Source organism: Micromonospora sp. NBC_00330, assembly GCF_036136635.1.
Classification (GTDB): Bacteria; Actinomycetota; Actinomycetes; order Mycobacteriales; family Micromonosporaceae; genus Micromonospora; species Micromonospora salmantinae.
This window is the reverse complement of sequence record NZ_CP108012.1, coordinates 6,007,311-6,463,527: the sequence shown is the minus strand read 5'-3', so window position 1 is coordinate 6,463,527 and position 456,217 is coordinate 6,007,311. Positions and strand designations below refer to the sequence as shown.

Genomic DNA, 456,217 nt, shown 5'->3' with positions numbered 1-456,217 from the left:
GGCGAAGCCCTCCGGTGGTCCCAGGTCGATGATCTTGCGACCCAGGGTACGGATGATCCGCCAGCCGCCGGCGTACGTGCCGAGGGCGAGCATCGTCGCCGAGGTCCAGAACACCCACCCCGGGATGTGAGTCTTGCTCTCCTGGAAACCACCGGTGTAGAGCGCCAGGACCACGATGCCCATGGTCTTGGCGGCGTCCTGCATGCCGTGGCCGACCGACATGGCGGCCGCCGAGGCGGTCTGCGCCCAGCGGAAGCCCCGGTTGAGCTTGCCCGGCTGTCCCTTGCGGAACAGCCAGAGGATGGCCAGCATCAGCAGGTAACCGAGGGTGAGGCCGACGATCGGCGACAGCACCATCGGCAGCAGCACCTTCTCGCCGATGTTGCCCCACTGCACGATGCCGCCGGTGGACAGCAGGGTCGCGCCGACCAGGCCGCCGAAGAGCGCGTGCGAGGACGACGAGGGCAGACCGAAGTACCAGGTGATCAGGTTCCAGGCGATCGCCCCGAGCACCCCGGCGAAGACCACGCCGAGGCTGCTCACCCCGGTGGGGAGGGTGACCAGGCCGTCGCCGACGGTCTTTGCCACACCGGCGCCGAAGTGGGCGCCGACGAAGTTGCCGACCGCGGCGAGCCCGAGGGCGATCCGAGGTGTCAGCGCCCGGGTGGAGACGCTTGTGGCGATCGCGTTGGCGGCGTCGTGGAAGCCGTTGGTGTAGTCGAACGCCAAGGCCACCGCGATCACCGCCAGCACGGCGATGAGTTCAGGGGACACCGGCTCAGGACTCCTTGACCGCGATGGTCTCGACGGTGTTGGCCACGTGCTCGAAGGCGTCGCAGGCGGCCTCCAGCTCGTCGGCCACCTCCTTCATCTTCAGCACCGTCAACGCGTCGTACTCACCGGAGAAGAGGCGGACGAGCAGCTGCCGGTTGATCCGGTCGCCCTCGTTCTCCAGCCGGTTGCACTCGATCCAGTAGTCCTCGAGGTCCTTCATCGACTTGAGCCGGGGCATCGCGTCGGCGGTCAGCTTGGCCTGCTGGTCGAGCACGTTGACCATCTCGTGCAGCTCGCGGGGCAGCGCCGGAAGCTCGGTCAGCCCGTACAGGTAGAGCAGGTCGCCCACCGCTTCCAGGTGGTCCATCACGTCGTCCAGCAGCGAGCCGAGCCGGTAGATGTCCTCCCGGTCGAACGGGGTGATGAAGGTCGAGTTGATCTTCTTGTACAGCTCGTGGGTGATCTGGTCGCTGTCGTGCTCGACCTCGGTCAGCCGCTCGCTGACGGACTGCACGTCCACGCCGGGCAGGGCCAGCTCGTTGAGCAGCGCGGTGCCCCGGACCAGGTTCTGCGCGGCCCTGGTGAAGAGCTCGTAGAAGGCGCCCTCGGTGGGGCGGAAGGAAAACTTCACAGCACAGACCTCGTCGCGTCGGTGGAAGGGTGGCGGCGCCCGAGAGCGCCCGCTCGGTGAATGCTAGGAAACGGCCGAACGGGGAATTCGCCGGCCCACCCCTGGCCAGGCACCATTCACCGCTCGTTCACCTGCCGTTCATCTCGGCCGCCCCACCCGCACCCACTCCCCCAGCCAACAGGCGCTTCCGCTCCCGCGCCACGTCGAAATCGGCAGCCGGATACCCCAAGTCGAGCGTGTCGAACGTCTCACGCAGCAGGTGGGCCACCGCCCAGTCCCGGTACCACTTGCGGTCCGCCGGCACCACGAACCAGGGCGCGGCGTCCGTGCCGCACCGGCTCAGGGCCTCGGCGTACGCGGCCTGGTAGTCGTCCCAGTGCCCCCGCGAGTCGATGTCGGAAGGGTTGTACTTCCAGTGCTTGCGTGGGTCGGTGAGCCGGTCCATCAGGCGCTTGCCCTGCTCTTCGTACGAGATGTGCAGCATCACCTTGATCAGGGTGACCCCGCCCTCGGTCAGCTCCCGCTCGAACGAGTTGATCTCGTCATAGCGGGCTCGCCAGGTCGTCTCCGGCACCAGGGAGCCGACCCGGGCGATCAACACGTCCTCGTAGTGCGAACGGTTGAACATCCCCACGTACCCCGACGGCGGCAGCTCCCGGCGAATCCGCCAGAGGAAGTCGTGCCGCAGCTCCTGGCGGGTCGGCGGCCCGAACGAGCGGATGTGCAGGCCCAGCGGGTTCATCGCGCCGGCCACCCGCTTGATCGTGCCGTCCTTGCCGCCGCAGTCCATGGCCTGGAGCACCAGCAGCACCCGGTGCGCCGGCCGCTCCGACCCGGTCTTGGCCATCGCGAAGAGCATCTCCTGCTGCCGGCCCAACTCCTCGCCGACCAGCTCCACCTGCTCCCGCGCCCAGGTCTTACGGTGCTCGCCGCGGCCTGCGGGCCCCGGCAGGCCGGGCATGGATCGCGGGTCGATCGCGCCGAGATCCACCGGCGCGGTGACCCGCAGCAGGTCCCGCACGGAACCGCCGTCCGGTGCCACGATCTGCCCTTGCTCGGGTGCGCTCATGCACGGATCATCGCCCACCCACAGCCGTTCCGCCCGCCGAGAGCCACCTCCGAACCTTGGGCCGCTGATCGGCGCCGACCGACCTCCGCCACGGCAGGCACCGGTCCACCGGGCCGTTTCGGGGCTGCCGGCGGGCCGACTCGGCGGGAGGATGTAGGCCGGGACGCCGACCGGAAGGGGTGGTGGGTCGTGCGGGAACTGGCGACGGAGTTCGAGGCCGAGCGGGGCCGGCTGCTCGCGGTGGCCCACCGAATGCTGGGCAGCCGCAGCGAGGCGGAGGACGCGGTGCAGGAGACCTGGCTGCGCTACGCCGGAGCGCTGGCCGACCCGGCGGCCCGCGCCGAGATCCGGGAACTGTCCGCGTGGCTGACCACCACCTGCGCTCGGATCTGCCTGGACGTGCTCCGCTCGGCCCGGGTCCGCCGGGAGGCGTACCCGGGGCAGTGGCTGCCGGAGCCGGTGGTGAGCCCGTTGGGTGGCCGGTCGCCGGCCGACGGCTACGCGCCCGACCCGGCGGAGCGGGCGGTCCGCACCGACGAGGTCGGCACGGCGCTGCTGGTGGTGCTGGAGCGGCTCGCGCCGGAGCAACGGATCGCGCTCGTGCTGCACGACGTGTTCGCGCTGCCGTTCGCCGGGGTCGCGGGAGTGCTCGGCACCACCGAGGTCGCCGCCCGGCAGCTCGCCTCCCGGGCCCGACGGGCGGTCACCTCACCGGACGTACCCCGACACACCGCCGACCCGGCCGAGCAACGTCGGGTGCTCAAGGCGTTCGTCACCGCCACCGAGTCCGGCGAGTTGGACCAACTGCTTCAGGTGCTCGCGCCGGACGTGGTCTTCGTCGGCGACTCGGGTGGGCACTTCCCGGCCGCCCGCTGGCCGGTGCTCGGCGCGGACTCCGTGGCTCGCCTCACGCTCGGCCTGTTCGGCCGGACCGGCCGGTACACCGACCGGGTGCTGGCTCGGCCCGTGCTCGTCGACGGCATTCTCGGCCTACAGCTGGAGACGACGCACAGCGACGGGCGACCGATCCGCCTGGTCACCGCGTTCGCTGTCGACCAGGGCCGGATCACCGCCATCTACAACCAGCTCAACCCGGAGAAGCTGACCGACCTGCCACCGCTGGCGGCCGACGACGGCTGGCCGCCACGCTGGTGAGCCGGCCCGACCGGGCGCGCGGCCTCAGACCACCAGAGCCAACCACTTGCGGTACGCGGTGGCGAACGGCTCGGTGCCGTCGCCCAGCGCCCCCAACAGCCGCTGTGCCGCGGCCTCGGCCTCGGCCACCACGTCGTCCGGGTAGCCGAACCGGGCCCGGTGCTCGGCGAACTCGTCCTCGTCGAGCAGCTCCACCAGGCCGGTGGCTCGGCGCCGGACGACGTCCAGGTCCAGGTCGATCAGGTGGACCGTGTCGTCGGACTCCCAGCGGGCCGGTGTCGTGATGTCGCAGTAGACCTCGCTGGTGCGGGGCGGGGGGTTGAACATGGCCGTCCACCAGGCGCGATGTGGCACCAACAGCACGAACGGGATCTTCTCCACCGAGGGCCGGCCGTGGTAGACCGACTCGGTGCCCTCGGGCACCCCGAGCCAGATGCCGAGATCGTCCTCGGTGAGCCGGCGGGCCGGGTAGTCGCGGTGGGCGCTGCCGTCGTACTTGCGGTAGATCACGCGGACCATGTCGCTCGGCATGATTCGCACCCTAACCGATACAGCCCAACGCGTCGTAGCGCGGCCGTAACCGGACGGGGTCGGCCGCAACACTCGCTCCGGTCGGCATCACGCCACGCGGCGGATGGGCGCTGTCGGTGTCGGCGGCGCCGGGTACCGTCGCACGGTGACTCCGCCCCGCACCGCCACCGGTTCCGCCACCCCGTCGGCCCGTGCCAAGGGCCGGCGGCGGGGTGCCCGGCCCAGTGGCACCGAGCTGCTGGCGGCGGCGGTCGGCGCGGTGCCCGGCGGCGCGGAGCGCCCCGGCCAGCTGCAGATGACCACGGCGATCGAGGAGTGCGTGGCCGGCGGCGAGCATCTGCTCGTGCAGGCGGGCACCGGCACCGGCAAGTCGCTGGCGTACCTCGCGCCGGCGCTCACTGTGGACGGCCCGGTGGTGGTCTCCACTGCCACCCTGGCGTTGCAGTCCCAGCTGGTCGACCACGACCTGCCGCGGCTCGCCGACGCGGTCGAGCCGGTGCTCGGCCGTCGGCCCACCTTCGCCGTGCTCAAGGGCCGCCACCACTACCTCTGCCTCGCCCGACTGGACAACTCCACCGAGGAGGAGCCGGAGGACACCCTCTTCGACGCCCCCGCGTCGCGCCCCGGCGGCGGGACGAAGTGGCTCGGTGAGGCGGGCCGGCTGGGCAAGCAGGTCGAGCGGCTGCGCGACTGGGCCGAGAAGACCGCCACCGGCGACCGGGACGAGCTGGACCCGGGCGTCGAAGACCAGGCCTGGCGGCTGGTGTCGATGCCGGCCCGCGAGTGCGTCGGCGCGGCCCGTTGCCCGTTCGGGCAGGAGTGCTTCGCCGAGGCGTCGCGCGCCCGTGCCCGGGAGGCTGACATCGTGGTGACCAACCACAGCCTGCTCGCTGTCGACATGCTCGCCGACCGGCACATCGTGCCACCGCACAAGCTGCTCATCGTCGACGAGGCGCACGAGCTGGCCGACCGGGTCTCCTCCGCCGCACAGGCGGAGCTGGTGCCGGAGCTGATCGACCGGACCACCCGGCGGGCCCGTACGCTGCTGCGCCCGGAGACCGCCGAGGCGCTCACCGCCGCCGGCGACGCCCTGGCGGTCGGGCTGGCCGAGGCACCGGCCGGGCGGATCACCGCGGGGCTGCCGACGCCACTGCGGGAGGCGTGCACGCTGCTCGACGCGGCGACCCGCTCCGCCCTGGACGCGATCGGCGACATCAAGTCCGACGACCCCGACCCGGTCCGCAAGCAGCAGGCCAAGGCCGCCCTGGACGAGCTCTCCACCACCGCGCAGCGGCTACTGGAGGAGGGCGACCACGACGTGGCCTGGGTGGAGAAGAACGACAGCGGCAACCGCCGGGCACTGGTGGTCGCGCCGCTGTCGGTGGCCGGCACCCTCGCCACCCACCTGTACGACGAACGCACCGTCGTGGCCACCTCGGCGACCCTGGCGCTGGGCGGCCGGTTCGACACTGTCGCCCGCGCCCTCGGGCTGGACGCGCCACCGCCCGCCCCGCCGACCCCCGCCGCTGCCGCACTGGCCGCCCGCACCGGTCCCGGCCGGCCGGCTGCCGAGGCACCGGGCCGTCGCCTCGCCGGCGATGTCACAGCGAACGCCGTCGTCCCGGCCACCGAGGGCCCCGGGTGGCGGTCACTCGACGTCGGTTCGCCGTTCGACTACGCCCGGCAGGGCATCCTGTACGTCGCCGCGCACCTCCCCCGCCCCAGCGTCTCCGGGCTGCCCGATGCTGCCGGAGAGGAGCTGCTCGGGCTGGTCGAGGCACTCGGTGGTCGTACTCTCGGGCTCTTCTCCTCCCGGCGGGCCGCGCAGCAGGCGGCGGAGCTGTTGCGCGCACGGACCGACCTGCCGGTGTTGCTCCAGGGCGAGGAGGCGCTGCCGCTGTTGGTGCGTCGCTTCCGCGAGGAGCGCGCCAGCTGCCTGTTCGGGGTGATGTCGCTCTGGCAGGGGGTGGATGTGCCGGGCGACGCGTGCCAGCTCGTCGTCATCGACCGGCTGCCCTTCCCCCGCCCGGACGAGCCGCTGGCGGCGGCCCGCGCGGCGGCGGTGGACGCGGGCGGCGGCTCCGGCTTCGCGGCGGTCAGCGTGCCGATCGCCGCGGTGAGGCTGGCTCAGGGTGTGGGCCGGCTGATCCGGGCGACCGGCGACAAGGGCGTGGTCGCCGTGCTCGACTCCCGGTTGGAGACGGCCCGAGGCTACGGGCCGTTCCTGCGCCGCTCGCTGCCGCCTTTCTGGTACACGACCCGTCCCGAGGTGGCCCGGGGCGCTCTGGAACGCCTGGCCAAGTCCTGACCCGCGCCGCTCGGGCACACCAAAGATCGCGCTACAACGAGGAAAGAGTGGTCTCCCGCTGGCGGGAAGGCCACTCTTTCCATGATCCTGCGTGATCTAGCGGATGCGCGGGTCTAGGGGGCCTGGGAGGCGACGACCACGGCGTCGGGCGGGGTGTCCGGCACCCTGCGGGCGGCAAGCCGCCGGACCGCTGTGTTCAGCACCGCGATGAGCGGCACGGAGACCAGCGCGCCGGTGATCCCGGCGAGTACGACACCGGCGGCGATACCGATGATCACCGCGAGCGGGTGCAGGGCCACCGCCCGGCCCATGATCAGCGGCTGGAGCACGTGCCCCTCGATCTGCTGTACGCCGATCACCGCCCCAAGGATGATCAACGCGGTGACCGGGCCGCTGTCGACGAGGGCCACCAGGACCGCCACGCCGCCGGAGAGCGCCGCACCGACGATCGGGATGAACGCGCCCAGGAAGACCAGCGCGGCCAGCGGGAAGGCGAACGGGACGTCGAAGATGACCAGGAAGATGCCGATGCCGACCGCGTCGATGAAGGCGACCAGCACCGTCGCTCGGACGTACGCGCCGAGCGTGTGCCAGGAGGCACGGCCGGCGTCGTCGACCTTCCACCGGGCGGCGACCGGCAGCAGCCGGACCAGGAAGCGCCAGATCCGGTTGCCGTCGCGCAGGAAGAAGAACGTCGCGAAGAGCACCAGCAGCGTGCCGGTCAGCACCTCGGCCAGCGTCGCGGCGGTGCTCAGCGCGCCGCTGGTGAACTTCGAGGTGTTGTCGTTGATCCAGGCCTGCGCCTCGTCGATGTAGCGGTCGAGTTGGGTGTCCGAGAGGTGCAGCGGGCCCGTCTTCAGCCAGTTCTGGATCTGCCGGACACCCTCGGACGACTTCTCGCTCAGTTCCGGTACGCCACGAATGAACTCGTTGACCACCAGCGTCAGCGTGCCGATCACCGCGACCAGGCCGCCGACCAGCACCACCGCCGTCGCCAGCGACCGGGGGAACCGGGCCCGCAGCAGCCAGCCCACCGCCGGCGCGAGCAGTGCGGAGAGCAGCAGCGCGATGGCCAACGGGATGATCACGATCTTGATCCTGCTGACGATCATCAGCAGGGCCCAGGCCACCACGCCGATCACGATCAGTCGCCAACACCACGCGGCGGCGATCCGCAGCCCGTGCGGGACGTCGGCGTCGTCCCGACTGGCGGTGGAGCTGTGCAGGTCCACCGGAGGTTCCGCGCCGTAGACCGTCGCGCTCGACGGCGCGGTCGGCCCCGGCACCGCCGGCGACGCCACCCGGGCCGCCTCCGACGCGTCGTTCAGCGCGTCACCGGCGACGCCCTCGTCGGCGCGCGCCGACTCCTGTCGTGACTGGTAGGCGCGGCGAAGCCGCCCGCGTACCCGCTCGAAGCGGCTCAAGCGCACCTCCTGGCAGAAAACCCGGCCCGCCGACGGCGACAGGTCGGACAGCATACGTCCGTTCCCGACACCGTAGGGCGGTTCCGCCACACAATGCCCCGACCACCTCGGGCGTAACCACCGGCCGGCCACCGTCGGCCACACGGTAGCGTCTGCGACGTGACCGCCGACAACGATCTCGACGCCGGCCTGCCGATCCGCCTGCTGCACGACCGTGTGCTCGTGCGGATGGAGGGCAGCGAGGGCGAACGCCGCTCCACCGCTGGCATCGTCATCCCGGCGACCGCCGCGGTCGGCAAGCGCCTCGCCTGGGCCACAGCGGTCGGGGTGGGGCCGAACGTGCGCGCCATCGTCTCCGGCGACCGGGTGCTCTTCGACCCGGACGAGCGCTCCGAGGTCGAGCTGCACGGCCGCGGTTACGTGCTGCTGCGGGAGCGGGACGTGCACGCCGTGGCCGCCGAGCGGATCGAGAACGACTCGACCGGCCTCTACCTCTGACGCACCTCCCCCGGCCACCCGGCCCGGTCGCGCACCGTTTGCCCAGCCGCACGACGGGAAGCCATCCGGCGACCGTGGCCCTGGGGAGGGACGATGCCGGTATTCGTGAAGAAGCTGTTGACCTGGGGCAGTGTCGCGTTCCTGATCTACTTCATGGCCTTCCGGCCGGACGGCGCCGCGCAGATGTTCCGGGCGATCGGAGCCGCGCTGATCGCGATGTTCCAGGGCCTCGGTGACTTCCTCACGTCGCTACTGGCCTGAGCCGCGCTGCTGGTCAGCCGCCAGGCCACGGCCGTCAGGGGTGCGTCGGCGGCCAGTGAGACGCCGGGCGCAGGCCGGGCCAACCGGGCGGGGCGTACCCCACCGGAGCCGGGGCGGGAGCCAGCACCACCGGGATCGGCACCACCGGCTCGTCCGGCGCCTCCACCGCGCGCTGGGTGCCGTCCGGGAAGCGCAGGTGGTAGCGGCTGCCGTCCCAGACCCCCGCCGGGGCCTGCGGGTCCCGACCCACGAAGAACGACCGGTATTCGGTGATCGCGTCCAGCAGCTCCCGCTCCTCGCGGGCGGTCCGCTCCTGGTCGACCGGTTTGCGGTCCAGGCCGCGCAGCGCCCCGTCGCGCAGCAGGGCCAGCCGGGTCGCCGCGGACTGGTAACCCCGCATCGCCCGCACCCCGGCGTCGCCGGCAACCCGCCGCGCCCAACTGCGGGCGGCGTGCCGCCGGCCGAGACTGCTCAGGGCGGCCACCTCGGGCGGGCTGAGCCAGCCGGCGCGTACGTAGTCCGGTAGGACCCGCTCGGTGAGCCGCCCCTCCCAGGCGCGCAGCCACAGCGCCAGCCCCACGGTGCCGAAGAAGACCGGCACCATGAGCCCCAGGAAGCCGTACAGCATGATCATGGCCTCGCCGGTGGCCTGGGTCAGCGTGGGCAGCAGGTTCCACGTGCCGTGCAGCATCATCGCCAGCAGCAGGCCGGCGATCGGGGCGAGCACCCGGATGCGCCGGTCGGCCGTCCGGGAGGCGATACCCAACCCCACACCGGTCATCGAGGTGAAAAGCGGATGGGCGAACCCGAACAGCAGGATGCGCAGGATGAAGATCGCGATGACCTGCTGGATGCCGGTGGCCGGGCCGTACCGGTCGGCGCCGGACGCGTACCCCAACCCGCCCAGGTAGAGGATGTTCTCCACCATCGCGAAGCCGACCGCGGAGAGCCCGCAGTAGACCAGGCCGTCGGTGATCCCCGACCACTCGCGGCGGCGGAACACCAGCAGCAGGATCGGGCCCAGCGCCTTGGTCAGCTCCTCGATGAACGGCGCGACCAGCACCCCGGTGAGCGCGGACGGCAGACCCCAGTCGGCGAAGCGGTTGGCCGCGAAGTCGTTCACAGTGAGCGAGGCGGCGGTGGAGACGAACGCCCCCCAGGCGAAGCAGAAGATCAGATACTTCAACGGCTCCGGTTCGTACCGGTCCAGCCAGAGGAAGCAGGCGACCAGCACCGGCACCGGCAGGATGGCGGCGACCACCCCGATCAGCAGGGCCTGCGCACCGAGCGACTGGCCGAGTGTGAAGACCATGAAGACCGCGCACGCCGCGATCAACAGCACCACCCCGGCCAGCACCAGGAACCGCCGCCAGCCCAGTCGGCGCAGCGGCATCCGGGGCGTCTCACCCGTGGGCGGGACGACGGGCGCAGGCGCGGCGGCGGGCGACGGCGGCAGCGGTGAACCGGGCGGGGTGTCGGCCATGCGGTCAGCGTAGCCATCCGCCGCCGGCTGGTTCGGTCGCATCGGTAGCCGCTATGCTGCCGGCAGGTCACGAGTGCCAGCGTTCAGCCCCGGCTTGCTGGCCGGCAACCCTCGTCGAGTTCGCGGTGGGGTGCCCCGGGTGATGACCGGGCCCAGCCCGATCGGTGTGCTGGGCAAGCGCGGACCCCGTCCCGATGTCGCACCCGGGGTCCCTGACCCCGGAGGTTCCGGCGTGTCCGTCACTCTCGTCCCCTCGCTGCCCAGCCTGCCCACTGTGCCGTCGGCGCCGCCCGCGCCGCTCGACGTCCTCGGGGTGCCCGGCGAGATCAACCTGGACTACGCGGCCAGTGCGCCGTGCGCGCGGGCCGCCGCCGACGCGGTGGCCGAGCTGCTGCCCTGGTACGCCAGCGTGCATCGCGGAGCGGGAGCGCTGTCGCGGCGCTGCACCCTCGCGTACGAGCAGGCACGGCAGACCATCGGCGACTTCTTCGGTGCTCGCGCCGACGATCATGTGATCTTCACCCGGAACACCACTGACGCTCTCAACCTGCTGGCGCGGGCCGTGCCGGCCGGCACCACTGTGGTCACGTTCGCCTCCGAACACCACGCCAACCTGCTGCCCTGGCCGCGCGGGTCGGTGCGCCTTCCGGTGCCCAGCGACCCCGACGGGGCGGTACGCGATCTCGCCGCCGCCCTCACCGAGCTGCGCCGGGGCAGCAGCCCGGCGTTGCCGGTGCTGGTCGCGGTGACCGGTGCGAGCAACGTGACCGGTGAGCGGTGGCCGGTCGCCGAACTGGCGCGGGTGGCCCACCGGCACGGCGCCCGGATCGTGCTCGACGCCGCGCAGCTCGCCCCGCACGCCCCGGTCGACCTGCTCGCGCTCGACGTCGACTACCTGGCCGTGTCCGGCCACAAGCTGTACGCGCCGTTCGGCGCGGGCGTGCTGATCGGTCGGGCCGACTGGCTGGACGCCGCCCCGCCCTACCTGGCCGGCGGCGGCGCCACCAGCCACGTCGGGCCGGCCACCCACGACGTGACCTGGGCGACCGGCCCGGCCCGACACGAGGGCGGCACCCCGAACCTGCTCGGAGCGGTGGCGCTGGCGGCGGTGTGCAAGGCGCTCGACGAGGCGGACCAGGGCGCGCTGGCCGCCCACGAGCAGGCCCTGCTGGCCCGGTTACGGACCGGCCTCGCCGCCCTGCCGCACGTCGTCGAGCTGCGCACCTTCGGCCCGGACGCGCCCCGGGTCGGCATCGTCTCGTTCGTGGTCGCCGACCGGGACTCCACCGAGGTCGCCACGCGGCTGGCCGCCGAGCACCACATCGGCGTACGGGACGGGTTGTTCTGTGCCCACCCGCTGGCCCGGCGTCTGCTCGGCGAGGCGGCGGGGCGTACCGGCCGGCGGGACCTGCCGCCCACCGCGCTGCGTGCCAGCATCGGGCTGGGCAGCACGGCCGCCCAGGTGGACCGGCTGCTCGCGGCGCTGGCCGAGCTGGGCTGAGGCCCGGCCGGCGGTTGCCGGCGCTCAGCCGACGGGCGGGGCGGTGGGTGGCTTCGGTGCCTCGCCGGGCTCGGCGGGCTCACCGACCGGGCGCTCCTGCTCTCCGAAGGCGGTGCGGATCCACCGGTTCGCCTCCTCCTGCTCGATCCCGGAGGCGACCAGCAGGTCGCTCGCGGTGGTGCGGATCTGGGCGATCACCACGCTGCCGGAGAAGCCCACCCCGGCGCCGTACGCCCGGCCGGCCTCGCTGACCGCCCGCAGCGACCGCTCCCGGGCCTTCTCCGGCTCCTCACCGGCGGCGAACTCGTGCTTGAGCAGCCGGACCGACTCGGCGAGGTGGCCGATCGCGTCCGGCATCGGATCGGGCACCGGTTCCTCGTCCTCGACCAGCGTGACGGACCGGCGGATCAGCGTGCCGCTGTTGCGCATCGCCCGGTCGATCGGGTCGGCTGCCTCGGCGTAGTGGGTCAGTTCGTCGCGGCGGTGCCAGCGGGCCGGGGAGAGGGTGGCCGTCTCCTTCGCCCCCTCGATCGCCTCGCCCAACGTGGCCAACTCCTCCTTGTTGTTGCGCAGCCTCTCCAGCGCGCTCTGGATGGCGGCACGGTCCCGGTTGCGCAGCCCGTCGGCGGTGGCGTCGAGCTGGGCGGCGAGCAGGTCCAGGGCGGGGCGGGCCGCCCGGTTGATCACTCGGAGCGGGTTCAGCGGCAGCAGTACCGCCGTGACCAGCAGCGCGATCCCACCGCCGAGGAACGCGTCGACGAAGCGGGGGATCTCCAGGTTCTGGGTCGACGGGCTCAGCGTCACGATCAGCACCGCCGTGGCCGCCGCCTGGATGACGATGGCCACACTCGCTCCGGCGAAGATGGTGAGCAGGATCGCCACCGTGACCACCAGGCCGAGCTGCCACGCCCCGGTGCCGAGCAGGTAGATCAGGAGGTCGCCGACGAACACCCCGACCCCCACCCCGACGATCAGCTCCACCGTCCGGCGGAACCGCTGACCGACCGACGCGGCCAGGGTGCCGACCGCGGAGATCGGCGCGAAGACCGGTTGCGGGTTGCCGAGCACCTTGTGCGAGATCAGGTACGCGAGCCCGGCGGCCAACCCGGCCTGCACGGCGAGTCCGCCGGCCATCCGTACCCGGTGCAGCCGATCGTGCAGGGTGGCCCGGCCGCGGTGGCGCAGTTGTTCGGTGGCCTCGGCGATCCGCGCGCCGTCGATGTCCACCAAACCGTCGCGCAGCGCGGTACGTCGCACCATCGGCTGTCGCTTGTCCCGGGCCACGGCCATGGGCGCGACTACCCGTGGTGGGCCCGCGCAACCCTCCCTTCCCGTGCGTCGCGGGCCCATGCGGCAGACTCGGGCGGTGGTTGATCTGTTGGACCGGTGGCGGGCGGCGGCCCGGGGTGCCGGCGCGAGGCCCGACCCGGATACCACCCGGGCCGGGGAGCAGGTGCTCGTCCGGTGGCGGGAGCCGCACCGGCACTACCACACGCTGGCCCACCTGACGGCGGTGCTCGACGTGGTGGACCAGCACGCCGACCTGGCCACTCGGGCCGACGCGGTCCGGCTGGCGGCCTGGTTCCACGACGCGGTCTACGACCCCCGCGCCGCCGGCGACGCCAACGAACGGGACAGCGCCGCGCTGTCCGAGAGCGTGCTCACCGGGCTCGGGGTGTCGGCGCCCACGGTGGCCGAGGTGTGTCGGCTGGTGCTGCTGACCGCCGGGCACACGGTGGCACCGGGCGACCGGGACGGCGCGCTGCTCTGCGACGCGGACCTGGCCGTGCTGGCCGCGCCACCGGCCTGCTACGAGCGGTACGCGGCGGCGATCCGCCGGGAGTACGCCCATGTGCCGGAGCCGGCCTTCCGGGCTGGGCGGGCCGCCGTGTTGACCGGCCTGCTGTCGCTGCCCGCGCTGTTCCGGTCGCCACCGCTGGCGAGCCGGTGGGAAGAGCCCGCCCGGGACAATGTGCGCCGCGAGCTGGCCACCCTCACCGGGGCGCCGGAGAACGCGGGTTGACCAGGTGCTTCGGCCGACGCAGGTCGGCGGCGCGGAGCAACCGGACCAACTCCCGGCTCGGCACCACCTGCGCACCGAGCCATACCGCCGCTGCGAACCGGTCGGCCGGAATGTCGTAGTGGTCCCGGTCGAAGCCGCGCCGGGGCGCGCCGAGCGCCTCGGCGAAGGCGTGCAGCTCGGCGTACGAGACGTCACTGATCAGGTGTGACCAGAGCCGACCGCGCCACGGCCAGGCCGGCCGGTCCAGGTAGAGCATGGTGCCCAAGTTATCCCGCCCAGTCGATCATGTTGATGATCGCCGGTCGGCGACCTAGCCTCGGCTGCATGGCCCCCACCGCGCTCCTCGACGACCTGCGCGCCGCGCTCGGTGACGACGCCGTGCTCACCGACCCGGACCTGCTGCGCATGCACCAGCGGGACGAGGCCGACCTGTGCGCCGCCGGCGTCCCGCTGGTGGTGACCCGTCCGCGCGACACCGAGCAGGTGGTCGCCGTTATCCAGGCGGCGGCGCGGCACGGCGTACCGGTGGTGCCGCAGGGCGCGCGGACCGGGCTGGCCGGCGCGGCGAACGCTGTGGACGGCGCCGTGGTGCTCAGCACCGTCGCGATGACCGAGATCCGGGAGATCGACCCGGTGAGCCGGATCGCCGTGGTCCAACCGGGGGTGGTCAACGCGGCCCTGGCCGGGGCGGTGGCGAAACAGGGCCTCTGGTACCCGCCGGACCCCGGCTCCTGGCAGTCGTCCACCATCGGCGGGAACGTGGCCACCAACGCCGGCGGCATGTGCTGTGTGAAATACGGAGTGACAACCGAGTACGTGCTCGGCCTGGAGGTGGTGCTCGCCTCCGGTGAGGTGCTGCGCACCGGCCGGCGTACGGCAAAGGGGGTGGCCGGCTACGACCTGACCCGACTGTTCGTCGGTTCGGAGGGCACCCTCGGCGTGGTCACCGAGGTGACAGTGGCGCTGCGGCCCACCCCGGCCGACTCACTGACCCTGGTGGCGGTCTTCCCCTCTACCGCCACGGCCGGCGCGGCGGTGGCCGAGATCGCGGCTCGCGGGCTCACCCCCAGCCTGCTGGAGTTGCTGGACCAGACCCACCTGCGGGCGATCGAGGCGTACCAGCCGATGGGGTTGCGGACCGACGCGCAGGCCCTGTTGCTGGCCGCCGCCGACACCGGCTCCCGGGCGGTGGACGACTTGGCAGCGCTGGCGGAGGTGTGCGAGGCCGTCGGCGCCGACGAGGTCTACGCGGCCACCGACGCGGTGGAGGCGGCGGCGCTGCTCCAGGCTCGCCGGCTGGCCCACCCGGCCATGGAGAAGTTCGCGGCGGACGCCTACCCGGGCGGCAACGGCGGTCTGGTGATCGACGACGTGGCGGTGCCGCGCGGCGCGCTCGCCGCGCTCCTGGACGGGGTCGCCCGGATCGCGGCCGAGTGTGCGGTGCCGATCGGCGTGGTGGGGCACGCCGGGGACGGCAACATGCACCCGAACATCGTCGTGGACCGGGCCGACCCGGCGAGCGTCGAGCGGGGTCGACGGGCCTTCGACGAGATCATGCGGCTCGGCCTGGACCTGGGCGGCACGTGCACCGGCGAGCACGGGGTGGGGTTGCTCAAGCGGGACTGGCTGGCCCGGGAGATCGGGCCGGTCGGTGTCCGGGTGCATCAGGCGATCAAGGCGGCGCTCGACCCGGCCGGCCTGCTCAACCCGGGCAAGGTGCTCTGACCTGCTGCGCTCAGCCCTTGACCTCGGCCGGGGTCGCCTGGGTGAGCAGCAGCAGGATCTCCCCGGCGACCGGCGTGAGCTCCTCACCCGGGCAGTCCTGCGAGGTGATCAGCCCGGCCGAGGTGATGAGGCTGGACGTCAGCGCGTCGATGCAGGTCGTCCGGTACCGCCGGGCCTGATCGGTCTCGTCGGCCAGCCTCGGGTTGGCGAGCAGCACCTGGAGCCGTTCGGTCAGCTCCGGTGCGAGGGTGCCCCGGGAGGTCACGCCGTCGCCGGCGCAGTCGACGCACTGCCACGCGCCGTTCCGCTCGACGCTCAGGGTGCGCATCGGCCCGTCCTCGCCGAGCCGCTGGAGCAGGCTGACCTGACCGGCGGCGACGGTGGTGGGAATCTCCAACTGCGAGCCGCCACCCGCCGTGCCGGCGGTCGGTTGCGCCACCGGGGTGCTCGGCTTGTCTCCGTCGAAGAGGGAGCACCCGGTCAGGGCGCCGACGAGCGCGACAGCGAGCAGGGGTACGAGCAGACGAGGGCGCGCGCGGGGTAGCACGCGCGGAAACCTACCCCACCGTAGGTAGCGTTCGAAACCACCATCCGGGCCGGTATCGATGGTTACCCTTCGGTAACGTCGCAATTCGTCATCGAGCGGACGGGCGCAGCTCCGCCTGGTCGTCGTCGCCCCGGTCGGCCGCGTAACCCCGGACATCCGGGGCACCGAGGCGGGCCGCGTCCGCCGCCGCGTCGTCCGGCATCAACTGGGACTGCCGCTCCGCCTCCACCCGGGCCCGGTAGTGCTCGACCTCGCGTGCCCGGGTGGCCGCGTCCCACCCGAGCACCGCGCCCATCAACTCGGCGGTGTGCTCCGCCGACTCCAGCCCCCGGTGGCTGGTCTCGAACGAGATCCGGGTCCGCCGGGTCAGCACGTCCTCCAGGTGCAGGGCGCCCTCGGCCCGCGCCGCATAGGCGACCTCCGCCGCCAGATACTCCGGAGCACCAGCCAGCGGGGACGCCAGCAGAGGATCGGCGTCGACAAGCGCCAACAGGTCCAGGGTGAGGGTGCCGTACCGCTCCAGCAGGTGCTCCACCACGCCCACCGGCACGCCGTGGCGGCGCGCCAGGTCGGCCCGGTCCCGCCACATGGCCGGGTACCCGTCGGCGCCGAGCAGCGGCAGGTCGGCGGTACGCGACGAGCGGGCGCCACCGAGCCGCCGAGCGGCCCGGTCGACCACGTCGGACGCCATCACCCGGTACGTCGTGTACTTGCCGCCGGCGACCAGCAGCAGCCCGAGCATCGGCTCGAAGACCGCGTGCTCCCGGGAGAGCTTCGAGGTCGAGTCGGCCTCGCCGGCCAGCAGCGGCCGCAGCCCGGCGTACACCCCCTCGATGTCGGCGGTGGTCAGCGGCCGGTCCAGCACGGTGTTCACCTGCTGGAGGAGGTAGTCGATGTCGCGGGCCGAGGCGGCCGGGTGGGAACGGTCCAGCCGCCAGTCGGTGTCAGTGGTGCCGATGATCCAGTGCCCGCCCCACGGGATGACGAAGAGCACCGAACTGGCCGTACGCAGGATGAGCCCCGTCTCGCCGGTGATCGCCGAGCGGGGCACCACCAGGTGCACCCCCTTGGAGGCGCGCACCCGGACGCCGGGCCGCAGGCCGACGTCGTTGAGCATCCGGGACATGTCGTCGCTCCACACGCCGGTGGCGGCGATGACGGTGCGAGCCTGCACCTCGAACTCCGCGTCCGGCGAGCCCGGCGGCGCCTCCAGGTCCCGGACGCGGACGCCGGTCACCTCGCGCGCCTGCCGGATCAACCCGACGGCGCGGGCACTGCTCACCACAGTGGCGCCGAGGCTGGCCGCGGTGCGGGCCAGGGTGACCACCAGCCGGGCGTCGTCGACCTGCCCGTCGTAGTAGCGGATCGCCCCGGCCAGCGCGTCGGCCCGCAGACTCGGGAAGATCCGCCGGGCACCCTCCCGGGTCAGGTGACGGTGCAGGGGCATGCCCCGGCCACCGCCGAAGATCCCGGCAAAGGCGTCGTACGCGGCCACCCCGGCGCCGTAGTACGAGCGGCGGAAGACCCGGGCCGGCAGGTCCCGCAGGCCCCGCCCCGCCGGCAGCGGCACCATGATCGGCACCGGGCGTACCAGGTGCGGCGCGAGCCGGGTGGCCAGCAGGCCCCGCTCGGTGAGCGCCTCGTGGACCAGGTGGAACTCCAACTGCTCCAGGTAGCGCAGGCCACCATGGATGAGTTTGCTGGACCGGCTGGAGGTCCCGGCGGCAAGGTCACGCGCCTCGACCAGCGCCACCTTCAGGCCACGGGACGCCGCGTCCAGGGCGGCACCGGCTCCGGTCACCCCGCCCCCGATGACCAGCACGTCGAAGCGCTCGGCACGCAGTCGGCGCAGGTCGGACGCACGGCGGACCGGTGAGAGCTGACCGGCGACGGATCGGGAGACATTGGGGTCGCGCACCTGTCCACCGTAACCGTCGAGCCACCGAGCCGACATTCGCCGCCCGCCCCGCACCGCGCCTACCTGCTCCGAAGCGCACGGCACGTCCCGCCGACCGATCCAGGCCGACCGATCGGAGATCTTGGACAGTTTCCGTCATCGCCTGACGGAAACTGTCCAAGATCTGCACGGTTCTTCGAAGCCCCGGAACCCGACGGTCGGGTCGAAACCCTTCGTCGTAGTCGTAAGGTTCTCGGATGCAAGGTCAACCTGCGCACCCCGGCCTCAGTGACCGCAGTTCCCCGTGGCCGGTGGTAGCGGCCGTGCTGGTCGGCTGCTGGACGGTTGCGGTCACAGTGGGCACCCAGACCGGTGGCTGGCTCACCGATCAGGTGCTGCTGAGCTTCGGACGGGACCGGCTCGGCTGGCTCTGGCCGGTGCTCGGCCTGGCCACCGTCGTGCTGGCCGGCACGCCCGCCCTGCTGCTGGCCCTCCTGCCCCGGTCGAGCGCGGTCCGGGCCGCCGGGCGGGCCTGGTTGATCGGGGCACTCGCGCTCGGCGTGCTCACACTGCTCCGGGTCGTGCCGCCGGTGCACCATGAGGCGTACCTCGCCGCGCTGGCCGGCGCCGCGCTGCTCGGCGCGCTCGTCGTGCGCTGGTCGGCGCGCCGGTGGGCGTACCCCGGGCTGGTTGGCCCGGTCGGCGGCCCGGCACCCGCCGGAAACAGCGACGCCACGCGGCCCGAGGCCACCGGGAACGGCGACGCCACGCGGCCCGCAGCCGCCGAAGTGCCGGGCGGACGGCGCGTGCGCCGACCCGGCCCGGTGCCGCTGCTCGCGGTCGCCGCCGGGTTGGCGCTGCTGCTGCCGTGGGCCTGGCTGGGCGCGCTCGGCGGCCTCCTGGAGACCGCGCTCGCGGTGCTGGCGGCCGCCGCGCTCGGGGTGCTGGCCGCGGCTCTGCTGGACACCCCCTTCTGGTCCCCGTTCGCGGTTGGGCGACCGCCTCGGCCGGCTCGGCTGGTGCTGGTCGGCGGCCTGGTCGCCGGGGTGGCGCTGCTGCTGCTCGCGGCCGGGACCGGGCAGTCCGGCGCGCAGTTGCCCGCGCTGCTGACAGTGCCGCCGGTGGGTTTCGCGTTGGCCGCGCTCTGGGCCGCGACCTGGCGGCCCACCGCCGACCCGGCCACCGCCGACCCGGCCACCGCCGACCCGGCCACCGCCGACCCGGCTACCGCCACCCGCGCCGGCCGAACGGCGACCGGCTGGCTCGTGGGCCTGGCCGCGCTCGGCCCGTTGGCCTTCACCGACCCGGAAGAGATCAGCCTGCTGCTGGTCGGCACCCGCGACATCCCGTTCTGGGTGGCGGCCGCCGCCGGCGTCGGGCTCGCCGTCGCGGTAGTGGTCGCCATCGGGTACGCGGTGCTGCTCGCCCGGCCGACGGCACGCACCCCGAACAGGCGGGTCGCCGCGGTGGCGGCCGTGGTGCTGCTGGTGGCGTTCGGGGTCGTCGACCTCGGCCCCGGCCAGCCGGGCCTGTACGGCGAGCGGCTGTTCGTGGTGCTGCGTACGCAGGCCGACCTGAGCGATCTTCCGGCTGCCGCGCCGGGTCGGGCCGGGCGGGACGCCCGCGCGGCGGAGGTCTACCGGCGGCTGGTGACGACCGCCGAGCAGAGCCAGGGCGACCTGCTCCGAGGGTTGAACCGGCTGCGGCTCGACCCGGTGTCGTACTACCTGGTCAACGCGGTCGAGGTGGACGGCGGCCCGGCGGTGCGGGCCTGGCTCGCCCGCCGACCGGAGGTGGCGCGGGTGCTGGTCAGCCAGCGCCTGCGACCGCTGCCGGCACCGGCCGGGCAGAACCGGGGCACCCTGCCCAAGCCCGCCGGCCCGCAGTGGAACATCAGTCAGATCGGCGCCGACCGGGTGTGGTCCCAACTCCGGGTCACCGGCACCGGCATCGTGGTCGGCAGCTCCGACTCGGGGGTGGACGGCGCCCACCCGGCACTACGAGCCGGGTTCCGTGGTGGGGACGACTCCTGGTACGACCCGTGGGACGACACCCGGAGCCCGACCGACCAGGGCGGGCACGGCACCCACACGGTGGGCAGCGCGGTCGGGCGGGACGGCATCGGGGTGGCGCCGGACGCGCAGTGGGTGGGTTGCGTCAACCTGGACCGCAACCTGGGCAGCCCCGCGCACTACCTGGACTGCCTCCAGTTCATGTTGGCGCCCTTCCCGGCCGGCGGCGACCCGTTCACCGACGGCCGTCCGGAGCGCGCCCCCCAGGTGCTGACCAACTCGTGGGGCTGCCCGCCCATCGAGGGTTGCGACCAGGGCGTTCTGCGGCCGGCCACCGCCGCCCTCGACGCCGCCGGGATCTTCGTGGTCGCCGCGGCCGGCAACACCGGCCCGTGGTGCGCGTCGATCGACGATCCGCCCGCCCCGTACCCGGACGTGCTGACAGTGGGCGCTGTGGACGCCCAGCGGCGGGTCGCCGAGTTCTCCTCGCGCGGGCCGGTGCCGGGCGGCTCGGGTAAACCGGACGTGCTGGCACCGGGGGTGGGGGTGGTGTCGGCCATGCCGGGCGGCACGTACGCCGCGCTGGACGGCACGTCGATGGCGACCCCGCAGGTGGCGGGGGTGGTCGCGCTGATGTGGTCGGCGAACCCGGCGCTGGTCGGTGACGTGACCCGGACCCGGCAGATCCTTCGGGACACCGCCACGGCGGCGACGCCCACCTATCGCTCCGACAGCCCCTCCGACGCCTGCGGTGCCCCGTCGAACGTCACCGGTGCCGGCCAGGTCGACGCCTACGCCGCCGTTCGCGCCGCCCAGCAATAGGCAGGTTTCCTTCCTGGAGCGCTGAGCCGAGGGTGCGGCTCGACAGTCGGTGATTTAGGGTCGGCGACCATGGACGCCGAGATCACCGTCACCGAGCTGACCGCCGACCTGGTCACCAACGTCGTACAGCTCTGCCAGCAGGCTCTCGACCTGCCCGAGGACTCCGCCGAGGCGGCATCCATCGTGGACGTGCTCTGGACCCGGGCCACCGCCGACCGGCCGGTGGTCGGGCTGGGCGCGTACCGAGGTGCGGACCTGGTGGGGGTGCTGATCTGTTCGGTGTCGTCGGCGGAGCCGGGGATCGGGCACGTGGACCTGGTAGCGGTCCTTCCGGATCAACGGCGTCGGGGCATCGGCCGGGCACTGCTCCAGCGGGCCGAACAGGTGCTCGCCGAGCGCGGGGCGACCGAGGTGCTGCTGGCCGGAAATCCGCCGTACTACGCGTGGCCGGGAATCGACGTCCGCTACACGCCGGCGGTCTGCGCCGCCCTCGCGCTCGGCTACCAGCAGGACCGGACCGCCTGGAACATGACAGCGGACCTGTCGTACGACGGGTCGCCGGCACTGCGGTCCACCGAGGCGACGGAGCGGCGGCTGGCCGACCAGGGCGTCACGGTACGCCGGGCGGAGCCGGCGGACCTTCCGGCGCTGACCGCGTTCGCTCGGTCCACCTTCGGCGGAACGTGGGACGGCGAGCTGGCCGGGTCGGTGGGACGCGCCGACGCCGGTTGCCACCTCGCGGAGCGGGACGGCGAGGTGCTCGGCTTCGCCGCGTACGGGTCGTCGCGGCCGAGTTGGTTCGGGCCGATGGGCACCGCGCCGGCCGCGGAGGGGTCGGGTATCGGCGGGGTGCTGTTGCGGCGCTGCCTGCGCGACCAGCGGGCGGCGGGGCTGGACCGGGCACAGATCGGCTGGGTGGGACCGGTGCCGTTCTATTCGGGCAGCGCGGGTGCGTGGATCGAGCGCGTCTTCTTCCTGTACCGACGTACCCTGCCCAGGGGATAACCGGGGCAAACAGGACTTTGATCCATTCGCCCGCATCGGCCATCGACGCCCCCTACCGTTTCGGTAGAGGAGGCAGCCATGACCACGGATGACAACCAGACCGAGGACGGCCCGCCGATCACCTGGAAACCGGTGGGTGAACTCCCCGGCCAACTGCCGTTCGACCGGCTCGACTACGGCGACGCCGAGCAACTGGCCGAGATGACCACCGACGGCGAGCCTTCGGTGGCCGAGGAACCGCAGGAGATGGTGGACGCGCCGATCAAACTGCCTCCGCCGTACAACCGGGCACAGAAACGGCGCAACCAGCGCCCACTACCGACCTGACGACGAACGGGGCGGACCGCGTCAGCGGCCCGCCCCGTTCGGTGTCGGAACTGGACTCAGAAGTCCATGTCCCCGCCACCCGGGCCAGCCGGGGCAGCCGGGTTCTTCTCCGGCTTGTCCGCGACAACGGCCTCGGTGGTGAGGAAGAGCGCCGCGATGGAAGCGGCGTTCTGCAGCGCCGAGCGCGTCACCTTGGCCGGGTCGATGATGCCCGCGGCCAGCAGGTCGACGTACTCGCCGTTGGCGGCGTTCAGACCGTGACCCGCTTCGAGGTTACGGACCTTCTCCACCACGACGCCGCCCTCAAGGCCGGCGTTGACGGCGATCTGCCGCAGCGGGGCGTCGAGCGCGACCTTGACGATGTTCGCACCGGTCGCCTCGTCGCCGACCAGGTCGAGCTTGTCGAAGGCGGTCTTGCCGGCCTGGACCAGCGCGACGCCACCACCCGGGACGATGCCCTCCTCGACGGCGGCCTTCGCGTTGCGAACGGCGTCCTCGATGCGGTGCTTGCGCTCCTTGAGCTCGACCTCGGTGGCCGCGCCGACCTTGATCACCGCAACGCCGCCGGCCAGCTTGGCCAGCCGCTCCTGCAGCTTCTCCCGGTCGTAGTCGGAGTCGCTCTTGTCGATCTCGGCCCGGATCTGGTTGACCCGGCCCTGGATCTGCTCGGCGTCACCGGCACCGTCGACGATGGTGGTCTCGTCCTTGGTCACCACGACCTTGCGGGCGCGGCCCAGCATGTCGAGGCTGGCGGCGTCGAGCTTGAGGCCGACCTCCTCGCTGATGACCTGGCCACCGGCGAGGATGGCGATGTCGGTCAGCATGGCCTTGCGGCGGTCACCGAAGCCCGGCGCCTTGACGGCGACCGACTTGAAGGTGCCACGGACCTTGTTGACCACCAGGGTGGCGAGGGCCTCGCCCTCCAGGTCCTCGGCGATGATCAGCAGCGGCTTGCCCGACTGCATGACCTTCTCCAGGATCGGGAGCAGGTCCTTCACCGACGAGATCTTGCTGTTGGCGATCAGGATGTACGGGTCGTCGAAGACGGCCTCCATACGCTCCGGGTCGGTCATGAAGTAGGCCGAGATGTAGCCCTTGTCGAAGCGCATACCCTCGGTGAGCTCCAGCTCCAGCCCGAAGGTGTTGCTCTCCTCGACGGTGATGACGCCTTCCTTGCCGACCTTGTCCATCGCCTCGGCGATGATCTCGCCGACGGTGCTGTCGCCAGCGGAGATGGAGGCGGTGGAGGCGATCTGCTCCTTGGTCTCGACGTCCTTGGCGAGCTTGGACAGCTCCTCCGAGACGCTCGCGACCGCGGCCTCGATGCCCCGCTTCAGGGCCATCGGGTTGGCGCCAGCGGCCACGTTGCGCAGGCCCTCGCGAACCAGGGCCTGGGCCAGGACGGTCGCCGTCGTCGTGCCGTCACCGGCAACGTCGTCGGTCTTCTTGGCGACCTCCTTGACCAGCTCAGCGCCGATCTTCTCGTACGGGTCCTCGAGCTCGATCTCCTTGGCGATGCTCACACCATCGTTGGTGATGGTGGGGGCACCCCACTTCTTCTCGAGCACGACGTTGCGGCCCTTGGGGCCGAGGGTCACCTTTACGGCGTCGGCGAGCTGGTTCATGCCCCGCTCGAGGCCGCGGCGCGCCTCTTCGTCGAACGCGATCATCTTGGCCATACGGCGTTGTCCTCCTGGACACTCACGGGCCACCCGAGATGTGTGCCCCGGATGGGCCGCCTGGTGTACGCACCTTGGGACGTCGCCACCTGGCGACGACGACGTCCTTCGGCCGGGCCGGATAGCCCGCGACGACCGGCCATGTGCCGCCCCGGCGTCTCCACGCCGGTGCAACCTGGCCCCACCGTCCCGACCATTGGCACTCACGGTATGCGAGTGCCAATGACTTGTTTAGCACTCTCACCTGCCGAGTGCAAGCACGATGCCGCCGCTCAGCCGAGTTCCGCGGCCAGTCCAGCGCTGTTCACCGGCGCCTCATGGGCACGCTGCTCGGCGTACGTCACCAGCAGACCGATCATCTGCGCGAGGTGGGCCGGCAGGGCCAGCACGGCGGTGATCCCGATCACCACCACCGCTCCGGCGGCGGTACCCGCCGAGGAGAACGGGTCCGTTCCGAGCGCGGAGGTGCCGACCCCTTCCAGGCCACCGGGGATCAGGGTGCCGACGATCACCGCCACGGCCACCAGGGCCACCCGTCCGAGCAGCAGGCCGAGCCGGTCGTGGAACATCCGGAACGATCGACCGATCGGGTTGTGCCGTTCGAAGAGATAGACCGGGCCCGCCATGCTCAGTGCGAAGGCCAGGTAGATGCCCGGCAGCACGCAAAAACAGACACCGACGCCGATGAGCAGACTGACCACCAGGGTCCAGGCCCACAGCCCGAGCGCCCGACGCAGGCCGTAGCGCAGCGCAGCCTCCAGGCTGGCCGGCTGACCGGCCGCCTGTCGGGTGATCACCCAGGTGCCGGCGGCCCACCCGACGGCCTGCACCAACCCGACCACCAGGCTGCCGCCGACCAGCAGGACCAGGAGGCCCAGCAGGTCGGCGGCGAAATTGTCCGGCAGCGCGGGGGTCGACGTCGATTCGGCCTGGGCGGTCCACTTCGCCGACGGGTCCAGCCCGAGGGAGACCACCGAGAGCACCGCCGCCGGCAGCACCTGGGTGAGCAGCATGATCGGCACCAACTGCCGCCAGCCCCGACGCAGCGCCCCTCCGCACCGGTTGAACCAGCCGCCGATACCGGCACTGGGCGGCGTGACCAGGGCGTCGTTCGGGTCGAACCCGTAACCCGGCGGGTACCAGCCGACCGGCGGCCCCGGGTACCACGGCTGCCCGCCGTACGGACCCGACCCGGGCGGGTAGCCCCCGGTGGGCGGGAACGCCCAGCCCTGCGGTGGCGGGGCCGCACCCCAGGCACCCTGCGCGGGTTCCCAGCCGGGCGGCGGAGCGGCGGGGCCGGAGGACGGGCCGGCCGGGGGCACGCCCGGGCCCCAGCCGGGGGGCGGGCCGGCGTGGCCGGGGCCGCCGACGGGCGAGGACGGATCGGACGGGTCCGGCTCCCCCGACCCGGAGGACGGAGTGGGCGGGGGTGGCTGGTCGGTCATGAACGCTCCTCACATCGGCTGGAACGGTTCACGATCTTCCCGGCTGCGCGCCCCTGCCGCAGCCCCGACTCACGGGGCCAATCGGCCAGGAAGTTCAGCCGATGACGCGTACGTGCTCTGCCTGTGGACCCTTCTGGCCCTGGGTGATCTCGAACTCGACCCGCTGACCGTCGTCCAGCGCCTTGTAACCGTCCATCTCGATCGCGGAGAAATGAACGAACACGTCCTGACCGCCGTCGACGGCGATGAAGCCATAGCCCTTTTCGGCGTTGAACCACTTCACGGAGCCCTGTGCCACGGTGCACTTCCCTCACTCTGCGCGGCGTTGCCTGACTGGGCGCACGGCACGGCCGGGCGCCCCGGACCACCGACTCAGCGATCGATGACCGCCATTGAAGCAGGTGACCGAAATCGCACGCTACACGAGGAGTGACGGCCGCGCACTGCCACAAATCAGACACACTTCGGGGCTTCCCGACCGGGCTGATCGGCCCGGTTCCCCCGCCACCGGATTCGCCGACGTCATTGCGAAATGGAGGAGGGCCACAGGGCGGCCCCGGAGATGACGGCGAACGGGCCCAGCTCGCGAAACGCCCGCCCTGCCCTGTGGTAGGCATGCGGACATGACCACCGACATGGGCTCGCCGGCCCTGCGGCTCGCGGAGATCCGCCGGGTCCGGCCGGAGGACGCCGCCCGGATGCGGGCGCTGCGCCTGGAGATGCTCGCCGACGCGCCGTTGGCCTTCCTGGAGACCCTGGCGGACGCGGCTGCCCGACCGCACAACGAGTTCGCCGCCCGGGTCGCGTACACCTCGGCCGGTGCCGGTAACGCGCAGTTCGTCGCCGACCCGGGCGGCCGGCTGGTCGGGCACGCCGGGGGCACGACCCACCCGAACGAACCGGGGCTGACCGTGATCTACGCCGTGTACGTCACGCCGACCTGGCGTGGCAGCGGCCTGCTCGGCGAGCTGATCGACGGGGTGGCCGCCTGGTCGCGAGCCTGTGGCCGACCGGAGCTGCTGCTGGAGGTGGTGGTCGGCAACGACCGCGCCTACCGCGCCTACCAGCGCCTGGGCTTCAAGGACACCGGGGTACGAGTCCCCCACCCGAACATCCCGGCCCTGAACGAGCTACAGATGCGCCGAACAGCCTGACCCCAAGAACCATCCCAAGGCAGAACCACTGAGCTGCCCTCAAAAGCCGGCAGCGACGCCATCACCGTGCCCACAAAGGGTTTCCGGGGCAGCCCGACCCGCGCAGGGATCAAGCCTGACCGCCCGGAGCGGGGCGGGCTGCCCCGGAAACCCACAACAGCAACCACAGATCAGACGTGCCGCCGAGACTGCACGATCCGGAACCGGTTAGCCACGTAAGCCCCGTCGGTCAGCGCCGAGTTGGCCGCCGCGTTGGCCCCACTGCCGTGGAAGTCGGAGAACGCCGCCGACTGGTTGACGAAGACACCGCCGGTGAGGTTGCAGGACAGGTGCACCCCGACCTCGACCGCCACCGCCTCGGTTGCGTCAAGCACGGCCTCGTCGGTCGAGTAGACCCCGGCGGTGAGCGCGCCCTTCTCGCCGACCGTCCGGCGCAGCAACTCCAGGCTGTGCGTGGTGGAGTCGGTAGCGATGGCGAACGAGATCGGCCCGAACCATTCCCGGCCGTACGTCTCCGCGTCGTCAGCGGTCAGCTTCACGATCGTCGGGGTACGCACCACCGCGTCGGCGTACGACGGGTGGGCCACGGCCCGCGACTCCAGCACCGGCTCGCCGACCTTGGTCACCTCGGCCAGCCGCTCCAGCACCCCGTCGTTGACGATGGCGCCGGTCAGCTCCACACCTCGGGCCGGGTCGGCGGTGAGCTTGCCGACTGCGGCGGCGATCCCGCCGGCCACCTCGTCGAAGCTCTTGTGCCCCTGGTCGGTCTCGATGCCCCCGGCCGGGATGAGGATGTTCTGGGAGGTGGTGCACATCTGCCCGCTGTAGAGCGTCAGCGTGAAGCCGAGGTTGCGGCACATGCCGGCGAAGTCGTCGGTGGAGTCGATGACGACGGTGTTGAGGCCGGCCTTCTCGGTGTAGACCGATGCCTGCCGCGCGTGCGTCTCCAGCCAGTCGCCGTACTCGGTGGAGCCGGTGAAGTCGACGATCCGGACGGCCCGGTGCAGGGCCAGGTCGCTGGCGAGCTTCTCGCCGGGCGCCTCGGCCGCCAGCATGATCAGGTTCGGGTCGAACCCGGCCTCGGCGAGCACCTCCCGGGCGTACTTCACTGTGATGGCCAGCGGCAGCACCGCGCGCGGGTGCGGCTTGACGATCACCGGGTTGCCGGTGACCAGCGAGGCGAACAGCCCGGGGTACGAGTTCCAGGTCGGGAAGGTGTTGCAGCCGATCACCAGCGCCACCCCACGCGGCACCACGTGGAACGTCTTGGTCATCCGCAGCGGGTCGCCCTTGCCGGCGGCCTTCTCCCAGCCCGCCGTGCCGGGGTGCCGGGTCATCTCGGCGTACGCGTACGCCAGCGCTTCCAGCGCCCGGTCCAGCGCGTGCGCGCCACCGGCCTGGAAGGCCATCACGAATGCCTGCCCGCTGGTGAACTGCACTGCGTTGGCCAGCTCGAAGATGTTCTTGTGCAGCCGGTCGAGGATCTCCAGGCAGACGCCCACCCGGGCCTGCGGGCCGGCGTCGCGCCACGCCGGCAGCGCGGCGGAGGCGGCGTCGACCAGCTCGCCGGTGCCGGCGTGCGGGTAACGCACCGCCAACTCCACCCCGAACGGGCTCGTCTCGGTGGCGACCCGGACGCCCGCGCCGGGCTGGTCGAGCGGGAAGTCACCGCCGAGGTACGCCTCGAAGGCGGCCTTACCGTCGGCGGCGGCGGTCTCGCCGTACACCCGGGGGCTGGGGGATTCGGGATAGGCGGACCAGTAGCCCCGCTCCGTGATCGCGGTCAGCGCACGGTTGAGGGTGTCGGCGTGCCTGTCGTACAGGGGATGCGGGGTCTCCGTCATGCCCGCCATCATGCCCGAGTCCGGTCCGCGAGCAGAAGCGCCGATGGCCGACGGCACGGGGTTGCCCGCGGCGGCAGCGGGTAACCGCGGGCCTCCGGCCAGGGAAGCCGGCCAAGGGAGGGCGGCGGGTGAGGATCACCGAGATCCGGCTGCACGGGGTCGCCGACAAGGGGCCCGAGACGATCCTCGACCGACCGATCGTCGCGCGGGTCGCGGGAGACGACAACGCCGGCTTCTACCGGCCGCGGCCCGGCTACGGTGCCGCCGCGGACCGCAACGGGGTGATGCTTGAGGCGTACCGCTGGAGCAGGCTGACCGGCGGCACCGCCATCCGGACGTTTTCCCTGGTCCTGCTCTTGCCGTTCATGCTCAGCAACATCGCGGTCTGGATGCTGCCGGTCACCGGACGCGACGGCCACGCCGGGCGGGCGCTGTGCCGGCTGTTGGCCGCGACGCTGACCGCGATGTACGTGCTCTCCACCGTCGGGGTGTCACTCGACCTGATCGCGTGGCAGTGCGCGGCCTACCCGAGGTGCCTGGAGGGGCGGCGGGAGTTGTCGTGGCTGGGCGACGTGCCGCCCGGGCAGCGACTCGCTTTGCTGGCCGTACCGCCGATCATCGCGATCGTCCTGATCTGGCGGCTCGGTGCCCGCACCTGGCAGCTCCCCGAGGACAGCGACCACGCGCCCGGTGTGGGTGCGGACCGGCTCGACGCGCCCGCCTTCTGGGACACCCGCTCGCTGCTGCGCCGCTTGCGCTCGGTTCACGTCGCTGTGGCGCTGGGCACGCTCGACCTCACTCTGCTGCTGGCTCTGGCGCCGCACGACGCCACAGTGCCCGGCTGGCTGCTGCTGGCCGCGGACGTGGCGCTGCTCGCCGGCGCGGTGGTGCTGCTCTGCCGGCCGGCGATTGAACGGCGCGGAGAGCAGGACCAGCGCGGTTCGCAGGCGATCCGCTGGGTGGCCGTCGCGCTCACCGCGCTGACCCTCGGCTACGCGGTCGTGCCACGGTCGCCGTGGAAGGCCGAGGGGATGTTGCCGGGGTACGGCATGGTGGTCGCCGGGCTGTTCGCGGGGCAGGTGGTGCTGCTCGCGATGCTCGGCCTGGTGGTCGTGGTGCAGGGCCGTTCCCTTCGCCGTCCCGGCTTCATGCTGGCCGGACTGGGCGCGCCGGTGCTGATCACCGTCGCGATCGGGTTGGGCGTTGCCTACGACTCGGGCCTGACCTACGGGCTCGCCGAATATCTGGACCGTGGTTCCAGCCCGACGCCGGCGCGGCCGCTGCCGCCTGGTGCGCCACCGCTGTCGCCGCCGATCGCCTTCCGCTGGGCCACCCTCGGCTTCTCCCTCGCCGTGCTCCTGGTGGTGGTGACGGCAGTGCTCGGACCCCGGATCGGCCGGGATCGTCGCCGCCGGGAGGCCGAGGAACTGGTCCGGCGGGACTATCCGGAAGCCTCCCGGGCGGCCCCGGAACGGGTCCGGGCCGTCCGCGACGCGATCATGCGCGCCCGACTCACGGATCGGCTCGGGCCGCTGCTGGCCACCGCGTACGTGGTGTTGGCGCTGCTCACCCTTGCGGCGGCCGGGCTGTCGGTGATCGGTCCGGGCCCGGGTGCGCTCGCGCTGCGACTCGGCGGCGAGCCGCTGGCCCGTCCGGTGATCTTCGTGACCGACCTGGGCGCCCTGCTGATCGGGCTGTTCGCCACTGTCCTCGCGGTGATGGGACTCGTCGCCTACCGTTCCGGCGCGATCCGGCTGGTCGGGGTGCTCTGGGAGCTGGCCACCTTCTGGCCGCGTGCCGCGCATCCGCTCGCCCCGCCCTGCTACGTCGAGCGGGCGGTCCCGGAGCTGACCCGCCGGATCGGGCAGCTCACCACCGACGGGAACGCGGTGCTGTTGTCCGGGCAGAGTCACGGCAGCGTGCTCGCGGCGGTGACGATCCTTCAACTGCCCGACCACTGCCGCCGGCGGGTGGCCCTGCTCACCTACGGCGCCCCGCTCGGCAACCGGTACCGGCGGATCTTCCCGGCGTACGTCAGTGACGAGATGTTGCGCGAGGTCGGCAACCGGTTGGCCTGGCGGTGGATCAACGTGTGGCGGTACACCGACGCGGTGGGCGGAGCGGTGTTCGTCCCGTACGTCGACGGACCCGACGACCCGGCCGCCCGGGTCGACCGTCGGGTACGGGATCCGAAGGGGCTGCTCATCCCACCGACCGACACGGTGCCCCCGCCGGTGCAGGGCCACCGGTTCACTCCGGACGACGACTTCCACGCCGCGATCGGCGAGCTGGTCGAGCGCCTGGAACGGACTGCCGAGTGAACTGTCGACTCAGAGGGTGAGCTGCCAGTCGGTCCAGGAGTCCACCGGACGGAAGCCGAGCTGCTCGTTGATCGCCACCATGTAGCTGTTGCTGGCGGCGTTGATGGTGTCGATGCTCCGCACCGACGGCTCGTGGGTGAGCAGGTGGTGCAGGTTCTCCGCCTTGGCGATGAGGCCGAGCCGGTGCCCACGGTGTGCGGGGTCGACGATGGTGATCTGCTGGAACGCGTGCCAGTCGGCGGAGGCGCCGACCTCCAGCAGCGTCCAGGCGACCAGCCGGCCGGACGCCTCGTGTCGCATCCCGAGGTGGTACCGCCGGCGGCCCTTCGCCTCCAGGGCCCGGTCGGTGCCGCGGATGCGCTCGGCGTCCACCTGCTCCGGCTCCCACTGCATGTCACCGAGGGGCGCGTCCATCATCAGCCGGCCGTCCAGGTAGGCGATGTCCGTCAGGTGCTCCTGCGGCGTGGCGCCCTGCCAGCACACCGATCGGTACCCCTGCGCCCGGGGCTGGGCCTCGACGAGTGCCGCGCGGAGCGCGACCCGGTCGATCTCGGCGATCTCCAGCCGGCGACGCACCTCGACCAACGCGGCCTGGGCGCCGGTCGACGCGGCGAACGCGGTGCCCGCCACGTTCCGGGCCGGCCCGTCGGGCAACGCGGAGACGGTCAGCCCGACGACCCGCTTGCGGCCGTGCTCGCGCAGCAGCCGTACGCCGTACTCGTGCAGTGCCCGACCGACACCCCGACGCCGCAGCTCCGGAAGCACCTTCAGCTCGACTGTGGCGTTGTCGGTGTTGTCGAGCTGCGGCAGGTCCAGTTGCAGGAAGCCGGCCGGTACGCCGTCCAGTCGGGCCAGCGCCCAGAGCGTCCGGGTGCCGGGCAACGGCGTGTGGAACAGCGCGTCGAAGCGGCGCCGGCAGAAGGGCGGTAGGTCCGGCAGATCGGCGTCGTTGACCGCCACCCCGATCCGGTACGCCTCGTCGACGGAAGTCCGGTCGGCGCCGTCGAACGACGCGATGGTGATGCTCATGCCGGTGAGCGTGCACCGTACAAAAGCGATCGGGCCAGCGAATTACTCGCTGGCCCGATCGAACGTTGGTCGGGAGGGGCACTCGCACAACGCCTCCGGCGTTGGGTCGCAAGAACTTCAAAAGTCTTCGGCGAAATGCCCTCCCGCACGGAGCATCTTGCGCCGTCCGGTTCCTGTCGTCAAGTCCGTAGCGGCGGGTTTTCCACACTCACAGCGAAAACCCAGTTACCGACTGATCGACTCGCCCCGGCTGCGAGCGAGCCCGTCAGCCCAGGAGGCCGGCGTCGCGGGCGGCGCGCAGCGAGGGCTTGATGTGGTGGGTCGGCCCGACCTGGCCGGCCACCGCGTCGATGGTCTTCAGACCCTCGCCGGTGTTGAACACGACGGTCTCGGCCGTCGGGTCGAGCCGACCGGACTCGACCAACTTGCGCAGCACGGCCACTGTGACCCCACCCGCGGTTTCGGCGAAGACCCCGGTGGTACGGGCCAGATCGCGAATGCCGGCCCGGATCTCGTCGTCGTCGGCGTACTCCATCCAGCCGCCGGTGCGGCGGACCGCCTCCAGGGCGTAGAGGCCGGCCGCCGGGTCGCCGATGTTGAGCGACTTGGCGATGCCGGTGGGCTTGACCGGGACGATCGTGTCGGTCTCGGCGTGCAGGGCGACGGCGATCGGGTTGCAGCCGGCGGACTGCGCGCCGAAGACCTTCCAGCCGTCGGCGGGCGCCTCGACCAGGCCGATCTCCACCAGCTCGGAGAACGCCTTGTCAATCTTGGTGAGCAGCTCGCCGCTGGCCATCGGGATGACCACCTGCGCCGGGATCCGCCAGCCGAGCTGCTCGGCCACCTCGTAGCCGAGGGTCTTGGAGCCCTCCGCGTAGTACGGCCGGACGTTCACGTTGACGAACGCGGTGTCCTCGAATTCGTCGGTCTCCACCAGCTCGCCGCAGAGCCTGTTGACATCGTCGTACGAGCCGTCGATGGCGACCAGTTCGCCGCCGTAGACGGCGGTGGTGATGACCTTGCCCTGCTCCAGGTCGCTGGGGATGAAGACCACCGAGGGCGCCCCGGCGCGCGCGGCGTGGGCGGCCACCGAGTTGGCCAGGTTGCCGGTCGACGCGCAGGCGAACCGGCTGAAGCCGAGCGCCTTGGCGGCGGTGAGCGCCACCGAGACGACCCGGTCCTTGAACGAGTGGGTGGGGTTGGCGCTGTCGTCCTTGACCCAGAGCGGCGCGGTGATGCCCAGCTCGGCGGCGAGGTTCGGAGCCGCCACCAGTGGGGTCAGGCCCGGGTCGAGGGTGACCCGGCTGGCCGGGTCCTGACCGGCGGGGAGCAGGGCGGCGTACCGCCAGATGTTGTTCGGGCCGGCCTCGATCTGCTCGCGGGTGACGGCGGCCAGTGCTGCGGTGTCGTAGTCGACTTCCAGCGGGCCGAAACACTCGTAACAGGCGTGCTGGGCGGCGAGCGGGTAGCGGGCCGAACAGGCACGGCAGACCAGGGCGCGGGCGGGGCTGGCGGAGGTGTCGATGCCGGAGGCGACGAGCGTCGACGTCATGTCGAGAGTCCTCTCATCTTTCCCCGCATCGCACGGTGCGGCGGGGACGGAATTGGCACCTGCCCCGCGGGTCGCTCAGCGGTGAGCGCGCGGGGTGGTTGCCGGGGCGTCGTCGGGCCGTATCCCTCAGCCCCTCTGGATGAGGTATTCAGTTGTGCCGTCGAGTCTAGGACAACGCTGTCGGTCGCTGCTACAGCTGATCCCAGCTATTGGGTCAGCGGGCGCTCACCGCCACCGGGTCGGTCACCGCGATCGGATCCGTCACCGCGCTCGGCCGGGGCAGTGAGGCGGTCCGGGGCCGGGCGGCGAGGTTCGCGGCGATCAGGGCGGCGATCGTGATGGCGGCCCCGACCAGTTCGACGGGCTCCGGGCGATAGCCGCGGGCGATCTGCACCGCGAAGGTGGTCACCGGGACCAGGTTCATGAACAGCGCGGCGTTGGCGGCGCCGAGTCGCTGCACGCCGGTGTTCCAGGCCAGGACCGCGATCACGGCGCCCACCAGCACGGCGTACGCCAGTTGCGGAGCGACTGCCACGAGGTCGGCGGCGGCCGGCGCGTGCTGCCAGCCGACGGCGTCGGCGCCGATGCTCAGGACGAGCATGGCAGCCGTGCCGGCGAGCGCGGTCAGTGTGGTGAAGCGCAGCGGTGACCACTCGCCGAACCGGCTCGCGCCGTGGGTGTAGATGCCCCAGCCGAGCACCGCGCCGATCATCATGAGCCCGCCGAGGCCGAACTGGCCGAGCCCGGCCAGGCTGCCGCGCGTGATCACGAGACCGACGCCGAGGAGCGCCACCAGGGAGAGGGCCAGCAGCATCGGCTTCGGGCGTACGCCGTCGCGGGCCCAGCGGACGAGCTGGGTGATCACCGGAGTGGTGGCCACGAAGAGGGAGATCTGCTGCGGGGCGGCGTGTTCGAGCGCCAGGTTGGTGAGCAGGTTGAAGCCCGCGAAGCCGACAACTCCGAGCACCACCACCTCCAGCGCCCGGCCACCGTGCCGGAGAGCGCCGGCACCCTCGCGGAGCAGCAGAATGGCGACCAGGACGACGGCGGCCAGCAGGTAGCGCGCGGTGGTCAGATTGAGCGGGTCGACCCGGTCGAGCGCGCTGGCCAGGATCGGGAACATCACGCCCCAACCGAGCACGGCGACCAGTGGGTACGCGGTGGCGCGGGATCGCATCGGCAACTCCAATGTTCGAGTATCGTCGAACCAACGACACCGACCATAGGGCGTCGTTCGATAGTTGTCGAACAAGGGTTACACTGGTCACATGGAGCCGCACGAGCCCGACCTGACCGCCGTACCGGTCACCAGCGTGTTGGCCGCACTCGCCGACGACGTGCGGCTACAGATCGTCCGGGCGCTCGCCGAGGGCGGCGAGTCCGCCTGCGGCAGTTTCGACTTCGGCGTTTCCAAGGCGACCCGTAGCCACCACCTCAAGGTGCTGCGCGAGGCGGGGCTGACCCGGACCCGGGCCGCCGGCACCAGCCGACTGGTCCGGCTCCGCCGGGACGAGCTGGACAAGCTCTACCCCGGCCTGCTGGACGCGGTCCTCACCCAGCGACCGCCGGCCTGACCCCACCCCACCCAGGCTCCACCCCACCCCACCCAGGACTGCCCGGCCACGGCCCGCACGGCGGCGGCCCGCACGGCGGCGGCGGGTGGGACCTGCGCCAGGCGCTCGCTTTGGAGCTGAATCGTCTACGACATCAGCGAGTCGACGCGGCCCGCCGGGCGCACCGGCCGGCCTTCGGCCGGGCTTGGTGCGACCACCGCCTCCCCGCGGCGCCCGCTGCACCCGTCGGGTCGACCACGGCGGGGCATCCACAGCTACGTAACGACCGACCGTGGCCACCTGCCCGGGTGATGTCGCAAACGATTCAGCTCCAAAGGCACCCCAGGAGACGGTCCGCCGCCAGCGACGGAACCGCGCAAGGCCAGGCCAAACACGCAACGGAGGTGCGCCAGCCAGCCAGGGCACGTGTCCGGGGGCCGGTCAGCGGTGGGACACCAACGTGCGCGAAGATCGGCGGATGATCTCTCGCGAGACGTCAGCACGGCGACCGGCCAGCACGGCGTCCGCGACGATCAAGGCATGCGCGGCGGTGACGGCGATCCTCGCGCTCGGTGCCTGTCGACCCGGCGACCATCGCGGTCAGTCCGGAGACCCGAGCCAGCCGCCTCCTGCGGCGAGGGCGCAAGCGGGCCCGACCGCCAGCGCCGAACCGCCGGTCGAGTGCCCGGCGAGCGGCGTCCGGATCCGGTCGACCGGCGGGGACGCCGCGATGGGCCTGCGCGCCCTCGGCCTGGAGCTGGTCAACTGCGGCGAGCACCCCTACCAGCTCACCGGGTACCCGGTGCTGCACGTGTTCGAAGAAGCGGGCGAGCCGATCATGCTGCGGGTGGTCAACGGCGCCAAGGAGATCACCTCCGGCTTCGACCAACCACCCCGGCAGGTCATCCTCGCCGCCGGGGAGCGGGCCACCGCCGTGGTGCTCTGGCGCAACCTGGTCACCGACTCGACAGTGGTCGCCACCAACGGCGAGTTCCTGACTGTGGCGCCCGCCGCCGGGCAGCCGGCCGAAGAGGTCGACCCGGACGGGCCGATCGACCTCGGCAACACCGGCCGGATCGGCGTCAGCGCCTGGAAGAAGGCCGACCCGTCCACGCCGGCGCCGACCCGGCCGGCCCCGCCGCCGGCGCCGAGCGCGGTGCCGTCGTCGGTGAGCCCGCCCGACAGCCGGCTGTGAGCCGACCCGCTACGACGTGATGTCCTTGCGGGTGAAGCGCCAGAACGCCAACCCCCAGAACAGCGTCGCGTAGCTGATCGCCGAGATGCAGCCGCGCACCACGTCGTCGGTCTGCACCGGAGTCGACAGCAGACCCAGCCACGCGGTGCTGAAGTGGGTGGGCAGGAAGTCGCGCAGCGCGCCCAGGGCGGTGATCTGGTCCAGGATGCTGGACAGGATCCAGAGCAGAACCGCACCACCGACAGCGCCCAGCGCGGCGTCCGTGATCACCGACAGCAGGAACGCCAGGCCGGCCACCACCAGCAGTACGACAGCCAGGTAGCCCAGCACGGCCAGCAACCGGAGCAACCCCTCGGTGGGTTCCAGCTCGGCGGCGACGGTGCTGCGCAGCGGCGACCAGCCGTAGCGCAGGGTGCCGGCCAGCAACGCGGTGCCGGCCAACAGCAGCAGGGCCAGTCCCGAGTACGCGAGCGCGACCACCAGCTTCACAGTCAACAACCGCGCCCGGGGCACCGGGATCGCCAGCAGATACCGCAGGCTGCCCCAGCTCGCCTCACTGGCCACCGTGTCACCGCAGAACAGCGCGACGACCACCACCAGCAGGAACGACGCCGACACGAAGATCGAGAACAGGGTGAAGTTGAGCCCGCCCGACGTGGCCAGCTCGACCAGGCTGGCGAACTCGTTGCGACCGTTGTCGTCGTCGCCGCCCGAGTCGAACTGGAACGCGATCAGGATGATCAGCGGCAGCAACACCATGAACCCGAGCGCCAACTGGGTCCGCCGTCGGGACGCCTGCCGACGGAACTCCGCCACGAACGGCATGGTGGCCGACGGCCGGTAACCACGGGCCTCACCCGCGTCAGTAACAACCATCACCGGTCACCGCTTCCCCGAGAGTTCTCGCCCACCAGGGCGAGGAACGCGTCCTCCAGGCGCCGCCGAGGCACCACCCGGTCCACCCCGATGCCGGCGCGCACCAGCTCCGCCACCACCTCGCTGCGGGCCGTGCCGTTGGTGTCGACCACCAGTTGACCGTCGCTCTCCGGCAACACGCGGACCCCGTGCAACCGGTCCAGCACCGCCCGCGCCGCCACCGGGTCGGTGACGTCGAAGAGCACGCTCGGCGACTCGCCCACGATCTCCTCCACCGGCCCGGACGCCACGATCCGGCCCTTGTTCACCACCACCGCGTGCGTGCACGTCTGCTCCACCTCGGCCAGCAGGTGGCTGGAGACCAGCACCGCCCGGCCGTCCGTTGCGTACCGCTGGAGCACCCGGCGCATCTCGGCGATCTGCGGCGGGTCCAGCCCGTCGGTCGGCTCGTCCAACACCAGCAGTTCCGGGAGACCGAGCATGGCCTGGGCGATGGCGAGCCGCTGACGCATCCCGTGGCTGTAGTTCTTGATCCTCCGGTGCACCGAGTCACCCAACCCGGCGATCTCCAGCGCCGCGTCGAACTGCGCGTCCTCCCACGGCCGCCCGGTGGCCCGCCAGTACGCCTTCAGGTTGTCCAGACCCGACAGGTGCGGCAGGAAGCCCGGCCCCTCCACCAGCGCCCCGATCCGGGACAACACTGGCGAGCCGGGCACCAGCCGACGACCGAAGACGTAGATCTCCCCGGCGGTCGGCTGGGTCAGCCCCATCAGGACCCGCAGTGTGGTGGTCTTGCCGGCGCCGTTCGGCCCGAGCAGACCCACTACCTGACCGGGGTGCACCTCGAAGTCCACGTTCGACACCGCGACGAAGCCGTCCGCGTACTCCTTGCGCAGCGCGCGCACGGCCAGCGGGGTGTCCGCGTACTCCGGGTGCACCGACCGGTCCTGGCGGCGGTGCCGGCGGCGGACCAGTGCGACGACCACGACGAGCCCGATCACGATGGCGGCGAGCAGGCCGGCGAGCACCCAGCGCCAGATCGTCGCCGCGGTGGGGATCGGCTCACCGCTGACAGTGGGCAGGCTGACCGCGCCGTCCGCTGCCACCGTGTAGACGGTCGGCGCGGCCGGCGTGGTGTACGCCTGGTCGGAGGTGGCCACCACCAGCCGCAGCCGGTGCCCGGCCTCCACCCGGCGGACGATCCCGGGCAGCGTCACTGTGACCGGGCGGGCGTCCTGCACCTGCTGCGGAAGGCCGGTGAGCCGGATCGGGGCGACCAGGCCGTTCGGCAGGGTGGCCGCCCCGTCCGGGTCGACGTCGTAGAGCTTGACGAAGAGCACCGCCTCGCCGGTCGGCGACGCGGCCCGCACTGTGACGGTGGGCGCGCCGGCAACGTCCACGGCCTCGGTCAGCGGGGTGGACTCGAACTGGGCGTGCTGGCCGGGCACGTCACCGGCCACGCCGTCCAGCAGCGAGGCGAGCCCGCCGGCGAACGGGATCGAGGAGATGGCGGCCGGGTTGCCGTTCGGCGGGTTCGCGATCGGCTGTGCCGGGCCGGCGACAGTCACCTCCCGGCGGGCGTTGCCGGTGAGGCCCGGGTAGTCGGCGCGACGGAAACCGGTGGCGACGAGACCCCGGTCGAGCGCGTCGAAGCCGGCGATCCGCGACCAGGTGAAGTCGTCGCCGGGCGCGTCGCCCTCGCCCTTGACGTAGTGGTCGAGCCACTGGACGGTCAGGAACTTCACCCGGTCGGAGTCCGAGCGGGGCCCGCTGCCACCGTCGTGCCCGCCGGTGAACCAGGCGACCCGTACCGGAGTGCCGGTGGCGGCGATGCCGCGCGCGTTGGCGTCCGCCTCACCGAGCGGGAAGAGGGTGTCGGCCTCGCCCTGCACCAGCAGGGTGGGGGCCTTGATCCGGTCCAGCACACCGGCCGGGCTGGAGCGGCGCAGCAGGTCCACCGCGGCCTGGTCGGCGCGGCCGGTGGTGGCGATCCGGAGGTACGCGGCGCAGACGTCGGCGGCGAACCGACCGCAGGACGGGTCGGCGGCACCGGTCGGGGCGCCACCGGGACCGGTGCCGGGGCCGGCGCCCGGTCCGGGGCTGGGCGGGCCGGCCGACGCCGGTGCGCCCTGCGGTTGGGCGGCGGTCGCGCCGGAGAGCCCGGCCGGGCCGGAGCCCACGTTGCCGCCCCCGCCGAAGAAGAGGCCGGCCCAGCCCTTCTTGAACACACCCTCGGTCGGCGCTGCGCCGGTGCTCTCCGGCAGGAACGCGCGGGACAGGTCGTTCCAGGTGATCATGGGCACGATCGCGTCGACCCGACGGTCCTGGGCGGCCAACAGCAACGCCAACCCACCGCCGTACGAGCCGCCGACCACACCGACCTTCGGGTCGCCGGCCGCGTCGGTGCGCACCTCCGGCCGCGCCGCCAGCCAGTCCAGCAGTCGCTCGGCGTCGCGTACCTCGTAGTCCGGGTTGTCCAGGTGGATCTGACCGCCGCTGCGGCCGAAACCCCGCGCGGTCCAGGTGAGCACCGCGTAGCCGCGTCCGGCGAACTCCTCGGCGTCGGAGCGCACCGACTCCTTCGTGCCGCCGAACCCGTGCGCCAGCAGCACCGCCGGCACCTTCCGACCGGCCGAGGCGTCGTCCGGCAGGTAGAGGGTGGTGTCCAGGTTCACCGGTTGGTCACCGGACGGTCCGGAGCGGACGGTGAGCATCGCGCTCTCGGTGCGTACGCCCGGCCCCTGTGGCCACACCGCCCAGGTCACGGCGGCAGCCAACAGCACGACGACCACCGCGGCGGCGATCGCCCGGCGGCGGGTGGGCAGGGCACGCCGGAACCACGCGGCCGGCGACGGCGATGTCATGCGGCACACGGTACGGCCCACAGCCTGAGCGTTGGCTGAGATCCGCCGTACGTCCGTCCGGTTGCCCCGATCGGTGCGCGGTGGGGTGCGAGCGCGCAACGTCCGACGCGGCACAGTGAGTTGAGTTCGGATCCCGTGAATTCCGATCTTCCGCGGATATCCACCTCGATCCCTCCATGTCACACCCACAGCGGACACAGAGCGTGCCGGCAACGCGGACAAATGGTGACATGGCTCGAAGTGACGCGAACCTGACTCGCCGAGTGAGGTCTGACCAGGCGGGGGTTCGATTAGTTTTCCGGTCCGGTGCACGGGACTTGTCGGCCAGCCCGACGCCGCGCCGATCAGCGCCCCACGCCGGAGGAGACACACATGACAGTCCCCGCGCCGCGGGCCCGTCGACGGCCGTCCACGCTGGGCCGGCTGCTGCCCCTGCTGCTCATCGGAGCACTGCTGGCACCGTTGGGCCTGCTCGTCACGTCGAACTGGCAGCAGGTCACCGACGACCGGGACCTCGCCGCCCGGGAACGGCTCGGCGTGCAGTACCTCACCGCGCTGGCGCCGGTCACCGACGCCCTCGTGGAGGCCCAGGCCAACGCGGTGAACGGTCGCCCCGTCGCCCGGGACGCGTTGAACGGAGCGGTCGAGAAGGCCGCCGCGGTGGACGCCCGCATCGGCGGGGAACTGCTCAGCCAGGAACGCTGGGCCGGTGTACGGGCCAAGCTGGAGGCACTGCGCGGCCGCACCGCCACCGACCCCGAAGCCGCCTACACCGCGTACGGCGAGGTCTCCGACCTGCTGCTGGCCCTGCACCGGAAGGTCCGGGAGAGTTCCGGGCTGGTCCGTGACCCCGAGGCCGACTCGTTCTTCCTCCAGGACAGCGCCGGCCAGGAGCTGCCCGAGGCGGTGGTCGGCGCCGGCCGGCTGGCCGACCTGTCCACGCTTGTCTCCCGCCGGCCAGCCGCCCAGCAACCGCGCGGCCTGCTGGAGCTGACCGGCCTGCGGGTGTCCGCCCTGACCCCCGCCGCGGACCTCGTCGACAACCTGCGCTCGGCCGTGGACGGTTCGGAGAGCACCGACCTCGGTGCCAACGTGCTGACCCCGCTGGACACCTACCAGCGTTCGGTGGAGGCGCTCGCCGGGTACTCCCTGCCGGACAAGGAGACCGGCGTGGTCGACCCGGGCCAGTTGAGTGCCGCCGCGCTCAGCTCGCACCGCTCCGCCCGCCAACTCCAGCCGGTCATCCTCGGCGAGCTGGACTCCCTGCTGGCCGAGCGCATCGATCGGCTCGACCGGGACCGCTGGCTGACCACCGGGGCGGGTGTCGTCGCCGTCCTGCTGCTGGGCTGGCTCGCCGCGTTGCTGGTCGCCGCCCGTCGCCGGGCACAACGGCGGGCCGCCCTGGCCGCGACCCACGCGGAGAGTCCCGACACCCCGCCGCAGCGCGACCCGTGGCAACCGCCGGCCGACGAGCCGCGCGCGCTGCAACCGGTCGGCGCGGCCCGTGACCCGGAGACCGCACAGTGGGGGGCATTCGATGCTGCTCGGTAGGCTCCGGATCCGCGGCAAGCTCGCGCTGCTCGTGGTGATTCCGCTGCTCAGCATGATCGGTCTGGCCGTGCCGGTGATGCTCGACCGGGTCACCGCGGCACAGCGGGCCGGCGACACCGCCGAACGGGTCCGGCTCGCCAGCCGGGTCGGCAGCCTGGTCCAGGACCTCCAGCAGGAACGCATCCTCTCCGTCGGCTTCCTGCTCGGCCGGGTCGAACGCAGTGAGCTGGTCCGTAAGTCCGCCGACGTGGACGACCGGGTGGCCGACCTGCGGGCGGCGCGGAGCGACGCGCTGACCGACCAGGTCGACAGCGCCCTCGACGGCGTGTCCAGCCTCGTCGAGCTACGCACGGCCGTCCTGGCCGGTGCCGCCAAACCGGGTCAGGTGATGGACGCGTTCGGCCCGGTCAACAAGGGGATCATCGAGTCGCTGCGGCTGGTGGTCGGTGTGGACACCGACACGTTGCCGGGCCGCCAGGTGCTCGCCCTCGACGGGCTGCTCCGCGCCGACGAGGGCCTGGGCACCTGCGCCACCCTGAGCCTGTTGGTCAAGGCGATCGGCACCCCGGACACCACCGCCGGGTACGTGGCGTGCATCGCCGCGCTCATGGTCGACAACTCGCGCTTCCGCAGCCTGATCACGCCCGAGCAGCTCAAGGTGGCCCAGCTCAACGACGCCGCCGTGGCCGCGCGTACCCAACCCGACTTTTTGATCAGGAGCGCCCGCGATCCGGCGGCCGCGGTCAGCGACGTGACGATCGAGGCGCTGTTCCCGGCCGTCCGCACGATGATCCGGCTCGGCCAGTTCGTCGAGAAGAAGCTGATCGCCGACGTGCTCGCCGAGGTGACTGCCGAGCAGCGGCGCGCGCTGACCGCCGCGTACCTGGTCGGCGCCGCGGCAGCGTTGATCCTGACGCTGGTGGTGCTGCTCAGCGTGGCGGTGGCGCGGACGGTGGCCCGACCGCTGACCCGACTCACCCGCTCGGCCGACCGGGTCGCCCGGGTCGCCGAGGCGGAGCTGGTCCGGGTCACCGACGACGAGGCGGAGAGACCCCAGGCGGTCCGGCTGGAGCCGGTGGACATCCGCGCCAACGACGAGATCGGCGACCTGGCGCGGGCCTTCGACCGGGTGCAGAACACCGCGGCGCAACTGGTCGAGCGGCAGGTCGCCGGCCGACGCAACGTGGCGCAGATGTTCGGCCACGTCGGACGGCGTACCCAGAACCTGGTGGGTCGGCAGATCGCGCTGATCGACCGGCTGGAGCAGCAGGAGGCCGACCCGGGCCGCCTGGAGCACCTGTACCGACTCGACCACATCTCCAGCCGGTTGCGGCGCAACGCCGGCAGCCTCGTGGTGCTCTCCGGCTCGGCCGGGGCCGACGCGCACACCGCGCCGGTGCCGCTGGCCGACGTGGTCCGGTTGGCGCTCGGTGAGATCGAGGACTACACCCGGGTTGAGGTGCAGGTGCCGGCGGGCGTCTCGGCCGCGCCGGCGGTGGTCGGTGACCTCGTCCTCGCGCTGGCCGAGCTGATGGAGAACGCCACAGTCTTCTCCCCGCCGCACACCCGGGTGCTGGTGGCCGCCGAGACGTCCGGTCTCGGCGCACGGCTCACGGTGGTGGACCACGGCATCGGCATGAGCGAGCAACGCCTGGCTGAGGAGAACGCCCGGTTGACCCGCCGGGAACGGCTCGACCTGGCCCCGACCGAGGTGCTCGGTCTCTTCGTGGTGGGCCGGTTGGCCCGTCGGCACGGCTGGCAGATCGCCCTGGCGGCCACCGGCGGCGGAGGAGTGACCGCACAACTGGAGATCCCGTCGACGTCGCTGGTGCTGCGCCGTGCCGACCGCGCCGGGGCCACAGTGGCCCGCGCCGCGGTGCCGGATCGGGACCGGCGTACGACGGCGACGCCCAACCCCGAGCACGAAGCGCGACCCAGCGCGGTGGCCGTCGCCGTGCCGGCCCGCTTCGACTCGGACCTGCTGAGCCGGGCCACCCTCAGCCTGGACGCCGGCCCTTCCTGGAACGCGTTCGGTCGGGGCCAGCCGGAGCAGGCCGTTCCCGAACCTCAGAGCCCGGAACCGGTGGGCAAGCCGGGCGGGCCACGGGTGCGGCAGCGGGTGCCCGGGGCCACGCTGCACGCCACCGCCCCGACGACCCGGCCGGTGGACGCCACCGGCGCGGACCCCGCCGCCGCCCGTGCGCTGGTCGAGGCCTTCCAAGCCGGTGTACGCCGCGCCGAGCTGCACGTGGCGCCGGGCCTCGACGGCGCGTCCGCTCGGACGGCCAGCGACCCGTCGGCCGGCGCCGGGGCGGCCGTGGTGGACTTGGGCACGACCGTCGACCTGCCCACCACCCCGGGAGGCGCCGGCCCCACGGTGCCGCGTGGTGGTGGCTCGACAGATGCCGCACCGGAGCGGCCCCGGTTGAGTCGACGGGTGCCGGGAGCGAACCTCACCGCCATCCCGGTCTGCCAACCGCCCAGCACCAACCTCGGCGACCCGAACGAGGTCCGCGACCTCATCAGCGAGTTCGAGGCGGGCGTCGCCCGCGCTCTCCGCGAAGTCAGCCCCGACCACCGGAACGAAGAAGGATCATCACGGTGACCAGCCCCTTCCTGCACGACAACGTCGACCAGAGTCAGCCCGGCGCCAATGGGGACCTCAGCCCGGAGGCCCGTACGTTCAACTGGCTGCTGGACTCCTTCACCTCCAGCACCGCCGGGGTCCTGGAGGCGATCGCGGTCTCCTCGGACGGCCTGCTGATGGCCATGTCGGCGATCAAGGATCGGTCCAACGCGGAGCGCCTGGCCGCCGTCGTGTCCGGAATGACCAGCCTCGCCGGTGGGGCCGCCAGCTGGTACGCCCTCGGCGGCCTGAACCGGGTGATCGTCGACATGGCCGACGGCTACCTGCTGATCAGCGCGATCAGCAGCGGTTCCGTGCTCGGGGTTGTCGCCGACCGTTCGGCGAACCTGGGCACCGTCGCGTACGAGATGACGCTCTTCGCCGGGCGGGCCGGTGGCGCCCTGACCCCGCGACTGATCGTCGAGTTGAAGAACGCCGTTCAGCAGTGACCCCCGACGTCGCCGGCGAGGATCCGGATCCGGACCCGAGGGTTCGGATCCGCCCGTACCTGCGCACGTCATCCCCGACCGGGGTGGGCGCGGCGGCGACACCGGCGCTGCCCGAGCCGGAGCCGGACGGGGACCAACCGAGCGGTCCCCGTCCGTTCGTGCTCACCTCCGGGCGGGTCGCGGGTGCCGACCCGGCGATCGGGCTGGAGACCCAGGTGACCGCCCGCATGGACAGCGGCTGGTGGGCCGGCCCACCCGGCGCCCTGCTGGCACCGGAACTTCAGACCATCATCGCGCTCTGCGTCGAGCCGATCTCGGTGGCCGAGATCTCGGCCCGCGCCCGACTGCACTTCGGCGTGACGCGGGTCCTGGTCGGCGACCTACGCGCCGCCGGGCACCTGGACGTGCACGTGACCGACACCGACGACGCTGTCGACCCCGATCTCATCCTGCGAGTGATTGATGGACTCCGTGCGATCTCCTGAATGGCCGGTCGCCCCGCTCGGCGGGGTCGCCGCGAACAGCGCCGCCGCCCGTTACGGCATGTCCCCGGGCACCGGGCCGATAGTCGGGCGGGCGGGCCCACCGCCGACCGCACCGCCTCCGTACCGGCCCCCGTCCGGTGCGGGGTCGAGCCCTTCGACCGGTAAGCCGGCCGCACCGCCGATCCCGGTCAAGATCCTGGTGGCCGGTGGGTTCGGGGTGGGCAAGACCACCACGGTGGGTGCGATCTCCGAGATCGCGCCCCTGACCACCGAGGCCGAGATGACCACCGCCGGGATCGGCGTGGACGACCCGGGTGCCCGGTCCACCAAGACCACCACCACTGTGGCGATGGACTTCGGCTGCGTGACGATCGACCGCAGCCTGAAGCTCTACCTGTTCGGCACGCCGGGGCAGACCCGGTTCGGCTTCATGTGGGACGACCTGGCCCGGGGAGCGCTCGGCGCGCTGGTGGTGGTGGACAGCGCCCGGCTGGACGACTGTTTCCCGGCCATCGACTTCTTCGAGCGGGCCGGGTTGCCGTTCGTCGTCGGGGTCAACGCCTTCGACGGGCGACTGGCCCTGGAACTCGGCGAGATCCGTTGGGCGCTGGCCATCGGTGATCATGTACCCCTGGTGCAGTTCGACGCCCGCGACCGGCTCTCGGTGCGGGACGCACTACTTGTCGTCCTGGACCGCGCGCTGGACCGCGCTACCCGGGACAGGAGGGCCTGAGCCGACCAGCTCCGGCCGTGGCGGGAAGAGGTGATCTGGTGAGGGGCGACCTGGACGAGACGCTGGCCCGGCTGGCCCGACGTGTGGAGGCGTCGCGCCGTCGGGCCGCCGACCGTGACGACACCACCGCACCGTCGAGCCCGCCCGGCCTCGGCGGCGACACCCGCAATGCCCGGCCGGGACGGCACGCGGGGGTGGAGACGCCGAACGAGGTGGCCGGCTGGGGGCCGGTCGAGGAGGTGGCCGAGGCGGTCCGCCAGGTCGTCGGGGCCTACCCCGGGCTCGCGGTGACAGTGCAGGTGGAGCACGCCGGGCGGACGTACCCGATGCGGGTCTCCTGGGACGGGCCGGCCGTCACGGTCGGACCGGTTCCCCCGCCGACGCCTGTGGAACCCCCGCCGGCCTGGCCGCTCTCCGGCCGGACGGTGCCCGCCTGGGGACCCGGTCCGGACGGGTTGACGCCGGACCCGGCGGCCCGGTTGGCCGAGCTGATCCGAAGCGACCCGACGCTGTTGGACGAGCTGGATCCGCGGCGCTGACCGGCGGGGCTGGCTGCCGGCGGCTACGGTCGGGCAGTGGCGCAACCCGACCTGACCTTGACGGCGAGCCTGCGGCCGGCGGCGCTGGACGCCCGACGGGGCATCGTGCGCCTGCACCCGGAGGCGCTGACAGCGCTGGGGCTGCGCCCCGGCGACCCGGTTCGCCTTGTCGGCCGCCGGGAGACGGCCGGGATCGCGGCGGCGGCCGGCCCGGGCGCGAGCAGCGCCCTGCTGTACGCCGACGACCTGACGTTGGGCAACCTGGGTCTGCGCGACGGCGGTCAGGTGCGGGTGAGCCCGGTGCCGTTGGTCTCGGCGAGCCGGGTCGTCCTGGCCGGGCCGGTGGGGGTCGTCGCGGCGGTCAGCCCGGAGATGCTCCGGCTCGCCCTGCTGGGCAAGGTGCTCACCGCCGGGGACGACGTGTCGCTGCTGCCGCAGGACGTGCTGCCGGACGCCTCGGTCCGCAGCCTGGTCGAGGCGGCGCGACGCAGCCTCGCCAACACCGTCGGTTTCGCCTGGACCAGCACGCTGCTCAGCGTGGTCGCCGTCGAGCCGGCGGCCGGCGCGCTGGTCAGCATGGGCACATCGGTCGCCTGGGAGCACGGTGCGACGACCCACGGCGGGCCCGCCCCGGTCGGCGCCGCGTCGACCCGGCCGGGTACGAGCGCCGACGCCGTTGCGGCGGAGGACGCGCCCGACGTGGACGAGCTGCCCGGGCTACGGGCCCAGGCCGAGGAGCTGACCGAGCTGCTGGACCTCGGCTTCCACCACCGGGAGGTGCTGGGTCGACTCGGCACCACCATCTCGTTGGGGGTGTTGCTCGTCGGCCCGGCGGGATCCGGGAAGTCGGCGCTGGTCCGGGCCGTGGCCGCCCGGGTCGGTGCCCGCGTTCACCCGCTCTGGGCGCCGGAGGTGGCCGCGTTGTCCAGTCAGGCCGCCGCGGAGCGGTTGCGCGTCGCGGCGTCGGCGGCACGGGCCGAAGGGCCGGCGGTCCTGCTCGTCACCGACGTCGAGGCGCTCGCACCGGCCGACGATCCGGGTCCGGTGGCGACGGTGTTCCGGCAGGTGCTCGCGGAGAGCATCCGCGCCGGCGTCGCAGTGGTCTGCACGACCGGCCGACCGGAGGCGGTCGACCCCGTACTGCGCGCGCCCGACCTGCTGTCGCTGCGGATCAGCGTTCCGCTCCCGGATCAGGCGCTGCGCCGCGAACAGCTCACCGTGCTGACCCGGCAGGTGCCGCTGGCCGATGACGTCCGGCTGGACGAGGTGGCCGCGCGCACCCCGGGGTTCGTCGCGGCGGACCTGGCCGCACTGGTCCGGGAGGCCGGGGTACGCGCGGCGCTGCGGCAGAAGTCCGCCGAGACGCCGACGGTGTCGATGGCCGACTTCACCGCCGCCCGGGAGGTGGTCCGGCCCACCACGATGGCGGCGTCCACACTGGATCTGGCCTCGGTGACCCTTGACGACGTGGGCGGCCTGGACGAGGTCAAGCAGACGCTGACCGAGTCGGTGCTGTGGCCGCTGACCTACCCGGACACCTTCGCCCGGCTCGGCGTGCAGCCGCCGCGCGGTGTGCTGCTCTACGGGCCGCCGGGATGCGGCAAGACCTACCTGGTCACCGCGCTGGCCGGGTCGGGGCGGGCCAACGTGCTGTCGGTCAAGGGGGCCGAACTGCTCTCCAAGTGGGTCGGTGAGAGTGAACGCGCGGTCCGCGAGCTGTTCCGTCGGGCCCGGGAGGCGGCCCCCACGCTGATCTTCCTGGACGAGGTGGACGCGCTGGCACCGGTACGCGGCCAGGCCACCGACGGGGGCACCACGGACCGGGTGGTCGCCGCCCTGCTCACCGAGCTGGACGGGGTGGAGACGCTGCGCAACGTGGTGGTGGTCGGTGCGACGAACCGGCCGGACCTGGTCGACCCGGCGTTGCTGCGGCCGGGCCGGTTGGAGCGGCTGGTCTACGTGCCACCGCCGGACGGGCCCGCCCGCGCGGAGATCCTGCGGGCGGCGTCCCGGCAGGTGCCGCTGGCACCGGACGTCGACCTGCCGGCTCTCGGTGACGAGCTGACCGGCTTCTCCGCCGCGGACTGCGCGGCGCTGATCCGCGAGGCGGCGCTGGCCGCGATGCGGGAGTCGCTCGCCGCCGCCACTGTCACCGCCGAGCACGTGTCGACAGCACGGGCCCGGGTACGACCGTCGCTGGACCCGGCGCAGGTCGCCGGCCTGGCCGCGTATGCCGCCAACCGGGAGTGATCACAGCAGCACAACCTTTCGTCGCACCCAGGACGTTCCTAAGACGTCACATTCCTCAGTGGAGTTATCCACTGCGACGTCAGGTGGTGTTCCTTGCGCAAGCGGCTCTCTCTCCTCCTCGTCCCCCTCGTGGCGGCGGCAACACTGGTCTCGGTCGGCGCACCGGCGACGGCGCATCCGGCGAAACCGTTCCCCGCCCGCATCGCGTTGCCGAACGGGTTCACCCCGGAAGGGTTGACCATCGGTCGGGGCACCACCGTGTACGTGGGGTCCATTCTTGACGGCGCGGTGTGGCGGGGTGACTTACGCACCGGCCGTGGCTCGGTGCTGATCCCTGGCACACCCGGCACGGACAAGGCGGGCATCAAGCTCGACCCGCAGGGCCGGCTCTGGACCGCCGACTTCTCCGGCGGCGGCGCGAGCGTGTACGACGCGGACACCGGCGCCGAGCTGGCCCACTATCAGTTCACCGACGTGCCGGGCAGCTACGTCAACGACCTGGTGATCACCCATCGGGCGGTCTACTTCACCGACTCCGCGCGGCAGGTGCTGTACGTGGTGCCCCTGGGCCCGGGTGGTCGCCTTCCGGCCCCCACCGCCTTCCGGGTGCTGCAACTCAGCGGTCCGGCCGCCACCCCGGACGTCTACCACAACGGGATCGTGGCGCTGCCGGACGGCGATCTGCTGGTCGCGCAGATGCTGTCCGGCCGGCTGGTGCGCGTCGACCCTCGTACCGGCGGCAGCCGCCTCGTCGACCTCGGCGGCTACTCGGTGGAGCGGGCCGACGGCCTGGTGCTGCGCGGACGCACCCTCTACGTGATCCGGAACCTGACCAACGTCGTCGCGGTGGTCCGGATGAACGCCGGATACACCGCCGGGGTGGTGCAGCGGGAGATCACCGGCCCGCAGCTGCGTTCGCCGGCCACCGGCGACCTGCTCGGCTCGGCGTTGTACGTGGTGAACGGCCGGTTCGACGTGGAGTCCACGCCGAGCACCGACTACGACATCGTTCGGCTGCCGGCCTGACCCGGGCGGTCGGCGGCGACCCCTGCGGTCGCCGCCGGCCCCGACGGGCAGCTCACAAGGCGGGCGGCCCCGACGGGCAGCTCAGAGAGCGGGCGGCGTCGAATCGAGGCAGATTTCGGCGCGCACCTTGCCGTCGTCCTCGCGCAGTTTCGCGCCACACTTCCGCAACACGGCGACAGCGCCGATGTTGTCCGGGGTCGTCTCGGCCACCACGGCCCGCATGCCCGCCAGAGCGGCGGCGTTCAAAAGTTCCCGTAGGGCCGCCGCGCCGATTCCCTGCCCGCGCGCCGACCGGCCGAGCCACATGCCGGTCTCCACAGTGCGCGGCTCGTCACAGCGCGTCATCCGGACCATGCCCATCACCTCGCCGCCGACGAGGATGGCGTACATCTGCGAACCGGTAGGGCCGTCCAGCCCGCCGAAGCTTGCCCGGTGGAATCCGCGGAACGCCTCGCGACGGGCGAGCGACCAGCCGGCGGGTGCCTCGACTGGGGGCATCACATCACCCGGCTCCGCCTCCGCAGCCGCTACGGAGAGCAACGGCTCCAGGTTCCGTTCGTCCACCGGCTCCAGCCGGACCGCACCCGCCACGTGCCGCAGTCTGCCGCCCTCATCGGCCGAAGTCCACCCCATTGGCCATCCACTGGCGGTCCGGACAGCGGTACCGGCCGGTCGGGCGGCCCGGGTGTTCCACATCACGCTCTGTTGTCACCCGACCGGGTGTCACGGGCCCGAAACGCCTACCCGAACTCGCAGAACACCACCGAGGCGTCGTCGGTGGACTTGTGTCGGCGCAGTCGGTCGGGGTGGTCGCGCTCGGCGTCCCGCACCCGGTCGATCAACGCGCCCGGACCGTCGGCGCTCAGCACATCGAGCAGACCGCCCCAGTCGGTCAGGGCGAACTGCTCCACAGCGCTGGACGCGCCGTCACTGAGCAGCGCGGCCCGCCGTAGCGCCTCCGGACCATGCCGGGGCGCGGTCCCGGTGACCGCGTGGAAGGCCGCGTCCGGGTCGGAGGCCGCCACCCAGTAGCCGTGGGTGCGGTTCATCCGCTCCCGCTGCACGCTCACGGCGTGCCGGAACCGCGTGACCGGGTCCGCCGCGCCGCCCGGTACGACGGCCACCGTCTCCCGCAGCTCCGCCATCGCCGCGTCCAGCCGGTTGTCGGTGACCACGCTGACCCGCCCACCGACGTCGAGGACCAGCGGGCTGTCGCAGAGCACCAGGTAGTCCACCTGGTCGCCGCAGTCCCGCAGGAGGCAGACAGTGCTGGACGGGGTGCCCGGATGGTCGAGGTCGCACTGCCCTTCGTGGTCGGCGCGTACCGCGAGGATGGCAGCGGCCAGGTTGCTGGTCAGCCGGGCGGCCGGGCGCACCGCCTCGGCGACGCCGATCCGGGCCGCCAGGTGCCGGACGTACCACTCGGGCCCGTGCACGCAGCCGGTGTCGAAGCCGTCCGGCACAGTCGCGCCGTCCAGGACACCGACCAGCGGGCCGAACCGGAAGACCACGTCCTCGTTGACCGGCCGACCCGGGGCCGGCGCGGACGCGGAGCGTACCCGCATCACCGGCGCCGGCCCCGGCACACCGATCGGGTCAGCGCTGTCGAAAGTCGTCGACGGCCGCATGCGTCTCTCCCTGCACCTGACCGGCGGCCGAACGGCCCTGGTCGCGTACCGCGGACACGCCCTGCTGGGCGCTGGACCGGACCGACTGCGCCGCCTGCTGCGCAGGCTCCCGCAGGTTGTCCTGCATCTGGTGGCCAACCTGGCTCGCCTGCTCGCGCAGCTCACCGGAGTGCTCAGTCACCATGCTCCGCGCGCGTCCGGCGAGTTGTCGCTCACGTCCGCTCGGCGGGATCAGGGAGGCGGCCAGCAGACCGACTCCGAAGGCGACCAGGCCGGCGGCCATCGGGTTGCCCTGAGCCTGCTCGCGGGAGTGCTGCCCGAGCGAACGGGTTTCGTCGCGTACCGAACCGGCCGCGTGCGACATCCGTTGGCCAGCCTCCTGCCCCAGATGGTTCGAGCTGCCCATCATCTTCTCCTTCGCTCGGGTGAACGCCCCGCGCGCCTGCCCGACGCGGTCACCGGCGATCCGACGCGGGTTGACCTTGTCGGTCAGCGCGTCGACGTCACTGCTCAACTCGTTGCGGGTGGTCTCGATCTCCCGCCGGATTTGATCCGGATCACTGGACATGACCTGTTCCCTTCCGACTCGTTCACCGACCCCGCAGGGCATCCGGCAGCTCTCGGGCGGTCTGCTTCGTCCGGGGCAGAACCGCACGAGCCCGCTTCAGCTGGGTCCGGGCGTTGATGAAGAGACCACCGGCCACGGCGGCCCAGATGACCGCGACGATCAGCGCCGCCCACCCCTGGTCCATCGTGTTGGACAGCCCCCACCAGAGGGCGTACGACACGAAGAGCACCGCCAGGAACCCGGCCAGCCCGGCGCCGCCGAACATACCGCCGGCCTTACCCGCCTGACTGACCTCCTCGCGCAACTCGGCCTTGGCCAGCTCGACCTCCTTGCGCACCAGAGTGGACATGTCCCGGGTCACGTCGCCGATCAGGTCGCCGACGGAGGCCTGGGTCCGTTCCTTCTCCGGGGCGCTCACGGTGCCACCCCGCCGGGCAGGTCCCGCGCTTGTTCACCGGCGGGCGAGACGTTCTGCGGCCGCGCCGTCCCCACGTACGGCTGCTGACCGACGTCCGCCGGTGCACCCTGCCCGGGTGACGGAGCGCCGGACGCGCCTGCACCCTGACCGTTGCCCGAGGCCGGCGCGGTCAGGCCACGGGTGAGCCGCCCGACCAGCAGCCCGGCCACCGCCGCGCCCGCGAGGAACGTCGTCGGATGCTGCCGCGCGTACGTGCGGACCTCGTCGAGCACCTCGCCGGGTTCGCGCTCGTCGAGCCAACCGGCGGCCTGCTGGGCGGCGTCGGCCGCCTTGCGCACCACTTGACCGGCCAGCCCGGAATCGCCGTCCCGTTCGGCCATCGAACTGAGGTTCTGACCCAGGTCGCGCAGGCTTGCAGCGGCTCGCCGTTGCTGCGTCTGCGCCTGATCCCGGAGCTGTCCGGTCGCCTCACCGGTCAACTGCTGGGCCTGTCGCCGCGCCTCTGCGGCCACCTGCCCGCCCTGCTCGGCTGCGGTATGGGCGACCTGTCCGCCGGCCTGCGCGGCCTGCTGGCCGACGCGGGAGGCTTCCTGGCGGGCCTGCTGTCCGGTGCCGCTCTGGTTCGTTGCCGTCATACCCCGCTCCCTTCCTGGGCCCGAGGTCGCGTGCGACCCCGGAACGCCTCCCGCCTACCCGCCAGGTCAGTCCGCATGCGGCTGGGCCGGCTGCCCAACGACCGACCGACGCAGCGATCTTGCACTTTGTGTGCCGACAAAGACCCACAAAAGGTGCGAATCGGCGACAGTAAGTGCGAGATCGCGCGGAACGTGCGCTCAGCGGCGGCGGTTACGGGCGCGCGACGAGCGCAACCGGCGGAGTCGGCTGATCAGCACAGGGTCGGCGGCGAGAGCTGCCGGATTGTCCAGCAGGCCGTTGAGCAGCTGGTAGTACCGGGTCGACGAGATCCCGAAGGTGTCCCGGACGGCCTGCTCCTTGGCGCCGGCGTGCCGCCACCACTGCTGCTCGAAGGCAAGGATGGCCCGCTCCCGTTCGGTCAGCCCCGCCGCCGGGTCAGTGGGCTGCGCCGCCTCGTCGACGGCCGGCGCGTCGGTGGTCTCGATGGGCGGCGCCGGTCGGGGATTCGGGACTGTCGGCCCGGCAGCACCCACTGCCTCACCCGGACGAGCGTCGATGGACGGCTCAGGGGCGGCCGGGGTGGTGTCGGCGGACATGTCTTCCAGCCTAGTCAGCGGCGACCAGGGACGCAGCAAGCGGCGCGGCCGGTCCGTACCGCCGGGAACCCCGACGGCCGGGCCGGCCGCGCCGCGTCACTTCGGTCAGGTCAGGTGATGTCGCGGCGGCGCATCGCCCAGAGCGCCGCCCCGAGGATCACCACCACCCCGACCGAGAGCAGGATGGAGGACTGCTGCCAGGTGATGTCCATCGTGGCCGGCTTGCATTCGCCGTAGTAGGTCGCGTTGCAGGAGTTCCAGTCCTGCAACGTGACCGTCTTCGTCATCCAGGCCAGCGCGTACGTGGGCAGCAGCCATGCCTCGGCGAACCGCACGCTCGCCATGGACAGCAGGATGCCGAGGCCGAACTGGCCGACCACCATCACCGCCACCACGCCACCGAGGGCCATCGCGGTGTGCCGACCGAGCGAGGCGAGGGCGAAGCCGATGGTGGTGAGCACCAACACCAGCACCACGCCGCGTACACCGGTCAGCATGAACGACTGCCAGACCCCCGAGGTCATCTTCTCGGTGCTGCCCCGGAAGTTGGCGACCGCCCAGAACCCGGCAAACCACAGCACCGCGGCAGGAAGCGTCACCGCCAGGATGCCGGTGATCAGCGCGGCCAGCTTGGTGAGCAGTACGGTGAGCCGCTTCGGCCGCCAGAGCAGCAGGTTCATCATGCCGCCGGTGCTCCACTCGGCGCCGACGAAGGAAGCGCCGATGACGAAGCCGACCAGGGCGAGGATCGCCGCGAACGGGATCAGCGTCTCGTCGAACGTCTCCTTGAAGTCGAACGTCGAGGGCAGGAACCACTCGGCCTTGATCTCCTCGCGGGGCGGCGGAGTGATCACCGAGCAGTCGTCCGGGTAGCGGCCGTCGGTCGGCGTGCCAGCCGTCTTGGCCTGCTCACACGCGGCGCGTTCCTGCTCGCTCCAGCGCACCTGCTCCTGGTACTGCTGGTCGGCCTGACGCTCGGCCCGGGCGAGCTGGCTGGCGTCGATCTTCTGGTTGGTGAAGAACACGCCGACCACCACCGCGGCCAGCACCAGCAGGCCGAGCAGTGTCATGTAGCGGGTGAAACGCCGCTTGCTGAGCCGGCGCAGCTCGGTACGAAAGAGGCTCACGCGCCCCACCCTCCTCCGGCGGGACCGGGCTGACCCGTCCCACCGACCTTCATGGACTCGTCGACCTGCCGGTGCTGACCGGGTACCGGCGCGGTGGCGGTCAGTTCGAGGAAGACGCTCTCCAGGTCGACGGCGATCGGCGCCAACTCACTGACGTAGAGGTTCTTCTCGGCGAGCAGCCGGGTCACCGACGCCGGCTTGTCGACGCCGGCCAGCATCAGGTGGTCCGGGTGACCGGTGACGCGGATCCCGGCCTGGGTGAGCGCCTCGGTGGCCACCGGCAGGTCGCTGACCGCCTCCAGCCGGATCCGGACCGCACCGGACGAGTGCTGCGCGAGCACCTCGTCGACCGGGCCGAACGCGACCCGCCGGCCCAGCGAGATGATGGTGACCGAGTCGCAGATCAGCTGGATCTCACCGAGGATGTGGCTGGACAGCACCACAGTCATTCCGGACTCCGCGAGGGTGCGCATCAGCGTGCGCATCTCCCGGATGCCGCCCGGGTCGAGGCCGTTGGCCGGCTCGTCGAGGATGAGCAGCTTCGGGTTCTTCAGCAGGGCCGAGGCCACGGCGAGCCGCTGCTTCATGCCCAACGAGTACGTCTTGACCCGCTCGCCGGACCGGTCGCGCAGCCCGACGAGTTCCAGCACCTCGTCGACCCGGACGGCCGGCACCTCGCCCGCCCCCGCGAGCAGGGACAGCGTGTCCCGGGCCGTGAAGTGCGGAAAGAACTGCGGGCTCTCCACGATTGCGCCGACCTGGCCGGCGACGGTGGGCAGCGCGTCGGGGACCTCGTGTCCGAGCAGCGCCATCCGGCCACCGTCGGGTCGGATCAGGCCGAGCAGGGTACGCAGCGTGGTCGTCTTGCCGGATCCGTTGGGACCCAGGAAGCCGTGCACCTGCCCCGCGTCGACCCGCATGTCGAAGCCGTCGAGCGCGTTGCGGGTGCCGCGTCGACGACTCTTGTACGTCTTACGTAGACCTTCGATCTCCAGGACAGCTGGCAAGCTGCACCTCCCCCGATGGGTGGGCGTGACAGCCGACACCATACGCGGTATGCAGGAGCGCGCAATACGCGGTATGCATCGACGCGCCGATCAGGCTAGTTCATCGACGGAGCGTGACCTCTCAGGCGCAGATGACCTGCACGCCGGCAGCGCGGAACGCGTCCACCACCTCCGGCGCGGCACCGGAGTCGGTCACCAGGGTCTCCACCCGCTCGACCGGGCAGATCCGGGCGAAGGCGTGACCGCCCAGCTTGGACGAGTCCGCGATGATCACCACGCGCTTGGCGCGGGCCACCATCAGGTTGTTCATCGCCGCCTCCCCCTCGTGGTGGGCGGCGGCGCCGAGCTGCGGGTCGATCGCGTCCACGCCGAGCAGGGCGACGTCCAGGGTGACCTCGCGCAGCAGCGCCCCGCCCAGCGGGCCGACCAGCTCGAACGACTTCGGGCGCACCACGCCGCCGGCCACCACTACCTTCATCCGGGATCGGACCAGCAGTTCGTTGGCGATGTTCAGCGCGTTCGTCACCACTGTGAGCTGGGCACCCTCGGCGCTGGTGTTCAGGTCCGGTCGCACGGCGAGCGCCCTCGCCACCTCGGTGCTGGTGGTGCCGCCGTTCAGGCCGACCACTGTGCCCGGCGTGACGAGCGCGGCGGCGGCCGCCCCGATCCGTTGCTTCTCGGCCGAGTGCTTGGCCGTCTTGTAGCGCAGAGGCAGGTCGTACGACACGCCGTTGGCGACCGCGCCACCCCGGGTCCTCGTGATCATCTGCTGCTGCGCGAGCTGGTCGAAGTCACGCCGGATGGTGGCCTGGGAGACGTCCAGCCGCTCGGCTGCCGCCTCGACGCTGACCCGGCCGTTGTCGGTCAGCATTTCGAGCAGGGCGTTCCATCTGGCGTACCGGTCCACCGCGGGGGCCCTCCCAGCAACTGCACGGACGGTGATTGATTGCGTGCACACTAATGCGCGAAACTAGGCTGGCGCAAAAGACTGACCTGCGCGATCGGCCGGCCGGTTGCCATGGTCACCCGCGTTCGCGCAGAATAACGCGCGAAATGCGGGTCTAACGAGCCGTATTGCGCATCGATCGGCCCTGCGAGGAGTTTCCCATGGCGTACGTGGACGCGGAGATCGCGAGCCAACCCGACTGCTGGCGGGAGGCGGCCGGGCTGGCCGAGGTCGTACGCGGTGACCTGCCGCGCCCCGGGGAGCGGGTTGCCGTCGTCGGTTGCGGCACGTCGTGGTTCATGGCGATGGCGTACGCGGCCCGCCGCGAGCAGGCCGGCCAGGGTGAGACCGACGCGTTCCAGGCGTCCGAGTTCCCCGCCGGCCGCCGCTACGACCGGCTGATCGCGATCACCCGTTCCGGCACCACCACCGAGGTCCTGGAGCTGCTCGCCTCGCTGCGCGGACGGACACCCACCACGGTCATCGTCGGTGACCCCGCGTCCCCGGCGGTCGAGCTGGCCACCGCCACCGTGGCCCTGCCCTTCGCCGACGAACGGTCGGTGGTGCAGACCCGCTTCGCGACCACCGCGCTGGCCCTGCTCCGGGCCCAGCTCGGCGACCCGGTGACAGCGCTCGCCGCCGACGCCGAGGTGGCGGTGCGATCCCCGCTGCCGATCGACCCGGCCACCATCGAGCAGGTCACCTTCCTCGGTCGGGGGTGGACGATCGGGCTGGCCCAGGAGGCGGCACTGAAGTGCCGCGAGGCGGCCACCTTCTGGGCCGAGGCGTACCCGGCGATGGACTACCGGCACGGGCCCATCTCGGTCGCCGCGCCGGGCCGGCTGGTCTGGGCGTTCGGTGAGCTGCCCGACGGGCTGCCCGAGGACGTGGCCGCCACCGGCGCGGCCTTCGTGCACAGCCGCACGCACGGCTGGCGCACGGTGTTGGGCAGCTGGTCCGCCGGCCGTACCCCGGTCGATCCGATGGCCGACCTCATCCTGGCCCAGCGCTTCGCTGTCGCGCTGGCCACCAGCCGGGGCCTCGACCCGGACGCGCCCCGCCACCTGACCCGGTCCGTGGTGTTGGCGTGAGCGACAGCGTGGTCGTTGCGCTGGACGTCGGCGGCACCGGCATGAAGTGTGCCCTGGTCCGACCGGACGGCGTCGTGGTGCGCACCGAACGGCACCCCACCGACGCCGCACGCGGCCCGGCCGCCGTGGTCGGCACCATCCTGGAGGTGGCCGCCGGGCTGGCCGACAAGGCCCGCGCCGACGGGCTCACCCCGATCGCTGTCGGCATCGCAGTGCCCGGGGTGGTGGACGAGGCGCGCGGCGTCGCGGTCTGGTCGGCGAACGTGGGCTTCCGGGACGTACCCCTGCGGGACCTGACGGTGCGGCGGCTCGGCCTGCCGACGGCGCTCGGCCACGACGTGCGTGTCGGTGGTCTCGCCGAGGCCCGGCTCGGCGCGGGACGCGGCACCGGGCACGTGCTGTTCGTGGCCATCGGCACCGGCATCGCCGCCGCGCACGTAGTGGACGGCACGGCCGCCGTGGGTGCCCACGGCGCCGCCGGGGAGATCGGCCACATCCTGGTCCGGCCCGACGGTCCCCGCTGCGGCTGCGGCCGCCCGGGCTGCCTGGAGGCGATGGCGTCGGCCGCCGCCATCGGCCGCCGCTACGCCGAACTCGCCGGTGACACCGCGGACGCCCCGGTGACGGCGGCCGAGGTGGCGGAACGGGCCGCGGCCGGCGAACCGCTCGCCGGCCAGGTCTGGCAGGAGGCGATCGAGGCGCTCGCCGATGGCCTCGCCAGCGGGCAGGCGCTGTTCGACGTGGCGACGATCGTGCTCGGTGGCGGTCTGGCCCAGGCCGGGGACCTGCTGCTGACCCCGCTGCGGGCGGCGCTGCACGAACGGATGACCTTCCACCGGGAGCCGCAGCTGGTCGCGGCAGCCCTCGGCGACGAGGCCGGTTGCCTCGGTGCCGCCCTGCTCGCTCTGGACACCGTGGGTGTCCGTGACCATCAGGAGAAGCGATGACCGTACGGGTGAACGGCCGAGTGGTGACCCCGACCGGAGTCGTCCGGCAGGGCTGCGTCGAGTGGGACGGTGATCGGATCACAGCGGTGGCCGAGTATCCGTCGGTGCGCGACGGGCACTGGATCGTGCCCGGCTTCGTCGACATGCACACGCACGGCGGTGGCGGGCATACCTTCACCACCGGTGACGCCGACGAGGCCCGCGCGGCGGCCGACTTCCACCTCGCCCACGGCACGACCACGCTGCTGGCCAGCCTGGTCAGCGCGCCCTTTCCGCTGATGCGTACGGCCACCGAGGCGTTCGCCCCGTTGGTCGAGGAGGGCGTGTTGGCGGGAATCCACTTCGAAGGGCCGTACCTGTCGGCCGCCCGCTGTGGCGCGCAGAACCCGGAGTATCTGCGTGACCCGTCGACCGACGAGCTGACCGAGCTGATCGAGCTGGGTCGGGGCGCGATCCGGATGGTCACCCTCGCCCCGGAGCGCGACGGCGCGCTGGAGGCGATCAAGCTGCTCACCGCGCAGCGGGTGGTGACGGCGGTGGGCCACACCGACGCCACGTACGAGCAGACCCGCGCCGCGGTCGCCGCCGGCGCCAGCGTCGGCACCCACCTGTTCAACGGGATGCGGCCGGTGCACCACCGTGAGCCGGGGCCGGTGGTGGCCCTGCTCGACGCGCCCACGGTGATCTGCGAGCTGGTCGCCGACGGGGTCCACCTGCACGACGGCATGCTGACCTTCGTCACCGCGACCGCCGGCCCGGACCGCGCCGCGCTGATCACCGACGCGATGGCAGCCGCCGGAATGCCCGACGGCGAGTACGAGTTGGGCGGCCAGGCCGTCACCGTCGCCGACGGGGTGGCCCGACTCGCCCGCGACGGCGCAATCGCCGGCAGCACACTGACCATGGACGCCGCGCTGCGGCACGCAGTGAACGCCGGAATCCCGATCGCCGACGCCGCACGGATGGTGGCCACCACCCCGGCGCGGGCCATCGGCCTGGGTGACCGGGTCGGGTCCCTCCAGGTGGGCCTCCGCGCCGACCTGGTGGTGCTCGACGACGACCTCAACGTGGTGCGGGTGCTGCGCGCAGGCTCCTGGGTGGAGTGATCGCCGGGCCCCTCGCGCGCAGGTGGGCGGACGCTCGTTGTCGCCGCGTGGCGCCACCGCCGGCCCCTGTCCGGGGCGGCTCGACAGGCCGCCCAGGGAGCCTTTGGAGCTGAATCGTTTACGACATCAGCCTCGTGCCGACGGGCTCGGCGACCGGACGTGAGCCGATTCGTTTGCGACATCAGCTCCAAAGGACCCCAGCAGTACTCCCAAGGCCACGCGGAGCAGGCGGAGGCCCAGCTCAACCGATGGCGGGGACCTCGACGCCGAGGACGGCCTGCTCGTCGGGGCGGTGCACCAGCACGTCGGACAGGTACGACTGGACCGCGTGGCGCATGCCGACGTCCCGGCCGGCCTGCTCGGAGAGCAGCCACTTGTGCTCGATGATCTGGGCGAACAGCTCCTGCGGCTCCAGCTTGCGGCGCAGGTGCGCGGGGACGGCCCGGACCACCGGCTCGAAGACCTCGGTGAGCCAGCGGTGGGCGGCCTGCTGCTCGTCGATCAGGTCGCTCTCCGCGCGGTAGGCGTCGAGGTCGTTGAGCAGCTTGCGGGCCTGGTTCTCCTCGGCGTCCAGGCCGGTCAGCCGCAGCAGCCGGCGGGTGTGGTAGCCGGCGTCGACGACCTTCGGCCGGACCAGGAACCGCCCGTCGTCGATGGACGACATGGCCACCTCGGCGACGTCGAAGCCCAGCTCGTTGAGGCGGCGGATCCGGCCCTCGATGTCGTGCCGGGCCTCCCGCTCGATCGCCTGTTCATAGGTGATCTCGTGCCAGAGCCGCTCGTAGCGCTGCACGACCTCCTCGCAGACCACCTCCGGGTCGATGGACTCGTGCAGCAGGCCGGCGGCCTGGAGGTCCAGCGCCTCACCGAAGATGTTCACCCGGGCGATCTCCAGGTCCTCGCCACGTTGACCGTTGGAGAGCTTGTTGTGCAGGGCACCCGTCTCCGCGTCCACCAGGTAGGCGGCGAAGGCGCCAGCGTCCCGCCGGAACAGCGTGTTCGACAGCGAGCAGTCGCCCCAGAAGAAGCCGGTCAGGTGCATCCGCACGATCAGGGCGGCGAGCGCGTCGAGCAGCCGGCTCATCGTCTCCGGCCGGAGGGTGTGCGAGAAGAGCGCCCGGTACGGCAGCGAGAACTGGAGGTGCCGCGTGATCAGCACCGATTCGAGGGGTTCCCCGTCCTCGGTCTGCCGGTCGGCGACCACCGCCACCGCCTCGACCGAGGGAAAGTCGATCCGCTCCAAGGCCCGGAGCAGGTCGTACTCCCGCTCGGCAATCCGCTCGCGGGTCTCCTTGAACGCGTACACGTAGTCGCCCAACCGGACGAAACGGACGATGTGCCGGGAGATGCCCTGCGGCAGCGCCACCAGGTGTTGGGCAGGCCACTCCTCCAGCGGTGTCGACCAGGGCAGGTCGAGCAGCGCCGGGTCCACGAGGGCAGACGTGATCCGCACGGGCACAAGCATGACTGGTCGCCCCCCGCATCCGCCCCTGATCGTGGTTGGGCCCACAGCGCCGCACACCCCGGCCTCGCGCCGGGCCGGTAGCGTGGTCGCGTGCTCAAACCCACAGCGGTACGACGTGACCTGCGGCTACGGCCCGTCCGCCCGGCCGGCTGGGGGTTCGACGCGCTCCTGCTTGTCGGTCTGGTCGGGTTGACGGTGGCGCTCGCCGCCGACCAGCTCTTCGGAGTGGACCGGGCGGTCGCCGACTGGGCCGACGGGCACCGACCGGCCGCCGCGTACTGGGTCGCCCGGGTGCTGAACTTCCTCGGCCAGGGCACTCCGCTGACGTTGATCGCCGCCGGGCTGGGCGTGCTGCTGGCCGTCCGGCTGCGGTCGGTACGACCGATCCTGCCTCCGGTGGTCGCGTTCGTGCTGACCAACCTGACGATCGGCCCACTCAAGATCTGGACCGCGCGGGCGGCACCGAGCGCCAGCGTCAAGGAGCCGTTCCTGACGCCCGAGCAGACCCTGCCGTTGTTCCACGACGACCTGCCGGTGCGGTTCGCCCAGTCCTACCCGTCGGGGCACGTCGCCAACGCGATCGTCTGGTACGGGGTCATCGCGCTGATGCTCGTCCCGCTGGCCCGCAGCGTCGGCCGCCAACTCCCGGCCCGGCTCGTCACAGTGATCCGCGTCGTGCCGCCGCTGGTAGTCCTCACCACCACCACCTACCTCGGCTGGCACTGGCTGACCGACTCGGTGGCCGGGCTGCTGCTGGGCCTGCTCCTGGACCGGCTGCTGCACCGGGCACCCTGGGACGGCGTGCCGCTCCCCGGCCGGTTACGCGAGTGGGATCGGCCGTTCACCTCGTACCCCTAGGTTCTGATTCGTGAATCAACTGGCGCGGCGGCTGGGCGTACCCGATGCGGTTGTCATCGGGTTGGGCTCGATGCTGGGCGCGGGCGTCTTCGTGGTCTTCGGCCCGGCGGTGGCGGCGGCCGGCGGTGGCGGCCTGCTGCCCGCGCTGGCGTTGGCCGGCTTCGTCGCCTTCTGCAACGCGACCAGCTCGGCGCGACTCGCGGCCCGTTACCCGGAGTCCGGTGGCACCTACGTCTACGGCCGGGAGCGCCTCGGGCCGTTCGCCGGGTTCCTGGCCGGTTGGGGCTTCGTGGTCGGCAAGACGGCGAGCTGTGCGGCGATGGCGTTGACCGTCGGGGCGTACCTCTGGCCGGGCCAGGCCCGGCTGGTCGCCGTCGGCGCGGTGCTCGCGGTGACCGCCGTGAACCTGCGCGGTATCGGCAAGACCGCCAGCGTGACCAGGGCTTTGGTCGCACTGGTGCTGGCGGTACTGGCACTGGTCACCGTCGTCGGCCTGGTCGGTGGGCCGGTTCACCTGGACGGGCTCGGCGAGCCCGGCGGTTCGGCGCGGGGAGTGCTCACCGCCGCCGGGTTGCTGTTCTTCGCCTTCGCCGGGTACGCCCGGATCGCCACGCTCGGCGAGGAGGTCCGCGACCCGCAGCGGACCATCCCGCGCGCGGTGCCGCTGGCGCTCGGGGTGGTGCTCGTGATCTACCTGGTGCTGGCCGTTGTCACCCTCGGCGTACTCGGCGCCGACCGGCTGGCCGAGTCGACAGCGCCCCTGGTCGACGTGGTGACCGCCGCCGGGCTGCCCGGCCTGGCGTGGGTGGTCCGCGCCGGTGCCACCATCGCTGTCGTCGGGGTGCTGCTGTCCCTGGTCGCCGGGGTCGGCCGGACCACCCTCGCCATGGCCCGCCGCCGTGACCTGCCCGGCGCGCTGGCCGCCGTACACCGGGTGCACCAGGTGCCGCACCGCGCCGAACTGGCGGTCGCCGCCGTGGTGATCGTGGTGGTGCTGCTCGGCGACGTCCGCGACGCGATCGGCTTCTCCAGCTGCACTGTGCTCGTCTACTACGCGATCACCAACGCGGCTGCGCTCACACTGGGCCGGGACCCGGACCGGCGGTTGCCGGTCCGGGCGCTCGCCGGTCTGGGGCTCTTCGGTTGTCTGCTGCTGGCGGTCAACCTGCCGCTGAGCAGCGTTCTCGCCGGCTTCGGTGTGCTCGCCGTCGGTGCCGCCTTCCACGCGCTGCGGGCCCGCCGCTGACAGTGGCCGGCGGCCGCAGTCAGCGGCTCAACCGCTGGTAGCGGCGCACGGCCAGCGGGGCGAACGTCGCGATCAGCAGCACCGGCCACAGCACCGCCAACAGCATCGCGTGCTCCGCCGGCCAGGAGTCGCCACCCAGGCCCGGGTTGCCGAACAGTTCGCGGATCGCCGCCACTGTGGCCGACAAGGGATTCCACTCCGAGATCGTTCCGATGACCGGAGGCATCAGCTCCGGCGACACGAAGACGTTGGAGATCGCGCTCAACGGGAACGCCGCCGGAAAGACGATCACACCGACCGTGTCCGGGTTGCGGACCAGCAACGCCAGGTAGATCCCGACCCAGGTGATCGCGATTCGCAGCAGCAGGAGAAGACCGACGGCGAGCATCGCCTTGCCGACACCCTGTCGCCACTGCCACCCGACGAGGAGGCCACACACCAGGAGGGTGGACATCTCCAGCAGGGCGCGCAGCAGGTCGGCGGCACTGCGACCGGTCATCAGCGCGGACCGTGCCATCGGCATCGACCGGAACCGGTCGACCACGCCCCGGCTGAGGTCCAGCGCCACGCCGGTCGCTGTGGCCCCCAGCCCGTAGAGCATCGTCATCACGAAGACCCCGGGCAGCAGGAACTCGCGGTAGTTGCCGCCACCCGCCACCTGCATGCCGCTGCCGAACACGTACCCGAAGACCAGCACGAACATGATCGGCAGCGAGAAGTAGAGGATCAGCTCCTCCGGCGCGCGGACCACGTGGGTCATGTTCCGCCTGGTCATCGTCCAGCCGTCGGCGATCGCAGTGGTCATGCCGTCTCCACAGTTCGTCCGGCCCCGACGGGCTCGCGGGTGTCGTCCGGGCGGTGCCCGGTCAGGTGCAGGAACGCCTCGTCCAACGTCGCGCGCCGCAGGCCGATGTCCTCGACAGCGATCCCGGCGTCGTCCAGCGCGCGAACCACGTCGACCAGGCCGGCGACCCGATCGACCACCGGCACGCTGAGCCGTCGGACCTCCGGATCGAGCTCGGGCTCGGCACCGCAGATCGGCGCGACGAGACGGGCAGCCTGGCTCAGCTCGACCGCGTCGCGGACCACCACCTCGATCCGGTCGCCGCCGGTCATCGCCTTCAGCTCATCCGGTGAGCCCTCCGCCACCACCCGACCGGCGTCGATCACCGAGATCCGGTCGGCTAGCTGATCGGCCTCCTCCAGGTACTGCGTGGTGAGCAGCACCGTCGTCCCGTCCGCGACCAGACCACGGACCAGATCCCACACCTGGTTGCGGCTGCGCGGGTCCAGGCCGGTCGTCGGCTCGTCCAGGAACAGCACCCTCGGCGTACGGATCAGGCTGGCGGCGAGGTCCAACCGGCGACGCATCCCACCCGAGTACTCACCGGCGGACCGGCTCGCCGCCTCGTCGAGCCCGAACCGTTCCAGCAGCTCACCGGCGCGTCGGCGGGCCTCCCGTCGGCCGAGCCGGAACAGCCGGCCGAACAGCTCCAGGTTCTGCCGGCCGCTGAGGATCTCGTCGACCGCCGCGTACTGCCCGGTCAGCCCGATCCGGGCGCGCACCTCGTCCGGCCGGCGCGCCACGTCGTACCCGGCCACTGTGGCCCTTCCCGTGTCGAAGCGCAGCAGTGTGGTGAGGATCCGTACGGCAGTCGTCTTGCCCGCGCCGTTCGGGCCCAGCAGTCCGTGGACCGTGCCGGGCGGCACGGTCAGGTCGAACGTGTCGAGCGCGCGGGTCGGGCCGTACCGCTTGCCCAGACCCTCGGCGACCACCTCGAATGTCGTCATGCCCCCACGATGCGGCGGGGCGCTGACCGGTCACGCACCGTCCGCTGACGGCGGCGCACCGACCTTCTCCGCCTCGGTGATCTCCTTCAGGACGAGAATGATCTCCGCACGGGCGGCTTCGCCGACGTACCAGCCGGTGAGTCCGCCGGCCAACGCCTCCTCGCAGAACCGCCTCGCGGCGGCCAGGTCTCCGCGCACGCGGGCCACCTGGGCGAGACCGAGCCGGGCGCTGGCCACGAACTCGGGCGCGCCGCTGCGCTGCGCGAGGAGCAGCGCACCGGCGAAGTCGTCGTGCGCCCCCGCGAGGTCATCGGCGCGCAGCCTCGTCTCTCCCCGGGTACGCAGCATGTCGGCCTGGTCGACGGCCGACCCGAGGGCCTCGACCAATCCCATGGCCTCGTCCATGTGGGCGCCTGCGGTCTCCGCGTCGCCCTGCCAGGCGGCCAGTTCACCAAGCGCACCGAGGGTGATCATGGTGCCCCACCGGTCCCCGGTGCCGCGGAAGCCGTCGAGCGCGGTGGTCAGCGCCGCCCTGGCCCGGTCCCGTTGGTCGCTCCACATCAGCGCCGAGCCGCTGCCCATCGCGCCGAGCGCGTTGATCCACGGGTCCGGGCCGACGAGCCGTCGCAGCTCCGCCATCAGCTCGTCGACATCCTCGGCGCCTCCGGACGGCGGCCCGGTCGAAATCCCCGACAGGTACAGCAGGAACGGCTGTCGGGGCGGCCGGTCCAGGCTGCGGATCACGGACCGCTGCGTCCCGAGGGACCGCAGAGGGCCGGAGCCGGCGAGCGAGGCGTTGTAGACGCAGAGGGCGAACTCCTCACCCAGCCCCGGTGGCGCCTCGGTGCCGAGCAGTTCGAGAACGTCGGCGGCGAGCCGCGCCCCCTCCCCGCGCATGCCGCGCAGCCACCAGTAGAACGACAGGGCCGCGACCATTCCGGCCGCGTCGGACGCGTCACCGGCCGCTGTGGCCCGGCGCAACGCCGCGTGCAGGTTGTCCCGCTCGGCGTCCAGCCGTCGCAGCCAGTGCAGCTGCTCCGCGCAGCGGAGGTGGTCGCTGGCGGTCCAGGCGAACTCCAGGAAGTACGCGGTGTGCGCGCGACGCAATTGGTCAGCCTCGCCGGCCTCGGCGAGACGCTCGGCGCAGAAGGCCCGCACCGTTTCGAGCATCCGGTACCGGCCGCCGGTCATCTCCACGAAGGACTTGTCGACCAGACCGGTGAGCGCGTCGACGAACTCGGCGGTGGGCAGGCCGCAGACCCGCTCGGCCGCCTCCAGCGTGGCCCCGCCGGCGAAGACGGTCAGCCGTCGGGCCACTTCCCGTTCGGCGTCGTCGAGCAGATCCCAACTCCACTCGACCACCGCCCGCAGGGTGCGGTGTCGCGGCGACACAGCCCGGTTGCCCGTCGACAACAGCCGGAACCGATCGTCGAGACGGGCGGCCACCTCGGCGACGGACAACGCACGCAGCCGCGCGGCGGCCAACTCGATCGCCAGCGGCAGGCCGTCCAGGCTGCGGCAGATCCGCAGCACCATCTCGACGTTGGCCGGCGTGACGGTGAAGTCGGGCGCGACGTCGGCGGCCCGTTGGGCGAAGAGACCGACCGCCGCGTAGTCGTCGGCGTCCAGCGCGGACGCGCCGAGCGGTGGCACTGTGAGCCCGGACAGCGGACACAGCGCCTCACCGGCCAGCCCGAGCGGCTCCCGACTGGTGGCCAGGACGCGCAACGCCGGGCACGCGCTCAGCAACCGGGCCGCCAGCCGGGCCGCGTCGACGAGGACGTGCTCACAGTTGTCGAGCACCAGCAACAGTCGCCGCTCGGCGAGCGCCTCGACCAACCGGTCGGTGGTCTGCCAGCCCGGCTCGGCCGGTGCGCGCAGGCCCGCGTCGCGCAGGCCGAGCGCGCTCAGCACCGCCTGCGGAACGTCCGAACCGTCGGCCAGCCCGGCCAGCTCGACGAAACGGACCTCCCCGTCGACCCGGCCCGCGGCCTCGATCGCCAGGCGCGTCTTGCCCGCGCCCCCGGGGCCGGTGAGGGTGACGAGCCGGCGCTCGACGAGCAGGTCGCCGACGCGCTTCAGCTCCTCCTCGCGCCCGACGAAGGTGGTGAGTTGACTCGGCAGCACCGGTTCGGCAGACCCGCGTTCCTCACCGCGCAGCACCGCCAGGTGGACCGCGGCCAACTCCGCCGACGGGTCGACGCCGAGTTGCTCGGCCAGCGTGTGCCGGGCGTCCTCGAACTCGGCCAGCGCCTCCGCCGGCCGACCCAGTGCCGCCAGGGCACGCATCAGCTGGCCCCGCGAGCGCTCCCGCAGGGGATGCGCGACGACCAACTCCCGCAACTCCGCGATCAGCGCGCTCTGTGCGCCCAACGCCAGGTCCGCCTCGACCCGATCCTCGATGGCGGCCAACCGCAACTCGTCCAGCCGGGCCGCCTGCGCGGGCGCGCCGGCTGCGCCGACGGCATCGGCCAGGGCGGGACCGCGCCACAGCTCCAGCGCCTCGCGCAACACCGCCGCCGCCCGGGGCCAGTCCCCGTCGACGAGCGCGCGTCGTCCCGCCTCGGCGAGCCGTTCGAACCGGTACGCGTCGACATCGTCGGGGTCCACGGCCAGGCGATAGCCGGCCGGGTGAAACTCGACCGGGTCGTGCCCGGCGGGCAGGGCCTGGCGCAGTCGCGACACCTGGGACTGGAGGGCGTTGGCGGCACCCCGGGGCGGATGCTCCCCGTACAGGCCGTCGATCAGGCGCTCAGCGGAGACCACCCGACCCGCGTCGAGCAGGAGGAGCGCCAGCAGGGCACGCAGCCGCGGACCGCCCACGGGGACCTCTCGCCCGTCGGCCAGTACCACCTGGGTCGGCCCCAGGATGCGGAAACGCATGCCGTCGATTGTCGCTCAGCTCCGGCCGGTTCCGGCTGACCGATCAGCCGTTGACCGCGCGGCGAAGGTCCTTCATCAGCAGCAACAGGTGCATGGGGTCGGTAGGGCTGGCCTCAAACTTCGCCAGCCCCTGATAGAAGTCGCGGGCGGCTTCCGTCTCACAGTGAATGAGCACCGCACGTACGCCGATGACCTCGGAGGCGGCGGCTATCCGCCGCAGTGCGTCGACCACCAGGGCTCGGCCCAGTCCGACGCCCTGGGCGCTGCGGTCGACCCCGAGCCGAGTCAGGATCACCACCGGTTGGTGGTAGCGGCCGGCCCCCTGCTGCAGGCGAGGCGAGGCATCGGCGGGGGCGACGCTGCCGGCAGCCAGGGCGTAGTAGCCGGCCACTCGCTGATCGGGGTGCTCGTTGTCCCGCACCGCGTACACCCGGGACAAGCCCGCCCGATGGGCTTGCAGGGCATGCTCGACCAGCCACACCGATTGCGCGCGGGATCCGCAGTCGAACCCGGTCACCGCGAACTCGGCCGACAGCGGCTCGACCGCCGAGAAGCGGGAACTCACAGTGGCGCACCATCAGTCGGCGGGTCGAGCACCGTCGGGCCGGTCAACAGTTCCCGCAGCCCGGCGACGTCCTGGGCCGGCCCCTGCAACGCCTCGTCGAAGACCCGCCAGGCGTCCTCGTCGAGCAGGAACGCCCGCCGGTCGGCGAGCACATCCGCCGCGGCCTCGGTCGCCGCCTTCAACACGAACGTCGAGACGCTGTCTCCGGCGGCTTGACTGGCCGCCTCCAGCAACGCCTTCTGCTGCTCATCCACCCGCAGGTGCAGCCGCTCCGCCTTCGCACTCACCACCCGAGTGTACGCACAACGTACGCCCCGACAAAGTCGGATCGCCGCTAACACATCGTCGTCCCACGGCAGTTACAGGACACCACCGACCGGAGTTCGTCGAGCAGCGGCGCGAAGCTCAGCGACTGCTGTCCGATCGCCGGCCGGGTCTCCGAGAATTGTGAGAGCCTCGACCTGCCGCCGCAGCTCAACCTGGACTGACGGCGACCCAAGCAGAGCCTCACGGTCATCGGCGTGAAGCACCTCAAGGTCCTGCTCCCGAGCCGAGAGCTCGTCGACCGCCGCATATGCCCGCTCGGCGGTGTAGACGGCGTAAGTGACGTCATCGCTGCCCAGCAGCTCGATCAGGTAGACGAGCGAAGCGACCGCATCCTCCGCCTGAGGTGCCCAGTCATTCCAGTCATCCTCTGAGGGCAGCAGCTCCTTCACTGCGTCCGGCGAGGGCAACTCGGGATGGTGCACGGCCGGCTGATTACCTGCCAAGGCCGACCAGACAGCATCGACGCTGGCCCGGACGAGGTCAGCGTCACCGACCTGGTCCGGTTCGCTGAACTTTGTGTAGGACGGCACCAGAACCTCGACGCAACTAACCGCGAACGCAACACGCTGCCACGGTTCCAGTGCGGTAAGGACCGTGCGCAGCCGCTGACCGTCGAAGCTCTCGGTAGACGCTGCTCCAGCTTCAGGACGACGAGTGGGCTCAGTCTCCTTGCCCAAGGAACACCTCCGCGTCGAATGGTCGGCTGCGCCGGGGGTGTCAGTTCACCTCGCCGTTCCCGTCATGTCGGCGGGTCAGCTCGAAGTCGTCCGGTGGGCCGCCAGCGATTGTCGAGGAGGCGCCCCCGGCTGGCGCAACGGGGTGCGCCACGCCGGCCCCCGGGTCCGTCTGGCCCGGCACCGCGGGAGACGCCGCCGCTGGGGTGTGCACCCCGCCGTGGACCGCCCCGGCCGGCCGGGGGACCGGGATCGGGTGGGCCGGTGGGGCGCAGTGCCGCGTCAGCCAGTCCAACCCTCGCCGCCGGGCGACGACTGTCAGCCGGTCACCGGCGAAGATCACCTGCCTGGGATCCAGGTCCTTCCACCAGATGGTCTTGGCGCCGCCCGCCGGGGTGCGGGCGATCAGCCGGACCTGCCCGTCCCGGTTGACCACACCCAGTGGTCGGCCGTCCAGCTCGGAGCCGGCGGCGACCGGCACCTCGGCGACCGGCAACGCGTGCCGGTCGACCGGGATGGTGGTGATCACGGCGCGTTCGGTGAGCGCCCCGATGAAGGCCGGGGCGGCCAGGTAGGAGACCGAGCGGGACACGCCGAGCGCGAAGGTCTCCTCCACCCGTTCGGCGAAGTCGCCGTCGAAGAGCCGAAGCACCACGCGCAGGTCGGCGCGGAGGTCGCGGGCAGCGAGCGCCGCCTCCAGGTTGGCCACGTCGTCGGTGGACGCCACCACCAGCGCCTGGCAGTCGGCCACCGAGGCGGCGACCAGCGTCTCCGGCAACGCGGCGTCGCCGACGATCAGCGGCACCTCCAGTTGGCGGGCCAGGGCGGCGCCGCGCGGCTCCGGATCCTTGTCGATCGCCACCACCTCGACGTCGTACTCGCGTAGCTGCGCCATCACCCGGGTGCCGACGTTGCCCAGGCCGATCACCACCACGTGCCCGACCCGCGGGGGTTGCAGGCGGCCGGTGTGCAGGGCCAGCCGGGCGTTGACGATGCCGTCCACCACGACGGCGGTGATCAGTGGGATCAGCGCCAACCCGGCCAGGTTGAGCACCACCTGCATGATCTGGGCGTCCGCCGCCTTGGTGGTGTCCGGGTCGGCGCCGCTGAGCGTGGTGACCAGCGTCAGGTACAGCGCCTCCAGCGGAGAGACGTCCTCGGCTCGGGAGATCAGCGCCCCCAGCACCGCGATCAGCGCGAGCACCGCCATCACCGCAATGCCGATCTTGCGGGTGGCGAAGCCACGTACGGCCCCCAGCACCACAGCGACCGGACGACGCCGCCGACGTGCCCGGACCAACCGGCGGGCGGCGACCTCGGTGCCCGGTGGTTGACCGGTCGCCTCGGCGAGCACCAGGTCGGCGCCGGCCTGCTCGGCCGGCAGCAGCTCCACACCCTGCGTCTCGCTGAGGTGCGCCAACGCGCAGACCACGTCCTGCGGTCGGACGTCGGCCCGACGCGCCACCCGCAGCGTCTTGTCCCGATGTTGGAAGGAACTCGGGTCGACCTCGTTGAGCGCGGCAGCCACGAAGGCCGGCGCGGCCATCTCGGCGTCGGAGAGCACCTCGACCGGGGCCTTGAGCAGCTTGCGTACGCCGTCGGCGAGGGTGCCGTTGAACATCCGCAGCACCTGGCGGACCCGCTGGTCGACAGCCTGGGCGCAGAGCGCGGCGTGCAGGTTGCCCACGTCGTCCTGGTGCAACAGGGCCAGCCCGGTCGCGCCGGCCAGACCGGCGGCCTCGAAGGTGGCCACGTCCAGCCGGTCCGAGCGGACCACCCGGACGCCGCGCAGCCCGGCCACGTCCGGCCCGTTGCTGCGGTAACGCTCCGGCACCACGACCGTCACCCGGGCGCCACCGGCCGGTAGCTCGGATTCGAGCATCGCCCGGGCCACGTAGTAGGCGAGCGCGTCCTTGCCACAGATCACGTAGTGCGGGCGCGGATCACCGACGGACCGCAGCCGCCAGTTCCACTCGACCGCCCGTCGCGCCCGGTCCCGCCACGGCTCCGCCATGCCCGGATCGTAATCAGCACGGCCACGGTGGGCGACCCCGTCCGGATCATCCCGTGGCCAGGTATGTCCGCCCCGGCGACGGGTAGAGCAGCGACATGCAGACGTTCCTCCCGTATCCGGGCTTTCTGGCCAGCGCTCGCACGCTGGACCAGAAGCGGCTCGGCAAGCAGCGGGTGGAAGCCATCCAGGTGCTGCGTGGACTCACCCGACCCGGGTACGGCTGGCGCAACCACCCGGCGGTGAAGATGTGGGCCGGGTACGAGGAGGCGCTCGTCCGCTACGGGCTGGACATGTGCGCGGTCTGGACCGAACCGGGGCGGGCCGACACCTGCGCCACCACGATGACCGTCGACCTCGCCGCCGCCTGCGGGGCGGGCGTGATCCGGACCCAGGACGAGCTGGCCCGAGCCGGTGAGCTGCCACCGTGGCTGGGCCGCGACGACCTGCACCTGAGTCACCGCTCGTCGCTGCTGCGCAAGGACCCGGCGCACTACCGCCCGCTGTTCGGCGACGACGTGCCGGAGGATCTGGAGTACGTCTGGCCCGCCTCCGACCGCCCCCGCCGCTGCCTACCGGCCGACTGAGCCGAGGTGGGGCAGACTGGGCCCATGGCGCTGTCGCAAGTGGTAGGTCGACTGATCGGCGTACGGCAGCACCAGGTGGACCCGGGCGGCGGTGGCGCCGACCGCGTGCCGCGACCGACCACGGCGCTGGTGGTGGGTGGCGGCATCGCCGGGATGTCGGCGGCTGTGGTGCTGGCCGAGCGGGGTGTGGCGGTCACGGTGCTGGAGGCGGCACCCACCCTCGGCGGCCGGCTGGGCGCCTGGCCGGAGGCGCTCGCCGACGGCCACCAGCAGAACGAGCACGGCTTCCACGCGTTCTTCCGGCAGTACTACAACTGGCGGTCGATCCTCCGCCGGATCGACAGTGACCTGGGCTTTCTCAAGCCGATTCCGGGCTACCCGATTCTCAGCGAGCAGTGGCCGACCGAGGAGTTCGGCAGGTTGCCACCCGCGCCGCCGGCGAACCTGCTGGCGCTGCTGCTGCGCAGCCCCAGCCTGCGCCTGGCCGACCTGCGACTGATGGACCGGGACGCGGCGCTGCCGCTGCTCAGCTACGACCCGGTGCAAACCTACGCCGACCTGGACAACAGCACCGCCGACGAGCTGCTGGCGTCGCTGCGGCTGCCGGACCGGGCGCGGGCGATGCTGTTCGAGGTCTTCTCGCACTCGTTCTTCAACCACGAGGCGGAGATGTCGGCCGCCGAGATGGTCGCCCAGTTCCACTTCTATCTGCTCGGCAACCCGGAGGGGCTGGCCTTCGACTGCCCCGACGAGGACTACGCCACGGCGATCTGGGAGCCGCTGACCCGGCACGTGGAGAAGCACGGCGGCCGGATCCTCACCAGTTGCGCCGCCACCGGCGTGCACCGGGACGCCGAGGGCTGGCGGGTGACGACCACCGACGGCGGCAGCCATCCGGCGGGTCATGTCGTGCTCGCCGTCGACCCGCCGGCGCTCGCCGCGCTGGTGGCGGCCTCCCCGGACCTGGCCGAGCAGGCACCCGAGCTGGCGGCACGGATGCCGGCCTTCGGCACCCCCGGCCCGCCGTACGCGGTGGCGCGGTACTGGTGTGACGGGGACGTGGCCGCCGAGCGGGCGGTGTTCAGCGGCGTGTCCCGCCAGCCCACTCTGGACTCGGTGACGCTCTACCACCGGTTGGAGAACGAGCCGCGGCGCTGGGCGCAGCAGACCGGCGGGTCGGTCGTCGAGCTGCACGCGTACGCCTGCGAGCCCGGCGTGCCGGCCGAGGAGCTGGCCGAGCGGATGCGCCGCGAGCTGGTCGTGCTCTGGCCGGAGGCCGGCGACCTGCGCGTCCGTGAGCTGCGGGCCCGGGTGGAGGCGCAGGCGCCGGCGTTCACGCCGGGCAGCCACGCCTGGCGACCGGGGGTACGCACCGACGCGAACGGCCTCTACCTGGCCGGCGACGGCATCGCCACGGACTTCCCGAGCGCGTTGATGGAACGCTCGGCCGCGACGGGGATCATCGCCGCGAACCACATCCTGCGCGCCGAGGGTGGCGCGGCCGAGCCGGTGCGCTCGATCCGACCGCGTGGGCTGCTTGCCGGTCGCACCAGGCCAAATCGACAAAACACAACATAAGCCACCGTACGCTGCCGTACGCTCGAATGATCAACCGTCGATCGGCCGGGCGGGAGGGCAGCGGGAGATGTCACCACTGCACCGCGCCGGCGCGGAAGACGGTTCGTCGATCGACGAGATCGGCCGCGACGACGCGTACCCGCTGATCCGCGACGAGCGTGCCTGCATCGTCACCGCGCTCCGGCTGGGTTGGTGGATGGCGGACGCCTACCACCACGGGCAGCACGCGGAGCCCCGCGCCTTCGTCGAGGCCCGCCCGGCCGTACCGCCGGCCAAACTCTCCAACCTCACCGAGATGTCCGTCCACCGTCGGATGCGGATGTACCTCGACGGGGTGGACGTCGCCCTGGCCCAGATCGCCGACCTCACCCGGCACACCGGGCCGGTACCCGACACGTCGGCCGCCCGAGCCCTGCTCCCCGACCTGGGCCAGCCCGACCCCGCCGACCCGGTGCCGCTGCTGCTCGCCCTCGACGACCTCAACGTGGAGGTGCTGCGCTGGGCGATGGCAGCCAACCACCGGGTCGGGCTGGCCTACCGACTGGGTCGATCGGTGGCCGACACCGTCCGAGCCGGCGACGTCACACAGTTGCTGCGCCAGTTCGGCGGCCGGCAGGTCCAGATCAGCAGGTGGTTGGACGAGTTGGCCAGCGTCCTGCCGCCGTACTCGGCCGCTGTGGTGCGCCGCTCGCTGGCGGCCTGGGCGAGTGCCGTCGACCGCGCCGGCCACGAGGACCCGACCGAGCCGACGCCCGCCACCCTGAGCCGGGCGCTGCGCGGCCAGGGTGACCTCTGGCGCGACGTGCTCACCGGTGGCCTGCACCCGCGCGACCTGCTCGACGAGGAGGACTACGCGGTGATCGCCAGGAATCTGATCATCCGGGACCGCCGCCTGGTGGCGCAGGCGGCCCGAGGCATCTTCTGGCCGGTGCTCGTACCCCTGCTGCTGGTGCTCTTCGCGGTCGTCGGGGTGAGTGCCGCCGCGGCCGCCGGCTCACCGACCACCCGGGCGACCGTGGCCCTGGTGGGCCTCGGCGCCGGGCTGGCCGCGATCTGGCGGTCGGTCTCCGGGCCCGCCCTCGCGGTCGCCGGCGAGGTCAACCGGCCGCTGCTGGACAGCGAACTCACCGCACGAATGGCCCTGCGGCTGAACCGGCCGCTGACCACCGCCCAGGTTGCGGCGAAGGCAGCTCCCCGCACCCGCCGCCAGCGGCGTCCCGACGAGGCCGGCCGATCGAAATACGTTGCCCCTGTCTCCCCCGTCGACCTACCGTGAGCGCGCAAGGTCAACCACCACCGCGGGAGCAGCTCATGACGATGTCGCACGTCACCACAGTGCCGTCGACGCTGCCCGGCGACGGTTACCGAGCGGAAGGTCCCCGGGCGGGCCGGCCCGACTGACGCGTACCCGTACGCGCTGAGCCGCCCCGTCCGACAGCCGGACCGGGCGGCTTCTTGCTGTCCGTCACCTCTGGAAAGGAGTCCCGGTGGACGCCGTCCTCGTCATCAACGCCGACCTCGGCCCGCTGCACCGGGTCACCGTCCAACACGCTGTCCGCATGCTCTGCCGTCGGGTGGCCGAGATCCACGAGGCCGAGCCGGACCGGGTGATCGGGGTCTTCCCGATGCCCCGGGTGGTGCGGCTGGTCCGCTTCGTGGTCACCCGGTGGAGGTTCAACTCCGGGCCGGCCTGGTCGCGCGCCGGTGTGCTGCGCCGCGACAACAGGTGCTGCGCGTACTGCGGCGGCCCGGCCTCGACCATCGACCACATCCTGCCCCGCTCGCGCGGCGGCCGGAACACCTGGCGGAACACCACCGCCGCCTGCTACGCCTGCAACCAGCGCAAGGGGGACCGGACGCCGGCGGAGGCGGGAATGCCGCTGCGCCGTGAGCCGGGAAACCCGGGCTGGACGGCGCTGGCCGGGCGGTGACGGACCGGCCGGCGGGAACGGGGGGCCGCGTCCCGGGTACGTCCCGGGCGCGGCACCCGCCGGCCCCCGATCAGGCGGCGCGTTCCTTGACCTTCGACTTCAGCTGGCCACTGGGGCACTGCACCCGGATCTCGCTGCGGTGCTGCGCGGAGGTCAGCTCGACAACGATCTGCTTGGCTGGCCCCCTGTCGTAGTCCTCGACCCGGAAATCGGGCGCGAGCACCACGGTGAGCACCTCGACCGACTTTCCCACGCAGCGAGCAGTGACCGTCCCGCCGAGCGCGTCGACTGGTACAACGGCGGCAGCGGTGGGAGTCGGCGCGGCAGTGGTCGGGGTCGGGGTCGGGGTCGGGCCAGAAGTGGCGGGCGTCGGGCCGGGCACCAGTGTCCCGCCCGGACCGGTCGGAGGGCTGATCCCTGTAGCGGGCGCGGTGTTCCTGGTCGGCGGCACGGCGGACGGTCCGGTATCGGCCGCGCCGGTCGGCTCTTCGATGCGGGGCATCCCCACAGTGGTGGTGCCCGGGCCACTGCCGGTCGGCACGGCGCTCTGTCCCTGTCGACGATTGCTGAAGTCACCGAGCGACCCGGCGAGCGCCACAGCGGCGATCACGACGCCGCCGACCGTCAAAATGGCTCGCCCCCGACGCCACGGCCCGCGCCTCATCCGCGCGGCCGAATCGCCGGCCTGCTCGGCGCCGGCCTGCTCGGCCGTGGTCGGCTCGGTGTCGGTTGACCCGGTGCCGGTGGGTGCGGCCCTGGTTGTGGCCCTGGTTGTGGCACCGGTCGGCTCGGGGCCGGTCGGTTCGGCGACGTCTGCCGCCGAGGCAGCGGCAACGGCAGCCGCCTCGGGGGCGACCTCGCTGGCGGCGGCGAGCAGTATGCCTGCCGCGTCGGCGGCCGACGGCCGGTCGGCGGGGTCGCCGGCCAGGCACCAGCGGTAGAGCCGGTGCACCTCGGGCGGTACGCCGTCGATCGGGGGCAGCGGGTCCGGCTCGACGTGCGTGTGGGCGCGGAGCATCCCGGTCTGCGCCTCGGCGGGCCACGGCAACCGGCCGGTGAGCACCCGGAACAGCAGCAGGCCGAGGGCGTACACGTCACTGGCCGGCAGCACGTCGCCGGCCTGCAACCGCTCCGGCGCCAGGTACGCCGGCGTGCCCAGCAGCCGCCCCTCGAAGTCGATCTCCGGCGCGCCGGCGGCTGCCGCGATGCCGAAGTCGAGCACCTTCGCACCGGTCGGCGTGAGCATCACGTTGCCCGGCTTGATGTCGCGGTGCACCAACCCCTGCTCATGCGCGGCGGTGAGGGCCGAGGCCACCTCGGCACACACCCGCAGACCGGCGCGCGGCGGCAACGGCCCGACCACCAACCGGTGTTCGAGGGTGTGACCGCCGAGCAACTCCATCACCACGAACGGGACCTGGGCACCGTCCAGCGCCGACTCGCCGTAGTCGTAGACGCTCGTCACGTGGGGATGCGACAGCCGGGCCGCGGCCTTGGCCTCGCCTCGGATCCGCTGTCGGGCGTTGGTGTCCGAGGCGACCAGCACCTTCACCGCCACGTCCCGTTCGAGCACCTCGTCGTACGCCCGATGCACCGCCGACATGCCGCCACTGCCGAGGCGTTCCAGGAGCCGGTAGCGGCCCGCAAGCAACTGATCACGCTGCACGACGGACAGCCTGCCGTACCGGCTTGGGAACCGGGTACCCGGGATCGAAATCTCGCGATGAGTGGGACGGGCTTACGGCTACCGTCCGCTCAGATCCGTCGGACTGAAACGCAGTCAGTGATCGGTCGGGGGCTGCCAGGCGAAGCGGGGCGTTCGACGTTCGGCGATCGCCGCCACCCCCTCCCGAGCTTCGCCGGTGGTCGTCACCTTCCGGTGCCACCAGGCGATCCGCGCGGCCTCGGCGCGCTCGTCGATGATCTCCTTCGCGGCGGCGATGCTCAGCGGGGACCGCTGGGCGATCGTCGCTGTCAGTTCGCCCACCCGCGCGGCGAGCCGGTCGGCCGGGAGCAGCTCGTCGACCAGGCCGATCCGCAGGGCGCGCTCGGCGTCGATCAGCTCGGCGGTGAACAGCAGCAGCTTGGCGGCGGACGGGCCGACCAGCCGGGCCAGCCGGCGCGTCGTCGGCGCCGGATAGACCAGCCCGAGTCGGGCCGGCGGTACGCCGAAACGGGCGTCGTCGGCAGCGATCCGCAGATCGCAGGCGACAGCGAGTTGAGCCCCACCGCCGACGCACGCGCCTCGGATGGTCGCGATCGTCGGCTTGGCGAACCGGGCCAGCCGTTCCTCGGCGGCCACCGCGATGCTGGCGTCACCGGCGTCCAGCAGCTCGGCCAGGTCACCGAGGTCGGCGCCCGCGCAGAAGGCGTCGCCGGCGCCGGTCAGCACCAACGCCCGTACGTCGGGGTCGGGCTCCAGCTTGTCGAGCAGTTCGGGAAGCTGACGCCACATGGCGGCGGTCATCGCGTTGCGCCGAGCCGGGTTGTGGATCACCACGGTCGCGACCGGTCCGGTCACCTCGACTGTCAACTCCGCGTCCGACACGTCCGCCCCTTCCGCGCCACCGCCCGACGGCGCCGATCTGGCGAGCCGACGCCGTGCACCCGTGCGGCGACCATAACGGCGCGGCGATGGGTCAGGTCACGCGGACTGCCAGGAAACCGCACCGGCGAGCCCGGCGACCACCGTGAGGGGTGGCCGCCGGGCCGTCAGGTCAGGAGACGGTGACCGCTGTGTCGTCGACCACGAAGGACGTCTGCAGTGAGGAGTCCTCGGTGCCGGTGAACTTCAGGTTGACGGTCTGGCCGGCGTAGGCCGCCAGCGAGAACGACTTCTGGCTGTAACCGGTGGCCTTGTTCAGGTTCGAGTAGGTCGCCAGGGTGGCCAGCACCGTTCCGCCCGAGTTCAGCACCTGCACGCGCAGCGTGTCGTACGCGACGCTGGTGGTGGTCTCGGCCGAGTCGATGTGCAACCAGAAGCTGACCGTGTACGACGAGCAGCCGGTCGGCAGGCTCACCGACTGGGCGAGCGTGTCGGTGTGGCTGCTGCCGTAGCCGCTCAGCCATGCCTTGTACGTCCCGGTGCGGGCCGGCTGGCTGCTGGCGCTGGTGATCACGCCGGAGCTGGCCGACCAGCCGGTCGTACCGGACTCGAAGCCCGCGTTGGCAAGCTTCTGCCCCGGCGCGGTGCAGCCGCCGCCGGTGCCGTTCACGGTGAGCCGGTAGGTGGCGCTGCGGGTGACCGACCCCGCGCCGTTGACAGTGACCGAGTAGGTGCCCGGCGGTGTGCTCGCCGAGGTGCTGATGGTGAGGGTGGACGAGCCGCCCGAGCTCACCGAGGCGGGGCTGAACGCGGCGCTCGCCCCGCTGGGCAGGCCGGACGCGGAGAACGTCACCGTCTGCGCCGAGCCGCTGGTGGTGGCGGTCGAGACGGTGGTGGAGACCGAGCTGCCCGGGTTCACCGAGCCGGCGGTCGGCGACAGTGCCACGGAGAAGTCGTTGCCGGTCGAGCAGGGCGCGTCGTTGCCGGCGACGTTCACAGCGGTCCAGGCGGCCTGCACTGCCTTGTACTCGGTGGAGCAGCTGCCGTGCAGGTCGGTGGCCGCCCGCAGGCTGTAGGCACGGGCGGTGTTCGCCGGGTTGGCGGTGTTCACGTACGACGTGTTGGAGGTGAAGTAGACGTCCAACGCCCGGAACCAGATCTTCTCGGCCTTGGCCCGGCCGATGCCGGTGACCGCGGGAGCGGAACCGCAGACCGGTGAGGTGCCGTACGCGGTGGCGCCGGTGCCCTCGGCGAGGTTGAAGTAGAAGTGGTTGGCGACGCCGGACGAGTAGTGCACGTCCTTGTTCTTCGTGCTGCTCGACCAGCAACTGTCGGACCCGCCGTCCAGCGACGGGTTGTACATGTAGCGCAGGGGCGTACCGTTGCCATTGATGTTGATCTTCTCGCCGACCTGGTAGTCGCCCGGGTCGGCCGAGGTGTTGGCGTAGAACTCGACCATGTTGCCGAAGATGTCGCTGGTCGCCTCGTTCAGGCCGCCGGACTCACCGGAGTAGGTCAGACCGCCGGGGACCACGTTCTCGGTCACGCCGTGGCTCATCTCGTGGGCTGCCACGTCGAGCGCGACCAGCGGGCGGGCGTTGCCCGAGCCGTCGCCGTACGTCATCCGGGAGCCGTCCCAGAAGGCGTTGACGTAGTTGTTGCCGTAGTGCACCCGGCTCGGCACTCCGGTGCCGTTGCCGAAGATGCCGTTACGGGCGTGCGTGTTCTTGTAGTAGTCGAACGTCTTGGCGGCGCCGAAGTGGGCGTCGACGCCGGCGGACTGCCGGTTCGAGGTGGCCCCGGTGCCCCAGGTGTTGTCGGCGTCGGTGAACGTGGTGCAGCTCGACGTGCCGTTGTTCATGTCGCAGGTCGACCCGTTGCCGTGGGAGGGGTCGACCAGCTGGTAGGTGCTGCCGGAGAGCGTCGTGTCGACGCTGACCGTGCCCGAGTAGAGGCTGTTGCCGGTGCCGGTCACCGACTCGATCTCGTCGTAGGCGCCGACGGCCGCTCCGGTGGTGGCGTCGGTGATGACATGCAGCCGGGACGGGGTCTGCCCGTCGGGCTGCCACCCGCTGACCACCGTCTCCCACGCCAGCCGACCCTGCCCGGAACTGGCGTCGACGAACAGCTCCGGCGTGCCCACCGCCTCGGCCTTGCCGGCGAACCGGGCGCTGGCGGCCTTCTTCGCGGCCGCCGCGCTGGTCCTGGCCGAGGTGGCGAGGGTCAGCGGCGCGGCCAGTCCGACCGAACTGCCGGCGTACGTGCCGTTTGGTGCGGTGTGGATGACGAAGTCACCGCCGTACACCCGCAGGCCCCGGTAGGTGCGGGTGTAGCGGGTGTGGGCGGCGCCGCTGGCATCCACAGTGGTGCTGTGCACCTGGTAGGACTCGGCGCTCGAACCCTGGACCGCGCCGGGGTTCGTCCGTAGGACGGTTGCCGCTCGGGCCACGGCGGAGGCGTCCGGCGAGGGAGAGGTGGGCGGGGCCGCGTGCGCCGGGGTGACGACGCAGGCCAGCAGGCCGCTGGTGAGCAGCAGTGCGCTGACGGCGGCAGGAGCTCGTTTCACGTGCCCTCCTGGAAGGAGAAGAGTGTGACGGGGGTAGTCACGCATGTACATTCAGCTACCAGGAGGGAGGAAGGGTGCCTCGGACCGCTTCCAGACATCGACAATGGCCGTTCGGGTGAGGCTCTTGACAAGGGAACCGACGCCGCCCACCATGCGTCCGACGACCATGAGACCCACCTCGACAACCGGCGCCGCCATCGCGCTACTGGTCGCCTTCCTGACCGGCTGCACCGGCGCCGAACGCACCCCCACCACCCCGAGCCAGCCCCCGGTCACCACCGCTCCCGGCCCGACCGGCACCCTGCTTCCGACCACCGCCCCCACCACCGCCCCCCAGGCCAGCGGCGCGGCCGCCCGGGTGATGTTGCGAAGCTCCGGCGGCTTCGCCGGGCGCGGTGACGTGGTGACCGTCGAGCCGGACGGTCAGTGGACCGCTGTGGACCGGGCCGGCAGCCGGCGTACCGGTCGGCTCAGCCCCGCCGACCTCGGCCGCCTGACAGCTCTGGCCGCCGACCCCCGACTGGCCGCCGAGGCAAGCCGGACGACAAGCCCGACCAACTGTGCGGACGTGTTCACCTACCGGGTCACCGTCGGCACGATCGAGACCGGGTACGTCGACTGCCCGGCCGAGGGGCCCCCGCCACCGGCCACGCAGGACGTGGTCAAGCTGCTGCTACGGGCCACCGGCACTCACACCAGATAGTCCGGGGGCAGGCCTGTCGCACGCAGCTCCGGCGGCAGGTGGGCGACGTCGTTGACGGCCACCAGATTCGGCGGGCCGGCCGCGCTGTACCGGATGACGGTCAGCCCCGCGTTGTGCGAGTTGAAGCCCAGCCACCGCCACTGGGGCGCGTCGAGGGCGTGCCGCACCAGCCAGGCGATCAGGAAGCTGTGCGTCACGACCAGCTCGCGGACCGGTTCGCCGTCGGCGGGCCCCTCGGCGACCGGGCCGGCGAACCGCCGCACCGCGTCCGCAGTCACTCGCGGCCCGTCGACCCGCTCGGCCGCCGAGAACTGCGTCAAAAATTCGGCGTACGCGGACGGCAGGCCAGCCGGATCGGTGTCGTGTGGGAGGTGGTCACCGGCCAGCTCCGTCTCGTACACCGGGACGTCGAGCAGCGACTTGGCGACCAGCTCGGCGGTCTGCGCGGCCCGGCGCAGCGGCCCGTGGTGGACGGCGGCGAACCGCCGGGCCCGCAGGCGTTCGCCCAGCAGGGTGGCCTGCCGCCGGCCGCGCTCCGACAGGCCGGTATCCGGTTCGCCGGCCTCCGACCCACTCGGCTCGGAGAGATCCTGCTCGGCGTGTCGGGTCAGGTACAGCAACCGGGTCACCATGACCCCCACCTCAACACACCGGGAGGTACGAGTTCGACCCGTACCTCCCGGTCCTGCGGCTGTCGGCTCAGTCGGCCCGACCGGACGCCGCTCGCGCGAAGGTGACCGACACCCACAGCCAGCCGGCCGTCACCGCCAGGCCGAACGCCACCATCACGGCCGGTGCCGGCCGGACGATCAGCGTCACCCAGGCCGCCGCGAAGAAGATCCCGGTCACCAGGCCGTAGGCGGCGCGACCGCGCGCCCCCTGCCGTGCGGCCCGACGGGCGGCCACCACCGTCGCGACGATCAGCGACACGAAGGCGACCGCCGCCACCAGGAAGTGCAGGCCCCCGTGCCAACTGATCTCACCGGCGCCCCGAGGCGTACCGGCCGGGAACCCGTCGGCCGGGTCGGCGGAGAAGATCGCCGCCCCGACCAGGCCCAGGCCGTACAGCGCGAGCAGTCGGGGCAGCCAGACCGATCCGGCGCCTTCGCTGGTACGGCGGCGCAGCGCCTGGGCGGCCAGCGCGCAGAGAACCCCGGTGGCCAGGAACGTGACGATCTGAATCCAGCCCAGCTCGCCGGTGCTCAACACACTGACCGGGTGGCGACGGAAGTCGAAGCCGTCCCGGGTCGCCGCCTGCGCGATCGCCGAGCCGACGAAGATCGGGCCGGCGAACACCCCGCCGATCAACAGCAGGCGGTCCCGACCGACGGCGGTCGGTCGTACCACGGGAAACGCCGCGGCCTGGCTCATCGCCCGCCCCTACGCCCGGGGAAACATCTGGCCGATGCGGATCCGGTTGCCGAACGGGTCCCGGATGCCGAAGTCGATCCCGTACGGGCGCTCGGTCGGCTCGTCGGTGATCTCGACGCCCTTCGCCACGAGATCCTCGTGCGTCTTGCGGGCGTCGTCAGTGGTCATGAAGAGGTACCCGCCGAGGGCACCCTTGGTGAGCAGCTCCCGAACCTGCTCGGCGGTGGCCGGGTCCAGCGCGGGCGGACCGGGCTTTTCCAACAGGATCTCGCGCTCCGGGTCGCCGGGCAGGTTGACAGTGAGCCACCGCATGAAGCCGAGGTCCTGGTCGGTGTTGACCTCCATGCCGAGCTTGTTGACGTAGAAGTCAAGCGCGGCGTCCTGGTCGAGGACGTAGATCTGGGAGCGGCTGATCGCGTTCATCGTCATGCCCATGACGCTAGAGGTAGACCGTGACCTGCGGCTTATCCAAAACTGCTGGGTCGGGTCCAGGCTTTGGTGAAGCACGACGGCACGTTTGCCGGCGCGACGCGCTGACGCCGGAAATCCGAGGGCGAATCCCCGACGATCTGCCGGAACGTCCTACTGAACGTGCCCAGGCTGCCGAAGCCGACGGCGTAGCAGATGTCCGTCACGTCCCGGTCGGTCTCCACCAGCAACGACATCGCCCGCTCCACCCGACGGCGTTGCAGGTAGCGGTGCGGGGTCTCACCGAAGGTGGCCCGGAAGGTACGGATGAAGTGCGCCTGCGAGACGTGCGCGATCCGGGCCAACGCGGGAATGTCCAGAGGCTCGGCGTACGCCCGGTCCATCGCGTCCCGGGCGCGCAGCATCGCCCGGTTCGACTCCTCCACCGCCCGACTCATCAACCCCCGCCCAGCTCCGCGCTGCTCCGGCCCCAGGCTACCGCCGGGAGTGACACCGGCGGCTGGGCTGTCACTTGCGGTAGTAGAAGTCGGCGGCCTCACCAGCGCGTGCCGGCGCGTTGATCTTCAAGGGCTTTCCGTGATCTTTCATGGTGGTGGTCAGCGTCAGTTTCGGGCCCTCGCTGGGACTCAGCTCGACCTTGATCGAGGTGACCCAACCCTTGTCGTCGGTGGTGATCGTGAACGGCGACAGGCGTATGCCGATCGAGACGATGCTCGGTGCGCCCACGGGGAGGAACGACGTGGCGTCCTTGCCGGTGGGGTCGAAACGGCCGGTGTAGGTGTGCGGGTCGACGCGGTCCACCGAGGCGATCGACGAGGTGAACGCCTTCAGGCCGGTCGGGTCGACCCAGTCGAAGCGGAGGAAGGGGTCGTCGCGCTTCACTCGCTTCAGATCGACGTGCACCCAGTTCTTGTCGTCGGACGGCCGCACGTAACTGTCGTTGCCGATCACGGTCCGGCTCCCCGCCGACGGGTACTTCCCGCCGGTGACCGAGATCGTGGTCTGGAAACGGCGCTTCTTCGGATCGAAGGCACCCGTGCCGTTGACCTTCTGCCCTTCGGGCAGGTTGCCGCGCACCGCGTACCGGTGGGAAGCCCCATGCGACCGCTGCAATGCCGCGACCAGCTCACCGCGGACGTCGGGCGTCGGGGACGGCGCGGCAGTGGCGGTGGCGGTGGCCGCAACCGGTTCGTCGGTGCGCGTGGGCTCAGTCGTCGGAGTGCAGCCGGCAGCAAACAACAGACCGCCGGTCAGACCCAGCATGAGCAGAGTGGTGCTGTGTTTCATTGTCATTCCCCCGTGGACCGCCGCCTGATGGCGGGACGGAGGCACGATAGCGAACTTGGTCGACGCCCGGTTGCCCCTCGGGGCGGCCCGGCGGAAACACAGCGGTGCCGCTCGGATACGTCTGATGTAATTGGAGCCCCCGGCCGGGATCGAACCGGCGACATCTCGCTTACAAGGCGAGTGCTCTGGCCAGCTGAGCTACAGGGGCGCGTGCGTCGAGGTCAGCATAGCGACTGACGTACGGATATCCCGATGGCGTGGCCTCCCGAGCACGGGAATCGTCAACAACCCGACGCAGACTCGTTTCCCACGGCGTCGATTGATGTCTGACCGTGCCCGAGTGACCGGAATGCGTAGCCCGCCTGGTGGGCTGGACGGCCCCCCGCCTTGGCAGCACGGGTAAACGCGTTTACGGTTCACTGACACGGACGACGACCGGGCGCCCCCGCGACCGCGCCGCCGTCCGCTGAACCGGCACGGACACGTGCCGGTTGCTCCTTCACTCGGATCGTCCGGCACGTTCCTGCCGGTGAAAGGAAGCGCTTCACCATGGCTACGGTCACCTATTCCAAGGCGTCCCGGGTCTACCCGGGCCAAGAGCGTCCCGCCGTCAACGAGTTGGACCTCGAGATCGGCGACGGGGAGTTCCTCGTCCTGGTCGGCCCCTCCGGTTGCGGTAAGTCCACCAGCCTGCGGATGCTCGCCGGCCTGGAGGACGTGGACGCCGGTTCGATCTACATCGACCAGCGTGACGTCACCCACCTTCCCCCGAAGGCCCGCGACATCGCGATGGTCTTCCAGAACTACGCCCTCTACCCGCACATGACGGTGTACGAGAACATGGCGTTCGCCCTCAAGCTGCGCAAGACCTCCAAGTCGGAGATCGACCGGCGGGTCAAGGAGGCGGCCGGGCTGCTCCAGCTGGAGGAGTACCTCAGCCGTAAGCCGAAGGCGCTCTCCGGTGGTCAGCGTCAGCGTGTCGCGATGGGCCGGGCGATCGTCCGCGAGCCGCAGGTCTTCCTCATGGACGAGCCGCTGTCGAACCTCGACGCCAAGCTCCGCGTGCAGACCCGTACCCAGATCGCGTCCCTGCAGGCCAAGCTGGGCGTCACCACGGTCTACGTCACGCACGACCAGGTCGAGGCCATGACCATGGGTCACCGGGTCGCGGTGCTGCTCGACGGTGTCCTTCAGCAGGTGGACACCCCGCGGGCGCTCTACGACACCCCGGCCAACGTGTTCGTCGCCGGCTTCATGGGCTCGCCCGCCATGAACATCAAGACCGTTCCGCTGAACGAGCGGGGCGCCGAGTTCGCCGAGCTGCAGATCCCGCTGACCCGCGAGCAGGTCGAGGCGGCCCGCGCCGAGGGTGGCGACGGCAAGGTCACCGTGGGCTTCCGCCCGGAGGACTGCGAGCTGGTCAGCCCGACCGAGGGCGGCATGCCGGTGGTTGTCGAGCTGGTCGAGGACCTCGGCTCGGACGCCAACGTCTACGGCCACGCCGCGCTGGGTGGCAACTCGGAGCGCTTCGTCGTCCGCACCGACCGGCGCAACATGCCGAACATGGGTGACACCGTGTTCGTCAGGCCGGTTGCCGGTCGCAGCCACGTCTTCCACGCCTCCACCGGTGGCCGGATCTGACGTAACGCCTTTACCGACAGGGGCGGTCCGCTTCGGCGGGCCGCCCCTGTCGTCGTACCAAAAATGGCTCTTCACCCTGCCTGGGCGCCCGACGACGAAGGCCCCCTCCCGCGCTCGGCGGGAAGGGGCCTTCGTTCGACGTGCGCTACAGCTCGACGGAGCGCCGACGGGCGACCTCGGCCAGGGCGACCGCCGCCGCCACGCTGGCGTTGAGCGACTCGACCTCGGAGATCATCGGGATGCTGACGGTCAGGTCGCAGGTCTCCCCGACCAGGCGGGAAAGACCGCGCCCCTCGGAACCGACCACCACCACCAGCGGACCGACAGCGGCCTCCAGGTTGTAGAGGTCGGTGTCGCCGTCGGCATCCAGGCCGACGACCATGAAGCCGGCGTCCCGGCACGCCTTCAGCGACCGGGTCAGGTTGGTCACCTGCGCCACCGGCACCCGCGCGGCCGCGCCGGCACTGGTCCGCCAGGCGGTCGCGGTGATCCCGGCGGCACGACGCTCGGGTACGAAGACACCCTGCGCGCCGAACGCGGCAGCCGACCGGATCACGGCGCCCAGGTTGCGCGGGTCGGTGACACCGTCCAGCGCGACCAGCAGCGGGGCCTGCTGCTCCAGGGCAGCGGCGACCATGTCCTCGAACGGCTGGTACGCGAAGGGCGGCACCTGCAAGCCGACGCCCTGGTGCAGCACCCCGCCGGTCATCCGGTCCAACTCGGCGCGGCTGATCTCCAGGTTGGCGATGCCCCGGTCGGCGGCGGTCCGGATGATCTCGTTGATCCGGTCGTCCATGTCGATGCCCTGGGCCGTGTAGAGGGCCGTCGCCGGCACGTTGGCGCGCAGCGCCTCCAGCACCGGGTTACGCCCGACCAGCAGCTCCGGGGTGTCCTTGGACGGGTTGGACTTTCGCCCCGGCGTGACCCGAGGACCGGACCGGCCGGTGGGCTTGCCGCCCCGTCCGCCGGTGGCGGCACCCCGGCCGACCGGTACGCCCCGACCGCCGCCCCGGCCCCAGGTGGTGTCCTTGCTGCCCGGCTGGCCGATCTTGGGGGCGCGCCCCTCCTCGGCCGCCGCGCGGCGCTCCTTGTCCTGCTTCCAGGCGGTGCGCTGCGGCAGCTTCTCGGTGCCCGAGTAGCCCTTGTGCCACGGCCGCTCGTCCGCGGGCAGGGTGCGACCCCGCCCGGCCAACGAGTCCTTGTTCTTGCCGCCGGTGCCCTTGGGGGCGCCTGCCTTCGACGTCAGTCGCCGGCCACGGCGCTGCGAGTTGCCGGCCATCAGTCCTGCTCTCCAATAGTCCAACGGGGGCCCTGGGGGGTGTCCTCGACCACCACGCCGGCCAGCTTGAGCTGGTCACGCACGGCGTCCGCGGCGGTCCAGTCCTTGCGGCCCCGCGCCTGCGCACGCTGCTCCAGGGCCAGCGCGATCAGGGAGTCCACCACGGCACGAAGGTCGTCCGATCGGCCGCCACCGGTCCAGGCCGGATCGAGGGGGTCGATCCCGAGAATATCCAGCATTGCCCGCACCACGGCCAGCGTGGTGCGGACGGTCACATCGTCGCCGACGCTCAGCGCGGTGTTGCCGTCCCGAATGTGCTGTTGCAGCACGGCCAGCGCGGCTGACGTGTTGAGGTCGTCGTCCATCGCCGCGACGAACCCGGCGGGCAGCTCACCGAACTGCCCGGCGCCGACCCGCTCGGCCGCCCGCTGCACGAAACCCTCGATCCGCCGGTACGCGGTGGCCGCGTCGCGCAGCGAATCCTCCGAGTAGTCGATCACCGAGCGGTAATGCGCGGCGGCGTAGTAGTAGCGCAGCTCCACCGGCCGCACCCCGAGCGAGTCCACGTACGCCAGGCCCAGCGCGTTGCCGGCGGACTTGCCCATCTTGGCCCCGCCGATGCTCAACAGCCCGTGGTGCACCCAGTAGCGGGCGAACGGCAACCCGGCCGCCTGGGACTGGGCGATCTCGTTCTCGTGGTGCGGGAACGTCAGATCCAGGCCACCGCCGTGAATGTCGAACTCCGGGCCGAGATAGCGCCAGCACATCGCCGAGCACTCGATGTGCCAGCCCGGACGGCCCAGCCCCCACGGCGAAGGCCAGTAGGCGTCCGCCGGCTCGTCCGGTTTGGCGCCCTTCCACAGCGCGAAGTCGCGCGGATCCCGCTTGCCCCGATCCGGGGCGTCCCCGGCGGACTGCATGGCGTCCGGAGACTGGCCCGACAGCGACCCGTACGCCGGCCAGGACGCCACGTCGAAGTAGACGTCGCCGGAGCCGTCACTCGCCGGGTACGCGTGCCCGTCGGCGATCAACTTGGTGATCAGCTCATGCATCTCGGGGATGTGCCCGGTGGCGCGCGGCTCGTAGGTGGGCGACAGCACGTTCAACGACCGGTACGACTCGGCGAGCAGCAACTCGTTCGCGTACGCGATCGACCAGAACGGACGACCCTGCTCGCCCGCCTTGACCAGGATCTTGTCGTCGATGTCGGTCAGATTGCGAATGAAGGTGACCTCGTAGCCGGCGGCCAACAGCCAACGACGCAGGACGTCGTAGTTGACGCCGGAGCGAAGGTGACCGATGTGCGGCGGGGCTTGAAGGGTGAGACCACACAGGTAGACCCCCACCTTGCCGGCTTCCCGCGGGACGAAGTCCCGCACCGATCGGGTGGCGGTGTCATACAGGCGTAGCGTCACCGTACAAGGGTAGCTGTCCGTGCCTGTCCGGGTCCGCCGGTGCCGGGTCGTACGCTGCCAGGCGTGGATGCGACCGCACGCTCCGGTGGCTCCGGTGACCCGCCAGCCAACCCCACCGCCCCCGCCGACCCGGCCTCCGAGTGGGCTTTCGGGCCGACCGACGCAACCTTCGGATCGGCCCACGCAGGTGGAGGGCGGGCCGACGCGGCCCTCGGGCGGACCTCCGGCGCGGCCGACGCGGCCCTCGGGCGGATCGAGGCTGGCGTGGGGCGGGCCGACGCGGTCGCGGGGCGGGGCGGGGAGACGTCGCAGACGCTGGACCGGGGGTTGCGGCTGCTGCACCTGGTCGCCGACGCCTCGGGCGGTCTGACCGTCACCGAGGCCGCGAATCGGCTCGGCATCGGCCGGGCCGCCGTCTACCGACTGGTCAGTGCACTGACCGGGCACGGCATGCTGCGCCGCGACGGAGACGGTCGACTGCGCCTCGGTGCCGGGTTGCTGCACCTGGCCCGACGGGCCCAGCCGCTGCTCGCCGAGGGTGCGCTGCCCGCGCTACGCCGCCTCGCCGAGCAGGCCGGCGCAACCGCGCACCTGACCGTCGTCGAAGGTGGCGAAGGCGTCGCCCTGGCCGTGGTCGAGCCGAGCTGGACGTCGTTCCACGTCGCGTACCGGGCCGGGGCACGGCATCCACTGGACCGGGGAGCGGCCGGCCGGGCGATCCTGGCCGGTCGGGCCGGGGTGGCCGAGCCGGTGAGCAGCAGCGGCGAGTTGCAGGCCGGGGCGTACGGGGTGGCCGCACCGGTGCTCGGCGTACCCGGCCTGGAGGCCAGCGTCGGCGTGGTCGCGCTCGCCCCGCTGGACGTCGACACCATCGGCCCCCTGGTGCTGGCCGCCGCCCGAGCCATCACCACCGCCCTCAGCTGACCCGGCCGCCGCACCCCACCGCGCCCCGCCCCGGCCCGCGCCACCCCTCACCGCGCCGCGCGCCACCCCACCGCAGCGCGCGCTTCACCGCCGCGCGCCCCCCGTGGCTTGATCGACTCGGGTTCAAGGAAGTCGCGGTGTCACCGGACCGGTGACCGCCCGACTTTCAGGAACGCGAGTGGATCACGGCCCGGTCGACGGCTCCGATGGCTGATTGGTCGGCCGTTCTGGCCGTTGCCATAGCACGATCGGCAGGTGGATTCGCGGTTGTCCACAGGCCCGGCGGCATACGCGGGCCGGGTTGTCCACAGGGGTTTCGGTGGCCAGTCGGTGGTCGGCACGCTGCTCGGCATGCCCCCACGTCCGCATCGCCCCGATGCCCTGGCCTGGCAGGTCTTCCGCGGCTCCGACGCTGTCCGGGACGGCCTGCTCACCGAACATCAGTTGCGCAACTCCGCCTGGGTGCGGTTGCGCCACGACATCTACGCCGACTCGCGGCTGGACCGCGATCACGCCCTCGCGTGTCGCGCCGCCCTCCTCCGGCTCCCACCCGGGGTGGTGGTCGGCGGCCCGTCGGCCGCCTACCTGCACGGCGTCCAACACGCCGCGAGCTTCACCGACGATGTGCACGTCCTCGTGCCCCGACCGCTGCGGATCGGCCCACAGCGTGGCCTCCGCGTGCACGTCAACGCCATCACCCCGCTCCGACCGCCGGACGCGGGACGACCGCCGGACGCGGGACGACCGCCGGACGCGGGACGACCGCCGAGCGCTGGAAGTCCACGTGATTCAGCGCGACCTGCGGGAGCGGGCCGCCCACCTGCCGGCGGAATGTCACAACGACCAGCACGGCATCTGTCCCGCCCTGCCGCCGTGTCCGTCGGAGCAGGGGGGATGGTGGTGGCCGGTCGGGGCGATGGGTGGGCGGCGGCCAGCCCGCCCAGGTCCAGGGGGCAGGACCTTCCAATCCCCCGATCCGACCCCGGGCGGGCCGCCTGGGAGACGGCTGTCTGGCTCGACCCGGTCCGGGCGGTCGCCATCGTCGATTCGCTGCTCGGGCAGGGGCTGACCGATCGCGCGACCTTGGCTGCCATGGCTGCCCGCAATGCTGACCGGCCGGGTGCGCGACGAGCAGGCTGGGTGTTCGACCTGGCCGACGGCGGAGCCGAGTCTCCGCCGGAGTCCCAGCTACGCGTGCGGTTGGTGCTGGGTGGGCTGCCGCGCCCAGCGGTTCAACATCCGGTACGCCTGCCCACCGGCATTGTTCTGCACCCCGATCTGGCTTGGCCGCAATATCGGGTAGCGGTGGAGTACGACGGGAAGTGGCACTCCGACGTCGAGCAGCTGCACCGCGACCGCCGCCGGCTGAATCAGCTGGTCGGCGCGGGTTGGCTGGTCCTGCACGTGACCAGCCGCCGGCTGCACGGCGAGTTCCCGGCGGTGCTTCGAGAGGTACGCGACGCGCTGGTCAGCCGCGGCTGGCGACAGGGATCGTCCAGATGACCAGGATCACCTCGGGTTCCTGGAAAACGCGCCATCCCTCACGCACCAACACCGCGCCTTCAAGGAAGCCGAGTCGATCATGACTGGCGGCGGGCGACGGGCGACGGGCGACGGCCGGTGACACCAGGCCTTGACGAGCCGGGGCCCGGTCGACGACAGGTCGACCGGGCCCCGGGGATGGTGGCGGTTGGGCCACCTTCGTACTGCGGTGCGCTACGGGCGGGCGTTCGGCTTGAGCGGGGTCTTCACCGCCGCATAGGCGTCGACGATCCCGTAGCCGTAGAAGCCGTTGAAGTTGACCCCACCGGCGCAGTACGCGTCGTAGGTCTCGTCCCGGCCCTCGTTGCGGTACTGCTGGAGGCGCGGCTCCGGGCACGCGTGCTCGGCTGCCGTGCGGTAGAGGTGCTGCTCGACCTGGTCCGGCGACATCCCGAAGCCAGTCCGACCCTGCGCCTTGCCGTGCCGGCTGACGATCAGCGCGGCGACACCGGCGGCGTGCGGGGACGCCATCGAGGTGCCCTGGAGGTACGTGTAGTAGCCGCACTCACCGTTGGCCTTGCACTGCTTGAAGACCTCGTTGGCAATGCGGGGGTCGATGTTGCCGTCGGCGTCCACCCGTGGGTCCGGGATGGTCGCGGAGATCGGCTCCTCCTGGAGCACCTTCAGCGGGTACGTGGAGAGGATCATGTTGGCCGGGGTCCGGTGGGTGTCGGTGCCGAAGCCGTCCCGGAACCAGCCTCCCGGCGCGGCGACCGAGATCTGCTCGGTGCCGTAGTTGGAGAAGTCCGACTTCTTGCCGGACGGGCCAACCGACGACACTCCGATCACGTGCGGGCCCTCGGTGGGCAGGTCCCAGCAGCTCTCGTTGTCGATCGGGCGGTCATACGGGTCGGCGCCGTAGTCGGGGCTCGTGACGTCGGTGCGCGGTGCACCCAGGTCCTCGTTGTTGTTGCCGAGCGCACCGACGAGGGTGACGCCCTTGTTGTGCGCGAAGACCAGCGCCCGCTTCATGGCCTTGATGATGGCCCGCTGCTCGGCCTGGTCCTCGGGGGAGTCGGCCGGGTTGGCGGTGCAGTTGTACAGCCACGGGTCGACATAGAACGACATGTTGACCACGTCGATCCCGGACCGGCCGGCGTAGACCAGGGCGTTGACGACCGGGTCGAGGAAGAAGTAGCCGGAGTCCTGGCCACCCTTGAGTTCGACCAGCGAGACGTTCGGGGCGACGCCGGAGAGACCGAAGCCGTTGGCCGCGGCGCCGATGGTGCCAGCCACGTGGGTGCCGTGCCCGCCGTCGTCGGTGCCGACCGGGTCGAGGCAGCTCGACACCTCGCAGGGGCCGTCGACATCGGTCAGGTCGGGCGCGAAGTTGCGCGACAGCGACCAGTTGAAGTTCGGCGCGATGTCCGGGTTGCTGGCGTCGACGCCGGTGTCCAGGACGCCGACGGTCACCCGACGGTCGCCCGGCTCGATCTTGCGGGCCTTGTCGGCCCGGATCATCTCCAGGCCCCACAGCTTGTCGTCGAGCGGATCGAGCTTGGCGCCCTTCTTGGCAGCACCGGCACGAGCACCGGCAGCGGCCACCAGATGCTCCTGCTCGACCCGGTCCAGCTTCGGCTTGCGGCCGATGGCCTTCTGCTCGGCGGCGCCGATCAGCGTCGGTGCCGCGGTCGCCCTGGCCGCGAAGTCGGCCCGGTCGCTGCTGACCTGGAACATGCCGACCTCATCGGACCGGGACACCACAGTGCCGCCAGCCGCCCGGATCGCGGCGACGGCCGTGTCGGTGGCGACGCCATCCTCGGCGACGACTGTGAAGGTCCGGGAGTTGCTCGGCGCGGCGTTGGCCGGCACACCCAACCCCGTAGCCGTAAGTGCCAGCACGGCCGCGGTCGCGACCGTACGGGCGGTGAAGCGCTTGCTCACCACATCGGATCCTCTCGTTGAGGGACGTGGCAGCCATCACACAACAACGATCCGGATTACGCCAGTTGAGCGCCCGTTATGGCAGTGAATCCCGCCAGTTCGAGCGGCACCCGGCCGCACGGACACACCCGCCCAGAGACAGGCCACAGACACACGCCGCGCAGAGACAGGCCGCACAGACACGGCGCGCAGAGACAGGCCGCGCAGACGCACGCCGCACGAAAACAGGCCGCGGAGACACACGCACCGGCCGCCTCGACCTACACACCCACCGCGTCGACAGCAAGATTCGCCAGCGCGGCCGGCAGCTCGGCCATGCTGGAAACTTCGGCGTCGGGTGGGCAGCCGATGGGGCGAGGCAGGCGGAGCCGGTTCAGCCACACCGATCGCAGGCCGGCCCGCCGAGGCGCCACCACGTCGTGCTCCCACGAGTCGCCGACGTACACGATCTGCCCCGCTGGCACCCCGGCCGCCGCGACCACCGCGGTGTAGAACTCCGGGGCCGGCTTCTTGGGCAGGCCGTTCTCGTGCGCGTACAGCTCGAAGGCGAACTCGCCGGCGAGCCCGCACCGTTCGGCGCGGCTGTTGCCGTTGGTGGCGAAGCCCAGCGCGTATTGGGCGCGCAGCGTGGCCAGCGCCGGTGGTACGTCCGGAAACGGTCGGGTGAGAGCGAAGCGCTGGGCGAAGAAGAGGTCGGCGATCTCGTCCAGGTGGTGGACCAGCGCGGCGCGGGCCAGCGACCGGGCCAGTGCGGCACGTCGGATCTCCGCCACCGGGGCGGCGCTCAGTTCGCCGAAGACCGCGTCCCAGTCCGACTCCAGTTCGGCGAGCGTCACCCCGGCCGCCGCCGATGTGCGTCGCCTCATCTCGTCGAGGACGGCCACCAGCCCGCCCGTGACCGCCGGACGCAGGTCCAACAGCGTCTCGTCAGCGTCGAACACCACAGTGGTCAGCACGACACCCACCCTCTCACCGCCAGCGGAGCCCACCGACCGCCGATCCTCACCGACCGTCGAGCGCCAGCTCGGGCTCGGGCGTGGCCGGCGCGGGCGTCGAGGGCGACCCGCGCAGCTCGTCGAGGCGTACCAGGGCGACGCCGGCGACGATCAGCGCACCGCCGAACAACTGCCAGCCGGTGGGCAGCTCGTTCAGGAGCAGCCAGGCGATCAGCACCGCGAAGAGCACCTCGGTCAGCCCGAGGAACGACGACAGGCGGGGCCCGAGGATCCGGGTGCCGGCGATGCCGGCGAGGTACGCGATGACGGCGGCCACCAGCGACAGCCCGGCGATGGGCACCAACCAGCTGGTGGGCTGCCCGGCGAAGGTGACCTCGCCGAAGGTGGCGTGCAGCGGCAGCAGGCCGGTCAGCCCGATGAGGAGCAGCATGGCGGCGCCGACGGCCATTCCGCCGCTGGCCATGGCGACCGAGGGCAGCCGGGGGTCGACCCGGCCGGCGAGCACGAAGTATCCGGCCAGGCCGAACGCCGCGCCGAGCCCCCAGAGCACGCCCACCGGGTGGAAGTCGGCGGTGCCGGCGAGGTCGAGCACGAACGCCAGCCCGGCCAGCGCGGCCACCGACCCGGCGATGGTGAGTCGGCGGGGCGGCTGCCCGTGCCGCAGCCACATCCAGGCCACGACGAGGATGATGCCCAGGTATTCCAGCAGCAGCGCGACACCGACCGGCAGGTAGCGCACGGCGTTGAAGTAGCACACCTGGGCCAGCCCCACACCGAGGAGCCCGAACAGCCCGATGGCTGTGGCGTTGCTCCGCAGCACGTCCCATTTGCCCCGCAGCGACAGCAGGGCGGGGATCGCCAGCACCAGGGCGGCCACGCCGACGCGGGCGATCACTGCGGACTCGGCTGACCAGCCGGCCTCGATGAGCGAACGGGCGAAGGTTCCGGAGGTGGCGAAGGTGACTGCGGCGAGCAGCGCCAGCCCGACGCCGGCGGCAGATCGTGAGTGCATGTCGCGCTCCTCGGGATGGGCACCGTGTCATGAGCAAACTATCCTTGTACTGATGACGCTAGGCGGAAGCCGTGACAGGAGTCAAGTTGCTATTCGCTCATGACACCGAGTGTTCGCTGATCGCTGCCGCGGCGCTGGTCAACACCGCAGGTCGGGACGGTGAGTTGCTGCCCGACATCGCGGCGCTGGACGCGTTCTTCGTCCGCCACTCGTACAGCGGCCGGCACGAGCACACCGAGGCCGAGCTGCGCGCCGTACGGGAGCTGCGGCCCCAACTGCGCCGCATCTGGTACGCCGAACCACCCGAGATCGTCGCGGTGGTCAACGGCCTGCTGCTGGAACACAAGGCGCTGCCCCAGCTCATCGAGCACGACGACGAGCCGTACCACCTGCACGCCGTTCCCCGCGACGCGCCGCTGGCCACCCGGATCGCGGTCGAGGCCGCCATGGCGATGGCCGACCTGGTCCGCAGCGGCGAGCTGAGCCGACTGCGGATCTGCGAATACCCGGACTGCGACAACGTCGTCGTCGACCTGTCCCGCAACCGGTCCCGGCGGTTCTGCGAGGCCGGCTGCGGCAACCGCGCGGCGGTGACCGCCTACCGCGCGCGCCGGGCCGCCGGCCGCTCCTGACCGACGGTCGCCCACTCCTCGGCCCGCACCTCGTACTCCACCTCACCCTGCTCGGTGCCCGGAATCGGGTCGTCCCACTGGAGGTGGAAGGTCCGCACGTAGCGCAGCCCGGCCTTCACCATCACCCGTCGGGAGCGTTCGTTGACAGTCATCGTCTCGGCCCAGACCCGACGCACCCCGACAATGTCGAAGGCGTGCCGGACCAGCGCCCGCGACCCCTCGGTGGCCAGCCCTCGCCCCCACGTCGAGCGGCGCAGCCGATAGCCCAACTCGGCCTCGGTGCCGTCCGGCGACGGGTCCAACGCGAACCAACCCAGGAACTCGCCGGACTCCCCATCATGCGCCGCCCACCGACCCAGCCCGGGATACCTGTCGTACTGGGCCAGCAGCCTCGGCAACTGCTCGTCACGCACGGTGGCCAGCGGGGTCGCGACGCCCCCGGTGAGGAAACGCATCACCTCGGGGTCGCTGTCCAACTCGACCAGCGCGTCCACGTCGGCAATGGTCAGCCGCCGCAACCGCAGCCGCTCGGTCCCCGCCGGCACCGCCGCGCCATCGTCACCCATGGCTCGGATCATCCGTGCCGCTCAGGACCCCGTCGAGCCGTTTATCAGGGCCAGGTGCGCGGAAAACCCGACCGCCGTCGCGGGCGAGGCGGTCGGGTCAGCGCGGGGGCGCGCCCACGAAGAGCCGCCAGGAGTACGCGTCGACAACGAGCACGGGCCCGTCCGAGTCCTTACTGTCTCGCACCCCGACCACGTCCCCGAGATTCGTCGCCACCTCGACGCACTGGTCGTTGGAACCACTCCGGCTGCTCTTACGCCAGCGGGCTCGGGTCAACTCCACGACTCTGCCACTTCCCTCAGCAACTCGATCGACTCCTGCGGTGGCAACGCCTGCCCGAGGGTAGCTTCCCAGGTCCGTTGTAGACGCAACAGATCCGCAGGCCGATCGAGTTCTTGGCCGCCGATCTGGCCACCAAGGTAGGCAAGATCGGTATGGTCGGCCACGGTGGCGAGGATGAATGGCCCGTTCAGGCCGGGATACTCCTCGGCCGAACGAGGCACCACATGGAGCTGAACCCGCGGATGCTCGGTCGCCAAGCGCGCCAGGTGCAGAGACTGCTCGCACATGACCTTCCGGCCGCCGACGCGTCGTCTCAGCACCGACTCGTCGAGCACCGCGACTACGTGCGGCGGACGATCCCCGTAGAGAACCCGCTGACTGTCCATCCGGTCCGTCAACCGACGCTCCACCTCGTCGGCATCGAGCAGTCGGTCCGACTCGAAGATGGCACGGGCATAGCCTTCGGTCTGCAGTAGCCCAGGAACGTGCAGCGGGTCGAACCATCGCAGCGCCCGCGCCTCCGAGAGGATCGCACGCCAGCCGCGCAGCCAGACCTGAGCCTTGTCCAGACTGACCAGTTCGGTGGACATCCGGCCGAAGAGGCCGCCGGTGTCCAGGGCGCGGTCGACGAGTTCCAGGTACTTGGCGGTGGGCGGCTGCTGACCCAGCTCGACGGCGCTGACCATCGACGCCGAGTAGTTGACCGCCTTGGCCAGCTCGTCCTGACTCCAACCGCGCCGAGCCCGCGCCCGGCGCAGCTCCGCGATCAGGAACGCCGCCGCCGTCATCTGTCCATCGGCCATGCCGTGCCCGCCCTCCACCCCGCCGACGATCATCTCCAGCCGGCCGCCAGCGGCGCTGCCACCCAGAACAGGGCGGCTATGACGACGCGGCCAAACCCTTCCGACCGTAGTCGCCTGATCACCAGACTGTGAAGCGCGGCACCGCTCCCCGTCCCCCGGGATCTGCCGGCGCCGCACGGGACCGCCCGCTCCCCCGTGCCGGGCGGTCCCACTTCCCAGCCAGCCCTGGCGGGAGTGCACCCCAAGGACAGCGGAGGTGATGCCACAAACGAGTCAGCTCCAAAGCATCCGCCGAAGACATCCCACGGCATCCCCCGACCGCGCCCACCACCCCGACCCGACCACACCCACCACCCCGGCCCGACCACACCCACCACCCCGACCCGACCACGCCCCGGCCCGACCACGCCCACCACCACGACCCGACCGACACCCCGACCACGCCCACCACCATGACCCGACCGACACCCCGACCACGCCAGCCACCCCGGCCGACCGAGGCGCTGCCGGCAGCGGCCTTCGCCACCGCCAGGGAGACCCCGAGGCAAGATCGTGCTCGATTGTGGAAACAGTAGGGCCCCGACCTGCGGAAGCCGTTCATCCAGGACAACGCCGCCGAGGTGGGCGGAACGGCTGCTCGTCACCCGGCACTGTCTCGCCGATCATGGAGTTGTGGTGGACCACAAAGCACCCGTCAAGGACCAAACCAGGCACCACCATTCCATGATCGCCAAGCCCGACCTGACACTGCTCCGCGATCTTGCATTTTCTGTCCCGACGCAAGGGGCATATCCACCCATGTCGGCAACAGAAACTGCAAGATCGGCGCGGTCCAGGATCGAGCGCGATCTTGGCGCAGCCCGGCCCAAGCCCGGCCCAAGCCCGGCGCAAGCCCGGTCAACGAAAGGCCACAGCATGTCCCGGATCGCCCCGGACGGCCGCGCGACGACACCACGTCGACCGCACCTGCCGTTGCGCCCGCTCTGGCTCTGCCGGGTCTGCGCCGCGCCCTGGCCCTGCCCGGTCGCCCGACTCGCCCTGCGCCAGGAGTACGCGCACGACCGCATCGGGTTGAGCGTCTACCTGTGCACGGTCCTGCACGAGGCCGCTGCCGACCTGTATCGACTCAACCCGCACGACGGCCCCGACCCCGCCGCGCTCTTCGCCCGCTTCCTGGGCTGGGCGAGGCCACGGCACCTACCGTGAGCAGGGCAGGCCGCGGCAGGGCGGGGCCGAGGCGGGTGGAGCGAGCCGGGTCAGGGGTGGGTCATCCGGAGCAGGTCCAACGTCTCGTCCAGCTGGGTCTCGGTGAGCTTGCCGGAGTCGACGTGGCCCCGGGAGATGACCACCTCGCGGATCGAGGTCTGCTTGGCCAGCGCCTCCTTGGCGATCGACGCGGCCTCGTCGTACCCCAGGTAGCGGTTGAGTGGGGTGACGATCGACGGTGAGCCCTCGGCGTACGCCAGGCAGACCTCGGCGTCCGCGACCAGGCCGACCACCAGCCGGTCGGCGAAGAGCCGGCTCACCGCGGACAGCAACCGGATCGACTCCAGCAGGTTGCGGCCCATCACCGGGAGCATCACGTTCAGCTCGAAGTCGCCCTGTGAGCCGGCGAAGCCGACTGTCGCGTCGTTGCCGATCACCTGGGCGCAGACCTGCCGCATCGCCTCGGCGACCACCGGGTTGACCTTGCCCGGCATGATCGACGAGCCGGGCTGGAGGTCCGGGATGCGCAGCTCGCGCAGACCGGCGCGGGGGCCGGAGCCCATCCAGCGGATGTCGTTGGCGATCTTGTAGAGGCCGACCGCCACGGTCCGCAGTTGCCCGGAGGTCTCCACCAGCGCGTCCCGCGCGCCCTGCGCCTCGAAGTGGTTACGCGCCTCGCTCAGCGGCAACCCGGTCGACTCGCGCAGCTTGTCGATGACGGCGGCGGCGAAGCCGAGCGGGGTGTTGATCCCGGTGCCGACGGCGGTGCCGCCCAGCGGCAGTTCGGCCAGTCGGGGCAGCGCGCCCTCCAGCCGTTCGATCCCGTAGCGGACCTGGGCGGCGTACCCGCCGAACTCCTGGCCGAGGGTGACCGGGGTGGCGTCCATCAGGTGGGTGCGCCCGGCCTTGACCACCGTCTCGAACTCGGCGGCCTTGGCCTCCAACGCCGACGCCAGGTGGGCCAGCGACGGCAGCAGGTCTTCGACGATGAACTGGGTGGCCGCCAGGTGGATCGAGGACGGGAAGACGTCGTTGCTCGACTGGGAGGCGTTGACGTGGTCGTTCGGGTGCACCGGGGAACCCAGCTCCCGGCCGGCCAGGGTCGCGATCACCTCGTTGGTGTTCATGTTCGACGAGGTGCCGGAGCCGGTCTGGAACACGTCCACCGGGAACTGGTCGTCGTAACCACCGTCGGCCACGTGCGCGGCGGCGGCTGCGATCGCGGCGGCCACGTTGGCGTCGATCACGCCCAGCTCGCCGTTGACCTCGGCCGCCGCGCCCTTGATCTGCGCGAGGGCCTTGATCTGGGCCGGTTCGAGGCCTCGGCCGGAAATCGGGAAATTCTGCACCGCGCGCTGGGTCTGCGCCCGCCACAGCGCCTCGGCGGGCACCTCCACCTCGCCCATCGAGTCGCGTTCGATGCGGTAACCGGTCGCCTCTGGAGTCGTCACGCGTACCATCCTGCCGCGCCCGTGGCCGACTCGCAGATGATCCGTCAGCCCAACTCGGTGAGCAGCCGTTCCACCTCGCGCTGGTCCGGCGAATCGATCTGCCGGAACAGGGCCAGCGCCTGCTCCAGGTGTACGCGGGCCGCCGTCGGATCCGTGTCCCGTACGCAGCGGGCGATGCCCTCCAACGCCCGGGCCTTCTCGTAGCGGGCGCCGAGCCGTCTGGCGTCGTCGAGCACCCGGCGGTGCAGGTCGAGCGCGCTGGCGACGTCCCCCTGCTCCAGGATCGCCCGGGCCAGCAGATTGCGCGAGCCGCACTGGGCGATGCGGTCCCCCACCTCGGTCATCGCGACGAGCGCCGCACGATGCAGGTCGGCGGCCTGTTCCGGACGGCCGGCCCGACGCTCCATTGTTCCGATTTCGTTCAGCACCTCACCCTCACCGAAACGGGCGCCAGTCTGCCGCTTGAGGCGTAGAGCCGACCGCAGCAGCCGACGTGCCGGCTCCACATCACCCATCCGGTGGCGGATCATGCCCAGGTGCCCCATCGCGTTGCCGATCTGTCGCGGGTCGCCAAGCTCGCGGGCCAGCGAGAGATGCCGCCGACAGGTGCTCAGCGCCTCGTCGTACCGGCCCCAGTCGAGCAGGGTGATCGACAGATTGTTGAGCGTGTTCGCCAGTGACACCTGCTCCTGCATCTGCCGCGCCAGCGCCGCGGATGCCTCCAGGTAATCCCGGCCCCGGCGATAGTCGCCGTTGGCGACGTAGGAGTTGCCCAGATTCCCGAGGGTGTTGCGCACATCGCTTCGCAACCCGAGCCGGCGGTAGACGTCGAGGGCCCTCTCCATCAGCCGGTTCGACTCGGCGAACCGACCCAACCGGTAGTGGGCCGAGGCGAGGTAGTTGAGCATCATCGCCACCGCCCCCTCGTCACCAAGTTCCTCGGCCGCACGCAGTCCGACCACGTGCGTCTCGATCAACTCGTCCAGGTGACCACTCTCGAACTGGGCGTACCAGCAGGCCCGCGCCAGTTGCCAGCAGTGCCGGGGGAAGCCCTCCGTCTCGGCCAGGCGGACCAGGGCGGTCAACGCGGCCAGATTGTCGTCGAACCATCCCCGACCCTGCTCGGCGACGGGGAGGACCAGATCGGGACGCGCCGGCGCGGGCAGCAGCGCCAGTGTGAAGCTGGAGGAGAGTTCCCTCTTGCGGGCAATCACAGTGGCGACGTGCAGGTGATGGTCGAGCAGACCCGCGATGCCGTCGCGCCGTTCACCCTCCCGCCCCGGCTCGGCGACGAGCGTCCGCGCGTACTCCCGCACGAGGTCGTGCAGCCGGTAGCGGCCGGGCTCCGTCTCCTCGACCAGGTTCGCGTCGACCAGTTCGTCGAGCAGGTCCTGCGCCTTCGGAAGCGACTGCCCGGTGAGGGCGGCGGCCACCGGGGTGTCGAACCGCACCCCGGGGTGCAGGCCCAACAACCGGAACGCGCGCTGCGCGACAGGGGACACCTGGGCGTACGACAGGGCGAAGGCCCGGCCGACCGACCGCTCGCCCACTTCGAACTCGGCCAACGGATCCGGTCGGCTGGCCAGCCGCTCGGCCAGGTCGGCGATTCGCCAATGGGGTCGGTGTGCCAGCCGGGCACCGGCCAGCCGGATGGCCAGTGGCAGGTGCCCGCAGCGTCGGACGACCTCGGTGGCCGCCTCCGGCTCCGCCGCCACCCGGGCCACGCCGACGACCCGCCCGAGCAACTCGACCGCCTCGTCGCTGTCGAGCACGGGCAGCGACGAGGGTCGCCCCTCATCCACGCCGACCAGCCGGCGGCGGCTGGTGATCAGGATCAGGCAGTGCGAGCCGTTGGGCAGCAGCGGCGTCACCTGGTCGGCGGTCGCCGCGTTGTCGAGCACCAGCAGGGCCCGCCGACCGGCAAGCTCGCTACGCCAGAGCGCCAACCGGTCGTCCTGGCTCATCGGCACCCTCTCGGCGGGCACACCGAGCTGCCGCAGGAGCGTGGCGACCGCCGCGGCCGGCGTCAACGGGGTGCGCTCGCTGTGCCCGTGCAGGTCGATGTAGAGCTGGGCGTCCGGGTACTCGTCTGCGAGGGCGGTGGCGAGGTGCACCGCGAGGGTGGTCTTGCCGCTGCCCGCCATGCCGTCGATGAGCTGGATCCGGGCCCCGGCCTCCACCTCCTTGACCAGGCGGGCCATCGTCTGCTGCCGGCCGGTGAAGTCGCCGATCGCCCGGGGCAGCGAGCGGACCGGAACGGTTGGCCGCGCTTCCCGACCGGCCAGGGCCAGGTCACCGGCGAGCACCCGCTGGTGCAGCTCCTGCAACTCGGCGCCCGGCTCGATGCCCAGTTCGTCGGCGTAGGTCCGCCGGCCCTCCCGGTAGACCGCCAGCGCGTCGGCCTGCCGTCCGACAGCGGACAGCGCCAGCATCAGTTGTCCGCGCAGCCGCTCCCGCACCGGGTGCTGGTCGACGCTCTCGGCGAGTTCGCCGATCAGCTCGGCGGCCCGCCCGAGGCGCAGCTCGACGTCGACGCACTCCTCCAGCACGGTGAGGCGCTGCTCGTCGAGTGCCTGTGCACGGCGGCGGACGCTCCGGCTCGGGATTCCGCCCAGCGCCGGCCCGCGCCACAACGCCAAGGCGGCGCGGAATTCGGCACGCGCGTCGACCAGGCGACCGGCCGTGGCGGCGGCCCGCGCCGCCTCCACACCCCGGGTGAAGACCTCGGCGTCCAGGTCGGTCGGTGCGGTACGCACCCCGTACCCCGCCGGGTCGGTGACGATGAGGTCCGGTGCCAGCTCGAGTTCGGTGAACCGGCGACGCAACCGCGACACGCAGGTCTGCAACTGCGCCCGGGCGGTGGCCGGCGGGCGGTCCTCCCACACCGCGTCGACCAGCTCGTCGACCGGCACGAGCCGGCCGGCCCGCAACAAGAGCATGGCGAGCACGATCCGGTCGCGGCCGGCGGTGACGGTGGACTCGCCACCGCCCACCCGCAGGGGCCCCAGGATCCCGAACCGCATCTGCTCTCCCGCGTCAATGGTGCAACTTCCAGCAGCGTAGTCCCGTGGTGACGGACCGCCTCGGTCAGGCGAGAGTGATCTGAGAGCGGATCGACAGCGGTGCCCAGCACACTCATTCCGAGTTGTCGGTGACGGCATCCGACGGGGGCGGTGCGCCCGTCCCACCCCAGGGGGCGGGCGTACCGATGTCGGCAGAGCACGGGCGACAGAACGGGCGCCGGGCGAGTTCGCCCGGCGCCCGTTCGCGTACCTGTGGGGTCAGCGGCGGCCGACGGTGAGCACCGGCTTGGTGACCTCGGCGAAGAAGTCGTTGCCCTTGTCGTCGACAACGATGAAGGCGGGGAAGTCCTCCACCTCGATCTTCCAGACCGCCTCCATGCCCAGCTCCGCGTATTCGAGCACCTCGACGTGCTTGATGCAGTCCTGGGCGAGGCGGGCCGCGGGGCCGCCGATCGAGCCGAGGTAGAAGCCGCCGTGCTGCTGGCAGGAGCGGGTCACCTGACCCGACCGGTTGCCCTTGGCCAGCATCACCTGGGAGCCGCCAGCGGCCTGGAACTTCTCCACGTAGGCGTCCATCCGGCCGGCGGTGGTCGGGCCGAACGAGCCGGACGCGTACCCCTCGGGGGTCTTCGCCGGGCCGGCGTAGTAGACCGCGTGGTCACGCAGGTACTGCGGCATCGGCTCACCGGCGTCCAACCGCTCGGCGATCTTGGCGTGGGCGATGTCCCGGGCGACAACGAGCGGCCCGGAGAGCGAGAGGCGCGTCTTCACCGGGTACTTCGACAGCTCCGCGCGGATCTCGTCCATCGGCCGGTTCAGGTCGACCCGGACCACCAGCTCGGCGTCGAGCGAATCGTCGGTGACGTCGGGCAGGAACCGCGCCGGGTCGGTTTCGAGCCGCTCCAGCCACACGCCCGACGGGGTGATCTTGGCGACGGCCTGACGGTCCGCCGAGCAGGAGACGGCGATCGCCACCGGGCAGGACGCACCGTGCCGGGGCAACCGGACCACCCGTACGTCGTGGCAGAAGTACCGCCCACCGAACTGCGCGCCGATGCCGAAGTTGCGGGTCAGCTCCAGCACCTCCGCCTCCAGCTCCAGGTCGCGGAAGCCGTGCGCACTCATCGAACCCGCCGTCGGCAGCGCGTCAAGATACTTGGCGCTGGCGTACTTCGCGGTCTTCAGCGCGTACTCGGCGGAGGTGCCGCCGATGACGACGGCCAGGTGGTACGGCGGGCAGGCGGCGGTGCCGATCAGCCGTAGCTTCTCCTCCAGGAACTGCATCATCCGCGTCGGATTGAGCAGCGCCTTCGTCTCCTGGTAGAGGTACGACTTGTTGGCCGAGCCACCGCCCTTGGCCATGAAGAGGAACTTGTACGCGTCGGGGTGCCCGTCCGGGTCCTCGGCGTACAGGTCCACCTGGGCGGGCAGGTTGCTGCCGGTGTTCCGTTCGTCCCACATGGTCAGCGGGGCGAGCTGGGAGTAGCGCAGATTGAGCTTTGTGTACGCCTGGTAGACGCCCCGGGAGATGGCCTCGGCGTCGGCGCCGTCGGTCAGCACGTGCCGACCGCGTTTGCCCATCACGATGGCGGTGCCGGTGTCCTGGCACATGGGAAGGACACCGCCGGCGGCGATGTTGGCGTTGCGCAGCAGGTCCAGCGCGACGAACCGGTCGTTCGGCGAGGCGGCCGGATCGTCGATGATCGCCCGGAGCTGCGCCAGGTGCGCGGGGCGCAGGAAGTGCGCGATGTCGTGCATCGCCTCGGCGGTCAGCGCGGTGAGCGCGGCCGGTTCCACGGTGAGGAACCGACGGCCTCCCGGGCCGTGTACGACGTCCACGCCCTCGTCGGTGACCAGGCGATAGTCCGTCTGATCCGGGCCGGTCGGCAGCAGAGGGGCGTACGAGAATGCGGCGGCACTGCTCATGAGCGGCAAGCCTAGGGCAGACCGGTCGATCACTCCCACCCGCCGGGCGGGTCCTGGGACGCCGCTCTCATCCACCAGGCGTGTCGGACCCGGCCGCCATCCGGATCATCGGGCGAACTGCCCGCTCAGCCGTCCTTGCCGCCGTCCGGGTCGGGGCAGAGTTCCCCCTTCGGCCCGCAGTCGCCGTTGTTCGGCCCGCCGGGGCCGGGACCGCCCGGCCCGGGATTCCCACCGTCACCGGGCGGTCGGGTGGGCGAGCTTCCGGACGCGCCGAAGCGGACGTACCCAATCTCCCGCCCCTCGCCGATGATCATCCCCTGTGACCCGACGGCGAGGGCGTTCGCCGAGGTGCGCAGGGCGGCCAACTCCCGGCCGGTGCGCGGGTCCAGTGCCGCCAGCCGGGACGGCTTCTCGTCGGCCACCACCGCCGCGTACGGGGTGAGCGCGGCCCCGGCCTTGCCGCTGGCCTGTCGCGTCCAGAGCACCTTCTCGGTGCCCAGCTCACGGGCGATGACCGAGCGTTTGTCGGCGGCCCGGAACACCGCCGAACGGTCGTCGACCGCGATCAACTTGGTGCCCGGCTCACCAACCCAGAGCAGCCGGCCGTCGTACCCGTCGATGACGGTCTCGCGGCCGTCCGGGGCGACGCCGATCAGCACGTTCCGCGCACCCTGCGGGTCCTCGCGTTGCACGCAGCCGGCGGAGTCGGCGGTGCGCAGGTTGATGCCGGCCCGCTGCCAGGCCTCCTGGCCGGTCGCCGAGTCCCGGGCGGAGATGGCGAAGTAACAGGTGCCGTCCTGGGAGCGGGCGGAGATCCGCAGCAGCCGGCCGCCCACCACGGAGAGCCGCTCCTCCCGGCCGGGCTCGACGTTCTGCAGCACCCGGCCGGTGGCGGTGTCGACCACGTGGACCCGACCGTCGACCGGGAAGCCCAGCAGCGGTGGCGCGGCCTCCGCCCCGGCCACGCCGTCGTCGATCCGGGTGGCGGTGAGCCGGCGGGTGCCGCGCAGGCCCGGATTGTCGGCGAGCAGGCCGCTGTGGACCCCGGGCAGGAAGGCCGTCCAGAGCGGCGTGGTGCCACGCGGGTCCCAGGCGCTCAGGGTGCAGTCGGTGGCCTCCGTGCACCTGGCATCGAGGAGCAGGTTGCGGTACGTCCAGACGGCCACCGCGTCGTCGTCACGCCGCCGGGTCACCCCGGTCGTCGGGTCGAGCAGCTCGTACCCCTTGACCAGGAGCTTGCCCACTGCCACTACCGGGTCCCGGTCGCCGCCGGCGACCGCCGCCCAGTCCGCCTTGCGCTCCCAGAGCTGCGCGCCGGTGGCCAGGCTGCGAGCCTCGACCCGGGTGCGCTGCTCGACCACGACGGCGTCGCCGGCGATGGTCACGCTGCGCGGAGTGCCGCCGACCCGTTGCTGCCAGACCACGTCGGGCTCGGAGATGGGTTCACTGCGGTCCACCCAGTCCCACAGGCCGGGGAACGGGTTCCACACGCCGGTGGCGGCGAGCGCGACGACCACGGCGAGGCCGAGCAGCAGCCCACCGCGCACGCTCCCCTTCGCCACCCGCACACCGTAGCCACGATCACGGATCTTCCGTACGCCCGCGCCGCCGTGTCGCCGCGCTTTCTGGGCTCGGAGGTGTTACAGCGCTCTTCCCTCGGCCCGAACAGCGCTGCGCACCAGCGGAAGCGTGCGGTAGGGAATCTGTTCGGCCAGCGCGATGATCGTCGAGGCGCGGGTGATGCCGACGGACGAGACGATCTGGTCGATGACCCGTTGCAGGTCGGTGTTGGAACGGGCCACGATCCGGCAGAGCAGGTCGCTGGAGCCGGTGATGGTGTGCGCCTCCAACACCTCGGGGATGGCGGCGAGGTGAGCGGTGACCGGGTCGTGGCCGTGCCGCTGACTGATCTCCAGGGTGACGAAGCTGGTCACCCCGAACCCGATCGCGGCCGGCGCGATCTCGGGGCCGAAGCCCTCGATGACCCGCCGCTCGACGAGCTTGTCCAGCCTCGCCTGCACGGTGCCCCGGGCCACCCCGAGCCGCCGGGAGCACTCCAGCACCCCGATCCGCGGCTCCTCGGCGAGCAGTTCGATCAAGCGCACGTCGAGCGTGTCGAGCTGTACATTCTGCTCACCATTCATGAGTGATGACCATACCGAATGCGCAACCTGACCAGCATTTCTGCCAACAGTTGCCCACCCGGTGCCGAGGCAGCGATCCTCGCCACAAGAACCGACCACGGCGGCCCACAAGGCCGGCCGGTACGCGAGGGAGCCCACCATGACCCAGGCGATCGACCGACCCCAGTCGACCGAGGACGTCGACGTCGACCGGCTCGTCGGCGCTGTCGACCACGACATCAGCCACGACCCGTTCCCGGTCCGGGGCCTCGACCACGTGCACTTCCTGGTCGGCAACGCCAAGCAGGCCGCCCACTACTACTCCACCGCCTTCGGCATGACCTGCGTGGCGTACCGCGGCCCCGAGCAGGGCTACCGGGACCACGCCCAGTACGTGCTGACCAGCGGCTCGGCCCGGTTCGTGCTGACCGGCGCGGTGCGCCCGGACGCCGACGGCGCCGAGCACGTGGCCCGGCACAGCGACGGGATCAGCGACATCGCGCTGGAGGTCCCGAACGTGGACGCCGCGTACGCGCACGCCATCGCGCAGGGCGCCGCCAGTGTCGTCGAGCCGCACGAGGTGACCGACGAGCACGGCACCGTCCGGATGGCGGCCATCGCCGCGTACGGCGACACCCGGCACACGCTGGTCGACCGGTCCCGCTACACCGGCCCGTTCCTGCCCGGCTTCGTGGCCCGGGGCCCGATCGTGGACCGGCAGCCGATGATCGACGCCGGCATCCAGCCGAAGCGCTTCTTCCAGGCCGTCGACCACGTGGTCGGCAACGTGGAGCTGGGCCGGATGGACGAGTGGGTCGAGTTCTACAAGCGGGTGATGGGCTTCTCCAACATGGCGGAGTTCGTCGGCGACGACATCGCCACCGACTACTCGGCGCTGATGAGCAAGGTCGTCGCGAACGGCACCCGCAAGGTGAAGTTCCCGCTCAACGAGCCGGCGATCGCCCGCAAGAAGTCCCAGATCGACGAGTACCTGGAGTTCTACCAGGGCCCGGGCGCGCAGCACATCGCCGTCGCCACCAACGACATCCTGGCCAGCGTCGACGCGATGCGCGCGGCCGGCCTGGAGTTCCTGGACACCCCGGACTCGTACTACGACGACCCGGAGCTGCGCGAGCGCATCGGCAAGGTGCGGGTGCCGATCGAGGAGCTGAAGGCCCGCAAGATCCTGGTCGACCGGGACGAGGACGGCTACCTGCTCCAGATCTTCACCAAGCCGGTGCAGGACCGTCCCACCGTCTTCTTCGAGCTGATCGAGCGGCACGGCTCGCTGGGCTTCGGCAAGGGCAACTTCAAGGCGCTCTTCCAGGCGATCGAGCGGGAGCAGGAAGCCCGCGGCAACCTGTAACACTTGCGAGCGTGACGCAACCTCCGTCGTACCCGACGCCGCCGGTCGGTGGGCCCCGACCCACCGCCGGCGGCTTCGCGCCGCAACCCGGCCCACACCCCCACGGGTACGCCGCGCCGCCGCAGTACGCCCCACCCGGGTACGCCCCGCCGCAGTTCTATGGCGGACCACAGCGACCGGTGGCCCCGCCCCCGACGCTGACGCCGGGCGGACAGCCGCTGGCCAGCTTCAGCGATCGACTGTTGGCCATGTTGCTCGACGCTGCGGTCTTCATGGTGGTCGGCCTGGTGCTCACGGTGCCCGCAGCGATCATCTTTCTTGTTGTCGTTGCGCCCGATCTCGCCCTGTTCGCGTCGGACGGCTCGATCCGCGAGCCCGACTATCTCCGTGAACTCCTGCTGCCCCTTATCTGGATCGACCTCGGGATCATCGCGATCTCGCTCGTGCTCGCGTACGTCTACTACGTCGAGATGATGTTCAAGACCGGCCAGACCTTCGGCAAGAAGATGATGAAGCTGCGGATCGTGCCGCTGGATCCGACGCGCTCGCTCGACCGCCGGGCCGCCGCGAAGCGGTTCCTGGTGCAGCAGTTCTCCGGCTTCCTCCCGGGGCTGAGCTACCTGGACGGGTTGTGGCAGCTGTGGGACAAGCCGTGGCAGCAGTGCCTCCACGACAAGTTCGCCGGGACCGTCGTCGTTAAGGTGTCCCAGTGAGCGAGCGCAGCGAGCGAACCAGCAGGCTCAGTAGCGTGGCGCCTCGCGCCGCCGCGAAGCGAAGCGGAGCGACGGCGTGAGCGAGCGCAGCGAGCGAACCAGCAGGCTCAGTAGCGTGGCGCCTCGCGCCGCCGCGAAGCGAAGCGGAGCGACGGCGTGAGCGTGCAACCTGGTTGGTACGTCGACCCCGCCGACACCGAGACCCGGCGTTACTGGGACGGCGAGGGTTGGCTCGGCGCGCCCATTCCCGTCGACGCGACCCCGCCGGACGGTCCGCCGCCGGCCGAGCCGCCGCCCGCGCCGGTCACCCCGGCCGCGCCTGCGGCGTCGACGACCCCCGACTCGGCGACCGGCGCGCCGGGCTGGTCGCCCCAGCAGGGCCCACCCCCCGGGTACGGCCCGCAACCTGGCTACGGCCCGCAATCGGGGCACGGCCCGGGCTGGGGACCACAGGCCGGCCCTCCCGGCTGGGGCCCGCAGGGCGGCCCGCCGGGCTGGACCCCGCCGGGTGCCCCTCCCGGCTGGGCGCCACCGGCCGGCCACCCCGGCTGGCCCGGACGACCGCCGGAGCCGCGACCGCACGGCCTCAGGCTGGCCGGCTACGGCCGTAGGTTGGTCGCCCGGCTGATCGACTTCGGCCTCGTCTTCGCGCTGAACGTGGTTGTCAACGGCTGGTTCGTCTGGCGCTGGGCGCAGGAGTGGGCGCCGTACTGGCAGGAGGTCTTCCGGCGCGCGTCGCGCGGCGACACCTCCGCCGACGGCCTGCCGCTCCCCAGTGAGCAGGCCAACTCTCTGCTGGTGGCGATCCTGCTGATCGCCACCGCGCTCTGGCTGGCCTACGAGGTGCCGACAATGGCCTCCGGCGGGCAGACGGTCGGCAAGCGGGTGATGCGGATCCGGGCGGTGCCGATGGCCGCCGACCAGCCGCTGGGCGTCCGCCGGGCGCTGAGCCGGTGGAGCACGCTGGGCCTGCCGACTCTGCTCTGGTACTGCGCCGGGCTCGGCTTGGTGCTGCAACTGGTCGACGCTCTCTCCCCCCTCTTCGACCATCCCCTGCGCCAGGCGCTGCACGACAAGCGCGCGCAGACGGTGGTCGTCGAAGTTCCCCAACACACCGAAACCGCCCCCTCGAACGACCGTAACCAGCCCCCGGGAGACACAGCATGACCGACTCCGGACGTCACCAGCCGGCGCTGCGGCTGACCCGCGTCGACCTGGACGCGCTGCCCAGCTACGTGCCGGGGCGCAGCCCCGCCGACCTGGCCCGGGAGTTGGGCCTGCCGGAGGCCATCAAGCTGGCCAGCAACGAGGTGCCGTACGGGCCGCTGCCCGGAGTGGTGGAGGCGGTCACCGAGGCGATCACCACCTCGCACCGCTACCCGGACATGGGTGTGGTCGCGCTGCGGGACGCGCTGGCCCAGCGGTACGGGGTGGACGCCGATCGGATCGCCACCGGCTGCGGTTCGGTGGCGCTGGCCGAGCACCTGGTGCGTGCCACCTGCCTGCCCGGCGACGAGGTTCTCTACTCGTGGCGGTCCTTCGAGGCGTACCCGATCATCGTGGCGACCAGCGGCGCGACCAGCGTGCGGGTGCCCAACGACGCCGGGCACGGGCACGACTTGGCGGCGATGGCCGCGGCGGTGACCGACCGGACCCGGGTGATCTTCGTCTGCAACCCGAACAACCCCACGGGTACGGCAGTGCGCCGGGCCGAGCTGGACCGGTTCCTCGACGCGGTGCCGGACGACGTGCTGGTGGTCATCGACGAGGCGTACCGGGAGTTCGTCACCGACGCGGAGGTGCCGGACGGTCTCGACTACCTGGACCGGCCGAACGTGGCGGTGTTGCGCACGCTGTCGAAGGCGTGGGGGCTCGCCGGGCTGCGAATGGGCTGGCTGGTCGCCCAGCCGGTGGTGGCGGCCGCCATCCGCAAGGTGGCGACCCCGTTCTCCAGCAGCACGGCGGCCCAGGCCGGGGCGCTCGCCGCGCTGACCCAGGTGGCGGAGATGGAGCGCCGCTGCGCCCTGGTGGTCGCCGAGCGGGACCGGGTCACCGAGTCGCTGCGCAAGTTCGTTCCCGAGGTGCCGACGAGCCAGGCCAACTTCGTCTGGCTGCCGTTGGGCGAGCGGGCCGTGGCGTTCGGCAAGGCGTGCGAGGCGCGCGGGGTGATCGTGCGGCCGTTCGCCGGGGACGGGGTCCGGGTCACCATCGGCACGCCGGCCGAGAACGACGCGTTCCTGGCGGCTGCGGAGGCGGCACTGACCTGAGCACCGAACGACCTTCTGTGAGCAAGTGGTGACAGATGGGTTGTTTGTCCGTTTAGGTGCCTTCCTTACCCCTATCTTGCGAAGTAGCCAGACGTGCCGAGGACCGCGTCCGGCTCACTTCGAGAACGGGGTAAACCACAGTGCGTACTGCCAAGATCTGTCTTGCCGGGGCGGCCGCCGCGGCGATGGTGGGCTTCCTCGCCGCGCCGGCTGCCGCCGCGCCCACCGACACCACCGACACCACCTTCGAGGTGCTCGCCGGCACCCTCGACATCGTCGCGCCGGCCGCCGCCGACCTCGGTGACGGTGCCCCCGGTGGGGTCATCACCGGCCAGCTCGGCGTGGTGACGGTCACCGACTCGCGAGGCGCCGCCGACGCCTCCTGGGTCGCCTCGGTGACCGCTAGCGTTTTCCAGACCGGCGGCGGCTCCCCGCCCGAGACGGTCCTCCCCGAGGAGATCGACTACTGGTCCGGCCCGGAGACGGCCACCACTGGCAACGGCACCTTCACGCCGGGGCAGGCCACCGCCGGCGACGCCCAGCCGCTCTCCAGCGTCACGCCGCTCACCGCGTTCACCCACAGTGGCGGCACCGGGGGCAACACCGCCAGCTGGAACCCCACCCTGGAAGTCAACGTTCCGCTGGACAGCATCGCGGGCATCTACACCGGCACGGTGACACATTCGGTGGCGTAGCCGCCGGGGGCGGTCGACCATCGCGGTCGCCCTCGCCCTGTTCTGCCTCGCCGGTCCGGGTCTGTCGACCCGGGCCGGCGCGGTCGAACCGGAAGCGGGATCGGACGACGGAACCATCGGGATCCGGTTGCTGGAAGCCCCGACCGAGCGCCGCACCGACCCTCGGGCGTTGCGCTACGTCGTCGACCACCTACCGCCGGGCACCACCATCAAGCGGCAACTGCTGATCGTCAACCGCACCGACCAGACCCGTCGGGTCGACGTGTATCCGGCGGCCGCGACCCTGGAGGATGCGGCGTTCCGCTTCGGCGAGGGTCGCGCCGAGAACGAGCTGACCTCCTGGGTCACCCTCGACGAGCGCTCGGTCGAGCTGGGACCGTGGGAAGAGACCCGGGTCCGAGCGACCGTCACCGTGCCGCCAGCGGCCTCCCGGGGCGAGCGGTACGGGGTGGTCTGGGCATCCACCGCCTCAACGCCCCGGGCCGGCGGCGAGATCATGCAGGTCCACCGGGTCGGAGTCCGGATGTACCTCGACATCGGGCCCGGAGGCGAACCCGCCTCCGACTTTTCGATCGGCGAGGTACGCCCGGCCCGCAGCCCCGAGGGCGAACCGTCGCTGACCGTCCAGGTCACCAACACCGGAGGCCGTGCCATCGACCTGACCGGCGCTGTCACCTTGAGCGACGGCCCGGCCGGCAGTCGGGCCGGCCCGTTTGCGGTCGGGCAGGGCGTCACGCTGGCGCCGGGCGCCTCCGGGCAGGTCATCGCCCGGCTCCCGACCACGTTGCCGAACGGCCCTTGGAAGGCGGAGGTGAAGCTGGAGAGCGGCCTGGTAAAGCGGAGCATCACCGCGCAGGTCACGTTTCCCGACGCTGGTCAGGTCGGGAAACGGGGCAGTGTCGTCTCCCGGATCTTCACCGGGTGGACAGTGGCGGCGGCAGTCGTGGGCCTACTGCTGGTCGTCGGCCTCGCCATGCTGGCCCGCCGTTCCCGCCGGTCCGGTCGGCCTCCCACCATCCGCCCGAGGGAGCGCACCCCGGCCGGCCGTTGACCGCGCCAGGCAGCCCGACCACCGGCTCCGGCCGGGCCCGTCAGCTCGGCCGGCTCCGGCGGGCGGCGAACCACCCGGCGACGATCAGGGCTGCGCCCAGCACTGCGAGCAGCAGCATCGACCCGCCCGATCCGGTGACGGGCAACTCACCGTGACTCGGTGTGGGTTGGGGCGGTGCGGTCGGCGTGGACGTGGGCGGCGGCTGCGTCGGGGGTGGGGTCGGCGACGCCGGCAGGATCTCGAAGGTGACGCCGGTGTCCGCCGACGGCTCGGCTCGGACGACGCCGAACCCCCGCGCCGAGGCGGGGTCGGCGGCCAGCACCGGCGACGCTGCCAACGCCAGGCTCGCGGCGGCGGCGAGCGCGCCACCCACGAGGTAGTTGGCTGCTGTCCTGGCCATGCGCCGACCCCTTCCACCGGAAACCTGAACCGTGAAAAACGTACCCTTTCATGACAAAGGGAATGGAATGGTTCGCTGTTCCGCTGCCGAAGACGCCACGATCAGGTGGCGGCCAGGATCACCGTCTCGCCGGTGTAGTAGTAGCGCCGATCGTCGCCGGTGGGGTCGACCGGCCTTCGGAGCCGCTCGATCGCGACGAAACCGTCCTCGGCCGTCACCGCCCCGGGTGCCCAGCCGGTCCCGTCCGAGCCGACGTTGAGCGCGAAGCGGGACAACTGCCTACCGGTCACCGGATCCAGCGTCACCAGATCGTTCGCCTCGGTCAGCAGGTGCACCCGGCCAGGCTGCCCGGCCAGCACCCGGGCCGTGCCCAGGCCCGCGGACCGCCACAGCTCGGTGCCGGTACGCGCGGATCGACCCACCACGGCCCCGTCGAGCACGGCGACGGACTGCTCACCGACCAGTGCGGCGCCGGCCGGGTCCAACGCGGGGGCGGCGACCGGCGAGCCACCAGCCAACAACCAACCCCGACCGCCCTCGTCACCCGGCCCGGCGGTCCGCAACCCCAGACAGTCCGACCCGCCGGTACGACAGCCGAGCGGCGTCACCACGAACCCGTCCGGGCCGCCCGGCGGGCGCCAACGCTCACGTACCTCGCCCGTCGCCGCGTCCCGGAACTCGACGGTGGCCGCCCCGGCGCAGGTGTCCAGACCGATCAGCAGCCCGGTGGCGCTGGTGCCGACATCACTACGGCACCTGCCGAGAAGCTCGACCCGCCACAGCTCCCGGCCGCCGCTCAGCTCGACCCCACGCGCCTGGCCATCCCCGGTCACCACCAGCACGATCCGCCCGTCGGGAAGGTCGGTGAGCTGGAGCCCGGGCGCATCCCAGACGGTCGCCGCCCAGGTACGACGCACCGGCGCCGTGCTCTCGACGGGCTCCGGGCCGTCGGCTCGCCAGAGCACCCCGCCGGTCCGGGCGTCGAGTGCGACGAGTTGCCCGTCGGACCAGCGGCTGACCACTGTGCTGCCGCTGGCCACCACCCCGGTCAGCTCCGCCGGCCACCGCCGGTACGACCAGTACGGGCTGGTCCGGTACCGCCCGTCGACGGGCCGGTCGGCGTAGACCTGGCGGTGTGCGGCGTACACCCGCAGTCTCCCGTCGACGATCAACGGGGCGACCGGCAACCGACCGATCACTCCGGCAGCAGGTCGGGCCGGGGCCGGATAGTCGGCCCGCGCCACAGTGCTCACCTCTGCCGGTGCGAGAACCCGGTGGACGATGACCGCGACGGCTGCCGTCGCGAGCAGCGCCGCGACCACGATCGTGAGCCGTCGCCGGCCTCTCGGGAACCTCATGCCGCACCTCCGCCCGGCACCCTACCCAGCGCAGGGGGCCGGACCCCGAACAGGTCACGGCGAGGGCTGACCGGCTGGTGCTCAGGCGGCTTCGACGGAGCCGGTGGCACCGGCCGCGACGGCGAGGTCGGCGAGATCGCGCCAGAGCGCCGCCTCGACGGCCCGCGCGGCCAGGCCGCCGAGCAGCAGTGCCACCACCCGGCCGTACGGAGCGGTCGGCACCGCCTCGTGGGTGACGGTGACCGCCGTGCAACCCCGACGGCGGCGGCGGACCGGCCGCAGGCTCCAGGTGATGCGGTAGTCGGCGCCGGTGCCGGAGGAGCAGAGCACCAGACGATGCGGTGCGAGCGCCTCGACCACCAGGAACTCTTCGGTCAGCGTGCCGCCGCCCGGCTGGACCCGTTCCTCGCGCCAGGAGGTGCCCGGCCCGAACGAACCAGGGGTGAGCACCTCGATCGGGCCGGCTGCGGTCAACCGGGCCGCACGGCCGGGCAGGTCGGTCAGCAGACGCCAGACGTCGACAGCTTGCGCCTCGATGATCCCGGTAATCGCCACCGTCGACATGCCACCCTCCCGTGTCCCCGACGGTACGCGGAGTGAGGGCCGGACGGGGCCCCCGGAGCGGAATTTCCACCACCCGGGGGCCACGCTGTCCGATTGGGCGGTCGCTTCGGCACCGGTCGTCGTCGACCGGCGCCGAAGCGCCGGTCAGCGCTCGAAGCGACCGGCCCGAATCGCGCCGATGAACGCTGTCCACCCCGGCGGGCTGACCGCGAGTGTGGGACCGGCCTGGTCCTTGGAGTCGCGGACTCCGACCAGACCATGGACGTCGACAAGGTTGTCCGCCACTTCCACGCAGAGCCCCTGGTCGTTTGAGCGGCTACTGGTACGCCAGACCGCGCCCGCAAGATCGTGCATCGTCGTTACCTCCGTGTGCGTCGGGATTGCCCCACCGCTGAGCCGGGCGTGGGCCCGGCCCGTGTGGGACGACTTGATCCGGGGGACCAACGGCGCAGAGAGGGCTCTTGATCGCACCCGCTGTGCGATCAAGAGTCCCGTGGACGAGACGACTCGAAGACCAGATGGTCAGAGCGCTCCGGAGGGGTCGCAGTAATCCGACTCAACGAAGGAAGCCGCTGATGGACCGGGCCCGCAGTCCCGGTTTCAACGGGCCGGGCGAACCGTGCCGGACACCTCACCGAGGGCGATGGTGGTGCCGTCCGGGCCGGGCGCGGTGGCGGTGATGGTCACCGTGTCGCCGTCGTTGAGGAAGGTACGGCTCTCGCCGCCCACAGTGACCGGCTCGGCCCCGCCCCAGGTCAGTTCCAGGAAGGAGCCGACCTGTCCTCGGTCCGGGCCGGAGACGGTGCCGGAGGCGTACAGGTCACCGGTGCGCAGCGAAGCACCGTTGACGGTGAGGTGGGCCAACTGCTGCGCGGGGGTCCAGTACATGGTGGCGAACGGAGGCTCGCTGACCTGGTCGCCGTTCCACTCGACCGCCAGGCGCAGGTCCAGGCCCAGATGCGGGACGTCCCGCAGGTAGTCCACCACCGGCGGGTCCTGGTCGGGGGCCGGCACGAAGGCGTCGGCGAGGGCGTCCAGCGGCGTCACCCAGGCCGAGACCGAGGTGGCGAACGACTTGCCGAGGAACGGGCCGAGCGGCTGATACTCCCAGGCCTGGATGTCCCGGGCCGACCAGTCGTTGACCAGCACCACTCCGAAGACGTGCTCGGCGAAGTCGTCAACGGAAACCCGATCGCCCAACCCGCTGGGCACGCCCACCACGAAGCCCACCTCGGCCTCGATGTCGAGGCGTACCGATGGGCCGGTGATCGGGCCCTCGGCGGAGGCCCGCTGCCCGGTCGGCCGGGTCACCGGCGTGCCGGAGACGACCACCGTGCCGGCCCGCCCGTGGTAGCCGATCGGCAGGTGCTTCCAGTTGGGCAGCAGCGGCGGCTGGCCGGGGCGGAAGATCTGCCCGACGTTCGACGCGTGGTGCTCGGAGGAGTAGAAGTCGACGTAGTCGGCCACCTCGATGGGGAGCAGCAGCTCCACCTCGTCGAGGGGCACCAGCAGCGGCTCCACAGCGTCCCGGTGCGCCGGGTCGGTCAGCAGCTCGGTGATCCGCTGCCGTACGGCCGTCCACTGCGGACGGCCCAGGGCCATGAAGTCGTTGAGCACGGGCCGGCACAGCGCGCCGGCGGCCAGCACCAGCTCGGCCGTCTCGGCCGCCGCGAGGTCGAAAACCCAGGACCCGATCCGTACGCCGATCCGCGACGGACCCCCGTTTCGCCGGAACACCCCGTACGGCAGGTTCGTCACCCCGTACGGCGAACCGTCGGCGCCGGTCACCCAGGTCATGCGTCGTAGCCCCCGTTCACCAGCCCAAGCCGGATCAGATCGGTCAGTGGTTCCAGGATGCTGCACGAGCCGAAGCCCACCCACAGGGGGCGAGGCCCGTCCAGCCGCGCAGTCGTGCGCTCCACCAGGGGGCGCGGGTCGACAACTGTCAGCAGCTCGGCGACGGAGCGCACACCGTCACCGTCGGCGGCGGCGGCCAGTGTCGCGGCCAGCACGTTGGCGTAACCGTGGTGGGTGAACCCGGTCTCCGGGTCCAGGTGTCGGATCGCCTCGTGCAGCCCGGCGGTGAGCTTGAACGGCAGGCCCCGGTCCCGGCAGGCGCAGATCACGGTGGCCAGCTCGGTCGGGGTGGGGAAGAGTTCGGCGGCCAGGCCGCCGGTACGGAACTTGGCAGCGATCGGCACCCCGTCGGCCCGCGCGGCGACGAGCGCGTCCAGTGCGCCCATCAGCCCGAAGGTCAGCGGCAGTTCGGCGTAGACGGTTTCCACACCCGGTAGCACGTCGGTCAGCCGCAGCAGCTCGGCGATGCCGGGCAGCGGGTCCTCGCCGCGCTTGGCGACCGCCACCTCGACCTGACGCGCGGTGACACCGTCGGGGGCGAGGAACGACAGCGCGAACGGCAGGTTCCCGATCCCGGTGTCGCCGATCACGCCGACCACCAGCCCCTCGCCCGGGTCGACGAGACCGCTCAGCTCACCGGCGGCCACGTCCGACGCGGGGATCAGCAGCGGGCCGACCAGCTCCGCGTACCAGGCGGCGCGGTGTTGGCGGTGGGCGGCCAGGGCGTCGTGCAGCGCGGCGCTGCCCGGTGGGAAGACGGCGGCGTCGTCCACCAGGCCGTTCAGGAGTGCTGGCACCTGCGTTGACACGGAACAAGAATGTACGGGACGCTACGAGGAACGGACAACAGCGTCCGATTATCGGACGCCTTCGGCCGGTGAACGGGACATATCGGGAGGCGAGATGCCGTATTACCGCAGCGTCGGCGAGGTGCCGCGCAAGCGCCACACCCAGTTCCGGCAGCCCGACGGCAGCCTCTACGCCGAGGAGCTGATGGGCCAGGAGGGCTTCTCCTCCGACTCGTCCCTGCTCTACCACCGGCACGCCCCCACCGCGATCCTGGCCGCCGACGAGTTCACCCCGCCCGCCTTCACCCGGGCACCGAACCTGCCGCTCAAGCCCCGCCACCTGCGCACCCACAAACTGGGCACCGGCGGTTCCGACCCCATCCTCGGCCGGCAGTACCTGCTCGCCAACGACGACGTACGGATCGGTTACGTCCTCGCCGACCGACCCTCACCGCTGTTCCGCGACGCCACCGGCGACCACTGCCTCTACGTCGAGTCGGGCACCCTGCGGGTCGAGTCACCGTTCGGCGTGCTGGACGCGGTCGCCGGCGACTACGTCGTCATCCCCACCTCGACCATCCACCGGCTGGTGCCCACCGGTGACCAGCCCGTCCGGCTGCTCGCCGTCGAGGCGTCCGGGCACATCGGCCCGCCCAAGCGCTACCTCTCCGTACGCGGTCAGTTCCTCGAGCACTCGCCGTACTGCGAGCGGGACGTCCGCGGCCCCGACGCCCCGCTGCTCGTCGACGGCGAGGAGGTCGAGGTGCTGGTCCGGCACCGGCGCGGCTGGACCCGCTACGTCTACGCCCACCACCCGTTCGACGTGGTCGGCTGGGACGGGCACCTGTACCCGTGGGCGTTCTCCATCCACGACTTCGAGCCGATCACCGGCCGCATCCACCAGCCCCCGCCGGTGCACCAGACCTTCCAGGGGCCCAACTTCGTCATCTGCTCGTTCGTGCCGCGCAAGGTCGACTACCACCCGCAGTCGATTCCGGTGCCGTACAACCACCACAACGTCGACTCCGACGAGATGCTCTTCTACACCGGGGGCAACTACGAGGCGCGACGTGGCTCCGGCATCGAGCAGGGCTCGATCTCCCTGCACCCGTCCGGTTTCACCCACGGCCCCCAGCCGGGTGCCGCCGAGCGTTCCATCGGCGCGGACTACTTCGACGAGCTGGCCGTCATGGTCGACACCTTCCGCCCGCTCGATCTCTGCGACGCCGCCAGTTCCTGCGAAGACGAGGGGTACGCCTGGACGTGGGCGCGTTCTGTGTAGTCGCCCTTTGGGGGTTTCGCCGGAGCCCACCCGCTCTGGGCGGTCAGGCTTGATCCCGACGCGGGCGGGCTCCGGCGAAACCCCTGACCTGGTCGAGCTACGCGACGCTGGTGATCTTCTGGGTTATGCCGGGGGTTGGGTCAGCGGATGGCTGTTCGCGTGAATACCGCGAACTCGGCTACCGCCGTGGTGGCGATGGCCAGCACCAGGGGCCACGGGGAGCCGACCATGGCGTACACCAGCAGCAGCAGCGGCGCGGCGGCCACGGCGTAGACGGCCAGGGCCATCGCCCGATCCGAGTGCAGCAGGGCGGGCAGGACGGTCCGGGTCAGCCCGGGCAACCGGGCCGCGAGCTGCCAGACGATGATCCCGCCGGTGAGCGCGGCAAGCACCGCCAGGACACGGGAGAACCCGTCGCTCGCCGACGCCGCGAACGCGACCAGCACCGCCGCCACCAGCGACCAGCCCGCGCCGTAGAGCACCAGGCGGTGCAGCCCGTACGCGAGGGTTCGTGGCGAGTCGATCCGGCTCGGGCTGACCGTCACCGCCTCGGCGACGTGCTCCAACGCCTCCGACCAGCGGCGCTGCTCCAGCCGCATGACACCCACGTCGTGGCCGGCCTCGCCGATCCGCGGGTCGAGCCGCAGCGCCTCCCGGTAGGCCCGCTCGGCCAGGTCGAACAGGTCCAGGCGGGCGGCGACCAGGCTGAGCACCAGGTGCGCCTGCGGCTCCTCCGGGGCCAGCTCGACACCGCGCCAGGCCGCGTTCAGCGCCGGCTGACCGTTGCGGGCGCCGGCCAGGATCGCCGCCGCGCTCCGCTGGGCGTACGCGTCGGCCGGGCCGAGGGTGAGGATCCGATCGGCGGTGGCCGCCGACTCGCTGTAGCGCTCCAGGTCGGCAAGGGCCATGCCCCTGGCCACCAGCGGCGGCAGGGCCTCCGGTGCGGCGGCCACTGCCGTGTCGGCGGCGGTGAGCGCCTCGGCCGGGCGGTCGGCGGCCAGGTGCACCCGGGCCAGCATGGTGAGCGCGTCGACGTCGTCCGGCTGGAGGGCCAACCCGTAGGCCAACTCCCCGGCCGCCTCGTCGTAGCGGCCGAGTTCGGCGAGGAGTTGGGCCCGCTGGACGTAGCCGTCGGCGGCGGACTGGTCGGGGGCGGGGTCGCTGGACATCGCGGCGAGCTTAGGCGGCCGGCGCGTCGTACACCAGGGCCACAGCGACCCCGGCCAACCCTTCCTCGCGGCCGGCGAAGCCGAGGCCGTCGGTGGTCGCCGCCGAGACGGTGACCGGGGCGCCGACCGCTGCGGAGAGGACCTCCTGCGCCTCCGCGCGGCGCCGGCCGATCTTGGGGCGGTTGCCGATGACCTGCACGGACACGTTGCCGATCTCCAGGCCGGCGGCGCGCACCCGACGGGCCGTCTCGGTCAGCAGAGCCACCCCGGACGCGCCGGCCCACTCCGGCTGGCCCACCCCGAAGGCGGAACCGAGATCACCAAGGCCGGCGGCGGAGAGCAGTGCGTTGCAGGCGGCGTGCGCGGCCACGTCGGCGTCCGAGTGCCCGGCGAGGCCGTCCTGATCGGGCCAGAGCAGCCCGGCCACCCAGCAGGGCCGGCCCGGCTCGAACGCGTGCACGTCGGTGCCGATGGCCACCCGGGGAACGATCATGATCAGAGGGTACGCGTCAACCGGCCGCGGCAAGCAGATGCTCGGCCAGAGCCAGGTCGAACGGTCGGGTGATCTTCAGGGCGTACTCCGAGCCGGGCACGCAGCTCACCGCGACGCCCTGCTTCTCGGCCAGCCCGGCGTCGTCGGTGAGGGGGTCACCGGCGGCGGCGTGGGCGGCGCTGAGCACGGCCCGACGGAAACCCTGCGGGGTCTGCACCGCGCGCAGGGCGGAACGGTCGACGGTGCCGAGCACCACCTCGTCGGCACCGACTTCCTTGATCGTGTCGACGACCGGCAGAACCGGGATCACCGCGTCACGCCCGCCACGCACCGCCGCCGCGACGGATTCGAACAGCTCGGGCGGGGTGAGCGCCCGGGCGGCATCGTGCACCAGGACGATCGTCGGACCGGGGGGCACCGCGGCCAGCGCGGCGGCCACCGACGCCTGCCGTTCGGCACCGCCGGGCACCACGATCACCGGGGCGACCGGGGCCAACAGCTCGCGGACGGCCTGGACCTCGGTGGCCGGCGCGGCCACCACGATGGTGTGCACCGACGGCGCGGCGGCCAGTCGACGCACGGCGTGCACCAACAGCGGCTCACCGGCGAGCAGGCGCAGCGCCTTGGGTCGGCCGGGGCCGAGCCGTACGCCGGCACCCGCCGCAGGCACGAGGACCGCGACGTCACCGCGCGGATTGAGCTGCGCGGTCACGTCGCGGTCCTCGGTGGTTTCTTCACTACGAAGTGGGTACGACGATGCTGTGCGGACTAGGCCTCGGTGAGGACCTTGTCGAGCAGCGTCTCCGCCTCATCCTTGGTGCTCTTCTCGGCCAGCGCGACCTCGCCGACGAGAATGTCGCGGGCCTTGGCGAGCATCCGCTTCTCGCCCGCAGAGAGGCCCCGCTCCCGCTCCCGGCGCCACAGGTCACGCACGACCTCGGCGACCTTCAGCGGGTTGCCGGAAGCCAGCTTTTCCAGATTGGCCTTGTAACGCCGCGACCAGTTGGTCGGCTCCTCGGTGTGCGGAGCCCGCAGAACGTCGAAGACCTTCCCGAGGCCCTCTTCGCCGACCACCTCGCGGACGCCCACGATCTCGGCATTCTCGGCCGGCACCCGGACCGTCAGGTCACCCTGCGCGACCCTCAGGACGAGGTATTGCTTAGGCTCGCCCTTGATGACCCGAGTCTCGATTGCCTCGATGAGTGCGGCCCCGTGGTGGGGGTAAACAACGGTCTCGCCGACACTGAAAACCATAGGTTCGAAACCCCTTTCGCTGTGTCTAGGGTAACACGCTCAGGCACCGATGTCTCACCGATGTCCTGACCGTTGGCGCAGCTCAGGGGCCCTGTGAGAGGTCTTGCTTCAGCTTGACAGGCGGTCAAACCAATGGTTCGAACACGCTCCGTAACGCGGAAATGACTGCCCGGTACGGGTGAACAGAACGTCGAGATCAAGGGCTATGCGCTCCTCCCATGGTAGCCCGGCCAGCAGGACCGCGCCCAGATGTAGCGGGAGGAGCCCCTGGTGCGCGACCCTGGAGAGACGAGCCGCACTCCGCTCTCGAGACGCTTCCAGGGGGTCCGATGGGCAAGCCGGACGCAGAGGGTCACGGGCCAGCCGACGGCCTGCCCGGCCTGCCGCCCGAATGGGGCCGCGTGGTGGTTCCCGACGACGCCTCCGCGCTGGCCGCCGAGGCCGCTCAGATCCGCCGTGAGCTGCGCCGGGCCAGCGGTCTCCCGGGCGGTTACCGGGCCCTCGGCCTGCCACTGCTGGTCCTGCTGGTGGCCGTCCTCACCACGCTGGCCGGTCTGCTGGCGGTCACCTGGCCCCGCACCAACCGCGGCGCCGACCGGCCGACCCCGGCCCCCTACTCGCCGCCCGCGACCCTCACCGGTCGAGCGCTGCCCGCACTGGACCTGGTCGACGCGGACGACGCACCCGTGCCACTGCGCGGCCTGCTACCCGCCATGATCATTCTGTTGGACGGCTGCCCCTGCCCGGACCGGGTCGCCGACGCACTGGCGGCCGCACCCGCCGGCGTCTCGGTGGTCACCGTCACCGGCGGACGGACGGCACCAGCCCGGCCCACCATCGAGCGGCAGGCTCGCGCCCTGGCCGACCCCGCCGGAGGCCTGCGTTCGTTCCTGGGCCAGCCGGCCCGCCGCGGCGCCGCGACCGCCCTGCTGGTCGACCGGGCCGGCATCGTGACCCGGGTGCTGCCCGACCTGGGCACTGTCGACTCCTACCGGAACGACCTGAACGCCCTCGCCACCTGAGTGGCCCTGCTAGCGAGGGGGCAGCGCGACGAGCTGCGCCTGGATGACGATGGGCCGGTCGACGGCCGACAGGGACACCCGGAACGGCCCGCCACCGGCCAGCACCTCGGCATTGGCGACAGTGCCGTCGCAGTCGATGCGCGGCTGACCGTTGATCTTGGCCTCGTCGCTCGTCACCGCCATCGTGCCGGGTCGGGTACACCGGTACTGGAGCAGGTAGCGGGAGCCGTCGTCGCTGGCCTGCCGGGTCACTTCCTGGCCAGGAGGGAGCTCCCGCTCCTCCCGCCAGATCGTCCTTTGGAACGAGGGCAGGTCACCCGAGGGAAAGAGCACAGCGGGATCGCCCTCGATGTCGGTGATCGAGCCCGTCGCCGGGTCGAGCACCACGTGCGAGCCGGTGCGCACCCGGAGGACCTCGCCGGTATTGGGGTCCATCCGCACCGTCATCCGCTCGTCGGGCTCCTCAGCCGCGAGGAGACGTTCCAGTGGCGTGCTGACGCTCGGCCCGACCGATGGCACCGCCGCCGACGGGACACCCGTCCCGGCCGTCGACGCGGGCGCGGCGGAGTGCCACCACCAGCCACCGACGACCAGGACGGCCGCCGCCGCGCCAAACAGGACCACCGAGCGCAGCCGGTCGTCCGAGGTCGCATCCATCCGTCGAGCCTACCGGCCGGAGGTTCAGTCCTGTCGATCCAGCAGGGCGGCGTACAGGGTGAGGCCGGGGCCGAAGGCCAGCATGACGATGCGCCGAGCCGCCGGTGTCGCCCGACCCAACCGGTCCAGGATCAGCAGCACCGTCGGCGACGAGCAGTTGCCGTGCTCGTCCAGCGTCGCCCGGGACGCCGCCAGCCCCTCCGGAGGCAGCGCCAACTCCCGCTCCACCACGTTGAGGATCCGCGGCCCGCCCGGGTGCACCGCCCAACCGTCCACCTCGGAGCTGGTGACGCCGTGCCGGGCCAACAGATCCTCGACCAGCCCCCGGACGTGCCTCGACAGCACCTGCGGCACCTTCGGCGACAACCCCATCCGGAACCCTGCGTCGGTGACGTCCCAGGTCATGTGGTCGGCGGTCGAGGTGTCGGTGACGGCGGTGACCTCGCGCACCGCGTACCCCGAGCCGCCCGGCACGACCACGGCGGCGACCGCGGCGTCCGAGAAGAGCGCGTGGGAGACGATCTGCTGGGTGTCCACCCGGGCGCTGGACGGCTGGATGTGCAGGCTGGTCAGCTCCGCGCAGAGCAGCAGCGCCGGACGCCCGCGGGCGGTGACGAAGTCACTCGCCGCGCCGAGCCCCGGCAACGCCGCGTAACAGCCCATGTGGCCGATGAACATCCGCTGGGTGTCCGCGGCCATGCCCAGGTCCCGGGCGAGCAGGATGTCCAACCCCGGAGTGGCGTACCCGGTGCAGGAGCAGACGATGAACAGCCCGATGTCGCCGGCGCTCAGCCCGGCCGCTGTCAACGCCCGACCCACCGCCTCCTTGCCCAGCGGCAGCGCCTCCACCTGGTAGCGGCGCATCCGGCGCTCGGTCGGCCAGTCCGAGACGTCCTCCAGCAGCGGATTGACCGCTGCCTGCCGCCGGGTCACCCCCGAGTTGGCGAAGATTCGCTGGGCCAACGACCGGGTGGTGCCGGAGAAGTGCCGGGAGAAGAAGCCCTCCCACAACTCGTCCTGCGAAGCGGACGGCGGCTGCGCTGTCCCGAGCCCCGCGATCACTGGTACGAACACGATCCCCACCTCTCGTCAGATGCTGTCCTCCCCCTGGCCGTCCCACCAGCCACCTCGGCTGGTCGTTCCTTCGTGCGAGCCCGGTGCGGCGGGCTCACCAACGCGGTGCCGATCCGTCACGATCCGGGTCGCCGCCCAGCGCGGCGATGCCGAGCCAGTCGGCGCAGACGTCCGACGTGGCCGGGTGCAGCGAGCCGCAGCGGGCGTCGCGGTAGAGCCGCTCCAGCGGATGTCCACGGCGGGTCGCCGAGGTGCCCGCCGCCTCCAGCACCGACGCCGCCACCTCGGCGGCCGTGGTCCCGGCGAGCAGCTTCGCCCGCCACACCCAACGGTTGGTCTCCTCGTCACCGGGCGCCTCGTCCACCCGACGGGCCGCCTCGGCCACCACCAACTGCGCGGCGGCCGTCGCCGCGTCCGCCCGACCCAGCCGGGCCCGCACCGCCGGCAGACCGGACAGGTTGCGGGCGTTGAGGTGCTCGGCCGCCGCGTCGATCGCCGCACGGGCGACCCCCACGTAGACGGCCGCGTAGCTGGCCACCAACCAGTGCGGCATCAGCTGGGCCACCACCAGCGCGAGCCCTTCCACCCCACCGAGCAGCCGGTCGGCGGGCACCGTGACGTCCAGGTGCAGGTCATGGGAGGAGGTGGCGCGCATGCCGAGCGAGTCCCAGGTCGGCTCCACTGTCAGCCCGTCGCCGGCCGGCACCAGAAACTGTGAGACCACCGACTGGTCGGCTGCGCTGCGCGCCGCCACCAGGTAGCCGTCCGCGTGCCCGGCGCCGGAGCAGAAGGTCTTGCTGCCCTTGAGATGCCAGCCCCCGTCGGTCGGCTCGTACGCAGTGGTCAGCTGGGACAGCCGCGCGCCCGCGCCACGCTCGCTCATCGCGACCGCGTACCAGGAGCCCTGCGCCGCCGCGCCGAGCAGCCGGTCGCGAGCGGCCAGCGCCTCGTCGGGCACGCCCAGCGCCTCGGCCAACTCCTCGGTCACCGCGCTCAGCGCGCCGGTCACCGAGGCGTGCATGTTGAACACCAGGGCGGTCGCACCGTTGCCCCGGGCAAGCTCAGTGGCCACCGCGGCGTACTCGGCGAAGGTGGCGCCCAGACCGCCGAGCGCCCGGGGCACCATCAGCCCGAACAGGCCGGCCTCGCGCAGGTCGGCGAAGTCGTCCACGGGGAAGGAACCGTCCCGGTCGTGCTCGGCCGCCCGCGCGGCGAACCGCGGCGCCAACCGGCGTGCTGCCTCAAGCGCGTGCACCGTCATCTCGTCCTCCTCGGCGTTCCATACCCCGCCACGGCCTGACTATCCTTTGCGGACCCCCCGGCCCTGGTAGAGCACGGCGGTGGAGCGGGTCGGCACGATGCGCGGCGCGCGGCCGGTGGGCACCGCACCGGCCGTTCGGCTCGCGCGGGCGCGGCGCATCAGCCAGGCGAGCATGCCGCCGACCTGCGGCCGGATGCCCCGCAGGCTCAGGTCGACACCGTGTCGGCCGCACTCGGCCACCAGCGCGCGGGCGTCCACGAACAACTGTGGGTCGTGAATGCCACGGGGCACCGTCGGAAGCCGCTCGGCGATCCGGACCGCGACCAGCCGGGCCAGCGCCGTGTCGTTGAGGGTGTCCAGCACCAGCACGCCACCGGGGCGCAGCAGCCGACACGCCTCGGCCACCACGCGCGGCCAGGCCGGCACGTGCTCCAGCAGCTCACCCGCCGAGACCACGTCGGCGCAGCCGTCGGGCAGCGGCACCGCCGTGGCATCACCCTGGACCACCCGCACCCCGTGCTCGGCCGCTTGGACGAGCGCCGAGCGGGTCAGATCCACCCCGACGTGGCGGTAGCCCTTGCCGGCCAGGTGTGGCGCGAGCAGGCCGGCGCCGCAACCCAGATCGACAAGCAACGCGCCCGGACGGGTGGCCGGCGGCACCAGCGCGGCACGGGCCTCAGCCAGCCAGTGCAGCATCGCGAACGCGCCATCCGGCCGCCACCACTCACCGGCCAGATCGTCGTACTGACGCGGATCGTTTCGCGGCAGCACCCTCGGACCGGTGGACGCCCCGGCCGCAGCCACGTCTCGCATGGAACCGAGCGTGGCACGACTGCTCGGTAACGACCAGACTTCCCTTATGTCGTCGAGGGTGTTAGGGCTGGTCAGAGCGAGCCATCCGGAACCGGCCGCGGCGGTGACCACGGTGGCCGGTCTGCTGGCCTGGGGAGTGGGCCACCGGCCGGCCGGAATCGTCTCGGTGGTGCTCGCCGTGCTGGCCAGCCAGCTCGCCGTCGGCTGGACCAACGACGCGCTTGACGCCGAGCGGGACGCCACTGTGGGGCGTACCGACAAACCGGTCGCCAGTGGCGCGGTCGGTCGACGCGTCACGGCCTGGGCCGCCGCGGCGGCCGCGGTGGCCTGCCCGCTGCTGGCGCTGACCACGAACCCGGTGGCGGCGTTCTGGCTGACGCTCGCCCTGGTCTCCGCCCTGCTCTACGACTGGCCGCTCAAGGCCACGGCGTTCTCGGTGCTGCCCTACGCCGTGTCGTTCGGCGCGCTGCCCGCCTTCGTGGTGCTGGCACTGCCCGGTCAGCCGGCCCCGCCGGTCTGGCTGGTGACGGCGGCAGCCTGCCTGGGTGCCGGTGCGCACTTCGCCAACGTGCTGCCCGACCTGGCCGACGACGCCCGCACCGGCGTGCGCGGCCTGCCCCACCGGCTGGGTGCCGCCGGCAGCCGGGTGGCCGCGGCGGGTCTCCTCCTCGCGGCGACCGCGACACTGGTCCTCGGACCACCCGGGCCGCCGTCGGCGATCGGCTGGGCGGCGGTCGGCACGGCCGCCGTGGTGCCGCCGCTGAGCTGGTACGCCGGGCGCTCGGCGATCCGGGCCGGCCGGCGGCCGGTGGCGGCCTTCCGGGCGGTGATGCTGGTGGCCCTCATCGACGTGGTTCTGCTGGTGGCGAGCGGTCGGGTGGTGTGAAGGCCACCCGGGCAGGTGGCATTGCCGGGTCCGCGTGCGGGCCTCGATCAGTCCCAACTACCCTGGAGCGCGGTCTGCGCGGGTATGGCCACCGTGCCCGGCGTACGGCCCGGGTGGGGATTGTGACGAGGAGGACCGACGTGACGCGCTCGATCAGGGGATCCCGGCGGGCGGCCCTGTTGCTGTCCGGGATTGCGGCGGCCAGTCTGCTGGCTTCCGGATGCGGCACCGGTCAGATCGCCGAGACCGCGTTGAAGGAGCCGTCGGTCCAGGGCGTCAGCCTCACGACCAGCAACGGTTCCTTCTCGGTCCGAGGCCTGCTCGTGGACTTCCCGGGCACCGAGGGTTACAAGGCCGGCCAGGACGCCGGGCTCGGCGCCGTGATCTACAACGACTCCAAGGAGACGGTGACTGTCACCGTCACCACGGAGAGCGCCCGCGAGGTGGTGATCAGCGGCGGCTCGGCGAGCCCGTCGCCGTCCGCCTCGGAGTCCGCCTCCATGAGCCCGTCGCCGTCCGGTTCGGCCAGCCCGACGAACTCGACGTCCGGTTCGCCGAGCCCGTCGGTGACGCCCTCCGAGACCGGATCGTCCTCGGCCACCCCGTCCGCCCCGGAGTCGGCGCGGGCGTCCGGTTCGGCCAGCCCCTCCGCCCCGGGCCAGCCGGCCCGGATCGAGCTGGCGCCGTTGAGCTACGTCCAGTTCAACTCCGAGTCCACCACGCAGCTCCGGCTGATCGGCCTGACCGAGGCGCTGCGCTCCGGCCAGAACGTCGTCGTGACCTTCGACTTCGGCAACGGCAACACGGTCACCGGGCAGGCGCCGATCGCTGTTCCGCTCACCCCGGCGGCCCCTCCGTCGCCGATCATCGAGCGCGAGGGCGGCTACGAGGGCAACGAGGGCGGCACGACCCACGAGTGACCCGACCCGCACATCGACAAACGCCCCGGCGTGGTGACCACCACGCCGGGGTGTTTTCGTCGTACGCGAGGGCTAGCGTCCTGATGTGACCACCTCCCGATCGACCCCTCCGCGTGGCGGCACGGCCGGTGCCGCCCGCGGTCGGTCCGCCGCCCGCGATCCGCGTCCGGCCTACCAGTGCGACGCCTGCGGGCACCAGCCGCCCAAGTGGGTGGGGCGCTGCCCGGAGTGCGGCGAGTGGGGGGCGGTGGTCGAGCACACGGTGACCGGCCCGACCGTCTCCGGTCGGGTGGTCAGCTCCCGGATGCCGTCCGAGCCGGCCCGACCGATCGCCACCATCAGCGCCGCTCCGGCTCGCGCCGTGCCCACCGGGGTGAGCGAGCTCGACCGGGTGCTCGGCGGCGGCCTGGTCCCGGGTGGCGTGGTGTTGCTCGCCGGCGAGCCCGGCGTGGGCAAGTCGACCCTCCTGCTCGATGTGGCGCAGCAGTGGGCGGTCGGCGCCGGCACCCCCTCGCTGGTGGTCAGCGGCGAAGAATCGGTCAGTCAGGTGCGCCTGCGCGCCGAGCGGATGGGCACGCTGCACGAGCAGCTCTACCTCGCCGCGGAGAGCGACCTCGCCTCGGTGCTCGGTCACCTCGACGCGGTCAAGCCGGGCCTGTTGGTGCTCGACTCGGTGCAGACCATCTCGACCACCGGCACCGAGGGGGTGCCCGGTGGGGTGACCCAGGTCCGCGCGGTGACCGCCGCGCTGGTCTCGGTCGCCAAGGAGCGGGGCATCGCCACAGTGCTGGTCGGGCACGTCACCAAGGACGGTCAGGTGGCCGGGCCTCGGGTGCTGGAGCACCTGGTCGATGTGGTGCTGCACTTCGAGGGCGACAAGCACTCGTCGCTGCGCCTGGTGCGCGGCGTGAAGAACAGGTTCGGCGCGGCCGACGAGGTCGGCTGCTTCGAGATGCACGAGGGCGGCATCAGCAGCCTGGCCGACCCGTCCGGGCTGTTCCTGACCCGCTACGCGGAACCGGTCCCGGGCACCTGCGTGACGGTGGCCATGGAGGGGCGTCGGGCCCTGGTCACCGAGGTGCAGGCGCTGATCGGCGCGACAGTGGCGGGTTCTCCCCGACGCACCGTCTCCGGCCTCGACTCGGCGCGACTGGCGATGGTGCTCGCGGTGCTGCAACGGCGCACCGAGCGGCTGACCCTGCACGACCGGGAGGTCTTCGCCGCCACAGTGGGCGGGATCCGGGTGGTGGAGCCGGCGGCCGACCTGGCGGTGGCTCTGGCGGTCGCCTCCGGCGGGCTCAACCTGGCGATCGCGCCGAACCTGGTGGCGATCGGTGAGGTGGGGCTGACCGGCGAGGTGCGTCGGGTCGGGGCGGTGCCGCGCCGGCTGGCCGAGGCCGCCCGGCTGGGGTTCAAGGTGGCCCTGGTGCCGGCCGGCTGCGGCCCGGCCAGCACCGGCGCGGGCCCCGAGCAGATGCGGGTGACCGAGGTCACCGACGTCCGTTCGGCGTTGCACCATGCGGCCCGCGCGTCCGCCGAGTGACCCACCGTGCCGACGAGGGCGGCGAAACCGGACAGCACGTCGCAAGCGGGAAACGTTGGAAAGGGCGGCATCGTGACACATCACAGTAACCACGACAGCACCCACCGCACGGCAGTCCGTAGACTGTGCCCGTGCCGATCGACCGCGATACCACCAAGCCAGCCGGCGCGCCGCCCCAGGCCCGCACCGGCGCCGTGGGCTCGCCCGCCCGCCCGATCAGCGTGAGCGTGACTGCGGGAGCCGCTGGGAGCGCCGGAGATCCGCTACGGGCCAATCTCGCCCTGATGGCCCCGGGCACCGCCTTGCGCGACGGTCTGGAGCGCATCCTGCGGGGTCGCACGGGCGCGCTCATCGTGCTCGGCTACGACAAGGTGGTCGAGGGCCTCTGCACCGGCGGCTTCCCGCTGGACGTGGAGTTCTCCGCGACGCGCGTGCGCGAGCTGTGCAAGATGGACGGCGCTGTCGTGCTCTCCAGCGACGGCACCAGGATCGTCCGGGCGGCAGTGCACCTGATGCCCGACCCGTCCATCCCGACGGAAGAGTCCGGCACCCGGCACCGCACCGCCGAGCGGGTGGCCCGCCAGACCGGCTATCCGGTCATCTCGGTCAGCCAGTCCATGCGGATCATCAGCCTCTACGTCAACGGCCAACGGCACGTGCTCGACGACTCGGCGGCCATCCTCTCCCGCGCCAACCAGGCGCTCGCCACCCTGGAGCGCTACAAGCTCCGGCTGGACGAGGTCTCCGGCACGCTCTCCGCCCTGGAGATCGAGGATCTGGTCACCGTGCGGGACGCGGTGGCCGTGGTGCAGCGGCTGGAGATGGTCCGCCGGATCGCCGACGAGATCGCCGGCTACGTGGTGGAGCTGGGCACCGACGGCCGCCTGCTCGCCCTGCAACTCGACGAGCTGATGGCCGGCGTGGACGCCGACCGGACGCTGGTCATCCGGGACTACCTCCCCGTCGGCCGTAAGTCGCGCACGCTGGACGAGGCTCTCGTCGAGCTGGACCTGCTCGGTGCCACCGAGCTGATCGACCTGGTGTCGGTGGCCAAGGCGATCGGCTACCCGGCCGCGTCCGACGCGCTAGACGCCGCGGTCAGCCCGCGCGGCTTCCGACTGCTGGCCAAGGTGCCCCGGCTGCCGGTGGCAGTGGTCGATCGCCTGGTGCTGCACTTCGGCAGCCTCCAGCGTCTGCTCGGCGCGACAGTGGAGGACCTGCAAGCCGTCGAAGGGGTCGGCGACGCCCGGGCCCGCGGCGTCCGTGAGGGGCTGTCCCGGCTCGCCGAGGCATCCATCCTGGAACGCTACGTCTGACCCTGCTCAGCCGGTGACGGTGAGCTTCACCGGGTCGCTGAGCTTCGTGCCGACCCGAGCGAACACCTGGTACGACCCGACCGCCGGGAAGGGCCCTCCGGCCAGCGCGCCGTCACAGCGGCTGGTGTCCCGCCCGTTCCACGGCACCTCGTAGGAGCGCTCGAAGTTCGGTGTGAAGGACTGCGGGTCCGAGCCCTGGACCTTGCCGCAGGTGTCCGACGACCAGATCTTCTCGGCACCGGACTTGATGAAGATCTCCTGAAGGTCGGCGCCGACGTTGCGACTGCACGTCCGGTTCGACGTGTTCTTGATCCTCAGTTGCAGCTCGACCACCGCGCCCCGCTGCACCGAGGTCGGGCTCGCCGACGAGACCACGCTGATCTCCTCGTCGGTGCAGGTGCCGTCGTCCTCCGAACCGGCCGCCGCGCCCAGCGGCGGTGTGTTGCTGGTGATCGCCGGGCTCGGACTCGTCGCACCCGAATCAGCGGACGCGGACGACGACGGACCGCCAGTCTGCGGTGTCAGCACCGGCCCAGCGGGACCAGACGTCGCGGCGGACGTCGCCGACGGCGTGCCTCCCGCCTTCGGCTCCTTGTCGCCGGAACGACCCGAACCGGTACAGGAGTAGAGCAGGACAATCAGGAACAGGAACCCCGCTCCGAGTACGACGGCGCGACGCCGCCAGTACACGGCGGGTGGCAGGGGGCCGACCGTCAGACGCATGATGCCCTCCACCGTAGCCGCGCCGTACCCGGCAGTGCGGCGCGACGCGCCGGAGCCCTTCCGGGGCGCCTGCGCCACCCTCCAATGAGGACGGTCCGGCACCCGGTCACAGGTAGACCTTGCGCTGATAGACCGCGTGCGCACCGGCCACCCGGTCCAGGAAGAGTAGCCCCGCGCAGTGGTCGATCTCGTGCTGCAACGCCCGGGCTTCGAAGCCGTCGGTCACCAGCCGGACCGGCGCGCCGCTGCCCGGCAGGTCACCCTCCACCACCAGCCGGCTGGCCCGCTTCACGTCCCCGGTCAGGTCCGGCACCGACATGCAGCCCTCCCGGCCCGGCTTCCACCGCGTCGCCTCGACCACGCGCGCGTTGCACAACACGAAAGTGCCGTGCACCGTCACCGCCTTCGGGTGCCCGGTCACGTCGACGGCGAAGACCCGAGCGCCCACCCCGACCTGCGGCGCGGCGAGCCCGACACAGCCCGGCGAGACCTTCATCGTGGCTATCAGGTCGGCCGCGAGTTGGACCGTCTCCTTCGCCGTGGGGTCGACCTCGTCCGCGGCCCGACTCAGCACCGGATGCGGGGCGGACACCACCGCCCGCACCTCGCCCGGCACGTCCAGCGACTCCGGTGTCCAGTCCCCCAGGCCGACGTCCGGCCCGCGCTCCTCGCCGGTCACAACAGATCCGGGTCCGCCGGCCGGAGGGTGACCTCCACGCCCAGCTCGGCAGCCGTCCGGTGCAGCCGGTCGAGCACAGTGTCCGCCACACCGGCCGGCAACTCGACCTCCGCCAGGACCACGTAGAGCGCACCGGTCAACCGGGTACTCAGGTCCGTGACATTCCCGCCGGCGTCCACCAGCACCCGCGTCATCGCCGCGACGATCCCCATCCGGTCCGAACCGTGCACCGCCATCACGTACGGCTCACCCGCCGGAGGAACATCGCCGTCCGGGGTGACCGCGCGTACCGTCGCCAGCAGCTGACCCTCGGCGGCCAGCGACGCCAGTGCGGCCTCGACCTCGACGGCGGCCGGACCGGTGCAGATGAGGGTCATCGCGAAATGCCCCCGCAGCCGCGTCATCGTGCTGTCGGTGAGGTTCGCGCCCAGTCGGGCCAGCACCTCCGCGACGTCGGCCACGATGCCCGGCCGGTCCCTACCGATGACGGTGATCGCGAGCTCGTTCATCCGCGCATTCTCCCCCGTCCGCCGAACGAGGACGTGGCACCCCGCCCGTGCCGCCCACCCAACGGGAACGCCGGGGTGACATCATCGACGACGCCATGACTCAACCCGACTTCGCCACACTGGTCAGCCGATGGTTCCAGCAGCACGCCCGTGACCTGCCGTGGCGCGAGCCCGGCGTCACCCCGTGGGCCATCCTGGTCAGCGAGGTCATGCTCCAGCAGACGCCAGTGGTCCGGGTGGTGCCGGCCTGGCAGGCGTGGCTGGCCCGCTGGCCCGATCCAGCCGCGTTGGCGGCGGACACGCCAGCCGAGGCGATCCGAATGTGGGGACGCCTCGGCTACCCCCGTCGGGCGGTCCGCCTGCGCGAATGCGCTGTCGCGATCGTCGACCGGCACGGCGGCCAGGTGCCGGACCGGCTGGAGCAACTGCTCGCGCTGCCCGGCGTTGGCACGTACACCGCGCGGGCGGTGGCCGCCTTCGCGTACGGGCAGCGGCACCCGGTCGTCGACACGAACGTACGCAGAGTCGTGTCGCGGGCGGTGGCCGGCGAACCGGATGCCGGGCCCGTCACCCGACCAGCGGACCTCGTCGCCACCGAAGAACTGCTTCCGACCGAACCGGCCGCAGCGACACTGGCCAGCGCCGCGTTCATGGAACTGGGCGCGGTGATCTGCACAGCCCGGTCACCGCGCTGCACCGCCTGCCCCGTCGAGTCGGTCTGCGCCTGGCGGGCGTCCGGCCAGGAGGCGCCGGCCGGGCCGACCCGCCGACCCCAGCGGTACGCCGGCACCGACCGACAGGTCCGCGGGCTGTTGCTCGGAGTGCTCCGGGACAGTACCGGGCCGGTCCCGCACCAGCGGTTGGACCAGGTCTGGACCGACGACGTGCAACGCGCCCGCGCCCTCGCCGGGCTGGTGCAGGACGGCCTGGTCGAAGCCGCCGACACCGACTCCTTCCGCCTGGTCGGTGACGGCCCGTCCCTGCCAACCGCGGACCTCACCACCTGACCCGCCCAGCCTGCGCATCCTGCGCGCCGAGCGCTCGCGCGCCGCACGCCCTCCGCACGCCACAGGCCGAACGCCGCGTGCCCCACGCGCCCCCGCGCCCCCGCGCCCCCCGCCACGCCGCGCGCGCGGCGCCATGGCTGGCGTGCGGCGCCTTCCACCTCAAGATCGTGCTCGATCCTGGATGTAGTGGTGTCGGGCGCGCCGGATGCCACTACATCCAGGATGTTGCGCGATCTTGGGGGCCGAGGCCTCCACGGCGAGCGAGGCCGCTGGCAAGCTCACGACCCTGCCCCACTATTGCGTCCCACAACATCAGGGAAAGTGCTGCCTCCGGACGCCGCGAGGCAGCACTTTCCCTGATGTTGTGGGGATCTTGTCGGACGCGGCAGCGTCAGAGCGCCCGCACGCGGGCGGGTGCCTCGGGCAGGTGCGATGCCGCGGCTGGCCGGGAGGGCACGAGCGGGGACGGCGGAGGTGACCTGAGGGGGCGCAACAAAGGCGGGGCCCCGGTGGCTTTCGCCACCGGGGCCCCGCCCCTTGCTGGTTGTGTTACTCGTCCACGCCCGCGGCAGCGGTGCCAGCGGCAGTGCCACCGAGATCGGCCGGGACGGCGTCCGGAACTTCGACCGGCTTGTCCGAGCCCCGGAAGACGAGCTTGGAGTTGTCGATGTCGTCCGGGTCGCCCTCGCAGTCCACCACGACGATCTGACCCGGGGTCAGCTCGTTGAACAGGATCCGCTCGGAGAGGTTGTCCTCGATGTCGCGCTGGATCGTGCGACGAAGCGGACGGGCACCGAGCACCGGGTCGAAGCCCTTCGCGGCCAGGTACTTCTTGGCGTTGTCGGTCAGCTCCAGACCCATGTCCTTGTTCCGCAGCTGGCCCTCGATCCGCTGGATCATGATGTCCACGATCGAGAGGATCTCGGTCTGGCGCAGCTGGTGGAAGACGATGGTGTCGTCGATCCGGTTGAGGAACTCAGGCCGGAAGTGCTGCTTGAGCTCGTCGTTGACCTTCTGCTTCATCCGGTCGTAGTTGGACTCGGAGTCCTCCGACTGCTGGAAGCCCAGCGACACCGCCTTGGCGACGTCACGGGTGCCCAGGTTGGTGGTCAGGATGATGACCGTGTTCTTGAAGTCCACGATCCGACCCTGACCGTCGGTGAGCCGACCGTCTTCGAGGATCTGAAGGAGCGTGTTGAACACGTCCGGGTGGGCCTTCTCGATCTCGTCGAAGAGGACCACCGAGAACGGCCGACGCCGCACCTTCTCGGTCAGCTGCCCGCCCTCGTCGTAGCCGACGTAGCCGGGAGGGGCACCCACGAGCCGGGAGACCGTGTAACGGTCGTGGAACTCGGACATGTCCAGCTGGATGAGGGCGTCCTCGCTGCCGAAGAGGAACTCGGCGAGCGCCTTGGACAGCTCGGTCTTACCGACACCGGACGGGCCGGCGAAGATGAACGAGCCCGACGGACGCTTCGGGTCCTTCAGGCCGGCCCGGGTACGCCGGATCGCCTTCGAGACCGCCTTGACCGCGTCCTCCTGGCCGATGACGCGCTTGTGCAGCTCGTCCTCCATGCGCAGCAGGCGCGAGGTCTCCTCCTCGGTCAGCTTGTAGACCGGGATGCCGGTCCAGTTGCCGAGCACCTCGGCGATCTGCTCGTCGTCAACCTCGCTGACGACGTCCAGGTCACCGGCCTTCCACTCCTTCTCCCGCTGAGCCTTCTGCCCGAGGAGCTGCTTCTCCTTGTCGCGCAGCTGGGCGGCGCGCTCGAAGTCCTGCGCGTCGATCGCGGACTCCTTGTCGCGACGCACCTGGGCGATGCGCTCGTCGAAGTCACGCAGGTCTGGCGGCGCGGTCATCCGACGGATCCGCATCCGGGCACCGGCCTCGTCGATCAGGTCGATCGCCTTGTCCGGGAGGAAGCGGTCGGAGATGTACCGGTCGGCCAGGGTCGCGGCAGCCACGAGAGCGGCATCCGTGATCGAGACGCGGTGGTGAGCCTCGTAGCGGTCCCGCAGGCCCTTGAGGATCTCGATGGTGTGGGCCAGCGACGGCTCACCCACCTGGATCGGCTGGAAGCGGCGCTCGAGAGCGGCGTCCTTCTCCAGGTGCTTGCGGTACTCGTCGAGCGTGGTGGCACCGATGGTCTGCAGCTCACCACGGGCCAGCATCGGCTTGAGGATGCTCGCGGCGTCGATCGCGCCCTCGGCGGCACCCGCACCCACCAGGGTGTGGATCTCGTCGATGAACAGGATGATGTCGCCGCGGGTGCGGATCTCCTTGAGCACCTTCTTGAGGCGCTCCTCGAAGTCACCGCGGTAGCGGGAACCGGCGACGAGCGCGCCCAGGTCGAGCGTGTAGAGCTGCTTGTCCTTGAGGGTCTCGGGCACCTCGCCCTTGATGATCTTCTGGGACAGGCCCTCCACCACGGCGGTCTTGCCGACGCCGGGCTCACCGATCAGGACCGGGTTGTTCTTGGTACGGCGGGAGAGCACCTGCATGACCCGCTCGATTTCCTTCTCGCGCCCGATGACCGGGTCGAGCTTGCCCTCGCGGGCGGCCTGAGTCAGGTTGCGGCCGAACTGGTCCAGCACCAGGCTGGTCGACGGCGCGGCCTCACCCGGCGCGGCGCCCGCCGCGGCAGGCTCCTTGCCCTGGTAGCCGGAAAGCAGCTGGATCACCTGCTGGCGGACCCGGTTGAGGTCGGCGCCGAGCTTGACCAGCACCTGGGCGGCGACGCCCTCGCCCTCACGGATCAGCCCGAGCAGGATGTGCTCAGTGCCGATGTAGTTGTGGCCGAGCTGCAGCGCCTCGCGCAGCGACAGCTCCAGCACCTTCTTGGCCCGCGGCGTGAACGGGATGTGCCCGCTCGGCGCCTGCTGGCCCTGGCCGATGATCTCCTCGACCTGCTGGCGGACGCCCTCCAGGGAGATGCCGAGGCTCTCCAGGGCCTTTGCCGCGACGCCTTCACCTTCGTGGATCAGGCCCAGCAGGATGTGTTCCGTACCGATGTAGTTGTGGTTGAGCATCCGGGCCTCTTCTTGGGCCAGGACGACAACCCGTCGCGCTCGGTCGGTGAACCGCTCGAACATGCCCTCGTGCTCCTCACGTGCCGTGCGCCTTGATGGTCAAGATCTTGGCGGGGCCGGTGCACGAACGTCCAGGACGGGCGTCCGTGCCTCCTTACTCTATCGTCGCTGACCGACTCAGCTGAGGTCGTGTGTCTCTGCTCTGGGTCGGTTGCACGTCGTTTTGAACAACCGTCCGCGCTCAGGAGGTGTTCCGGTAGCCCTGTCGCTACGCGCAGAGCGAAATCCGACTGGCTCGACGGAAGCCCGATCCGGGGTCCGGAAGCGCTCCGGGAGGCCCCGGGGGGCGGACCGGCGGTCGCGACGAGCGCCGCGCCGGACCCCTGAGGGAGGTTTTCCACAGGCTGTGGATAGCTGTTCCACTGGTTGTGGACAACGTCGGCGGGCCCGGAATGCTTCCCGGCCCCGAACGGACGCGACAATGCCGCCCGAACGGGCACGACGACACCGCCCCGAACGGGCACGACGACGCCCGGATACGGCGACGCCGGCCCGGAGAAACTCCTCCGGCCCGGCGTCGGTGTCGCCTGCGGTGGCGGCTGGCCACCAAGCTGCTGACGGATCAGCGCTTCGCGTGGAACTCGTCCACGATCTCCTGCGGGATACGACCCCGGTCCGAGATGTCCTTGCCGGCCTTCTTGGCCCACTCCCGGATCGCCTTGTTCTGTTCCCGATCGGCAGTCGCGCCACCCCGACCGCGGGCAGCCCGCCCACCGATCACGACACCGCCCCGGCCGACCTTGGTGCCGGCGCCCACGTACGACGCAAATGCATCACGCAATTTCGCGGCGTTGGCGCTCGACAGGTCGATCTCGTACTGAACGCCGTCGAGGGCGAACTTGACGGTCTCGTCCGCGTCCCCGCCGTCCAGGTCATCGACCAGCTTGTGAATGATCTGCTTGGCCACGTCCCACATTCCTTTCGAGCAGGGTGCTCCTGCTAACGAGAGCACAATAACCCGCGCGCCGCTTGTCGCGTCAATAGGATCCGGTTACGGCTCGGCGTACGCCGGACGGGACTACTCCGGGCGGACCAACGGGAAGAGGATCGTTTCCCGAATTCCGAGGCCGGTCAGGGCCATCAAGAGCCGGTCGATTCCCATTCCCATACCGCCGGCCGGCGGCATTCCATACTCCATCGCCCGAAGAAAGTCCTCGTCGAGCCGCATCGCCTCGTCGTCGCCACGGGCGGCCAACTGGGCCTGGGCGACCAGCCGCTCGCGCTGCACGATCGGGTCGACCAGCTCGGAGTACCCGGTGCCCAGCTCGAAGCCGAGCACGTACAGGTCCCACTTCTCGGCCAGCCCCGGCTCGCTGCGGTGCGCCCGGGTCAGCGGGCTGGTCTCCTCCGGGTAGTCCCGCACGAAGGTGGGCGCCTCCAGGCCGGGGACGACCAGTTCCTCGAACAGTTCCTCGGCCAGCTTGCCCGGGCCCCACTTCGGGTCCACGGCCAATCCCACCTTGTCCGCGTACTCCACCAGGCGTGAGCGTTCGGTGCGGACGGTGACCTCTTCGCCCAGCGCTTCGGAAAGCACACCGAACAACGACACGGACCGCCACTCGCCACCCAGGTCGAACTCCCGCCCGTCGGCATGGGTCACCACCGTCGAGCCGCTGACCGCGATCGCCGCCTGTTGCACGAGATTACGGGTCAGCTCGCCGATCGTGTCGTAGTCGCCGTACGCCTGGTACGTCTCCAGCATCGCGAACTCGGGCGAGTGCGAAGAGTCGACACCCTCATTACGGAAGTTGCGGTTGATCTCGAAGACGCGGTCGACGCCGCCGACCACAGCGCGCTTGAGAAACAGTTCCGGAGCGATTCGCAGATACAGATCGGTGTTCAACGCATTGCTGTGGGTCACGAACGGTCGGGCTGCCGCGCCGCCATGCAGCAGTTGCAACATCGGCGTTTCCACCTCGATGAAGCCCTGCCCGTGCAGTGAATCGCGCAGACTGCGTACTGCGGTGGCCCGGGTACGCACCATCTCCCGTGCCTGCGGCCGGACAATCAGGTCGACGTAACGCTGACGGACGCGCGCTTCCTCGGAAAGGGGCTTGTGGGCCACCGGCAACGGTCGCAGCGCCTTGGCGGTCATCTCCCACTGCTGGGCCAGCACCGACAGCTCACCCCGACGGCTGGTGATCACCTCGCCGGTCACGCCGACGTGGTCGCCGAGGTCGACGAGGCGCTTCCACGCCTCCAGCCGATCCGGCCCGACCCGGTCCAGGGAGAGCATGGCCTGCAACTCGGTGCCGTCGCCGTCCCGGAGGGTGGCGAAGCAGAGCTTGCCCGTGTTGCGCACGAAGATCACCCGGCCGGTGACCGCTACCTGGTCGCCGGTCGCGGTGTCGGTGGGCAGGTCGGCGTAGGCCGCCCGGACCTGCGCCAGGGTGGTGGTGCGGGGAAAGCCGACCGGGTATGGCTCGATGCCCTCGGCGAGCATCCGGTCCCGCTTCTCCCGGCGGACCTTCATCTGCTCGGGAAGGTCATCGGCGGGGTCCACTGGCACGGGGTTCTGCTCGGTCACGGCACGCTTCCTCGTCACGGAGATACAGGGGTCAGGCCCGAGCGTACTCAAGCGGTCCGGAGGCCGTTACGGGATAACCTGCCCGTCATGGTCGATCACACTCATGCCCTGTCGTTCGGTGCCGCAGCGAGTGATTACGACCGGTTTCGGCCACGTTATCCCGAGGCTGCGGTCCGTTGGGCACTCGACGGGCTGAGCGAGGCCCGGGTGGTCGACCTCGCGGCCGGCACCGGCATCCTGACTCGAGCCGTGCTGGCACTGGGCCACGAGGTGATACCGGTCGAGCCCGATCCGGGGATGCGGACGCAGCTCGCCGCCAGCACCCCCGGCACGACGGCGCTGGCGGGCAGCGCCGAGGCCATACCCCTGCCCGACTCGACGGTGGACGCGGTGCTGGTCGGGACGGCGTACCACTGGTTCGACCGGGAGCCCGCGCACGCCGAGATCGCCCGGGTGCTCCGCCCCGGCGGCACCTTCGCCCCCCTCTGGAACATCCGGGACGGCAGCGTCGACTGGGTGGTCGAGCTGGGTCGCATCGCCCACTTCGGGGACAAGTCGACCAGCCAGGTCTTCGGCGAGCGCCCCGACTTCGGCCCCGCTTTCGACGCCGTCGAAAAGCGCGAGTTCACGCACCGCACCACGCTCACGCCGGACGAGCTGGTCGGCATGGTCCGCACCCGCTCGTACTGGCTCACCGCCTCCACCGACGATCAGCGGCGGGTCGAGCGGGAACTGGCCGAACTCCTGAACACCCACCCCGCCCTGGCTGGCCGGGACACCATCGAACTGCCGTACCGGACGCTGGTGCTGCGCGCCCGGCGGCGCTGACGCCCGCACGCAAGGCCGGCCCGACGGCGGCCGGGGTCACAGGTTGCGGTCGTAGACCATCCGCAGACCGATCAGGGTGATCATCGGCTCGTGGTGGGTGATGCTGCGACACTCGTTGATCACCAGAGAGGCGAGGCCGCCGGTCGCGATCACCGCCCGCACCTCGCCCAATTCCTCGGTCATCCGCTCGACGATGCGGTCCACCTGGCCGGCGAAGCCGAAGTACAGGCCGGCCTGGAGGCACTCCACGGTGTTCTTGCCGATCACCGAGCGGGGCTTGGTGGCCTCGACCTTGCGCAACTGCGCGGCCCGGGCGGCCAGCGCGTCGAAGGAGATCTCGATGCCCGGGGCGAACGCGCCGCCGAGGAACTCACCGCGCTCGCTGATCACGTCGAAGTTGGTGGTGGTGCCGAAGTCCACCACGATCGACGGACCGCCGTAGAGGGTGTACGCGGCCAGAGTGTTCACCACCCGATCGGCGCCGACCTCCTTCGGGTTGTCGATCGCCAACTGCACCCCGGTCCGCACGCCCGGCTCGACCACGACGCTCGGCAGGTCGGCGTAGTAACGACTGAGCATCGTGCGCAGGGACCGCAGCGCGGCCGGCACCGTGGAGCAGGCGGCCACACCGGTGATCTCGACGTTGTCCCCGGCGAGCAGACCCCGGAACATCAGGCCCAGCTCGTCCGCCGTCGAGCGGGCATCGGTCTTGATCCGCCAGGAGTGCACCAGCTTGTCGCCGTCGAAGGTCGCCAGCACGGTGTTGGTGTTTCCGATGTCGATGCAGAGCAGCACGCACGCAGCCTAGACAACTAGTGGGCGCGCAGGTCCAGCGCGATGTCCAGGATCGGCGACGAGTGCGTCAGCGCGCCCACCGAGAGGAAGTCCACGCCGGTCGCCGCGTACCGGCCGGCCACCTCCAGGGTCAACCCGCCGGTCGCCTCCAACTCCGCCCGGTCACCCACCGCCGCCACCGCCTCGGCCAGCACCTCCGGCGTCATGTTGTCGCAGAGCAGGAAGTCCGCACCGGCCTCCACCGCCTCCACCGCCTCGTCGACTCCTGTCACCTCGACCTGCACCGGCACCTCCGGGAACGCCTCCCGGACCCGCCGGTAGGCCGCAGTGATACTCCCGGCCGCCAGCTTGTGGTTGTCCTTGATCATGGCCACGTCGTAGAGGCCCATCCGCTTGTTGGTGCCACCGCCGGCCCGCACCGCGTACTTCTCCAGCGCCCGCAGGCCCGGCGTCGTCTTGCGGGTGTCCAGCACCATCGCCTTCGAGCCGGCCAGCGCGTCCGCCCACGCGCGGGTGTGGGTGGCCACCCCGGACATCCGGCAGAGCAGGTTGAGTGCCGTCCGCTCGGCCGTCAGCAGCAGCCGGGTCGGGCCGGTCACCGTCGCCAGCACGTCGCCGCGGGCCACCCGCTCGCCGTCGCGGGCCAGCACCGACACCTCGACGGTACGACCGAAGCCGGTCACCTCGCCCACCAGCTCGAACACGGCGGCGGCCACCGCCATCCCGGCCAACACCCCGTCCGCGCGGGCCACCAGGTCGGCGGTGTCGGTCTGTTCCGCCGGAATGGTGGCCACGCTCGTGACGTCCAGGAAATCCGGGCCCAGATCCTCGACCAGCGCGCCCTCGATCACCTGCCGTACGTGCGCCGGATCCAATCCAGCCGCCCGCAACGCCGTCTCCGTCGACTCGATCACGAGTTCCCCTCCCACTGTTGCGTCACCCGGCCCTGCGCCCCGACCGCCCCGACGAGATGGCCCAGCCACCGTTCGTCGGCCGTCGGGAAGTCCTCCCGCCAGTGGCAGCCCCGGGTCTCACCACGGGCGTACGCGGCGGCAACCAGCGTCGACGCCACGGTCAGCAGGTTCGTCGCCTCCCAGTCGGCGGTCCGCGGCCGGCCCCGGGCAACGCCCAGCTCGGTCAACGTCCCGGCCGTCCCGGCCAGCGTCGCCGCTGATCGGAGCACCCCGGCCCCCCGGGTCATCGCCCGTTGCAGGGTCGGCGTCACCTCCGCGGGCAGCACCCAGCCCGTCCCGCCACGCCACGCGCCGGTCTCCGCCGGCTGGGCCTGCTCGGGCAGGCCGGCTGCGATGTCCTCGGCGATCCGCCGGGAGAAGACCAGGCCCTCCAGCAGCGAGTTGCTGGCCAGCCGGTTCGCGCCGTGCACGCCAGTGCAGGCCACCTCACCGCAGGCGTACAGGCCGGGGATGGAGGTACGGCCGCGCAGATCGGTCCGGACCCCGCCGGAGGCGTAGTGGGCGGCCGGCGCCACCGGGATCAGATCGGTCGCCGGGTCCACGCCGATCGCCAGGCAGGACGCCACGATGGTGGGGAACCGACCGGCCAGGAAATCGCCGCCCAGGTGCCGTGCGTCGAGGAAGACGTGGTCCGCGCCGGTGGCCAGCAGCACCCGGTGGATGCCCTTGGCCACCACGTCCCGGGGTGCCAGCTCGGCCAACTCGTGCTGGCCCACCATGAACCTCTTGCCGTCCGCGTCCACCAGGTACGCGCCCTCGCCGCGCAACGCCTCCGAGACCAGCGGCTGCTGCGCATGCCCCGCACCGGGCACCCCCGCGCCGGACGGGGTGATCAGGGCGGTCGGGTGGAACTGGACGAACTCCACGTCGGTCACGGCCGCGCCAGCCCGCAGCGCAAGCGCCACCCCGTCCCCGGTGGAGACCGCCGGGTTGGTGGTGGCCGAGAAGATCTGCCCCATGCCGCCGGTGGCGAGCACCACGGCACGGGCCAGCAGCGCGCCGACGCCGTCCTCGCTGCCCTCGCCCAACACGTGCAGGGTGATCCCGCAGGCCGGGCCGAGCCCGTCCGGGCCGTCGCCGGGCGCGCGCAGGAGATCCAGCACGAGGGCGTGCTCGACCAGCCGGATCCACGGGTCGCGCTGCACCGCGGCGTGCAGGGCCCGCTGCACCTCCGCGCCGGTGGCGTCGCCGCCGGCGTGCACGATCCGGTCCGCCCGGTGCCCGCCCTCGCGGGTCAGCATCAGCGAACCGTCCGGGTGCCGGTCGAACTCGGCGCCGATCCGCATCAGCTCACGGAGCCGGGTCGGGCCCTCCTCGACCAGGACCCGGACCGCCGCCGGGTCGCACAGCCCGACCCCGGCGACCTCGGTGTCCCGGGCATGCGCCGCCGGGGTGTCGGCCGGGTCGAGCACGGCGGCGATGCCGCCCTGCGCCCACCGGGTCGAACCGTCGTCAATGTTGACCTTGGTGACCACCGTGACGTGCAGACCGGCCTCACGCAGGTGCAGCGCCGCTGTCAAACCGGCCACGCCGGAACCCACCACGATCACGTCGGTGGTCTCCACCCAGCCGGGCGCGGGCGCGGCCAGCAGCGCGGGCAGGGCAGGCAGGTCGACGGTCGGGAGGTCCATCCCCCCAGTCAACCCGAACCATCCTCGCCCGGGGCGGCGGGGGCGGGACGAGTGTTTTGGGCTACCCCGTCCGGCCCGCGCCGCGCCGCGCCGACCGTCAGGCAGTGGTCACTTCGTCCGGACCGGCAGACCAGCCGGGCCCGTGCCCTTCAGCGAGGCGGTCACCGTACGCTCGCTGAGCCACAGGTAGCAGCGGACGCCGCGATCACCGACCTTCCAGCGCCCCGCCCCCGGCGGACGGACCACCACACCGCTGCGGAAGCGCAGCTTGGCGTCGTCCGGTACGCCCGCGTACCGGGCCAGGACGCTACGACAACCCGTGTAGAGCGGCAGCCAGTCGGCGTCCCGGCTCGGGTACGCCAGGTCCGGTGCGCGCCAGACCCCCACGAACTCGGCGTCGTGCTGTTTGCCGCACTCCACCGGGATCAGCGTCTGCACACCCCGGCCGGCGCCACCGCGGGTCTGCTGGCAACCGAGGCGCAGCGCGGTCGGGCCCTTCAACGCGTCCCGCAGACTGCCCGACCGGACCACCACTGTGGCCGCCGCCTCGACAGTGGTCAGCTCGGTGAGGTCGCAGCGGAACCACCGGGAACCCGCCGCCCACCCCGGCCCGTTGGGCAGCGCCACCGACAGCCGCAGCCGACCGGACCGCCAGTCGTCACCCACGTAGCCGGTCGCCCGGGTGTCGCACTCGGCGAACGCACCCCGCAGCTCGGCCGAACCACCCGCCGGAGCGGCCGTCCGCTCGGCCGGGAACGCCCCGACGTGCACGGTCTCCAGGCGGTGCGGCCCGGCGCAGTCCACCGGCTCATAGCTGGCCAGGCTGACCAGGTCGGTGAAGTCGGCGGCGTGACACACACCGGCGGCCGGAGTGAACGCCGACGGTGCCGGCAACGCCGCCCAGTCGTCGGTCAGATCACCGTCCAGGCCGCCGGACCCGCCACAGCCCACCAGCAGCACTGCCGTCACGGCAGCGGCGAACACTGTCGTCATGGCACGGCTCATCGCGGCCTCCCCCAGCCACCGACCGGCTTCCGCCAGCGTGCCCAGGGTAACCGGAAATGACCTTCTGGTGACAGACCGGAATCGCGGTACGCGGGATCAGACTCCGGACACGGCCAACGGGCTGGGCACCGGGTTACCGGCCGTGCCAGGCGCCGCCGCGGCCGGATCGGCGCCCAACTCGATCACCCGGTTGTCGGCGTCGACGTGCACGACCCGTGGCCGGTAGGTCCGGGCCTCGGCGTCGTCCATCTGCCCGTACGAGATCAGGATGACCAGGTCGCCGGGGTGAACCAGGTGCGCGGCGGCGCCGTTGATGCCGATCACGCCGCTGCCCCGCTCGCCCGGGATCACGTACGTCTCCAGCCGAGCGCCATTGGTGATGTCCACGATCGCCACCTGCTCGCCGGGGAGCAGGTCGGCGGCGTCGAGCAGATCCTCGTCCACCGTCACAGAACCGACGTAGTGCAGGTCGGCCTGGGTCACAGTGGCTCGGTGGATCTTCGACTTGAGCATGGTCCGCAACATCGGAGTGGCCTTTCGCGGTATCGGTGGAGGGTGGTTCGGCCGGGTCAGGGGCGCGGGGCGAGGTGGATCGCCGCGTTGTCGATCAACCGGGTGGCGCCCACCCAGGCGGCGATCACCAGTCGAGCCGGCCCGGCCACCGGCCCCGGCTCCAACTCGGTATCGGTGAGCACCAGGTAGTCGAGGCGGGCACCGGGCGTACCGGCGCCGAACGCGGCGTGCGCGGCGGTCAGCACCGCCCCCGCGTCCAGGCCGTCGTCGGCGGCTTGCGCGCCGGCCCGCAGCGCGGCGGACAGACTCAGCGCGGCGGCCCGCTCCGGCTCGCTCAGGTAACGGTTGCGGCTGGAGAGGGCCAGCCCGTCCGGCTCCCGGACGGTCGGCACGCCGACCACCTCGACCGGCACGTCCAGGTCGCGGGTCATCCGCCGGACCAGGGTGAGTTGCTGGTAGTCCTTCTCGCCGAAGAACGCCAGGTCCGGCCGGGTGAGCTGGAGCAGCTTCAGCACCACTGTGAGCACGCCGTGGAAGAAGCCGGGGCGACTCGCCCCCTCCAGCTCGTCGCCGAGCGGGCCCGGGTCGAGGCGTACGCGGGGCTGCCCGTCCGGGTACATGTCCGCCACCGACGGGGCGAAGACCAGATCGGCGCCCGCCCGCCGGCACACCTCCAGGTCGGCGTCGAGGGTGCGGGGGTAGCGGTCGAAGTCCTCGTTCGGCCCGAACTGCAACGGGTTCACGAAGACCGTGACCAGCACATGGTCGGCCTGTTCCCGGGCCGCGCGCAGCAACGTCTCGTGCCCGGAGTGCAGCGCGCCCATGGTCATCACGACCCCGACAGTGCCCTTCAGCCCGGCCCGGGCCTCGGCCAACTCGGCGCGCGTGTGCACCACCTGGGTCATGCCGCCACCTCCCGACCACTGTCGGCCAGCACGCCGAGCAGCGACTGTGCGTCCACCGGCCGCAGCCGGCCGGCGGCGATCGCCCGGTCCGCGGTACGACGGGCCAACGCCAGGTACGCGGGGACGGACTCCGGCGCGGTGGCCGCCAACCGGGCCAGGTGCCGCTGCACGGTGCCCGCGTCGCCACGGGAGACCGGGCCGGTCAACGCGTCGTCGCCGAGCCGCAGCGCGTTCTCCAGGGCGGCCCGCAGCAGCGGGGCGAGCACCTTCTCCGGCCGGGACACCCCGGCGTCCCGCAACCGGTCGGTCGCCTCGTTGACCAGGGTCACCAGGTGGTTAGCGCCGTGGGCCAGCGCGGCGTGGTAGAGCGGACGGTCCGACTCCGCCACCCACTCGGGCACGCCACCGAGGTCGGCGACCAGCCGGGCAGCCAGCGGGCGCAACTCCGCCGGCGCGGTCACCCCGTACGAGATGCCGTCCAGCCGGGCCAGATCGTCAGGCGTACCGGTGAAGGTCATCGCGGGGTGCAGTGCCAGCGGCCGGGCGCCGGCCGCGACGGCCGGCCCCAGCACGGCCAGGCCGTGCGCTCCCGAGGTGTGCGCGACGATCTGGCCCGGATGCAGGGCGCCCCGCTCCGCGAGGTCGGTCACCACACCGGCCAGCTTGTCGTCGGGCACCGCGATCAGCAGCAGGTCGGCGGCGGCGTCGGCCACGGCGGTGACCGGGCGGCGAGGCACCTCGGGCAACAGCAGGGCGAGGCGGGCGCGGCTGGCTCCGGAGCTGCCGGAGACGGCGACCACAGGGTGCCCGGCGGCGGCGAGCGCGGCGCCCAGCACGGCACCGACCCGACCGGCGCCAACGACACCGACGGTGAGCAGACGGGAGGTGGCGCGGGCGCCGGGAACGGCGCTATCCCACGAGGCGGTGGGCCCGTACGGGCCGGCCGGACGCGGGCGCAACGGTGCGCTCATGACGACGATCCAGTCCTCGAGAAGGGGTACCGGTCGATCGCAAGTATGCGCCCGGCGTACCGAACCGGGACAAGCATGTGTGAAAACCTTCACCACCGATGAGACGGCACGTCCGGATCGCCTGCGGTCAGGGCGTTGGAGCCGACGTGATGGCGCGCAACTCGGCGGCCACCTCCGCGATCAGGTCGCTGAGCGGGGCGTCGCTGTCGGGCGCGACCCAGCGGGCGTACGCGACCCGGAAGACCGTGGCACCCGACTCGGTGGCCAGTGTGGCAGTGGTCTCGTCGAGGCCCCTGGCCCGCAGGGCGGCGGTGACCACGGCCGCCATCGAGCCGGTCTTGCGCAGTTCGCGCTCCTGCAGTTCCGGGCTGCTCTCGATGATCGACTGCCGCGCCCGGACCAGTTCGAGACGGTCCGCGAAGAGCTCCTCCGCCACCCGGCGGAAGGCGGCGACGACCGCCTCGAATGGGCCGGCGTCGGATTCGGTCACCGCCCGGACCAGGACCTCCTCCACGCGCCCGCTGCCGCTGAAGAGCGCCTCACGCTTGTCGCCGAAGAGCCGGTAGAAGGTGCGTTTGTCGAGGCCGGCACGGGCGGCGATGTCGGCGACGGTGGTCTGTTCGAAGCCGCGCTCGCGGAACAGCTCGAAGGCGGCCGCCTCCAGGCGGCCGCGCGCGTCCGGTTGCCAGCGGGCCATGCGGCGATGGTATCCGACGTCACACTGCGACATTAATTCCGTGAGCATGTCGCGCTGTGACATCACACGAGATACGGTGATGTCACAAGGCGACATCGGTACTCACGAAGGAACCACAATGCGCGTATTCGTCACAGGCGCCTCCGGCCATCTCGGCTCCGCGGTCGTCCCGGAACTGCTCTCCGCCGGACACCAGGTCATCGGCCTCGCCCGTTCCGACACGTCCGCCACCACCATCGAGAAGCTCGGCGCTCAGGCACACCGCGGGGACCTGTCCGACCTCGACGTGCTCCGGGAAGAGGCGGCCGCCTCCGACGGGGTGATCCACCTGGCGTTCCGCCACGACCTCATGGTCGACGGCGACCTGGACGGCGCCGCCAAGGCCGACCTGGACGCCCTCACAGCACTCGCCGACGGCCTGGCCGGCTCCGGCAAACCCCTGGTCGGCACGAGCGGGACGGCCATGCTCGCGATGGGCGGCATCGTCGGCCGCCCCGGCACCGAACACGACACCTTCCCCGGCGGCGGTTACCGGATCGACGCGGAGAACTTCGTGGCCGGCCTCGCCTCCCGCGGTGTGCGCTCCTCCATCGTCCGGCTCGCGCCCACAGTGCACAGCTCACTCGACCACTACGGCTTCATCACCGCCATCATCGCCGCGGCCCGACGGAAGGGGTACGCCGCCCACGTCGGCGCGGGCACCAACCGGTGGCCCGCAGTCCACACGCTCGACGCGGCAGTGCTCTACCGACTCGCCCTCGAGAAGGCCCCCGCCGGTACGCGCCTGCACGGAGCCGCCGACGAAGGCGTCCCCTTCCAGCAGATCGCGGCAGCCATCGGCCACAACCTCGGCATCCCGGTTCGGAGCATCGGCCCCGACGAGGCAGACGACCACTTCGGCTTTCTCGGCTCGTTCGCACAGATGGACAACCCGACGTCGTCCGCCATCACCCGCGAACTGCTGGGCTGGACCCCCACCCACCCCGGCCTGATCGCCGACCTGGACGAGGGGCACTACTTCCGGGCGTGAACCACTAACGGCGGTCCTGACCGTAGGGTCGGCACGGTGACCCACGCTCAACTCGGAGTGGACTGATGTCGATCCTGTGGCGAGACGCGATGAGTCGGGCGCTCTACGGGCCGGGCGGCTTCTTCGTCGCCGACACTGGGCCGGCCGACCACTTCCGCACCAGCGTGCACGCGTCTCCGGCCTTCGCGACCGCCCTGCTGCGCCTCGTCACCGAGGTGGACGCTGCCCTCGGCCACCCCTCGCGACTTGACGTGGTCGACGTGGGGGCCGGGCGTGGGGAACTGCTGCAAAGCCTGCTGGGGCTCGTCGCGTCTGGGGGCGCCGTCGGGGTTGCGGTGGGGGTTTCCGGGGAGCCCACCCGCTCCGGGCGGTCAGGCTTGATCCCTCCGCGGGCGGGCTCCCCGGAAACCCTGACTCCCCCAGCGTCCGTCCGTCGGTCGCCCGACGAGCCGTCGTCGGTCGCCGTCCGTCCGTCGCTCGCGGACCGCGTCCGCTTCACAGCCGTCGAGTACGCCGACCGCCCCGAGAACCTGCCGGAAGAGATCAACTGGAAGTCCGAGATCCCCGCCGGAATCACCGGAGTGCTGCTGGCCACCGAGTGGCTGGACAACGTCCCGCTGGACGTGGCGGTGCACGCCGAGGACGGCTGGCGATACCTGCTGGTCGACCCCGACACCGGCGCCGAATCAGTTGGTGAGTTGGTCAGCCCCGATGATCTCGACTGGCTCACCACCTGGTGGCCCAGCCCCGCAACCCCCCACAGCGACCAAACACGGGCCGAGATCGGACGGACCAGAGACGAAGCCTGGGCGCAGGCGGTGAGCAAGATCAGCCGAGGGCTAGCCGTGGCGGTCGACTACGGGCACCTGCGGGAGAGCAGGCCGGTCGACGGGACGTTGACCGGGTACCGGGGTGGGCGGCAGGTGCCTCCGGTGCCCGACGGGTCGAGTGACGTCACCGCGCACGTGGCAATGGACTCGGTCGCCTCCGCTGGTGCGGCGGTCGCCCGGTGCGCGTACTCCCTGGTCTTGCAGCGGGAGGCGCTGCGGGCGCTCGGGGCCGACGGCGGGCGACCGCCGCTCAGCCTGGCCGGCACCGACCCGGTCGGCTACGTGCGGGCGCTGGCCGCCGCGTCGGCGGTCGCCGAGCTGACCGACCCGGCCGGGCTCGGCGGGCACTGGTGGTTGCACCAGCCGGTCGGCATCCCGCTCGGGCCGGCCGTGGCACGATGACGGGCATGACCACCGACGCCGGGGACCTCCGTGAACTGACCGTCGGCACCGGGGCCGGGCTGATCGCCGGCACCGGTGATCAGCAACTCGGCACCGACATGGTGCTGAACATCGGCCCGCAGCACCCCTCCACCCATGGTGTGCTGCGGTTGAAGCTGGTGCTCGACGGCGAGCGCGTGGTCGCCTGCGAACCGATCGTCGGTTACATGCACCGAGGCGCCGAGAAGCTCTTCGAGGTACGTGACTACCGGCAGATCATCGTGCTGGCCAACCGGCACGACTGGCTCTCGGCGTTCTCCAACGAGCTGGGTGTGGTGCTCGCTGTGGAGCGCCTGATGGGCATGGAGGTGCCGGAGCGGGCCACCTGGCTGCGGATGGCCCTCGCGGAGCTGAACCGGGTGCTGAACCACCTGATGTTCCTCGGCTCGTACCCGTTGGAGATCGGGGCGATCACGCCGATCTTCTACGCCTTCCGGGAACGCGAGACCATCCAGGCGGTGATGGAGGAGGTCTCCGGCGGCCGGATCCACTACATGTTCAACCGGGTGGGTGGCCTCAAGGAAGAGGTGCCGTACGGGTGGACCGGGCGGGCCCGCGCGGCGATCGGCGAGGTACGCCGCCGGTTGCCCGACCTGGACCACCTGATCCGGCGTAACGAGATCTTCCTGGCCCGCACCGTCGGCGTGGGCGTGCTGTCCGCCGCGGACGCCGCCGCGTTCGGCGCGTCCGGGCCGGTGGCCCGCGCGTCCGGGCTCGACCTGGACCTTCGCCGCGACGACCCCTACCTGGCGTACGACGAGCTGGACGTGCCGGTGGTCACCAAGACCGCCGGGGACTGCCACGCCCGTTTCGAGGTGCTGCTCGACCAGGTGTACGCGTCACTGGACCTTGCCGAGCAGTGCCTCGACCGGGTAGACCGGCTGACCGGGCCGATCAACACCCGTCTGCCGAAGGTGCTCAAGGCGCCGGAGGGGCACACGTACGCCTGGACGGAGAATCCGCTCGGCATCAACGGCTACTACCTGGTGTCGCGGGGCGAGAAGACGCCGTGGCGGTTGAAGCTGCGCACCGCCTCGTACGCGAACGTGCAGGCGTTGGCCACCCTGCTTCCCGGCTGCCTGGTCCCCGATCTGATCGCGATCCTCGGCTCGATGTTCTTCGTGGTCGGCGACATCGACAAGTGACCCGAGCCGCCTGACCGGTCACCGCCAGCGGTCGGTGGGTGGCGCGCCGCCGGCACGCGGTACGTCGTCCTGCGGCGGGTAGCCGTAGCGCTCGTCGACCCGCCGCCGGCCGGTCCGTTCCGGCGCGGGTTCCGCCTGGTGGCCGCGTTGGCGCGGTGGGCGCCACTCGTCCGGCACCGGCACACCGCCCACCGGCAGCGCGGGCCTTCCCGGCTCGGCCCGCCGACCACCGTCGTGGCGGCGCGGTTCTTCATACCGGCCGGCATCCTCGTAGCGGCCCGCGTCGTCGTAGCGGCGCGGCTCCTCGTAGCGGCCGGCGTCCTCGTGGCGGCGCGGCTCCTCGTGACGGCGCGGCTCCTCGTGACGGCGTGGCTCCTCGTGACGGCGCGGCTCCTCGTGACGGCGCGGCTCCTCGTGGCGGACGGCGGCCCAGCGGTCGGCCACCCGGTACTCGGTGCCGGTGGCGTCGGCGTGCACCTCGGCCCGACGTTCGCCGACCCGCAACTCACGACCGTTCTCGTCGTCGCGGACGGCAGCCCACCGGTCACCGGCCCGCAGCTGCGACCAGTACTCGCCGGTGTCGTCGGCCCGCAGCGGCGGCCCGGCCTGCGGTGCCGGGGCGCCCGCCCGCTCGCGCTGCTCCGACCAACCCCGATCGTCAGGGCTGTCCCAGGACTCCGCCGCCGGCCCCTCCGGGGTGCGGTGTGACCGGGCCACCGGGGCGGGCTCGTCGGGCTGGGCGTAGGCGTCGCGCCGATCCGTCCACTCCGGTTCGTCGCGGCGGCCCGTCCAGCCCGGCTCGTCGCCGTACCCGGCCCTGGGGTGCTGCTCCGGCTCGCTCCTCGCCCGGCCGGCCGGGCGAGGGGGATGATCGGCGTCGCCGCCCCGGGTCCACTCCTGCGCGGGTGGGGTCCACTGACCGGCGTACCCGCCGCCGTAGCGCCCGGCCGGCTCGGCCGGGCCGCCGTCCACCACCGTGTGCCGGGTGGTGACGTGCACGGTCTCGGTGTGTCGGACCACGCCACCCGGCCGGTGCGCCGCCTCGGGGCGGTCGTGCTCCCGGGGGCGAGCTGAGCCGTACGCGGTGGCGGCCGACCGTTCCCCGCCGTACGTCCCGGCGGCGGCCGGCGGCTCGGGGGCCTCCCGGGCGTACGCCGGTTCGTCGTCGTCCGGGTGCTCGGCACGCCCCCACCGGGGCGCGTCGTCCGGGCCGGACACCCGGGCGCGGCCGGCCGGCGCGTCGCCCCGGTTGCGGGCCACCGGTGTGTCGTCCACCGGCGGCTCGACGGCAGCCACCCGCGCCCGTCCGGCGCCCGCCGGCTCGACGGCGGGGGCGGCACCGGCGAGGGCGGCACCGCTGGCGTCGAGACGGCGGCGCACCGCGGCGATCCCCTCGTGGGCCCGTTGCGCCTGGTCGAGCGCCTGGTTACCGCGCTGGGCGGCGGCCACGATCTCGCCGCGCAACTCCCGACGCAGTTCCTCGATCTCGTCCAGCAGCTCGTCGGTCCGCGCCGAGGCGCCCTCGCCGTCGGGCCGCAACGCGATGGAGAGGCCGATCAGCACCACGGCGAGGATGGCGAGCACCGCGGCGAAACGCAGCGGGCCATTGCCGTCGGCCACCAGCAGGATCAGCGCCGCCACCGGCGCGAGAGCGACGCCCGCCCAGAAGAGCATGGTCAGCAGCGGTGGTTGACGCCGGGCGTCAGAGGTGGCCGGGGCTGGCATGGATGTGCAGCCTACCCACGATATCCACCGGAGGGAACGGGGTCCCCGGGACGCGCGGACGCCCCCGCCCGGTCGGGGGCGGGGGCGTCCTCAGCACGTGCGGTAAGGGCTCAGCTGGTGGCGAAGGCGCCATCCGAGGAGAAGATCAGGCCCACGCTGATCGAGCCGTCGCGCAGCCCGCTCTTGGTCAGCGGCCCGCCCTGGTCGAGCGAGGAGAACTTGCCGACCGACAGCCCGTAGGTCTTCTCCAGACCCGGCTTGCAGAACGGACGCTGCTCGCACTCCGGCGGGCCACCCAGCACCGTCGCGCTGCCGGAGCACTTCGCGGCCAGCTCGGAGAGGGTCCGCACGCCGTACTTGTCGGCGAAGGCCTGGGTCACCGCGAAGGCGTTCTGGTCCTGTGCGGCGGCCGGGGTGCCGAAGGTGAGGCCGGCCTTGTCGCCCTCGGTCTTCAGCGCGGTCACCGTCGTGTTGATGTCCGGCGAGGAGATCGCCTGGGCGTTCTGGCCGTTTGCCTTGGTGTTGAGGAACTCGGCCATGGTCGCCGCGTACTCCGGGACGACCTGGATCTCGCCCTTCTCCAGGGCCGGCGCGTAGAGCTCCCGGTTGCCGATCTGCTGCACCTTGACCTGGTAGCCGGCGGCGGTGAGCGCGATCCGGTACAGCTCGCCCAGGATCTGGCTCTCGGCGAAGTTGCCGGCGCCCACAGTGATGTCGCCACCCGGGCCCTTGGCGATGCCCGCGGTGAGGTTGTTCGCGCTGGCGAACTCCTCGGCCGCCACCTTGGGGGTCTTGCGGTCCTCGTTGACGGCCTTGTTCAGCTGGATCAGCTTCGGGGTGTCGAGCGCGGCGGAGACCTTGTCCAGTGCGGCGATCAGCTGGGGGTTGGCCGCCTTGCTGTTGACAGCGGGAATGACGTTGTCGGAGTTCTGGAGCTTCTTGTCGTCCTGCAGAGCGATGAGCTGCTGGCCGGCGACCGGTGCGCACCCGGCGCCGGAGGCGCTCGTCTGGGGTGCGTCGGTGCCGGACGAGCCGGCGTCACCGCAGCCGGTGAGGAGTGCTGCCCCGGCGATGGCGCTGACCGCCCCGATCGCCAGACGTGTACGTGCTGCGCGCATGTGCCCGCCTTCCGTGTCCCGGCGCGGCCCGTCCCGGGCCGGCCGCGTGTCCGACGGGCGATCCTGACTGTCGGCCGCCCGCGAATGTCCACCCAACATGCTCCGGAACCGACCGACAACTTGGGATGGACTTCGTCACCCCATCGTCACCGATTTGACGGGCGTGGGTCGCCAGCTCGACGCGGGCTCACCCGGACGGGTCAGGCGCTACCGGTGGCGTCGGCGGCCCGGGGCCGCCCGAGGCGCTGCCGCCCGCGCCGCAGCGGCTTGGGGGTGACCAGCCGTTCGACGCCTCCGAGGACCACCTCGGCCAGCAATGCGAGCCCGGCCACCAGCACACCGCCGGCGACGATCTGCCCGCCGCCGGCCGCGATACCGATGCCGAAGCCGGTTCGGATGATCTGGCCCAGGCCGCCGCCGTTGACGAAGGACGCCAGCGCCGCGGTCGCGATCACCTGGACCGCCGCGGTGCGGAAGCCGGCCGCCAGGTAGGGCACCGCGAGCGGCAACTCCACCCGGCGCAGCAGCTGCGCGCTGGACAGGCCCATCCCCCGGGCCGCGTCGCGGGCCTCCGGGTCCACCTGCCGCACCCCGGTGTACGCGTTGGCCAGCAGCGGCGGCACGGCGAAGACAGCCAGTGCCACCACGACCGGTGTCTTCCCGAAGCCGCTGGCGAAGACGACCGGGAGGATGGTCAGCAGCGCCAGGGTGGGGATGGCCAGGGTCGCGTTGGAGATCAGCACCACGAGGCCGCCACCTCGACCGAGGTGCCCCAGCCAGAGCCCGAGCGGCCAGGCCACCAGGCAGCCGAGCGCCACCGCCAGGGCGGAGATCGTCAGGTGCTCGCCGAGCCGGTCCAGCATGCCGCCGGGGTTGGTCCAGTTCAGTGGGTCGTTGATCCAGGTGACGGCCTGCCCGATCGGGTTTTCCGCGATGGTCACCGTGCCCTCCGGGTGGACCAGGGAGTCACCAGTCGGGCGACCAGGATGAGCAGCAGGTCGAGCACGACAGCGAGCGCCACGCAGAGCAGCGCGGCCGTCATGATCTCGGCCTTGTAGAGGTTGTTCTGGAAGCCCGCGAAGATCAACTGCCCGAGCCCGCCGTGCCCGACCAGCACCCCGACCGTGACCAACGCCACCGTCGAGACGGTCGCCAGCCGTACGCCGGTCACGATGCCCGGCAGCGCCAGCGGAAGGTCGATCCGGAACAGCCGCCTCCAGCGGCCGTAACCCATGCCCTCGGCGGCCTCGCGAACCTCCGGAGGCACCTGGTTGAGACCGGCCACCACGTTGCGCACGATCAGCAGCAGCGCGTAGAGGACCAGCCCGACCAGCACCGTTGTCGCCCCGGTGCCCAGGTAGGGGGCGATGAACGCGAAGAGCGCCAACGACGGGATGGTGTAGACCACCCCGCTGACAGCGAGGATCGGACCGGCGAGCGGACGGACCCAGTACGCGAGCACTGACAACGGCAGGGCGATCAGCACCGCTATCAACACCGCCCGCCCGGTGAGGGAGGCGTGTTCGCGCACCGCGGCGAGGATCGTGTCAGAGTTGTCCCGCACGTACTGCCAGGAGAACCAGGGGTTACCCGGGTCGGCCCGGTAGCTCAGGCGGAAGGACATACGTGGACGTTACCCCGGAGGCTGCCGACGTGGCCCAATCCCCTCGCGCGGCGTCGATCTCCCTGAAGGGCATCCAGAAGCGCTACCCCAACGGCACCGAAGCTGTCCGGGACCTCAGCCTGGACGTCCGGGCCGGCGAACTGGTGGTGCTGATCGGCCCGTCCGGCTGCGGCAAGTCGACGGTGCTGCGGATGATCAATCGCCTGATCGAACCGACCAACGGTCGCATCACGCTCGGCGACGAGGACGTCACGAACGTCGACCCGGTGCGACTGCGCCGTCGAATCGGCTACGTGATCCAGAACGTCGGCCTCTTTCCACACCAGACCGTGCGGGCCAACGTGGCCACCGTGCCGGGCCTGCTCCGCTGGCCCAAGGGCCAGACCCGGGCCCGGGTCGACGAGCTGCTCGACCTGGTCGGGCTGGACCCGGCGGAGTTCGGCGGTCGCTACCCGCACGAGCTGTCGGGTGGCCAGCGGCAGCGGGTCGGGGTGGCCCGGGCGCTCGCCGCCGACCCGGTGGTGCTGTTGATGGATGAGCCGTTCTCGGCCGTCGACCCGATCGTCCGGGCCCGCCTCCAGGAGGAGTTCCTGCGCCTCCAGGCCGAGGTACGCAAGACGATCGTGCTGGTCACCCACGACCTCGACGAGGCCGTCCGACTCGGTGACCGGATCGCGGTCCTCTCCGAGGGCGGGCACCTGGAGCAGTACGACACCCCGGCCGCGCTGCTCGGCGCACCCGCCACCGCGTTCGTACGCGAGTTCGTCGGCGCCGACCGGGGCATCCGCCGGTTGGCGGTCACCCCGCTCGACCGGGAGGCGCTGGAGCCGGTGCCCGAGGACGCCGCACCGGACCTGCCCACCGTCGCTGTGGACGGCTCGGCGTACGACGCGTTGGCGGTCCTGCTCACCTCGGGCCGTGACCGACTCCTCGTGACCGACGCCGGCCGTCCGGTGGGCGCGCTCAGCCGACAGCGCCTCCTCGACCTCGGCCGCCCGACCAGCTGACCCGCCCCGGCCGCGGCGCACGTGCGACCGCCGCGCCTGACCCCGCTCGGTCGGGTCAGGCGCGACCGCCGAGGCTGGCGATGCCGATGATCCACCCGGTGAGGAAGCCGTAACCGGCACCGGCGCTGGCGTCCTGTAGGGCCCCCAGCAGCGACGGTGCCGGGCCGAGCAGCGCCGCCAGCACTGCGGCCAGCCCGCCAGCCAGCACGTACGCGGCCCAGCCGGAGAAGAACTGGCTGACCGGGCCGGGCACCCGGGCGACCTGGGCGGCGGGCAACAGGTAGAGCAGCGCCACCGCGAGGACCACCAGCAGCACGGCTCGCAGGTCGGCGGCGAACAACCCGCCGGCCTGCCCGTCCGCGTCGAGCCGCCAGGCCGGCCAGGCGAGCAGGCGCGCGTAGAAGGCACCGGCCGACTCCGGGTCGGTCAGTGTGACGGCCCAGCCGGTGTACGCCGGACTGCCGCAGATGCCGACCAGCAGCAACACGGCGAGGGCGCCGGTGCCAGCGGCTGTGCCGTAGCGGCTGACCGGGCCGGAACGGTGCATGAGCGACGCGATCCGCCCAGGCCCCGAACCGGTGGTTCGTGCGGACCTGGGCTGCCCCGAGCGGCTCAGTGCTTCATCAGGTAGTCGATGAAGGCAGCCCGCAGCAGCGGCGCCGACTCCTCGTAGCCGTGACCGGTCAGCTCCCGCCACAGCGCGTTGGCCTCGTCGATCGTCGGGCCGATCGAGTTCGGGGCGCCGTCCAGCACCGTGGCCTCGTCCGCGTTCGGCAGGTGGCGCAGCACCGACCAGAAGAAGCCCACGTCCCGATGCTCCCGGGCCCGGGCGAACGCCCGCTCCCGCAGCTCCTCGGTGGACAGCGCGTCAAGCACCTCGAACGAGGTTCCGCCCGGGGTGGCGGCAGGTGAGTCGGTCATGTCGCCGAGCCTAACGGTCGAGATCAGCTCCGGCTCGGCGGACGCGACGCGGCTCACCGCTCGTCGGTGTCCCACCGTCGCGGGCCGTCCTCCCACCGCGGATCCCGCCACGGGTCGATCGGTTGCGGCGCGGCCTGGGTCGGCAGCGTGGGAGGCCAGTTGTCGACGGACTGCGGCTGCGGCGTGGTCCAGCCCGAGCTGATGGTGCCGTCGCTGACCGGCTCGGGCCGCTCGGGGCTGCCCGATCGGGGCCGCCCGAGCGTCTCGACCAGCCGGGTGGCCAGCAACCCGATGCCGAGCGCGGCCCCGCCGACCACCCAGTTGCTCAGAGTCCAGCCGCGCTCCGGCGCGTACACCTGGAAGACCGTGACCAGGCCGACCGCCAACAGCGTGCCGAACACACCGCCCCGGCGGCCGTACGCGCTGGTGCCGGCGAGCACTGCCACGCCGATGGCCAGCACCGTCCAGTCCAGCCCCGAGGTGGGCGCCACCGGCCCGGGGTCGTTGGCGGCGAGCAGCATGCCGGCCAGAGCGGCCAGCACCGTGGAGACGACCAAGGCGACGGCGGTCACCACGGCGGCCACCGCGCCCCGCCGACGGGCCGGGTCGGCGATCGGTCGGTACCGGCCGACGAGCCGGCGGATCGCGCGGATCGCGCCGAACAGCCCACCCAGGACGGCCACCGCGGCGAAGCCTGCGAAGAGGTAACCGGCGCTGCTGGAGGGGTCGTAGTCGCCCTGCACCAGCACGGGCGCCGAACGGCGTTCGATGTACACCACAACGGCGGCGGCGCCGGCCAGGCTGGCGGCCCAGCCCGGCACGTGCAGCACCACCACCGCCAGCGCCAGCGCCAGCCCGCCCACGGCGGCGACCGCCACGGCCGGGCCGAGCGACGCCGGCAGGCCCCGGTCACCCTGCTCGGCGTAGTGCAGGGCGGCCGCTACCGCGATCGGGCCGACGGCCAGGTTCGGCGCGGCCGTCCGCAGGCTCAGCCCGGCGGCAAGGACGAGCAATCCCAGCCCGACCGCGTCGATCAGCAGCGTGCGCAGGTTGCCGTCGCGCACAGCGGCCGGATCCTCCCGCCAGAGCAGCCAGCTCACGGCGGCCAGCCCGGCCAGCAGTAGCAGCTCCCACCCCAGGTGAACGCCGATCCGGTCCCGGCCGGGCTCACCGTGGGTGGGATCGTCGAAGACGTTGTCCAGGACAGCGGCCGGCACCCCAGACGAGGGTTCGGCCGACCGGTCCCGGCCCGCTTCTTCGTACCCCATCACGCCGCCTCCCCAGTGGCCGACCGTTCCCAGTCCGGCGCACGGACGGACCCTGGGCGGCCCTTGCTCTCCGATCGCAGGCACCGTACCCGCGACCGCAGCCGGGCGTAACCCCCCTGCTCAGCGCTGGCCGGGGCGGCTCTCCCGAGGGTCCTGCTCACGCTCGTCGTCCGGGCGTTCCGGCACCCGGCAGGAGCGCTCCAACCAGAGCGCGGCGCCGACCAGCGCCAGCGAGGCGAGCAGGCCACCGCCGGCGGCCGGTCGATCGTCCAGGGCGGCGCGGGTGGTCTCCACGAAGAGCCAGCCGCTGAGCCCCGCGTAGAAGCCCGCGAAGATCGCGGCGGCCAGTGCCGACGCCTTGGCCAGCACCACGAAGCGGGCGACCAACAGCGGATTGACCGGCTCCCGACCCGGCTTGCGCTCGATCCGGCCCCGGGTGTTGATCGCGGCGTACGCCTCCAGCACGGCGAGCCCGGCCAGCGTCACCACCGGCAGCCAGGGCAGCCGGGGAATGCCGCTGTAGTAGAGGGTGCTGATCAGCAGCCAGGCCACCGCCGCCGCACCCAGGCCGGCCACGACCAGGGTCGAGATCCGGGTGGGGCCCATCCGCGACCCGTCCGGGCCCGACCCGCCGGGTGGGGGCTTCGCCTGCGTCATGCCGGCCGATTCCGCTCGGTCATGCCGTCGACTCTAACGCCAACTCCGGCCGGGGACGCAGTTCCAACGCCTCGTCCGCCGCGGGGCCGGTGGTCAGCAGGTCGGTCAGCCAGCCGTGACCGGGCAGCCGACCGTACGGCTGGATGTCGATCCACGGACGCAGCACGAAGGCGCGCAGGTGCGCCCGGGGGTGCGGCAGGGTCAGCTCCTCCTCGTCGCTGAGCACCGGCTCGTCGTCGTCGCCCCAGACCGCGATCACGTCCACGTCGAGGGTGCGCGGCCCGAACCGCCGCTGCGGGTCACGGACCCGGCCAGCCGCGCGCTCCGCGTCGCGGGCCCGCTCCAGCCAGTCGCGCGGGGTCGCGCTCTCGTCCTGCACGAGCACCACCGCATTGAGGTACGCGGGCTGATCGGTGTCTCCCCACGGTGGAGTCTCGTACACCCCGGAGAGCACGAGCACCGCGTCGCCGAGGGTGGCGACGGCAGTGCGCAGGTGCTCCAGGCGGTCGCCCAGGTTGCTGCCGAGCGAGAGGACCGCCCGGGTCACCGGGTACGCGCCCGGGTCATGGTGACGGCCACGTCGGTGAAGGTGTGCGGCACCGGAGCCTCCGGCTTGTGCACTGTGATCGTCGCGGCGTCGACCCGAACGTCTGCCAGGCAGACCGCGAGGAGCCGGTCCGCCAGGGTCTCGATCAGGTTGACCGGCTCCCCGGTCACCACCGCGACCAGGCGTTCGGCCAGCTCGCCGTAGTGCACTGTGGCGGTGACGTCGTCACTGGCGGCGGCCGGGCCGAGGTCCAGCTCCAGGACGGCGTCGACCACGAAGTCCTGCCCCTGAACGCGTTCGAAGTCGTACACCCCGTGCCGACCGCGCGCCCGCAGGCCGGTCAGCTGGATCCGGTCCGCCGTCATCGCCGTACCCCCTGCTCGTGATCGTGTTGCGGTCGCTTCCTGTCGTGCGGCGGCACGGCCAGGCGGGGCCTGCCGGTCGCCGCCCAGACGGCGAGCGCGTCGGCGGTGGCTCGCACGTCGTGCACGCGTACGCCCCAGGCGCCCGCGGCGACCGCCAGCACGCTGGTGGCCACGGTGGCCGCCTCCCGCTGGGCGGTCGGTCGCGGCGTGCCGTCCGCGGCGGCGAGCAACCCACCGAGGTACGACTTGCGACTCGCCCCGAAGAGCAGCGGGAAGCCGAGATCCAGCAACTCCGGCAGGCGGGCGCTGAGCTCCCAGTTGTGCGCGGCCGTCTTGGCGAAGCCGAGCCCGGGGTCGACGATGAGGCGGTCGGCCGCCACCCCGGCGGCCAACGCCGCGTCGATCCGTTGGGCCAACTCGGCCCGGACGTCGGCCACCACGTCGGTGTAGGTGGCCAGCTCGCGCATGGCACGGGAGTGCCCACGCCAGTGCATCAGCACCCACGGGCAGTGCGCGTCACGGACCACGCGGGCCATGTCCGGGTCGGCCAGGCCACCGGAGACGTCGTTGACCACCGCCGCGCCGACGGCCAGGGCGGCCTCCGCCACCCGCGCGCGGCTGGTGTCGACGCTGACCGCAACACCGGCGGCGCTCAGCTCGCGGATGACCGGCAACACCCGCTCGGCCTCGGTCGCGGCATCGATCCGCTCGGCGCCCGGACGGGTCGACTCGCCACCGATGTCGACCAGGTGCGCACCGGCGTCGCGTAGACGGACGCCGTGTCCGACGGCGGCGTCCAGGTCGGCGTACCGTCCGCCGTCGGAGAAGGAGTCCGGTGTGACGTTGAGGACGCCCATCACCACCGGGCCCGAAGCCCGCACCAGATCGGTCACGACTAGACGGTACCGGTCGCGGCGGCGGCGCTCGGCGACCCGGGTAGGCCCCACGCCACTACCCCTGACGTGCCGATTAGAACAGGTGTACGATCGGTCATCCGGGCAGTATCGGGCATCCCCTTCGCGGCTTGTCGCAATCCGGGGCGGCCCGTACGCTTTGGAATTGGCCAGCATCGAGATGGCGAAGCTTGGAGGGAGGGCCGAAGCGGGGGAAAACCGCCCAAACCTCGCCACCCTCCGTGGTGAGTAACGAACACAGGGTCAAGAACGCCATGCCCTGTGGAGCACTTTTCCCGCCAGGCTTGCCTATTGCACCGCCGCGGCACCGCCGGCCGCGCTATGGGGAGGTTCCAGTGATCGCCTTCGAGCTCATGGAGACGGCGTCGTCCGGCGTCGCCCACGCGCTCTCCACCCTGGCGTCGGCTCCACTCGCGGAGCCGGCACCGAAGGGGATCGACACCAACAGTGTCGTCACCTTCTTCGCCAGCAAGATCGCGCCGATCCTGCTCGCCGTCCTGGGCGTCATCTTCATCGGGCGTGCCAGCCGAGGCGAGATCTCCAAGGTGCTGACCAGTTCCGCGATCGCCATCGTCGGGCTCGCCTTCATCGCGGGCGCGGCAACACTCTTCTTCGTCGGCGATTACCTGATCGACCTGATCTTCGAATAGGCGCGTTCACCAGATGCGGCTGCGCACCGACGACGACATCTACCGGGCCCGCCTGGTCTACCTCGGGCCGCCCGGTTACACCCTTCCGGTCCACCTGCCCTACGCCCAGTACGGGCTCTTCATGCTGCTGGTCCCCCTCTACATGTTCATCCACTGGCTGTTCACGTTGACGGTCGAGCTCTTCCCAGCCTGGGAGATCGCGCTCGCCATCGTGACCACGTCGTTCATCTTCCGGCACGTCGACCCCGATCGGCCGGCGCGGGTGGTCATCCGCACCGCGCTGACCGACTGGCGACGGACCCGGGAGCCGGCGGTCGAGCAGCGCGATCCGCGCCTGGTCGGCAGCCGGATCAGGATCAGGGAGGAGCTGGCATGACCGGACGTACGTCGAACGGTCCTTCACAGGACGCGGGCAGGGGTCTGCCGACAGTCGCCGAGGCGATCGCATGAGCCGCTCCTCCACGCCGGGCTCCCCGGCCGGCCGCCCCGGCGCACCGGTCGGTCACCGTGCGCACTCATTCGACTACACCGAGGACGAGGACGAGGTTGCCCTCGACCCCGCGCTGGTGACGTCACCCGGCCATGGTGCAGTCGGCGTGTTCCAGGCACCCCGGCCGATTCCCCGCCGGACACCACCGGCCGAGCCCACCGCCGTGTCGGCCGGCGAGAACCCCGACATCGACTCCCCCTTCCTGGACCTCTTCGGCGGCGGCGGGCGACCCGCCTCCCCACGAGCCGTCACCGCCGGCCCGAGCACCCGCGAGCAGCCGACGATCCCGCATCAGCCGCCACCCACCGCCAGCCCGGCACCAGCCCGCGCGGTTCCCGAGCTCGAGCCACCATGGACGCCGGCCGACCCGCCCAACGGTGGCCGACACGTCGAGCCACGACACGCAGGCGGCCACCCGGCCAGTGAGTCCCGAGTGCCGCACCAGGCCGGCGATCGACGGCCGATGCTGCGTCCGCCGGACGAGCCCGACCCGTCCACCGGCGGCGGGTCGCCGTCGGCGACCACCGGCTCCGTCCGCCGACCCGCCGACACCGTGCCGGGCGGCCGCCCCACAGCGACGTCGCCGGCCCGACCGGCGGCTCCAGCGCCACCCCGACCGACGGCCGCCGCGGGCCGGTCCACGGCTCCGTCGGAGCAGCCGGCCATGATCACGGCTGCGGATCGGCCAGCGCTTAAAGGCACGACGCGCCGGGCCACCGACCCGGATCGACCCAGGAGCACCGGCGCCGCGGCCACCGGCAAGGAGATCGCCGCACCCCGGCAGCGCACGGCGAGCCGACCGGACCGACCGATCAAGCCGACCCGGGTTCGCGCTCCGAAGATCAAATTCGGGGATCGGGATCCGTCTGTCGAGCTGGCCATCACCGAGATCGCCGGCCACCTGACCTTCACGCCGAACACCGTCACCGCCTGGTACTGGCTGCCCGAGGTCCGCTGGGCGTTCCGGCCGGACGCCGAACGCGAGGCGCTGCTGTCGGCGATCTCCGAGCAGTACGCCGGCCTGGCCGGCTTCCGACTGCACCTGCGCCGCACCACCCGGCCGTTCCCCGCCGACGAGTGGGCGCGCACCATCGACACGCACACCGCGGCGCCGCTGCCCGACGTCCCCGGCACCACCGGCTGGGCCGACCACCTGGTGGCCGCCCAACGCCACCTGATGGCTGTCAACCACGCCGAGGGCCAGACCTACCTGGGTGTCACCTTCGCCCGGCGTTCCCTCGGCGACTCACTCACCGAGCGGCTGCTGCGCACCTTCGGCCGGGGCACCGCCGATGGGGAACGCCGCAAGCTGGGCCGCACCGTGGAACAGTTCGACGAGGTGCTCGGGGCGTTCGGCATGCGCGGCCGGCGGGTCACCGCCCAGGAGCTGGAATGGCTGCTCTACCGCTCGGTGGCGCTGTGCATGTCACCGCCGAGCACCCTCTCCCCCGTCACCGACGGGCGCTGGGAGCGCGGCGACCTGCTCGCCATGACCGAGCAGGTCGAGCGCTACCGCACCCCGTACGGCTCAACGGTCAAGCTGGTCAACCGGATGACCGGCGAGGAGCGGCACGTGGCAGTGCTCGCGGTCGGCCGGATGGAACCGCTGGAGATCCCGGAACGACACGAGCCCTGGCTGCACTTCCACGAGCGGCTGCCCTGGCCGATGGAGATCTCCACCCGCGTCGACATCCTCGGCTCCGGCGACTCCTTCCGTAACCTGGAACACCGGCTGCGCATGATCCGCTCGCAACAGCTCGACTACGCCGAACACGGCATCGACGCGCCCCCTGAACTGGAACGACTGGCCAAGCGCGCCCTGGTGATCGGCGACGAGATGACCACCGGCCTGCCGGTCGACTCGGCCCGCGCGCACGGCTGGCACCGGATCGCCGTCGGCGGCCGGACCAGGGAGGAATGCCTGGAACGGGCCCGCCGGCTCATCCAGCTCTACTCCCGGGAGCTACGCATCTCGCTGCAGCACCCGAAGAACCAGGACTGGCTGGCCCGCGAGTTCATCCCCGGCGAGCCGATCGCCAACACCGGCTACGTACGTCGCATGCCGGTGCCGTTGCTCGCCGCCGCGCTCCCCCAGGCCGCATCCAACGTGGGCGACCGGCGGGGCGACCTGATCGGCCGGACCGCGGGCACCTGCCGCCGCCCGGTCTTCCTCGACCTGCACTTCCCCATGGAGGTCCGGGAACGCTCCGGGCTCGCGGTCTTCGTCGCCGAACCGGGCGGTGGCAAGTCCACACTGCTCGGCGCCCTGGGCTACCTGGCCGCCCGCCGAGGTGTCCAGGTGACCCTGCTCGACCCGTCCGGCCCGCTGGCCCGCCTCTGCGCGATGCCCGAGCTGCGGCCGTACTCCCGGGTGTTGAACCTGACCGGCTCGGAGCACGGCACCCTGGCGCCCTACTCGCTCATCCCGACGCCGCTGCGCTCCGAGTTCGGCACCGGGGCCGCCGGTGACCGGGAGTTCGAGATCGCGGTCTCCAACGCCCGAGCCGAGCGACGGATGCTGGTCCAGGACATCTGCATGATGCTCGTCCCGCCGCAGGTGGCCAGGGAGGCGTCGACAGCCACCCTCTTCCGGCACGCCGTCCGCCAGGTCCCCGCCGAGGAGACCTCCACCCTTGACGACGTGGTGAGCTGCCTCGGGCGGCTCGACGACGACGCCGGCAAGGAACTGGCCAACCTCCTGCTGGACACCGCCGAGATGCCACTGGCCATGCTCTTCTTCGGCCGACCGCCGGAAGGGCTGCTCGGTGCCGACGCGGCACTCACCGTGATCACCATGGCCGGGCTACGGTTGCCCGACCTCAAGATCGAACGCGAGTACTGGTCGGCCGAGGAAGCCCTGGCCCTGCCGATGCTGCACACCGCGCACCGGCTCGCCGTCCGGCGCTGCTACGGCGGCTCGATGTCGTCCCGCAAACTCGTCGGCCTCGACGAGGCGCACTTCATGGAAGGCTGGCGGTCCGGTCGCTCCTTCCTGGTCCGACTCGCCCGCGACTCCCGCAAGTGGAACCTCGCCGCACTGGTCGCCTCCCAGAACCCCAAAGACATCCTCGGCCTCGACGTGCAGAACCTCGTCTCCACAGTCTTCGTCGGCCGCATCGCCGAGGACGCCGAGATCGCCTCCGAAGCGCTACGGCTGCTGCGGGTGCCGGTCAACGACGGGTACGAGGCCACCCTCGCCTCACTCTCCGCCGCCGACACCAGCTCGTCCAACCGGCTCGGCTTCCGCGAGTTCGTGATGCGCGACGTCGACGGCCGGGTGCAGAAGGTCCGAGTCGACGTCTCGTACGTCGAAGGGCTGCTGGACCACCTCGACACGACGCCCGCCGCGATCGCCGCGGCGGCCGGAGTCCTGCCGAGCATCCCCCTGCCGGATCTGGAGGCGTGACATGGCTAGGGCCTGGGCAAGGACCGCGTCGTTCCTGCTCGCCCTTGGCGTACTGGCCGGGGCCACCCTCACCTGGCCGCTGATCGGTGCGGAAGCCGCAGCCGCCGCGCCGCCCACCGCCCAGGCCCGCGCCGACCTCTGCACGACCGCCGAATGGCAAGCCGACTTCCGCGCCTGCGTGGCAAAGCTCAAGCAGGTCAGCAAGGCAGAGATCGATTGCCTCAAGCCACCTGTGCCTTCCGCTCCGGATTCGGGCCTGGCTGGTTGGTTCGCCTCCCGCCCGGACTCGTCCAAGCTGCCCGGGCCGAAGGGCATCTACAGCGACTACGGCTACGGCGGTTACAGCTTCAACACCTACAACGTGGAGGGCGGATGTGCATCCACCGTCCTCCATCCGGACTACAAGTTCACCACCACCGTCGCCAACGGTGAGCTCATGATCGCCACGGCGGTCGTGGGTGCCTCGAACGCCCTGCGGGAGCGGGCCTGGGATCCCCGCTCGATGTGGAGTTGGGCCGACCCACTGGTGGAGAAGGCCACCAAGGGCGTATACGAGAAAGTATTCAGCGTCTTCGGAATCGTCACGCTCTGCGTGGTGGGTCTCTATCTGCTCTGGCGCTCTCGCCAGTCGGACATGAGCAATGCGATGACGACGGCAGGGTGGGCGCTACTGGTGATGGTGGCGGTCACCGCGCTGGCGGCCTGGCCGGTCAAGTCGGCGAACATCGCCGACGGCACCCTGATCACCTCACTCGGCGTCGTACACGACGCCATAGGCCCGGCGTCAAAGGACACCCCGCCGGATCAGTGCGCCGTTCCCAACCCAGACGCTTGTGTGGATAAAAGACCGCCCGCTGTTCGGGCCAGCGACACTGCCACCGAGGCGATGCTCTACCGCAATTGGCTGCGCGGAGTGCTCGGCTCGGCGGATAGCGAGACCGCCCGAAAGTATGGCCCTGCTCTGTACGACGCCAAGGCGTTTTCCTGGGAGGAGGCCGAGAAGCTACGGGCCAACCCGGCCACCCGGCCAGCGACGATCGAGGCCAAGCAGCAGCAGTGGATGACTGTCGCGGAGCAGATCAAGACCGAGGACCCTGAGGCGTACGAGTTCCTGACGGGCACCCGCGACATGGACCGAATCGGCTCTGGTTTCATCGCCGTGCTCGCGGCCGTGCTCTTCGCGATGTTCGACCTGACCGCGTCAGTGCTGGTCCTGCTGGGTTTCCTTATCTTCCGGTGGGCGGTGATCGCGGCACCCATCCTGGGCACCATCGGCCTGCTCCGGCCGGCCAGCGCCGGCCTGCGACGGTTGGCGAACGCCGTGGTCGCTGCGGTGTTCAACATCGCGATCTTCGGCACCGGAGCCGCCATCTATCTGTTCGCCGTCGACCTGATCATGAGTACCCCCGCCCTGCCGGGTTGGCTTCAGGTGGTGCTGGTGTGGCTCTGTGGGGTGGTCGGATGGCTGTTGCTGCGGCCGTACCGGCGGATCACGCAACTCGGCGGCAAGGACAGCAGCGAAGCGGTCAGTTCGGCCGGATCCTGGCACCGCCGGTTCTTCCGTGACATGCGGACCGCGGCGCGGCTGGACGTAGCCGAGCCGGGCGGCACCGCCGAGCCGGTGGGCGGACGTCGACGGTCGCCCGACGCAACGCAGACCCGGCTACGTCCGGAGGCGCGGCGGGAGGACCCCGCCCCGGTGCCGACAGCAGCGGCCGAGGGCCGGCGCGCGGACGCGGTGCGCCCCGATGGTCGAGAGCGGCCCGACGAGGCGCCGGCGGAGGAGGGCAGGGGTCGGAGCCGCCCAACCGCCCCGCAGCCCCGACGCCGGCAGCCAGCGACCTGGACCGAGCCGGATGTTCCGGCTGAGAACCCGTCGTTCGTTGTCTACCGCCCAGGCTCCACCGAGCGTGTACCGGATCGCACCGGACCTCGGGTGCGCTCAGAGGCGAGGTGACGGTCATGCGACGGGCGTTGGAATTTCTTTTCACCCGGGCGCTGCGGTCCCGGCTGGGCGTTGCGCTCGTGATCGGGGTGGTGGTCATCGGTGTGCTCGGGGCGGCCAGGCTGATCTCCAATCCGGGCGACTCGGCCGATGGGTTGAGTAGCCGTCCGGATGGGCCGATCATCACAGTGGACCCGACGGCCGGCGACGACGGTCTGCTCAACAGCGCGGCTCCGCCGTCACCAGTGACGTCGCCCGGCGCCCGCACGCCCGAACAGACCGCCGACCGCTTCGCCAAGGCCTGGCTGGGCCGTCCCGGGATGACCGCCGAAGAGTGGCAGGCTGGTCTGCGGCCACTTTCCACGCCGGCGCTGAGGGAGAAGTTGACCGGCGCCGAGCCCGAGAACGTGCCGGCCGAAAAGGTCACCGGTCCTCCAACCATGCGAGAGCGGACCGAGACGTTCGTCGAGTTGGTGCTTCCCCTTGATGCCGGCGGGCTCCGGTTGGAGCTGGTCACCTCCGCTGATGGTTGGCTGGTCGACGTTCTGGACTGGGAGCGGCCATGAGCGACGTTGGTAACGCCAAAACTCGCCGCGGTCCCCTCCGGCTCGGTGTGGTCGCCGCGGTGCTCACCGGGATGCTGCTTCTGCTCTGCTGCACCGGCGGCACCGCGGCGTTCTTCCTCACCGGGCTCGGAGGCGACGACGCCGAGAACGGCGACACCATGGCTGGCATGGAGTGCGGGCCGGTCCGAGCGGTAAACGTCGCGGGCAAGCTGCCGCGGTTCGCCCAGTACGGCGACAGCCAGGTCCGCAACGCCGCGGTCATCATCAAGGTCGGCCAGGACATGGGCGTACCTTCGCGAGGCTGGGTGGTCGCCCTCGCCACCGCGATGCAGGAGTCCGCCCTCCGCAACCTGGCCAACAGCGGCGTACCCGAGTCCCTGGCCCTGCCACACGAGGGCGTCGGCGCGGACCACGACTCGCTGGGCCTGTTCCAGCAGCGGCCGGGGTGGGGCAGCGTCGCCGAGCGGTTGAACCCCGCGTACGCGGCCCGCAAGTTCTACGAGAAGCTCGTCAAGGTGGAGAGCTGGCAACGCCGACCACTGACCGCGGTCGCGCAGCGGGTCCAGGTCAGCGCATACCCGGACGCGTACGCCAAACACGAAGAGCTAGCCAGCCGGATCGTGGACGCGTTGGCCGGCGGCGCGGCCCGCACCGTCGAGATCAACGGCAAGGCGGTGTGCAACGCGGCCGAACGCGGTCAGATCGCGGCCTCCGGCTGGACCGCGCCGATCCCCGGCGGAGTCGGCTCCGGTTTCCGCACCGCCAGCCGACCCAGCCACAACGGAGTCGACATCGGCGCGGCCAAGGGCACCGAGATCCGTGCGGCAGCGACCGGTCGAGTGTTGGTCTCCACCTGCGACGAGGACCGTCGCGGCCGACAGGACTGCAACGTGGACGGATTTCCGGGCAAGGGGGGCTGCGGCTGGTTCGTCGACCTGCTGCACGCCGGTGGCTACATCACCCGGTACTGCCACATGTTGGTCCAGCCCTTCGTCAAGAAGGATCAGATCGTGACGGCCGGTCAGGTGATCGGCAAGGTCGGCAGCAGTGGCAACTCCTCCGGCCCGCACCTGCACTTCGAGGTGCACCTGCGCAACGACCGCAACGCGTCCGGCGCGGTGAACCCGGTCCCGTTCATGCGCGAGCGGGGTGCCCCGCTGCGCGCCGCTGAGTGAGGCCACCCCGGGTATGACCGGACCGTTACCTGACCCGTTCGCCGACCAGCCGGACTGGGCACCGCAGCCGCCTAGACCCCTGGCCATCGTTCCCGCGACCGAGCGGGTCGAGTTACGCGGGCAACGGGTGCTGGTCGGGCTGCCCGGAATGGGTTGGCGCGGGGACCTGCGCGCGGACGACCGGGTGGTGCAGAGCGCCCGGACCTACGTGCCGGTGATCCCCGAGCACGAGTGGTACCGGGCCGAAGCCGACCAGGTCGAGGTGTTCGCGCCGTTGGTGCCGGTGGAGCGGGTCTGGGTGGAGACCGTCGGCAGCCGTCCCGGAGTGGACGACGCCCGGGACACGGGCATCCGGTTGGTCTCGCTGGACGGCCCGGCACACCGGACCCCCACACCGGTCTTCGAAGCGGACGCGGTCACCGGTCGGCGGGTGGTGCACGTCGAGGGCGGCCTGGAGCACCGTGACCTTCGAGCGGTCACCGAGACCTACTCAGGTGCCGAAGGGGACATCTGCGTGCGAGTCACACCCGAGGTGGAGTGGTACCGCTGGGCCTGGCGCGGCCAGTCACCCACCACGCTGGAGGTCCCGGTTCACCTCCTGTGGATCGAATGACCTCAGCCGGTTCGCGTTCCGCCACACACCTGCCAGCCGTCGGCTAGCCGAGTATTGAACTGCCAGGGCTGACGGTCGCTCTGGCTCATCCCGTCGACACGAGCCGAGATGATCAACGTGACCTCAACAGCAGCAACCTCACCCTGCGTCTGCACGTTCAGGGTCCCCCAGCTGACGGTTATCGTGGTCCCGAAACGCTGCTCCCGTTCGAGTAGATCGGTCCGCAGAGCGCGTAACGCCTCCAACTGCGACCCGCTCTCGCAGGTGAAGAGGTCGGCTCTTGTGTCATTGCGATCCACGAGGAACGCGCGCAGATAGTTGTCCACGACCACGTCGGGTGCGCTGCGGTCAGGCGTTGAGGCGCGGTTGTACCAAACCAATGCGGTGGCGACCCCGCCGACGCAGAGCAGGGCGAGCACGCCAGCGACGACGGTGAGCACCGTCCGCATCCGGCGGCGTGGCGGCTGCGGCGCCGGCGTTGCCGGGGCGGGCGGCAGCTGCTCCGACGGTGTCCGCTGGGCCGGTACGCGGGAGACCTGGGAACCGGCGGGGGGCTGCACTGATTCCACCTCCTGAAGTTATCGGCTGGACGCTCCGGAGCCAATGCCTCAGATCCAGCGGATCGTGACGGACCCCTCCCCACCGGTGAGATCCACTACAACACCGGCGCAGCGCCGAGGCACCTCCCGGAGGAGGACCGTCGGCTGGGATACCGTCTCTGCTTGGGGAGGGGTTGCCAACCTCGGGTAGAGGGGGTGGACGCGGTGGCCGGTCCGAAGGCTCGTACGAACCGCGCCGCAGCCCTGCACCGTCGGGCGGCGGCCGTCGCGACTGCGGCTGCCGGGATCCTTGACGAGACGCGGCCGGCTCCGGCCGATCAGCGCCGCCAGTACGAGGTGGCCGACCGGTTACGGACGGCTGCGGCCTTGCTGGCGCCGGGCTGGTCGGGCGCGGCACTGGACTCGCTCACAGTGGACTCGCCGGCGGGTGATGGTCCGCCGTCGTTCGTTCGGGTCGGTACTGCGGCGCCGTTGGACGACGCTCGTTTCCCCGCGTTGGTGCCACTTGTCGGCACCGGTCACCTCAGCGTGGACGCTGATGCGCGGGAGCCGCGGGTGGCGGGGTTGCTCCGGGCCGTACTTCTGCGGTTGTTGGGTGCGGCACCGGCGGGTGCCCTGCTGATTCGCGCGGTGGATGCCACCGGAGCTGTGCTGACGCCGTTCGGAGCGCTGGCGGATGCTGGCTTGTTGCCGCCGCCGGCGGTGGACGTGGCGGGTCTGCGCGCGGTGCTGACCGAGGCGGAGCAGTGGGTGACGCCGGGGGCGAGTGGGCGACGCCGTCACGATCGGACGCTGTTGTTGGTGGTGGCCGCGCTGCCGGAGTCGACGGGCCCGACCGATCTGGCGCGCATCGAGACGTTGGCCGAGCAGGGGCCGGCCGCTGGGCTGCACCTGGTGGTGGCGGGTTGGCCGCCCGCCGGCCCGTACTCGGCCCGGGCACCGCTGCCGCAGACCACTTCGCTGGCGCTGCGGAACGCGTACGCGCTGCTCGGCGATCCGCCGGGGGCGTCGTTCGCCGGGCCGGGCGCCGATCCGCCGGGCGGTTTGAACTCGCCGGTCTTCGTCGAGTCGGACCCGCCGGCCGAGCTGGTCGACGCGGTCTGTCGGCGGCTCGCCGAGCAGGTGGAGGCGGGTTCCCGGTTGGCGTTGGGTGCTCTGCTGCCGCCGACGGGTGAGCGACTGTGGGAATCGGATTCGGCCGACGGGCTGACCACGACCGTCGGCGATGCCGGGGGCCGGTCGGTGCCGCTGGGCTTCACCGAGTTGACCCCGCACTGGCTGGTGAGTGGCCGGTCCGCTGCGGGCCGGTCCGCGTTCCTGACCACCGCGTTGCTCGGCCTGGCCGCCCGGTACGGCCCGGACGACCTGGCGCTGTACCTGGCGGATCTCGGCGACGGCGAGTCCTTCGTGGAGTTCTTGCAGACCGAACGGGACCGGTCGTGGATTCCGCAGGTGCGCGCGGCCGCGATGGCCGCCGACCGGGAGTACGTCCGGGATCTGCTGGACGAGTTGACGGCCGAGGTCCAGCGCCGCACGGAGGCGGGCGCTCGGGCCGGGGGGCAACGCTTCGCGGAGCTGCGTCAGCACCAGCCGCTGCCCCGGATCGTGTGTGTGGTGGACAATGTGCCGCTGCTCTTCGCGGAGCGGGACCGGCTGGCCGCCGAGGTGGCCTCCCAGTTGGACGGGCTGGCCCGGACGGGTAGGGCGTACGGCGTGCACCTGGTCTTGGCGGGTGCGGGCGAGTTGGGGCTGAGTACGCGCGCGGATGCTGGTCATCGGGATTCGGTGCTCGGGCAGTTTCCGGTACGGGTGGCGCTGCCGGGTGGCAGCCCGGTGTTGGAGCCGACGAACGACTCGGCGGCCGGTCTACCGGTGGGCAGCGCGGTGGTGAACACGGCCGGCGGGCTCGGCGGCCCGCGGGGTGCGACCCGGGGTCACGAACGGTTGATCCGTCACCCGGACCCACAGGATCATCCGGAGGTCGTGGAGAAGCTGCGGCACGAGCTGTGGGCGGCCCGTCCGGCCGGGTCGGTGCCGCCGGTCGTCTTCGCGGGTTACGCCCGACCGATGCTGGGCAACGATCCGCGCCACCGGGCGGCCCTTGCCGGACAGGCACACGGACCGGCCGCCCTGTTGGGCCGGGCGGTGGACGTGGCCCGCTCGACGGTCGCCGTGCCGTTGGGGCCGGCGGCCGGGCGTAACCTCGCGGTGTTGGGGTCGGGCACCGCGGCGGGCGGGCTGTTGGCGACGGCGGCGCGGAGCACGTCGGCTCACCACGCACCGGGCAGTGCCCGCTTCCTGGTGGCGGCACCGGATCCGGGTGCCCGGGTCCTGGCGGAGGCGTTGACTGCCGATTTGGCGACCCGCCATTCGGCCGAGTTGGTGGATTTGCCGACGCTGCTCGCGGACGCGGCCGACGACCTGCCGACGTATCTGGTGGTCTTCGGGCTGGACCGGCCGGGGCCTCGGGAGCTGCCGGTGGACCGGCTGCGGTCGCTCCTGCGGGACGGACCGCCGGCGGGGCGGCATCTGCTGGGCTGGTGGCGTGCGGTGCCGCCGTTCGCCGCGTTGTTCGAGCCGGCGGGCGAGGTCGACAAGCTGGCGGCGGTGGCCGTGCTGGACGTGCCGGTCGCGCAGCTCACAGCGGTCTTCGGTCGGCCGGTCGAGTGGCAGGTGCGCCCCGACCGGGCGGTGCTCTGGGACGGCCCGGACGAGCGGGGCACCGTCCTGGTGCCGTTCGCCGACGAGGCCGGCTGATCGGGTGGCGCGCGTGGAGGGTGTCGAGGTGGATCCGATCGCGACGGTGACCGGGCCGGGGCGGCAGCGGGCAGCTGCGGCGACCGGGGACGCCACGCCGCGGGCGGTCGAGCCGAGCACTGCCTGGACGGAGTATCTTGCGGCCGCCCGCCAGTTGGACGGGGTACGCCGGGGCGCGGCTACCGCTGCCGGTGAGCAGGCCCGGTCGGCGGAGGCTGCCCGGGAGGAGTTGACTGTGGTCCGTACCGGGCTGGCGAGTCAGCAGGAACGGCTGCGCGAGTTGGGCGTACCGGCGATCTCCCTGGTGCCGTCGCCGCCGGAGCTGACCGAGGCGGCCCGGTCGATGGCGGGTGGCCCGGCGGCCGTTTTGGCGGCGCTGCGGACCGCGCGTGGTTGGGCCGAGGCGGCGGACACCGCGCTGGCCGCGCGCCGCCGGCTCCGGCCGGGGTCCTGGCCCGCGCGGGCGCGCAACCTCCTGGTGTACGGGCCGTTCGCGCTGCTGGTGCCGCTGATCCAGGTCGTGGTTCTGGCCGCGACGGGGGTGGGACCGGCCACTGTGGCGGCGTTGATCTGTGGGCTGCCGATGCCGGCGGTCGCGTTCGTCGCCGGTTGGATCGGCATTGGCCGGTTGTTCCGGGTCAGCCCCACCGAGCGGCTGGACCGTACGGTGCGTTTCGGCGCGTTGGTGTGCCTGGTGCCGGCGGTGCTGGCCACTGCCGGCCTGCTGTTGGCGCTGCTCGCTGGCTGACCCGCCAGGCCGGAAGGCCGCAACAACGCCGGGCGGGTGGGAAAACGCAACGGCCGGCCGTCCCGGATGGGTGTCGGCCGGCCGTGGTGCGGCGGGTTGTCAGCGGGGGATGATCAGCGCCATCGCCTCGGCCCGCGACTTGGAGTCCGACTGCAGGATGCCGCGTACGGCCGATGTGATGGTCTTGGCACCGGATTTCTGGATGCCGCGCATCGCCATGCACATGTGTTCGCATTCGAGCACGACGACGACGCCGCGTGGTGCGAGTTTGCTCATCAGCAGGTCGGCGACCTGCGACGTGAGCCGTTCCTGCACCTGCGGACGACGGGCGAAGACCTCGACGAGTCGGGCCAACTTGGACAGGCCGGTGATCCGCCCGTCGGGGCCTGGGATGTAGCCGATGTGCGCGCTGCCCCGGAAGGGCAGCAGGTGGTGCTCACAGAGGCTCATCACGTCGATGTCCCGGACGATGACCAGCTCTTCGTGGTTGGCCTCGAAGGTGGTGCTGAGCACCTGGGCCGGGTCGACCCGCAGGCCGGCGAAGAGTTCGGCGTACGCACGGGCGACCCGGGCCGGGGTCTGCTGGAGTCCGTCGCGGTCCGGGTCCTCGCCGACCGCGATCAGGATCTCGCGGACGGCCTTCTCGATCCGGCCGAGGTCGACAGCGTCCTCGACGGGGCGGCCGGTCAGTTTGCCGCTGATCAGCCGCGCGGCCACGTAGTCCAGCTCGTCGTCGCCGTCGGGTTCGGTCGCGGAGACGGCCAGCTCCCGGTGTGGGGAGCTGGCCGTCGGGTCGTTGCTCAGTGCGTGCCGTCCGAGTTGTTGGACGGCGCGACGCCGCCGACCGACGCCTGCGCGCCGTCGGCCTGGGCCTGCGCCTTGAGCTTGTCCTTCTCCGAAGGGGTGAGCACGGGCGGCTCGGTGGACGGCTGGCGCTTGCCGAAGCCGTTGTACGGCGCCAGCGGCGGGCGCTTGACCACCCGGGAGCAGATCCGAGCCATGTCGGCAGTGGAGAGGGTTTCCTTCTCCATCAGCTCCAGCACGATGTTGTCCAGGACGTCCCGGTATTCCACCAGGATCTCCCAGGCCTCGTCGTGCGCCAGCTCGACCAGTGCCCGCATCTCGCCGTCGATCTCGGCGGCCACCGAGTCCGAGTAGTCCCGCTCGTGGCCCATGTTGCGGCCGAGGAACGGCTCGTCCCCGCTGGTGCCGTACTTGATCGCGCCGAGCTTGGAGCTCATGCCGTACTGGGTGATCATCGCGCGGGCCAGTTGGGTGGCCTTCTCGATGTCGTTGCCGGCGCCGGTGGTCGGCTCGTGGAACACCAGTTCCTCGGCGGCGCGACCGCCCAGGGCGTACGCCAGGGTGTCGATCATTTCGGCACGGGTCTGGGTGTACTTGTCTTCGGTCGGGAGCACCAGGGTGTGGCCCAGCGAACGGCCACGGGACAGGATCGTCACCTTGTGCACCGGCGCGGCGTGCGGCAGCGCCCAGGCGACCAGAGCGTGACCACCCTCGTGGTACGCGGTGATCTTCTTTTCGTTGTCGCTCATCACCCGGGTCCGCCGCTGCGGACCGGCGACCACCCGGTCGATCGACTCTTCGAGCGAGTCGTTGCTGATCGCCCGCTGCTCCTTGCGAGCGGTGAGCAGGGCCGACTCGTTGATCACGTTGGCCAGGTCGGCACCGCTGAAGCCCGGTGTGCGACGGGCCACCGCGTCGAGGTCGACGTCGGGCGTGAACGGCTTGCCCTTGGCGTGCACCCGCAGGATGGCCTTGCGGCCCTCCATGTCGGGGGCGTCCACCGGGATCTGCCTGTCGAACCGGCCCGGGCGCAGCAGCGCCGGGTCGAGGATGTCCGGCCGGTTGGTGGCCGCGATCAGGATGACCCCGCCCTTGGTGTCGAAGCCGTCCATCTCGACGAGCAGCTGGTTGAGCGTCTGCTCCCGCTCGTCGTGGCCGCCGCCCATGCCGGCGCCACGGTGCCGGCCGACGGCGTCGATCTCGTCGACGAAGACGATCGCCGGGGCGTTCGTCTTGGCCTGCTCGAACAGGTCACGGACCCGGCTGGCGCCGACGCCGACGAACATCTCCACGAAGTCCGAGCCGGAGATGGAGTAGAAGGGCACCCCGGCCTCGCCGGCGACCGCGCGGGCCAGCAGCGTCTTGCCGGTGCCGGGCGGGCCGAACAGCAGCACGCCCTTCGGGATCTTGGCGCCCAGGGCCTGGTACTTGGCCGGGTTCTGCAGGAAGTCCTTGATCTCGTACAGCTCTTCGACGGCCTCCTCGGCACCCGCGACGTCCGCGAAGGTCGTCTTCGGAGTGTCCTTGGTGATCATCTTGGCCTTGGACTTGCCGAAGTTGAGCACCCGGGAGCCGCCGCCCTGCATCTGCGACATGAAGAACAGCAGCAGGAGCACGAGCAGCGCGATCGGCAGCAGGTTGACCAGCAGGCTCACCCAGATGCTGTCCGAGGAGACCTTGGCGTCGGCCGGGCCGGTGACCCGGTTGTTCGCCTTGGCGTCCAGCACCTCGTTCCAGATCTGGTCGCCAGCCTGGTACGGGAACTGGGCCTCGATCTTGTTGGTCTCGGTCTTGCCGAACTTGGTCTTCTGAGCCAGGTCCAGCTGGAGCGTCTGCTCCTTGTCCTGGAAGACCACCTTGTTGATCTTGGCGGTGTGCAGTTGATCGAGCGCAACGGAAGTGTCCACGCGGTGGTAGCTGGGACCACTGGTGAACAGCTGACTGAGCACAACGGCGCCGAGGATGACCAGGATGATCCAGACCACCGGTCGGCGGAAGAAACGCGTACGTTCCATACTGTTGTCGAGCGCCGGAGCGCCCGCATCCTCCTGATCGACGTCCTGACCGTCTGATGGTGTCGCCGCGTTGAGCGGCGGCCGGAGCCGCCGTGCGGGCCGGCCTCGACCCCGGGGCGCGAAAACTACCGCGCCGCGGTCATTCGACGGTACACCGTGCACGCGAGGAGTGAGCTTGCGAGCCCCGCAGTCGTGCACCATCAAAAGACCTTGTACGCCAACAGCGAACCTGCGAGCCCCCGCACTCTGCGCGCCTTCGACATCGACGACACGCACCGTGGGCAGGCCCACCAGCCCCGCAGCCAACGTACGGCGAGTCCGGGTGGAAGCCGGCGTGGCGGGGAGTCCGGCTCGGCCACCCGAGCGCCCGGTCACGCGATCGAGAGGGTCGAGCGCGGAGAAACCTCCGGGCCACCGTGCTACACGGTAACCGCATCAGCTGAGAGCGCGCTGAACGTCGGCTTGATGGATGCCGATGCAAGTAGGGCTCATGTCGACCGGCGGGCCGCCGCGACAGGTCGGCGGGCCGCCGTCACGGGTCGGGCCCGGCGTCAGGAGCGGGCGTAGACCTCGGGCTTGAGCACCCCGACGTACGGCAACTCCCGGTAGCGCTCAGCGAAGTCGAGGCCGTACCCGACCACGAACTCGGTGGGGATGTCGAAGCCGACGTACTTCACCGGGACCGGCACCTTCACCGCGTCCGGCTTCCGGAACAGGGCGACCACCTCGACGCTCGCCGCCGAGCGCGACTCGAGGTAGCGCAGCAGCCAGGAGAGCGTGAGCCCGGAGTCGACGATGTCCTCGACGACCATCACGTGCCGACCGGCGATGTCCCGGTCCAGATCCTTGAGGATGCGGACCACCCCGGAGGAGGTGGTGCCCTGGCCGTAGGACGAGATGGCCATGAAGTCGAGTTCCGCAGGCGGGCCGTTGCGGCCCAGCGCCCGGGCGAAGTCCGCCATGAACATCACCGCGCCCTTGAGTACGCACACCAGCAGCAGCCCGTCGCCCACGTGGGCGTAGTCGGCGGAGACCTGCTTGGCCAGCTCCGCCGTCTTCTCGCGGATCTGCGCCTCGGAGATGATCACGTGGTCGATGTCGGCGTCGTACCAGGAGCCGTCAGCCATGACTCCTAGCCTGCCGTACGTCGGATGGCCTCCGTCGGCGGGGCCGCACCTTTTGGCGCGGTCCCGCCGAGGATTTTCCGGGCAAATAACGCTAATCACATCAGTTGGTGCGTGACCGCCAGCGGCGGCCATCGTCGCTCGGCTTCCAGTCGGCCGAATCGTGGCTGTCGACGGTGAGGCCGGCCGCCGAGGCGGCGGCGAGGAGGACGAGGAACAGGAGGATGAACAGGAACTCCATGGCGGCGCTCGCTTTCGCATGATTGCTGTCGGTTTCGCCGCCGGTGCGCACCGGACTGAGACCAGTCTGCGACCTCACGAAGTCATCGGACAGTGGCAGGAATGCCATTGGTCATCGATTTACTGCCACCGGTCGGGTTACCCTCGTCACATGCTGCGGTCCGTTGCCGTCCTCGCCCTCGACCAGGTCGCTCCCTTCGAGCTCGGCGTGCTCGCCGAGGTGTTCGGCACCGACCGGACAGCCGACGGTTTCCCCGCCTACCGCTTCCAGGTGTGCAGCCCGGACGGCGCTCCCGTGCGTACCTCGTCCGGCTTCCACCTCACCCCACACGCCGACCTCGGCCCGGTCGACGAGGCCGACCTGGTGGCCATCCCCGCGCACGGCCAGGGCACCACGGTTCCCGGCCCGGTGCTCGACGCGCTCCGCCGGGCCGACGCCCGCGGAGCGCACCTGTTCAGCGTCTGCTCCGGAGCCTTCCTGCTCGGCGAGGCCGGGCTGCTCGACGACCGCGAGTGCACCACCCACTGGCGGTACGTGGACGAGCTGCAACGCCGGCACCCGCGCGCCCGGGTGCGGTGCAACTCGCTCTACGTCCAGGACGGCCGGTTGCTCACCAGCGCCGGCACGGCGGCCGGCATCGACGCGTGCCTGCACCTGATCCGCCAGGAGCACGGGTCGGCCACCGCGACCCGGCTGGCCCGGCGGATGGTGGTCCCGCCGCACCGCGACGGCGGTCAGTCCCAGTACGTCGAGGCGCCCATCCCGAAGGCGCCCGAGGCACCCACCCTCGAACCGGTGCTGGAGTGGCTGATGGGTCACCTGGACCGGACGATCACAGTGGAGGAGTTGGCCGCCCGCGCCGGCATGGCGCCCCGCACGTTCGCCCGCCGGTTCCGCGCCGAGACCGGCACCACGCCGCACGACTGGCTCACCAACCAGCGGGTGCTGCTCGCCCGGCGGCTGCTGGAGGAGACCCCGTTGAGCGTGGAGGCGGTCGCCGACCAGTCCGGCTTCGGCGACGCGGCAGCGTTGCGCCACCACTTCAGTCGTCGGGTCGGCGCCACCCCGCACAGCTACCGGACCACCTTCCGGGACCGGGCGCACAGCGGCTGAGACCGGCCGGTCAGGTCAGGTGGTGCGCACCGACGCCAGCCGGCCGTCGCGGCGGTGCACCCGGACACCGCCGGGCAGGTCGGCCGGGCCCTGACCGTGCCAATCGGTCACCAGGGCGTCCAGGGCTGCGACGTGCCGGTGCGACAGGGCGCCGGGCAGCGCGCCCAACTCGCGGGCCCAGGAGTGCAGCACCCGGCCGCGTACGGCGGGAACCAGGCCGAGCAGCGCCGGCACGGACAGCCCTCCGTCGGGGCACCGGGCCGCCGCCAGCGCCGTCCCCGCCAACTCGTCGAGCGCGGCGTTGTCGGCGGCCACCAGCCGGGCGGTACGCGCCAGGTTGTCCACCACGCCCGGCCCGAGCGCCCGCACCAGCGCCGGCAGCAGGTCGCCCCGCACCCTCGAACGGGCGTACGACGGGTCGCTGTTGTGCGGGTCCTGCCACGCACTGAGCCCGAGGACGGCGCAGGCGGCGCGCGTCTGGTCCCGACCGATCTCCAGCAGCGGGCGCAGCAGTGGCACCCCGCCCAGATCACGTCGGGCGGGCATTCCGGCCAGCCCTCGTGGGCCGGCGCCCCGGGCGAGCGCGAGCAGCACCGTCTCCGCCTGGTCGTCACGGGTGTGCCCGGTGAGCACGGCGACGGCGTTCTGCTGCCGGGCCGCCTCGGTGAGCGCCTGGTAACGAGCCTCGCGGGCGGCCGCCTCCGGCCCACCGGGACGCCCGGCCACGTCCACCCGGGCCACCGTCGCCGACGCGAACCCGACCCCTCGCCCCCAGGTGGCCACCGCCTCGGCGCGCTCCGCGGAGCCGTCCTGCAAGCCGTGGTCGACGGTGACGAGCGCGGCGGCGCGGCCCAGCCGCGGCGCCACGAAGACGGTGGCCGCCGCGAGCGCGAGCGAGTCGGCACCACCGGAGCAGGCGACCAACACCGGACCGCCGGACGGCAGACCGGTCAGGGCGCGGCGGACCGCCACCCGGATCGCGGCCACCGGCGGAGCGAGCGCTGCCACCGGCGGGTGGTCAGCCAGCGGCCGGGATGGTGCCGGCCGGGCCGTGCACCCGGGCGACCCAGGCGTCCGGGTCACCCAACTCCGACAGTCGAGGCAGGGTCAGCGGCGAGTTGAAGATCGAGTTGAACCCTTCCATGCCGACGCGTTCCACCACGCCGTGCACGAACTTGCGCCCCTCGGCGTACTGGCGCATCTTGACGTCCACCCCGAGCAGCCGGCGGATCGCCTTCTCCAGCGGGTTGCCCGCCTCCCGGCGTCGGTTGAACGACGCCCGGATCCGCTCCACGCTCGGGATCACCTGCGGGCCGACGCCGTCCATCACGAACTCGGCGTGCCCCTCCAGCAAGGTCATCAACGCGGTGAGCCGGTCCAGTACGGCCCGCTGTGCCGGGGTCTGCACGATGTCCAGCACGCTGGTGCGGCTCTCCGAGTCACGGACCGCGTCGGACAACGTGGCCACCCCGCGCCGCAACCGCTCGACCAGGTGCTCACTTCCGCTGGACGAGGCGTCGACGAACGCCTGCACCTCGCTGAGGAAGTAGGCCCGCATCCACGGCACGGCCGTGAACTGGGTGCGGTGGGTGACCTCGTGCAGACACACCCAGAGCCGGAAGTCCCGAGGGTCGGCGCCGAGCTTGCGCTCCACCTCGACGATGTTCGGTGCGACGAGCAGCAGTTGGCCCGGGTCGGCCGAGAAGACCTCGTACTGGCCGAGCACCCGGCCGGAGAGGTAGGCCAGCACCGTGCCGGCCTGCACCCCGGTGAGCCGGGACCCGATCGCCTCGGTCAACGCGCCCGGCTGCTTGTCGCCGGAGAGCCGACTCACCAGCGGTGTGATCACCTCGCGGAGACCGGCGATGTTCGTCGCGGCCCAGTCGCGGCGATCGACCACCCGGACCGGCGGATGCGACACCTGCGCCCGCAACCCCGTGTAGTCGGCCACGTGCCCGGCCGCCTCGTCGGTCAGCCGACGCAGGTCGCCGACCACGTCGGTGGCTTCCGCGTACGACACGCGGGGGCCAGACTTGCTCAACGCCCCCGCGGTGGCGGCGGCCAGATCCCAGTCCACGAACTGCGCCATGAACCCACCGTACCCGCGCCGCGACACCCCGGCCCGGGCTCGCGCCCTCGATCGACGCCGATGGCGGTCGCGTCACCCGCGAACCGGCGACGGTCAGCCGCAGCCGCAACCGGCCAGCGCGGCGGCGATCCGGTCCAGTGCCGGCTGGGCGGTGTCCCGGTCCCCCGGCACCTTGTCGGTGAGCACCGCGAAGGTCAACAGCCGACCGTCGGCGGTGGTGACCAGGCCCGCGACGGAGTGCACGCCGGTCAGGGTGCCGGTCTTGGCCCGGACGCTGCCCGCGCCCGCGGCGGTGCCTGCGGCGGTGCGGTAGCGCTCGTTGAGGGTCCCGGACCAGCCGCCCACCGGCAGACCACCGAAGACGCCGGCCAGCTCCGGATGGTCCGGGCTGGCGGCCAAGCGGATCAGGTCGGTCAGCAGCGACGGGCTGATCCGGTTGAGGCGGGACAGGCCGCTGCCGTCGGAGACGCTGATCTCGTCGGCGGGCAGGCCCAGCTCCGCCACCTCGGCGTCCATGGCGGCGGCGCCGCCGTCGAACGAGGCGGGCTGACCGCGGGCCAGCGCGACCTGCCGGGCGAGCGCCTCGGCCACCAGGTTGTCGCTCTCGCTGATCATGACGTCGACCAGCCGGATCAGCGGCGGAGACTGCACCACGCCCAGTTCGGTACCCGGTGCCGGGCTGGCACCGGCCGAGGCCTGAGGCGGGGCCGCGCCCCGTTTCACGGCGTCGGTCGGCACCCCGAGCAACCGGGCGAACGCCTTGCCGGCGGCCAGGTCCGGCTCGGCGAACCGCGGGGCGGAGCCGTGCTCGACGCCCGGGTCGGTACGCGCGCCGTCGGTCATCAACGCGGTCACCGCGCCCCCCGAACCGCCGGTGGGGATGTCGTCGTCCCAGCCGGGGCCGTAGACCGGGCCGGAGTAGACCGAACCGTCGACTGTGACACTGGTCGGGGGCGTGCCGCCGAGCGCGGTACGCACCTGGGCGGCCAGGTCGTCGAGGCGCGCCGCACCCGGGTAATAGCTCTTCTTGTTGATCGCGAGGGTCGGGTCGCCGCCCCCGACGATCACCACCTCGCCGGCCTTCGCGCCGGCCACGGCACGGGTGGGAATCCGGTAGCCGGGCCCCCGGGCCGCCAGCACCGTCACAGCGGTCGCCAGCTTCGTCACCGATGCGGGCACGGTGCCGTCGTCCGCGCCCTTGGCGAACAGCGTCTGACCGGTGATCACGTCGGCGACCGAGACGTTCACCCGGTCGCCCAGGGTGGCGACGCCGACCAGTGGATCGAGCACGGCCCGAACCCCGTCCGGGGTGGGCACCGGGGCGTTCGAGTCCGGGCCGCCCAGCACGTCCGACGGGGCGGGTTCCGGAGTCACGCCGACCGCATTCGGCCCGGACCCGGCGTCATCGCCGAGCCACCCGGCGACCGGGCCGGGACGGGTGATCACGACTCCGACGCTGGCGAGCACCAGCAGGAGCACGGCGGCCAGCACCACCGGCAGCCGCCTCCGGCGGCGCGGCGCGGCGGGTGCGGGCGCTGCGTCGGCGGGTGCCGGCAACGCGGAGATCGGCGGGCCCACCGGGGGGACGCCGCCGGGGCCGGGGGCGGGGGCGGTCGGCCCGGGACCGAACGACGGGCTGAGCGGCGCAGGGCTGACCGGGACCGTGGCACTGCCGCGTGGCGGGCCGCTCACCGGTTGCTCACCGCCGACCACTGGAAAGTGACCCGTGTTCGGAGCGGGCGACGCCGGCCCGGCCGGCGGGCGCCAGGGCAGCGGCGGGGGTCGGTCGGGCACCGTCTCCGGTGCCGGGGTCGGTGCTTCGGGAGCCCGTGGGAGGTGCGCCTCCGGCACCGGGACCCGCCCCTTGGCACTGCCGGAGCCGGATCGTCCGGTACCGTGCGCGGAGCCCCCGTCCGGGCGGTAGTGTGAATCTTCCCTCCCCACGACCCCCTCCTCCCCCAGCGAAAATCGGCTTGGGTGACACTACTTCGGTCCGAAGACTATGCGGCGGCCGGAGTCGGCGGGTGGGCATTCACCTGTCCGGAGGGCCGCCATTGGTTCCGTTAGCCAGCGTGGGCAGACGAGGGAGCGTGCAGATGGATTTCGACGTGACGGTTGAGATCCCCAAAGGTCACCGGAACAAGTACGAGGTGGACCACAAGACCGGCCGGATCCGGTTGGACCGCACCCTCTTCACCTCCACCCAGTACCCGGCCGACTACGGGTTCATCGAGGGCACCCTGGGCGAGGACGGCGATCCGCTGGACGCCCTCGTGCTGGTCCCCGAGCCGACCTTCCCGGGCTGTCTGATCCGCTGCCGCACCATCGGCATGTTCCGGATGACCGACGAGAAGGGCGGGGACGACAAGGTCCTCTGCGTGCCTTACGAGGACCCCCGCCAGGAGCACCTGCGCGACATCCACCACCTGGGCGAGTTCGACCGCCTGGAGATCCAGCACTTCTTCGAGGTCTACAAGGACCTGGAGCCCGGCAAGTCGGTGGAGGGCGCGACCTGGGTCGGCCGCACCGAGGCCGAGGCCGAGATCCACGCCTCCTACCAGCGGGCCCGCGACGCCGAGGCGCGCGGCGAGTCCATGCACTGACGATCGCTGACGCACCGGGCCCGAGGGTCGCTCAACCGAGCAACCCTCGGGCCCGGTCGTACAGGTCGAGCACCGCGCAGGCGATCGGCACCACGGCGACCACCAGGGCCGTGTCGGTGAGGTCCGCGATCCTCCCGAGGTACGGCGAGACCGGCCGGCGGGCGTACCCGGTGCCGCTGGCGACCGCCACCAGGGCCAGCGCCGCCCCGCCCAGGACCAGCACCAACCGCCCGGTCTCGTCGGTCCGACCGACCAGCACGGCACCCAGCGCCGCGTAGCCGGCCAGCCCGGCGAGCACCGTCGGCACCCGGTGTCGCAGCGCCACGAACAGCCGCGACCGCAGCAGCAGCACGGCCGAGGTGACCGCCACCAGCACCCGGCCGGCAGTGCCACCGGCGGCCACGAGTACGACAGCGGTGGCCACCACCAGCAGCGCGTGGCCGATCAGCATCCCGGTGAGCATCTCCTCGGTGCGGATCACCGCGGCGTGCACCCGGCCCCGGTCCGGCAGGTCCCGCACCCGCTCCGGCTCCTCCCCGGAGGTGGCGGCTGGCAGGGTGATCGGCGGCAGCGGCAGCTTGCCCAGCCGGATGGCCAGCAGGGGGATCACGCCGACGGCGAAGACCAGTGCGCTGAGCAGCACGGCCGCCGTACCGGCCGTGGTCATCAGCAGCCCACCGAGCGCGGCCCCCGCGCCGATCAGGCCGACAGTGACGCCGGCCACGAAGACCCGCAGCCGACTGGCCACCCCGAGGAGGCCGATCAACGCCGCCAGCAACAACGCGACCGAGCCGGCCAGCAGTTCGGGAGCGCCCACCCAGCGGGCCGGCCCGATCGGCCCGACCGGGTCGCCGGAGCCGACGGCCAGGGCACCGGCGGTGAACGCGTACGGCAGCGCGTAACCGCCGAGCGTCGCCCCGGCGGCGCCGTCACCGTTGGCGCGGGAGGCGACAGTGCCGGCCACGGTGAGCACCAGCGCCACCGCGACGGCCGCCAGCCAACCGGCCCGGTGTGTCGGGCCACCGGCGAGCAGCGCGAGCAGCCCGACCGCGAGCGGTACTGCGGCACCGGCCAGACCGGCTGCCCGGGTGGCGGTGGGCGACCAGGCGCCGCCGCGACGGCGAGCACCGTCGGCGATCGCCTCGATGACGTCGTCGTACTCCAACTCGGGCCAGTGCGCGCGGGCCGGAACGAGGTGCAGCACCTCACCGTCGCGGACCCCCTGCGGCAGCAGCGCCTGTGCGGTCACCAGCAACGCCCCGTCGGTGCGGCGGAGCACCCAACCGCCGTGCTGCTCGCCGTCGTCGGCGAGCCCGACACCGGCGTGCCGGAGCACGTCGGGCAGCAGCTCGGCCAGGGGCACCTGCTCCGGCAGGGCGACGTCCACCCGTCGTTGCGGCGCGCTGATGGTGACGCGTGCCAGCCCGGTAGTCATCGACTGGTCTCCATATCGACTGGGATCGGAGGCTGCGCGGACGACAGGACTTTACCTACCATGAGCCAGGCTCGGGTTACCCAGCGCTGTCAGGAGGCCGAGTGTCCACCGTCGTCATCAAGCGCCCACCGCGCCGACCAGCGCCGGAGATTCCCGCCGGTGAGCTGTCGGTCGACGCACCGCCGGAGATCCCCGTGGTGACCGGCGGGCGGTGGCAGCAGCTGCTCATGGTGCTGCCCATGCTCGGCGGCACTGTCGCGATGGCGATGATGTTCGGCCGGGGCGGTGGGGCCTACTCGTACGTGGTGGGCGGCATGTTCGGGCTCTCCTCGTTGGCGATGCTCGTGACGTCCTGGGGCAGCGCCTCCGGCACCCCGAAGAAGTCCGAGATGATGGCCGCCCGCAGGGAGTACCTACGCCACCTGGCCACACTGCGGCGACGGGTCCGGCGGACCGCGGGCCAGCAACGGGCCGGTTTGTACTACCGGCACCCGGATCCGGGCCGGCTCTGGTCGACGGTGGACAGCCACCGGGTCTGGGAGCGGCGCCCCGCCGACCCTGATTTCGCCGTGGTGCGGGTCGCCGTCGGGCCGCAGACACTGGCCACCCCACTGGTCCCACCGGTCACCCGGCCGTTGGAGGAGCTCGAGCCGATGACCGCCGGCGCGCTACGCCGCTTCCTGGACGCGTACTCGGTGGTGCCGGACCTGCCGGTGGCGCTGTCGCTGCGCAGCTTCGCCCGGGTGCACGTACGATCCGCCGGCCGTGGCCGGACGACCACCCCGACCACCGGCGGGCCACCGACCGGCGACCCGGCGGCGCAGGCCCTGGCCCGGGCCGTGCTGACCCAGCTCGCGGTCTTCCACGCCCCCGACGAGCTGCTCGTCGCGGTCTGCGCCGGGCCGGAGCGCCGCGCCCGCTGGGAGTGGGTGAAGTGGCTCCCGCACACCCACCATCCCGGCCGCACCGACGCGCTCGGCCCGGTACGCCTGGTCACCAGCTCGGCCGCCGAGTTGGAGTCGCTGCTGGCCGACGTGCTGACCACCCGGTCCCGGTTCAGCCCGGCCGGCCCGGCCACCGACGGCCCGCACGTGGTGGTGGTCCTCGACGGGGGCGACCTGACCGGCGCCAGTGACCTGACCGGCGACGGCGGCATCGACGCGGTCACGGTGCTGGACCTGGACACCCCGCCGCCCCGACTGCTGGACCGCTACGCGCTGCTGCTGGAGTTGCACGGCCGGCGGCTGCACTCGCTGTCGTCCGACGGGCACGCCGAGGTGGGCACCGCCGACCAGTTGGACCTGGCCGACGCCGAGGCGGTCGCCCGACGGTTGGCGCCGCTGCGGCTCGCCGGCGCGGCCAGAGGGCCGGACGCCCCGCTCCAGGCCGACCTGGGCCTCCCCGAGCTGCTCGGCCTCGGTGACCCGGAGAGCTTCACTGCGGAACAGGGCTGGTTGCCGCGCTCGGCACGGGACCGGCTGCGGGTGCCGATCGGGGTGGGCGCGGACGGCGGCGCCATCGAGCTGGACCTCAAGGAGTCCGCCCAGGACGGCATGGGCCCGCACGGCCTGCTCATCGGGGCGACCGGCTCCGGCAAGTCCGAGCTGCTCCGCACGCTGGTGCTGGGGCTCGCCGCCACGCACAGCTCCGAGCAGCTCAACTTCGTGCTCGTCGACTTCAAGGGTGGCGCCACCTTCACCTCGTTCGACCGGCTGCCGCACACCGCTGCCGTGATCACCAACCTGGCCGACGCGTTGCCCCTTGTCGATCGCATGGTGGACGCGATCAACGGGGAGTTGGTCCGCCGCCAGGAGTTGCTGCGGCGGGCCGGCAACTTCGCCAGCGTGCGCGACTACGAGCGGGCCAGGGCGGCCGGCAGCCCTCTCGCCCCGCTGCCGTCGTTGCTGCTGATCTGCGACGAGTTCTCGGAGCTGCTCTCCGCCAAGCCCGACTTCATCGACCTGTTCGTGCAGATCGGCCGGCTGGGCCGGTCGCTCGGCGTGCACCTCCTGCTCGCCAGCCAGCGCCTGGAGGAGGGCCGGCTCCGCGGGTTGGACACCCACCTGTCGTACCGGATCGGGTTGCGCACCTTCTCGGCGCTGGAGTCCCGGACGGTGCTCGGCGTGGCGGACGCGCACGAGCTGCCCCGCTCGCCGGGCCACGGCTACCTGCGTGCCGGCACCGACCCGCTGGCCCGATTCAAGGCCGCGTACGTCTCCGGTGCCGTCCGCCGTCGGGCCGCGCCGGGCGGCGTCGCCGCCGAGGGAGGCGCGCGGCTGCTGACCTTCACCACCCACGTCGTACCGGTGCCCGAGCCGGCGGCCCCGGTCGTGCCCGTCGTGGCGGAGGAGGAGGGCACCAGGACGCTGCTCGACCTGCTGGTGGACCGGCTCGTCGGGCAGGGCCCGCCGGCGCACCAGGTCTGGCTCCCGCCGCTCGGCCAGCCGCCGGCCCTGGACGAGCTGCTCGGTCCGGTCGAGGTGCACCCGAAACGCGGGCTGACAGTGGGCAACCCGGAACTGCACGGGGCACTCGGCGTGCCGATGGCGGTGGTGGACAAACCGTTGGAGCAGCGCCGGGACCTGCTCTGGCTGGCGCTGGACGGCGCGGCAGGCCACGTCGCGGTGGTCGGTGCGCCGCAGAGCGGCAAATCCACAGCCCTGCGCACGCTGGTCTGCGCGCTGGCGCTCACCCACACACCGGCCGAGGTGCAGGTCTACTGCCTCGACTTCGGCGGCGGCGGGTTGGCCGCGCTGCGCGACCTTCCGCACGTCGGCGGGGTGACCGGCCGCGCCGACCCGACCGCCGTACGACGCACCGTCGGCGAGATGACCACCCTGCTGGTCGACCGGGAACGCCGCTTCGCCGAGCTGGGCGTGGAGTCGATGGCCGCGTACCGGCAGCGTCGAGCGGCGGCGGGGACGGTGGGCCAGCCGGGCACCGACCCGTACGGCGACGTGTTCCTGGTGATCGACGGGTGGACCACCATCCGCGGCGAGTACGACGACTTGGAGCCGCTCGTCACCGACCTGGCCACCCGGGGTCTGTCGTACGGGCTGCACGTGGTCGCCACCGGGCTGCGCTGGCTGGATTTCCGCCCGGCGATCCGGGACCTGTTCGGCTCCCGGCTGGAGCTGCGCCTCGGTGACCCGGCCGACTCGTTGGTGGCCCGGCGTGCGGCCGCCAACGTGCCGGAGCGCTCCGGCCGAGGGGTGACCGCTGAGGGCCTGCACTTCCTCACCGCGCTGCCCCAGCTCGGTACCGCCGGCGGAGACACCGCCGACCTGGTCAAGAGGGCCGCCGACGGGTGGGCGGGTGCAGCGGCGCCGCGGGTGCGGCTGCTCCCGCCGGTGCTGCCGTACGCCGATCTGGACCTCGCCTCGACGACCGGGCTGCGGCTGCCCATCGGCATCGCGGAGGCGGACCTGCGCCCGGTCCTGCTCGACTTCGCCACCGAGCCGCACTTCGTGGTCTTCGGGGACTCGGAGTGCGGCAAGTCGTCGTTCCTGCGCGCGCTGGCCACGTCGATCATCACCCGGTTCACTCCCGAGCAGGCCCGGGTGATCCTCGTCGACTACCGGCGCAGCCTGCTCGGCGCCATCGAGACGCCACACCTGATCGGGTACGGCACCGCGGCGGCACACACCGCCGACCTGGTCGAGTCGGCCGCCGGTTACCTGGAGCGGCGGGCTCCCGGGCCGGAGGTCACCCCGCAGCAGTTGCGGGACCGGTCCTGGTGGTCCGGGCCGGAGCTGTTCGTGCTGGTGGACGACTACGACCTGGTGGCGGCGGGGCCGGCGAACCCGTTGCGCGCACTGGAGGAGCACCTGCCGCACGCCCGGGACATCGGGCTGCACCTGGTGCTGGCCCGCCGGTCCGGAGGGGCGAGCCGGGCCCAGTACGAGCCGATCGTGCAGCGCCTGCGGGAGCTGTCCACGGCCGGCCTGGTGATGGCGGGCAGCCCCGAGGAGGGCGCACTCGTCGGGCCGGTGCGACCCGGACCGCTGCCGCCGGGGCGTGGTCGGTTGGTCACCCGGCGGGAGGGCGTACGCCTCGTTCAGCTGGCGCAACTGCCGCCGCAATGACCTGACTCGCCGGTTCTTCCCGTGACGGGTGGGGAAACCGGTAATCTCCGATCGTCATGGTTCCGTCGGGATGAATGGCTGGGTATGTGACTGGGGTGCGGTACAGCGGTCCGTCAGCGGCCCGACGCGCGACCGGCCGGGCGCTGCTCGGCGTGGCCGCGGCGCTCGCCGTCGTGGCCCCGACCGCGGCAGCCGTGCCGGTCGCCGCGCCCACAAACGGTGGACAGCTCGCCGGCGCGCCGATGGCGTTCGCCCCCGGTGACGCCGTCGCCCGCACCGACCAGGTCCGCGACGAGCAGTGGCAGCTCGACGAGTTGCAGGCCGAGACGGCGTGGCGCAGCTCGACCGGCCGGGGCGTGACGGTGGCGGTTGTCGACTCCGGAGTGGACGGCAACCACCCCGACCTGGTTGGCCAGGTGCTGCCCGGCAAGGACCTGGTGGGCCCCGGTGGCGCCCCGGGCCCGGACCCGGTGGGTCACGGCACCACCGTCGCCGGCCTGATCGCCGGGCGCAGCGACGACAAGCGGGGCGTGGTCGGCCTTGCACCGGACGCCCGGATCCTGCCGGTCCGCGTGCTGGACGAGGAGAACCGTTACGACGACGCGCTGATCGTCGCCCAGGGGGTCCGCTGGGCGGTCGACAACGGCGCCCGCGTGATCAACCTGTCGCTGGGCGGCAGCGGCGACAGCCCGGCCCTGGCCGCCGCCCTGGACTACGCGTTCGTCCGGGACGTGGTCGTCATCGCCTGCACCGGCAACCTGGCCACCTCCACCAGCACCAAGGTCTGGTACCCGGCTCGGGAGCCGGGCGTGATCGCGGTGTCCGGCCTCGAACGCAGCAGCGACAACATGTGGTCCGGCTCGATCACCGGCCGGGCGACGGTGCTCACCGCTCCCGCCAGCGGGCTGGTCGGCGCCAAGCCTCCCGGCGGGTACTGGCGGGTGCAGGGCACCAGCTTCGCCGCGCCGCTGGTGGCGGCGACCGCTGCGCTGGTCCGGTCCCGCTATCCGCAGATGCCCGCGGGTGAGGTGGTCAACCGGTTGTTGGCCACCGCCCGGGACCTGGGCCCCACCGGGCGGGACGACCGCTTCGGGTACGGGGTGGTCGACCCGGTGGCCGCGTTGACCGCTCAGGTGCCGCCGGTGACCGCCAACCCGCTGGACGACCAGACGTCGCCGGGCGTGACCGGTTTCGGTCCGGCGCCCGGCTCGGTCGACGACGATCCGGTGGCCGGTGCTGGTAGCGATCCACTCGGTCTCGCCGCATCCGGTCAGCAGAGCCGCTGGACCGCTCGGGCGGCGGGTGGTCAGGAGAATTCCGCGCCGGCGCAACTGTGGACCACTGTCGTACTCCTCGTCGCTCTGGTCGCCGGTGCGGCAGTGATGGTGCGCCGGCTGCGTCAGCGGACCCGTTGATCGTGGCCGACCGGCAGGCCTGACCGGCTGCCCGGCCGGGTAGAACGGACCCATGAGTACGCACCGGCCACCTACCCTCGCCCCCACCGGCCAGCCGTCCTGGCGGCACCGCCGATTCGACAGGGACCATGCGCTGGGCCTGCGGCTCACTCTCGCCGCGACGGCGGCGTTCCTGGTGCTGGTGCCGTTCGCGCTGCTCACACTGCTGGTGCTCGGCGCCTGGGCACCGCTGCACCGGCTGGACACGGCGGTCACCGACGCGCTGCACGGCTACGCCCAGGATCACCCGGCCTGGGTCGTGCTGATGCGGGTCTGGACCGAGGTGTTCGCACCGATGCCACTGCGCGCCGTCGCCCTGCTCCTGGTGATCTGGCTGCTGCGCCGGGGAGCCCGCCGGCTGGCCCTCTGGGCGGCCACCACCATGGTCGTCGGCGGTCTGGTAGGTCCGCTGCTCAAGTTGCTGGTCGGCCGGGACCGGCCGGAGTTGCTGGACCCGGTGGCCCGGGCCGCCGGTTACTCGTTCCCCTCCGGGCACGCGCTGAACGCCACCCTGGCCGCCGGGGTGCTGCTGCTGGTGCTCCTGCCGTACGCCCGGCGGGGGGCGGCGCGCATCGCGCTCTGGGTGGCGGCGGTCCTGCTCACGGTGGTGACCGGGCTGAGCAGGGTGACGCTGGGCGTGCACTTCACCAGCGACGTGGTGGGTGGATGGCTGCTGGGGGTGGCAGTGGTCGCGGCCACCACCGCCGCGTTCACCAGTTGGCGGGCACACACCGGTCTTCGGCCGGTCCGGCCGACCCGCGACGGCGTCGCGCCCGAGGTCGAGCGGCAGCCGGGAGCGGCCTGAGGAGTGAGGAAGACGTCGGCCGGGTACTGGCCGACCCATGTCCGAGACCGTGGTCCAGATCGTCCGGCGGGTGCTACTGCCGGTGTCCCTCCTGCTCGGGCTCATGGTGCTGCTCGGGGTGCTGGTCACCCGGGTGTTCGCCCGAACCTGGCCGTTCACGGTGGAGGACACGGTGAACCGGGAGTTGGCCGCCGACCGCACCGGCGACTGGAACAACGTCTCGCTGGTGTTCAGCACACTGGCCAGCACCCAGATGATCGTCGTGGTCACCGTGCTGGTGGCGTTGGCGCTACGGCTCTGGCTGAAGCGCTGGCGCGAGCCGCTGTTCCTGTGCGCGGCGGTGACCGCCCAGGCGCTGGTGTTCCTGCTGACCACACTGGCGATCGACCGACGGCGGCCGGCGGTGGAGCACATGGACGTCTCGCCACCCACGTCGAGCTTTCCGTCCGGGCACACCTCGGCGGCGGTGGCGCTCTACGTCGGCATCGCCGTGCTGCTGGCGCTGCGGGCCCGGAGCACCGGCGCGAAGGTCGCCTGGTGGACGCTGCTGCTGATGGTGCCGCTCGGCGTGGCGATGACCCGGATGTACCGGGGAATGCACCACCCGAGCGACGTGGTGGCGTCCTTCCTCAACGGCGGCACGTGCGTCGCGATCATGGCCCGTGCCGTGCTGGACCGGGGGCTGCGGTGGGGGCGGGCGAAGCTACCGACAGTCGGGCGTCGCACCCTGCCGGCCCAGGGCTGAGCTGGCGTCGCGCCCTGCCGGCTAAGGGCTGAGCTGGCCCCGCAGCGACGCTCAGGTGCACTCACCGGTGGCGACCTGCCGGTTGCGTTCGGCACCGGCCAACGCCACTGGCCGGGCCTCGGCCGCCGTCACGGCGAAGCCGGTGTTCGGGTCGTCGGACGCCGCCGCGAAGATCACGCCGAGCACCAGGCCGTTGGCGGAGAGCAGCGGACCGCCCGAGTTGCCGCTGCGTACCAGCGCCCGGATCGTGTAGATCTCCCGGGTCACCTCGGCGGACGAGTAGATGTCCGGGCCCTTGATCCGGTCGACGTCCCGGACCCGCGCCGACTGCGCGTTGTACGGGCCGTCGAGCGGGAAGCCGAGCACTATGGCGTCGGAGCCACTGCCCGCGTTGCCGGCGGCGAACCGCAGGGACGGCCCGGGCAGCCCGGGCACGAGCAGCACCGCCAGATCCCGGTTCGGGTCGTAGACCACCACCTTGCCGTCGTACCGCTCGCCGCCCAGTTCCACGGCTACCGAGCGGGTGCCGGCCACGACGTGCGCGTTTGTCATCACCCGGTCGTCCGCGTACACGAAGCCGGAACCCTCGATGCGGCGTGAGCAGCTGGGCGCGGAGCCGAGCACCTTGACGACCGACTGCTGACCGCTGACCACCACCTGCGAGCCGGCCAGTGCCGGGTCCGGCGGGTCGACCTGCCGGGCCCGGGTGGGCGCGAGGTCACCGAAGACGTCCGGGAACCCGTCGGTGTCGACGGTGTCCTCCAGCGCCGTGGAAAGCTGTTGGGCCTGCTCGGGCAGGACCTGGTTGACCACCGTGATCAAAGCGCTGTTGCGGACCGAGGCGGCGAGCCAGGGCACCGAGGACGAGCCGAGCGGCACGGCGACCAGCCAGGCGAGCAGGAGCACCGCGAACAGCGAGACGAGTGCCCCACCGACGTCGTCGGCCCGTTTGCCCACGTCGCTGGTGATGGTCTTACGCAGGTGCGAGCCGAGCCAACCTGCGAGTGCCTGCCCGACCACCGCCAGCCCGAAGATGGCCACCAGCGAGATCAGCACACGGGTGCCGGCGTCCACGAACTGTCTGGCGAACAGCGGCCCGAGCTGGAGACCCAGCAGCAGACCCAGGAAGAAGCCGGACAACGACGTGACGCCGATGACGAAACCCTGGCGGTATCCGCTGATCGCGAACACGAGCATGAGCAGCAGCAGGACGAGATCCACGACGGACACGGGTCAAGCGTACGGGCAGTGTGCCCACCGGATGACCATCGCTTGCGGATGGTGACCGTGCGTTCAGCGCAGGGCGTTCTCGTCAACCTCGTCGGTGCCGGCGGACGGGGCCGGTGTCGCCCCGGTCGGCGGAAGCTCCACCACCCGGCCGCGCGACCACGGACGGGCCCAGCCGCCCATCTCGAGCAGGGTGGCGAGCACCCCGGCGGTGAAGCCCCAGACGAGCATTCCGCGCGCCGAGAACGCCGGCCCGATCCAGCCGCTCGGGTGCCGGACCCGCAGCCGGTTGGCCGGATCGACCAGCTCGCTGACCGGCAGGCGGGCGACGTGTGCCACCTCGGCCGGCTCCCGTGGGTGCACCGGGTGCGGGTCGTGCCACCAGGCCAGCACCGGCGTGACCACGAAGTCGCTGACCGGGATCCACAGTTTCGGCAGCTCGGCCAGCACTGTCACGCTGGCCGGGTCGAGGCCCACCTCCTCGTTCGCCTCGCGCAGGGCGGTGGCGCGGACGTCGGCGTCCTCCGGGTCGGCGGCACCCCCGGGGAAGGCGGGCTGGCCGGCGTGGTTGCGCAGGGTGGCGGCGCGTTGCAGGACCAGCACGTCGGGACCCGCGCCGGGCTGCTCGCCGAGCAGCACCAGCACTGCGCTCTCCCGACCGCCCTCGGCCGGCGTGGTCAGGCGGGTGAAGTCCTCGGCGCGGGCGGTGCCCAGCCGGGTCAGCAACGGCTCGATCCACTCGGGGGGCCGACGGGTCACGCCGGCACCGCCAGGCCGAGGTGCTGGCGGACCAGCGTGGCGAGCTTGGCGTCGTCGAGAGCCCCGGTGGCGTCGATGTGCCGCACCTGACCGTCGGTGTCGACGAAGAGGGTCAGCGGAATGGCGTTGCGCTTCAGCTCGCGCTGTAGCGCCTCGCCCTGGTCCACCAGGATCGGGAACCGGACGCCGAAGTCCTCACCGATGGACTGTGCGCCGCCCCGGCTGTCCCGACTGTTGACCCCGACCACCTGGAGCTGGCCGGCGGCCCGCTCGCTGAGGCGTTGGAAGGCGGGCAGCTCCTTGCGGCACGGCGGGCACCAGGAAGCCCACACGTTGATCACCGCTGGCCCGGCCACCTCCCGCAGCACGACGGGGGCGCCGCCGGTGAAGCAGGAGAGCGTCAGCTCTGGCAGCGCCGAGGCGCCGGCGGCGCGAGCCGTCGAGCCGGACGTTCCGGAGGCCGTCGGGCCCGAGCCGGGCGATGCCGGAGTCGCCGTTGCGGCGCCGGGCGACGTTGCCGTGGGCGGTGTGCCCAGCGTGGCGCAGTCCCGGAACGGCGACGGTCGTTCGGCCGCGGCCGGGCGGGGAGCCGGCTCGTCGTCGGCAGTGCCGCTGGTGCAGCCGGTGACCGCCAGCAGCAGCGGCAGGACGGCGGGGGCGAGGCGGCGGTTCACGGCACCTCCGCCGTGATCGCCTGCGCCGGCACCAGCTCCGGGTCGACCCCGGCAGCCACCGCGAGGTCGCGCGCCCGAGGGCCCTTGAGCAGCTTGGCGGCGGCCGCCGGCTCGGTGGGGCCGGTGCCGTACGAGGGGCAGAGCTTGGCGAGCGTGCAGGCGCCGCAGGCCGGCTTGCGGGCGTGGCAGACCCGTCGCCCGTGGAAGATGATCCGGTGCGAGAGCATGGTCCAGTCGCGCTTGTCGTACAGCGCGCCGATCGCGTGCTCGATCTTGACCGGGTCGGTCTCGGTGGTCAGCCGCCACCTGTGGACCAGCCGCTGGAAGTGCGTGTCGACGGTGATGCCCGGGACGTCGAAGGCGTTGCCCAGGATCACGTTGGCGGTCTTGCGGCCGATGCCGGGGAGCGTCACCAGGTCGACGAGCCGGCCCGGGACTGCGCCGTCGTACCGGTCGAGGAGGGCCTGACCGAGCTTGAGCAGTGAGTCGGTCTTGTTGCGGTAGAAACCGGTGGGCCGGATCAGCTCCTCCATCTCGCCCCGGTCGGCGCCGGCGTACGCGGCAGCGCTCGGGTAGCGGGCGAAGAGCTTCGGGGTGACCTCGTTGACCTTCTTGTCCGTGCACTGCGCGGACAGGATCGTGGCGACGGCCAGCTCCAGAGCGTTGGAGTGGTCCAGCTCACAATGCGCGTCGGGATGCGTCTCGGCCAGCACCCGGCCGATCTTGCGGGCACGGCGTTTGCGCCCGAGATCGGTCTCGCTGGCACCGGGAGGGCTACTGGTCACGACGGTCAGCCTACGTCGCACCCCGGACGGTCCTGCTCGGGTCAGCCGGCGGTCGGCGGCGAGATCTTGCCCTGCGCGTCGAACCGGGCGCCGCCCTTCGGGAAGTCGCTGCGGCTCAGCTCGGTGACCAGGCCCAGGCCACGGTCGTCCGGGTCCATGGTCGGCTTGCGGGCGGAGTTCATGTACGTCGAGGTGAACGAGCCGCCGGCCCAGCTTCCGTCCGGCTTGAGCGACACCTTCAGCACGCCACCCCAGCCGAGTCGGCCGGTGTTGTCCAGCGAGTTGCCGCCGCCGGCGAAGTTGCCCAGGCTGTAGGCGATCAGGCGCCCCTTGTAGAACTCCATCCCGCGCAACACGTGCGGGCCGTGCCCGACGATCAGGTCGGCGCCGGCGTCGATCATGGCGTGCGAGAACTTGACGGGGTCGCCCCGGTTCTCGCCCAGGAAGATCTCGGTGCCCGGCTTCACCCGGGTCATGTTCGCTCCCTCGCCACCCATGTGCACCTGCACCACGACCAGGTCGGCCATGGTGGCCGCCTTGGCGACCACCGCCTTGGCCTTGGCGATGTCGACGAGGCTGTTCGACCAGACGTACGACGAGAAGCCGGCGACCGCGACCTTGACGCCCTTGACGTCGACCACTGTGATCTGGTTCGGCGCCCCGGTGTGCTTCAGGTCGTACTTCTCCAAGGCCTTCTGGGTGTTCTCGTAGCCCTTCGGCCCGTAGTCGTAGCCGTGGTTGTTGGCCTGGTTCAGCACGTCGAAGCCGGCGTCGCGCAGGTGCGCGGCGTACTCCGGCGGGGCCCGGAACTGGAAGCAGCGGGTGGAGTTGGCCCCGCACTTGCCGGTGCCGGTGTCGACTGTCAGCGGCTCCTCCAGGTTGCCCATCACCAGGTCGGCCTTGAGCGCCTCGGTGACCGAGTTGAAGAAGCCCTTACCGCCGGCGGCGGGCAGCCGACTGGGCGCGTTGCCCATGATGATGTCGCCGGTGGCGGAGAGCGAGATCGCGCCACCCTGACCGGACGATGCGGGCCCGGTGGCCTTCGGACCGGCCGTGGAGACCGGTGCGCCGGTGCCACCACCTCCCGCGCCGGGCTGCCAGACGGGCGCCTCACCACCGGGGTCGGCACAGCCGGCCACGAGGAGGGCGGCCAGCAGCGCGGCGAGGCCGAGGGCGACGCGGCGGCGCGGGCGGGACGCGAGGGGGGCGAGAGCGTACATCGCCCGCGACCCTACCGGTCGTTAAACGCGCCGACGACAGCCGATCGGTTGGACTTTGCGCCCCTGAGCTGGTCGGACCACGGCACGACCGGCCGGGAACCACCGGCAAGCACCGCCGCGTGCACCGCTCGGGCGAGCGGAGCACCCCAGGTGGAGCGCGGGCCGCCGTACGCGGACTCCGGCCCGTCCACCGGGCAGAGCACTGTGACCGCGTCGGTGGGCGTGCCGGTCCCCGGCACCCCCAGCTCGGTGATCGCCTGGGTCTTCGCCTCCGTCGCGGTGGCCACCGCGTTGACCAGCGCCGAGTCGGCGAGCCGGGCCGGCACGTACACCACGATGTTGACGGTGCCGACGCGTTCGGTGAGCGCGGCCGGCGTCGGAGCGGCAGCGGGCACCGGCGTGCCGAGCCCGACCGTCGCCCAGGCCCGCACCCCGGCGTCGGTTCGCGCCACCACCTCTGTCACATCGACGCCGGTCAGCAGACCGATCCCGGGCCCGTCGAGGGCCAGCTCGGCGGCGAGCGAGGCCAGGTGGGCGGCGGGGTCCTCCCGGTCGTACGACATCGGCACTGTCGCGTTCAACACCCACCGCCGGACCCCGATGCCACCGCCCAGCGGGGCACTGCTGACCGCCCGCAGGGGCACGTCCGCGCGCCAGACGAGCAGCGGGACGCGCCGCCCGTCCTCGGCGCGGCTGGTCAGAGTCGGCTCGCTCAGCACGTCGGGCAGGTTACGCCCACCGATCAAGATTCCAGGGGCGACCTCTGATTCATGCTCACGTGCGCCTAGACTTGGCGGCGCGCGAGGGGATCAGCGGACGGCGGCCCCGGCCGACGGACGGCACGCGCAACCGGAGGTGCGCAATGGACGAGGTACTGGCCCGCAGCGGGATCTTCCAGGGTGTTGACCCGGAAGCTGCCGAGGCGCTTGCCAAGGAGATGGAGACGATCGAGGTCCGCAAGGGCGAGATCGTTTTCAATGAGGGCGAGCCCGGTGACAGCCTCTACATCCTGCTGTCCGGGAAGATCAAGGTTGGTCGCCGCGCAGCGGACGGCCGGCAGAACCTCATCGCGGTGATGGGGCCGTCGGACATGGTCGGTGAGCTGTCGCTCTTCGACCCGGGTCCGCGTACGGCGACCGCCACCGCGGTGACCGACACCCGGCTGGTGCGGCTGCGTAAGCAGGCGCTGCGGCCGTGGCTCAACAACCGCCCGGAGATCGCCGAGCAGCTGCTCCGGGTGCTCGCCCGGCGGCTGCGTCGGACCAACGACTCGCTCGCCGACCTGATCTTCACGGACGTGCCGGGTCGGGTCGCCAAGAACCTGCTCCAGATGGCGGGCCGCTTCGGCACCCGCGACGGCGGCGTTCTGCGGGTGACCCACGACCTCACCCAGGAGGAGATCGCCCAGCTCGTCGGCGCCTCCCGGGAGACCGTCAACAAGGCGCTGGCCGACTTCGCCTCGCGCGGTTGGCTGCGGTTGGACGGCAAGAGCATCATCATCCTGGACCCGGAGCGCCTGGCCCGTCGCGCCCGCGTCTGAGCAGCACCCGACGTCCCCGCCCACCGTCACCGACGGTAGGCGGGGACGTCTGGCGTCTGCCTGACGCAGAATCGCTGGCCTGGAGGCGGTGCCGGCGGTGAGGGTGGGTCGATGGTGAACCGAGTTGCGGTGCTCTCCGACATCCATGGTGTCCTGCCGGCGTTGGAGGCCGTACTGGCCGAGCCGGACGTCGCCGCCGCCGATCTGATCGTGCTCACCGGTGACATCGCCGCGGGCCCGCAGCCGGTCGAGGTGCTGGACGTGCTCGCCGGCCTGGGCGACCGGGTGTGCTGGGTCGGCGGCAATGCCGACCGCGAGCTGGTCGAGGCCCGGGCCGGCCGCCCGGCGTCGATCGACGTGTCGGACTGGGCCGCCGGGCAGCTGCGCGACGACCAGGTGGCCCGGCTCGCCGCGCTGCCGGCCACGGCGACGCTGGAGATCGACGGCCTCGGGCCGACGCTGTTCTGCCACGCCACGCCCCGCGACGACGAGGAGGTCGTGCTCGTCGACTCCCGGATGGCGCGCTGGGCGGAGGTCTTCGACGGTCTGCCCGCCGAGGTCGCCACGGTGGTCTGCGGCCACACGCACATGCCCTTCACCCGGCTGGTCGACCGGCGTCTGGTGGTCAACCCGGGCAGCATCGGCATGCCGTACGGGGGCGCGGGCGCGTGGTGGGCGCTGCTCGGCCCGGGCGTCCAAATGCGCCGCACCGCCTTCGACGTGGACGCGGCCTGCGCTCGGGTGGCGGCCGAGTCGACCTTCCCCGACGCTGTCGCCTGGGCCGACGAGTACCTGCGCTCCCAGCACAGCGACGCCGACGCGCTGACCGCCTTCGGCCCCCGCGACGGCCGCTGAGCCGACCCTGAGCCGACCGCCGGGCGGCAGGCGGGCGGCAGGCGGGCGGCAGGCGGGCGGCAGGCAGGCGGCAGGCGGGCGGCAGGCGGGCGGGCGGCAGGCGGGCGGGCGGCAGGCGGGCGGGCGGCAGGCGGGATACCAGTCAGGGAGCCTTTGGAGCTGAATCGTTTGCGGCATCAGCCGTAGGTGATCGGCAAGCCGATCCTCGAACGCGGTCGACGAGCGAGGTCGACGGGCGAGGTCGACGGGCGAGGTCGACGGGCGATTCGTTTGTGGCATCAGCTCCATAGCGAGACCAGCCACCCAGGCCCACCTCCGCGCCGCCCCACCGCGAGCCCAACCGAGCGTCGCGGACCCAGAAAAAGTCAGTCTTGACTGTTTGTTTCTTAGGTAGCAGGCTGTTCCCGTGCCCACCGCATCGACGCGTGTCCCTCAGCAGGAACGCAGCCGCGCCACCCAGGCCCGGCTGCTGGAGGCGACAGTCGACTGCCTGATCGAGCACGGCTGGTCCGGCACCACGACCACGGTCGTCGCGGCGCGGGCCGGTGTGTCGCGCGGGGCGCAGCTGCACCACTACCCGACGAAGGCGGCGCTGGTGACGGCCGCCGTGGCCCATCTGGCCGAGCGCCGGGCCGACGAGTTGCGCACCGAGGCCGAGGCGCTGCCGGCTGGCCCGCAGCGGTTGGATCGGGTCGTCGACCTGCTCGCCGTGGCGTTCACCGGGCCGCTGTTCGTGGCCGCGCTGGAGCTCTGGGTCGCCGCCCGCACCGATGGGGAGCTGCGGGACGCCCTGGTGCCGCTGGAGGCGACTGTCGGGCGGGAGATGCACCGGCTCACCGTCGCCCTGCTCGGTGTCGACGAGCGTCGACCCGGTGTCCGCGAAGCGGTCCAGGCCACGCTCGACCTGCTCCGTGGGCTCGGGGTGGCCAACCTGCTCAGCGACGATTCCGCCCGCCGGGCCGCCCTGTTGACCACCTGGAAGCGCCAGCTCGCCACCCTGCTCACGCCCTGACCGCCGGCCGCACCGGCCACCACCGACCGGAGGCACCATGGTCGACCTCAGCGACCTGCTCACGGACCTGGCCGACGAGTCCGCCCAGCTGGACGCCCTGGTGGCGCCCCTGCCCGTGGCCGACTGGGCGAGGCCGACCCCCGCGCCGGGCTGGAGCGTCGGGCATCAGATCGCCCACCTCGCCTGGACCGACCACGTCGCGCTGTTGGCCGCTACCGATCCCGAGGCGTTCTACGCGACGGTCACCGCCGCGCCGGACGTGACCCGACTCGTCGACGTCGGCGCCGAGGAGTTCCTCGCCCCGCCGGCCGAGCTGCTCGCCCGCTGGCGGGCCGGGCGCACAGCGCTCGTCGACGCACTGGCCGCCGTTCCGGCCGGCGGCAAACTGCCCTGGTACGGCACCCGGATGTCGGCCACCTCGATGGCCACCGCCCGGATCATGGAGACCTGGGCGCACGGCGCGGACGTGGCCGACGCCCTCGACGTGGTCCGCCCCGACAGCGACCGACTCCGGCACGTGGCGCACCTGGGCGTGCGTACCCTCGGGCACGGCTTCGCCGCGCACGGCCGGGAGGCACCGACGGCGCCGGTCCGGGTCGAGCTGGTCGGGCCCGGCGGGCAGGCCTGGAGCTGGGGTCCGGCGGACGCCGCCGACCGGGTCACCGGCCCGGCTCGGGACTTCTGCCTGCTGGTCACCCAGCGCCGACACCGCGCGGACCTCGCGCTGGTCGCCACCGGGCCGGTCGCCGACGAGTGGCTCGACGTGGCGCAGGCCTTCGCCGGGCCGCCGGGTGACGGCCGGCAGCCGGCCGGCGGGATCGGGGTACGGGCATGATCCGCATCGGCAACGCCTCCGGCTTCTACGGCGATCGGTTCACCGCCTGGCGGGAGATGCTCGACGGCGGTGAGCTGGACGTGCTGACCGGCGACTACCTCGCCGAGTTGACCATGCTGATCCTGGCCCGGGACCGCCTGCGCGACCCCGACCTGGGCTACGCGAAGACGTTCCTGCGGCAACTGGAGACCTGCCTCGGCACCGCCCTCGACCGAGGGGTGCGGATCGTGACGAACGCCGGCGGGCTGAACCCGGCCGGCCTGGCCGCCGCCATCGAGAAGCTCGCCGACCGGCTCGGCCTGCCGACCCAGGTCGGGTACGTCGAGGGCGACACGATCCAGCGACCGGACGCGTTGAGCGCGAACGCCTACCTCGGCGCGTTCGGGATCGCCGCCTGCCTCGACGCCGGCGCGGACGTGGTGGTCACCGGCCGGGTCACCGATGCGTCGCTGGTGGTCGGCCCGGCCATCTCCCGGTACGGGTGGGGCCGCGACGACCTCGACGAGCTGGCCGGGGCCACCGTCGCGGGGCACCTCGTCGAGTGCGGCGCGCAGGTCACCGGCGGCAACTTCAGCTTCTTCACCGAGCTGCCCGACGGCGGCCACCGGCCCGGGTTCCCGATCGTCGAGGTGCACCCCGACGGCTCATCGGTGGTCACCAAGCATCCGGGCACCGGCGGCGCGGTCACGGTGGAGACGGTCACCGCCCAACTGCTCTACGAGATCGGCGGGCCCGCGTACCTCGGGCCGGACGTGGTCACCCGACTGGACACTGTGACGCTGCACCCCGACGGGGCGGACCGGGTCCGGGTCTCCGGCGTACGGGGCACACCGCCACCGGCCACGCTGAAGGTGGGCGTCAACAACCTCGGCGGCTTCCGCAACTCGATGACGTTCGTCCTGTGCGGGCTGGACATCGAGGCGAAGGCGGCACTGGTCCGGGGGCAGGTCGAGGAGGCGGTGGGCAAGGACGGGCTGGAGTTCACGCTGGCCCGGACCGACCATCCGGACGCCGCCGACACCGAGGCGGCCAGCGCCCTGCTGCACGTACACCTGCGCGACGGCGACAAGACGCGGGCCGGACGGGCGTTCTCGGCCGCCGCGGTGGAGCTGGCCCTGGCCTCGTACCCGGGCTGCACGCTGACCACGGTTCCCGGTGACGCGACGCCGTACGGCGTCTTCACCGCCGACGCGGTGCCGCAGGACGCGGTGGCGCACGTCGCGGTGCTACCCGGTGGCGAGCGGGTGCCGATCGCCCCGCCGATCCGCACCTCCGCCACCTCGCCGGACGAGTCGACCCCGGGTGACGACGCGGCGGTCGACGGCCCGACCCGGCGCGGGACGCTCGGCGAGGTGGTCGGCGCACGCTCCGGGGACAAGGGCGGGGACGCCAACCTCGGTGTCTGGGCGCGTTCCGACGCCGGGTACGCGTGGCTGCGGACCTGGTTGACAGTCGAACGGCTGGCCGAGCTGGTGCCGGAGACCGCGCCGCTGTCGGTGCGGCGCTACGAGTTGTCGAACCTGCGCGCCGTCAACTTGGTGATCGAGGGCCTGCTCGGCGCCGGGGTCGCCGCATCCACCCGGTTCGACCCGCAGGCCAAGGCGCTCGGCGAGCTGCTGCGCGCCCGGATCGTCGACCTGCCGGCCGACCTACCGACCGGGGCGTCCCGATGAGCATCGTGGACACCCCGGAGCGCCGGCAACTACGCGAGCTGACCCGGGCGTTCGTGACCCGGGAGGTGTTGCCGCACCTGGACGACTGGGAGCGGGCCGGCGAGGTGCCCCGGGCGCTGCACGCGACTGCCGCGAAGCTCGGCCTGCTCGGCATCGGCTTCCCGGAGTCGGTCGGTGGCAGCGGCGGGGACCTGCTCGACTCGATCATCGTGACCGAGGAGCTGATCCGCTCCGGCGGCTCGTCCGGGCTGGTGGCGGCCCTGTTCACGCACGGAATCGCGTTGCCGCACATGGTCGCGGCGGCCGGTGCCCGCACCGGTGGTTCGCTGGGCGGTCGGCTCGGTGGCGTCTCGTCCCCCGGCGACGACAGCCTTATCGAACGGTACGTGCGGCCGACGCTGTCCGGCACGATGATCGGCGCGCTGGCCATCACCGAGCCGGACGGCGGTTCGGACGTGGCAGGCATCCGCACGACCGCCCGCCGCGACGGCGACCACTACGTGGTGAACGGGTCGAAGACGTACATCACCAGCGGACACCGGGCCGACTTCGTGACCACTGCGGTGTGTACCGACTTCCCCGGCAGCGGCGAACTCACCCTGCTGGTCATCGACAAGGGGTCGCCGGGGTTCACAGTGGGACGCCGGTTGGAGAAGCTGGGCTGGCACTGCTCGGACACCGCCGAGCTGGCCTTCGCGGACGTGCGGGTGCCGGTCGCCAACCGGATCGGCGCGGAGAACACCGGCTTCCTGGCGATCATGCAGCACTTCGCGGCGGAACGGCTGTCGCTGGCGACCCAGGCGTACGCGACAGCGCAGCGCTGCGTCGAGTTGGCGGTGCGCTGGTGCCGGGACCGGGAGACCTTCGGGCGTCCGCTGGCCAGCCGGCAGCTCATTCGGCACCGGTTGGCCGAGATGCACACCCGGGCCGAGGCGGCCCGGTCGTACGTGCACGGGGTCGCGGGTCGGGTGGCGGCCGGTGAGCCGGTGGTGACCGAGGTGGCGATGGCGAAGAACGTGGCGGTGGCCGCCTGCGACCACGTCGTCGACCAGGCGTTGCAGCTGCACGGCGGGTTCGGCTACCTGCGCGACGCCGAGGTGGAGCGGCACTACCGCGACGCGCGGATCCTCGGCATCGGCGGCGGCACCACCGAGATCATGAACGAGATCATCGCGAAAGGCATGGGCCTGTGACCACACTGGACAGCGCTGTCGACCCGTCCGCGCCCTCGTACCTGGCGAACCGGGCGGCGTTGCTGGAGCGGTTGACCGAGTTGGACGCGGCGCTGGACCAGGCGCGGGCGGGTGGTGGCGAGAAGTACGTGACCCGGCACCACTCCCGCGGCAAGTTGCTCCCCCGCGAGCGGATCGAGCTGCTGGTGGACGCCGACAGCCCGTTCCTGGAGTTGTCGCCGGTCGCCGCGTACGGCTCGGACTTCCCGGTCGGGGCCAGCGTGGTCACCGGCATCGGAGTGGTCGAGGGCGTGGAGTGCCTGATCGTCGCCAACGACCCGACGGTACGCGGCGGCGCGGTCAACCCGTGGTCGCTGGCGAAGACCCGGCGGGCCGGCGAGATCGCCCTGGCCAACCGGCTGCCCATGGTCAATCTGGTGGAGTCGGCCGGGGCGGACCTACCCACCCAGGCGGAGATCTTCATTCCCGGCGGTCGGGTGTTCCGTGACCTCACCCGGCTCTCGGCGGCCGGCATCCCCACCGTCAGCGTGGTCTTCGGCAACGCCACGGCCGGTGGCGCGTACGTGCCGGGGATGTCCGACCACGTGATCATGATTCGGGACCGGTCACAGGTCTACCTGGCCGGTCCGCCGCTGGTGAAGATGGCGACCGGCGAGGTCACCGACGACGAGTCGCTGGGTGGCGCGGCGATGCACGCCGGCACGTCCGGGCTGGCCGACTACCTGGCCGCCGACGAGTCCGACGGCATCCGGCTGGCCCGGCAGTGCGTCCGCCGGCTGAACTGGCGCAAGCAGGGCCCGTCGCCGCGGACGGCGGTGCCGCAGCCACCGAAGTACGACCCGGAGGAGTTGCTCGGCATCACCAGCGCCGACCTGAAGGTGCCGTTCGACCCCCGGGAGGTGCTGGCCCGGATCCTGGACGGCAGCGACTTCGACGAGTTCAAGCCGGCGTACGGGGACGCGCTGGTCACGGGTTGGGGCGAGCTGCACGGGTACCCGGTCGGGGTGCTGGCGAACGCCCGAGGGGTGCTGTTCAGCGCGGAGGCGCAGAAGGCGGCCCAGTTCATCCAGCTCGCGAACGCCTCGGACACCCCGTTGATCTTCTTGCAGAACACCACCGGCTACATGGTGGGCACCGAGTACGAGCAGCGCGGCATCATCAAGCACGGCGCCCTGATGATCAACGCGGTGTCGAACTCGACGGTGCCGCACCTGACGGTCAACCTGGGCGCCTCGTACGGTGCCGGCAACTACGGCATGTGCGGCCGGGCGTACGAGCCGAGGTTCCTGTTCACCTGGCCGAACGCGAAGTCGGCGGTGATGGGCCCGGCTCAGCTCGCCGGGGTGCTGTCGATCGTGGCCCGGCAGGCGGCTGCCGCACGGGGGCGCGACTACGACGAGGACTCCGACGCCGCGATGCGTTTGATGGTCGAGCAGCAGATCGAGTCGCAGTCCGGGGCGCTCTTCCTCTCCGGCCGGCTCTACGACGACGGGGTGATCGACCCCCGGGACACCCGGACCGTCCTCGGGCTCTGCCTCTCGGCGATCCACAACGGACCGGTGAAGGGCGCCGAGGGCTTCGGCGTCTTCCGGATGTAGAGGGGCCACTCATGATCAACAGACTGCTCGTGGCCAACCGGGGCGAGATCGCCCGTCGGGTCTTCGCCACCTGCCGGGCGATGGGCGTGGAGACGGTCGCCGTGCACTCGGACGCGGACGCCGACGCGCCGTTCGTGGCCGAGGCCGACCAGGCCGTACGCCTGCCGGGGAGTTCGCCGGCCGAGACGTATCTGCGGGTCGACCTGATCCTGGACGCGGCCCGGCGCAGCGGCGCGGACGCCGTCCACCCCGGCTACGGGTTCCTCGCCGAGAACGCCGACTTCGCGGCCGCGGTGACCGACGCCGGTCTGACCTGGGTCGGGCCGCCGGCCAAGGTGATCGCCGCGATGGGCGACAAGCTGGCGGCGAAGGCGCTGCTCGCCGAGGCGGGCGTGCCGATGCTGCCGAGTTGGACCGACACCGACGGGATCAGGGACTTCCCGGTGCTGGTGAAGGCGTCCGCCGGCGGTGGTGGCCGGGGCATGCGGATCGTCCGGACCGCCGACGAACTGGCCGAGGCCGTCGCCTCCGCGCGCCGCGAGGCGGCTGCCGCGTTCGGCGACGGCACTGTCTTCATCGAGCGGTACGTCGAACGCGGCCGGCACGTCGAGGTGCAGATCTTCGGTGACGCCCACGGTCGAGTGGTGGCCCTGGGTGACCGGGAGTGCTCGATCCAGCGTCGGCATCAGAAGATCGTCGAGGAGGCGCCGGCGGTCGTTCCGGACCGGGTGCGGGCGGCGTTGCACGAGGCGGCGGTGGCCGCGGGACGTGCTGTCGACTACCTGGACGCGGGCACTGTGGAGTTTCTGCTCGCCCCGGGTGGTGAGTTCTTCTTCCTGGAGATGAACACCCGACTTCAGGTGGAGCATCCGGTCACCGAGTTGTGCAGCGGGCTGGATCTGGTGGGGTTGCAACTGCTCGTCGCCGAGGGTGAGCCGCTGCCGGCGGCCCTGCCGGCGAGCACCGGGCACGCGGTCGAGGTACGCCTCTGCGCCGAGGACGCGGCGGCGGGTTGGCGGCCGGCCACCGGGACCCTGCACCGGTTCGGCGTAAGCGCGGTGGCGGCCGAGTTCGGTGGGCTGGCCGGGCCGGGTCTGCGGCTCGACTCGGGTGTGGTGGCCGGCTCGGTGGTCGGGGTGCACTACGACTCGATGCTCGCGAAGCTGATCGCCTGGGGTCGTACCCGCGCGGAGGCGACCCGGCTGCTGGCTAGCGCACTGGCCCGGGCCGAGTTGCACGGGGTGACCACCAACCGTGACCTGCTGGTCCGGGTGCTACGCAGCCCCGCGTTCGCCGCCGTGGAGATCGACACCGGTTTCCTGGACCGGCACCCTGAGGTCTTCACCCCGCTGCTCCCCGCCGACCAGGTCCCACTCACCGCCCTCGCCGCCGCGCTGGCGGGTGCCGCGCACCGCAGGGCGACCGCACCGATGCTGGGCGGGCTCCCCTCCGGTTGGCGCAACGTGCCCGCCGTCCCGCAGGTCAGCCGCTTCGTCGGCCCGGACGGCGACGAGATCGAGATCCGCTACCGGTTGGACCGGACCGGTGCACTCGCCGACTGGTCCAGCACGTCGGCGGCCGAGGAGTCCGCCGAGCGGCCGCCGGCACCCACAGTGGCGCTGGTCGACGCCACCCCGGACCGGGTGGTGCTCGACGTCGACGGGGTTCGGCGCGCGTACCGCGTACACCGGGTGGGGTCGGCTGTCTTCGTGGACGGCCCGGACGGGGCGGCGAGCCTGGCCGAGCTGCCGCGTCTCCCGCTGCCCACCGCTGCGGTGGCGGCCGGGTCGCTGCTCGCGCCGCTGCCCGGTGTGGTGACCCGGGTGCACGTCCAGGTCGGCCAGCGGGTCGCCGCCGGAGATCCGCTGCTCACGCTGGAAGCGATGAAGCTGGAACATCCAGTGCTCGCCCCGATCGACGGCGTGGTCGCCGAGCTGCCGGTGCCGACCGGCGGTCAGGTGCAGACGGGCGCCGTGTTGGCCGTTGTCGACGAAAAGGACCCCCGATGACCTTCGACCTCACCCCCGAGCAGGACCAGCTGCGCGACGCCGTGCGGGCGTTGGGCCGCCGGTACGGTCACTCCTACTTCGTCGAGAAGGCGAGGGCCGGCGAACACACCACCGAACTCTGGGCGGAGGCCGGACGGCTCGGCTACCTGGGGGTCAACATCCCCACCGAGTACGGCGGCGGGGGCGGTGGCATCACCGAGCTGGCCATCGTCTGCGAGGAGTTGGCGGCGGCGGGTTGTCCGCTGCTGCTGCTGGTGGTCTCCCCCGCCATCGCGGCGACAGTGCTCAGTCGGCACGGCACCGAGGAGCAGCGCAAGCGGCACCTGCCGGGCCTCGCCGACGGCTCCCAGAAGATCGTTTTCGCGATCACCGAGCCGGAGGCCGGTTCCAACTTCCACCGGCTCGGCACTGTGGCTCGCCGCGACGGCGACGGCTGGCTGCTGAACGGCCGCAAGTGCTACATCTCCGGAGTCGACGAGGCCGGTCACGTGCTGGTGGTGGCCCGTACCGAGGATTCCTCCACCGGCAAGCTCAAGCCGGCGCTGTTCCTGGTGCCGACCGACGCGGTCGGGCTGACCCGGTCCAAGCTGGACATGGAGATCGTGTCCCCGGAGAACCAGTTCCTGCTCTACCTGGACGACGTGCGGGTGCCCGCCGACGCGCTCCTCGGTGAGTCGCTGGACGCCGGGCTGCCGGCGCTCTTCGCCGGGCTCAACCCGGAGCGGATCACGGTGGCCGCGATGGGTGCCGGCACCGGCCGGTACGCCATCGAGCGGGCCAGTGAGTACACCGCCACCCGCAAGGTCTGGGGTGGTCGGAGCATCGGCTCCCACCAGGGGGTGTCGCATCCGCTGGCACACGCGGCGGTGCAGGTGGAGCTGGCCCGCCTCATGATCCAGAAGGCGGCCACCCTGTACGACGCCGGCCGCGACCTGGAGGCCGGGGTGGCCGGCAACATGGCCAAGTACGCCGCCGGGGAGGCCGCCGCGCTCGCCGTGGACACCGCAGTGCAGGTGCTCGGCGGGGCCGGCATGACCACCGAGTACGGGGTGGCGACCCTGCTCGGCGCCGTCCGGGCCGGCCGGATCGCCCCGGTCAGCCGCGAGATGATCCTCAACTTCGTGGCCCAACACGTCCTCGGCCAGGACAAGTCGTACTGAGCCCGCCGGCGGGCGGGCCGAGCCGCCCCGCCCGTCCGTTGATCGACTCGGCTTCCTGAATTCCGGTGTGTCCGAGAGCCAGTGACACCCCGATTTCCAGGAAGCCGAGTCGATCAGCCGCTCGGCCGCGTGACGCGCGGCCTCCTCACGCGCCCTGTGTGCCCGAGCGCTCCCGCTGGTGCAGGATCGCCACGGCCACCGCGAAGAGCAGCGCGGGCGCCAGCACCAGGGTCAGCCACTGCGCCAGGGTGAGCGCATCGAGGACACCGTCGTGGGTGGAACGCTCCAGGAACGTCCCCGTAGTGCCGAGCCCCACCCGGGTGAGCACCAACGTGACGCCCACCGGAACCACAAGCGCGAGCAGGCGTCGCCGCAACACCGCCGGCGTCGACAGGATGACAAGGGCGAAGAGCAGGTATCCCGCAGTCAGCAGAATTGCCTCGATCCGGCCGACACCGACGGTGAAGATCCACGTGCCGTAGATGGGAGCCGTCGCGTTATCAGCACCAGTCACCTGGGCGATGCTCGGAGCACCGACGCTGACCAGCGTCGCCGCCGCCAGCGTGCCGAGCCGCCAGCGCGCGAGGGAAGCCGTCACGGAACGGGGAGCACGGACGGCGAGCACCAGCGGAACCATCGCGGCGAGCACGGCGGGCCAGAGATTGCGCACCGTGGAATATTGCCCGTAATCCTCGGCGACCCGCACCACCTCGAACGCCGCGCAACAGACGGCGATCGCGGCTGCTGCCCGGCCCCACCCGAACACGGCCGACACCGCCACGGTGAGCCACAGCAGCGCCACGAAACCGACCGGCCAGAGGACGAACTTCTCTCCTAACCCCTCGGGATAGCTGTCCGCGAACATGGCGAGGTGCAGCACCGGTACGCGCGCAGCGCGCACGAACAACATCAGCGCGGCGATCAGAGCGAGCGCCTGTGCCGCCTCCCGCCACGGGCCGGCCGAGAATCGCGCACCAGCCTGGCGGACATGCGCCCGGAGCGCCCCCGCGAGCAGGGCGAGCACGTCTCGCGCCGCAGGCCTGCGTTGGCCCGGGGCCGCGTCGTCCAGCAGCACGCCGATCATCTCGTCCTCGTACTGCTGGCGGTAGGCGCGGGGATAACAGGCCGTCAGCCGTCGGTACACGTGGTCCAACGTCACGCCGCACCGCCGTCGAAGATGAGACCGGCACGGCGCAGTCGCACGCTCGCCGCGTCGGCGTTGCTGCGCAGACGCGCGGATTCCTCGGCCAGGCGACGCGCGCCCGAGGCGGTGAGTCGGTAGTACCGGCGCAACCTGGACTGCACCTGCTCCTCGCGCTCGATGTCGACGAGACCATCGGTCCGCAGCCGGTCGAGGGCTGCGTAGAGGGTGCCGGCGCGCAGGTCGACGCGCCCGTCGGAGATCCGGCGGACCTCGTCGAGGAGCGCGTATCCGTGCCGTGGGGCCTCGACGAGCGCGGTGAGGATCAGATAGGTGGACTCGTGCATGGAAGCCGTCGCCATGGTCGCAGCATATACCGCCGGACTGTATATACGGTTAGACGTTCCGTCGCGAATCGTATCGTGTTTGCCAGCCCGCCCCGCCGGAGATGGAGATCGGCATGGATCTGCTGCGAACCCGTCGCCCGCCGGCACCACTGTTCGCCGGGCTCGGCCTCGTCGTCGTCATCGGCTTCGCCATCGCCGCCTGGACGGTGTGGAGCAACGACCAGGCGCTGCAGGACCGGGGGGTGGAGGCCACCGCCCAGGTCGTCAAGGTCAACAAGGGCCGCATCCACGTCGAGTTCGAGACCCCCGACGGGCGGCGGGCGCAGACGCTCGTCGGTCAGGGCGACGAGCCACCCGGTGCTGCTCCGGCGGTGGGCGACGAGATCCCGATCGTCTACGACCCGCAGGACCCGGAGGCGGAGGTGGCCGACCGCCGCGCTCCGCAGAACCACCGCGTCGCCTACCTACTCGCCGGGGTCGCGGCCGCCGGGGCGGTCAGCGTGCCACTGGCCACCGTCGCACTCGTGCGGGCCAACCGCCGGGCACGGTAGCCGCTGCTCTCCTCGGTTGGGCGTCAGGCTGGGGTGCGGCAGGCGGCGTCGATGCGGTGTACCGGGCGGACCCGACGGCCCATGCCCTCCAACAGCGAATCCTCGACGTGGAAGTCGTGAATGCGCAGTTGGTGGCGGGGCAGCTCCTCCTCGCTCGGGCAGAGCACCTGGGCGCGGACCAGACCGACCGGGACGTACCGGACGCCGCCCTTTTCCTGAAGGATCACCATGTTGACGTCGTCGGTGGTGACCACGTGCCCGCGTACGTCCTCGGTGGGCCCACTCTCCGGGCCCACTGTGGTGACGGTCAGCGGCAACACCGGTGTGGTGATCACCGGCACCGCGGCCCAGATCAGGGTGGCCAGCACCGCCACCTCGGTCACCGACGCCAGGGGCCGGATCACCATGCCCGGCAGCGGTCCCGCGATGAACAGCGCCAACAGTGGGGGCACCACGATGAGCGCCAGCACCAGCCACTCGTCGCCCTGCCGCATCGCGTCGCGCATCGTGGGCAGCATCAGCCAGCCGTACCCGGCGAGCAGCGCGCCGATCAGCAGCAGCCGAGGCACGATCAGCTCGTGCAGCCGCGCCGGGCGCAGTTGGAACGCGGCCACGAACGCCGGCAACAACAACGGCAGATAGAGCAACGGCCAGGTGATCAGAGCGAGCAGGAAGCTGGCCAGCACCACCCAGGCCGGTGTGATGTCGGCCCAGCGGGCGAAGAGCGGGCGGCGACGGGTGCCCGGCGGAAGACGATCCGCGCTGACGGCCAGTACCGCGCCGAGCGCGAAGATGGCGACCAGCCCGGTGGAGAGCAGCCGGGCCGCAGTGGTCAGGAAACCGGCGAGCAGGTTGACCGTCCCGACGTTGGCCACCAGCAGCAGCGTGGTCTGGAGCTCCCCGCCGGCCTCGACGCCGAGGCGGAGCACCGAGAAGATCGCCGGCACGCCCACCACGGCCGTCCAGAACGACTGGCTGGCGCGGGCGCGCCGCTCCGCCGGATCCCAGCGGACCCGCCCCGGCTCGACGTCGGCGACGATCGGCTCGGCCGGTGCGGCGACCGGCACTCCGGCCGGCCAGGCAACGTCACCTCCCGCGCCGGCCGCTGGACGGTCGACCGCCGGCGATGCTGCGGCCGTACCGTCGATTGCCGGCGCGGCGTCTACGTCGGGCACTGACGTGCGGGGCGGCGGGACCGGCCCGTCGCCGCTGGTGGCGGTCGGTGCCGCGCTCACTTCGCTGGTGCCTTGTCGTCGAAGTCGACGAGCTTCGGCACCTCCAGCGGCTGCGGCTGGCGCTTCTCGGCCTTCAGCCAGGGGCCCAGGGTCCGGTTGTACGCGGTCTGCCAGGGGCTGGCATCCCCGTCGCGGCCCTGCACGTAGCTCTTCTGTAGGAAGAACGCGACCAGGTCGCGCAGCGCGGGATCACCGATCGGCACGCCGATGCCCAGCAACTCGCTGGTGCCGAACGGCATGTCCACGATCTCGAACTCCTTGGGGAAGCTGGCCAGGAAACCGGCGAGGATCGACTCGTCGGAGCTGACCGCGTCGTACCGGCCCTTGCGGATGCCATCGACGCAGTCGCCGACGTCCTTGACCACGAACGTCTTGACCTGGTGCTTCTCCAACTCGGCCTCGGTGGTGGAGCCGCCGCTGGTGCAGACCTTGTACGCCGGGTCGCGCAGATCCTCGATGGTGCGGATCTTGTCCTTGAGTCGGACCGGCACCATCACCTCCTGCGTGGTGACGAAGTACGGCCCGGCGAAGCTGACCAGTTGCTCACGGTCTTCCGTCATGGAGAAGCTGGACACGACCAGGTCGACGGTGCCGCCCTGGAGCGACGGGATGCGGTCCTCGGTGGCGACCGACACGAACTCCAGCCGCTGTTCCCCCTCGTAGCCGAGGGAGGCCGCGACGTACCGGGCGATCTCGACGTCGAACCCGACGTGCTGGCCGTTTCGCAACTCACCCATCAGCGGCTCGTTCGTGGCGACACCGATCCGCAGCTTCGACTGACCGTAGATGTGTGTCTCGCGCATCTTCTCCTGCACGGAGGGCAGCTCCGGTTCCTTCCGGCTGTCGCAACCGGCCGCGGCGGCGAGCACGAGAGTGAGAGCGACCGCCAGCGTCGACGCGATCGAGCGGAGCCGGGACTGCGAACTGCGTGAGTTCATGGGCGACCTCGCTACCGGAAGGGCCTGCGGAACACCGAGAGTAGCCGTTCTTGTCCAATCCGTGTGGGCGCGGTGGACCATGTCGAGTGGACGGCTCGGATCGACGTCGATCGGCGCGGCGGTCGGCTCTGCGGTTGACAGCCGGCCTCGTCGCGACATGCTGGACGGGTGAGCCGATTGTCCAGACCCGATGCGCGCACGGTGGCGGTGCTCGCGGCGCTGGGAGCCCTTGCGCCGCTGGTCATGCTGGTCGTGTGGCGCCGACAGGACCTCCTCGGCGTGGTTCTCGCGCTGCTCTGCGTGCTGATGACGATGGTCGCCGGGGTCGCGGTCTCCGCCGCCCGCCAGGTCGACGATCCGGAGCCGGCGGACCGGTCGGCAGTCGTCGGGCCGCCCGAGCTGATGCCGTACGGCATCGACGCGGACACTCTCGACGCCATGGACCCCCGGGACGCGTTGCGTGCGGTGCGTGACCGTCGACGCGGGTCGAACGGGCTCAGCGGCCGGTGAGCGTGGGTGCGGAGAGCGCGTCCACACCGCGCCCCGCCAGACACCGGTAGGTCCGGTCGATGCTCCCGTCGACCGGCGGTAGCACCTCCAGGTGCCAGCCGGTCGCCTCGGCGATCCCGGTGGTCAACCGGAACGTCATGGCGCTGCACACCTGCCGCACCGGCTCGGCGGCGGCCACCTCGTCGTAGTCCGCGCCGACCAGCGACACCGGGAGGATGCCCTCGGCGTACGTCTCCCAGGTGTGTCGGCCGGCGCAGGACAGCCGAGCCGCCTCGGCGCGGCTACCGCGGATCCGCATCGGGCCGAAGCACTCCAGCTCGGGCAGGCATCGGGCACCCTCGGGCAGGGCTGTGGGCGCACCGGTTCCGGTCGCGCAGCCGGGCAACGGCCCGGTAGCCGGTGCGGCGATCTGGGTGGCCGACGGGTACGGGGTGGTTGGTGGGGCCCGGTCGGCGACCCAGGCCCCGGCGGTCGCGGAGGCGGCGAGCGCGAGCACCCCGGCGCCGCCGAAGAGCCAGCGCCGCCACCGCCGACCGGCGGGATCGGTTCGCTGAGTGTCCTCGATGGGCGGTCGGGGCACCGGCTGGCTGGCCGCGTACGGGCCGGAGAGCGTCGCGGCACCGCTGACCGGAGCGCCGCTGACCGGTGTCGCCGGCGAGCCGAGTGGCAGGTTGGTGAGCAGGTCGTGCAACTCCAGGGCGGAGGGACGCTCGCCCGGATCGTTGGCCATGCCGACGCGCAGCACGTCGATCAGCTCGTCCGGCACCCCGGGCAGGGCGGGGAGCGGCTGGTTGAACATCTCCAGCACGGTGACCAGGCTCGGGTTGCGCTCGGACTGCCAGCGCGGCGGCCGGCCGTGCATCACCGCGTAGAGGGTGGCGCAGAGCGCGTACACGTCGACGGCCGGCGACGGCGGGCTGTGACTGAACATCTCCGGCGGCGCGTACGCCGGGGTGAGCACCTCCAGGGTGACCGAGGCGTCCCGGTGCTCGGCGAGGACGGCGAGCCCGAAGTCGGCGAGCACCGCCGAGTTGAAGTGCGAGTAGAGGATGTTCGCCGGTTTCACGTCGCGGTGCAGCACCCCGGCGGCGTGCGAGTGGGCCAACGCGTCCGCGATCTTGATGCCGAGGTCGCGGGCCTCCACCGGGCCGAGCGGCGAGGTGCGCATCCGTTCGGCGTACGAGCCGTCGCAGAGTTCCATGATCAGGTAGGGGTGCTGATCGACTGTGACCCCCACGTCGAAGAGGTCCACCACGTGCGGGTGGGACGACATCCGGCCGGCCGCCCGCGCCTCGCGCAGGAAGCGGGCCTGATCGCGCTCGCTGTCCAGCGTCCGGTTCTCCACTTTGACGGCGACCTCGCGACCCACGGAGATCTGGGTGGCCTGGTAGACGGTCGCGTACCCGCCCCGGGCAAAGACCCGCAAATCAGTCAGGCCGGGCACGATCGGCACTGGCAGGCCGCCGGTCGGGGTGTCGGTCACCGCTCGAAAATACCCAACCCGACCGATGGCTCAGCGCACCGCGTCCGCCGGAGCCGCACCGGTGGGACCGGTACCCTCCTCGGCGACCGCAGTCGTCCCGGCACCCTCGGACGATCCGACCCCACCGGCCGGGATGCCCCGGCGGGCGTCCAGACGCAGACCGATGGCGGTGGCCACGGCGCCCAGCCCTTCCCACGCCGCCACCCCGAAGAACCGGTCGGGAGCGATGTCGGCCAGCACCGCGATGGTGAACACGGTGAACGTCACCAGCCGGAAGACCACAGTGAACCGGTAGAACACCCGCCACTCCGTCACCGTGGCGAGCAGGTAGTAGACGCCCATGTTGAAGGCCGCCATCGAGGACGCCAGCAGGAACGTCCCGGTGTGATCACCGACGGCCCGCGTCGCCGGCACCTCGAACCCGAGCATGCGCAGCTGCGCCTCCGGCCAGAGCAGCCCAACCGCGCCCATCACCAGCGCCAACACGCCGAAGACCGCGATGGTCCAGCCCGCGATGGATCGCGGCAGCTTCATGAAGGGCCTCCCCAGGCACGGCGACGGTCACCACTGTGGACCCGTACGCAGTGGTGACACGCTAGCCGCTCCCCCCATCCACCACATCCCCAAAACCGGCAAAACCTGCACCCCACCCCCGGGCCGCGTTGATCAAGAGCTTTCGGTCACCCGGGACTCGGATCCTGACGCGAACCCCTTGATCAACAGCGGTGGGTGAGAGGGTCAGACCAGGGCGGTCAGGCGGGTGTGGAGAGCGTCGGCCGCGGCTCGTTCGCTGCGCTGCTCGGTGGCGTACGCCAGGCGGACCGCCTCCTGCGCGCAGGACAGCGCCTCCGCCGGACGCCCGCAGGCGGCCAACGCCTCGGCCAGCACACTCGCCGCGATCACCTGGCTGCGCACATCCTCGGCCGGTGCGGTGACCGCCCGCTGGGCCCAGTCCAACGCCTGCTCCCGCTGACCGTGAGCGAGCAGCGCCGCAGCGTACTGGGCCATCGTCTGACGGCGGGAGAAGAGCAGCGACGGTGCGTTCGCGGCGGCCGTGGCCACCGGGGCCAGCAGCCCGACAGCGGTCGCCGAGTCGCCGGCGGCGAGACGGGCCGTCGCCAGCAGCACCCGGGGCGCCACCTGCGCCGGGGCCTGCGGGTTGTGCGGCTCCACGGCGGTCAGCACCGCGCGGGCCACCCGCTCGGCCGTCTCGCAGTCGCCCATGTCCAACGCGACGAAGCCGCGCAGTGTGCCGGCCATCCCGGTGAGCAGCGGATGCGAGGTGCGCTCCGCGTACGCCAGGGCGTCGGTGAGCAGGTCCGCCGCGTGCTCCGGCTCGCCCAGGCCGCGCGCCACCACCGCCCGGACCACCAGGGCGAACCCACGGCCCCAGTCGTCGGACGCGGCGGCGAACTCCCGGTACGCCCGCCGGGCCTCCCGGTCCGCCTCGGCCAGGTCACCCAGCTCGGCCGTGGCGAACGCCGCCACCGCGCGCAACGTGCCCACCGCCCACGCCTCACCGACCCGCTCGCCGAACGGCAGGAACACCTGCGCCATCCGACACGCCTCGCGCAGTCGGCCGGCGAGCAGCCGGGCGAACGCCGTGGTGCCGCGCAGCCAGGCCCGCCCGTACGGGTCCTTCAGCTCGGCGAAGAGCCGGGCGGCCCGGCCGAGCACCGCGTCGGTCCCGGCGAAGTCACCCCGGGTGGTGGTCACCCAGGCCAGGTTCTGTAGTGACCACGCCTGCCCGCGTCGGTCCTGCGCACCGAGGCTGACCTGGTACGCGGCCGCCAACCGGCTGCTCGCCTGACTCAGCCGCCCCGCCACGAAGTCGGCCATGCCGAGCCGGCGCATCGCCGTGGCGCGCTGCGTGGGCAGCCGACCCTCGGTGGCCACCTGCAACGCCTCCTGCCAGGCGGTCACCGCCCGGCCCTGATCGCCGAGGGTCTCCTGGGCCTGCCCCGCCAACAGCAGGGCGCTGACCCGGGTGACCTCGTCCCCCGCGTTCGCGGCGATCTTCTCGGCGTACGCCAACGCGTCGGAGACCCGGCCGACCTGGAGCAACGCCCGCGCGTGCACCACCCGATCGGCTGCCGGCACCCCGTCGCGGGCCAGTTCGGTGGCGCGCTCGGCGTACTCGACGGCCATTGCCGGCTCACCGGCGGAGAGTGACCGGCGGGCGGCCCGGCCGAGCGCGGCCACGCCGAGCGGAACCACCGCTCGGGCCGGCGCGTCCGGGCGCAGCTTCACCGCGTCGGCGAGCCTGGCGGCCCGCTCGACGTGCGTCGCCACGAAGTCGTCCCGGGCCTCGTCGGTGAACCCGCCCACGGTGCTGGCCGTGGTCTCGTCCACCGGTGCCGCCCAGCGGGCCAGCGCCGCGTGTCGCTCGGCCAACTCGGCCTTGCTCACCCCGGCGTACGCGGCCTCCCGCATGAGCGGTGTGGCGAACGAGTAGCCGGCACGCGAGCGGTGCAGCATGCGGCGTTGCAGCAACTCCTCGACCGCCCGGTCGAGCTCGACGGCGACCACTGCCGACGGACGACCGTCGCGACCGCCGCGCTGCTCCCGCATCGCCTCCAGCGCGCCGGTCGGCACCGTGTCACCGGTGACCGCGGCGTCGCGCAGCACCGACCGGGCGTCCGGCGGCAACGCGTCGATCCGGGCCGCGAGCACGGCGGCGAGGTCCCGGGAGAGCAGCCGGCTACCCAGCGAGCCCGGTACCAGCCGCCAGCCGGTCGACCCGCTCTGCTCCCGCTCGCCGGACCGATCCCCCGCGGCACCCCGCGTCGAGGCGGCGCCGCGCACTGATTCGGTGGTGAGCGCACCCCGTTCGATAAGCAGGGTGACCAGCTCAGCCAGGTAGAACGGATTGCCCTGCGCGGTGGCGAGCAACCGGTCGGTGTCGGCCTGCGGCAGCTTGCCGCCGCCGAGGTAGGTCGTGAGCAGCCGGGCCGCGTCGGCACCGCGCAGCGGCGGCAGCGAGTGCACCTCGGCGTCCGCGACCCGGGTCAGCGCGCCAGCGGTACGTACCAACTCGGGGCGTCCGAGTAGCAGCACCAGCACCGGGCCGGTGAGCTTGGACAGGGTCAACCCGAGGGCTTTGATCGTCTCGGCGGTGGCGTCGTGCAGGTCGTCCACGACGATCACCAGCGGCGCCTCCGAGGCGAGCCCGCTGAGCAGGTCGGCAACGGCGTTCGGCACCACCTCGGCGTCCGCGGCCGGAGTGCCCGATCCGCCCCACTCGCCGCTGTCGCTGCCACCGTGCGCCGGGAGTTCGGCGTAGCCGAGCAGGGCCAGGAGCTGCTCCGTGGCGATCGGCGGTGTCTCCGCACCGGAGCGGGCGAGCCGCTGCCCGAGCCGGCGCAGCCGCTCCTCGACCGCCGGGCGGGTCAACGCGGTGGACGCGTCGCTGGGCAGACCGACGGCGGCCCGCACCAGGTCGGCCAGGGGCGCGAGCCGTCGCCGCTCCCCGAACGCGGCACAGCGCACCGAGAGCACCCGGGCACCGGTGTGCGCCGCGTACCGGCCGGCACCGACGTCGTACCCGGCGGCGAGGCGCTCCACCTCGGCGGCGAACCGGGACTTGCCGATGCCCGCCTCGGCGGTCATCAGCAGCACCCGTGGGTCGCCCTGGTCGATCACCTCGGCGAGCCGGCCGGCGACCCGACCGATCTCCGTCTCCCGGCCGACGTACGGCGCCTCGTCGCCGAGCCCCGAACGGGTGCCCGGCGCGTCCAGCAGACCCAGCAGTTCGTACGCCTCGACCGGCTCACGCTTGCCCTTGAGCCGCAGCGGGCGCAGCGCCCGCCAGGAGGAGACGTGTCTGGTGGCGGCGGCGGTGCGTCCACCGGCGTACACGGCCCCGACGGCGGCGGCGTCGGCGAGCCGGGCCGCGGTGTTCACCGTGTCGCCGATGACCGTGTATTCGATAGCGGCCTGGATGCCCGCGATGACGTCGCCGGTGTTCAGCCCGACCCGCAGCCCGAGCGGCGCGCCGCCACCCCGCTCGTCGTCGAGCACCCGGCGGACGGCCCGTTGCATGGACAGGGCGGCCCGGACGGCACGTTCGGCGTCGTCCTCGTGCGCCACCGGGGCGCCGAAGACCGCCATGATGCCGTCACCGGTCAGCTTGTCGACGTGCCCGCCGAACGTCTTCACCGCACCGGCGAGGGCGGCGAGCACCCGGTCGGTGACAGCGCCGACGCGTTCCGGGTCGAGATCCTCCGACCAGGAGGTGAACTCGGAGAGGTCACCGAAGAGCACGGTGACCACCCGGCGCTCGGCCGCCGGCAACGTGGCGGCGGCCGGCAGCGCGGCGCCACAGTTGTGGCAGAACCGCGCGCCGGGAACGGCAACGGTTCCACACACGGGGCAGGTCACATGTGCTCCAACCCACTGACCCCGGGCGCGGATTCCCCGGTGTCGACGCCCAGATACTCCAACTGGGCCCGGACCGACCATTCGGCCGCCCACCAGAGTGAGCGGTCCACGTCCGCGTAGACCGTCGCCACCACGTCGGCGGGGGTGTGGGCGCCGGCGGCGACCGCCGCCCGGACCTGGTCGAGCCTGGCCCGGCGGTGGGCGAGGTAGAAGTCGGCGGCGGCGGCGCAGTCGGCCAGCGCCGGGCCGTGTCCGGGCAGCGCCGGGATCCCCCGGTACGCGGACAGCAGCTCCAGGCTGCTCAGGTAGTCACCGAGGTGCCCGTCGGGGTGGGCGACCACGGTGGTGCCCCGGCCGAGGATGGTGTCACCGGTGAGCACCACCCGCTCGTCGCCGTGCTCGACCAGGAAGCAGACCGAGTCGGCGGTGTGCCCTGGCGTCTGCAACAGACTGATGTGCAGACCGAAGCCGCCGAAGTGCTCGCCCGGCTCGGTCAGCGGCTCGCCGCCGATGGTGTGCGCCGGGGCGGCGGCGAGCACGTGCACGCCGCCGAGCAGCTCACTCAGCCGGGCCGCGCCCTCAGTGTGGTCGGGGTGGCCGTGGGTGATCAGGATCAGCCCGACCGGGCCGTGCTCGGCGATTCGGGTCAGGTGCCCCTCGTCCGCCGGCCCCGGGTCGACCACGATGCCGGACTCGGCCGCCGGGGCGCGCAGCACCCAGGTGTTGGTGCCGTCGAGGGTCATCGGTCCCGGGTTCGGCGCACGCAGCAGTGAAACCCAGCGGGGCAACTCGTCGGCAAGCGCCGCTACCGCCCCCGTCACGTGCCCGCTCATGGCTGCGATCGTACGACCCCGCCCGCCACACCCCACGATCTTGCACTTGCGGTCCCTGATTCATCCCGGTTCAGGGCTTTCGTCAGAGCAGAAAGTGCAAGATCGCGGGGCGATGGGGACGCGTCAGGCGACCTCGACGATCAGCTCGATCTCCACCGGAGCGTCCAGGGGCAACTCGGCCACGCCCACCGCGCTGCGCGCGTGCCGGCCGGCCTCCCCGAAGACGGTGCCGAAGAGATCCGAGGCACCGTTGATCACGGCGGGCTGACCGGTGAAGCCGGGCGCGGAGGCCACGAAGCCGGTCACCTTGACCACCTTCACCACGTTCTCCAGGCCGACCAGCGAGTCGACAGCGGCCAGCGCGTTGAGCGCGCACCGCTGGGCCAGATCCTTCGCCTGCTCGGCGGAGATCCCGGCGCCGACCTTGCCGGTCGCCAGCAACTTGCCCTCGGCCATCGGCAACTGGCCGGAAACGTACACGTGCTGCCCGGACTGCACGGCCGGGACGTAACTGGCCACCGGCGGCACGACGTCGGGCAGGTCGAGACCCAGCTCGGCGAGCTTCGCGTGCGGACCGTTGCTCACGCCTTGGGCCGCTTCAGGTAGGCGACCAGCTGGTCCGGGTTCGGGCCGGGGACCACGGCGACGAGTTCCCACCCGTCCTCGCCCCAGTTGTCGAGGATCTGCTTGGTCGCGTGGACCAGCAGCGGGACCGTGGAGTATTCCCACTTCTGCATCGCTGAAGGGCTCCCTCTCGGTGCGGAATTGTTCGAGGGACAGCCTACGGTCCGCTGGCCGGACGAGGTACGGGACGCTGCTCCGGCGCGGCCGGCAGCTCCCCGCAGCGCCCTTCGTGCTCGTACCCCTGCGGGCAGCGGGACCGGTCGGGCAGCAGCAGGTCACAGAAGACCCGGTGCCGGTTGTTCTGATCGTCGGCGTTGGAGACGGTGGTCTCGCCGGCGTCCAACTCGGGCAGGAAGCCCAGGGACACCGCGACCCGGCCGGCCAGCACGGTCGCCGCCGCCAGATTCGGCACCCGGATCGGCAGGTGGATGACGAAGCCCGGCTCGTCGTCCTCGCGGGTCCGCTCGGCGGGCTGGCTCGGCACCCGGGCCGTCTCCGTCTGCTCCGGCATCCGGCGGTACGACCGTTCGTTGATCGGCTGGTTGGTGACCTGCCCGCCGGCCTCGACCACGGACCCGAGCCGGCGGGGCCGGTCGTTCGTCGGGAACTGGGTGCGAGGGATGTTGTCCGCGTCGCGCATGCACTGCCTCCGGTCGTACCTCTCGGACCATGCTTCCGGCCCGGACCCGTTCGTCCGTTCCGGCCCCCGCACCGGGACGAAGGTAGGTCTGCGGCCGCGGTCCCGCCAACAGGACGCGCACAAGAGGTCACCAACAGTCACATATGCGACACTCCGCAGGTCGGGGGCCCGACACCGAAATCGGCGCGGGTACCGCTCACCGGATCGGTGGACCGCTCGAAAGGCAGGGGCGACACCGATCCGGTCATCGACCGCTACCCTTCCGGTCGGACGGTCGCGCAGCGCCCGGCCGCCCGCTCGATCACGCTCGGCGCCAGGGGTGGCGGCGGGCGCCGCACCCCTGGGGGAACGACATGACCCACCCGCCCAGCGGCGACCAGGCCGGCACACCCGCTCACCCGCCGGCCCACCCGGATCCCGCCGGTCAGCCCGGCACGCCGACCATCCCCAGCCAGCCGACCCCCGCTCCGCCGCCCGGGCAGCTCGCTCTCCCCGCCTCCCCCGCCCAGCCGGCACTCCCCGCCCGCCCCACCTCACCGGCCTTCCCCGGCCAGTCCAGCGGCCCCAGCCAGGCGGCCTTCCCCGGCCAGTCCAGCGGCACCGGGCAGCCGGCCTTCCCGGGGCAGCCCAGCGGCCCCAGCCAACCGGGCTTCCCGGGGCTGCCCGGCGGCGCCGGGCAGCCGGAAGGGCCTGGCGGCCCCACCTCGGCCGCCGCACCGACGCCGCCGGGGGCCCCGAACTCCTCGGCGATCCCCGCGGCCCCGCCGGCCTATCCGCCCTACCAGGGCACGGCCGGGCCGAAGAAGAAGCGCGGTCTGCTGATCGCGGCGATCGCACTGGTCGTGATCATGGTGCTCTGCGTCGGAGGTGGCGCGGTGGCCTTCCTGACCCTGCGCGATGTCGAGACCGGCGAGGGCGCCAAGGAGCCGGCGGTCGCCGTCGACGAGTTCCTCACCGCTGTCTACAAGGATCGCGACGCGACGAAGGCGGCCGGTCGCGTCTGCGCCGCTTCCCGCGACGACGACAAGATCGCCGCGAAGGTGGCCGAGGTGGAGAAGTACGCCTCCACCTACCAGAACCCGCGCTTCCGGTGGACCACCCCGAAGGTGGACAACCAGACCGGGGAACGGGCCACCGTCTCCACCCGGCTCACCATGACCACCGCCGACGAGAAGGTGGCCGACCAGGAGTTGCGCTTCACCGTGGTGCAGAAGACGGGTTGGTGGGTCTGCGAGGTCGCCTGACCGCCCAGCCTGGATAGGCTCGACGGGTGTGTGCAGCTGAGCGTCCGATCGACCCGGCCGGTACCGGGTGGCCCGCCCGTCTCCACGTGGTGACCGGCAAGGGCGGCACCGGTAAGACCAGCGTGGCGGCGGCGCTGGCCCTCGCGCTCGCCGCCGGCGGGCGGCGCACCCTGCTTGTCGAGGTCGAGGGGCGGCAGGGCATCGCCCAACTGTTCGGCATCGAGCCGCTGCCCTACGAGGAGCGGCACCTCGCCGACGCGCCGGACGGCGGTGAGGTGCGCGCGCTCGCTGTGGACGCCGAGGAGGCGCTGCTCGAGTACCTGGACATGTTCTACAAACTGGGCGCGGCGGGCCGGGCACTGCGCAAGCTCGGCGCCATCGACTTCGCCACCACCATCGCGCCCGGCCTGCGGGACGTCCTGCTCACCGGCAAGGTGAAGGAGGCCACCACCCGCACCACCGGGCAGCGGCGCGCATACGACGCGGTGGTGCTGGACGCCCCGCCGACCGGGCGGATCGGCCGATTCCTCAACGTGACGGCGGAGACCGCCCGGCTGGCCAAGGTGGGCCCGATCAAGACCCAGAGCGAGGGGGTCGCCGCGTTGCTGCGGTCCCCGATGACCGCTGTGCACGTGGTCACGCTGCTGGAGGAGATGCCGATCCAGGAGACGGTCGACGCGATCGCCGACCTGACCGCCCTCGGCTTCGGCGTCGGGAAGGTACTCGTCAACGGAGTCCGACCCCCGCTGCCCGCCGGAGCGGCGGTCACCGCCGCCGAGTTGAAGCGCGGGCTGGTCGCCGCCGGGCTGCCGGCCGATCGGGACATCGTGGCCGGGTTGCACGATGAGGCGCGTGACCAGCTCATCCGGCGCGAATTGGAAGATTCGCTCCGCGCCGACCTGGTGGAGTTGGGGCTGCCGATGGTCGAGCTGCCGTTGCTGCCCGACGGGGTTGATCGGGCAGGGCTCGCGACGCTGGCCCAGGCCCTCGTCCGCGCCGAATGACTCACACCTGAGCGCAGCACGGGCGCGCGGACCCCACCGGCCCGATACGCTCGATTGGTGCCTTCCGAAGACGCGGCGCCGCAGCTGGACGTCGACCAGATCCTCGCCGACCCCGGCGTGCGGATCGTCGTGTGCTGCGGTGCCGGCGGAGTGGGAAAGACGACCACGGCCGCGGCGCTGGCGCTGCGGGCCGCCGAGCACCACGGCCGGCGCACTGTGGTGCTCACCATCGACCCGGCCCGCCGGCTGGCCCAGTCGCTGGGCCTGACCGAGCTGGACAACACCCCTCGCCAGGTCAAGGGGATCGACGTCGAGAGCAGCGGCGGCGAGTTGCACGCCATGATGCTGGACATGAAGCGCACCTTCGACGACGTGGTGTTGCAGCACACCGACCCGACGAAGGCCGCGGAGATCTTCGCGAACCCGTTCTACCAGGCGATGAGCTCGACCTTCGCGGGCACGCAGGAATACATGGCCATGGAGAAGCTTGGTCAGTTGCACGCCCGGGGCGAGTGGGACCTGATCGTGGTGGACACTCCACCGTCCCGCTCGGCACTGGACTTCCTGGATGCGCCGGCTCGGCTCTCCCGCTTCCTCGACGGTCGGATGCTGCGACTGCTGCTGGCCCCGGCGCGCAGCGGCGGGCGGAGCATGTTCAGCCTGGTCACGGCCTCGTTCGGGATGTTCTCGAAGGTGGTGCAGAAGGTGCTCGGCGCGCAGCTGCTCACCGACCTGTCCGGCTTCGTGGCGGCACTGGATTCGATGTTCGGTGGTTTCCGGCAGCGCGCCGAGCAGACGTACCGCATCCTGCAGGCGCGGGAGACGGCCTTTCTGCTGGTCGCGACGCCAGAGCCGGACGCGGTCCGGGAGGCCGCCTACTTCGCGGGGCGGCTGCGGGACGAGCGGATGCCGCTGGCCGGCCTGGTGCTCAACCGGGTGCACCGTCCGGCGGTCCCGGAGCTGGACGCCGAGCAGAGCCGGGTCGCCGCCGAGCGGCTGACCCAGCTGGGTGGGCATCAGGCCACCGCCGACGTGCTGCGGGCGCACGCGGCGCTGGCTCGCCAGGCGGTACGCGAGCAGCAGGTCGCCGCGCGCTTCACCGAGGCGTTCCCGGCCGTGCCGGCGGTTTCGGTCACGGCGCAGCCCGCCGACGTGCACGACGTCGACGGGCTACGGACGATCGGCGCGGCTATCAGCCGGCCGTGACCGGCGTCAGTTGGCCGCGCTGACGAGAATCTTGTCCTTGCCGGCCTTGTCCTTGCTGTTCTTCTTCATCGCGGCCTCGAACATCTTGCGCCAGCTCGTCACCTGGGGGTGACGACGCAGGAGCGCCCGCCGTTCGCGTTCGGTCATGCCGCCCCACACACCGAACTCGATCCGGTTGTCCAGCGCGTCGGCCAGGCACTCGTACCGAACTGGGCAGCTCCGGCAGATCCGCTTCGCCACGTTCTGTTCGGCGCCCTGTACGAACAACGCGTCCGGGTCCCCGTTCTGACATGCCGCCAGTGACGGCCAGTCAGTGATCATGCCCATGTGTACACGTCCCCCCTTGCAGTGCCTACCGACCTCGTCGATGCACGTCAGCCGGCAATTCCCCCCGATCGCCCGGCCTGCCTTCCCCAAGGCGGCGCGGACGACATGTGGCGCTGTCGCCGCCCCCATCATGCTCTGTAGTCGACTGATTACGCAACGTTGTCGGCGAAATCCATCATTCCGGACACTCCCGGCTTCCCGGGCCTTCGACCGCCGGTTACCCCGCCGAGGTCAGCGATAACGCTGCGCCGCCTCACTGAATCGGAGGAGACTCACGCCAGGTCACACGCAACCAAGTACCGGGGGTCGTGCGTTTAGCACAACGAGGGCAGCGCGCGCAGGAAATGGGGAAAGAACGCCCCAGCGCCCCTCGTCCCCTACTCGCGTACCATGCCGAGGTGACCTGGATGCGGAAACGTGACCACAATGTGCTGACCAACGCCGCATCGCTAGCCGTGTGTGGCCTGCTGGCCGGTGTGGTGGTCGCTGCGGCGGCCTTCCCCGCGGTAGCGATGTCCGGCTTGGCCGCGAAGGCCGGCGCCGAGACATTCGGTGCCCTGCCCACGGAGCTGACGGTGGCCCGCGCGCCACAGATCAGCTACCTGCTGGCATCGGACGGCAAGACACCGCTCGCGACGATGTACGACGAGAACCGACGGGACGTCAAGCTCGCCGACATCTCGCCGTTCATGCAGAAGGCCATCATCGCGGCCGAGGACCATGAGTTCTACAAGCACAACGGCGTCGACATCAACGGTGTCGCCCGCGCGTTCGTCAACAACCAGAGCGAAGGCTCCGGCCGGCAGGGCGCATCGACGCTGACCATGCAGTACGTCCGGCTGGCCATCGCCTACTCGGCCACCCACCCGGCGGACGTCGTCGCGGCGACCGAGGACACCAGCGCCCGCAAGCTGCGCGAGATGCGCCTGGCCCTCCAGGTCGACAAGGAATTCTCCAAGGACGAGATCCTCACCCGCTACCTCAACCTGGCCTCGTTCGGCAACGGCGCGTACGGCATCTACGCCGCCAGCCAGGTCTACTTCGGTAAGCCGCCGAGCAAGCTGAAGATCGAGGAAGCGGCGTTGCTGGCCGGCATGGTCAAGGCGCCGACGACGAACGACCCGACCACCGAGGCGGGTTACCCGCTCGCCAAGGACCGGCGCGACTACGTCATCCAGAACATGGTCGACATCAAGGCCATCACCCAGCAGGAGGCGGACGTCGCCAAGGCGACCAAGCTGGTCGTGAAGGACAAGCGCACCCCGAACGGCTGCGTCGCCGCCAACGTCAACGAGTGGGGCTTCTTCTGCGACTACTTCTACCGCTGGTGGATGGATCAGGAGACGTTCGGCTCGACCAGGTACGACCGGGAGCGGCGGCTGAAGAGCGGCGGCTACAACGTCGTGACCACGATCGACGTCCAGGCGCAGCGCGCCGCGGACAAGGCGGTCCGTAAGGCCAAGAGCGTGAACAGCAAGGAAGCGGCAATGGTCGCGGTGGTCGAGCCGGGCACCGGCCGGGTACGCGCGCTCGCTGTCAACCGGCAGTTCAAGCTCGACGACCCGAAGAACCCGAAGAACAAGATCTCCAGCGATCCCGCGAAGAGCAAGAAGAAGATTCGGGGCAACTACCCGGCGACTGTCAACCCGCTGCTCACCGGCGGTGACGGCATCACCGGCTACCAGGCCGGGTCGACGTTCAAGATGTTCACCATCGTCGCGGCGCTGGAGAAGGGCATCCCGCTCAGCCACACCATCAACGCGCCGAAGCAGTTCAAGTCGGAATACATCATCCGACCCGGTCCGGCAGCCTGCCCGGGGACCAACTTCTACTGCCCCACCAACTCGACCGAGAGCATGGCCGGCGTCCACAACATGTGGAGCGCGTTCGGCCGCTCGGTGAACACGTACTTCGTGCCGCTGCAACAGCAGGTCGGCGCCGAGAACGTGGTCAAGGCGGCCAAGCGGCTGGGCATCAACTTCCGGTCCGAGGAAGACCTGGACCTGGAGAAGGGCGCGCACCAGTGGGGCGCCTTCACCCTGGGCGTCTCGCAGACCACCCCGCTGGATCTGGCCAACGCCTACGCCACCCTGGCGGCGGACGGCAAGTACTGCGAACCGATCCCGGTGCAGGAGATCCGCGACCCGGAGGGCAACAAGCTGGACATCGCCAACCCGCGCTGCGAGAAGCGGTTCAGCACCGAGGTGGCCCGCGCCGCTGTGGACGCGGCCCGGTGCCCGGTCGGTGACAAGTCGTCGTCCTCCCGCTGCTCGGGGGCGACCGCCGGAAACGTCCGCGGCGACGTCGGTTACCCGGTGGCCGGCAAGTCCGGCACCACCGACTCCGAGAAGACCGCCGCGCTGGTCGCGATGACCAAGCAGTACGCCGTCGCCGGCATCATGGCCGACCCGGACTGGCCGCAGACCAACGTGAAGATGAAGCACGCGGAGAAGGACGGCATCAACCCGCCGGTCTGGGAGACGCTGCGGGACGCCATGAAGGGCAAGCCGAAGGTCGACTTCGAGGCGCCGGGTCAGAAGATCTCCCAGGGTGACCAGCGCAGCATCCCCGACGTGAAGTGCATTCCGGTGGAGCAGGCGAAGACGCGGCTGAAGGGCGCCGGCTTCGAGCCGGTCGTCTCCAGCGCGAAGGTGCCGTCCTCCTGCAAGGCGGGCGACGCGGCCGGCACCAGCCCGGACGGACGCACGATCAAGGGTGGTGTGGTCACCATCGAGGTCAGCAGCGGCGGCGGCACGCCGGGCAACACCGACGGGACTCCGGGCGGCCAGCCCGGGGGCCGACCCGGTGGTCGCCCCGGCGGCTGAGCCGACGAGTAGGACACAACGGGCGGGCACCCTCCTCGGGTGCCCGCCCGTTTCGTCTGTCCGGACCGGCGGGCGGCTACGACACGTCGTGCCGCCCCGCTGACAGTCCCGGGTCAGAGACCCAGCTGTCGGCGTACCTCGGCAGCCACCCGACCACCCTCGGCCTGGCCCGCCACCGCAGCCTGGGCCGCCTTCATCGCCGGGCCCATCTGGGCCTTTCCGGTGAAGCCGCCAGCGGCGAGCGCCCCCGACACCAGCTCGGTCAGCTCGGCGTCCGAGAGCTGCTTGGGCAGGTAGCGGTCCAACACCTCACCCTCGGCGCTCTCCTTCGCGGCCTGCTCGGCGCGCCCGGCGTCGGCGAATGCGGTGGCCGCCTCCCGACGCTTCTTGGCTTCCTTGGTCAGCACCGCGAGCACCTCGTCATCGGTGAGCTCGCGCTTGGCCTTGCCGGCGACCTCGGCGGTGCCGACGGCGGCCAGGGCCATCCGCAGGGTGGAGGTGGTCAGCTCGTCGCGCGCCTTGAGCGCGGAACGCATGTCGGCAGTGAGGCGGTCCTTCAGCGTGCTCATGGACGGTCAAACTACCCTGAACGCCATGCGAAAGCGCACACTATTCCGGCTCGCCGCCGGAACCGCCACGATCGGCGCGGCCACCCTCGCGTACGCGTCGCTCGTCGAGCGCAACATGTTCACCCTGCGGCGGTACGACGTGCCGGTGCTCCCGGCCGACGCGGAGCCGCTGCGCGTGCTGCACCTGTCGGACCTGCACATGATGCCCGACCAGGCGCGCAAGCAGCGCTGGGTGGCATCGCTGGCCGCCCTCGACCCCGACCTGGTGGTGGTCACCGGCGACAACATGGCGCACCCTGGCGCGGTGCCCGGGGTGCTACGGGCCCTGCAACCACTGCTGGACTACCCGGGCGCGTTCGTGTTCGGCTCCAACGACTACACCGGGCCGGTGCTGAAGAACCCCTTCACCTACTTCCTGCCCGACCGGGAGTACACCGAGGGCGTCGACCTGCCGTACGAGGAGTTGCGTCAGGTCTTCACCGGCGCCGGCTGGGCGGACCTCAACAACGCCCGGACCACGCTGAAGGCTGGCGGTCGACAGCTCGACCTGGTCGGCGTCGACGACCCGCACATCGGCCGGGACGACTACCCCTCCGTTGCCGGCGCGGTGTCGTCCTCGGCGGATCTCTCGATCGCGCTGACGCACTCACCCGAGCCACGGGTGCTCGACCAGATGGCGGCGGACGGCTTCGGGCTGCTGCTGGCCGGGCACACCCACGGTGGTCAGGTCTGCGTACCGGGCTTCGGGGCGCTGGTGACCAACTGCGGCCTGCCCCGCTCGATGGCGCGCGGCCTGCACCGGTGGCCGGGCTCGGACTCCTGGCTGCACGTCTCCGCCGGCCTCGGCACCCACCCGACCGCCCCGATCCGCTTCGCCTGCCCCCCGGAGGCCAGCATCCTGACCCTCATCCCGCGCTGACCGCTGCGCCGCCCGCCGGCCGGGGCGGCGGGGGTACCGAGTTTGACCATCGAGGCGGGTGGGCTACTATTTGTCGGCACGCCTCGGGGTGTGGCGCAGCTTGGTAGCGCGCTTCGTTCGGGACGAAGAGGTCGTCGGTTCGAATCCGGCCACCCCGACCAGAGGCAAGAGGGCACATCCGATTCATGGATGTGCCCTCCGGCATATCTACGGTCCGCAGCGGCTCCAGGTGCCCAACGGCGACCGCATCCCGTAGCGCGACCTGGCGACCCTCGATGCCCCTCGGCAGTTTCACCGTCTGCCGCCGGCCTTCAACCTTTCGACCCTCGACGGAGTCGTGAGGGGTAACCAATCGAGGCGGGGGCTTATGGCAGCTGACGACGAGCATTTTCGGGAGTTCGTCGAGACGCGCTACATGGATCTCCTGCGCGTGGCGTACCACCTCACCGGCTCGGCCCAGGATGCCGAGGATCTGGTGCAGGCAGCGCTGGTGAAGGTGATGCGTCGGTGGCGGCGGGTCGACGACCCGATGGCCTATCTGCGGCGCGTCATGATCAACCAGCACATCAGCGTCTGGCGCCGCCACCGGATGCACGAGGTGGTGACGGCGTTCTTCCCCGAGCGGCCCACCCGGGACCTGACCGAGACGGTTACCGAACGGCGCGATCTCTACGAGGCGATGCGGGAGCTGACACCTCGTACCCGTGCCGTGATCGTGCTTCGGTACGTGGTCGATCTGCCGGAGGCGGAGGTCGCTGCCGCTGTGGGCTGCTCTGTCGGAACGGTCAAGAGTCGCGCATCACGAGGCTTGGCTCGCCTGCGCCTGGCGCTGGCACCGGACGCACCCCCGTCGGCACAGTCTCCGACTCCGCCACCAGCGTCAGCTGATCCAGCACCGACCGGGACGACGAAGATGACGGGGGTAACACCATGACGGTCGACGATGAGCTGAGCCGGGCCCTGGCCGAGTTGAGCAGGACACTGACCCCGCAGCCAGACCCGTACGGCCGAGCGAGGGCGCGATACCGACGAAGCCGGCAGCGACGCCTCGGCGGGCTGGTTCTGGCCCTCGTGGTCTCCGTGGGAAGCACGGCCTTCGCCATAGCCAGCCCGGGCCGGACCACGCAGCCACTACCGGCGGACCCGACCGAGTCCATCGCACCCGTCCTGGCGTGGTCGGACCGACTCCTCCAGTCGCCGCCGCGCGGTGCCGTCGCCGGGGACAGCAGCTTCGTGGGTCAGCTCTCCGAACAGTTGTTGGCCGCCCAACGCCGGGGAGAATTCTCCCGCCTGAAGGTGCCGGTGAGCGGGGTCAAGATTCTCTTCGCGGACGACGTGGACGACCACCGGGTCGCGCTCGCCGCCTTCGTCCGCGACCAGCCCGATCCGGTCACCGGCTGGCCGAGCGCCGCGGTGTGGCTGGTCGCCGACAAGGGTGCCAGCGCCCAGGAAGTGGCCAGCACCGCCGCCATCCGGTCGGTCAGCGACGCTCTGCAACCGTACGAGAGCCTGGCCGTGGACGACGCCGAGGCGGCACACGTGGCGATCGCCCCGGCCGGCTGCGTCTTCCTCAGCTCACCGCTGCCCGAAGGCGACACCTTCCGGTGGGCCCCGGAGCCGACCGGGTCCTACCTCGTCCGTACCGCGAAGACCCACCGGCCCGAGTGGTGGCGGGTCGACTGCGGCGGGGTGACTCGCAAGACAACGCCCGGGCCGGGTTCGTTGGCTACCAAGCCGATCACCGACGCTCAGCTCGCGACGGCGATGTCCCGTGTACGCGGCAGTGTCGAGCAGCAAAGTGCCCGGCAGTTGGTGTACCAGTGGAGCCAGTCGGAGGGCTACCGCCTGACCGCCCTTCCGCGCGTGGTGTGGGGCGGGCACCTCGCTGGCCTCCCGACCGGCCTGGCCGACACGCCGGCCGCTGGCGAGCCGTCCCTGGAGGACGGCCAGGTGACCGTCCTGGCTGCTCCCACAGTGGGCGGCGACTGGGTCGGTGAGGTGTCGATCGCCCCCGACCAGCCACGGTCCGATGGCGTGCTCAGCACCGGCACCTCCTTCACCACGACGGCAGATCCGACCGATCCCGCCGGCGTGCTGGCCGTGTCCATCGACGATGACGACGGCGGTAGCGAGGGTCAGCAACTCCTGCTCGTGGTGACGCCGGCAGCCGCCACCACGGTGCGCGTCCTGCGCGACGGGCAGGAGGTGGCGAAAAGCGCCGTCAGCGGCTCCGGGACGACCGTACAGGTGCCCCGCCCGACCGCGGGCCTTGTCGTGGAGGCGCTCGACGCGTCCGGCGGGACGATTGCCAGCGGTCAGGTGGCCAAGCAGGGCGCCCGGCGGACGACCGAGACCGACACCTGGGACCAGGAGTGATGGCGTCCGGCACGGTGACGCCTTTCGGACACCGCACCAACAGCCTTCAGCTGCTGGTATAGGTGTTTCTACCGATCCCCCGAGGGGCTGTCGCCCCTAGCGTCAGTGGCACACCACGCTGTCCGAGGGAGACCACCAATGACCATCGCACCCGATCTCATCGCCGTGAAGGCACGCCAGCAGGTGACGTGGGCCAGCGGTGACTACGGCGCTGTCGCCGCGCTCATCCATCCGATCTCCGAGCTCCTGGTGACCGCCGCCGACCTGTCGGCCGGTGCCCGCGTACTCGACGTGGCGACCGGGTCCGGCAACGCCGCCATCGCCGCCGCCCGCTGCGGCTGCGTCGTGACCGGCGTCGACTACGTACCCGAACTGTTGGAACGCGGCCAGGCCCGCGCCGCTGCGGAACGACTTCCGGTCACGTTCGTGACCGGCGACGCGGAGCGCCTGTCGTACGCCGACGGGTCCTTCGACGCCGTCCTCTCCGTCGTCGGGGTGATGTTCGCGCCGGACCAGGAGCGGGCGGCGGCCGAGCTGGCCCGGGTCTGCCGGCCCGGCGGCACTGTGGCGCTGGCGTCGTGGACGCCGCAGGGCTTCATCGGCGATCTGTTCCGCACTGTGGGGCGGCATGTGCCGCCACCGGCGGGGCTGCGCCCGCCGGTCGAGTGGGGCGACGAGGGCCGGGTCCGCGAACTGCTCGGCGCGGCCGTGGGTGAACTGCGGGCGGTACGCCGGGAGTTCGTCTTCCGCTTCGGCACACCGGAGGAGTTCGCCGACTTCTTCCGGGTCAACTACGGGCCGACGTTGAAGGCGTTCGAGGCACTGCCCGAGGAGCGACGCCCGGACCTGCACGCCGATCTGGTGGAGCTGGCCCGCACCCACAACCGCGCCACCGACGCCACGGTCCGCATCCCGGCGGAGTACCTGGAGGTCGTGGCGCAGCGGAGCCCCGGCCCGGCCTGACGTCCGTCCGCGCCACCCCGTTCGAGGTGGCGCGGGCCGGTCAGTCCTGCCGCTCGGTGTGCGCGACCTCAGTCCTGCCGCTCGGTGCGCTCGATCTCCGCGAACGCGGCGGCCAGGTAGTCGTCCAACGGCACGCTGGTCGCCGCCAACAGGTCTGCCACGAGCAGCGGAGCGTGTCGGGCCAGCGCCGACGCGTCCGGCGGTGACTCGTCGCTCTCGGGGTCGTACACACCCAACGCGCCGGCCAGCAGGACGAGCACCACGTGCGGGTCGACATCCGTTCGCCACCGCGTCGACTCCTGCACGCAGCGGGTCAACACCTGGCGGATGTCGTCGCCGGTCAAGCCGTCCGGATGGCTCTCCTCCAGCAGCAACCGGACCACCGCGCCGAGCACCAGGCCGGAACGGTCGTCCGCGGCGAGACCGCCGACCGCCTCGTCGTACGCCTGACCGTCGCGTGCCTGGGCGGCGGCGACGGCCGTCGTTGCGGTCAACGCGATGGCGCGGGCGGTAGCGGGCAGATGTCGCCAGGTGCCGGTCATCGCGCCAGCATCGCAGACCCGGCGGACACCGACCGGCCGCGATCACGGCGAGTGGATCAACGTGGGATTGGTCACCCGCTGGTCCCGGTGACCGCGAGGCGTGGCCAAAACGGTTCGCGCGGCGTCAGACCCACCGAACAGAATGCCGGCATGCTGCGTCGTGCCCTGCCCCGCCGTTCGGAAGCTCGCCGGATCCTCCTCGGCACTCTGCTGTCGGCGATCGGGCGGGGTCTGACCCTGCCGTTCCTGTTCATCTACCTGACCGACGTACGCGGGCTCACCGACACCCGCGCCGGGCTCGTCATCGGCTGGTACGGCGTGGTCACCCTGGCTCTGTCGCCGCTGGGCGGGACGTTGATCGACCGGATCGGCGCCCGCCGGGTGGTGGTGCCCTGTCTGCTGATCGAGGCGATCGGCACCGGCTCGTTGGCGCTGGTCCACTCGACGGGCTCGGCCCTGCTGGTGATGACGGTGATCGCCGTCGGCAGCTCGGCGATCTGGTCCGGGCAGAACACCATCCTCGCGTCGCTGACCGACGACGATGAGCGGCAACGCGTCTTCGGGTTGAACTTCGCCCTGCTCAACCTCGGCATCGGCATCGGCGGCATGACCTCCGGCGCGATCGTCGACACCGCCCGGCCCGGCACCTTCCAGGCGATCTATCTGCTGGACGCGGTGACCTACCTGATGCCGGCGCTGATCCTGCTCACCCTGCCCGGGGTGGGCCACCGGCTCGGCAAACGTCGAGGGGTCGACGAGCCGTCGTCCGGTGGCTACCTGACGGTGCTCCGCGACCGCCCGTTCCGGCGGCTGGTGATCTTCGGGCTGATCCTCACCACCTGCGGCTACGCGCAGGTGGAGGTGGGCTTCGCCGCGTACGCGGTGCGGGTGGCCGAGGTGAACCCCCGGGTCGTGGCCTGGGCACTCGCTGCCAACACCGTGATGATCGTGCTCGCGCAGCTGCTGGTTATCCGCCGCATCGAGGGGCGCAGCCGCACCCGGGCGTTGGCAGTGGTGGGGGCGGTGTTCGCCGCCGCCTGGCTGGTCCTCGGCGCGGCCGGCCTGGTCAAAGCTGAGAACGCCGTGCTGGCCGCCCTGTGCGTGGTGCTCTGCTCGGCGATCTTCGGTTTCGGCGAGACGATGCTGTCCCCGGTGATGCCCGCACTGACAAACGCGCTTGCCACCGACGAGCTACGCGGCCGGTACAACGCGATGAGTTCGATGATCTTCGGAATCAGCGGTGTGATCGGCCCGGTCACCGCCGGCCCACTGATCGGCGCCGCCAACGGCATGGTCTGGGTGGCGACGGTGGTCGGCGGCTGCCTGGTCGCCTCGCTGGTCGCGCTCTCCCTGCGCCGGCTGCTCACCACGGAGCAGGACGGCCTCGCGACGACCACCCCGGCATCCCCCACCCCCGCTCCCGCCCCCGCCTGACCTCGAACATCCCCTCCGCACCCCGCACCCCGCACCCCGCACCCCGCACCCCGCACCCCGCACCCCGCACCAAGATCCGAGCAACTTCCCGGAAGTTGGTGCCTTGGGCACGCGGGAGACAGCAACATCCGGGAAGTTGCTCGGATCTTCCTCACCAACGTCGCCATTGATCTTGGAGCGGGCCAAGATCCCGCTCAATCCTGGATGTAGTGGCCTCCCCGCGCACCGATGCCACTACATCCATGTTCGAGCGCGATCTTGCCCAGAGAGGCGCGGGCGGGCGGCGCCAGCGTGGCGGGATGAACGCGGGCGGGGTGAGCGCGGGCGGCACGGGCAGGCAGGCCCAGGCGGCCAGGCACGGGCACGGGCGCGGCCAGGCACGGGCACGGGCGCGGGCAGGCACGGGCAGGCACGGGCACGCGCGGGCAGGCACGGGCACGCGCGGGCAGACGCGAGCACGCGCGGGCAGGCACGGGCACGCGCGGGCAGACGCGAGCACGCGCGGGCAGACGCGAGCACGCGCGGGCAGGCACGGGCACGCGCGGGCAGGCACGGGCACGCGCGGGCAGACGCGAGCACGGGGCGGGCAGACGCGAGCACGGGGCGGGCAGGCGCGAGCACCGGGGCGGGCAGACGCGGACAGGTGGGGTCTGGGACGGGTCGGGCCCCGGAGCTGGTGCTCCGGGGCCCGATGTCGCTGGGGTCGGCCGTCAGGCGGCGGGGACCTCGGCGGTGGTGCGGATCCGGTCCACCGTCGGTGCGGAGACCGGCGACTGGGCGGTCAGGTAGTCGACGAAGGCGTCCAGGTCGATCTGGCCGGTGACCAGGTTCGTGCCGCCGGTGAGGGCGCTGAAGCCGTCGCCGCCGCCGGCGAGGAAGTTGTTCACCGTCACCCGGTAGGTGGCGGCGGTGTCGACGGTGGTGCCGCCGAGGGTGAGGCTGCCCCGGACCACGCGGGTGCCGGCGCACGGGTCGGCGACCGTACCGGTGGTGCCGTTCGGGTCGACCACGTAGCCCACCGTGGCCGACGGGTACAGGGTCCGGCCGGTGACGAACTGCTGCTCCAGGACGCAGTAGAGCTGCGCGCCGGTGAGGTCCAGTGTCACCAGGTTGTTGGCGAACGGCTGCACCGTGAACGCCTCCTCGTAGGTGACCGGGCCGGCGTCGAGGTCGGCCCGGACCCCGCCCGGGTTCATGAAGGCGGCGACGGCGTTCTGTTCGTCGTCGGTGGCGGCGAGTTGCGCGTCGGCGATCAGGTTGCCCAGTGGCGATTCGCCCAGGCTCGTACCGAAGAGGGTTTCCTGGCTCCGGGTGATCGCCTCGTTGGTCACGCCGACCTGGCGTCCGGCGACCGGGCCGAGGACGGTCTTGTACCGGTTGATCAGCGCGGTCTGCCTCGGGTCCTTGGCGACGTCGCGGGTGACCACGACGTTGTTCGCGGCGGCGGAGACCACGTCCCCGCTCCGACGATCGATCTTCAGGTCGATGTCGGTGACCAGGCGACCGAACGAGCTGGCGCTGGTGACCAGCTTGCCGTTGATGTCGCAGTTGTACGCCTGGTGGGTGTGACCGCTGACCACCACGTCGATCGACGGGTCCATCCGGTTGGTGATGTCCACGATGGGGCCGGTCATGCCGACGCAGTCGTTGATCCCGGCGGTCGCGGCCTGGGTGCCACCCTCGTGCAGCAGGACGACGATCGCCTGTACGCCCTTGCGGCGCAGCTCGCGGGCGTACCGGTTGGCGGTGTCCGCCTCGTCGGCGAAGCTGAGGCCGGCGACGCCCTGCTGGCTGACGATCTGCGGGGTGCCTTCGAGGGTCATGCCGATGAAGCCGACCTTGACGCCCTGCACCTTGTGGATCGCGTACGGCGCCATCAGCGGCTTGCCGGTAGCGGTCTTGAAGGCGTTCGCGGACAGGTACTGGAAGCCGGCCCCCCGGTACGGGGTGCCGTCGATGCAGCCGTCCACCGGGTGGCAGCCGCCGTTCTGGATTCGCAGCAGCTCGGCGGCGCCTTCGTCGAACTCGTGGTTGCCCACGCTGGCGTAGTCCAGCCCGGCCATGCTGAGCGCCTCGATGGTCGGCTCGTCGTGGAACGCGGCCGAGAGCAGCGGGGACGCACCGATCAGGTCACCGGCGGCGACGGTGATGGTGTTCTTCTTCTTGGCTGCGGCGCGCAGCTCGGCAAGGTGGGTGGACAGGAACTCGACGCCACCCGCGGTCTGCCCGGCGATGGTGCCGCTGGACCCGCTCGGCGGTTCGAGGTTGCCGTGGAAGTCGTTGAGGGCGAGCAGGGTGACGTCGACCGGCTTCGGCCCGGCGTCGGCCTGCTCAGGGTTGGTGGCGACCGCGCCGAAAGCGGCCACCGCGAGCGCGGTCAGGCCGACAGCGGCCCGACGCATCCCGGGTATGAACATGGATCTCCTCGTGAGAATCGGCGCGTACGGTGCCGGCCTCTGGGTCGACCGTGGCCGCCGACGAACGCCGTCGAAAGGGTCGCGGATGACGGTGGTCGAGCATGGCGCCTCCGCCCCGACAGCCTCTCATCCGCACGCCCACCGGTCGACCCGGGCAGCGCATCGGAGCAGCGCGTACGCCGAGGCCGCTATCGATCATCGTTTAGCGCGGTCTGCCGGACAACGTCGGACCCAGGGTCTAGAAAGGACGGGACAGCCTACGAGGAATGGGGACGGCATCGTGAGCGGAACGACACCCGTGGCGGAGCAGGTGCGGTCGGTCGACGGCACACCCATCGCGTTCGAGCGGTCCGGTGCCGGGCCGGCGGTCGTCCTCGTCGGCGGCGCGTTCAGCGATCGCAACGCGACCCGCGACCTGGGTGCGGCACTGGCGCCGGATTTCACCGCCTTCAGCTATGACCGTCGCGGTCGGGGCCACAGCGGCGACACCGCACCGTACGAGGTCGGCCGTGAGATCGACGACCTGGCCGCGCTGATCGCGGCGGCGGGTGGTTCCGCCGCCGTCTACGGCATCTCCTCCGGGGCCGTCCTGGCCGCCCTCGCCACCGCACAGGGTCTGCCGGTGACCAGGTTGGTCATGTTCGAGCCACCGTTTCAGGTCGGCCCGCACGTGGGCGTCCGTAAGGACATCACCCCGCAGCTCATCGAGCTGATCGCCGCCGACGACCGGGACGGCGCGGTGGAGACCTTCCTCAGCGCCTCGGTGGGGCTGCCGGCCGAGCAGATCACCGGGATGCGATCGCAACCGATGTGGGGTGGGCTGACGGCGGTCGCGCACACACTGGTGTACGACGCGATAGTCACCGCCGGAGGGCGACTTCCCGCCGAGCGGCTGGCGGCCATCACCGCGCCGACCCTCGCGGTGGACAGCACCGGCAGTCCACAGTGGTTGCGGGACGCGAGTCGGGCGGCGGCCGAGGCCGTGCCGGGTGGCCGGTCCGTGAGCCTCGACGGCGGTTACCACGACGTACCGCCGACGACGCTGGCCCCCGCGCTGCGCGAGTTCCTGCTCGGTTGACAGCACCAGCGGCCGCCGAGGCGCGAGCCGGCGGGAAGTCGGCGGATCAGCGGTCGGCCAGCGCCTTGTCGACCAGGGCAGCGACGGCGTCCGCCGCCCAGGCGCCCGCCACGCCGGGCCGGTCCGCCAGGTAGGTGGCGATCCGCTCGGCGGGCCAGCCGTGCGACTCGCGCAGCCCTCGGGCGATCATGGCGAGGTAGATCGGCGCGGGAGGTCGGCACGGCACGGCTGACGCCCCCTCGGGGGCGGTGAAGGTGAGCATCGGAACACCGTCGCGGCTGCCTGGGCAGATCAGCGTCTCGTACCGCCCCGGGCCGAGCGTGGCCCGTCCGTTGGCGACGGCGGCGTCGATGGCCGCGCCGGTCGCCGGGATCAGCTCGGTCGTGTCGCCCGGCGGGCGGTACATCTCCTGGGCTGCGATGTCGGTGAACTGCTCCAGGGTGACCAGGTAGGCGCGGGCCGCGGCCTCGCCCGGAAGGTGCGGGTCGTAGAAGGCCATGCCGCCGGTCCAGGCACCGGACTCGCCGGCGAAGTAGATGCCGCCGGGCAGCGACACGGGCGTCGAGCGGCTGGGTGGGCGCCGGTCGCGGCAGCCCGGGTACGTCCGCTTTCCGCCGGGTGGGCAGCCGCCACCGATGTACCAGCCCAGCCGGGCGGCGTGCATGTTCGAACCGTACGAGACGTACCAGGCCAGCACGACGACCCCTCAGAAGCCGCAGGTCTGCCCGGCGGAGTGGCTCACCTGCACGGTGTGGGTCACGCAGCCGCCGGTCTCGACCGAGTGCAGCAGGAAGGCGGTGGGCTCGTTGACCCAACCGATCTGCTCGTCGGCGCTCATGGTGAGCGTGCTCTGCTTCCACGTGCTGGGCGCCACGGTGAGGACCGTGCCCGCGTACGCCGTGGTGACCGGGCGGTGGAGGTGGCCGGCGCCGACCCGTACCACGTGCCGGTGCCGGCCGATCACCTCGGCGAGCGCGTCACCGTCGGCGAGCCGGATGGAATCCGCCGCGGGGATGCCGACCGCGACCGGCGGGTGGTGCAGGAAGATCACGGCGGGCACCTCGGGCCGCCCGGCCAGCACCCCGTCGAGCCAGCCGAGCTGTTCCTCGCCGAGCTGGCCGCCGTCGCTGCCGGGGACGAGCGAGTCGAGCACCACGACGGACGCCGCCGCGTGGTCGACGTGGTAGTAGGCCGAGAAGCCGCCGCCGAGCCATGGTGTGCCGCCGAACGCGTCGAGCAGGGACTCCCGGTCGTCATGGTTGCCGGTGGTCAGGTGCACCGGCAGCGGGAAGCGGCCGATCACCTCGCGCAGCGCCGCGTACTCGTCGGGCTGGCCGTGGTCGGCCAGGTCGCCGCTGATCACCACGCAGTCCGGTCGGGGTCGCAACGCCAGCACCCGGCCGAGCGCTCGATGCAACCCGGCGGCCGGTTCGGCGGCGAGCAGGCCGGTGGTCAGGTGCGGATCACTGAGCTGGGCGATGAGCATGGGCTCGCCTCCTCGGCGCCGGGAGGCTCCACGCTATCGGCAGTCGCGGCATCCCGGGGCCTGCGTCCACAGGCTGCGTCCACAGGCTGTGGATAGCACGTGTGTACGAAGCCCGGCCGGTCCCCGCCACCGTGAGTACGCTTGATCGAGCGGTTCGGCGTCGGCCGAGCCTCCTCCCCTACCTGGAACGACGTGCGAGTGGATCATCAGCGAGTCATCCGTGACGTCACCGTCCGCCTGCCGATGGCGTCGAGCACGCCGGAGGCGTGTCGGTGGACGGTCACCGCGCTGTCCCGCCACACCCCGGCGACCATCTCCGTGCTGCTCGCGGTCCACGACCGCCTGCGCTGCGTCGCGGCGACCGGAGCCTGGCAGGTCTTCGCCACAGTGCCGGCGCAGACCGGCATCGTGGGCCGGGTGTACGCGACCGGCGCTCCCGCCGTCGTCCCGGACGTCGCCGTCGACCCGGACTACCTGCCGGTCCGCCCGGACGTGACAGCCGAGCTGTGCGTACCGGTGCTGGACCCGACGGGCCGGGCGATCGGCGTACTCGACCTGCAGTGGAGTGAACCGACCGACCTGGAGCCGTGGCGGGAGACCGCGCAGCGGCTGGCCGACGGGCTCGGTGCGCGGATCGCCGCCCTCGGTGGCCCACCGGCGGAGAGCCGCAGCGAGAAGCTGCTCCGGCATGCGGCCGCGCTCTCCTCCGCGCCGACCGAGGGAGAGGTGATGGGGGCGGCCGCCCGCGCCGCCCGGGAGGTCTCCACCCTCTCCACAGCACTACTGCTGATCGGCGGCCAGCTCGGCCCGTCCCCGGCGACGCCGAGCGACCTGGAGACCCGGATCCGCGCCGAGCTGGCCGCGGCGGGTCCGGCCGCCCTGGACCGGATGGTCGAACGGGCGCACCGGTACGGCGCCGGGTACACGCTGGGCGAGGCCGGGCATCCCCCGACCGAGGACTACCGCCCGCTGACCCGGGCGGGGGTACGCACGCTGGTCGCCGTGCCGGTCGGGCCGACGGACGCCGGTGGGGTGCTGCTGGTCGCCGACGAGCGCGCGCTGCGCCCGGACCCGACCACTGTCAGCCTGATGGAGTTGCTCGCCGGGCAGGCCTGGACGAGCATGGACCGGCTCCGCACACTGGCCCGGCTGCGGGAGCAGGCCAGCTCCGATCCGCTGACCGGGTTGCGGCACACCGGCCCGTTCGGGCAACGGATCGCTGCGGCCACCCCCGGACGTACGGCCCTGCTGGCGATCGACGTGGACGGCTTCAAGATCGTGAACGACACGTACGGCCACCAGGCCGGCGACCGCGTGCTGGTCGGGTTGGCCCGGGCGCTGGAGGGGGCGCTGCGGCACGGCGACGAGTTGTACCGGATCGGCGGCGACGAGTTCGTCGCGGTGATCGAGGTGAGTCGCCCGGAGGAGGCGGTCCGCATCGCCGAACGGCTCACCGAGGCGGCCCGACGCATCGGCCGCACGATCAGCGTGGGCGTCGCACTACCCCGCCCCGGCGAAACCCCCGACCGCACCCTGAAGAGAGCCGACCAGGCCCTCTACGCGGTAAAACGCCAAGGTCGAGACGGCGTCCTACTCTCCGCCGCGTAACCACGCCCCCACGTCCCGACGTCCCCCGCCCCGCCGATCTTGCACTTTCGGTTGTCGTTTTGTCGCCCCTGGCCCCTTATGTCGGCACAGAAAGTGCAAGATCGCGGGCGCGGGAGCGCGGGGCCCAGCGGGGGGCGGGGCGGGTTAGGGGGTGCGGAGTTCCTTGGCCAGGAGTTCGGCGATCTGGGCGGTGTTGAGGGCCGCGCCCTTGCGGAGGTTGTCGCCGGTGACGAAGAAGTCGAGGGCGCGGGGGTCGTCCAGGGCGCGGCGGATCCGACCGACCCAGGACGGGTCGGTGCCGACGGCGTCGATCGGCATCGGGAACTCCCCGGCTGCGGGGTCGTCGACCAGGATCACCCCGGGGGCGTTGCGCAACGCCTCGCGGGCACCCTCGGCGTCGACCTCGGTGGCGAAGACCGCGTGCACGGCGACCGAGTGGGCGGTGACCACCGGCACGCGGACGCAGGTGGCGGAGACCTTGAGGTCGGGGAGGCCGAGGATCTTGCGCGACTCGTTGCGGATCTTCATCTCTTCCGATGACCAGCCGCTGTCCGCCGGGGAGCCGGCCCAGGGGACCACGTTGAGCGCCATGGGTGCCGGGAACGGGCCCAGGTCGTCGCCGACCGCCTGACGTACGTCGCCGGTGCGCGAGCCGAGCGCCCGATCGCCGGCGACCTTGGTGAGCTGGTCGTGCAGGATGTCGACGCCGGACTGACCGGCTCCGGAGACCGCCTGGTAGGAGGCGAGCACCAGCTCCCGTAGGCCGTACTCGCGGTGCAGCGGCGCGACGGCGACGATCATCGCGAGGGTGGTGCAGTTGGCGTTGGCGATGATGCCCCGGGGTCGGTTGCGGACCTGCTCGGGGTTGATCTCCGGGACGACCAGCGGGACGTCGCGGTCCATCCGGAACGCGCCGGAGTTGTCGACGGCGATCGCGCCCCGGGCGACGGCGATCGGCGCCCACTCGGCGGAGACCTCGTCGGGCACGTCGAACATGGCCACCTGGACCCCGTCGAACGCCTCGGGGGTCAGCGCCTGGACGACGAGTTCCTCGCCCCGGCAGCGCACCCGGCGCCCGACGGAGCGCTCGGAGGCGAGCAGCCGGATCTCACCCCAGACGTTGCGTCGCCCGGTGAGCAGCTCACACATCACGGTGCCGACGGCACCTGTCGCTCCGACCACGGCGAGGGTGGGCAGCGCCGTCATCGGCGCTACCTACCCGTCCCCGCGTAGACCACGGCTTCGGTGTCGCCGCCCAGCTCGAACGCGTCGTGGATGGCGCGGACGGCGGCGTCGAGGTCGGTGTCCCGGCAGACCACGGAGACCCGGATCTCGGAGGTGGAGATCATCTCGATGTTGACCCCGGCCGCGCCGAGCGCGGCGAAGAAGCCGGCCGCCACCCCGGGGTGCGAGCGCATGCCCGCGCCGATCAGCGAGACCTTGCCGACGTGGTCGTCGTAGAGCAGGCCCTTGAACTTGACCGGCTCCTGGATCTTGCTGAGCGCCGCCATCGCGGTGGGGCCGTCGGCCTTGGGCAGGGTGAACGAGATGTCCGTCCGGCCGGTGCCCTCGGTGGAGACGTTCTGCACGATCATGTCGATGTTGATCTCGGCGCCGGCGACGGTGTCGAAGATCCGCGCGGCGGCACCCGGCTCGTCGGGCACCCCGACGATCGTGATCTTGGCCTCGCTGCGGTCGTGCGCGACCCCGGTGATCAGTGCCTGCTCCACGGAAAGGTCCTCCATCGATCCGGTGACCATCGTGCCGGTGTTGGTCGAGTATGACGAACGGACGTGGATCGGCAACCCCGCCCGCCGGGCGTACTCCACGCTACGCAGGTGCAGCACCTTCGCGCCGCACGCGGCCAGCTCCAACATCTCCTCGTAGGTGATGTGCCGGATGTGTCGGGCGTTGGGCACGATCCGCGGGTCGGCGGTGAAGATGCCGTCCACGTCGGTGTAGATCTCGCAGACGTCGGCGTGCAGGGCGGCGGCGAGCGCCACGGCTGTGGTGTCCGAACCACCGCGGCCCAGCGTGGTGACGTCCTTGGTGTCCTGCGAGACGCCCTGGAAGCCGGCCACGATGACCACCGAGCCCTCGTCGAGCGCGCCCTTGAGCCGCCCGGGGGTGACGTCGATGATCCGGGCGCGGCCGTGCACCGAGGTGGTGATCACGCCGGCCTGCGAACCGGTGAACGAGCGGGCTTCGTACCCCAGGTTGTGGATGGCCATGGCCAGCAGGGCCATGGAGATCCGCTCCCCGGCGGTGAGCAGCATGTCCAGCTCGCGGCCCGGCGGCAGCGGGCTGACCTGGTTGGCCAGGTCGAGCAGCTCGTCGGTGGTGTCGCCCATCGCGGAGACCACCACCACCACGTCGTCGCCGGCCTTGCGGGCGGCGACGATGCGCTCGGCCACCCGCTTGATCCGCTCGGCGTTGGCGACGGAGGACCCGCCGTACTTCTGCACCACGAGTGCCACGACGGTGCACTCCCTCCCAGCGACCCTGAGCGTGCCGACGCCGCCGGAACCGGGGCCGGCGGCGCGTGTCAGACCCCATGAGGGTATCCGGCGGATAACGAAGCCGGGTCAGGTGATCCCACCATCCGGCCCGGCCGGGACCGGCGGCACCGGTCCCACCAGGTCGGACGGGTACGCCGGGACACCCCGCCCGACACGCCGGAACCAGCCCGGACGCGCCGGTACCCACCAACCGCCCGCACCCACCAGAATGGGCCGGTGCCCGTCCTCTTCCGCTCGGCCGGCCGTGTGCTCGGGCCGCTCGTCCTCGCCCTGCCGGCCCTCCTTGTCGCCTGCACCAGTGAGCAGCCTCCGACTCCGCCGCCCGTCGATCCGGGGCCGGTCGAGGTGGAGGCCGCACGGGATGAGCTGGCCGCGCTGGCCGCGGCGGCTCAGGACCGTCACCTGGTGGCCCAGTACGTCTACAGCCAGTCGGGTAAACCGGATCGCACCATCGTGTTCACCAGCGCGAACGACGGGAGCTGGCGGGTGGACGTGCCGGGGGGCGCCTTGGGTGGCACCGCCGACGTCTCGATGGCCAGCACTGCCGACGGGCTGTTCCAGTGCGCCCTGCCGTCGGCCGGTCATACCGAGTCGGCGAGTTGCGTACGCCTGGGTGATCGCGACGACGCGATCCCACGCCGGTCGGACCCCCGGGTCCAGCACCTGCTCACCGACTGGCTGTACGTGCTCACCGACCGACGCGCGCCGTTGGCGGTCGCCCCGGCCAACGCGCCCGAGGGCCTCACCGGCACCTGCTACTCGGTGGATTCCACCTCGGCGTCGCTCAACGCCCCGCTGGATGTGGGCATCTACTGCTACGACCAGGACGGCACGCCGACCGGCGTCCGGACCGGGGCCGGGACGCTGCGGCTGGCCGCTGCGCCCGGCCCGGCACCGGCCACCGTGCAGCTGGCCGGCCCGGTGGTGGTCGACCGGGAGCCACTCGACACCGCGGCGCCGCCGACCCCGGACCCGTCGGAGAGCCCGGGCGCGGGAACGCCCTGATCTTCGTCCCGTTACGGGTGGTCTTGCCCACATTCAGCCACCCCATCCTGAGGGGCGAATCACCCATACAGGACGATCCGCTATATGGCCGACCTCACCCCGCTGCTCGCCTACCGCTGGAGTCCACGAGCCTTCGACCCGAGCGCCGAGCTGACCCCGGAGGAGTCCGCCTCGCTGCTCGAGGCCGCGCGCTGGGCCCCGTCGGCGGAGAACGGGCAACCCTGGCGGTTCGCCCTCGGCCACCGCGACGACGAGACCTGGAAACGGATCCTGATCAGCCTCCCGGTCGACGACCAGATCTGGATCCGGCACGCCGCGACCCTGGTGGTCGGCGCCCACACCGGCCTCGACGCCGAGCGGGCCGCGTACGACCTGGGGCAGGCGATCGCCCACCTGACCGTGCAGGCCACAGCGCTCGGCCTGCACGTGCACCAGCTCACCCGGTTCGACCGGGCCGGCCTCTCCACCGAACTCGACCTGCCCGGCGGCGTCCGCCCGTTGGTGGTCGCCGCCGTCGGCCGGCTCGGGGACCCGTTCGCCCTCCCGGCCGACCTGCACGCCCGGGAGACCGGCCTGCGGCACCGCCGCCCGGTCGCCGAGCTGCTGTTGCGTTGATCGAGCGCCGAGCTCAGCCGCCCCGGCTGGCCCGGAGGAGGACCGCCGCGGCATCGGTGTTGTGGTAGCGGACGTGCCGACCCTCGCGGGACCGGGACACCAGGCCGGCGCCGTGCAACGCGGCCAGGTGCTGGGAGACGTTCCCGGCGGACATCCCGGTCAGTCGGGCCAGGTCGGTGGTGGTCAGCGCCGTCTCGAGCAGGTGCAGCAGCGCGGTCCGGCCCGGCCCGATCACCCGTGCCAGTGGGTCGCCGGGCGGCGGCGCGGTCGCCTCCCAGAGCGTCCCCACGGCCCGAACCGGGTACGCGCCGGCCGGCAGCGAATCCTCCAGCAGGTTCCACAGCACGTGCTGCTCGGTGAACACCGTCGGGTTCAGCGCCAGCCCACGACCGCGGAGGTCGAAGTCCCGCTCGAACGTGTCGTCGCTGATCACCCGGTCGCCGTGCCAGCGCAGGCTCGGGTGGAGCTGCTCGAAGAACCGACCGGCGCCGCTCTCGGCGAGTTGGGCGGCCCGGTACGCCACGTCGGCGTCGAGCAGCGCCCGCATCCGCTGCCAGTCCGGGGCGATCGCCTCGTCGTGCCACACCCGCACCGCGTCGACGACCTGCGGCAACAGCCCGCCGGGGTCGGCGAGCAGCGCCCGCCCGAACGGGCTCAGCGGCTTTTGCCAGGTGGTCGCCAGCAGGTCCTGGACCACCACGGCCGGCGGCGTCGCCGCGATCTGGTCGAGCTGCTCGGCCATCTCCACGTTCGGTCGGGCCGCCGGGGTGAGGAAGTCGGGCAGCCAGCGACCCGGCACGACCAACCCCACCAGAGGTAGGACCCGCTCGGCCACCTCGGGACGACGCAACGTCACCCGGGCCCGGTCGATCCAGGGCAGGTGCACCGCGTAGCGGACCGGGTTGGCCAGCGCCCACATGCTCATGACCGTCTCGTTGACCGGTGACACGGCGAGCCGCACTCCCGCCACGTCGGCCAGGCTGAACCGCAACTCGGACACACGCCCCCCAGGAACAGGATTCGGTCCAGCCTAAAAGACTCGACCGAGGTCATGGGGACCCGATTCACTCCCCGATCATGGGGACCAGAGAAACCATCCGTACCGCCGTTCGAGACGTCGTACCGCCGGCCGGGCTGACCCGCGCCCTGGCCGTGCAGGCCATGGTCTACGCCGTCGGCAGCGGCCTGTTCCACGCCGGCAGCGCCGTCTTCTTCACCCGGGCGCTCGGGCTCAGCGCCGCCCAGGTCGGGTTGGGGCTGTCCATCGCGGCGGGGGTGTCGCTGTTGGGCACTGTGCCGCTGGGTGGGCTCACCGACCGGTACGGACCGCAGCGGGTCTGGGTGGTGGGGCTGGTGCTGAACGCGGCGCTGTTCGCGACCTACCCGTTCGTGGGCGGCTTCGCGGGGTTCCTCGCCGTGGTGGTGGCGCTGGCCGCCGTGGACGCCGCTGTCGGCGTGGCCCGGCAGGTCTACTCGATCAACGCGCTCCCGCCGGCCGAACGGGTCACGGCGATGGCGTACCAGCGCTCGTCGCTGAACGTCGGCTTCGGGCTCGGCGCGGTGATCAGCGGCCTGGTGCTGGCGGTGGACACGATCACGGCGTACCGGGGAATGGTCTGGTTCATCTCGACGGTCTTCCTCGTGACGGCCCTCTTCGTGCGGCGACTGCCCCGGCTGCCGCAGGTGGCCCGACCGGCGGAGCCGATGAGTCGGCTCGCCGTGCTCCGGGACCGGCCGTTCATGGCGGTGTCGGTGGTGTCCGGGCTGCTCACCGCGCACGGGGTGCTCTACCTGACGGTCATGCCGCTGTGGATCCTCACCCACACCGACGCCCCGAAGACGGTGATCGCCGGGCTGGTGCTGCTCAACACGATCCTGATCGTGCTGCTCCAGGTGCGCGTCAGCCGGGGCGCGGACACCGCGGCGGGCGCGGCCCGGGCCTCCCGTCGAGGTGGGCTGCTGATCGCCCTGTTCTGCCTGGTCCTGCCGATTTCCGGCGTCACTCGGGGCGCGCTCACAGTGGTGGTGCTGGTGGCCGCCGCGTTGCTGCTGATCCTGGCCGAGCTGATCGAGTCGGCGGGCGCCTGGGGGCTCACCGCCACCCTGCCGCCGGCCGACCAGCGCGGTGCGTACGTGGGGGCGCTCGGACTCGGCGTGCAGGTGCAGTACCTGATCGCCCCGGCTGGACTGACCGCCCTCGGGGTGACCACCGGCGGGTGGGGTTGGTTACCGACGGCAGCGATCTTCGTGCTGGTAGCGGTGGCGATCGTGCCCGCGGTGGCCTGGGCGCAACGGACGCCGCGGCTGGGTGCCGAGGCCGCAGCGCCGGCCATGACCCCGGTCCCATAGTCCGGACCTGTCTTTCCACCCCCCGTTCCATCACGTAGGGTGACCTGGTCATGTGGCAGGCGCTGCTCCTCCTTAGCCGCCGCGACGAGGCCTGACCGGCCGGCACCTCGTCGCGGAGTCGCATCGCGCCGTCCAGCACATCCGAGTTTCTTCTCGGCACCGCCGCGCACCGTCGCCCGGCATCTCGCCGACACCTTCCGATCTGCTGACGCCACATGTTCCAGGGAGCACTCCGAGATGGCTCAACCTGTCACCGACGCCGAGACCGATCCGATCGCCCGGCAACGCCCGAGCCGGATGCCGTACCACCGCTACCAGCCGTACCGGGAGCAGTTCCGGGTCGAACTGCCGGACCGCACCTGGCCCACCCGCACCGTCGAGGCCGCCCCCCGCTGGTGCGCTGTGGATCTCCGCGACGGCAACCAGGCCCTGATCGACCCGATGTCGCCCGAGCGCAAGCGCCGGATGTTCCAGCTGCTGGTCCAGATGGGCTACAAGGAGATCGAGGTCGGCTTCCCGTCGGCCAGCCAGACCGACTTCGACTTCGTCCGGCAGCTCATCGAAGACGACATGATCCCGGACGACGTCACCATCCAGGTGCTCACGCAGTGCCGGGAGCACCTGATCGACCGGACGTTCGAGTCGCTGCGCGGCGCGAAGCGGGCCATCGTGCACTTCTACAACTCGACCTCCACCCTCCAGCGGCGGGTGGTCTTCGGCCTGGACACCGACGGCATCGCCGACATCGCCACCACCGGGGCGCGGCTCTGCCAGAAGTACGCCGAGATCCACACCCCGGACACGGAGATCTTCTACGAGTACTCGCCGGAGTCGTACACGGGCACCGAGCTGGAGTACGCGCTGGAGGTCTGCTCCCGGGTGATCGACGTGATCGACCCGACCCCGGACCGTCCGCTGATCATCAACCTGCCGGCCACCGTCGAGATGGCCACCCCCAACGTGTACGCCGACTCGATCGAGTGGATGCACAGGCACCTGCCGCGCCGGGACAGCGTGGTGCTGAGCCTGCACCCGCACAACGACCGGGGCACCGGCGTGGCCGCTGCCGAGCTGGGCCTGCTCGCCGGCGCGGACCGCATCGAGGGCTGCCTGTTCGGCAACGGTGAGCGCACCGGCAACGTCGACCTGGTGACCCTGGGGCTCAACATCTTCTCCCAGGGCATCGACCCGATGATCGACTTCTCGAACATCGACGAGATCCGGCGAGCCGTCGAGTACTGCAACCAACTGCCGGTGCACGAACGCCACCCGTATGCGGGTGACCTGGTCTACACCGCCTTCTCCGGCTCCCACCAGGACGCCATCAAGAAGGGCTTCGACGCCCTCGCCGCCGACGCGAAGGCGGCCGGCGTACCGATGGACGAGCACACCTGGGCGGTGCCGTACCTGCCGATCGACCCGAAGGACCTGGGCCGCACCTACGAAGCGGTCATCCGGGTCAACTCGCAGTCCGGCAAGGGCGGCGTCGCGTACATCATGAAGAGCGAGCACCAACTGGACCTGCCGCGCCGGCTCCAGATCGAGTTCTCCGGTGTGGTGCAGCAGGTCACCGATCACGACGGCGGCGAGGTCGACCCGGCCGCCATGTGGGAGATCTTCGCGACGCACTACCTGCTCGACCACCAGCCCGACCCGACGGTCCGGCTGGCCGGCTACACGATCGGCACTGTGGACGGCAAGGTCGAGATCGAGGCCCAGGTCGGTGTGGGCGGCGAGCAGCGGTCCCTCGCCGCGGTCGGCAACGGCCCGATCGACGCGTACGTCAACGCGCTCCAGTCGGTCGGGGTGGGCGTACGGGTGCTCGACTACCACGAGCACGCGCTCTCCTCCGGTGGTGACGCGCAGGCCGCCGCGTACGTGGAGTGTGAGGTGGACGGCAGGACGGTCTGGGGTGTCGGCACCGACGCCAACATCGTCACCGCGTCGATCAAGGCGGTCACCAGCGCCGTCAACCGCGCCCGCCGCTGACCTGAGCGCGACACCCCCGGAGTGGCTTCCTACTTCGGGGGTGTCGCGGCGGGCAGTGAATGGCAGGGCTGGGACGGCGGGGCTTTCCGGGGCGGTCGGTGGACCAGCACCAGGGCCAGCAGGGCGCCGGCCACGAGCAGCCCGGCACACCACTCCATCGCGCCCCGGAACGCGTCGGTCAGCTCGGCCTTCTGCTCGTACCCGCCGCCGGAGAGCCCGACCAGCAGCGGCAGCGCCGCCACCGCGAGCAGGCCGCCGGCGCGGGACGCGGCGTTGTTGAACCCGCTGGCCACCCCGGAGAACCGGTCCTGCACGGCGGCCAGCACCGACGCGGTCAGCGGTGCCACCACCAGGGTCAACCCGATGCCGAAGAGCAGCACCCCGGGCAGCACGTCCCGCCAGTACGACGCGCCCGGTCCGACGCCGCGCAGCAGCAGCAGGCCGACCGCGGCGATCACCGGTCCGATGGCCAGCGGCAGCCGTGGGCCGATCCGGGCGGACAGCGCGCCGGCGCGCGCGGAGCCGACCAACAGCAGCAGTGTCATCGGCAGCAACGCGATGCCGGTGCGGAAGGCCGACCAGCCGACCACGTTCTGGAGGTAGACGGCGAAGAAGAAGGTGAAGCCGCCGAGCGCCGCGTAGACGACGACCGTGAAGATGTTCAGCACCGAGAAGAGTCGGCTGCCGAACAGCCCGGTGGGCAGCATCGCGGCGTCGCCACGCCGCCGTTCCAGCAGGACGAAGGCCACCGCGGAGAGCACCCCGACCACTGCTGCGATCAGCACCTCGGCGGAGTCGAACCCACGGGCCGGCGCGTCGATCAGGGCGTAGGTGACGCCGGCGAGCGCGAGCGCTCCGAGCAGGGCTCCGGCGACGTCGAACCGCCGTCGGGTCCGACCCCGTCCCTCGGTGCGGGAGGCGCTCTCGTCCCGGCTTTCCGGCACCCAGCGCAGGGCGGCCAGCAGCACCAGCACGGCGATCGGCAGGTTGAGGAAGAAGATCCAGCGCCAGGAGAGCGCGTCGATCAGCCAGCCCCCGATGAACGGGCCCAGCGCGGTGGACACCCCGGACAGCCCGGCCCAGGCACCGATCGCCCGGCCCCGGTCGTCGGGATGGAAGCTCGCCTGGAGCACCGACAGCGACCCGGGCGTGAGGAGCGCGCCACCGGCGCCCTGGAGGAACCGTGCCGCGATCAGCATGCCGGTGTCCTGGGCCAGCCCGCAGAGCACGGAGGCGGCGGTGAACCAGACCACGCCGATGAGGAAGATGCGTCGCCGGCCGAAGCGGTCGCCGAGCGCGCCGCCGAGCAGCACGAACGCCGCCAGCATCAGCAGATAGCCGTTGATGGTCCACTGGAGATCGGCCACGTTCGCGCCGAGGTCCTGCCCGAGTTTCGGCAGCGCCACGTTGACGACGGTGCTGTCGAGGAAGACCATGCCAGAGGCGAGTACGGCGGCGAGCAGCGTGCCCCGGCCGGCGGTGGTGCCCATCCGGAGGGCGGTCGCCGGTACGGGTGCGGTCATCCCACCAATCTGCCTTGCATCATGTGGGAGACGCCACGAAACGCCGAAACCGTCCCCGGGTACTGTGCGCAATCGCCGGGAGCCCCCAAGCTGGAGAGGTGTCGTCTGTGCGTACCAGATCAGGACCGCGAGCGGCGGTGGCCGCGCTCACCGCGGCGCTGGCGCTCGGCGTGGCCGGTTGCGTCCCGCAGGATGAGCCGACCACACCGCCGTCGAGCGACGGCGGCAACGCCGCGGAGCAGCTGAGTCAGCTCACCGTCGCTACCGCCGGCTCGATGAAGGGCTACAGCCGGGAGCGTTTCCCGCACTGGCGGGACACCGGCAAGAACTGCGATGTCCGGGACAGCATCCTCCAGCGCGACGGCAAGGACGTGAAGCTCTCCGGCTGCAACGTGGTCGGTGGGCGCTGGGAGAGCGTGTACGACGGTCGCAGCTTCTCCGATCCCTCCGACGTGGACATCGACCACATGGTGCCGTTGGCGAACGCGTGGCGCTCGGGTGCCGACGAGTGGGACAACGCGAAGCGCGGCGATTTCGCGAACGACACCACCCGTCCGCAGCTTTTCGCGGTTTCCGCCTCGTCGAACCGGGCAAAGGGTGACCAGGACCCGTCCCAGTGGAAACCGGCAAGCCGGTCCTACTGGTGCAAATACGCCCAGGACTGGGTGACGGTCAAGCACTACTGGAAGCTGACGGTGACCAGCGCCGAGAAGGCCGCCCTGACCGACATGTTGGAGGGCTGTTCAGTGGGGAGCGATTCGTGACCACCGCCGGGGATAGCGGCCCGTCCGCCGCCGGCATGACCGCGGACGGCACCGCCGAGACTCCCGCCGCCGTGCCGGGTGCCGGCATGGTCGCGGATTCGGGCGGGGCGGCCGGCCCGCAGACCCGCACCACCGACATCGTGCCCGGCCCCGGCGGCGTGATGACCGACGAGGTCGGCGTCGTCACCGGTGACCTGACGCTGCGCACCGAGTACGCGGACGGCAAGATCACCCTGCGGGTGCAGTACAAGGACGCGGACGAGTGGTACGCGGTGACCGGCACGTCGGTCACGCTTGCCGACCCGGCCGGGCTGGACGCGGTGCACGGCGTCGCTGTGGGGCTGCTGAACCGCCCCGAGGGCTGACGAGCGCCGGCACCGCGTCCAGTCTCAGACGTACGAGCCCGGCTCGGTGGGCGCGGAGACCACGCCCGGCGCGTCCCCCTCGCCCTCGGGTCGGACGATCTGCGCGCTGACCCCGTGCGGGCGCAACTCGCCGCTGGCGATCTGCTCCGCGAAGTGGCAGGCCACCCGGCTGGCGCCGATGTCCCGCAGCACCGGTCGCTCGTCGGCGCAGCGGGTGGGCTGCGCCCACGGGCAGCGGGTGTGGAAGCGGCAGCCGGACGGCGGGTTGGCCGGCGACGGCAGGTCACCGGCGAGGAGGATCCGCTCCCGGCGGTCCTCCACGTCCGGGTCCGGCACCGGCACCGCCGACATCAGCGCCCGGGTGTACGGGTGCAGCGGCTCGGTGTAGAGCCTGTCGCTCGGCGCCTCCTCGACCAGCGCGCCCAGGTACATGACGCCGACAGTGTCGGAGATGTGCCGGACCACAGCGAGGTCGTGCGCGATCACCAGGTAGGTCAGCCCCAGGCTGTCCTGGAGTTCGTCCAGCAGGTTGACCACCTGGGCCTGGATCGACACGTCGAGCGCCGAGACCGGCTCGTCGGCGACGATCAGCTCCGGCCCGAGCACCAGGGCGCGGGCGATGCCGATGCGCTGCCGCTGCCCGCCGGAGAACTCGTGCGGGTAGCGGGACAGCGCCCAGCGCGGCAGCCCGACCGCGTCCAGGGTCTCGCCGATGATCCGTCGACGGTCGGTGCGGTCGGTGCCGATCCCGTGGGTCTGGAGGCCCTCGGTCAGGATCGACTCGACGTTCTGCCGGGGGTCGAGGCTGGACATCGGGTCCTGGAAGATCATCTGCATCCGGCGACGCATGCTGCGCAGCTTGCCGGACGGCAGCGTCGTCAGCTCGACGCCGTCGAAGCTGACCTCACCTGCGGTCGGCGGGGTGAGCTGGAGCAGCGCCCGGCCCAACGTGGACTTGCCGCAGCCGGACTCACCCACCAGGCCGTACGTCTTGCCCCGCGCGATGCTCAGGTCGACACCGTCGACGGCCTTCACCTGGCCGACCACCCGGTCGAAGAGCACCCCCCGTTTGATCGGGAAGTGCACCTTCAGGTCGCGCACCTCGACGAGGACGTCGTTCTCGCTCACGCTGATTCCTCCTCGCGCGGGGCGGGCACCATGCCCGGCAACGGCTCCGGGTTGACGCACCGGTAGCTCCGTCCGTCGTGCGCGTGCACCAGCTCCGGCGGCTCACCCACACACTCGTCGATCCGCCGGGCGCAGCGCGGGGCGAAGGCGCACCCGTCCGGCCAGGGCAGCAGGTCGCGGACCGAACCGGGAATCGGGTTGAGCTTCTCGCCCCGCCCGGCGTCCAGGCGCGGCACCGAGCCGAGCAGACCCACCGTGTACGGGTGACGCGGCTGGCGGAACAGCGGACGACGGCGGGCCGTCTCCACCACCCGGCCTCCGTAGAGCACGTTGACGGTGTCGCACATGCCGGCCACCACGCCCAGATCGTGCGTGATCATCAACAGTGCGGTGCCGGAGTCGCGGACCAGTTCCTTGAGCAGCTCCAGGATCTGGGCCTGGATGGTGACGTCCAGCGCGGTGGTCGGCTCGTCGGCGATCAGCAGCCGAGGCTGGCAGGCCACCGCCATCGCGATGAGCGCACGCTGGCGCATCCCACCGGAGAGCTGGTGCGGGTACTCCTTGAGCCGCCGCTTCGGGTCGGGGATGCCGACCCGGTCCAGCAGCGCCGCCGCTTCCTTCGCCGCGGCCTCGCCCTTCATCCCCCGGTGCCGGGTGAGCACCTCGGTCACCTGCAAGCCGATCGGGATCACCGGGTTCAACGAGGAGAGCGGGTCCTGGAAGATCATTGCGATGTCCCGGCCCCGGATGTCCCGCCGCGACCTGTCGTCGAGCTGTAGCAGGTCGGTGCCGTCGAAGACGGCCTTGCCGCCGACCCGCAGGCCGGGCTGCTTGGGCAACAGACCCATGATCGCGAGCGAGGTGACGCTCTTGCCACAGCCGGACTCGCCGACCAGGCCGACCACCTCACCGGCGTCGACCGAGAAGGACACCCCGTCGACAGCGTGCACGGCCCGCTGACCGCGGCGGGCGAACGTGACGGCGAGATCTTCAACTTCGAGCAGTGCCATTGCTGGGCCTACTTCCGCAGCTTCGGGTCGAGGGCCTCACGCATCGCCTCACCCAGCAGGGTGAAGCCGAGCGCGGTGATGATGATCGCGACGGCCGGGTAGATCGCCAGTGACGGCCGGATGCCGAGGTACTGCTGCGCGTCGGCGAGCATGACCCCCCACTCCGGTACGGCGGTGTCCGGGTTGCCGAGGCCGAGGAAGGAGAGCGCCGCGGCCTCGATGATCGCGGTGGCCAGGGTCAGCGTGGCCTGCACGATCACCGGGGCGAGCGAGTTCGGCACCACGTGGGTCAGCGCGATCTTCGACTTCTTGACGCCGAGCGACGTCGCCGCCAGCACGTAGTCGCTGTTGGCCTGGGAGATCATCGAGCCGCGCAGCAACCGGGCGAACACCGGCACCGAGACCACGCCGACCGCGATCATCACAGTGGTCAGGCTGGCCCCGAGCAGAGCGGCGATGCTCACCGCCAGCAGCAGGCTCGGCATCGCCAGCAGCATGTCGATGAAGCGCATCAGGGTGGTGTCGATCCACCGTCCCCACCGGCCACCGAGGCCGGCCGCGGCGCCGGAGACGCCACCGATCAACGCGCCGATCGCCAGACCGATAAGGGTGGAGACCACGCCGACCAGCAGGGTCTGGCGGGCGCCCACGATCATCCGGCTGAACTCGTCGCGGCCCTGGTGGTCGTAACCGAACCAGTGGTCGCCGTTCGGGCCGGGAATGGTACCCGGCTTGATCAGCCCCTCCCGGATGCCGATCGTGTCCGTCGCCGCGTACGGCACGAGGAACGGGCCGATGACCGCGACCAGCACGAAGAGCGCCAGGATGACCGCGCCGACGATCGCGGCCGGGTTGCCGCGCAGCCGGCGGAACGCCTCCTGCCAGAGGCTGACGCCCCGCTCGTCGTCACGGGCGGCCAGCTCGGAGAGCCGGTCGATCTTCTCGCGCTTCTTGCCTGGGCTGAGTGTCATCGCACCCTCACCCTCGGGTCGATGAAGCTGTAGGAGAGGTCGACCAGGAGGTTCACCAGCACGTACACCACCGCGATGATCAGGATGAAGCCCATCAGCACCGGATAGTCGCGTTGGCCGATGGCCTCGGCGACGAACGCTCCGATGCCGCTGAAGGCGAAGACGGTCTCGGTCAGCACCGCGCCGGAGAGCAGGCCGCCCGCGAGCAGACCGATCGAGGTGGCGACCGGCAGCATGGCGTTGCGCAGGACGTGCCGGCGACGAACCGTCTGCTCGGTCAGGCCCTTCGCCTCGGCGGTCCGTACGAAGTCCTCGTTCAGCACCTCCAGCACGCTCGCCCTGGTGATCCGGACGATGATCGCCAGCGGGATGCTGGCGAGCGCGATGCTGGGCAACACCAGATGCCAGAGGGCGTCGGCGGCGGCGTCCCACTCACGGGTCATCAACCCGTCCAGGACGAAGAAGTTGGTGACCCGGGTCGCCCCGAGTGTCGGGTCCTGCCGGCCGCTGGACGGGAACCAGTGCAGGTTCTCCGAGAAGATCGCTTTGAGCACGTAGCCCAGGAAGAAGACCGGGATGCAGATGCCGATCAGCGAGCCGCCCACTGACGCGTGGTCCAGGAAGCGGCCGCGACGACGGGCGGCCAGGTAGCCCAGCGGGATGCCGACGCCGATCGCGATGATCATCGCGGTGATGGTCAGCTCGACGGTGCCGGGGAAGCGCTCGATGAACTCCGTGGTGACCGCCCGCTTGGTGGAGGTCGAGGTGCCCAGGTCGAGCTTGATCATCCGCCGTACGAAACGGCCGTACTGCACCAGGATGGGCTCGTCGAGCCCCATGTTGCGGCGGATCGCGGCCCGCATCTCGGGTGTGCCGCGCTCGCCGAGGATGGCGGTCTCGGGGCCGCCGGGAAGTCGGCGGAGCCAGATGAAGAGCAGGAGGGAGAGCCCGAACAGCGTGGGTATCAGCTGAAGCAGGCGCCTGACGATGAACCGGAACACGGCGGCCTCGAAGGGGTGCGGAGGGTTGCGGGCGGGCGCTGTGCGACAGCGCCCGCCCGCGTTCCTTGCTGCGTCAGATCAGGACTTACTTGAACTCGGCGGTCGCGTACCGCTCGTCGGTGAGCGGGCTCGCCTTGACGCCGGTCACGTCCTTGCCGAACACGATCGCCGGCGGCGAGTGCGAGATCGGCACACCGGGCAGGAAGTCCATCACGGACTTGTTCAGGGCCTTGTACTTCTCGGTCCGGGCCGCGATGTCGGCGGTGCCGTCCGCGTCCTTGAACTGGTCGAACAGGGCCTTGTTGTTGAAGCCCCACTCGTCCTTCGGCCGGTCGAAGAAGGTGCCGATGAAGTTGTAGGCGTCGCCGTAGTCGCCGGTCCAGCCCAGGAAGTGGATGTCGTGCTTGCTACCCGAGGTGGTGGCGTTCAGGTAGTCCGGGCTCCACTTCAGCGGGATCGCCTCGACGGTGATGCCAACGGCCTTCAGGTCCGCCGAGAGCAACTCGAAGATGTCCTTCGGGTTCGGCATGTACGGCCGGGTGACCTCGGTCGGGTAGTGGAACTTCAGCGTCAGGTTCGACGCGCCTGCCTCGGCCAGCAGCGCCTTCGCCTTGGCCGGGTCGTAGGTGTACTTCGTGACGTCACCGTTCCAGCCCTCGACGGTGTCCGGCATGAAGTTGTCGGCGACCTTGGCACCCGGCGGCAGCTTGGAGGTGACCAGCTGCTGACGGTTCAGGGCGTACGCGATGGCCTGCCGGACGCGGATGTCGGCGAGCTTCGGGTTGCCCTTCTGGTTGATCGCCAGGTAGAGCACGTTGAACGCCGGGCGCGTGAGCATGTTGAAGCCCTCGGACTTCAGCGGCTCGACGTCGGCCGGGCCGACCAGGTCGTAGCCCTGGATGTCGCCGGAGCGGAGCGCCTGCTTGCGGGCGTTCTCGTCCGAGATCGTCTTGAAGATGAGGGTCTTCAGCTTGGCCTTGGCGCCCGAGTAGTCCTCGTTGCGCTCCAGGGTCAGCGTCTTGTTGGCCACGTCCCAGGTCTTGAACTTGAACGGGCCGGTGCCGGTCGGGTGCTCCGTCGCGTACGCCGGGTACTTGATGTCCTCGGCGGTGCCCGCGACGTTGCTCGCGTCGAACTCCTGCAGCGCCTTCGGGCTGTGGATGGAGAACGAGGGGAGCATCAGCGCGGCCGGGATCTTGCTGGAGACCCGGGTGAAGGACAGGTCCACAGTGGTGGCGTCCTTGGCGGCGCAGGACTTGAAGAGACTCGGCGGGAGATCCGCGTTCTCGTTCTTGGCGAAGCCGCCCATGACGTCCTGCCAGTACGCGGTCACGTCCGGGCTCTGCATGAGGCCCTTGGCGTTGTACCAGCGGTTGAAGTTGACGCAGACGGCCTCGGCGTTGAAGTCGGTGCCGTCGTGGAACTTCACGCCCGAGCGGAGCTTGAAGGTCCAGGTGGTGCCGGCGGCGTCCGGGGTCCAGGACTCGGCCAGGCCGGGGGTGACCTTGGTGCCACCCTCCTCCGGTCGGACCAGGGTCTCGAAGACCTGACGCGCCACGCGCAGCGACTCACCGTCGCTGGCGAAGCTCGGGTCGAGCACCTTCGGGTCTCCGGCGACGCCGAAGACGAGGGTGTCCTTCTTGCTACCGCCGGATTTGTCGTCGCGGTTGCTCTCGGCGCAGCCTGCTACCGCGAGGGCCGCGACCGCGATGGCCGCGATCGCGACCTTCGGCCTGGGTGCACGCATGTGTGCTTCACCTCGTCCTTGGGGGTACGGACAACGTGGTGACAGGGGTCACCGATGGCGGTGACCATAGCTCCCGATGCGTCCACCCGGAAACCGCTGAGTGGACGGTTGGTATCGGATCGTGCCTCAACCGCCGCTTGACATTCGATTCTTAGGTAAACAGCGGCAAAAACCGATCAATCAGCACCCGCGATGCCAAACTGTTACGTCGAACAGCCCCGATGAGGGCACAGGTGTCAGATCATTTCCGGGCAGGGACACAGCGGTGGCCGGCACCCACACGGGTGCCGGCCACCGGCCGTACGTCAGGGGGTCAGACCGCGCGGCGCCCCTCGAAGGCCCGACCGAGGGTGATCTCGTCGGCGTACTCGAGATCGCCGCCGACCGGCAGCCCACTGGCCAGCCGGGTCACCGAGATGCCCATCGGCTTCACCATCAACGCCAGGTAGGTGGCTGTCGCCTCGCCCTCGGTGTTCGGATCCGTGGCCAGGATCAACTCCCGCACCCCGCCACCACCGAGCCGGATCATCAACTCCCGGATGCGGAGATTGTCCGGGCCGATCCCCTCCAGCGGATTGATCGCGCCACCCAGCACGTGGTAGCGACCGCGGAACTCACCCGTCCGCTCGATGGCCACCACGTCCTTGGGCTCCTCCACCACGCACAGCACCTCTTCGGTGCGACGCTGGTCGCGGCAGATCCGGCACTGCTCGGACTCGGCCACGTTGTAGCAGGTAGTGCAGAACCGCACCAGCTCCTTGACCTTGCGCAGCGCGCCGGCCAGCCGGTTGACGTCGGCCGGATCAGCCGAGAGGACGTGGAACGCGATCCGCTGAGCGCTCTTCGGACCCACGCCCGGCAGCCGACCCAGCTCGTCGATCAGATCCTGGATGGCACCTTCGTACATCTGCCGGCTCAGAAACCGGGCAGGCCGAGGCCGCCCATGCCGCCGGCGACCGGGCCCATCTTGCGCTCGGTCAGCTCCCGGGCCGCCTCGGCGGCGTTGTGCACGGCCGCAACGACCAGATCCTCCAGCGTCTCCACGTCGTCCGGGTCGACGGCCTTCGGGTCGATCTTGATGGCCTTGAGCTCACCGGAACCGGAGACGGTCGCGGTGACCAACCCGCCGCCGGCGGTGCCGGTCAGCTCGGCCTCGGCCAGCTCGGCCTGGGCGGCGGCGATCTGCTGCTGCATCTTCTGCGCCTGCTTCAGCATCTGCTGCATGTTCGGCTGTCCACCTGGGCGCACGGGATGGCTCCTTCTCGCACTCGTCTGCTCGACCGCCGCTCAGCCTATCCGCTGGGACCGACCTCGCCCCGCCCGGTGCGTCCGCCCACGCCGAGCCTTCGGGTACGGCTACCCCTACCCCGAACCGGCCATCTGCTGGTAGTGCGCCCATAGCCGTCGCACTGGTCTGCTCGTGGCATGAACCTCAACCGCACCGGCCGGGTCGGCACACTGTGCTGGCTCGCGGCCGCGCCCATCTTCCTCGTCGCCAGCCTGATCACCGGGCTGCGATGGCGCGAGCCGGCCTACAGCTGGGCCACCCACAACATCAGCGACCTCGGCAACGCCCACTGCGGCATCTGGGACACCACCCGCCCCCGCTACGTCTGCTCACCGTGGCACCCAATGATGAACACCGCGACACTGGCCACCGCCGTACTGCTCGCCGCCGGGCTCCTGCTGACCTGGCGAATCCTCGGCCGCGGCCCGGTGGTGCGCACCGCCCAGACACTCCTGCTGCTGGCCACCGGCGGTTACGCCCTCGCGGCCCTCTACCCGGCCGACATCGACGAGAACCTGCACGTCCTCGGCGCAGTCCTGATCATGGGGATGGGCAACATCGGCCTGCTCCTGGCCGGCTTCGCCCCACGCACCACGACGCTCGGCCGATGGCGACGGCTCACCCTCACCGCTGGGCTGATCGCGCTGGCCGGAACAACACTGTTCGCCGCCCAACAGGGCCTGGCCATCGGGGTGGGCGGCATGGAACGAGTAGCCGTCCTACCCTTCCCCCTCTGGGCCTGCGCCCTGGGCGTCCTGCTGGCCGAAACCCCACCAGCCCTCGCCCCCGCCCGCGTCGATCATGGGATTGTGGTGCCGGAATAAGTCACCGACGGGCGGTTTGTCACCCACCACAACTCCATGATCGAGGGCGCCGGGTGCGGGGTGGCGGTGCTGTTAGCGGGCGTCGATCTCGTTGATCTTTTCGGCGCCGAAGGTTTCCCGGAGCAGCCGTACCGCCTGCTCCTCGCTGGACTCCCGTGCGGTCTTCTCGTCGATGATCTCGTCCAACGGCTCGTCGCCCGGGTCGAACCCTTCAAAGGCCGGGGCCGCGGCCGGTGCCGCGCCGCCGGGTCGGCCGGCCCGCGCGGGGCCGTCGAAGTCCGGGTCGTAGGGCGGCTCGCCCGCCCACTCGGCGTCCGCGACGGGCCGGGCTGCCGCTCCGGTACGCGCACCGCGCCCCGCCGCCGCCGCGCGAGCCGCGGCGATGGCGCTGCTCACCGGCGCACCACCGGCTGCCGCCGGCTGCCGGGCCGCAGGTGTCGGGTTACCCCGCCCGCCCGGCTTACCGCCACCGGCCGCTGACCCGGAACCGCCCGGCCCGGTGCCGTTCGCGCCACCGCCGTTGGTGCCGCCGCCGTTCGTGCCACCGCCGTTGGTGCCGCTGCCGTTGGTGCCGCTGCTGTTCCCGGCGCTGCTGTTCGCGCCGCTCGACGCCGGTGCGGATTGAGGGCTCGGCTCGTTCCCGGCCGACGCGCCGCCAGGTCGGGCGGCCTCCGGCCAGTCCTCGTCGTCCGTAGCCTCGGCGGGAAGGGCGCCGCCGCCGGGGCGGGCCGCCTCCGGCCAGTCGCCGTCGTCGTCCGCCGCCGAGGCGGACTGCGCTGCGACCCGCCCCCCAGCACCGTGACCAGCGGAACCCGCACCGGCACCGCCACGCGAGGCCGAGCCGGCAGTGCCGCTCGGGTTCGCGGCGTTCGTCGGGCCGGCGGCGGCCGGGGCGTTGGGGCCCACAGTCCCCGGCCCGGCGGCGTTCGCACGTGGCGCTGCGTTCGAGCCTGACGCGGCGTTCGAGCCAGACGCGTTCGAACCCGGCGCACCGTTCGAGCCCTGCGCGGGGTTCGAGCCAAGCCCGCCGTTCGGCCCCTGGGCGGGGTTCGAGCCAGGCCCGCCGTTCGAGCCAGGCATGGGGTTCGAGCCAGACGCTGCGTTCGAGCCGGACGCCGGGTTCGAGCCAGGTACGGGATTCGAACCAGGCGCGGGATTCGAACCAGGCGCGGGGTTCGAGCCGGGCGCGGGGTTCGAGCCGGGCGCGGGGTTCGAGCCGGGCGCGGGGTTCGAGCCGGGCGCGGGGTTCGAGCCGGGCGCGGGATTCGAGCCAGGCCCGGCTGACGGCGCGCTCGTCGGGCCGGCGGCAGTCGGGGTCGCGGCGTTCGTCGCGGCGGCGGGCGTGTCCGACGTGGCCGGCGGGGCGGCGGGTCGGGCTGGTGCGGTCTGCTGCGTGCGCGGTGAGCCGGACAGCGACACGCCACCGCGCTCGCCAGCCACCTCGCACCGGATCTGCCAGCGCCCGCCCAACTCCTCGTAGAGCGCGTCGGTGAGCACCGCCGCGTGGTCGGCCATCATCTTGGCCAGCACTGTGGACTTCACCGTCAGCACCAGCATGTCGCCGTCGAGTTCGCGGACGACCGCGTCGCGCATCAGGGCGGCGATCCGCTTGTTGGTCCGGTTGACCTTGCCGACCACGTCGGGCCAGACGCGGCGGACCGCTACCGCGTCCAGCGCGGCGGCCGGCGCTCCGGGTCGGGGCGGCGCGGGCGTGGCCGGGTCGGGCAGCACCGCCGACGGTGGCACCACGCGACGCGGGGTCGGGCCGGCGGGTGACACGGGTACGGCCTGGTCAGCGGTTGCCGACCCGGTCGACGCGCCGGGGGAGGCCGGGATCGGCGAGTCGGCTGCCGAGGCGTACGAGGCCGGCGCACCGGAGGTCGGAGCGGGCGAGGCAGGTGCCCCGCTGGCCGAAGCAGCCGGGGCGGGAGCGCCCTGGGCCGGGGACGCCGCCGGGTCGACAGCCCACGGCGGTGCGGAGGTAGGGGCGTTCGCTGGTGTCGGGGTGGCGGCAGCCGGAGCCGGGGCGGCTGGCTGTGGGCGTACCCCTTGGTGGTTGGTTGGCGCGGAGCCGGCGGCGGCCGACGGCGCGTCGGTGCCGCCCGCTGTGAGCCGGCGTTCCATCCGCTCCAGGCGCTGGAGCAGGCCGCCGGTGGAGTCGTCCGCGCCGGGCAGCAGCATCCGGGCGCAGATCAGCTCCAGCAGCAGGCGGGGCGCGGTGGTGCCGCGCATCTCGACCAGGCCGTTGTGCACGATGTCGGCGCAGCGGGACAGCGTGGCCGAGCCGAGCTGCGAAGCCTGGGCTGCCATCCGCTCGATCTGGTCGGCCGGGCCGTCGATCAGGCCCTTCGCGGCGGCGTCCGGCACCTGCTGGATCACGATCAGGTCGCGCAGCCGCTCCAGCAGGTCGGAGGCGAACCGGCGCATGTCGTGCCCGGCCTCGGCGACCCGGTCGACGGTGGCGTACGCGGCCGCGCCGTCGCCGGCGGCCAGCGCGTCGCACATCTCGTCGATCAGCGCCGAGTCGGTGACCCCGAGCAGCGCGACGGCCCGCGCGTAGCTGACTCCTTCCGCGCCGGCGCCGGCGATGAGCTGATCGAGCACCGAGAGGCTGTCCCGCATGCTGCCGCCACCGGCGCGGACCACCAGCGGAAAGACCGCCGGCTCGACGGCGACGCCCTCGGCCTGGGTGAGCTGCTCCAGGTACGGGCGGACCACCTTCGGCGGAAACAGCCGGAACGGGTAGTGGTGGGTCCGCGACCGGATCGTGCCGAGGACCTTCTCCGGCTCGGTGGTGGCGAAGATGAACTTGACGTACTCCGGGGGCTCCTCGACCAGCTTGAGCAGAGCGTTGAAGCCCTGGGTCGAGACCATGTGCGCCTCGTCGATGATGTAGATCTTGAAGCGGCTGCTGGCCGGCGCGAAGAACGCGCGCTCGCGCAGCTCGCGGGCGTCGTCGACACCGCCGTGGCTGGCCGCGTCGATCTCGATCACGTCGATCGAGCCCGCGCCGTCGGCGGCCAGCGAGCGGCAGGAATCACACTTGCCGCACGGCTCGGGAGTGGGGCCCTGCTCACAGTTGAGCGAGCGGGCCATGATCCGGGCGCTGGTGGTCTTGCCGCAGCCACGAGGGCCGGAGAAGAGGTAGGCGTGGTTGAGCCGTCCGCTGCGCAGCGCCTGCGACAGCGGCTCGGTCACGTGCTCCTGACCGATGACCTCAGCGAAGGTACGCGGCCGGTACTTGCGGTAGAGCGCCAGCGTCACTCGTCCCGCCTCCTCTCGACCGAGCCATTCTGCGCCGGTCGGGCGCGGGTGACCACCCACCACCCCGGCGCCGCGGATGCCGTGCTTGATCCACCGGGCCGCCAGGGCTTGATCGACTCGGTTTCCTGGAAACCGCGGTGTCCGCGTGGCCGGGACACCGCGACATCACGGACGCCGAGTGGATCAACCGGCCCACAGACAAAAAGGCCTCCCGTGCACCCGGCAGAGCTCGCTTATCCTTGCTGCCTTCCGGCCCTGGGGAGGTTCACGAGATACCGCCGCACGGGAGGTGACGCCCAGCCTACCCGACCGCCCGTCGATCTTCAGGGGGTGGTGGGGTGGCCCGCCCGACTCGGGCCTGTATCCTGGCTCGCGGAGGATTCGCCTAGAGGCCTAGGGCGCACGCTTGGAAAGCGTGTTGGGTTTACACCCTCACGAGTTCGAATCTCGTATCCTCCGCTCACCTGAGCAGCACGAACGACAGGGCCGGCCCCACGGGGACCGGCCCTGAGTCGTCTGTGCGGTGGCGTCAGCCACCACCTGGACACGCTCCGCGCCCTGCGCCGAGAACCACGCCTCCAGGTTGGCGTCCCGTTCGCGGATCTCGTGACCTCGGGGTTCAAGGTTCGTCGAAGGTCTGGACAAGCCGGCATCGCAATGATCAGGCCAGTCGGCACCGACCGAAGGGCCGGAGCGATCGATGCAGAGGAGTGCGACGGACATGACACGATCCCTTGCCAGGCGGGTACTGCTGCCGCTGACGGTGGCGCTGACCGCGATCCTGGCCACCTCGAACCCGGCGGCTGCCGCCGGCAACGACGACTACACGGTCTACACCGGCCAGTGGGGCGGCGCAGTCGACTTCATCGACTACGGCCCCGGCGCGGCCGGCGGCGGTGACAACGACGACTACCTGGTCATCCGCGACATCGCCGCCGACGGCCACGGGGTGCAGGTCTGGGCGTGGCTGCACGGGAAGTACCTCGGCACGAAGTACAACGGCAGCGGCGCGTGGACCTCGGTCATCTACGACCCGTACACGATCTTCCCGAACAACGTCGCGAAGGGCGAGGTCATCGGGCTCAAGATCTGCCTGGTCGACGGGAAGGACAACCTGATCCAGCCGAGTTGTTCGAGTCTCGAATGGCCCAGCATCGACGGCTGACCGGACGAACCGGGCCGGCGCCCTTCGGAGGTCCGTGGGTACTCCGAACGGCGCCGGCTCTCCCACCGGTGAGCGACACCGCGCTCAGGCGGGGTCGCTCACACACCTGCAGCAGGTGTGATCCGGTCGACGGGGCACGCGCCGGGACCGTTCAGGCGCGGGCGCGGGCCCAGGAGAGGAAGCGGTCGGCAAGCCGGGCCGGATCCACGTCGGCGAGCTGTTCGCTGGCCTCAGCCTGGAGCGTCGCCAGGTAGACAGTCAACGCGAGCCGGTCGTGCCGGTATTCGCCGAGCAGCCGCAGCTTCGCCGCCGAGCAGGGCCAGGCGATGCCGCACGCGGCACAGCGCCAGGTCGGTCGGGTCGGTAGGTGGTTCCGGTAGCGGCGGCGGGGCATGGGCGGATCTCCTTCGCGGTGGGCGGGGGCCGCCCCGCCTCCCCGTCGGGGCGACCCCGGACTGACGCCGACCGCCGGGCTCCTGCACCTCCACCGGCCACGCCGTCTTCTGTGGACCACCCTCGGGAGAGTTACGAGACAGATACACCGCGTAGCGATATGGTTCCCGGATATCTAGGACATCCGATGGAGGAGCCGTGAACGACGCGCTTCGGGTGGCGCTCAGCGACACCGGACACACCACTGAATCTCTCGCCGAGACCGTCGGCGTCGACCCGAAGACCGTGGGGCGCTGGTTGACCGAGGACCGGATCCCGCATCCACGCCACCGGCTGGCGGCAGCGGAGGCGCTGCACAAGGACGTGTCGGACATCTGGCCGGACACTTCAAGACGTCGTGACCCCATTTGGTTTCGTCCGTGGCAGGAGATCGAGCGCGAGGCGGTGTCGCTTCGGTCGTACGAGTCGACAGTCCTGCCGGGGTTGCTCCAGACCGAGGCGTACGCCCGCGCGGTGCTGGGCGACGCGGGCCTGATCCCCCGGGGTGAGATCGAGCGGCATCTCACGGTCCGACTCGGCCGGCAGGGCATCCTCAGGCGGGACGACCCGCCGCAGTTCACGGCGGTCGTGGACGAGGCGGTCATCCGCCGTCCGGTGGGCGGCCGGTCGGCGATGCGCGAGCAACTGCTGGCCGTGGCGGCGGCGTGCGTCGAGCCGCACATCCGGGTGCACGTCGTGCCCAGCACGGTCGGCGCCTATGCCGGCCTCAACGGACCTTTCGTGATCGCGCACAGCCACGACCACCGGGTCGCCGGCTACCTCGACAACCAACTTCAGGGACAAGTCGCTAGCGACCCCGAGGACATCGCGGCCATGATGGCGGCATGGGAGAACGTGCGCGGCGAGGCGTTGTCCCACTGGCAGTCGGTCGAACTCATCCAGGAAGTGGCGGAGTCATGGAGCTGAACGGCGCCCGGTGGCGCAAGAGCAGCCGCAGCAGCGGCAACGGCGGCAACTGCGTCGAGGTCGCCGACAACCTGCCCGGCGTCATCGGCGTACGGGATTCAAAGGACCCGACCGGCCCGGCGCTCGCCTTCGCGCCCACGGCCTGGCGTGCGTTCGTCACCCAGCTCACCCGACGCACCTGACCTGCGCCCGGTCACACGCCCACCGCGGCAGGTAGGTCAGGAGCCGTCGCGCAGATCGCCCAGACGCTCTGCCCGGAACGTGATCTCGTCGAAGGTCACGCTGCACCCCTCACCGGTCGGGGACTGGCCCGCGAAGCCGATCCGGTCGCGAGACGTGTCGGGGTCGAGGAGGAAGACGCGGATCAACTGCCAGGTCTCACCGTCGACCGAGGCGTGGTACGCGTAGACCCCGTCGACCCGGGAGACCCGCAGCCACACCGACCGGTCGGGTACGACGAAGGCGTTCGCGTCGTCGGCGACGCCTCGGCAGATGACCGACACGATCATCGGGTCGCCGGCTGGCGAGAACTCGAAGCACAGCTTGGCCCAGCGCCGCTCGTCGAGCCACAGCAGGAGCACCCCGGCGTCGAAGGTGGCGGCGAAGCCCACGCTGACCCGGGCGCTGAACTGGAAGTCCCCCGTCGGCAGGTCCCCGAGCAGCGTCGCCGCGTTGAGCGTCGACTCGGCGCTGACAGTGGTGGTCTCGGCCGCCTCGGCGGAGCCGGTGCTGGGGTCGATGAAGATGTCCGTGTGCGGCTGCGCCTCGACCGCCACGGTGCCGGCCGCCTCGTCGACCCGCCACAGCTCGGCGGACGAGGGCGCGAGCGGGAACGGCACACCGGGGACGCTCAGTTGATTGGCCATGGCCAGGACCGTACAACCGTCGCCCTGCTCGCTGATGCCCACTCATCGAGCAGGGCCCGGCACGTCCACCCTCCGGCCGGTACCGTCCCAGGCAGCGACGACGGAGAGCCCGTCGTACACATGTTCTATCCACAGGCTGTGGACGACCGGAGGTTCCGTGGCTTACCAGCTCAGCGCGGTGGTCGCGGACGTCGAACTGCTCCGCGAGCAGACCGCCGAGCTGGATCACGCGGTCCTCGGCGAGCTGCGCCAGGACTTCGCGTTACTGCCGGTCACCCCGCAGCTGGTGATCGAACTGACCGGGTCGTTGCCGGATTTCGCCACTGACGACCGCAGCGCCGCGCGCCCGTTCGGCCTGGTGTTGTCGACGGCGCTGACCGAGGCGCTGACCCGCTGGTCACAGTCGGGGCCGGTGGCCTATGTGGAGGCCGAGTTCGGTGGTGGCGTCGGCTACCAGTCGGCAGTGGTGTGGTTGGGCGGGGCGCTGTCGTGGGGCCCGTGCTTCGACGACGAGTTGAGCGCGCCGCGCGAGCAGTGGCCGATCAACTGTGCGCTGAGAGAGCTCGGCGTGGAGCCCGGCACCTGGATCGACAGGTTCGCCGAACTGGGGTTGCACCTGGAGCGGAGCACCGAGGGTTGGCTGGCGCACGGCCGGCGTCGACTCAGCGCCGACTACTGGGACGAGCTGGTCGAACAGTGGGAAAACCAGTAATCCGGCGATCGGCAGCAACCTGAACGCTCCCGTTCCGTTGGGGACTGGGGGATTCCAATGAAATTGCGACAATTTGCGTTTATCGCCGCGCTGTTGACGGCTGCCTCGATCGCGGGCAGCGGCGTACCGCCAACCGGGTCGATTCCGAACGGCCGGCCCGCCGGCAACGTCGAGATCATCGACCTGAACGGCCTGCGCAACATCGAGTTCGGTGCCACCGAGGACGAGCTGACCCGACGCGGCATCCTGCGTACCAGCCTGGACGCCTGCGGGCCGATGCTCGCCGGCCACGACACGGTCAGCCCGGTCTTCGTGGAGGACAAACTCGTGCTGCTCTGGGTCGGCGACCCGATGCGGACACCGGAGGGCATAACGGCGGGGTCTCCCGTCGACGAGGTCTGGGACCGCTACCCGGAAGTCAGCCGACTACGAGCTCCACAGGGGACACATCGGCTCGACGGGTTACTCGCCCGCAGCGGGGACCGCGCGTACCTGTTCCTGCACGACGGGCGCACTGTCCGAAAAACCATCGCCGGGTACGCGGACTGGGCCCGCCGCCTCTTCGACGAGGGTGCGGGCCCGTGCTGACCGGCGCGGACTGATCAGGACGGCGTGCGGCTGACGCAGTCGAGGTCTCTGGCCGGCAACTGTCCGTCGGCGAGGTAGGCGACGACCGCATCGTCCACGCAGACGTTGCCGTAGTTGCCGAAGACACCGTGAATCCGAGCGTCGTGCAGGGTGATCAGCCGGGAGCCGGTGAGCGCCCGGTGCATGGCCTGACCATGTCGGTAGATCGTGCGAGTGTCCCCCGTGGACTGCACGATCAGTGCCGGCACGGAATTCTGCACGACTGTCGGCCGCTCCCGGGGTTGCTGAGGCCAGAACACACACGGGCTGACCGCCCTGGTCAACTCCCCGAAACGGGGTTCAGCGGTCTGATGCTGCCGAATATCGCGCCAGTAGTGCCCGGCATCACGGCGTACCGGCACGTCCCCGCAGAGGATCGCGGCCTGCACGCTGCCGGTAGCCGACTCGGCACCGGTCAACAGGAACGACAGAGTGTCCGCCAGAGACGCGGTCGGCGTCGCGGAGCCCGACACCACGGCCTGCCACAGCACCCGAACCGTCTCCGCGAGGTCGGCCTGGGATTCGTCCCGATCGTCGCCGAGCCGATTGAGCAGCAGGTACGGCACCGACTGCCGGTCCACCTGATAGCCACCCACCCGTAGCGGGCGGCGGGCCGCGGCGGCGAGGATTCCGTCCACCACCGCCAGTACCTGCTGACCGGTGCGGCCCAGGCCGTACCGCTCGTGGTGGCGGGCCGTCCAGTCCGCCCAGTCGCGCAGTGCGACCTCGTTGGCGGGACCGGCCTCGCGCAGCACCCTCGCGCCGTAGCTGGCGGGGTCGACCGCGCTGTCCAGGACGACCCGATCGGCACGCCCCGGGAACATCTGGGTGTAGACCGCGCCCAGATAGGTGCCGTAGGAGTAGCCCAGGTAGGAGAGCTTCTGCTCGCCGAGCGCGGCCCGAAGCAGGTCCATGTCGCGGGCCGTGTTCCGGGTGGTGATGTGCGGCAGCAGGTCGGCGTGCCGGCGGGCACATCGGGAGGCCAGGTCCCGTTCGAACGCGGTCAGCCGGTCGAACGTGGCGCGGTCCGGCCCGGCGGAGCGAGTCCAGGTGCCCGTTGGCCAGCCGCAGTCCAGCGGGGTGCTGCGACCGACGAACCGAGGGTCCAGCCCAACGAGGTCGAACCTCGCCCCGACCTCACCCAGCCACTGCCGGATGGGCAGAACGTCCGACATCCCCGGCGCACCGGGACCGCCGGTGTTCAGCAGCAGGACGCCGAGCCGGTGCGCGGTGTCGGTCGCCGGCAGCCGGGACAGTGCCAGGGTGATGGTGCGACCATCCGGGCGGGCATGATCCAGCGGAACGGCCAGCTCGGTGCAGGAAGCGCCGGCCTGGTCCAGCTCGGCACCAGCCGGGTCGGCCGAGCCCTGCTGGCAGGTGTGCCAGTCGAGCCGCTGCCGCTGGGGACCGGCCAGGTCGTCGGCGGCGGCCGGCACCGGCCCGGCGGCAGTGACGGTGATTGCCAGCACGGTCAGCGCCGCCACCATTCTCAGCGCCGTCGCGGTCCATCTGCTCCAGGTCATCGTCATCTCCTCGGTTGGGAAATCGGTCCGGCGGCGAATCACCGGGCCTCACACAGGGCGGTGTGCAGGGTCGTGGACAGCGCCTGCCAGCTCTCGTACGACGCCGGCTCGTCGTTCACCACCAACTGCGCCCGGCGACCGTCGGTGGTGACCCCGCCCAGGGTGCGAAAGCCCGGCGTCGTGCCACCGTGGCCCCAGTAGAGGGCCCCGCCGCAGCCGGCCAACGGCGTCGAGATGATTCCGAGCCCGTATCGGGCGTCAGGCCACAGCCGGTCCGGATCGGTCGGCACGGTGTGGGTCATCTCAGCGACGCCGACCGGGTCCAGCAGTCGACCGCCGAGCAGCGCGGCGAAGAACCGGTTCTGATCCGCGAGGGTCGAGACCAGCGCCCCACCAGCTCCGCCGTACGACATGTTGAACTCGGTGATGTCGCGCCGCCGCTCGGCGCCGACCAACGCGTAGCCGCGCGGATGGGGACCCCGGATCCGCACCGAGTCACCCGGCCAGTAGGTATCGCGCAGGCCCAACGGCCCGATGATCCGCCGGGTGATCTCCACACTGATGCCGCGGCCGGTGACCTGCTCGACGATCAGGCCGGCGAGGACGTAGTTGGTGGTCGAGTAGTGCCAGCTGGTGGCCGGCGGCGGCTGGGCCAGCGCCATCGCGATCAGCTCCGCCGGCGCGAAGTGCCGATACCGCCAACGATCCACCCGGTCCCAGTCGAGCGCGTCGACGTGGTCGGGCAGGCCGCTGGTGTGCCGCAGCAGATCGCGGACGGTGATCCGTCGGCCGTCGTAGCCGTTGCCACGGACCCGGCCCGGCAGGTACCTCTCGATTGGGGCGTCCAGGACGAGCTGGCCTTCCGCGACGAGTTGCAGCACCACCGTCGCGGTGAACGTCTTCGTCGAACTGCCGATCCGGATCCGTTCGTCGACCCGCATCGGCCGGCCCGTTCGCAGGTCGGCCCGGCCGCTGGCAGCAGACCACCGGCCGCACCCGGGTCCGCTCACCTCGATCGCCGCGCCGACCAACCGATGGGTGCCGGTCAGGTCGTGCAGCGCGGCGGTCGTCGCCGGTCGGTCGGAGCACGCCGGCCCCGGTTGACGGGCTGCGGCTGGTGCTCCCACGCCGGCAAGGGCGAGCAGGACAACTCCGGCGAGCACGCCGAATGTGTGCCGTCGTCGTGTCGGTCTTCTCATGTCGTCGACGCTAGGGACGGCCAGGCCGGACCACGAGGGAGCAGAGACCCGGATCAATGGTGTAGCTGGCTACACTGCCCCGGCCGCCCCTGTGGACGGAGAATGTGACGATGCGGCGGGCTTGGTTCGCGACGACGTACCTGGTGACCGGCGGGGCCACTGCGGTGGCGTCGGCGGTCGCGATCGGCGCGCTCGCCGGCGCACTCGGCCTGAGCCTCGTCCTGGTCGGCATCGCGCTGCTACCGCCGGCCGTGCGTGTCCTCCGGTCGATCGCTCGCCTGGAGCGGCGCCGCGCAGACCGGTTGCTGGGCCTGGCACTTCCGGCCGAGTCCCAGGTGCTGTGCGCCAGTCAGGCCGCGTGGCTGCGCGCTGCCGCAGGCAATCCGGTCACCTACCGAACTGCGCTCTGGCTGACCGTGCACGCCATCGCAGGCGTGCCGCTAGCTGCCGGTGTGCTGCTGCTCTGGCTGCTCGCGCTGGGTGGGTTGATCGTGCCGCTGACGTGGTGGGCAGTGCCGGTCGAGGCGCCGCTCACCTTTGTCGTGCCGATCCGGAGCTGGGCCCACGCACTGCTGGTGCCGCCCCTGCTCGGGCTCGCCGCGCTGGCGCTTCTCCGGTGGGCCGTCCCGGTCTGCGCCGTGGCGTACGCCCAGGCGGCGCGGGCGTCGTTCGCGCCGTCCTCCCGGAGCCGGTTGGAACGGCGGGTCACGGAGCTCACCGCCACCAGGGCCGGCGCGCTCGACGCCCACGCGGCGGAGCTGCGGCGGATCGAGCGCGACCTGCACGACGGCACCCAGGCCCGATTGGTGGCGATCGCCATTCAGCTCGGCGTCGCGCAACGCCAACGGGCAGCCGACCCGGCGCTGGCGGACCAGCTGATCGAGCGGGCGCGGACGAGCGTCGAGGCAGCGCTGACCGAGCTGCGCGCGGTGGTGCGGGGCATCTACCCACCGATTCTGGCCGACCGAGGGCTGCCGGGCGCGGTGCACGCGCTCGCCGCCGACTGTCCGGTGCCGCTCACGGTCCGGGTCACCCCGCTGCGACGACTACCCGCGGCGTTGGAGAGCGCCGCCTACTTCGTCGTGGCGGAAGCGCTGGCCAACATCACTCGGCACAGCAGGGCGACCGGGGGTGACCTGCGGGTGGAGCACCAGGCGGGTCACCTGGTGGTCAACGTGACCGACGACGGCATCGGCGGCGCGCAATCGTCGATCGGCACCGGCCTGACCGGCATCCGGCGCCGGGTCGCGGCACTGGACGGCAGGGTCGAGCTGAGCAGCCCGATCGGCGGGCCGACAGTGCTACGGGTGGAGTTGCCGTGCGCGTCCTGATCGCCGAGGACAACGTCCTGCTCCAGGAAGGGCTCAACCTGCTGCTCAGCACCGCCGGCTTCGAGGTGACGGCAGCGGTGGACACACCCGACGACATCATCGCGGCGATCGATAGGCAGCGGCCCGACGTCGCCATCATGGACATCCGACTGCCGCCCACGTTCCGCGACGAGGGGTTGCGCACCGCGTTGGCCGCGCGCCGGCTACACCCCGGGCTGCCGGTGCTGCTGCTGTCCCAGTACGTCGAGCGCGCCTACGCGACCGAGCTGCTCGTCGACGGGCAGGGCGGCGTCGGCTATCTGCTCAAGGACCGGGTGTCCCGGGTCGAGGAGTTCCTTGACGCGTTACGTCGGGTCGCCGCCGGAGGCACCGTGCTGGACCCGCAGGTCGTGGCTCAACTCGTCACCGCCCGGCGCAACCCGCTCACCGATCTCACCGCACGGGAACGCGAGGTGCTCGCGCTGATGGCCGGAGGCAGCACCAACACGAGCATCGCCGCCCAGCTCGTGATCACCGAGCGCGCGGTGAGCAAGCACATCGGGAACATCTTCACCAAGCTCGACCTGCCACCCGACGGCGACGTGCATCGCCGGGTCGCCGCCGTGCTCACCTTCCTGAAGGATCCGGGCCGGTGAGTGGGCCGGGTCCCCCGAAGGTCGGCCCACTCGTCGCGCCCGTGACGGCATCAGCGGCGGAGCGACCGCCAGAAGTCGTACGAGTGGGCCGTCGCGAAGTCCGTCCTGCCCGATCCGCCGCCACCGGCGAACACCCGCACGTACGGAGCCTCAGGGCGCAGTCGAGGCCAGCCCGCTTGACCCGTCCGGGCGAAGTCGCTCCAGGTGCGGACCATCTCGTCGGAGAGCCGCCGCTGGGTGGGCGTGAGCGCCTCGGCGTAGTCGACAGCGAACAGGTACGGCAGCTCGGCGCAGTGGTACGCGCCGCTGGCGAACGTCGGTTCGGGTCCTTCAGTGAAGAATGGCGCGTCCTCGTCGGCGAATTCGTATGCGAAGGTCGGCACCCGCCGCGCGAATGCCATCGCGGCGGAGTAGACCGGCTCGGCGTAGTCGTGATCGGTCAGCACGGCGCCCAACGTCTCGCTGGCGGGATGTGCGGGGTCGCGCGTATAGCGGGCCAGCACCTCCCCCGCGTGGTCACCGAACATGGCGCGCACCTGGTCGCGGTACTGGTCGTCGGTGAGCGGGCACGACTCCGGCTCCTGGTCCGGCTTCGGCGGCTCCGGGCAGTTGAGCCCGATCCGTTCCATCCCCCACACCACGAGCCGGGACTCGTCCCGGTTCATCCCGGTCAACACCGGCACCGGATGCAGCCTCCCGGTGGTCAGCGCGTCCGCCGGGTCCACCGGGAGCGTGCGCCCGTCGACGACCGGGCCCAGGTCGACCCCGGCGCCGGGGTAGCCGACAGTCTCGACCAGCCGGGCGGGGGAACGTCCGCGCAGGCAGGCGGCGACCACGGCGGGGTCGGTGCAGCCGATTCTCCGCGCGAACTCCTGGGCCGCCCCGATCGCCTCGGCCCGGCTCTGGACCGGGTTGGCGCACGAGTTGCTCTGCATGATCGCCCGGTGGAACAGACCAGCGGAGCCCGGCGCGGCGAGCTGCGCGCAGACGCTGGCCGCCCCGGCGGACTGACCGAACACCGTGACGTTGCCCGGGTCGCCGCCGAAGGCCGCCGCGTTGCGCCGCACCCAGCGCAGTGCGGCCTGCTGGTCCTGCAACCCGAAGTTGCCGGTGGTTCCGTCCCGACCGGCCAGCGCCGGATGGGCCAGGAAGCCGAGCGCGCCGAGCCGGTAGTTCACGGTCACGACGACGACGTCGCCACCGGTGGCCAGCCGCTGCCCGCCGTACCCGTCGCCGCTGCCGAACCGGAAGTCCCCGCCGTGCAGCCAGACCATCACCGGTCGAGGCGTTCGTGCGGCCGAACGCGGGGTGGTGACATTCAGGGAGAGGCAGTCCTCGGACTCCGAGGGTGTGTCCATCGGCAGCCCTTGCAGTTGCGCGCAGGCGGCACCGGGCCGGCTCGCGTCGCGTACTCCGGTCCATGTCGGACCGGGCTGCGGCGGTGCCCAGCGCAGCGCGCCCAGCGGCGGGCTCGCGTACGGAATGCCCTGGAACGAGCGGTGGTCTCCCGCGACGGTCCCCCGCACCGCGCCCTGGTCGGTCCGGACGACGGCCGCGCTCCGGCGCTCGTCGTTGGCTGCGGCCGGACCGACGGCCATCGCCGGGCCGACGAGGACGACAGCGCCCACCGTGACGGCCCATCGGGGGTACGAAACTCGTCTCATGCTCTCCCCATTCAGTCGACGCCGGTACGGCGTACGCACCGGGCTGCGCCGAGCATGTCGAGCTGGCGACCGTCGGGCCAGGGAGCTCTAGTACGGCCGTGGCAGGAAGGACGGGGGCGCCTGCCGGTGCTCTAGTGCGCTACGGTCACCGCGAGGCTGGCGGGAGGCGATCGTGGCGGAGATCGACGGGACCGCTCCCCCTTATCTGCGCATCGTCGGGGAGTTGCGACGGCGCATCGTGGCAGGCGAGTTGGGCCCGGGCGACCGGGTGCCGTCCACCCGGCAGATCGTTCGGGAGTGGGGCGTCGCCATGGCCACCGCCAGCCGGGCGCTCACCGCGCTTCGCCAGGAGGACCTGGTCCGGGCGGTGCCGGGCGTGGGCATGGTGGTGACCGGCGCAGCGCCGACCGCGCCGGGTCGAGGTGCCGCGTCCGCCGGTCGGCGGTTGCCGGTCCAGGGGTTGACCCGTGACCAGGTGGTGCGGACCGCTACGACGATCGCCGACGCCGAGGGGTTACCGGCGCTGAGCATGCGGCGCATCGCGACGGAGTTGGACGTCCCCACCATGTCGCTGTACCGGCAGGTTCGGGGCAAGGAGCAGCTTCTCGTACTGATGGCGGACGCGGCCTTCGCCGCGCATCGGCTGCCGCGCACGCTCCCGCCCGGATGGCGAGCCCAACTGGAGTTGCTCAGCCGACTTCAGTGGTCGATCTACCGGCGGCATCCCTGGCTGGCCCAGGTCGTCTCGCTGACCCGCCCGCTGATGGCACCGAAGGCCGTCGCGCACACCGAGTGGGCGCTGCGCGCCCTCGCCCGGCAGGGCCTGGACCAGCACACCCAGCTCCACCTGGTGGCCGCGCTGGCCAACCATGTTCGAGGCACCGCCATCAACCTGGAGCGAGCAGTTGAAGCGGAGCAGGACACCGGCCTGACCGACGACGAGTGGATGGAGGCCCAGGCCGACGTGTTCGGTGGGCTGCTCGCGGCGGGCGAGTTTCCGCATCTGGCCCGACTCAGCCGGACAGCGGTCGACCTCAATGTCGAGAGTCTCTTCGAATTCGGTCTGCAACGTCTGCTCGACGGGATGGCGGCGCTGCTCGAACGGTGACCACTCAGACCCTGTCGGTGGCCTGCTCGGGCGGGCGCGCCCCGGACGCGGCGACGAAACCGGCGAGCGCGATCTCGGCGGCCTGTCGCAGGTCTTCCCGGCTGACCCCGGCGGCTGCATGCACCGCCTGCCCCTCGGTGACGATCATGACGAAGCGGGCGAGCGCTACCGGGTCGGCGTGCGCGGGTAGGTCGCCTTCGGCGACGGCGCGGGCGAGCCGGTGGGCGAGGGCACCTTCACCGCCCAGGCGGCTGGTGGCGAGGAATCCGGCGATTGACGCGTTCTCGGTGGAGCAGCTGGTGCCGCCCTGGATCGACAGGCAACCGGCCGGCCGGTCGGTCCGGGTCACGGCGATCGCGTTCTCGCGCAGCAGGGTGGCGACCACCTCGTACGCGGTCGGTTGGGCGAAGGCGTCCCGCGCGTACCCCATGTCCCTTTCGGCGTAGCGGGCCACGGCCTTGCGGAACAACTCCTCCTTGCCGCCGAAGGCGGCGTAGAGGCTGGGTTTGTTGATCCCCATGGCCTCGGCGAGGTCGTTCACCGAGGCGCCCTCGTATCCCTGACGCCAGAACACCTCCACAGCGCGCTCCAGCGCCTCGTCGGCGTCGAAGCCCCGTGGTCGACCTCGCTGCGGCACAGCCCATCACCCCTTCTCCGCCCATCCTACCGACAGCGGAAACCGATCGGTACAGAAATTTGCGGACCCGGTCGGCGGTTGCTACGGTCGGATACGTACCGCTCGGTACAAAACTTGCTGGAGGTTGGTGTGACGGCTGAACTGAACGCCTCGCTGCCTGCATTCGGGCTCTGGAGCATGGAGCTGCGCGGGGCCACCGACCCGGCCGTCCGGGACGTGGCGGCCGAACTCGACGAGTACGGCTTCCGGGCACTGTGGGTGCCCGGACTGGACGGCAGCGGCGCGGTGGACGACGTCGGGCACCTGCTGGAGGCGGCACCGCACGCGACGGTCGCGCTGGGAGTGCTGGCGATCTGGGGCCAGGACCCGACGGCTCTGGGCGACCGGTTGGCAGCGCTGGACGCCGCGCACGGGCCCCGGACGGTTCTCGGCTTCGGGGTGAGCAACGCCCACTCCGCAGCTCAGGCGGGCCAGGAGTACGGCCGACCGGTGGAGACGATGGGTCGCTGGCTGGACGCCCTCGACACCGCGCCTCGGCCGGTTCCCGCCGGACGACGCATCCTCGGCGCGCTCGGGCCGAAGATGGCGGACCTGGCCGCCGACCGTACGGCCGGCTGGCACCCGTTCCTCGTGACGCCGGACTACACGGCGACCCAGCGCGAGCGCGTCGGGAAGCAGCCGCTGATCGCGCCACACCTCGCCGTCGTCCTCGACGAGGACCCGGACCGGGCCCGCGCCGCGGCTCGGGCGGGAATCGGGATGTTCATCGGCTTCCCCACCTACCGGGCGAACCTGGCACGCCTCGGGTTCACCGACGACGACCTGATCCCCGGCGGCAGCGACCGCCTGATCGACGCCCTCGTCGCCTGGGGCGACCTGGACGCGGTGGCCACGCGCATCCGGGAGCACCTGGACGCGGGCGCGGACCACGTCGCACTCCACGTGCTGCGCCCCGACGGCCCCGACCGGCCGACGCTGCCCCTGCCGCAGTGGCGCGAGCTGGCCACCCTCCTGCCGAGCTTCGTCGCCTCCGCAACCCATTGACCACCGGCCCCAACAGCCGGCCGCACACCACCACACCCCAACAGAGGAGATCCATCGTGGGACAGCTCGACGGCAAGACCGCCCTCGTCACCGGGGGCACCACGGGCATCGGCCTGGCCGCCGCCCGTCGCTTCGCCGCCGAAGGCGCGTACGTCTTCGTCACCGGCCGCCGCAAGGGCCCGGTGGACGAGGCCGTCGCCAGCATCGGCGCGAACGTCACAGGCATCGCCAGCGATGTCAGCAAGCTCGACGACCTGGACCGGGTCATGCGGGCGATCGAGGAGCGGGGCGCTGGCCTGGACGTGGTGTTCGCCAACGCCGGCGGTGGCGAATTCCGGTCGCTCGACTCGATCACTGTCGAGCACGTGGCCAACACCTTCGACACCAACATCTACGGCACCATCTTCACTGTGCAGAAGGCCCTGCCCCTGCTCAACGAGGGCGCGTCGATCGTGCTCACCGGCTCGACGGCCGCCAGCAACGGCACCCCGGCGTTCAGCGTCTACGCCGCGTCCAAGGCGGCCATCCGCTCGTTCGGCCGCACCTGGGCCGCCGAGCTGATCGGCCGGAAGATCCGGGTCAACACCCTGGTGCCCGGCTCGACCGAGACCCCCGGGCTCGCCGGCCTCGCACCCAGCCCCGCCGAGGCGCCCGGCTTGCTGAAGACCATCGCCTCGGGCGTGCCCATGCAGCGCATGGCACACCCGGACGAGATCGCCAACGCCGCGCTCTTCCTCGCTTCCGACCAGAGCAGCTTCATGACCGGCGGCGAGCTGTTCGTCGACGGCGGCGAGCAGCAGCTCTGATGCGAAAACGCCCGGTCGATCCTCGCGGATCGACCGAGCGTTTCTGCATTTCAGAGCGGTGGCGGAGGGATTTGAACCCTCGGAGGGCGTTAACCCTCACACGCTTTCGAGGCGTGCTCCTTAGGCCGCTCGGACACGCCACCGCCGACGAGGGTACAGGACCGCCGGTTCCGACGCCGAACCGGTATCGCCCGGGCCGGCCTGGCAGGATCTTTGCCATGAGTACGCACATCGGCGCGAAGCCGGGCGAGATCGCCGAGCGGGTCCTGATGCCGGGTGACCCCCTGCGGGCCAAGTGGATCGCGGAGACCTACCTCGAGGGCGCTACCTGCTACTCGACGGTTCGGGGCATGCTGGGCTTCACCGGCCGCTGGAACGGCGTCGAGGTTTCCGTCCAGGGCTCCGGCATGGGCATGCCGTCGGCCTCCATCTACGCCCACGAGTTGATCAACGAGTACGGCGTGAAGACGCTGATTCGGGTCGGCTCCTGTGGCGCCCTCAGCACCGACCTGCAACTGCGGGACGTGGTGGCCGCGATCGGGTCGTCCACCGACTCGAACATGAACCGGATGCGCTTCGACGGGCTGATCGACTACGCCCCGGTGGCCGACTTCGGGCTGCTGCGTACGTCGGTCGAGGTGGCCGAGCGGCGCGGCATCACCATGCACGTGGGGCCGATCCTGGCGGCGGACGCCTTCTACACCGACCGGCCGGACCTGTACGACACCCTCGCCGACTACGGCGTGCTGGCGGTGGAGATGGAGTCGGCGGCGCTCTACACGATCGCCGCCCGGTTCAAGGCCCGCGCGCTGACCGTGTTGACCGTCAGCGACCACATCAAGACCGGTGAGAAGACCACCTCGGAGGAGCGCGAGCAGACCTTCAGCCAGATGGTCGAGATCGCCCTCGACACGATCATCGCCTGACCCGTTCGGGCGGCAATACCGCGAAGAGCGTGATGACTGTGGGGCATCAAGATGCCTCACAGTCATCACGTTCTTTCGCATCACGCCGGCCGACCCAACCGAGCCCCGCCGGCCCGACTGAGCCACGCCGGCCCGACTGAGCCACGCCGGTTCGACCGAGCCACGCCAACCCAACCGAGCCACGCCGGCCCGACCGGGCCAGGCCGACCGGGCCAGGCCGACCGGGCCAGGCCGACCGGGCCAGGCCGACCGGGCCAGGCCGACCGGGCCAGGCCGACCGGGCCAGGCCGACCGGGCCAGGCCGACCGGGCCAGGCCGACCGGGCCAGGCCGACCGGCCCGCGCCACGCCGTTCAGACGGCGGCCAGCGCCTCGGTCGGCGCGAGGCGGGCGGCGCGCACCGCCGGGTAGAGGCCGGCGAAGCCGCCGATGACCAGTGTCGCGCCCACCCCGCCGAGCATCGCCCAGGCCGGCACCACTGTCGGCCAGTCCTGCGACAGCGCGTAGCCCGCTGTGACCAGGATGCCCAGCACCACCCCACCGATCCCGCCGAGCGCGGAGAGCAGCAGCGACTCGGTGAGGAACTGGGTCCGTACCTGACCGCGGGTGGCGCCCAGTGACCGGCGCAGGCCGATTTCGGCTCGGCGTTCCAGCACCGAGATCACCATGGTGTTCGCCACGCCGACCCCACCGACCAGCAGGGCGACAGCGCCCAGGCCCAGCAACAGGCCGGTGAACGCGTCGTCGGTCGCCTCGGCGGCTGCGAGGGCGTCCGAGGGCCGGGACACCTCGACCTCGTTCGGCGCCTCCGGGTTGGTGGTGGCGCCGAGCACCGACCGGACCGCCTCGACCTGTGACTCCTGCGCCCTGGTGTAGACGGTGGTCGGGTGACCGTCGAAGCCCAGGTATTCGGCCGCCGCCGCCCAGCCGACCAACGCCGACGTGTCCAGCTCCGGGGCGAGCGGTGCGGCGGCGAGGATGCCGACCACTGTGAACGGCCGCCCACCCAGCCACACCTGCACCTGCGGGTCCGCCGAGGTGATCCCGAGCCGCTGCGCGGCGGTGGCGCCGAGCACGACCGTCGGGTAGCGGGCGGTCGCCTCGTTGAGCCAGGTGCCGGTGGTCACCTCGGCTCCCACTGTGGCGAGCAGGTCCAGTCGGGCCGCCCGGGTGGCGATGCCGCCGGTCTCCGCCGCCGGGATCCGGTCCGAGCGGTACACCTTGGCGTCGGGCACCTGCCCGGTCGCGGACACCTCGGTCACCGGGCCGATCCGCCCGATCATCGCGATCGACTCCTCGGGCAGTTGCGCGTCCGCGCCGAACAGCGTGCTGCCCGGCTCGACGGTGAGCAGGTTGGTGCCGAGCGCGTCGAGCGCCCGGTCCAGCTCGGCCCGGGACGACGAGGAGATGCCGACCACCGCGATCATCGCGGCGATGCCGATCGCGATGCCCAACGCGGAGAGGAACGCCCGCAGCGGACGGGTCCGCAGCCCCACCCCACCGACGCGTACGACGTCCGCCGGTCGCAGTCGGGCCGGGGTCAGCGTCGCCATCAGCCGACCCCACCCGGCGCGAGGGCCGAGTCGTGCCGCACCGCGCCGTCGCGCATCCGCACCTGCCGGGGCAGGCTTCCCGCGATCTCCCGGTCATGGGTGATCACTACGACTGTGGTTCCGGCCCGGTGCAGATCGTGAAGCAACTCCAACACCCCGGCACCGGACTGAGAGTCCAGGTTGCCGGTCGGCTCGTCGGCGAGCAGCACCGCCGGCTCGCCGACCACCGCGCGGGCCACTGCCACCCGCTGCCGCTCCCCGCCGGACAGCTCGTGCGGCCGGTGCCCCAACCGGTGGGCCAGGCCGACCCGGACCAACGCGGCCTCCGCCCGTTCGCGCCGCCGCCGCAGCGGTACGCCGGAGTAGAGCAACCCGTCGGCCACGTTGTCCACGACCGGGACGCCGGGGGCGAGGTGGAACTGCTGGAAGACGAAGCCGATCCGGGTGGCCCGCAGCGCGGACAGCTCCCGGTCGGTCAGCTTCGCCGCGTCGTACCCGTCGATGAGCACGCTGCCCGACGACGGCCGGTCCAGGGTGCCGATCAGGTGCAACATGGTCGACTTGCCCGATCCGGACGGGCCGACGATCGCGACCAACTCGCCGTGACCGATCCGCAGCGACACGTCGTCCAACGCGACGACACCGCCGGCGTACCGCTTGCTGACCCGGTCGAGCACTATCACCTCGCCGCTCATGTCGGCACCACCACCGTCGTGCCTTCGGTGAGGCCCGTGCCGGTGACCTCCACCCGGCCGTCGGCGAACAGCCCGGTGGTCACCGCGAGGACCCGGCTCGCGTCGCCCTCGGCGACCTGGACGCCGTAGCCGCCCTCGGCCAGCGCCAACAGGGCCGCCACCGGCACGGTGAGCACGTCGCGGCGCTCCGAGACGGTGAACGTGACGTCCGCGCTGGCCTGGTCGAAGCCGGTGAGGGCCTTCGGGTCGGTCACCGCGACTGTCACCTCGATCTTCGTCTCGGCATCGCCGGCCTGCCCGTTGGCGCCGGTCGCGCCGGCCTGGACGACCGTCTCGACAGTGCTGATCGTGCCCGCCACCGACCGGCCGTCCGGCAACCGCACTGTGACCTTCGCGTCGCGCTTGGCCAACCGCTGGTCGTCCACGTCCAACTCGACGGTGACGACCCGGCTGGTGCCGGTGTACGTCAGCACCGCCTGCCCGGGCTGGGTGAGATCGCCGACGTCGACCTGGTGGCTCTCCACCCGGACCTCCCGGTCGGCGTACACGACACGCCCCGGCTCGACCCGACCGGTCTCGGTCAGGCCCAGGTCCTCCTGCCAGTCCCGGACGGCGTCCGCTGTGGCGTCGGTGTATTCGTCGTCGACAGTGAAGCCGGTGTAGCCCAGCGCTTCGAGGTTCCGCTCGAACTGCGTGACGTCGGGCCCCTCCACCCCGGGGGCGAGGTCCCGGTACGCGGGCAACCCGCCGTAGAGCAGCACCACCTCCTCGTTGTCGACCAGGTAGAGCGCCTTGCCCCGCCGTACCGTCGATCCGGTGGCCGCCAGCGCGGTGACGGTGCCGTTGAGCTTCGCCGTGGCGGTACGCGTCGCGCCGTACCCCAGCTCACCGTCCGCGGTCTCCGAGTCGGCGAGGGTCTGCCGGGTGACAGTGGCGGTGGCGGGTGTTGCGCTGCCGGCCTGGGCGCGGCCCCCGTCGGCGCCGCCGCCGAAGCCCACCGCGGCGACCACGCCCACGGCGGCGACCAGCAGGACGACGCCGCCGGTGACGGCGGCGCGCAGCCGCGAGCGTCGGATGGCGCCCGTCACCGGCCAGCCCCGAACTGCGGCGCGTGCTGCCGGCACTTCTCCAGCGCGGCCTTCATGGCCGGGTCGCCGATGTTGATCGCGTTGCCGCCCGTCCCGATGCGGACCCGCCCGTCGGCGTCCGGGTCCGGGAAGTCCGGCACCCCGTTCTCCCGCATGCACTTGGCCAGCGTGCGCATCTGCTCGGCCTGCTCGGGGTTGAGCTGCGGTCCCTGCCCGCCGTTGGGCAGCTTGTCCTGGCACTTCTCCATGGCCGCCTGGACCTTCTGCTGATCCACGTCCGCACCGAACCGGAAGCCGGGACGGCCACCCGGCTCCGGGTCGGGCATGTCCACCCCGTTCTCCCGCATACACCGGGCGAAGGCGAGTTGCCGCTCCGAGTCACTGACCGGCGTGCCGCTCGCCGTGGCCTCGGCCTTCGCCCCACCGGCGGTCGCGACCCCGCCGCCGTCGTCGCCTCCCGCGCCGCACCCGGACAGCGCCAGGGCGAGCAGGACGGGGATCGCAAGCATCTGTCGTCGCATGGTGTCCGCTTCCGCTCAGGTCCGGCGCGGTTCGCCGAACGTGACACCCAGTGCACGGCAGCGGACGTATCCCCGGCGTTACCGTCGGCGGTTATGCCGGCGTTACCGCACCCCGAGCACCATGGAGGGGTGAGAGTGCTGGTGGTCGAGGACGAGAACGTGCTGGCGGACGCCATCGCCGAGTGGCTGCGTCGGGAGTCGTTCGCTGTCGACGTGGCGTACGACGGGGACGCCGCGTTGGAACGGCTCGGCGTCAACGAGTACGCCGTGGTGGTCCTGGACCGGGACCTGCCGGTGGTGCACGGCGACGACGTGTGCCGGGCGATCGTGGACGCGGGCGGGGAGACCCGGGTGCTGATGTTGACCGCGTCGGCGGCGGTCCGGGAGCGGGTGGCGGGGTTGGCGCTCGGCGCCGACGACTACCTGACCAAGCCGTTCGCCCTGGTCGAGCTGTCGGCCCGGGTGCACGCGCTGACCCGCCGGTCCCGCCCGGCGGCACCGCCGACGCTGCGTCGCGCCGGCATCCAACTCGACCCGGCCCGACACGAGGTACGCCGGGACGACCGGCACGTGGCGCTGTCCCGCAAGGAGTTCGCGGTGCTGGCCGAGCTGTTGCGCGCCGACGGCGCGGTGGTCTCCGCCGAGGACCTGCTGGAACGCGCCTGGGACGAGCACATCGACCCGTTCACCAACGTGGTCCGGGTGACAGTCATGAAGCTGCGCCGCAAACTCGGCGACCCACCGGTGATCGAGACGGTCCCGGGGGCGGGGTACCAGATCCGATGAAACGCCTCACGATCCGCGCCCGGCTCACCCTCATCTACGGCGGGCTCTTCCTGTTGGCCGGCGTGGTCCTGCTCGCCGTCACGTACGTGCTGGTGGATCAGCGGATGCCGCAGCCGTTCGGGGTGAAACTGCGCGACCTGCCGAAGACCGCCCCCACGACGCCCAGCGGGCAGAACGTCGACAACCTGCGCGCCCTGTTGGAGGAGGTGCAGGACGAGGCGAAGCGCAACGCGCTGGAGTCGCTGCTCACCCAGGGCGGCATCGCGTTGATCGTGGTGTCGACGGTGGCGATCGCGTTCGGCTGGTTGCTCGCCGGCCGGGCGTTGCAGCCACTGCTCCAGATCACCGGCACGGCCCGCCGGATCGCCGGCGCGGACACCGCCGGCCGTGGTCTGCACGAGCGGATCGCGCTCACCGGCCCTCCCGACGAGGTACGCGAACTCGCCGACACCTTCGACGAGATGCTGGAACGGCTGGATCGTTCCTTCGACGGGCAGCGCCGGTTCGTGGCGAACGCCTCGCACGAGCTGCGTACGCCGCTGGCGCTCAACCGCGCCCTGGTGGAGCTGGCTGTCACCCGCCCGGACGCCTCGGCGGAGACCCGGCGACTGGGCGAGTCGCTACTGGCGGTCAACGAACGCCACGAGCGGCTGATCGACGGTCTGCTGACCCTGGCCGACTCGGAGAACGAGCTGACCGAGCGTACGCCTGTCGACCTGGCCGAGGTCTGCGCGCACACGACCGATCAGGCCGGGAAGCAGGCGCCCGACGTGCTGGTTCGGCGGGCCCTGGCCCCGGCGCCCACCAGCGGCGACCCGGTGCTGTTGGAGCGGCTCACGTTCAACCTGGTGGAGAACGCGCTGCGCCACAACCTGCCCGCCGACGGTTGGGTGGAGGTGCGCACCGGGCTGGTCGACGGCCGGCCCACCCTCACTGTGACAAACACCGGCCCGGTCATCCCCGGTTACGACGTCGAGACGATGTTCCAGCCCTTTCGTCGGCTGTCGCGGGAGCGGGTCGTCGGCGCGCGGGGCTTCGGGCTGGGGCTGTCCATCGTCCGCGCGGTGGCCCGGGCCCACGGCGGCACCGCCGAGGCACAGCCCCGCCCGGACGGCGGTCTGATCGTCACTGTCACAGTGCCACCGGCCTGACCGGCGGCTCGGCTTCAGCGGAAGAACGCGCGCAGGACGGTGGCGGTCTCGGCCTCCAGCACCCCGCCGTAGACCTCGGGGCGGTGGTTGAGCCGACGGTCCCGCAGCACGTCCCAGAGCGATCCGGCCGCGCCGGTCTTGGGCTCCCACGCGCCGAACACGACAGTGGAGACCCGGGCCAGCACCAGCGCCCCGGCGCACATGGTGCACGGTTCGAGGGTGACCACCAGGGTGCAGCCGTCCAGCCGCCACCGGCCGGTGCGCTCGGCACCCCGGCGCAGGGCCAGCACCTCGGCGTGGGCGGTGGGGTCGCCGGTCAGCTCCCGCTCGTTGCGTCCGGTGGCCAACTCGGTGCCGTCCGGCCCGTAGAGCACCGCACCCACCGGCACGTCGTCGACGTCGGTGCCGACGGTGTCGTCGACGGGTGGACCGGCGACGGCCACCTCCAAGGCGCGGCGCATCCACAGGTCGTGCCGCTGTCGTCTGCCGACCTCGCCCAGGTCGGCCAGGCCCTCGTGCGCGCCGGGCCCGGCGCGGCCCACCGCTCCGGGGGTCGGCTGGCCCGGTCGGATCGACTCCAGCGACGGATCGGTGGCGTCTGCCGGCTCAGACCTCACGCAGCTCCTCGACCTCGTCGGCGCACCCGAGCACCTGGCAGATCTCGGCGGTGACGTCGGCCGGCATCATCCCCTCGTGCGAGCAGAGGGTCAGCAGCTTCTGCGCGGAGATGCCCAGGTTGGCCAGCAGGTCGGCGTCACCGACCGGGTCGGCCTCCGGGTCGACGACGGGCTGCTCGCTCTCCTCGTCACCGGTGCTCACCGGGCGTGGCTCGTCGTCACCGTCGAGCCCGGTGACCGAGGTCTTCAGATCACCGACCAGCAGCGACCCGAGCTGCGACTCCTCGGCGTACGCGGAGTCCGAACCGAACACCCGCAGGTCCTCGCCCTCGTCGAGGCGCAGGATCACCAGGTACAAGTCATCGGCCTCGACGAACAGCAGCGACACGTCGGCCTCCTGGTCGACGTCACGCAGCCGGTCGGCAACCTCGTCGATGTCGGTGGCGCCACGCAGGCTGACCTCGGCGGCGGTCCAGCCACTGTCGTCGCGCACCACGGCCGCAGCGAAGTACGACACGGTCCCCCCAATAGCCCTCGACACAGCGTCGACTCGTTACGCGTGCACGTTAGCCGGTCGGGTCGGCAGGCGACCCGTCAACGCCCCGAAGGGCGGGTCATTCCTGACAAAGTCGGATCAGCCGACGACTCGACGGCGGGTGGCGATGAGCTGGCGCAGACGCTCGGTGCGCTGCCGCTGCGGTCGGCTGCGCTGGCGGACCGCCCGGGCGCCCGCCAACTCGGCCAGCAACTGCAGTCGACGGCGATTGCGATCGGGATCCTGCCGGGGAGTGGTCCAGGCCATAGTCCCGAGCGTGCCGAGTCTCGGCGGCCACGTCAAGACGGCGTTCGCTACGCAGCCAACCGGGCACACGGTGCAGTCACCGAGCACCGTTTCGGGGCCTGTCCGTGCCGGTCACCACAGCGGCCAGTCACCGCTGGTGGCCCAGCGGACCGCCACCACTGCGGCGGCGATGCTCCAACCACCCGCCGTGACGATGGCGACCCCGGTGGCCACCCCTCGGTCGCCGAAGCGGACCAGCACCAGGGCGGTGACCCAGGCCAACAGGCCGGCGAACACCGTCCACCACGCGTAGCTGGCCACGTCGGTGCCGAGCAGGCCGAACAGCAGCAGCCAGCCGGCCGCCGCGCCGCCACCGGATGCGACACCTCCGCCGGTGACCGGGTGCGGCTCGCGGTAGGTGGGCCGCGTCGGTGGCCCGGAGGGGAAGAGACCCGACGGGGTACGCGGCGCCGGGCGGACGGCACCGAAATCCGGGCCAGGCTCGGGTCGGGCAATGGTCACCGTCGCTGCCCTCCCTCACGCGTGCCGCTCGTGCCCACCGTACCGGCTCTGCCAGGATGACCGGATGTCCTCGCCGACGATCAGCCGCCGCGCTCGTCCGGCGTACCCGATCCTGCTGTTGCTCGCCCCGGTGCTGGCCGCCGGCTGTGCGACCACCCGGCCGGGGGTGCCCGACGGGGCCGCGCCGACGCCACCTCCGGTCTGGGCGACCGCCGACCAGCCGGCGTCGCAGCCGCCCCCGCCGGCGGCGACCGACCCGAGCTCCCCGGCGCCGTCGTCGGCCAGGCCGTCGGCGACGGCACCCCGCGCCGGGCTCAAGCACGTCTTTCCGGTACGCGCCGACGACGTCGACTACCACCCGACGCACGGGGCGTACCCGGCGACGGACCTCTTCGCCGACTGCGGTGAGCCGTTCGTGGCGGTGACCGACGGGACGGTGCTGGAGGTGAGCCGCGTGGACCGGTACCGCAAGCGTGGGCCACAGGGCCCGGACAACGGCGGCCTGTCGGTCGCCCTGCTCGGCGACGACGGGGTGCGCTACTACGGCTCGCACCTGAGTGTCGTGACCAGCGGAGTCGACGCCGGGGTGCGGGTCCGCGCCGGGCAGCAGCTCGGCAAGGTGGGCCGCACCGGCAACGCGAACAACGTGTGTCATGTGCACTTCGGCATCTCGCCGGCGTGCGCGGGCAAGGACGGCTGGTGGATCCGGCGCGGGGTGATCTGGCCGGCGCGTTACCTGGACTCCTGGCGGCGCGGCGGCAACCGGGAGCCGGCCGCCGAGGTCACCGGGTGGCAACGCAAGCACGGCTGCCCGAAGGCGCCCTGACATGGCTCGCGCGAGAGATCCCATCGCCGACCTGCGCCGGATCGCGTTCCTGCTGGAACGGGCGAACGAGGCCACCTACCGGGTACGCGCGTTCCGGTCGGCGGCGAAGGCGCTGGCCGGTCTGCCTGCGGCCGAGCTGACCGAACGGGCCGGCAACGGCACGCTCACCGAACTGGCCGGTGTCGGTGACGTCACGGCCCGCTGCGTGGCGGAGTCCCTCGCCGGTGAGGAACCGGTCTACCTCCGCCGGCTGGTGGCGACCGAGGGCAGCGACCTGGACGCCGAGGCCACGGCGCTCCGCGCCGCCCTGCGCGGCGACTGTCACACCCACTCGGACTGGTCCGACGGCGGCTCGCCGATCGAGGAGATGGCGTTGGCCGCCGTGGAGTTGGGCCACGAGTACCTGGTGCTGACCGACCACTCGCCCCGGCTGACGGTGGCCCGGGGGCTGACCGCGGAGCGGCTACGCCGGCAGCTCGACCACGTGGCGCAGGTAAACGCGGCGCTGCCCGAGGGTTTCCGGATCCTCACCGGGATCGAGGTGGACATCCTCGCCGACGGTTCCCTGGACCAGGACGAGGACCTGTTGGCGCGGCTCGACGTGGTGGTCGGGTCGGTGCACAGCGGCCTGAAGGACGAGCGGTCGAAGATGACCCGGCGCATGCTGAAGGCGGTCGCCAACCCGCACCTGGACATCCTCGGTCACGTCACCGGCCGGATGGTGTCGTCCCGCCCGGCCGGGGTGACCGGTCCGGGCGATCGGGGGCACCGGGCGCGTACCCGGGCGGAGAGCGACTTCGACGCGGACGCCGTCTTCGCCGCCTGCGCCGAGCACGACACCGCCGTCGAGATCAACTCTCGGCCGGAGCGGCAGGACCCGCCGAAGCGCCTGATCCGCCGCGCCCTGGAGGCCGGCTGCCGGTTCGCCATCGACACCGATGCGCACGCGCCCGGCCAACTCGACTGGCAACGGTTCGGCTGTGAACGCGCCGCCCTCTGCGGCGTCCCCGCCGACCGCGTGGTCAACACCTGGTCGGCGGAGCAACTGGTGGCCTGGACGCACGACCGCACCTGACCAGCCCCGCCCGGCCCCTCCGCGCTGATCAACTCGCGTTCCTTGAAGTCGGGGTGTCCCGGTCCGCCGGACACCCCGACTTCAAGGAAACCGAGTCGATCACGTACCGGATCCAGCGGTGGTCCGTCAGCGGCGGGCGGGTTCGGCGGCGGGTGTGGCGGGAGCGCCGACGCCGACGACCGGGCTGCTCCGGCGGCGACTGAACATCCCCTGCGCGACCGCGACCCCGAGCAGCACGATCAGTGCGCCGACCGGTTGGTGCCAGTTGAGTCGTTCGTCGAGCGCCAGAGCACCGATCAGCACCGCGAAGATCGGAATCAGGTACGTGACCGTGGACGCGGTGCTCGCGCCGGCCACCCGGATGTTGCGCATGTTGATCACGAACGCGAGCCCGGTGCCGAGCGCGCCGAGGGTCAGCACACTTGCCACCACCCCCGCCGACAGCTCGGTGGGCAGCGGCGGCAGGCCGGCGACGAAGGGGGTGACGACGGCCAACTGCGCGGCGGCGAGCAGGAGTTGCGCGGTGGAGAGCGACAGGCCCGAGTAGGAGCTGCCGGCGACGAACCGCTTCTGGTACGGGATGGCCACGCCGTAGCAGGCTGCCGCACCGAAGCACATGAGCTGCCCGGTGAAGTGCGCCCCGCCGATGCCCTCCCAGACCCCGAGCACCACCAGCACTCCGACGAAGCCCAGCCCGAGCCCGACCGCACGGCGCACTGTGAGCCGCTCGGTGCGGAAGACCAGCACCGCCAACGGCAGGACGATCAACGGCGTGGTGGCGTTCCAGATGCCGGCCAGCATCGACTCGACCCGCTGCTCGCCGTAGCCGAAGAGGGTGAACGGCACCGCCACGCCGAAGGCGGCGACGACTGTCAGGTGTGCCCAGACCCGGGGCTCGCGGGGGAGCCGGTCGCGCAGCACGGCGAGGACCACCAGCAGGGTCAACGCGCCGGCGACGACCCGGTAGAGGGTGAGTTGGACCGGGTGCAGCTCGGCCACCCCGACCTTGATGAAGAGAAAGCTGGAACCCCAGATCGCGGCGAGGGCGACAAAGCCGGGCAGCCAGGCGCGGACCGGCGCTTTGTCAGGAGTGGTATCGGTGGTCACCCCTGACACTCTGCCGCAACCGTGCGACAAAGTCGCACGCCTTTCCCGCAGTCACGCCGTGCCTGAACCCGCAGCTCCAACACGACAAACGTCGGCGACACGGGGGTGGGGTGGTCACGTAGGGTCGCAGCGTGGGACGAATTGATGAACTCGCCAACCGCTACGTGGCCGAGTGGGCGCCGTTGAGCCCCACCGGCGCGACCTTCGTCGGCATCGCCGGCCATGACGACCAGCTCGACGACCTCTCGCCCGACGGCTACGGGGCGCGCGCGGACCTCACCCGCCGGACCCTCGCCGAGCTGGAGGTGACCGAGCCGGAGACCGAATCGGAACGGACCGCCAAGGAGGCCATGCAGGAACGGCTCGGCCTGGACCTCGCCCGGTACGACGCCGGCGAGGTGACCAGCGAGGTCAGCGTGATCACCAGTGGGCTGCACGAGATCCGCATGGTGTTCGACCTGATGCCCACCGCTACCAGCGACGACCAGGCCAACATCGCCGCCCGGCTCAACGGCTTCGGCGCCGCCCTGGAGGGCTACAAGACCACCCTGCGTGAGGCTCTCGCCGCCGGTGAGGTCAGCTCGAAGGTGCAGCTGGTCGAGGTGGCCAAGCAGTGCGACATCTGGGTCGACCCGACCGGTGACAACTTCTTCCACGGGCTGGTCGAGCGGCTCGGGGCGGACGGCACGCTCGGCTCGGAGCTGCGTCGGGGTGCGGCGGCGGCGACCGCGGCGACCGCCGAGTTCGGCCAGTTCCTGCGTACCGAGCTGGCCCCGCACGGGCGGGACAAGCAGGCCGCCGGCCGGGAGCGCTACGAGCTCGCCTCGCAGTACTTCCTCGGCGCCAAGGTCGACCTGGACGAGACGTACGCCTGGGGCTTCGCGGAGCTGGCCCGCCTGGAGGCGGAGATGCGGGTCGTGGCGGGGCGGATCGCCGGCTCCGGTGCCAGCGTCGACGAGGCCGTGGCCACGTTGGACGCCGACCCGGCCCGGACCATCCAGGGCAAGGAGGCGTTCCGGGACTGGATGCAGGCGCTGGCCGACAAGGCGATCACCGAGCTGCACGGCACCCACTTCGACATCCCGGAGCAGGTCCGCCGCATCGAGTGCTGCCTCGCACCGACCAGTGACGGCGCCATCTACTACACCGGCCCGAGTGAGGACTTCTCCCGCCCGGGTCGCATGTGGTGGGCGGTGCCGCAGGGCATCACCGACTTCTCCACCTGGCGAGAGGTGACCACCGTCTTCCACGAGGGCGTGCCGGGTCACCACCTCCAGGTGGGGCAGACCGCCGTCCGGGCTGACCTGCTCAACCGTTGGCAGCGGCTGCTCTGCTGGGTCTCCGGGCACGGTGAGGGCTGGGCGCTCTACTCGGAGCGGCTGATGGACGAGCTGGGCTACCTGGAGGATCCGGGCGACAAGCTGGGCATGCTCGACGGCCAGGCGATGCGCGCGGCACGGGTGATCGTGGACATCGGCATGCACCTGGAGCTGGAGATCCCGAAGGACAATCCGTTCGGTTTCCACCCGGGCGAACGGTGGACGCCCGAGCTGGGCTGGGAGTTCATGCGGGCGCACTGCCGGGTTCCGGACGAGAACCTGCGCTTCGAGCTGAACCGCTACCTGGGTTGGCCGGGGCAGGCGCCGTCGTACAAGGTGGGTGAGCGGATCTGGCTCCAGGCCCGCGAGGACGCCAAGGCCCGCAAGGGCGCCGATTTCGACCTGCGGGAGTTCCACCGGCAGGCGTTGGACCTGGGCGCGCTGGGTCTCGACCCGCTGCGCCGGGCGCTGGCCCGGCTCTGACACCGGCGGTGGCTGCGCGCGCCGACGGTACGACGAGTCCGTCGCCGCGCGCGGCCACGTGCGCGCCGCGGCTGCTGGCGCTCCACCCCCCGAGGCCGCTCTGCGGCTGTGCGCTCAGCCGAGGGTGAGTGCCAACGCCGGGCGGGCGGTCAGCGTGTCGCTGGTGACGTACGCCAGGTCGATGGCGGGGTCGGTGAACGTGATCGGGATGGGCGAGGTGATCGGAAGGCCGTCCGGTAGCGGTAGATCCGGAGTCAGCGTGATCTTGATGCCGAGCAGTCGGCCGACGAACCGGGTCGCGTAGAAGGCCACGTCTCCCCGCACTGTCAACTGGTTGGTCGCGTACCGCTGGTTGCGCCCTGCGGGGCCGTCGGCCCGCAGCAGGAAGTCGGCGGTCACCGCCTCCCGCATGCTGAACTTCAGCACCTTGAGGTCGCCCTTGACCGTGTGCAGGTCCGTGACCCCGTCGAACCGCAGCCCGGTCATTCGCACCGACGACCCGGTGAGCTTCGACGGCGTCTGGGCCACGGTCGGCAGGGCCGGATCGGCGGCGATCCGCGGCAGAAGTTTGCCCGGCTGCACCGTTTCCGGCCTGCCGGGTGCCGGCGTTCCGGGTTTGCCCGGGGCCGGTCTGCCCGGGGGCTGCGACGGACAGTCGGCGGGGCCGGGGCGGGGCGTCGCCGTGCTGGTGGGCCGCGCTGTCGGCGTGGCGGTGGGCCGCGCCGAGGGCGCGGGGTCCTCTTGGCCGCCGATGCCGAGCAGGTCGCCGATCCCGTCCAGGATGTCGGTGATCACGTTGCCGCCCCGCGCGGGGCTCGGGGTGGGCGTCGGCGTGGCCGCGCTGCGACTGGGCGACGGAGTGACGGCCCGGGACGGGGTGGGACAGCTGGTCGGGGCCGGTCGGTTCGGTGCGGCCTGCACCGCTCGGGGCTGGCTGGCCAGGCCGACGGCTGCCAGGCCGAGGATCACGAGAGCGACGGCGAAGGCTCGCGGATCAGCGGAACGTCCCGGCCACTCGGGCGGCGCACCCTCGTCGGACGCTCCGCCCCCCGGATGATCGACAGGCACGACACCGCCCCGGCCAGCGCCGCCTTGGCTGGCGCCGGTCTGGCTGACACCGTCCTGCTCGGCGCCGCCACTGTCGGATCGGTCGGCGTCACCATCGGCCAGGCCGACGCCGGCCAGGCCGGCACCGCCCGGGTCGTCGCCGTTCTGCTCGATCTCGGCCGGCGGCGGGGTGGGTGGGGTGGAGTGAATCGGGGTCCAGGCGAAGGCGAGCGCGCTGCCGACGATGCCGAGCAGCAGACCGACGAAGAAGCCGCCCAGGTTGAGCCCGATCAGCGAGTACACAGCGGTGACCGCCGCGACGACCGAGTAGAACAGCCGCTGCGCCGGGGTGAACCAGAGCAGCAGGCCACAGGTCACCAGGATGATCGGGATCAGCAGCGAGAGCAGACCGGTCGCACCGCTGTGGAAGCTGAGGCCGTTGAGGGTCATCCGGGTGGAGGCGAACATCTCCAGCCCGGCCAGGGCGATGAGCAACCCGCCCCAGAACGGTCGGCTGCGCTGCCAGCGGCGGAAGAGCCGCCACGCCTGAGCCGGACCACCGGGCCGGGCGTGGGACGGGTTCGCGGTTGTCACGTACTCCTCCTGGCCGAGCGGGGACGGGACCGAGCGGGGACGGGGGCATGGGCCCGGCCCGCGGTGCTGACCACCGCGGGCCGCGGCTCAGTTCAGAAGCACTCCTTGCCCTTGGCGTCGTCACCTACGTTGACCTTGAGTCGGAGGCCGACCAGGTTGAACGTGGCCGCCGTTGTGTAGCGGGACACCTGTTGCAGGTTGGTGATGGTGACGTGGTCGGAGTTCTGGCCGAACGAGCCGGCCTGCGCCGTCGGGTTCAGGTCGGTGGCGTCCCGACCGATCCTGATGTTGGTGAAGGTCGCGTTGCCGTTCAACGAGTCCATCGCGATCAGCAGGTCCTTGGCGCGGGCGGGTTCCTTGCCCTCGCCGGCGTTGATGGTGAGCACCACCGGCAGGCCCGGCAGGTCGGCGCGGACGGACTGGCAGAGGCTGTACAACTCGGCGCTGCTGATCTCGGAGAGCGCGATCGGGTGGACCTGACCGGACTTTCCGTCCTTGCCCTTCTCGCGGACGATGCCGCCGTACTGCTTGAAGCCGTCGCCCTCCAGGCGGTCGGCGCCGATTTTGAACGTCTGCCCGGAGACCGTGATGTCGGACGCGATCGCGCCGGTCGACATTCCGAAGAGGATGGCGCCGGCAGCCGCCGTGGCGGGCACCATCATGGCGGCGAAACGCCACCATCGGGTACGACCCTGACTGTCTAACCGATCCTGCACGGGTTCCTCCTCGGGTCGATGCGCGCGAGTGGCCGGTCCCGAGCGGGCGGCCCGCACTGGGAGCCCGCGTTCTGTTACCGGCTGGTAACCATCGGGCTTGATGGTGCACCCGATGCGGCGCAGGTCACAACCCCCTGATTACCGGGCGGTAACAGTCGGGCGACCAAGCGGAGGTGCGGCATCACCGAAAGTGAACGAATTTGCCCTCACAACCCTCCTGCATAGCCACAAGTCGGGCGTAGGACGGTGGCAGGATCAGCGCAACGTGACTCTACATTGACTAATTACAATCGAATAACAAATGTAAAGCACGCAGGTCGTACGGGTTGTCACATGACCGAGGGGCGGACCGCGTCGCGGCCCACCCCTCGGTCGTACGTCCGGTCGTACGCGCGTCAGCGCTGCTCCACCTCGCCCGGAGCTGGACGCTGGGTCGGCACGGTCGGGTCCTCCGACTTCCAGTTGGTCGAAGCCGGCGGGATCTCGTCGGTCAGTGGCCCGCCGACCGGCTGCGGTCTGGGCTGCTCGACGGTGTCCGTGTCACGCACGGGCTCCTGGTCAACCCGCGTCGGCGTCGGGTCGTCGACCGCCGGCTCGGCGCGGTGCCGGGCCGTCCCACCCTCGGGTCGGGTCACCAGCCACACACCGAAGACGACAGCGATCAGACCGAGGACGCCGGCGACGATCGGGCCCCAGAAACTGATCAGGCCGATCTTGAAGCGGTTGTCCTTGACCGTCTCGACACTGCGGCTGACAGTGTCGTCGGTGTAGTTGAAGTCCGCGTCCAACAGCACGGTGGGGGTGCCGGTGTTGGGGCGCAGTTCCTTGTGCTGCTGCTCCCGCACATTCACGTAGGAGCCGGTGACCGGGTCGACCCAGACCGTCCGGATGTTGCTGTAGACGATCTGACCGCTGGTGGCACCGGGCGCGAACTTGCCGACCAGCGTCTGGATGCTGCTCTCCGGGGTGGCCAGCACCTCGTTGTCGATCCGCTGCTCGAAGCGGTACGTCTCGATGCCCTTGATCTTCTCGGTGCCGACGAACTTCGCCGGAGTGGCCCGCTTCAGGTCACGGTCGAAAATCTGGTAGTCGCGCTTGGCGGTGCCGAACGGGAACTTGTAGATCTGGCCGGTGTACTTCACGTTGCCGACCGGAGTGCCGTCCGCCCCGGTCTCGTTGAGCCACTGGTCCTTCCACGAGGCGGCCGCACCGGAGATCCGGTAGAGAGCGAGTTCGGTGCTGTACTGGCTGACCACGTCCTGGTTGTCGGTGCGCCGGACCGTCTGGTAGACGTCCCAGATCACCGCGTCGCCCTTGAGGTCCTCGGGAAGCCGATCCTTGGTGTCGTCGGGCTGCGGAATGACCTCCACGTTGGACACAAGGTCGCCCTGCGGAACCTCGATGCTCACCGAGCTGCCGGTGGCCGTGATCTTCAGGAACCTGGCGTTCTTCGCCTCGGCGACGGACGTCGTTGGCTCAAGATCGTAGGGGAGCTTGGTCACGGCGGGGGCCACATAAAACGGCAGCCCGGCCGCGAAGACCAGCAATAAGACGCCAAGCCCGAAGAGCGCGGCGCCCACGCGAAGCTTCACTCATCCTCCTGTAACCTGCCGCCCTACGACCTGTTGTCCGGGGCACCCGATCCTTAACATGGCGGGAGGTTACTCCCCGGTCACCTTCAAAGCGACCCCCTGGATGTCCAGATGTCCACAGCCGCCGCGCCAACAGTTTCGGAGCCTTCGGTAACCGGCCGACTTCCCGCCCTCGACGCGCTGCGAGCAATCGGCGCGGTGGCGGTCGTCGGTCACCACGTCGGGTTCCAGACCGCCGTCACCATGAACACCACCTGGGGCGGCTGGCTGGCTCGACTGGACGTCGGCGTCGCCATCTTCTTCGTACTGTCCGGGTTTCTGCTGTTTCGGCCGTGGGCGCTCAACGCCGCGACGGGCCGGGCCCGACCCCGCACCAAGCGCTACCTGTGGCGTCGAGCCCTGCGCATCCTGCCCGCCTACTGGTTGGCGATCGCGGTCTGCCTGGTCGTCCTGCCGCAGAACGGGCAGGCGTCCGTCGGCGACTGGATCCGCCACCTCACCTTCACCCAGATCTACCAGGCCGGGCAGTTGCGCGCCGGGCTCAGCCAGACCTGGAGTCTCGCCACCGAGGTCGTGTTCTACCTGATCCTGCCGCTGGTCGCCGTGCTCGCCGTCGGCCGGTCCTGGCGTCCGGTCCGGACCATCGTGATCGTCAGCGGAAGTGCGCTGCTGACCGCGGGATGGCTCACCATGATGGGGCTCGGCTGGCTCGACGCTGCCCTGCACACCATGTGGTTCCCCTCGTACGCCGCCTGGTTCGGCACCGGCATGGCACTGGCGGCGGCGCACGTCGCCCTGCGCACCGGGACCGCGCCCGCGGCCTTCCGGGTCCTGGACGACCTGGCCTCTGCGCCGGTCACCTGCTGGGCCGCCGCCGTCGGCCTGATGGCGATCGCGACGACGCCCGTCGCCGGCCCCCGCGACCTGACCGAGCCGACGGCCGCCGAGTTCGGCGTCAAGCTGGCCCTCTACCTCGCGATCGCGGCACTGATCCTGATCCCGGTGGCCTTCGGCGGGCCGAGCCGGGCCAAGGAGATCTTCGGCAGTTCGTCCGCCCGGTGGCTCGGCGCGGTCTCGTACGGGCTGTTCCTGTGGCACCCCATGGTCATCGAACTCATCTACCTGGTCGACGACCGACCCCTGTTCACCGGCGGGCTGCTCAACACCTTCGCCCTCACCATGGCCTTCGGTCTGGTGTACGCCACTGTCAGCTACTACGGCGTCGAGCGGCCCCTGCAACTGCTCGGGTCGCAGGGTCGGCGCCGACCCACCGGGCGTCGGCAGACGCCCGGGACCCCCGCCACCGACGTGGCCGCACCGACCACCACGCCGCCGACCGTCGCGGCTGGCACTCCGGTGCCCACAGTCGGCGGGTAGCGCACAGCGCTGGCCCATCGGGGCATTGCCGGCCGGCACACCAGCCCCTAATGTGACGCGGGTCGCTAAATTACTTGAGAGTAGGGTTCGCGTGGAGCGTCGCTTCGGCATGCCCGGACACGTGTTGTTCCTCAACTGGCGAGACACCCGCAACCCCGAGGGCGGCGGTTCCGAGGTGTACGTCGAACGGATCGCCGCCGAACTGGTGGCCCGCGGATTCCGCGCCACTCTCTTCTGCGCCGCCCACAGCCAGGCCCCCGCCGACGAGGTCAACGAGGCGGGCGTACGGCTGGTCCGGCGCGGTGGTCGACACAGCGTCTACCTCTGGGCGGCACTCTGTTACATAGCGGGCGCGCTGGGCATCGGCCCGCTGGCGGCCCGCCGCGGCGGGCGGCCCGACGTCCTGGTCGACGTCTGCAACGGGTTGCCGTTCCTCGCCCCGCTGTGGGCCCGACGCCCGGTGGTCAAGCTGATCCACCACGTGCACCGCGAGCAGTGGCCAGTGGTGCTTCCACAGTGGGCCGCCCGGTTCGGCTGGTGGATCGAATCCTCGCTCGCCATACGCCTCTACCAGCGGTGCCGGTACGTCACCGTCTCCGAGGCGACCCGGCGAGAGTTGGCAGTGCTCGGCGTGCCGCCGGAGCAGGTCTCCGTGGTGCACAACGGCACCCCGACGCTGCCCCACACCGACGCCGAACGGGCGACGTTCCCGCTGCTCGTGACGCTGAACCGTCTGGTGCCACACAAGCGGGTGGAGGTGGCGCTGCGGGCCGTCGCGGCCCTCGCCGACGAGCTGCCCCAACTACGTCTGGTCGTCGCCGGCCAGGGCTGGTGGGAGTCGCACCTGCGTGAACTCGCCGCGGAGCTGGACATCACCGAGCGGGTGGACTTCCGGGGCTTCGTGACCGAGGAGGAGAAGGCCGCCCTGCTCGCCTCGGCCTGGGTGGCCCTGACCCCGTCCCTCAAGGAGGGCTGGGGGCTCACGATCGTGGAGGCGGGTTCGGCGGGCACCCCGACCGTGGCGTTCCGGGGAGCGGGCGGAGTCGCCGAAGCGGTGGTCGACGGGCGTACCGGCCTGCTGGCCGACGACATCGACGACTATCTGCTGAAGGTGCGCACGCTTCTGCACCGGGATGAGCTGCGGCGGGAGATGGGCGCCCAGGCCCGGGAGCACGCCGCCAGCTTCACCTGGCAGGCCGCCGGTGGGCGCTTCGAGGCGATCCTCAAGGGTGTGGAGTCGCCCCGCCCAGTGCAGCAGCGGGGCGAGCCGTCCTACCTGTCGCCGTAAACCGCTGGGGCGTACGGGTCCTTCTTACCGGCCCGCTTGGCCGCCTCCGAGACGAGCTTGGCCTCACTCGCGGCCTCCTCGTCGGTGGCGGTCGCGGCGGCCGAGATCCCGCCGAGAGCCAGGATCCCCAGCAACGCCGCCACCAGGCCAGACACGACCAGGGTCAGAGCTCTACGCATGCCAATCCTCCAATGGCGAGACGTGCGAGCGGACGTTACCACGCGGTAGCTCGCCGGTGTAGTGCCGAAACGGCGGCAGCGATGACCACCAGAAGGGCAGCGCTGAGGGCCGCCACCACCGCCAGTCGGGCCGGCCCGGACCCGCCCGGTTCCCGCACGGTCGCCGGGTTGCGGTACAGCGTCAGGAACGGTCCGTCGTGGACGCGCTCGAGGCCGCCGAGCACCTGAGAGTCCACCTCGCCGGAGACCTCGTGCTGCACCAGGACCCAGCGCACCCCGGTGGTCCAGACCGGCCGCCCCTCGGCCAGCGCTCGGCGCATCTCGCGGACGCGCGGGTTCTCGCCGGCCACGGCGACGTCGCCGACCCGGAGCGTGTCGTCGGTCAGGACCGTCCCCGGCAGGTAGCGCGGCGCCGGGTCCAGGACGACCCGGCCGGGGTTCCACGGGTACGCCCGGTAGGCGCTCAGCGGCAACGCGAGGATCTCCCCCGGCTCCTCCTCGATGTGCTCGGCCACCCGCTGCCACTCCGCCGGATAGCTCACCGGCCTGATCCGACCGACACCGCCGAACGCCAGGTCCGGCAGGACCGCCACCGGCAGGAACAGCAGCCCGACCAGGACCACCCCGGCCACCTCCCGGTCGATTCGGGCCACCAGCCGCTCGGCCCCCAACGCCGCGCACACCACCAGCAGCAGGGCGTACGGCGCCAGGAACTTCTGCCCATCTCGCAGCAGCCCCGCGCCGGGCAGGTGCACCACCGCCCAGCGCAGCGCGGCGTCCCCGCCGGGGAGCAGCCCGAAGGCGGCGAACAGAAAACCGGTCCCGGCGAGCACCGCCAGGCGCGCCGCCCCACCCGGGGGTAGCCGACGCCGCAGCAGGCCCGCACCGACACCGGCCAGGACCAGCAGCACGAGGGTCGCCACCGGCACCAGTGGCGTGGCGCGACTGGCGGGGGTGGCCTGCGCGCTCCAGATGCCGCCGGTGCCGGCCAACGCCACCAGCGGGCCGGCCCAGTTCTCCGAACGCGCCGCGAAAGCCGCCACCCCCGCCGGGTCCGAGGAACCCCCGGCGCCGGTGACCAGGGCCGCGACCACCCAGGGGGCGTTGAGCACTCCGACCGCGGCCAAGGCCTGCCGGGACCGGTGCGGATGCATCCGCTGCGACACCAGCAGCGACCGGGGCGCGCGCATCCGGTCCGACGTCAGCACCAGCACAGTGCCCAACGCGATGAGACCGCCGGTCGGCGTGATGGCGGCGGGAGCGGCGGCCAGCACCACCCGGGCGAGCGCGCCGTCGCGCCCGGCCCGCAGGTCCAGCACCGCCCGCACCAGCCAGGGCAGCGCGGCGTACGCGAGCAGCAGCCCCCACTGCCCGATCAGCAACCGCTCGGCGAGGTACGGCGTCCACGCGTACGCCAACGCGGCGAACAGCCGGACCGCCCGCCGTTCGGTGGGCACCAACCGGCCGGCGCCGACCGCCGCGAGGAAGACCGCCCCGGCGAGCGCCAACCGCTGCACCACCCAGCCCGGCACGAGCTGGGTGACCAGCGAGACCAGCGCGTCCATCGGCACCGCCCGGGGCAGACTCTGCGCCGGGGCGACGAGATCCCAGGTCAACGGCTGCCGGGGTACGAACACCATGTCGTACAGCAACGCGTAGCCGGGCGCCGCCAGCGGGGCCAGCACCACCGCAGTGACCGCCGCCGCGACCGCGTACAGCCACAGCGTGTCCCGCGTCCGCCGAACCGGTGCGGCCTCGACGCCGTCGGTCGGCTCAACCATTCACGATGCCGGCACCGCCCGGCCGACGGTGATCAGCTCGGTGCACACCCCGACCCCTGGCGTTGCGACGGTGACCTCGACGGCGTCCCCCGCACCCTCCAGCAGGAAGTACAGGTCGTTCAGCCCGCGTCGCAGGGTGATCTCGCGGGTGGCGTCGCCGAGCCGGAACAGCGCTGTCGAGTCACCCGAGCTGAGGTAGCCGAAGTGCACCGCGTACGGCCACTCCACCAGGTACCCGTCCAACGGGATCCGAGTGGGTTGCCCGCCCTGGGCGAGGTGCCCGCAACCGTCCACCGGGCCGGGGACGATCTTCCGTCCCTGGACCACCACCGGACGGATCCGGCCGAGATCATCGAACGTCGACGGTCGCGCGGCCTCCGTCACGAAGGTGGGTCGACGCTCGGCCGGGCGGAAGAAGTGCGACTGGAGATTGTCCGGCCAGAAGTAGCCGGCGATCACCCGGTCCGGGACGGCGGTGTCGAAGAAGACGGTACCCGGCGGCGCTGCGGCGAGCTCGGCCTGCGTCGTCGCGAGATAGTCCCGCCCGTACTTCGTACTCCAGTTGTCCCCGAAACGGGCAGTGCTCCACAGGGTGCCCACGCCGATGGTCGCCAGGACGACGATCATCGAGACCAGGCCGACAGCGAACGCGCCAGGCTCCCGCAGGACCGTCGGCACCGGCCACGCCGACACCTCGTCCTCGTCGGTGTCCTTGATCCCCAGCAGGGCCGCGCCCACACAGATCGCGGCGACCAGCACCACATCGGCGACGTACCGGGGGACGACGCCGACCAGTGGGCCGAGCGGCCCGCCCAGCCGGGTGATGGCGAAGAGCGCGGCGACCAGGCCGAGGTAGCAGGTGAGCAGCAGCCAGGCCCGGCCGGCCGACGGACGCCGCCGGACGGTGACCACGACGAGCGTCGCCAGCACCGCCCACGACAACCACTTGGCGATGTCGTACGGGTCGACGAGCGGGGGACCGTCACCGGCGTAGCTCCAGCGCCAGGGACCTCCGAGCAGACCCGGCACCACCGTCTCGCCGACCAGGTCACCGAGGAAGTTGAGGACCGGGCCGACGGACGAGGGCTCGTCCAGCTCGCGGGCGGCGGGTCGGGTCACGTAGAACGCCAGATACGCCCCGGCGAGAACGGAAAGCATCAGCCAGGCCGGCCAGTGCCGGCGGATCGCCGTCGCGAGACTGCGCCACACACCACCGGAGGTGAAGAGGAAGACGGTCAGCAGGAACAGCAGCGGCACGATCAGCAGGGACTTGGTGTCGAAGAGCAGACCGAACACCAGCCACAGCGCGACCGCCACGAGGTGCCGCAGACGACCGGTCCGCACGTACCGGACCTGGGCTGCGACCGCCATGACCAGGGCCAACTGCATCGGCAGCACGAGCAGCCCGACCAACCACAGCGAGGAGACCTCGAGCGTCAGCGGGCAGAACACGAACAGGCACAACGGAATGAGCAGGCCCCAACCGGGCCGGAGCAGATCGCGCAACAGCCGGTAGGCAGCGATCCCGGTCGCCGCCTGGCCAACCGCCAGGAGCAACACCCACGGCCAGGTGGCGAAGCCCGCCGCCCGCACCATCGCCCACGCCACCAACAGGCCGCCGGGCATGAGGTGGTTGTTGAACGTACGCAGGAGGTAGTCCGCGTCCAGCCCGGTGTCGAGAACCTGGGCGGCGATGACGAACTCGTCCTGCGAGAACCAGCCACGGGTGGCGAGGCCGGCGCGCCAGGCGACGGACACCGCGATGAGGGCGATCGCCACGGCGCGGACGGGGTCGGCGCGGAGCCATCGGCCGATCGGCCCGGGCCCGTCGCCGTCGGACGCGACGCGTTCCGGATGCGTCTCGGCCTCAGCTTCTGGCATTGACATGGTCGGCAGCCTGCCACACGCTTACACGCCGTGGGGACGGCCGTTCTCCCGATAACGCCACCGCAGCGCCCCTGGTCGCCCGTCCGTGCCCGGTCCGGATAACGTCGCGCGACAGTCGTCGGCTGCAGGTGCGCGTCCGGCCGGTGAAGACAGGAGCCGAAATGCGTGCAGAGGTGGCCAGTGGCGCCGCTCCGGGGTCCAGCCGGAGCCGGCACACGGCCCGACGGTTCCGGCACCTGGTCATCTGCATCGCACTCACCGCCCTCGCCTTCCAGCAGGCCCCGGGCCAGGTCGTCCCGGACACCAAGGTCGACCTGAACGTCAACCCGGCCGGGTGGCTGCTCCGCTCCCTGCACCTGTGGGACCCCACCGGCACGTTCGGCCAACTACAGAACCAGGCGTACGGCTATCTCTGGCCGATGGGCCCGTTCTTCCTGCTCGGGTCGGAGTCCGGCCTCGCGCCGTGGGTGGTGCAGCGGCTGTGGTGGGCGCTGCTCTTCTGTGTCGCCTACCTGGGGGCCGTGCGCCTGGCGGGCCGGCTCACCATCGGAACGCCCGCCGGGCGCATGATCGCCGGCGTCGCCTTCGCGCTGTCACCGCGCATCCTCACCCAGCTCGGCTGGTCCTCGGTGGAAGCATGGCCCAGCGCCGTCGCACCCTGGGTGCTCATTCCGCTGGTCGGTCTCGCCGCCGGCACGCGACTGCGACGCGCCGTCGCCGCGTCAGCCCTCGCCGTCGCCTGCGCCGGTGGGGTCAACGCCACCGCCGTGTTCGCCGTGGTGCCACTGGCCCTGCTCTGGCTCGCCACCGTCCAGCCCGTACGCCGCCGGGTCACCGCCATCGCCGCCTGGTGTGGCGCTGTGGCCCTGGCCACCGCGTGGTGGTTGGTTCCGCTGCTGGTCCTCGGGCGGTACAGCCCACCCTTCCTGGACTACATCGAGACCGCCCGAAACACCACGAGCGTCACCGACGGGGTGACCACACTGCGCGGCGCCTCGTACTGGGTCGCCTACCTGGCCTCCCCGTTCGGACCGACCATCCCGTCCGGTGCGCGGCTCGCCAACGAGGCGGTGCTGGTCGCCGCCACCCTGGCGGTCGCCGCCCTCGGTGTGCTCGGGCTGTCCCGACGGGGGATGCCGCACCGCCGGTTCCTCATCACCGGTCTGGTGCTCGGCGTCGCGCTCGTCGGCCTCGGGCACGTCGGCGACCTGCCGAACATCCTCGCCGGGCCGCAGCGGGAGTTCCTCGACGGCGTCGGCGCACCCCTGCGCAACGTGCACAAGTTCGACGTCCTGCTCCGCCTACCCCTGTGCCTGGGCATGGCGCACCTGATCGGGCTGGCCGTCCGGGCGGCGCGCACCGCGCCCGCGCGGCACCGCCCGCGAACCGTCGCACGCGCCTGGCTGACCGCCGGCGCCGCCATCGTCGCCGTCACGGCGGTCGCCACACCCGCCCTCGCGGGCGGTCTCGCCACCCCGGGCAGCGTCAAGGAGGTGCCCGGCTACTGGCACGACGCCACCGACTGGCTCGACGCGAACACGGGGCGCGGGCGGGTGCTCGTCGTACCCGGGGCGCGTTTTCCGTCGTACGACTGGGGCAACACCACCGACGAGATCACCCAGCCGCTGCTCAACAGCCGGTGGGCGGTACGCAACGCCATCCCCTTCACCCCTCCGACCACGATCCGGCTGCTGGACGTGATCGAGTCGACGCTCGCCACGGGCGCCGGGTCGACCGGCCTGGCGGACCTGCTGGCCCGATCCGGCATCAGTCACGTCCTGTTCCGCGCCGACCTCGACCACGGCCGCTCCGACACGGCCCGCCCAGCGGTGGTCCGGCAGGCGCTGGAGCGCTCACCCGGGTTGACCCACGTCACGTCCTTCGGCCCCCTGCGCGGCGGGCCGTCGTCCCCCGACGAGTTCCGCGACCACGGGCTCGACGTGCCCGTCCGGGCGCTGGAGGTCTACCGGGTCGACCGGCCCGTCTCGCCGGTGGTCGCCTACGACAGAACCGACGTGACCACTGTGGTCGGTGGCCCCGAATCACTGCTCGACCTCGCCGCGGCGGGGCAACTCGGCTCGGCGCCCACCGTCCTGGCCGGCGACGCGTCGGCAGCCGACGTCGCCGGACCGGTGGCGATGACCGATGGCCTGCGCAGGCGGGACGTGTCGTTCGGCGGACTGCGTGACAACACCTCCCAGACGATGACCGCCGACGACACCTTCGAGGTCACCGCGCCCGCCCACGACTACCTGCCCGAGTGGGGCGCGGAGCACTCCACCGTCGCCCGTTTCGAGGGCATCGACGCGATCCGCACCTCCACCGCCCGCTCGCAGGTGGGCTCCCCCGGCGGTGCCCGCCCCGAGCACCAGCCGTACGCGGCGATGGACGGCAACCCGGCGACCTCCTGGCAGTCCGCGCCGTACTCGCCCAGCGACAGACAGTGGATCGAGGTGGGCCTCGCCAACCCGACGACCGTCAGCCGGGTCGAGGTGTGGTTCGACCTGAAGGCCGATGCCCTACCCACGACGGTGACCGTCAGCGCCGGGTACGAGAGCAGCACCATCGAACAGTTCAGCGACCACATGGTGTTCGAACTGCCCGGCGTCCACGCCACCCGCGAGGTCCGGGTCTCGGTCGACAGCGCGTACGACCTGCGCCCGTTCGGAAACGGCTCGGTCGGTATCGCCGAGATCAAGATTCCGGGCATCCAGACCAGCCGCACCCTCGTCCTGCCCACCGCACCGGTCACCGACCGGCCGGCGACCGTCGTCGTGTCCGCGGCGCCCACCACGCCGGCCTGCTTCTCCGTCGACGGGCATCCGCGCTGCTCCACCGACGTCATCCGCGGTTCCGAGGACGGGTCCACCATCGACCGGACCCTCACCCTGCCGGCGGCCGGCGCGTACGACGCCAAGCTGTGGGCGCGGCCGACGGCCGGCCCCGACCTGGACAACGCCCTCGACAAGCTGGTGACCGACGCGCAGCCGCTACGCCTCGCGGCGCAGATCAGCGCCTCCTCGACGGCAGTACCCGACCCGGCCGGCCGGGCCGGGGCGGCGCTCGACGGGAACCCGGCCACCAGTTGGTCACCGGCGATCGACGACGAGGCACCGATCCTGCGACTCAAGTGGCTCAAGCCGCAGACCATCACCGGGCTCCGCTTCTCCGTCGACGACACGACACCCGCCACCCGTCTCGGCAGTGTGCGGGTGGTCGGCGACGACGGCTTCCGCAGCAGCCTGCTCGGCGACGACGGGCTGCTCCGCCTGGACCCGCCGATGCGGACCGACGAGATCACCATCCAGTTCCTCGACAAGCCGTCCGCCACCAGCACCGACCCGTACAAGCTGCGGTTGCCGGAGCGGTTGCCCGTCGCGGTCGGCGAGGTGACGGTGCTACCCGGAGCGCCCACCGTCGGACCGCGCCCCGACGCACCCCTGACGCTGGCCTGCGGATCGGGGCCGACGCTCCAGATCGGCGCGGCGCGGGTGACCACCACGCTGCGCGGCACGCTCCGCGACCTGCTGGAAATGCGCGAGATGCCGGTGACGCCGTGCGGCCGGGACACGCCCCGGCAGCTCGACCTGGGCCGCGGGGAGCACCGCATCGTCGCCACCCAGAGCAAGCTGGCCTCGCCCACCACTGTCGCCCTGGTACCGAAGACGACCACACCGGCCTCGGTGACCGCCAGCGCCACCGAGATCGAATCCTGGGCGGCCACCGAGCGACGGGTACGAGTGGCCAGTCACCCCGTCGACCGGGTGCTCGCCGTGCGGGAGAACACCAACATCGGCTGGCAGGCCACCCTCGGCGGGCGGACGCTGAAACCACTGGTGGTGGACGGTTGGCAGCAGGGCTGGATCCTTCCCGCCGGCGCCTCCGGAGAGGTGCTGTTGCGTTTCGCACCGGACACGCCGTACCGGGCGGGGCTTCTCCTCGGCGGCATCCTGCTCGCGGTGGTGGTCCTGCTCGCTGTGGTGCCCGCCCGACAGCCCACCGGGCGCACCTCGGCGACCGTTCCACCACGCGGCCGACGTCGGGTCACCCGCTCGCTGCCGCTGCTGGCCGTCGGGGCCGCCGCGCTGGTGCTGTGGAGCGGCCTCATCGGGGGCCTGCTGGTCGCGGCGGGATTCATGCTGGCGGTACCCGGCCCACGCCGCCTGCCCTGGCCGGTCGACCCACGTCGGGTCAGGACCATCAGCCGGGCCGTCGAGACCTGGCTCCCCGGCGCGCTCGTCCTGCTCGCCGGGTTGCTCTACCTCGATTCGACGCGGCGGAACACCGACGCGCTCGTGCAACTCACCATCGTCGTCGCCCTGGGTGCCCTCTGGCTCTCCACCGCCGCCCGACGACGGCCCGTACGCCGGGCCAGACCGACCGCCGCGACCCCAGTCGTTGCGGCGGCTGCGCCGGTCGCGGAGGGATCGAAGCCGTACCCGGCCGAGCACGACGCGGCCGAGCCGGCGAGGCCCGGCCAGTCGGCCGGGCCAGCCGACGGGCAGCTCCCGACCTTCTCCGAGATCACGTGAGCCTCCGACGACCCGTCCGTCGGGAGAAGACGGCCCAGACGGAGCTGACCCGCGGATGGAGCACGGGCCTCGGCGCTGCCGGGGTCAGCGTCACAGTGGCCGGGGTCCTGGTCAACGGCCTGGCCTACCTGGTACCGGTCCTGGCCGCCCGGCGGCTCGACCCGGCCGACCTCAGCGTGCTCGCCGCCGCCCTCGGTCTGGTGGCCATCGTCGGTGTGCCCGGGCTCGGCCTGCAACTGGCCGTCGCCGTGCACCACGCCCGGCACGGCGCCTCCGACACTCGGCGGCTCACCGCCGTCACCGCCGCAGTGTGCGCGGGAACCCTCGTCGCGGCGACACCACTGCTGGTCACCGCCCTGGATCTCCCGGTCGAGATGCCCGCGCTGCTGGCGGTCACCACCGCGGCGATCGTGCTCTCCTCCCGGTCCCTCGGAGAGTTGCAGGGTGGGCAACGCTTCGTACGACTCGCCATCGGGATGGCAGTGCTCGCCGCCGGCCGCTACGGCGGCGTGATCGCCGGGTTGCTGCTCGGCGCGGGACCGACCGGCGCACTCGCGGTCGGCGCGTTGACCGCCGCCCTCACCCCTGCGGTGCTGGCCCGACTCGCCCGCGAGCCCCAACGGTCGTCCACCGCCCCCCGGCTGACCGTCGCCCAGGTCGTGGCCGGCTGCGGTGCGACACTGGCGATGCTCGTCGTCTCCTACGCCGACCTGCTGCTGTCCCGGCAGTTGCTGTCCCCGTCGGATTCCGGGGCGTACTCGGTCGGCACCGTCCTGAGCAAGGGCGCGCTCTGGGCACCGCAGGTCGCCGCCGTCCTCGCCCTACCACGGCTGGCCCGCGGTGACCGGCGCAGCCGAACGGTTGCGCTCGCGGTGACAGGCGGGTGTGGCGTGGTGCTGGTCCTCGCCTCGACGCTCGCCGGAGGGCTCGCCTTCCGCCTCGCCGGTGGGCCCGACTACGACCACCTGGGCCGGTACGCGCCCCTCTTCGCGGCGGTCGGTGCGCTCTACGCGGTGACGTTCGTGCTGCTCAACGACCGCCTCGCGGCCGGCGCGCGCTGGGCGGCGGCACCGCTGTGGGTGGGCGTGGCCGGCCTGGTGGCCGTCACCGCGACCCTCCGGCCCCACACCGTCCCCGGTCTTCTCCTCGCGGCAGTGGGCACGGCCATCGTCACCACCGCGCTGATGGCGGTGACGGCCCGTCGGCGCGCGCCGGTTGCGGCGGCCGAGCCGGCTAGCCCTCCGCGAGCCAGTCCGTCAGCAGTCGGTGGTCGATCGAGTCCACCCGACCGAGCGGACGACCCGAGGCCACCCGGTCCCGCAGCTCCGCCCGGGTGAACCAGCGCGCCTCCAACAACTCCTCGCCGTCCACGCGTACCTCGTCGGAGGTGGCGGTGGCCCGGAAACCCACCATCAGGCCGGCGGGGAACGGCCACGCCTGTGACCCCTGATAGGTCACGTCGGTGACTGTCACGCCCGCCTCCTCGCCCATCTCCCGACAGACCGCGTCCTCCAGGCTCTCGCCGATCTCGACGAAGCCGGCCAGCGTCGAGTACGCGTCCTCGGCCGCGCCCGCGTGCCGGGCCAGCAGACAGCGCCCCGACCGACCGGGCGCCTCGACCAACACGATGATGGCCGGCTCGATCCGGGGGAACAGCAGACGTCCGCACTCCGTACCGGTGCAGGTCCGCAGGTGCCCGCCGCCGCCGGCGACGGCCGGCGCGGCGCACGTCCCGCAGAATCGCTGCTGCCGGTGCCAGTGCAACAAACCCCTGGCGTACGCCAGGACGGCCGCGTCGGCGGGTTCAATCCGCCCGACCAGTGCCCGCACGTCGACGGACCGCACCGCACCGGCCATCTCGACGGCGGACCGCTCGGGGAGCGCGGAGAGGTCCGCGGCGAACACGGCGGACTCCCCATCGAGCCCCAGGAAGACGGTCTCGCCGGCGGCGGACCGGACCAGCGCCGCGCGCTCCGCGCTGAGCCGAACCGGCCCGTGCCCGTCCACGAGACAACGGTCCCGCCACATCGGCAGCAGAACGCTGGTCGCCTCGCTGAGCAGCGCGCCCAACCGCGTCGGATCGGTGCGCAACGGTCCCGCCCGGTCCAGCGAACCGCCCCCGTACGCCAACACCCGCTCCGCAGTGTCCACCCGGTCACCGTGCCACGTCGGTGGTCGGCCGTCGGCACCGCCCCCGGACCCGTGCGACACGCCGAACGACACGCGGTAGCAGCGCCTGGCGGGCGTAGCCGACGAGGACGGCCGGGCATTCGTTACCGTAGGTGCCTCCGGGAGGGAGGACCTCCCGCGGCACCCTGGCGATCGAGGTTGCAGTGACGCTGTACGGCGAAAACAGTCCACCCGCCGACGACCGGCCCACAGTGCAGGTCACCGCGGTCACCTGGCCGGACGACGGACCTGAGCCGGTCACCACAGCCGCTCCCGGCGAGCCGGACGGCGGCCCGCGCCGGCCCCGTCGCGTGCGCACTCTGCTCGCCGCAGGCATCACCGGTGGCGTCCTCGCCGCCGTGGCGGGTGCCGGCGCCTGGGCGTACGCCGGTGACGTTCCCCGTGGCACCAGCGTGCTCGGCACCGAACTGGGCGGCCGGAGCCGCGCGGACGCCGACCGGGAGTTGCGGGCGGAGCTGGACCGGCGAGCGGCAACGCTGGCCACGCCGCTGAAGGTCACCGTCGACGGCCGCACCGCCGAGATCAACCCCGCCGACGTGGGGCTGACCGTCGACGTGCCGGCGACCGTCGCGGCAGCCGCCGAGGCCGACGCCCACCCGGTCAGCCGGCTGGTCGGCTCCCGCAGCGTCGAGCCCGTGGTGACAGTCGACGTGGCCCGGTTGGACGACGCCCTCCGTAAGGTGCTCGGCAACCAGGCCCAGGGCATGACGATGCCGGCGATCACCTATCAAGGCACCACGCCGAAGGTCGTACAGCCCAAGCCCGGGCTGGCTCTGAACCCGGAGCGTTCCGCCGAGGTGGTCCGCACCGGCTGGTTGGCCGGCGCCCCGGTCACCGTGCCCTTGGTGGAGACCCACCCGGCGACCACCCCGGAGGAGTTGGACCGGATGGTCGACGAGCTGGCGAAGCCGGCGGTCGCCGCGCCGGTCACCCTGCGCACCAACAAGGGCCAGGTGTCGATCCCGCCCGCCGCCATCGCGAAGAGCCTCCGGTTCGGTGCCGACAAGACCGGCAAGCTCACCCCCTCGGTGGACGTCAAGCGGCTGCGGGCGGCGCTCGGCGACAAGCTGGCCGCCATCGAGGTGCCGCCGAAGGACGCCACGATGACGATTTCCGGTGGCCGGCCCACGGCCAAGGAGGGGCGATCCGGGCAGCAACTGGACACTGCAGCCCTCAGTCGAGACCTGCTGACCGTGCTACCGAAGGCGGACGGCCGCGAGGTGACCGGCGAGTTGAAGCCGACACCGCCGCAGCTCACCGGGGAGAAACTCGCCGGCCTGGGCATCAAGGAGCGGGTGTCGACCTTCACCACCCGGTTCACCGGCGGCATGGCCTCGTCGCGCAGCCAGAACATCGCGACCATCGCGAAGAAGGTGGACGGCACTGTCGTACTACCTGGGAAGACGTTCTCGCTCAACGGGCACACCGGCGAGCGCGGCTACGCCCAGGGCTACCGGGACGCACCTGTCATTCTCGACGGCAAGCTGGTGCCGGGCGTCGGCGGCGGCACCTCGCAGTTCACCACCACGCTTTTCAACGCGACCTACTACGCCGGCTTGGAGGACGTCGAGCACAAGCCGCACTCGTACTGGTTCGACAGGTACCCGGCGGTCATCGAGTCGACGATCTTCTGGCCGAACCTGGACTTCAAGTTCCGCAACAACACCGAGTACGGCGTTCTCATCGACACGTCGTACACGTCCAGCACGATCACCGTGTCGATCTGGAGCACGAAGATCTACGACAGCGTGAAGACCGAGTACGGGCCGCGCCGCAACGTCACGACGCCGAAGCAGATCCATCTGGCTCCCGGCCCCTCGTGCATCGAGACCAACGGCATCAACGGCTTCACCCAGGACGCCTTCCGGGTCATCAAGAAGGGTGGCGTGGTGGTCAAGCGGGAGAAGTTCACCTGGCGCTACGACGCGGAGCCCCGCTACGTCTGCGGGCCAAAGACGTCCTGAGTTCCCAATCTAGGGCCCAGCTCTGCTCCAGGGCCGGGCTCTGCTCTGGGTGGTCAGGTCAGTTCTGAGGTCGGTCCAGTCAGTGCAGCGGCGTTGCCGTCGTGCCGTTGCGCTTGCCGCCCTGCGGTGGCATCGGCACCGTGCGAGTCTCCTGCACCCGGATCTCGGCCCGGAACCGGTGCGCCGCAGGGTGCCACATCTCCTCGAACGGACCCATGACCTCGCCACCGATGCCACGACGACGGACCCGGGAAGCGAGCCACCAGAGGATGCCCAGGACCGCCGCCACGCAGCCCGCGAACACCACAAATATCAGGACCTCATCCACAGGCCGAGCCTAGCCCTGGGCGCCAGACCCAGCCTGAACCGCCGCGATCTTGCACTTTCGCTCGCTGACCGCGGCCTGGTCCGGCCGCAAGATCGCGCAACATCCTGGATGTAGTGGCCTCACGACGTGCGAACACCACTACAACCAGGATCGAGCATGACCTTGCCGGCCTCGGCCAGCTCGGACCCCTGACCCGGCCTAACCGGCCGTCCGGGTAACCCCGGTGTCAGGAAACCCGGGCCGATCAACCAGGCAGGGAAACGCAGAAAGGGCGAACGCAGAAAAGGCCATCCCCGTTAGGGGATGGCCTTTTCTGAAAGATTGTCCGGCGGCGTCCTACTCTCCCACACCCTCACGAGTGCAGTACCATCGGCGCTGGAGGGCTTAGCTTCCGGGTTCGGAATGTAACCGGGCGTTTCCCCTCCGCCATGACCGCCGTAACTCTATGAACATATCAAACAACCCCGGCACAAAAATCACGGGTGTTCGCTTGTTCAGAGTTGCACAGTGGACGCGTAGCAGCTTAGTAGTCAAGTCCTCGGCCTATTAGTACCGGTCAACTGAACCCGTTACCGGGCTTACATTTCCGGCCTATCAACCCAGTCGTCTAGCTGGGGGCCTTACCCCACAAAGTGGGTGGGATACCTCATCTTGAAGCAGGCTTCCCGCTTAGATGCTTTCAGCGGTTATCCCTTCCGAACGTAGCTAACCAGCCGTGCCCTTGGCAGGACAACTGGCACACCAGAGGTTCGTCCGTCCCGGTCCTCTCGTACTAGGGACAGCCCTTCTCAAGTATCCTACGCGCACGGCGGATAGGGACCGAACTGTCTCACGACGTTCTAAACCCAGCTCGCGTACCGCTTTAATGGGCGAACAGCCCAACCCTTGGGACCTGCTACAGCCCCAGGATGCGACGAGCCGACATCGAGGTGCCAAACCATCCCGTCGATATGGACTCTTGGGGAAGATCAGCCTGTTATCCCCGGGGTACCTTTTATCCGTTGAGCGACACCGCTTCCACTCGCAAGTGCCGGATCACTAGTCCCGACTTTCGTCCCTGCTCGACCTGTCAGTCTCACAGTCAAGCTCCCTTGTGTACTTGCACTCAACACCTGATTGCCAACCAGGCTGAGGGAACCTTTGGGCGCCTCCGTTACCTTTTAGGAGGCAACCGCCCCAGTTAAACTACCCACCAGACACTGTCCCTGAACCGGATAACGGTCCGAAGTTAGATACCCAAATCAACCAGAGTGGTATTTCAAGATTGCCTCCACCCATACTGGCGTATGGACTTCACCGGCTCCCACCTATCCTACACAAGCTAATTCGAGTACCAATGTCAAGCTATAGTAAAGGTCCCGGGGTCTTTCCGTCCTGCCGCGCGTAACGAGCATCTTTACTCGTACTGCAATTTCGCCGGGCCTGTGGTTGAGACAGTGGGGAAGTCGTTACGCCATTCGTGCAGGTCGGAACTTACCCGACAAGGAATTTCGCTACCTTAGGATGGTTATAGTTACCACCGCCGTTTACTGGCGCTTAAGTTCTCCGCTTCGCCCCGAAGAGCTAACAGGTCCCCTTAACGTTCCAGCACCGGGCAGGCGTCAGTCCATATACATCGAATTACTTCTTCGCATGGACCTGTGTTTTTAGTAAACAGTCGCTTCCCCCTGCTCTCTGCGGCCATACAACGCTCCACCCGCGCGGGGCTTCACGTCTCCGGCCCCCCTTCTCCCTAAGTTACGGGGGCAATTTGCCGAGTTCCTTAACCACAGTTCGCCCGATCGCCTCGGTATTCTCTACCTGACCACCTGTGTCGGTTTGGGGTACGGGCCGCTAAGAACTCGCTAGAGGCTTTTCTCGGCAGCATAGGATCACTGACTTCACCTGAATCGGCTCGGCATCACGTCTCAGCCTTCATGTGTTGCGGATTTGCCTACAACACGGCCTACACGCTTACCCCGGCACAACCACCGGCCGGGCTCAGCTACCTTCCTGCGTCACCCCATCGCTTGACTACTACCCATCAGGTTCCCACGCTCCCTCAGCTCAGTCCGAAGACCTCACCAAGTTCGGGTGGTTAGCACAACGAGGTTCATCAGGGACGCTCTTTCGCGGGTACGGGAATATCAACCCGTTGTCCATCGACTACGCCTCTCGGCCTCGCCTTAGGTCCCGACTCACCCAGGGCGGATTAGCCTGGCCCTGGAACCCTTGGTCATCCGGCGGAAGGGTTTCTCACCCTTCTTTCGCTACTCATGCCTGCATTCTCACTCGTGCCGCGTCCACAACTGGGTCACCCCGCTGCTTCACTCGCGGCACGACGCTCCCCTACCCATCCACACACCTGCACAAGGAATCAAGTCCAAGCGAGGATAAAATGTGAATGCCACAGCTTCGGCGGTGTGCTTGAGCCCCGCTACATTGTCGGCGCGGAACCACTTGACCAGTGAGCTATTACGCACTCTTTAAAGGGTGGCTGCTTCTAAGCCAACCTCCTGGTTGTCTATGCGACCCCACATCCTTTTCCACTTAGCACACGCTTAGGGGCCTTAGCTGGTGATCTGGGCTGTTTCCCTCTCGACTACGAAGCTTATCCCCCGCAGTCTCACTGCCGCGCTCTCACTTACCGGCATTCGGAGTTTGGCTGATTTCGGTAAGCTTGTGGGCCCCCTAGACCATCCAGTGCTCTACCTCCGGCAAGAAACACGCGACGCTGCACCTAAATGCATTTCGGGGAGAACCAGCTATCACGGAGTTTGATTGGCCTTTCACCCCTAACCACAGGTCATCCCCCAATTTTTCAACATTGGTGGGTTCGGCCCTCCACGCGGTCTTACCCGCGCTTCAGCCTGCCCATGGCTAGATCACTCCGCTTCGGGTCTAGGACACGCGACTGAATCGCCCTATTCAGACTCGCTTTCGCTACGGCTCCCCCACACGGGTTAACCTCGCCACATGCCACTAACTCGCAGGCTCATTCTTCAAAAGGCACGCCGTCACCCCGCAAGGCTCCGACGGATTGTAGGCGAACGGTTTCAGGTACTATTTCACTCCCCTCCCGGGGTACTTTTCACCATTCCCTCACGGTACTTGTCCGCTATCGGTCACCAGGAAGTATTTAGGCTTACCAGGTGGTCCTGGCAGATTCACGGCAGATTTCAGGGGTCCGCCGCTACTCGGGAACACCCACAGAAGGTCAGCAACTTTCACCTACCGGACTCTCACCGTCTACGGTCAGCCATTCCAGACTGTTCGACTAGCCACTGACTTTGTAACTTCTCGAACAAGTGTCAGCTTGTTCAGCAGGGTCCCACAACCCCGACCACGCAACCCCTGACAGGTATCACACGCAGCCGGTTTAGCCTCGATCCGCTTTCGCTCGCCACTACTCACGGAATCACTAAATTGTTTTCTCTTCCTACGGGTACTGAGATGTTTCACTTCCCCGCGTTCCCTCCACACACCCTATGTGTTCAGGTGTGGGTGACACCACATGACTGGTGCCAGGTTTCCCCATTCGGACACCCTGGGATCACAGCTTGGTTGACAGCTCCCCCAGGCCTATCGCGGCCTCCCACGTCCTTCATCGGCTCCTGGTGCCAAGGCATTCACCGTTCGCCCTTGACAACTTGACCACAAAGATGCTCGCGTCCACTGTGCAATTCTCAACAAACGACCAACCCACAACCCGATCCGCCCCACACCAAAACCCGATCCTTGACGGACCAGCGGTATGTGGGGCCAGGCCATGCCTGGCAGACTGCCAGCCCCCACACAGGAGGCCAGCCACGTCTCTGAAACAACAACACAACGGTTGTTCCTTCAGGACCCAACAGGGTGCTTACATTCCTTCTCAGCCGCACCGAGACCAACCGTTCCCACCACCCCGAAGAGCAGCTGTACTAGGTGAACCCGACCGTTGCCGAGGAAAAACTTGCCAGTGTCTCCGCCATCTGAGCACCCCGACCCAACATTCGTGGGCCGCGGGCTCCTTGCACCCTTTCAGGTGAAGGTGCTCCTTAGAAAGGAGGTGATCCAGCCGCACCTTCCGGTACGGCTACCTTGTTACGACTTCGTCCCAATCGCCAGCCCCACCTTCGACGGCTCCCTCCACAAGGGTTGGGCCACCGGCTTCGGGTGTTGCCGACTTTCGTGACGTGACGGGCGGTGTGTACAAGGCCCGGGAACGTATTCACCGCAGCGTTGCTGATCTGCGATTACTAGCGACTCCGACTTCACGGGGTCGAGTTGCAGACCCCGATCCGAACTGAGACCGGCTTTTTGGGATTCGCTCCACCTCACGGTATCGCAGCCCATTGTACCGGCCATTGTAGCATGCGTGAAGCCCTGGACATAAGGGGCATGATGACTTGACGTCATCCCCACCTTCCTCCGAGTTGACCCCGGCAGTCTTCGATGAGTCCCCGCCATAACGCGCTGGCAACATCGAACGAGGGTTGCGCTCGTTGCGGGACTTAACCCAACATCTCACGACACGAGCTGACGACAGCCATGCACCACCTGTGACCGCCCCCGAAGGACCTCACATCTCTGTGAGTTTTGCGGCCATGTCAAACCCAGGTAAGGTTCTTCGCGTTGCATCGAATTAATCCGCATGCTCCGCCGCTTGTGCGGGCCCCCGTCAATTCCTTTGAGTTTTAGCCTTGCGGCCGTACTCCCCAGGCGGGGCGCTTAATGCGTTAGCTGCGGCACAGGGAACCGGAGAGGCCCCCCACACCTAGCGCCCAACGTTTACAGCGTGGACTACCAGGGTATCTAATCCTGTTCGCTCCCCACGCTTTCGCTCCTCAGCGTCAGTATCGGCCCAGAGACCCGCCTTCGCCACCGGTGTTCCTCCTGATATCTGCGCATTTCACCGCTACACCAGGAATTCCAGTCTCCCCTACCGAACTCTAGCCTGCCCGTATCGACCGCAGGCTTGGGGTTGAGCCCCAAGTTTTCACGGTCGACGCGACAAGCCGCCTACGAGCTCTTTACGCCCAATAAATCCGGACAACGCTCGCACCCTACGTCTTACCGCGGCTGCTGGCACGTAGTTGGCCGGTGCTTCTTCTGCAGGTACCGTCACTCTCGCTTCGTCCCTGCTGAAAGAGGTTTACAACCCGAAGGCCGTCATCCCTCACGCGGCGTCGCTGCATCAGGCTTCCGCCCATTGTGCAATATTCCCCACTGCTGCCTCCCGTAGGAGTCTGGGCCGTGTCTCAGTCCCAGTGTGGCCGGTCGCCCTCTCAGGCCGGCTACCCGTCGTCGCCTTGGTAGGCCATCACCCCACCAACAAGCTGATAGGCCGCGAGCCCATCCCAAGCCGAAAAACTTTCCACCACCAGCCATGCGGCCAGCAGTCCTATTCGGTATTAGCCCCCGTTTCCGAGGGTTATCCCAAAGCTTGGGGCAGGTTGCTCACGTGTTACTCACCCGTTCGCCGCTCGAGTACCCCGAAGGGCCTTTCCGCTCGACTTGCATGTGTTAAGCACGCCGCCAGCGTTCGTCCTGAGCCAGGATCAAACTCTCCAACAAAAAATTAGTTGAACAGCATCCTGACAACAAACAAATGTTGCCAAAGGAATCCCAACCAGCCAGCAAAAACTGACCAGTCCGGGGTATAAATCATAATTGGCACTGGCTTTACAAGCACCCTGTTGAGTTCTCAAAGAACAACCACACACCGACCAGAAGCCCCACCAAGTGGAACCCCAACCGGGGCTTTCCTTACCGCGTCCCCGTCGCTCTCGCGCCGGGCACTTTTACTACGTTACCTCACCGTCTTCGCCGTGTCAAACCGTGTGTCCCGGTCTGTCATGCTTCGTACGGGTCAGCGCCGGCGCACTCACGCAGCAGCGAACCGCTGCGTCAGGTCGTCGGATTCAGCAGACCGGCCGCTGCGGTTTCCCGCAGTCTCGCCCGGTTCCCTGCCGGTCGTGAACCTTACCCGGTCGGCTTCGCCGCACCAAATCCGCCTCGCGGCCAATCCGGCGAGCCCCGCCCGGACCGCGTCTCCCAGGAGCGAACCCCTGCTTGACCCGGTTGCCATCCCGTTTCGGTGCTCTAGGACCTTCGTCCCGTTTGCCCCGTTCCGCGCTGGCAGAGAGAAAGTTACGCGTCTGCGGGTTTGATCGTCAAATCCACGGGTAGCGGCGCGCGTCACATTTGCTCGTCCGCAGCGTCTTCGCAGGTCAGAAGCGTTCAGCCACAACGGGGGTTCGGCGGCACGAGCAGTACCGGCGCGGACCAGCCCGATCCGCAGGAGCGGCGGGCCCTCAGGAGGTATGCCGGCGCCGGGTGGCGAGCCAGGCCCGGACGCCGAGGACGCCAGCAGTGGTGCCGATCGCCAGGGACGCGGCGATCAGCAGCGCATGCACCCACAGGAAGCTGGTGGCCGGGCCGTCGGCCACCGTGCCGGACGCCCAGGACCGCGGGTCCTGCCAGATGGCCACCGCGAACCTCGGCCAGATCACCCAGGTCCAGACGCCGACTCCGACCAGGAAGAGACTCCACCCTCGCGACAGCACCATGGCAGCCGAGTATGCCAGCGCACCTGGTCACCGGGCCCGCGCCGGCCACCGGCATCGCGGAACCGGCGGCGGCACGTACGCCGGGCGGACCGCCCCACACCTCGGCAGTAGCGCCTCCCCGTAAAGCGCAGGCTGTTTCCGGCGTCAGCGGGATGGGCACTGCGAAGGGGGACAGCTGAGGACCGTCCCCTGGAGGTGCCCCATGCAACCCTCGATCTTCAACCCCTGGGCCTGGCGTGATCCGTCCGCCTTGGCCGGCGGGTACACGCAGACCACCCCCTCGGTCACCCCTGGGGAGGGTCAGGAGGGTGGGCACGACGGCCCGGACGCCCCCGGCCCGGGTACGCCCGTCGACCTGGTGGGTTATCAGGTGCAGGCGAGCGACGGGCGCATCGGCACCATCGACGAGACGAGCGACGAGGCGGACGCCGGGCACCTGGTGGTGGACACCGGGCCGTGGATCTTCGGCCAGAAGGTGTTGCTGCCGGCGGGGACTGTCGACCGGGTGGATCACCAGGAACGCGTCGTGCACGTCGACCGGACCCGCCAGCAGATCAAGGACGCGCCACCGTTCGATCCGGTTTCGGCCGACCAGGAGTACCGGGAACGCATCGGCACCTACTACGCCGACAGCTACCTCCCCCCTCCCGGCGCCGTCCCGCGAGTAATCTGAGGCCGTGGTCCGGACGGGCAACTGCGCATCCGAGGCGGTCGACCTGGTCGACGGCCCCCTCCTCGGCGCCGTGCCCGAGATCCCGACCAGCTCCGGCGATGGCCGTGAGCAACTTCTGAACGTCCTCCGTGCCGGTGGTCTGCGGTTTCGCGCCGGCGCGCGATGGCGGGCGACTCGCTGAGTCGATCCCGCTGACCGACCAGGGCTGAGCCAGCCCTCCTCGGCGCGCGCCCACGCGTGACCCACCAACGGAACGAGAGGCACCACCATGTCCGTCGCACGAATGCTCACCGGCGACCGGCCCACCGGCCGCCTGCACCTCGGCCACTACGTCGGCAGCATCGCCAACCGGGTACGGCTGCACCGACGCTACGAGAGCTTCTTCATCATCGCCGACCTGCACATGCTCACCACCCGCAACCGCCGGGAGGACATCGACCAGGTCTCCGGCAACGCCCGCGAGATGGTGACCGACATCCTCGCCGCCGGCGTCGACCCGGACCAGGCCACCTTCTACCTCCAGTCGGCCATCCCCGAGGTCGGCGACCTCAACACCCTCCTCCAGAACCTGGTGACCGTCCCCCGGCTGGAACGGGTGCCCTCGCTCAAGGACATGGCCCGCGACGCCGGCAAGGAGGAGATGCCGTACGGGCTGCTGGGTTATCCGGTGCTCCAGGCCGCCGACATCCTCTGCGTGAAGGGAGAGGTGGTTCCGGTCGGCCGGGACAACGCCGCACACGTCGAGGTGACCAGGGAGATCGCCCGCCGGTTCAACCACCTGTACGGCCCCGTCTTCCCGGTGCCCGAGTTGATCCCGGCAGACACACCGAGCCTGGTGGGGACCGACGGCACCGCCAAGATGAGCAAGAGCCGGGGCAACTCGATCGCGCTCTCCGACGACGCGGCGACGGTGCGTCGCAAGGTGCTCGGCATGTACACCGACCCGAACCGGGTGCGGGCCGACGTGCCAGGCACTGTGGAAGGCAACCCGGTCTTCGCGTACCACGCGGTCTTCAATCCGGACCGCGACGAGGTGACCGACCTGGCCCGGCGGTACCGCGCCGGGCGGGTGGGTGACGTAGAGGTCAAGGAGCGGCTGATCGTCGCGCTGGAGGGGTTCCTGGCGCCGATCCGGCAGCGCCGGGCCGAGATCGAAGCCGACCGGGGCCTGGTCGACCGGCTGATCGTCGAGGGTACGGAACGGACCCGCCAGGAGGTACGCCAGACGGTGCTCGAGGTACGCCGGGCAATGGGGCTGACCGGCGCGTACCAGCAGATGCGGCGGCGGGCTGAGCGGAGCCGGCGCCGGACGGACGCCTCGACCTGAAGGCCGGGGCGTCCGGTCGGCGGCGTGGCGCCGGGTCCGCTGCGGCACCATCGGGGTCTCAGCGGATCCGGACGTCAGCCAGGTCCAGGGTGATCGGCGTCCAGGAGAGGTCCGGGGTGCGGTCCTCCTGGCGGATGTGGATCCGGCGTCGTGTCGGCACGACCAGCCCGTCGACCTCGGTGGCTCCGCTGACGTAGTGCGCGACCGGGGAGGAGCCGTTGACCACCGGCTGGTAGTCCATGCGTCGTAGCAACCCGCCGTCGTCGAAGTAGTACAGCTGGGTGTCGCTGTGGGTGTGCACGCTCTCGGGGTACGTGACGCGCAGTACGCGCCACGACTCGCCGTCCTCCTTCCACGGCTCGACCTCGTGCGCCTCGACGCCTGGCCAGGTGAACAGGAACGGCTCGACCAGGTAGTGCCAGGTGGCGTAGCCACGGAAGTAGGCCGCCTGGGCGAGCGTCCACTGGCTCTCCTGGGTGTAGCCGGCGAAGCTGGCCCGAGGGTTCGCCAGCTCGTCGATCAGGCTGCCGTCCGCTGCGGTGACGGTGACCCGGTCGGTGTCGCTGTCGTACTCGGTGACCTGGCCGGTGCCCTCTTGGACGTGGCGGATCCGTTCCCGGTGCAGGTCGGCCTCGACCAGTTCGGTGCTGTCGAAGTCGGGGCGGCCCTTGAACGCCCAGAACGGGCCGCCGTAGGTGAGCCGGGTGGTGAGGGTCGACGCGGTGTTCCAGCGATCGAGGCCGCCGTGGCGCTCGATCACCTTGGCGAGCAGTGCATCCATTACGCGCTCCTAAGTTAGGACTAGGTGGTCCGACGTTAGCACTGTTCGGTGGACGCCGACTACGATGGCGATGTGACTCAGCGGACTTACCAGGACGCCTGCGGGGCGGCGCGCACGATGGACATCGTCGGTGAGCGCTGGGCTCTGTTGATCGTCCGAGAGTTGGTGTTCGGCCCGAAGCGTTTCGGCGATCTGCGGTCCGGCCTGCCGAAGGCCAGCCAGAACGTGCTCAGCCAGCGACTGCGGGAGCTGGAGCAGTCCGGCATCGTCCGGCGGGTGCAGCTCGGGCCGCCGGCAAGCGTGCACGCGTACGAGCTGACCGAGCGCGGTCACCAACTGGAGCCGACGCTGATCGAGCTGTCGCGGTGGGGCGCCGGCCTGCCCGCGGAGCCGGACGTCGAGATGAGCACGGACGCGTTCATGCTGTTGCTCAAGGCCCTCTATCGACCACCGACCGACGCGCCGGTGACCGCTCGACTCCGGTTGCAGGTGGGCACCGACGCCTTCGAGGTGGGGGTCTCCCCGAGTGGGATCAGCGTGGCCCGTGGTCGGTCGGGCCCTGTCGACGTCACTGTCACCGGCACGGTCAGAGCACTTCGGGACCTGATGTTCGGCGGCACGGCGCTGCGATCGGCGGTCTCGGCGGGCGACATCGACGTGCACGGCGACATCGCAGCGGCCCAGCGGTTCTTCCTGCTCTTCGGAGCGACGCCAGGCGAGTAGACCGGATGAACAGTCGACCCCCATGGCGCAGAATGCGAGGATGAGGAGGGTTCTCGACATTCGTCCGGTGCCGGCGGGGGTGACGCACCGGACCACGATGTTCGAGATCTTCTTCGACCTGGTCTTCGTCTTCGCGCTCACCCGGGTCATCACGTTCATGGCGGGGTCGCCGAGCGCGCTCACCCTGGCCCAGGGGCTGCTCCTGCTGCTCCTGCTGTTGTACTCCTGGTCGCCGTACATCTGGGTGGGAAACCTGGTCCGGCCGGACGTCGGCCCGGTCCGCGCTGTCACCCTGGTCGCGATGGCGGCGATCTTCGTGGCCGCGCTGGTGTTGCCGGACGCGTGGCAGCGGAGCCCGGAACTGTTCGACGCGCCGTTGACTCTCGCCCTGGCCTACGTGGTCGGCCGGGCCGTGCAGCTCGTGATCCTGTTCTGGGCGAGCACGACGAACCCGCCACTGCGCTCGACGCTGCGGTTCTTCACAGTGCCGGTGGTGCTGGGCTGGGTCCCGCTGATCATCGGTGCCCTTCTCGGCGGTGCGGCCCAGACGGCGCTCTGGACGGTCGCGTTTCTGCTGAACATCGGCGGCGCCCGGATCGCGTCCACCTTCCGGCCGTGGCAACTGCGCAGCGTGGACCACTTCAGCGAGCGGTTCGGCCTGGTGCTCATCATCGCGCTGGGCGAGTCCCTGATCTCCGCCGGCGCGGGCCCGAGGGCGATGGCACCGATTGGCTCCGCCCTACTGGCCGCACTGCTCGGCCTCACCTGCACTGTGTGCCTGTGGTGGCTCTACTTCGATCGGCTGGCGCCCGCCGCCCGGGAGGCCGTCAGCAACGTGCCTGGTGAACGACGGGCCAGCGTGGCCGGCGACGCGTACGGCCTCGGGCACTCCACGCTGATCATCGGCGCCATCTACGTCGCGCTCGGCATCGAGGAGGTGATCGCCCAGCTCACCGAGGAGTCGGCGCATCCCGACCGACTGGGCTGGGAGGCCGCCACCGCTCTGTACGGCGGTGCCGCCCTCTACCTGCTCAGCAGGTTGGTCTTCCGCCGGCTGACAGTTGGCGCGGTGTACCCGACGCAGGTCGTCGCCGCGCTGCTGGCACTGGCCCTGCTGCCGATCGGCCGATCCCTGCCGCCACTGGTGGCGCTCACAGTGCTGACCGCCTTCCTGATCGGGGTGACCTGGTTCGAGCGACGGGTGGACCGACGCGACGAACGACCCGAGTCGGCGCAGCCGGACCTGCCTTGAGCAGAGTCGGACACTCGGCCGCGGAAATCCTGAGGCGCCGTGTCGATATCCCCGGCCCGCGTTCGTCGTCATGCTGTACGGCGACCCGCCGCACCGAGAGGAGCCGAAACGTGAAGTACATGCTGCTGTTCATGAGCCCCATGGTCGACGGGGAGGTCGTCGACAACGGGTGCAGCTTCGAGGACTGGATCCGCTACGACCGGGAGATGAAGGACGCCGGGGTCTGGGTCTCCGGGCACCCCCTGCAGGACCTGACCACCTGCACCACTGTGCAGGTCGGCCCGGACGGGGAGCGCACGATCACCGACGGGCCGTTCGCCGAGACCCGAGAGCTGCTCGGCGGGTACGACGTCATCGACGTGCCGGACCTCGACGCCGCGCTGGACTGGGCGGCCCGCAGCCCCGGGGCCATCGGCACCGGATCGGTCCAGGTCCGTCCGATCTTCGAGCTCGACATGCAGGGGTGACAGTGCCGGCCGAGGAGGCAGCAGTCGGGTCGTCGGTGGAGGCGGTGTTCCGGGAGGAACGGGGCCGACTGCTCGCCTCGCTCGTGCGCCGCTTCGGTGACCTCGACCTGGCCGAGGAGGTCACCTCCGAGGCCATCGAGGCGGCGCTGACACACTGGCCGACCGACGGCGTCCCGAGCCGGCCAGGCGCCTGGCTGCTCACCACGGCCCGGCGTCGGGCCGTGGACCGGCTGCGTCGGGACCGGGTGCTGGCGACCCGGCTCGCCGTACTGCAGGCGGAGGCCGAGCGGGCCGATCACGCGCCGCCGGCCGACGCGGACCGCGACCTGCCGGACGACCGGTTGGCGCTCTTCTTCACCTGTGCGCACCCGGCGCTGGCCGCGCAGGATCGCGGCGCGCTCACCCTGCGGTTCCTGGCCGGCCTCACCACCACCGAGGTCGCCCGGGCCTTCCTGGTGCCGCCCGCCACCATGGCCCAACGACTCGTCCGCGCCAAGCGGAAGATCCGCGACGCACGCATCCCGTTCCGGGTGCCGGGACCCGACGAGCTGCCCGGTCGTCTGCCCACTGTGCTCCAGGCCGTCTACTCGGTCTTCACGGAGGGATACGCGGCCAGCTCCGGCCCGGATCTGCAACGGATCGACCTGGCCGAAGAGGCCATCCGGCTGGGCCGGATCCTGCGTCGGCTGCTGCCGGCCGAACGGGAGGTCGCCGGGCTGCTCGGCCTGATGCTGCTGGTCCACGCCCGACGGGACGCGCGTACCGGGCCGGACGGCGCCATGATCCTTCTCGACGACCAGGACCGTGGACGCTGGGACCGTCAGATGATCGAGGAGGGGCGGAGCCTGGTGGTGGTCGCGCTGACCGGCCGAGGGCCCGGCCCGTACGGCGTGCAGGCCGCCATCGCCGCGCTGCACGACGAGGCCGCCGACGTGGCCAGCACCGACTGGCCGCAGGTGGTGGCCCTCTACGACGTGCTGCTCGGCCTGGTGCCCTCACCGATCGTGGCGCTCAACCGGGCCGCCGCGGTCGCCATGCGGGACGGGCCGGCGGCGGGGCTCGCGCTGCTCGACGAGTTGGCCGACGAGCCTCGGCTGCGCGGCCACCACCCCTATCCGGCGGCGCGGGCCGACCTGCTGCGTCGGCTCGGCCGGTACGACGAGGCCGCCGCCGCGTACCGCAGCGCGTTGACGCTGGTCGGCACCGAACCGGAGCGCGCGTACCTGCTCCGTCAGCTGAGAGCCGTCACGACCGAGTGAGCTGTACCCTTCCCGGGTGAGTCTGCCTCTGCCTCCCGGGCCGTTCGCCGCGTACCTGTTCGACTGCGACGGCACCATCGTCGACTCGATGCCGCTGCACTACCTGGCCTGGCAGCGGGCCCTTGAGGAGTGGGGCTGCGAGTTCCCCGAGGACCTCTTCTACGCCTGGGGTGGGCGGCCCACCGCCGACATCATCGTCGCGCTGAACGAGCAGCAGGGGCTGGCCATGCCGGTGGCTGCCGTCGTCGAGCGCCGGGAGAGCTACTACCAGGAGTTGCTGCCGCAGCTCGCCGCCGTGCCCGAGGTGCTGGCGCACATCCACGACGCGCACCGGCGGGTCCCGTTCGCCGTCGTCTCCGGCAGCACCCGCGCGTCGGTCACCGCCTCCCTGGACGCGCTGGGCCTGTTGGACCGGTTCGACGTGCTGGTCTGCGCCGACGACTACACCCGGGCCAAGCCCGACCCGGAGGCGTTCCTGCTCGCGGCGGAGCAGCTCGGCGTACCCCCGGAGTCCTGCCTGGTCTTCGAGGACACCGACCTGGGCATCCAGGCCGCGACGGCGGCCGGCATGGCTTCGGTACGCGTGCCGCAACAGCGCACGCCCTGACGTCTCAGGCGACAGTCAGCAGGAGCTTGCCGGCGTAGGACGTCTGTAGGCGCTGGTGCGCGTCCCGCACCTTGCCCAGCGGGAACTTCTCCGCGACGTGCACAACGAACGGCCCCGCCTCGATGAGTTCGTTGAGGCGCTGCAACTGTCGAGGGCTCGATTCGCCGTCGTACGCGCGGACCATGACGCCCGGCCGTTCCTGAGGCTCCGGCCGCACCCCGTGGGCGAAGGCGACCACAGCGCCGTCGGCCAGCGCCTCGGTGAGCCGGTCCAGCGTCGCGCCGCCGGCCATCGCCAGGATGGCGTTCACCCCGCCCGGCGCCGCGTCCCGGATCCGGGCCAGCACATCGGTCATGTCGCCGTGGCCGTCGAGGGACACGTCGGCGCCGAGCCGGGTCACCAGCGCGACGCCGTCCGCCCCGGACGCCACGGCGATCACGTTCAGCCCCTGCCGCTTCGCCAACTGCACGGCCAGGTGGCCCTGGCCGCCGCTCGCGCCGAAGATCAGCAACCAGGCGCCGGCCGACAGGCTGATCGCGTCGAGCCCGGCCAGCGCGGTCAGCGCATCGGTGGGCATGGCCCCGGCGTGTTCGGGGGGCACAGCGTCGGGCACCTTCGCCGCGTACTCCGCCTTGACCGACGCGTACTCGGCGTAGAAGCCGCCCTTGGGCCGAGCGGTGGCGGAGACGTAGACCAGGTCGCCCACGGCCAGGCTGGTCACCTTGCCGCCGGCCGCGATGACGGTTCCGGCGCCGTCGGAGCCGGGCACGATCGGCAGCGCCGAGCCCTCCGGCACCAGCACACCCTCGCGCTCGTACGCGTCCCACACCCCGACACCTGCGCTCAAGACCTTGATCAGCACCTCGTCGTCGGCGACCTGCGGGATCGGCAGCTTCCGCAGGGTGATCACCTCCGGCCCGCCGAACTCGTCGAAGGCCGCGGCCTGCATCCGCTCTGGCACGTCCCCGTCAACCATGTGGATTCCCTCTCCGTGCCGGCGTCACCGTCGCAGCATGCCGGCTCGGGAACGGGCGTGGCCCGGGGCCGAGCGTCGTTCACCCACAAGGACGAACGCCAGCGCTCGGTGGGCCTGGCCGGGCGTAGCCGGGGCGGGCCCGGGAATGTCCGCGTACCGCGCCGGGCGCGAGCGGGTGCGTTCTACGTGAGGACCGGGCACGTCGCGCTGGCCGCAGGACCGACGGAAGGGGCATCGTGCACGCTCCGTCGACGCGGGCCACGGCCTGGCTCCTGGTGGCACTGGCCACAGCCTCCGGCTGCCTCGACGTGATCTGTCTGACCAAGCTCAACGGCTACTTCGCCAGCGTGGTCACCGGCAACCTCGTGCACTTCGGCCACGCGCTCGCCACCGCCGACACCCGCTCGCTCGCCGGGGCGGTGGTGGCGGTTGGCGGGTACGCGGTGGGCGTGGCCGGCGCCACTGTGCCGTTGCGCCACACCCCGCCGGGTTGGAACCGCCGTACCGCTGTGGTGACGTCGGCCGAGGCGGTGCTGCTGCTCGGCTTCACTGTGGGCTGGTTCGCCTGCTCGGCCCGTCCCGGGTACGGCTTCGGGCTCGTGCTGCTGGCGATGGCGGCCGTGTCGAGCGGCATCCAGAGCGTGATCACCGTGGCCGCCGGTGTACGGGGTGCATCGACCACCTACCTGACCGGCTCGCTGACCGAGTTGGTCCGGCGTCGCGTCGTCGACCCGCACCGGTTCGCCGACGTGGGTGGCGTCGGCCGGCTGGCGGGGCTGGTGGTCGGCGCCGTGCTCGGCACTGTGGTGCTGCGTACGGCCCCGACCTGGGCATCCGTGCCGGCGGCGGTGCTGGTGATCGCCGTGATCGCGTTCGCGATCGGCCTGACCCAGCGGGCGCGAACCGCCGCCGGCCGAAGCCAGCCGAGGTGACCGGAGCCGCGATCAGGAGGTCTGCGGCTCCGGGCCACGAAGCGCCTGCTCGACGGCGTCGCGTACGCGGGCGTCCTCGCGCGCCTTGCTCTGCGCCCGGTTGCGGCGTCGGTAGAGGTACGCCCCGACGAGGCCGGCGATCAGCACGACGAGCACCAGCACCAGCGTCCAGGGCAGGGCCCAGCCGTGCGCGGTGACCTGGACCGGCTTGAGCGAGGTGGTGGAGCCCGAGGCGTCGGTGAGCAGGGGTGTCACTGTCGCTGTCGCGGCCAGCGAGATGGCGGGAGCCACCCCGTGTACGGGCACCGTCACGTCCCAGCTCTCACCCGGGAGCAGCTCCGGCGGCGCGGCGACATCCTCGGCCCGCACCCGCAGCAGGCCGAACGGGCCCGAGACGGTCACCGCCTGCTTACCGGACAGGGCCGCGTTGCCGACGTTGTGGACCTTGTAGGTGATGGTGGCGTCACCCTTGCTGAACGGGTTGGTCGGCCCGGCGTACGTGACGTGGAGGTTCTCGACGGCGAGGTTCGGCTTCAGCTCGCCGCCCACCCGCAACGTGATCCGGATGCCGAGGCGCCGGTCGACGTTGATCCCCTCAGCCTGGTCGGCCTGGGTCAGCGTGGTGAGGATGCCACCGACGTAGTCCCCGGGCGTGGCGTTCTCCGGAACGTTGACAGTGAAGGGGACCTGGGCGGTCTTTCCGGGCTGGATCACGACGCTGCCGGCGTTCGGCTTCACCCAGGCGCCGATCGCGATCGACTTCTTGTCCTTGGTGAGCAGGTCGAGCTGGCCGGCGTCGGTGGTGAAGCCGTCGGCCGCGTACACGGAGAGGGTCAGCGGCGCCGGGCCGCGGTTGGCCACGACCATGGCGTCCTCGACGGCACCGCCCGGATTGACGTTGTAGCTGTAGCTGGACCGGGCCTCGCCGTAGCCGTTGGAGGCCGTCCGGACCGTCCAGGCGACGTTACCGTCCGCCGCCAGGGCGGGACCGGCGCCGACACCAACGGCCGCGACGACGGCGAGCAGGGACAGTGCTGTCGTACGGAGGCGTGCGGCGGTCGTGGTCTTCCAGCGAGTTACGGACGGTTGCATCTCAAGTCCTTGTGGTGATCTTGGTAGTGGGTGAACCGGTGGCGGGGTAGGCCCCGAAGGTGCCTACCCCGCCGAATGGGACGCTCCGGTCAGCTGCTCAAGGCAGTGATCGTGAGGGTGGTGCGGTAGCTGCCCTTCGCGATGCTGTCCGGGATCTTCAGATCCAGGTCTGCGCCGAGCTTGGCGCCGCCACGCGGGTGACCCTGCGCGGCCGCGGCGAGCGCGCTGGAGACCGAGAGGCCCTTGCCCTGGTCGTCGAGGGACGACAGGACCAGGGTGCCGGCCTCGGCGCCCGCGCCGGCGTCGAGCACGTACGGGTTCCAACCGAGGTAGGAGCCGGAGAACGTCTTGTCGGCGTCGGAGAAGTCGCCGACGTTGGCCGAGATCGACCACGGGGCGAGCGACCGGCGGCTGTCCGACACGAGGATCGGGTTGATCTTGCCGTTGGCCTGGAAGTAGGTGCCGTTGCGCTCCTGCGCGGTACCCAGGTCGACCAGACCGTTGTAGCCGTCGATCGTCCAGCCGAACTCGCCCGGAGCCGGGTTCGGCACGTTGACCTGGATGGCCTGGCCGTCACCGTGGAACGGGTGCACCGTCACGTTGTCGACGATCGAGCCGACCGGCTGACCGTCCGGGGTGTTGACGCAGGACAGGCCCTTCTCGACGGCCGCGTTCGGCGCCGCGCAGGTGCCGCTGCGAACGTTCGCGAGAACCAGCTTGTCGCCACGAACCTGCACCTTGACGTAGCTGCGCACGTGCTCCTGGTTCTGCACGGAGTTGTACCAGTACTTGTTCGCGTCCAGCGGGTCCGGGCCGTTGCCACGGATGCCGGTGCCGGTGGCGTCCGGCTTCTTGATGTCGTAGTACTTCGAGCCGGAGGCCGAGTTGGCCGTCACGTAGATGACGCCACCCGGACCGGGGAACACGTCGGCAGCGCCCGGCTTCTCGGCCGGGTTCTCCTTCTGACCGTTCTTGATGGAGTAGCTGCGCGAGTAGCTGTGGTCGTGGCCCTGCAGGACCATGTCGACGCCGAGGTTGGAGAACGCGGTGGTGAAGTCTTCCCGCCGCTGCTTGTTGTCGGTGTCGGTCGCGTGGCTGGCCGGCGAGTAGATGGAGTGGTGGTAGACCAGCACCTTCCACTTGGCCTCGGAGCCGTGCTTGTTGATGACGTCGGTGACGTACGCGACGTGCGCCGCGTCGCCGCCGGCGGAGCCGTCCGCCGGGTTGGCGTAGCTGTTGCTGTTCAGGTCGATGAACAGCACATCCTTGTGGATGAACCAGTAGTCGCCGCCGGACCGGGTCGCCTGGTCCCCGTTGTAGTACGCGGACGAACGGTCGGTGTTCGGGGTGAAGTGGTGCTGCTCGTAGGACTTGCCGCCGACGTCGTGGTTACCGATGGTGGCGACGAGGGGGATCTGACGCAGCTCGTCGGGGGCCAGGAACGAGGTCCACTGACCCTCGTCGTTGGCGCTCTCGACGTGGTCGCCGGCGGAGACCAGCAGCTCGGCGTTCGGGTTGGCCGCGGTGGCGACCTTCAGGGTGTCCTCCCAGCCGGCCTGGTCCTTCAGCCGGTCACCGGAGGAGCCGATCTGCGGGTCGCCGAAGAACAGGAAGTCGTAGTCGCCCTCGAAGTCCTGCGTCTTGAAGGCGTACGCCGGGGACCAGCTGCCCTCGGCGCCGACCCGGTACGAGTACGCCGTCTTCTCACGCAGGTTGCTGATCGTGGCGTGCCGGTTGAAGCCAGTGGTGGAGGTGTTCGCCGCACCGACGGCGTCGAAGCTGAGGGCGCCGGCCGGGAACTCGCCGTTGACGATCTCGGCGGTCGGGGCGAGCTGGATCTTCTGCGCGGTGTCGGCGGAGGAGTACCAGCTCACGATGCGCTGGGTCTCGTTGGCGCCGACGCCGAGGACCACACCGGTGATCGTGGTGGACTCGGCCGCGCTCGCGGTGGCCATCAGACCACTGCCGAGGGCCGCGCCCATTCCGAGGAACCCGGCTGCGACCCCGGCGACCAGGCGCCGCCGCACGAGCGCGGAGGCCCGTGTCGAGGTGCTCAATGTCATCGACATTGTTCCCTTTTCAAATAGAGAAATGGATTGTGCCTTCACCCGACGCTGGGGAAGCAATTCCACGCTTTCGCCGCCCGGTGAACCGACCATGAACGTGATCTTGCGAAAGACTGCACTTCACGAACTACTTAGCCCTGCTCATGATCCAGAAATACGCTGCACAAACCAGATCAACCCCATAATGGACACGGCTGCGGAAACAGCCCCGGTCGCCCACAGGCCGGCTTTCGGCGCACGACGGCGCAGCACGAACAGCAGCGGGAAGACGACAGCGATAATCGTCAACTGAACGACCTCGATGCCAACGTTGAACACCAGCAGCGACCACAGCAGGGTCCACGACCACGCCTCGTCGATGCCCAGCGCGCCCGCGAAGCCGAGGCCGTGCACGAGGCCGAAGCAGAACACCACGCCGAGCCGGATCCAGCCGGCCCGGTCCAGGCTGAAGTGGCCGCGTCCGGCCGTCTCCAGGTCGGCCGCGTGCTCACCACGCCGCCAGATCCCCCACAGGTGCCAACCGGCGACGACGGCGATCGACAACGCGATGACCGGCTCCACGACCACCCCCGGCACCTCGACCAGGCCGAGCGCGGCGAGCATGAACGTCACCGAGTGCGCCAGGGTGAAACTGGTGGCCGCGAGCACGATCTCCCGGAGCCGCCGAGACCCGGCGATGAGCGCCAGCAGGAACAGGATGTGGTCGATCCCGGTCAGCAGATGCTCCGCGCCCAGGAGGAAGAACTCGCCGAATCGCTCGTACCAGGCCTGCGCGGTCGAGAAGGACGGGTTGGCGGCGTCGAGCGCCGCACTGCCCGAACGGCCGTCGATCTCGTACGTGACGATCGTCTTCGTGCCCTTGACGTAGCCCTCGTCGTCCGGGAAGAGGCCGCTGCGCACCACGTGCTCGTCGACAGGCTCCGGGCAGGTCCAGTCGAGCAGCAGATCCGCGTACGGCACGCCCTCGCGCTCGCCGATCGTCGCGTCACCCACCTGGGTCGGCCGGCAGGCCGCACCCCGGGAACTCACCGAGAACCGGTCGGAGACGTAACCGAGAACCGCCGACGCGTGACCCTTCAGTGCGGCGGCCTGGGCGGCGGTGTCGCCCGCCTCGAACGCGGCGGTTCCCGCCTGGAAGAGCGGGTCGTCGTCGCCGGCATCCGCAGCGGACACCACGAGGAGGTCGTATTCGAGCTCCACCCCGGTCCGAACGTGACCCTCGTCTCCCGCTGCAATTTTCGCGTACACGGTCGACGAGAAGCCGTGCGCGGACGCCGGTTCGGAGCCCAGAAACGGAATCACCGCTGCGGCGAAACCGACAGCGGCGACGATAACGGTACGGCGGATGCGGCCTGACATTCGACTCCCTCGGTTGGCCAGTGCACGTTGCATGCCGTGGGTGAACACCAACACGCGCACCGACGAACCGCCGGAGAACAACGTCCCCGAACGACCGCCCACCGATTACCGGTGACCGGAATTGAGATAGGAATACGAAGAAGTAAGCGCACTTTCCGCCACCACCCGGAGGACGATCACCTTGCGCCCCCCGCTTCGGGCCGTTGCCATGCTGGCCGCGACCGCCGCGCTGGTCACCGCCTGCAACTCCAGCGACGACTGGTCCGAGCCACGTCCGGCGCCCAGCGCCGTCGGCACTCTCGGCCCGGGGTTCGTCGACCCCTCCACGAAGCCCGCGCCGGAGGCGACCATCACCCCGCAGCCCGGTTCGTGGGCCGGCGTCCACCCGCCGAAGGACTACCGGGTCGTCCTGCTGACCAGCGGTGCGGACAACCCGACCAAGACCCTCGTGACGGCGGTGAAGGAGTGGGCCGACGACGAGCACGTCGACCTGAGGACCATCGTCGTCGGCAATGCGCACGACACCGTCCCCAGCATCGCCAAGGCGATGGAGATGGGCCCGGACCTCATCGTCAGCGCGGGCAACGACCTCATCGACGGGCTCGCGCTGGTCACCCCGAACCACCTGGACGAGAAGTTCCTCGTGGTCGGCGCGGAACTCGCCGAACCCACCCACAACGTCACAGCTGTCGACTGGGACGGCGCGTCGTTCCGTGGCGAAGGGCTCGGCATGTCCTCGACGTACGACCCGAACTCGTTCTCCGCGGACCGGTGCGCGGCGGCCATCCGGGCGGGCGTGGCAGCGGTCCTCAACGACCTGACCGGGCTCGTGGTCTGGCTCTGACGCTCGGGCTCCGCCTCCGAGCCGCGCGACCCGGCGCGGAGGCTGTGCACCTCCGCACCGGGCCTGCCTGTCACCCGGTCGAACAGGTGGGAGTCATCCCCGCACCGGTGCCGCTGCCCTGGTAACCGAACTCGGTCGACTGCCCGGCCGCGATGGCGCCGTTGTAGGCGACGTTGGTGAACTGAACGGTCCCGGTGCTGCCGCTCCGGTTGGCGCTCCAGATGCTGGTGACGCTGGCACCCGACGGCAGAGTCGTGGTGACCGTCCAACCGTTGACCGGCGCGGTGCCGGCGCTCACCCGCACCGTGGCGACGAAACCGCCCGTCCACTGGTTGACCGACACCGTCGCCGAACAGCCACCACCGGCCGGGGGCGGCGTGGTCGGCGGCGGGGTGGTCGGCGGCGGCGTGGTCGGCGGCGGGGTGGTCGGGGGCGGAGTGGTCGGCGGCGGGGTGGTCGGGCCGTCAGTCAGGACCGGGGTCGGCCAGTCCCGCCAGTCGGCCAACCGGCCGAGCGCCTTGCTGGAAATCCGGATCACGCCCGGCTCGTTGCCCGTCTTCAGCAGGAACTTGCGGATGTTGTTCTGCAACGGGGTACGCCACTCGGGGCGGTTGGCGCAGTGGCTGCCGTCCTGCACGTCGGACCAGTAGGTGATGTTGTCGCCGGCGCCGAGCGCCTTGTAGACCTCGGCGCCACCCAGGGCCGCGACGCTCGCCGACCGGGGGCCGAGGTTGGCGATGTGCGGGTTGTCCATGATGAACAGTCCGCGCGGCGCCACCATGGCGACCATCTCGTGGGTGTCCACCGGGAGCCGGTTCGGGCTACCGGTGAAGGAGCCGAACGCGTCACCCAGCCAGGGTTGCTCCCCGTACGCGCTGCTCAGGCTCTGCGCGCCCTCACCCGGGATGCCCCGGAAGATGGGGACGCCCGCGCTGCCCGATTCGATCGGCATGGTCAGGGCGATGCGCTGGTCGAACACACCGATCGCGAAGGCGCCCTTGCCGTAACGGGAGCAACCGGTGACGCCCATCGCGTCCGCCTTGAGGATCCTGCCGTCGGACTGCTCGATGACGTCGATGATCCGGCTGACGCCCCACCCCCAGGCGGCGAGCAGTCCGGTGCTGCTCGATGAGCCGTAGATGCTGTAGAACGCGCCCTGCTTGTTGTTCCGGGGAGTGCCCTCGCGCCCGACTGCCAACGGGTCGTAACTGATCACGGCAGCGCCGGCGGCCTTGATGGTGGCCGTGTCCGCGCCGAACCCGCCGACGACCACGACGGCCGGGAAGGGACCGGTGCCGCTCGGCAGCTCGACCCGCGCCGAGAAGGTGGAGCTTCTGCCGTTGTGTGCCACGTTGACGGTGACGGTGCTGTTGGACACCGTCCCCGTGACCGTCGCGGGCTTGGCGGGCTTCTCGCCGAAGACGAACTTCTCGGCAAGCTCCTTGATCTCCGCCCGCCGGCAGCGCCAGTCGGACTTGGCGGTGATGGTCGTCCCGTTCAGCTTCTTGAAGGGGTCGGGAAGCTTGGCGTTGGTGGGCAGCGAGCCCAGGTCAGGCAGACCGGACACGGGGCAGTCGACGCCCTCGTCCTCCACTGCCGCGGCCAGCGTGCCTACGGCGGCCTGAGCGTTCGTCGTTCGTGTCACTACCGATACCGATCCGGCGACAGTGAGCGCTGCCAGCGCCAGCACGACGACAATGGACCGGGTCCTGGAACGGCCCGAGGGGATGGTCACTAGAGGTCTCCTTCCGAGGTGGTGGTTACAGGAAGGGACGAAGCGAGATCGATGATCACGATTGCCAGCCACGTCAAGCCTGAGCCGGCCCATCGTAAGGTGTCAATGTTTTTCCGAAAGTTTCGGCCCTATCTTATCGAAACCTTTCGACGTCAGCGTCCGGCTCGACGGCCGGCACCAGGTCCGCGCCGAGCACCGACGGCACGATCGTGGCCCGCTGTCGAGGCCGCTCACCTCGGCCCGCGGTCCAGGAACTCGTACGTGGTGGTCAGGCCCTCGGGCAGGTCGGGGACCAGGGCGTTGGTGCCGTCGACCACCTGGACGTAACGCTTGCCCTGGAAGATCGAGTAGCTGCCGTCCGGAACCTGATCGATCCGGAAGAGCTGCGTCGAGGCGGCGGCATCACACGCCCGGCCGCGTACGCTGCCCGGCGCGGCGTCGTGCACGACTGTCATGCAGATCGCGTCGGCACCGGACGCCAGGAGGACCCGGTACCTGTCGCCCTCGGGGCGCAGCACCCACAGCGCCCGATCGTCGATGCCCTGTTCGGTGGTGGCCCGCACCTGATCGCCGTCGCTGTCGATCGCCAACGTGGCCCCGCGCATGCCGGGCAGCACGATCTGGACCTGCCGCCGGCCACCGAGGATCTCCTGCGGCCCCGCCGAGGCGGTCGCGGACGGGACCACTGGCGGTGCTGCCTGGGTGGCCGGTTCGGCACCGGGCGTCTCGACGTTGTTCCGCACCTGCACCACTGCGGTGCCAGCGGCGAGGGCCACCACGGCCAGCCCCGCTGCGCCGACGACCGCTCGACGCCGCCGACGCCGGTCGCTGCGGTGCCGCAACGTCTGTGCCCCCGGCAGCGTGGCGACTCGCCGGACCTCGTCCACGATCGCGGTGAGATCGTCGCGCGGATCAGCCATGGGAGGTCTCCTCCTGGTGCGCATCGGTCAGCAACCCGGCCATCGCTCTCCGACCACGGGCGAGGTACGTCTTCACCGTTCCGACGGGGGCCTCCATCTCGGCTGCCACCTCCGCGACGCTGAGGTCGTTGAGATGGTGCAGCACAACCGCCCGCCGCTCGTTGGCGCTCAGCCGTTGCAGCGCCTGCAACAGCGCGACGTGGTCCTCGTTCAGTCCGGGCACGCCCTGGTCGACAGCTGCCCGGCGGTGCGCGCGTACCCGGTTGAACGCCTTGCGCCAGCTGCTCACCGCGATCCGGGAGGCCACCCGGCGGACCCACGCCTCCGGACTGTCCGTCTCCCGCACCGTCGCCCACCGCTGCCAGGCCCGCATGAACGCCTCGGCGACGGCGTCCTCCGCCTCGGCGCGGTTGCCGGTGAGCGCGTACACGTGACCCACGACCCGACCCGCGCAGGCCGCGTAGAGGGCGTCGAACTCTTCGGCGTCACGCATCCGACCGGTGCCCTCCCATCCCTCGTCCCCTGGTCACCGCCGCATGGAACTCGCAAGGGTGGACCGGTGACGTCGGCGCGGGGCGGGATTGTGGCCTCCGTCACACCAGAGTGATCAACCTAACGACCTGGCCAGGCGTCATCGTGCCGACCCGGGAGACGCCCGTGGCGGAGAGGACGATGTGCGACGACGGCAACGACGCGCCCTGACAGCCGGCGCACTCGCGACCGCGCTGGTTGCGGCGGGCCTGATCGCCCAACCGGCGAACGCGCAGGAAACACCGACGGCCACGGCCCCCGGCACCCACGGAACCTTCACCCTGATCACCGGGGACCGGGTCTCGCTGGACGCGGCGGGGCGCCCGCAGATCCAGCGCGGGCCGGGTCGGGCCGGCATGCGGTTCGTGAGCAGCCGGGAGGACGGTCACCAGTACGTCATCCCGGTGGACGCGGTGCCCTTGGTGCGCGACGGGCGGCTCGATCGACGCCTGTTCGACCTCAGCACGCTCGGCGAGTTCGGCTACGACGACCGGGCGGCCGAATTGCCGCTGCTTGTCGCGTACCCCGAGAACATGGCGGCACGGGCACGGACCGCGACCACCGGGGGCGCCGGACGGGTGCGGGCCGACCTCCCGGCCGCGCACGCGCTCGCGGTCCGGGCGGACCGGGACGACCGGGTGACGCTCTGGACGTCGCTGACCCGAGGTACGCCGTCCGCGCGCACCCTCACCACGGGGGTCACCCACATCTGGCTGGACGGCAAGCGCACGGTCTCCCTCGATCGCAGCGTGCCGCAGATCGGCGCCCCGGCGGCGTGGCAGGCCGGTTTCGACGGCACCGGCGTCACCGTCGGCGTGCTGGACACCGGGATCGACGCCAGCCACCCCGACTTCGCCGGCCACCTCACCGAGGTCCGGGACTTCACCGGCGGCAACGACCCCGGCGACTCGGTCGGCCACGGCACCCACGTGGCCTCGACGATCGTCGGCAGCGGCGCCGCCTCCGGCGGCAGGTATCGCGGGGTCGCGCCGGGGGCGAAGCTGCTCGTCGGCAAGGTCTGCGCCACCACCGAATGCCAGGACTCGGACATCATCACCGGCATGCAGTGGCTCGCGCCGCAGACCCGGGTGGTCAACCTGAGCGTGGGCGGCGACGACGCACCCGGGCTCGACCCGCTGGAGACCGCGGTCCAGGAGCTGAGCCACCGGTACGGCACCCTCTTCGTGGTCGCGGCCGGCAACGAGGGGAAGCCGAAGTCGGTCTCCTCGCCGGCCTCCGCCGACGACGCTCTCGCCGTCGCCGCAGTGGACGCCGACGACCAACGGGCCTACTTCTCCAGCCGGGGCCCGCGCGTCGGCGACAACCACATCAAGCCCGAGATCAGCGCGCCAGGCGTCGACATCGTGGCCGCCGCCCCCGGTGGTGACTACGCCACCATGTCGGGCACGTCGATGGCGACCCCGCACGTGGCCGGCACCGCGGCGATTCTCGCCGGCCAGCACCCGGACTGGACCGGCCCGCAGCTCAAGGCCGCCCTGATGGACTCGGCCAAGCCGACCGGCGAGGACACCATCTACGAGCAGGGCGCCGGCCGGGTGGACATCGCCCGCGCTGTCGCCCAGCCGGTCGCCACCGACATCGCCGCCATCGACTTTCCGGTACAGCGCTGGCCGCACGCCGACGACAGCCCGATCACCCAGGTCGTCGGCTACCGCAACACTGGCACCGCGCCGGTCACACTGACGCTGGCCATCGCTCCAGCCCCGGCCGGCATGCTCACCGTCAGCCCGGCCACGCTCGTGGTGCCGGCCGGCGGCCGCGCCGAGGCGACGATCACTGTGGACACCCGGGTGAACGCCCCCGACGGCGTCTACCAGGGCGCGCTGACCGTGACCGGCGCCGGCGACCTGCGGGTACGGACGCCCTTCGTGTTGAACCGTGAGATCGAGAGCTACGACGTACGGCTCAACCACACCGGACGCGACGGCAAGCCGGCCACCGAGTACACGACAGTGGCGGCGAACCTGACCACCGGCGAGTTCAGCACCCTCCCCGCGACACCGGGCGGCGGCGTCCTGCGGCTGCCCAAGGGGCGGTACGCGCTGTACAGCACCATCCACGAGGGTGCCGTGTCGACACTGCTCGCACAGCCGGTCCTGGACGTCCGCGGCCCGGTCACCGAGGCGGTCGACGCCCGCACCGCCAAGCCGGTCGCGTTGACGGTGCCGCAGCGCGACGCCGCGCCGATCTCGATCAACGTGAGCGCCAACTGGGACGACGGCATGCGCTACCCGGGCGTCCAGCTCAGCGGAGCCTCCTTCAACGACATCTTCTTCGGCCGGCTCGGGCCCGCCGTCGCGGCACCCGAGTTCACCGCGACGCTGGGCATCGGGCTCGCGCGGCCGGGCAAGGACGGCACCTTCCGGAACAGCCCCTACACCTACGACCTGGCGTACGTCGGCACTGGCGACATGTTCACCGGCCTGACCAGGAAGCTGTCGCCGAAGAACCTCGCCACTGTCAAGACGACCTACCGCAGCCAGTCCACGACGGCGACGGCCACCCGGTTCCACCGCGCGTCGGCACCCGGAGGCGCGGGCCCGATCGGGTCGAACACGCCTGTCGACCTGCCGTTCAAGGGCACCGAGTACTACAACACCGACGGCGGCATCGTCTGGACGTCCACGTTCGTCGAGGGGGACAACCTCACGACGCAGGATTCGACCTTCAAGTCGGGGCGTACGTACAGCCAGACCTGGAACGCGGCACCCTTCGGGCCCTCCGTGACCCAGGCGCCGACCCTGTCACCTCTGGGGTACGCGGGCCGCGACGGCGACACCATCTCGATCGCGTCGGTGCCCCTGTTCGGTGACGCGACCGGTCGCCCCGCCAGCCGGGACGACCAGCCGGTGCGATTCCGGCTGCTGCGCGACGGTAAGGAGATCGGCACCTCGGACAGCCCGTGGGCCGAGTTCGCGGTGCCCGCCGGGAAGGCCACCTACCGGCTGGAGGCGACCGCCACCCGAGGCGCGCCGGACACCCTGTCGACGTCGGTCTCGGTGGCCTGGACCTTCACCTCGGCGCACACCACGTCGCCGGAGCGGTTGCCGCTGACCACGGCTCGCCCGACGCCCGTGCTCGACGACACCAACACGGCACGGACCGGCCGGATCATGACGATCCCGGTGGCGCTGGACCGGCAGGCCGGCTCGACCGCCGCACCCAACCGGACGCTCGCCGTGTCCGCGTCGTTCGACGACGGCCGGACGTGGGTCGCCTTGCCGGTGATCCGGAACGTCGCGCTGATCAGTCATCCCCGACGGGCCGGATTCGTCTCGCTGCGGCTGACCGCCACCGACACCGCCGGCAACGCGGTCACGCAGACGATCCAGCGGGCCTACCGGATCGCCTGACGCATTGCCCGGTCCGGGGTGGCGGCTGCTGGAGCCGCCGCCCCGGACCGGACCTCAGTGCTCAGTGCCTCAGTACTTCAGGCGGTGAGGGCGCCGTCGATGGCGATGGACGCGCCGCTGATGAAGGTGGCCTCGTCGCTGAGCAGGAACGCGGTGAGCGCGGCGACCTCGTCGGAGGTACCGGCTCGTCCGGTCGGCTGCGCCGACAGGTAGCGCTCCGCGATCTCGGGGGCCTGGCTGACCACGCCCTGCCAGAGCGGGGTGTCGATCAGGCCGGTGACCAGGGCGTTGACCCGCACACCGGAGCGCGCCACGTCCAGGGCCGCCGAGCGCGTCAGACCGATGACCCCGTGCTTCGCCGCGTTGTAGGCGGCCTGGGTCCCGTCACCCTTCACTCCGGAGACCGAGGCGTTGTTGACGATCGCGCCACCGCCGGAGGCGATGATCGCCGGCAGCTCGTACTTGAGGCCGTAGAAGACGCTCGTCAGATTGAGGACGAGCGACCGGTGCCAGTTGTCGCTGTCGGTCTCGCGCACGCTGGCCATCGGGCCACCGCCGGCGTTGTTGAACGCGCCGTCCAGCCGCCCGTACTCCGTCACCGCGGTGTCGACGAGCCGCGCCATGTCCTCCTCGACCGTCACGTCGGTGGGCACGAAGAGGGCGCTGCCGCCCGCGTTCCTGATCTGCGCGGCGACCTCCTCACCCCGGTCCTTGTCCCGGGCGCCGATGACGACGCGGGCCCCTTCCGTGGCCGCCCGCTGGGCGAACGCCAGGCCCATGCCCTGCGTACCGCCGGTCACGACCAGCACCTTTGCTTCCAACCGTCCAGACATCTCGTCTCACATCCACTTCGACTGGTGAGCCGCCACGGGGCCCGCAGGGCTCTTCGTGAGACGGAACGCTAGCCTTTTCTGGAACGTTCGACAAAGTAACGGCACTCACAGGCGGTGCCTTCGCAGGCGAAACTTCCTCTCAATTGTTCGACCCTGACTGGCAAATCCGCTGATTTGGGCCTGTGGATCGCTCGTGCCGGCCCTGTAACAGTCGGCACATTCTTTGGTGATCGTTCCACAACGTAGTTAGCGTTGGGCGAGTCGCTCGAATCCGCACAAACCACTTTTAAGGAACAATCATGCCCACAGGTCGCGCCGCCCCCGAGTCCCAGCGGTGGAAGGCCCTGCTGTTCATCTCCATCGCTCAACTGATGGTGGTGCTCGACGGGGCGGTCATGAACATCGCGCTCCCCTCGGCGCAACAGGCGCTGCACTTCACCGACGGGAGCAGGCAGTGGGTGGTGACCGCGTACGGTCTGGCCTTCGGCGGTCTGCTGCTGGTCGGTGGCCGGATCGGTGACATGGTCGGGCGTAAGCGCACCTTCCTGATCGCGCTGGCCGGCTTCGCGATCGCCTCGGCCATCGGCGGCATGGCCGTCAACGCCGCGATGCTGCTGCTCGCCCGGGCACTCCAGGGTGTGTTCGCGGCCCTGCTCGCGCCGGCCGCGCTCTCGTTGCTCTCGCTGTCCTTCACCCGGCCGAGGGAACGCGCGAAGGCGTTCGGCGTGTTCAGCGCGGTCTCGATCGCCGGCGGCGCTGTCGGCCTGATCGTGGGAGGGCTGCTCACCCAGTACCTGAACTGGCGCTTCGCGATGTTCGTCCTCGTGCCGATAGCGGTCGTCGGGATCCTGGGCGCCAGCCGCACCGTCCACGACGACGGCGAGCGGCACCGCGCCCGACTCGACCTGCCCGGCGTACTGCTGGCCAGCTCCGGACTCGTCGGCCTCGTCTACGGGTTCGGTGTCGCCGAGAGCCGCGGTTGGTCGGCGGGGGTGACCATCGGGTCGTTCACCGCCGGGGTGCTGCTGTTGGCGACCTTCGTCGTGGTGCAGGCGCGGGTCACGTCCCCGCTGTTGCCACTGCGCGTCCTGACCGAACGCAACCGGGCCGCCGCGTACCTCTCGGTGGGCCTTGCGATCGTCAGCATGTTCGGGATGTTCCTGCTGCTCAGTTACTACTTCCAGCAGGTCAAGGGATGGTCGCCGGTGATGGCCGGGTTGGCGTTCATGCCGATGGCAGTGCCGCAGGCCATCGGTGCCACGCAGATCGGCGCCCGACTCGCGCATCGGATCGCACCCCGGCCGATCATGGTCGGCGGGTACCTCGTCACAGCTGTCGGCCTGGTGCTGCTGGCCCTGCTCGACGCGGACAGCGGCTTCCTGGAGATCGCGCTCGCCGAAGCGGTTGTCGGGCTCGGCATCGGCACCGCGTTCATGCCCGCGATGAGCATCTCCACCCACGGCGTCGAGCCCAAGGACGCCGGTGTCGCCTCCGCGATGATCAGCTCGTCGCAGCAGGTCGGCGGGTCGATCGGCACCGCGCTGCTCAACACCATCGCGACCAGCTCGGCCGCCACCTACCTGGTCTCGCACGGTGGCCCGGCGGCACGAGCCCAGGAGCGCAACGAGGCGCTGATGCACGGCTACTCGGTCGCGTACTGGGTCGCCGTCGGATTCGTGGTCGCGGCGGCAGTGGTCTCGGTGGCCATGGTGAACGCCAGCGCCCCGAAGCACGTACCGGCCCCGACTGACGCCCTCGGGGACGTCACCCCGGTGCCTGTGCACTGATCGCTGTCGCACCTGTCGACCCGGCGCGGTGACCGAGGACACGGTGCACCGACTCCGCTGACAGGGTGGAATCAGAGGTGTGAGCAGAGAAGGCACCGGCGAGTGACGTCGTGAGGCCCACGCTTTCGACCCGCGATCCGGGTTCGTCCGGCGCTGGCACGACGCCCGCGCCGAACGAACCGATTCGGGCGACGCCCGCCCATCGGCAACGCTGGGCGGTGCAGATCATGACTGTCGCGCCCGACGACCAGGTGCTGGAGATCGGCTGCGGTCGGGGCGCTGCCGTCTCCCTGGTCGCCGACCAACTCACCACCGGTCGGATCGTCGCCATCGACCGCGCCGCGACCATGGTGCGGCTCGCGACCGAACGGAACCTGAGCCACATCGACGCCGGCAGAGCCGAGATCCGGCGAGCGGGGTTCGAGTCGGCCGACCTTCCGACCGGCCACTTCACCAAGATCTTCGCGGTGAACGTCAGCCTCTTCTGGTTGGGCGACGCGGCGCAGCAGATCGCTCGGATGCGCAGCCTGCTCGCGCCGGGAGGACGGCTCTACGTCTTCGGCGAGCGACCCACCGAGGCGCACGCCACAGCGAACCTCACAGCGACCGAAGCACTGCTCGAGACCCACGGTTTCGCCACGACCACATCGAGCGCCACCCGTGGTCAGGGCCAGGTGCTGACCTGTGTCACAGGCACGCCGATCCGGTGAGCCCGGGCTGATCGCGGCGTTGACATGAGCCGGGCGGGCTCGGCATGACGCCGAGCCCGCCCGTTCCTGTCAGTCGAGCTTGATCAAACTGGGTCAGCGCTGCAGGGTCAGCAGACCCGGCCGGTACGGCAGCAGGCCGTAGTCGACGCCGTCGGAGCTGGGGGAACGCCCCTGGTAGAGCAGTTGCAGGTTGCAGGCGTCGACGGTCATCGTCTGGTCGGCGTTGGTGCGCAGCAGCTCACCGTGGCTGATGTCGTTGGTCCAGGTCGCGCCGCTGTTGACCTTGCCCGCGAACGGGTTGCTCTGGGACGCGGCCTGCGGGGTCCACGAACCGTTCAGGCTGGTCGCCGTGAACGAACGGAAGTAGCGGCCCGTCGAGCCGATCGCCTCGACGATCATGAGGTACTTGTTCAGGCCCTGCAGCTTGTAGACCTGAACGGCCTCGAACAGGTTGTTCTGCGTGTCGCTCATGATGGTCGTGTAGCTACTGCCGAAGTTGCCCGGGAAGTTCCCGATCGGCATGCTGGCCCGGTAGATCTTGCCGTTGTCGCCGGCGAAGAACAGGTACATGTTCGTACCGTCACCGATGATCGTCTGATCGATCGGACCGGTACCGGAGCCGGTGATGCTTCCGGTGAACAGCGGCTGCGCCGCAGACCAGCCGTTCGCGTTGGTGGGGTTGGTCGAGGTCCGGTAGGAGAACGCCGTGCCACCCCACTGGTAGGTGAGCACCCAGATGTTCTTCGGCGCGAAGTAGAAGAGCGACGGCGCGACGGTCCCGGAGTTCATCGTGTTCTGGGTGGCCGAGGCCATCTGCGAGTAGTTCGAGAAGAGGCTGAAGTTCATCGAGCCCCAGCTGCTACCGAAGTCGTGCGTGGTGGCGTAGACCAGCTGCTGGCCGTTGTAGGGGGCGACGGTGAAGTCCTTCAGCGACACCCAACCCGACTTCGGGTTCGCCAACACTCCGGTGGAGGACCACCGGTACGTCGAGGGAAGGTCGCACGTGCCGCCCGGCGGCGGAGTCGTCGTCGGCGGCGGCGTGGTTCCGTCGACGCGGACGAACTGCCACTGCTGGTTGGTGCCGTTCCAGTCGTCGTACTGCACGATGTTTCCGCCGTCGGCGGTCGAGGCGCCCTGCACCTCCATCACCTTGTTGCTGTTCCGGTTGATCAACCGGACGTAGCCGCTGTCCGAATCGGCCAGCCGGAACTGCTGGTTGGTGCCGTTGAGGTCACTCCACTGCACGATGCTGCCACCGTTGGCGGTCGAGAAGCCCGAGACGTCCAGCACCTTGCCGGACAGCCGCGACTTCACCCGGTAGTAACCACCGCCGGAGTCGACGAACTGCCACTGCTGCTGGTTGCCGTTGTTGCGGGCCCACTGGGTGATCCGGGCACCGTCATTCGTGGCCAGGTTGTAGACGTCCAGGGCCTTGCCGCTGTTGCGATTGACCAACACGTACCACGCGTTCGTGTCGACCGACGCCGCAGCGGCGGGAGACGACACCACCGCTACGGCGGCGCCACCGACCATCAGCGCCGCCGCGCTGGCGGCGAGCAGGCGGGGCAACCACCAACGCCGCCGCGACGGCGTTGCGATCGATGGAGACCTATCGAGGGCAGACATGATCCTCCTCCAGTGACCAAGAGCCGAACGGCCTGCCCGAGGGTGGGCGTACCGCGACGCGTGGCCGAGCACGCAGGCGTCAGAGAGTTAGCGTTAACAAGACGCCGGCGCGCAGTAGCGCACGCCTGATTCGAGATCGACGAAGCAGGGCTTGCCCGGAAAGCCGAGGTGTCGTCGTCCTTAGGCATCGACTGTGAGCGATAACATGCCGTTCGTCAAGACGTAATGTGCTGGGAACATCTGCCGCTGCCGGGCTGCGGATCTTGGGGTGCAACGTCTTGAACCGCGTTCCCGCAGGCATCGCCCCTGATCCCCCGCGCGGGCTACCCCCGAGCCCTTGAGGAGGCCCCGCGAGCGCGTTAACATCGACGGCTGCCCATCGCCAGCGGCTCGCTGGTAACACCGATGAACTCAGCCTGACGGGTCGACCGGCAGGAGCGCTGGCGCGGCGACGGTCAGGAAACGGTCGCCGTGCGAGTCAACGCCCACCGAGTGGCTGGTCCGCAGGTGCCGGGGTACGTCCGAGTCAGACCGCGCCTCGATCGACCAGGCTGAACGTGGTGATCAGCGGGGCGTCGCCGAGAAACTCGACGAAGATCTCCTTCTTGGTCGGGCTCCACTGCACGGGGCCGTACTCGTCGTTGATGATGGAGTAGGCGGGGCGCCCCTTGTCGTCCCTGCCCTCACGGTATATCGCGAACAAGGTTGCCTTGGTCGGCCGACAGTCGGCTCCCACGAGCAACTTGTTGCCCTCGGAATCGAGCTTGACCCCGAGGCACGGTCGGTGGGCGATGTCCGGGTTCACCGACTTGATCATGTAGTCGACACCGACCGGTTCGAGGACGAATAGCGCATCCTTGCCGGTTCCGTTGCCGACCTCGACCTCGCCGTGCGACGGCAGCGACAGGTCACGGTCGATCTCCACAACGTGCAGCAGGATTCGCCGCTGGCCGGCCAGCATGGCCTGGGTCGGGTCCGCGCTGGTCGACGGTGAGGCGGACGGCTTGCCCGACGCGGGCGTGGACGTCGTGGCCGCCGGCCCGCTCGTCGTCGGGCTACCGCTCGGCGTCGAGCCGGCCCGGTCCGGTTTGGACAGCCCATTCAACAGGTGCGGGCCGAACAGGAAGGCGGGCACCAGCACGGCGATCACCGCAGCGGTCGCCCCCAGCGCGGTGAGCCATCCACGTCCGCGTGAACCCTCGCGACCGGCCGTGGCCAGACCCGACGGCGTCGACAGCGCGCCCTGATCATCACCACCGGCAGCGGGCGTCACACTCGGCGGCGTCACGCCCAGGAGTTGAGCCGGCCCGCCGGCACCCACCGGAGACGCTGCTGTCAACAACCCGTCCAGCAACTCCCGGGCGGTGGGTCGGGCAGCGGGGTCCTTCTCCAACGCCCGGGACACCAACTCCCGCAACGGCCCACCGAGCCCGGTCAGGTCCGGCGGTTGAGTGAGGATCCGCATCGCGGTGGCGGTAGGGGAGTCGCCCCCGAACGGGCTGCGGCCGGTCGCGGCGTAGGCGACCAGGGCGCCCCAGGCGAAAATGTCAGCGGCCGGGCCCGCCGGACGACCGGACGTCGTGTCGAACCGCTCCGGAGCCATGTACGAGACGGTCCCGACCATCTGGTTGGTCCGGGTGTGCTGGCTCGTCGCCTCGAACGCTCGGGCGATACCGAAGTCGATAACCTTGATCCCACCCGGTGCGACCAGGACGTTCGCCGGTTTCAGGTCGCGATGGATCACCCCGGCGCCGTGGATGGCGGTGAGCGCGGTGGCCACCCCAACCGCGATGCTGTGCAGCCGCGCCGCCCCCAGCGGGCCCTGTGTTCGGACCACCTCGGCCAGACTGGGGCCCTCGACGTACTCCACCACAAGGTACGGCGGGTCATGGTCCGGGTCGGCGTCCAGGACCTCGGCCGTGCAGAACGGTGGAACCTGGCGGGCGCGGTTCACCTCACTACGGAACCGACCCCGGAACTCCTCGTCGTGAGAGAGGTCCGCACGGACGACCTTGACCGCCACCAGCCGCCCCTGCGGCGAACGGGCCAGGAAGACACTGCCCATGCCCCCGTCGCCGAGCCGGTCGAGCACCTCGTACCCACCGAGGCGTGCCGGGTCACCGGGACGCAACCCTTCGCTCACGCCAGATGCCCGCAGACTCCGACCACCGCGCGAACCGTTCCGCCCATCACCCGTTCCCCTCAGGTCACTCCGACGCCGGCCGCAGCCTATCGTCCGCCCACCGAATCCCGTCGATGCCGTCCATCAGTCGGCCACGACCGGGGCCTGTCGCCTCGCCGCGGCTGACGCTACTGAAACCGCCCCTGTCCGTCTGGCCGGGCAGGGGCGGCTTCCGCCGGAACGAGACCCTTACCGCTTCGAGGCCCAGAAGACGTAGACGGCGCCGTACGGCACGGCCACCGTCGCGCCGTCGGTGCAGGCGCCGGCCGGGGCGACGCCACCCGACGTCAGCAGACGGCTGATGTACGCGACGTTGCTGAGAATGCCGGTGCCGGCATGGGTGTCCACAGTCAGCAGCAGCTCGGGGATGGTCCCCGCCCGTGGGCTCTCCGCGGTCTTCTTCGCCGTGATCACTGACCCGTCCCGCTCGGACTGCCAGCTCGGGCCCTTGAAGTGATGGACCCGGCCGCCGGTGCCGATCAACTGGGCCTCCGGCACCGAGGCGCCGGTGAACACACCGCCAGCACATGTGTAGGTCTGCGTTCCGCGAGTGACGACGTACGCGCCGACGGGGCGCGATCCCGCCGGTGGCGTGATTGTCGAGGAGATGCGCGGGATGTCGACCCGGCGTGCGTCGGCGCCCACAGCAGCTGGCGCGGCCACCTCGGCAGCGGACGCGTGCTGGGTCACCGCGCCGACCGCCGCCACCACACCTGCCATACCGACGACGGCAACCGCTCGGACCCGCGAGTGAAACGTGCTGAGCATGCGATTCCTCCGTTTCAGGCAGGCGCACCTACGCCCACTTTTCTCCTGCACGGACAGCATGCGTAGAACGATCAATATGGCACCCGATTTGAACGACCATTCACCTAACGGAGGTGCCGACGGGGTGGTCGGATCACAGGCGATCCGACCACCCGGCGCGACCGCACGAGCTATCGGCGGCTCCACTGCTGGTTGGTCTGGCCGGTGCAGGTCCAGAGGACGAGCTTCGTGCCGTTGGCCGTACCCACGTTGTACGGGTCCAGGCAGAGGCCGGACTGCACCCCGGTGATGGTGCCGTTGGCGTTGACGTTCCACTGCTGGTTCGTTCCGCCGTGGCAGTCGTAGATGGTGACCAGGGTGCCCGGCGAGGTGCCATAGCCGGCGGCGTCGAGACACTTGTTGCCGTACACGGTCAGCGTCTTGCTGCTCGTGTAGGTCCACTGCTGGTTGGTGCGGCCGTGACAGTCCCACAACTGCACCTGGGTGCCGTTGGTGGTGGAGGAGCCGGGGACGTCGACGCAGCGACCGGACAGGGCACCCACTATCGAAGTGGTCTGCCCGCCGCCGCTCCCCGGGTTGCCGATGCTGCCGGGCACCGACTGCAACGCGCTGTACCAGCGGGCAGCCATCTTGTCGTAACCGCCGGACGTGGGGTGGACGCCGTCGATCAGGTCGGCGGTGGTGAGTGCGCTGTGCATGTCGACCAGGCGTACCCGCTTGCCGGCATTCACCTTGCTCTGCACGATGCCGGGGATCGCCGCGTTGAAGGTGCGTGCGGCCGCCTCCTGGTTGCTGTTGGAGAGCGGGATGATCTGCGCGACGAACACTTCTGCGGTGGGAGCCGTGGTGGTGATCCGGTCGATCAGGGTGGAGAGCCGGTTCGGCGCGGTGCTCACGTTGTAGTTCTGCAGGATGTCGTTGGTGCCGATGTGCAGCAGAACCGTCTGCGGCCGCTGGGTGTTCAGCCAGCCGACGATGTTCGCGTCGATCTGGTCGATGCGCCAGCCGGGATGTCCCTGGTGGTCGTGGTCACCCAGGCTTGCAGGCCCGTTGAACTGCGACCCGACGAAGTCCACAGTGTACCGACCGTTGACGAGCCGCTGCCAGAGCCCGATGCGGTACCCGCCCGGCACCTGGGTGCCCTCGGTGATGGAGTCGCCGAGAGGCATCACTCGCACCCCGCCATTGGATTCCGCGTTGGCCGGTCCGGTCGAGGTCAGCACCCCGGCGAGGACAACACCGAGTGCGGCAGTCGCCGCGAGCCATCTTGCCCTCGTTCGCATAGGTTTCTCCCCTGCAGTGGTAGTGCTGACCGAGGAGTCAGGCCGTCGCGACCGCCGCGACATCGGCATGACGATGCCGTCGCAGCACTGGGACGGATTGTTAACGCTAACAGCGATTCATGTAAATTCTTGTCGCTGATCTGGCCCGCGTCAAGCGCCAGCCACCCCGGCGTCCTGCCCGGCGAGACGGCGGCGCCCTGCGTCGCCGGCCGCCACTCACCGTCGTGCCGCTTGCCGCCCCTGGCCTCGGTGATCCGGGCGAGTGATCCACTCCGCTTTCATGAAGTCGGGGTGTCCAGGCCCCAGGGATACCCCGACTTCATGAAAGACGAGTGGTTCCTGCCCAGCGGGACGCGAGGTGCCGGTAGGGCGCATGGTGCTGCGGAGGTGCCAGTGGCACGTACGCCGAATGTAGGCTTTTTTCGCATAAGACCGTTTGATGTGAGGATCGCTCGACTACCTTCGCCTTGGTGGCGATAACCGATTTGTCGCCTTCTGCACCGACTGTGACGTGCGGAAACCTGGTGTACGGAGAAGGGCTAGGTAGCTCGATGTCCAACCATCTGCACCCGAACATGAGCGAAGTAGCGGCAGGCCAGGCCAGTCCGCCGAAGCGGCGCCGGGCCCGCTGGCTCGTCGCCGGGGTGGCCGGGTTGACCGGAGTGGTCGGTCTGGCCGCCTTCACCGCGGCCGGAGTGAGCGGAGCGGCCGGAAAGAGCGGCAGCAACCCCTCCAATGCCGGAACCCAGGTCCTCGCCGAGGGCAGCCGGGGCAACGGCGACGACCACGGAGGCCAGGACCCGGGCGGCCGCGACGGCAAGGACCACAAGACTGACAACGACCGTCGGGACGACAGGGGCGACGACTTCCGGTCCGTGTCCTGCAACGCCGACGAGCTGATCGCGGCGATCGTCCGCGCGAACGCCGACTCCGGGGCGAAGCTCCGGCTCGCGGAGAAGTGCACCTACACGCTCAACAGGTCAGCACCCCAGCCACCGGTGCCCTTCGGCGCGGTCGGCCTGCCGATCATCACCCAGCAGGTCGTGATCGACGGAAACGGGTCCACCATCGTCCGCGCGGCCAACGCCACCCCGTTCCGGATCCTGGAGGTCGGAGCCGGAGGCGACCTGACGCTGCGCGACACCACCATCAAGGGCGGCCAAGCCGAGGGTGGAATCGGCGGAGGCGGCGGTGGCATCCGGATCGACATCGGCGGCAAGGCCGTCATCGAGAACACCCACGTGGTCTACAACCAGACCAACGGTCCGGGTGGCGGTATCGCCAACTTCGGCGTCACGAAGATCCTCGGCGGGGCCGACCACGGCAAGGACTGGGACGGCAAGGACAAGGACAAGAAGAAGGACAGCGGCAGCATCATCAGCAACAACAGCGCCCTGTTCGACGGTGGCGGCATCTTCAACAACGGCAACCTCACAGTGCAGAACACCCGGCTGAGCTACAACAACACGATCGGGGTCTTCAGCACTCTGCCCCTCGGTGGCGCGGGTGGCGGGCTGTCGAACAGCAGCGTCGCAGTGCTCGAGAACGTCCACCTGGACAACAACACCGCAGGCTTCCGTGGCGGCGGCATCCGCGGCGGCATCAACTCCACCACCGAGGCCAGGAACGTCGAAGTCAACGACAACCGAGCCGGCAGCGAGGGCGGTGGAATCTTCTCCGACGGCGTCTTCCAACTCCGGCACGGCAAGGTTCACCACAACGAAGCCGGCCAACGGGGTGGCGGCGTCTTCAACCAGATCGGCCAGTTCGTTGCCGAAGAGACCTCGATCAGCGAGAACACCGCCAGCACGAACAGCACCATCGAACACGGCGGCGGCGTCTACAACGGCAGCGGCACCGTCGTCCTGCGCCGCACCCACGTCGACCGGAACCGGGCCATCGGCACGAACTCCCAGGGCGGCGGAATCTACAACAACAGCAGGCTCACCCTCACCGAAAGCAAGGTCACCGACAACATCTCCTTCCTGGCACCCGGCGGGATCTTCAACGACGGCGGCCAGGTCACCGTGGACCAGAAAACGGTGATCAGCGGCAACCGGCCCACGAACTGCACGCCCAGCTCACCGCCGGTGCCCAACTGCTTCGGCTGATCACCAGATTGCCCCGGCACCCGGGTAGCAAGAGGTAGGCATCCGGTCCCGCACAGCTTCGATCGTGAAGATCGGACCTGCGGCGGGACCGGATGCCGTTCGCGAAACGACCGCGGGGACTCGAACCGTCGCTCCTCTGCCGGACGACGATCCTCCGGGTGGCCGGTTCAGGTATCGATGATGTTGTTGTTCTCGTCGATGCCGTGGCTGCGCCAATAGACGTCCCACTCGTCGTCGACGTGCTGCGGGACCTTGCCCTCCGGGTAGCGGACGTACGGCGGGGTCGGCTCCTCCCCATCCGGGAAGCAGGCGCTGCCGCCCTGCCCGCCCACCGCGATCGCCGGATACTCACCGCCAGCGCAGATGTTCTCCCGGAACGAGCAACCGGTGGTGGCCATCAGCCCACCCAGACCGACTGCGGCCAGGGCGATCATGATTCGCGTTCGCATGGAGGGAATTCTGGTCGCCCCGGCCGCACCTGCCATCCGCACGCGTACTCACAGCGATGCCACCGGCGCGCCAAGGAGCAGCGCTCCTGGAGGTTGTCGGTCCTGGTTGTCGACGTCGCTAGCCTCGGGAGGGAACCTCGGCAGGTTGACGACGGAGGAGGCCGTGGCGTTGCGGTTCGAGCATCGCGACACCGAGATCGACGTGAGCCTCGTCGACCGCGTGTGGCGCACCCGCTCCGACGCGGAGGAGACGATGACGTCTGCGGCACGCACCTGCTGGCATCTGATCCTCTCGCGGGCGCAGGGACGCCTACTCGCCAGCCTGCGCGGGCCGGAAACGAGGGCGACCACGGCACCGGTCCCGCCGGGCACCGAGTTCCTCGGGGTCCGGTTCGCATTCGGCGCGGTTCTTCGGCCGCATCCCGCAGCCACGATCGTCGACGGGTACGTGCCGTTCCAGTGACGGAATCGGGCAGGATCGTCATCGGCGGCGAAAGCTGGGAGGCGCCGACGTTCGAGAACGTCGAGCACTTCGTCCGGCGATTGCAGGACGCGGGTCTGCTGGTGCGATCGCATCTCGGGGACGAGAAGGAAATCGCCGAGCATCCCGAAGCCAGCCCGACCGAGCGAACCCTGCAGCGTCGCTACCGAGCGATCATTGGACTGTCGCAAACCGCCGTGAGGCAGATCGACCGCGCAAACGCCGCAGCCACGATGCTGCGTGACGGCCTTGACTGGCGCACAGTCGTCGAGACCTTGGGGTACTTCGACCAAGCCCACCTCGCGCATGCGCTGCGTCGCTACGTCGGCTGCACCGCACGCGAGCTGCAGGCGGCTCACTTTGCCGCGATGTCGTTCCTGTACAAGACCCGCGCTGGGCCCGGCCTCCGTCCGGCTCAGCTCCAGGAGGTCCGCCTCGTCTACCCAGGCCGAGAACTGGAGCAGCGCCTCCCGGTAGTTCTGGGCCGCCCGAGGGCTGCGGTTACGGATCTTGAGGTCACGCTCGTAGGCGTCGAGGTGGAGCGAGTTGATCTTGGACCATGCGCGGAGAGTAAGATTCTGTAGCGCTGAGTGGCTAGACAGAAAGAAGCCCCCTAGCGGCCGTTGGGCCTGCTAGAGGGCTATCTGTGCGCCCGAAGGGACTCGAACCCCTAACCTTCTGATCCGTAGTCAGATGCTCTATCCATTGAGCTACGGGCGCTTGTGCTCAGCCAGTGTACACACCCGGCTTTCGCGCGGAGACTCCGGGATTCGAACCCGGGAGGGGCTTTAAGACCCCAACCGCATTAGCAGTGCGGCGCCATAGACCAGACTAGGCGAAGTCTCCCTGGTGATCCTCAGACCACCGCGCCCGAGGATACAGGTCGCCACCCACCGGGAGCAAAACGACTTCCGGGGTACGCCCACCGCGACCCGCCCGCCTCCGTGTTTCCACGCTGTGCGCCGGCGTGATCGGGACTACGCTCCATCGATATGCAGGAGCAGCCGCCCAGCGAGTCGACCCGTCGAGAGCCTGCTGAACGAGCGCGTCGGCGCTCTCCACGGGCCACCTTCCGGCCGCCGACAGTGGCCGAGGAGCCCACCGAGGCGGCGGAGCCGGCTGAGACGCCGGCATCGCCGGCAGCCGACTCGGCGAGCCAGCGCCCTCGACGGGCCAAGGCTGCCCCGGCGGTGCTCTTCCAGCCACCGGAGCCGGATCGCCCCCTGCCTCGACAGCCTCGACGCGCGCCGGCCGAGCTGACCACCGAGGCCAGCGCGGAGCAACCGGACCACGCGGAGCAGCCGACCGGCGACCAACCGAGCCCAGCAACCGGCGTCGCATCGACCCCGCCGAAGGCGCGGACCGCCCCTGTTCGCAGGGCTGCCCCTCGGCAGGCAGCCGACACGCCCGCCGAGGTGACCCCGGCCACGCCGGCACCCCGCAAGCGCGCCGCAAAACCCACCAAGGCCGTGGGCACCACCGAAGCCGCGAGCACCACCGAAGCGCAGACCACGACCGAACCGCAGACCACCACAGCCGCGAGCACCTCCGGCGAGGCGAGCACCATGACGCCAACGGCCCCGGCCAAAGCCACAAAGACCACCAAGCGCGCGGCCACCCCACGAAAGAGCACCACGCCGACCAAGAGCACCCCGCCGACAAAGCCCGCCCCCGAACCCGTGGTCAGGCCGCAGACGGCACCCACCGAGCAGCGGACCCCGGCAGCACCCGCCGTGCGGCAGGCTGAGCCGGCTTTGGGGCGTACCCCGGAATCGGAGCTGCGCGCGGTCGCCGCGCGCGTGCTCGACCACCCTGGCTTCGCACCGGAGCTGTTGGCTCTGGCTGCGGTGCGGGCGTTCGGGCCCGGCGCGGCCGAGTGGGCGGCTGGGTTGCGCGACCGGTATCCCGACGCCTCGGCGGACGGCCTGGCAAGGTTGGCGGCCCGGCGGTTCGTCCGCTCGGCGGGTGCGGGTGGGGCGACCGCCGCGCTGGCAGGCTTCTTCGCGCCGCTGGCCGAGTTGGCGGCGGTGCTGTGGACGCACTCGGAGCTGGTGCTGCACCTGGCCGCGGCGTACGGCAAGGATCCGACGCATCCCGACCGGGCCGTCGACCTGCTGGTGCTGACCCAGGTGCACCCGGATCGGGCGAGCGCGGCGGCGGCTCTGACCGCCGCCGAGACGCCGGGTGACCCGGTCGAGGGGGCGTGGCCGCGGGCGGCGGAGGCGGCTTGGCGGTTGGCCGCGCCGCTCACGGCGCAGGCCGGTGGTTGGGTGGCGTTGCGGCTGGTGGCCCGGTTGCTGCCGGGCGCGGCGGTGCTCGCCGCGGCGTTGGGTGACGCGGCGGCGGCCGACCGGCTCGCGGCCCGAACGGTGGCCGTCTACCGACCCGACCGGCGGCCCGCTTAAATCGGCCGCCACGGCGGTGGGGTCGCCGATGCGGGCGATGTCGTAACCCGGGCCCTGGTCGACCCCGACGAGGCCCCCTAACTAGCGGCACCATCGCCTGCCAGAGGTATGCCACTCTGGCCAGCCCGGCAACGTCCCGGCGTCGCTCGTTGGCCGGCGGGGTGATCCGGGCAATTCCGGATCGGTGCTTTCCCGGTGGCCGTCTGCGCTCGACCACTGGGAACGCTGGTCAACCGGCCCGGTAGGAGAGGTAGTAGCCCTCGTACGGCCAGCTGTGGAAGTTGTTGAGCTCGGACGCAGCGCCGGTGCAGTCGGAGGTCTGGTAGCCGGAGACGGAACCGAAGCCGTTCCAGCCGATCGCCCAGATCGCCTCGGCCGGGACCGGGCGGCAGATATCGTCGGGCGTGGCCTGCCTGCCTACGATGATCTGCGTGTATGCCTGGTAGAAGACGAGGCCGGTGTCGGGAACCTTGAGCGTCTCGACAGCGGCTGCGGGCGACGCCGGTATCGTCACGGCCAGTGTGGTGATCAAGGCAGCGGCGAGACCCGCAGCGATTTGGCTGGTAAATCTGCGCATGAGCTTCCCTTCCTAACGGTGTTCAGGGACGGGACGGAGCTCGTTCAGCCCACCGATAGATTGACTTTCATCGATTATGTTCCCCGTGTCAACCAACCTGCCACTGCTTACTCGGGCGTTGACCGGTCAGAGCCAGTCGAACCACTCGCGGGGCAGCAGCGCGTAGCCGACGAAGGCGAACACGTCGAGCACTGTGTGCGCGATGATCAGCGGCATCACCCGCCGGGTGCGCAGGTAGAAGAGGCTGAACACGACGCCCATGATCGCGTTGCCGACGAACGCGCCGAAGCCCTGGTAGAGGTGGTACGAGCCGCGCAGCAGCGCGCTGGCCGCGATGATCGCGGCCAGCCGCCACTGGAGCTGGCGCAGCCGGGTGACCAGGTAACCGACCACGATCACCTCTTCCAGCACGGCGTTCTGCACGGCGGCGAGGATCAGCACCGGAACCGTCCACCAGACGTCCGGCAGCGCGGCCGGCACCAGCGTGGCGTTGAGGCCCAGGTGGGCCGCCACCCAGAACAGCGCCAGCCCGGGTAGGCCGATGAGCGCCGCCAGGCCGGCGCCGCGCACCACGTCCTGACCGGGCCGCCGCGCGTCCAGGCCGAGGGTCCGCGCCGGGTCGCCGGGGTCACGGCTGAGCAGGTGTACGGCGAGCAGCACAGGCAGCAGCGCGAACACGATGCCGAGCAGCTGGTACGTGAGGTCCAGCCAGGGGCGGGCCGACGCCGAGGTGTTCAGCGAGGCGGTCTGCTTGGAGAGCGGACCGTCGGCGGTCAACTTCGCGATGATCGAGACCACCGCGTAGATCGCGGACTGGCCGAGGGAGAGGCCGAGGACCAGCAGCGTCTCGGTGCCCAGCAGTCGGCGGGACACCGGGCGGGTCAGCTCTACGGTCACCGCACCACTCTGCCCGACGTACGGCACCCGTGACATGGCCGACCGGCCACCATGAGCCGATCGCACATTCTGTGCGACCAGTCGACACGCTCCGTGGAGATTCTATGAGCGCCCGATCCGTTGCCGTCTGGAGAAGGAGCGTCCGTGGACAACCTCGCGCGGTTGCTGAAGGAGAGCTGGACCCTGGTCGAGGACGACCGGGTCCGGTTGAGCGGTCACTTCTACGCTCGGCTGTTCCTGCTCGACCCCGCCCTGCGGCAGCTCTTCCCGGTGCAGATGACCGGCCAGGGCGACCGTCTACTCGAAGCGATCATCACGGCGATCCACACTGTCGACGACCCGGAGAGCTTCGACGAGTTCCTCCGGGCGCTGGGCCGCGACCATCGCAAGTACCACGTCGACGAGCGGCACTACGCCACGATGGGCGTCGCACTGCTGGACGCGCTGCGCAGCACCGCCGGCGACGGCTGGAACCTGGAGTACGACCAGGCGTGGCGGGAGGCGTACGCAGCGATCGCCGCCCTGATGGTGGCCGGTGCCGCCTCCGACGACGACCCGCCGTTCTGGCACGCCGAGGTGCTGACCCACGAGCGGTACGGCCCGGACACCGCCGTGTTGACCTGCCGGGCGTTGCAGCATCCGCTGCGCTGGCAGGCGGGGCAGTACGTGAGCCTGGAGGCTCCGCGCTACCACCCCCGGGTGTGGCGGAACTACTCGGTGGCGAACGCCCCGAACGACGACAACGTGCTGGAGTTCCACGTGCGGTCTCCGGGGGCCGGCTGGCTGTCCGGCGCCCTGGTGCGGCGGGTGCGGCCGGGTGACCTGCTCCGCCTGGCGGCGCCGATGGGGTCGATGGTCCTGGACCGCGCCTCGGAACGGGACATCCTCTGTGTGGCCGGCGGCGTCGGTCTGGCGCCGATCAAGGCGCTGGTGGAGGAGTTGGCCACCTTCAACCGCACCCGGTGGGTGCACGTCTTCTACGGCGCACGGCAGGCGGCCGACCTGTACGGCCTGGACGGGTTGCAGGAGTTGGTGGCCGTACACCCGTGGTTGTCGGTCACCGCGGCGTGCAGTGAGGATCCGGACTTCGACGGCGAGCAGGGCGAGATCCCGGAGGTCGTGGCCCGGTACGGCCCGTGGACCACGCACGACTGCTTCGTCTCCGGTGCCGCCCGGATGGTCCGCTCCACCCTGCGGGTGCTGGCCGCGGACAACGTGCCGCCACCGAACATCCGCTACGACACCTTCGGTGACCTCTAGACGTTCCTCCCCCCACACCGGGGCGCGTGCCCCTGCCCCCTGGGGCACGCGCCCCGGTCCCTTCTTTGGTCAGTAGCGCCAGGGGTGCCCGGTCTCGCGGTACTCCTCCACCGGCACCAACGGCACGCCGGGTGCCATCCGGTCGACGTAGAGCCGGCCCTCCAGGTGGTCGATCTCGTGTGCGATCAGCCGGGCCATGCCGAACTCGAACGACGTGATGATCCGGCTGCCGTCCCACTGGGCGTGTTCCACGTCCAGTCGCAGCGGCCGGGGCACCAGACCTCGGTGGTCGAAGAAGGAGAGGCAGCCCTCGTACTGCTCGTCGGTCTCCGGGTCGGCGTCGACCACCCGGGGGTTGAGCAGCACGAGCGGCTCCGCCGACCGGTCGGGGGGCCGCACCACGGCCGCCGCGCGGCCGATGCCGAACTGCGGGGCGGCGACGCCCACCCCCTTGCTGAACGGGTGCAGCTCGTCGAGCCGGGCCAGGGCCATGGTGAGCCGGTCGACCACGTCCCGGGCGACGTGTTCCTCAGCGGGCAGGTCGAACGGGCGGGCCCGCTGGCGGAGCAGGTCGTCCCCGCGTTGCACGATGCCGAGGCCGCGCATCCGGTCGCTGGGTCGGACCCGGGCGCCGCCGGGGCCGACGTCCGGTTCGGTGTCCGGGCGGGCACGGAACCGCCACTGCATCCGGTAGCGGGCGTTCAACGGGGGGTCGTCGGTCTGCCAGTCGTAGATCACCCGGTCGCCCTCGTCGTGACGCTGCGGCGCCGTCCGCAGCGGGCCCTCCTCCGCGCTGAGCGAGGTCTCCACGCCCCAGACCTGGGGGTCGAGGGCCGCGGGCAGGTCCAGGCGTACGGCGAGCTGCCGGGTGGGCAGTCGGACGGCTCGCTGGAACCAGGGGCCCCACTTCTCGTGCCCGACGCTGTACGCGTACTCGATGGTGGCCCGGTCGCCCGGGTAGAGGGGGAAGCGTCGCTCCCCGTTCTCGAAGAGCAGCCAGATCTCCTTGAACGCGTCCCGATCGTGCTTGGCTCGCCAGTGCATCGGTTCCGGGTCTCCGCCGCCGTCGTCTCGACGGGCCTGTATCTGCAGTTCGGCGAAGGTGAGGGGATGCTCCCGATGGTGCCGGTTGGAGCGGCCGGGGTCGTTCGGGTAGCGGTCGACGGCGACCCGGACCAGGTAGCGGGTGACCGGCTCGGTGCCGGCGTTGTACAGCTCACGGTGGATGACGCACCGGTAGCCCTCGTCGACGTGGGTGAGGGTGGCCAGCTCCCGTTCCACGACCAGACCGGTGCCGGGTGGCAGCCACTGGCCGGGCAGGTACGGCTCGCGATGCGGTTGACCCGCCCGGGCGTGCCGTAGGTCGTCGTACTCCCGGAAGCGCTGCCAGATCGCGCCGCTCGCCTCCAGGACGGCCTCCGCACGGCGGGCGAAGTCCTCGGTCGGGCGGTGCCGGCGCCCCTCGACGTGGCTGACGTAGGACGGGTCGAACCCCATCAGGACGGCCAGTTGCTTCTTGGACAGCCCGCGCCCGGTCCGTTGCCTGGCGAGTTCGGCCGCGAAGGAGTCGGCAGCCCGTTCGAGGGGTGAGGTCGTCATCGGCTTCCTCGTGGCCGGGGGTATAAGTTTCACGTTCCGTGCGCGAGCACACACGCAAGTGGCATGTTTTCGACACACCGCTTGACAATCCACCGATGGCCATCGATTGTGCGGCGGCGTTTCCCAGCACTGACTCCGGGTAGTACGCGAAGCGTTACTCCCGCCGAATACGGGGTGACCTGGGCGTCCGGGATGTGACCAAGGTGAGGCTTCCCTTACGCCCAGGGGCTTGGTTAGGCTAGCCTTAGCTCAGGACGGCACTGGTTCGTCCGCCGGGGCGCACTCCTCGGTCACGCAGACAGGGGACGACTCAGGTGACAGCGGTGATGCCACGGCGCGAGACCGCCACCACGCCGCTCGCCCCCGTCACCGCTGCGCTCCGGGCCATGTTCGGCACCGACGACCTCCCCGGCCTCGCCCGGGGCCTGCTGGTCGACGACGAGCTCGGCTGGGCGCCCGCCACCACCCTGATCGACGGCAGCCGACTGCCGGAGCTGCTGAACGGCGCCGCCGTCCGCTGGGGCGGCACCCCGCACGCCTGCGCGGCGCTGGCCTGGAAGTCCTACAGCTACTGGGCCGCTCTGCCGGTCGTGCTCGGCTGGGCCTCCGCCCGGCGGGTGCCACTGCTCGATCCGGCCGACCTGCTGATCCACTTCGAGGACCATCGGCAGCTGCTCACCATGGGCATGCGCCGGGGCACCACGGTGGCGGTGCTGCCGAACGACCCGCTGGCGCTGGCCGGCCTGTCCGAGGTGCGGGTCGTCGCCGACGAGGCGGAGCTGCTGGCCGCGCTGCGCGCGTCCCTGCTCGACGCCCACCTGGCGCCGCTCATCACTGCGATCCAGTCCGAGGTCCGGGTGGGCACCCGAACGTTGCTCGGCTCGGTCGCCTCCGGCATCGCGCACGGCATCCTGCGGGCCGCGGACGCCCTGCCCGGCTCCACGGTGCAGAGCATCGACACACTGCTCGGCGCACTCGACCTGGCCGACCTGATCGAGCTGGTGCCGGGGCCGACCGGTGAGCCGACAGTGCAGCGCCGCACCTGCTGCCTCGCCTTCACCCTGCCCCGGCCGAAGGTCTGCCAGGGCTGCTGCGTCCGCTGACCGCACTGCTCAGTCGGTCAGCGACCGGACGTCCCACACCCACACACCGCCGGTGAAGACCGGTTGGATCCCGGTCAGCTCTGTCATCCCCCGGCGCAGCGCGGCCTCGTGCTCGTGTGGCCCGAGGATGACCACCCCGGCCCGCCAGTAGCGCAGGTCGTCGACCGCTCGGACCCGGCTCTGCGGGGTGATCGGCGGCACCGCCCCGGTCCGCCTGATGGTGGCGAAGAAGCTGCTGGTGGGGCGGGGAGTCGCACCGAACAACGCGACCTTCGGCGGATCGGCGTTCGGGCGGGTGTCCGGGCCGAGGAAGTAGCCACGGGCCAGCGGCATGTCCAGCCGGGTCGACGCGGACCAGCGCAGCGGCTCGGCGTAGGTGGTGTCCGGCAACGGCAGGGTCACCACACTGCGCCCACCGGTCACGTACGGCCGCCAGGCCCCACTGGTCACGAAGCTGGGGACCGGCTCGAGGTGGGCCACGGGCAACGGGGTGGGGACGATCGGCAACAGGGCCATCGTGAGCACAGTGGCGGTGGCGAAGCGGACCTGCCCCCGAGCGGCCGGGTGCGCCTCGGCCAACTCGCGGGCACGTTCGGCGCCGTACGCGAGCAGCAGGCCGATGATCGGGGTGATCGCCAACGCCCAGCGTGTCGGCACCACCGAGTGCAGGATGGGCAGGTTCTCCAGCGCCGCCCACGGGCCGGGCACACCCGTACCCCGGTTGTCGAAGCGGACCTCCCGACCCAGCGAGAGCACCGCGAAGAGCAACCCGAGCGCGGCCAGCGCGAGCACCACTATCGAGCGGCGCAGCCACCAGACCAGGGCGATCACCAGCACCACCAGCGCCCAACCGAAGAAGCTGTTCTCCTCGGTCGGGTTCTTGGCCAGGCCCGCGGCGGTGCGCGCGCTACCGGCCAGTGATTCCCGGGAGTACGCGACGAACGAGGCCACGTCGCTGGAGTAGCCGCGGATCAGGCGGGACAGCCCGGAGTACGCGTCAGGTCCGAAGAACTGGACGTACAGGGGGTACGCGAGCAGGAGCAGGGCGACCCCGGCGGCGACGGCCAGCCCGGCGAGGAAGGATCGGGCCCGCGACCGTAGCTCCGCGCGGCCGACGGCGAGCACGCCGACGACCACGCCGAGCCCAATCGCGGTCATCAGCAGGATCTCCAGGTTGAGGAACGCCTGCCAGACGATGACCAGCGCGAGGAGGACCCCGTTGCGCAGCCAGCGGCCCGGTTCACCGAGTCGCAGCGTGCGCCAAATGATCAACGGGACGACGAACTGCGACACGATGTTCGGATGCCCATTGGCGTGCGACACCATGGCCGGCGCGAACGCGCAGAAGCCCGCGCCCAGCCACGCCGGCCCCCGACTGCCGATCAGGACCCGGGAGAGCAGGAAATACCAGGCCGTGGCGGTGGCAATCATGCCGGCGGTGAGAAAGATCAGAAATGACGCTCGCGGCCCGAACAACAGGGTGATCGGCGTCATTGGCAATGAAATGGATAATACGGACGTATTGGCCATCAGGTTGACGCCGTCGGGGACGTTCATCTGATTGGAATGGAACGGATACGCAAAGTGCGTGACTACTCGCGCACCGTGGGCCATCATCCATTCGAACTGCGACTGATCGGACTGGTTGTCCCGCACATCGCTGCCCGGGTCCAGCCACAGCCGGCAGGTCACCCAGAAGCCGAGCACCACGAAGCTCAGCACGGCGGCCAAATCGGCCCACATCCCCCTGCGGGAAGGCCGAACGGCACCGGAGGCCCCCTCCGCCGACTGCGCGGCGGCCGGGCCGCCGCTGTCGCTGGGCACGTCCGATTCAGGAGTAGTCATGACAATTCATAGGGTAGTCAGCGCATGACGCCGCCGTGACATGTTTCGGGGTACTGCCGTACTATGTGCCGGGTTCGCCGACCGCCGATCACGAACCCACCCCCCGACCACAATTCGGCCACCCCGATGCCCCGATTCTTTCGCCCTCCCAGCGAATGATTCACTCTGTCGGTCCAGGCACGGGTCGAGTTCATATCGTGAGGAATCGACGCATGGCAGAAATCACTGGGGATCAGCGCGTGCAGTCCGAGGTGCTGGAAGGCCTGGCAACCGCTGTCAACCACCGTCGCTGGTTCATCGAACTGGCCGTGCCGTACCTCGGCGACGACCCGATCGAGATCGGCAGCGGCCTCGGTGACTACGCGCTGGAATGGTCCGAGCGGCTGCCGCGGTTCACCGCCACCGAGGCCGACCCGGACCGGCTGGTGCAGCTCAAGGAGCGCCTCGCCGGCCGTCCGAACATCGACGTCCGGCAGATGCTGCTGCCGCACAACGACCGGGGCGACTACAGCGCCGCCGTCTCGTACAACGTCCTGGAGCACATCGAGGACCACGTGGGCGCGCTGGAGAGCATGCGCGACCTGGTCCGACCCGGCGGCGCCGTGATCATCATCGTGCCCGCGTTCCAGTTCGCGATGGGCCCGGCCGACATCGCCACCGGGCACGTCCGCCGCTACACGAAGAAGACGCTCGGGGCGGCGATGACGGACGCCGGTCTGACCATCGAGAAGATGCACTACGCCAACGCGCTCGGGCTGATCGGCTACTTCATGGCCACCAAGGTCTTCCGGCTGATGCCGAAGGAGGGCCCGATGGTCAAGGTGTACGACACCCTCGTCCTGCCCGCCACCAAGGCCGCCGAGCAGCTCGTCCTCCCGCCGTTCGGCCAGTCCGTCTTCGCCGTAGCGCGCGTCCCAGCCTGACCCCGGCCCCGGCCCCGGCCCCGGCCCCGGCCCCGGCCCCGGCCCCGGCGATCTTGCACTTCCTGTCGTCCTTACGCCCTTTATGTCAAGGATGTCGGGACAGAAAGTGCAAGATCGCGGGAGCTGGGGGCGGGGTTAGTCCTTGATCTGGTACGTGGGACGGATCACCGCTCGGGCCAGGGTGTGGAACGTCAGGTTGAAGCCGACGTAGGCGGGGCTGGCGTCCGGGGTCAGGTCCAGGCGGTCGACGTCCAGCGCGTGCACCGCGAAGACGTACCGGTGCGGGCGGTCGCCGGGCGGCGGAGCCGCCCCGCCGTAGCCCTGCTCGCCGTAGTCGTTGCGGACCGAGAACGCCCCGCCGAGGTCGGTGCCCGCCGCACCGCCAGCCCCGGTGGGCAACTGGGTGACGTTGACCGGCACGTTCACCAGCACCCAGTGCCAGAAACCGCTGCCCGTCGGCGCGTCCGGGTCGTAGCAGGTCACAGTGAAGCTCTTCGTCTCGGCGGGGAAATCCGACCAGGTCAGCTGCGGCGAGACGTTGTCACCCCCGGTGCTGCCATGCGCGTGCCGGGCGTCCATCGGCTCGCCGTTCTGCACGTCGTCGCTCGTCAGCGTGAACGAGGGCAGCGTCGGCAGCAGCTCGTACGGGTCCGGGGCGATCGGTCGTTCCAGGGTCATGGGGACGCGTCCTTCCGATGTGCGGAGATACCAGCCCCTTCTTACCCCGCCTCGGCCCTCCCGACGACCGGAAGCGCGCGCTGACCGGCTGTGGTTTCGCGGAGCTACGTTTGAGGTCGGGCAACGTTCCGCAGGGGGACATCGTGGCCGGCATCTGGCGGGACTTCGTGGTGGCCGTTGTCACCGCGTTCCGCCGCCGGGACGAACGAGCCATCGCCGACGAACGCCGACGCGCTGTCGAGCGACTGGCCGAGGAGACGATCCGCCGGGAACGGCAGGCCACCGACCCGCCGGAGTGACCGGGACGCGGGGCACCGGACTGCCTCGGTGCAACCGGTGAAGATGACCTGATGGGGCGGATCTTCCGGTCGCGGCCGGTGGCGACCGCGGAGACACACCGAACCACCCTGTTCGAGATCTTCTTCGATCTGGTGTTCGTCTTCGGACTCATCCGGGTCACCACGTTCATGAGCGAGCGGCCGTCGCCGGTGGCGCTCACGCAGGGATTCCTCGTACTCCTGCTGTTGTGGATCTCCTGGGTGGTCTACTCCTGGCTGGGCAACCACGTCCGCATCGACGTCGGGCTGATCCGTGCCGGCGTCACCGTCGCGATGGCGGCCGTCTTCCTCGTCGCACTGGTCATCCCCGACGCCTGGGCGACCGGGCCGGGCACGACGAGACAACGACTGATCCTGGTGCTGGCCTACGTCACGCTTCGCGTCATCGCTCTCGCGCTCTTCCATTGGGCCGCTGGGGACAACCGGCAGCTGAGCAGGACCATTCGTCTGTACGCCCTCTCGACCGTGCTGTCCTGGATCCCCTTCGTCCTCGGTGCCATGCTCGGCGGCACCGCACAGCTCCTGCTCTGGGCGGCGGCCCTCACCATCGACATGGGCGGCGGGGTGGTGTCCTCGGTGCTGAGCGGATGGCCGGTGCGAAGCCCCAGTCACTTCGCGGAGCGACACAGCCTCGTGGTGATCATTGCGCTCGGCGAGTCCCTGATCTCGGTCGGCGCCGGCGTCGGGGTGCAGCGGATTCGTGGACCGATCCTGTTGGCCGCGGTCCTCACGCTGGCTGTCACCGTGTGCCTGTACTGGCTGTACTCCTCCACCGCGATGGCCGCCGGCCAAGCGTTGATGATGGAGTCCGGACTACGGCGGGCCCACGTCGGCGCCAACGCCTACACCCTCGCCCACTTTCCGCTGCTCGCCGGGACCATCTACGTGGCGCTGGGAGTCGAGCAGATCCTCGCCGGGCTCGCGCACGAGGAGTCCCGCGGCACCTCGGAGTGGATGCCGGCAATCGCGCTGTTCGGCGGGACCGCCCTGTTCCTCGCAGGAAGGGCGACGTTTCTGAGTCTCAGCGTCCGGTGCGTGCGACCGAGGCAGTTCGTCGCTCCCGTCGCGGCGCTGCCGTTGCTGCCCGTCGGCCGGTACCTGCCGGACATGGCCGCGCTCGCCCTGCTCACCGCGTTCCTCGCCGTGCTGCTCAGCTACGAGGCGTGGACCAGGAGATCGACTCGGGCTCAGTGATGTCGGGGTGTCCCAGGAGCCCTGACACCCCGACTTCCGGGAAGTCGAGTGGATCAAGGTGGCGGAGGGTGTGGGATTCGAACCCACGAAGACATCGCTGCCTTACCGGTTTTCAAGACCAGCGCCATCGGCCACTAGGCGAACCCTCCTGGGCCGCCACCCGTGGGCGTACGGCCACGCATAGTCTGCCACGGCTCGCTCCGGTCGGCCCGGCGTCCCTCCCCGGTGCGCCGGCCAGGCGGTCTGATCTGTCCACAGTGGGCTGGATGGTGCGCCTGCGGCACCCGGGAAGATCGGGAAGACTGGGCCCATGCGAGCAATCACGATTCCGCAGCCCGGTGGTCCCGACGCGCTGGTCTGGGCCGAGGTGCCCGATCCGGAGCCGGGCCCGGACGAGGTGATCGTGGATGTGCGGGCCAGCGGGGTCAACCGTGCTGACCTGCTGCAACGGCAGGGGCACTACCCGCCGCCGCCGGGCGCGCCCGCGTACCCCGGGTTGGAATGTTCTGGGGTGATCACGGAGGTTGGCGCGGAGGTTGGCGGGTGGGCGGTGGGGCAGCAGGTCTGCGCGTTGCTGGCCGGCGGCGGGTACGCGGAGCGGGTGGCGGTCCCCGCCGGGCAGTTGCTGCCGGTGCCGGCCTGCGACCCGGTCGACGCGGCGGCGCTGCCCGAGGTGGCCTGCACGGTCTGGTCGAACCTGGTCCAGGTCGCGCGGCTCGGTGCTGGCGACACGCTGCTGGTGCACGGCGGCGGCAGCGGGATCGGCACCTTCGCCATCCAGTTCGGGGCAGCCCTCGGCGTGACAGTGCTGACCACCGCGCGGGAGGCCAAGCACGACCGGCTGCGTGAGCTGGGCGCGGCGCAGATCATCGACTACCAGGAGCAGGACTTCGTCGAGGAGGTCCGGCGGGTCACCGACGGGCGCGGCGTGGACGTCATCCTCGACATCATGGGTGGGTCCTACCTGGGGCGGAACGTCTCCGCGCTGGCCACCGGCGGTCGGCTCGTGGTGATCGGGATGCAGGGTGGGCGCAAGGCCGAGTTGGATCTCGGCGCGCTGCTGGCCAAGCGGGCGAGCGTCACCGCGACGTCGCTACGGTCCCGTCCGCTCGCCGAGAAGGCGGAGATCGTCCAGGGCGTACGGGACGACGTGTGGCCGTTGGTCGAGGCGGGCCGGATCCGGCCGATCGTGGACCGGCGGCTGCCGATGACCGAGGCGGCGCAGGCGCACCGGCTCGTCGAGTCGAACGACCACTTCGGCAAGGTGCTGCTCACCCGCCCGCCGGGCGGAGGGTCGGCCGTCAGTTGAGCACAGCTCCCCGGCTCGGCCGTCAGTTGAGCGAGCCTGCCAGCGTCGGGTCGTCCGTCGGTCGGGGCAGCACCAGCCGGGCGCCCGGGCCCTCGCCGGCAAGCGTGTCCTCCGGGTTGTTGAGCGTGCAGCGCTGCAAGGACAGGCAGCCGCAGCCGATGCAGCCGTCCAGGTCGTCGCGGAGCTTGGTGAGCAGCCGGATCCGCTCGTCCAGCCGGCTGCGCCAGCTCGCCGACAGTCGCGCCCAGTCCTGCGGGCTCGGGGTGCGGGCCTCGGGGAGCGAGTCGAGTGCCTCCCGGATCTCGTCGAGCGAGACGCCGACCTGCTGGGAGATCCGGATGAAGGCGACCCGCCGCAACTCGGCGCGGGCGTAGCGGCGCTGGTTGCCGCCCGTGCGGTCGGCGCGGATCAGCCCGAGTCGCTCGTAGTAGCGCAGCGCCGAGGGCGCCACCCCGGAACGGGCGGACAGCTCACCGATGGTCAATAGATCCGGCATCCCCAGGCCCTTGAGTTGAAGTGGACTTCAACTCACACAGTAATGGCATGACCACGACACTGACCACCGACAGCAGCGCCCGACTGCCCGGGCTGATCCGACGCCTCACCGGCGACGAGAAACACGCGCCGAGCGCGCACTCCACGGTCGACGTGCTCCAGGTCCTCTACGACCGGGTGTTGCGGGTCACCCCCGCCACCGCCGACGACCCGGAGCGGGACCGGTTCCTGCTCTCCAAGGGCCACGGGCCGGCCGCCTACTACGCGGTGCTCGCCGCGCACGGCTTCATCCCGGACGCCTGGCTCGACGACCTGGCCGGCCCGGAGAGCCGGCTCGGCCACCACCCGGACCGACTCCTGGTGCCCGGGGTCGAGATCGGCTCCGGCTCCCTCGGGCACGGGCTCGCGCTGGCCGTCGGCACCGCACTCGGCCTGCGCGCCCAAGGGCTGCACAACCCCCGGGTGTACGTGCTGCTCGGCGACGCCGAACTGGACGAGGGATCCAACCACGAGGCGATCGCGTACGCGGGAGCGACAGGCCTGGACAGCCTCACCGCGGTCGTTGTCGACAACTCGTCGGCCAGCCACGGGTGGGCCGGTGGCATCGCCAGCCGGTTCACCGTCAACGGTTGGACCGCCGACACCGTCGACGGCCGGAACCACGAAGCCCTGTACGCGGCGCTGACCGGGCACCGACCGCGACACCCGCACCTGGTGGTAGCCCGCACCGAGAGCAAGGGATGACCGACATGCGTACCGCCTTCATCGACACCGCCACCGCGCTCCTCGACGAGGATCCGCGTACCGCACTGGTGCTGGCCGACATCTCGGCGGCCCAGTTCGCCTCTGCCGGCCACCGCCACCCGGACCGGGTGCTCAACGTGGGCATCCGGGAGCAACTGATGATCGGTGTGGCCGGCGGGCTCGCCCTGACCGGGCTGCGTCCGATCGCGCACTCGTACGCGACGTTCCTGGTGGACCGGACGTACGAACAGATCAAGCTGGATCTGGACCACCAGGGCGTGGGCGCCGTCCTGGTCAGCATCGGCGCGTCGTACGACGGGTCGGCTGAGGGCCGCACCCACCAGTCGCCCGGAGACGTGGCGCTCTTCGACTCGCTCGGTGACGGCTGGACCGTCCGGGTGCCCGGCCACCCGGACGAGGTGGCACCGCTGCTGCGCAACGCCGTGACCAGCGACGATCCGATCTACCTGCGCCTCTCCGAGCAGTGCAACGCCGAGGGATACCCGGACGCCACAGGGCTACGGGTGCTCCGGCGGGGCCTGACGAACGCGCCGCTCGTGGTGGCGGTCGGACCGATGCTCGACCCCACTCTGGCGGCGACCGAGGGAATGGACGTGACAGTGGCGTACACCCACACGCCCCGGCCGCTCGACACGCCCGGGCTGCGGGCGCTCACCAACACCGACGTGGTGCTGGTCGAGCCGTACCTGGCGGGGACGTCGAGCGCGCTGGTCAGCCGGGCCCTGGCGGACGTACCGCACCGGCTGCTCGCGCTCGGGGTGGGTCAGACCGACCTGCGACGGTACGGCGATCCGGCCGACCACGCCCGGTGGCATGGTCTGGACGCCGACCGCCTGCGGCGGTCGATCAGCGCGTTCTTGGGGTCAGTTGGCGGCTGACACGGCGGGGCGGCGGCGAGCGCGCTCCCGCCCGAGGATCCAGATCGCCTCGACGCCGTCCTTCCAGGTGATCTTCTTGCCCTCTTCCCGGCCGCGCGCCCGGTAGCTGATCGGCACCTCGTACGGCCGGATCCGGCGACGCAGCAGCTTGCCGGTCACCTCGGCCTCCATGCCGAAGCCGCGCGAGCGCACCCCGAGCGACCGGTAGAGCGCCACCGGCATCAGCTTGAAGCAGGTCTCCAGGTCGCCGATGTACGAGTTGAACAGCACGTTGGCCGCCATCGTGACGCCCTTGTTGCCCATCACGTACCAGAAGCTGTAGGCGCTGTGGCTGCCGAAGGTGCGATTGCCGTAGACCACCGTGGCGCGACCGTCGAGCACCGGGTCGAGCAGCTTGGGGATGTCCTGCGGGTCGTACTCAAGGTCGGCGTCGAGGATGACCATGTAGTCACCCTCGGCGCTGTCGACCGCCGTCTTGATGGCGGCACCCTTGCCGGCGTTGCGCTGGTGGGTGATGACCCGCAGGCGCGCGTCGTCGGCGCGACCGAGGACCTCGCCGGTGCCGTCGCGGCTGCCGTCGTCGACGACTACCAATTCGATCTCGCAGGGATAGTCAACCGCCAATGCCTGCTTGAGGGCATCCGCGATGCGTTCTTCCTCGTTGTAGACCGGCATGAGGATCGAGAGCTTCACGGGGATCTCCACGGTGGCGGCAACACGTCGGCCATAGCCTAGCCTGGTTGGTTTGTTTACCACGTACCGCTACCGCTGGGCAGTCGACGCGGCGGCCTCAGATCAATGGTGTTTACTTCCGCCATGTCGGCTGCCGGCTCCCTGCTCACGGTGATTCCTGTCGCTGCGGTGCTCCTGCTCATCGTCGCGGCGATGCCACGCGAGACCGGCGCGGTGGCACCGCTGCGGCTCGCCGTGGTGCGCGCCGTCCTGCTCAGCGGGGCGTACGCGGTGCTCGTCGTCGAGGTGCTCGGCGCGTCGCACGCGCTGACCCGAGGCGCGTTCACAGTCGCCTGGCTGCTCTTCCTGGTCGCGGCCGCGGCGGCGGCCGGCCTGCGCTGGCGGCGGGCGACCCGCCTCGGGCAGCCGCCCGCCGCCACACCGGTGCCGGTCAGCGCTGCGCCGGCAGTCAGCACCGCACAGCGGCCGGTGCCGGTCGGCGCGGCGGCGTCCGGTGGCGGACCCGACGTGTCCGCCCCGGTTGCCGATCGCGGTGAGCCCGCCCCCGCGCCGACCCGGGCTGGTCGGGGGTTCGCTGACCGTCGTGCCGTGGCGGTCGACGCGTGGCGTACGGCCCGACCGGGTGAGCGACTCCTCGCCGGCACTGTCGGCGCGCTGGTCCTGGTGGAGCTGCTGGTCGCGCTGCTGGCCGAGCCGAACAACTTCGACTCGCAGACGTACCACCTGCCGAAGGTGGAGCACTGGGTGGCCCAGGGCGACCTGGACTTCTGGCCCACCGCCATCCACCGGCAGGTGACCATCCCTCCCGGCGCCGAGTATCTGCTGCTACACCTGCGCCTGCTCACCGGCGGGGACCACCTGCACAACCTGGTGCAGTGGGCGGCCGGAGTGGTCTGCCTCCTGGTGGCCGCACGGATCACCGCACAGCTCGGCGGCGGCCGGCGGGCCCAGTTGCTCACCGCGTTCGTCCTGGCGACCACGCCGATGGTGGTGCTCCAGGCGACCAGCACGCAGACCGACCTGATCTGCGCGGCGTGGGTGGCCTGCGCGGCGACACTGGCGCTGGACGGGCTGAGTCGACGAACCGGCTGGGGCACGCTGCTCGGGCTGGGGGCGGCCACCGGGCTGACCGCGGTGACCAAGACCAGCGGCCTGATCGCGGTCGGCCCGCTGCTGGTGCTCTGGGGACTGGCCCAGTTGAGGCTGGCCCGGACCGGTCGATCGGAGCCGACCGGCCCGGCGACACCCGGTGGGGGTCGGCGTTCCTCGCCGGTCGGCGGGCTGGCCCGCACTGTCGGCGGTTCGGTGCTGATCCTGGTGGTCGCTGCCGTGGTGGTCGGCCCGTTCCTGGCCCGGGTGACAGCCGAGTTCGGGCACCCGCTGGGGCCGCCCCGGCTGCGCGAGTCCATCCCCATGGAACGGCACGACCCGGCGTCGATAGTGGTCAACGCGCTGCGCATCGGGCACACCGCCTTCGATACGCCGCTGGCGCCGCTGCGTCGGGCCGGGGCCGAAGTGATCATCAGCGGCGCCGAGGCGATCGGGGTCGACCCGCAGGACCGTGCGATCACCTTCGGGCGGGAGCTGTTCCCGGAGCCGGCCTGGTATCCCGACGAGGACCGGGTGGCGTTTCCGCTGGCCGGGGCGTTGGCGGTGATCGGTGCGGTGATCGCGCTCGCCCGACCACGACGGATCGCTCCCGAGCGGGCCGGGTCGCTGCGGGCGTACGCCGTGGTGGTGCTGACCGCCGTGCTGCTGCACACCGCGATGATCAAGTGGCAGCCGTGGGGCAACCGGCTGCTGCTCTACGCCGTGGTGCTCGCCGTGCCCCTCGCCGGCCTCTGGCTGGACGCTCTCCTGCGCAACCGCGCGGGTGGACGTCGAACGGTTGCCACAGTGGCGGCAGTCACCGTGCTGGCCACCTCGGCGCTGGCCGGGGTGCTCGCGCTGTCGTACGGCTTCCCGCGCCGGCTGGTCGGCGCCGGCTCGGTCTTCACCACCTCGGACTGGGACACCCGGTTCCTGCGCCGCCCGCAGTGGGCCGACGAGTTCCGCTGGGCGGCGACAGCGGTCCAGGACAGCGGTGCGCGTCGGATCGGGCTGGTGCAGCAGAACGACAACTGGGAATACCCGTGGTGGCTGCTGCTGCGGCAGCCCGACGGAGGCTCACCGGACCTGGTGGCGTTGCAGTCGGTACTGCCGGAACGACCGCCGGCCGACCCCTCCTCGGTCGACGCGATCGTCTGCACCGGCACCGAGGCGGCCTGCGCCAAACTCGTCCCGGCCGGTTGGCGGCTGGAGTTCCGCGGCTACGTCGGCTACGCCCTGCCGCCGGGCCGCTGAACCAGAAGCCGGCCGCATCGCCGCCGGCTGCTGCACCAGAAGTCGGCCCGGCGCCGCCGTGACGGTGGCGCGCGGGCCCGGATAGTCCGATCCGGGCGGTTCGGCATCCCGCGCGCAAGGATCCGAAGCGCATTCACATCCGTTGATCCGCACGTTACCGTCTGGTAACTCAATCGACGTCCCGCGATTGAGCCGAAAGGAGTGCGTCGATGCCTGCAATCCCCGCCAGGCCCGAACGCGCGACTCGACGACGGGCCATCACCGTCGCCGTCGCCGTCGCCGCTCTCGTCCTACCGATGCTCGCCGGACCGGCCACCCCCGCCACCGCCGCCGACCGACCAACCGTCCAGCCACTCCCGGCCAACCTCGAAGCCATCCGGGCCGCCGAGGCGACAGCCCTCTACGGCAACCCGGCCATCCGCCCGATCGAGCAACGGCGTACCGCGTTGATCACCATGGGTGACAGCGAGATCTCCGGTGAGGGGGTCGGCAACTACGTCCCCGGCACCCACCAGGACGGCAACTGGTGCGACCGCTCGTACGACCAGGCGGTCTTCCGCACCGGCATCACGTCGGACGCGCAGTACAACATCGCCTGCTCGGGTGCCACCCCCTGGAACCTGATCGTCGGCGGCCCGACCCAGCACAACGAGCTGAACCAGGGCGACCACCTGGGCATCAAGGCGCGCAACACGCACGTGAAGCTGATCTGGGTGGTGGTCGGCGCGAACGGTGATGGCACCATCCAGTTCGGTCCGGTCGCCACGGACTGCGCCGTCCGCCGGGTCTTCTTCCAGGGCGCCTGCTACCCCACCTACACCGACCAGTGGACGATCCGCACCGACGGCAGCCGGCAGGCAGTGCAGTCGGCGCTGACCGACATCCGGCAGACCATGACCAACGCCGGCTACCTGCGGTCTGACTACGAACTGGTGCTGATGTCGTACCCGAGCCCCGGCAGCCCCGACGTGGAGGACAACCCCGACTTCCCCGGCTGGTACTCCGGCGGTTGTCTGCTCTACCTGGCCGACGCGGCGTTCGCCCGGAACAAGGCGGTGCCGATGTTCGAGTCGGCGCTGCGCTCGGCCGCGGCGAACACCGGCACCCGCTACCTGGACGCCAGCCGGCTCTTCCACGGGCACGAGGTGTGCACCGACAACACCTCGGTCCGCGGCCTCTTCATCGAGGTCGGCATCTGGAACGAGAACGCCGCCCGACAGTCCTTCCACCCCAATGCCCGCGGGCACGGCATGTTCGCCCAGTGCATCACCCAGTTCTGGAACTCCGGGCAGACCCGGGCCAGCTGCGTCGACCCGGCCAGCACCGGCGGTGGCGTGCTCTACCCGGGGCTGCTGGAGTTCAAGCAACTGCGCAACCTGGCCACCGGCACCTGCGTCGACGGCAAGGGGTACGACTCCCGCAACGGCACCGCGCAGCAGCCGTACTCCTGCCACGGTGGGCGTAACCAGGGCTTCTGGTACGACTCGGCCCGACGGTCGTTGCACTCGGAGCTGTCCCACGACCGTTGCCTGGACGTCGCCAACAGCTCGATGACCGCCGGCACCGCTGTCAACGTCTACGACTGCAACGGCACCGGAGCCCAGCAGTTCGTCTTCGTGGGTAACCAGATCAGGCCGGCGAGCGCCACCAACCTCTGCGTGGCGTTCGACAACCCGCTGCTGGGCAGCTCTCGCCTGCGGTTGGCGAACTGCTCCAGCAGCACCCGGCAGCAGTGGTCGTTCGAGGCCCGTACCGCAGCCAACCCGGTCGGCTACGGTCACGACGACTTCATCGGCTCCCGCGTCTACTGAGGCGACTTCGTCGGCTCCCGCGTCTACTGACGAGGGCAGGGGCCCTGGCGTCGGCCAGGGCCCCTGGGCTCACTTGGCGCGGGGAACGAGGATGAGCCGGGCCACGCCCTTGTCGCCGTCCTTCGCGCCGGCGACGCCGAGCGTCGCGCCGACCTTGACCTCGCTCGGCTGCACTGTGGCCCGCCGCTCGACCACCCGCAGGTCGTCGCCGAAGGTCCAGGTCATGGTGAAGCCGTCGGTGGACTTGACGGTGACCGAGTCGCCGTCGATCGCTGTCACCTCGCCGCGCTGCACGGCGACGGTCTGCGTACCGCCGTCCTTCGTCTTGACCACCGCCTCACCGTGCAGTGTGTTCCTGCGCAGCAGCACGCGGGCCTGGCGGCGCTTGCGCCACTCCTCGCCGCGCTTCTCCCGGGCCTTCTCCTTGGCGGTGGGGGACGCACCCGGCGTCGGCGTGGCCGGTGCGGCGACGGTCAGCACGTCCAGGTCGTCGGCGTCGAAGCCCATCGCGGTCAGCGCCTGACCCTCGACCCCCATGGCGGCGGCGACCTCGACTGCGACATCCCGGGCGGGCTGGCTGGCCACCTCGGCCGCGCCGCAGCCGCTGACGCCGAGCGCGACCGCCGCGAGCAGTGCCGTGGTGCCGGTGGCGATACCCCAACGTGGCATGACTCTCCCTCTCGTCCGTGGAGCCCTCAGCCTTCCCGGGAACGACGAGCGGAGCGTCAGGCCGATGTTCGGGTCAGGTAAGGATCACCGGGCAACCGGACGGTGAAGGCGGCGCCGCCCTCCGGCGCGTGCCCCGCGGCGATCTCACCGCCCAACCGGCGGACCAGCCCGGCGGCCAGCGCCAACCCCAGCCCGCTGCCCACCTTGCGCACGCCCCGGTACCGCTCGTGCAGCGCACCACGCTCGAACGCCACCGCCAGGTCGTCGTCGGTGAAGCCGGGCCCGCCGTCGCGGACCTCCAACACGCCGCCGTGCGCCGGGTCCGCGCCGGCCGGCCGGACCGCGAGCACCACCGGCGACCCAGGGGGTACGACCCGCAGCGCGTTCTCCAGCAGCCCGTCCAGCACCTGCCGGATCCTCCCCGGATCGGTGTACGCGGAAACCGGGTGACCGGGCGTCTCCACCCGGAACGGCACGCCCACCGCCGCGCACCGACCGGACCAGGTCGGCTCCGCGTCCACTGCCAGTTGGGTCAGGTCCACCGGAACCGGTTCCAGGGGAAAGTCGGCGGCCTCCAGCCGGGCCAGCGCCAACAGGTCGCCGATCAGCCGGTCCAGGTGTTGGGCCTCGGCCAGCATCGTCCGACCGGTGTCCACCGTGTCGTCGGCGCCGAGCACCCCGTCGGCGAGCGCCTCGGCGTACCCCCGGATCGCGGTCAGCGGGGTGCGCAGCTCGTGCGAGACGGAGAGCAGGAACTCCCGCTGTCGGCCCTCGCTGGTGGCCAGTGCGGCAGCCAGACCGTTCAACGCCTCGGCCAGGTCGGCGACCTCGTCCGGCGGCTCGACCGGCACCCGGACGGCACGGTCACCCGCGCGCAGCCGGGCGGCGGCGGTGGCCGCGACCCGGATCGGCCGGGCCAACCGACGGGCCAGCAGCAGCCCGGCCACCACACCGGCGGTCAACCCGGCCAGCAGCGGCAGCCACAGACTGAGCAGCACCCGGGCCCACAGCCCGTTGGCCAGCGGACGGGAGAGCACCACACCGTTGCCGCCGGGCAGGGCCCGACCCTCGACCAGGGCCCGCTCACCGTTCACCGAGCGGCGGGCCGACACGTTGCGACCCTGCCCGATCCGCTGCACCACCCGGGGTGGCAGACCCGCCCGGTCGACCGCCCCACGGCGGATCAGGTACGCGTCGATGCCCTGGTCGCGCAGTTGCTGGATGAGCCGTTCCTCGTCGGCGCTGCGACCCCGGTCGAGGCGGGTCCGCAGCACCTCGGCGGCGAGTCGGGCCTGGGCGGCGAGCGCCTCCTGCTCGCTCCGCTCCGCGCCACGGATCGCCAACGGCACCGCGACGATGGCGGTGACCAGCACCGACACCAGCGCCACAGCGCAGGTGACGAGCACCGCGCGGGCGGTCAGCGTACGGCCGAGTCGGCCGCGTCGGGGTGCGGTGGGTGGGGCGGCGCCGACCACCGGCAGGGCCATGGTCGGCGACTCGACGTGGCCGGGGTGGTCAGGCATCGACCGCGTACCCGACGCCGCGATGGGTCCGGATCACACTCGCCGGGCCGAGCTTCGCCCGTACCTGGGCGACGTGCACGTCCACCGTCCGGGTGCCGGCGTGCGCCGCGTAGCCCCAGACTCCGGCCAGCAACTCCTCCCGGGTGAAGACCCGGCCGGGCCGGGCCATCAGGTGGGCCAGCAGGTCGAACTCGGTGGAGGTGAGCTGCACCGGGGCGCCGGCGGCGGTGACAGTGCGGCGGGCCGGGTCGAGCGTCACCGGGCCGACGACACGTGGCCGGTCCGCGCCCTCCGGGCCGCCGGCGGATCGGCGCAGCACCGCGCGGACCCGGGCGACCAGTTCCCGGGGGCTGAACGGCTTGGTGACGTAGTCGTCGGCGCCCAACTCCAGGCCCACGATCCGATCCACCTCGTCGTCGCGGGCGGTGAGGAAGATGACCGGGGTCCAGTCGCCGGCCTCGCGCAGCCGGCGGCAGATCTCGGTGCCGGGCAGACCCGGCAGCGCGATGTCCAGGACGCAGGCCACCGGGCGCATCCGGCGGGCCGCGCTCAGACCGGCCTCGCCGTCACGTTCCAGGTGGACGCCGAACCCGTCCCGGGTCAGGTAGAGCCGGACCAGGTCGGCGATGGCCGGCTCGTCCTCCACGACGAGGACGAGCCCGCGATGCGGTGGTTCGACGGTCACCGGCCCATGATTGCCGACTGCGAAGGCTCGGCGCGATCGGTGTGTGTTCGAGTTCGGTAAAGCCGGGCGACGCTCGGTCGGGGTCAGCTCACCAGGACGGAGCGAACATCCCGGGCCGGGCGGCGGCCGGTGCGTCACCGATGCTGGCGACGACCCGCGCGCCGGGCGGCCGCAGGCGGGTCCGGAACGCCTGGTTGAGCAACGCGTCGAGCTGCCAGACCTGCTTCGGGTGACTGGTCCGGATCAGGAACCGCTCGCGGATCCCGTCGATCGCGGTGGCCGCCATCTCCACCGACTGCAGCCGCGGGTCCGGGCTCCAGGTGACGTTGCTCAGCTCGCGCAACTCGGTGTTGAGGTGCAGGCGCAGTCGGTGCAGGAGGCGGGTCTGCTGGGTCACCACCAGGCGGCGGTGCGTGAGTAGCAACAGGTAGTCGCCGGTGACCGGGCGGTCGGGGCGGCTGCAACGGGTGACCAGGATGGTGGCGTCACCGGAGCCGACGCAGCGCCGGAAGACCGGCATGTGCCGGCTCACCGTCTGCACGGCCAGGCCAGCCTCAGCGGCGGCCGGGAGGAACGTTCGGGAGAAGACGTCCATGACCTGCCCAACGACGTCCCCAGCGGGGTGACGTGGGTCACGCAGGTTTTTTGGAAGTTCCACGCCGCATGTCGCACTGCCTGTCCGACTTCCGACTCGGACGGATCATGGTCAGGAGTTCGGCTGAAGTGGACTGGCGGCGAACAGCTCCTCCAGCCAACCCGGAACCGCGTCGGCGTACTCGGCGCGGGACTCCTCGGGGGTGTCCAGTGCCCGACGCCAGGAGAGCGACCGGCTCACCGGCCCCAGGGCGATCGCGAGGTCGGCCGCCTCCACGAGGGTCCGCCGGTCGTACCGGTCGGTCCACGCCTCCAGGTACGCGTCGCGCAACCGCACCAGTCGGGTGTCGTCGGCGGCGAGCTTCCCGGCGTGCCCGATCGAGCGCAACGTCACCAGCAGCGTGCCGAACGGGTGCGCCACGGAGGCGTCGCCCCAGTCGAAGTACCGGTACCCGGCCGCGCCGGCGAAGACGTTGCCGTCGTGCAGGTCGTCGTGTTGCACGGTCGCCGGAATGCCGAGGTCGGCGAGCCGGCGGCACCGCTGCCCGTACGCCGGCAGCTCGGCCCGCAACCGCTCGTGCACCTCCGGGCCGAGCCCGCCCTCGGCGCCGATCAGCAGCGCCTCGTGATCGTCGAGCAGCTCGGCGAAGAGACCGGCCAGCACCTCCGGACGCTGGTCCGGCACGCCCAGGGCGACCAACTCGTCGGCACGCGACGCGCTCGCCAGTTGCAGCGCCGCGTACCCGGGCAGCGCCCGCTCCCAGTGCGCCAGGTCGGAGTCGCGCGCCAGCACGTCGCGCAACGACTCGCCGCCGTCGGGCAGCAGCGACCAGCCCTGCGTCAGGTCCACAGCGATCGGCGTCAGCACCCTGTCGGGCGTCAACTCGGCGAGCGCCGCGATCAGGACGGCCTCGTGCACGGTGCCCGGGTTGTTGGCCTTGAACCAGACCAGACCGTCGTCGGTGGGCACCCGCCACACCAGCGACCAGGGCCGCAGCCTCGGCTCCACCGGACCGGTCACCCGTCGGCCGACCCGGCTCAGCTGCGCGTCGACCCAGGATCGGGCCCGCACCTGCCACTGCTCGCTGGACCAGTCGGAGGCGCGCTCACCGGCGATCGTCGTCACGCTGGGCACCTTAGGCGGCCGTTCCGGGTCGAGGCGAGGCGTTTTCCCGCCCCGCGTCAGACCAGCTCGACGATGGTGGCGTTGGCCATGCCGCCGCCCTCGCACATCGTCTGCAGGCCGTAGCGGATGCCGTTGTCCCGCATGTGCTGGAGCATGGTGGTCATGATCCGGGCACCGGAGCCGCCGAGCGGGTGGCCGAGGGCGATCGCCCCGCCACGCGGGTTGAGCCGCTCCGGGTCCGCCTCGGTTTCCGCCAGCCAGGCCAGCGGCACCGGGGCGAACGCCTCGTTCACCTCGTACACCCCGATCTCCTCGATGCCCAGCCCCGCGCGGCGCAGCGCCTTCGCGGTGGCCGGGATGGGCGCGGTGAGCATGGCGACCGGGTCGTCGGCGGCGACCACTGCGGTGTGGATCCGGGCCAGCGGGCGCAGGCCGTGTCGGCTGGCCCAGTCGGAGGTGGTCACCGCGAGGGCCGCGGCGCCGTCGGAGATCTGGGACGCGGAGCCGGCGGTCACCACGCCGTCGGCGCGGAACGGGGTGGCCAGCTCACCCAGCTTCTCCAGGGAGGTCTCCCGGCGGATGCCCTCGTCGGCGGCGAACTTGCCACCGTCGGCGAGCGGCACCGGGGTCAGCTCCGGGTCGAACGCGCCGGCGTCCTGCGCGGCGGCGGCCTTTTCGTGGCTGGCCAGCGCGAACTCGTCCAGTTGGGTACGCGAGAGGCGCCACCGTTGGGCGATCAGCTCGGCCCCGACCCCCTGGTTGAACGGCAGCGGCGCGTCGTCGGCGAAGCCCTCGACGCCCCGGTAGCGGGCGCGTAGCTGGTCGCTGAACGGCATGCCGCCGGCCACACTGGAACCCATCGGCACCCGGGTCATCGACTCGACGCCACCGGCGACCACCAGGTCGGCCTGCCCGGAGAGCACCGTCGCGGCGGCGAAGTGCAGGGCCTGCTGGCTGGAGCCGCACTGCCGGTCCAGAGTGGTGCCGGGCACCGTCTCCGGCCAGCCGGCGGCGAGCACGCCGTTGCGGGCGATGTTCCACGACTGCTCGCCGACCTGGGAGACGCAGCCCCAGAAGACGTCGTCTACCTGGGCCGGGTCGAGCCCGGTGCGCTCGGCGAGGGCGCGCAGCACGTGCGCCGAGAGGTCGACCGGGTGGACGCTGGCGAGGCTGCCCTTGCGCCGCCCGACCGGGGTACGTACCGCGCCGACGATGACCGCGTCACTCATGTTTACTCCCCGGTAACTTGGGCTGCCCCGATCCTACGTCGTCTCTCGACCGGTCGTCCGGCCACACCCGCACGAGGTGCCGGAATCCGACGGCCGCTGGCATGCTGGGCGTGTGAATGAGACCTCCCCGGCACAGCAGTGGCGGGTGCCGTCGGGCCTGCCGGCGGCGAAGCTGGCCGGCGCCGTCCTGCTCGTCGCGCTCGGGCTGCTCTTCGCCGACGGCGACGCTGTCCGCCTGGCGTTGGCCGTCCTGGCCGCCGCCGCGCTGGCCGGCTGGGCGGTACGTGACCTGGTGGCGCCGGTCAGACTGGCGGTGGCCCCGGCCGGGCTCACCGTCATCCACGGGTTCGCCGGCCGTCGGCTGCTGCCCTGGTCGGCGGTCGAGGCGATCGCCGTCGACCGGCGGCCCCGGCTGGGGCTGACCAGCGAAACCCTGGAGATCGACGCGGGCAACTCGCTGCATCTGTTCGGCCGGTACGACCTGGGGGCCACCCCGGAAGAGGTGGCCGCCGCCCTGCGCGCTGCCCGCCCGGTCAGGTGAGGCGCTGCCCGCCCTGTCAGGTGAGCAGTGCGGCGGTCCGGAAGAGCACCAGCGCGAGCAGGATCAGCAGGATCAGCGCCCCACCGGTGACCTGCACCAGCGTGCGCCGACCACGCGGCGCGTACGCGAGCACCAACGCCATCAACGCACCGACCACCAGGCCGCCCAGGTGCCCGGGGATCGAGATGCCCGGCACGGCCAACGTGAACACCAGGTTGATCACCAGGATCGGGATGATCCGGGAAATGTCCCGACCCAACCGGCGCTCGATGATGATCAGCGCGGCGAAGAGACCGAACACGGCCGTCGACGCGCCGACGGTGGCCGCCCGCGGGCTGCTGAACAGGTAGGCGGCCACGTTGCCGCCGAGGCCCGCGATCAGGTAGAGCGCGGCGAACCGTACCCGCCCGAGGTTGGCCTCCAACGACCGGCCGAGCACCCACAGCGCCCACATGTTGAGCAGCAGGTGGAGCACGCCGTAGTGCAGGAACATCGCCGTGACCAACCGGTACCACTGGCCCTCGGCGATCCCGCCCAGGGTGTAGTCGGAGAGGTAGGCCCGGCCGAGCACCGCACCCCACTCGGTCAGCGGTGTGCTGCCACCCATCAGGCCGCCGAAGCCGGAGCCGCCGACCGCCGCGTCCCCGCCCCGGGCGGAGGCGATGGAGACCAGCAGGAACAGCACGTTCACGGCGATCAGCGCCTTGGTGACATAGCCGTGCCGGCCGGCCGTACCGCCGCCGAAGGCGGTACGCGCCGGCCGGACACTGCGACGCCCCTCGTTGACGCACTCCGGGCACTGGTGCCCGACCGCGGCATCCCGCATGCAGTCCGGGCAGATCGGCCGGTCACAGCGGGAGCACCGGACGTAGGTCTCCCGACCGGGGTGCCGGTAGCAGACGGGGGTGGTCGGCGGAGACTCGCTCACCGGCCCGACCCTCCGTCCGACACCACACGGTCCACCGGCACCGGCCGTGCTCCGGAGCGCTCAATCATGCGAGCAAAGGTACCTCGCCAGTCGCTCAGGAAGCGGACCGCTCGATCTCGACCCGCTCGATGACGACGTCCTGGAGCGGACGGTCGCTCGGACCGGTCGGGGTGTTCGCGATCGAATCCACGATCTTCACCGACTCCTCGTCGGCGACCTGGCCGAAGATGGTGTGCCGGTTGTTGAGGTGCGGCGTCGGGGACACGGTGATGAAGAACTGCGAACCGTTGGTGCCCGGTCCGGCGTTCGCCATCGCCAGCAGGTACGGACGGTCGAACCGCAGCTCCGGGTGGAACTCGTCGGCGAACTTGTAGCCCGGTCCGCCCCGGCCGGTGCCGGTCGGGTCGCCCATCTGGACCATGAAACCGCTGATCACCCGGTGCGAGATGGTGCCGTCGTAGTACGGACCACTGCCCGGCTGACCGGTGCGTGGGTCGGTGTACTCACGGTTGCCCTCGGCCAGGTCGACGAAGTTGCGGACGGTCTTCGGCGCGTGGTTGGGGAAGAGCTCCAGCCGGATCGGGCCAGCGTTGGTGTGCAGGGTGGCGTAGACAGCCTCGGCCACGGGTACTCCTCACTCGTTGGTCAGTTCCATGCGGATCCTCCCATGTGCCCGATCTGGCATCGCGGAGGCATCCGAAGGTGGAGGATGACGAAGGAACAACTCCCAGGAGGTAGGACCGTGTTTGGATTCGGGCGGCGTAAGTCCCAGGGGCAGCTGGCCAAGGCCGAGCTGAACCAGAGCATCAGCCACCTGATGCTGGCAGCCAACCACGCCGCGAAGGGCGCCGGCGCGACCGTCGGCCCGCGGGTCCAGGTGGCCCGGGGTTACGTCGCACCGACCGCCGCGAAGGTGCGCGACCGCGCGTCGACCGGCTGGGGGACGACTCTCACCACGCTGGCACCACTGGCGGCGGCTGCTCGTGACGGCGCCGCGCAGGCAGGGCCGCTGACCAGGAAGGCCAAGTCGAAGACCATGCGGATCACCGGTAAGAAGAAGCAGCCGCGTCGTCGCGGCTCGATGATGACCGGCCTGTTGGCGGCGGGTGCCATCGCCGGCCTGGCCGGCGCGGTCGCGCTGCGTCGCCGCCGGGAGCAGCAGGAGTGGGCCGAGTACGACCCGACCCGCAGCACCCTGGAGCCGATGCGCGACGAGGTCGACTCGATCGAGGTGCGTACGCCGTCCGCCGCCCGCGGGTCCGACGGGTCCGCCATGTCGGGCGCGGCGGGGATGACCGGCGCGGGCAGCTCGGCGGTGGCCGGCGGCTCCAGCGCCAGCACCACGGCCCCGGCCAAGCAGACCGGTGTCCGCCCGACCGACAAGGTCCCGTCGGTCGCCGAGGGCGCCACCGACGTCTCCGGTCGGCCGACCGACGACCTCACCAAGGCGCTGGGCAAGGACACGGCCCGCACCAACGGCCGCCGCTGACGTCAACAGCAGCGCATCGGGCGCCGACGAGTGGGTCCGCCCACTCGTCGGCGCTTCCGCGTGCGCGGCGCTATCGCACGATCAGAGCCAGCCGTTGCGGCGGAACCACCGGTAGAGGGCCAGTGAGACGCCGAGCATGAGGGCGAGGGCCACCGGATAGCCGTACGTCATCTTCAGCTCGGGCATGTTCTCGAAGTTCATACCCTCGACGCCGGCGATGGAGGTCCAGACCGCGGCGATGGCCGCCCACGCGGCGATCTTGCGCATGTCGTTGTTCTGGTCGACCGTGACCTGGGCCAGCCGCGCCTGGAGGATCGAGTTCAGCAGGTCGTCGTAGGAGTTCACCTGCTCCACGGTGCGGCTCAGGTGGTCCTGCACGTCCCGGAAGTACTTGCGGATCTCCTTGGGCACGTCCCGGTTCACCTGGGAGGTCAGCGTCATCAACGGCCGTTGCAACGGCACCACCGCCCGCTTGAACTCGACCAGCTCCCGCTTCATCTGGTAGATCCGCTGGATCCGCCCGTGGCCGTGCCGGTCGAAGACCTCCGCCTCCAGCACGTCCAGGTCGTCCTCTATCTGCTCGGCCACCTCCAGATAGAGGTCCACCACCCGGTCGGTCACCCCGTACGCCACAGCCCACGGGCCGTGCAGCAGCAACTCCTGCTTGGTCTCCAGGTCGGCGCGGATCGGGGCGAGCCGGCAGGCATCACCGTGCCGGACGCTGATCACGAAGTTCGGGCCGATGAAGAGCATCACCTGCCCGGTCTCCACCACCTCGGAGTTCTCGGTCAGCTCGGTGTGCTCGCAGTAGCGGGCGGTGCGCAGCACCAGGAAGACGACGTCGCCGAACCGCTCCAGCTTGGGGCGCTGCTCGGCCTTGACAGCGTCCTCGACCGCCAGCTCGTGCAGGCCGTACGTCTCCGCGATGGCGGTCATCTCGGCCAGCTCCGGCTGGTGCAGGCCGATCCAGACGAAGCCGTGCTCCTCGCGCCGGGCCGCGGCCAACGCCTCCGCGTAGGTCCAGTCGCCGGGCTGCCGCTTGCCGTCGACGTAGAGCGCGCAGTCGACCACGGCGCTGCGACCGGTGCCCGTGCCCGTCGGGGCCGCAACGGGCGTCGAGCCGTCGGCGTTGAGGATCCGGGTCATCGCCCGGACCGGGGAGGGCCACGCCCGAGGTCGTAGCACCCGACCGGTGGTCGACGGTGCCGTCCGGTCCCGCTCTGTCCGATCCGTCATCGCGTCACCTCCCGCGCTCAGCTGCGGCTTGCAGGCTACGCCGATCGCGGTCGAGGACCGGTGTGACGGCGGTCGCGTGGGGGGCGGCGCCGGGCGGGCCGGGCCGCATCGGGGGGTGTGCGGGGGACGACACGGCCCACCCGGCACCTGTGGGGGCGGGAGGTTGTGCTGCCGCGTCAACCCGGCGGGGCCGGCCCGGAGGCCGGGCGGTGAACTCCGCAGCTGGCGGGGTGACGCTCGCAGCATTGTGGGCCAGCCGGCCGCCCGGAGGGGAGCCCCGGGACGGCCGGCATCGTCGTTCTGTCAGGAACCCGACAGTTAAGTCAGCTACGGACGGCCTCGACGGCCGCCGCCAGCCGCCGGACACCCTCGTCGATCTTGTCGGCGGTCACCGCCGAGAAGGCCAGTCGGAGAGCGTGTCGCCCGCCGTCCAGCACGAAGTCACTGCCCTTGACCACGGCGACCCCGCGCTCGGCCGCCGCCGGGGCGAGCCGGTCGACCAGCACGTCCTCCGGGAACTCCACCCAGAGGAAGTAGCCGCCGTCGGGCTCCACGAACCGCGCCTGCGGCAGGTGCCGGCGCAACGACTCGGCGAGCACCTGGGCCCGTTCGCCGAGCGCCGCCCGGACCGTCTCGATCGAGCGGTCGATGTCACCGGAGACGCAGAACTGGTGCACGATCGCCTGGGACACCATCCCGGGCGAGATGTAGAGGCTCGTCGCGTTCTTCGCGATGGAGGCGATCAGGTCGGCCGGGCCGACCAGGTAACCGACCCGCACACCCGGGCAGACCGTCTTCGTGAAGCTCGACGCGTGCACCACCACGTTGCGGGTGTCCAGCGAGAGCATCGACGGCAGCGCCTCGCCACGGAAGCGGATGTCCGCGTACGGGTCGTCCTCGAAGATCGTGAACTCGTACTCGGCGGCCAGGTCGAGCAGCTCCCGGCGCTTCTCCAGGGACAACGTCATGCCGGCCGGGTTCTGGTAGTTCGGAATGACGTGCGCGAGCCGGGGGCGGACCCCGGACTCCAGCAGCTTGCGCAGCTCGGCAGTGTCCAGGCCATCCGGCTGGACGGCGACGCCGTGCAGCTCGCTGCCCATCCGCTGGAGGTTGAGCAGCGTCCGGTCGTACGTCGGGCGCTCCACCACCACCGCGTCGCCGGGGCGGACCAGGTGGTCGAAGAGAAACGCGTCGGCCTGAAGCGACCCGTTGGTGACCAGCACCTGGTCGGCCTCGACCCCGTGCTTCTCCGCGATCCACTTTCGCAGCGGAAGGTACCCGACGGAGGTGCCGTACGCCGTCACCCCCGCGGGGTCGGCGTCGAAGGCGCGGACGGCGGCGGCCTTGAGCCCCTCGACATCGACGATGTCCAGCGAGGGAGCCCCACGGGCAAAGGAGATCAACTGCTCGGCGGTCATGGATGTTGAGCGTACGGGCGGCGGCGGGGGACGCGCGGTCGGCACGGCGATGTCCGCATCCTGAGCCACCGGGTCGGGTGACCCCACTCCACCGGTCGGCGGCAGATCAGACCGGAAGGGCGAGCGCGTCGTGCTGCGCGGCCCGGGAAAGTCCCTCCAGCCGCACGCCGAGCGCGTCGAGGAGCTGACTCCAGTCGAAGTAGGAGCGCCAGGCGGTGATCCGACCCTTGCGGGCCCGGACCACGTCGGCCACCTCCCAGCTCACCAGCCGGCCGGTGGGCGCGACGGTGCCGTACGGCGAATGCAGGGTGCCGGTGTGGGTGCCGGTCAGCCGCAGCTCGACCGCGGCGCCACCGCCGGTGCGGACCGCGCCCATCGGGTCGACCCGTAGATCTGGAAAGGCGCCGGTCCAGGTGCGCAGCAGCGCGGGCAGCTCGATCGGACGGACCGTCACGCCCGGCATGGCGTAGAACGCCTCCGGGGCGTAGAGATCCGGCAACCGGGCCACGTCCCGACGCAGGAGCATGGCGTACTGCTGCTCGACCAGCCGCTCCGCGTCGCGCATCGGGACCTCCCCCACGGGCCACGGCATCTCCGCGCCCGCAAGGGATGTCTACCCATCGATCCGGCCCCGCACACCACCTGCGGTCAGGTCGTAGCGATCGCCTGGCTCTCCGACCAGACCCGCATGATGTCCCGTACGGAGATCACGCCGGCCACCTCCCGGCCGTCCAGCACCACCAGGTGCCGGAATCCGCCCCGGGCCATCGCGGCGGCGGCCTCGGCCACCGTCCACTCCGGCCCCGCGTAGACCACGTCCCAGGTCAGGTGGGCGCCGGTGCGTTCCACGTCGCAGTCCAGGCCGGCGCCGATGGCCTTCAACACGTCACGTTCGGTCATGATCCCCACGCCCTCGGAATCCGGGTCGATCACGACCGCCGACCCGACACCGCGGGCCGACATCATCCGGGCCGCCTGGCGGAGCGTGTGCTCCGGACCGACGACGAGGACCTGGCTGGACATTGCATCCCGTACCTGCATCACACATCACCCCTTTGGGACGGTGGCATTCGGTACGGACATGGTGGTCGGTGGATGTTTCCGGGACAAGAGCGGCATCGCACAAGCTGCGGACGCTGGCTACTGTCGGGTGGTGTCCACCGAGCCCCTGCGCTGCGCCGGCGCGCTGATCGTCGACCATGACGGCCGCATCTTCTTTCAGCGCCGCTCACCACACCGACGCCTGTTTCCCAACTGTTGGGACATCGTCGGCGGCCACGTCGAATCGGGCGAGGACATCGACGAGGCACTGCGCCGGGAGATCACCGAGGAGACCGGCTGGGTCCTCTCCCACGTCCTGGGCCAGGTGGGCGAGTACAGCTACGTCGGCGACGACGGCCTGGCCCGGACCGAGTACGACTTCCTGGTCCGCGTCGACGGTGACCTCGACCGCCCGATGCTGGAGGCCGGCAAGCACACCGAGTACCGCTGGCTGGCCGAGCACGAGGTGACAGTGCTCGACGAGCACCGCGACGTCAACGACGGGCTGATCCGGCGGATCGCGGAGGAGGGCTTCGCCGTCCTGCGGTCGATCGGTCTGTGAACACCGTCGAACTGGCGCCCCATCGGATCGCCGGGCTGCTCGCACCGGCAGTGGACCGGACCTTCCGCGCCGGCATCCTGGCCGGCCGGGACGGTGGTGGCGCCGAGTTGTCCCAGCGCTACGGCGGAATCACCGCCACCGGCTTCCTGGTCGACCTGCGCACCCGGCTGGCCGCACCCGGTGGCGCTGTCGACGGGCCCGGGTTCGCGGCGATCACCCGCTACCAGGACCCGATCGCCTGCCGACGGACAGTGGACAAGCAGGTGGCCCACGGGATGATCTACCGCGGCCCGGACGGCGCACTGTCCGCCACCGAGCGGGGCGCCGCCTTCCTCGCCGAGCTTTACCAGGTGCACGCCGAGGTCACCGAGGAGTTGTGGGCCGGCCACGACGACCGGGTGGCCCGGCTGGTGGCCATGCTCGGCCGACTGCTGTCGTACGCCCTGGTGCTGGCCGACGAGGAGGCGAACCCGGCCGCCTCGGCCTTCGCCGCGCTGGCGCCCCCGTACGAACCGGACGGCACCCCGTCGGGCGTGCTGCTGCTCAACCGGCTCAGCACGCTGCGACACCACCGGGCCGACGCGCACGCCGCCGCCTGGACCGCCGCCGGGCACACCGCGTCGAGCATCGCAGCCCTGCCGGCCGGTCCCGAGCGACTCGCCATCGAACTGGAGACCGACCGGCGGGCCGCCGCCCCGTACGCCACGCTCAGCGCGGAGGAGCGCCTGACCATGCTCGCCGACCTGGCGGCACTGCCCGGCTGACCCGGTTGGCCGGAGCGGCGCACCCGGCCGGCGCTATCCTCCACCGGTGACGGGAGCAGGACTAGGGAGGATGTCGCGATGATCGGAATGGTGCTCGCGGCCGGAGCGGGACGACGGCTGCGCCCGTACACCGACACCCTGCCCAAGGCGTTGGTGCCGGTGGACGGCGAGACGACGATCCTGGACATCGCGCTGGGCAACCTCGCCGAGGTCGGGCTCACCGACATCGTGATCGTCGTCGGCTACGCGGCGGACGCGGTCCGCGAGCGGCAGGCCGACCTGGAGAAGCGGTACGGGGTCACGCTCACCCTGGTGCACAACGACAAGGCCGAGGAGTGGAACAACGCCTACTCGCTCTGGCTCGCCAGGGAGTACTTCGCGCGCGGTGTGCTGCTGGTCAACGGGGACACCGTGCACCCGGTGAGCGTGGAGAAGACCCTGCTGGCCGAGCGTGGCCCGGGCATCCTGCTCGCGGTGGACACCCTCAAGCCGCTGGCCGAGGAGGAGATGAAGACCACCTTCGACGCCGCCGGCCAGCTCACCCGGATCACCAAGATCATGGACCCGGGCGAGGCGTACGGGGAGTACATCGGCGCGACGCTGATCGAGCCGCAGGTCGCCGACGCCCTCGCCGACGCGCTGGAGGCGACCTGGCGACGGGACCCGAACCTCTACTACGAGGACGGCTACCAGGAGTTCTCCGACCGGGGCGGGGAGGTGCGGGCGGCGCCGATCGGTGACGTCCCGTGGGTCGAGGTCGACAACCACGCCGACCTGGCCCGCGCGCGGGAGATCGCGTGCCTCTACTAGCTCGGAGCGTCCTCACCCCGCTGCACATCGACGTGCGACGCGGGGCGGTCGCCGACCTGGGCGCGATCCTGGCCGACGGGCGGATCTCCTCCGGTGGCGACGTCGCGGTGGTCGTCGGCCCGGGTCAGGGTGCCCAGATCGCGGAGCTGATCCGGCCGTCGCTGCGCTCGGCGGACGTGTTCACCGTCTCCGGCGGGACTCTGGACGCCGCCGACGACCTGGGCGGCAAACTCCGCGCCCGGTCCTACGACGCGGTGGTCGGCATCGGTGGCGGCAAGACCATCGACGTGGCCAAGTACGCGGCGACCCGTCGAGGGCTGCCGATGGTGTCGGTGGCGACCAGCCTCGCCAACGACGGGATCGCCTCCCCGGTGGCCAGCCTGATCACCGACGGGATCAAGGGCTCCTACGGCGTGCACATCCCGATCGGGGTGATCGTCGACCTGGACTTCGTGGAGAGCGGCCCGGACCGGCACAACCGGGCCGGCATCGGCGACGTGATCAGCAACATCAGCGCCCTGGCCGACTGGGAGCTGTCCCGGCAGGTACGCGGCGAGCCGGTCGACGGGCTGGCCGCCTCACTGTCGCGAGCGGGCGCCGAGGCGGTGCTCAACCACCCCGGCGACATGAGCGACGACGCCTTCGTGATCGTCCTCGCCGAGGCGTTGATCTCCAGTGGTCTGGCGATGGCTGTCGACGGCACCAGCCGCCCGTGCAGCGGCGGCTGCCACGAGATCATGCACGCTGTCGACTCGCTCTTCCCGGGGACCGCCTCGCACGGCGAGCTGGCCGGGCTGGGCGCGCTGTTCTGCACCTGGCTGCGCGGAGACCTCCGTCGCTTCGGGGAGATGTCGGCCTGCCTCGCCCGGCACGGTCTGCCCCGGCTCCCCGCCGAGGTGGCGCTCACCGACGACCAGTTCATCGAGGCGGTGCAGTTCGCGCCGCGTACCCGGCCGGACCGGTACACCATCCTCGAACACCTGGCACTGTCGCCTACCGAGACCCGGGAACGGCTGGCAGACTACGCCGGTGCAATCCGCGACCAGCTTGGCTGACCCCCGTCCCACCGTCGCCGACTTCCACCGGGTGAACCGGGGCGGCGGCCTGTTCAGCGAGTCGATCAGCCAGTGGCTGGGGGCCGTCTTCGCGCTCGTCGCCCAGCGGCTCGGGCTGCGACCGACCGCGTTGACAATCACCAACCTGGTGCTCGGGCTGGCCACCTCGGTCACCGTTGTGGCGCTCGCCGGCCCGGTCGCCGCCGGCGACGTACCGGCCTGGGTGGTCGGCCTGCTCGCCCTGGTCGGCTGGCAGGTGGCGTACTCCCTGGACTGCGCGGACGGGCAGCTCGCCCGGGTGACCGGCCAGGGCAGCGCGGCCGGCGCGCGGGTCGACGTGCTCTGCGACGTGGCCGCGCAGATCGCCCTGGTGGCGGCCCTGGCCGCCACCGCCGTGGCGCAGGAGCCGTCCACGCCGACCTGGCTCGTGGCGACCTTCGCGGGCACCTGGATGGTCAACCTGGTGACGTCGGTGATGCAGGCCGGCCCGAACGCGGCCAGCATGGTGACCTCGACCTCGCTGCCGGTGCGCCTGGTGAAGCTGGTCCGCGACTACGGCGCTGTGGTCTTCGTGGCAGCCGTGGTGCTCGCCGTGGCCCCCGCGCTGGTCCTCTGGGTGATGGTCGCCTTCACGATCGTCAACGGCGGCTTCCTGCTGGCGAGCATCGCCTTCTCGGCCCGCGCCTCCCTGCGCTGACCCACCCAGCCCAACCCCTCACCCACGCGCCCGCCCGTCTGCGCACTGCCCGCCCGCAAGATCCACCCAACTTCCCCGAAGTTGCTGCCTCCGACCGGCGGGAGACCCCAACATCCCTGATGTTGCGTAGATCTTGCGGGCAGATCCGCCTGCCCCGTCCGCAGCGCCGCGGAGGGGCGGCGGCGGGGCGGCGTCCGCCGCCAAGATCGCGCTCGATCCAGGATTTAGTGGCCTCGGAGCAGCCGGATGGGACTACTTCCTGGATCGAGCGCGATCATGCACGGCACGGCACGGCACGGCACGGCACGGCACGGCACGGCGCAAGGCGGGACGGGGTGGGTGGGGTTCAGACGTGGTTGGGGGTTCGGGCCAGGCCCGCGTAGATGTCGATGAGCTGCTTGGTGACCACGTCGGGGTGGAAGGTGCGCTCGTAGCGGGCGCGGGCGCCCAGGGTCAGCCCGGACGCACCGGCGCGGGCGACCGGCAGTGCGGCCGCGAGCGCGGCCGGCTCCGGGGCGACCACCCAACCGGCCTCGCCCAGACCGATCCCCGCTGGCATGGCTGACCCACCGCCGCCCCCGGCGACCGCGGAGGCGTTCTCGGCGGGCCCGGTGCCGGCGGGCTCGTGCGGAGCGTCGGCCCCGACCAGGTACGGAATGCCGCCCAACGCCGTACCGAGCACCGGTCGGCCGTTCGACAACGCCTCGATGATCACGGTAGGCAGCACGTCGTGCCACATCGCGGCGACGATCACCACAGCGCTCGCCTCGACTGCGGCCTGCACACCGGCCCGGTCGAGCTGACCGAGGTAGACCACGTCGGGTCGCTCGGCGGCGGCTGCCTCCACGAGGTGGCGCAGCTCGCCGTCGCCGGCCACCCGCAGCGTGCCCAGCGAACCCACCGGGTGCCGGCGCCAGGCGTCCAGCAGCAGGTCGACGCCCTTCTCCGGGGAGAGCCGGGCCATGTAGAGGAACCCGTCACCCAGCGGCGCCGGCCGACCCGGGTCGGGTACGGAGTTCGGCTTCACCACTATGCGTTCGTCCGGGATGCCGTAGTCGCGGAGGTGGTCGGCGATCGCCGAGGTGAGCGCGATGTACCGATCCACCGAGCGCCAGGTGCCCCTGTGCACGGCCAGGGTGGTCGCCATCAGCGCGCTCTGCGCCGCCGAGTCGCGGTAGCAACGGTGCTTGATCGCCGGAACACCGAACGCCCGACCCTTGCAGTCCTGACAGATCACGCCGTCGCGGAAGTAGATCCCCGACGAGCAGACCTGCCGGTAGTTGTGCACCGTCTGCACCACCGGCACGCCGTGCCGGTGCGCGGTCCGCACCACCCAGGGCGAGATCAGGGGGTACGGGTTGTGCAGGTGCAGAACGTCCGGTCGGTGCTCGGTGAGCAGCCGGCTCAGGTCGTGCTGGGCTCGCGGCGCCCAGATCGGCGAGATCGGCAGCAGCGCCTTCGCCGCCTTCGACATCGACGGGATCTCGTCCGAACTACGAATGAAGGGCAGCACCTCGACGCCGGCGGCGGTGAGCTGCGCGATCTCCGAGTCGACGATCGTGTTCTCACCGGAGGGCTGAGCTTCCCGGTACCGGTTGTGTGCCACCACGATTCTCACGGAGCTTGCCTTTCGTTCGCGATTGCGGGACTCGCAAGCTCATTCCTCACGCTCACGGGAAAGAAGGCTACCGTTGTGTCGTGCCCGAACTACCGGAGGTTGAGGCGCTCGCGGGTTACCTGCGTCAGCGCGCGGTGGGGCGGCGCGTCGATCGGCTGGAGATCGCCGCGATCAGCGCCCTGAAGACGTACGAGCCGGCGCCGACCGAGGTCGCCGGCCGGGCGGTGGTCGACGCCAGTCGGCACGGAAAGTTCCTCGACGTCCTCTTCGAGGGTGGCCTGCACCTGGTGGTGCATTTGGCGCGAGCGGGCTGGCTGCACTACCGGGAGGCGTTCCCCGCCACCACCCCGTTGCGTCCGGGCAAGGGCCCGATCGCGGTGCGGGTACGCCTGGATGACGGTTCCGGCTTCGACCTCACCGAGGCCGGCACCCAGAAGAAGCTGGCCGCGTATCTGGTCACCGACCTCGCGACGGTCCCCGGGGTGGCCAAGCTGGGCCCGGACGCGCTCGCCGCGGATCTGCCTCTCTTCGCCGAGCGGCTGCGGAGCAGGCGGGGGCAGGTCAAGGGGGTGCTGACCGACCAGTCGGTGCTGTCCGGGGTGGGCAACGCGTACTCCGACGAGATCCTGCACGCCGCGAAGCTGTCCCCGTTCGCGATCACCGATCGGCTCACCGACGCCCAGATCGCCACACTGCACGCCGCCACCCGGCAGGTCCTCGGCGACGCGGTCGAGCGGTCGCTCGGTCAGCGGGCCGCGGAGCTGAAGGGCGAGAAACGCTCCGGGCTGAAGGTGCACGCGCGCAACGGGCTGCCCTGCCCGGTATGTGGAGACACAGTGCGCGAGGTGTCGTTCGCCGACTCCAGCCTCCAGTACTGCCCCACCTGCCAGACCGGCGGCAAGCCACTCGCTGACCGTCGGTTGTCTCGCCTCGTACGGTGAGTAATTGCACTTCAGGACTACGGAGTGGAATCGTCCTCGCTGAGCGGAAGCTCCGGTCCGCCCTTCTCGCCACGCGCGCATCCATCGGTATAGTGGCCCGGTCCCCGGCTTCTGAAATGGTGCGGAGCCGGCCAGATCCCACCAGCACCGTCGGTCGCCAATCTCCTTTGGGGCGACGATCGGTCGGAGCCCGCGTGGGAGACTGGGACGGTGGGCGACCCGGGCCTTCACGCCGAGTGAGCGGCCCGTGTCATGCGGGAGGACATGGGTGAGGTGACGGCAAGCCTCCAGCGCCCGGTAACCAACGAAGGCCGGAGCAAACTCGTGCGGCACGTCGACAGCTTCGAGATCCAGCCGCCGACGCCGCCGTCCCACAACGGCGTCCCTCGGTCGGCGTGGACGAGGGCGCGACGCCGTGTCTCCCGCTGGCACCGCCCCTACACCGCGATCCTGCTGCTGCTCGACTTCGGCGCGGCGGCGTTCGCCAGCTGGATCGCGATCCAGTTGTTCGACCAGGCCGCCTCCGGGTTCTCCGACCTCAAGCAGGACCCGACCTGGTTCCACACCGTCTCCTACCTGCTGCTCCCGCTCGGCTGGGTGATCATCCTCTGGAGCAACCGGGCGTACGACCGCCGCTACCTGGGGCTCGGCCCGGACGAGTTCAAGCGGGTGATCCGGGCTGGGGTGACGGTCGCCGCGAGCGTGTCGTTCCTCGCGTTCGCCACCAAGACCGAGTTGTCCCGCTGGACGGTCGGCACGGCGCTGCTCGGGGCGTTGCTGCTGATCCTGTGGGGCCGTTTCGTGGCCCGGTGGGCGCTGCACTACATCCGGCGGCGGGCCGGCCAGGCCGCGCACCGGATGGTGCTGGTCGGCACCCTGCCCGAATGCCTGGAGGTCTACGCGGCGGTCACCCGCAGCCCGGCCGCCGGGCTGATGCCCGTCGCCATCCACATCACCGACGGGTACGCGGCGGCCCGAGGCATGCCGACCCCGGTCCCGATCTATGCCGGACGCGACGTCCTGGCCCTGGTCCGTGAGGTCGGTGGGGACACCATCGCCGTCTGCGGGTCCGCCAGCGCGGAGCCGGGCGAGTTGCGCCGGCTGGCCTGGCAGTTGGAGGGCTCCGGCGTCGACCTGGTGGTCGCCCCGCAGCTCACCGACATCGCCGGCCCTCGGGTGCACATCCGGCCGATCGAGGGTCTGCCGCTGCTGCACGTCGAGGAGCCCACCCTCTCCGGGCCGGCGCTGCTGGCCAAGAACCTGATGGACCGGGTCGCCGCCGGTCTCGGGCTGCTGCTGCTGGCCCCGCTCTTCCTGGCCATCGGCGTCGCGATCCGGATCTCCGACCCCGGGCCGGTCTTCTTCCGGCAGCCCCGGGTGGGGCACGAGGGGCGCACGTTCCGGGTGTGGAAGTTCCGGACCATGTACGTGAACGCCGAGGAGCGGCTGGCCAGCCTGGTCGATCGGAACGAGACCGACGGCATGCTGTTCAAGATGAAGGAGGACCCTCGGGTCTTCCCGGTCGGTCGCTTCCTGCGGGCCACGTCGCTGGACGAGCTGCCGCAGCTGATCAACGTGCTGTGGGGCGAGATGTCGCTGGTCGGGCCGCGCCCGCTGCCGGCCGACGACGGTGACTTCCTGGGTGACGTGCGGCGCCGACTGCTGGTCCGCCCCGGCATGACCGGGCTGTGGCAGGTCTCCGGCCGCTCCGACCTGTCCTGGGACGAGTCGGTCCGACTGGACCTCTACTACGTCGACAACTGGTCGCTCGCGTACGACCTGAGCATCCTGTGGCGCACCGTCGGGGTGGTGCTCGCCCGCAAGGGCGCGTACTAGAGGGTTGGCGCGCCGGCTCGCAGGGGCGAGGATCGCTGCGTGGCTGCCAACCTCTCCGCCGTGGTCGGCGTCGTCTCACTCGTCACCGCGCTGACCGCTGCCCTGCTGGCGGTGCTGCGGCTGAGGGCCCGCCGTGGCATCGCCACCGCCACCCAGCGGGCCACCTACGAGGTGCTGCACACCGCCGGCCTGGCCGCCGAGCCGCTGCGAGCGGGGTTGAGCGAGGCGGGCGCGGCGAAGGCCGTACGGCACCTGCGGGCACTGGTGGGCGCGGTCGGGCTGGCGCTCACCGACGCCGACCGGCTGCTGGCCCTCGACGGGCGCGGCACGCACCACGGCGAGCAACTACTCGCGGCGGCCCAGCGGACGGTGGACAGCGGCCGCTCGACGGTGCTGGGTGAACAGGAACTGCACTGCGACCGGGTCGACTGCCCGGTCCGCGGGGCGGTGGTCGCGCCGTTGCTGGGGGCGGACGGCCGGGTGGTGGGCGCGCTGGTGGCGGTCGCCGACAGCCCGCCGCCTCCGGGGTTGGTGCAGGCCACCCTGGAGACGGCGCACTGGGCCGGCAACCAGCTCGCCCTGGCCGAGCTGGACTCGTCGCGGGAGCGGCTGGCCCGCGCCGAGATCCGTGCGTTGCGGGCGCAGATCAGCCCGCACTTCATCTACAACGCGTTGACAGCGATCGGCTCGTTCGTACGCACCGACCCGGAGCGGGCCCGGGAGCTGATCCTGGAGTTCGCGGAGTTCACCAGGTACTCGTTCCGGGCGCACGGGGAGTTCACCACGCTGGCCGAGGAGCTGCGGTCGATCGACCGCTACCTGACCATCGAGCGGGCCCGGTTCGGCGACCGGTTGCAGGTGCGGTTGCAGATCGCCCCGGAGGTCCTGCCGGTGACGCTGCCGTTCCTCTGCCTCCAGCCGTTGGTGGAGAACGCGGTTCGCCACGGGTTGTCCCGCAAGCCGGGCACGGGCATGGTGAGCATCGAGGCCCGGGACGCGGGAGCCGAGTGCCACATCACGGTGGAGGACGACGGAGTGGGAATGGATCCGACCACGCTGACCGCCGGCATCGCCGAGCTGGCCCGCGGCACCGGCGACCCGGGCGACGACACGGGCCAGCACGTTGGCCTCTCCAACGTCGACGAGCGGTTGCGCTCGGTCTTCGGGGACCGGTTCGGCCTGGTCGTGGAGACCGGGTTGGGCTCGGGCACGAAGGTGAGCATGCGGGTGCCGAAGTTCCACCCGGGCGTGCGGGCAGGGTCGTGAGCGAGCGGACCGGGACGGGTGCGGTGAACGCGTCCGGTTTCCTGCGCGTCCTCGCGGTGGACGACGAGCCGCCCGCGCTCGACGAGCTGGCGTACCACCTGCGGGCCGACCCCCGGGTGGCCCGACTGCACACGGCCGGCGATGCCACCGAGGCGCTGCGGCTGTTGCGCGACGGTGACGTGGACGTGGTCTTCCTGGACATCAGGATGCCCGGCCTGGACGGCATGGAGCTGGCCCGGGTGTTGCGCCGCTTCGCCCGGCCACCGGCGATCGTCTTCGTCACCGCGTACGACGACGGCGCGGTGGACGCCTTCGATCTGGGCGCCACCGACTACGTGCGGAAGCCGGTGCGCGCCGATCGGCTGGCCGAGTCGCTGCGTCGGGTGATCGGCTCGCGGGTGGTGCCGTCGCACCCGGCGGCGCTGGCCCGCGCGGAGGAGGACCCGACCATTCCCATCGAGTTGGCCGGCACCACCCGGATGCTGCCCCGATCGGCGGTGCGCTGGGTGGAGGCGCAGGGCGACTACGCGAGGTTGCACACAGCGGAGGGTTCGCACCTGGTGCGGGTCTCGCTGGCCACGCTGGCGGAGCGCTGGGCCGATGCCGGTTTCGTCCGGGTGCACAGGTCGTACCTGGTGCAGTTGAAGTTGATCGCGGAGTTGCGGCTGGTCAACTCCGGCTACGTGGTGGTGATCGACTCGACTGAGCTGCCGGTGAGCCGGCGGCACACCCGGGAGCTGAAGGACAAGCTGGTCAGGGCCGCGAAGCAGGATTGGAGTCGCTGAGCCGGGAATGGAAGCAGCCCTACCGTACGTTGTACGCTAGTCCGTACGACTTCCGGGAGGCCTGCCGTGACCAAGACCCCGTTCGACGCCGAAACCGAGTTCGACAGCCAACTCGACCGACTGGTGCAGCTCGGCTACCCCGCCCTCGCCGGGCTGACCGAGAGCGCCTTCCGCGACCTGGTCGCGCCGCTGCGGGGCAGGGCGGTCGAGGGCACCGCCGGGCTGCCCGCCCCCACCGACGCCCGGGTGCCGTTCCTGCTGGTCATCACCCGTGACCTGATCGGTGTGCCGGAACGGGTGGCGCTGACCACAGTGGCCGGCAAGAGCAAGCCCGGCGTCGTCGACCGGAACTACGCCGACGACGACCTGCCCCGCTTCGATCCGATCAAGGAGCTGGAAGTGCCCGCCGGTCCGGCGTACCTGCTCTTCGACGTCGACCGGGGCGAGGAGTTCCGCAACCTGGCCCCGGCCGCGGCCATGGAGGGGATCACCGCTCAGGGCCGGTTGCCGCTGAGCATCGACGAGGGGCTCGCCTTCATCACGCTGCATCCGGCCGCGCTGGCGAGCAACCGGTGCTTCTCGCTGGTCGGCTCCCGGTGCGGCGACAAGCGGGTGCCGGCGCTGTGGATCAGCCAGGGCGCACCCAAGCTGGGCTGGTGCTGGTACGGCAACCCGCACACCTGGCTCGGCTCCGCCTCGGCCCGGCCGGAGCGCATCGGCCCGGAGTGACCGGCGGGCCGTCGATGATCGACTCGGGTTCCTGGAAGTCGGGCCATCCCACCGGCGCGGATGGCCCGACTTCCAGCACCTCGGTCGGTTGTCCACAACGAGCCTCCGGAGTTCCCACACGCCAGCCGGCATGATCCTCGAGTTATCCACAGCCGTGCCCGGTTCTCCACAGGTTATTCACAACGCAAACCACTGATCTCCACGGCCGCTCCCTACAGTCAGGACCCATGAGCGCACGCCGGGTACTGGTGGTCGAGGACGAACGGACCATCGCCGAGTCCATCGCCGCCCGACTACGGGCCGAGGGTTTCGCTGTGGAGATCGCGGCGGACGGGCCCAGCGCGGTCGCCCAGTTCCACGCCGGACAGCCGGATCTCGTCGTCCTCGACGTGATGTTGCCGGGTTTCGACGGTCTGGAGGTGTGCCGCCGGATCCAGGCCGACCGGCCGGTGCCGGTGCTGATGCTCACCGCCCGGGACGACGAGACCGACCTGCTCGTGGGGCTGGCGGTCGGCGCGGACGACTACCTCACCAAGCCGTTCTCGATGCGGGAACTCACCGCCCGGGTGCATGTCCTGCTGCGTCGGATGGAGCGGGCCGCCGCCACTCCCGCGCCGCCCGCCATCCGCCTCGGCGACATCGAGATCAACGAGGCCGAGCGACGGGTCCGCCGGGCCGGGGCGGACGTGCACCTCACCCCGACCGAGTTCGACCTGCTGGTCCACCTCGCGGGGCGGCCCCGCACGGTGCTCCCCCGGGAACGGCTGCTCGCCGACGTCTGGGGATGGGGCGACGGGAGCGGCACCCGCACCGTGGACAGCCACATCAAGGCTCTGCGCCGCAAGCTGGGTGCCGACCTCATCCGCACTGTGCACGGGGTCGGCTACGCCCTGGAGATGCCGTCATGACGGCGACCCTGCTCACCCGGCTGGACCGGGTACTGGAGCTGCTGCCCCGACCGCTGGACCCGGTGCGCTCGATCAAGCTGAAGCTGGGTGTGCTGCTGGTCGCCTCCGGTGCGGCCGGGCTCGCCTACTTCTCGTACGGCATCGGCTGGCCGCCGCCGATCACCTCGGCCACCGCGATCGCCGTCGCACTGCTCACCTCGCAGGTGCTCGCCCACGGCATGACCTCGCCGTTGCGCGACATGACGGCGGCCGCGGGGGCGATGGCCCGCGGCGACTACACACGTCGGGTACGCGCCACCTCCCGCGACGAGGTAGGCGAGCTGGCCCAGGCGTTCAACAAGATGGCCGAGGACCTGCACGCCGCCGACCAGCGCCGACGCGAGCTGATCGCCAACGTCTCGCACGAGCTGCGTACGCCGATCACCGCGTTGCAGGGCGTGCTGGAGAACATGGTGGACGGGGTCGCCGACCCCGAACCCGCAGCACTGCGTTCGGCGTTGGCCCAGACCGAACGGCTCGGGCACCTCGTCGCCGACCTGCTCGACCTGTCCCGACTCGACGCCGGGGTGGTGCCGCTGCGGCGCGTACGCATCGACGTGGGGGACTTCCTCGACGAGGCGGTGGAGCACGCCACGGCCAGCGCGTCCGGCGCCGGCCTGGACGTGCGCTTCCAGCTCCGTGACCTGCCGACACCGCTGACGGTCGACGCGGACCCGTGGCGGCTGCACCAGGTCTTCGCGAACCTCCTCGACAACGCGGCGCGACACAGCCCACCCGGCGGCACGGTACGGGTGTGCGCCGAGGAACACGGCGACCAGCTTCGCTTCGAGGTGAGCGACGAGGGCCAGGGCATACCGCCGGACGAGCGTTCCCGGGTGTTCGAGCGGTTCACGCGCGGCGACCGGTCGGCCGGCGGCGGGACCGGGCTCGGCCTGGCCATCGCCCGGTGGGTCGTCGAACTACACGGCGGTCGGATCGGTGTCCTCGATCCCGCCGGGCCACACCGGGGCGAGCGACCCGGCTGCCGCATCCAGGTCACCATCCCGTGCGACGGGCCACACCGAGAAGAGGCCGCATGACCAGCCCCGGCAGCACCCCCCTCCCGGCCACCGGGCCGACCGGGCCGGCGCCTGTCGCCTCGGCCGTCCGCCCCGGTCCGGCCGCACCGCCGACGGCCGGTCGACCTCCGGCGTTTCCGGCCGCGCCGGCTCTGCCCCGGCCACCATCGATGATCGCGCGGCGCTGGCCGGGACCATCCGGCGATGCGGGCCCGATGGTGCTGGTGGCGACGGCGGTGGCGGCGGTCGTCGGCGCCTCGGTGCTCACGATGGTTCGTCCGGGGCTCGGCTGGCTGGTCGCCGTGTTGGCCGGCACTGCCGCCCTCACCACCGCCGCCGTCGTCAGGTCCCTGACGTCCTCCCCGGTTGCGGTCCGCACCGAGCCGACCGAGCCCGGCGCCGCAACCGGCGCCGAATCCGCCCGTCCCGGTGCCACGGGGGCACCGGGGCGGGTGGCGCAGGTCGCCTGGGCTGCCGCGACTGTCGCGTTGATCGCCGTCGGCACGTTTCGGGCCGCCGGTTGGCTCTTCGCGCTCTGCCTGATCGCAGCGGTGGGGACCCTGACGCTCGCGGTGACCGGCGGGCGAACCCCACTCGGAATGCTGGTCGCCGTGACCCTGCCACCGGCCGCGACGGTACGGGCGCTCCCGTGGGCGGTACGCGGAGTGCGCACCAACCGCTCGGCGGGTTCGGGGATCGGGTTCGGAAGCATCGTGACCAGCCTGGCGGTGTCCGCCGTCCTGCTGACGTTGTTCGGAGTGCTCTTCTCCTCCGCCGACGCGGTCTTCGCCAACCTGGTCGGCGCTCTGCTGCCCGACATCGGGCCGGCCGGTGTGATCGGCTGGTTGCTGCGGCTGGTCCTGATCGGCGGTGTTCTGCTCGGCGGCGCGTACCTGGTCAGCCGCCCACCCGACCTGGCGGGCCTGCGACCGGCGTCGTCCCGGCCGGCCCACCGGCTGGAGTGGACCCTCCCGCTGGTGTTGCTCGACGCCCTCTTCGCCGCGTTCGTGCTGGTACAGCTGACAGTGTTGTTCGGCGGGGCGGGGCACGTGCTGCGGACGGCCGGGCTCACCTACGCCCAGTACGCCCGCGGCGGGTTCTGGCAACTGCTCGCCGTCACCGCACTCACCCTGCTGGTGATCGCGATCGCCGCCCGCCGGGCCCCGAAGGCCACCCGGGGGGACCGGCTGCTGGTCCGCGTACTGCTCGGCACGCTCACCGCGCTCAGTCTGGTGATCGTCGCCTCGGCGCTCTACCGGATGCAGGTCTACGCCGACGCGTACGGTGCCACCCGGCTGCGGCTCGTCGTGTCGACAGTCGAACTCTGGCTCGGGCTGCTCTTCGTCCTGGTCGGGGTTGCCGTGGCGCGGTTGCGGGCCGAATGGCTCCCCCGGCTGGTGGTCGGCACCGCGGTGCTGGCGCTGCTCGGGTTGGCCCTTCTCAACCCGGACCGCCTGATCGCCGAACGGAACGTCGACAGGTACCTGGAGACCGGCCGGTTGGACGTCAGCTACCTGTCCGGGCTGTCAGCCGACGCCGTACCGGCCCTGGATCGGCTGCCCGAGCCGATGCGCTCCTGCGCACTGGGGCAGATCGCCGCCGAGCTGCCCCGGGACGGGTTCTGGGCGGCGAACCTCGGCAGGGAACGCGCCCGTCGGGTTCTCCACACGACCCCGGTGAGCGCCGGCGTGACCGACTGCCTCGGGTTGCAACGCTGGTGAGCATGAACGCTTGACAATCGCGTACGGCGGGCGAGACTGCCGGGGTGGCCAAGCAACTCCCCGACGTGGGGTCGAGCGGTGCGGTACCGCCGCCCCGGCGGTCCCGGATCGTGCTGGCCGAGATCACCAGGCAGGACACCCGCGCCGAGCGGACCCGCGCCGAGCTGGCCCAGCAGACCCAGGTCGGTGAGGCGCTGGTCCGCGGCCTGGTCCGGGCCCAGCTCGCGCTGGCGCTGCGGCTGTCCCTGGTGGTGGCCATCGGTTTGGGCGGGCTGCCCTGGCTGTTCGCGATCGCGCCCTCGCTCGGCCGGACCACGGTCGCCGGCGTCAACCTGCCGTGGCTGCTGCTCGGGGTGGCCTCCTTCCCGTTCCTGATCGCCGTGGGCTGGGCGTACGTGCGGTTGGCCGAGCGCAACGAGCAGGACTTCACCGACCTGGTGCAACGGCCGGAGCGCTGAGTGGGCAACGACTTCGTGGTCCCGGCCATCGTCGCGGTCACCCTGGTCACCGTCGGGATCGGCTTCTACGGGCTGCGGTTGGCCCGGACCACGTCCGACTTCCTGGTGGCTTCCAGGGCGATCAGTCCGACCTGGAACGCCGCAGCCATCGGCGGGGAGTACCTGTCGGCGGCGAGCTTCCTCGGCATCGCCGGCCTGGTTCTCAAGTACGGCGTGGACGTGCTCTGGTACCCGGTCGGGTTCGCCGCCGGCTACCTGGCCCTGCTGCTCTTCGTGGCCGCGCCGCTGCGCCGCTCCGGCGCGTTCACCCTGCCCGACTTCTGCGAGTTGCGGCTGGGGTCGCGTCGACTCCGCATCCTGGCCACCGCCTTCGTGATCTTCATCGGTTGGCTGTACCTGGTGCCGCAGCTCCAGGGCGCCGGGCTGACCCTGGCCACTGTGGCCGGCTCCCCGTACCCCCTCGGAGCCCTGCTGGTGGCGGCCGTGGTCACCGCGAACGTGGCGCTGGGCGGCATGCGCGCGATCACCTTCGTGCAGGCGTTCCAGTACTGGCTCAAGTTGACCGCTCTCGCCGTACCGGTGATCTTCCTGGCCCTGCAGTGGCAGGCCGACGGCCGCCCGGCGGTGACCCCGCCCGACGGGCCGACGTTCCGGGCCGCGACCACAGTCGTGGTCGAGCATCGCGCGACCCTCACCCTGCCCGACGGTGACATCCGAGAGGTACGCCCCGGCGACGAGTTGACCTTCGCCGCCGGCGATCCGGTGCCGGACGTCTCCGGGGTGGCCACCGACGCCAACGACTGGTTGCTGCCCAGCGCCGCCGGTGACGACGACCGGGGCCTGTTCGCCACGTATTCGCTGATCCTGGCCACCTTCCTCGGCACCATGGGCCTGCCGCACGTGCTGGTGCGCTTCTACACCAATCCGGACGGCGCGGCGGCCCGTCGGACCACACTTGTCGTGCTGGCGTTGGTCGGCGCGTTCTACCTGCTGCCCACCCTGTACGGGGTGCTCGGCCGGATCTACACCCCGCAGTTGCTGCTCAGCGGCCAGACCGACGCGGTGGTGGTGCTGCTACCCGAAGCGGCCCTGGGTGACGGCCTGGCCGGGCGGCTCCTCGCCGCGCTGGTCGCCGCGGGTGCCTTCGCGGCGTTCCTCTCCACCTCGTCCGGCCTGCTGACCAGCGTCGCCGGGGTGATCTCGACGGACGTGCTCGGTAGGGGATCGGTACGCGGGTTCCGGCTGGCCACAGTCATCGCCGGTGGTGTGCCGGCGGTGCTGGCGCTGCACGTCTCCGGGCTGGACGTCTCGCAGGTCGTCGGGCTGGCCTTCGCTGTCGCCGCGTCGAGTTTCTGCCCGTTGCTGGTGCTCGGCATCTGGTGGCGCGGGCTGACCGACGTGGGCGCCACCGCAGGTGTGGTGGCCGGCGGCGGCGCGGCGATCGGCGCGGTGCTGGTCACAGTGCTCGGCCCACCGCTGTCCGGCTGGCCGGCCACGCTCATCGCGCAGCCGGCCGCCTGGACGGTGCCGCTGGCCTTCACAGTGATGGTCGCCGTGTCGATGGCGACCCGCCGGCGGGCCCCGGCCGACGTCGCCGCCATCATGCTCCGCCTACACACCCCCGAAGCCCTCCGCATGCAGTGAGCAGAGCTGCCGCGACGCCTTCCACCATGATCACTAGCGCCGCGGCGGCTGGCGACCGTCCGCCTCGGGGATGATCGCGGGTCCGCCCGTCGCCGGACGGCGGAACTGGCGATCGGCGGATAACGTCGGCGCATGACTGTTGAGCACCCCGCGCTCGCACTGCGTGGCCTGGCCAAGCGGTTCGACGGCACGATCGCGGTGGCCGGCGTCGACCTGGACGTCCCCGCCGGCTCCTTCTACGGCCTGCTCGGCCCGAACGGCGCCGGCAAGACGACCACGCTGTCGATGGCGGTCGGGCTGTTGCGACCGGACGCCGGCTCGGCCTGGGTGCTCGGGCACGACGTCTGGCAGGACCCGGTCACCGCCAAGCGGCTGCTCGGTGTGATGCCCGACGGGGTCCGGCTGTTCGACCGGCTGACCGGCGCGGAGCTGCTGGCGTACAACGGGTTGTTGCGGGGGATGGACCCGGCGGTGGTCGACCAGCGGGCAGCCGAGCTGCTGGACGTGCTGGCGCTCGGCGACGCCGGTCGCACGCTGGTGGTGGACTACTCGGCGGGCATGAAGAAGAAGATCGGCCTGGCCTGCGCGCTGCTGCACGGCCCCCGGGTGCTGGTGTTGGACGAGCCGTTCGAGGCGGTCGACCCGGTCTCCGCGGCGCTGATCCGGGACATCCTCACCCGGTACGCGGCCGGCGGCGGCACGGTGGTCTTCTCCAGTCACGTCATGGAGGTCGTCGAGCGGCTCTGCTCGCACGTGGCGATCCTGGCCGGCGGCACCATCAAGCGGGTCGGGACCATCGACGAGGTCCGCGGCGGTCGCTCGTTGGAGCAGGTCTTCGTCGAGGTGGTCGGCGGGCGCACCGCGACCGGCGAGGAGCTGTCGTGGCTCTCCCAGTGAGTGTGGACGCCACCCCCGCCGCGCCCGTACGCACCGTCTCCGCCCGCCACTTCGTGCGGCTCAAGCTGCGGGTGATGGGCAACAACTTTCGGGGCCAGGGCTGGCGGATCGCCCTGTTCGTCGGCGGCGCGTTGCTCGGGCTCTGGTTCGCCGCCGCCGGGTTCTTCCTCTTCGCCGCGCCGGGCCTGACCGGCGACGGCCGGTACGCGGTGCTGATCGCGGCGGCCGGTGGCGGGCTGCTGGTGCTGGGTTGGCTTTTCCTGCCACTGGTCTTCTTCGGTGTGGACGAGACACTGGACCCGGCCCGGTTCGCGCTGCTGCCGCTGCCCCGGCGCACGTTGGTGACCGGCCTGTTCGTGGCAGCCCTGATCAGCGTGCCGGTGCTGGCGGTGCTCATCGCGTCGTTCGGGCTGGTGCTGACCGCCTGGTCGTTGGGTGGCTGGTCGGCGGGTTTGGTCGCCGTCGTGGGCGTGCTGGCCGGGTTGCTGCTCTGTGTGGCCGCCAGCCGGGCGGTGACCAGCGCCTTCGCCACCATGTTGCGGTCCCGACGGGTCCGCGACCTGGCGGCCGTGCTGCTGGCGGTGACGGCCGCGCTGCTCGGCCCGTTGCAGGTCTTCGGCCTCGCCGCGCTGCGCGAGGCGGACTGGACCCGGTTGACCGGCGTGGCGACCGTGATCGGTTGGACGCCGTTGGGCGCCCCGTGGACAGTCGGCATCGACGTGGCCCAGGGCCGGGTGTGGGCGGCGCCGGTCAAGTTGCTGATCACGGTGGTGGCGCTCGGCGCCCTGCTGGCCTGGTGGTCCCGGTCGATCGAGTCGGCGATGGTGGGTGCGGCGAGCGCCGGCAAGGCCCCGGTGCGGCGCGGGGTCACCGGCGGCGCTGTCGCCCAACTGTTTCCCCGGGTCGCCACCTGGGCCGGCCGGGACCGGTTCGGTGCCCTGGTCGCCCGGGAGGCCCGTTACTGGTGGCGGGACGCGCGCCGTCGGGCCAACCTGATCACGATCGCTGTGGTCGGCATCTTCGTACCAGTGTTGATCAACGTTACGGGCGGGGACTTCGCGTTCGAGGACGGCGCCGGGTTCACGGCGGCTGCCAGCGACAGCTCACCGGTGGTCGTCACCATCTCCATGCTCCTCGTGGGCGTGCTCGCCGCCGTCACCCTGGCCAACCAGTTCGGCTTCGACGGCAGCGCGTACGCGGCGAACGTGGTCGCCGGGGTGCCCGGCCGGGTCGAGTTGCGGGCCCGGATGACGGCTTTCTCGCTGTACGTGCTGCCGATGTTGGGCGTCGTCGCTGTGGTGCTGTCGTTTCTGCTCAGTCGACCGGAGTGGATCGGGCTCACCATCGGCGGCCTGGTCGCCACCTACGGCGCCGGGCTGGCGGTGAACAGCCTGATCTCGGTGCTCGGGGCGTACTCACTGCCGGAGACCAGCAACCCGTTCGCCATGAACAGCGGTGCGGGCCTGGCGAAGGGGCTTCTCACCCTGCTGGCCATGCTCGCCTCGGTGGTCGCCGCGGTGCCGATGGTGGTGGCCGCCGCGCTGCTCGGTGACGCGTGGCTCTGGCTGGCCCTGCCGGTCGGCGCGGCGTACGGGCTGGGCGCGGCGCTGCTGGGCGCGTACCTGGCCGGCGACGTGCTGGACCGACGCCAGCCGGAGCTGCTGGCCACCGTCACCCCCCGGCGCTGAGCGCGGGCCGCCCCCGTCCGGCCGAACGCCGGTCGAGGGCACCCGACCCTCGTTATGGTGCGAGCAGTCGGGACGAAGGGGCAGGTGGCATGGGCTCGCACACGCGTTACCGCAGCATCGTCGTCGACGGGCTCTCGATCTTCTACCGGGAGGCGGGGGCACCGGACGCGCCGGTGCTGCTGCTCCTGCACGGTTTCCCGTCCTCGTCGCGGATGTTCGAGCCGCTGTTCGATCGGCTCGCCGACCAGTTCCGGCTGATCGCGCCGGACTACCCCGGCTTCGGGCACAGTGTCGCCCCGGATCCGCGGACTCCGTACACCTTCGATCGGATCGCCGAGACGATGGCGGGTTTCGCCGCCGCCGTCGGCGCGGAGCGCTACCTGCTCTACGTGCAGGACTACGGGGGGCCGGTGGGGTTCCGGATGGCCCTCGCCGATCCCTGTCGCCTGCGCGGCCTCATCGTGCAGAACGCGGTGGCCCACGACAGCGGGCTGGGCCCGCTCTGGGGCACCCGCCGGGCCTTCTGGCAGGACCGGGCCGCGCACGAGGCGGCGGTCCGGGAGAACATCCTCTCGCTGGCGGCGATCCGGACCCGGCACGTCGGCAACGATCCGGACCCGGAGCGGTACGACCCCGACCTGTGGGTCGACGAGCACGCGTTCCTCAGTCGCCCCGGGGAGATCGAGCGTCAAGTGGACCTCCAGTACGACTACCGGACCAACGTCGCCTCGTACCCGGCCTGGCAGGACTGGCTCCGCCGGACCCAGCCGCCGCTGCTTGTCGTCTGGGGTCGGTACGACACCTCGTTCGAGGTCACCGAACCCGAGGCGTACCGCTCCGACGTGCCGGGGGCAGAGGTGCACCTGCTCGACGGGGGGCACTTCGTGCTCGACACGCGACCGGACGAGGTCGCGGCCCTGATTCGCTCCTTCGCCGGTCGGGTTCGGGCGACGGGCGGGGCGGGTCACAATGTTTCACGTGAATCATGAGCCGGGTGCCGAGATCCACCACACCGATCCGTTCGCGGTGCCGACCGGGCAACGGTCGCCGGTACGCCGGCTGCGTGGTCGCCTCGCCGCACCGGTGACCCTCTGGACGGCGCCCGGTCCGGCCGGGCTGACCGTCTCGTCCACGCTGGTGGCCGAGGGGGAACCGGACCGGCTGCTCGGGCTGATCGACCCGGAGTCCGACCTCTGGGCGGCCGTCGAGGAGTCGGGTCGGTTCGCTGTCACGCCGCTCGGCCCGCCGCACCGGCAGCTCGCCGACCGGTTCGCCGGCCTCTTCCCCGCCCCGGGCGGGCTCTTCGCCACCGGCGCGTGGAACGAGACGCCGTACGGGCCGGTTCCGGCGGACGCCGGCGGCTGGGCGGGGTGCCGGCTGGACACCGCCCGGGAGTACGGCTGGGGCCTGCTGGTCGAGGCCACGATCGAGGCTGTCGACCTGGCCGAGGAGGCCACTCCGCTGCTGCACTACCGAGGTCGCTACCACGAGCTGCCGACCTGAACGGACGCCTCGCCAGGGGCGACCGATCACCGCAGTGACCTGAGTCACTTGGCGCAGCCAGTCAACCGCTCGGCGCACTCGCCGACCGGCGTCGATCTCAGCCTTCCCTGCCGGGGAGTGCGCTCTTTACGGTGCGCGAAACTCCTCTGACGCCTGTGAAGGTGGTGATCCACAAATGTCCACGGACACACCCGCTCCGGCTGCTTCCCAGTCGGACAAGTACCTGGCCGTACAACGGTCGGACGAGTTCGCCGGGCTGCGGCGTGCGCTGCGCGGCTTCGTCTTCCCGATGACCGTCGCGTTCTTCCTGTGGTATGCGCTCTACGTCATTCTCTCCGCGTACGCCCGGGACTTCATGGGCACGAAGCTGTTCGGCAGCAACATCAACGTCGCACTGGTCTTCGGCCTGCTCCAGTTCGTCTCCACGTTCCTGATCGCCTGGCTCTACTCCCGGTACGCGGACCGGAAGATCGACCCCATCGCGGACCGGATCCGCGCCGAGATCGGGGAGGTGACCCGTGAAGACGGTTCACGCGGTTGAGACGTTCCTCGCGGCTGAGGCGGGCAATCACACCGCCCGCAACCTGACCATCACGCTCTTCCTGGTCTTCGTGGCGGTGACCCTGGGCATCACCATCTGGGCCAGCCGGCAGACCAAGACGGCGACCGACTTCTACGCGGGCGGCCGGTCCTTCTCCGGCTTCCAGAACGGCATGGCGATCGGCGGCGACTACATGTCGGCCGCCTCGTTCCTCGGCATCGCCGGCATCATCGCACTGTACGGCTACGACGGCTTCCTCTACTCGATCGGCTTCCTGGTCGCCTGGCTGGTGGCCCTGCTGCTGGTCGCGGAGCTGCTGCGGAACTCGGGCCGGTACACGATGGCGGACGTGCTGGCCTTCCGGATGCGTCAGCGTCCGGTGCGTACGGCGGCGGCGGTCTCCACCATCACGGTGTCGATCTTCTACCTGCTCGCCCAGATGGTTGGCGCAGGCGCGCTGGTCGCGCTGCTGCTCGGCATCCGGCCGGGGACGACCTTCCTCGGCATGGACGCGGCCACCGCGAAGGTGGCCACCATCATCATGGTCGGCACGCTGATGATCATCTACGTGACAGTGGGTGGCATGAAGGGCACCACCTACGTGCAGATCGTCAAGGCGTTCCTGCTCATGGGCGGCGCGCTGTTGATGACCATCCTGGTGCTGGCGAAGTTCAACTTCAACCTGTCGGAGCTGCTCGGCCAGGCGGCCGCCGCATCCGGCAAGGGCAGCGCGTTCCTCGAACCCGGGCTCCGGTACGGCGTCGAGGTCGCCGGCAACTCGACACAGACGTTCTACAACAAGGTCGACCTGCTGTCCCTGGGCATCGCCCTGGTGCTCGGCACCGCCGGTCTGCCGCACATCCTGATCCGCTTCTACACGGTGCCGACCGCGAAGGCGGCCCGTAAGAGCGTGCTCTGGGCGATCGGCATCATCGGCACCTTCTACCTGCTCACCCTGGCCCTCGGCTTCGGTGCGGCGGCGCTGGTCGGCAGCCAGGCGATCACGGCACAGGACAAGGCCGGCAACACCGCCGCGCCGCAGCTGGCCGAAGCGCTCGGCATCGACTTCTTCGGCGGCGAACTGGGCGGTGCGGCCCTGCTGGCGATCATCGCGGCGGTCGCCTTCGCCACCATCCTCGCGGTGGTCGCCGGGTTGACGCTGGCCTCGTCGTCCAGCCTGGCGCACGACTTCTACGCGAACGTGTTGAAGAAGGGTGAGGCGTCGGAGCGGCAGGAGGTGCGGGTCGCCCGGATCTCCGCCCTGGGGATCGGCGCGGTGTCGATCGCCCTGTCGATCTACGCGCAGAACCTCAACGTCGCGTTCCTGGTGGCGCTGGCCTTCGCGGTCGCCGCCTCAGGCAACCTGCCGGCGATCCTCTACAGCCTCTTCTGGCGGCGGTTCAACACCTCCGGCGCGGTGTGGTCGATCTACGGCGGGCTGATCTCGGCCGTGCTGCTGGTGTTCTTCTCGCCGGTGGTCTCCGGTGCGGCGACCTCGATGTTCCCGGATCACGACTGGCAGTGGTTCCCGCTGTCCAACCCGGGCATCCTCTCCATCCCGTTCGGTTTCCTCTGCGGGTGGATCGGCACCGTCATCTCCAAGGAGCACGACGAGGACAAGTACGCGGAGCTGGAGGTGCGGGCCCTCACGGGCTCCGGCGCCCACTGATCCGAGCGCTCCTCACGAGAGGCCCCCTGTGCTCAACAGGGGGCCTCTTCGTGCAAATGGCGGTCGGTAGGCTGAGCCGTATGAAGGTTGCTGAGCGCTTCGGTTCCGGTCACCGTGTTCTCGTCACCGGCGGCGCCGGTTTCGTCCCGTCGCACCTGGTGGATTCCCTGATCACCCGGGGCTGCACGGTGGTGGCGCTGGACAACTTCGTGACCGGCTCCAAGGAGAACGTCGCCCACCTGCTGGATCGGCCGACCTTCACCCTCGTCGAAGCGGACATCTCCGACGGGCTTCCGATCCACCACCCGGCGCTGGCCGAGCGGTTCGACGCGATTCTGCACATGGCCTCTCCGGCCAGCCCCACCGACTTCGCCCAGTTGCCGGTGGAGATCCTCCGGGTCGGCTCGGTCGGCACCCTGCACCTGCTGGAGCGCGCGGTCGCCGACGGCGCCCGGTTCCTGATGGCCTCCACCTCCGAGGCGTACGGAGACCCGAAGGAGCACCCGCAGCGGGAGACCTACTGGGGCAACGTCAACCCGATCGGGGTCCGCAGCGTCTACGACGAGGCCAAGCGCTTCTCCGAGGCCGCGACGATGGCGTACCACCGCTACCGGGGGCTCGACGCGGCGATCGTCCGGATCTTCAACACGTACGGCCCGCGGATGCGCCCGGACGACGGCCGCGCCATCCCCACCTTCATCTCCCAGGCGCTGCGCGGCGAGCCGATCACCGTGCACGGCACTGGCAACCAGACCCGGTCCATCTGCTTCGTCGAGGATCTGGTGCGCGGCATCCTGCTGCTGCTCGACTCGACCGAGACGGGCCCGGTCAACTGCGGCACCGAACACGAGCTGACCATGCGGCAACTCGCCGAGTTGATCGTGTCGCTCTCCGACAGCACCTCGAAGGTGACCTATGTCACCCGCAGCTCGGATGACCCGGAGATGCGCCGACCGGATCTCACGCTCGCTCGTGAACTGCTCGGATACGAGCCGTCGGTAGCGCCCGAAGATGGCCTCCGACGCACGATCGAGTACTTCCGGTCGCGGCTAGGGTAACCGGATCTTCGCGTACCGCCTGCCGCTGAGTGTCGCCTGAAGGCGGCAGTGGCTCCCGCTACGTACCCTGAGTTACATGTCCGCGACCTCGTCTGCCGGCGTCCCGCATCCGTACCTGCACCGCAGCGCCGGGCGCGCCTCGGTGCCCGGCCCCGATCGGGGCGCCTCCGGGCGTGCCCGTCCGACCGAGGCGCGCTTCTACCCGTCGTACGACGAGGAGCAGCCTCGGTCCGGCGGCCCGGCGGGGCCCACCGGGCCCGACGGCCCGGGTGGCACCGGCGGCTCGGGGCGGCGCGGCCCGCGACCGCGCTGGGGTCGGATCGCCCTGGTGGCCGGGGCCGCGGTGCTGGTGCTGGCGCTGCTCGGCAGCGTCGGCGCCTGGTTGTACGCCCGCAACCTCAACAGTGACCTGGCCCGCACCGATCCGTTCGCGGAGATCACCGGTGGTCGGCCCGCCAAGACCGTCGACGGCGCGCTGAACATCCTGCTGGTCGGCAGCGACTCACGGGACCCGGACGCGCCGGTCGACAGCAAGAGTCAGTGGCGTGCCGACACGATCATCGTCATGCACATTCCGGCCGACCACCAGGAGGCCTACCTGGTCTCCATCCCCCGGGACCTGTACGTGCCGATCCCGGAGAGCGCTGGCGCGGACTGCGGTTCCGGTTCGCGCGCGAAGATCAACGCAGCGTTCGCGTTCGGTGGGCTGCCGCTGGCGGTACGCACCGTGGAGTGCTTCACCGACGTTCGGATCGACCATGTGATGGCCATCGACTTCGGCGGTTTCAAGGAGGTCACCGACGCTCTCGGCGGGGTGGACCTGAAGGTGGAGCGCACCGTCACCTCGATCCACAAGCCGTACCGGACCTTCACCAAGGGCACCAACCACATGGACGGCGCGGAGGCGCTGGACTGGATCCGGCAGCGCAAGCAGTTCCCGGACGGGGACTTCGCCCGGATGCGGCACCAGCAGGAGTTCCTTCGGGCACTGATGGACAAGGCGGCCAGCACCGGCACGCTGGCGAACCCGAAGAAGCTCAACGATTTCCTCAAATCGGTGACCGCGGCCGTAACCGTCGACCAGACTTTCTCGGTTACAGACATGGCGCTGCAGTTCCGTAACCTGCGCGGCCAGAACCTCACCTTTGTGACCAGCCCGAACTCGGGCAGCGACACCATCAACGGCGAGTCGGTGGTGGTGTCGGACCGGGAGAAGGCGCTCGCGATGTACCAGGCCATGTCCGCTGACACGATGGCCGACTGGGTCAAGGCGAACCCGCCGAAGAGCAACAACGGCGGCTGACCGCGGCCCGGCTGGCACCAGCCGTTCGGGTCATCGAGGAGCGACGATCGACCGAGTCCGCGAAATTCGACGCCCGGATTGACCCGGGATGAACTCGCCAAGTCGATTTCATGTACGTACAGTGGTGCCGCCCCCTCCTGATCACGAGCTGGAGCACGCATGCCGGTTCAGGCCAGTCGTCGCCCTTCTTCCTCCGGGTCCGCCGCCCCCAGCGGTCGAGTCGCTGCGGCCATACCCGCCCAGGCACGCCCCTCGGGCGGCGGGCCGGGCTCGCGTCCGCCCGGCGGCGGCGGTGGTGGCGGTGGCGACCGCCCGGGTGGTGGTGGGTCGAAGAAGCGGACCAAGCGCAAGGACCCGCTCTGGGCCAGGCTGACAGTTGTCTTCGGTGCCGTGCTGATGCTGAGCAGCGGGGTGGCCATCGTCGGCAGCAAGGCGCTGATCGGGCAGGCGACCGGCGGCATCGCGAAGGGCAACCTGCTGGGTGACGCCGGCAAGTCCGACGCCGAGGGCGGCGCGAGCCTGGACGGCCCGATCGACATGCTGCTGCTCGGCGTTGACGCGCGGGAGCGCTGGGCCGCCGACGACGTCCGATCGGACAGCATCATCGTCCTGCACATTCCGGCCACGCACGACCAGGCGTACCTGATCTCGATCCCCCGGGACACCGAGGCGCAGATTCCGGCGTTCAAGAAGAGCGGCTACGGCGGCGGCTCCGGAAAGATCAACGCTGCGTTCCAGGCCGGCGCTGCCAACGGTGGCGGCTGGGAGGGTGGCGCCCAGCTGATGGCTCAGACGATCAAGCGGCTCACCGGGATCAGCTTCGACGGCGCGGCGATCATCAACTTCGGTGGCTTCAAGAACGTCATCGACACCCTGGGCACGGTGCGCATCTGCGTCAGCCAGGAGGTCAAGTCGCTGCACATGTCGTACGTCGACGGCAAGCCGATGTGGAACGCCGACGCCAAGAAGACCGGCAAGTCGCGGACCCCCGTGGTGCACAAGAAGGGTTGCCAGGAGATGGAGGGTTGGGCCGCGCTCGACTACTCCCGCCAGCGCAAGACCCTGAAGAACGGCGACTACGACCGGCAGGCCAACCAGCAGCAGCTGATCAAGGCGATGGCGAAGAAGGCCACCGAGGGCGGGATGTTGTCCAACCCGGCCAAGATGAACAACCTGATCAAGGCGGCGGGCAAGGCGTTCGTGCTGGACACCGGCGGCGTGCCGATCGAGGACTTCATCTTCACCATGCGCGGGGTCACCGGCAACGAGCTGACCATGCTCAAGACCAACAACGGCACCTTCAACGCCAACGACAACAACACCGAGGGCTTGAGCGAAGAGACGATGGCGATGTTCCAGGCCGTCAAGCAGGACAAGCTCGCAGAGTTCGTCTTCACCCACCCCGAGGTGATCTCCAGCCGCAAGTGAGGTCGGGAGTCGCGGAAAGTCAGCGACGCCCCCCTCACCGCCCGTAACGTGACGTGAACAGGTTTCACGTATCGGTTGCGGGGAGGCGGTCACGTCCAGGTGGGGACGGAACGCAGCGGGCCGGGCCGGAACGGCCCCGTCCGCCCGGTCGCCTCGCGCCCGTGGGCCGCGGATCCTGCTCGGCATCGGCCTGGCCCTCGTCCTGCTGGCGGGGCTCGCCGTGGCCGGGCTCAAGACGCTCAGCCACCGCTACGACCGCACGGTGACCAAGGAGCAACTGCTCGACGCCGACGCCCGCACCGAGCGCACCGACCTCGACGGGCCGCTCAACTACCTCCTGGTCGGCTCCGACCGGCGCCCCGGCGACAGCGGCCCGGACCAACGCTCGGACACCATCCTCATCGTGCACGTCCCCGCCGGGCAGCGGGAGGCGTACCTGGTCTCCATCCCGCGTGACCTGCTGGTCGCCATCCCGCCGGCGAACGGCTTCGGCGGCGGTCAAGACAAGATCAATGCCGCGTACGAGCACGGCGGCGGCGGGCAGGCCGGCGCCCAACTGCTCTCCGCCACCCTGCATCGGCTCACCGGAATCCGGTTCGACGGCGCCGCGCTGATCGACTTCTCCGGCTTCCGGAAGGTCATCGACCTGCTCGGCGGGGTGGAGATGTGCGTGGACACCGAGGTCCGCTCGATCCACACCAACCGCGTCTTCCCCACCGGCTGCCAGCAGATGGACGGCGCGCAGGCGCTGGACTACGTCCGACAGCGCTACGACCTGCCCGGCGGGGACTACGACCGGCAGCACCACCAGCAGCAGCTGCTCCGGGCGATGTTGGACAGCGCCGGCAGGGCGGACCTGCGGAGCAACCCCGTCAAACTGGACCAGGTGCTCCGGGCGGTCGGCGGCTCGTTGACGGTCGACACCAACGGCGTACCCCTGGAGGACCTGCTCCTCGCGCTGCGCGCGCTGCCGCCCGACGGGATGCGCGGCGTCCAGGTGCCCTCATCGCCGCAGACCATCGACGAGGTCTCGTACGTGGTGCTGGACAACGGCGGCAATGGGCTCTTCGAGGCGCTCCGCGGCACCCGGGTGCCGGCCTGGGCGCAGGCCAACCCCCGCTGGGTGACCCGGTTGTGACGGTGCCGACGGCCCGGTCGGTGCCGAACCGGCCCACGAGGATCTAGTGTTGCTTCCTGTGTTCGGACCCCAGGTTCCCACCGTGCCCGTGACCGAGATCGCCGACGAGACCTACCTGCTGGACGTGCGGGAGGACGACGAGTGGGCGGCCGGCCACGCGCCCACCGCCCACCACCTGCCGATGATGGAGCTGCCGGCCCGGCTGGCCGAGGTGCCCACCGACCGGGAGGTGGCTGTCGTCTGCCGTTCCGGCGGGCGTTCCGCCCAGGTCGTCGCCTACCTGATCAACAACGGCTGGGAGCAGGTGCGCAACGCCGACGGCGGGATGCGCCAGTGGGCTGCGGTCGGCCGACCGGTGGTCGACGCGAACGGGCAGCCCGGCCAGGTCATCTGAGGCCGGCGGAATGGGCGGGCCACTGGTCTTCGCGCACCGCGGCGCCTCGTTCGACCTACCCGAGCACACCCTCGCCGCGTACCTGCGCGCCCTCGACGAGGGCGCCGACGGCCTGGAGTGCGACGTCCGGCTGACCCGGGACGGGCACCTGGTCTGCGTGCACGACAGACGACTCGACCGCACCAGCAACGGTCGCGGTCTGGTCAGCGCGCGTACGCTCGCCGAGCTGGACGCCCTGGACTTCGGCTCGTGGCACCCGGGCAGCGCCCCCGACGGCGACCTGCCACCGGACGAGTCGCACACCCGGCTGCTGACCCTGGCCCGTCTCCTGGACGCGGTGCTCGCCGCCGGGCGGCCGGTCCGACTGCTGGTGGAGACGAAGCATCCGTCCCGCTACGGCTCGAACGTGGAACGGCGACTGGTCAGCCTGCTGCGCCGCTACGGGCTGGCCGACCCCGCGCCGGACGATCCGGTGCAGGTCACCGTCATGTCGTTCTCCCCGCTGGCGGTCCGTCGGGTGCGCGAGCTGGCCCCGACGCTGCCCACGGTGCTGTTGCTGGAGGTGCTGCCGCGCTGGCTGCGGCTGGGTCGGCTGCCGTTCGGCACCCGGATCGCCGGGCCGGGCATCGGCCTGGTCCGGGCCCGCCCGCAGTTGCTGCCCGCACTGCGTGCGGCCGGCAACCAGGTGTACGTCTGGACGGTCAACGAGCCGACCGACCTGGAGCTGGTGCTGGCCGCCGGGGCGGACGGGATCATCACGGACCGGCCCGCGTACGCCCTCGCCCGGCTGGACCGCTGACCCATCGACCGGGCGGGGGTGCCCAAAACCGGGTCGGCGGGGCAGACTCGGCACATGCCGGAGCGTATCGATTTCCCCGCTCTCCTCGCCGGCCACACCGTCGTGATCGAGATGATCAACTCTGGGGACGCGGGCCTGCCGGTCCTCACCCAACTGCTCCGGGTGGCTCAGCCGGCGCTCGGCGCGACCGGGATGGCGTTCGTCGAGTTCGGTCCGACCGGCGGTCGCGTCATCGCCGCGACCGGCGCGGCGGAGTGGGCCCTCGGCCGACCACTGGCTGTCGACGACCCGGACACCGTCTGCCTGCTCTCCGGGCCACGGGTACGCCAGGCGCGGGTGAGTGACCTCAACGGCAAGCTGGCCGGCGAACTGGCCGGCAGCGGCCTGCGCCGGATGGTCGTCTCCCGGGCCGAGATCGGCGGTCACACAGTCGGCAGCCTGCACGCGCTCTACCCGGGCGACGACGACCCGGGCGCCGAGCAGCAGGGGGTGATCGCCTATCTCGCCTCCTGCGTCGGGCACATGTACGGCGACCAGAGTGGCCTGCCGGTGCACGGCGACGGCCCGGTGGTGGCGGCCCTCGCCGACGGGTTGGCCGTCGTCGACCGGGACGGGCACGTCCGGCTCTGGAACCCGGCCGCCGCCCAGGTCACCGGCCGGACGGTCGAGCAGGCGCTGAGCCACCCGTTACCGTTCCCGCTGCCGCCCTCCGGGCAGGTTCGGGACCACCGGATGCCGGACGGCCGCTGGCTGCGGATCACCTCCGGCGACCTGCCCGGCCCGGGCACGTTACGGGTGGTCACCTTCCGCGACATCACCGACCAACAGCGCCGCGACCACGACCGCGAGCTGTTCGTCGCGGTGACCAGCCACGAGCTGCGCACCCCGGTCACCGTCATCAAGGGGTACGCGGACACCCTCACCGACCACTGGGAGTCGCTGACCGACGTCGACCGACGGCAGGCGGCCCGGGTGATCGGGCAACGCGCCAACGAGCTGGCCCGGCTGGTCGACCGTCTACTCAGCTCGGCGGCCGAGGTGGGGCCGGGCGACGACCCCCCCACCCCGTTCGACCTCGGCGAAGCGCTGCGCTCCGCCGTCGTCGACCTGCCGGCGGAGCTGCGCCGCCGGTTGGTGCTCCGCCTCCCGAGCGACCTGCCCAAGGCGCTCGGTCACCGGCCCAGCCTGGCCACCGTGCTGACCGAGTTGGCGACGAACGCCGGTAAGTACTCGGCACCTGGTTCTCCCATCGAGATCACCGCCTCGGGCGACGCTCATCTGGTGGCGTTCCGGGTCAGCGACCAGGGCATCGGCATCCGACCCGAGCACGTGGAACGGGCGTTCGACAGGTTCTGGCAGGGCGAGTCCGGCGACCGTCGCGGCTACCCGGGGGCCGGGCTCGGCCTCTATCTCGTCCGCAGGATCGTTGAACAGCAGAATGGATGGGTATCCCTACGTCCGAGGACCGGCGGCGGTACGGTCGCAGAGGTGCGGCTACCACGCGGTTGACCAGGGGTGGCGCGACGTGGAGGCGACGGTGGCAGCGGCAACGAGGGATCGAGCCTGGTGCGTGGTGGTTCCCCACCACCCGGGCGGGGCACGGCTGGCCCGACACCGGCTCGCCGCCGAGCTGGCGGACGTCGTACCCCCGACGCTCCTCGCGGACCTGATCGCGGTGCTCGCGGAGCTGGTGGGCAACGCGGTGCGGCACGCCAGACCGCTACCCGGCGGCGTGATCCGGGTTGCCTGGCAGCTGCGGCCCTCGGCCGACGGCGCACTGATCCAGCTTCGGGTCACCGACGGCGGCAGCGCGAGCACCGGGCCACGGCTCCGGACGGCCAACCCGGACGCGGCGGACGGGCGCGGGCTGCACATCGTGGCCGGCCTGGCCACCCGTTGGGGCGTCGACCAGGACGGCATGGGCCAGCGCGTCTGGGCGGAGTTCGACCCGGCGCCGACACCTCGACCCGACCTGGTGTCGGCGGGCTGAGGACGGCTCGGGCGGGTCCCGGTCACGGCGAGACGCTCGGGGCTCTAGGCTGTGACGCCGTGAGTAAGCGTCGAAAGAGCCAGCGCGCCGCCGCCGACACCACCCCCCGTCGCGAGAAGGTGCGGGACGTCTTCGTGCCGCGTCCGTTCGACGGGCTGGTCGACGAGTCCGAGTGGATCGCCTTGCGCGAGTTGGTGCCCGCCGCCTCCGCCCCGCTGCGGCTGGCGCCCGCCCTGGTCGAGGAATTCGGCGACCGGGCGGCGACGCTCGCCACCGTGCTGCCCATGGCCGCCCCGGCGATCACCAAGCCGGACGGCCGGGTGCTGATCGGTCTCCAGCGCCACCAGCAGTCCGGTGACGTGTCGCGGGACCTGGCCGACGCGCTGCTCAGCGCGCTGCGTGCCGAGCCGGGTGGCCAGGTGACAGTGCCGCCACTGCCCGGCCCCGGGCCCCGGCTCCAGGACATCCTCGTGGACGGTCCGCTGGACATCACCATGCACGACGGTTTCGACTTCTGGCTCGACCCCGGGGCCGCCGACGATCCGACCGTCCAGGCGTCGCTGGAGCGGGCCAACGCTGCCATCTACCCGACGGTCCGGCTGACCGCGGCGAAGGCCGCGTACTGGTGTCAGGTCCCGGAAAAGGCCCACGTGCGCTGGGTGCTGCCGGACGACGAGGACGCCGCCCTGGACGCGCTGGCCCGACTCGGCGCGGCCGGCACGCTGACGCTCGGCGAGCAGACCAAGTTCGCCGGCATGTTCCGCGCGCACGGTCGACTCGTGCCGGTCTGGGACCTGCCCGAGGAGACCCCGGCCGCCGAGTGGGAGGAGCCGGTGGCGCAGTTCGCCAAGCGGTACGCCGAGGCGCTCACCGTCACCGACCCACTCGACGCCGCCGGCCGCCGGGCCCGTCAGGGCCTGCTCGGCCGCCAGCTCACCCTGCGCTGAGCCAGGCAGTCTCCCCCTCGGGGGCACCTCGCTCAGCCGTGTGACGGGCCGGTCGCGTGTTCAGCCGGCTACGGGTAGCGGGTCTCGGGTGATCGGGCAGGACATGCAGCGCGGCCCGCCCCGACCGGAGCCCAACTCGGAGCCCGCGATCGGGATCACCTCGATGCCGGCCCGCTCCAGTTGGGCGTTGGTCTCCGTGTTGCGCTCGTAGCCGACGCAGAGCCGAGGGGCCAGCGCGAGGGTGTTGTTGCCGTCATCCCACTGCTCGCGTTCCGCGGTGACCGGATCCAGCCCGGTGTCGATGACCCGGAGCAGGTCGAGGTCCATCGCGTCGGCGGCGGCCCGCAGGAACGGCGCCGGCCCGTCCACCCGCGGGTCCTCGCCGTCCCCGCCGGCGATCACCGTGTACGCGGACAGCGTGCTCGCGATGTTGGGGTACATCAGGACGGCGTCCACGTCGACCATCGTGCACACGGTGTCCAGGTGCATGGTGGCGCGCTTCTGGGCGATCGGCACCACCAGGATGGTGTGGGCCAGGCCGGCGGCGAAGACCTGCCGGCCGAGGCGTTCCGCGCCGGCCGGGGTCGTCCGCTCGCCCACCCCGACCGCCAGCACCCCGGGCGCGAGCAGCAGCACGTCCCCGCCCTCCAGGTGCTCGAGGCTGGGGCGGTAGACGAACTCGGTGCCCGCGAACCGGGGGTGGTGGCGGTAGATGGCGTCGGTCAGGGTGGTCTCGCGGCGGCGGGCCGGCATGGCCAGGCTGGTGACACCGACCCGGTCGCCGATCCACAGCGACGAGTCGCGGGTGAAGAGCAGGTTGGGCAACGGGTCGATGACGAAGTCGTGGCGGTCCATCAGCGTGTAGACCAGCCCACCCGGTCGCTCGGAGCTGATCCGCAACTCCTCGTGGGCCAGCCCGGCGGTGAGCACGTCGGCCAGCGCGGCCGGGTCCAGGTAGGAGAGGTGATCGGCGACGCGGGCGCGCAGCGTGTCGCCGAGCCGCCGGGAGCGCAGCACCTGCTCGGTGAGTTCGGCCCGGGCGTCCGCGACGGCCAGCGTCTCGGCCAGCAGGGTGGCCAGGTAGAGCACCTCGACGCCGCGCTCGCGCAGGGCGGCGGCGAACGCGTCGTGCTCCTCCTGGGCGCGCCCCACCCAGGGGATCGCGTCGAAGAGGAGCGAGTCGTTGTTGCGGGGGGTGAGCCGGGCCAGTTCGGGGCCGGGCCGGTGCAGCAGTACGGTGCCGAGCCGCCCGACTTCACTGTCGACGTAGTGGGTCACTCCCGCAGCGTAGGGCAGGGTTTAGCGGCATCCGAGAAAAGAACTGTGGATGAATATGGCATTCATCCACAGTCATTCCGGCGCTCCGGCTTGCCGAACACCGGTAGTGGCAACGTAGGGTAGTGAGGACATAACTTCGAGGGACCTTTTGCCGGAGGTCGCGATGACTGTCTTTCCCGCACGACGAGCCGTACCGTCCGCTCGGGCACTGCCGCCCGTCGCGGTGCCGCACCCCCGCGTCGAGGCGCCGGGGGTTCTCGAACCGGTCCGTCCGACACCGCTCGAATGGGCCCGCCGCCGTCGGGCCGAGCGCGGTGCACGCCGCCTGGAGGCGGCCGGGGCACGGGCACTTGGCCAACTCGACCACCTCGGGCCTGCCTGGCACGTGATCGAGTGGCCGCGCACCGACGTGACGGACGTTCTCGACCGCGGTCAGGACGACCGAGCCGGGTTCCTCGCCATCGGGCCGAGCGGCCTGTTCGCCGTGACCATCGCCGACCACGGCCGGGCCCGCGTGCTCGTCGCCGGAGACGTGGTGCAGATCAACGGCAAGCGGCCTCCGTACGTGGCCGAGTCCCGCCGGGACGCCAAGCGGGCCAGCAAGGCCCTCTCCGAGGCGGTGGGGCTGCCCGTTCCGGTGACGCCGGTGCTGACCTTCGTCGGCTCTGGTGTGATCAGCGTCTACGGCCTTCCGAAGGACTGTCTGATGGCCACCCACCGGGAACTGGACCGGCTGCTCGTGGCCGGCGGCAGCCGGATCAGCCCCGCCACCGCCGAGAAGCTTTCCCGGGTCGCGCAGCACCCGGGCACCTGGCTGAACGGCACGTACCGTCCAACCGCCGACTACCGGTGGTACGACGAGGGCCGAACGGCCGCTGACAAGCCGGCCCACCGCCGGTAACGTCACCGGCGACGCCACGCGGCTCCGGTCCCCCCGTTCACCTCACCGGTCTCCGCGCCGTCACCGGTCGCCTCGGTTCACGCTGCGCGCCCCGGTGACCCGGTGCGCTCGGTGATTCCGTCGGCGACCCGCTAGCGTGGACAGTCGATCGGTGCACATAGGAGGCGCGGTGGCCCACGTCGAACTTTCGCTCTCGGAAGCGTTCGTGCCGGCGGCGCGGGCCTCGACAGAGCCGGAGTCCGACAACGTCGGCCAATGGTCGTCGACAGTCTCCCGGGCCGACGAGCCGTGCCTGCTGATCGACGCCGACACCCGGGTGGTGGCGATCTCCACGGCCGGGTGCGAGCTGCTCTGTCTCGGTGAGCCGGCCGGGCTGATCGGGCGACCGCTGCTCGACGGCGGGCTGCGCCTGCTCGACTTCACCGCCAACCGGGGCGAGCTGACCGAAGCCGAGATCGACAAGATTCCGCCCCTGCTGGCGCTCTCCTCCGGCCGACTCGCCCGTGGGCTACTCAGGGTGCAGGCCGCCTCGGCGAACAGCTCCGACGCGACAGTTGACGCGATCTCCACCCCGGTGCTCACCGACGGCACCGTCGCCGGCTCACTCACCTTCTTCTCCGAAGTCTGACCTGCGGCGCAGTGTGTCCTTCGCCGCACGCGGCGTTGTCCGGGTGGGTCCGCACGAAGGCCGTAGGGTGCCCCCATGCTCGATATCGCTCTGCTGCCGGGGGAATACGCTGTGTGCCGGCTGGCCGCCGGCACTACCCTGCCGTACGCGCTCTCGAGCGGGCTGCGCGGCGCGGACGTGGTGACGGTGAGCTGGACCTCCGACGGCATCTCCGTGATCTGCCCGACCGACCGGGCACCGGCACAGGCTGTGGTGGAGACGACCTGGCGTTGCCTACGGGTCACCGCCCCGGTGGCGTTGGCCGGCACCGGCAGCCTGGCCGCGCTGGTCGACCCGCTCGCCGAGGCACGGGTCAGTGCCGTCACGTTCTCCACGTTCGACACCGACTATCTGCTGGTGCCGACCGTCCGGCTGACCGAGGGCACGGCCGCGCTCCAGCGCGCCGGGCATCGCGTCACCGGCTGACCTTCACCCGAACGGCCGCTCACCCTACGATGGGCTCGGCCACCCCGGCCGCGACGAATTCTCCGATGTCCCGAGGATCGGCCCGTGCCGTTCACCCCACCCCCGCCCGCGTCCCCCTCACCGCGGTCGACGATCCACCCCCCACCGGCGGCTCCAGGCCGGGCAACCGATCGCGTTCCGGCGCGGAGCCTCGCCCGGGTCCTGCCGATGGCTCTCGCCGTCGCGGCGCTGGCCGGCTGCGGCGCCCCACCCGGGCTGGGGGAGCCGACCAGCGTGCCCACCCACACCGCAGCCCCGACACCGTCCGGCCCGAGCACCGCACCGGCCACCCCGCCGACCACCGCGCCGTCCCTCGGTACGGTCACGCCCACCCCGGACGCCGGGTTGGTCGCGACGGCCTGCCGCAACGGGCCGACCGGCCAACGGGTGCTGCAACTGTTGCGCGGCCGGGCCGGAGTGCTGCCGGCGGACGTCCGGGTCCAGGTCCGCACCGGGCCGCTCTGCGCCGCTGACTGGCAGTTCACAGTGCTGACGGTGACCGGGCACGAGGAACTCCAGGTGGTCACCCGGGGTGAGCCCCGTTCCCCGGCGCTGGTCACCGCCGGCACGGACGTCTGCACCATCGAGGTACGCGCCACCAGCCCGGCCGGGATTCGCGCCCTCGCCTGCGACGCCGGCCCGGCCAACGGACCGGGTGCGTAGGCTGATCGGCATGCCGGGAACACCGCCGACACGTTTCGTCTTCCTCGGGCCGGAGGGCACCTTCGCCGAGCAGGCCCTGCGCTCCATACCCGCCGCCGAACGCGGCACCCGTACGCCCGCCCGCAGCGTCGGAGAGGCGCTGGACAGCGTCCGCGCCGGCGACGCCGACGCCGCGCTGGTGCCACTGGAGAACTCGATCGGTGGCGCGGTGGGCGTCACGCTGGACGAGATGGCCGAGGGCGAGCCGCTGGTGATCACCCGGGAGGTGATCCTGTCGGTGGAGTTCGTGCTCGCCGCGCGGCCCGACACCCCGCTGACCTCGATTCGCACCGTGGCGGCCCATCCACAGGCGTCCACCCAGTGCCGGGGCTGGTTGCGCGACCACCTGCCCGACGCCGTGGTGGTCGACGTGCTCTCCAACGGCGCGGCCGCCGCCGGTGCTGGCAAGGGTGAGTACGACGCGGCGATCTGCGCACCGATCGGCGCCACCGGACACCGACTCACCATCCTCGCCGACAAGATCGCCGACCACCCCGACGCGGTGACCCGATTCGCGCTGGTGTCCCGCCCCGGGCCGCCACCGCCGCCGACCGGTGACGACCTCACCTCGCTCGCTGTCTACATCGCCCACGACCGGGTCGGCGCGCTGCTGTCCGTGCTGATGGAGTTGGCCGTCCGTGGGGTCAATCTGACCCGGATCGAATCCCGGCCGACCGGCGAGGCGTTGGGCCGCTACGTCTTCTTCCTGGACTGCACCGGCCACGTGGCCGACGTACGCCTGGGCGAGGCGTTGCAGGGGCTCCGCAGGGTCTGTGCCGACGTCCGCTTCCTGGGCTCCTACCCCCGGCACCGGTGGGCCGAGGCCGGCGAACGCCCGGTGCCCGCGCCAGCGGGCCTCTCCGACGTCGACTACGCCGACGCGGCGGCCTGGCTGACCCGCCTGCGTACCGGTGAATTGACCTGACCGGCGCGGAGCGCCCCCAGGAGAACGGGAGCGCCCGCGCCGCTGCGGTCAGCTCGACAGGTCAGCTGCGGCCAGCGCCACTCCTGGTCAGCTCAGCAGACCGCCGAGCAGACCGCCCTCCTGCTGCTGCTGGCCACTGCCCAGGACCGGCGGCTCCTCGGACGGCTGCACGACCACGAAGCCCTGACCGGCGAAGCTCATGGTGAACGACTCACCGGTGCGGCGGCCGAGCAGAGTGCCGAGGCCGAGCTGCTCGGCCCGGTGGTAGCCGGTCTGGAGGTTGGCCGACCAGCAGACCGCGGCCTGGGGGTCGACGTACGTCGGGGCGTCCACGTTCAGCACGACCGGGGTGCCCTTGGTGGTGATGGCGATCCGCCCGTAGCCGCTGAACACACAGTTGAAGAGGCCGGACGAGGACGCCATCCCGGCGCCGCCGACCATCCTGATGTCGTACTGGAGGGTGGAGTCGAAGGCGAGCACGCTGCTGCCGTTGATGGAAAGGGCGTCGCCCGGCTCCAGGTCGATGATGTGTACGTCCTTGGCCAACTCGGCGAGGAAGACGTCACCCTGCCCGGTGACCTTCATCAGCGGGACGCCCTCGCCGGTGAGCTTCTGCTTGAGGAACTTGCCGAGGCCACCTGAACCCAACGCCTGGAACTGCACATTCCCCTGGTAGGCGACCATCGACCCGACCCGGGCCATCGCCTCGCCGTTGAGCTCGATCTTCAACATCTTGGAGTTCTGCAACCGCATGCCGGGCTGCGCGGACTCCTTCTCCAGATTCTCCGCGGAGAACAGCTCGCTGCGCATGAAAGGGCCTCCTGAATAGGGTCGCGTTCGCTGCACCGACGGTAGGCGACCTCGGCAAGCACCGGCCATCGGCCGGGCGGCGCGGCGCGGCGGGTCGTGCGGCGGGGTCGTGTGGCCCGCGGGGCTCAGCCCCAGCCGAGCGCGTGCAGTCGCGCGTCGTCGATGCCGAAGTGGTGGGCGATCTCGTGCACCACTGTCACCGCCACCTCGTCGATGACGTCCTCGTCGTTGTCGCAGATCCGCAGGATCGGATGGCGGTAGATGAAGATCCGGTCGGGCAGCACGCCGGAGTAGTCCCAGCCGCGCTCGGTGAGCGCATGCCCCTCGTAGAGGCCGAGCAGGTCGACCTCGCCCGGTGGCGGGTCGTCCTCGACAAGGATCACCACGTTGTTCATCAGGCCGAGCAGTTCTTCGGGCACCTCGTCGAGGGCTTCGCCGACCAACTCCTCGAAGCGCTCACGGCTCATCTCCACCGGCACCTCGCCCATTGTGCCCGACGCGGGGGCACGCGGCCCGGTCCTGCTGGACGACAGTGGCCGTCATCCGCACATGCACGGAAGAAGCGACCACCCGGGATCGGGCGGAGGCTCCTTCCGTGGACGTACGGTGTGGGCCGGCTGGCTCAGGCAGCCAGGCGGGCGTTGAGGGTGATCTCGGCACCCGGCGAGAGCAGGCGGGAGATCGGGCAGTTGGCCTTGGCGGCCTCGGCGAGCTTCTGGAACTCCGCGTCGTCGATCCCCGGGACCTGGCCGACCGTCTCCAGGTCGATCCGGGTCACCGTCATGCCGGCGTCGGTCTTGTCCAGGTGCACCTTGGCGGTGGTCTCGACCGAGGTGGCCGTGGAGCCCGCGTCGGCAAGCGCCTTGGAGAACGCCATCGAGAAGCAGCCGGCGTGCGCGGCGGCGATCAGCTCCTCGGGGTTGGTGCCCTCACCCTCCTCGAAGCGCGACTTGAAGGAGTAGTTGCCGGACAGGCCGCCCTTACCGGTGCGGATGGTGCCCGCGCCCTCGGTGAGATTGCCCTGCCATTGTGCTGAAGCGGTACGGATAGGCATGGGGCAAACGCTAGCGGAAAGGCGACCGCCGAGCGACAGAGCGGCGCGCTCGCCAGCCCTGCGATCCCGGTCACCACCAGCTTGCTGTGCCATGATGCGACCCAGGTCCGTGACCGGCGGAAGGGTGGCCGATGTCCGAGGAGCTTCCGATCCCGCGGCAGGGCGACCGATCCGAGGCCCCGGCGGTGATCGAGTGGGGTGCCGACGAGCCGGCCCCGCGACGCCGCTTCGCCTGGTCCCTGGCCGATCTCGCGCAGGACCCTCGGCTGCCCCTCCTGCTCGCCGGTCTGGGCGCGGTGGCCGCGGTCGCCTCGCTGGTCGGTGAGTGGCTGGTGATGAACCTGCCGAACGGCGGGCCCGACGGAAACACGACGATCAAGGTGCCCGCCGGGGTGTCCGAGGTCGGTGGCTTCGGGATCGGCTACCTGGTCGGGCTTCTCGCCCTCGTCTGCGCCGTGGCGCTGACGTTGCGCGGCACGGCGTCCGTGCGGCCGAACGCCCGGCTGGCCGGTCTCACCCTCGCCGGCGCCCTGCTGGCGCTGCTGGTGGCCGCCACGGCCAGCCTCGACAACCCCGGTCAGCGAAACTTCTTCTACTCGCCCCAGGACGGCTTCCAGGTCGAGTACGGCCGTGGGCTGGTGATGGCGTTCGTGGCCTGTGTGCTGTTCGGGGCCGCCCTGCGGCTGACCCCCGCCGCACCCTCTGGCGCGTTCGGGCCGCCGGACGACGACCACCCCGCCGACGCGCCAGCACCACGGCCCCGGCGCCGCCGCCGAGACCCCGACCCGATCGAGGACGGCCTCCCCGCCCCAGCCGACCTGACGGTCACCCCCGCCGCACCCTTCGCCCGCCCCGACCCCCAGCCCTAACCCCCAACCCGAACCCCCACCGCGCCGACCTCACCCCGCGCCGCCCAACCCCGCGCCGCCCAACCCCGCGCCGCGCCGACCTCGCCCCGCGCCGCCCAACCCCCTACCGCGCCGATCTTGCACTTTCTGTCGCGACAAAGCGGGGCCAACCCGGCAAATCGGCAACCACAAGTGCAAGATCGCGGGGACGGGGAGGGCGGCGAGGGCAGCGCGCGAGGGCGGCGAGGGCGGGGACGGCGAGGGCGGCGCGCGGGGGACATCTTGCGGAGGGCCGGGGTTGGCGTCCGATTCGCCTGGAAGCCATGGATGCGACCCGTTCCGCGAGGTACGGTTGCTGCCCGCCGTCACGCCGGGCCCCGGTTTCCTTGGCCACGGCAGGTGCGACGGCGGCGGGCGAAGGAGGAACGATGACCCGCCCGGGACTGCCCAAGTTGATCGCGACCGACCTCGACGGGACGCTGGTCCGCAGCGATGACACCGTCTCCGCGTACACCCATGGGGTGCTCGACCGGGTGCGCGCCGCCGGAATTCCGGTGGTCGGCGCAACCGGACGCGGCCCTCGGTTGACCGAGTTGACCCGCAACGACATCCGCGCCGCCGACTTCCTGGTGATGGCCGGCGGCGGACGGGTGGTGGACCAGAGCGACCCGAGCGGCCCGGTGGTGCTCCGCGACGAGCGGCTGCCCGCCGAGGTGCTGGCCCGGCTCCTCGCCGACCTGGAGGCGGAGGTCGGCCCGCTGACCGTGATGGTCGAGGCGTCCGACGAGAACGACGCCCCGCTGTGGGGCGACTACCACGAGAGCTGGCCCTACCAGGACCGCTTCGAGGCGCGCACTCGCGACGAGTGCCTCGCCTGCGACGTGATCAAGGCGTTCGCCCGCACCGCCGACCATCACGTGGACGAGCTGCTGGCGGTGGCCCGCCGGATCGTCTCGCCGCAGGTCGCCACGCTCACCCAGGCCGGGCTCGGCTTCATCGAGATCTGCCCGCCCGGCGTGGACAAGGCGACCGGGCTGACAGTGGTGGCGCAGACCCTCGGGGTCGACCCGGCCGATGTGCTGGTCTTCGGTGACATGCCCAACGACCTGCCGATGTTCGAGTGGGCCGGTTGGTCGCGGGTGGCAGTGGCCAACGCACACCCCGCGCTGCGCGCCGCCGCCGACGAGGTGACCTTGCGCAACGACGACGACGGGGTGGCGGTGTATCTGGACCGGCTACTGTCCCGGTAATGGGAGACACACCCCGCCTCATCGCCACCGACATCGACGGCACGCTGATTCGCGACGACCACACCGTCAGCCCACGCACCGCCGACCTGCTCGCGCGGATCTCCGCGCGAGGCACTCCGGTCGTGTTGGTCACCGGCCGTCCGGTCCGCTGGCTCAAGATGGTGTACGACCAGCTCGCGCGACCGCTGCCGGCGGTCTGCGCGAACGGCGCAGTGGTCTACGACCCGTTCGAGGACGAGGTGGTGCGGGCTGACCCGCTCGCCCCGCACCACCTGGCCGAGGTGGCCCGGAGGCTACGGGCCGAGGTGCCCGGGATCAGCTTCGCCGTGGAGATCCTGGACAGCCGGGAGATGCGGCACGAGGCGCACTACCCGCTGCGCTGGGACGCCGACGCCAACGGCATTCGGCCGATCGAGACGCCGGAGGAGTTGCTCTCGGTGCCGGCGGTGAAGCTCCTCGCCCGAGCCGGCGAGCAGGACCCTGACGCCTTCGCCGAGCTGATCGCCACGGCGGTGGCGGGGTTGGCCGAGGCCACGCACTCGTCGTCCTCCGGGCTGGTGGAGATCTCGGCGGCCGGTGTGACCAAGGCGGCGGGGCTGGCCTGGTACTGCGACCAGCTCGGGGTGGCCGCTGCGGACGTGCTGGCCTTCGGTGACATGCCCAACGACGTGCCGATGCTGACCTGGGCCGGGCGTGGTGTGGCGGTGGCCAACGCGCACCGCGCCGTCCTGGCGGTCGCCGACGACGTGACGACGGCGAACACCGAGGACGGCGTGGCGGCGTACCTGGAGAAGATCTTCGGGGTGGACTGAGGTCAGAGGTACTGGCCGGTGTTGTGACCCTCGCCGCCGCCCGGCTGGCCGATGCCCGGCATCCCGGGGACCACCCCACCGGGGCCGCTGGGCAGCGCCTGCCGGCCGCCGCGCATCTGCTCCAGCTGCACCCGGGCGGCCATCTGCTGGGCCACCAGGGCCGCCTGGATGCCGTGGAACAGGCCCTCCAGCCAGCCGACGAGCTGGGCGTGCGCGATCCGCAGCTCGCCCTCGCTGGGGGCCTTGTCCTCGGCGAAGGGCAGCGAGATGCGCTCCAGCTCGTCGCGCAGCTCGGGGGCGAGGCCCTCCTTGAGCTCGACGATCGACCGCTCGTGGATCTCCCGCATCCGGTTGCGGCTGGCGTCGTCGAGAGGTGCGGCCTTCACCTCCTCCAGCAACTGCTTGATCATGCTGCCGATCCGCATCACCTTGGCCGGCTGTTCGACCAGGCGGGTCGGGTCCTCGCCCTGGCCCTCGTCGGTCTGCATCGTGCCGATCGGCCGGCCGTCCGGGCCAACCACCACCACGGTGCCGGAGTGGCCGGAGTCGTCGGGGCCGGGCTCGTCGTTCTGTCCAGCGGAGCGCGCTTCGGTCATGGGGTCCATCTTTACCCAGCCGGCGCGAACCATGCCGGCCGGGACCGACTACCGGGGCCGAACCACCCGGGCGGGGCGCGCTACCGTCGCGCCATGCCTGTCGACCCGCGCGCCGTGCTGACCCGGCCCGCACCGGAGCCCGACCGGACAGTGGCGTACGGGGACCACCCGGATCAGGTGGCCGATCTGCGCCTTCCGGCGGGAACCGGGCCGGCCCGGCCGCTGGTCGTCGTCCTGCACGGCGGATTCTGGCGGGCCGAGTACGACCGACGGCACACCGGCCCGCTGGCCGCGGCCCTCGCCGCTGACGGCTACCCGGTGGCGCAGCTGGAGTACCGCCGTACCGGGCAGCCCGGGGGCGGCTGGCCGGGCACCCTGACCGACGTGCTGACCGGGGTGGCCGAGCTGCCGGTGCTGGCGGCCGAGGCGCTGCCCGGTCGGGTGAGCCTGGCCCCGCCGATCCTGGTCGGGCACTCCGCCGGCGGCCACCTGGCGCTGTACGTGGCGGCCACCGCCCCGGCAACTGTGGGCGGGGTGCTCGCCCTGGCCCCGGTGGCCGATCTGGGCGAGGCGTACCGGCGGGATCTGGACTCGGGCGCTGTCGCCGCGCTGCTCGGCGGCGGCCCGGCGCAGTACCCGGACCGGTACGCGAGAGCGGATCCACGGATGTTGGTACCGATACGAACACGCACAGTAGTTGTTCATGGTTCTGACGATCAGCAGGTCCCGGTGGAGATGAGCCGGGATTTCGTCGCAGAGGCGCGTGTCACAGGTTCCGATATTTCCCTTGTTGAACTGCCCGGATGCGAGCATTTCGGGCTGATCGACCCGGAGGCCGTCGCCTGGCCTCAGGTCCTCGCCATGTTGCGGTCCCTGCACGTTGATCACTAGCCATTGACGCAGCGTCGCGGACCAGGTAGAACGCCGGTGGGCGGTGTTCGGCCCTGTAACGCTTCCTTGGAAGGAACTCGGTGTCGCAGATGAATCGCAGGCGGGCGCTCCAACTGTTGGCCGCGCTCGGTACCACCGGGTTCGTCGCCGCGTGCGGCTCAGACGGTGACGCCGAGCCGACCGCCGACCGGGGCCCGATCAAGATCGGTTTGATCACGCCGCAGGCCGGTGGTTTCAAGAGCATCGGCGACGACATCACCAATGGCTTCCAGCTCTTCCTCGACCTGCACGACCAGCGGCTGGGCGGCCACCCGGTGGAGCTGCTGACCGCCGACGAGGGCGACACCGCCAAGACGGGCAAGGCGGCCGTCGAGGGCCTGCTCAAGCAGGGCGTGCTGGCACTCACCGGCGTGGTCAACTCGGCGGTGATGGTCGGCATCCGGGACACCGTGGAGCAGGCCCGGGTCCCGCTGATCGGCTCCAACGCCTCACCGAGCAGCCTCCAGAGCGTCTTCTACATCTGGCGGACGTCGTACGTGCTCGACGAGGCCGGTAAGGCGCTGGGCCGCTACCTACGCGACCAGCTGCCGGCGAACGGCCGCATCGCGATCATCATGCCGGAGAACGTCGGCAGCCCCGACGTGGTCCGCGGCTTCCGGCAGGAGTTCGGCGCGACCGACCCGCGGATCGGCGACCCGGTGACCTACACCAACGCCACCTCCAACCCCGGCAAGACGACGTACGCCTCGGACATCACCAAGGCGCTGGCCAAGAAGCCCACGGCGGTCTTCTGCTTCTTCGCCGGAGCGGCGGCGGTGGAGTTCATCAAGCAGCTGCGCGAGAAGTTCGCCGGGCCGATCTACGCACCCGGCTTCCTCACCGAGGGCGCCGTGCTGGAGAACCTGAAGGACAACGCGCTGGGCATCCAGACCGCGCTGAACTACTCGGCCGACCTGAACAACACCTCGAACCGGGTCTTCGCCTCGGCGTACCGCAAGAAGTACCAGGTCACCCCCACCACGTACGCGATGGCGTCGTACGACGCGGCGCAGGTGCTAGACCAGGCCATCCAGCTGACCGGTGGGAAGCCCACGCCGCAGCAGGTCAACCTGGCCCTGGGCAAGATCGGCCAGATCGACAGCCCGCGCGGCATCTGGCAGTTCAACCAGCCGCGTACCCCGCAGCAGAAGTGGTACCTGCGCGAGGTGCAGCGCGACGGTCAGGTCATGTCGAACGTGCTGATCAACGAGCTGGCCACGCTGGGCTGAGCGCCCACCCGGAGCACGATCAGGGGCCGGTCTCCCAGTGGGAGGCCGGCCCCGAGCCGTTCGCAGGTCAGTGCCGCAACTCGGCGATGCAGCACTTCACGCTGCCGCCGCCCTTCTTCAGCTCGGCCAACTCGACCGGGACCGGGGTGTACCCGGCCGCCTTGAGCTTGCCGGCCAGGCGGGTGGCCTCGCTGTTGAGCACCACGTTCGCACCGTCGCTGACCAGGTTGAGCCCGAAGGCCATCGCGTCCTCGTCGTCGGCGATCACCGCGTCCGGGAAGAGCTGGGTGAGCACCCGCTGGCTGGCGGCGGAGAACGCGCCCGGGAAGTAGACGACGTTCGTGTCGTCGATGGCCGCGAGCGCCACGTCCAGGTGGTAGAAGCGGGGGTCGATCAGGCGCAGCGACACCACCGGACGACCCAGCGCCTCCTGCGCCTCCGCGTGGGCGGGGATCTCGGTACGGAAGCCGTGGCCGGCCAGGATGAGCCCGCCGTGCGCCTCCGGCACGTACGCGAAGTCGCCCTCACCCTCGTTGGTCTCGCTGGGCGCGATGAACCGCCAGCCCTGCGCCTCGTAGAAGGCGTGGTGGGCGGCGGCCTCGGCGGCCCGCTGCTCGTGCTTGAACCGGGCGCCGTAGACGCTGCCGTCCACCACGAAGCCGCCGTTGGCGGCGTAGACCATGTCGGGCAGGCCCTGCTCGGCGGTGAGCAGGTGCACGTCGTGGCCGAGGCCGACAAGCGTCTCGCGCAGCCGGTCCCACTGCTTGACGGCCAGGTCCCGGTCGACCGGGGTGGTCACGTCCATCCACGGGTTGATCGCGTACTCGACCGCGAAGTACTCCGGCGAGCACATGAGATATGTCCGCTTTCGCGGGAAACGCTGCTGGTTCACGGTCACCAAGAGTAGGTACCGTGGAACTTTGAAAACAGCCACAAGCGTTGCTTCCCAGAGGCGGAACGTTGCAGATAGACGCGGTAGACCAGCGGATCATTGCGTTACTCGTCGCGGACGCCCGTGCGTCCTACGCCGACATCGGTGCCCGGGTGTCACTCTCCGCCCCAGCGGTCAAACGTCGCGTCGACCGACTGCGCGCCACCGGCGTGATCAGGGGATTCACGGCCGTCGTTGATCCGGCCGCCGTCGGCTGGACCACCGAGGCCTTCGTCGAGCTGTTCTGCGCCGGCCGGACCACCCCGGCGCAGATCGGCGTGGCCGCCCGCCGACACCCCGAGGTGGTCGGCGCGTACACCGTCTCCGGGGAGGCGGACGCGCTCGTACACCTGCGCGCCGCCGACATCGCCCACCTGGAAGCGGCACTGGAGCGGCTGCGTGCCGAATCCTTCGTGACCTCCACCCGCAGCACCATCGTGCTCTCCCGGCTGGTCGAATCACCCGGCGTCGGCCCGTCCGCCGGCACCTCTTGACCTCAACCCAGGTTGAGGAGATGGACTGGCCCCGAGTGGGCGAGGCAGCCCATCGGGGCCGAGGGGGCTGTCATGCGGGCGATCTGGTTACGTGAGTTCGGCGGGCCCGAGGTGCTGGTGCCCGGCTCCGCGCCCGACCCGGTTCCCGGTCCCGGCCAGGTGCTGATCGACGTCGCGCACGCGAACATCACCTTCATCGAGACGCAACTGCGCGCCGGTCACCCCGGCCCGTTCCGCCTCACCCCACCGCTCATCCCCGGCAACGGCGTCGGCGGAGTGATCACGGCGGTCGGGTCGGACGTCGACCCGACGCTGACCGGGCAACGGGTGGTCAGCGCCACCGGAGGTTCCGGCGGTTACGCCGAACGCGCGGCAGTGGACGCGTCGGCGACGATCGCCGTGCCGGCCGGGTTGGCTCTGGACGAGGCGGTGGCACTGCTTGCCGACGGGCGGACCGCCACCATGCTGATCGAGGCGGTCGGCGTCCGCCCGGGCGACCGGGTGCTGGTGGAGGCCGCGGCCGGCGGCGTCGGCAGCCTGTTGGTGCAGCTCGCGGTCCGGGCCGGGGCCCGGGTGATCGGCGCGGCCGGTGGGCGACGCAAGGTGGACCTGCTACCCGGCCTGGGCGCCGAGCTGGCCGTCGACTACCTGCTGCCCGAGTGGGCCGAGCAGGTCCGCGCTGCCGTGGGCGCTGTCGACGTGGTGCTCGACGGCGTCGGTGGTGCGGTGGCCCGGGCCGCCTTCGACCTGCTGCCCTCGGGCGGCCGGATGGTCAGCTTCGGGCTGGCGAGCGGGCAGTGGTCCCCGGTGTCGGCGGAGGCCGCCACGGCACGGCAGGTCATCCTGGTCCGCCCGGACGTGCCACCGGCCCGGCTGCGGGCGTACACCGAACAGGCCCTGGCGGACGCGGCGGCCGGCCAGCTACGACCGCTCATCGGCCAGCGTTTCCCACTGGAACGCGCCGCCGACGCGCACGCCGCCATCGAGGCGCGCGCGACGGTCGGCAAGACCCTGCTGGACGTGGCCTGATCGGGCTCAGAGATACATGCCGGTGCGGTGCTCCGACTCGTCGCGCCGGACCGGCTTGTCACCCTCACCGAAGAACCGCTTGCCACCGAACTCGCCGTGCAGACGGTCGTCCAACTCGTCGGCGAGACCGGTCATCACCTGCACGGCCAGCATCAGATGGGTCGCCTGGAAGTTGCGGCCGAACACCGGGATGGACGCCCACACCGTGTCGTCGGCGCAGTAGAGGCGGCCGATCGGCATCCGGTTCGTCAGTTCGGAGAGCTTGACGTAGAGCCGCTCGGTCGGCTCCACCTCGGTGAGCACCGGGGAGAAGACGTCCACCAGGGGCGGATTGTCCCGCACCCGCACGAAGACCATCGCCGAGCCGGCGCGGATGGTGATGTCGCCGTCCGAGTCGATCTGCAACCGGTCGGTGTCCGACTTCAACATGGTGGAGACCACGGTGCGGACCCGATCGGCCAGGTCGAGCACGTCATCCTGCTCGACCTGCGCGGCGGCCGCCTCGGCGAGCGCCTCCTCCAGGTCCGCCTCGACGTCGGCGTCCGGACCGAACTCGCTGCGGGCGGTGCCCAGCGGTTCCACGGTCAACGGCTCGCCCTCGGCGTCGTGCACCAGATAGACGAGGAAGGCCGGGTGCGGAGCACCGTAGACGTCCCGCAGCGTGCGGGAGAGCAGCGTGGCGACCTGGGTCGACTCGGCAGTCGTGGCGTTCAGCCCGAAGGAACCGCCGGAGCCGGCGACCACCCCGGGCGGGGACCAACCGAGCGCGACCATGTCCGCCACCGCGCCCCGGTCCAGTCGGTAGCCCGCCGGCAGAGCGGCGTTGCCGACCGCGCGGGCGGACAACACCCGGTCCGCGTCCACGTCGATGCTTATCGAATAGACGGCGTCCCCGGTGCCGGAGGCGGTGGGGTCCAGGGTCACGTCGAGGTGCGCACCGACGGGAAGTTCCCGCAGCCGTACGGCGAGCGCGCGGGCGAACTCGCGCCACGCCTCGGTCACCTTCGCCCGCAGGTCGGTGGTGCTGGGCTCGTCGAGCAGGATCGATTCCGCCGGCTCAGTCGAAGCGCCGGGCAGCTCACCGTGCGGCGCCGAGGGGTGGTCAGCCGTCATGATCGCCTCCGTCCGTCACGATCACCCTACCCAGGCCGCCTGTTGGTCGAATCAGCCCGACCAGGATCGGACAGCGGCGATCAGGGGGCCGTCGGGTCCGCGGGGTCGGCGCCCAGCTCCACCGGCCAGGCGCCCGCCAGCGCGCTGAGCCGGGCCGCGGCGTCCGCCGGGTCCGCACCCCGGCCAACCGCCAACCCGAAGAGGTACGCGGTGACCGGCGCACCCGGACGCAGCACCTGGTGGGCGACGTCCCGGGCCAGATCCAGCACCGCCGGCACCGGCACCGCGGCCGGGTCCAGATCCAACTCGGCGCACACCGCCGTGACCCAGTCGTCCATCACCGTCATCGCGCCCACTCCTCCGCCCGGCGTACGTCCTCGTCAGTGTCGCAGTCGAACCACGGCGGCGGGCCCTCGCCGGACCAGGCCACCTCCCGCACGACGAGACCGGCCAGCAACGCCCGGACCGGGGCTCCGGACAGGGTGCCGCCCCGCTCGACCGTCAACCGGTGCACCGCTGCCCGCAGCGCGGCGACCCGCCAGACACCGCAGAGCGACTGCCGCCGCCCGTCCCCGTCCACGAAGCACGCCCCGTCCGGCCCTCGCTCGCCGGCGACGCCACTGCGGGCCGGTGGCGCCGGAGCGAGGCCGCCGTGGTCCGGCGAGGCGGGGGTAGAGCCGTCACCCGGCGGTTCGGTGTCCGGGGTCTCCCGGTCGAGGTGCTTCAGCAGTTCACCGATCGCGGCCCGGGTGAGCAGCGGCAGGTCGGCGGCGAGCAGTGCGACCACGCTGACGTCGGGGTCCAGCAGCGCCAGGCCGGCCGCCGCCGCGGCGACCGGGCCTCCACCGGGCGGATCCTCCCTGACGACCCGCACACCCGCCGGCACGGCGTCGGCCGCACCGACCAGCACCCGCGGCGCCGCGTCGCTGACGGCGGCCAGCACCCGGTCACGCATCGGCCGGCCACCGACCGGAAGCGCGGGCTTGTCCAGCCCGCCCATCCGTCGGGCGGCCCCACCCGCGAGCACCACTGCGGCGTACGTCCCCACCCGGCCACCGTAGCCGTGCCACCGCCTCGCCCCGGTGATCATGGAGTTATCGGTCGACACGCCGACGGCACGCGCGGGCAACTTCATGATCAACCCGTGGGGGGTGGGGGGGTGCCCGATGGCCGGTGGTCGTGCGGGTGTGCCGGCGGGGGGTGCAGGATGGCGGGATGGGACGGGCAACTGATCGACGGGGCGTACTCCGTATCGACCTGGACGCGGCGACCGCCGGGCGCGGGTCGGTCCGTCGACCGGACACGCTCGCCGTGGAGGAGCCGCTGGAGATCCGGGTCGGCGCGGCCGGTCCCGGCAAACGTCGGCCGCTCGCCGTCACCATGCGCACCCCCGGCGACGACCTGGACCTGGCCATCGGGTTCCTGCTGACGGAAGGGCTGATCCGGTCGACCGACGACGTGTTGACAGCGCAACTCTGCGCCGGCGCGGAGACGCCGAACACGTACAACGTGGTGGACGTGGTGCTCGCCCCCGGCGTACCGGAACCGACCACCGACCCGTCCCGGAACTTCTACACGACCAGCTCCTGCGGGGTCTGCGGCAAGGCCAGCATCGACGCGGTACGCACCCGGTCGCTCTTCCCGGTCGCGGCGGATCCGCTCAGCGTGCCGGCCACCCTGCTCGCCGAGCTGCCCGACCGGTTGCGCGCCGCCCAGCGCGGCTTCGATCGCACCGGCGGGCTGCACGCGGCGGGCCTGTTCACCCCCGACGGTGAGCTGGTGGTGCTCCGGGAGGACGTGGGCCGGCACAACGCCGTGGACAAGGTGATCGGCTGGGCCGTGCGGGAACGCCGACTGCCGCTCGCCGGGCACCTGCTGCTGGTCTCCGGACGGGCCAGCTTCGAACTGACCCAGAAGGCGTGGATGGCGGGCTTGCCGCTGCTGGCCGCGGTGTCCGCCCCGAGCACCCTCGCCGCGGAACTGGCCGACGAGGCGGGGATGACACTTGTCGGCTTCCTGCGGGGGCGGACCATGAACGTCTACACCGGGCCGCACCGGATCACTGTGGAGCAGCCAGCCTGACCCGAGCGGCCCGTCATTTACCGATCCGGTCGATCAGGTCGAACAGGGCCAGCCGTGCGGCGGCATCACGGGCGATCAGGAAACCGGCGATGCCGAGGATCCAGCCCAACGCGCTGCCCGCCTTCGTGACGATCCAGGTGTTCAGGCGGGCCAGTACCGGCTCGACCAGTCGCGGGCGGGCCACCCTGGCACCCAGCAACAACACGGCCGGCAGCACCATGACCAGGCAGTACCCGGTGAGCAGCGCCACCACGCTCGCCGCTCCGACCCCCGAGGTGGCCAACAGACCCACCGCACCGAGGTACGGAAGCATGGTCGCCACCTCGGCAAGCGCGGCGAGCAGCGCGAGCCCGACCAACCAGCGGGCCGAGGAATCTCCGGCGGTGGCCCGGTCCCGCCAGCGCAACACACCACCGGTACGGGGACGTCGCTTGCCGTCGTATCGGAAGCTGAGCGCCAGCATTCCCACGCCCAGGACGAGTTGTGCCCAGAGGACACCCCGGTTGTCCAGGGCGCCGCCCAGCGCGTCGCCCAGCCTGCTGCCTCCCCAGACCAGCAGCAGCCCGACCGCGAGGTAGAACACCGCGATGGTGGCGAGGTAGCCCAGGATCCGCCGGACGTTGACCGGCCCGGGGGCGAGCAGCAACCAGACCGGGATGAAGAGGGTGCCGATGCTGGTGCTGTCGATCAACGCCAGCCCGGCCAGCGACAGCAGCAACTCGGGGGTCATGTCGTACCAACGCGGAGAAGGGCCACGAGATCATTCTCCGGCGGCGGTGAGCCTGCCGCGTCGGCCGTGGACAGGAGCAACGCGTACATCCTTCGACGGAGGCGTCGCCCGAGGACCCGTCCCGGGCGATCGACCTCGGGGGACGAGGGATCATCGCCCCGCCGGCTATGCGGCCACGATCTCGACGGCTCCGCGGGAGATCTTGACGTCAAACTCCATGCCGGTGCCCTTGGAGAGCTTGACGAGGGTCGCGATCGACGGCGGCTGGTCGCCAGACTCCAGTCGTGCGATGACCGACTGGGTCATCCCCACCTTGCGAGCGAGCGCGGTCTGGGTCAGCTGGTTCTCAGTGCGGTACGCCACGATACGGAGCGCGACCTCGCGCGCGAACGCTGTCCGATCCCACTCTGCGCGGAACACCGGGTCGTGACGGCTGGCATCGCCGATGACCTGCTGCGAGGTCTTGAGCTCGGAACGTTTCATCACTCCGCCTCCACGTCCTTGATCCTTCGCTCTGCGGCTGCGACGGCCCGGGCGAAGTTCCGCTGACTGACGCTGGCTTCCGGCCCGATGGCGCTGACCACGAACGCCTCACCAACCTGCGTATAGAAGACACGCCACCGGCTACGCCCTCCGCGTGGGCGTAGCTCACGCACGTTGTCGGCGGTTCGGATCTTGCTGGAGTGCGGGTAGCCAAGGTTGGGGCCGAGGCTCTCCAGCTTTTCAACGGCGTGCCCGATTGCTGTCTGTTCGATCGCGGGTATGGCTCGCAGCTCGGTCACGGCTTCCGGGTGAAAGAGGACTGACCAGAGCCGACTATAGCAAGATTGCGATACGGCTGCTGCGGAGTCTCCGGCATCTGGCTCGTCAGCGGCGGCCACGTCGGCTCCGTTTGCGGGGCCGGATGACGCCGGGCATCCCGACCGACGGCCAGCCGTCCAACTCGGCCGGGGGCACGCCCCGTCGGAGCAGGTCGTCCAGCACCAGGGCGAGCGAGTAGTCGGGGTGCAGGCTGAGCGTGCGTTCGAGCGCGACCGCCGCCAACGCGCCCTGCCCGGCGCGCCACGCGGCGAATGCCAGCAGCGCACCCGGCGCGGCGGCCATCTCCGGCTCGGCGCGGCGCAGCACGTCGGTCCAGAGGGCAATGTCCCGGTCCCGGCCGTCGGTGCGCTCCCACGCGTGATCGCGGACCGGCAGGTGGGTCATCAGCAGGCTCAACCAGGCCACCTCGTCGTCGTCGAGCCGCTCACCACGCCGCTGCCGGCGTTGGGCCTCGCGGACCGCCGCCACCCCGGCGGCGCGCAGCGCCCGCGCCCCGAGCAGGTCACTCTCGGGTGCCTGCTCGATCAGCTCGGCCAGTCTCAGCTCCGCGCGGGCGGTGGCCGCGCGGACCGCCTCCCGGGCTGGCCCGTCCACCGGCGCCACCTGCGCCACCAGGGCGGCCCGGTCGGGGAGTGCGACCTGACCGGCGAAGACCGCCGAGGCGGTCAACCGGTTGGCGGTCGGGTCGTAGCGGCGACCCTCGGGCGGGCAGCAGTCGGGCTCGGTGCAGAGATAGGACCACCAGCGGCCGTCGGTGACCCGCAGCGCGTCGAGCACGTGCATCCCGAAGTCGTTCAGCGCGTCGCGCACCGCGTCCACGGCCGGGGTGACCCGCTCCGGTTGCCCGTAACCCACGACTGTGGCGGCCTCCGCGCCCTGCCGGCGGATCACACCAGCCAGGTGCACGGCCAGCCCGCCCAGCTCGGTCGGCTCGGGCAAATCCGCGCGGGCGGCGAAGACGATCTGTCGGCCGACCAGCGCCACGGCGACCACGCTGTCGGTGGGGTGAAAGCCGAGCAGGTACGGGACAGCGGCGATCAGGTCGGCGGGTGAGCGGACGGCGAGCTGGGGGCGTTCGGTCGAGGTCATGCCGGAAGCCTGCGGCGGGCGTACCAGGCCCTGCCACCCCTGTGGACGACACGCGGCTTATCCACAGTTACTGAACGTGTTTTTCCTGCTCACGCCACACCTACGGGTGCGGAAAGAGCGCCGATGTCGTCGGGCGACACCTGGCTGTCGTAAGGAGCGGTTACCGTGCGCTGATGGACCTGGCGTACCTGCGCGCGCATCCGGCACACCTCCCGACCTTCCGGACCCATCAGCGGCTCCGGGAGACGCCGGTCGCCGGTGGAAACATCTGCGCGGCCGCCCGGCTCACCCTCGACGACGGCCACTCCGTCTTCGCCAAATCCTGGCCGGAAGGCGCCGGCCGACCGGCCCCGGAGGGCTTCTTCGCCGCCGAGGCCGCCGGGCTGCGCTGGCTGCGGGAGGCGGGCGCGGTCGGCGTACCCGAGGTGATCGTGGTGCTGCCCGAGCTGCTGGCGCTCGACTGGGTGGAGCCCGGCGAACCGACGCCGGAGGCCGCGGAGCGCTTCGGCCGCGAGTTGGCCGGGCTGCACCGGGCGGGCGCAACCGCCTTCGGTGCCACCTGGCCCGGGTTCATCGGCTCGCTCCCACAGGACAACACCCCTACCGCCGGGCGCTGGTCGACCTGGTTCGCGGAGCGACGCCTCGCCCCCTACCTGCGACGCTCGGTCGACGGTGGCGCGCTGACCAGCGCCGATGCCGCTCTGGTCGAGCAGGTGATCGGTCGCCTCGACGGGCTCGGCGGCGACGAGCCGCCCGCGCGCATCCACGGCGACCTGTGGCCGGGCAACGTGCTGTGGGGGGCCGACGACCGGGCCTGGCTCGTCGACCCGGCAGCGCACGGTGGGCACCGGGAGACGGATCTCGCCCAGCTCGCCCTCTTCGGCGGCATCCCCCACCTGGATCGGGTGCTGGCCGCCTACCAGGAGAGTTGGCCACTACCGGACGGTTGGCGTGACCGCGTGCCGGTGCATCAGCTGCATCTGCTGCTCGTGCACACCGCGCTCTTCGGCGTCAGCTTCCGAGATGTGGTCGTCCAGACCGCCCGTGGCGTCCTGAGCCGGGCCGAGCGCGCTACGGTCGACAGGTGAGCGTCGCCCCGGGGACCGACGGGGTCCTCGTCGACCGGTACGGCCGTGTCGCCCGGGACCTGCGCGTGTCCCTCACCGACAAGTGCAACCTGCGCTGCACCTACTGCATGCCGGCGGAAGGTCTCCCCTGGCTGGCCGGCCCCGAGTTGCTGACCGACGAGGAGATCGTCCGGCTGGTCCGGGTGGCTGTCGAGCTGCTCGGTGTGACCGAGGTGCGGTTCACCGGCGGTGAGCCGCTGATCCGACAGGGGCTGGTCGACATCGTGACGGCGGTCGCCGCCCTCGAACCCCGCCCCCGGGTCTCGCTGACCACCAACGGCATCGGCCTCGACCGACTGGCCCCGGCGTTGCGGGCGGCCGGCCTGGACCGGGTGAACGTTTCACTGGACACCCTGGACCCGGACCGGTTCACCACGCTCACCCGCCGCCCCCGCCTCGACGCGGTGCTGGCCGGGCTCGCCGGGGCGGCGGCCGCCGGGCTCAGCCCTGTGAAGATCAATTCGGTGTTGATGCGTGGTGTCAACGAGGACGAGGCGCCGGCGCTGCTCCGCTTCGCCCTCGATCACGACTACCAGCTACGGATCATCGAGCAGATGCCGTTGGACGCCCAGCACGGTTGGGCCCGCGACACCATGGTCACCGCCGAGGAGATCCTGGCGTCGCTGCGTACCGTCTTCGATCTGAGCCCCGACCCGGCCGAGCGCGGCGCGGCACCGGCGGAGACCTGGCTGGTCGACGGAGGCCCCGCCCGGGTCGGTGTGATCGCCAGCGTCACCCGCCCGTTCTGCGGGGATTGCGACCGCACCCGGTTGACCGCCGACGGCCAGGTCCGCGCCTGCCTCTTCGCCACCGAAGAGTCGGATCTGCGCGCCGCGCTGCGCACCGGCGCGGACGACGACGAGTTGGCCCGGCGCTGGCGTAGCGCGATGTGGGGCAAGCGCGCCGGGCACGGCATCGACGACCCCACCTTCCTCCAGCCGACCCGCCCGATGTCCGCGATCGGAGGCTGAGCGTGGAGGGGCCACAGCTGACCATCCGCTACTTCGCGGGCGCCCGCGCCGCCGCTGGCCGCGCCGAGGAGGCCATCACCGCCGGGCGCTCACTGGACGACCTCACGGCCGAGCTGACCCAGCGCCACGGCGACCGGCTCGCCGGGGTGCTGCGGGTGGCGAGTTTCCTCGTGAACGGCGTCACCTGTCATGATCGTCAGGCACCCCTACCGGCCGGGGCCACGATCGATGTCCTGCCCCCGTTCGCGGGCGGCTGAGGGAGGCGCACACATGATGGCGGTTCTGGGGTTCGTGGCCGTCCTGGCGCTGGTCACCGGTCTGATCCACCTCTACCTGTGGAAGCGGCTCGTTCGGGACACCACCACGCCGGGCCGTTGGCGACGGATCGGCGGGATCGCCGCCCTGGTGCTGGCCCTGCTCGTGCCGGTCACCCTCGCCGGGACGCAGGCCGGGCTCTACTGGCTCGCCTGGCCGGGCTACCTGTGGCTCGCGCTGATGTTCTACCTGCTGGTCGTACTGGTCGTGCTGGAAGTCCCGATGCTGGTCACCCGGCTGGTGCTGCGTCGCCGGGTGGTTGCCGCGGAGCCCACCACCGCCGCGCCCGAGCCGGTGCTGGTCGGTGCCTCCGGGCCGACCGAGCCACCGGCAGCCGGCGCCGTAGCGGCACCGGACCACGACCCGTCCCGTCGGTTGCTGCTGGCCCGTGGGGCGGCCATCTTCGCCGGCCTCACCGCCACCGGCATCACCGGGTACGGCATCCGCACGGCGCTGGGCCCGCCCCACCTCGACCGGGTGCGGATCCCGCTGGCCAAACTCCCCCGCAGCATGGACGGTCTGCGCATCGCCACCGTCTCCGACATCCACCTCGGCCCGCTGCGCGGGCGGGCGCACACCGAGCGGATCGTCGCCGCGATCAACCGGCTCGACGCGGACATCGTCGCTGTCGTCGGTGACCTGGTCGACGGCTCCGTGGCCGAACTCGGCTCGGCCGCCGCGCCGCTGCGCGACCTTCGCTCCCGCTACGGCAGCTTCTTCGTCACCGGCAACCACGAGTACTACTCCGGCGTGGAGGAGTGGGTCCAGGAGGTCGACCGGCTCGGTCTGCGGGTCCTGCAGAACCGGCGGCAGGAGATCCAGGCCCGGGGTGGTGTGCTCGACCTGGCCGGCGTGAACGACCTCACCGGGGCGGGCACCGGCCTCGCCGCCGGGCCGGACTTCGCCGCCGCCCTCGGTGACCGCGACCCGAGCCGACCCGTGGTCCTGCTCGCGCACCAGCCGCTGGCGGCCAAGGAGGCGGCCCGCTACGGCGTCGACCTGCAACTGTCCGGGCACACCCACGGCGGGCAGATGGTGCCGTTCAACCTGGCGGTCGGGCTGGAGCAGCCGGTGGTCAGCGGGCTCGGCGAGGTCGACGGCACCAAGGTCTACGTGACCAACGGCGCCGGTTTCTGGGGGCCGCCGGTCCGGGTCGGGGCGGAGCCGCAGATCAGTCTGGTCGAGCTGCGCTCCGCATAGCGGAGGTCACGTACGCGCGTGGCGGCGGGTGGCCGGTGCGGCGGGCGTGACAGGATGCGGCGTGCCCCCGTTCAGCGCCGTACCCCCCGGTGGCCTACCGCCATTCGTCGCGGACCTGCACATCCACTCGAAGTACTCGCGCGCGTGCAGCCGTGACCTCACCCTGCCGAACCTCGCGTGGTGGGCCCGGCGTAAGGGCATCGGCCTGCTCGGCACCGGCGACTTCACCCACCCCGCCTGGTACGATCACCTGCGGGAGACGCTGCGCCCGGCCGAACCGGGGCTCTACCGGCTCGACCCGGAGGCGGAACGGGACCTCGCCCGGCGGCTGCCACCCCGACTCGCGCCGAACGCGGAGGCGGGCTCGGTCCGTTTCATGCTGAGCGTGGAGATCTCCACCATCTACAAGCGGGACGACCGGACCCGCAAGGTGCACCACCTGATCTACCTGCCGGATCTGGACGCGGTGGCCCGGTTCAACACCGCGCTGGGCCGGATCGGCAACCTCGGTTCCGACGGCCGGCCGATCCTCGGACTGGACTCCCGCGACCTGCTGGAGATCACCCTGGAGGCCAGCCCGGACGGCTACCTGGTGCCGGCACACATCTGGACTCCCTGGTTCTCCGCGCTGGGCTCGAAGTCCGGCTTCGACGCGATCGCGGACTGCTACGCCGACCTGGCCGAGCACATCTTCGCCGTGGAGACCGGGCTCTCCTCCGACCCCGCGATGAACTGGCGGGTCGGCAGCCTGGACGGCTACCAACTGGTGTCCAACTCGGACGCGCACTCGCCGCCGGCGCTCGGCCGGGAGGCGACGGTGCTGACCGCCGAACGGGACTACTTCGCCGTTCGGGAGGCGCTGCGTACGGGTGACGGCCTGGCCGGCACCATCGAGTTCTTCCCCGAGGAGGGCAAGTACCACGCGGACGGGCACCGGCTGTGTGGGGTCAACTGGTCTCCGGAGCGCACCCGGGCCGCCGGCGGGCGCTGCCCCGAGTGCGGCAAGCCACTGACCGTGGGTGTCCTCAGCCGGATCGAGGAGTTGGCCGACCGCCCGGACGGGCACCGGCCGGCGCACGCCCGGGACGTCACCCACCTGGTGCCGCTGGCCGAGATCCTCGGCGAGATCAACAAGGTGGGTGCCCGGTCGAAGAAGGTCGAGGGTCGGCTCAACGAGCTACTGGCCGCACTCGGCCCCGAGTTGGAGATCCTGACCACGACCCCGCTGAGCGACATCGCGCAGACCGGTGGTGAGCTGCTCGCCGAGGGCATCGGACGGCTGCGGCGCGGCGACGTCCGCCGGGTGCCCGGTTACGACGGCGAGTACGGCGTGATCACGCTCTTCGACCCGGCCGAGCTTGGCGCGCAGGAGACGCTGTTCGACGTACCGGTGCCGGCGCAGCGACGGCCCGCGGAGCCGGCTCCCCGGGTCCCGGCCAAGCGCCCGGCGGCGGCCAAGGCGGAGCCGAAGCGGAAGCCGGTCCCGGCGCCCGCGCCGCCGATCGCGTCGCCGCCGTCTCCGCACGAGCCGTTCGAGCCGATGCTCTCCGGCATGGAGGAGGTCGGCACCGGCCTGCTGGACCGACTGGACGCCATGCAGCGGGTGGCGGCCTCCGCACCAGGCGGTCCGCTGCTCATCGTGGCCGGTCCGGGCACCGGCAAGACCAGGACGCTCACCCACCGGATCGCGTACCTCTGCGCGGAGCTGAACGTCTTCCCCGAGCACTGCCTCGCGATCACGTTCACCCGCCGGGCAGCCGAGGAGCTGCGGCACCGCCTCGACGGCCTGCTCGGCCCGGTCGCCGAGGACGTCACGGTGGGTACGTTCCACGCGTTGGGGTTGACCATCCTGCGGGAGAACGTCGGCGCGGCGGGTCTCCCGACCGACTTCCGGATCGCCGACGACGCCGAGCGGGCGGCGGCCCGCACCGAGGCCGGCGACGACAGCGCCGCGTACGTGTCGCTGCTGCGCAAGCAGGACCTGGTCGACCTGGACGAACTGGTGACCCTGCCGGTGGAGCTGCTGCGGGCCGACCGGAAGCTTGTCGAACGGTACCGGGAGCGCTGGCGGTGGATCTTCGTCGACGAGTACCAGGACGTCGACGAGGTGCAGTACGAGCTGCTGCGGCTGCTCAGCCCCGCCGACGGCAACCTCTGCGCGATCGGCGACCCGGACCAGGCCATCTACTCGTTCCGGGGTGCCGACGTCGGCTACTTCCTGCGCTTTTCCGAGGACTTCACCGACGCCCGACTGGTCCGGCTCAACCGCAACTACCGCTCGTCGGCCCCGATCCTGGCCGCCGCCGTGCAGGCCATCGCGCCGTCCTCGCTGGTCCGGGGCCGGCGACTGGACCCGGCCCGGCTCGACCCGGAGGCTCCGCTGGTCGGGCGCTACCCGGCGGCGTCGGTGATCGAGGAGGCCGACTTCGTGGTGCGTACCGTCGACGATCTGGTCGGCGGGTTGTCGCACCGTTCGCTGGACTCGGGCCGCATCGACGGCCGGTCCACCTCGCTGTCGTTCTCCGACATCGCCGTGCTGTACCGCACCGACGCCCAGGCCGCCCCGATCGTGGACGCCCTGACCCGGGCGAACATTCCCGTGCAGAAGCGTTCCCACGACCGACTGCGGGACAGGCCCGGAGTGGCGGCCATCGCCCGCGAGCTACGGCACGCCGACGGTCTGGCCGGCTCGCTTGCCGCCCGGGTGCGGCTGGCCGGTCAGGTGGTCGCCGAGCGGTTCGCCGTGCCCACCCTGGATGGCGCCGGCAGCACGGTCCGTCCCGAGGACGTCCGCTCGGCCGTGGACCTGCTGACCCCGCTGGCCCGACGCTGCGGTGACGATCTTGAGGCCTTCCTGTCGCAGTTGGCCACGGGCGCGGAGGTGGACGCGCTCGACCCGCGGGCCGAGGCGGTCACGCTGCTCACCCTGCACGCCGCGAAGGGCCTGGAGTTCCCGGTGGTCTTCCTGGTCGGTGTCGAGGACGGGCTGTTGCCGTTGCGCTGGCCGGGCTCGACGCCCGACGAGGACGCCGTCGCCGAGGAGCGCCGGCTCTTCTTCGTCGGTCTGACCAGAGCCCAGGACCGGCTGTACGTCAGTCACGCCGCCCGCCGCACCCGCCACGGCGCGGAGCGCGACTGCGCCCCCTCACCGTTCCTCAACACCATCGACCCGGGCCTCTTCGAACGCTTCGGCGAAGCCGAGCCCCGCCGCCCCAAGGACCGCCAGCTCCGCCTGATCTAACCCCGGTCCCTGGCTCCCAACTTCGTCGATCTTGCACTCTCGGTCGTCGTTGTGCGTGGGATGCACCTTATGTCGGCGCAGAAACTGCAAGATCGACGAAGCCGTGGGCGGGGGCGGGGGGGGCGTGGGGGGCGGGCGGGGTGGGTTAGGTGAGGAGGGCGGCGAGCCAGGCGCCGGTGAGTAGGGCCGGGCCGAGGGGCAGCAGGGTGTTCCGGTGCACCTTTCCGGCGGCGAGCAGGCCGAGCACCAGACCGCCGTGCAGCACGTGCGGCAGGAGCAGCCCGGTCAGCAGGGCCTCCCACCCCAACCAGCCGAGCGGCAGGCCGAGGACGGCGGCGAGTTTCACGTCCCCGAAACCCAGCCGTGAGCCGGGCAGCACTGCCAGCAGCACGTGCGCCGCGCCCGCGACCGTCGCACCTCCCAGCGCACCGAGCAGCCGGCCGGGAGTGCCGGACAGCAGCGCCGCCGTGGTCAGCCCTCCGAGGGCCAGCAACCCGGCGACGAGCACCAGCGGGTCGGGCAGCCGCAGGCAGGCCAGGTCGACTCGCGCCAGCACCAGACCGACCGCCGCGACCGCGAGGAAGACCGGCAGCGCCCCGTCGTCACCAACGGCGACGGCAAGGCCGACAAAGACACCGGCCGCCACCATCGGGTCGACCCAGGGCTGCCGGACCGGCTGCGGCAGTGGAAACGCCAGTGGCCGGGCCTCCACCATGGCGAAGCGCCGCGACACCAGGGGTACGACGAGGCCGACCAGCGCGCCGAGCAGCGCGATCGACACCAGCGCGGCGGCCGACATGGGCCGGACGTTACTGGCCGTCGCGCACCGGCGTGTCCCCCGATCGTGATCCCGTGCCCGCCCGACGTGGCCGTTCGGTGGTCACCACCAGGGCGACCCCGGCGACGATGACAGCACCGCCGAGCAGCACCTGCGGGGTGATCGGCTCGGACACCAGCAGCGCGCCGAGCGCCACCGCGACCGCCGGGTTCACATAGGCGTACGTCGACACCAGCGAGATCGGCGCGTTGTGCAGCAGCCAGACGTACGCGGTGAAGGCCACCAGCGAGCCGGCCACCATGAGGTAGCCCAGCGCCACCCAGGACCGGGTGCTCACCGCCGCCGGGTGGAAGTCGGCCAGTTCGCCCCGACCGGCGGCGACTGCCACCAGCACCAGCGCGCCGGCCATCATCTCGTACACCGTGGCCACGAACGGGTCGGCGGGCATCCGGATCCGTCCGGACAGGAACGACCCGACCGACCAGGAGGTGGCCGCCGCCACCACTGTCAACGCCCCGACCAGCGGCACCGCTGCCGAACCACCTCCCGGCAGCACCAGCAGGACGAGGCCGACGAATCCCACTGTGACCCCGGCGAACGTCCAGATCGGCGGCCGGTCCCCGGTGGCCGAGCGCAACAGCACCACCAGCAGCGGCACAGTGGCCACCAGCAGCGCGGCGATCCCGGACGGCACCGCCACTCCCGGCGGCCCCGATTCGGCGAGCACCACCAGGCCGTTGCCAGCGGCGAGCAGGAGCACCCCGACCAGCGCGGCCGAGCCGAGTTGCCGTCGGTCCACCCGCAGCGCGCCGGGGCCTCGACGCAGTCGCAGCACGACCGCCAGGACCAGGCCGGCCACGGCGAACCGGAGCGCGGCCGACAGCAGCGGAGGCATCGTCTCCACGGTGATCCGGATGGCCAGATAGGTCGACCCCCAGAGCACGTAGACCACGATCAACGCGGTCCAGATCAGTGTCGGCGTGCTGCTGGCACGACGGCCGGCGAGGGCCGTGGCGCTCTGTGGAGGTGAGCTCATCAGTGGACCACGCTACGGTGACCCCGGAGCCCGCGTCGCGCTTTGGTGGCCGGCCTCTCACCACTCGTGCAGGAGGGCGGCATGACGAACTACGGACAACCGGGGGGCGGCCACCCAGGGCCGTGGCGTGGGCAAAGACCCGACGAGACGCCCGGTCGACCGGCGCAGCAGCCCTACCCGCCCGCGCCGGAGCCCTACCCGCCGGCGGTTCCGGCGTACCCGCACGCGCCGCAGGGACGGCCCGAGCCGCCGTACGGCGGTCCACCCAACCCGCCCTACGGTGCGGCACCCAACCCGCCCTACGGTGGCGGGACGGATACGCCCTACGGCCACGAGCCCCGCACGCCCTACGGCGGCTCGTACCAGCCGACCCCGCCGACCCCGACGTACGGCGGGCAGCCGTACCGGCCCGACGACCCGTACGGCGAGGATCCGGCACCGAGCCGGCGCGGTCGAGGGCCGCTGATCGCGGTACTGGCCGTCGTACTGCTGGTGGTCGCCGTCGCCGGCGTGTTCTGGTTACGCCGTGGGCAGAGCGACCCGGCGCCGGCAGCCGCGCCGAGCAACTCGGCCGCTGCCGGTGAGCCCAGCGCGGACGCCGTCGAGCCCGCGCCGAGCGCGGCCGCGCCGGAGTCGTCGGCCGATCCCCGGTTCGCGAAGGTCGGCCAGTGCGTCCGCAACGACGGCACCGCCGGCGGCAAGCCGAAGCTGCTGATCAGCGGCTGTACCGCGAAGTCGTACGAGGTGCTGAGCCGGATCGACGGTCCGACCAGCGGTGAGCGGGACGCCGAGGCCAAGTGCGGCAAGGTCGAGGGCTACACGAACTGGTATTTCTTCGACAGTGAGCTGGACACTCTCGACTTCGTCCTCTGCCTCAAGCAACGCTGAGACCCTCCACTCCAGGGGATGACATGACGACCTACGGACCTGCGGGTTCCGATCAGCCGGACGACCCGTACCAGCGCCCGCCCAGCGGGCCGGACAGCTCACCGCCGGTCGACCCGACGGTGCCCCAGTGGAGCACCTCGCCGCCCGGTGACGACCCGACGCGGCAGCAGTGGGGTCCCCCGCCGACCGGCGCGGAGCCACCGACGGCACCCATGTGGGCGCCGCCGCCCACCAACCCGGAGCCGCCGACCACGCCGATGTGGGCGCCGCCGCCCACCTCAGGCCCGGACTACCCACCGCCCGGCCCGTTTCCACCGGCGGGGCCGTTCCCACCGGCCGGGCCGTACCCACCGGCGGGCCCGATGCCCGGTCAGCCGGCCGGGCCGATGCCGGGTCAGCCGGCCGGGCCGATGCCGGGTCAGCCACCCGCGCCGTGGGGTCAGCAGCCTCCCGGCGGGTACGGGACGCCGCCCGTCGCGCCGGCGAAGAAGACCGGCCGCAACGTCGCCCTCATCATCACTGTGGTGGTGCTGCTCGTGCTCTGTCCGTGCCTCGGCCTGGCCGGATGGGCGGTCTGGAAGGTGGCCGACGCTGGCAGTGACGCGGCACGTACCCCGTCGACGAGTGCCCCGGGCGTTCCACCCGCGCTGCCCAGCGACGCCCCGACGTCGGCCGCCCCGACTCCGGGCGAGGAGTTCGCCAGGGGTGACTGCGTGGTGAACGACGGCAGTGAGGACGACGCGGAACTCCGCAAGGTGCCCTGCGCCCCGAACACCTATCAGGTGCTGCTGCGAATTCCGGCTACCACCGACGGCGACCGGTGCGAGACGCTCGCGCCGCAGGCGACAGCGAACTATGTGCACGACAACTCGGTCGACCTGTTCGACTACGTGCTCTGTCTGAAGAAGCGCTAGACCGATCTGGCCGATCGCTGGTCCGATTGCCAAAACTAGGGCTGTCTAGCGTCCACGCTAGACAGCCCTAGTTTTTGGTCGACGGTCTCGACACGCCGGTAGCCCCATCTATCCATGTCTAGCCTCGCAGCTAGATGGCCCGATAATCTGCGATGCGTGGATCCGGTCCGCAACCCGTACGCGCCGGGCGCCGGTCAGCGTCCGCCCGAACTTGCCGGGCGGGGGCGAGAGCTGGACGTCTTCGACATCGTGCTCGAGCGCATCGCCCGGGGTCGACCCGAGCGCAGCCTGATGCTCACCGGGCTGCGGGGCGTCGGCAAGACGGTCCTGCTGAACACACTCCGGTCGCAGGCGATCAACCGGCTCTGGGGCAGCGGCAAGATCGAGGCCCGACCCGACCAGTCGTTGCGCAGACCGGTCGCCGCCGCACTGCACATGGCGGTCCGGGAGCTCGCCCCCCGCCACCGCGCACCAGACCGGATCGACGCGTTCCTCGGCGTCCTCAAGGCGTTCGCCCAGCGGTCCAACCCGACCGGCCGGGCCGGCGCCGCCACCAAGCTGCGTGACCGATGGCAGCCCGGCATCGACGTGCCGGCCGCCAGCGGCCGGGCCGACTCCGGCGACATCGAGATCGACCTGGTCGAACTGTTCAGTGACGCCGCCGCCGTGGCCAGCGACGTCGGCACCGGCATCGCCATCTTCATCGACGAGATGCAGGATCTCGGCCCGGAGGACGTGTCCGCGCTCTGCGCCGCCTGCCACGAGCTGTCCCAGCTCGGCGCGCCGCTGATCGTCGTCGGCGCCGGCCTTCCGCACCTGCCGGCCGTGCTCAGCGCCGCCAAGTCGTACTCCGAACGGTTGTTCCGCTATCAACGCATCGACCGGCTCGACCGGATCGCCGCCGACCGGGCGCTCTGCGCGCCCGCCGAGCGCGAGGAGGTCGAGTACGAGCAGAAGGCACTCGACCTGCTCTACGAGAAGTCCGGGGGCTATCCCTACTTCGTCCAGGCGTACGGCAAGGCCACCTGGGACCACGCGCCACGCTCGCCGATCACCGCCGCCGATGTGCGGGTCGCCGCACCCGAGGCGGAGGCCGAGCTGGCGGTCGGGTTCTTCGGTTCCCGGTTCGAACGGGCCACTCCCGCCGAACGCGAGTACATGCGGGCCATGGCAATGATGTCCGCGGTCGAGGGCGAGCCCGGCGCTGTGGTCCGCGACGACATGGACGCCGCGGTGCCCACCGCGGAGATCGCCCGTGCCCTCGGCCGCAAGCCGGCCAGTCTGTCACCGGCCCGGGACGCGCTGATCAAGAAGGGGCTGATCTACTCCGGTGAGCGGGGCACCGTCGCCTTCACCGTCCCGCACTTCGGCCGGTACCTGCGGACACAGCCGGCCTGACCCCCGACAACCGGCGTCGACCCGGTCAGACCTTCGACCAGGGCGCCGGAAAGAGCACCTCACCGCGCGGCGGGGGGCCCTCCTCGCTGGTGGACGGCGGCAGCACCAGCGCCTGCCAGGGTTCACCGAGGCCGGCCCACGGGCCGGTCAGGCCCAGTTCACTCGCCGGGCCGAACCCGAACCGGCGGTAGAAGACCGGGGCACCGAGGACGACGACGAGCCGCTCGCCCAACTCGGTGGAGGCGTCCAGGGCGGCCTGCACTACCGCCGTGCCGTGCCCGACACGCTGCCGGTGCGGCGCGACCGCCACCGGGCCGAGGGCCAGGACGGGCACGTCCGAGCCTCGTTCCGGCCGCAGCCGCACCCGGGTGAGCAGCGCGTAGCCGACCACCTCACCGCCGTACTCGGCGACCATTGCCAACTCCGGCAACCAGGCCGTGGTGTCGCGTAGCTCGTCGACCAGGCTGACCTCGGGCGGCGTCGCCACGTCCGGGCGGGCGAAGGCGGCGGCCAGTACGCGGCGGACCGGGCCGGCGTCGGCCGGGTCCTCGGGGCGTAGCCGCAGCGTGGTCACCCGCGCGACGTTACCCGCCGGCGCCCGTCCATCAGTGACTGTCGCTCGATTCGGCGTGGCGCACGTGTACGAACACCAATCCGATCCTGCGGTTGACCGGGTAGCAAACGCCGCGACGGGGTATGACTGATCCATGACGCCCGTACGCTCCCTCGCCCGCGCCATGCTGAGCGGCATCTTCGTGGTCAGCGGGTATCGCAACCTACGCGACCCCGGCCGGCTCGCGGTGGCCGCCAAACCGGTGACCGACAAGGTCGCACCGGTGCTGAAGAAGGCACACCCGAGCTTCCCCACCGAGACCGAGACGTTGATCCGGCTCAACGCGGCCGTGCAGGTCAGCGCCGGTCTCATGCTGGCCACCGGCCGGTTCAGCCGACCCGCGGCGCTGGTTCTCGCGGGCACGCTGGTGCCGGTGACCATCGCCGGGCATCCCTTCTGGAACAACGACGACCCGATCGCCAAGAACAACAATCAGATTCACGTCCTGAAGAACCTCGGGCTCCTCGGCGGTCTGCTGCTCGCCGCGGCGGACACCGGCGGCAAGCCGGGCCTGCGGTGGCGGACGGGCCATCGCATCGGCCACTCTCGACGTTCCATGCAACGCGCCGTCCGCACCGCCCGCCGCGAGGCCCGAATCGCCGTCCGCTCCGCGTCCACCGCACGTCGACTCCCCGGCTGACCTGCGTCGATCCGTCTCCGTCCCACCCCCACCCCTCGCTAAGGCCACGAATTACCTGAACCACCCGGTAGGCGTTAACGCGGTGGAAATGTCAAAAACATGTGTGGGATCGGACACGGTCGCATAACGCGGGAGGCACTGACGTGAGGCGCCGTTCTAGGCTCCGTGCAGGACCTGGACGGGTAGGACGACCTTGGTACGGGGGTGGCCACGCCATGCCGACGGATGTCGGTAGACGGGCGGACCGCCTCGCCCCAATCCAACGTGTGACACGCGGGATCGACCGTGTGACGCGCGGGATCGATCGCAGGAACGTCGTACGGGGCGCCATCGTGGCCGCCGTCGCCTACGCCGCATGGCTTGCCATCGGCACCTTCGGGCGGCCGTACAACTTCTTCGACATGAAGATCTACCACGGTGCCGTGGTGTGGTGGGCGAGCGGTCACGAGCTCTACGAGTTCATCGCGCCCGAAACCACACTCGGGTTCACCTATCCGCCCTTCGCCGGGCTGGTCATGCTGCCGATGGCGCAGCTGCCGATCGGCGCGGCCGGCCTGGTCAACGCCGCCGCCAGCATCGCCGCGTTGGCGCTGGTGCTGGCCGGGCTGCTCCGACCCATCGTGGACCGACTGGGGTGGCCACTGTGGTTCACGGTGGCCCTGGCGGTGCCACTCGCGGTCGCCATCGAGCCAGCTCGGGAGACGCTCGGCTACGGCCAGGTCAACATCCTGCTGTTCGCCCTGATCATGGCTGACCTGATCGGCCTTCGCTGGCGGTCCCGCCGGGGCACCCACTACGCCGCCACCGACGGCCCGCTGCTGCGCTTCATCTACGGCGGGGCCTGGGCGGGGGCCGGTATCGGCCTCGCCACAGCGGTCAAGCTCACCCCGGCGCTGTTCATCGCCTACCTGCTGATCACCCGTCAGTGGCGGGTGGCGGCCACCGCCATCGGCACCGCGATCGGCGTGACGGTGGGGACCTTCGCGATCGTCGGTGACGAGTCGCGGACCTACTTCGGCAGCGTGCTGTGGCAGACCGAACGGGTCGGCGCGGCGGACATGACGCCCAACCAGTCTCTCGCCGGCCTGCTCGCCCGGCTGTACGACTCGATCGAGACCCCGGGGCTGCTGTGGCTCGCCTTCTCGGTGCTGGTCCTGGCGCTGGGCCTGTCCCGCGCGGCCAGTTCCCGCGCCGACGGTGACGAGCTGACCGCCTTCACGTTGGTCGGTCTCACCGCGAACGTGATCAGCCCGATCTCGTGGACGCACCACCTCGTCTGGGTGATCCCGGCGATCATCGTGCTGGCCGACGCCGCCGTGCGTCGTCGCGAGGCGAGCCGGGGGATGCCGCAGCGCACCGGCCAGGGGCCGGTCTTCGGCGGTCTACCCGGGGTCAACGGGCTCCGCCCGCCGATCTGGTACCCGACGTTGACCGGGCTCCGCCACGGCTTCGCCGCGATCGGGCTCTACCTGCTCTTCCTGATCTCTCCGATCTGGCCGTACGAACACCAACTGCCGGAGATGTCGCACTACCAGGACGGCCTGTTCGGGGCACTGATGGAGAACTCGCTCGCCCTCGCGTTGATCGTCCTGGTCGCCGCGCTGCCCTGGCGCCCAGGCGCGGAGCCGGCGTTCTACGGCGACCGGCTCGCCCGGGCCGTGGTGGTCAACGGCCGCCGCTGACGGTCAGGGGCAGTTGACCCATTCCTCGGTGCCGTCGGTGAAGACCTGCCGCTTCCAGATCGGCAGTCGCGCCTTGACCTCGTCGACCAGTCGGGCGCAGGCCGCGAAGGCCGCCGCCCGGTGCGCGGTGCACACCGCGGCGACCAGCGCCACGTCACCGATCACCAGGGGGCCGACCCGGTGCGAGACCGCCACCGCGTAGACGTCGGGCTCCGCGGCGATCTCGGCGGCCACCTCGCGCAGCACCTGTGCGGCGCTCGGGTGGCCCTCGTACTCCAGGCTGGTGACCTGGCGACCGTGGTCGTGGTCGCGGACCACGCCCTGGAAGGACACCACGGCGCCGGCCCGGCGGTCGGCGACCGCCGCCTCGTGCGTGGCGAGGTCGAGCGGCTGGTCGGTGACCTCGCCGAAGGTGATCGCTGGCGCGGTCATGACGCACGCTCCCCGGGAAACAACGGCAGTGGCACGATCGGCACCCGGTCGCCCGGCTCACCGCTGGTGCCGGGCCGGATGACAGCGAACCCGTCCGCGCCGGCCAGGCCCCGCAGCATCGCCGAGCCGACGTGTCGGACCGGGAACGCGACGCCGGCGGAACGGTCCAGTCGGACCAACGCCAGGTGGGTGTGGTCACCGCGACCGGGCACCGCCTCGGCCAACGTGACCTGCGGCAGCACCGGCATCGACCGGCCCTGGAGGCCGGCGAGCAGCGGGGCGACAAGCGACACCAGCGCGACGATGGCGGACTGCGGGTTGCCCGGCAGCCCGGCCACGAACCGGGCTCGCCCGTCGGGGCCGGTCAGCCGGGCCAGCAGCATCGGGAAGCCCGGGCGGACCGCCACCGTGTTGACCACGTAGTCGGCGCCGAGCGCCTCCAGGGTCGGGTGCAGGTGGTCGACCGGGCCGTTCATGGTGCCGCCGGTGGTGCAGACCAGATCGGCGTGACCCAGCGCCGAGCGTAGGGCCGCCACGTGCGCGGGCAACGTGTCGGCCACCGGGCCGACCACGTCGGATGGGCGGACCTGGCAGCCGTAGCGCCGCAGCCACGCCGGCACCGCGGGGCCCAGCGCGTCGCGGATGCGACCGGCCGCGGGCGGGCCCGCCGTCAGCAGCTCGTCGCCGAAGACCAGCAGCGCGGCGCGCGGCGCCCGCCGGACCCGCAGCGTGTCGTGCCCGCAGGCCGCGGCCAGGCCGATCACCGCCGGGTCGACCGGCGTGCCGGTCGGCAACAACTCCTCATCGGCGTACGCCTCCTCGCCGGGTTTCCGCCACTCGGGCATCTCCCGGGGAACACCGGTGACCAGGCCGTCAGCGCTCGTCGACTCTTCCACCCGCAGCACGGCGGTGGCGCCCTCGGGCACCATCGCACCGGTCGCGATCTCGACTGTGGTGTCGTCCTCGGTGAGCGGCGCGGGGGTGCTGCCGGCCAGGACCCGGCCGACGACACGCCACGGCCCACTGCCGCGCACCGCCCAGCCATCCACGCTGGAGGTCGGGAACGCCGGCAGGTCGGTGCGGGTGGTCAACGGCTCGGCCAGGGTCGACCCGTCGGTGTCGACAAGTGGTCGGGCGGCGGCGGGCAGCGCGGCGGCCAGACCGACCGCGTAGACCCGCGAACGGGCTTCTTCCCACCCGGCCGGCGGTGGTGCGGTGACCCGATCCGCGGTGGGTGCGGTTTCCGTGCTCACCGACCGAGCCTATCGGCACGGACCGACACCCGCCCGGGCCTGGCGCGCACCGGTCAGTGGTCCCCACCGCGGAGCTGGTCGACGGTGTGGCCGAGGATCGGCCCGAGAACGGCCAGGCCATCCCGGGCGCCGCCGGTCGAGCCGGGCAGATTGACCACCAGCATCCGACCGGCGACCCCGGCCAGGCCCCGGGACAACACCGACGTCGGCACGCGGTCACGGCTGTGCGCGCGGACCGCTTCGGCGATGCCGGGGATCTCGTAGTCCAGTAGGCCCCGGGTCACGTCCGGGGTCCGATCCGTCGGGGTCACACCGGTGCCACCGCTGGTCAGCACCACCTCGACACCGTCGGCGCGGGCGGCCCGCAAGGCGTCGCCGACCGGCTCACCGTCGGGCACCACCACCGGGTCGTCGACCTGGCAGCCCAACTCACGCAGGCCGGCGACGAGCAGCGGCCCGCTGGTGTCGGCGTAGACACCGGCCGCGGCCCGATTCGAAGCGACGATCACCCGAGCCCGAATCACGGCCGGTCCTCCGGCCGAACCCACTCGCCGGTCTTGCCGCCCTCCTTGCGCAGCACCCGGACCGCCTCCACCGAGGCCGCCGGGTCGACCGCCTTGACCATGTCGACCAGTGCGAGACCGGCGACGGCAACCGCCGTCAGTGCCTCCATCTCCACCCCCGTCCGGTCCGCCGTGCGGGCAGTGGCCGTGATCTCCACGGTGTCGGCGGTCAGCCGCAGGTCGACGGTGACGCCGTGCAGGGCGATCGGGTGGCAGAGCGGGATCAGATCGGGAGTGCGCTTTGCCCCCATGATCCCGGCCAGCCGCCCGACGGCCAACGCGTCACCCTTGGGCAGCCCGTCGCGATGCAGCAGGTCGATGACCTCGGGCGTGGTCCGCAAACGGCCGGCCGCGACGGCCAACCGACCCGTCACCGCCTTGGCGGAGACGTCGACCATGCGGGCCGCGCCGGCGC

General features: G+C 71.5%; 415 protein-coding genes, 7 tRNA genes, 3 rRNA genes, 1 other RNA gene, 5 pseudogenes and 2 riboswitches (2 of these 433 only partly in view). Of the genes and pseudogenes, 204 read left to right on the top strand and 227 right to left on the bottom strand.

The window, feature by feature from the left end; translation table 11 throughout:
• The 3 genes from OG598_RS29440 to OG598_RS29430 all read right to left on the bottom strand — a co-directional run.
• Nucleotides 1-774 carry the 5' portion of an inorganic phosphate transporter gene (locus tag OG598_RS29440; protein WP_328651969.1) on the bottom strand. The gene continues 234 nt to the left of window position 1, outside the view, so the window shows 774 of its 1,008 coding nt (coding positions 1-774); its start codon is at nucleotides 772-774; its stop codon lies off the left edge, out of view.
• A 4-nt stretch (nucleotides 775-778) separates the two neighbouring features.
• Nucleotides 779-1,405, bottom strand: a complete 627-nt coding sequence (locus tag OG598_RS29435) for a DUF47 domain-containing protein (RefSeq protein WP_030327784.1) — start codon at nucleotides 1,403-1,405, stop codon at nucleotides 779-781.
• Nucleotides 1,406-1,532: 127 nt separating this feature from the next.
• The gene (locus OG598_RS29430; RefSeq protein ID WP_328651968.1) at nucleotides 1,533-2,474 is read right to left on the bottom strand and encodes a PPK2 family polyphosphate kinase; all 942 of its coding nucleotides are present in this window, start codon (nucleotides 2,472-2,474) and stop codon (nucleotides 1,533-1,535) included.
• 189 nt (nucleotides 2,475-2,663) lie between these two features.
• Between OG598_RS29430 and sigJ the strand changes: the two genes are divergently transcribed.
• Nucleotides 2,664-3,629: an RNA polymerase sigma factor SigJ gene (gene sigJ / locus OG598_RS29425; protein ID WP_328651967.1), complete on the top strand. Its 966-nt coding sequence runs from the start codon at nucleotides 2,664-2,666 to the stop codon at nucleotides 3,627-3,629.
• Nucleotides 3,630-3,653: 24 nt separating this feature from the next.
• Here the strand turns inward: sigJ and OG598_RS29420 are convergent, their stop codons facing one another.
• Nucleotides 3,654-4,160, bottom strand: coding sequence for a DUF402 domain-containing protein (locus OG598_RS29420; protein WP_328651966.1), 507 nt, complete (start codon nucleotides 4,158-4,160; stop codon nucleotides 3,654-3,656).
• Between the two features lie 103 nt (nucleotides 4,161-4,263).
• Between OG598_RS29420 and OG598_RS33590 the strand changes: the two are divergent.
• Together OG598_RS33590 and OG598_RS33585 are read left to right on the top strand one after the other, a co-directional pair.
• Nucleotides 4,264-5,661: pseudogene (locus OG598_RS33590) on the top strand (ATP-dependent DNA helicase); the annotation flags it as partial.
• A 111-nt stretch (nucleotides 5,662-5,772) separates the two neighbouring features.
• Nucleotides 5,773-6,468 (top strand): annotated as a pseudogene (locus OG598_RS33585) (ATP-dependent DNA helicase); the annotation flags it as partial.
• Between the two features lie 113 nt (nucleotides 6,469-6,581).
• Here the strand turns inward: OG598_RS33585 and OG598_RS29410 are convergent.
• Nucleotides 6,582-7,946, bottom strand: coding sequence for an AI-2E family transporter (locus OG598_RS29410; protein ID WP_328651964.1), 1,365 nt, complete (start codon nucleotides 7,944-7,946; stop codon nucleotides 6,582-6,584).
• A 105-nt stretch (nucleotides 7,947-8,051) separates the two neighbouring features.
• Between OG598_RS29410 and OG598_RS29405 the strand changes: the two genes are divergently transcribed.
• Nucleotides 8,052-8,390 (top strand): GroES family chaperonin, encoded by a 339-nt coding sequence (locus tag OG598_RS29405; RefSeq protein WP_091402887.1) that lies wholly within the window; start codon nucleotides 8,052-8,054, stop codon nucleotides 8,388-8,390.
• A gap of 93 nt (nucleotides 8,391-8,483) precedes the next feature.
• Nucleotides 8,484-8,651 carry a hypothetical protein gene (locus tag OG598_RS29400; protein ID WP_167457715.1) on the top strand — a complete coding sequence of 56 codons (168 nt, stop codon included), beginning with the start codon at nucleotides 8,484-8,486 and terminating at the stop codon, nucleotides 8,649-8,651.
• 34 nt (nucleotides 8,652-8,685) lie between these two features.
• Here the strand turns inward: OG598_RS29400 and OG598_RS29395 are convergent, their stop codons facing one another.
• Entirely contained in the window at nucleotides 8,686-10,176 is a 1,491-nt protein-coding gene (locus OG598_RS29395; RefSeq protein ID WP_328651963.1) for a PrsW family intramembrane metalloprotease, read from the bottom strand.
• Between the two features lie 23 nt (nucleotides 10,177-10,199).
• Nucleotides 10,200-10,320: riboswitch (SAM riboswitch) on the top strand.
• A gap of 70 nt (nucleotides 10,321-10,390) precedes the next feature.
• On the opposite strand from OG598_RS29395, the gene OG598_RS29390 reads away from it, so the two are divergent.
• On the top strand, nucleotides 10,391-11,635 hold the full coding sequence (locus tag OG598_RS29390; protein ID WP_328655471.1) for an aminotransferase class V-fold PLP-dependent enzyme: 1,245 nt from the start codon (nucleotides 10,391-10,393) through the stop codon (nucleotides 11,633-11,635).
• A gap of 24 nt (nucleotides 11,636-11,659) precedes the next feature.
• Here OG598_RS29390 and OG598_RS29385 read toward each other — a convergent pair whose 3' ends face one another.
• The gene (locus tag OG598_RS29385) at nucleotides 11,660-12,895 is read right to left on the bottom strand and encodes an FUSC family protein (RefSeq protein WP_328651962.1); all 1,236 of its coding nucleotides are present in this window, start codon (nucleotides 12,893-12,895) and stop codon (nucleotides 11,660-11,662) included.
• A gap of 106 nt (nucleotides 12,896-13,001) precedes the next feature.
• Between OG598_RS29385 and OG598_RS29380 the strand changes: the two genes are divergently transcribed.
• Entirely contained in the window at nucleotides 13,002-13,658 is a 657-nt protein-coding gene (locus OG598_RS29380) for an HD domain-containing protein (protein ID WP_328651961.1), read from the top strand.
• On the opposite strand, the gene OG598_RS29375 is transcribed toward OG598_RS29380, so the two are convergent.
• Nucleotides 13,630-13,914, bottom strand: a complete 285-nt coding sequence (locus OG598_RS29375) for a DUF4031 domain-containing protein (protein WP_112674123.1) — start codon at nucleotides 13,912-13,914, stop codon at nucleotides 13,630-13,632. The two genes, OG598_RS29380 and OG598_RS29375, sit on opposite strands and share 29 nt — an antisense overlap.
• 68 nt (nucleotides 13,915-13,982) lie before the next feature.
• On the opposite strand from OG598_RS29375, the gene OG598_RS29370 reads away from it, so the two are divergent.
• Entirely contained in the window at nucleotides 13,983-15,383 is a 1,401-nt protein-coding gene (locus OG598_RS29370) for an FAD-binding oxidoreductase (protein ID WP_328651960.1), read from the top strand.
• Between the two features lie 10 nt (nucleotides 15,384-15,393).
• Here OG598_RS29370 and OG598_RS29365 read toward each other — a convergent pair whose 3' ends face one another.
• Entirely contained in the window at nucleotides 15,394-15,930 is a 537-nt protein-coding gene (locus tag OG598_RS29365) for a hypothetical protein (protein WP_328651959.1), read from the bottom strand.
• 88 nt (nucleotides 15,931-16,018) lie between these two features.
• Nucleotides 16,019-17,884 (bottom strand): glycerol-3-phosphate dehydrogenase/oxidase, encoded by a 1,866-nt coding sequence (locus OG598_RS29360; protein WP_328651958.1) that lies wholly within the window; start codon nucleotides 17,882-17,884, stop codon nucleotides 16,019-16,021.
• A 200-nt stretch (nucleotides 17,885-18,084) separates the two neighbouring features.
• Here OG598_RS29360 and OG598_RS29355 point away from each other — a divergent pair, with 200 nt between their 5' ends.
• The 3 genes from OG598_RS29355 (at nucleotide 18,085) to OG598_RS29345 (ending at nucleotide 21,993) form a co-directional block, all read left to right on the top strand.
• Nucleotides 18,085-20,661 (top strand): S8 family serine peptidase, encoded by a 2,577-nt coding sequence (locus OG598_RS29355; protein WP_328651957.1) that lies wholly within the window; start codon nucleotides 18,085-18,087, stop codon nucleotides 20,659-20,661.
• Between the two features lie 69 nt (nucleotides 20,662-20,730).
• Nucleotides 20,731-21,666, top strand: coding sequence for a GNAT family N-acetyltransferase (locus OG598_RS29350; protein WP_328651956.1), 936 nt, complete (start codon nucleotides 20,731-20,733; stop codon nucleotides 21,664-21,666).
• A 78-nt stretch (nucleotides 21,667-21,744) separates the two neighbouring features.
• Nucleotides 21,745-21,993 (top strand): hypothetical protein, encoded by a 249-nt coding sequence (locus OG598_RS29345; RefSeq protein WP_238689026.1) that lies wholly within the window; start codon nucleotides 21,745-21,747, stop codon nucleotides 21,991-21,993.
• A 56-nt stretch (nucleotides 21,994-22,049) separates the two neighbouring features.
• Here OG598_RS29345 and groL read toward each other — a convergent pair whose 3' ends face one another.
• The 3 genes from groL to OG598_RS29330 all read right to left on the bottom strand — a co-directional run bounded on the left by groL (nucleotide 22,050) and on the right by OG598_RS29330 (nucleotide 25,415).
• Nucleotides 22,050-23,672, bottom strand: a complete 1,623-nt coding sequence (gene groL / locus OG598_RS29340; RefSeq protein ID WP_088950420.1) for a chaperonin GroEL — start codon at nucleotides 23,670-23,672, stop codon at nucleotides 22,050-22,052.
• 272 nt (nucleotides 23,673-23,944) lie between these two features.
• On the bottom strand, nucleotides 23,945-25,117 hold the full coding sequence (locus OG598_RS29335) for a hypothetical protein (RefSeq protein WP_328651955.1): 1,173 nt from the start codon (nucleotides 25,115-25,117) through the stop codon (nucleotides 23,945-23,947).
• 94 nt (nucleotides 25,118-25,211) lie between these two features.
• On the bottom strand, nucleotides 25,212-25,415 hold the full coding sequence (locus OG598_RS29330; protein WP_091402914.1) for a cold-shock protein: 204 nt from the start codon (nucleotides 25,413-25,415) through the stop codon (nucleotides 25,212-25,214).
• Nucleotides 25,416-25,740: 325 nt separating this feature from the next.
• On the opposite strand from OG598_RS29330, the gene OG598_RS29325 reads away from it, so the two are divergent.
• On the top strand, nucleotides 25,741-26,271 hold the full coding sequence (locus tag OG598_RS29325) for a GNAT family N-acetyltransferase (protein ID WP_328651954.1): 531 nt from the start codon (nucleotides 25,741-25,743) through the stop codon (nucleotides 26,269-26,271).
• A 170-nt stretch (nucleotides 26,272-26,441) separates the two neighbouring features.
• On the opposite strand, the gene paaN is transcribed toward OG598_RS29325, so the two are convergent.
• Complete coding sequence (paaN, locus tag OG598_RS29320) at nucleotides 26,442-28,115, bottom strand: phenylacetic acid degradation protein PaaN (protein WP_328651953.1); 1,674 nt, start codon at nucleotides 28,113-28,115, stop codon at nucleotides 26,442-26,444.
• 128 nt (nucleotides 28,116-28,243) lie between these two features.
• Here paaN and OG598_RS29315 point away from each other — a divergent pair, with 128 nt between their 5' ends.
• Nucleotides 28,244-30,436: a hypothetical protein gene (locus OG598_RS29315; protein ID WP_328651952.1), complete on the top strand. Its 2,193-nt coding sequence runs from the start codon at nucleotides 28,244-28,246 to the stop codon at nucleotides 30,434-30,436.
• A 9-nt stretch (nucleotides 30,437-30,445) separates the two neighbouring features.
• Here OG598_RS29315 and OG598_RS29310 read toward each other — a convergent pair whose 3' ends face one another.
• From OG598_RS29310 to OG598_RS29300, 3 genes are all read right to left on the bottom strand, one after another.
• On the bottom strand, nucleotides 30,446-31,465 hold the full coding sequence (locus OG598_RS29310; protein ID WP_328651951.1) for a GNAT family N-acetyltransferase: 1,020 nt from the start codon (nucleotides 31,463-31,465) through the stop codon (nucleotides 30,446-30,448).
• Nucleotides 31,466-31,730: 265 nt separating this feature from the next.
• Entirely contained in the window at nucleotides 31,731-33,017 is a 1,287-nt protein-coding gene (thrC, locus tag OG598_RS29305; protein WP_328651950.1) for a threonine synthase, read from the bottom strand.
• Nucleotides 33,018-33,027: 10 nt separating this feature from the next.
• Nucleotides 33,028-33,163: riboswitch (SAM riboswitch) on the bottom strand.
• Between the two features lie 68 nt (nucleotides 33,164-33,231).
• Nucleotides 33,232-34,194, bottom strand: a complete 963-nt coding sequence (locus OG598_RS29300) for a DMT family transporter (RefSeq protein ID WP_328651949.1) — start codon at nucleotides 34,192-34,194, stop codon at nucleotides 33,232-33,234.
• Nucleotides 34,195-34,285: 91 nt separating this feature from the next.
• Here OG598_RS29300 and OG598_RS29295 point away from each other — a divergent pair, with 91 nt between their 5' ends.
• Both OG598_RS29295 and OG598_RS29290 read left to right on the top strand, forming a co-directional pair.
• Nucleotides 34,286-34,591: an ArsR/SmtB family transcription factor gene (locus tag OG598_RS29295; protein WP_112601087.1), complete on the top strand. Its 306-nt coding sequence runs from the start codon at nucleotides 34,286-34,288 to the stop codon at nucleotides 34,589-34,591.
• Between the two features lie 457 nt (nucleotides 34,592-35,048).
• Nucleotides 35,049-35,765, top strand: coding sequence for a DUF4232 domain-containing protein (locus OG598_RS29290; protein WP_328651948.1), 717 nt, complete (start codon nucleotides 35,049-35,051; stop codon nucleotides 35,763-35,765).
• 9 nt (nucleotides 35,766-35,774) lie between these two features.
• On the opposite strand, the gene OG598_RS29285 is transcribed toward OG598_RS29290, so the two are convergent.
• Nucleotides 35,775-36,641, bottom strand: a complete 867-nt coding sequence (locus OG598_RS29285; RefSeq protein ID WP_112582927.1) for an ABC transporter permease — start codon at nucleotides 36,639-36,641, stop codon at nucleotides 35,775-35,777.
• Nucleotides 36,641-39,505: an alpha/beta fold hydrolase gene (locus OG598_RS29280; protein WP_328651947.1), complete on the bottom strand. Its 2,865-nt coding sequence runs from the start codon at nucleotides 39,503-39,505 to the stop codon at nucleotides 36,641-36,643. Before OG598_RS29280 ends, OG598_RS29285 begins: the two co-directional genes overlap by 1 nt.
• A gap of 372 nt (nucleotides 39,506-39,877) precedes the next feature.
• On the opposite strand from OG598_RS29280, the gene OG598_RS29275 reads away from it, so the two are divergent.
• The 8 genes from OG598_RS29275 to OG598_RS29240 all read left to right on the top strand — a co-directional run bounded on the left by OG598_RS29275 (nucleotide 39,878) and on the right by OG598_RS29240 (nucleotide 49,164).
• A complete protein-coding gene (locus tag OG598_RS29275; protein WP_328651946.1) occupies nucleotides 39,878-41,056 on the top strand; it encodes a hypothetical protein in 1,179 nt (392 codons plus the stop codon).
• Complete coding sequence (locus tag OG598_RS29270; protein ID WP_328651945.1) at nucleotides 41,043-43,661, top strand: nitrate- and nitrite sensing domain-containing protein; 2,619 nt, start codon at nucleotides 41,043-41,045, stop codon at nucleotides 43,659-43,661. The genes OG598_RS29275 and OG598_RS29270 overlap by 14 nt, the downstream gene beginning before the upstream one ends.
• A complete protein-coding gene (locus tag OG598_RS29265; protein ID WP_238667027.1) occupies nucleotides 43,658-44,131 on the top strand; it encodes a roadblock/LC7 domain-containing protein in 474 nt (157 codons plus the stop codon). The genes OG598_RS29270 and OG598_RS29265 overlap by 4 nt, the downstream gene beginning before the upstream one ends.
• A complete protein-coding gene (locus tag OG598_RS29260; protein WP_328651944.1) occupies nucleotides 44,128-44,616 on the top strand; it encodes a DUF742 domain-containing protein in 489 nt (162 codons plus the stop codon). The genes OG598_RS29265 and OG598_RS29260 overlap by 4 nt, the downstream gene beginning before the upstream one ends.
• On the top strand, nucleotides 44,594-45,349 hold the full coding sequence (locus OG598_RS29255; RefSeq protein WP_328651943.1) for a GTP-binding protein: 756 nt from the start codon (nucleotides 44,594-44,596) through the stop codon (nucleotides 45,347-45,349). The genes OG598_RS29260 and OG598_RS29255 overlap by 23 nt, the downstream gene beginning before the upstream one ends.
• Nucleotides 45,350-45,387: 38 nt before the next feature.
• Nucleotides 45,388-45,888, top strand: a complete 501-nt coding sequence (locus OG598_RS29250) for a hypothetical protein (protein ID WP_328651942.1) — start codon at nucleotides 45,388-45,390, stop codon at nucleotides 45,886-45,888.
• A gap of 36 nt (nucleotides 45,889-45,924) precedes the next feature.
• Nucleotides 45,925-48,138, top strand: coding sequence for an AAA family ATPase (locus OG598_RS29245; RefSeq protein WP_328651941.1), 2,214 nt, complete (start codon nucleotides 45,925-45,927; stop codon nucleotides 48,136-48,138).
• Nucleotides 48,139-48,231: 93 nt separating this feature from the next.
• A complete protein-coding gene (locus OG598_RS29240) occupies nucleotides 48,232-49,164 on the top strand; it encodes an SMP-30/gluconolactonase/LRE family protein (RefSeq protein WP_328651940.1) in 933 nt (310 codons plus the stop codon).
• An 81-nt stretch (nucleotides 49,165-49,245) separates the two neighbouring features.
• Here the strand turns inward: OG598_RS29240 and OG598_RS29235 are convergent, their stop codons facing one another.
• The 9 genes from OG598_RS29235 to OG598_RS29195 form a co-directional block, all read right to left on the bottom strand.
• The gene (locus OG598_RS29235; RefSeq protein WP_328651939.1) at nucleotides 49,246-49,755 is read right to left on the bottom strand and encodes a GNAT family N-acetyltransferase; all 510 of its coding nucleotides are present in this window, start codon (nucleotides 49,753-49,755) and stop codon (nucleotides 49,246-49,248) included.
• A 149-nt stretch (nucleotides 49,756-49,904) separates the two neighbouring features.
• Complete coding sequence (locus OG598_RS29230; RefSeq protein WP_328651938.1) at nucleotides 49,905-50,792, bottom strand: hypothetical protein; 888 nt, start codon at nucleotides 50,790-50,792, stop codon at nucleotides 49,905-49,907.
• Entirely contained in the window at nucleotides 50,761-51,360 is a 600-nt protein-coding gene (locus OG598_RS29225; protein WP_328651937.1) for a DUF3618 domain-containing protein, read from the bottom strand. The genes OG598_RS29230 and OG598_RS29225 overlap by 32 nt, the downstream gene beginning before the upstream one ends.
• Nucleotides 51,361-51,382: 22 nt before the next feature.
• Nucleotides 51,383-51,778: a phage holin family protein gene (locus OG598_RS29220; protein ID WP_328651936.1), complete on the bottom strand. Its 396-nt coding sequence runs from the start codon at nucleotides 51,776-51,778 to the stop codon at nucleotides 51,383-51,385.
• On the bottom strand, nucleotides 51,775-52,413 hold the full coding sequence (locus OG598_RS29215; protein WP_328651935.1) for a hypothetical protein: 639 nt from the start codon (nucleotides 52,411-52,413) through the stop codon (nucleotides 51,775-51,777). The genes OG598_RS29220 and OG598_RS29215 overlap by 4 nt, the downstream gene beginning before the upstream one ends.
• Nucleotides 52,414-52,611: 198 nt before the next feature.
• The gene (locus OG598_RS29210; RefSeq protein WP_328651934.1) at nucleotides 52,612-53,010 is read right to left on the bottom strand and encodes a DUF3263 domain-containing protein; all 399 of its coding nucleotides are present in this window, start codon (nucleotides 53,008-53,010) and stop codon (nucleotides 52,612-52,614) included.
• A gap of 110 nt (nucleotides 53,011-53,120) precedes the next feature.
• Nucleotides 53,121-54,137: an ABC transporter permease subunit gene (locus OG598_RS29205; RefSeq protein ID WP_328651933.1), complete on the bottom strand. Its 1,017-nt coding sequence runs from the start codon at nucleotides 54,135-54,137 to the stop codon at nucleotides 53,121-53,123.
• The gene (locus OG598_RS29200) at nucleotides 54,134-55,144 is read right to left on the bottom strand and encodes an ABC transporter ATP-binding protein (RefSeq protein ID WP_091403013.1); all 1,011 of its coding nucleotides are present in this window, start codon (nucleotides 55,142-55,144) and stop codon (nucleotides 54,134-54,136) included. The genes OG598_RS29205 and OG598_RS29200 overlap by 4 nt, the downstream gene beginning before the upstream one ends.
• 121 nt (nucleotides 55,145-55,265) lie before the next feature.
• Nucleotides 55,266-56,051, bottom strand: a complete 786-nt coding sequence (locus OG598_RS29195; RefSeq protein ID WP_091403015.1) for a DeoR/GlpR family DNA-binding transcription regulator — start codon at nucleotides 56,049-56,051, stop codon at nucleotides 55,266-55,268.
• Between the two features lie 200 nt (nucleotides 56,052-56,251).
• On the opposite strand from OG598_RS29195, the gene OG598_RS29190 reads away from it, so the two are divergent.
• The 3 genes from OG598_RS29190 to nagA are packed head-to-tail and all read left to right on the top strand — an operon-like array spanning nucleotide 56,252 to nucleotide 59,234.
• Nucleotides 56,252-57,181 carry an SIS domain-containing protein gene (locus OG598_RS29190; protein WP_328651932.1) on the top strand — a complete coding sequence of 310 codons (930 nt, stop codon included), beginning with the start codon at nucleotides 56,252-56,254 and terminating at the stop codon, nucleotides 57,179-57,181.
• Nucleotides 57,178-58,128 (top strand): ROK family protein, encoded by a 951-nt coding sequence (locus OG598_RS29185; protein WP_328651931.1) that lies wholly within the window; start codon nucleotides 57,178-57,180, stop codon nucleotides 58,126-58,128. The genes OG598_RS29190 and OG598_RS29185 overlap by 4 nt, the downstream gene beginning before the upstream one ends.
• A complete protein-coding gene (gene nagA / locus OG598_RS29180) occupies nucleotides 58,125-59,234 on the top strand; it encodes an N-acetylglucosamine-6-phosphate deacetylase (protein WP_328651930.1) in 1,110 nt (369 codons plus the stop codon). The genes OG598_RS29185 and nagA overlap by 4 nt, the downstream gene beginning before the upstream one ends.
• Nucleotides 59,235-59,475: 241 nt before the next feature.
• Here nagA and OG598_RS29175 read toward each other — a convergent pair whose 3' ends face one another.
• Nucleotides 59,476-60,699, bottom strand: a complete 1,224-nt coding sequence (locus OG598_RS29175) for a DUF4032 domain-containing protein (protein ID WP_328651929.1) — start codon at nucleotides 60,697-60,699, stop codon at nucleotides 59,476-59,478.
• Between the two features lie 120 nt (nucleotides 60,700-60,819).
• Here OG598_RS29175 and OG598_RS29170 point away from each other — a divergent pair, with 120 nt between their 5' ends.
• Together OG598_RS29170 and OG598_RS29165 are read left to right on the top strand one after the other, a co-directional pair.
• On the top strand, nucleotides 60,820-61,557 hold the full coding sequence (locus OG598_RS29170) for a phosphatase PAP2 family protein (protein ID WP_328655470.1): 738 nt from the start codon (nucleotides 60,820-60,822) through the stop codon (nucleotides 61,555-61,557).
• 10 nt (nucleotides 61,558-61,567) lie between these two features.
• A complete protein-coding gene (locus OG598_RS29165) occupies nucleotides 61,568-62,803 on the top strand; it encodes an APC family permease (protein WP_328651928.1) in 1,236 nt (411 codons plus the stop codon).
• A 19-nt stretch (nucleotides 62,804-62,822) separates the two neighbouring features.
• Here the strand turns inward: OG598_RS29165 and OG598_RS29160 are convergent, their stop codons facing one another.
• The 7 genes from OG598_RS29160 to OG598_RS29130 all read right to left on the bottom strand — a co-directional run bounded on the left by OG598_RS29160 (nucleotide 62,823) and on the right by OG598_RS29130 (nucleotide 71,057).
• The gene (locus OG598_RS29160) at nucleotides 62,823-63,608 is read right to left on the bottom strand and encodes an ABC transporter permease (protein ID WP_328651927.1); all 786 of its coding nucleotides are present in this window, start codon (nucleotides 63,606-63,608) and stop codon (nucleotides 62,823-62,825) included.
• Nucleotides 63,605-64,594 (bottom strand): ATP-binding cassette domain-containing protein, encoded by a 990-nt coding sequence (locus OG598_RS29155; RefSeq protein WP_328651926.1) that lies wholly within the window; start codon nucleotides 64,592-64,594, stop codon nucleotides 63,605-63,607. Before OG598_RS29155 ends, OG598_RS29160 begins: the two co-directional genes overlap by 4 nt.
• A 30-nt stretch (nucleotides 64,595-64,624) precedes the next feature.
• Complete coding sequence (locus tag OG598_RS29150; RefSeq protein WP_328651925.1) at nucleotides 64,625-67,477, bottom strand: BTAD domain-containing putative transcriptional regulator; 2,853 nt, start codon at nucleotides 67,475-67,477, stop codon at nucleotides 64,625-64,627.
• Nucleotides 67,478-67,520: 43 nt separating this feature from the next.
• A complete protein-coding gene (locus OG598_RS29145) occupies nucleotides 67,521-68,042 on the bottom strand; it encodes a GNAT family N-acetyltransferase (protein WP_328651924.1) in 522 nt (173 codons plus the stop codon).
• A complete protein-coding gene (locus tag OG598_RS29140; protein ID WP_238683057.1) occupies nucleotides 68,039-68,329 on the bottom strand; it encodes a type II toxin-antitoxin system TacA family antitoxin in 291 nt (96 codons plus the stop codon). Before OG598_RS29140 ends, OG598_RS29145 begins: the two co-directional genes overlap by 4 nt.
• A 72-nt stretch (nucleotides 68,330-68,401) precedes the next feature.
• Nucleotides 68,402-69,046: a DUF416 family protein gene (locus OG598_RS29135; RefSeq protein ID WP_328651923.1), complete on the bottom strand. Its 645-nt coding sequence runs from the start codon at nucleotides 69,044-69,046 to the stop codon at nucleotides 68,402-68,404.
• A 40-nt stretch (nucleotides 69,047-69,086) separates the two neighbouring features.
• Complete coding sequence (locus OG598_RS29130) at nucleotides 69,087-71,057, bottom strand: potassium channel family protein (protein WP_328651922.1); 1,971 nt, start codon at nucleotides 71,055-71,057, stop codon at nucleotides 69,087-69,089.
• A 95-nt stretch (nucleotides 71,058-71,152) separates the two neighbouring features.
• Here OG598_RS29130 and OG598_RS29125 point away from each other — a divergent pair, with 95 nt between their 5' ends.
• The 4 genes from OG598_RS29125 to OG598_RS29110 all read left to right on the top strand — a co-directional run bounded on the left by OG598_RS29125 (nucleotide 71,153) and on the right by OG598_RS29110 (nucleotide 75,150).
• Nucleotides 71,153-71,641, top strand: a complete 489-nt coding sequence (locus OG598_RS29125) for an MSMEG_6728 family protein (protein WP_196920042.1) — start codon at nucleotides 71,153-71,155, stop codon at nucleotides 71,639-71,641.
• A gap of 24 nt (nucleotides 71,642-71,665) precedes the next feature.
• Nucleotides 71,666-73,219 carry an FAD-dependent oxidoreductase gene (locus OG598_RS29120; RefSeq protein ID WP_328651921.1) on the top strand — a complete coding sequence of 518 codons (1,554 nt, stop codon included), beginning with the start codon at nucleotides 71,666-71,668 and terminating at the stop codon, nucleotides 73,217-73,219.
• Between the two features lie 67 nt (nucleotides 73,220-73,286).
• Nucleotides 73,287-74,495: a hypothetical protein gene (locus OG598_RS29115; protein WP_328651920.1), complete on the top strand. Its 1,209-nt coding sequence runs from the start codon at nucleotides 73,287-73,289 to the stop codon at nucleotides 74,493-74,495.
• A gap of 211 nt (nucleotides 74,496-74,706) precedes the next feature.
• Complete coding sequence (locus OG598_RS29110) at nucleotides 74,707-75,150, top strand: HNH endonuclease (protein WP_328651919.1); 444 nt, start codon at nucleotides 74,707-74,709, stop codon at nucleotides 75,148-75,150.
• Nucleotides 75,151-75,220: 70 nt separating this feature from the next.
• Here OG598_RS29110 and OG598_RS29105 read toward each other — a convergent pair whose 3' ends face one another.
• The 3 genes from OG598_RS29105 to OG598_RS29095 form a co-directional block, all read right to left on the bottom strand.
• Entirely contained in the window at nucleotides 75,221-76,816 is a 1,596-nt protein-coding gene (locus OG598_RS29105; RefSeq protein ID WP_328651918.1) for a serine/threonine-protein kinase, read from the bottom strand.
• A gap of 114 nt (nucleotides 76,817-76,930) precedes the next feature.
• Entirely contained in the window at nucleotides 76,931-77,698 is a 768-nt protein-coding gene (locus tag OG598_RS29100) for an enoyl-CoA hydratase/isomerase family protein (protein ID WP_328651917.1), read from the bottom strand.
• Nucleotides 77,699-77,867: 169 nt separating this feature from the next.
• Nucleotides 77,868-80,261 carry a M4 family metallopeptidase gene (locus tag OG598_RS29095; RefSeq protein ID WP_328651916.1) on the bottom strand — a complete coding sequence of 798 codons (2,394 nt, stop codon included), beginning with the start codon at nucleotides 80,259-80,261 and terminating at the stop codon, nucleotides 77,868-77,870.
• 166 nt (nucleotides 80,262-80,427) lie between these two features.
• Between OG598_RS29095 and OG598_RS29090 the strand changes: the two genes are divergently transcribed.
• Nucleotides 80,428-80,964 carry a hypothetical protein gene (locus OG598_RS29090; RefSeq protein WP_328651915.1) on the top strand — a complete coding sequence of 179 codons (537 nt, stop codon included), beginning with the start codon at nucleotides 80,428-80,430 and terminating at the stop codon, nucleotides 80,962-80,964.
• Here the strand turns inward: OG598_RS29090 and OG598_RS29085 are convergent.
• From OG598_RS29085 to OG598_RS29060, 6 genes are all read right to left on the bottom strand, one after another.
• On the bottom strand, nucleotides 80,952-81,596 hold the full coding sequence (locus tag OG598_RS29085; RefSeq protein ID WP_328651914.1) for a histidine phosphatase family protein: 645 nt from the start codon (nucleotides 81,594-81,596) through the stop codon (nucleotides 80,952-80,954). The two genes, OG598_RS29090 and OG598_RS29085, sit on opposite strands and share 13 nt — an antisense overlap.
• Before the next feature lie 67 nt (nucleotides 81,597-81,663).
• Entirely contained in the window at nucleotides 81,664-82,335 is a 672-nt protein-coding gene (locus OG598_RS29080; protein WP_328651913.1) for a DUF998 domain-containing protein, read from the bottom strand.
• Nucleotides 82,336-82,344: 9 nt separating this feature from the next.
• Nucleotides 82,345-82,764: a VOC family protein gene (locus OG598_RS29075; RefSeq protein ID WP_088952055.1), complete on the bottom strand. Its 420-nt coding sequence runs from the start codon at nucleotides 82,762-82,764 to the stop codon at nucleotides 82,345-82,347.
• 35 nt (nucleotides 82,765-82,799) lie between these two features.
• Complete coding sequence (locus OG598_RS29070; RefSeq protein WP_328651912.1) at nucleotides 82,800-83,201, bottom strand: AraC family transcriptional regulator; 402 nt, start codon at nucleotides 83,199-83,201, stop codon at nucleotides 82,800-82,802.
• A gap of 70 nt (nucleotides 83,202-83,271) precedes the next feature.
• Nucleotides 83,272-84,051: a hypothetical protein gene (locus tag OG598_RS29065; RefSeq protein ID WP_328651911.1), complete on the bottom strand. Its 780-nt coding sequence runs from the start codon at nucleotides 84,049-84,051 to the stop codon at nucleotides 83,272-83,274.
• Between the two features lie 131 nt (nucleotides 84,052-84,182).
• A tRNA-Thr gene (locus tag OG598_RS29060) sits at nucleotides 84,183-84,259 on the bottom strand.
• A 341-nt stretch (nucleotides 84,260-84,600) separates the two neighbouring features.
• Here OG598_RS29060 and OG598_RS29055 point away from each other — a divergent pair.
• Nucleotides 84,601-85,692 (top strand): ABC transporter ATP-binding protein, encoded by a 1,092-nt coding sequence (locus OG598_RS29055; RefSeq protein WP_210780867.1) that lies wholly within the window; start codon nucleotides 84,601-84,603, stop codon nucleotides 85,690-85,692.
• Nucleotides 85,693-85,837: 145 nt separating this feature from the next.
• Here OG598_RS29055 and rlmB read toward each other — a convergent pair whose 3' ends face one another.
• Nucleotides 85,838-86,971 carry a 23S rRNA (guanosine(2251)-2'-O)-methyltransferase RlmB gene (gene rlmB / locus OG598_RS29050; RefSeq protein WP_196920053.1) on the bottom strand — a complete coding sequence of 378 codons (1,134 nt, stop codon included), beginning with the start codon at nucleotides 86,969-86,971 and terminating at the stop codon, nucleotides 85,838-85,840.
• Nucleotides 86,971-88,386, bottom strand: a complete 1,416-nt coding sequence (gene cysS / locus OG598_RS29045; RefSeq protein ID WP_328651910.1) for a cysteine--tRNA ligase — start codon at nucleotides 88,384-88,386, stop codon at nucleotides 86,971-86,973. The genes rlmB and cysS overlap by 1 nt, the downstream gene beginning before the upstream one ends.
• A gap of 252 nt (nucleotides 88,387-88,638) precedes the next feature.
• Between cysS and OG598_RS29040 the strand changes: the two genes are divergently transcribed.
• Together OG598_RS29040 and OG598_RS29035 are read left to right on the top strand one after the other, a co-directional pair.
• A complete protein-coding gene (locus OG598_RS29040; RefSeq protein ID WP_328655469.1) occupies nucleotides 88,639-89,310 on the top strand; it encodes an IclR family transcriptional regulator in 672 nt (223 codons plus the stop codon).
• A gap of 255 nt (nucleotides 89,311-89,565) precedes the next feature.
• Nucleotides 89,566-90,813, top strand: coding sequence for a hypothetical protein (locus OG598_RS29035; RefSeq protein ID WP_328651909.1), 1,248 nt, complete (start codon nucleotides 89,566-89,568; stop codon nucleotides 90,811-90,813).
• A 213-nt stretch (nucleotides 90,814-91,026) separates the two neighbouring features.
• Here OG598_RS29035 and OG598_RS29030 read toward each other — a convergent pair whose 3' ends face one another.
• The 3 genes from OG598_RS29030 to OG598_RS29020 all read right to left on the bottom strand — a co-directional run bounded on the left by OG598_RS29030 (nucleotide 91,027) and on the right by OG598_RS29020 (nucleotide 94,704).
• Nucleotides 91,027-92,736: a S8 family serine peptidase gene (locus OG598_RS29030; protein ID WP_328651908.1), complete on the bottom strand. Its 1,710-nt coding sequence runs from the start codon at nucleotides 92,734-92,736 to the stop codon at nucleotides 91,027-91,029.
• Nucleotides 92,737-92,996: 260 nt separating this feature from the next.
• Nucleotides 92,997-93,692, bottom strand: a complete 696-nt coding sequence (locus OG598_RS29025) for an HAD family hydrolase (protein WP_328655468.1) — start codon at nucleotides 93,690-93,692, stop codon at nucleotides 92,997-92,999.
• A 46-nt stretch (nucleotides 93,693-93,738) separates the two neighbouring features.
• Entirely contained in the window at nucleotides 93,739-94,704 is a 966-nt protein-coding gene (locus OG598_RS29020; RefSeq protein ID WP_328651907.1) for an EamA family transporter, read from the bottom strand.
• Between the two features lie 86 nt (nucleotides 94,705-94,790).
• Here OG598_RS29020 and OG598_RS29015 point away from each other — a divergent pair, with 86 nt between their 5' ends.
• Nucleotides 94,791-95,336, top strand: a complete 546-nt coding sequence (locus OG598_RS29015) for a CGNR zinc finger domain-containing protein (RefSeq protein ID WP_328651906.1) — start codon at nucleotides 94,791-94,793, stop codon at nucleotides 95,334-95,336.
• Here the strand turns inward: OG598_RS29015 and OG598_RS29010 are convergent.
• The 3 genes from OG598_RS29010 to OG598_RS29000 form a co-directional block, all read right to left on the bottom strand.
• Nucleotides 95,303-95,902, bottom strand: coding sequence for a GNAT family N-acetyltransferase (locus OG598_RS29010; protein WP_328651905.1), 600 nt, complete (start codon nucleotides 95,900-95,902; stop codon nucleotides 95,303-95,305). The two genes, OG598_RS29015 and OG598_RS29010, sit on opposite strands and share 34 nt — an antisense overlap.
• 97 nt (nucleotides 95,903-95,999) lie before the next feature.
• Nucleotides 96,000-96,182 (bottom strand): DUF397 domain-containing protein, encoded by a 183-nt coding sequence (locus tag OG598_RS29005; RefSeq protein ID WP_238658740.1) that lies wholly within the window; start codon nucleotides 96,180-96,182, stop codon nucleotides 96,000-96,002.
• Entirely contained in the window at nucleotides 96,173-96,985 is an 813-nt protein-coding gene (locus OG598_RS29000; RefSeq protein WP_328655467.1) for a helix-turn-helix domain-containing protein, read from the bottom strand. Before OG598_RS29000 ends, OG598_RS29005 begins: the two co-directional genes overlap by 10 nt.
• Nucleotides 96,986-97,900: 915 nt before the next feature.
• Between OG598_RS29000 and OG598_RS28995 the strand changes: the two genes are divergently transcribed.
• Nucleotides 97,901-98,191, top strand: coding sequence for a hypothetical protein (locus OG598_RS28995; protein WP_328651904.1), 291 nt, complete (start codon nucleotides 97,901-97,903; stop codon nucleotides 98,189-98,191).
• Between the two features lie 50 nt (nucleotides 98,192-98,241).
• On the opposite strand, the gene OG598_RS28990 is transcribed toward OG598_RS28995, so the two are convergent.
• The 5 genes from OG598_RS28990 to OG598_RS28970 form a co-directional block, all read right to left on the bottom strand.
• Nucleotides 98,242-99,651 (bottom strand): class II fumarate hydratase, encoded by a 1,410-nt coding sequence (locus tag OG598_RS28990; protein WP_328651903.1) that lies wholly within the window; start codon nucleotides 99,649-99,651, stop codon nucleotides 98,242-98,244.
• A 35-nt stretch (nucleotides 99,652-99,686) separates the two neighbouring features.
• The gene (locus OG598_RS28985) at nucleotides 99,687-102,665 is read right to left on the bottom strand and encodes an AfsR/SARP family transcriptional regulator (RefSeq protein ID WP_328651902.1); all 2,979 of its coding nucleotides are present in this window, start codon (nucleotides 102,663-102,665) and stop codon (nucleotides 99,687-99,689) included.
• Between the two features lie 258 nt (nucleotides 102,666-102,923).
• Nucleotides 102,924-104,591 (bottom strand): fumarate hydratase, encoded by a 1,668-nt coding sequence (locus tag OG598_RS28980; RefSeq protein WP_210780856.1) that lies wholly within the window; start codon nucleotides 104,589-104,591, stop codon nucleotides 102,924-102,926.
• Nucleotides 104,592-104,716: 125 nt separating this feature from the next.
• The gene (locus OG598_RS28975; RefSeq protein ID WP_442931402.1) at nucleotides 104,717-106,159 is read right to left on the bottom strand and encodes an outer membrane protein assembly factor BamB family protein; all 1,443 of its coding nucleotides are present in this window, start codon (nucleotides 106,157-106,159) and stop codon (nucleotides 104,717-104,719) included.
• Between the two features lie 72 nt (nucleotides 106,160-106,231).
• Nucleotides 106,232-106,735, bottom strand: a complete 504-nt coding sequence (locus OG598_RS28970; RefSeq protein ID WP_328651901.1) for an Lrp/AsnC family transcriptional regulator — start codon at nucleotides 106,733-106,735, stop codon at nucleotides 106,232-106,234.
• Between the two features lie 139 nt (nucleotides 106,736-106,874).
• On the opposite strand from OG598_RS28970, the gene hppD reads away from it, so the two are divergent.
• The 6 genes from hppD (at nucleotide 106,875) to OG598_RS28940 (ending at nucleotide 112,806) form a co-directional block, all read left to right on the top strand.
• The gene (hppD, locus tag OG598_RS28965) at nucleotides 106,875-108,080 is read left to right on the top strand and encodes a 4-hydroxyphenylpyruvate dioxygenase (protein ID WP_328651900.1); all 1,206 of its coding nucleotides are present in this window, start codon (nucleotides 106,875-106,877) and stop codon (nucleotides 108,078-108,080) included.
• A gap of 11 nt (nucleotides 108,081-108,091) precedes the next feature.
• On the top strand, nucleotides 108,092-108,793 hold the full coding sequence (locus tag OG598_RS28960) for an RDD family protein (protein ID WP_328651899.1): 702 nt from the start codon (nucleotides 108,092-108,094) through the stop codon (nucleotides 108,791-108,793).
• A 156-nt stretch (nucleotides 108,794-108,949) separates the two neighbouring features.
• A complete protein-coding gene (locus OG598_RS28955; protein WP_328651898.1) occupies nucleotides 108,950-109,960 on the top strand; it encodes an RDD family protein in 1,011 nt (336 codons plus the stop codon).
• Nucleotides 109,957-111,060 (top strand): histidinol-phosphate transaminase, encoded by a 1,104-nt coding sequence (hisC, locus tag OG598_RS28950; RefSeq protein ID WP_328651897.1) that lies wholly within the window; start codon nucleotides 109,957-109,959, stop codon nucleotides 111,058-111,060. The genes OG598_RS28955 and hisC overlap by 4 nt, the downstream gene beginning before the upstream one ends.
• Before the next feature lie 140 nt (nucleotides 111,061-111,200).
• A complete protein-coding gene (locus OG598_RS28945) occupies nucleotides 111,201-111,755 on the top strand; it encodes a hypothetical protein (protein WP_328651896.1) in 555 nt (184 codons plus the stop codon).
• Between the two features lie 127 nt (nucleotides 111,756-111,882).
• A complete protein-coding gene (locus OG598_RS28940; RefSeq protein ID WP_328651895.1) occupies nucleotides 111,883-112,806 on the top strand; it encodes a hypothetical protein in 924 nt (307 codons plus the stop codon).
• Nucleotides 112,807-112,846: 40 nt separating this feature from the next.
• Here OG598_RS28940 and OG598_RS28935 read toward each other — a convergent pair whose 3' ends face one another.
• The 6 genes from OG598_RS28935 to OG598_RS28910 all read right to left on the bottom strand — a co-directional run bounded on the left by OG598_RS28935 (nucleotide 112,847) and on the right by OG598_RS28910 (nucleotide 117,794).
• On the bottom strand, nucleotides 112,847-113,206 hold the full coding sequence (locus OG598_RS28935) for an LPXTG cell wall anchor domain-containing protein (protein WP_328651894.1): 360 nt from the start codon (nucleotides 113,204-113,206) through the stop codon (nucleotides 112,847-112,849).
• 101 nt (nucleotides 113,207-113,307) lie between these two features.
• Nucleotides 113,308-114,564, bottom strand: a complete 1,257-nt coding sequence (locus tag OG598_RS28930; RefSeq protein ID WP_328651893.1) for an outer membrane protein assembly factor BamB family protein — start codon at nucleotides 114,562-114,564, stop codon at nucleotides 113,308-113,310.
• 81 nt (nucleotides 114,565-114,645) lie between these two features.
• Nucleotides 114,646-115,128: an SRPBCC family protein gene (locus tag OG598_RS28925; protein ID WP_328651892.1), complete on the bottom strand. Its 483-nt coding sequence runs from the start codon at nucleotides 115,126-115,128 to the stop codon at nucleotides 114,646-114,648.
• Nucleotides 115,129-115,272: 144 nt separating this feature from the next.
• Nucleotides 115,273-115,482 carry a DUF397 domain-containing protein gene (locus OG598_RS28920; RefSeq protein ID WP_030327888.1) on the bottom strand — a complete coding sequence of 70 codons (210 nt, stop codon included), beginning with the start codon at nucleotides 115,480-115,482 and terminating at the stop codon, nucleotides 115,273-115,275.
• A 246-nt stretch (nucleotides 115,483-115,728) separates the two neighbouring features.
• Entirely contained in the window at nucleotides 115,729-116,925 is a 1,197-nt protein-coding gene (fahA, locus tag OG598_RS28915) for a fumarylacetoacetase (RefSeq protein WP_328651891.1), read from the bottom strand.
• Nucleotides 116,922-117,794, bottom strand: a complete 873-nt coding sequence (locus OG598_RS28910) for a hypothetical protein (protein WP_328651890.1) — start codon at nucleotides 117,792-117,794, stop codon at nucleotides 116,922-116,924. The genes fahA and OG598_RS28910 overlap by 4 nt, the downstream gene beginning before the upstream one ends.
• Before the next feature lie 94 nt (nucleotides 117,795-117,888).
• On the opposite strand from OG598_RS28910, the gene OG598_RS28905 reads away from it, so the two are divergent.
• A complete protein-coding gene (locus OG598_RS28905) occupies nucleotides 117,889-119,055 on the top strand; it encodes a homogentisate 1,2-dioxygenase (RefSeq protein WP_238687000.1) in 1,167 nt (388 codons plus the stop codon).
• Between the two features lie 140 nt (nucleotides 119,056-119,195).
• On the opposite strand, the gene OG598_RS28900 is transcribed toward OG598_RS28905, so the two are convergent.
• The 4 genes from OG598_RS28900 to OG598_RS28885 are packed head-to-tail and all read right to left on the bottom strand — an operon-like array spanning nucleotide 119,196 to nucleotide 121,971.
• Complete coding sequence (locus OG598_RS28900; RefSeq protein ID WP_328651889.1) at nucleotides 119,196-120,224, bottom strand: tetratricopeptide repeat protein; 1,029 nt, start codon at nucleotides 120,222-120,224, stop codon at nucleotides 119,196-119,198.
• A 10-nt stretch (nucleotides 120,225-120,234) separates the two neighbouring features.
• Nucleotides 120,235-120,720 (bottom strand): 2-C-methyl-D-erythritol 2,4-cyclodiphosphate synthase, encoded by a 486-nt coding sequence (ispF, locus tag OG598_RS28895; RefSeq protein WP_196924679.1) that lies wholly within the window; start codon nucleotides 120,718-120,720, stop codon nucleotides 120,235-120,237.
• A 13-nt stretch (nucleotides 120,721-120,733) separates the two neighbouring features.
• The gene (ispD, locus tag OG598_RS28890; protein ID WP_328651888.1) at nucleotides 120,734-121,429 is read right to left on the bottom strand and encodes a 2-C-methyl-D-erythritol 4-phosphate cytidylyltransferase; all 696 of its coding nucleotides are present in this window, start codon (nucleotides 121,427-121,429) and stop codon (nucleotides 120,734-120,736) included.
• A 56-nt stretch (nucleotides 121,430-121,485) separates the two neighbouring features.
• Nucleotides 121,486-121,971 (bottom strand): CarD family transcriptional regulator, encoded by a 486-nt coding sequence (locus tag OG598_RS28885; protein ID WP_007073334.1) that lies wholly within the window; start codon nucleotides 121,969-121,971, stop codon nucleotides 121,486-121,488.
• Nucleotides 121,972-122,300: 329 nt separating this feature from the next.
• Between OG598_RS28885 and OG598_RS28880 the strand changes: the two genes are divergently transcribed.
• Nucleotides 122,301-122,993: a hypothetical protein gene (locus tag OG598_RS28880; RefSeq protein ID WP_328651887.1), complete on the top strand. Its 693-nt coding sequence runs from the start codon at nucleotides 122,301-122,303 to the stop codon at nucleotides 122,991-122,993.
• A gap of 9 nt (nucleotides 122,994-123,002) precedes the next feature.
• On the opposite strand, the gene OG598_RS28875 is transcribed toward OG598_RS28880, so the two are convergent.
• From OG598_RS28875 to OG598_RS28860, 4 genes are all read right to left on the bottom strand, one after another.
• Entirely contained in the window at nucleotides 123,003-123,650 is a 648-nt protein-coding gene (locus OG598_RS28875; RefSeq protein WP_328651886.1) for a hypothetical protein, read from the bottom strand.
• 24 nt (nucleotides 123,651-123,674) lie between these two features.
• Entirely contained in the window at nucleotides 123,675-124,733 is a 1,059-nt protein-coding gene (locus tag OG598_RS28870; protein ID WP_442931399.1) for a type III polyketide synthase, read from the bottom strand.
• Nucleotides 124,734-124,818: 85 nt separating this feature from the next.
• Nucleotides 124,819-125,985 carry an acyl-CoA dehydrogenase family protein gene (locus tag OG598_RS28865; RefSeq protein ID WP_328651884.1) on the bottom strand — a complete coding sequence of 389 codons (1,167 nt, stop codon included), beginning with the start codon at nucleotides 125,983-125,985 and terminating at the stop codon, nucleotides 124,819-124,821.
• Between the two features lie 39 nt (nucleotides 125,986-126,024).
• On the bottom strand, nucleotides 126,025-126,798 hold the full coding sequence (locus tag OG598_RS28860; protein WP_328651883.1) for a class I SAM-dependent methyltransferase: 774 nt from the start codon (nucleotides 126,796-126,798) through the stop codon (nucleotides 126,025-126,027).
• Nucleotides 126,799-126,844: 46 nt separating this feature from the next.
• Here OG598_RS28860 and OG598_RS28855 point away from each other — a divergent pair, with 46 nt between their 5' ends.
• The 4 genes from OG598_RS28855 (at nucleotide 126,845) to disA (ending at nucleotide 131,463) form a co-directional block, all read left to right on the top strand.
• Entirely contained in the window at nucleotides 126,845-127,684 is an 840-nt protein-coding gene (locus OG598_RS28855) for a UbiA family prenyltransferase (RefSeq protein WP_372471359.1), read from the top strand.
• 140 nt (nucleotides 127,685-127,824) lie between these two features.
• The gene (locus tag OG598_RS28850; RefSeq protein ID WP_328651882.1) at nucleotides 127,825-128,604 is read left to right on the top strand and encodes a hypothetical protein; all 780 of its coding nucleotides are present in this window, start codon (nucleotides 127,825-127,827) and stop codon (nucleotides 128,602-128,604) included.
• A gap of 85 nt (nucleotides 128,605-128,689) precedes the next feature.
• A complete protein-coding gene (gene radA / locus OG598_RS28845; RefSeq protein ID WP_328651881.1) occupies nucleotides 128,690-130,147 on the top strand; it encodes a DNA repair protein RadA in 1,458 nt (485 codons plus the stop codon).
• 131 nt (nucleotides 130,148-130,278) lie between these two features.
• Nucleotides 130,279-131,463 carry a DNA integrity scanning diadenylate cyclase DisA gene (gene disA, locus OG598_RS28840; RefSeq protein ID WP_030327921.1) on the top strand — a complete coding sequence of 395 codons (1,185 nt, stop codon included), beginning with the start codon at nucleotides 130,279-130,281 and terminating at the stop codon, nucleotides 131,461-131,463.
• A 6-nt stretch (nucleotides 131,464-131,469) separates the two neighbouring features.
• Here disA and OG598_RS28835 read toward each other — a convergent pair whose 3' ends face one another.
• From OG598_RS28835 to OG598_RS28825, 3 genes are all read right to left on the bottom strand, one after another.
• A complete protein-coding gene (locus tag OG598_RS28835) occupies nucleotides 131,470-132,186 on the bottom strand; it encodes a hypothetical protein (protein ID WP_328651880.1) in 717 nt (238 codons plus the stop codon).
• A gap of 106 nt (nucleotides 132,187-132,292) precedes the next feature.
• Nucleotides 132,293-132,865 carry a peptide deformylase gene (locus OG598_RS28830; protein WP_328651879.1) on the bottom strand — a complete coding sequence of 191 codons (573 nt, stop codon included), beginning with the start codon at nucleotides 132,863-132,865 and terminating at the stop codon, nucleotides 132,293-132,295.
• On the bottom strand, nucleotides 132,862-133,374 hold the full coding sequence (locus OG598_RS28825) for a glycine cleavage system protein R (protein WP_328651878.1): 513 nt from the start codon (nucleotides 133,372-133,374) through the stop codon (nucleotides 132,862-132,864). Before OG598_RS28825 ends, OG598_RS28830 begins: the two co-directional genes overlap by 4 nt.
• Before the next feature lie 95 nt (nucleotides 133,375-133,469).
• Here OG598_RS28825 and OG598_RS28820 point away from each other — a divergent pair, with 95 nt between their 5' ends.
• Nucleotides 133,470-134,381: an A/G-specific adenine glycosylase gene (locus OG598_RS28820; protein ID WP_328651877.1), complete on the top strand. Its 912-nt coding sequence runs from the start codon at nucleotides 133,470-133,472 to the stop codon at nucleotides 134,379-134,381.
• Between the two features lie 549 nt (nucleotides 134,382-134,930).
• Here the strand turns inward: OG598_RS28820 and OG598_RS28815 are convergent.
• The 3 genes from OG598_RS28815 to lysS form a co-directional block, all read right to left on the bottom strand.
• Complete coding sequence (locus OG598_RS28815) at nucleotides 134,931-137,474, bottom strand: ATP-dependent Clp protease ATP-binding subunit (protein ID WP_196920089.1); 2,544 nt, start codon at nucleotides 137,472-137,474, stop codon at nucleotides 134,931-134,933.
• Between the two features lie 559 nt (nucleotides 137,475-138,033).
• Nucleotides 138,034-138,378, bottom strand: a complete 345-nt coding sequence (locus tag OG598_RS28810) for a histone-like nucleoid-structuring protein Lsr2 (RefSeq protein WP_036392792.1) — start codon at nucleotides 138,376-138,378, stop codon at nucleotides 138,034-138,036.
• A 111-nt stretch (nucleotides 138,379-138,489) separates the two neighbouring features.
• Complete coding sequence (lysS, locus tag OG598_RS28805) at nucleotides 138,490-139,998, bottom strand: lysine--tRNA ligase (protein ID WP_328651876.1); 1,509 nt, start codon at nucleotides 139,996-139,998, stop codon at nucleotides 138,490-138,492.
• Between the two features lie 87 nt (nucleotides 139,999-140,085).
• Here lysS and OG598_RS28800 point away from each other — a divergent pair, with 87 nt between their 5' ends.
• Nucleotides 140,086-140,826 carry a class I SAM-dependent methyltransferase gene (locus tag OG598_RS28800; RefSeq protein ID WP_328651875.1) on the top strand — a complete coding sequence of 247 codons (741 nt, stop codon included), beginning with the start codon at nucleotides 140,086-140,088 and terminating at the stop codon, nucleotides 140,824-140,826.
• Nucleotides 140,827-140,862: 36 nt separating this feature from the next.
• Here the strand turns inward: OG598_RS28800 and OG598_RS28795 are convergent, their stop codons facing one another.
• From OG598_RS28795 to OG598_RS28760, 8 genes are all read right to left on the bottom strand, one after another.
• Entirely contained in the window at nucleotides 140,863-141,621 is a 759-nt protein-coding gene (locus OG598_RS28795; RefSeq protein WP_091403191.1) for a type III pantothenate kinase, read from the bottom strand.
• A 17-nt stretch (nucleotides 141,622-141,638) separates the two neighbouring features.
• A complete protein-coding gene (nadC, locus tag OG598_RS28790; RefSeq protein WP_328651874.1) occupies nucleotides 141,639-142,535 on the bottom strand; it encodes a carboxylating nicotinate-nucleotide diphosphorylase in 897 nt (298 codons plus the stop codon).
• Nucleotides 142,532-144,226, bottom strand: coding sequence for an L-aspartate oxidase (locus OG598_RS28785; protein WP_328651873.1), 1,695 nt, complete (start codon nucleotides 144,224-144,226; stop codon nucleotides 142,532-142,534). Before OG598_RS28785 ends, nadC begins: the two co-directional genes overlap by 4 nt.
• A gap of 108 nt (nucleotides 144,227-144,334) precedes the next feature.
• The gene (locus OG598_RS28780; RefSeq protein WP_328651872.1) at nucleotides 144,335-145,231 is read right to left on the bottom strand and encodes a septum formation family protein; all 897 of its coding nucleotides are present in this window, start codon (nucleotides 145,229-145,231) and stop codon (nucleotides 144,335-144,337) included.
• A gap of 96 nt (nucleotides 145,232-145,327) precedes the next feature.
• A complete protein-coding gene (panD, locus tag OG598_RS28775) occupies nucleotides 145,328-145,756 on the bottom strand; it encodes an aspartate 1-decarboxylase (RefSeq protein WP_112674301.1) in 429 nt (142 codons plus the stop codon).
• Between the two features lie 44 nt (nucleotides 145,757-145,800).
• Nucleotides 145,801-146,649, bottom strand: a complete 849-nt coding sequence (panC, locus tag OG598_RS28770; protein WP_328651871.1) for a pantoate--beta-alanine ligase — start codon at nucleotides 146,647-146,649, stop codon at nucleotides 145,801-145,803.
• A complete protein-coding gene (locus OG598_RS28765) occupies nucleotides 146,646-147,620 on the bottom strand; it encodes a Rossmann-like and DUF2520 domain-containing protein (RefSeq protein ID WP_328651870.1) in 975 nt (324 codons plus the stop codon). Before OG598_RS28765 ends, panC begins: the two co-directional genes overlap by 4 nt.
• Nucleotides 147,621-147,747: 127 nt before the next feature.
• On the bottom strand, nucleotides 147,748-148,317 hold the full coding sequence (locus OG598_RS28760) for a TetR family transcriptional regulator (protein WP_328651869.1): 570 nt from the start codon (nucleotides 148,315-148,317) through the stop codon (nucleotides 147,748-147,750).
• A 118-nt stretch (nucleotides 148,318-148,435) separates the two neighbouring features.
• On the opposite strand from OG598_RS28760, the gene OG598_RS28755 reads away from it, so the two are divergent.
• The 3 genes from OG598_RS28755 to OG598_RS28745 all read left to right on the top strand — a co-directional run bounded on the left by OG598_RS28755 (nucleotide 148,436) and on the right by OG598_RS28745 (nucleotide 151,763).
• Entirely contained in the window at nucleotides 148,436-149,347 is a 912-nt protein-coding gene (locus tag OG598_RS28755) for an SDR family oxidoreductase (protein ID WP_328651868.1), read from the top strand.
• Between the two features lie 65 nt (nucleotides 149,348-149,412).
• Nucleotides 149,413-150,579 carry an SAM-dependent methyltransferase gene (locus tag OG598_RS28750; RefSeq protein ID WP_328651867.1) on the top strand — a complete coding sequence of 389 codons (1,167 nt, stop codon included), beginning with the start codon at nucleotides 149,413-149,415 and terminating at the stop codon, nucleotides 150,577-150,579.
• Complete coding sequence (locus OG598_RS28745; RefSeq protein ID WP_181539454.1) at nucleotides 150,576-151,763, top strand: NADH-quinone oxidoreductase subunit D; 1,188 nt, start codon at nucleotides 150,576-150,578, stop codon at nucleotides 151,761-151,763. Before OG598_RS28750 ends, OG598_RS28745 begins: the two co-directional genes overlap by 4 nt.
• Before the next feature lie 18 nt (nucleotides 151,764-151,781).
• Here OG598_RS28745 and OG598_RS28740 read toward each other — a convergent pair whose 3' ends face one another.
• From OG598_RS28740 to OG598_RS28725, 4 genes and pseudogenes are all read right to left on the bottom strand, one after another.
• Nucleotides 151,782-153,488 (bottom strand): hypothetical protein, encoded by a 1,707-nt coding sequence (locus OG598_RS28740; protein ID WP_328651866.1) that lies wholly within the window; start codon nucleotides 153,486-153,488, stop codon nucleotides 151,782-151,784.
• Nucleotides 153,489-153,598: 110 nt separating this feature from the next.
• Nucleotides 153,599-154,781: pseudogene (locus tag OG598_RS28735) on the bottom strand (glycine betaine ABC transporter substrate-binding protein).
• Nucleotides 154,782-154,806: 25 nt separating this feature from the next.
• Complete coding sequence (locus OG598_RS28730; protein ID WP_328651864.1) at nucleotides 154,807-155,547, bottom strand: ABC transporter permease; 741 nt, start codon at nucleotides 155,545-155,547, stop codon at nucleotides 154,807-154,809.
• Nucleotides 155,544-156,230 (bottom strand): ABC transporter permease, encoded by a 687-nt coding sequence (locus OG598_RS28725; protein ID WP_091403225.1) that lies wholly within the window; start codon nucleotides 156,228-156,230, stop codon nucleotides 155,544-155,546. The genes OG598_RS28730 and OG598_RS28725 overlap by 4 nt, the downstream gene beginning before the upstream one ends.
• A gap of 2 nt (nucleotides 156,231-156,232) precedes the next feature.
• Between OG598_RS28725 and OG598_RS28720 the strand changes: the two genes are divergently transcribed.
• On the top strand, nucleotides 156,233-157,237 hold the full coding sequence (locus OG598_RS28720; RefSeq protein ID WP_442931398.1) for an ABC transporter ATP-binding protein: 1,005 nt from the start codon (nucleotides 156,233-156,235) through the stop codon (nucleotides 157,235-157,237).
• 55 nt (nucleotides 157,238-157,292) lie between these two features.
• Here the strand turns inward: OG598_RS28720 and OG598_RS28715 are convergent, their stop codons facing one another.
• The 7 genes from OG598_RS28715 to folP form a co-directional block, all read right to left on the bottom strand.
• Entirely contained in the window at nucleotides 157,293-157,784 is a 492-nt protein-coding gene (locus tag OG598_RS28715) for a hypothetical protein (protein WP_328651862.1), read from the bottom strand.
• Nucleotides 157,785-157,849: 65 nt separating this feature from the next.
• Nucleotides 157,850-158,158: a hypothetical protein gene (locus OG598_RS28710; protein ID WP_328651861.1), complete on the bottom strand. Its 309-nt coding sequence runs from the start codon at nucleotides 158,156-158,158 to the stop codon at nucleotides 157,850-157,852.
• A gap of 53 nt (nucleotides 158,159-158,211) precedes the next feature.
• A complete protein-coding gene (locus OG598_RS28705; RefSeq protein ID WP_328651860.1) occupies nucleotides 158,212-159,426 on the bottom strand; it encodes an ABC transporter permease in 1,215 nt (404 codons plus the stop codon).
• Between the two features lie 120 nt (nucleotides 159,427-159,546).
• Nucleotides 159,547-160,083, bottom strand: a complete 537-nt coding sequence (locus OG598_RS28700; protein WP_328651859.1) for a DUF3180 domain-containing protein — start codon at nucleotides 160,081-160,083, stop codon at nucleotides 159,547-159,549.
• Between the two features lie 19 nt (nucleotides 160,084-160,102).
• Complete coding sequence (folK, locus tag OG598_RS28695; RefSeq protein ID WP_112601537.1) at nucleotides 160,103-160,630, bottom strand: 2-amino-4-hydroxy-6-hydroxymethyldihydropteridine diphosphokinase; 528 nt, start codon at nucleotides 160,628-160,630, stop codon at nucleotides 160,103-160,105.
• Nucleotides 160,627-160,995, bottom strand: coding sequence for a dihydroneopterin aldolase (gene folB, locus OG598_RS28690; RefSeq protein ID WP_328651858.1), 369 nt, complete (start codon nucleotides 160,993-160,995; stop codon nucleotides 160,627-160,629). The genes folK and folB overlap by 4 nt, the downstream gene beginning before the upstream one ends.
• Entirely contained in the window at nucleotides 160,992-161,888 is an 897-nt protein-coding gene (folP, locus tag OG598_RS28685; protein ID WP_328651857.1) for a dihydropteroate synthase, read from the bottom strand. The genes folB and folP overlap by 4 nt, the downstream gene beginning before the upstream one ends.
• A gap of 356 nt (nucleotides 161,889-162,244) precedes the next feature.
• On the opposite strand from folP, the gene OG598_RS28680 reads away from it, so the two are divergent.
• The 7 genes from OG598_RS28680 to OG598_RS28650 all read left to right on the top strand — a co-directional run bounded on the left by OG598_RS28680 (nucleotide 162,245) and on the right by OG598_RS28650 (nucleotide 170,754).
• Nucleotides 162,245-162,559: a hypothetical protein gene (locus OG598_RS28680; RefSeq protein WP_030327982.1), complete on the top strand. Its 315-nt coding sequence runs from the start codon at nucleotides 162,245-162,247 to the stop codon at nucleotides 162,557-162,559.
• Between the two features lie 13 nt (nucleotides 162,560-162,572).
• On the top strand, nucleotides 162,573-162,935 hold the full coding sequence (locus OG598_RS28675; RefSeq protein ID WP_053654782.1) for a hypothetical protein: 363 nt from the start codon (nucleotides 162,573-162,575) through the stop codon (nucleotides 162,933-162,935).
• Nucleotides 162,936-163,005: 70 nt separating this feature from the next.
• Nucleotides 163,006-166,455 carry an ATP-binding protein gene (locus tag OG598_RS28670; RefSeq protein WP_328651856.1) on the top strand — a complete coding sequence of 1,150 codons (3,450 nt, stop codon included), beginning with the start codon at nucleotides 163,006-163,008 and terminating at the stop codon, nucleotides 166,453-166,455.
• A gap of 1 nt (nucleotide 166,456) precedes the next feature.
• On the top strand, nucleotides 166,457-168,412 hold the full coding sequence (locus OG598_RS28665) for an MFS transporter (protein ID WP_328651855.1): 1,956 nt from the start codon (nucleotides 166,457-166,459) through the stop codon (nucleotides 168,410-168,412).
• A 5-nt stretch (nucleotides 168,413-168,417) separates the two neighbouring features.
• Nucleotides 168,418-168,966, top strand: coding sequence for a hypothetical protein (locus OG598_RS28660; protein WP_442931397.1), 549 nt, complete (start codon nucleotides 168,418-168,420; stop codon nucleotides 168,964-168,966).
• Entirely contained in the window at nucleotides 168,963-170,141 is a 1,179-nt protein-coding gene (locus OG598_RS28655) for a M23 family metallopeptidase (protein WP_328651853.1), read from the top strand. Before OG598_RS28660 ends, OG598_RS28655 begins: the two co-directional genes overlap by 4 nt.
• Nucleotides 170,142-170,154: 13 nt before the next feature.
• Nucleotides 170,155-170,754, top strand: coding sequence for a hypothetical protein (locus OG598_RS28650; protein ID WP_328651852.1), 600 nt, complete (start codon nucleotides 170,155-170,157; stop codon nucleotides 170,752-170,754).
• Between the two features lie 2 nt (nucleotides 170,755-170,756).
• On the opposite strand, the gene OG598_RS28645 is transcribed toward OG598_RS28650, so the two are convergent.
• Complete coding sequence (locus OG598_RS28645; protein ID WP_328655465.1) at nucleotides 170,757-171,314, bottom strand: hypothetical protein; 558 nt, start codon at nucleotides 171,312-171,314, stop codon at nucleotides 170,757-170,759.
• 195 nt (nucleotides 171,315-171,509) lie between these two features.
• Between OG598_RS28645 and OG598_RS28640 the strand changes: the two genes are divergently transcribed.
• Both OG598_RS28640 and OG598_RS28635 read left to right on the top strand, forming a co-directional pair.
• Entirely contained in the window at nucleotides 171,510-174,071 is a 2,562-nt protein-coding gene (locus OG598_RS28640; protein WP_328651851.1) for an FtsK/SpoIIIE domain-containing protein, read from the top strand.
• A 28-nt stretch (nucleotides 174,072-174,099) separates the two neighbouring features.
• Complete coding sequence (locus OG598_RS28635) at nucleotides 174,100-174,819, top strand: hypothetical protein (protein ID WP_442931396.1); 720 nt, start codon at nucleotides 174,100-174,102, stop codon at nucleotides 174,817-174,819.
• Nucleotides 174,820-174,918: 99 nt separating this feature from the next.
• Here the strand turns inward: OG598_RS28635 and folE are convergent, their stop codons facing one another.
• The 4 genes from folE to OG598_RS28615 all read right to left on the bottom strand — a co-directional run bounded on the left by folE (nucleotide 174,919) and on the right by OG598_RS28615 (nucleotide 179,111).
• Nucleotides 174,919-175,584, bottom strand: coding sequence for a GTP cyclohydrolase I FolE (gene folE / locus OG598_RS28630; protein WP_091403265.1), 666 nt, complete (start codon nucleotides 175,582-175,584; stop codon nucleotides 174,919-174,921).
• Nucleotides 175,585-175,619: 35 nt separating this feature from the next.
• Nucleotides 175,620-177,638, bottom strand: a complete 2,019-nt coding sequence (gene ftsH, locus OG598_RS28625) for an ATP-dependent zinc metalloprotease FtsH (protein WP_328651850.1) — start codon at nucleotides 177,636-177,638, stop codon at nucleotides 175,620-175,622.
• A 551-nt stretch (nucleotides 177,639-178,189) separates the two neighbouring features.
• Nucleotides 178,190-178,765 (bottom strand): hypoxanthine phosphoribosyltransferase, encoded by a 576-nt coding sequence (hpt, locus tag OG598_RS28620; protein ID WP_328651849.1) that lies wholly within the window; start codon nucleotides 178,763-178,765, stop codon nucleotides 178,190-178,192.
• Nucleotides 178,766-178,865: 100 nt separating this feature from the next.
• Complete coding sequence (locus tag OG598_RS28615) at nucleotides 178,866-179,111, bottom strand: hypothetical protein (RefSeq protein WP_328655513.1); 246 nt, start codon at nucleotides 179,109-179,111, stop codon at nucleotides 178,866-178,868.
• 42 nt (nucleotides 179,112-179,153) lie between these two features.
• On the opposite strand from OG598_RS28615, the gene OG598_RS28610 reads away from it, so the two are divergent.
• A complete protein-coding gene (locus tag OG598_RS28610; RefSeq protein ID WP_328651848.1) occupies nucleotides 179,154-180,116 on the top strand; it encodes a GlxA family transcriptional regulator in 963 nt (320 codons plus the stop codon).
• 15 nt (nucleotides 180,117-180,131) lie between these two features.
• On the opposite strand, the gene tilS is transcribed toward OG598_RS28610, so the two are convergent.
• The 3 genes from tilS to dacB form a co-directional block, all read right to left on the bottom strand.
• Nucleotides 180,132-181,124, bottom strand: a complete 993-nt coding sequence (gene tilS, locus OG598_RS28605) for a tRNA lysidine(34) synthetase TilS (protein WP_328651847.1) — start codon at nucleotides 181,122-181,124, stop codon at nucleotides 180,132-180,134.
• Between the two features lie 10 nt (nucleotides 181,125-181,134).
• Nucleotides 181,135-182,205, bottom strand: a complete 1,071-nt coding sequence (locus OG598_RS28600) for a zinc-dependent metalloprotease (protein ID WP_328651846.1) — start codon at nucleotides 182,203-182,205, stop codon at nucleotides 181,135-181,137.
• Between the two features lie 93 nt (nucleotides 182,206-182,298).
• Complete coding sequence (dacB, locus tag OG598_RS28595) at nucleotides 182,299-183,783, bottom strand: D-alanyl-D-alanine carboxypeptidase/D-alanyl-D-alanine endopeptidase (RefSeq protein ID WP_328655463.1); 1,485 nt, start codon at nucleotides 183,781-183,783, stop codon at nucleotides 182,299-182,301.
• 518 nt (nucleotides 183,784-184,301) lie between these two features.
• On the opposite strand from dacB, the gene OG598_RS28590 reads away from it, so the two are divergent.
• Nucleotides 184,302-184,808: an inorganic diphosphatase gene (locus tag OG598_RS28590; RefSeq protein ID WP_091403280.1), complete on the top strand. Its 507-nt coding sequence runs from the start codon at nucleotides 184,302-184,304 to the stop codon at nucleotides 184,806-184,808.
• Between the two features lie 31 nt (nucleotides 184,809-184,839).
• Here the strand turns inward: OG598_RS28590 and eccD are convergent, their stop codons facing one another.
• Nucleotides 184,840-186,243 carry a type VII secretion integral membrane protein EccD gene (eccD, locus tag OG598_RS28585; RefSeq protein ID WP_328651845.1) on the bottom strand — a complete coding sequence of 468 codons (1,404 nt, stop codon included), beginning with the start codon at nucleotides 186,241-186,243 and terminating at the stop codon, nucleotides 184,840-184,842.
• A 101-nt stretch (nucleotides 186,244-186,344) separates the two neighbouring features.
• Between eccD and eccCa the strand changes: the two genes are divergently transcribed.
• The 4 genes from eccCa to OG598_RS28565 all read left to right on the top strand — a co-directional run bounded on the left by eccCa (nucleotide 186,345) and on the right by OG598_RS28565 (nucleotide 193,332).
• Nucleotides 186,345-190,328 (top strand): type VII secretion protein EccCa, encoded by a 3,984-nt coding sequence (gene eccCa, locus OG598_RS28580; RefSeq protein WP_328651844.1) that lies wholly within the window; start codon nucleotides 186,345-186,347, stop codon nucleotides 190,326-190,328.
• Nucleotides 190,329-190,402: 74 nt separating this feature from the next.
• Nucleotides 190,403-191,743, top strand: coding sequence for a type VII secretion-associated serine protease mycosin (gene mycP / locus OG598_RS28575; RefSeq protein WP_328651843.1), 1,341 nt, complete (start codon nucleotides 190,403-190,405; stop codon nucleotides 191,741-191,743).
• 52 nt (nucleotides 191,744-191,795) lie between these two features.
• Nucleotides 191,796-192,587 (top strand): phosphatase PAP2 family protein, encoded by a 792-nt coding sequence (locus OG598_RS28570; RefSeq protein WP_328651842.1) that lies wholly within the window; start codon nucleotides 191,796-191,798, stop codon nucleotides 192,585-192,587.
• A gap of 37 nt (nucleotides 192,588-192,624) precedes the next feature.
• A complete protein-coding gene (locus OG598_RS28565) occupies nucleotides 192,625-193,332 on the top strand; it encodes a phosphatase PAP2 family protein (RefSeq protein WP_328651841.1) in 708 nt (235 codons plus the stop codon).
• A gap of 51 nt (nucleotides 193,333-193,383) precedes the next feature.
• Here the strand turns inward: OG598_RS28565 and OG598_RS28560 are convergent, their stop codons facing one another.
• From OG598_RS28560 to OG598_RS28535, 6 genes are all read right to left on the bottom strand, one after another.
• The gene (locus OG598_RS28560; protein ID WP_328651840.1) at nucleotides 193,384-194,562 is read right to left on the bottom strand and encodes a MarP family serine protease; all 1,179 of its coding nucleotides are present in this window, start codon (nucleotides 194,560-194,562) and stop codon (nucleotides 193,384-193,386) included.
• Between the two features lie 63 nt (nucleotides 194,563-194,625).
• Nucleotides 194,626-195,318 carry an NUDIX hydrolase gene (locus tag OG598_RS28555; protein ID WP_328651839.1) on the bottom strand — a complete coding sequence of 231 codons (693 nt, stop codon included), beginning with the start codon at nucleotides 195,316-195,318 and terminating at the stop codon, nucleotides 194,626-194,628.
• Nucleotides 195,315-195,992: a TlpA family protein disulfide reductase gene (locus OG598_RS28550; protein WP_328651838.1), complete on the bottom strand. Its 678-nt coding sequence runs from the start codon at nucleotides 195,990-195,992 to the stop codon at nucleotides 195,315-195,317. Before OG598_RS28550 ends, OG598_RS28555 begins: the two co-directional genes overlap by 4 nt.
• Complete coding sequence (gene nth / locus OG598_RS28545; RefSeq protein WP_145789750.1) at nucleotides 195,989-196,777, bottom strand: endonuclease III; 789 nt, start codon at nucleotides 196,775-196,777, stop codon at nucleotides 195,989-195,991. Before nth ends, OG598_RS28550 begins: the two co-directional genes overlap by 4 nt.
• A gap of 41 nt (nucleotides 196,778-196,818) precedes the next feature.
• Entirely contained in the window at nucleotides 196,819-197,997 is a 1,179-nt protein-coding gene (locus tag OG598_RS28540; protein WP_328651837.1) for a CapA family protein, read from the bottom strand.
• 11 nt (nucleotides 197,998-198,008) lie between these two features.
• Nucleotides 198,009-198,716 carry an adenosylcobinamide amidohydrolase gene (locus OG598_RS28535; RefSeq protein WP_328651836.1) on the bottom strand — a complete coding sequence of 236 codons (708 nt, stop codon included), beginning with the start codon at nucleotides 198,714-198,716 and terminating at the stop codon, nucleotides 198,009-198,011.
• 143 nt (nucleotides 198,717-198,859) lie between these two features.
• Between OG598_RS28535 and OG598_RS28530 the strand changes: the two genes are divergently transcribed.
• The 9 genes from OG598_RS28530 (at nucleotide 198,860) to OG598_RS28490 (ending at nucleotide 209,872) form a co-directional block, all read left to right on the top strand.
• Entirely contained in the window at nucleotides 198,860-199,537 is a 678-nt protein-coding gene (locus tag OG598_RS28530) for a Crp/Fnr family transcriptional regulator (RefSeq protein ID WP_007466162.1), read from the top strand.
• 111 nt (nucleotides 199,538-199,648) lie between these two features.
• Nucleotides 199,649-200,392 (top strand): metallophosphoesterase family protein, encoded by a 744-nt coding sequence (locus OG598_RS28525; protein ID WP_328651835.1) that lies wholly within the window; start codon nucleotides 199,649-199,651, stop codon nucleotides 200,390-200,392.
• Nucleotides 200,393-200,798: 406 nt separating this feature from the next.
• Complete coding sequence (locus OG598_RS28520) at nucleotides 200,799-201,404, top strand: TetR/AcrR family transcriptional regulator (RefSeq protein ID WP_328651834.1); 606 nt, start codon at nucleotides 200,799-200,801, stop codon at nucleotides 201,402-201,404.
• A 37-nt stretch (nucleotides 201,405-201,441) separates the two neighbouring features.
• Nucleotides 201,442-202,239 (top strand): TIGR03084 family metal-binding protein, encoded by a 798-nt coding sequence (locus OG598_RS28515; RefSeq protein ID WP_328651833.1) that lies wholly within the window; start codon nucleotides 201,442-201,444, stop codon nucleotides 202,237-202,239.
• Nucleotides 202,236-203,912, top strand: a complete 1,677-nt coding sequence (locus OG598_RS28510; protein WP_328651832.1) for an acyclic terpene utilization AtuA family protein — start codon at nucleotides 202,236-202,238, stop codon at nucleotides 203,910-203,912. Before OG598_RS28515 ends, OG598_RS28510 begins: the two co-directional genes overlap by 4 nt.
• On the top strand, nucleotides 203,909-205,105 hold the full coding sequence (locus OG598_RS28505; RefSeq protein WP_328651831.1) for an acyl-CoA dehydrogenase family protein: 1,197 nt from the start codon (nucleotides 203,909-203,911) through the stop codon (nucleotides 205,103-205,105). Before OG598_RS28510 ends, OG598_RS28505 begins: the two co-directional genes overlap by 4 nt.
• Complete coding sequence (locus tag OG598_RS28500) at nucleotides 205,102-206,703, top strand: acyl-CoA carboxylase subunit beta (protein WP_328651830.1); 1,602 nt, start codon at nucleotides 205,102-205,104, stop codon at nucleotides 206,701-206,703. The genes OG598_RS28505 and OG598_RS28500 overlap by 4 nt, the downstream gene beginning before the upstream one ends.
• A gap of 11 nt (nucleotides 206,704-206,714) precedes the next feature.
• On the top strand, nucleotides 206,715-208,712 hold the full coding sequence (locus OG598_RS28495; protein WP_328651829.1) for an ATP-binding protein: 1,998 nt from the start codon (nucleotides 206,715-206,717) through the stop codon (nucleotides 208,710-208,712).
• Nucleotides 208,709-209,872, top strand: coding sequence for an acyl-CoA dehydrogenase family protein (locus tag OG598_RS28490; protein WP_328651828.1), 1,164 nt, complete (start codon nucleotides 208,709-208,711; stop codon nucleotides 209,870-209,872). Before OG598_RS28495 ends, OG598_RS28490 begins: the two co-directional genes overlap by 4 nt.
• Nucleotides 209,873-210,017: 145 nt before the next feature.
• On the opposite strand, the gene OG598_RS28485 is transcribed toward OG598_RS28490, so the two are convergent.
• Together OG598_RS28485 and OG598_RS28480 are read right to left on the bottom strand one after the other, a co-directional pair.
• Nucleotides 210,018-210,956: a hypothetical protein gene (locus tag OG598_RS28485; protein WP_328651827.1), complete on the bottom strand. Its 939-nt coding sequence runs from the start codon at nucleotides 210,954-210,956 to the stop codon at nucleotides 210,018-210,020.
• A gap of 71 nt (nucleotides 210,957-211,027) precedes the next feature.
• Entirely contained in the window at nucleotides 211,028-211,375 is a 348-nt protein-coding gene (locus OG598_RS28480; protein ID WP_328651826.1) for a PadR family transcriptional regulator, read from the bottom strand.
• 98 nt (nucleotides 211,376-211,473) lie between these two features.
• Between OG598_RS28480 and OG598_RS28475 the strand changes: the two genes are divergently transcribed.
• Nucleotides 211,474-211,911 carry a DUF3592 domain-containing protein gene (locus OG598_RS28475; protein WP_328651825.1) on the top strand — a complete coding sequence of 146 codons (438 nt, stop codon included), beginning with the start codon at nucleotides 211,474-211,476 and terminating at the stop codon, nucleotides 211,909-211,911.
• Between the two features lie 23 nt (nucleotides 211,912-211,934).
• Here the strand turns inward: OG598_RS28475 and OG598_RS28470 are convergent, their stop codons facing one another.
• The gene (locus tag OG598_RS28470; RefSeq protein WP_328651824.1) at nucleotides 211,935-213,146 is read right to left on the bottom strand and encodes a hypothetical protein; all 1,212 of its coding nucleotides are present in this window, start codon (nucleotides 213,144-213,146) and stop codon (nucleotides 211,935-211,937) included.
• Entirely contained in the window at nucleotides 213,143-214,084 is a 942-nt protein-coding gene (locus tag OG598_RS28465; RefSeq protein WP_328651823.1) for a transporter substrate-binding domain-containing protein, read from the bottom strand. Before OG598_RS28465 ends, OG598_RS28470 begins: the two co-directional genes overlap by 4 nt.
• A 168-nt stretch (nucleotides 214,085-214,252) precedes the next feature.
• Here OG598_RS28465 and OG598_RS28460 point away from each other — a divergent pair, with 168 nt between their 5' ends.
• Complete coding sequence (locus OG598_RS28460) at nucleotides 214,253-214,594, top strand: hypothetical protein (RefSeq protein ID WP_328651822.1); 342 nt, start codon at nucleotides 214,253-214,255, stop codon at nucleotides 214,592-214,594.
• Here OG598_RS28460 and OG598_RS28455 read toward each other — a convergent pair.
• From OG598_RS28455 to OG598_RS28425, 7 genes are all read right to left on the bottom strand, one after another.
• Complete coding sequence (locus OG598_RS28455) at nucleotides 214,581-216,077, bottom strand: serine/threonine-protein kinase (protein WP_328651821.1); 1,497 nt, start codon at nucleotides 216,075-216,077, stop codon at nucleotides 214,581-214,583. The genes OG598_RS28460 and OG598_RS28455 overlap by 14 nt on opposite strands.
• A gap of 30 nt (nucleotides 216,078-216,107) precedes the next feature.
• Nucleotides 216,108-216,611, bottom strand: a complete 504-nt coding sequence (locus tag OG598_RS28450) for a hypothetical protein (protein ID WP_328651820.1) — start codon at nucleotides 216,609-216,611, stop codon at nucleotides 216,108-216,110.
• Between the two features lie 204 nt (nucleotides 216,612-216,815).
• Nucleotides 216,816-220,457, bottom strand: a complete 3,642-nt coding sequence (locus tag OG598_RS28445) for an adenylate/guanylate cyclase domain-containing protein (RefSeq protein ID WP_328651819.1) — start codon at nucleotides 220,455-220,457, stop codon at nucleotides 216,816-216,818.
• Entirely contained in the window at nucleotides 220,454-221,290 is an 837-nt protein-coding gene (locus OG598_RS28440; RefSeq protein WP_328651818.1) for an MBL fold metallo-hydrolase, read from the bottom strand. The genes OG598_RS28445 and OG598_RS28440 overlap by 4 nt, the downstream gene beginning before the upstream one ends.
• Nucleotides 221,291-221,413: 123 nt before the next feature.
• A complete protein-coding gene (locus OG598_RS28435) occupies nucleotides 221,414-221,875 on the bottom strand; it encodes a RidA family protein (protein WP_328651817.1) in 462 nt (153 codons plus the stop codon).
• On the bottom strand, nucleotides 221,872-222,027 hold the full coding sequence (locus OG598_RS28430; protein ID WP_007466198.1) for a DUF4177 domain-containing protein: 156 nt from the start codon (nucleotides 222,025-222,027) through the stop codon (nucleotides 221,872-221,874). Before OG598_RS28430 ends, OG598_RS28435 begins: the two co-directional genes overlap by 4 nt.
• A 44-nt stretch (nucleotides 222,028-222,071) precedes the next feature.
• On the bottom strand, nucleotides 222,072-222,554 hold the full coding sequence (locus tag OG598_RS28425; RefSeq protein WP_328651816.1) for a hypothetical protein: 483 nt from the start codon (nucleotides 222,552-222,554) through the stop codon (nucleotides 222,072-222,074).
• A 659-nt stretch (nucleotides 222,555-223,213) separates the two neighbouring features.
• Here OG598_RS28425 and OG598_RS28420 point away from each other — a divergent pair.
• The 3 genes from OG598_RS28420 to OG598_RS28410 are packed head-to-tail and all read left to right on the top strand — an operon-like array spanning nucleotide 223,214 to nucleotide 226,008.
• Entirely contained in the window at nucleotides 223,214-223,798 is a 585-nt protein-coding gene (locus tag OG598_RS28420; protein WP_328655462.1) for an Rv0361 family membrane protein, read from the top strand.
• Between the two features lie 26 nt (nucleotides 223,799-223,824).
• Nucleotides 223,825-224,802 carry an ArsA-related P-loop ATPase gene (locus OG598_RS28415; RefSeq protein ID WP_328651815.1) on the top strand — a complete coding sequence of 326 codons (978 nt, stop codon included), beginning with the start codon at nucleotides 223,825-223,827 and terminating at the stop codon, nucleotides 224,800-224,802.
• Between the two features lie 54 nt (nucleotides 224,803-224,856).
• The gene (locus tag OG598_RS28410; RefSeq protein ID WP_328651814.1) at nucleotides 224,857-226,008 is read left to right on the top strand and encodes an ArsA family ATPase; all 1,152 of its coding nucleotides are present in this window, start codon (nucleotides 224,857-224,859) and stop codon (nucleotides 226,006-226,008) included.
• Nucleotides 226,009-226,014: 6 nt separating this feature from the next.
• Here the strand turns inward: OG598_RS28410 and OG598_RS28405 are convergent, their stop codons facing one another.
• Nucleotides 226,015-226,335 (bottom strand): WhiB family transcriptional regulator, encoded by a 321-nt coding sequence (locus tag OG598_RS28405; RefSeq protein WP_030328078.1) that lies wholly within the window; start codon nucleotides 226,333-226,335, stop codon nucleotides 226,015-226,017.
• Between the two features lie 407 nt (nucleotides 226,336-226,742).
• Between OG598_RS28405 and OG598_RS28400 the strand changes: the two genes are divergently transcribed.
• The gene (locus tag OG598_RS28400; RefSeq protein ID WP_328651813.1) at nucleotides 226,743-229,160 is read left to right on the top strand and encodes a penicillin-binding protein; all 2,418 of its coding nucleotides are present in this window, start codon (nucleotides 226,743-226,745) and stop codon (nucleotides 229,158-229,160) included.
• Between the two features lie 113 nt (nucleotides 229,161-229,273).
• Here the strand turns inward: OG598_RS28400 and OG598_RS28395 are convergent, their stop codons facing one another.
• On the bottom strand, nucleotides 229,274-229,729 hold the full coding sequence (locus OG598_RS28395; RefSeq protein ID WP_030328082.1) for a GatB/YqeY domain-containing protein: 456 nt from the start codon (nucleotides 229,727-229,729) through the stop codon (nucleotides 229,274-229,276).
• Between the two features lie 25 nt (nucleotides 229,730-229,754).
• On the opposite strand from OG598_RS28395, the gene OG598_RS28390 reads away from it, so the two are divergent.
• The 5 genes from OG598_RS28390 (at nucleotide 229,755) to OG598_RS28370 (ending at nucleotide 233,987) form a co-directional block, all read left to right on the top strand.
• Nucleotides 229,755-230,648, top strand: coding sequence for a metallophosphoesterase (locus OG598_RS28390; protein WP_328651812.1), 894 nt, complete (start codon nucleotides 229,755-229,757; stop codon nucleotides 230,646-230,648).
• An 84-nt stretch (nucleotides 230,649-230,732) separates the two neighbouring features.
• A tRNA-Pro gene (locus OG598_RS28385) sits at nucleotides 230,733-230,809 on the top strand.
• A gap of 206 nt (nucleotides 230,810-231,015) precedes the next feature.
• Entirely contained in the window at nucleotides 231,016-231,582 is a 567-nt protein-coding gene (locus OG598_RS28380; RefSeq protein WP_328651811.1) for a SigE family RNA polymerase sigma factor, read from the top strand.
• The gene (locus tag OG598_RS28375; RefSeq protein ID WP_328651810.1) at nucleotides 231,579-233,024 is read left to right on the top strand and encodes a hypothetical protein; all 1,446 of its coding nucleotides are present in this window, start codon (nucleotides 231,579-231,581) and stop codon (nucleotides 233,022-233,024) included. The genes OG598_RS28380 and OG598_RS28375 overlap by 4 nt, the downstream gene beginning before the upstream one ends.
• Nucleotides 233,025-233,162: 138 nt before the next feature.
• On the top strand, nucleotides 233,163-233,987 hold the full coding sequence (locus tag OG598_RS28370; protein WP_328651809.1) for a class I SAM-dependent methyltransferase: 825 nt from the start codon (nucleotides 233,163-233,165) through the stop codon (nucleotides 233,985-233,987).
• Nucleotides 233,988-234,055: 68 nt separating this feature from the next.
• Here OG598_RS28370 and OG598_RS28365 read toward each other — a convergent pair whose 3' ends face one another.
• Nucleotides 234,056-234,529, bottom strand: a complete 474-nt coding sequence (locus OG598_RS28365) for a hypothetical protein (protein WP_328651808.1) — start codon at nucleotides 234,527-234,529, stop codon at nucleotides 234,056-234,058.
• A gap of 150 nt (nucleotides 234,530-234,679) precedes the next feature.
• On the opposite strand from OG598_RS28365, the gene OG598_RS28360 reads away from it, so the two are divergent.
• The gene (locus OG598_RS28360) at nucleotides 234,680-235,963 is read left to right on the top strand and encodes an MFS transporter (protein WP_328651807.1); all 1,284 of its coding nucleotides are present in this window, start codon (nucleotides 234,680-234,682) and stop codon (nucleotides 235,961-235,963) included.
• A 710-nt stretch (nucleotides 235,964-236,673) separates the two neighbouring features.
• Here OG598_RS28360 and OG598_RS28355 read toward each other — a convergent pair.
• Entirely contained in the window at nucleotides 236,674-238,380 is a 1,707-nt protein-coding gene (locus tag OG598_RS28355) for a bifunctional metallophosphatase/5'-nucleotidase (RefSeq protein WP_328651806.1), read from the bottom strand.
• 280 nt (nucleotides 238,381-238,660) lie between these two features.
• On the opposite strand from OG598_RS28355, the gene OG598_RS28350 reads away from it, so the two are divergent.
• Nucleotides 238,661-239,458: an alpha/beta fold hydrolase gene (locus OG598_RS28350; protein WP_328651805.1), complete on the top strand. Its 798-nt coding sequence runs from the start codon at nucleotides 238,661-238,663 to the stop codon at nucleotides 239,456-239,458.
• Between the two features lie 46 nt (nucleotides 239,459-239,504).
• On the opposite strand, the gene OG598_RS28345 is transcribed toward OG598_RS28350, so the two are convergent.
• Nucleotides 239,505-240,122 (bottom strand): histone deacetylase, encoded by a 618-nt coding sequence (locus tag OG598_RS28345; RefSeq protein ID WP_328651804.1) that lies wholly within the window; start codon nucleotides 240,120-240,122, stop codon nucleotides 239,505-239,507.
• Nucleotides 240,123-240,164: 42 nt separating this feature from the next.
• Nucleotides 240,165-240,944, bottom strand: a complete 780-nt coding sequence (locus tag OG598_RS28340; protein WP_328651803.1) for a phosphodiesterase — start codon at nucleotides 240,942-240,944, stop codon at nucleotides 240,165-240,167.
• Nucleotides 240,945-241,142: 198 nt separating this feature from the next.
• On the opposite strand from OG598_RS28340, the gene OG598_RS28335 reads away from it, so the two are divergent.
• On the top strand, nucleotides 241,143-242,552 hold the full coding sequence (locus OG598_RS28335) for a GGDEF domain-containing protein (RefSeq protein WP_328651802.1): 1,410 nt from the start codon (nucleotides 241,143-241,145) through the stop codon (nucleotides 242,550-242,552).
• Between the two features lie 144 nt (nucleotides 242,553-242,696).
• On the opposite strand, the gene OG598_RS28330 is transcribed toward OG598_RS28335, so the two are convergent.
• Both OG598_RS28330 and OG598_RS28325 read right to left on the bottom strand, forming a co-directional pair.
• Nucleotides 242,697-243,758 (bottom strand): aspartate-semialdehyde dehydrogenase, encoded by a 1,062-nt coding sequence (locus OG598_RS28330; protein ID WP_091403390.1) that lies wholly within the window; start codon nucleotides 243,756-243,758, stop codon nucleotides 242,697-242,699.
• Nucleotides 243,759-243,763: 5 nt separating this feature from the next.
• On the bottom strand, nucleotides 243,764-245,029 hold the full coding sequence (locus OG598_RS28325) for an aspartate kinase (RefSeq protein WP_151491046.1): 1,266 nt from the start codon (nucleotides 245,027-245,029) through the stop codon (nucleotides 243,764-243,766).
• A 258-nt stretch (nucleotides 245,030-245,287) separates the two neighbouring features.
• Between OG598_RS28325 and OG598_RS28320 the strand changes: the two genes are divergently transcribed.
• Nucleotides 245,288-246,076 carry a hypothetical protein gene (locus tag OG598_RS28320; protein ID WP_328651801.1) on the top strand — a complete coding sequence of 263 codons (789 nt, stop codon included), beginning with the start codon at nucleotides 245,288-245,290 and terminating at the stop codon, nucleotides 246,074-246,076.
• A gap of 84 nt (nucleotides 246,077-246,160) precedes the next feature.
• Entirely contained in the window at nucleotides 246,161-246,691 is a 531-nt protein-coding gene (locus OG598_RS28315) for a nitroreductase family protein (protein ID WP_328651800.1), read from the top strand.
• A 13-nt stretch (nucleotides 246,692-246,704) separates the two neighbouring features.
• Here the strand turns inward: OG598_RS28315 and OG598_RS28310 are convergent, their stop codons facing one another.
• Nucleotides 246,705-247,691: an ArsR/SmtB family transcription factor gene (locus OG598_RS28310; RefSeq protein WP_328651799.1), complete on the bottom strand. Its 987-nt coding sequence runs from the start codon at nucleotides 247,689-247,691 to the stop codon at nucleotides 246,705-246,707.
• Between the two features lie 77 nt (nucleotides 247,692-247,768).
• On the opposite strand from OG598_RS28310, the gene OG598_RS28305 reads away from it, so the two are divergent.
• Together OG598_RS28305 and leuA are read left to right on the top strand one after the other, a co-directional pair.
• Nucleotides 247,769-249,040, top strand: coding sequence for an MFS transporter (locus tag OG598_RS28305; protein WP_328651798.1), 1,272 nt, complete (start codon nucleotides 247,769-247,771; stop codon nucleotides 249,038-249,040).
• Between the two features lie 237 nt (nucleotides 249,041-249,277).
• Nucleotides 249,278-251,029: a 2-isopropylmalate synthase gene (leuA, locus tag OG598_RS28300; protein ID WP_328651797.1), complete on the top strand. Its 1,752-nt coding sequence runs from the start codon at nucleotides 249,278-249,280 to the stop codon at nucleotides 251,027-251,029.
• A 29-nt stretch (nucleotides 251,030-251,058) separates the two neighbouring features.
• Here leuA and OG598_RS28295 read toward each other — a convergent pair whose 3' ends face one another.
• Complete coding sequence (locus OG598_RS28295) at nucleotides 251,059-252,552, bottom strand: MFS transporter (protein ID WP_328651796.1); 1,494 nt, start codon at nucleotides 252,550-252,552, stop codon at nucleotides 251,059-251,061.
• Nucleotides 252,553-252,659: 107 nt separating this feature from the next.
• Here OG598_RS28295 and OG598_RS28290 point away from each other — a divergent pair, with 107 nt between their 5' ends.
• Both OG598_RS28290 and OG598_RS28285 read left to right on the top strand, forming a co-directional pair.
• Nucleotides 252,660-253,316 carry an HNH endonuclease family protein gene (locus OG598_RS28290; RefSeq protein ID WP_210780751.1) on the top strand — a complete coding sequence of 219 codons (657 nt, stop codon included), beginning with the start codon at nucleotides 252,660-252,662 and terminating at the stop codon, nucleotides 253,314-253,316.
• A complete protein-coding gene (locus OG598_RS28285) occupies nucleotides 253,292-253,681 on the top strand; it encodes a hypothetical protein (protein ID WP_328655461.1) in 390 nt (129 codons plus the stop codon). Before OG598_RS28290 ends, OG598_RS28285 begins: the two co-directional genes overlap by 25 nt.
• 24 nt (nucleotides 253,682-253,705) lie before the next feature.
• Here OG598_RS28285 and OG598_RS28280 read toward each other — a convergent pair whose 3' ends face one another.
• The 7 genes from OG598_RS28280 to OG598_RS28250 all read right to left on the bottom strand — a co-directional run bounded on the left by OG598_RS28280 (nucleotide 253,706) and on the right by OG598_RS28250 (nucleotide 260,762).
• Entirely contained in the window at nucleotides 253,706-254,809 is a 1,104-nt protein-coding gene (locus tag OG598_RS28280) for an ABC transporter ATP-binding protein (protein WP_328651795.1), read from the bottom strand.
• Nucleotides 254,806-255,819, bottom strand: coding sequence for an ABC transporter ATP-binding protein (locus OG598_RS28275; RefSeq protein ID WP_328651794.1), 1,014 nt, complete (start codon nucleotides 255,817-255,819; stop codon nucleotides 254,806-254,808). Before OG598_RS28275 ends, OG598_RS28280 begins: the two co-directional genes overlap by 4 nt.
• A gap of 8 nt (nucleotides 255,820-255,827) precedes the next feature.
• The gene (locus tag OG598_RS28270) at nucleotides 255,828-256,790 is read right to left on the bottom strand and encodes an ABC transporter permease (protein ID WP_328651793.1); all 963 of its coding nucleotides are present in this window, start codon (nucleotides 256,788-256,790) and stop codon (nucleotides 255,828-255,830) included.
• The gene (locus tag OG598_RS28265) at nucleotides 256,787-257,791 is read right to left on the bottom strand and encodes an ABC transporter permease (protein ID WP_124776655.1); all 1,005 of its coding nucleotides are present in this window, start codon (nucleotides 257,789-257,791) and stop codon (nucleotides 256,787-256,789) included. Before OG598_RS28265 ends, OG598_RS28270 begins: the two co-directional genes overlap by 4 nt.
• A gap of 85 nt (nucleotides 257,792-257,876) precedes the next feature.
• Nucleotides 257,877-259,538: an ABC transporter substrate-binding protein gene (locus OG598_RS28260; protein ID WP_196920183.1), complete on the bottom strand. Its 1,662-nt coding sequence runs from the start codon at nucleotides 259,536-259,538 to the stop codon at nucleotides 257,877-257,879.
• A gap of 313 nt (nucleotides 259,539-259,851) precedes the next feature.
• Nucleotides 259,852-260,445 carry a recombination mediator RecR gene (recR, locus tag OG598_RS28255; protein WP_210780747.1) on the bottom strand — a complete coding sequence of 198 codons (594 nt, stop codon included), beginning with the start codon at nucleotides 260,443-260,445 and terminating at the stop codon, nucleotides 259,852-259,854.
• Nucleotides 260,446-260,453: 8 nt separating this feature from the next.
• The gene (locus tag OG598_RS28250) at nucleotides 260,454-260,762 is read right to left on the bottom strand and encodes a YbaB/EbfC family nucleoid-associated protein (protein WP_007466279.1); all 309 of its coding nucleotides are present in this window, start codon (nucleotides 260,760-260,762) and stop codon (nucleotides 260,454-260,456) included.
• A gap of 201 nt (nucleotides 260,763-260,963) precedes the next feature.
• Here OG598_RS28250 and OG598_RS28245 point away from each other — a divergent pair, with 201 nt between their 5' ends.
• Nucleotides 260,964-261,650, top strand: coding sequence for a DUF998 domain-containing protein (locus tag OG598_RS28245; RefSeq protein ID WP_328651792.1), 687 nt, complete (start codon nucleotides 260,964-260,966; stop codon nucleotides 261,648-261,650).
• A gap of 72 nt (nucleotides 261,651-261,722) precedes the next feature.
• Here the strand turns inward: OG598_RS28245 and OG598_RS28240 are convergent, their stop codons facing one another.
• Nucleotides 261,723-264,914, bottom strand: a complete 3,192-nt coding sequence (locus tag OG598_RS28240; RefSeq protein ID WP_328651791.1) for a DNA polymerase III subunit gamma and tau — start codon at nucleotides 264,912-264,914, stop codon at nucleotides 261,723-261,725.
• A 202-nt stretch (nucleotides 264,915-265,116) separates the two neighbouring features.
• Nucleotides 265,117-265,206, bottom strand: an RNA gene (gene ffs, locus OG598_RS28235) — signal recognition particle sRNA small type.
• 82 nt (nucleotides 265,207-265,288) lie between these two features.
• Between ffs and OG598_RS28230 the strand changes: the two genes are divergently transcribed.
• Together OG598_RS28230 and OG598_RS28225 are read left to right on the top strand one after the other, a co-directional pair.
• Nucleotides 265,289-265,373 (top strand) — tRNA-Ser (locus OG598_RS28230).
• A gap of 262 nt (nucleotides 265,374-265,635) precedes the next feature.
• Entirely contained in the window at nucleotides 265,636-266,079 is a 444-nt protein-coding gene (locus OG598_RS28225) for a hypothetical protein (RefSeq protein ID WP_328651790.1), read from the top strand.
• 151 nt (nucleotides 266,080-266,230) lie between these two features.
• On the opposite strand, the gene OG598_RS28220 is transcribed toward OG598_RS28225, so the two are convergent.
• Nucleotides 266,231-266,473: a flavin reductase gene (locus OG598_RS28220; protein WP_328651789.1), complete on the bottom strand. Its 243-nt coding sequence runs from the start codon at nucleotides 266,471-266,473 to the stop codon at nucleotides 266,231-266,233.
• Nucleotides 266,474-266,670: 197 nt separating this feature from the next.
• Between OG598_RS28220 and OG598_RS28215 the strand changes: the two genes are divergently transcribed.
• Both OG598_RS28215 and OG598_RS28210 read left to right on the top strand, forming a co-directional pair.
• Nucleotides 266,671-267,438 carry a helix-turn-helix domain-containing protein gene (locus OG598_RS28215; protein WP_328651788.1) on the top strand — a complete coding sequence of 256 codons (768 nt, stop codon included), beginning with the start codon at nucleotides 266,671-266,673 and terminating at the stop codon, nucleotides 267,436-267,438.
• Nucleotides 267,429-267,620, top strand: a complete 192-nt coding sequence (locus tag OG598_RS28210) for a DUF397 domain-containing protein (protein ID WP_145796322.1) — start codon at nucleotides 267,429-267,431, stop codon at nucleotides 267,618-267,620. The genes OG598_RS28215 and OG598_RS28210 overlap by 10 nt, the downstream gene beginning before the upstream one ends.
• 36 nt (nucleotides 267,621-267,656) lie before the next feature.
• Here the strand turns inward: OG598_RS28210 and OG598_RS28205 are convergent, their stop codons facing one another.
• Nucleotides 267,657-268,304, bottom strand: coding sequence for a DUF1349 domain-containing protein (locus OG598_RS28205; protein WP_328651787.1), 648 nt, complete (start codon nucleotides 268,302-268,304; stop codon nucleotides 267,657-267,659).
• 157 nt (nucleotides 268,305-268,461) lie between these two features.
• Between OG598_RS28205 and OG598_RS28200 the strand changes: the two genes are divergently transcribed.
• Together OG598_RS28200 and OG598_RS28195 are read left to right on the top strand one after the other, a co-directional pair.
• On the top strand, nucleotides 268,462-269,016 hold the full coding sequence (locus OG598_RS28200; RefSeq protein WP_328651786.1) for a hypothetical protein: 555 nt from the start codon (nucleotides 268,462-268,464) through the stop codon (nucleotides 269,014-269,016).
• Between the two features lie 93 nt (nucleotides 269,017-269,109).
• Entirely contained in the window at nucleotides 269,110-269,604 is a 495-nt protein-coding gene (locus OG598_RS28195) for a hypothetical protein (protein ID WP_442931394.1), read from the top strand.
• Between the two features lie 14 nt (nucleotides 269,605-269,618).
• Here the strand turns inward: OG598_RS28195 and OG598_RS28190 are convergent, their stop codons facing one another.
• Together OG598_RS28190 and OG598_RS28185 are read right to left on the bottom strand one after the other, a co-directional pair.
• Nucleotides 269,619-271,166 carry an alpha/beta hydrolase gene (locus OG598_RS28190; RefSeq protein ID WP_328651784.1) on the bottom strand — a complete coding sequence of 516 codons (1,548 nt, stop codon included), beginning with the start codon at nucleotides 271,164-271,166 and terminating at the stop codon, nucleotides 269,619-269,621.
• A gap of 38 nt (nucleotides 271,167-271,204) precedes the next feature.
• Nucleotides 271,205-272,365: a serine hydrolase domain-containing protein gene (locus OG598_RS28185; protein ID WP_328651783.1), complete on the bottom strand. Its 1,161-nt coding sequence runs from the start codon at nucleotides 272,363-272,365 to the stop codon at nucleotides 271,205-271,207.
• A 110-nt stretch (nucleotides 272,366-272,475) separates the two neighbouring features.
• Here OG598_RS28185 and OG598_RS28180 point away from each other — a divergent pair, with 110 nt between their 5' ends.
• Together OG598_RS28180 and OG598_RS28175 are read left to right on the top strand one after the other, a co-directional pair.
• A complete protein-coding gene (locus tag OG598_RS28180; RefSeq protein ID WP_328651782.1) occupies nucleotides 272,476-273,696 on the top strand; it encodes a sensor histidine kinase in 1,221 nt (406 codons plus the stop codon).
• A complete protein-coding gene (locus OG598_RS28175) occupies nucleotides 273,684-274,331 on the top strand; it encodes a response regulator transcription factor (protein WP_328651781.1) in 648 nt (215 codons plus the stop codon). The genes OG598_RS28180 and OG598_RS28175 overlap by 13 nt, the downstream gene beginning before the upstream one ends.
• Before the next feature lie 50 nt (nucleotides 274,332-274,381).
• Here OG598_RS28175 and OG598_RS28170 read toward each other — a convergent pair whose 3' ends face one another.
• Nucleotides 274,382-275,995, bottom strand: a complete 1,614-nt coding sequence (locus tag OG598_RS28170; RefSeq protein WP_328651780.1) for a carboxylesterase/lipase family protein — start codon at nucleotides 275,993-275,995, stop codon at nucleotides 274,382-274,384.
• A gap of 172 nt (nucleotides 275,996-276,167) precedes the next feature.
• Between OG598_RS28170 and OG598_RS28165 the strand changes: the two genes are divergently transcribed.
• Entirely contained in the window at nucleotides 276,168-277,103 is a 936-nt protein-coding gene (locus OG598_RS28165; protein WP_328651779.1) for a TetR/AcrR family transcriptional regulator C-terminal domain-containing protein, read from the top strand.
• Nucleotides 277,104-277,107: 4 nt separating this feature from the next.
• On the opposite strand, the gene OG598_RS28160 is transcribed toward OG598_RS28165, so the two are convergent.
• Entirely contained in the window at nucleotides 277,108-277,740 is a 633-nt protein-coding gene (locus OG598_RS28160; RefSeq protein WP_328651778.1) for a TetR/AcrR family transcriptional regulator, read from the bottom strand.
• Nucleotides 277,741-277,869: 129 nt separating this feature from the next.
• Here OG598_RS28160 and OG598_RS28155 point away from each other — a divergent pair, with 129 nt between their 5' ends.
• Nucleotides 277,870-278,784 (top strand): TIGR03620 family F420-dependent LLM class oxidoreductase, encoded by a 915-nt coding sequence (locus tag OG598_RS28155; protein WP_328651777.1) that lies wholly within the window; start codon nucleotides 277,870-277,872, stop codon nucleotides 278,782-278,784.
• A 56-nt stretch (nucleotides 278,785-278,840) separates the two neighbouring features.
• Entirely contained in the window at nucleotides 278,841-279,590 is a 750-nt protein-coding gene (locus OG598_RS28150; protein WP_210780737.1) for an SDR family oxidoreductase, read from the top strand.
• A gap of 56 nt (nucleotides 279,591-279,646) precedes the next feature.
• On the opposite strand, the gene OG598_RS28145 is transcribed toward OG598_RS28150, so the two are convergent.
• Nucleotides 279,647-279,733, bottom strand: a tRNA-Ser gene (locus OG598_RS28145).
• Between the two features lie 75 nt (nucleotides 279,734-279,808).
• Between OG598_RS28145 and deoD the strand changes: the two genes are divergently transcribed.
• Entirely contained in the window at nucleotides 279,809-280,516 is a 708-nt protein-coding gene (gene deoD / locus OG598_RS28140; RefSeq protein ID WP_074315244.1) for a purine-nucleoside phosphorylase, read from the top strand.
• 352 nt (nucleotides 280,517-280,868) lie between these two features.
• Here the strand turns inward: deoD and OG598_RS28135 are convergent, their stop codons facing one another.
• From OG598_RS28135 to OG598_RS28120, 4 genes are read right to left on the bottom strand one after another with little or no spacing between them, the layout of a single operon-like run.
• Nucleotides 280,869-282,068 (bottom strand): ABC transporter permease, encoded by a 1,200-nt coding sequence (locus OG598_RS28135; RefSeq protein ID WP_328651776.1) that lies wholly within the window; start codon nucleotides 282,066-282,068, stop codon nucleotides 280,869-280,871.
• Nucleotides 282,068-282,763, bottom strand: a complete 696-nt coding sequence (locus OG598_RS28130) for an ABC transporter ATP-binding protein (protein WP_328651775.1) — start codon at nucleotides 282,761-282,763, stop codon at nucleotides 282,068-282,070. The genes OG598_RS28135 and OG598_RS28130 overlap by 1 nt, the downstream gene beginning before the upstream one ends.
• The gene (locus tag OG598_RS28125) at nucleotides 282,760-283,851 is read right to left on the bottom strand and encodes a peptidoglycan-binding domain-containing protein (protein WP_328651774.1); all 1,092 of its coding nucleotides are present in this window, start codon (nucleotides 283,849-283,851) and stop codon (nucleotides 282,760-282,762) included. The genes OG598_RS28130 and OG598_RS28125 overlap by 4 nt, the downstream gene beginning before the upstream one ends.
• A complete protein-coding gene (locus tag OG598_RS28120) occupies nucleotides 283,848-284,360 on the bottom strand; it encodes a hypothetical protein (RefSeq protein WP_328651773.1) in 513 nt (170 codons plus the stop codon). Before OG598_RS28120 ends, OG598_RS28125 begins: the two co-directional genes overlap by 4 nt.
• 141 nt (nucleotides 284,361-284,501) lie before the next feature.
• Between OG598_RS28120 and OG598_RS28115 the strand changes: the two genes are divergently transcribed.
• Together OG598_RS28115 and OG598_RS28110 are read left to right on the top strand one after the other, a co-directional pair.
• Nucleotides 284,502-285,158, top strand: a complete 657-nt coding sequence (locus OG598_RS28115) for a response regulator transcription factor (RefSeq protein WP_181518658.1) — start codon at nucleotides 284,502-284,504, stop codon at nucleotides 285,156-285,158.
• On the top strand, nucleotides 285,155-286,309 hold the full coding sequence (locus tag OG598_RS28110) for a sensor histidine kinase (protein ID WP_328651772.1): 1,155 nt from the start codon (nucleotides 285,155-285,157) through the stop codon (nucleotides 286,307-286,309). Before OG598_RS28115 ends, OG598_RS28110 begins: the two co-directional genes overlap by 4 nt.
• A gap of 14 nt (nucleotides 286,310-286,323) precedes the next feature.
• Here the strand turns inward: OG598_RS28110 and OG598_RS28105 are convergent, their stop codons facing one another.
• The 4 genes from OG598_RS28105 to OG598_RS28090 form a co-directional block, all read right to left on the bottom strand.
• Nucleotides 286,324-286,770: a nucleoside deaminase gene (locus tag OG598_RS28105; protein ID WP_328655460.1), complete on the bottom strand. Its 447-nt coding sequence runs from the start codon at nucleotides 286,768-286,770 to the stop codon at nucleotides 286,324-286,326.
• A 145-nt stretch (nucleotides 286,771-286,915) separates the two neighbouring features.
• Nucleotides 286,916-287,443, bottom strand: coding sequence for a tRNA adenosine deaminase-associated protein (locus tag OG598_RS28100; RefSeq protein WP_328651771.1), 528 nt, complete (start codon nucleotides 287,441-287,443; stop codon nucleotides 286,916-286,918).
• Between the two features lie 117 nt (nucleotides 287,444-287,560).
• Complete coding sequence (locus tag OG598_RS28095; RefSeq protein WP_167362451.1) at nucleotides 287,561-287,728, bottom strand: hypothetical protein; 168 nt, start codon at nucleotides 287,726-287,728, stop codon at nucleotides 287,561-287,563.
• 111 nt (nucleotides 287,729-287,839) lie between these two features.
• Nucleotides 287,840-288,229, bottom strand: a complete 390-nt coding sequence (locus OG598_RS28090; protein ID WP_328651770.1) for a hypothetical protein — start codon at nucleotides 288,227-288,229, stop codon at nucleotides 287,840-287,842.
• A gap of 64 nt (nucleotides 288,230-288,293) precedes the next feature.
• Here OG598_RS28090 and OG598_RS28085 point away from each other — a divergent pair, with 64 nt between their 5' ends.
• Both OG598_RS28085 and OG598_RS28080 read left to right on the top strand, forming a co-directional pair.
• Nucleotides 288,294-289,055: a M23 family metallopeptidase gene (locus OG598_RS28085; protein WP_328651769.1), complete on the top strand. Its 762-nt coding sequence runs from the start codon at nucleotides 288,294-288,296 to the stop codon at nucleotides 289,053-289,055.
• Nucleotide 289,056: 1 nt separating this feature from the next.
• A complete protein-coding gene (locus tag OG598_RS28080) occupies nucleotides 289,057-290,130 on the top strand; it encodes a PHP domain-containing protein (RefSeq protein ID WP_328651768.1) in 1,074 nt (357 codons plus the stop codon).
• Between the two features lie 126 nt (nucleotides 290,131-290,256).
• Here the strand turns inward: OG598_RS28080 and OG598_RS28075 are convergent, their stop codons facing one another.
• Complete coding sequence (locus OG598_RS28075) at nucleotides 290,257-291,237, bottom strand: DMT family transporter (protein WP_328651767.1); 981 nt, start codon at nucleotides 291,235-291,237, stop codon at nucleotides 290,257-290,259.
• Between the two features lie 131 nt (nucleotides 291,238-291,368).
• Here OG598_RS28075 and OG598_RS28070 point away from each other — a divergent pair, with 131 nt between their 5' ends.
• A complete protein-coding gene (locus OG598_RS28070) occupies nucleotides 291,369-293,039 on the top strand; it encodes a DUF885 domain-containing protein (protein WP_328651766.1) in 1,671 nt (556 codons plus the stop codon).
• Between the two features lie 114 nt (nucleotides 293,040-293,153).
• Here the strand turns inward: OG598_RS28070 and OG598_RS28065 are convergent, their stop codons facing one another.
• From OG598_RS28065 to OG598_RS28055, 3 genes are all read right to left on the bottom strand, one after another.
• Entirely contained in the window at nucleotides 293,154-294,680 is a 1,527-nt protein-coding gene (locus tag OG598_RS28065) for a DUF6114 domain-containing protein (RefSeq protein WP_328651765.1), read from the bottom strand.
• Between the two features lie 92 nt (nucleotides 294,681-294,772).
• Nucleotides 294,773-295,396, bottom strand: a complete 624-nt coding sequence (locus OG598_RS28060; protein ID WP_112700053.1) for a DUF6230 family protein — start codon at nucleotides 295,394-295,396, stop codon at nucleotides 294,773-294,775.
• 395 nt (nucleotides 295,397-295,791) lie between these two features.
• Nucleotides 295,792-296,988 carry a DUF3068 domain-containing protein gene (locus OG598_RS28055; protein ID WP_328651764.1) on the bottom strand — a complete coding sequence of 399 codons (1,197 nt, stop codon included), beginning with the start codon at nucleotides 296,986-296,988 and terminating at the stop codon, nucleotides 295,792-295,794.
• Between the two features lie 111 nt (nucleotides 296,989-297,099).
• Here OG598_RS28055 and OG598_RS28050 point away from each other — a divergent pair, with 111 nt between their 5' ends.
• Together OG598_RS28050 and OG598_RS28045 are read left to right on the top strand one after the other, a co-directional pair.
• Nucleotides 297,100-298,365 carry an acyltransferase family protein gene (locus tag OG598_RS28050; protein WP_328651763.1) on the top strand — a complete coding sequence of 422 codons (1,266 nt, stop codon included), beginning with the start codon at nucleotides 297,100-297,102 and terminating at the stop codon, nucleotides 298,363-298,365.
• 109 nt (nucleotides 298,366-298,474) lie between these two features.
• Nucleotides 298,475-299,653 (top strand): glycosyltransferase family 4 protein, encoded by a 1,179-nt coding sequence (locus OG598_RS28045; RefSeq protein WP_328655459.1) that lies wholly within the window; start codon nucleotides 298,475-298,477, stop codon nucleotides 299,651-299,653.
• Here OG598_RS28045 and OG598_RS28040 read toward each other — a convergent pair.
• Genes OG598_RS28040 through OG598_RS28030 form a run of 3 tightly spaced genes read right to left on the bottom strand, consistent with a single transcriptional unit; the run spans nucleotide 299,638 to nucleotide 303,494 of the window.
• Nucleotides 299,638-299,832, bottom strand: coding sequence for a hypothetical protein (locus OG598_RS28040; RefSeq protein ID WP_112589285.1), 195 nt, complete (start codon nucleotides 299,830-299,832; stop codon nucleotides 299,638-299,640). The two genes, OG598_RS28045 and OG598_RS28040, sit on opposite strands and share 16 nt — an antisense overlap.
• Nucleotides 299,833-299,867: 35 nt before the next feature.
• Nucleotides 299,868-301,613 carry a hypothetical protein gene (locus tag OG598_RS28035; protein ID WP_328651762.1) on the bottom strand — a complete coding sequence of 582 codons (1,746 nt, stop codon included), beginning with the start codon at nucleotides 301,611-301,613 and terminating at the stop codon, nucleotides 299,868-299,870.
• Nucleotides 301,614-303,494, bottom strand: a complete 1,881-nt coding sequence (locus OG598_RS28030; protein ID WP_442931538.1) for a hypothetical protein — start codon at nucleotides 303,492-303,494, stop codon at nucleotides 301,614-301,616.
• 167 nt (nucleotides 303,495-303,661) lie between these two features.
• Between OG598_RS28030 and OG598_RS28025 the strand changes: the two genes are divergently transcribed.
• The gene (locus tag OG598_RS28025; protein ID WP_328651760.1) at nucleotides 303,662-308,032 is read left to right on the top strand and encodes an alpha-(1->3)-arabinofuranosyltransferase; all 4,371 of its coding nucleotides are present in this window, start codon (nucleotides 303,662-303,664) and stop codon (nucleotides 308,030-308,032) included.
• A complete protein-coding gene (locus OG598_RS28020; protein WP_442931393.1) occupies nucleotides 308,029-309,369 on the top strand; it encodes a lipopolysaccharide biosynthesis protein in 1,341 nt (446 codons plus the stop codon). The genes OG598_RS28025 and OG598_RS28020 overlap by 4 nt, the downstream gene beginning before the upstream one ends.
• Here the strand turns inward: OG598_RS28020 and nudC are convergent.
• Complete coding sequence (nudC, locus tag OG598_RS28015; RefSeq protein WP_328651759.1) at nucleotides 309,266-310,183, bottom strand: NAD(+) diphosphatase; 918 nt, start codon at nucleotides 310,181-310,183, stop codon at nucleotides 309,266-309,268. The two genes, OG598_RS28020 and nudC, sit on opposite strands and share 104 nt — an antisense overlap.
• 182 nt (nucleotides 310,184-310,365) lie before the next feature.
• On the opposite strand from nudC, the gene OG598_RS28010 reads away from it, so the two are divergent.
• Nucleotides 310,366-312,186: a VanW family protein gene (locus OG598_RS28010; protein WP_328651758.1), complete on the top strand. Its 1,821-nt coding sequence runs from the start codon at nucleotides 310,366-310,368 to the stop codon at nucleotides 312,184-312,186.
• A gap of 79 nt (nucleotides 312,187-312,265) precedes the next feature.
• On the opposite strand, the gene OG598_RS28005 is transcribed toward OG598_RS28010, so the two are convergent.
• From OG598_RS28005 to OG598_RS27985, 5 genes are all read right to left on the bottom strand, one after another.
• Nucleotides 312,266-312,514, bottom strand: a complete 249-nt coding sequence (locus OG598_RS28005; RefSeq protein WP_328651757.1) for a hypothetical protein — start codon at nucleotides 312,512-312,514, stop codon at nucleotides 312,266-312,268.
• A gap of 323 nt (nucleotides 312,515-312,837) precedes the next feature.
• Nucleotides 312,838-312,954: ribosomal RNA gene (rrf, locus tag OG598_RS28000) — 5S ribosomal RNA — on the bottom strand.
• Between the two features lie 86 nt (nucleotides 312,955-313,040).
• Nucleotides 313,041-316,149 (bottom strand): 23S ribosomal RNA (locus OG598_RS27995).
• Between the two features lie 388 nt (nucleotides 316,150-316,537).
• Nucleotides 316,538-318,052: ribosomal RNA gene (locus tag OG598_RS27990) — 16S ribosomal RNA — on the bottom strand.
• Together the 16S, 23S and 5S rRNA genes form the textbook arrangement of a ribosomal RNA operon.
• Nucleotides 318,053-318,792: 740 nt before the next feature.
• Nucleotides 318,793-319,047 (bottom strand): SCO4848 family membrane protein, encoded by a 255-nt coding sequence (locus tag OG598_RS27985; protein WP_328651756.1) that lies wholly within the window; start codon nucleotides 319,045-319,047, stop codon nucleotides 318,793-318,795.
• A 202-nt stretch (nucleotides 319,048-319,249) separates the two neighbouring features.
• On the opposite strand from OG598_RS27985, the gene OG598_RS27980 reads away from it, so the two are divergent.
• The gene (locus tag OG598_RS27980; RefSeq protein WP_328651755.1) at nucleotides 319,250-319,720 is read left to right on the top strand and encodes a PRC-barrel domain-containing protein; all 471 of its coding nucleotides are present in this window, start codon (nucleotides 319,250-319,252) and stop codon (nucleotides 319,718-319,720) included.
• 268 nt (nucleotides 319,721-319,988) lie between these two features.
• The gene (gene trpS / locus OG598_RS27975; protein ID WP_328651754.1) at nucleotides 319,989-321,047 is read left to right on the top strand and encodes a tryptophan--tRNA ligase; all 1,059 of its coding nucleotides are present in this window, start codon (nucleotides 319,989-319,991) and stop codon (nucleotides 321,045-321,047) included.
• Nucleotides 321,048-321,105: 58 nt separating this feature from the next.
• Here trpS and OG598_RS27970 read toward each other — a convergent pair whose 3' ends face one another.
• Complete coding sequence (locus OG598_RS27970; protein WP_328651753.1) at nucleotides 321,106-321,828, bottom strand: hypothetical protein; 723 nt, start codon at nucleotides 321,826-321,828, stop codon at nucleotides 321,106-321,108.
• A 72-nt stretch (nucleotides 321,829-321,900) separates the two neighbouring features.
• Between OG598_RS27970 and OG598_RS27965 the strand changes: the two genes are divergently transcribed.
• The 5 genes from OG598_RS27965 (at nucleotide 321,901) to OG598_RS27945 (ending at nucleotide 326,136) form a co-directional block, all read left to right on the top strand.
• Nucleotides 321,901-322,551, top strand: a complete 651-nt coding sequence (locus tag OG598_RS27965) for a winged helix-turn-helix transcriptional regulator (protein ID WP_328651752.1) — start codon at nucleotides 321,901-321,903, stop codon at nucleotides 322,549-322,551.
• A 40-nt stretch (nucleotides 322,552-322,591) separates the two neighbouring features.
• On the top strand, nucleotides 322,592-323,803 hold the full coding sequence (locus OG598_RS27960) for a low temperature requirement protein A (protein WP_328651751.1): 1,212 nt from the start codon (nucleotides 322,592-322,594) through the stop codon (nucleotides 323,801-323,803).
• Nucleotides 323,804-323,922: 119 nt separating this feature from the next.
• The gene (locus OG598_RS27955; protein WP_328655457.1) at nucleotides 323,923-324,270 is read left to right on the top strand and encodes a YciI family protein; all 348 of its coding nucleotides are present in this window, start codon (nucleotides 323,923-323,925) and stop codon (nucleotides 324,268-324,270) included.
• A 2-nt stretch (nucleotides 324,271-324,272) separates the two neighbouring features.
• Nucleotides 324,273-325,529 carry an RNA polymerase sigma factor gene (locus tag OG598_RS27950; RefSeq protein WP_328651750.1) on the top strand — a complete coding sequence of 419 codons (1,257 nt, stop codon included), beginning with the start codon at nucleotides 324,273-324,275 and terminating at the stop codon, nucleotides 325,527-325,529.
• 16 nt (nucleotides 325,530-325,545) lie between these two features.
• Nucleotides 325,546-326,136: an HAD family hydrolase gene (locus OG598_RS27945; protein ID WP_112675211.1), complete on the top strand. Its 591-nt coding sequence runs from the start codon at nucleotides 325,546-325,548 to the stop codon at nucleotides 326,134-326,136.
• Between the two features lie 4 nt (nucleotides 326,137-326,140).
• Here the strand turns inward: OG598_RS27945 and OG598_RS27940 are convergent, their stop codons facing one another.
• Entirely contained in the window at nucleotides 326,141-327,112 is a 972-nt protein-coding gene (locus OG598_RS27940) for a quinone oxidoreductase family protein (RefSeq protein WP_328651749.1), read from the bottom strand.
• Nucleotides 327,113-327,348: 236 nt separating this feature from the next.
• On the opposite strand from OG598_RS27940, the gene OG598_RS27935 reads away from it, so the two are divergent.
• Entirely contained in the window at nucleotides 327,349-328,044 is a 696-nt protein-coding gene (locus OG598_RS27935; RefSeq protein ID WP_328651748.1) for a YoaK family protein, read from the top strand.
• 12 nt (nucleotides 328,045-328,056) lie between these two features.
• Here the strand turns inward: OG598_RS27935 and OG598_RS27930 are convergent, their stop codons facing one another.
• The 3 genes from OG598_RS27930 to OG598_RS27920 all read right to left on the bottom strand — a co-directional run bounded on the left by OG598_RS27930 (nucleotide 328,057) and on the right by OG598_RS27920 (nucleotide 332,561).
• Nucleotides 328,057-329,136: a WxL protein peptidoglycan domain-containing protein gene (locus OG598_RS27930; protein ID WP_328651747.1), complete on the bottom strand. Its 1,080-nt coding sequence runs from the start codon at nucleotides 329,134-329,136 to the stop codon at nucleotides 328,057-328,059.
• A gap of 89 nt (nucleotides 329,137-329,225) precedes the next feature.
• Nucleotides 329,226-331,199 carry a metallophosphoesterase family protein gene (locus OG598_RS27925; RefSeq protein WP_328651746.1) on the bottom strand — a complete coding sequence of 658 codons (1,974 nt, stop codon included), beginning with the start codon at nucleotides 331,197-331,199 and terminating at the stop codon, nucleotides 329,226-329,228.
• 144 nt (nucleotides 331,200-331,343) lie between these two features.
• Nucleotides 331,344-332,561, bottom strand: coding sequence for a HupE/UreJ family protein (locus OG598_RS27920; RefSeq protein WP_328651745.1), 1,218 nt, complete (start codon nucleotides 332,559-332,561; stop codon nucleotides 331,344-331,346).
• A gap of 181 nt (nucleotides 332,562-332,742) precedes the next feature.
• Here OG598_RS27920 and OG598_RS27915 point away from each other — a divergent pair, with 181 nt between their 5' ends.
• Nucleotides 332,743-333,405 carry a hypothetical protein gene (locus OG598_RS27915; protein WP_328651744.1) on the top strand — a complete coding sequence of 221 codons (663 nt, stop codon included), beginning with the start codon at nucleotides 332,743-332,745 and terminating at the stop codon, nucleotides 333,403-333,405.
• 70 nt (nucleotides 333,406-333,475) lie between these two features.
• On the opposite strand, the gene OG598_RS27910 is transcribed toward OG598_RS27915, so the two are convergent.
• From OG598_RS27910 to OG598_RS27900, 3 genes are all read right to left on the bottom strand, one after another.
• The gene (locus OG598_RS27910) at nucleotides 333,476-335,140 is read right to left on the bottom strand and encodes a glucuronyl esterase domain-containing protein (RefSeq protein WP_328651743.1); all 1,665 of its coding nucleotides are present in this window, start codon (nucleotides 335,138-335,140) and stop codon (nucleotides 333,476-333,478) included.
• A gap of 230 nt (nucleotides 335,141-335,370) precedes the next feature.
• Entirely contained in the window at nucleotides 335,371-336,060 is a 690-nt protein-coding gene (locus tag OG598_RS27905; protein ID WP_328651742.1) for a hypothetical protein, read from the bottom strand.
• A complete protein-coding gene (locus OG598_RS27900; protein WP_238687504.1) occupies nucleotides 336,053-336,553 on the bottom strand; it encodes a sigma-70 family RNA polymerase sigma factor in 501 nt (166 codons plus the stop codon). Before OG598_RS27900 ends, OG598_RS27905 begins: the two co-directional genes overlap by 8 nt.
• Before the next feature lie 181 nt (nucleotides 336,554-336,734).
• Between OG598_RS27900 and OG598_RS27895 the strand changes: the two genes are divergently transcribed.
• A complete protein-coding gene (locus tag OG598_RS27895; RefSeq protein ID WP_328651741.1) occupies nucleotides 336,735-339,965 on the top strand; it encodes a S8 family peptidase in 3,231 nt (1,076 codons plus the stop codon).
• Nucleotides 339,966-340,042: 77 nt separating this feature from the next.
• On the opposite strand, the gene OG598_RS27890 is transcribed toward OG598_RS27895, so the two are convergent.
• Complete coding sequence (locus OG598_RS27890) at nucleotides 340,043-340,765, bottom strand: SDR family NAD(P)-dependent oxidoreductase (RefSeq protein WP_328651740.1); 723 nt, start codon at nucleotides 340,763-340,765, stop codon at nucleotides 340,043-340,045.
• Between the two features lie 332 nt (nucleotides 340,766-341,097).
• Here OG598_RS27890 and OG598_RS27885 point away from each other — a divergent pair, with 332 nt between their 5' ends.
• Together OG598_RS27885 and OG598_RS27880 are read left to right on the top strand one after the other, a co-directional pair.
• On the top strand, nucleotides 341,098-342,585 hold the full coding sequence (locus OG598_RS27885) for an MFS transporter (RefSeq protein WP_328651739.1): 1,488 nt from the start codon (nucleotides 341,098-341,100) through the stop codon (nucleotides 342,583-342,585).
• Between the two features lie 110 nt (nucleotides 342,586-342,695).
• On the top strand, nucleotides 342,696-343,295 hold the full coding sequence (locus tag OG598_RS27880; RefSeq protein WP_328651738.1) for a class I SAM-dependent methyltransferase: 600 nt from the start codon (nucleotides 342,696-342,698) through the stop codon (nucleotides 343,293-343,295).
• A 93-nt stretch (nucleotides 343,296-343,388) separates the two neighbouring features.
• Here the strand turns inward: OG598_RS27880 and OG598_RS27875 are convergent, their stop codons facing one another.
• From OG598_RS27875 to OG598_RS27860, 4 genes are all read right to left on the bottom strand, one after another.
• Nucleotides 343,389-344,921, bottom strand: coding sequence for a non-reducing end alpha-L-arabinofuranosidase family hydrolase (locus OG598_RS27875; protein ID WP_328651737.1), 1,533 nt, complete (start codon nucleotides 344,919-344,921; stop codon nucleotides 343,389-343,391).
• A gap of 526 nt (nucleotides 344,922-345,447) precedes the next feature.
• The gene (locus OG598_RS27870; RefSeq protein ID WP_328651736.1) at nucleotides 345,448-347,064 is read right to left on the bottom strand and encodes a serine/threonine protein kinase; all 1,617 of its coding nucleotides are present in this window, start codon (nucleotides 347,062-347,064) and stop codon (nucleotides 345,448-345,450) included.
• Nucleotides 347,065-347,292: 228 nt separating this feature from the next.
• The gene (locus OG598_RS27865) at nucleotides 347,293-347,871 is read right to left on the bottom strand and encodes a DUF3455 domain-containing protein (protein ID WP_328651735.1); all 579 of its coding nucleotides are present in this window, start codon (nucleotides 347,869-347,871) and stop codon (nucleotides 347,293-347,295) included.
• Nucleotides 347,872-348,041: 170 nt separating this feature from the next.
• Nucleotides 348,042-349,154, bottom strand: coding sequence for an RICIN domain-containing protein (locus tag OG598_RS27860; protein WP_328651734.1), 1,113 nt, complete (start codon nucleotides 349,152-349,154; stop codon nucleotides 348,042-348,044).
• A gap of 551 nt (nucleotides 349,155-349,705) precedes the next feature.
• On the opposite strand from OG598_RS27860, the gene OG598_RS27855 reads away from it, so the two are divergent.
• On the top strand, nucleotides 349,706-351,265 hold the full coding sequence (locus OG598_RS27855; protein ID WP_328651733.1) for a hypothetical protein: 1,560 nt from the start codon (nucleotides 349,706-349,708) through the stop codon (nucleotides 351,263-351,265).
• A gap of 167 nt (nucleotides 351,266-351,432) precedes the next feature.
• Here OG598_RS27855 and OG598_RS27850 read toward each other — a convergent pair whose 3' ends face one another.
• The gene (locus OG598_RS27850; protein WP_328651732.1) at nucleotides 351,433-351,714 is read right to left on the bottom strand and encodes an SCO0607 family lipoprotein; all 282 of its coding nucleotides are present in this window, start codon (nucleotides 351,712-351,714) and stop codon (nucleotides 351,433-351,435) included.
• Nucleotides 351,715-351,859: 145 nt separating this feature from the next.
• Here OG598_RS27850 and OG598_RS27845 point away from each other — a divergent pair, with 145 nt between their 5' ends.
• Both OG598_RS27845 and OG598_RS27840 read left to right on the top strand, forming a co-directional pair.
• On the top strand, nucleotides 351,860-352,177 hold the full coding sequence (locus OG598_RS27845; protein WP_328651731.1) for a hypothetical protein: 318 nt from the start codon (nucleotides 351,860-351,862) through the stop codon (nucleotides 352,175-352,177).
• On the top strand, nucleotides 352,174-352,779 hold the full coding sequence (locus OG598_RS27840) for a helix-turn-helix domain-containing protein (protein ID WP_328651730.1): 606 nt from the start codon (nucleotides 352,174-352,176) through the stop codon (nucleotides 352,777-352,779). The genes OG598_RS27845 and OG598_RS27840 overlap by 4 nt, the downstream gene beginning before the upstream one ends.
• 63 nt (nucleotides 352,780-352,842) lie before the next feature.
• Here the strand turns inward: OG598_RS27840 and OG598_RS27835 are convergent.
• Together OG598_RS27835 and OG598_RS27830 are read right to left on the bottom strand one after the other, a co-directional pair.
• Nucleotides 352,843-352,915 (bottom strand) — tRNA-Arg (locus tag OG598_RS27835).
• A gap of 35 nt (nucleotides 352,916-352,950) precedes the next feature.
• Nucleotides 352,951-353,041 (bottom strand) — tRNA-Ser (locus OG598_RS27830).
• 146 nt (nucleotides 353,042-353,187) lie between these two features.
• On the opposite strand from OG598_RS27830, the gene OG598_RS27825 reads away from it, so the two are divergent.
• Complete coding sequence (locus OG598_RS27825) at nucleotides 353,188-354,600, top strand: hypothetical protein (protein ID WP_328651729.1); 1,413 nt, start codon at nucleotides 353,188-353,190, stop codon at nucleotides 354,598-354,600.
• A gap of 229 nt (nucleotides 354,601-354,829) precedes the next feature.
• On the opposite strand, the gene OG598_RS27820 is transcribed toward OG598_RS27825, so the two are convergent.
• Both OG598_RS27820 and OG598_RS27815 read right to left on the bottom strand, forming a co-directional pair.
• Nucleotides 354,830-355,114 (bottom strand): hypothetical protein, encoded by a 285-nt coding sequence (locus OG598_RS27820; RefSeq protein WP_328651728.1) that lies wholly within the window; start codon nucleotides 355,112-355,114, stop codon nucleotides 354,830-354,832.
• A 189-nt stretch (nucleotides 355,115-355,303) separates the two neighbouring features.
• Complete coding sequence (locus OG598_RS27815; RefSeq protein ID WP_328651727.1) at nucleotides 355,304-356,074, bottom strand: CPBP family intramembrane glutamic endopeptidase; 771 nt, start codon at nucleotides 356,072-356,074, stop codon at nucleotides 355,304-355,306.
• A gap of 144 nt (nucleotides 356,075-356,218) precedes the next feature.
• Here OG598_RS27815 and OG598_RS27810 point away from each other — a divergent pair, with 144 nt between their 5' ends.
• Nucleotides 356,219-357,334 (top strand): globin domain-containing protein, encoded by a 1,116-nt coding sequence (locus OG598_RS27810; RefSeq protein ID WP_328651726.1) that lies wholly within the window; start codon nucleotides 356,219-356,221, stop codon nucleotides 357,332-357,334.
• Nucleotides 357,335-357,403: 69 nt separating this feature from the next.
• On the opposite strand, the gene OG598_RS27805 is transcribed toward OG598_RS27810, so the two are convergent.
• Entirely contained in the window at nucleotides 357,404-358,933 is a 1,530-nt protein-coding gene (locus tag OG598_RS27805) for a peptide deformylase (protein ID WP_328651725.1), read from the bottom strand.
• A 326-nt stretch (nucleotides 358,934-359,259) separates the two neighbouring features.
• On the opposite strand from OG598_RS27805, the gene OG598_RS27800 reads away from it, so the two are divergent.
• Nucleotides 359,260-360,036, top strand: a complete 777-nt coding sequence (locus OG598_RS27800; protein ID WP_328651724.1) for a hypothetical protein — start codon at nucleotides 359,260-359,262, stop codon at nucleotides 360,034-360,036.
• Nucleotides 360,037-360,045: 9 nt separating this feature from the next.
• Here OG598_RS27800 and OG598_RS27795 read toward each other — a convergent pair whose 3' ends face one another.
• On the bottom strand, nucleotides 360,046-361,881 hold the full coding sequence (locus tag OG598_RS27795; protein WP_442931390.1) for a hypothetical protein: 1,836 nt from the start codon (nucleotides 361,879-361,881) through the stop codon (nucleotides 360,046-360,048).
• Nucleotides 361,882-362,093: 212 nt separating this feature from the next.
• Here OG598_RS27795 and OG598_RS27790 point away from each other — a divergent pair, with 212 nt between their 5' ends.
• A complete protein-coding gene (locus tag OG598_RS27790; protein ID WP_328651723.1) occupies nucleotides 362,094-362,804 on the top strand; it encodes a class I SAM-dependent methyltransferase in 711 nt (236 codons plus the stop codon).
• Nucleotides 362,805-362,939: 135 nt separating this feature from the next.
• Here OG598_RS27790 and OG598_RS27785 read toward each other — a convergent pair whose 3' ends face one another.
• A complete protein-coding gene (locus tag OG598_RS27785; protein ID WP_328651722.1) occupies nucleotides 362,940-363,482 on the bottom strand; it encodes a YbhB/YbcL family Raf kinase inhibitor-like protein in 543 nt (180 codons plus the stop codon).
• A 143-nt stretch (nucleotides 363,483-363,625) separates the two neighbouring features.
• Between OG598_RS27785 and OG598_RS27780 the strand changes: the two genes are divergently transcribed.
• Nucleotides 363,626-363,781, top strand: coding sequence for a hypothetical protein (locus OG598_RS27780; protein WP_328651721.1), 156 nt, complete (start codon nucleotides 363,626-363,628; stop codon nucleotides 363,779-363,781).
• A 51-nt stretch (nucleotides 363,782-363,832) separates the two neighbouring features.
• A complete protein-coding gene (locus OG598_RS27775) occupies nucleotides 363,833-365,014 on the top strand; it encodes a low temperature requirement protein A (RefSeq protein ID WP_328651720.1) in 1,182 nt (393 codons plus the stop codon).
• Between the two features lie 59 nt (nucleotides 365,015-365,073).
• Here the strand turns inward: OG598_RS27775 and OG598_RS27770 are convergent.
• Nucleotides 365,074-365,163: transfer RNA gene (locus tag OG598_RS27770), tRNA-Ser, on the bottom strand.
• A gap of 161 nt (nucleotides 365,164-365,324) precedes the next feature.
• Between OG598_RS27770 and OG598_RS27765 the strand changes: the two genes are divergently transcribed.
• Complete coding sequence (locus OG598_RS27765; RefSeq protein ID WP_328651719.1) at nucleotides 365,325-366,323, top strand: NAD(P)H-quinone oxidoreductase; 999 nt, start codon at nucleotides 365,325-365,327, stop codon at nucleotides 366,321-366,323.
• A gap of 22 nt (nucleotides 366,324-366,345) precedes the next feature.
• On the opposite strand, the gene soxR is transcribed toward OG598_RS27765, so the two are convergent.
• Nucleotides 366,346-366,819 carry a redox-sensitive transcriptional activator SoxR gene (soxR, locus tag OG598_RS27760; protein ID WP_112583829.1) on the bottom strand — a complete coding sequence of 158 codons (474 nt, stop codon included), beginning with the start codon at nucleotides 366,817-366,819 and terminating at the stop codon, nucleotides 366,346-366,348.
• A 47-nt stretch (nucleotides 366,820-366,866) separates the two neighbouring features.
• Between soxR and OG598_RS27755 the strand changes: the two genes are divergently transcribed.
• On the top strand, nucleotides 366,867-367,562 hold the full coding sequence (locus OG598_RS27755; RefSeq protein ID WP_328651718.1) for a transketolase: 696 nt from the start codon (nucleotides 366,867-366,869) through the stop codon (nucleotides 367,560-367,562).
• A gap of 5 nt (nucleotides 367,563-367,567) precedes the next feature.
• Entirely contained in the window at nucleotides 367,568-368,461 is an 894-nt protein-coding gene (locus tag OG598_RS27750; RefSeq protein WP_328651717.1) for a transketolase family protein, read from the top strand.
• On the opposite strand, the gene OG598_RS27745 is transcribed toward OG598_RS27750, so the two are convergent.
• The gene (locus OG598_RS27745) at nucleotides 368,447-369,154 is read right to left on the bottom strand and encodes a glycosyltransferase family 2 protein (RefSeq protein WP_091397575.1); all 708 of its coding nucleotides are present in this window, start codon (nucleotides 369,152-369,154) and stop codon (nucleotides 368,447-368,449) included. The two genes, OG598_RS27750 and OG598_RS27745, sit on opposite strands and share 15 nt — an antisense overlap.
• Before the next feature lie 123 nt (nucleotides 369,155-369,277).
• Between OG598_RS27745 and OG598_RS27740 the strand changes: the two genes are divergently transcribed.
• On the top strand, nucleotides 369,278-371,497 hold the full coding sequence (locus OG598_RS27740; RefSeq protein WP_328651716.1) for an ArnT family glycosyltransferase: 2,220 nt from the start codon (nucleotides 369,278-369,280) through the stop codon (nucleotides 371,495-371,497).
• 209 nt (nucleotides 371,498-371,706) lie between these two features.
• Nucleotides 371,707-373,308: a ricin-type beta-trefoil lectin domain protein gene (locus OG598_RS27735; RefSeq protein WP_328651715.1), complete on the top strand. Its 1,602-nt coding sequence runs from the start codon at nucleotides 371,707-371,709 to the stop codon at nucleotides 373,306-373,308.
• A 69-nt stretch (nucleotides 373,309-373,377) separates the two neighbouring features.
• On the opposite strand, the gene OG598_RS27730 is transcribed toward OG598_RS27735, so the two are convergent.
• From OG598_RS27730 to OG598_RS27705, 6 genes are all read right to left on the bottom strand, one after another.
• The gene (locus OG598_RS27730; RefSeq protein WP_328651714.1) at nucleotides 373,378-373,977 is read right to left on the bottom strand and encodes a hypothetical protein; all 600 of its coding nucleotides are present in this window, start codon (nucleotides 373,975-373,977) and stop codon (nucleotides 373,378-373,380) included.
• A 56-nt stretch (nucleotides 373,978-374,033) separates the two neighbouring features.
• A complete protein-coding gene (locus OG598_RS27725) occupies nucleotides 374,034-375,500 on the bottom strand; it encodes a sensor histidine kinase (RefSeq protein WP_328651713.1) in 1,467 nt (488 codons plus the stop codon).
• Complete coding sequence (locus OG598_RS27720; protein WP_328651712.1) at nucleotides 375,493-376,185, bottom strand: response regulator transcription factor; 693 nt, start codon at nucleotides 376,183-376,185, stop codon at nucleotides 375,493-375,495. The genes OG598_RS27725 and OG598_RS27720 overlap by 8 nt, the downstream gene beginning before the upstream one ends.
• An 88-nt stretch (nucleotides 376,186-376,273) precedes the next feature.
• Nucleotides 376,274-376,780, bottom strand: coding sequence for a hypothetical protein (locus OG598_RS27715; protein WP_112675276.1), 507 nt, complete (start codon nucleotides 376,778-376,780; stop codon nucleotides 376,274-376,276).
• A 111-nt stretch (nucleotides 376,781-376,891) separates the two neighbouring features.
• Nucleotides 376,892-377,905 (bottom strand): aminoglycoside phosphotransferase family protein, encoded by a 1,014-nt coding sequence (locus OG598_RS27710; protein ID WP_328651711.1) that lies wholly within the window; start codon nucleotides 377,903-377,905, stop codon nucleotides 376,892-376,894.
• Between the two features lie 56 nt (nucleotides 377,906-377,961).
• Complete coding sequence (locus OG598_RS27705; protein ID WP_328651710.1) at nucleotides 377,962-379,134, bottom strand: thiolase family protein; 1,173 nt, start codon at nucleotides 379,132-379,134, stop codon at nucleotides 377,962-377,964.
• Nucleotides 379,135-379,246: 112 nt separating this feature from the next.
• Here OG598_RS27705 and OG598_RS27700 point away from each other — a divergent pair, with 112 nt between their 5' ends.
• Complete coding sequence (locus tag OG598_RS27700) at nucleotides 379,247-379,675, top strand: PH domain-containing protein (protein ID WP_328651709.1); 429 nt, start codon at nucleotides 379,247-379,249, stop codon at nucleotides 379,673-379,675.
• 16 nt (nucleotides 379,676-379,691) lie between these two features.
• On the opposite strand, the gene OG598_RS27695 is transcribed toward OG598_RS27700, so the two are convergent.
• Entirely contained in the window at nucleotides 379,692-380,603 is a 912-nt protein-coding gene (locus tag OG598_RS27695) for a rhomboid family intramembrane serine protease (protein WP_238687539.1), read from the bottom strand.
• A 94-nt stretch (nucleotides 380,604-380,697) separates the two neighbouring features.
• A complete protein-coding gene (locus tag OG598_RS27690) occupies nucleotides 380,698-381,228 on the bottom strand; it encodes a peptidylprolyl isomerase (protein ID WP_091396894.1) in 531 nt (176 codons plus the stop codon).
• An 84-nt stretch (nucleotides 381,229-381,312) separates the two neighbouring features.
• Between OG598_RS27690 and OG598_RS27685 the strand changes: the two genes are divergently transcribed.
• Nucleotides 381,313-382,092, top strand: a complete 780-nt coding sequence (locus tag OG598_RS27685; protein ID WP_112583840.1) for a hypothetical protein — start codon at nucleotides 381,313-381,315, stop codon at nucleotides 382,090-382,092.
• A gap of 81 nt (nucleotides 382,093-382,173) precedes the next feature.
• Here the strand turns inward: OG598_RS27685 and corA are convergent, their stop codons facing one another.
• The 4 genes from corA to OG598_RS27665 all read right to left on the bottom strand — a co-directional run bounded on the left by corA (nucleotide 382,174) and on the right by OG598_RS27665 (nucleotide 385,787).
• The gene (gene corA / locus OG598_RS27680; RefSeq protein WP_328651708.1) at nucleotides 382,174-383,328 is read right to left on the bottom strand and encodes a magnesium/cobalt transporter CorA; all 1,155 of its coding nucleotides are present in this window, start codon (nucleotides 383,326-383,328) and stop codon (nucleotides 382,174-382,176) included.
• Nucleotides 383,329-383,651: 323 nt separating this feature from the next.
• Complete coding sequence (locus OG598_RS27675) at nucleotides 383,652-384,746, bottom strand: aminotransferase-like domain-containing protein (protein ID WP_328651707.1); 1,095 nt, start codon at nucleotides 384,744-384,746, stop codon at nucleotides 383,652-383,654.
• Between the two features lie 106 nt (nucleotides 384,747-384,852).
• Nucleotides 384,853-385,311, bottom strand: a complete 459-nt coding sequence (locus OG598_RS27670) for an ester cyclase (protein WP_328651706.1) — start codon at nucleotides 385,309-385,311, stop codon at nucleotides 384,853-384,855.
• Between the two features lie 83 nt (nucleotides 385,312-385,394).
• Nucleotides 385,395-385,787, bottom strand: coding sequence for a CBS domain-containing protein (locus OG598_RS27665; RefSeq protein ID WP_328651705.1), 393 nt, complete (start codon nucleotides 385,785-385,787; stop codon nucleotides 385,395-385,397).
• 112 nt (nucleotides 385,788-385,899) lie between these two features.
• Between OG598_RS27665 and OG598_RS27660 the strand changes: the two genes are divergently transcribed.
• The 5 genes from OG598_RS27660 (at nucleotide 385,900) to OG598_RS27640 (ending at nucleotide 389,675) form a co-directional block, all read left to right on the top strand.
• A complete protein-coding gene (locus OG598_RS27660) occupies nucleotides 385,900-386,349 on the top strand; it encodes an NUDIX hydrolase (protein WP_328651704.1) in 450 nt (149 codons plus the stop codon).
• On the top strand, nucleotides 386,346-387,113 hold the full coding sequence (locus OG598_RS27655; protein ID WP_328651703.1) for a hypothetical protein: 768 nt from the start codon (nucleotides 386,346-386,348) through the stop codon (nucleotides 387,111-387,113). The genes OG598_RS27660 and OG598_RS27655 overlap by 4 nt, the downstream gene beginning before the upstream one ends.
• Nucleotides 387,114-387,191: 78 nt before the next feature.
• Nucleotides 387,192-387,923, top strand: coding sequence for a phosphocholine cytidylyltransferase family protein (locus OG598_RS27650; RefSeq protein ID WP_124854040.1), 732 nt, complete (start codon nucleotides 387,192-387,194; stop codon nucleotides 387,921-387,923).
• Nucleotides 387,911-388,978 carry an iron-containing alcohol dehydrogenase family protein gene (locus OG598_RS27645; RefSeq protein WP_179781433.1) on the top strand — a complete coding sequence of 356 codons (1,068 nt, stop codon included), beginning with the start codon at nucleotides 387,911-387,913 and terminating at the stop codon, nucleotides 388,976-388,978. Before OG598_RS27650 ends, OG598_RS27645 begins: the two co-directional genes overlap by 13 nt.
• Entirely contained in the window at nucleotides 388,953-389,675 is a 723-nt protein-coding gene (locus OG598_RS27640; protein WP_151497134.1) for a CDP-alcohol phosphatidyltransferase family protein, read from the top strand. The genes OG598_RS27645 and OG598_RS27640 overlap by 26 nt, the downstream gene beginning before the upstream one ends.
• Before the next feature lie 346 nt (nucleotides 389,676-390,021).
• Here OG598_RS27640 and OG598_RS27635 read toward each other — a convergent pair whose 3' ends face one another.
• Entirely contained in the window at nucleotides 390,022-391,293 is a 1,272-nt protein-coding gene (locus OG598_RS27635) for a glycosyltransferase family 4 protein (RefSeq protein WP_328651702.1), read from the bottom strand.
• Between the two features lie 80 nt (nucleotides 391,294-391,373).
• Here OG598_RS27635 and OG598_RS27630 point away from each other — a divergent pair, with 80 nt between their 5' ends.
• The 25 genes and pseudogenes from OG598_RS27630 to OG598_RS27510 all read left to right on the top strand — a co-directional run bounded on the left by OG598_RS27630 (nucleotide 391,374) and on the right by OG598_RS27510 (nucleotide 417,994).
• On the top strand, nucleotides 391,374-392,234 hold the full coding sequence (locus OG598_RS27630; protein WP_328651701.1) for an Fpg/Nei family DNA glycosylase: 861 nt from the start codon (nucleotides 391,374-391,376) through the stop codon (nucleotides 392,232-392,234).
• Nucleotides 392,235-392,498: 264 nt separating this feature from the next.
• Nucleotides 392,499-394,070 (top strand): sugar transferase, encoded by a 1,572-nt coding sequence (locus OG598_RS27625; RefSeq protein ID WP_328655455.1) that lies wholly within the window; start codon nucleotides 392,499-392,501, stop codon nucleotides 394,068-394,070.
• A 39-nt stretch (nucleotides 394,071-394,109) separates the two neighbouring features.
• Complete coding sequence (locus tag OG598_RS27620; protein WP_112675302.1) at nucleotides 394,110-395,336, top strand: sensor histidine kinase; 1,227 nt, start codon at nucleotides 394,110-394,112, stop codon at nucleotides 395,334-395,336.
• Between the two features lie 23 nt (nucleotides 395,337-395,359).
• Entirely contained in the window at nucleotides 395,360-396,121 is a 762-nt protein-coding gene (locus OG598_RS27615; protein WP_088950711.1) for a LytR/AlgR family response regulator transcription factor, read from the top strand.
• Between the two features lie 66 nt (nucleotides 396,122-396,187).
• Complete coding sequence (locus OG598_RS27610; protein ID WP_328651700.1) at nucleotides 396,188-396,850, top strand: DUF5701 family protein; 663 nt, start codon at nucleotides 396,188-396,190, stop codon at nucleotides 396,848-396,850.
• A 227-nt stretch (nucleotides 396,851-397,077) separates the two neighbouring features.
• On the top strand, nucleotides 397,078-397,758 hold the full coding sequence (locus OG598_RS27605; protein ID WP_328651699.1) for a response regulator transcription factor: 681 nt from the start codon (nucleotides 397,078-397,080) through the stop codon (nucleotides 397,756-397,758).
• On the top strand, nucleotides 397,755-398,837 hold the full coding sequence (locus OG598_RS27600; protein WP_328651698.1) for a sensor histidine kinase: 1,083 nt from the start codon (nucleotides 397,755-397,757) through the stop codon (nucleotides 398,835-398,837). The genes OG598_RS27605 and OG598_RS27600 overlap by 4 nt, the downstream gene beginning before the upstream one ends.
• On the top strand, nucleotides 398,834-400,537 hold the full coding sequence (locus tag OG598_RS27595; protein ID WP_328651697.1) for a DUF4153 domain-containing protein: 1,704 nt from the start codon (nucleotides 398,834-398,836) through the stop codon (nucleotides 400,535-400,537). The genes OG598_RS27600 and OG598_RS27595 overlap by 4 nt, the downstream gene beginning before the upstream one ends.
• Before the next feature lie 44 nt (nucleotides 400,538-400,581).
• A complete protein-coding gene (locus OG598_RS27590) occupies nucleotides 400,582-400,995 on the top strand; it encodes a hypothetical protein (protein ID WP_328651696.1) in 414 nt (137 codons plus the stop codon).
• A complete protein-coding gene (locus OG598_RS27585) occupies nucleotides 400,996-402,639 on the top strand; it encodes a sodium/solute symporter (RefSeq protein ID WP_328651695.1) in 1,644 nt (547 codons plus the stop codon). It abuts the gene before it with no gap.
• 132 nt (nucleotides 402,640-402,771) lie between these two features.
• Nucleotides 402,772-403,536, top strand: a complete 765-nt coding sequence (locus tag OG598_RS27580; protein ID WP_091396824.1) for an ABC transporter ATP-binding protein — start codon at nucleotides 402,772-402,774, stop codon at nucleotides 403,534-403,536.
• Nucleotides 403,521-405,224, top strand: a complete 1,704-nt coding sequence (locus tag OG598_RS27575; RefSeq protein WP_442931389.1) for an ABC transporter permease — start codon at nucleotides 403,521-403,523, stop codon at nucleotides 405,222-405,224. Before OG598_RS27580 ends, OG598_RS27575 begins: the two co-directional genes overlap by 16 nt.
• An 89-nt stretch (nucleotides 405,225-405,313) precedes the next feature.
• Complete coding sequence (locus OG598_RS27570) at nucleotides 405,314-406,213, top strand: alpha/beta fold hydrolase (RefSeq protein ID WP_328651694.1); 900 nt, start codon at nucleotides 405,314-405,316, stop codon at nucleotides 406,211-406,213.
• Nucleotides 406,176-406,727 (top strand): annotated as a pseudogene (locus OG598_RS27565) (flavin reductase family protein); the annotation flags it as partial. The gene OG598_RS27570 and the pseudogene OG598_RS27565, both read left to right, overlap by 38 nt.
• 175 nt (nucleotides 406,728-406,902) lie before the next feature.
• A complete protein-coding gene (locus OG598_RS27560; protein WP_088950720.1) occupies nucleotides 406,903-407,268 on the top strand; it encodes a DUF485 domain-containing protein in 366 nt (121 codons plus the stop codon).
• Nucleotides 407,246-408,937, top strand: coding sequence for a solute symporter family protein (locus OG598_RS27555; RefSeq protein WP_328651693.1), 1,692 nt, complete (start codon nucleotides 407,246-407,248; stop codon nucleotides 408,935-408,937). Before OG598_RS27560 ends, OG598_RS27555 begins: the two co-directional genes overlap by 23 nt.
• An 80-nt stretch (nucleotides 408,938-409,017) precedes the next feature.
• Nucleotides 409,018-409,995, top strand: coding sequence for an NAD-dependent epimerase/dehydratase family protein (locus tag OG598_RS27550; RefSeq protein ID WP_328651692.1), 978 nt, complete (start codon nucleotides 409,018-409,020; stop codon nucleotides 409,993-409,995).
• A gap of 76 nt (nucleotides 409,996-410,071) precedes the next feature.
• Nucleotides 410,072-411,298 carry an LCP family protein gene (locus OG598_RS27545; RefSeq protein WP_328651691.1) on the top strand — a complete coding sequence of 409 codons (1,227 nt, stop codon included), beginning with the start codon at nucleotides 410,072-410,074 and terminating at the stop codon, nucleotides 411,296-411,298.
• A 159-nt stretch (nucleotides 411,299-411,457) separates the two neighbouring features.
• The gene (locus OG598_RS27540; protein WP_328651690.1) at nucleotides 411,458-412,726 is read left to right on the top strand and encodes an LCP family protein; all 1,269 of its coding nucleotides are present in this window, start codon (nucleotides 411,458-411,460) and stop codon (nucleotides 412,724-412,726) included.
• A 220-nt stretch (nucleotides 412,727-412,946) separates the two neighbouring features.
• A complete protein-coding gene (locus OG598_RS27535) occupies nucleotides 412,947-413,864 on the top strand; it encodes an LCP family protein (protein WP_328651689.1) in 918 nt (305 codons plus the stop codon).
• A gap of 58 nt (nucleotides 413,865-413,922) precedes the next feature.
• Nucleotides 413,923-414,258 (top strand): rhodanese-like domain-containing protein, encoded by a 336-nt coding sequence (locus OG598_RS27530; RefSeq protein ID WP_030487745.1) that lies wholly within the window; start codon nucleotides 413,923-413,925, stop codon nucleotides 414,256-414,258.
• A gap of 10 nt (nucleotides 414,259-414,268) precedes the next feature.
• On the top strand, nucleotides 414,269-415,057 hold the full coding sequence (locus OG598_RS27525; RefSeq protein WP_328651688.1) for a glycerophosphodiester phosphodiesterase: 789 nt from the start codon (nucleotides 414,269-414,271) through the stop codon (nucleotides 415,055-415,057).
• Between the two features lie 54 nt (nucleotides 415,058-415,111).
• A complete protein-coding gene (locus OG598_RS27520) occupies nucleotides 415,112-416,566 on the top strand; it encodes a PAS domain-containing sensor histidine kinase (RefSeq protein WP_328651687.1) in 1,455 nt (484 codons plus the stop codon).
• 61 nt (nucleotides 416,567-416,627) lie between these two features.
• Complete coding sequence (locus OG598_RS27515; RefSeq protein WP_328655453.1) at nucleotides 416,628-417,047, top strand: ATP-binding protein; 420 nt, start codon at nucleotides 416,628-416,630, stop codon at nucleotides 417,045-417,047.
• Nucleotides 417,048-417,106: 59 nt separating this feature from the next.
• The gene (locus OG598_RS27510; RefSeq protein ID WP_328651686.1) at nucleotides 417,107-417,994 is read left to right on the top strand and encodes a DUF5926 family protein; all 888 of its coding nucleotides are present in this window, start codon (nucleotides 417,107-417,109) and stop codon (nucleotides 417,992-417,994) included.
• A gap of 60 nt (nucleotides 417,995-418,054) precedes the next feature.
• Here the strand turns inward: OG598_RS27510 and OG598_RS27505 are convergent, their stop codons facing one another.
• Entirely contained in the window at nucleotides 418,055-419,272 is a 1,218-nt protein-coding gene (locus OG598_RS27505) for an arginine deiminase (RefSeq protein ID WP_091396783.1), read from the bottom strand.
• A 163-nt stretch (nucleotides 419,273-419,435) separates the two neighbouring features.
• Here OG598_RS27505 and OG598_RS27500 point away from each other — a divergent pair, with 163 nt between their 5' ends.
• From OG598_RS27500 to pheA, 5 genes are all read left to right on the top strand, one after another.
• Complete coding sequence (locus tag OG598_RS27500; protein WP_124821449.1) at nucleotides 419,436-420,173, top strand: hypothetical protein; 738 nt, start codon at nucleotides 419,436-419,438, stop codon at nucleotides 420,171-420,173.
• 169 nt (nucleotides 420,174-420,342) lie between these two features.
• On the top strand, nucleotides 420,343-420,801 hold the full coding sequence (locus OG598_RS27495; protein WP_112583869.1) for a hypothetical protein: 459 nt from the start codon (nucleotides 420,343-420,345) through the stop codon (nucleotides 420,799-420,801).
• Between the two features lie 75 nt (nucleotides 420,802-420,876).
• Entirely contained in the window at nucleotides 420,877-421,266 is a 390-nt protein-coding gene (locus tag OG598_RS27490) for an ACT domain-containing protein (RefSeq protein WP_112724985.1), read from the top strand.
• Nucleotides 421,267-421,473: 207 nt separating this feature from the next.
• Entirely contained in the window at nucleotides 421,474-421,968 is a 495-nt protein-coding gene (locus tag OG598_RS27485; protein WP_328651685.1) for a hypothetical protein, read from the top strand.
• Nucleotides 421,969-421,978: 10 nt separating this feature from the next.
• Nucleotides 421,979-422,932, top strand: a complete 954-nt coding sequence (gene pheA / locus OG598_RS27480; protein WP_328651684.1) for a prephenate dehydratase — start codon at nucleotides 421,979-421,981, stop codon at nucleotides 422,930-422,932.
• 87 nt (nucleotides 422,933-423,019) lie between these two features.
• On the opposite strand, the gene OG598_RS27475 is transcribed toward pheA, so the two are convergent.
• From OG598_RS27475 to OG598_RS27465, 3 genes are all read right to left on the bottom strand, one after another.
• Entirely contained in the window at nucleotides 423,020-423,742 is a 723-nt protein-coding gene (locus OG598_RS27475) for an AIM24 family protein (protein WP_112583872.1), read from the bottom strand.
• A gap of 125 nt (nucleotides 423,743-423,867) precedes the next feature.
• A complete protein-coding gene (locus tag OG598_RS27470) occupies nucleotides 423,868-424,215 on the bottom strand; it encodes a metallopeptidase family protein (protein WP_030487733.1) in 348 nt (115 codons plus the stop codon).
• Nucleotides 424,216-424,364: 149 nt separating this feature from the next.
• Nucleotides 424,365-424,796, bottom strand: coding sequence for an OsmC family protein (locus tag OG598_RS27465; RefSeq protein WP_091396762.1), 432 nt, complete (start codon nucleotides 424,794-424,796; stop codon nucleotides 424,365-424,367).
• A 131-nt stretch (nucleotides 424,797-424,927) separates the two neighbouring features.
• Here OG598_RS27465 and OG598_RS27460 point away from each other — a divergent pair, with 131 nt between their 5' ends.
• The 3 genes from OG598_RS27460 (at nucleotide 424,928) to OG598_RS27450 (ending at nucleotide 427,706) form a co-directional block, all read left to right on the top strand.
• Complete coding sequence (locus OG598_RS27460) at nucleotides 424,928-425,665, top strand: hypothetical protein (RefSeq protein WP_328651683.1); 738 nt, start codon at nucleotides 424,928-424,930, stop codon at nucleotides 425,663-425,665.
• 407 nt (nucleotides 425,666-426,072) lie between these two features.
• Nucleotides 426,073-426,894, top strand: coding sequence for an HAD family hydrolase (locus OG598_RS27455; protein ID WP_328651682.1), 822 nt, complete (start codon nucleotides 426,073-426,075; stop codon nucleotides 426,892-426,894).
• Nucleotides 426,894-427,706, top strand: a complete 813-nt coding sequence (locus tag OG598_RS27450) for an HAD family hydrolase (protein ID WP_210787440.1) — start codon at nucleotides 426,894-426,896, stop codon at nucleotides 427,704-427,706. The genes OG598_RS27455 and OG598_RS27450 overlap by 1 nt, the downstream gene beginning before the upstream one ends.
• Nucleotides 427,707-427,708: 2 nt before the next feature.
• On the opposite strand, the gene OG598_RS27445 is transcribed toward OG598_RS27450, so the two are convergent.
• Nucleotides 427,709-428,311, bottom strand: a complete 603-nt coding sequence (locus OG598_RS27445; protein ID WP_091396749.1) for a bacterial proteasome activator family protein — start codon at nucleotides 428,309-428,311, stop codon at nucleotides 427,709-427,711.
• Nucleotides 428,312-428,395: 84 nt separating this feature from the next.
• Between OG598_RS27445 and OG598_RS27440 the strand changes: the two genes are divergently transcribed.
• Nucleotides 428,396-429,193, top strand: a complete 798-nt coding sequence (locus OG598_RS27440) for an alpha/beta hydrolase family protein (protein ID WP_328651681.1) — start codon at nucleotides 428,396-428,398, stop codon at nucleotides 429,191-429,193.
• Between the two features lie 80 nt (nucleotides 429,194-429,273).
• Nucleotides 429,274-430,461, top strand: a complete 1,188-nt coding sequence (locus tag OG598_RS27435; protein ID WP_328651680.1) for an ABC transporter substrate-binding protein — start codon at nucleotides 429,274-429,276, stop codon at nucleotides 430,459-430,461.
• 67 nt (nucleotides 430,462-430,528) lie between these two features.
• Here the strand turns inward: OG598_RS27435 and ddaH are convergent, their stop codons facing one another.
• Nucleotides 430,529-431,362 (bottom strand): dimethylargininase, encoded by an 834-nt coding sequence (gene ddaH / locus OG598_RS27430; RefSeq protein ID WP_442931387.1) that lies wholly within the window; start codon nucleotides 431,360-431,362, stop codon nucleotides 430,529-430,531.
• Nucleotides 431,363-431,421: 59 nt separating this feature from the next.
• Between ddaH and OG598_RS27425 the strand changes: the two genes are divergently transcribed.
• Both OG598_RS27425 and OG598_RS27420 read left to right on the top strand, forming a co-directional pair.
• Nucleotides 431,422-431,886, top strand: a complete 465-nt coding sequence (locus OG598_RS27425) for an Lrp/AsnC family transcriptional regulator (RefSeq protein ID WP_030331732.1) — start codon at nucleotides 431,422-431,424, stop codon at nucleotides 431,884-431,886.
• Between the two features lie 72 nt (nucleotides 431,887-431,958).
• The gene (locus tag OG598_RS27420) at nucleotides 431,959-432,915 is read left to right on the top strand and encodes a zinc-binding dehydrogenase (protein ID WP_328651679.1); all 957 of its coding nucleotides are present in this window, start codon (nucleotides 431,959-431,961) and stop codon (nucleotides 432,913-432,915) included.
• A gap of 6 nt (nucleotides 432,916-432,921) precedes the next feature.
• Here OG598_RS27420 and OG598_RS27415 read toward each other — a convergent pair whose 3' ends face one another.
• The 3 genes from OG598_RS27415 to mobA all read right to left on the bottom strand — a co-directional run bounded on the left by OG598_RS27415 (nucleotide 432,922) and on the right by mobA (nucleotide 435,163).
• Entirely contained in the window at nucleotides 432,922-434,028 is a 1,107-nt protein-coding gene (locus OG598_RS27415) for a T3SS (YopN, CesT) and YbjN peptide-binding chaperone 1 (protein ID WP_328651678.1), read from the bottom strand.
• A gap of 80 nt (nucleotides 434,029-434,108) precedes the next feature.
• Nucleotides 434,109-434,375, bottom strand: coding sequence for a DUF6457 domain-containing protein (locus OG598_RS27410; RefSeq protein ID WP_112625373.1), 267 nt, complete (start codon nucleotides 434,373-434,375; stop codon nucleotides 434,109-434,111).
• Nucleotides 434,372-435,163, bottom strand: coding sequence for a molybdenum cofactor guanylyltransferase (mobA, locus tag OG598_RS27405; protein ID WP_442931386.1), 792 nt, complete (start codon nucleotides 435,161-435,163; stop codon nucleotides 434,372-434,374). The genes OG598_RS27410 and mobA overlap by 4 nt, the downstream gene beginning before the upstream one ends.
• 80 nt (nucleotides 435,164-435,243) lie before the next feature.
• On the opposite strand from mobA, the gene fdhD reads away from it, so the two are divergent.
• Nucleotides 435,244-436,110 carry a formate dehydrogenase accessory sulfurtransferase FdhD gene (gene fdhD / locus OG598_RS27400; RefSeq protein WP_328651677.1) on the top strand — a complete coding sequence of 289 codons (867 nt, stop codon included), beginning with the start codon at nucleotides 435,244-435,246 and terminating at the stop codon, nucleotides 436,108-436,110.
• 13 nt (nucleotides 436,111-436,123) lie between these two features.
• Here the strand turns inward: fdhD and OG598_RS27395 are convergent, their stop codons facing one another.
• From OG598_RS27395 to OG598_RS27380, 4 genes are all read right to left on the bottom strand, one after another.
• Entirely contained in the window at nucleotides 436,124-436,840 is a 717-nt protein-coding gene (locus tag OG598_RS27395) for a GAP family protein (protein ID WP_238687589.1), read from the bottom strand.
• Nucleotides 436,841-437,005: 165 nt separating this feature from the next.
• Nucleotides 437,006-437,323 (bottom strand): helix-turn-helix domain-containing protein, encoded by a 318-nt coding sequence (locus OG598_RS27390; RefSeq protein ID WP_328651676.1) that lies wholly within the window; start codon nucleotides 437,321-437,323, stop codon nucleotides 437,006-437,008.
• Nucleotides 437,323-437,622, bottom strand: a complete 300-nt coding sequence (locus tag OG598_RS27385) for a type II toxin-antitoxin system RelE/ParE family toxin (protein ID WP_328651675.1) — start codon at nucleotides 437,620-437,622, stop codon at nucleotides 437,323-437,325. The genes OG598_RS27390 and OG598_RS27385 overlap by 1 nt, the downstream gene beginning before the upstream one ends.
• Nucleotides 437,623-437,707: 85 nt before the next feature.
• Nucleotides 437,708-438,751 (bottom strand): DUF4192 domain-containing protein, encoded by a 1,044-nt coding sequence (locus OG598_RS27380; protein WP_328651674.1) that lies wholly within the window; start codon nucleotides 438,749-438,751, stop codon nucleotides 437,708-437,710.
• A gap of 173 nt (nucleotides 438,752-438,924) precedes the next feature.
• Here OG598_RS27380 and OG598_RS27375 point away from each other — a divergent pair, with 173 nt between their 5' ends.
• From OG598_RS27375 to OG598_RS27355, 5 genes are all read left to right on the top strand, one after another.
• The gene (locus OG598_RS27375) at nucleotides 438,925-439,839 is read left to right on the top strand and encodes a fructosamine kinase family protein (RefSeq protein WP_328651673.1); all 915 of its coding nucleotides are present in this window, start codon (nucleotides 438,925-438,927) and stop codon (nucleotides 439,837-439,839) included.
• Nucleotides 439,836-440,849, top strand: coding sequence for a GTP 3',8-cyclase MoaA (gene moaA / locus OG598_RS27370; RefSeq protein ID WP_328651672.1), 1,014 nt, complete (start codon nucleotides 439,836-439,838; stop codon nucleotides 440,847-440,849). Before OG598_RS27375 ends, moaA begins: the two co-directional genes overlap by 4 nt.
• Nucleotides 440,850-440,851: 2 nt before the next feature.
• On the top strand, nucleotides 440,852-441,106 hold the full coding sequence (locus tag OG598_RS27365) for a MoaD/ThiS family protein (RefSeq protein WP_328651671.1): 255 nt from the start codon (nucleotides 440,852-440,854) through the stop codon (nucleotides 441,104-441,106).
• Between the two features lie 13 nt (nucleotides 441,107-441,119).
• Entirely contained in the window at nucleotides 441,120-442,364 is a 1,245-nt protein-coding gene (locus OG598_RS27360) for a metallophosphoesterase (RefSeq protein WP_328651670.1), read from the top strand.
• A 61-nt stretch (nucleotides 442,365-442,425) separates the two neighbouring features.
• On the top strand, nucleotides 442,426-445,605 hold the full coding sequence (locus tag OG598_RS27355; RefSeq protein WP_328651669.1) for a UvrD-helicase domain-containing protein: 3,180 nt from the start codon (nucleotides 442,426-442,428) through the stop codon (nucleotides 445,603-445,605).
• 145 nt (nucleotides 445,606-445,750) lie between these two features.
• Here the strand turns inward: OG598_RS27355 and OG598_RS27350 are convergent, their stop codons facing one another.
• Both OG598_RS27350 and OG598_RS27345 read right to left on the bottom strand, forming a co-directional pair.
• Nucleotides 445,751-446,404: a prepilin peptidase gene (locus tag OG598_RS27350; RefSeq protein WP_328651668.1), complete on the bottom strand. Its 654-nt coding sequence runs from the start codon at nucleotides 446,402-446,404 to the stop codon at nucleotides 445,751-445,753.
• Between the two features lie 10 nt (nucleotides 446,405-446,414).
• Nucleotides 446,415-447,419 carry an EamA family transporter gene (locus OG598_RS27345; RefSeq protein WP_328651667.1) on the bottom strand — a complete coding sequence of 335 codons (1,005 nt, stop codon included), beginning with the start codon at nucleotides 447,417-447,419 and terminating at the stop codon, nucleotides 446,415-446,417.
• A 405-nt stretch (nucleotides 447,420-447,824) separates the two neighbouring features.
• Here OG598_RS27345 and OG598_RS27340 point away from each other — a divergent pair.
• From OG598_RS27340 to OG598_RS27330, 3 genes and pseudogenes are all read left to right on the top strand, one after another.
• Nucleotides 447,825-448,307: pseudogene (locus OG598_RS27340) on the top strand (LppU/SCO3897 family protein); the annotation flags it as partial.
• 410 nt (nucleotides 448,308-448,717) lie between these two features.
• On the top strand, nucleotides 448,718-449,221 hold the full coding sequence (locus OG598_RS27335) for an LppU/SCO3897 family protein (protein ID WP_328655450.1): 504 nt from the start codon (nucleotides 448,718-448,720) through the stop codon (nucleotides 449,219-449,221).
• A gap of 156 nt (nucleotides 449,222-449,377) precedes the next feature.
• Complete coding sequence (locus OG598_RS27330) at nucleotides 449,378-450,619, top strand: ATP-binding protein (RefSeq protein ID WP_091396677.1); 1,242 nt, start codon at nucleotides 449,378-449,380, stop codon at nucleotides 450,617-450,619.
• Between the two features lie 25 nt (nucleotides 450,620-450,644).
• On the opposite strand, the gene OG598_RS27325 is transcribed toward OG598_RS27330, so the two are convergent.
• Nucleotides 450,645-451,193, bottom strand: a complete 549-nt coding sequence (locus OG598_RS27325) for a GNAT family N-acetyltransferase (protein WP_091396674.1) — start codon at nucleotides 451,191-451,193, stop codon at nucleotides 450,645-450,647.
• Nucleotides 451,194-451,326: 133 nt separating this feature from the next.
• Between OG598_RS27325 and OG598_RS27320 the strand changes: the two genes are divergently transcribed.
• Both OG598_RS27320 and OG598_RS27315 read left to right on the top strand, forming a co-directional pair.
• Complete coding sequence (locus OG598_RS27320) at nucleotides 451,327-451,872, top strand: DoxX family protein (protein WP_112583895.1); 546 nt, start codon at nucleotides 451,327-451,329, stop codon at nucleotides 451,870-451,872.
• A gap of 215 nt (nucleotides 451,873-452,087) precedes the next feature.
• Nucleotides 452,088-453,554, top strand: a complete 1,467-nt coding sequence (locus OG598_RS27315) for a glycosyltransferase 87 family protein (protein ID WP_328651666.1) — start codon at nucleotides 452,088-452,090, stop codon at nucleotides 453,552-453,554.
• A gap of 3 nt (nucleotides 453,555-453,557) precedes the next feature.
• Here the strand turns inward: OG598_RS27315 and OG598_RS27310 are convergent, their stop codons facing one another.
• The 4 genes in view from OG598_RS27310 to moaC are tightly spaced (at most 53 nt apart) and all read right to left on the bottom strand, a layout consistent with a single transcriptional unit that may run on beyond the window.
• Entirely contained in the window at nucleotides 453,558-453,986 is a 429-nt protein-coding gene (locus tag OG598_RS27310; protein ID WP_328651665.1) for a molybdenum cofactor biosynthesis protein MoaE, read from the bottom strand.
• On the bottom strand, nucleotides 453,983-455,239 hold the full coding sequence (locus OG598_RS27305; protein WP_328651664.1) for a molybdopterin molybdotransferase MoeA: 1,257 nt from the start codon (nucleotides 455,237-455,239) through the stop codon (nucleotides 453,983-453,985). Before OG598_RS27305 ends, OG598_RS27310 begins: the two co-directional genes overlap by 4 nt.
• 53 nt (nucleotides 455,240-455,292) lie before the next feature.
• Entirely contained in the window at nucleotides 455,293-455,763 is a 471-nt protein-coding gene (locus tag OG598_RS27300) for a MogA/MoaB family molybdenum cofactor biosynthesis protein (RefSeq protein WP_328651663.1), read from the bottom strand.
• A protein-coding gene (moaC, locus tag OG598_RS27295; RefSeq protein WP_088987073.1) for a cyclic pyranopterin monophosphate synthase MoaC crosses the window boundary here: on the bottom strand, nucleotides 455,760-456,217 show its 3' portion. Its footprint extends 34 nt past the window's final position; the window shows 458 of its 492 coding nt (coding positions 35-492); its start codon lies beyond the right edge, outside the window — the gene reads right to left on this strand; it ends in the stop codon at nucleotides 455,760-455,762. The genes OG598_RS27300 and moaC overlap by 4 nt, the downstream gene beginning before the upstream one ends.

What these genes read in the sequence shown, in the direction of transcription:
- OG598_RS28570 (WP_328651842.1), top strand. Translation starts at nt 191,796, where the DNA reads ATGAGTACGCACCGGCCACCTACCCTCGCCCCCACCGGCCAGCCGTCC.
- OG598_RS27875 (WP_328651737.1), bottom strand. Translation starts at nt 344,921, where the DNA reads ATGTCTGCCCTCGATAGGTCTCCATCGATCGCAACGCCGTCGCGGCGG.
- OG598_RS28080 (WP_328651768.1), top strand. Translation starts at nt 289,057, where the DNA reads ATGGCTCGCGCGAGAGATCCCATCGCCGACCTGCGCCGGATCGCGTTC.
- OG598_RS27930 (WP_328651747.1), bottom strand. Translation starts at nt 329,136, where the DNA reads ATGCAACCGTCCGTAACTCGCTGGAAGACCACGACCGCCGCACGCCTC.
- OG598_RS28050 (WP_328651763.1), top strand. Translation starts at nt 297,100, where the DNA reads ATGTCCACAGCCGCCGCGCCAACAGTTTCGGAGCCTTCGGTAACCGGC.
- OG598_RS27550 (WP_328651692.1), top strand. Translation starts at nt 409,018, where the DNA reads ATGAAGGTTGCTGAGCGCTTCGGTTCCGGTCACCGTGTTCTCGTCACC.
- OG598_RS28540 (WP_328651837.1), bottom strand. Translation starts at nt 197,997, where the DNA reads ATGTACGCTCTCGCCCCCCTCGCGTCCCGCCCGCGCCGCCGCGTCGCC.
- OG598_RS27395 (WP_238687589.1), bottom strand. Translation starts at nt 436,840, where the DNA reads ATGACCCCCGAGTTGCTGCTGTCGCTGGCCGGGCTGGCGTTGATCGAC.
- OG598_RS28990 (WP_328651903.1), bottom strand. Translation starts at nt 99,651, where the DNA reads ATGGTACGCGTGACGACTCCAGAGGCGACCGGTTACCGCATCGAACGC.
- OG598_RS29385 (WP_328651962.1), bottom strand. Translation starts at nt 12,895, where the DNA reads ATGGTGCGACGTACCGCGCTGCGCGACGGTTTGGTGGACATCGACGGC.
- OG598_RS27795 (WP_442931390.1), bottom strand. Translation starts at nt 361,881, where the DNA reads ATGACTACTCCTGAATCGGACGTGCCCAGCGACAGCGGCGGCCCGGCC.
- OG598_RS29325 (WP_328651954.1), top strand. Translation starts at nt 25,741, where the DNA reads ATGACCACCGACATGGGCTCGCCGGCCCTGCGGCTCGCGGAGATCCGC.
- OG598_RS28865 (WP_328651884.1), bottom strand. Translation starts at nt 125,985, where the DNA reads ATGACGGTGCACGCGCTTGAGGCAGCACGCCGGTTGGCGCCGCGGTTC.
- OG598_RS28400 (WP_328651813.1), top strand. Translation starts at nt 226,743, where the DNA reads ATGCGGAAACGTGACCACAATGTGCTGACCAACGCCGCATCGCTAGCC.
- OG598_RS27320 (WP_112583895.1), top strand. Translation starts at nt 451,327, where the DNA reads ATGACGCCCGTACGCTCCCTCGCCCGCGCCATGCTGAGCGGCATCTTC.
- OG598_RS28250 (WP_007466279.1), bottom strand. Translation starts at nt 260,762, where the DNA reads ATGCAGCAGATGCTGAAGCAGGCGCAGAAGATGCAGCAGCAGATCGCC.
- OG598_RS27465 (WP_091396762.1), bottom strand. Translation starts at nt 424,796, where the DNA reads ATGCCTATCCGTACCGCTTCAGCACAATGGCAGGGCAATCTCACCGAG.
- OG598_RS28130 (WP_328651775.1), bottom strand. Translation starts at nt 282,763, where the DNA reads ATGAGCGGCGAGGTGATAGTGCTCGACCGGGTCAGCAAGCGGTACGCC.
- OG598_RS29285 (WP_112582927.1), bottom strand. Translation starts at nt 36,641, where the DNA reads ATGGTTGTTACTGACGCGGGTGAGGCCCGTGGTTACCGGCCGTCGGCC.
- OG598_RS27985 (WP_328651756.1), bottom strand. Translation starts at nt 319,047, where the DNA reads ATGGTGCTGTCGCGAGGGTGGAGTCTCTTCCTGGTCGGAGTCGGCGTC.
- panC (WP_328651871.1), bottom strand. Translation starts at nt 146,649, where the DNA reads ATGACCCAGGTGGTGCACACGCGCGCCGAGTTGGCCGAGGCCCGGGCC.
- OG598_RS27790 (WP_328651723.1), top strand. Translation starts at nt 362,094, where the DNA reads ATGGCAGAAATCACTGGGGATCAGCGCGTGCAGTCCGAGGTGCTGGAA.
- OG598_RS28220 (WP_328651789.1), bottom strand. Translation starts at nt 266,473, where the DNA reads ATGCCCCGCCGCCGCTACCGGAACCACCTACCGACCCGACCGACCTGG.
- OG598_RS28655 (WP_328651853.1), top strand. Translation starts at nt 168,963, where the DNA reads ATGAGCGACGTTGGTAACGCCAAAACTCGCCGCGGTCCCCTCCGGCTC.
- nagA (WP_328651930.1), top strand. Translation starts at nt 58,125, where the DNA reads ATGACCGTACGGGTGAACGGCCGAGTGGTGACCCCGACCGGAGTCGTC.
- OG598_RS29130 (WP_328651922.1), bottom strand. Translation starts at nt 71,057, where the DNA reads ATGGCGGAGCCGTGGCGGGACCGGGCGCGACGGGCGGTCGAGTGGAAC.
- OG598_RS27390 (WP_328651676.1), bottom strand. Translation starts at nt 437,323, where the DNA reads ATGAAACGTTCCGAGCTCAAGACCTCGCAGCAGGTCATCGGCGATGCC.
- OG598_RS28525 (WP_328651835.1), top strand. Translation starts at nt 199,649, where the DNA reads ATGGTGAACCGAGTTGCGGTGCTCTCCGACATCCATGGTGTCCTGCCG.
- OG598_RS28040 (WP_112589285.1), bottom strand. Translation starts at nt 299,832, where the DNA reads ATGCGTAGAGCTCTGACCCTGGTCGTGTCTGGCCTGGTGGCGGCGTTG.
- OG598_RS28510 (WP_328651832.1), top strand. Translation starts at nt 202,236, where the DNA reads ATGATCCGCATCGGCAACGCCTCCGGCTTCTACGGCGATCGGTTCACC.
- OG598_RS27725 (WP_328651713.1), bottom strand. Translation starts at nt 375,500, where the DNA reads ATGCCTGACCACCCCGGCCACGTCGAGTCGCCGACCATGGCCCTGCCG.
- OG598_RS29370 (WP_328651960.1), top strand. Translation starts at nt 13,983, where the DNA reads ATGGCCCCCACCGCGCTCCTCGACGACCTGCGCGCCGCGCTCGGTGAC.
- eccD (WP_328651845.1), bottom strand. Translation starts at nt 186,243, where the DNA reads ATGACTACCGGGCTGGCACGCGTCACCATCAGCGCGCCGCAACGACGG.
- OG598_RS29410 (WP_328651964.1), bottom strand. Translation starts at nt 7,946, where the DNA reads ATGCTGTCCGACCTGTCGCCGTCGGCGGGCCGGGTTTTCTGCCAGGAG.
- hpt (WP_328651849.1), bottom strand. Translation starts at nt 178,765, where the DNA reads ATGGCTGACGGCTCCTGGTACGACGCCGACATCGACCACGTGATCATC.
- OG598_RS29120 (WP_328651921.1), top strand. Translation starts at nt 71,666, where the DNA reads ATGGCGCTGTCGCAAGTGGTAGGTCGACTGATCGGCGTACGGCAGCAC.
- OG598_RS28705 (WP_328651860.1), bottom strand. Translation starts at nt 159,426, where the DNA reads ATGGGGTACGAAGAAGCGGGCCGGGACCGGTCGGCCGAACCCTCGTCT.
- OG598_RS29225 (WP_328651937.1), bottom strand. Translation starts at nt 51,360, where the DNA reads ATGTCCAGTGATCCGGATCAAATCCGGCGGGAGATCGAGACCACCCGC.
- OG598_RS28885 (WP_007073334.1), bottom strand. Translation starts at nt 121,971, where the DNA reads ATGGTTTTCAGTGTCGGCGAGACCGTTGTTTACCCCCACCACGGGGCC.
- OG598_RS28260 (WP_196920183.1), bottom strand. Translation starts at nt 259,538, where the DNA reads ATGCGTGCACCCAGGCCGAAGGTCGCGATCGCGGCCATCGCGGTCGCG.
- OG598_RS28085 (WP_328651769.1), top strand. Translation starts at nt 288,294, where the DNA reads ATGTCCTCGCCGACGATCAGCCGCCGCGCTCGTCCGGCGTACCCGATC.
- OG598_RS28430 (WP_007466198.1), bottom strand. Translation starts at nt 222,027, where the DNA reads ATGCAGAAGTGGGAATACTCCACGGTCCCGCTGCTGGTCCACGCGACC.
- OG598_RS29395 (WP_328651963.1), bottom strand. Translation starts at nt 10,176, where the DNA reads ATGCGACCGAACCAGCCGGCGGCGGATGGCTACGCTGACCGCATGGCC.
- OG598_RS28045 (WP_328655459.1), top strand. Translation starts at nt 298,475, where the DNA reads ATGCCCGGACACGTGTTGTTCCTCAACTGGCGAGACACCCGCAACCCC.
- OG598_RS29360 (WP_328651958.1), bottom strand. Translation starts at nt 17,884, where the DNA reads ATGTCGGCTCGGTGGCTCGACGGTTACGGTGGACAGGTGCGCGACCCC.
- OG598_RS29090 (WP_328651915.1), top strand. Translation starts at nt 80,428, where the DNA reads ATGAGACCCACCTCGACAACCGGCGCCGCCATCGCGCTACTGGTCGCC.
- OG598_RS28665 (WP_328651855.1), top strand. Translation starts at nt 166,457, where the DNA reads ATGGCTAGGGCCTGGGCAAGGACCGCGTCGTTCCTGCTCGCCCTTGGC.
- OG598_RS27785 (WP_328651722.1), bottom strand. Translation starts at nt 363,482, where the DNA reads ATGACCCTGGAACGACCGATCGCCCCGGACCCGTACGAGCTGCTGCCG.
- OG598_RS28930 (WP_328651893.1), bottom strand. Translation starts at nt 114,564, where the DNA reads ATGAGGTTCCCGAGAGGCCGGCGACGGCTCACGATCGTGGTCGCGGCG.
- OG598_RS29175 (WP_328651929.1), bottom strand. Translation starts at nt 60,699, where the DNA reads ATGCTTGTGCCCGTGCGGATCACGTCTGCCCTCGTGGACCCGGCGCTG.
- OG598_RS28590 (WP_091403280.1), top strand. Translation starts at nt 184,302, where the DNA reads ATGGATTTCGACGTGACGGTTGAGATCCCCAAAGGTCACCGGAACAAG.
- OG598_RS28210 (WP_145796322.1), top strand. Translation starts at nt 267,429, where the DNA reads ATGGAGCTGAACGGCGCCCGGTGGCGCAAGAGCAGCCGCAGCAGCGGC.
- OG598_RS28995 (WP_328651904.1), top strand. Translation starts at nt 97,901, where the DNA reads ATGTCCCGGATCGCCCCGGACGGCCGCGCGACGACACCACGTCGACCG.
- OG598_RS27410 (WP_112625373.1), bottom strand. Translation starts at nt 434,375, where the DNA reads ATGACGGTGATGGACGACTGGGTCACGGCGGTGTGCGCCGAGTTGGAT.
- OG598_RS28710 (WP_328651861.1), bottom strand. Translation starts at nt 158,158, where the DNA reads ATGACCGACTCACCTGCCGCCACCCCGGGCGGAACCTCGTTCGAGGTG.
- OG598_RS27570 (WP_328651694.1), top strand. Translation starts at nt 405,314, where the DNA reads ATGGGCTCGCACACGCGTTACCGCAGCATCGTCGTCGACGGGCTCTCG.
- OG598_RS27715 (WP_112675276.1), bottom strand. Translation starts at nt 376,780, where the DNA reads ATGGACGTCTTCTCCCGAACGTTCCTCCCGGCCGCCGCTGAGGCTGGC.
- OG598_RS28815 (WP_196920089.1), bottom strand. Translation starts at nt 137,474, where the DNA reads ATGTTCGAGCGGTTCACCGACCGAGCGCGACGGGTTGTCGTCCTGGCC.
- OG598_RS28120 (WP_328651773.1), bottom strand. Translation starts at nt 284,360, where the DNA reads ATGCTTGCGATCCCCGTCCTGCTCGCCCTGGCGCTGTCCGGGTGCGGC.
- OG598_RS27600 (WP_328651698.1), top strand. Translation starts at nt 397,755, where the DNA reads ATGACGGCGACCCTGCTCACCCGGCTGGACCGGGTACTGGAGCTGCTG.
- OG598_RS29270 (WP_328651945.1), top strand. Translation starts at nt 41,043, where the DNA reads ATGCTGCTCGGTAGGCTCCGGATCCGCGGCAAGCTCGCGCTGCTCGTG.
- OG598_RS27335 (WP_328655450.1), top strand. Translation starts at nt 448,718, where the DNA reads ATGCCGGGTCAGCCACCCGCGCCGTGGGGTCAGCAGCCTCCCGGCGGG.
- panD (WP_112674301.1), bottom strand. Translation starts at nt 145,756, where the DNA reads ATGTTGCGGACCATGCTCAAGTCGAAGATCCACCGAGCCACTGTGACC.
- OG598_RS28515 (WP_328651833.1), top strand. Translation starts at nt 201,442, where the DNA reads ATGGTCGACCTCAGCGACCTGCTCACGGACCTGGCCGACGAGTCCGCC.
- OG598_RS27560 (WP_088950720.1), top strand. Translation starts at nt 406,903, where the DNA reads ATGTCCACGGACACACCCGCTCCGGCTGCTTCCCAGTCGGACAAGTAC.
- OG598_RS28480 (WP_328651826.1), bottom strand. Translation starts at nt 211,375, where the DNA reads ATGGCGACGGCTTCCATGCACGAGTCCACCTATCTGATCCTCACCGCG.
- OG598_RS28875 (WP_328651886.1), bottom strand. Translation starts at nt 123,650, where the DNA reads ATGGATGCGACCTCGGACGACCGGCTGCGCTCGGTGGTCCTGTTTGGC.
- hppD (WP_328651900.1), top strand. Translation starts at nt 106,875, where the DNA reads ATGACCCAGGCGATCGACCGACCCCAGTCGACCGAGGACGTCGACGTC.
- OG598_RS27940 (WP_328651749.1), bottom strand. Translation starts at nt 327,112, where the DNA reads ATGGTTGACGGGGACGTGCCAGAGCGGATGCAGGCCGCGGCCTTCGAC.
- OG598_RS27460 (WP_328651683.1), top strand. Translation starts at nt 424,928, where the DNA reads ATGTCCGAGGAGCTTCCGATCCCGCGGCAGGGCGACCGATCCGAGGCC.
- OG598_RS27310 (WP_328651665.1), bottom strand. Translation starts at nt 453,986, where the DNA reads ATGACCGCGCCAGCGATCACCTTCGGCGAGGTCACCGACCAGCCGCTC.
- OG598_RS28370 (WP_328651809.1), top strand. Translation starts at nt 233,163, where the DNA reads ATGACCATCGCACCCGATCTCATCGCCGTGAAGGCACGCCAGCAGGTG.
- OG598_RS27855 (WP_328651733.1), top strand. Translation starts at nt 349,706, where the DNA reads ATGTCCAACCATCTGCACCCGAACATGAGCGAAGTAGCGGCAGGCCAG.
- ftsH (WP_328651850.1), bottom strand. Translation starts at nt 177,638, where the DNA reads ATGGAACGTACGCGTTTCTTCCGCCGACCGGTGGTCTGGATCATCCTG.
- OG598_RS28760 (WP_328651869.1), bottom strand. Translation starts at nt 148,317, where the DNA reads ATGGCCCGCTGGCAACCGGACGCGCGCGGCCGCCTGGAGGCGGCCGCC.
- OG598_RS29065 (WP_328651911.1), bottom strand. Translation starts at nt 84,051, where the DNA reads ATGAAACACAGCACCACTCTGCTCATGCTGGGTCTGACCGGCGGTCTG.
- OG598_RS28925 (WP_328651892.1), bottom strand. Translation starts at nt 115,128, where the DNA reads ATGTCGACGGTGGCGATTACCGGGATCATCGAGGCGCAAGCTGTCGAC.
- OG598_RS28465 (WP_328651823.1), bottom strand. Translation starts at nt 214,084, where the DNA reads ATGAACTCACGCAGTTCGCAGTCCCGGCTCCGCTCGATCGCGTCGACG.
- folB (WP_328651858.1), bottom strand. Translation starts at nt 160,995, where the DNA reads ATGACGGCGGACCGGATCCAGCTGACCGGCCTGCGGGCGCGCGGTCGG.
- OG598_RS29055 (WP_210780867.1), top strand. Translation starts at nt 84,601, where the DNA reads ATGGCTACGGTCACCTATTCCAAGGCGTCCCGGGTCTACCCGGGCCAA.
- hisC (WP_328651897.1), top strand. Translation starts at nt 109,957, where the DNA reads ATGACCGACTCCGGACGTCACCAGCCGGCGCTGCGGCTGACCCGCGTC.
- OG598_RS27665 (WP_328651705.1), bottom strand. Translation starts at nt 385,787, where the DNA reads ATGCAGGTACGGGATGCAATGTCCAGCCAGGTCCTCGTCGTCGGTCCG.
- OG598_RS28935 (WP_328651894.1), bottom strand. Translation starts at nt 113,206, where the DNA reads ATGGCCAGGACAGCAGCCAACTACCTCGTGGGTGGCGCGCTCGCCGCC.
- OG598_RS28135 (WP_328651776.1), bottom strand. Translation starts at nt 282,068, where the DNA reads ATGGCGACGCTGACCCCGGCCCGACTGCGACCGGCGGACGTCGTACGC.
- OG598_RS29345 (WP_238689026.1), top strand. Translation starts at nt 21,745, where the DNA reads ATGACCACGGATGACAACCAGACCGAGGACGGCCCGCCGATCACCTGG.
- OG598_RS29335 (WP_328651955.1), bottom strand. Translation starts at nt 25,117, where the DNA reads ATGACCGACCAGCCACCCCCGCCCACTCCGTCCTCCGGGTCGGGGGAG.
- pheA (WP_328651684.1), top strand. Translation starts at nt 421,979, where the DNA reads ATGCCGGGAACACCGCCGACACGTTTCGTCTTCCTCGGGCCGGAGGGC.
- OG598_RS28780 (WP_328651872.1), bottom strand. Translation starts at nt 145,231, where the DNA reads ATGAGCCGTGCCATGACGACAGTGTTCGCCGCTGCCGTGACGGCAGTG.
- OG598_RS28740 (WP_328651866.1), bottom strand. Translation starts at nt 153,488, where the DNA reads ATGCCAGCCCCGGCCACCTCTGACGCCCGGCGTCAACCACCGCTGCTG.
- OG598_RS29350 (WP_328651956.1), top strand. Translation starts at nt 20,731, where the DNA reads ATGGACGCCGAGATCACCGTCACCGAGCTGACCGCCGACCTGGTCACC.
- OG598_RS29210 (WP_328651934.1), bottom strand. Translation starts at nt 53,010, where the DNA reads ATGTCCGCCGACACCACCCCGGCCGCCCCTGAGCCGTCCATCGACGCT.
- OG598_RS27475 (WP_112583872.1), bottom strand. Translation starts at nt 423,742, where the DNA reads ATGCGCAGCGAGCTGTTCTCCGCGGAGAATCTGGAGAAGGAGTCCGCG.
- OG598_RS27850 (WP_328651732.1), bottom strand. Translation starts at nt 351,714, where the DNA reads ATGCGAACGCGAATCATGATCGCCCTGGCCGCAGTCGGTCTGGGTGGG.
- OG598_RS29075 (WP_088952055.1), bottom strand. Translation starts at nt 82,764, where the DNA reads ATGACGATGAACGCGATCAGCCGCTCCCAGATCTACGTCCTCGACCAG.
- OG598_RS28985 (WP_328651902.1), bottom strand. Translation starts at nt 102,665, where the DNA reads ATGCGGTTCGGGATCCTGGGGCCCCTGCGGGTGGGCGGTGGCGAGTCC.
- OG598_RS27540 (WP_328651690.1), top strand. Translation starts at nt 411,458, where the DNA reads ATGCCGGTTCAGGCCAGTCGTCGCCCTTCTTCCTCCGGGTCCGCCGCC.
- OG598_RS29290 (WP_328651948.1), top strand. Translation starts at nt 35,049, where the DNA reads ATGATCTCTCGCGAGACGTCAGCACGGCGACCGGCCAGCACGGCGTCC.
- OG598_RS27685 (WP_112583840.1), top strand. Translation starts at nt 381,313, where the DNA reads ATGACGAAGGAACAACTCCCAGGAGGTAGGACCGTGTTTGGATTCGGG.
- OG598_RS27860 (WP_328651734.1), bottom strand. Translation starts at nt 349,154, where the DNA reads ATGCGAACGAGGGCAAGATGGCTCGCGGCGACTGCCGCACTCGGTGTT.
- OG598_RS28110 (WP_328651772.1), top strand. Translation starts at nt 285,155, where the DNA reads ATGAAACGCCTCACGATCCGCGCCCGGCTCACCCTCATCTACGGCGGG.
- OG598_RS28190 (WP_328651784.1), bottom strand. Translation starts at nt 271,166, where the DNA reads ATGACCTGGAGCAGATGGACCGCGACGGCGCTGAGAATGGTGGCGGCG.
- OG598_RS28785 (WP_328651873.1), bottom strand. Translation starts at nt 144,226, where the DNA reads ATGGACCTCCCGACCGTCGACCTGCCTGCCCTGCCCGCGCTGCTGGCC.
- OG598_RS28395 (WP_030328082.1), bottom strand. Translation starts at nt 229,729, where the DNA reads ATGAGCACGCTGAAGGACCGCCTCACTGCCGACATGCGTTCCGCGCTC.
- OG598_RS28205 (WP_328651787.1), bottom strand. Translation starts at nt 268,304, where the DNA reads ATGGCCAATCAACTGAGCGTCCCCGGTGTGCCGTTCCCGCTCGCGCCC.
- OG598_RS29430 (WP_328651968.1), bottom strand. Translation starts at nt 2,474, where the DNA reads ATGAGCGCACCCGAGCAAGGGCAGATCGTGGCACCGGACGGCGGTTCC.
- OG598_RS28765 (WP_328651870.1), bottom strand. Translation starts at nt 147,620, where the DNA reads ATGAGCGCACCGTTGCGCCCGCGTCCGGCCGGCCCGTACGGGCCCACC.
- OG598_RS27580 (WP_091396824.1), top strand. Translation starts at nt 402,772, where the DNA reads ATGACTGTTGAGCACCCCGCGCTCGCACTGCGTGGCCTGGCCAAGCGG.
- OG598_RS27375 (WP_328651673.1), top strand. Translation starts at nt 438,925, where the DNA reads ATGGACCTGGCGTACCTGCGCGCGCATCCGGCACACCTCCCGACCTTC.
- OG598_RS28745 (WP_181539454.1), top strand. Translation starts at nt 150,576, where the DNA reads ATGACGGGCATGACCACCGACGCCGGGGACCTCCGTGAACTGACCGTC.
- OG598_RS29115 (WP_328651920.1), top strand. Translation starts at nt 73,287, where the DNA reads ATGTCACCACTGCACCGCGCCGGCGCGGAAGACGGTTCGTCGATCGAC.
- OG598_RS28375 (WP_328651810.1), top strand. Translation starts at nt 231,579, where the DNA reads ATGACGGTCGACGATGAGCTGAGCCGGGCCCTGGCCGAGTTGAGCAGG.
- OG598_RS29275 (WP_328651946.1), top strand. Translation starts at nt 39,878, where the DNA reads ATGACAGTCCCCGCGCCGCGGGCCCGTCGACGGCCGTCCACGCTGGGC.
- fahA (WP_328651891.1), bottom strand. Translation starts at nt 116,925, where the DNA reads ATGACCTGGGTGACCGGCGCCGACGGTTCGCCGTACGGGGTGACGAAC.
- soxR (WP_112583829.1), bottom strand. Translation starts at nt 366,819, where the DNA reads ATGCCGGATCTATTGACCATCGGTGAGCTGTCCGCCCGTTCCGGGGTG.
- OG598_RS27545 (WP_328651691.1), top strand. Translation starts at nt 410,072, where the DNA reads ATGTCCGCGACCTCGTCTGCCGGCGTCCCGCATCCGTACCTGCACCGC.
- OG598_RS28900 (WP_328651889.1), bottom strand. Translation starts at nt 120,224, where the DNA reads ATGTCCAGCGACCCCGCCCCCGACCAGTCCGCCGCCGACGGCTACGTC.
- OG598_RS27740 (WP_328651716.1), top strand. Translation starts at nt 369,278, where the DNA reads ATGTCGGCTGCCGGCTCCCTGCTCACGGTGATTCCTGTCGCTGCGGTG.
- OG598_RS29420 (WP_328651966.1), bottom strand. Translation starts at nt 4,160, where the DNA reads ATGCCGAGCGACATGGTCCGCGTGATCTACCGCAAGTACGACGGCAGC.
- OG598_RS28355 (WP_328651806.1), bottom strand. Translation starts at nt 238,380, where the DNA reads ATGTTCATACCCGGGATGCGTCGGGCCGCTGTCGGCCTGACCGCGCTC.
- OG598_RS29160 (WP_328651927.1), bottom strand. Translation starts at nt 63,608, where the DNA reads ATGACCACTGCGATCGCCGACGGCTGGACGATGACCAGGCGGAACATG.
- rlmB (WP_196920053.1), bottom strand. Translation starts at nt 86,971, where the DNA reads ATGGCCGGCAACTCGCAGCGCCGTGGCCGGCGACTGACGTCGAAGGCA.
- OG598_RS28275 (WP_328651794.1), bottom strand. Translation starts at nt 255,819, where the DNA reads ATGGCACTGCTCGAAGTTGAAGATCTCGCCGTCACGTTCGCCCGCCGC.
- OG598_RS29020 (WP_328651907.1), bottom strand. Translation starts at nt 94,704, where the DNA reads ATGCACTCACGATCTGCCGCCGGCGTCGGGCTGGCGCTGCTCGCCGCA.
- OG598_RS28860 (WP_328651883.1), bottom strand. Translation starts at nt 126,798, where the DNA reads ATGCGAGACGTGGCTGCGGCCGGGGCGTCCACCGGTCCGAGGGTGCTG.
- OG598_RS28600 (WP_328651846.1), bottom strand. Translation starts at nt 182,205, where the DNA reads ATGGCGCAGTTCGTGGACTGGGATCTGGCCGCCGCCACCGCGGGGGCG.
- OG598_RS27825 (WP_328651729.1), top strand. Translation starts at nt 353,188, where the DNA reads ATGCAGGAGCAGCCGCCCAGCGAGTCGACCCGTCGAGAGCCTGCTGAA.
- OG598_RS27705 (WP_328651710.1), bottom strand. Translation starts at nt 379,134, where the DNA reads ATGAGTGACGCGGTCATCGTCGGCGCGGTACGTACCCCGGTCGGGCGG.
- OG598_RS27490 (WP_112724985.1), top strand. Translation starts at nt 420,877, where the DNA reads ATGCTCGATATCGCTCTGCTGCCGGGGGAATACGCTGTGTGCCGGCTG.
- OG598_RS27775 (WP_328651720.1), top strand. Translation starts at nt 363,833, where the DNA reads ATGGGGCGGATCTTCCGGTCGCGGCCGGTGGCGACCGCGGAGACACAC.
- OG598_RS28030 (WP_442931538.1), bottom strand. Translation starts at nt 303,494, where the DNA reads ATGCCAGAAGCTGAGGCCGAGACGCATCCGGAACGCGTCGCGTCCGAC.
- OG598_RS29070 (WP_328651912.1), bottom strand. Translation starts at nt 83,201, where the DNA reads ATGAGTCGGGCGGTGGAGGAGTCGAACCGGGCGATGCTGCGCGCCCGG.
- OG598_RS28330 (WP_091403390.1), bottom strand. Translation starts at nt 243,758, where the DNA reads ATGACGGCGCTGCCCACCCTCGCCGTGGTCGGAGCGACAGGTGCCGTC.
- corA (WP_328651708.1), bottom strand. Translation starts at nt 383,328, where the DNA reads ATGACGGATCGGACAGAGCGGGACCGGACGGCACCGTCGACCACCGGT.
- OG598_RS27315 (WP_328651666.1), top strand. Translation starts at nt 452,088, where the DNA reads ATGCCGACGGATGTCGGTAGACGGGCGGACCGCCTCGCCCCAATCCAA.
- leuA (WP_328651797.1), top strand. Translation starts at nt 249,278, where the DNA reads ATGGCTCAACCTGTCACCGACGCCGAGACCGATCCGATCGCCCGGCAA.
- OG598_RS27345 (WP_328651667.1), bottom strand. Translation starts at nt 447,419, where the DNA reads ATGAGCTCACCTCCACAGAGCGCCACGGCCCTCGCCGGCCGTCGTGCC.
- OG598_RS27800 (WP_328651724.1), top strand. Translation starts at nt 359,260, where the DNA reads ATGCCACGGCGCGAGACCGCCACCACGCCGCTCGCCCCCGTCACCGCT.
- OG598_RS28345 (WP_328651804.1), bottom strand. Translation starts at nt 240,122, where the DNA reads ATGCACGCCGCCCGGCTGGGCTGGTACATCGGTGGCGGCTGCCCACCC.
- OG598_RS27485 (WP_328651685.1), top strand. Translation starts at nt 421,474, where the DNA reads ATGGCTCTCGCCGTCGCGGCGCTGGCCGGCTGCGGCGCCCCACCCGGG.
- recR (WP_210780747.1), bottom strand. Translation starts at nt 260,445, where the DNA reads ATGTACGAAGGTGCCATCCAGGATCTGATCGACGAGCTGGGTCGGCTG.
- OG598_RS27455 (WP_328651682.1), top strand. Translation starts at nt 426,073, where the DNA reads ATGACCCGCCCGGGACTGCCCAAGTTGATCGCGACCGACCTCGACGGG.
- OG598_RS29230 (WP_328651938.1), bottom strand. Translation starts at nt 50,792, where the DNA reads ATGCGGCCGTCGACGACTTTCGACAGCGCTGACCCGATCGGTGTGCCG.
- OG598_RS28295 (WP_328651796.1), bottom strand. Translation starts at nt 252,552, where the DNA reads ATGACCGCACCCGTACCGGCGACCGCCCTCCGGATGGGCACCACCGCC.
- paaN (WP_328651953.1), bottom strand. Translation starts at nt 28,115, where the DNA reads ATGACGGAGACCCCGCATCCCCTGTACGACAGGCACGCCGACACCCTC.
- OG598_RS27865 (WP_328651735.1), bottom strand. Translation starts at nt 347,871, where the DNA reads ATGCTCAGCACGTTTCACTCGCGGGTCCGAGCGGTTGCCGTCGTCGGT.
- OG598_RS28380 (WP_328651811.1), top strand. Translation starts at nt 231,016, where the DNA reads ATGGCAGCTGACGACGAGCATTTTCGGGAGTTCGTCGAGACGCGCTAC.
- OG598_RS27735 (WP_328651715.1), top strand. Translation starts at nt 371,707, where the DNA reads ATGCCTGCAATCCCCGCCAGGCCCGAACGCGCGACTCGACGACGGGCC.
- OG598_RS29085 (WP_328651914.1), bottom strand. Translation starts at nt 81,596, where the DNA reads ATGGTGACCCGGTTGCTGTACCTGACCCGACACGCCGAGCAGGATCTC.
- OG598_RS28360 (WP_328651807.1), top strand. Translation starts at nt 234,680, where the DNA reads ATGCTGCGTCGTGCCCTGCCCCGCCGTTCGGAAGCTCGCCGGATCCTC.
- OG598_RS27500 (WP_124821449.1), top strand. Translation starts at nt 419,436, where the DNA reads ATGACTGTCTTTCCCGCACGACGAGCCGTACCGTCCGCTCGGGCACTG.
- OG598_RS27755 (WP_328651718.1), top strand. Translation starts at nt 366,867, where the DNA reads ATGACCACGACACTGACCACCGACAGCAGCGCCCGACTGCCCGGGCTG.
- OG598_RS28980 (WP_210780856.1), bottom strand. Translation starts at nt 104,591, where the DNA reads ATGAGCAGTGCCGCCGCATTCTCGTACGCCCCTCTGCTGCCGACCGGC.
- OG598_RS29215 (WP_328651935.1), bottom strand. Translation starts at nt 52,413, where the DNA reads ATGACGGCAACGAACCAGAGCGGCACCGGACAGCAGGCCCGCCAGGAA.
- OG598_RS27750 (WP_328651717.1), top strand. Translation starts at nt 367,568, where the DNA reads ATGCGTACCGCCTTCATCGACACCGCCACCGCGCTCCTCGACGAGGAT.
- OG598_RS28755 (WP_328651868.1), top strand. Translation starts at nt 148,436, where the DNA reads ATGCGCGTATTCGTCACAGGCGCCTCCGGCCATCTCGGCTCCGCGGTC.
- OG598_RS28820 (WP_328651877.1), top strand. Translation starts at nt 133,470, where the DNA reads ATGACTCAACCCGACTTCGCCACACTGGTCAGCCGATGGTTCCAGCAG.
- thrC (WP_328651950.1), bottom strand. Translation starts at nt 33,017, where the DNA reads ATGACGTCGACGCTCGTCGCCTCCGGCATCGACACCTCCGCCAGCCCC.
- mycP (WP_328651843.1), top strand. Translation starts at nt 190,403, where the DNA reads ATGGCTGGGTATGTGACTGGGGTGCGGTACAGCGGTCCGTCAGCGGCC.
- OG598_RS28920 (WP_030327888.1), bottom strand. Translation starts at nt 115,482, where the DNA reads ATGCACGATCTTGCGGGCGCGGTCTGGCGTACCAGTAGCCGCTCAAAC.
- OG598_RS29150 (WP_328651925.1), bottom strand. Translation starts at nt 67,477, where the DNA reads ATGCGTTTCCGCATCCTGGGGCCGACCCAGGTGGTACTGGCCGACGGG.
- OG598_RS28505 (WP_328651831.1), top strand. Translation starts at nt 203,909, where the DNA reads ATGAGCATCGTGGACACCCCGGAGCGCCGGCAACTACGCGAGCTGACC.
- OG598_RS28650 (WP_328651852.1), top strand. Translation starts at nt 170,155, where the DNA reads ATGACCGGACCGTTACCTGACCCGTTCGCCGACCAGCCGGACTGGGCA.
- OG598_RS27670 (WP_328651706.1), bottom strand. Translation starts at nt 385,311, where the DNA reads ATGCGCGACGCGGAGCGGCTGGTCGAGCAGCAGTACGCCATGCTCCTG.
- OG598_RS27605 (WP_328651699.1), top strand. Translation starts at nt 397,078, where the DNA reads ATGAGCGCACGCCGGGTACTGGTGGTCGAGGACGAACGGACCATCGCC.
- deoD (WP_074315244.1), top strand. Translation starts at nt 279,809, where the DNA reads ATGAGTACGCACATCGGCGCGAAGCCGGGCGAGATCGCCGAGCGGGTC.
- OG598_RS28715 (WP_328651862.1), bottom strand. Translation starts at nt 157,784, where the DNA reads ATGCACCGTTCCGGCCCGGTCAGCCGCTACGGCACAGCCGCTGGCACC.
- OG598_RS27520 (WP_328651687.1), top strand. Translation starts at nt 415,112, where the DNA reads ATGCCGGAGCGTATCGATTTCCCCGCTCTCCTCGCCGGCCACACCGTC.
- OG598_RS27360 (WP_328651670.1), top strand. Translation starts at nt 441,120, where the DNA reads ATGATGGCGGTTCTGGGGTTCGTGGCCGTCCTGGCGCTGGTCACCGGT.
- OG598_RS28245 (WP_328651792.1), top strand. Translation starts at nt 260,964, where the DNA reads ATGAACCTCAACCGCACCGGCCGGGTCGGCACACTGTGCTGGCTCGCG.
- OG598_RS28495 (WP_328651829.1), top strand. Translation starts at nt 206,715, where the DNA reads ATGATCAACAGACTGCTCGTGGCCAACCGGGGCGAGATCGCCCGTCGG.
- OG598_RS28615 (WP_328655513.1), bottom strand. Translation starts at nt 179,111, where the DNA reads ATGGCATTCCTGCCACTGTCCGATGACTTCGTGAGGTCGCAGACTGGT.
- OG598_RS27595 (WP_328651697.1), top strand. Translation starts at nt 398,834, where the DNA reads ATGACCAGCCCCGGCAGCACCCCCCTCCCGGCCACCGGGCCGACCGGG.
- OG598_RS27380 (WP_328651674.1), bottom strand. Translation starts at nt 438,751, where the DNA reads ATGACCTCGACCGAACGCCCCCAGCTCGCCGTCCGCTCACCCGCCGAC.
- OG598_RS27920 (WP_328651745.1), bottom strand. Translation starts at nt 332,561, where the DNA reads ATGTCAGGCCGCATCCGCCGTACCGTTATCGTCGCCGCTGTCGGTTTC.
- OG598_RS28490 (WP_328651828.1), top strand. Translation starts at nt 208,709, where the DNA reads ATGACCTTCGACCTCACCCCCGAGCAGGACCAGCTGCGCGACGCCGTG.
- OG598_RS27905 (WP_328651742.1), bottom strand. Translation starts at nt 336,060, where the DNA reads ATGGCTGATCCGCGCGACGATCTCACCGCGATCGTGGACGAGGTCCGG.
- OG598_RS28270 (WP_328651793.1), bottom strand. Translation starts at nt 256,790, where the DNA reads ATGACACTCAGCCCAGGCAAGAAGCGCGAGAAGATCGACCGGCTCTCC.
- OG598_RS29355 (WP_328651957.1), top strand. Translation starts at nt 18,085, where the DNA reads ATGCAAGGTCAACCTGCGCACCCCGGCCTCAGTGACCGCAGTTCCCCG.
- OG598_RS28315 (WP_328651800.1), top strand. Translation starts at nt 246,161, where the DNA reads ATGGCCGACCTCACCCCGCTGCTCGCCTACCGCTGGAGTCCACGAGCC.
- OG598_RS27960 (WP_328651751.1), top strand. Translation starts at nt 322,592, where the DNA reads ATGAGGAGGGTTCTCGACATTCGTCCGGTGCCGGCGGGGGTGACGCAC.
- OG598_RS27980 (WP_328651755.1), top strand. Translation starts at nt 319,250, where the DNA reads ATGCAACCCTCGATCTTCAACCCCTGGGCCTGGCGTGATCCGTCCGCC.
- OG598_RS29155 (WP_328651926.1), bottom strand. Translation starts at nt 64,594, where the DNA reads ATGACGACATTCGAGGTGGTCGCCGAGGGTCTGGGCAAGCGGTACGGC.
- OG598_RS27415 (WP_328651678.1), bottom strand. Translation starts at nt 434,028, where the DNA reads ATGACGGCTGACCACCCCTCGGCGCCGCACGGTGAGCTGCCCGGCGCT.
- OG598_RS27675 (WP_328651707.1), bottom strand. Translation starts at nt 384,746, where the DNA reads ATGACCGCCGAGCAGTTGATCTCCTTTGCCCGTGGGGCTCCCTCGCTG.
- OG598_RS28390 (WP_328651812.1), top strand. Translation starts at nt 229,755, where the DNA reads ATGCGAAAGCGCACACTATTCCGGCTCGCCGCCGGAACCGCCACGATC.
- OG598_RS29190 (WP_328651932.1), top strand. Translation starts at nt 56,252, where the DNA reads ATGGCGTACGTGGACGCGGAGATCGCGAGCCAACCCGACTGCTGGCGG.
- OG598_RS27885 (WP_328651739.1), top strand. Translation starts at nt 341,098, where the DNA reads ATGCCCACAGGTCGCGCCGCCCCCGAGTCCCAGCGGTGGAAGGCCCTG.
- OG598_RS28425 (WP_328651816.1), bottom strand. Translation starts at nt 222,554, where the DNA reads ATGCGCGACGCGGACAACATCCCTCGCACCCAGTTCCCGACGAACGAC.
- OG598_RS28855 (WP_372471359.1), top strand. Translation starts at nt 126,845, where the DNA reads ATGTCGTCGAGGGTGTTAGGGCTGGTCAGAGCGAGCCATCCGGAACCG.
- OG598_RS29280 (WP_328651947.1), bottom strand. Translation starts at nt 39,505, where the DNA reads ATGACATCGCCGTCGCCGGCCGCGTGGTTCCGGCGTGCCCTGCCCACC.
- OG598_RS28180 (WP_328651782.1), top strand. Translation starts at nt 272,476, where the DNA reads ATGCGGCGGGCTTGGTTCGCGACGACGTACCTGGTGACCGGCGGGGCC.
- OG598_RS28750 (WP_328651867.1), top strand. Translation starts at nt 149,413, where the DNA reads ATGTCGATCCTGTGGCGAGACGCGATGAGTCGGGCGCTCTACGGGCCG.
- OG598_RS28485 (WP_328651827.1), bottom strand. Translation starts at nt 210,956, where the DNA reads ATGATCGGCGTGCTGCTGGACGACGCGGCCCCGGGCCAACGCAGGCCT.
- OG598_RS29255 (WP_328651943.1), top strand. Translation starts at nt 44,594, where the DNA reads ATGGACTCCGTGCGATCTCCTGAATGGCCGGTCGCCCCGCTCGGCGGG.
- OG598_RS28105 (WP_328655460.1), bottom strand. Translation starts at nt 286,770, where the DNA reads ATGCGCCGCGCCTTGGAGGTGGCCGTCGCCGGTCCACCCGTCGACGAC.
- OG598_RS28450 (WP_328651820.1), bottom strand. Translation starts at nt 216,611, where the DNA reads ATGAAGCTGCCGCGATCCATCGCGGGCTGGACCATCGCGGTCTTCGGC.
- groL (WP_088950420.1), bottom strand. Translation starts at nt 23,672, where the DNA reads ATGGCCAAGATGATCGCGTTCGACGAAGAGGCGCGCCGCGGCCTCGAG.
- OG598_RS28025 (WP_328651760.1), top strand. Translation starts at nt 303,662, where the DNA reads ATGCGTGCAGAGGTGGCCAGTGGCGCCGCTCCGGGGTCCAGCCGGAGC.
- OG598_RS28530 (WP_007466162.1), top strand. Translation starts at nt 198,860, where the DNA reads ATGGACGAGGTACTGGCCCGCAGCGGGATCTTCCAGGGTGTTGACCCG.
- OG598_RS29295 (WP_112601087.1), top strand. Translation starts at nt 34,286, where the DNA reads ATGGAGCCGCACGAGCCCGACCTGACCGCCGTACCGGTCACCAGCGTG.
- OG598_RS28905 (WP_238687000.1), top strand. Translation starts at nt 117,889, where the DNA reads ATGCCGTATTACCGCAGCGTCGGCGAGGTGCCGCGCAAGCGCCACACC.
- OG598_RS28970 (WP_328651901.1), bottom strand. Translation starts at nt 106,735, where the DNA reads ATGAATGGTGAGCAGAATGTACAGCTCGACACGCTCGACGTGCGCTTG.
- OG598_RS28835 (WP_328651880.1), bottom strand. Translation starts at nt 132,186, where the DNA reads ATGCGTCTGACGGTCGGCCCCCTGCCACCCGCCGTGTACTGGCGGCGT.
- OG598_RS29080 (WP_328651913.1), bottom strand. Translation starts at nt 82,335, where the DNA reads ATGAGCCAGGCCGCGGCGTTTCCCGTGGTACGACCGACCGCCGTCGGT.
- OG598_RS28225 (WP_328651790.1), top strand. Translation starts at nt 265,636, where the DNA reads ATGACACGATCCCTTGCCAGGCGGGTACTGCTGCCGCTGACGGTGGCG.
- OG598_RS28170 (WP_328651780.1), bottom strand. Translation starts at nt 275,995, where the DNA reads ATGAGACGAGTTTCGTACCCCCGATGGGCCGTCACGGTGGGCGCTGTC.
- OG598_RS27730 (WP_328651714.1), bottom strand. Translation starts at nt 373,977, where the DNA reads ATGCCACGTTGGGGTATCGCCACCGGCACCACGGCACTGCTCGCGGCG.
- OG598_RS29000 (WP_328655467.1), bottom strand. Translation starts at nt 96,985, where the DNA reads ATGGCCGATGGACAGATGACGGCGGCGGCGTTCCTGATCGCGGAGCTG.
- OG598_RS28725 (WP_091403225.1), bottom strand. Translation starts at nt 156,230, where the DNA reads ATGTCCTTCCGCCTGAGCTACCGGGCCGACCCGGGTAACCCCTGGTTC.
- OG598_RS27650 (WP_124854040.1), top strand. Translation starts at nt 387,192, where the DNA reads ATGATCGGAATGGTGCTCGCGGCCGGAGCGGGACGACGGCTGCGCCCG.
- OG598_RS27970 (WP_328651753.1), bottom strand. Translation starts at nt 321,828, where the DNA reads ATGGATGCACTGCTCGCCAAGGTGATCGAGCGCCACGGCGGCCTCGAT.
- OG598_RS27765 (WP_328651719.1), top strand. Translation starts at nt 365,325, where the DNA reads ATGCGAGCAATCACGATTCCGCAGCCCGGTGGTCCCGACGCGCTGGTC.
- OG598_RS29310 (WP_328651951.1), bottom strand. Translation starts at nt 31,465, where the DNA reads ATGAGCATCACCATCGCGTCGTTCGACGGCGCCGACCGGACTTCCGTC.
- OG598_RS28475 (WP_328651825.1), top strand. Translation starts at nt 211,474, where the DNA reads ATGGATCTGCTGCGAACCCGTCGCCCGCCGGCACCACTGTTCGCCGGG.
- OG598_RS28825 (WP_328651878.1), bottom strand. Translation starts at nt 133,374, where the DNA reads ATGAACGAGCTCGCGATCACCGTCATCGGTAGGGACCGGCCGGGCATC.
- OG598_RS29125 (WP_196920042.1), top strand. Translation starts at nt 71,153, where the DNA reads ATGCAGACGTTCCTCCCGTATCCGGGCTTTCTGGCCAGCGCTCGCACG.
- OG598_RS28800 (WP_328651875.1), top strand. Translation starts at nt 140,086, where the DNA reads ATGGTCGATCACACTCATGCCCTGTCGTTCGGTGCCGCAGCGAGTGAT.
- OG598_RS27625 (WP_328655455.1), top strand. Translation starts at nt 392,499, where the DNA reads ATGGGTGAGGTGACGGCAAGCCTCCAGCGCCCGGTAACCAACGAAGGC.
- OG598_RS28340 (WP_328651803.1), bottom strand. Translation starts at nt 240,944, where the DNA reads ATGCTCATCGCCCAGCTCAGTGATCCGCACCTGACCACCGGCCTGCTC.
- fdhD (WP_328651677.1), top strand. Translation starts at nt 435,244, where the DNA reads ATGGGACGGGCAACTGATCGACGGGGCGTACTCCGTATCGACCTGGAC.
- OG598_RS27955 (WP_328655457.1), top strand. Translation starts at nt 323,923, where the DNA reads ATGCTGCTGTTCATGAGCCCCATGGTCGACGGGGAGGTCGTCGACAAC.
- OG598_RS29010 (WP_328651905.1), bottom strand. Translation starts at nt 95,902, where the DNA reads ATGGGTGACGATGGCGCGGCGGTGCCGGCGGGGACCGAGCGGCTGCGG.
- OG598_RS28880 (WP_328651887.1), top strand. Translation starts at nt 122,301, where the DNA reads ATGGGCAAGCCGGACGCAGAGGGTCACGGGCCAGCCGACGGCCTGCCC.
- OG598_RS28675 (WP_053654782.1), top strand. Translation starts at nt 162,573, where the DNA reads ATGCGGCTGCGCACCGACGACGACATCTACCGGGCCCGCCTGGTCTAC.
- OG598_RS28405 (WP_030328078.1), bottom strand. Translation starts at nt 226,335, where the DNA reads ATGGGCATGATCACTGACTGGCCGTCACTGGCGGCATGTCAGAACGGG.
- OG598_RS28305 (WP_328651798.1), top strand. Translation starts at nt 247,769, where the DNA reads ATGGGGACCAGAGAAACCATCCGTACCGCCGTTCGAGACGTCGTACCG.
- OG598_RS28440 (WP_328651818.1), bottom strand. Translation starts at nt 221,290, where the DNA reads ATGAGCGGGCACGTGACGGGGGCGGTAGCGGCGCTTGCCGACGAGTTG.
- trpS (WP_328651754.1), top strand. Translation starts at nt 319,989, where the DNA reads ATGTCCGTCGCACGAATGCTCACCGGCGACCGGCCCACCGGCCGCCTG.
- OG598_RS28610 (WP_328651848.1), top strand. Translation starts at nt 179,154, where the DNA reads ATGCTGCGGTCCGTTGCCGTCCTCGCCCTCGACCAGGTCGCTCCCTTC.
- OG598_RS28185 (WP_328651783.1), bottom strand. Translation starts at nt 272,365, where the DNA reads ATGAGAAGACCGACACGACGACGGCACACATTCGGCGTGCTCGCCGGA.
- OG598_RS29375 (WP_112674123.1), bottom strand. Translation starts at nt 13,914, where the DNA reads ATGCTCTACCTGGACCGGCCGGCCTGGCCGTGGCGCGGTCGGCTCTGG.
- OG598_RS27445 (WP_091396749.1), bottom strand. Translation starts at nt 428,311, where the DNA reads ATGGACCCCATGACCGAAGCGCGCTCCGCTGGACAGAACGACGAGCCC.
- OG598_RS27440 (WP_328651681.1), top strand. Translation starts at nt 428,396, where the DNA reads ATGCCTGTCGACCCGCGCGCCGTGCTGACCCGGCCCGCACCGGAGCCC.
- OG598_RS28365 (WP_328651808.1), bottom strand. Translation starts at nt 234,529, where the DNA reads ATGACCGGCACCTGGCGACATCTGCCCGCTACCGCCCGCGCCATCGCG.
- OG598_RS27420 (WP_328651679.1), top strand. Translation starts at nt 431,959, where the DNA reads ATGCGGGCGATCTGGTTACGTGAGTTCGGCGGGCCCGAGGTGCTGGTG.
- OG598_RS28035 (WP_328651762.1), bottom strand. Translation starts at nt 301,613, where the DNA reads ATGGTTGAGCCGACCGACGGCGTCGAGGCCGCACCGGTTCGGCGGACG.
- OG598_RS27350 (WP_328651668.1), bottom strand. Translation starts at nt 446,404, where the DNA reads ATGTCGGCCGCCGCGCTGGTGTCGATCGCGCTGCTCGGCGCGCTGGTC.
- OG598_RS29300 (WP_328651949.1), bottom strand. Translation starts at nt 34,194, where the DNA reads ATGCGATCCCGCGCCACCGCGTACCCACTGGTCGCCGTGCTCGGTTGG.
- OG598_RS28095 (WP_167362451.1), bottom strand. Translation starts at nt 287,728, where the DNA reads ATGGCCTGGACCACTCCCCGGCAGGATCCCGATCGCAATCGCCGTCGA.
- OG598_RS28565 (WP_328651841.1), top strand. Translation starts at nt 192,625, where the DNA reads ATGTCCGAGACCGTGGTCCAGATCGTCCGGCGGGTGCTACTGCCGGTG.
- mobA (WP_442931386.1), bottom strand. Translation starts at nt 435,163, where the DNA reads ATGAAGTTGCCCGCGCGTGCCGTCGGCGTGTCGACCGATAACTCCATG.
- OG598_RS27900 (WP_238687504.1), bottom strand. Translation starts at nt 336,553, where the DNA reads ATGCGTGACGCCGAAGAGTTCGACGCCCTCTACGCGGCCTGCGCGGGT.
- OG598_RS27805 (WP_328651725.1), bottom strand. Translation starts at nt 358,933, where the DNA reads ATGACGACCTCACCCCTCGAACGGGCTGCCGACTCCTTCGCGGCCGAA.
- OG598_RS28700 (WP_328651859.1), bottom strand. Translation starts at nt 160,083, where the DNA reads ATGACGCAGGCGAAGCCCCCACCCGGCGGGTCGGGCCCGGACGGGTCG.
- OG598_RS28660 (WP_442931397.1), top strand. Translation starts at nt 168,418, where the DNA reads ATGCGACGGGCGTTGGAATTTCTTTTCACCCGGGCGCTGCGGTCCCGG.
- OG598_RS27450 (WP_210787440.1), top strand. Translation starts at nt 426,894, where the DNA reads ATGGGAGACACACCCCGCCTCATCGCCACCGACATCGACGGCACGCTG.
- OG598_RS29400 (WP_167457715.1), top strand. Translation starts at nt 8,484, where the DNA reads ATGCCGGTATTCGTGAAGAAGCTGTTGACCTGGGGCAGTGTCGCGTTC.
- OG598_RS28670 (WP_328651856.1), top strand. Translation starts at nt 163,006, where the DNA reads ATGAGCCGCTCCTCCACGCCGGGCTCCCCGGCCGGCCGCCCCGGCGCA.
- OG598_RS27525 (WP_328651688.1), top strand. Translation starts at nt 414,269, where the DNA reads ATGGGCGGGCCACTGGTCTTCGCGCACCGCGGCGCCTCGTTCGACCTA.
- OG598_RS27925 (WP_328651746.1), bottom strand. Translation starts at nt 331,199, where the DNA reads ATGACATTGAGCACCTCGACACGGGCCTCCGCGCTCGTGCGGCGGCGC.